Origin of the sequence: Antrihabitans auranticaus (genome assembly GCF_016481275.1) — a bacterium.
Classification (GTDB): domain Bacteria; phylum Actinomycetota; class Actinomycetes; order Mycobacteriales; family Mycobacteriaceae; genus Antrihabitans.
In genome coordinates this window covers 288116-749488 of sequence record NZ_JAEMNW010000002.1, presented here as the reverse complement: position 1 = coordinate 749488, position 461373 = coordinate 288116, and the positions used below count along the sequence as shown (strand labels likewise).

The 461373-nt window shown below is 64.7% G+C and carries 439 protein-coding genes, 4 tRNA genes, 1 other RNA gene and 2 pseudogenes (2 of these 446 only partly in view); 182 read left to right on the top strand and 264 right to left on the bottom strand.

What is annotated here, in order from left to right:
- The 6 genes from aroC to alaS all read right to left on the bottom strand — a co-directional run.
- Positions 1-750, bottom strand: partial view of a chorismate synthase gene (aroC, locus tag JGU72_RS11510; protein WP_199684042.1) — the 5' portion only. Its footprint begins 441 nt before the window's first position; 750 of the gene's 1191 nt are visible here — the first part of the coding sequence; its start codon is at positions 748-750; the stop codon falls past the left edge of the window.
- A gap of 82 nt (positions 751-832) precedes the next feature.
- Entirely contained in the window at positions 833-1264 is a 432-nt protein-coding gene (locus JGU72_RS11505) for a prepilin peptidase (protein ID WP_199684041.1), read from the bottom strand.
- Positions 1265-1342: 78 nt separating this feature from the next.
- Positions 1343-2176 carry a shikimate dehydrogenase gene (locus tag JGU72_RS11500; RefSeq protein WP_199684040.1) on the bottom strand — a complete coding sequence of 278 codons (834 nt, stop codon included), beginning with the start codon at positions 2174-2176 and terminating at the stop codon, positions 1343-1345.
- Positions 2166-3623: an endolytic transglycosylase MltG gene (gene mltG / locus JGU72_RS11495; protein WP_463315439.1), complete on the bottom strand. Its 1458-nt coding sequence runs from the start codon at positions 3621-3623 to the stop codon at positions 2166-2168. Before mltG ends, JGU72_RS11500 begins: the two co-directional genes overlap by 11 nt.
- On the bottom strand, positions 3554-4078 hold the full coding sequence (gene ruvX / locus JGU72_RS11490; RefSeq protein WP_199684039.1) for a Holliday junction resolvase RuvX: 525 nt from the start codon (positions 4076-4078) through the stop codon (positions 3554-3556). Before ruvX ends, mltG begins: the two co-directional genes overlap by 70 nt.
- Positions 4079-4083: 5 nt before the next feature.
- A complete protein-coding gene (gene alaS, locus JGU72_RS11485) occupies positions 4084-6753 on the bottom strand; it encodes an alanine--tRNA ligase (protein WP_199684038.1) in 2670 nt (889 codons plus the stop codon).
- Positions 6754-6940: 187 nt separating this feature from the next.
- Here alaS and JGU72_RS11480 point away from each other — a divergent pair, with 187 nt between their 5' ends.
- Positions 6941-7762, top strand: a complete 822-nt coding sequence (locus JGU72_RS11480; protein ID WP_199684037.1) for an alpha/beta fold hydrolase — start codon at positions 6941-6943, stop codon at positions 7760-7762.
- On the opposite strand, the gene JGU72_RS11475 is transcribed toward JGU72_RS11480, so the two are convergent.
- Complete coding sequence (locus JGU72_RS11475; RefSeq protein ID WP_199684573.1) at positions 7763-9043, bottom strand: replication-associated recombination protein A; 1281 nt, start codon at positions 9041-9043, stop codon at positions 7763-7765. It abuts the gene before it with no gap.
- A gap of 161 nt (positions 9044-9204) precedes the next feature.
- Here JGU72_RS11475 and JGU72_RS11470 point away from each other — a divergent pair, with 161 nt between their 5' ends.
- The 4 genes from JGU72_RS11470 (at position 9205) to JGU72_RS11455 (ending at position 12576) form a co-directional block, all read left to right on the top strand.
- Positions 9205-9567 carry a YciI family protein gene (locus JGU72_RS11470; protein WP_199684036.1) on the top strand — a complete coding sequence of 121 codons (363 nt, stop codon included), beginning with the start codon at positions 9205-9207 and terminating at the stop codon, positions 9565-9567.
- 23 nt (positions 9568-9590) lie between these two features.
- Entirely contained in the window at positions 9591-10868 is a 1278-nt protein-coding gene (locus JGU72_RS11465) for an RNA polymerase sigma factor (protein ID WP_307828390.1), read from the top strand.
- A 94-nt stretch (positions 10869-10962) separates the two neighbouring features.
- On the top strand, positions 10963-11304 hold the full coding sequence (locus JGU72_RS11460; RefSeq protein ID WP_199684035.1) for a YciI family protein: 342 nt from the start codon (positions 10963-10965) through the stop codon (positions 11302-11304).
- A 12-nt stretch (positions 11305-11316) separates the two neighbouring features.
- Positions 11317-12576: an RNA polymerase sigma factor gene (locus tag JGU72_RS11455; RefSeq protein WP_199684034.1), complete on the top strand. Its 1260-nt coding sequence runs from the start codon at positions 11317-11319 to the stop codon at positions 12574-12576.
- Here the strand turns inward: JGU72_RS11455 and JGU72_RS11450 are convergent.
- The 3 genes from JGU72_RS11450 to aspS all read right to left on the bottom strand — a co-directional run bounded on the left by JGU72_RS11450 (position 12573) and on the right by aspS (position 16557).
- Positions 12573-13733 carry a phosphotransferase family protein gene (locus JGU72_RS11450; RefSeq protein WP_199684033.1) on the bottom strand — a complete coding sequence of 387 codons (1161 nt, stop codon included), beginning with the start codon at positions 13731-13733 and terminating at the stop codon, positions 12573-12575. The two genes, JGU72_RS11455 and JGU72_RS11450, sit on opposite strands and share 4 nt — an antisense overlap.
- 61 nt (positions 13734-13794) lie before the next feature.
- Positions 13795-14748 carry a DUF389 domain-containing protein gene (locus JGU72_RS11445; RefSeq protein ID WP_199684032.1) on the bottom strand — a complete coding sequence of 318 codons (954 nt, stop codon included), beginning with the start codon at positions 14746-14748 and terminating at the stop codon, positions 13795-13797.
- A gap of 12 nt (positions 14749-14760) precedes the next feature.
- Entirely contained in the window at positions 14761-16557 is a 1797-nt protein-coding gene (aspS, locus tag JGU72_RS11440) for an aspartate--tRNA ligase (protein ID WP_199684031.1), read from the bottom strand.
- 136 nt (positions 16558-16693) lie between these two features.
- Here aspS and ypfJ point away from each other — a divergent pair, with 136 nt between their 5' ends.
- Together ypfJ and JGU72_RS11430 are read left to right on the top strand one after the other, a co-directional pair.
- Positions 16694-17614 (top strand): KPN_02809 family neutral zinc metallopeptidase, encoded by a 921-nt coding sequence (gene ypfJ, locus JGU72_RS11435; RefSeq protein ID WP_199684030.1) that lies wholly within the window; start codon positions 16694-16696, stop codon positions 17612-17614.
- A gap of 12 nt (positions 17615-17626) precedes the next feature.
- A complete protein-coding gene (locus JGU72_RS11430; protein ID WP_199684029.1) occupies positions 17627-18229 on the top strand; it encodes a hypothetical protein in 603 nt (200 codons plus the stop codon).
- Here JGU72_RS11430 and JGU72_RS11425 read toward each other — a convergent pair.
- Genes JGU72_RS11425 through JGU72_RS11415 form a run of 3 tightly spaced genes read right to left on the bottom strand, consistent with a single transcriptional unit; the run spans position 18198 to position 22273 of the window.
- Entirely contained in the window at positions 18198-19277 is a 1080-nt protein-coding gene (locus JGU72_RS11425; protein WP_199684028.1) for a 2-oxoacid:ferredoxin oxidoreductase subunit beta, read from the bottom strand. The genes JGU72_RS11430 and JGU72_RS11425 overlap by 32 nt on opposite strands.
- Complete coding sequence (locus JGU72_RS11420; protein WP_199684027.1) at positions 19274-21199, bottom strand: 2-oxoacid:acceptor oxidoreductase subunit alpha; 1926 nt, start codon at positions 21197-21199, stop codon at positions 19274-19276. Before JGU72_RS11420 ends, JGU72_RS11425 begins: the two co-directional genes overlap by 4 nt.
- A 51-nt stretch (positions 21200-21250) precedes the next feature.
- A complete protein-coding gene (locus tag JGU72_RS11415; protein ID WP_199684026.1) occupies positions 21251-22273 on the bottom strand; it encodes an Rv2578c family radical SAM protein in 1023 nt (340 codons plus the stop codon).
- 143 nt (positions 22274-22416) lie between these two features.
- Between JGU72_RS11415 and JGU72_RS11410 the strand changes: the two genes are divergently transcribed.
- Together JGU72_RS11410 and JGU72_RS11405 are read left to right on the top strand one after the other, a co-directional pair.
- Positions 22417-22743 (top strand): type VII secretion target, encoded by a 327-nt coding sequence (locus JGU72_RS11410; RefSeq protein WP_199684025.1) that lies wholly within the window; start codon positions 22417-22419, stop codon positions 22741-22743.
- The gene (locus JGU72_RS11405; RefSeq protein ID WP_199684024.1) at positions 22740-24071 is read left to right on the top strand and encodes a hypothetical protein; all 1332 of its coding nucleotides are present in this window, start codon (positions 22740-22742) and stop codon (positions 24069-24071) included. The genes JGU72_RS11410 and JGU72_RS11405 overlap by 4 nt, the downstream gene beginning before the upstream one ends.
- Positions 24072-24080: 9 nt before the next feature.
- Here JGU72_RS11405 and JGU72_RS11400 read toward each other — a convergent pair whose 3' ends face one another.
- From JGU72_RS11400 to hisS, 3 genes are read right to left on the bottom strand one after another with little or no spacing between them, the layout of a single operon-like run.
- Complete coding sequence (locus JGU72_RS11400) at positions 24081-25079, bottom strand: malate dehydrogenase (RefSeq protein WP_199684023.1); 999 nt, start codon at positions 25077-25079, stop codon at positions 24081-24083.
- A 44-nt stretch (positions 25080-25123) separates the two neighbouring features.
- On the bottom strand, positions 25124-25768 hold the full coding sequence (locus tag JGU72_RS11395; protein WP_233531881.1) for a hypothetical protein: 645 nt from the start codon (positions 25766-25768) through the stop codon (positions 25124-25126).
- The gene (gene hisS, locus JGU72_RS11390) at positions 25755-27029 is read right to left on the bottom strand and encodes a histidine--tRNA ligase (protein ID WP_199684022.1); all 1275 of its coding nucleotides are present in this window, start codon (positions 27027-27029) and stop codon (positions 25755-25757) included. The genes JGU72_RS11395 and hisS overlap by 14 nt, the downstream gene beginning before the upstream one ends.
- Positions 27030-27199: 170 nt before the next feature.
- On the opposite strand from hisS, the gene JGU72_RS11385 reads away from it, so the two are divergent.
- Complete coding sequence (locus JGU72_RS11385) at positions 27200-28018, top strand: peptidylprolyl isomerase (protein ID WP_199684021.1); 819 nt, start codon at positions 27200-27202, stop codon at positions 28016-28018.
- Positions 28019-28112: 94 nt separating this feature from the next.
- On the opposite strand, the gene JGU72_RS11380 is transcribed toward JGU72_RS11385, so the two are convergent.
- From JGU72_RS11380 to pdxS, 13 genes are all read right to left on the bottom strand, one after another.
- A complete protein-coding gene (locus JGU72_RS11380; RefSeq protein WP_199684020.1) occupies positions 28113-30482 on the bottom strand; it encodes a RelA/SpoT family protein in 2370 nt (789 codons plus the stop codon).
- 78 nt (positions 30483-30560) lie between these two features.
- Entirely contained in the window at positions 30561-31097 is a 537-nt protein-coding gene (locus tag JGU72_RS11375) for an adenine phosphoribosyltransferase (protein ID WP_199684019.1), read from the bottom strand.
- Positions 31094-32839, bottom strand: coding sequence for an ABC transporter substrate-binding protein (locus JGU72_RS11370; protein ID WP_199684018.1), 1746 nt, complete (start codon positions 32837-32839; stop codon positions 31094-31096). The genes JGU72_RS11375 and JGU72_RS11370 overlap by 4 nt, the downstream gene beginning before the upstream one ends.
- Positions 32840-32845: 6 nt before the next feature.
- Positions 32846-34042: a protein translocase subunit SecF gene (secF, locus tag JGU72_RS11365; RefSeq protein WP_199684017.1), complete on the bottom strand. Its 1197-nt coding sequence runs from the start codon at positions 34040-34042 to the stop codon at positions 32846-32848.
- Positions 34043-34044: 2 nt separating this feature from the next.
- Positions 34045-35769 carry a protein translocase subunit SecD gene (gene secD / locus JGU72_RS11360; RefSeq protein WP_199684016.1) on the bottom strand — a complete coding sequence of 575 codons (1725 nt, stop codon included), beginning with the start codon at positions 35767-35769 and terminating at the stop codon, positions 34045-34047.
- 91 nt (positions 35770-35860) lie between these two features.
- The gene (gene yajC, locus JGU72_RS11355; RefSeq protein ID WP_199684015.1) at positions 35861-36211 is read right to left on the bottom strand and encodes a preprotein translocase subunit YajC; all 351 of its coding nucleotides are present in this window, start codon (positions 36209-36211) and stop codon (positions 35861-35863) included.
- A 113-nt stretch (positions 36212-36324) separates the two neighbouring features.
- Positions 36325-37392, bottom strand: coding sequence for a Holliday junction branch migration DNA helicase RuvB (gene ruvB / locus JGU72_RS11350; RefSeq protein ID WP_199684014.1), 1068 nt, complete (start codon positions 37390-37392; stop codon positions 36325-36327).
- Positions 37389-37988: a Holliday junction branch migration protein RuvA gene (gene ruvA / locus JGU72_RS11345; RefSeq protein WP_199684013.1), complete on the bottom strand. Its 600-nt coding sequence runs from the start codon at positions 37986-37988 to the stop codon at positions 37389-37391. The genes ruvB and ruvA overlap by 4 nt, the downstream gene beginning before the upstream one ends.
- Positions 37985-38557 carry a crossover junction endodeoxyribonuclease RuvC gene (gene ruvC / locus JGU72_RS11340; RefSeq protein WP_199684012.1) on the bottom strand — a complete coding sequence of 191 codons (573 nt, stop codon included), beginning with the start codon at positions 38555-38557 and terminating at the stop codon, positions 37985-37987. The genes ruvA and ruvC overlap by 4 nt, the downstream gene beginning before the upstream one ends.
- 83 nt (positions 38558-38640) lie before the next feature.
- A complete protein-coding gene (locus JGU72_RS11335) occupies positions 38641-39393 on the bottom strand; it encodes a YebC/PmpR family DNA-binding transcriptional regulator (protein ID WP_199684011.1) in 753 nt (250 codons plus the stop codon).
- Between the two features lie 78 nt (positions 39394-39471).
- Positions 39472-40086, bottom strand: coding sequence for a pyridoxal 5'-phosphate synthase glutaminase subunit PdxT (gene pdxT, locus JGU72_RS11330; protein ID WP_199684010.1), 615 nt, complete (start codon positions 40084-40086; stop codon positions 39472-39474).
- A gap of 46 nt (positions 40087-40132) precedes the next feature.
- Positions 40133-40951 (bottom strand): acyl-CoA thioesterase, encoded by an 819-nt coding sequence (locus JGU72_RS11325; protein ID WP_199684009.1) that lies wholly within the window; start codon positions 40949-40951, stop codon positions 40133-40135.
- 41 nt (positions 40952-40992) lie between these two features.
- Entirely contained in the window at positions 40993-41898 is a 906-nt protein-coding gene (pdxS, locus tag JGU72_RS11320) for a pyridoxal 5'-phosphate synthase lyase subunit PdxS (RefSeq protein WP_199684008.1), read from the bottom strand.
- A gap of 157 nt (positions 41899-42055) precedes the next feature.
- On the opposite strand from pdxS, the gene JGU72_RS11315 reads away from it, so the two are divergent.
- Positions 42056-42532 carry a PPOX class F420-dependent oxidoreductase gene (locus JGU72_RS11315; protein WP_199684007.1) on the top strand — a complete coding sequence of 159 codons (477 nt, stop codon included), beginning with the start codon at positions 42056-42058 and terminating at the stop codon, positions 42530-42532.
- Here the strand turns inward: JGU72_RS11315 and JGU72_RS11310 are convergent.
- The 13 genes from JGU72_RS11310 to JGU72_RS11250 all read right to left on the bottom strand — a co-directional run bounded on the left by JGU72_RS11310 (position 42508) and on the right by JGU72_RS11250 (position 54588).
- Positions 42508-43659: an ArsB/NhaD family transporter gene (locus JGU72_RS11310; RefSeq protein ID WP_199684006.1), complete on the bottom strand. Its 1152-nt coding sequence runs from the start codon at positions 43657-43659 to the stop codon at positions 42508-42510. The two genes, JGU72_RS11315 and JGU72_RS11310, sit on opposite strands and share 25 nt — an antisense overlap.
- Before the next feature lie 6 nt (positions 43660-43665).
- Positions 43666-44694, bottom strand: a complete 1029-nt coding sequence (locus JGU72_RS11305; RefSeq protein ID WP_199684005.1) for an NUDIX hydrolase — start codon at positions 44692-44694, stop codon at positions 43666-43668.
- Positions 44694-45818 carry a glycosyltransferase family 4 protein gene (locus JGU72_RS11300; RefSeq protein ID WP_199684004.1) on the bottom strand — a complete coding sequence of 375 codons (1125 nt, stop codon included), beginning with the start codon at positions 45816-45818 and terminating at the stop codon, positions 44694-44696. The genes JGU72_RS11305 and JGU72_RS11300 overlap by 1 nt, the downstream gene beginning before the upstream one ends.
- Positions 45815-46726, bottom strand: a complete 912-nt coding sequence (locus tag JGU72_RS11295; RefSeq protein ID WP_199684003.1) for a phosphatidylinositol mannoside acyltransferase — start codon at positions 46724-46726, stop codon at positions 45815-45817. The genes JGU72_RS11300 and JGU72_RS11295 overlap by 4 nt, the downstream gene beginning before the upstream one ends.
- Complete coding sequence (pgsA, locus tag JGU72_RS11290) at positions 46723-47409, bottom strand: phosphatidylinositol phosphate synthase (RefSeq protein ID WP_199684002.1); 687 nt, start codon at positions 47407-47409, stop codon at positions 46723-46725. The genes JGU72_RS11295 and pgsA (JGU72_RS11290) overlap by 4 nt, the downstream gene beginning before the upstream one ends.
- A gap of 50 nt (positions 47410-47459) precedes the next feature.
- The gene (locus JGU72_RS11285; RefSeq protein WP_199684001.1) at positions 47460-48005 is read right to left on the bottom strand and encodes an ATP adenylyltransferase; all 546 of its coding nucleotides are present in this window, start codon (positions 48003-48005) and stop codon (positions 47460-47462) included.
- Complete coding sequence (gene thrS / locus JGU72_RS11280; RefSeq protein ID WP_199684000.1) at positions 48002-50047, bottom strand: threonine--tRNA ligase; 2046 nt, start codon at positions 50045-50047, stop codon at positions 48002-48004. Before thrS ends, JGU72_RS11285 begins: the two co-directional genes overlap by 4 nt.
- 58 nt (positions 50048-50105) lie before the next feature.
- The gene (locus JGU72_RS11275; protein WP_199683999.1) at positions 50106-50723 is read right to left on the bottom strand and encodes a hypothetical protein; all 618 of its coding nucleotides are present in this window, start codon (positions 50721-50723) and stop codon (positions 50106-50108) included.
- Positions 50720-51169: a TIGR02611 family protein gene (locus tag JGU72_RS11270; protein ID WP_199683998.1), complete on the bottom strand. Its 450-nt coding sequence runs from the start codon at positions 51167-51169 to the stop codon at positions 50720-50722. Before JGU72_RS11270 ends, JGU72_RS11275 begins: the two co-directional genes overlap by 4 nt.
- A gap of 159 nt (positions 51170-51328) precedes the next feature.
- The gene (locus JGU72_RS11265; protein ID WP_199683997.1) at positions 51329-51694 is read right to left on the bottom strand and encodes a DUF5313 family protein; all 366 of its coding nucleotides are present in this window, start codon (positions 51692-51694) and stop codon (positions 51329-51331) included.
- 74 nt (positions 51695-51768) lie between these two features.
- Positions 51769-52338, bottom strand: coding sequence for an NADPH-dependent FMN reductase (locus JGU72_RS11260; RefSeq protein WP_199683996.1), 570 nt, complete (start codon positions 52336-52338; stop codon positions 51769-51771).
- Between the two features lie 304 nt (positions 52339-52642).
- Positions 52643-53467, bottom strand: a complete 825-nt coding sequence (locus tag JGU72_RS11255) for an SDR family oxidoreductase (RefSeq protein WP_199683995.1) — start codon at positions 53465-53467, stop codon at positions 52643-52645.
- Positions 53468-53520: 53 nt separating this feature from the next.
- Positions 53521-54588, bottom strand: a complete 1068-nt coding sequence (locus tag JGU72_RS11250; protein WP_199683994.1) for an SDR family NAD(P)-dependent oxidoreductase — start codon at positions 54586-54588, stop codon at positions 53521-53523.
- A gap of 111 nt (positions 54589-54699) precedes the next feature.
- On the opposite strand from JGU72_RS11250, the gene JGU72_RS11245 reads away from it, so the two are divergent.
- A complete protein-coding gene (locus JGU72_RS11245) occupies positions 54700-55335 on the top strand; it encodes a TetR/AcrR family transcriptional regulator (protein WP_199683993.1) in 636 nt (211 codons plus the stop codon).
- Between the two features lie 7 nt (positions 55336-55342).
- On the opposite strand, the gene JGU72_RS11240 is transcribed toward JGU72_RS11245, so the two are convergent.
- Positions 55343-56737 (bottom strand): WS/DGAT/MGAT family O-acyltransferase, encoded by a 1395-nt coding sequence (locus tag JGU72_RS11240; protein ID WP_199684570.1) that lies wholly within the window; start codon positions 56735-56737, stop codon positions 55343-55345.
- Positions 56738-56855: 118 nt separating this feature from the next.
- On the opposite strand from JGU72_RS11240, the gene dhaK reads away from it, so the two are divergent.
- From dhaK to JGU72_RS31030, 8 genes are read left to right on the top strand one after another with little or no spacing between them, the layout of a single operon-like run.
- Positions 56856-57857 carry a dihydroxyacetone kinase subunit DhaK gene (dhaK, locus tag JGU72_RS11235; protein WP_199683992.1) on the top strand — a complete coding sequence of 334 codons (1002 nt, stop codon included), beginning with the start codon at positions 56856-56858 and terminating at the stop codon, positions 57855-57857.
- Between the two features lie 14 nt (positions 57858-57871).
- The gene (gene dhaL / locus JGU72_RS11230) at positions 57872-58501 is read left to right on the top strand and encodes a dihydroxyacetone kinase subunit DhaL (RefSeq protein ID WP_199684569.1); all 630 of its coding nucleotides are present in this window, start codon (positions 57872-57874) and stop codon (positions 58499-58501) included.
- A 9-nt stretch (positions 58502-58510) separates the two neighbouring features.
- Positions 58511-60931 carry a phosphoenolpyruvate--protein phosphotransferase gene (ptsP, locus tag JGU72_RS11225; RefSeq protein WP_199683991.1) on the top strand — a complete coding sequence of 807 codons (2421 nt, stop codon included), beginning with the start codon at positions 58511-58513 and terminating at the stop codon, positions 60929-60931.
- A gap of 9 nt (positions 60932-60940) precedes the next feature.
- On the top strand, positions 60941-62158 hold the full coding sequence (locus JGU72_RS11220; protein ID WP_199683990.1) for a CaiB/BaiF CoA transferase family protein: 1218 nt from the start codon (positions 60941-60943) through the stop codon (positions 62156-62158).
- A gap of 54 nt (positions 62159-62212) precedes the next feature.
- Complete coding sequence (locus JGU72_RS11215) at positions 62213-62659, top strand: hypothetical protein (RefSeq protein ID WP_199683989.1); 447 nt, start codon at positions 62213-62215, stop codon at positions 62657-62659.
- A complete protein-coding gene (locus tag JGU72_RS11210; protein WP_199683988.1) occupies positions 62656-62874 on the top strand; it encodes a helix-turn-helix transcriptional regulator in 219 nt (72 codons plus the stop codon). Before JGU72_RS11215 ends, JGU72_RS11210 begins: the two co-directional genes overlap by 4 nt.
- A 9-nt stretch (positions 62875-62883) precedes the next feature.
- Positions 62884-63912, top strand: coding sequence for an NAD(P)-dependent alcohol dehydrogenase (locus tag JGU72_RS11205; protein WP_199683987.1), 1029 nt, complete (start codon positions 62884-62886; stop codon positions 63910-63912).
- Entirely contained in the window at positions 63913-64047 is a 135-nt protein-coding gene (locus tag JGU72_RS31030) for a hypothetical protein (RefSeq protein WP_267909194.1), read from the top strand.
- A gap of 2 nt (positions 64048-64049) precedes the next feature.
- On the opposite strand, the gene JGU72_RS11200 is transcribed toward JGU72_RS31030, so the two are convergent.
- From JGU72_RS11200 to JGU72_RS11185, 4 genes are all read right to left on the bottom strand, one after another.
- On the bottom strand, positions 64050-64490 hold the full coding sequence (locus JGU72_RS11200) for an SRPBCC family protein (protein WP_199683986.1): 441 nt from the start codon (positions 64488-64490) through the stop codon (positions 64050-64052).
- A 36-nt stretch (positions 64491-64526) separates the two neighbouring features.
- Positions 64527-65996 carry an amino acid permease gene (locus JGU72_RS11195; protein WP_199683985.1) on the bottom strand — a complete coding sequence of 490 codons (1470 nt, stop codon included), beginning with the start codon at positions 65994-65996 and terminating at the stop codon, positions 64527-64529.
- 10 nt (positions 65997-66006) lie between these two features.
- Positions 66007-66873, bottom strand: a complete 867-nt coding sequence (locus tag JGU72_RS11190) for a universal stress protein (RefSeq protein WP_199683984.1) — start codon at positions 66871-66873, stop codon at positions 66007-66009.
- Positions 66874-66958: 85 nt separating this feature from the next.
- Positions 66959-67252, bottom strand: a complete 294-nt coding sequence (locus tag JGU72_RS11185) for a hypothetical protein (protein WP_199683983.1) — start codon at positions 67250-67252, stop codon at positions 66959-66961.
- 597 nt (positions 67253-67849) lie between these two features.
- Between JGU72_RS11185 and JGU72_RS11180 the strand changes: the two genes are divergently transcribed.
- Positions 67850-68404, top strand: coding sequence for a hypothetical protein (locus JGU72_RS11180; RefSeq protein WP_199683982.1), 555 nt, complete (start codon positions 67850-67852; stop codon positions 68402-68404).
- Positions 68405-68478: 74 nt separating this feature from the next.
- Here JGU72_RS11180 and JGU72_RS11175 read toward each other — a convergent pair whose 3' ends face one another.
- Entirely contained in the window at positions 68479-70656 is a 2178-nt protein-coding gene (locus JGU72_RS11175) for a glutamine synthetase III family protein (protein ID WP_199683981.1), read from the bottom strand.
- A gap of 233 nt (positions 70657-70889) precedes the next feature.
- On the opposite strand from JGU72_RS11175, the gene JGU72_RS11170 reads away from it, so the two are divergent.
- From JGU72_RS11170 to JGU72_RS11160, 3 genes are read left to right on the top strand one after another with little or no spacing between them, the layout of a single operon-like run.
- The gene (locus tag JGU72_RS11170; RefSeq protein WP_199683980.1) at positions 70890-71483 is read left to right on the top strand and encodes a molybdopterin-dependent oxidoreductase; all 594 of its coding nucleotides are present in this window, start codon (positions 70890-70892) and stop codon (positions 71481-71483) included.
- Positions 71477-72202: an FAD-binding oxidoreductase gene (locus JGU72_RS11165; RefSeq protein ID WP_374101103.1), complete on the top strand. Its 726-nt coding sequence runs from the start codon at positions 71477-71479 to the stop codon at positions 72200-72202. The genes JGU72_RS11170 and JGU72_RS11165 overlap by 7 nt, the downstream gene beginning before the upstream one ends.
- Positions 72199-72456, top strand: coding sequence for a DUF6510 family protein (locus tag JGU72_RS11160; protein WP_199683978.1), 258 nt, complete (start codon positions 72199-72201; stop codon positions 72454-72456). Before JGU72_RS11165 ends, JGU72_RS11160 begins: the two co-directional genes overlap by 4 nt.
- 6 nt (positions 72457-72462) lie before the next feature.
- On the opposite strand, the gene JGU72_RS11155 is transcribed toward JGU72_RS11160, so the two are convergent.
- From JGU72_RS11155 to JGU72_RS11140, 4 genes are all read right to left on the bottom strand, one after another.
- Entirely contained in the window at positions 72463-73164 is a 702-nt protein-coding gene (locus JGU72_RS11155) for an SGNH/GDSL hydrolase family protein (protein WP_199683977.1), read from the bottom strand.
- A gap of 205 nt (positions 73165-73369) precedes the next feature.
- A complete protein-coding gene (locus JGU72_RS11150; protein ID WP_199683976.1) occupies positions 73370-74350 on the bottom strand; it encodes a hypothetical protein in 981 nt (326 codons plus the stop codon).
- Positions 74351-74352: 2 nt separating this feature from the next.
- Positions 74353-74568 carry a hypothetical protein gene (locus JGU72_RS11145; protein ID WP_199683975.1) on the bottom strand — a complete coding sequence of 72 codons (216 nt, stop codon included), beginning with the start codon at positions 74566-74568 and terminating at the stop codon, positions 74353-74355.
- Positions 74569-74577: 9 nt separating this feature from the next.
- Entirely contained in the window at positions 74578-75264 is a 687-nt protein-coding gene (locus JGU72_RS11140) for a TetR/AcrR family transcriptional regulator (protein ID WP_199683974.1), read from the bottom strand.
- 243 nt (positions 75265-75507) lie between these two features.
- Here JGU72_RS11140 and JGU72_RS11135 point away from each other — a divergent pair, with 243 nt between their 5' ends.
- Positions 75508-76719, top strand: a complete 1212-nt coding sequence (locus JGU72_RS11135) for an MFS transporter (RefSeq protein WP_307828388.1) — start codon at positions 75508-75510, stop codon at positions 76717-76719.
- A 6-nt stretch (positions 76720-76725) separates the two neighbouring features.
- Here the strand turns inward: JGU72_RS11135 and sigK are convergent, their stop codons facing one another.
- The 4 genes from sigK to JGU72_RS11115 all read right to left on the bottom strand — a co-directional run bounded on the left by sigK (position 76726) and on the right by JGU72_RS11115 (position 80573).
- Positions 76726-77361 carry an ECF RNA polymerase sigma factor SigK gene (gene sigK / locus JGU72_RS11130; RefSeq protein ID WP_233531873.1) on the bottom strand — a complete coding sequence of 212 codons (636 nt, stop codon included), beginning with the start codon at positions 77359-77361 and terminating at the stop codon, positions 76726-76728.
- Positions 77362-77610: 249 nt separating this feature from the next.
- Positions 77611-78624, bottom strand: a complete 1014-nt coding sequence (locus JGU72_RS11125; protein ID WP_199683973.1) for a hypothetical protein — start codon at positions 78622-78624, stop codon at positions 77611-77613.
- An 85-nt stretch (positions 78625-78709) separates the two neighbouring features.
- Positions 78710-79381, bottom strand: a complete 672-nt coding sequence (locus JGU72_RS11120) for a phosphoribosylanthranilate isomerase (protein WP_233531865.1) — start codon at positions 79379-79381, stop codon at positions 78710-78712.
- A gap of 10 nt (positions 79382-79391) precedes the next feature.
- Positions 79392-80573 carry a serine/threonine-protein kinase gene (locus JGU72_RS11115; protein WP_267909193.1) on the bottom strand — a complete coding sequence of 394 codons (1182 nt, stop codon included), beginning with the start codon at positions 80571-80573 and terminating at the stop codon, positions 79392-79394.
- A 76-nt stretch (positions 80574-80649) separates the two neighbouring features.
- Between JGU72_RS11115 and JGU72_RS11110 the strand changes: the two genes are divergently transcribed.
- Positions 80650-81282 carry a TetR/AcrR family transcriptional regulator gene (locus tag JGU72_RS11110; RefSeq protein ID WP_199683971.1) on the top strand — a complete coding sequence of 211 codons (633 nt, stop codon included), beginning with the start codon at positions 80650-80652 and terminating at the stop codon, positions 81280-81282.
- Between the two features lie 44 nt (positions 81283-81326).
- On the opposite strand, the gene JGU72_RS11105 is transcribed toward JGU72_RS11110, so the two are convergent.
- Positions 81327-82316, bottom strand: a complete 990-nt coding sequence (locus JGU72_RS11105; protein ID WP_233531863.1) for a hypothetical protein — start codon at positions 82314-82316, stop codon at positions 81327-81329.
- A gap of 187 nt (positions 82317-82503) precedes the next feature.
- Here JGU72_RS11105 and JGU72_RS11100 point away from each other — a divergent pair, with 187 nt between their 5' ends.
- From JGU72_RS11100 to JGU72_RS11080, 5 genes are all read left to right on the top strand, one after another.
- A complete protein-coding gene (locus JGU72_RS11100; protein ID WP_199683969.1) occupies positions 82504-83217 on the top strand; it encodes a hypothetical protein in 714 nt (237 codons plus the stop codon).
- Positions 83214-83942 carry a hypothetical protein gene (locus tag JGU72_RS11095; RefSeq protein ID WP_199683968.1) on the top strand — a complete coding sequence of 243 codons (729 nt, stop codon included), beginning with the start codon at positions 83214-83216 and terminating at the stop codon, positions 83940-83942. The genes JGU72_RS11100 and JGU72_RS11095 overlap by 4 nt, the downstream gene beginning before the upstream one ends.
- Positions 83939-84559, top strand: coding sequence for a cytochrome c oxidase subunit 3 (locus JGU72_RS11090; RefSeq protein ID WP_199683967.1), 621 nt, complete (start codon positions 83939-83941; stop codon positions 84557-84559). The genes JGU72_RS11095 and JGU72_RS11090 overlap by 4 nt, the downstream gene beginning before the upstream one ends.
- A 1-nt stretch (position 84560) precedes the next feature.
- Complete coding sequence (locus JGU72_RS11085; RefSeq protein WP_199683966.1) at positions 84561-84821, top strand: cytochrome C oxidase subunit IV family protein; 261 nt, start codon at positions 84561-84563, stop codon at positions 84819-84821.
- Between the two features lie 806 nt (positions 84822-85627).
- Complete coding sequence (locus tag JGU72_RS11080) at positions 85628-86494, top strand: hypothetical protein (RefSeq protein WP_199683965.1); 867 nt, start codon at positions 85628-85630, stop codon at positions 86492-86494.
- Between the two features lie 74 nt (positions 86495-86568).
- Here the strand turns inward: JGU72_RS11080 and JGU72_RS11075 are convergent, their stop codons facing one another.
- From JGU72_RS11075 to JGU72_RS11065, 3 genes are all read right to left on the bottom strand, one after another.
- Positions 86569-88905: a LuxR C-terminal-related transcriptional regulator gene (locus tag JGU72_RS11075; protein ID WP_199683964.1), complete on the bottom strand. Its 2337-nt coding sequence runs from the start codon at positions 88903-88905 to the stop codon at positions 86569-86571.
- 99 nt (positions 88906-89004) lie between these two features.
- Positions 89005-90708 (bottom strand): phytoene desaturase family protein, encoded by a 1704-nt coding sequence (locus JGU72_RS11070; RefSeq protein ID WP_199683963.1) that lies wholly within the window; start codon positions 90706-90708, stop codon positions 89005-89007.
- A 110-nt stretch (positions 90709-90818) separates the two neighbouring features.
- Entirely contained in the window at positions 90819-91598 is a 780-nt protein-coding gene (locus tag JGU72_RS11065) for an enoyl-CoA hydratase-related protein (RefSeq protein ID WP_199683962.1), read from the bottom strand.
- Positions 91599-91769: 171 nt separating this feature from the next.
- On the opposite strand from JGU72_RS11065, the gene JGU72_RS11060 reads away from it, so the two are divergent.
- Entirely contained in the window at positions 91770-93173 is a 1404-nt protein-coding gene (locus tag JGU72_RS11060) for a WS/DGAT/MGAT family O-acyltransferase (RefSeq protein WP_199683961.1), read from the top strand.
- A 92-nt stretch (positions 93174-93265) separates the two neighbouring features.
- On the opposite strand, the gene JGU72_RS11055 is transcribed toward JGU72_RS11060, so the two are convergent.
- Positions 93266-93895, bottom strand: coding sequence for a TetR/AcrR family transcriptional regulator (locus JGU72_RS11055; protein ID WP_199683960.1), 630 nt, complete (start codon positions 93893-93895; stop codon positions 93266-93268).
- Between the two features lie 290 nt (positions 93896-94185).
- Between JGU72_RS11055 and JGU72_RS11050 the strand changes: the two genes are divergently transcribed.
- The 10 genes from JGU72_RS11050 to JGU72_RS11005 all read left to right on the top strand — a co-directional run bounded on the left by JGU72_RS11050 (position 94186) and on the right by JGU72_RS11005 (position 103762).
- Positions 94186-95040 carry a hypothetical protein gene (locus JGU72_RS11050; RefSeq protein WP_307828440.1) on the top strand — a complete coding sequence of 285 codons (855 nt, stop codon included), beginning with the start codon at positions 94186-94188 and terminating at the stop codon, positions 95038-95040.
- A gap of 26 nt (positions 95041-95066) precedes the next feature.
- Positions 95067-96182, top strand: coding sequence for a phosphotransferase family protein (locus JGU72_RS11045; protein ID WP_199683959.1), 1116 nt, complete (start codon positions 95067-95069; stop codon positions 96180-96182).
- 40 nt (positions 96183-96222) lie between these two features.
- Complete coding sequence (locus JGU72_RS11040; protein ID WP_199683958.1) at positions 96223-97284, top strand: tyrosine protein kinase; 1062 nt, start codon at positions 96223-96225, stop codon at positions 97282-97284.
- Between the two features lie 43 nt (positions 97285-97327).
- Complete coding sequence (locus JGU72_RS11035; protein ID WP_199683957.1) at positions 97328-98950, top strand: phytoene desaturase family protein; 1623 nt, start codon at positions 97328-97330, stop codon at positions 98948-98950.
- A gap of 39 nt (positions 98951-98989) precedes the next feature.
- Complete coding sequence (locus JGU72_RS11030; RefSeq protein WP_199683956.1) at positions 98990-99802, top strand: hypothetical protein; 813 nt, start codon at positions 98990-98992, stop codon at positions 99800-99802.
- Positions 99799-100389: a cytochrome c oxidase subunit 3 gene (locus JGU72_RS11025; protein ID WP_199683955.1), complete on the top strand. Its 591-nt coding sequence runs from the start codon at positions 99799-99801 to the stop codon at positions 100387-100389. The genes JGU72_RS11030 and JGU72_RS11025 overlap by 4 nt, the downstream gene beginning before the upstream one ends.
- A gap of 1 nt (position 100390) precedes the next feature.
- The gene (locus tag JGU72_RS11020) at positions 100391-100651 is read left to right on the top strand and encodes a cytochrome C oxidase subunit IV family protein (RefSeq protein ID WP_199683954.1); all 261 of its coding nucleotides are present in this window, start codon (positions 100391-100393) and stop codon (positions 100649-100651) included.
- A gap of 226 nt (positions 100652-100877) precedes the next feature.
- Positions 100878-101114 carry a ferredoxin gene (locus tag JGU72_RS11015; RefSeq protein WP_199683953.1) on the top strand — a complete coding sequence of 79 codons (237 nt, stop codon included), beginning with the start codon at positions 100878-100880 and terminating at the stop codon, positions 101112-101114.
- On the top strand, positions 101111-102511 hold the full coding sequence (locus JGU72_RS11010) for an NAD(P)/FAD-dependent oxidoreductase (protein WP_199683952.1): 1401 nt from the start codon (positions 101111-101113) through the stop codon (positions 102509-102511). Before JGU72_RS11015 ends, JGU72_RS11010 begins: the two co-directional genes overlap by 4 nt.
- A gap of 48 nt (positions 102512-102559) precedes the next feature.
- On the top strand, positions 102560-103762 hold the full coding sequence (locus JGU72_RS11005) for a cytochrome P450 (protein ID WP_199683951.1): 1203 nt from the start codon (positions 102560-102562) through the stop codon (positions 103760-103762).
- Between the two features lie 26 nt (positions 103763-103788).
- Here JGU72_RS11005 and JGU72_RS11000 read toward each other — a convergent pair whose 3' ends face one another.
- From JGU72_RS11000 to JGU72_RS10915, 18 genes are all read right to left on the bottom strand, one after another.
- The gene (locus JGU72_RS11000) at positions 103789-104409 is read right to left on the bottom strand and encodes a TetR/AcrR family transcriptional regulator (protein WP_199683950.1); all 621 of its coding nucleotides are present in this window, start codon (positions 104407-104409) and stop codon (positions 103789-103791) included.
- Between the two features lie 53 nt (positions 104410-104462).
- Positions 104463-105722 carry an NAD(P)/FAD-dependent oxidoreductase gene (locus JGU72_RS10995; RefSeq protein ID WP_199683949.1) on the bottom strand — a complete coding sequence of 420 codons (1260 nt, stop codon included), beginning with the start codon at positions 105720-105722 and terminating at the stop codon, positions 104463-104465.
- On the bottom strand, positions 105719-105910 hold the full coding sequence (locus JGU72_RS10990) for a ferredoxin (RefSeq protein WP_199683948.1): 192 nt from the start codon (positions 105908-105910) through the stop codon (positions 105719-105721). Before JGU72_RS10990 ends, JGU72_RS10995 begins: the two co-directional genes overlap by 4 nt.
- Before the next feature lie 91 nt (positions 105911-106001).
- Positions 106002-107402 (bottom strand): aldehyde dehydrogenase family protein, encoded by a 1401-nt coding sequence (locus JGU72_RS10985; RefSeq protein ID WP_199683947.1) that lies wholly within the window; start codon positions 107400-107402, stop codon positions 106002-106004.
- Between the two features lie 25 nt (positions 107403-107427).
- Positions 107428-108687 (bottom strand): cytochrome P450, encoded by a 1260-nt coding sequence (locus tag JGU72_RS10980; protein WP_199683946.1) that lies wholly within the window; start codon positions 108685-108687, stop codon positions 107428-107430.
- A 77-nt stretch (positions 108688-108764) separates the two neighbouring features.
- Entirely contained in the window at positions 108765-110306 is a 1542-nt protein-coding gene (locus JGU72_RS10975; protein ID WP_199683945.1) for an acyl-CoA synthetase, read from the bottom strand.
- A 47-nt stretch (positions 110307-110353) separates the two neighbouring features.
- Entirely contained in the window at positions 110354-110758 is a 405-nt protein-coding gene (locus JGU72_RS10970; RefSeq protein ID WP_199683944.1) for an SCP2 sterol-binding domain-containing protein, read from the bottom strand.
- Positions 110759-110939: 181 nt separating this feature from the next.
- Complete coding sequence (locus JGU72_RS10965) at positions 110940-111944, bottom strand: spirocyclase AveC family protein (RefSeq protein WP_199683943.1); 1005 nt, start codon at positions 111942-111944, stop codon at positions 110940-110942.
- A gap of 17 nt (positions 111945-111961) precedes the next feature.
- Positions 111962-112591 (bottom strand): hypothetical protein, encoded by a 630-nt coding sequence (locus JGU72_RS10960; protein WP_233531861.1) that lies wholly within the window; start codon positions 112589-112591, stop codon positions 111962-111964.
- A 52-nt stretch (positions 112592-112643) separates the two neighbouring features.
- A complete protein-coding gene (locus JGU72_RS10955) occupies positions 112644-113603 on the bottom strand; it encodes an MlaD family protein (RefSeq protein WP_199683942.1) in 960 nt (319 codons plus the stop codon).
- Positions 113600-114598, bottom strand: coding sequence for an MlaD family protein (locus JGU72_RS10950; RefSeq protein ID WP_199683941.1), 999 nt, complete (start codon positions 114596-114598; stop codon positions 113600-113602). Before JGU72_RS10950 ends, JGU72_RS10955 begins: the two co-directional genes overlap by 4 nt.
- Positions 114599-114600: 2 nt before the next feature.
- Complete coding sequence (locus tag JGU72_RS10945; RefSeq protein WP_199683940.1) at positions 114601-115587, bottom strand: MlaD family protein; 987 nt, start codon at positions 115585-115587, stop codon at positions 114601-114603.
- Between the two features lies 1 nt (position 115588).
- A complete protein-coding gene (locus JGU72_RS10940; RefSeq protein WP_199683939.1) occupies positions 115589-116614 on the bottom strand; it encodes an MlaD family protein in 1026 nt (341 codons plus the stop codon).
- Positions 116599-117612, bottom strand: coding sequence for an MlaD family protein (locus tag JGU72_RS10935; RefSeq protein WP_199683938.1), 1014 nt, complete (start codon positions 117610-117612; stop codon positions 116599-116601). The genes JGU72_RS10940 and JGU72_RS10935 overlap by 16 nt, the downstream gene beginning before the upstream one ends.
- A complete protein-coding gene (locus JGU72_RS10930; RefSeq protein ID WP_199683937.1) occupies positions 117609-118706 on the bottom strand; it encodes an MlaD family protein in 1098 nt (365 codons plus the stop codon). Before JGU72_RS10930 ends, JGU72_RS10935 begins: the two co-directional genes overlap by 4 nt.
- A gap of 4 nt (positions 118707-118710) precedes the next feature.
- Entirely contained in the window at positions 118711-119583 is an 873-nt protein-coding gene (locus JGU72_RS10925) for an MlaE family ABC transporter permease (RefSeq protein WP_199683936.1), read from the bottom strand.
- Between the two features lie 2 nt (positions 119584-119585).
- The gene (locus JGU72_RS10920; RefSeq protein ID WP_233531860.1) at positions 119586-120485 is read right to left on the bottom strand and encodes an MlaE family ABC transporter permease; all 900 of its coding nucleotides are present in this window, start codon (positions 120483-120485) and stop codon (positions 119586-119588) included.
- 153 nt (positions 120486-120638) lie between these two features.
- The gene (locus tag JGU72_RS10915; RefSeq protein ID WP_199683935.1) at positions 120639-121652 is read right to left on the bottom strand and encodes an ABC transporter ATP-binding protein; all 1014 of its coding nucleotides are present in this window, start codon (positions 121650-121652) and stop codon (positions 120639-120641) included.
- 526 nt (positions 121653-122178) lie between these two features.
- Here JGU72_RS10915 and JGU72_RS10910 point away from each other — a divergent pair.
- From JGU72_RS10910 to JGU72_RS10890, 5 genes are all read left to right on the top strand, one after another.
- Positions 122179-122730 (top strand): TetR/AcrR family transcriptional regulator, encoded by a 552-nt coding sequence (locus JGU72_RS10910; RefSeq protein ID WP_199683934.1) that lies wholly within the window; start codon positions 122179-122181, stop codon positions 122728-122730.
- A 73-nt stretch (positions 122731-122803) separates the two neighbouring features.
- A complete protein-coding gene (locus tag JGU72_RS10905) occupies positions 122804-124312 on the top strand; it encodes an MFS transporter (protein WP_199683933.1) in 1509 nt (502 codons plus the stop codon).
- A complete protein-coding gene (locus tag JGU72_RS10900; protein WP_233531858.1) occupies positions 124302-124895 on the top strand; it encodes a TetR family transcriptional regulator in 594 nt (197 codons plus the stop codon). Before JGU72_RS10905 ends, JGU72_RS10900 begins: the two co-directional genes overlap by 11 nt.
- The gene (locus JGU72_RS10895; RefSeq protein ID WP_199683931.1) at positions 124892-125905 is read left to right on the top strand and encodes a TIGR03617 family F420-dependent LLM class oxidoreductase; all 1014 of its coding nucleotides are present in this window, start codon (positions 124892-124894) and stop codon (positions 125903-125905) included. Before JGU72_RS10900 ends, JGU72_RS10895 begins: the two co-directional genes overlap by 4 nt.
- 150 nt (positions 125906-126055) lie before the next feature.
- Positions 126056-126757: a TetR/AcrR family transcriptional regulator gene (locus JGU72_RS10890; protein WP_199683930.1), complete on the top strand. Its 702-nt coding sequence runs from the start codon at positions 126056-126058 to the stop codon at positions 126755-126757.
- On the opposite strand, the gene JGU72_RS10885 is transcribed toward JGU72_RS10890, so the two are convergent.
- Genes JGU72_RS10885 through JGU72_RS10875 form a run of 3 tightly spaced genes read right to left on the bottom strand, consistent with a single transcriptional unit; the run spans position 126754 to position 130445 of the window.
- Positions 126754-128064: a phytoene desaturase family protein gene (locus JGU72_RS10885; RefSeq protein ID WP_199683929.1), complete on the bottom strand. Its 1311-nt coding sequence runs from the start codon at positions 128062-128064 to the stop codon at positions 126754-126756. The genes JGU72_RS10890 and JGU72_RS10885 overlap by 4 nt on opposite strands.
- Positions 128065-128083: 19 nt before the next feature.
- Positions 128084-129244, bottom strand: coding sequence for an acyl-CoA dehydrogenase family protein (locus JGU72_RS10880; RefSeq protein WP_199683928.1), 1161 nt, complete (start codon positions 129242-129244; stop codon positions 128084-128086).
- Positions 129245-129248: 4 nt separating this feature from the next.
- Positions 129249-130445: an enoyl-CoA hydratase-related protein gene (locus JGU72_RS10875; RefSeq protein ID WP_374101102.1), complete on the bottom strand. Its 1197-nt coding sequence runs from the start codon at positions 130443-130445 to the stop codon at positions 129249-129251.
- A gap of 235 nt (positions 130446-130680) precedes the next feature.
- Between JGU72_RS10875 and JGU72_RS10870 the strand changes: the two genes are divergently transcribed.
- Positions 130681-131832: an acetyl-CoA C-acetyltransferase gene (locus JGU72_RS10870; protein WP_199683926.1), complete on the top strand. Its 1152-nt coding sequence runs from the start codon at positions 130681-130683 to the stop codon at positions 131830-131832.
- 6 nt (positions 131833-131838) lie between these two features.
- Positions 131839-132993, top strand: a complete 1155-nt coding sequence (locus tag JGU72_RS10865) for an acyl-CoA dehydrogenase family protein (RefSeq protein WP_199683925.1) — start codon at positions 131839-131841, stop codon at positions 132991-132993.
- A gap of 152 nt (positions 132994-133145) precedes the next feature.
- Here the strand turns inward: JGU72_RS10865 and JGU72_RS10860 are convergent, their stop codons facing one another.
- From JGU72_RS10860 to JGU72_RS10795, 14 genes are read right to left on the bottom strand one after another with little or no spacing between them, the layout of a single operon-like run.
- Positions 133146-134009 carry an SDR family NAD(P)-dependent oxidoreductase gene (locus tag JGU72_RS10860; RefSeq protein WP_199683924.1) on the bottom strand — a complete coding sequence of 288 codons (864 nt, stop codon included), beginning with the start codon at positions 134007-134009 and terminating at the stop codon, positions 133146-133148.
- 26 nt (positions 134010-134035) lie between these two features.
- Positions 134036-135229 (bottom strand): acetyl-CoA acetyltransferase, encoded by a 1194-nt coding sequence (locus JGU72_RS10855; protein ID WP_199683923.1) that lies wholly within the window; start codon positions 135227-135229, stop codon positions 134036-134038.
- A complete protein-coding gene (locus tag JGU72_RS10850) occupies positions 135222-136604 on the bottom strand; it encodes an OB-fold domain-containing protein (RefSeq protein WP_199683922.1) in 1383 nt (460 codons plus the stop codon). The genes JGU72_RS10855 and JGU72_RS10850 overlap by 8 nt, the downstream gene beginning before the upstream one ends.
- Entirely contained in the window at positions 136601-137797 is a 1197-nt protein-coding gene (locus JGU72_RS10845) for an acetyl-CoA C-acetyltransferase (protein WP_199683921.1), read from the bottom strand. Before JGU72_RS10845 ends, JGU72_RS10850 begins: the two co-directional genes overlap by 4 nt.
- A complete protein-coding gene (locus JGU72_RS10840; RefSeq protein WP_307828387.1) occupies positions 137794-139047 on the bottom strand; it encodes an acetyl-CoA hydrolase/transferase family protein in 1254 nt (417 codons plus the stop codon). Before JGU72_RS10840 ends, JGU72_RS10845 begins: the two co-directional genes overlap by 4 nt.
- Positions 139044-139259, bottom strand: coding sequence for a hypothetical protein (locus tag JGU72_RS10835; RefSeq protein WP_199683920.1), 216 nt, complete (start codon positions 139257-139259; stop codon positions 139044-139046). Before JGU72_RS10835 ends, JGU72_RS10840 begins: the two co-directional genes overlap by 4 nt.
- Positions 139260-139268: 9 nt before the next feature.
- Positions 139269-139763 carry an aromatic-ring-hydroxylating dioxygenase subunit beta gene (locus JGU72_RS10830; protein ID WP_199683919.1) on the bottom strand — a complete coding sequence of 165 codons (495 nt, stop codon included), beginning with the start codon at positions 139761-139763 and terminating at the stop codon, positions 139269-139271.
- Positions 139760-141025 (bottom strand): aromatic ring-hydroxylating oxygenase subunit alpha, encoded by a 1266-nt coding sequence (locus tag JGU72_RS10825; protein ID WP_199683918.1) that lies wholly within the window; start codon positions 141023-141025, stop codon positions 139760-139762. Before JGU72_RS10825 ends, JGU72_RS10830 begins: the two co-directional genes overlap by 4 nt.
- Complete coding sequence (locus JGU72_RS10820; RefSeq protein ID WP_199683917.1) at positions 141022-142710, bottom strand: class I adenylate-forming enzyme family protein; 1689 nt, start codon at positions 142708-142710, stop codon at positions 141022-141024. Before JGU72_RS10820 ends, JGU72_RS10825 begins: the two co-directional genes overlap by 4 nt.
- A gap of 10 nt (positions 142711-142720) precedes the next feature.
- Positions 142721-143497, bottom strand: coding sequence for an enoyl-CoA hydratase/isomerase family protein (locus JGU72_RS10815; RefSeq protein ID WP_199683916.1), 777 nt, complete (start codon positions 143495-143497; stop codon positions 142721-142723).
- 2 nt (positions 143498-143499) lie between these two features.
- Positions 143500-144297, bottom strand: a complete 798-nt coding sequence (locus JGU72_RS10810; protein WP_199683915.1) for an enoyl-CoA hydratase/isomerase family protein — start codon at positions 144295-144297, stop codon at positions 143500-143502.
- A complete protein-coding gene (locus tag JGU72_RS10805; protein ID WP_307828386.1) occupies positions 144290-145057 on the bottom strand; it encodes an enoyl-CoA hydratase/isomerase family protein in 768 nt (255 codons plus the stop codon). Before JGU72_RS10805 ends, JGU72_RS10810 begins: the two co-directional genes overlap by 8 nt.
- The gene (gene fabG / locus JGU72_RS10800; RefSeq protein WP_199683914.1) at positions 145054-145824 is read right to left on the bottom strand and encodes a 3-oxoacyl-ACP reductase FabG; all 771 of its coding nucleotides are present in this window, start codon (positions 145822-145824) and stop codon (positions 145054-145056) included. The genes JGU72_RS10805 and fabG overlap by 4 nt, the downstream gene beginning before the upstream one ends.
- On the bottom strand, positions 145821-146273 hold the full coding sequence (locus tag JGU72_RS10795) for a MaoC family dehydratase (RefSeq protein ID WP_199683913.1): 453 nt from the start codon (positions 146271-146273) through the stop codon (positions 145821-145823). Before JGU72_RS10795 ends, fabG begins: the two co-directional genes overlap by 4 nt.
- 131 nt (positions 146274-146404) lie before the next feature.
- Between JGU72_RS10795 and JGU72_RS10790 the strand changes: the two genes are divergently transcribed.
- The 3 genes from JGU72_RS10790 to JGU72_RS10780 all read left to right on the top strand — a co-directional run bounded on the left by JGU72_RS10790 (position 146405) and on the right by JGU72_RS10780 (position 149031).
- Entirely contained in the window at positions 146405-147202 is a 798-nt protein-coding gene (locus JGU72_RS10790) for an SDR family NAD(P)-dependent oxidoreductase (RefSeq protein ID WP_199683912.1), read from the top strand.
- A 9-nt stretch (positions 147203-147211) separates the two neighbouring features.
- Positions 147212-147841, top strand: a complete 630-nt coding sequence (locus JGU72_RS10785; RefSeq protein ID WP_199683911.1) for a TetR/AcrR family transcriptional regulator — start codon at positions 147212-147214, stop codon at positions 147839-147841.
- 200 nt (positions 147842-148041) lie between these two features.
- Positions 148042-149031 (top strand): lytic transglycosylase domain-containing protein, encoded by a 990-nt coding sequence (locus JGU72_RS10780; RefSeq protein ID WP_199683910.1) that lies wholly within the window; start codon positions 148042-148044, stop codon positions 149029-149031.
- Positions 149032-149043: 12 nt separating this feature from the next.
- On the opposite strand, the gene JGU72_RS10775 is transcribed toward JGU72_RS10780, so the two are convergent.
- The gene (locus JGU72_RS10775; protein WP_199683909.1) at positions 149044-149817 is read right to left on the bottom strand and encodes an enoyl-CoA hydratase; all 774 of its coding nucleotides are present in this window, start codon (positions 149815-149817) and stop codon (positions 149044-149046) included.
- Between the two features lie 41 nt (positions 149818-149858).
- Here JGU72_RS10775 and JGU72_RS10770 point away from each other — a divergent pair, with 41 nt between their 5' ends.
- Positions 149859-150461 (top strand): hypothetical protein, encoded by a 603-nt coding sequence (locus JGU72_RS10770; protein ID WP_199683908.1) that lies wholly within the window; start codon positions 149859-149861, stop codon positions 150459-150461.
- A 19-nt stretch (positions 150462-150480) separates the two neighbouring features.
- Here JGU72_RS10770 and JGU72_RS10765 read toward each other — a convergent pair whose 3' ends face one another.
- The gene (locus tag JGU72_RS10765; RefSeq protein WP_199684561.1) at positions 150481-151098 is read right to left on the bottom strand and encodes a TetR/AcrR family transcriptional regulator; all 618 of its coding nucleotides are present in this window, start codon (positions 151096-151098) and stop codon (positions 150481-150483) included.
- A 114-nt stretch (positions 151099-151212) separates the two neighbouring features.
- Between JGU72_RS10765 and JGU72_RS10760 the strand changes: the two genes are divergently transcribed.
- Entirely contained in the window at positions 151213-152577 is a 1365-nt protein-coding gene (locus JGU72_RS10760) for a cytochrome P450 (RefSeq protein ID WP_199683907.1), read from the top strand.
- On the opposite strand, the gene JGU72_RS10755 is transcribed toward JGU72_RS10760, so the two are convergent.
- From JGU72_RS10755 to JGU72_RS10745, 3 genes are all read right to left on the bottom strand, one after another.
- Positions 152566-153231, bottom strand: coding sequence for a YoaK family protein (locus JGU72_RS10755; protein WP_199683906.1), 666 nt, complete (start codon positions 153229-153231; stop codon positions 152566-152568). The genes JGU72_RS10760 and JGU72_RS10755 overlap by 12 nt on opposite strands.
- The gene (locus JGU72_RS10750) at positions 153231-153650 is read right to left on the bottom strand and encodes a MarR family winged helix-turn-helix transcriptional regulator (RefSeq protein WP_199684560.1); all 420 of its coding nucleotides are present in this window, start codon (positions 153648-153650) and stop codon (positions 153231-153233) included. Before JGU72_RS10750 ends, JGU72_RS10755 begins: the two co-directional genes overlap by 1 nt.
- 146 nt (positions 153651-153796) lie before the next feature.
- The gene (locus JGU72_RS10745) at positions 153797-154783 is read right to left on the bottom strand and encodes a beta-propeller fold lactonase family protein (protein ID WP_199683905.1); all 987 of its coding nucleotides are present in this window, start codon (positions 154781-154783) and stop codon (positions 153797-153799) included.
- 100 nt (positions 154784-154883) lie between these two features.
- Here JGU72_RS10745 and JGU72_RS10740 point away from each other — a divergent pair, with 100 nt between their 5' ends.
- Positions 154884-155366: a nuclear transport factor 2 family protein gene (locus JGU72_RS10740; protein WP_199683904.1), complete on the top strand. Its 483-nt coding sequence runs from the start codon at positions 154884-154886 to the stop codon at positions 155364-155366.
- A 7-nt stretch (positions 155367-155373) separates the two neighbouring features.
- Here JGU72_RS10740 and glgC read toward each other — a convergent pair whose 3' ends face one another.
- From glgC to JGU72_RS10720, 4 genes are all read right to left on the bottom strand, one after another.
- A complete protein-coding gene (glgC, locus tag JGU72_RS10735; protein ID WP_199683903.1) occupies positions 155374-156594 on the bottom strand; it encodes a glucose-1-phosphate adenylyltransferase in 1221 nt (406 codons plus the stop codon).
- Entirely contained in the window at positions 156591-157763 is a 1173-nt protein-coding gene (glgA, locus tag JGU72_RS10730) for a glycogen synthase (protein ID WP_199683902.1), read from the bottom strand. Before glgA ends, glgC begins: the two co-directional genes overlap by 4 nt.
- The gene (gene pgm / locus JGU72_RS10725; protein ID WP_199683901.1) at positions 157760-159400 is read right to left on the bottom strand and encodes a phosphoglucomutase (alpha-D-glucose-1,6-bisphosphate-dependent); all 1641 of its coding nucleotides are present in this window, start codon (positions 159398-159400) and stop codon (positions 157760-157762) included. The genes glgA and pgm overlap by 4 nt, the downstream gene beginning before the upstream one ends.
- 918 nt (positions 159401-160318) lie before the next feature.
- Positions 160319-161080 carry an IclR family transcriptional regulator gene (locus JGU72_RS10720; protein WP_199684559.1) on the bottom strand — a complete coding sequence of 254 codons (762 nt, stop codon included), beginning with the start codon at positions 161078-161080 and terminating at the stop codon, positions 160319-160321.
- An 80-nt stretch (positions 161081-161160) separates the two neighbouring features.
- Between JGU72_RS10720 and pcaH the strand changes: the two genes are divergently transcribed.
- Genes pcaH through JGU72_RS10695 form a run of 5 tightly spaced genes read left to right on the top strand, consistent with a single transcriptional unit; the run spans position 161161 to position 165282 of the window.
- A complete protein-coding gene (gene pcaH / locus JGU72_RS10715) occupies positions 161161-161940 on the top strand; it encodes a protocatechuate 3,4-dioxygenase subunit beta (RefSeq protein WP_199683900.1) in 780 nt (259 codons plus the stop codon).
- Positions 161933-162499, top strand: a complete 567-nt coding sequence (gene pcaG, locus JGU72_RS10710) for a protocatechuate 3,4-dioxygenase subunit alpha (protein ID WP_199683899.1) — start codon at positions 161933-161935, stop codon at positions 162497-162499. The genes pcaH and pcaG overlap by 8 nt, the downstream gene beginning before the upstream one ends.
- 1 nt (position 162500) lies before the next feature.
- Positions 162501-163703 carry a lyase family protein gene (locus JGU72_RS10705; RefSeq protein WP_199683898.1) on the top strand — a complete coding sequence of 401 codons (1203 nt, stop codon included), beginning with the start codon at positions 162501-162503 and terminating at the stop codon, positions 163701-163703.
- The gene (gene pcaC, locus JGU72_RS10700; protein WP_199683897.1) at positions 163700-164071 is read left to right on the top strand and encodes a 4-carboxymuconolactone decarboxylase; all 372 of its coding nucleotides are present in this window, start codon (positions 163700-163702) and stop codon (positions 164069-164071) included. Before JGU72_RS10705 ends, pcaC begins: the two co-directional genes overlap by 4 nt.
- 17 nt (positions 164072-164088) lie before the next feature.
- Positions 164089-165282, top strand: coding sequence for a 4-hydroxybenzoate 3-monooxygenase (locus JGU72_RS10695; RefSeq protein ID WP_199683896.1), 1194 nt, complete (start codon positions 164089-164091; stop codon positions 165280-165282).
- A 1-nt stretch (position 165283) separates the two neighbouring features.
- Here the strand turns inward: JGU72_RS10695 and JGU72_RS10690 are convergent, their stop codons facing one another.
- Positions 165284-165733: a GAF domain-containing protein gene (locus JGU72_RS10690; protein WP_233531852.1), complete on the bottom strand. Its 450-nt coding sequence runs from the start codon at positions 165731-165733 to the stop codon at positions 165284-165286.
- A gap of 148 nt (positions 165734-165881) precedes the next feature.
- Positions 165882-166124 (bottom strand): hypothetical protein, encoded by a 243-nt coding sequence (locus JGU72_RS10685; RefSeq protein ID WP_233531844.1) that lies wholly within the window; start codon positions 166122-166124, stop codon positions 165882-165884.
- 334 nt (positions 166125-166458) lie between these two features.
- Here JGU72_RS10685 and JGU72_RS10680 point away from each other — a divergent pair, with 334 nt between their 5' ends.
- The 3 genes from JGU72_RS10680 to JGU72_RS10670 all read left to right on the top strand — a co-directional run bounded on the left by JGU72_RS10680 (position 166459) and on the right by JGU72_RS10670 (position 168966).
- Complete coding sequence (locus JGU72_RS10680) at positions 166459-167784, top strand: YhgE/Pip domain-containing protein (RefSeq protein ID WP_199683893.1); 1326 nt, start codon at positions 166459-166461, stop codon at positions 167782-167784.
- 91 nt (positions 167785-167875) lie between these two features.
- Positions 167876-168400, top strand: a complete 525-nt coding sequence (locus JGU72_RS10675) for a hypothetical protein (protein ID WP_199683892.1) — start codon at positions 167876-167878, stop codon at positions 168398-168400.
- Complete coding sequence (locus tag JGU72_RS10670) at positions 168397-168966, top strand: RDD family protein (protein WP_199683891.1); 570 nt, start codon at positions 168397-168399, stop codon at positions 168964-168966. Before JGU72_RS10675 ends, JGU72_RS10670 begins: the two co-directional genes overlap by 4 nt.
- Here JGU72_RS10670 and JGU72_RS10665 read toward each other — a convergent pair.
- The 6 genes from JGU72_RS10665 to JGU72_RS10640 form a co-directional block, all read right to left on the bottom strand.
- A complete protein-coding gene (locus tag JGU72_RS10665) occupies positions 168963-169340 on the bottom strand; it encodes an SHOCT domain-containing protein (RefSeq protein WP_199683890.1) in 378 nt (125 codons plus the stop codon). The two genes, JGU72_RS10670 and JGU72_RS10665, sit on opposite strands and share 4 nt — an antisense overlap.
- 135 nt (positions 169341-169475) lie before the next feature.
- On the bottom strand, positions 169476-169868 hold the full coding sequence (locus JGU72_RS10660; protein ID WP_199683889.1) for a hemophore-related protein: 393 nt from the start codon (positions 169866-169868) through the stop codon (positions 169476-169478).
- Positions 169869-170010: 142 nt separating this feature from the next.
- Positions 170011-170877, bottom strand: a complete 867-nt coding sequence (locus tag JGU72_RS10655; RefSeq protein WP_199683888.1) for an Rv0361 family membrane protein — start codon at positions 170875-170877, stop codon at positions 170011-170013.
- 46 nt (positions 170878-170923) lie between these two features.
- Positions 170924-172375 (bottom strand): neutral zinc metallopeptidase, encoded by a 1452-nt coding sequence (locus JGU72_RS10650; RefSeq protein ID WP_199683887.1) that lies wholly within the window; start codon positions 172373-172375, stop codon positions 170924-170926.
- Positions 172372-173211, bottom strand: a complete 840-nt coding sequence (locus JGU72_RS10645; protein WP_199683885.1) for an Rv0361 family membrane protein — start codon at positions 173209-173211, stop codon at positions 172372-172374. The genes JGU72_RS10650 and JGU72_RS10645 overlap by 4 nt, the downstream gene beginning before the upstream one ends.
- A gap of 199 nt (positions 173212-173410) precedes the next feature.
- Positions 173411-173485: transfer RNA gene (locus JGU72_RS10640), tRNA-Val, on the bottom strand.
- A gap of 210 nt (positions 173486-173695) precedes the next feature.
- On the opposite strand from JGU72_RS10640, the gene JGU72_RS10635 reads away from it, so the two are divergent.
- The 3 genes from JGU72_RS10635 to JGU72_RS10625 all read left to right on the top strand — a co-directional run bounded on the left by JGU72_RS10635 (position 173696) and on the right by JGU72_RS10625 (position 173940).
- Positions 173696-173768, top strand: a tRNA-Gly gene (locus JGU72_RS10635).
- 25 nt (positions 173769-173793) lie between these two features.
- Positions 173794-173864 (top strand) — tRNA-Cys (locus JGU72_RS10630).
- Position 173865: 1 nt separating this feature from the next.
- Positions 173866-173940: transfer RNA gene (locus JGU72_RS10625), tRNA-Val, on the top strand.
- Positions 173941-173987: 47 nt separating this feature from the next.
- On the opposite strand, the gene JGU72_RS10620 is transcribed toward JGU72_RS10625, so the two are convergent.
- The 3 genes from JGU72_RS10620 to JGU72_RS10610 form a co-directional block, all read right to left on the bottom strand.
- The gene (locus tag JGU72_RS10620; protein ID WP_199683883.1) at positions 173988-174665 is read right to left on the bottom strand and encodes a DNA alkylation repair protein; all 678 of its coding nucleotides are present in this window, start codon (positions 174663-174665) and stop codon (positions 173988-173990) included.
- A gap of 187 nt (positions 174666-174852) precedes the next feature.
- Entirely contained in the window at positions 174853-175830 is a 978-nt protein-coding gene (locus tag JGU72_RS10615; RefSeq protein ID WP_199683881.1) for a carbon-nitrogen hydrolase family protein, read from the bottom strand.
- Positions 175831-176152: 322 nt separating this feature from the next.
- Positions 176153-176563, bottom strand: coding sequence for a hypothetical protein (locus JGU72_RS10610; RefSeq protein ID WP_199683879.1), 411 nt, complete (start codon positions 176561-176563; stop codon positions 176153-176155).
- 350 nt (positions 176564-176913) lie between these two features.
- Between JGU72_RS10610 and JGU72_RS10605 the strand changes: the two genes are divergently transcribed.
- Positions 176914-177804 carry a TauD/TfdA dioxygenase family protein gene (locus JGU72_RS10605; RefSeq protein ID WP_199683877.1) on the top strand — a complete coding sequence of 297 codons (891 nt, stop codon included), beginning with the start codon at positions 176914-176916 and terminating at the stop codon, positions 177802-177804.
- Between the two features lie 20 nt (positions 177805-177824).
- Here the strand turns inward: JGU72_RS10605 and JGU72_RS10600 are convergent, their stop codons facing one another.
- Positions 177825-178814, bottom strand: a complete 990-nt coding sequence (locus tag JGU72_RS10600) for an alpha/beta hydrolase (RefSeq protein ID WP_199683875.1) — start codon at positions 178812-178814, stop codon at positions 177825-177827.
- 173 nt (positions 178815-178987) lie between these two features.
- Between JGU72_RS10600 and JGU72_RS10595 the strand changes: the two genes are divergently transcribed.
- From JGU72_RS10595 to JGU72_RS10585, 3 genes are read left to right on the top strand one after another with little or no spacing between them, the layout of a single operon-like run.
- On the top strand, positions 178988-179308 hold the full coding sequence (locus JGU72_RS10595; RefSeq protein ID WP_199683873.1) for a hypothetical protein: 321 nt from the start codon (positions 178988-178990) through the stop codon (positions 179306-179308).
- Between the two features lie 17 nt (positions 179309-179325).
- Positions 179326-179661: a winged helix-turn-helix transcriptional regulator gene (locus JGU72_RS10590; RefSeq protein ID WP_199683871.1), complete on the top strand. Its 336-nt coding sequence runs from the start codon at positions 179326-179328 to the stop codon at positions 179659-179661.
- Positions 179658-180110 (top strand): PaaI family thioesterase, encoded by a 453-nt coding sequence (locus JGU72_RS10585; RefSeq protein ID WP_199683869.1) that lies wholly within the window; start codon positions 179658-179660, stop codon positions 180108-180110. Before JGU72_RS10590 ends, JGU72_RS10585 begins: the two co-directional genes overlap by 4 nt.
- 3 nt (positions 180111-180113) lie before the next feature.
- On the opposite strand, the gene JGU72_RS10580 is transcribed toward JGU72_RS10585, so the two are convergent.
- Positions 180114-181664: a VWA domain-containing protein gene (locus JGU72_RS10580; RefSeq protein WP_199683868.1), complete on the bottom strand. Its 1551-nt coding sequence runs from the start codon at positions 181662-181664 to the stop codon at positions 180114-180116.
- Positions 181665-181865: 201 nt separating this feature from the next.
- Between JGU72_RS10580 and JGU72_RS10575 the strand changes: the two genes are divergently transcribed.
- Together JGU72_RS10575 and JGU72_RS10570 are read left to right on the top strand one after the other, a co-directional pair.
- A complete protein-coding gene (locus JGU72_RS10575) occupies positions 181866-182420 on the top strand; it encodes an RICIN domain-containing protein (protein ID WP_199683867.1) in 555 nt (184 codons plus the stop codon).
- 96 nt (positions 182421-182516) lie between these two features.
- Positions 182517-183056: a GNAT family N-acetyltransferase gene (locus JGU72_RS10570; RefSeq protein WP_199683866.1), complete on the top strand. Its 540-nt coding sequence runs from the start codon at positions 182517-182519 to the stop codon at positions 183054-183056.
- A gap of 2 nt (positions 183057-183058) precedes the next feature.
- Here the strand turns inward: JGU72_RS10570 and zapE are convergent, their stop codons facing one another.
- Positions 183059-184075: a cell division protein ZapE gene (zapE, locus tag JGU72_RS10565; protein ID WP_199683865.1), complete on the bottom strand. Its 1017-nt coding sequence runs from the start codon at positions 184073-184075 to the stop codon at positions 183059-183061.
- Positions 184076-184163: 88 nt separating this feature from the next.
- On the opposite strand from zapE, the gene JGU72_RS10560 reads away from it, so the two are divergent.
- The 5 genes from JGU72_RS10560 (at position 184164) to JGU72_RS10540 (ending at position 188590) form a co-directional block, all read left to right on the top strand.
- Positions 184164-184898, top strand: a complete 735-nt coding sequence (locus JGU72_RS10560; protein ID WP_233532156.1) for a pyrimidine reductase family protein — start codon at positions 184164-184166, stop codon at positions 184896-184898.
- A 19-nt stretch (positions 184899-184917) separates the two neighbouring features.
- Positions 184918-186480, top strand: coding sequence for an alpha/beta hydrolase (locus JGU72_RS10555; protein ID WP_199683863.1), 1563 nt, complete (start codon positions 184918-184920; stop codon positions 186478-186480).
- A 73-nt stretch (positions 186481-186553) separates the two neighbouring features.
- Positions 186554-187834 carry a glycosyltransferase family 87 protein gene (locus JGU72_RS10550; RefSeq protein ID WP_199683862.1) on the top strand — a complete coding sequence of 427 codons (1281 nt, stop codon included), beginning with the start codon at positions 186554-186556 and terminating at the stop codon, positions 187832-187834.
- A gap of 25 nt (positions 187835-187859) precedes the next feature.
- Positions 187860-188285 carry a peptide-methionine (R)-S-oxide reductase MsrB gene (gene msrB / locus JGU72_RS10545; protein WP_199683860.1) on the top strand — a complete coding sequence of 142 codons (426 nt, stop codon included), beginning with the start codon at positions 187860-187862 and terminating at the stop codon, positions 188283-188285.
- Between the two features lie 110 nt (positions 188286-188395).
- The gene (locus JGU72_RS10540; RefSeq protein WP_199683858.1) at positions 188396-188590 is read left to right on the top strand and encodes a hypothetical protein; all 195 of its coding nucleotides are present in this window, start codon (positions 188396-188398) and stop codon (positions 188588-188590) included.
- A gap of 2 nt (positions 188591-188592) precedes the next feature.
- On the opposite strand, the gene hemQ is transcribed toward JGU72_RS10540, so the two are convergent.
- The 3 genes from hemQ to hemE are packed head-to-tail and all read right to left on the bottom strand — an operon-like array spanning position 188593 to position 191670.
- Complete coding sequence (gene hemQ, locus JGU72_RS10535; RefSeq protein WP_199683857.1) at positions 188593-189288, bottom strand: hydrogen peroxide-dependent heme synthase; 696 nt, start codon at positions 189286-189288, stop codon at positions 188593-188595.
- Positions 189289-189292: 4 nt separating this feature from the next.
- Entirely contained in the window at positions 189293-190597 is a 1305-nt protein-coding gene (locus JGU72_RS10530) for a protoporphyrinogen oxidase (RefSeq protein WP_199683856.1), read from the bottom strand.
- A complete protein-coding gene (hemE, locus tag JGU72_RS10525) occupies positions 190594-191670 on the bottom strand; it encodes a uroporphyrinogen decarboxylase (RefSeq protein ID WP_199684558.1) in 1077 nt (358 codons plus the stop codon). The genes JGU72_RS10530 and hemE overlap by 4 nt, the downstream gene beginning before the upstream one ends.
- A 104-nt stretch (positions 191671-191774) precedes the next feature.
- Between hemE and JGU72_RS10520 the strand changes: the two genes are divergently transcribed.
- Together JGU72_RS10520 and JGU72_RS10515 are read left to right on the top strand one after the other, a co-directional pair.
- Positions 191775-192356, top strand: coding sequence for a DUF3000 domain-containing protein (locus JGU72_RS10520; protein ID WP_199683855.1), 582 nt, complete (start codon positions 191775-191777; stop codon positions 192354-192356).
- Between the two features lie 196 nt (positions 192357-192552).
- Positions 192553-193164: a hypothetical protein gene (locus JGU72_RS10515; protein ID WP_199683854.1), complete on the top strand. Its 612-nt coding sequence runs from the start codon at positions 192553-192555 to the stop codon at positions 193162-193164.
- Positions 193165-193229: 65 nt separating this feature from the next.
- Here the strand turns inward: JGU72_RS10515 and JGU72_RS10510 are convergent, their stop codons facing one another.
- Positions 193230-194390, bottom strand: coding sequence for a beta-ketoacyl synthase N-terminal-like domain-containing protein (locus tag JGU72_RS10510; RefSeq protein WP_199683853.1), 1161 nt, complete (start codon positions 194388-194390; stop codon positions 193230-193232).
- Positions 194391-194603: 213 nt separating this feature from the next.
- Here JGU72_RS10510 and JGU72_RS10505 point away from each other — a divergent pair, with 213 nt between their 5' ends.
- Entirely contained in the window at positions 194604-197066 is a 2463-nt protein-coding gene (locus JGU72_RS10505; RefSeq protein ID WP_199683852.1) for a sensor domain-containing protein, read from the top strand.
- Here JGU72_RS10505 and JGU72_RS10500 read toward each other — a convergent pair.
- Genes JGU72_RS10500 through JGU72_RS10485 form a run of 4 tightly spaced genes read right to left on the bottom strand, consistent with a single transcriptional unit; the run spans position 197060 to position 201104 of the window.
- A complete protein-coding gene (locus JGU72_RS10500; protein WP_199683851.1) occupies positions 197060-197698 on the bottom strand; it encodes an NUDIX hydrolase in 639 nt (212 codons plus the stop codon). The two genes, JGU72_RS10505 and JGU72_RS10500, sit on opposite strands and share 7 nt — an antisense overlap.
- A gap of 8 nt (positions 197699-197706) precedes the next feature.
- On the bottom strand, positions 197707-199005 hold the full coding sequence (locus tag JGU72_RS10495; RefSeq protein WP_199683849.1) for an adenylosuccinate synthetase: 1299 nt from the start codon (positions 199003-199005) through the stop codon (positions 197707-197709).
- Positions 199006-199059: 54 nt separating this feature from the next.
- Positions 199060-200043 carry a hypothetical protein gene (locus JGU72_RS10490; protein WP_199683847.1) on the bottom strand — a complete coding sequence of 328 codons (984 nt, stop codon included), beginning with the start codon at positions 200041-200043 and terminating at the stop codon, positions 199060-199062.
- A gap of 5 nt (positions 200044-200048) precedes the next feature.
- Positions 200049-201104: a hypothetical protein gene (locus tag JGU72_RS10485; protein ID WP_199683845.1), complete on the bottom strand. Its 1056-nt coding sequence runs from the start codon at positions 201102-201104 to the stop codon at positions 200049-200051.
- A gap of 221 nt (positions 201105-201325) precedes the next feature.
- Here JGU72_RS10485 and JGU72_RS10480 point away from each other — a divergent pair, with 221 nt between their 5' ends.
- Positions 201326-202747 (top strand): WS/DGAT/MGAT family O-acyltransferase, encoded by a 1422-nt coding sequence (locus JGU72_RS10480; protein ID WP_199683843.1) that lies wholly within the window; start codon positions 201326-201328, stop codon positions 202745-202747.
- Here JGU72_RS10480 and JGU72_RS10475 read toward each other — a convergent pair.
- Entirely contained in the window at positions 202692-203537 is an 846-nt protein-coding gene (locus tag JGU72_RS10475; protein ID WP_199683841.1) for an alpha/beta fold hydrolase, read from the bottom strand. The two genes, JGU72_RS10480 and JGU72_RS10475, sit on opposite strands and share 56 nt — an antisense overlap.
- Before the next feature lie 138 nt (positions 203538-203675).
- Between JGU72_RS10475 and JGU72_RS10470 the strand changes: the two genes are divergently transcribed.
- Entirely contained in the window at positions 203676-204986 is a 1311-nt protein-coding gene (locus JGU72_RS10470) for a ribonuclease D (RefSeq protein WP_307828384.1), read from the top strand.
- Here JGU72_RS10470 and dxs read toward each other — a convergent pair.
- The gene (dxs, locus tag JGU72_RS10465) at positions 204948-206822 is read right to left on the bottom strand and encodes a 1-deoxy-D-xylulose-5-phosphate synthase (protein WP_199683839.1); all 1875 of its coding nucleotides are present in this window, start codon (positions 206820-206822) and stop codon (positions 204948-204950) included. The two genes, JGU72_RS10470 and dxs, sit on opposite strands and share 39 nt — an antisense overlap.
- A 198-nt stretch (positions 206823-207020) precedes the next feature.
- Here dxs and glsA point away from each other — a divergent pair, with 198 nt between their 5' ends.
- From glsA to JGU72_RS10450, 3 genes are all read left to right on the top strand, one after another.
- Positions 207021-208847 carry a glutaminase A gene (gene glsA, locus JGU72_RS10460; protein ID WP_199683837.1) on the top strand — a complete coding sequence of 609 codons (1827 nt, stop codon included), beginning with the start codon at positions 207021-207023 and terminating at the stop codon, positions 208845-208847.
- 126 nt (positions 208848-208973) lie between these two features.
- Positions 208974-209948 (top strand): ATP-binding cassette domain-containing protein, encoded by a 975-nt coding sequence (locus JGU72_RS10455; RefSeq protein ID WP_199683835.1) that lies wholly within the window; start codon positions 208974-208976, stop codon positions 209946-209948.
- Positions 209945-210799, top strand: a complete 855-nt coding sequence (locus tag JGU72_RS10450) for an ABC transporter permease (protein ID WP_199683833.1) — start codon at positions 209945-209947, stop codon at positions 210797-210799. Before JGU72_RS10455 ends, JGU72_RS10450 begins: the two co-directional genes overlap by 4 nt.
- Before the next feature lie 28 nt (positions 210800-210827).
- On the opposite strand, the gene JGU72_RS10445 is transcribed toward JGU72_RS10450, so the two are convergent.
- Positions 210828-211868 carry an alpha/beta hydrolase gene (locus JGU72_RS10445; protein ID WP_199683831.1) on the bottom strand — a complete coding sequence of 347 codons (1041 nt, stop codon included), beginning with the start codon at positions 211866-211868 and terminating at the stop codon, positions 210828-210830.
- A 104-nt stretch (positions 211869-211972) separates the two neighbouring features.
- Positions 211973-213328 (bottom strand): cytochrome P450, encoded by a 1356-nt coding sequence (locus JGU72_RS10440; protein WP_199683829.1) that lies wholly within the window; start codon positions 213326-213328, stop codon positions 211973-211975.
- 96 nt (positions 213329-213424) lie between these two features.
- Here JGU72_RS10440 and JGU72_RS10435 point away from each other — a divergent pair, with 96 nt between their 5' ends.
- Complete coding sequence (locus tag JGU72_RS10435) at positions 213425-214060, top strand: TetR/AcrR family transcriptional regulator (RefSeq protein ID WP_199683827.1); 636 nt, start codon at positions 213425-213427, stop codon at positions 214058-214060.
- Positions 214061-214124: 64 nt separating this feature from the next.
- Complete coding sequence (locus JGU72_RS10430) at positions 214125-214889, top strand: hypothetical protein (protein ID WP_199683825.1); 765 nt, start codon at positions 214125-214127, stop codon at positions 214887-214889.
- A 14-nt stretch (positions 214890-214903) separates the two neighbouring features.
- Here the strand turns inward: JGU72_RS10430 and JGU72_RS10425 are convergent, their stop codons facing one another.
- Positions 214904-216166 carry a class I SAM-dependent RNA methyltransferase gene (locus JGU72_RS10425; RefSeq protein WP_199683823.1) on the bottom strand — a complete coding sequence of 421 codons (1263 nt, stop codon included), beginning with the start codon at positions 216164-216166 and terminating at the stop codon, positions 214904-214906.
- Positions 216163-218154, bottom strand: a complete 1992-nt coding sequence (locus tag JGU72_RS10420; protein WP_199683821.1) for an APC family permease — start codon at positions 218152-218154, stop codon at positions 216163-216165. The genes JGU72_RS10425 and JGU72_RS10420 overlap by 4 nt, the downstream gene beginning before the upstream one ends.
- Before the next feature lie 169 nt (positions 218155-218323).
- On the opposite strand from JGU72_RS10420, the gene JGU72_RS10415 reads away from it, so the two are divergent.
- Positions 218324-218986, top strand: coding sequence for a potassium channel family protein (locus tag JGU72_RS10415; protein ID WP_199683819.1), 663 nt, complete (start codon positions 218324-218326; stop codon positions 218984-218986).
- A 55-nt stretch (positions 218987-219041) separates the two neighbouring features.
- Positions 219042-219698 (top strand): potassium channel family protein, encoded by a 657-nt coding sequence (locus tag JGU72_RS10410; protein ID WP_199683818.1) that lies wholly within the window; start codon positions 219042-219044, stop codon positions 219696-219698.
- A gap of 7 nt (positions 219699-219705) precedes the next feature.
- On the opposite strand, the gene shbA is transcribed toward JGU72_RS10410, so the two are convergent.
- From shbA to JGU72_RS10395, 3 genes are all read right to left on the bottom strand, one after another.
- Complete coding sequence (gene shbA / locus JGU72_RS10405) at positions 219706-220290, bottom strand: RNA polymerase sigma factor ShbA (protein WP_199683817.1); 585 nt, start codon at positions 220288-220290, stop codon at positions 219706-219708.
- Positions 220291-220436: 146 nt separating this feature from the next.
- Positions 220437-221114, bottom strand: coding sequence for a DUF3159 domain-containing protein (locus JGU72_RS10400; protein WP_307828383.1), 678 nt, complete (start codon positions 221112-221114; stop codon positions 220437-220439).
- A 47-nt stretch (positions 221115-221161) separates the two neighbouring features.
- Positions 221162-221536: an OB-fold nucleic acid binding domain-containing protein gene (locus JGU72_RS10395; RefSeq protein ID WP_199683816.1), complete on the bottom strand. Its 375-nt coding sequence runs from the start codon at positions 221534-221536 to the stop codon at positions 221162-221164.
- A gap of 133 nt (positions 221537-221669) precedes the next feature.
- Here JGU72_RS10395 and JGU72_RS10390 point away from each other — a divergent pair, with 133 nt between their 5' ends.
- Positions 221670-222395 carry an alpha/beta fold hydrolase gene (locus JGU72_RS10390; protein WP_199683815.1) on the top strand — a complete coding sequence of 242 codons (726 nt, stop codon included), beginning with the start codon at positions 221670-221672 and terminating at the stop codon, positions 222393-222395.
- A gap of 9 nt (positions 222396-222404) precedes the next feature.
- Here JGU72_RS10390 and JGU72_RS10385 read toward each other — a convergent pair whose 3' ends face one another.
- Entirely contained in the window at positions 222405-223166 is a 762-nt protein-coding gene (locus JGU72_RS10385) for a DUF3710 domain-containing protein (protein ID WP_199683814.1), read from the bottom strand.
- A 2-nt stretch (positions 223167-223168) separates the two neighbouring features.
- Entirely contained in the window at positions 223169-223672 is a 504-nt protein-coding gene (gene dut, locus JGU72_RS10380; protein WP_199683813.1) for a dUTP diphosphatase, read from the bottom strand.
- A gap of 45 nt (positions 223673-223717) precedes the next feature.
- Here dut and JGU72_RS10375 point away from each other — a divergent pair, with 45 nt between their 5' ends.
- The gene (locus JGU72_RS10375) at positions 223718-224245 is read left to right on the top strand and encodes a DUF3093 domain-containing protein (RefSeq protein WP_199683812.1); all 528 of its coding nucleotides are present in this window, start codon (positions 223718-223720) and stop codon (positions 224243-224245) included.
- A 3-nt stretch (positions 224246-224248) separates the two neighbouring features.
- Here the strand turns inward: JGU72_RS10375 and JGU72_RS10370 are convergent, their stop codons facing one another.
- Positions 224249-224551, bottom strand: coding sequence for a DUF4193 domain-containing protein (locus JGU72_RS10370; RefSeq protein ID WP_199683810.1), 303 nt, complete (start codon positions 224549-224551; stop codon positions 224249-224251).
- Between the two features lie 471 nt (positions 224552-225022).
- Here JGU72_RS10370 and cei point away from each other — a divergent pair, with 471 nt between their 5' ends.
- Positions 225023-225709 carry an envelope integrity protein Cei gene (gene cei, locus JGU72_RS10365; protein WP_199683809.1) on the top strand — a complete coding sequence of 229 codons (687 nt, stop codon included), beginning with the start codon at positions 225023-225025 and terminating at the stop codon, positions 225707-225709.
- 797 nt (positions 225710-226506) lie between these two features.
- On the opposite strand, the gene JGU72_RS10360 is transcribed toward cei, so the two are convergent.
- Positions 226507-227391 (bottom strand): inositol monophosphatase family protein, encoded by an 885-nt coding sequence (locus JGU72_RS10360; protein WP_307828382.1) that lies wholly within the window; start codon positions 227389-227391, stop codon positions 226507-226509.
- Between the two features lie 69 nt (positions 227392-227460).
- Between JGU72_RS10360 and ppgK the strand changes: the two genes are divergently transcribed.
- Together ppgK and JGU72_RS10350 are read left to right on the top strand one after the other, a co-directional pair.
- Positions 227461-228213 carry a polyphosphate--glucose phosphotransferase gene (gene ppgK / locus JGU72_RS10355; RefSeq protein ID WP_199683808.1) on the top strand — a complete coding sequence of 251 codons (753 nt, stop codon included), beginning with the start codon at positions 227461-227463 and terminating at the stop codon, positions 228211-228213.
- A 121-nt stretch (positions 228214-228334) separates the two neighbouring features.
- Positions 228335-229675, top strand: a complete 1341-nt coding sequence (locus tag JGU72_RS10350) for an RNA polymerase sigma factor (protein WP_307828381.1) — start codon at positions 228335-228337, stop codon at positions 229673-229675.
- A 48-nt stretch (positions 229676-229723) separates the two neighbouring features.
- On the opposite strand, the gene JGU72_RS10345 is transcribed toward JGU72_RS10350, so the two are convergent.
- The 4 genes from JGU72_RS10345 to JGU72_RS10330 are packed head-to-tail and all read right to left on the bottom strand — an operon-like array spanning position 229724 to position 232749.
- Entirely contained in the window at positions 229724-230584 is an 861-nt protein-coding gene (locus tag JGU72_RS10345) for an LLM class F420-dependent oxidoreductase (protein WP_199683807.1), read from the bottom strand.
- Between the two features lie 30 nt (positions 230585-230614).
- Positions 230615-231823, bottom strand: a complete 1209-nt coding sequence (locus JGU72_RS10340; protein ID WP_199683806.1) for a cation:proton antiporter — start codon at positions 231821-231823, stop codon at positions 230615-230617.
- A gap of 56 nt (positions 231824-231879) precedes the next feature.
- Positions 231880-232362: a cation:proton antiporter regulatory subunit gene (locus JGU72_RS10335; protein WP_199683805.1), complete on the bottom strand. Its 483-nt coding sequence runs from the start codon at positions 232360-232362 to the stop codon at positions 231880-231882.
- A 45-nt stretch (positions 232363-232407) separates the two neighbouring features.
- Positions 232408-232749: a DUF952 domain-containing protein gene (locus JGU72_RS10330; RefSeq protein ID WP_199683804.1), complete on the bottom strand. Its 342-nt coding sequence runs from the start codon at positions 232747-232749 to the stop codon at positions 232408-232410.
- A gap of 208 nt (positions 232750-232957) precedes the next feature.
- Between JGU72_RS10330 and JGU72_RS10325 the strand changes: the two genes are divergently transcribed.
- Positions 232958-233152: a DUF7455 domain-containing protein gene (locus JGU72_RS10325; protein WP_199683803.1), complete on the top strand. Its 195-nt coding sequence runs from the start codon at positions 232958-232960 to the stop codon at positions 233150-233152.
- A 113-nt stretch (positions 233153-233265) separates the two neighbouring features.
- Here the strand turns inward: JGU72_RS10325 and JGU72_RS10320 are convergent, their stop codons facing one another.
- Positions 233266-235926, bottom strand: a complete 2661-nt coding sequence (locus JGU72_RS10320) for a heterodisulfide reductase-related iron-sulfur binding cluster (RefSeq protein WP_199683801.1) — start codon at positions 235924-235926, stop codon at positions 233266-233268.
- Between the two features lie 337 nt (positions 235927-236263).
- Complete coding sequence (locus JGU72_RS10315; RefSeq protein WP_374101112.1) at positions 236264-238024, bottom strand: DEAD/DEAH box helicase; 1761 nt, start codon at positions 238022-238024, stop codon at positions 236264-236266.
- Positions 238025-238310: 286 nt separating this feature from the next.
- On the opposite strand from JGU72_RS10315, the gene JGU72_RS10310 reads away from it, so the two are divergent.
- Positions 238311-239408 (top strand): YihY/virulence factor BrkB family protein, encoded by a 1098-nt coding sequence (locus JGU72_RS10310; RefSeq protein WP_233532138.1) that lies wholly within the window; start codon positions 238311-238313, stop codon positions 239406-239408.
- Here the strand turns inward: JGU72_RS10310 and JGU72_RS10305 are convergent.
- Entirely contained in the window at positions 239381-239617 is a 237-nt protein-coding gene (locus JGU72_RS10305; RefSeq protein ID WP_199683797.1) for a DUF3039 domain-containing protein, read from the bottom strand. The two genes, JGU72_RS10310 and JGU72_RS10305, sit on opposite strands and share 28 nt — an antisense overlap.
- 66 nt (positions 239618-239683) lie before the next feature.
- Between JGU72_RS10305 and JGU72_RS10300 the strand changes: the two genes are divergently transcribed.
- The 3 genes from JGU72_RS10300 (at position 239684) to JGU72_RS10290 (ending at position 242743) form a co-directional block, all read left to right on the top strand.
- The gene (locus JGU72_RS10300; RefSeq protein ID WP_199683795.1) at positions 239684-240073 is read left to right on the top strand and encodes a DUF3099 domain-containing protein; all 390 of its coding nucleotides are present in this window, start codon (positions 239684-239686) and stop codon (positions 240071-240073) included.
- Between the two features lie 34 nt (positions 240074-240107).
- Positions 240108-241595, top strand: coding sequence for a DUF7782 domain-containing protein (locus JGU72_RS10295; protein WP_307828380.1), 1488 nt, complete (start codon positions 240108-240110; stop codon positions 241593-241595).
- Positions 241596-241774: 179 nt separating this feature from the next.
- On the top strand, positions 241775-242743 hold the full coding sequence (locus JGU72_RS10290; RefSeq protein ID WP_199683793.1) for a sigma-70 family RNA polymerase sigma factor: 969 nt from the start codon (positions 241775-241777) through the stop codon (positions 242741-242743).
- A gap of 112 nt (positions 242744-242855) precedes the next feature.
- Here JGU72_RS10290 and JGU72_RS10285 read toward each other — a convergent pair whose 3' ends face one another.
- A complete protein-coding gene (locus tag JGU72_RS10285) occupies positions 242856-245507 on the bottom strand; it encodes a bifunctional acetate--CoA ligase family protein/GNAT family N-acetyltransferase (RefSeq protein ID WP_374101101.1) in 2652 nt (883 codons plus the stop codon).
- Positions 245494-246762: an acetoin utilization protein AcuC gene (locus tag JGU72_RS10280; RefSeq protein ID WP_374101100.1), complete on the bottom strand. Its 1269-nt coding sequence runs from the start codon at positions 246760-246762 to the stop codon at positions 245494-245496. The genes JGU72_RS10285 and JGU72_RS10280 overlap by 14 nt, the downstream gene beginning before the upstream one ends.
- 147 nt (positions 246763-246909) lie before the next feature.
- Between JGU72_RS10280 and JGU72_RS10275 the strand changes: the two genes are divergently transcribed.
- On the top strand, positions 246910-247596 hold the full coding sequence (locus JGU72_RS10275; RefSeq protein ID WP_199683789.1) for a metal-dependent transcriptional regulator: 687 nt from the start codon (positions 246910-246912) through the stop codon (positions 247594-247596).
- Positions 247597-247600: 4 nt separating this feature from the next.
- Positions 247601-248581 carry a UDP-glucose 4-epimerase GalE gene (gene galE / locus JGU72_RS10270; RefSeq protein WP_199683788.1) on the top strand — a complete coding sequence of 327 codons (981 nt, stop codon included), beginning with the start codon at positions 247601-247603 and terminating at the stop codon, positions 248579-248581.
- A 17-nt stretch (positions 248582-248598) separates the two neighbouring features.
- Here galE and JGU72_RS10265 read toward each other — a convergent pair whose 3' ends face one another.
- The 4 genes from JGU72_RS10265 to JGU72_RS10250 form a co-directional block, all read right to left on the bottom strand.
- Positions 248599-249726, bottom strand: coding sequence for a DUF4192 domain-containing protein (locus JGU72_RS10265; RefSeq protein WP_199683786.1), 1128 nt, complete (start codon positions 249724-249726; stop codon positions 248599-248601).
- A 161-nt stretch (positions 249727-249887) separates the two neighbouring features.
- The gene (locus tag JGU72_RS10260) at positions 249888-250577 is read right to left on the bottom strand and encodes a hypothetical protein (protein WP_199683784.1); all 690 of its coding nucleotides are present in this window, start codon (positions 250575-250577) and stop codon (positions 249888-249890) included.
- Between the two features lie 114 nt (positions 250578-250691).
- Positions 250692-251321 carry an MBL fold metallo-hydrolase gene (locus JGU72_RS10255; protein ID WP_199683782.1) on the bottom strand — a complete coding sequence of 210 codons (630 nt, stop codon included), beginning with the start codon at positions 251319-251321 and terminating at the stop codon, positions 250692-250694.
- Complete coding sequence (locus tag JGU72_RS10250; RefSeq protein WP_199683780.1) at positions 251318-252403, bottom strand: S-(hydroxymethyl)mycothiol dehydrogenase; 1086 nt, start codon at positions 252401-252403, stop codon at positions 251318-251320. The genes JGU72_RS10255 and JGU72_RS10250 overlap by 4 nt, the downstream gene beginning before the upstream one ends.
- A gap of 301 nt (positions 252404-252704) precedes the next feature.
- Between JGU72_RS10250 and JGU72_RS10245 the strand changes: the two genes are divergently transcribed.
- The 4 genes from JGU72_RS10245 to JGU72_RS10230 all read left to right on the top strand — a co-directional run bounded on the left by JGU72_RS10245 (position 252705) and on the right by JGU72_RS10230 (position 258399).
- Positions 252705-253649, top strand: a complete 945-nt coding sequence (locus JGU72_RS10245; RefSeq protein ID WP_199683778.1) for a proteasome assembly chaperone family protein — start codon at positions 252705-252707, stop codon at positions 253647-253649.
- A 99-nt stretch (positions 253650-253748) separates the two neighbouring features.
- Positions 253749-254771: an alpha/beta fold hydrolase gene (locus JGU72_RS10240; RefSeq protein WP_199683776.1), complete on the top strand. Its 1023-nt coding sequence runs from the start codon at positions 253749-253751 to the stop codon at positions 254769-254771.
- A 39-nt stretch (positions 254772-254810) separates the two neighbouring features.
- Positions 254811-255845 (top strand): alpha/beta fold hydrolase, encoded by a 1035-nt coding sequence (locus JGU72_RS10235; protein WP_199683774.1) that lies wholly within the window; start codon positions 254811-254813, stop codon positions 255843-255845.
- Positions 255846-255879: 34 nt separating this feature from the next.
- Positions 255880-258399, top strand: coding sequence for a DEAD/DEAH box helicase (locus tag JGU72_RS10230; protein WP_307828378.1), 2520 nt, complete (start codon positions 255880-255882; stop codon positions 258397-258399).
- A 1-nt stretch (position 258400) separates the two neighbouring features.
- Here JGU72_RS10230 and JGU72_RS10225 read toward each other — a convergent pair whose 3' ends face one another.
- Positions 258401-258961, bottom strand: a complete 561-nt coding sequence (locus JGU72_RS10225) for a carboxymuconolactone decarboxylase family protein (RefSeq protein ID WP_199683772.1) — start codon at positions 258959-258961, stop codon at positions 258401-258403.
- Positions 258962-259054: 93 nt separating this feature from the next.
- Between JGU72_RS10225 and JGU72_RS10220 the strand changes: the two genes are divergently transcribed.
- Positions 259055-259732 (top strand): PhzF family phenazine biosynthesis protein, encoded by a 678-nt coding sequence (locus JGU72_RS10220; RefSeq protein ID WP_199683771.1) that lies wholly within the window; start codon positions 259055-259057, stop codon positions 259730-259732.
- 3 nt (positions 259733-259735) lie between these two features.
- On the opposite strand, the gene JGU72_RS10215 is transcribed toward JGU72_RS10220, so the two are convergent.
- Positions 259736-260956 (bottom strand): aminotransferase family protein, encoded by a 1221-nt coding sequence (locus tag JGU72_RS10215; protein ID WP_199683769.1) that lies wholly within the window; start codon positions 260954-260956, stop codon positions 259736-259738.
- A 50-nt stretch (positions 260957-261006) separates the two neighbouring features.
- Entirely contained in the window at positions 261007-261654 is a 648-nt protein-coding gene (locus JGU72_RS10210; RefSeq protein ID WP_307828377.1) for a Pr6Pr family membrane protein, read from the bottom strand.
- A gap of 60 nt (positions 261655-261714) precedes the next feature.
- Here JGU72_RS10210 and hrpA point away from each other — a divergent pair, with 60 nt between their 5' ends.
- Positions 261715-265608, top strand: coding sequence for an ATP-dependent RNA helicase HrpA (hrpA, locus tag JGU72_RS10205; RefSeq protein ID WP_199683767.1), 3894 nt, complete (start codon positions 261715-261717; stop codon positions 265606-265608).
- 18 nt (positions 265609-265626) lie between these two features.
- Here the strand turns inward: hrpA and nrdR are convergent, their stop codons facing one another.
- Together nrdR and JGU72_RS10195 are read right to left on the bottom strand one after the other, a co-directional pair.
- On the bottom strand, positions 265627-266088 hold the full coding sequence (nrdR, locus tag JGU72_RS10200) for a transcriptional regulator NrdR (protein ID WP_199684548.1): 462 nt from the start codon (positions 266086-266088) through the stop codon (positions 265627-265629).
- Positions 266089-266323: 235 nt separating this feature from the next.
- Complete coding sequence (locus JGU72_RS10195) at positions 266324-266821, bottom strand: LysM peptidoglycan-binding domain-containing protein (protein WP_199683765.1); 498 nt, start codon at positions 266819-266821, stop codon at positions 266324-266326.
- A gap of 355 nt (positions 266822-267176) precedes the next feature.
- Between JGU72_RS10195 and lexA the strand changes: the two genes are divergently transcribed.
- Positions 267177-267860, top strand: coding sequence for a transcriptional repressor LexA (gene lexA / locus JGU72_RS10190; protein WP_199683763.1), 684 nt, complete (start codon positions 267177-267179; stop codon positions 267858-267860).
- A 233-nt stretch (positions 267861-268093) separates the two neighbouring features.
- Here the strand turns inward: lexA and JGU72_RS10185 are convergent, their stop codons facing one another.
- On the bottom strand, positions 268094-269239 hold the full coding sequence (locus JGU72_RS10185; RefSeq protein ID WP_199683761.1) for an acyl-CoA dehydrogenase family protein: 1146 nt from the start codon (positions 269237-269239) through the stop codon (positions 268094-268096).
- A 263-nt stretch (positions 269240-269502) separates the two neighbouring features.
- Positions 269503-271200, bottom strand: a complete 1698-nt coding sequence (ptsP, locus tag JGU72_RS10180; protein ID WP_199683759.1) for a phosphoenolpyruvate--protein phosphotransferase — start codon at positions 271198-271200, stop codon at positions 269503-269505.
- Between the two features lie 121 nt (positions 271201-271321).
- Here ptsP (JGU72_RS10180) and JGU72_RS10175 point away from each other — a divergent pair, with 121 nt between their 5' ends.
- From JGU72_RS10175 to JGU72_RS10160, 4 genes are read left to right on the top strand one after another with little or no spacing between them, the layout of a single operon-like run.
- Positions 271322-272089 (top strand): DeoR/GlpR family DNA-binding transcription regulator, encoded by a 768-nt coding sequence (locus JGU72_RS10175; protein ID WP_199683757.1) that lies wholly within the window; start codon positions 271322-271324, stop codon positions 272087-272089.
- The gene (pfkB, locus tag JGU72_RS10170; protein ID WP_199683756.1) at positions 272086-273066 is read left to right on the top strand and encodes a 1-phosphofructokinase; all 981 of its coding nucleotides are present in this window, start codon (positions 272086-272088) and stop codon (positions 273064-273066) included. Before JGU72_RS10175 ends, pfkB begins: the two co-directional genes overlap by 4 nt.
- Before the next feature lie 54 nt (positions 273067-273120).
- Positions 273121-275142: a PTS fructose transporter subunit IIABC gene (locus JGU72_RS10165; protein ID WP_199683754.1), complete on the top strand. Its 2022-nt coding sequence runs from the start codon at positions 273121-273123 to the stop codon at positions 275140-275142.
- A 33-nt stretch (positions 275143-275175) separates the two neighbouring features.
- Positions 275176-275442, top strand: coding sequence for an HPr family phosphocarrier protein (locus JGU72_RS10160; protein WP_199683752.1), 267 nt, complete (start codon positions 275176-275178; stop codon positions 275440-275442).
- On the opposite strand, the gene JGU72_RS10155 is transcribed toward JGU72_RS10160, so the two are convergent.
- From JGU72_RS10155 to JGU72_RS10130, 6 genes are read right to left on the bottom strand one after another with little or no spacing between them, the layout of a single operon-like run.
- A complete protein-coding gene (locus tag JGU72_RS10155; protein WP_199683750.1) occupies positions 275439-276455 on the bottom strand; it encodes a hypothetical protein in 1017 nt (338 codons plus the stop codon). The genes JGU72_RS10160 and JGU72_RS10155 overlap by 4 nt on opposite strands.
- Positions 276397-277875 (bottom strand): GTPase HflX, encoded by a 1479-nt coding sequence (gene hflX, locus JGU72_RS10150; RefSeq protein ID WP_199683748.1) that lies wholly within the window; start codon positions 277873-277875, stop codon positions 276397-276399. Before hflX ends, JGU72_RS10155 begins: the two co-directional genes overlap by 59 nt.
- Before the next feature lie 47 nt (positions 277876-277922).
- Positions 277923-278789 (bottom strand): diaminopimelate epimerase, encoded by an 867-nt coding sequence (gene dapF / locus JGU72_RS10145; protein ID WP_199683746.1) that lies wholly within the window; start codon positions 278787-278789, stop codon positions 277923-277925.
- 5 nt (positions 278790-278794) lie between these two features.
- Positions 278795-279637 (bottom strand): TrmH family RNA methyltransferase, encoded by an 843-nt coding sequence (locus tag JGU72_RS10140; RefSeq protein WP_307828376.1) that lies wholly within the window; start codon positions 279635-279637, stop codon positions 278795-278797.
- Entirely contained in the window at positions 279634-280557 is a 924-nt protein-coding gene (gene miaA / locus JGU72_RS10135; RefSeq protein ID WP_199684547.1) for a tRNA (adenosine(37)-N6)-dimethylallyltransferase MiaA, read from the bottom strand. The genes JGU72_RS10140 and miaA overlap by 4 nt, the downstream gene beginning before the upstream one ends.
- Positions 280554-281267, bottom strand: a complete 714-nt coding sequence (locus tag JGU72_RS10130; RefSeq protein WP_199683742.1) for a class III extradiol dioxygenase subunit B-like domain-containing protein — start codon at positions 281265-281267, stop codon at positions 280554-280556. Before JGU72_RS10130 ends, miaA begins: the two co-directional genes overlap by 4 nt.
- A 184-nt stretch (positions 281268-281451) precedes the next feature.
- On the opposite strand from JGU72_RS10130, the gene JGU72_RS10125 reads away from it, so the two are divergent.
- Positions 281452-282870 (top strand): DUF349 domain-containing protein, encoded by a 1419-nt coding sequence (locus JGU72_RS10125; RefSeq protein WP_233531838.1) that lies wholly within the window; start codon positions 281452-281454, stop codon positions 282868-282870.
- A gap of 27 nt (positions 282871-282897) precedes the next feature.
- Here JGU72_RS10125 and JGU72_RS10120 read toward each other — a convergent pair whose 3' ends face one another.
- Positions 282898-283476 carry an Rv2732c family membrane protein gene (locus JGU72_RS10120; RefSeq protein WP_199683740.1) on the bottom strand — a complete coding sequence of 193 codons (579 nt, stop codon included), beginning with the start codon at positions 283474-283476 and terminating at the stop codon, positions 282898-282900.
- Positions 283473-284978 (bottom strand): tRNA (N6-isopentenyl adenosine(37)-C2)-methylthiotransferase MiaB, encoded by a 1506-nt coding sequence (miaB, locus tag JGU72_RS10115; RefSeq protein WP_199683738.1) that lies wholly within the window; start codon positions 284976-284978, stop codon positions 283473-283475. The genes JGU72_RS10120 and miaB overlap by 4 nt, the downstream gene beginning before the upstream one ends.
- Positions 284979-285270: 292 nt before the next feature.
- Here miaB and JGU72_RS10110 point away from each other — a divergent pair, with 292 nt between their 5' ends.
- The 5 genes from JGU72_RS10110 (at position 285271) to JGU72_RS10090 (ending at position 289477) form a co-directional block, all read left to right on the top strand.
- Entirely contained in the window at positions 285271-286020 is a 750-nt protein-coding gene (locus JGU72_RS10110; protein WP_199683737.1) for an amino acid ABC transporter ATP-binding protein, read from the top strand.
- A gap of 54 nt (positions 286021-286074) precedes the next feature.
- Positions 286075-286974 (top strand): glutamate ABC transporter substrate-binding protein, encoded by a 900-nt coding sequence (locus tag JGU72_RS10105; protein ID WP_199683735.1) that lies wholly within the window; start codon positions 286075-286077, stop codon positions 286972-286974.
- 62 nt (positions 286975-287036) lie between these two features.
- The gene (locus JGU72_RS10100; RefSeq protein WP_199683733.1) at positions 287037-287702 is read left to right on the top strand and encodes an amino acid ABC transporter permease; all 666 of its coding nucleotides are present in this window, start codon (positions 287037-287039) and stop codon (positions 287700-287702) included.
- Positions 287699-288580: an amino acid ABC transporter permease gene (locus JGU72_RS10095; RefSeq protein WP_199683732.1), complete on the top strand. Its 882-nt coding sequence runs from the start codon at positions 287699-287701 to the stop codon at positions 288578-288580. The genes JGU72_RS10100 and JGU72_RS10095 overlap by 4 nt, the downstream gene beginning before the upstream one ends.
- Positions 288581-288688: 108 nt before the next feature.
- A complete protein-coding gene (locus JGU72_RS10090; RefSeq protein ID WP_199683730.1) occupies positions 288689-289477 on the top strand; it encodes a hypothetical protein in 789 nt (262 codons plus the stop codon).
- A gap of 72 nt (positions 289478-289549) precedes the next feature.
- On the opposite strand, the gene recX is transcribed toward JGU72_RS10090, so the two are convergent.
- From recX to JGU72_RS10075, 3 genes are all read right to left on the bottom strand, one after another.
- Entirely contained in the window at positions 289550-290089 is a 540-nt protein-coding gene (recX, locus tag JGU72_RS10085) for a recombination regulator RecX (protein WP_199683728.1), read from the bottom strand.
- Positions 290090-290100: 11 nt separating this feature from the next.
- Positions 290101-291135, bottom strand: coding sequence for a recombinase RecA (recA, locus tag JGU72_RS10080; RefSeq protein ID WP_199683726.1), 1035 nt, complete (start codon positions 291133-291135; stop codon positions 290101-290103).
- Between the two features lie 324 nt (positions 291136-291459).
- On the bottom strand, positions 291460-291651 hold the full coding sequence (locus tag JGU72_RS10075) for a DUF3046 domain-containing protein (RefSeq protein ID WP_199683724.1): 192 nt from the start codon (positions 291649-291651) through the stop codon (positions 291460-291462).
- A gap of 18 nt (positions 291652-291669) precedes the next feature.
- Between JGU72_RS10075 and JGU72_RS10070 the strand changes: the two genes are divergently transcribed.
- Positions 291670-292149, top strand: a complete 480-nt coding sequence (locus JGU72_RS10070) for a nitroreductase/quinone reductase family protein (protein WP_199683722.1) — start codon at positions 291670-291672, stop codon at positions 292147-292149.
- Here JGU72_RS10070 and JGU72_RS10065 read toward each other — a convergent pair.
- Positions 292146-292700 carry a TetR/AcrR family transcriptional regulator gene (locus JGU72_RS10065; RefSeq protein ID WP_199683721.1) on the bottom strand — a complete coding sequence of 185 codons (555 nt, stop codon included), beginning with the start codon at positions 292698-292700 and terminating at the stop codon, positions 292146-292148. The genes JGU72_RS10070 and JGU72_RS10065 overlap by 4 nt on opposite strands.
- A gap of 120 nt (positions 292701-292820) precedes the next feature.
- Here JGU72_RS10065 and JGU72_RS10060 point away from each other — a divergent pair, with 120 nt between their 5' ends.
- Positions 292821-294092 carry an oxygenase MpaB family protein gene (locus JGU72_RS10060; RefSeq protein ID WP_199683720.1) on the top strand — a complete coding sequence of 424 codons (1272 nt, stop codon included), beginning with the start codon at positions 292821-292823 and terminating at the stop codon, positions 294090-294092.
- A 1-nt stretch (position 294093) separates the two neighbouring features.
- On the opposite strand, the gene JGU72_RS10055 is transcribed toward JGU72_RS10060, so the two are convergent.
- The 7 genes from JGU72_RS10055 to pgsA (JGU72_RS10025) all read right to left on the bottom strand — a co-directional run bounded on the left by JGU72_RS10055 (position 294094) and on the right by pgsA (JGU72_RS10025) (position 299086).
- A complete protein-coding gene (locus JGU72_RS10055) occupies positions 294094-295245 on the bottom strand; it encodes a glycosyltransferase (protein ID WP_199683718.1) in 1152 nt (383 codons plus the stop codon).
- A 36-nt stretch (positions 295246-295281) separates the two neighbouring features.
- Positions 295282-295455 (bottom strand): hypothetical protein, encoded by a 174-nt coding sequence (locus tag JGU72_RS10050; RefSeq protein ID WP_199683716.1) that lies wholly within the window; start codon positions 295453-295455, stop codon positions 295282-295284.
- Positions 295456-295564: 109 nt separating this feature from the next.
- Positions 295565-296344 carry a phage shock envelope stress response protein PspM gene (pspM, locus tag JGU72_RS10045; protein WP_199683714.1) on the bottom strand — a complete coding sequence of 260 codons (780 nt, stop codon included), beginning with the start codon at positions 296342-296344 and terminating at the stop codon, positions 295565-295567.
- 34 nt (positions 296345-296378) lie between these two features.
- The gene (locus JGU72_RS10040; protein ID WP_199683712.1) at positions 296379-297176 is read right to left on the bottom strand and encodes a PspA/IM30 family protein; all 798 of its coding nucleotides are present in this window, start codon (positions 297174-297176) and stop codon (positions 296379-296381) included.
- A 234-nt stretch (positions 297177-297410) separates the two neighbouring features.
- Positions 297411-297797 (bottom strand): helix-turn-helix domain-containing protein, encoded by a 387-nt coding sequence (locus tag JGU72_RS10035; RefSeq protein WP_199683710.1) that lies wholly within the window; start codon positions 297795-297797, stop codon positions 297411-297413.
- A 162-nt stretch (positions 297798-297959) separates the two neighbouring features.
- Positions 297960-298460 (bottom strand): CinA family protein, encoded by a 501-nt coding sequence (locus JGU72_RS10030; RefSeq protein WP_199683708.1) that lies wholly within the window; start codon positions 298458-298460, stop codon positions 297960-297962.
- Positions 298457-299086 (bottom strand): CDP-diacylglycerol--glycerol-3-phosphate 3-phosphatidyltransferase, encoded by a 630-nt coding sequence (gene pgsA, locus JGU72_RS10025; protein ID WP_374101111.1) that lies wholly within the window; start codon positions 299084-299086, stop codon positions 298457-298459. Before pgsA (JGU72_RS10025) ends, JGU72_RS10030 begins: the two co-directional genes overlap by 4 nt.
- 233 nt (positions 299087-299319) lie before the next feature.
- Here pgsA (JGU72_RS10025) and JGU72_RS10020 point away from each other — a divergent pair, with 233 nt between their 5' ends.
- From JGU72_RS10020 to JGU72_RS10010, 3 genes are read left to right on the top strand one after another with little or no spacing between them, the layout of a single operon-like run.
- Positions 299320-299844, top strand: a complete 525-nt coding sequence (locus JGU72_RS10020; RefSeq protein WP_199683704.1) for an amino-acid N-acetyltransferase — start codon at positions 299320-299322, stop codon at positions 299842-299844.
- A gap of 10 nt (positions 299845-299854) precedes the next feature.
- Positions 299855-300136, top strand: a complete 282-nt coding sequence (locus JGU72_RS10015; RefSeq protein ID WP_199683702.1) for a YciI family protein — start codon at positions 299855-299857, stop codon at positions 300134-300136.
- A gap of 55 nt (positions 300137-300191) precedes the next feature.
- Positions 300192-301052, top strand: coding sequence for a DUF1906 domain-containing protein (locus JGU72_RS10010; RefSeq protein WP_199683700.1), 861 nt, complete (start codon positions 300192-300194; stop codon positions 301050-301052).
- Between the two features lie 120 nt (positions 301053-301172).
- Here the strand turns inward: JGU72_RS10010 and JGU72_RS10005 are convergent, their stop codons facing one another.
- From JGU72_RS10005 to JGU72_RS09995, 3 genes are all read right to left on the bottom strand, one after another.
- Positions 301173-303761 carry a DNA translocase FtsK gene (locus tag JGU72_RS10005; protein WP_199683698.1) on the bottom strand — a complete coding sequence of 863 codons (2589 nt, stop codon included), beginning with the start codon at positions 303759-303761 and terminating at the stop codon, positions 301173-301175.
- 106 nt (positions 303762-303867) lie between these two features.
- Positions 303868-304491, bottom strand: coding sequence for a TIGR03085 family metal-binding protein (locus tag JGU72_RS10000; RefSeq protein WP_199683696.1), 624 nt, complete (start codon positions 304489-304491; stop codon positions 303868-303870).
- Between the two features lie 40 nt (positions 304492-304531).
- Positions 304532-304981 (bottom strand): flavodoxin domain-containing protein, encoded by a 450-nt coding sequence (locus JGU72_RS09995; protein WP_199683694.1) that lies wholly within the window; start codon positions 304979-304981, stop codon positions 304532-304534.
- 112 nt (positions 304982-305093) lie between these two features.
- On the opposite strand from JGU72_RS09995, the gene JGU72_RS09990 reads away from it, so the two are divergent.
- Positions 305094-305873 (top strand): sulfite exporter TauE/SafE family protein, encoded by a 780-nt coding sequence (locus JGU72_RS09990; protein ID WP_199683692.1) that lies wholly within the window; start codon positions 305094-305096, stop codon positions 305871-305873.
- A gap of 15 nt (positions 305874-305888) precedes the next feature.
- Here JGU72_RS09990 and JGU72_RS09985 read toward each other — a convergent pair whose 3' ends face one another.
- The gene (locus tag JGU72_RS09985; protein WP_307828375.1) at positions 305889-307712 is read right to left on the bottom strand and encodes a ribonuclease J; all 1824 of its coding nucleotides are present in this window, start codon (positions 307710-307712) and stop codon (positions 305889-305891) included.
- Positions 307709-308617, bottom strand: a complete 909-nt coding sequence (gene dapA / locus JGU72_RS09980) for a 4-hydroxy-tetrahydrodipicolinate synthase (protein WP_199683690.1) — start codon at positions 308615-308617, stop codon at positions 307709-307711. Before dapA ends, JGU72_RS09985 begins: the two co-directional genes overlap by 4 nt.
- A gap of 119 nt (positions 308618-308736) precedes the next feature.
- On the opposite strand from dapA, the gene JGU72_RS09975 reads away from it, so the two are divergent.
- Positions 308737-309228: a hypothetical protein gene (locus JGU72_RS09975; RefSeq protein ID WP_199683688.1), complete on the top strand. Its 492-nt coding sequence runs from the start codon at positions 308737-308739 to the stop codon at positions 309226-309228.
- 96 nt (positions 309229-309324) lie between these two features.
- Positions 309325-309774: an SRPBCC family protein gene (locus JGU72_RS09970; RefSeq protein WP_307828374.1), complete on the top strand. Its 450-nt coding sequence runs from the start codon at positions 309325-309327 to the stop codon at positions 309772-309774.
- Here JGU72_RS09970 and JGU72_RS09965 read toward each other — a convergent pair.
- The 11 genes from JGU72_RS09965 to JGU72_RS09915 all read right to left on the bottom strand — a co-directional run bounded on the left by JGU72_RS09965 (position 309758) and on the right by JGU72_RS09915 (position 321287).
- The gene (locus JGU72_RS09965) at positions 309758-310969 is read right to left on the bottom strand and encodes a winged helix-turn-helix domain-containing protein (RefSeq protein WP_199683687.1); all 1212 of its coding nucleotides are present in this window, start codon (positions 310967-310969) and stop codon (positions 309758-309760) included. The genes JGU72_RS09970 and JGU72_RS09965 overlap by 17 nt on opposite strands.
- A 39-nt stretch (positions 310970-311008) precedes the next feature.
- Positions 311009-312034: a hypothetical protein gene (locus JGU72_RS09960; RefSeq protein ID WP_199683686.1), complete on the bottom strand. Its 1026-nt coding sequence runs from the start codon at positions 312032-312034 to the stop codon at positions 311009-311011.
- Between the two features lie 4 nt (positions 312035-312038).
- The gene (locus JGU72_RS09955) at positions 312039-313259 is read right to left on the bottom strand and encodes an ATP-binding protein (protein ID WP_199683684.1); all 1221 of its coding nucleotides are present in this window, start codon (positions 313257-313259) and stop codon (positions 312039-312041) included.
- A gap of 21 nt (positions 313260-313280) precedes the next feature.
- The gene (locus JGU72_RS09950; RefSeq protein ID WP_199683682.1) at positions 313281-313955 is read right to left on the bottom strand and encodes a response regulator transcription factor; all 675 of its coding nucleotides are present in this window, start codon (positions 313953-313955) and stop codon (positions 313281-313283) included.
- Between the two features lie 132 nt (positions 313956-314087).
- Positions 314088-314549 carry a flavodoxin family protein gene (locus JGU72_RS09945; RefSeq protein WP_199683680.1) on the bottom strand — a complete coding sequence of 154 codons (462 nt, stop codon included), beginning with the start codon at positions 314547-314549 and terminating at the stop codon, positions 314088-314090.
- On the bottom strand, positions 314549-315016 hold the full coding sequence (locus tag JGU72_RS09940; protein ID WP_199683678.1) for a hypothetical protein: 468 nt from the start codon (positions 315014-315016) through the stop codon (positions 314549-314551). The genes JGU72_RS09945 and JGU72_RS09940 overlap by 1 nt, the downstream gene beginning before the upstream one ends.
- An 11-nt stretch (positions 315017-315027) precedes the next feature.
- The gene (dapB, locus tag JGU72_RS09935) at positions 315028-315780 is read right to left on the bottom strand and encodes a 4-hydroxy-tetrahydrodipicolinate reductase (RefSeq protein WP_199683676.1); all 753 of its coding nucleotides are present in this window, start codon (positions 315778-315780) and stop codon (positions 315028-315030) included.
- Between the two features lie 139 nt (positions 315781-315919).
- Positions 315920-317326 carry a M16 family metallopeptidase gene (locus tag JGU72_RS09930; protein WP_199683674.1) on the bottom strand — a complete coding sequence of 469 codons (1407 nt, stop codon included), beginning with the start codon at positions 317324-317326 and terminating at the stop codon, positions 315920-315922.
- Positions 317253-319559, bottom strand: coding sequence for a polyribonucleotide nucleotidyltransferase (locus JGU72_RS09925; protein ID WP_199683672.1), 2307 nt, complete (start codon positions 319557-319559; stop codon positions 317253-317255). Before JGU72_RS09925 ends, JGU72_RS09930 begins: the two co-directional genes overlap by 74 nt.
- A gap of 366 nt (positions 319560-319925) precedes the next feature.
- Positions 319926-320195 carry a 30S ribosomal protein S15 gene (gene rpsO, locus JGU72_RS09920; RefSeq protein ID WP_199683670.1) on the bottom strand — a complete coding sequence of 90 codons (270 nt, stop codon included), beginning with the start codon at positions 320193-320195 and terminating at the stop codon, positions 319926-319928.
- A 126-nt stretch (positions 320196-320321) separates the two neighbouring features.
- Positions 320322-321287 (bottom strand): bifunctional riboflavin kinase/FAD synthetase, encoded by a 966-nt coding sequence (locus JGU72_RS09915; protein WP_199683668.1) that lies wholly within the window; start codon positions 321285-321287, stop codon positions 320322-320324.
- A 154-nt stretch (positions 321288-321441) separates the two neighbouring features.
- On the opposite strand from JGU72_RS09915, the gene JGU72_RS09910 reads away from it, so the two are divergent.
- Genes JGU72_RS09910 through JGU72_RS09900 form a run of 3 tightly spaced genes read left to right on the top strand, consistent with a single transcriptional unit; the run spans position 321442 to position 323998 of the window.
- Entirely contained in the window at positions 321442-322341 is a 900-nt protein-coding gene (locus JGU72_RS09910; protein WP_199683666.1) for a metal ABC transporter substrate-binding protein, read from the top strand.
- Positions 322338-323135: a metal ABC transporter ATP-binding protein gene (locus JGU72_RS09905; protein ID WP_199683664.1), complete on the top strand. Its 798-nt coding sequence runs from the start codon at positions 322338-322340 to the stop codon at positions 323133-323135. Before JGU72_RS09910 ends, JGU72_RS09905 begins: the two co-directional genes overlap by 4 nt.
- Positions 323136-323179: 44 nt before the next feature.
- Positions 323180-323998 carry a metal ABC transporter permease gene (locus tag JGU72_RS09900; RefSeq protein ID WP_199684543.1) on the top strand — a complete coding sequence of 273 codons (819 nt, stop codon included), beginning with the start codon at positions 323180-323182 and terminating at the stop codon, positions 323996-323998.
- Here the strand turns inward: JGU72_RS09900 and JGU72_RS09895 are convergent.
- Positions 323991-325283 (bottom strand): family 1 glycosylhydrolase, encoded by a 1293-nt coding sequence (locus JGU72_RS09895; RefSeq protein ID WP_199683662.1) that lies wholly within the window; start codon positions 325281-325283, stop codon positions 323991-323993. The genes JGU72_RS09900 and JGU72_RS09895 overlap by 8 nt on opposite strands.
- 78 nt (positions 325284-325361) lie before the next feature.
- Here JGU72_RS09895 and JGU72_RS09890 point away from each other — a divergent pair, with 78 nt between their 5' ends.
- A complete protein-coding gene (locus JGU72_RS09890) occupies positions 325362-326066 on the top strand; it encodes a metal-dependent transcriptional regulator (protein ID WP_307828373.1) in 705 nt (234 codons plus the stop codon).
- A 101-nt stretch (positions 326067-326167) separates the two neighbouring features.
- Complete coding sequence (locus tag JGU72_RS09885; protein WP_199683660.1) at positions 326168-326569, top strand: VOC family protein; 402 nt, start codon at positions 326168-326170, stop codon at positions 326567-326569.
- On the opposite strand, the gene truB is transcribed toward JGU72_RS09885, so the two are convergent.
- The 11 genes from truB to rimP form a co-directional block, all read right to left on the bottom strand.
- Positions 326558-327454, bottom strand: coding sequence for a tRNA pseudouridine(55) synthase TruB (gene truB, locus JGU72_RS09880; RefSeq protein ID WP_374101099.1), 897 nt, complete (start codon positions 327452-327454; stop codon positions 326558-326560). The genes JGU72_RS09885 and truB overlap by 12 nt on opposite strands.
- Positions 327454-328107 carry a 4'-phosphopantetheinyl transferase Npt gene (gene npt / locus JGU72_RS09875; protein WP_307828439.1) on the bottom strand — a complete coding sequence of 218 codons (654 nt, stop codon included), beginning with the start codon at positions 328105-328107 and terminating at the stop codon, positions 327454-327456. The genes truB and npt overlap by 1 nt, the downstream gene beginning before the upstream one ends.
- A 13-nt stretch (positions 328108-328120) precedes the next feature.
- Positions 328121-329050 carry a metallophosphoesterase family protein gene (locus JGU72_RS09870; protein ID WP_199683659.1) on the bottom strand — a complete coding sequence of 310 codons (930 nt, stop codon included), beginning with the start codon at positions 329048-329050 and terminating at the stop codon, positions 328121-328123.
- Positions 329051-329055: 5 nt separating this feature from the next.
- On the bottom strand, positions 329056-330369 hold the full coding sequence (locus tag JGU72_RS09865; RefSeq protein WP_199684539.1) for an MATE family efflux transporter: 1314 nt from the start codon (positions 330367-330369) through the stop codon (positions 329056-329058).
- Positions 330369-331388 carry a DHH family phosphoesterase gene (locus JGU72_RS09860; RefSeq protein WP_199683658.1) on the bottom strand — a complete coding sequence of 340 codons (1020 nt, stop codon included), beginning with the start codon at positions 331386-331388 and terminating at the stop codon, positions 330369-330371. The genes JGU72_RS09865 and JGU72_RS09860 overlap by 1 nt, the downstream gene beginning before the upstream one ends.
- A gap of 12 nt (positions 331389-331400) precedes the next feature.
- Positions 331401-331862 carry a 30S ribosome-binding factor RbfA gene (rbfA, locus tag JGU72_RS09855; protein WP_199683657.1) on the bottom strand — a complete coding sequence of 154 codons (462 nt, stop codon included), beginning with the start codon at positions 331860-331862 and terminating at the stop codon, positions 331401-331403.
- Positions 331863-331880: 18 nt separating this feature from the next.
- The gene (locus tag JGU72_RS09850; protein WP_199683656.1) at positions 331881-332171 is read right to left on the bottom strand and encodes a DUF503 domain-containing protein; all 291 of its coding nucleotides are present in this window, start codon (positions 332169-332171) and stop codon (positions 331881-331883) included.
- A 79-nt stretch (positions 332172-332250) separates the two neighbouring features.
- Positions 332251-335226, bottom strand: a complete 2976-nt coding sequence (gene infB, locus JGU72_RS09845) for a translation initiation factor IF-2 (RefSeq protein WP_199683655.1) — start codon at positions 335224-335226, stop codon at positions 332251-332253.
- 105 nt (positions 335227-335331) lie between these two features.
- Positions 335332-335715: a YlxR family protein gene (locus tag JGU72_RS09840; RefSeq protein ID WP_199683654.1), complete on the bottom strand. Its 384-nt coding sequence runs from the start codon at positions 335713-335715 to the stop codon at positions 335332-335334.
- 43 nt (positions 335716-335758) lie between these two features.
- Positions 335759-336787 (bottom strand): transcription termination factor NusA, encoded by a 1029-nt coding sequence (nusA, locus tag JGU72_RS09835; RefSeq protein ID WP_199683653.1) that lies wholly within the window; start codon positions 336785-336787, stop codon positions 335759-335761.
- Positions 336784-337344, bottom strand: coding sequence for a ribosome maturation factor RimP (gene rimP / locus JGU72_RS09830; RefSeq protein ID WP_199683652.1), 561 nt, complete (start codon positions 337342-337344; stop codon positions 336784-336786). Before rimP ends, nusA begins: the two co-directional genes overlap by 4 nt.
- A 178-nt stretch (positions 337345-337522) precedes the next feature.
- Between rimP and JGU72_RS09825 the strand changes: the two genes are divergently transcribed.
- On the top strand, positions 337523-338044 hold the full coding sequence (locus JGU72_RS09825; protein WP_199683650.1) for a hypothetical protein: 522 nt from the start codon (positions 337523-337525) through the stop codon (positions 338042-338044).
- Positions 338041-338478: a ferritin-like domain-containing protein gene (locus JGU72_RS09820; RefSeq protein WP_199683647.1), complete on the top strand. Its 438-nt coding sequence runs from the start codon at positions 338041-338043 to the stop codon at positions 338476-338478. The genes JGU72_RS09825 and JGU72_RS09820 overlap by 4 nt, the downstream gene beginning before the upstream one ends.
- Before the next feature lie 8 nt (positions 338479-338486).
- Here the strand turns inward: JGU72_RS09820 and JGU72_RS09815 are convergent, their stop codons facing one another.
- The gene (locus JGU72_RS09815) at positions 338487-339938 is read right to left on the bottom strand and encodes an MFS transporter (RefSeq protein ID WP_199683645.1); all 1452 of its coding nucleotides are present in this window, start codon (positions 339936-339938) and stop codon (positions 338487-338489) included.
- Between the two features lie 71 nt (positions 339939-340009).
- Here JGU72_RS09815 and JGU72_RS09810 point away from each other — a divergent pair, with 71 nt between their 5' ends.
- The gene (locus JGU72_RS09810) at positions 340010-340621 is read left to right on the top strand and encodes a TetR/AcrR family transcriptional regulator (protein WP_199683642.1); all 612 of its coding nucleotides are present in this window, start codon (positions 340010-340012) and stop codon (positions 340619-340621) included.
- Here the strand turns inward: JGU72_RS09810 and JGU72_RS09805 are convergent.
- Genes JGU72_RS09805 through JGU72_RS09795 form a run of 3 tightly spaced genes read right to left on the bottom strand, consistent with a single transcriptional unit; the run spans position 340618 to position 343884 of the window.
- Positions 340618-341229, bottom strand: coding sequence for a TetR/AcrR family transcriptional regulator (locus JGU72_RS09805; protein ID WP_199683640.1), 612 nt, complete (start codon positions 341227-341229; stop codon positions 340618-340620). The two genes, JGU72_RS09810 and JGU72_RS09805, sit on opposite strands and share 4 nt — an antisense overlap.
- Positions 341230-341236: 7 nt before the next feature.
- Positions 341237-342388 carry a hypothetical protein gene (locus tag JGU72_RS09800; RefSeq protein WP_199683638.1) on the bottom strand — a complete coding sequence of 384 codons (1152 nt, stop codon included), beginning with the start codon at positions 342386-342388 and terminating at the stop codon, positions 341237-341239.
- Positions 342385-343884, bottom strand: a complete 1500-nt coding sequence (locus tag JGU72_RS09795; RefSeq protein WP_199683637.1) for an FAD-dependent oxidoreductase — start codon at positions 343882-343884, stop codon at positions 342385-342387. The genes JGU72_RS09800 and JGU72_RS09795 overlap by 4 nt, the downstream gene beginning before the upstream one ends.
- Positions 343885-343993: 109 nt before the next feature.
- Here JGU72_RS09795 and JGU72_RS09790 point away from each other — a divergent pair, with 109 nt between their 5' ends.
- Positions 343994-344839 carry an alpha/beta fold hydrolase gene (locus JGU72_RS09790; protein ID WP_199683636.1) on the top strand — a complete coding sequence of 282 codons (846 nt, stop codon included), beginning with the start codon at positions 343994-343996 and terminating at the stop codon, positions 344837-344839.
- Positions 344840-344842: 3 nt separating this feature from the next.
- Here JGU72_RS09790 and JGU72_RS09785 read toward each other — a convergent pair whose 3' ends face one another.
- The 4 genes from JGU72_RS09785 to JGU72_RS09770 form a co-directional block, all read right to left on the bottom strand.
- Positions 344843-345511 (bottom strand): O-methyltransferase, encoded by a 669-nt coding sequence (locus JGU72_RS09785; protein WP_199683635.1) that lies wholly within the window; start codon positions 345509-345511, stop codon positions 344843-344845.
- Between the two features lie 105 nt (positions 345512-345616).
- Entirely contained in the window at positions 345617-346609 is a 993-nt protein-coding gene (locus JGU72_RS09780) for an acrylyl-CoA reductase family protein (RefSeq protein ID WP_199683634.1), read from the bottom strand.
- Positions 346610-346613: 4 nt separating this feature from the next.
- Positions 346614-348347, bottom strand: coding sequence for an acyl-CoA dehydrogenase family protein (locus tag JGU72_RS09775; protein WP_199683631.1), 1734 nt, complete (start codon positions 348345-348347; stop codon positions 346614-346616).
- Between the two features lie 66 nt (positions 348348-348413).
- On the bottom strand, positions 348414-350159 hold the full coding sequence (locus JGU72_RS09770; protein WP_199683629.1) for a proline--tRNA ligase: 1746 nt from the start codon (positions 350157-350159) through the stop codon (positions 348414-348416).
- 46 nt (positions 350160-350205) lie between these two features.
- Here JGU72_RS09770 and yaaA point away from each other — a divergent pair, with 46 nt between their 5' ends.
- From yaaA to JGU72_RS09755, 3 genes are all read left to right on the top strand, one after another.
- On the top strand, positions 350206-350952 hold the full coding sequence (gene yaaA, locus JGU72_RS09765) for a peroxide stress protein YaaA (RefSeq protein ID WP_199683627.1): 747 nt from the start codon (positions 350206-350208) through the stop codon (positions 350950-350952).
- A 640-nt stretch (positions 350953-351592) separates the two neighbouring features.
- Positions 351593-352813, top strand: coding sequence for a cytochrome P450 (locus tag JGU72_RS09760; protein ID WP_199683625.1), 1221 nt, complete (start codon positions 351593-351595; stop codon positions 352811-352813).
- A complete protein-coding gene (locus JGU72_RS09755) occupies positions 352810-353364 on the top strand; it encodes a TetR/AcrR family transcriptional regulator (protein ID WP_199683624.1) in 555 nt (184 codons plus the stop codon). The genes JGU72_RS09760 and JGU72_RS09755 overlap by 4 nt, the downstream gene beginning before the upstream one ends.
- Here JGU72_RS09755 and JGU72_RS09750 read toward each other — a convergent pair.
- Complete coding sequence (locus JGU72_RS09750; RefSeq protein WP_199683623.1) at positions 353329-354093, bottom strand: TetR/AcrR family transcriptional regulator; 765 nt, start codon at positions 354091-354093, stop codon at positions 353329-353331. The two genes, JGU72_RS09755 and JGU72_RS09750, sit on opposite strands and share 36 nt — an antisense overlap.
- 77 nt (positions 354094-354170) lie before the next feature.
- On the opposite strand from JGU72_RS09750, the gene JGU72_RS09745 reads away from it, so the two are divergent.
- Positions 354171-354974 carry an NAD(P)H-binding protein gene (locus tag JGU72_RS09745; protein ID WP_199683622.1) on the top strand — a complete coding sequence of 268 codons (804 nt, stop codon included), beginning with the start codon at positions 354171-354173 and terminating at the stop codon, positions 354972-354974.
- Here the strand turns inward: JGU72_RS09745 and JGU72_RS09740 are convergent, their stop codons facing one another.
- Together JGU72_RS09740 and JGU72_RS09735 are read right to left on the bottom strand one after the other, a co-directional pair.
- Entirely contained in the window at positions 354975-356318 is a 1344-nt protein-coding gene (locus JGU72_RS09740) for a DUF445 domain-containing protein (protein ID WP_199683621.1), read from the bottom strand.
- Positions 356315-357241 carry an alpha/beta fold hydrolase gene (locus JGU72_RS09735; RefSeq protein ID WP_199683620.1) on the bottom strand — a complete coding sequence of 309 codons (927 nt, stop codon included), beginning with the start codon at positions 357239-357241 and terminating at the stop codon, positions 356315-356317. Before JGU72_RS09735 ends, JGU72_RS09740 begins: the two co-directional genes overlap by 4 nt.
- A 159-nt stretch (positions 357242-357400) precedes the next feature.
- Here JGU72_RS09735 and JGU72_RS09730 point away from each other — a divergent pair, with 159 nt between their 5' ends.
- A complete protein-coding gene (locus JGU72_RS09730; protein WP_199683619.1) occupies positions 357401-358096 on the top strand; it encodes a TetR/AcrR family transcriptional regulator in 696 nt (231 codons plus the stop codon).
- Here JGU72_RS09730 and JGU72_RS09725 read toward each other — a convergent pair.
- The 8 genes and pseudogenes from JGU72_RS09725 to mqo all read right to left on the bottom strand — a co-directional run bounded on the left by JGU72_RS09725 (position 358086) and on the right by mqo (position 367212).
- Positions 358086-359579, bottom strand: a complete 1494-nt coding sequence (locus JGU72_RS09725) for an MFS transporter (RefSeq protein WP_307828372.1) — start codon at positions 359577-359579, stop codon at positions 358086-358088. The genes JGU72_RS09730 and JGU72_RS09725 overlap by 11 nt on opposite strands.
- 11 nt (positions 359580-359590) lie before the next feature.
- Positions 359591-360811 (bottom strand): uroporphyrinogen-III C-methyltransferase, encoded by a 1221-nt coding sequence (cobA, locus tag JGU72_RS09720; protein WP_374101110.1) that lies wholly within the window; start codon positions 360809-360811, stop codon positions 359591-359593.
- Between the two features lie 27 nt (positions 360812-360838).
- Positions 360839-361168 (bottom strand): annotated as a pseudogene (locus JGU72_RS30700) (cobalamin biosynthesis protein); the annotation flags it as partial.
- The gene (locus tag JGU72_RS09715) at positions 361161-362555 is read right to left on the bottom strand and encodes a cobyrinate a,c-diamide synthase (protein WP_307828371.1); all 1395 of its coding nucleotides are present in this window, start codon (positions 362553-362555) and stop codon (positions 361161-361163) included. The gene JGU72_RS09715 and the pseudogene JGU72_RS30700, both read right to left, overlap by 8 nt.
- Positions 362549-363163, bottom strand: coding sequence for a cob(I)yrinic acid a,c-diamide adenosyltransferase (gene cobO / locus JGU72_RS30695; RefSeq protein ID WP_307828370.1), 615 nt, complete (start codon positions 363161-363163; stop codon positions 362549-362551). The genes JGU72_RS09715 and cobO overlap by 7 nt, the downstream gene beginning before the upstream one ends.
- A 1-nt stretch (position 363164) precedes the next feature.
- Entirely contained in the window at positions 363165-365030 is a 1866-nt protein-coding gene (locus JGU72_RS09710; RefSeq protein ID WP_199683614.1) for a magnesium chelatase subunit D family protein, read from the bottom strand.
- Between the two features lie 171 nt (positions 365031-365201).
- A complete protein-coding gene (locus JGU72_RS09705) occupies positions 365202-365660 on the bottom strand; it encodes a GNAT family N-acetyltransferase (protein WP_199683612.1) in 459 nt (152 codons plus the stop codon).
- 13 nt (positions 365661-365673) lie between these two features.
- On the bottom strand, positions 365674-367212 hold the full coding sequence (gene mqo / locus JGU72_RS09700; RefSeq protein WP_374101098.1) for a malate dehydrogenase (quinone): 1539 nt from the start codon (positions 367210-367212) through the stop codon (positions 365674-365676).
- A gap of 200 nt (positions 367213-367412) precedes the next feature.
- Here mqo and JGU72_RS09695 point away from each other — a divergent pair, with 200 nt between their 5' ends.
- Complete coding sequence (locus JGU72_RS09695; protein WP_199684537.1) at positions 367413-368390, top strand: alpha/beta hydrolase; 978 nt, start codon at positions 367413-367415, stop codon at positions 368388-368390.
- Positions 368387-369781, top strand: a complete 1395-nt coding sequence (mtr, locus tag JGU72_RS09690) for a mycothione reductase (protein WP_199683608.1) — start codon at positions 368387-368389, stop codon at positions 369779-369781. Before JGU72_RS09695 ends, mtr begins: the two co-directional genes overlap by 4 nt.
- A gap of 11 nt (positions 369782-369792) precedes the next feature.
- Here the strand turns inward: mtr and JGU72_RS09685 are convergent, their stop codons facing one another.
- Complete coding sequence (locus tag JGU72_RS09685; RefSeq protein ID WP_199683606.1) at positions 369793-370356, bottom strand: alpha/beta hydrolase; 564 nt, start codon at positions 370354-370356, stop codon at positions 369793-369795.
- Between the two features lie 118 nt (positions 370357-370474).
- Between JGU72_RS09685 and JGU72_RS09680 the strand changes: the two genes are divergently transcribed.
- From JGU72_RS09680 to JGU72_RS09660, 5 genes are all read left to right on the top strand, one after another.
- Complete coding sequence (locus tag JGU72_RS09680) at positions 370475-370981, top strand: GtrA family protein (protein ID WP_307828369.1); 507 nt, start codon at positions 370475-370477, stop codon at positions 370979-370981.
- Positions 370974-373235: a hypothetical protein gene (locus tag JGU72_RS09675; RefSeq protein WP_199683604.1), complete on the top strand. Its 2262-nt coding sequence runs from the start codon at positions 370974-370976 to the stop codon at positions 373233-373235. The genes JGU72_RS09680 and JGU72_RS09675 overlap by 8 nt, the downstream gene beginning before the upstream one ends.
- Positions 373236-373379: 144 nt before the next feature.
- On the top strand, positions 373380-374363 hold the full coding sequence (locus JGU72_RS09670) for a glycosyltransferase (RefSeq protein ID WP_199683602.1): 984 nt from the start codon (positions 373380-373382) through the stop codon (positions 374361-374363).
- Between the two features lie 2 nt (positions 374364-374365).
- Positions 374366-375535 (top strand): dTDP-4-amino-4,6-dideoxygalactose transaminase, encoded by a 1170-nt coding sequence (gene rffA / locus JGU72_RS09665; protein WP_199684535.1) that lies wholly within the window; start codon positions 374366-374368, stop codon positions 375533-375535.
- A 232-nt stretch (positions 375536-375767) separates the two neighbouring features.
- Entirely contained in the window at positions 375768-376280 is a 513-nt protein-coding gene (locus tag JGU72_RS09660) for a L,D-transpeptidase (protein ID WP_199683600.1), read from the top strand.
- A gap of 31 nt (positions 376281-376311) precedes the next feature.
- On the opposite strand, the gene JGU72_RS09655 is transcribed toward JGU72_RS09660, so the two are convergent.
- From JGU72_RS09655 to JGU72_RS09640, 4 genes are read right to left on the bottom strand one after another with little or no spacing between them, the layout of a single operon-like run.
- The gene (locus tag JGU72_RS09655; RefSeq protein WP_199683598.1) at positions 376312-377790 is read right to left on the bottom strand and encodes a cobyric acid synthase; all 1479 of its coding nucleotides are present in this window, start codon (positions 377788-377790) and stop codon (positions 376312-376314) included.
- Positions 377787-378644: a type I methionyl aminopeptidase gene (gene map / locus JGU72_RS09650; RefSeq protein WP_199683597.1), complete on the bottom strand. Its 858-nt coding sequence runs from the start codon at positions 378642-378644 to the stop codon at positions 377787-377789. The genes JGU72_RS09655 and map overlap by 4 nt, the downstream gene beginning before the upstream one ends.
- A 35-nt stretch (positions 378645-378679) precedes the next feature.
- Positions 378680-379672, bottom strand: a complete 993-nt coding sequence (locus JGU72_RS09645; protein ID WP_199683596.1) for an alpha/beta hydrolase — start codon at positions 379670-379672, stop codon at positions 378680-378682.
- A complete protein-coding gene (locus JGU72_RS09640) occupies positions 379662-393131 on the bottom strand; it encodes a non-ribosomal peptide synthetase (RefSeq protein ID WP_199683595.1) in 13470 nt (4489 codons plus the stop codon). The genes JGU72_RS09645 and JGU72_RS09640 overlap by 11 nt, the downstream gene beginning before the upstream one ends.
- A gap of 373 nt (positions 393132-393504) precedes the next feature.
- On the opposite strand from JGU72_RS09640, the gene JGU72_RS09635 reads away from it, so the two are divergent.
- The 3 genes from JGU72_RS09635 to JGU72_RS09625 all read left to right on the top strand — a co-directional run bounded on the left by JGU72_RS09635 (position 393505) and on the right by JGU72_RS09625 (position 397688).
- Complete coding sequence (locus JGU72_RS09635; protein WP_199683594.1) at positions 393505-395766, top strand: MMPL family transporter; 2262 nt, start codon at positions 393505-393507, stop codon at positions 395764-395766.
- Between the two features lie 75 nt (positions 395767-395841).
- Entirely contained in the window at positions 395842-396867 is a 1026-nt protein-coding gene (locus JGU72_RS09630) for a putative nucleotidyltransferase substrate binding domain-containing protein (protein WP_199683593.1), read from the top strand.
- Complete coding sequence (locus tag JGU72_RS09625; protein ID WP_307828368.1) at positions 396864-397688, top strand: Fic/DOC family protein; 825 nt, start codon at positions 396864-396866, stop codon at positions 397686-397688. The genes JGU72_RS09630 and JGU72_RS09625 overlap by 4 nt, the downstream gene beginning before the upstream one ends.
- Here the strand turns inward: JGU72_RS09625 and JGU72_RS09620 are convergent.
- The 7 genes from JGU72_RS09620 to JGU72_RS09590 form a co-directional block, all read right to left on the bottom strand.
- The gene (locus tag JGU72_RS09620; protein WP_199683592.1) at positions 397663-397998 is read right to left on the bottom strand and encodes a YnfA family protein; all 336 of its coding nucleotides are present in this window, start codon (positions 397996-397998) and stop codon (positions 397663-397665) included. The two genes, JGU72_RS09625 and JGU72_RS09620, sit on opposite strands and share 26 nt — an antisense overlap.
- The gene (locus tag JGU72_RS30690; RefSeq protein ID WP_233531831.1) at positions 397995-398300 is read right to left on the bottom strand and encodes a hypothetical protein; all 306 of its coding nucleotides are present in this window, start codon (positions 398298-398300) and stop codon (positions 397995-397997) included. Before JGU72_RS30690 ends, JGU72_RS09620 begins: the two co-directional genes overlap by 4 nt.
- A gap of 42 nt (positions 398301-398342) precedes the next feature.
- A complete protein-coding gene (locus JGU72_RS09610) occupies positions 398343-398810 on the bottom strand; it encodes a CBS domain-containing protein (RefSeq protein WP_199683591.1) in 468 nt (155 codons plus the stop codon).
- Between the two features lie 130 nt (positions 398811-398940).
- On the bottom strand, positions 398941-400659 hold the full coding sequence (locus JGU72_RS09605; protein ID WP_199683590.1) for a sensor histidine kinase: 1719 nt from the start codon (positions 400657-400659) through the stop codon (positions 398941-398943).
- A gap of 24 nt (positions 400660-400683) precedes the next feature.
- Positions 400684-401541, bottom strand: a complete 858-nt coding sequence (locus JGU72_RS09600; RefSeq protein WP_199683589.1) for an SDR family NAD(P)-dependent oxidoreductase — start codon at positions 401539-401541, stop codon at positions 400684-400686.
- Positions 401541-402503 (bottom strand): carbohydrate kinase family protein, encoded by a 963-nt coding sequence (locus tag JGU72_RS09595; RefSeq protein WP_199683588.1) that lies wholly within the window; start codon positions 402501-402503, stop codon positions 401541-401543. Before JGU72_RS09595 ends, JGU72_RS09600 begins: the two co-directional genes overlap by 1 nt.
- Before the next feature lie 193 nt (positions 402504-402696).
- Positions 402697-403053, bottom strand: coding sequence for a HesB/IscA family protein (locus JGU72_RS09590; protein ID WP_199683587.1), 357 nt, complete (start codon positions 403051-403053; stop codon positions 402697-402699).
- 338 nt (positions 403054-403391) lie between these two features.
- Between JGU72_RS09590 and JGU72_RS09585 the strand changes: the two genes are divergently transcribed.
- Entirely contained in the window at positions 403392-404033 is a 642-nt protein-coding gene (locus tag JGU72_RS09585) for a DUF3043 domain-containing protein (RefSeq protein ID WP_199683586.1), read from the top strand.
- On the opposite strand, the gene JGU72_RS09580 is transcribed toward JGU72_RS09585, so the two are convergent.
- A complete protein-coding gene (locus JGU72_RS09580; protein ID WP_199683584.1) occupies positions 404030-404200 on the bottom strand; it encodes a hypothetical protein in 171 nt (56 codons plus the stop codon). The two genes, JGU72_RS09585 and JGU72_RS09580, sit on opposite strands and share 4 nt — an antisense overlap.
- Before the next feature lie 86 nt (positions 404201-404286).
- On the opposite strand from JGU72_RS09580, the gene JGU72_RS09575 reads away from it, so the two are divergent.
- The 5 genes from JGU72_RS09575 to JGU72_RS09555 are packed head-to-tail and all read left to right on the top strand — an operon-like array spanning position 404287 to position 408347.
- The gene (locus JGU72_RS09575; protein ID WP_199683582.1) at positions 404287-405261 is read left to right on the top strand and encodes a GlxA family transcriptional regulator; all 975 of its coding nucleotides are present in this window, start codon (positions 404287-404289) and stop codon (positions 405259-405261) included.
- A gap of 4 nt (positions 405262-405265) precedes the next feature.
- A complete protein-coding gene (gene cobU, locus JGU72_RS09570) occupies positions 405266-405799 on the top strand; it encodes a bifunctional adenosylcobinamide kinase/adenosylcobinamide-phosphate guanylyltransferase (RefSeq protein WP_307828367.1) in 534 nt (177 codons plus the stop codon).
- A 12-nt stretch (positions 405800-405811) separates the two neighbouring features.
- Positions 405812-406852, top strand: a complete 1041-nt coding sequence (gene cobT, locus JGU72_RS09565) for a nicotinate-nucleotide--dimethylbenzimidazole phosphoribosyltransferase (protein WP_199683580.1) — start codon at positions 405812-405814, stop codon at positions 406850-406852.
- 10 nt (positions 406853-406862) lie between these two features.
- On the top strand, positions 406863-407609 hold the full coding sequence (locus JGU72_RS09560) for an adenosylcobinamide-GDP ribazoletransferase (protein WP_199683579.1): 747 nt from the start codon (positions 406863-406865) through the stop codon (positions 407607-407609).
- Positions 407610-407639: 30 nt separating this feature from the next.
- A complete protein-coding gene (locus JGU72_RS09555) occupies positions 407640-408347 on the top strand; it encodes an MBL fold metallo-hydrolase (protein ID WP_199683578.1) in 708 nt (235 codons plus the stop codon).
- Positions 408348-408350: 3 nt separating this feature from the next.
- Here the strand turns inward: JGU72_RS09555 and JGU72_RS09550 are convergent, their stop codons facing one another.
- Together JGU72_RS09550 and gcvT are read right to left on the bottom strand one after the other, a co-directional pair.
- Positions 408351-409454 carry a branched-chain amino acid aminotransferase gene (locus JGU72_RS09550; protein WP_199683577.1) on the bottom strand — a complete coding sequence of 368 codons (1104 nt, stop codon included), beginning with the start codon at positions 409452-409454 and terminating at the stop codon, positions 408351-408353.
- 43 nt (positions 409455-409497) lie between these two features.
- Positions 409498-410598: a glycine cleavage system aminomethyltransferase GcvT gene (gene gcvT / locus JGU72_RS09545; protein WP_199683576.1), complete on the bottom strand. Its 1101-nt coding sequence runs from the start codon at positions 410596-410598 to the stop codon at positions 409498-409500.
- A gap of 113 nt (positions 410599-410711) precedes the next feature.
- Here gcvT and JGU72_RS09540 point away from each other — a divergent pair, with 113 nt between their 5' ends.
- A complete protein-coding gene (locus tag JGU72_RS09540) occupies positions 410712-412226 on the top strand; it encodes a leucyl aminopeptidase (protein ID WP_199683575.1) in 1515 nt (504 codons plus the stop codon).
- Here JGU72_RS09540 and JGU72_RS09535 read toward each other — a convergent pair.
- A complete protein-coding gene (locus tag JGU72_RS09535; RefSeq protein WP_199683574.1) occupies positions 412223-412858 on the bottom strand; it encodes a TetR/AcrR family transcriptional regulator in 636 nt (211 codons plus the stop codon). The two genes, JGU72_RS09540 and JGU72_RS09535, sit on opposite strands and share 4 nt — an antisense overlap.
- 77 nt (positions 412859-412935) lie before the next feature.
- Here JGU72_RS09535 and JGU72_RS09530 point away from each other — a divergent pair, with 77 nt between their 5' ends.
- Positions 412936-413718: an alpha/beta fold hydrolase gene (locus JGU72_RS09530; RefSeq protein ID WP_199683573.1), complete on the top strand. Its 783-nt coding sequence runs from the start codon at positions 412936-412938 to the stop codon at positions 413716-413718.
- Here JGU72_RS09530 and JGU72_RS09525 read toward each other — a convergent pair.
- A complete protein-coding gene (locus JGU72_RS09525; RefSeq protein WP_199683572.1) occupies positions 413715-414044 on the bottom strand; it encodes an oxidoreductase in 330 nt (109 codons plus the stop codon). The two genes, JGU72_RS09530 and JGU72_RS09525, sit on opposite strands and share 4 nt — an antisense overlap.
- Before the next feature lie 278 nt (positions 414045-414322).
- Between JGU72_RS09525 and sucB the strand changes: the two genes are divergently transcribed.
- Genes sucB through JGU72_RS09495 form a run of 6 tightly spaced genes read left to right on the top strand, consistent with a single transcriptional unit; the run spans position 414323 to position 420089 of the window.
- Complete coding sequence (sucB, locus tag JGU72_RS09520; protein WP_199683571.1) at positions 414323-416095, top strand: 2-oxoglutarate dehydrogenase, E2 component, dihydrolipoamide succinyltransferase; 1773 nt, start codon at positions 414323-414325, stop codon at positions 416093-416095.
- A gap of 7 nt (positions 416096-416102) precedes the next feature.
- Positions 416103-416987 carry a TIGR01777 family oxidoreductase gene (locus JGU72_RS09515; RefSeq protein WP_199683570.1) on the top strand — a complete coding sequence of 295 codons (885 nt, stop codon included), beginning with the start codon at positions 416103-416105 and terminating at the stop codon, positions 416985-416987.
- Positions 416987-417508 (top strand): GNAT family N-acetyltransferase, encoded by a 522-nt coding sequence (locus JGU72_RS09510; RefSeq protein ID WP_199683569.1) that lies wholly within the window; start codon positions 416987-416989, stop codon positions 417506-417508. The genes JGU72_RS09515 and JGU72_RS09510 overlap by 1 nt, the downstream gene beginning before the upstream one ends.
- A gap of 1 nt (position 417509) precedes the next feature.
- On the top strand, positions 417510-418223 hold the full coding sequence (gene lipB, locus JGU72_RS09505) for a lipoyl(octanoyl) transferase LipB (protein ID WP_199683568.1): 714 nt from the start codon (positions 417510-417512) through the stop codon (positions 418221-418223).
- A 31-nt stretch (positions 418224-418254) separates the two neighbouring features.
- Positions 418255-419301 carry a lipoyl synthase gene (gene lipA, locus JGU72_RS09500; protein ID WP_199683567.1) on the top strand — a complete coding sequence of 349 codons (1047 nt, stop codon included), beginning with the start codon at positions 418255-418257 and terminating at the stop codon, positions 419299-419301.
- Between the two features lie 44 nt (positions 419302-419345).
- Positions 419346-420089, top strand: coding sequence for a DUF4191 domain-containing protein (locus JGU72_RS09495; protein ID WP_199683566.1), 744 nt, complete (start codon positions 419346-419348; stop codon positions 420087-420089).
- A gap of 43 nt (positions 420090-420132) precedes the next feature.
- On the opposite strand, the gene JGU72_RS09490 is transcribed toward JGU72_RS09495, so the two are convergent.
- Positions 420133-420609: an RDD family protein gene (locus tag JGU72_RS09490; RefSeq protein ID WP_199683565.1), complete on the bottom strand. Its 477-nt coding sequence runs from the start codon at positions 420607-420609 to the stop codon at positions 420133-420135.
- A gap of 271 nt (positions 420610-420880) precedes the next feature.
- On the opposite strand from JGU72_RS09490, the gene glnA (JGU72_RS09485) reads away from it, so the two are divergent.
- From glnA (JGU72_RS09485) to JGU72_RS09465, 5 genes are all read left to right on the top strand, one after another.
- Complete coding sequence (glnA, locus tag JGU72_RS09485; RefSeq protein ID WP_199683564.1) at positions 420881-422317, top strand: type I glutamate--ammonia ligase; 1437 nt, start codon at positions 420881-420883, stop codon at positions 422315-422317.
- A 91-nt stretch (positions 422318-422408) separates the two neighbouring features.
- The gene (locus JGU72_RS09480) at positions 422409-423116 is read left to right on the top strand and encodes an EthD domain-containing protein (RefSeq protein WP_233531830.1); all 708 of its coding nucleotides are present in this window, start codon (positions 422409-422411) and stop codon (positions 423114-423116) included.
- Positions 423117-423136: 20 nt separating this feature from the next.
- Entirely contained in the window at positions 423137-425170 is a 2034-nt protein-coding gene (locus tag JGU72_RS09475; protein WP_199683563.1) for a M20/M25/M40 family metallo-hydrolase, read from the top strand.
- Positions 425171-425219: 49 nt separating this feature from the next.
- Entirely contained in the window at positions 425220-426761 is a 1542-nt protein-coding gene (locus JGU72_RS31245) for a CYTH and CHAD domain-containing protein (RefSeq protein ID WP_199683562.1), read from the top strand.
- On the top strand, positions 426758-427525 hold the full coding sequence (locus JGU72_RS09465; protein ID WP_199683561.1) for a ParA family protein: 768 nt from the start codon (positions 426758-426760) through the stop codon (positions 427523-427525). The genes JGU72_RS31245 and JGU72_RS09465 overlap by 4 nt, the downstream gene beginning before the upstream one ends.
- On the opposite strand, the gene JGU72_RS09460 is transcribed toward JGU72_RS09465, so the two are convergent.
- The 5 genes from JGU72_RS09460 to JGU72_RS09440 all read right to left on the bottom strand — a co-directional run bounded on the left by JGU72_RS09460 (position 427509) and on the right by JGU72_RS09440 (position 435666).
- Complete coding sequence (locus JGU72_RS09460) at positions 427509-428465, bottom strand: endonuclease/exonuclease/phosphatase family protein (protein ID WP_199683560.1); 957 nt, start codon at positions 428463-428465, stop codon at positions 427509-427511. The genes JGU72_RS09465 and JGU72_RS09460 overlap by 17 nt on opposite strands.
- 29 nt (positions 428466-428494) lie before the next feature.
- Positions 428495-431506: a bifunctional [glutamine synthetase] adenylyltransferase/[glutamine synthetase]-adenylyl-L-tyrosine phosphorylase gene (locus JGU72_RS09455; protein WP_199683559.1), complete on the bottom strand. Its 3012-nt coding sequence runs from the start codon at positions 431504-431506 to the stop codon at positions 428495-428497.
- Positions 431507-431571: 65 nt separating this feature from the next.
- Positions 431572-432483 (bottom strand): alpha/beta hydrolase family protein, encoded by a 912-nt coding sequence (locus JGU72_RS09450; RefSeq protein WP_233532059.1) that lies wholly within the window; start codon positions 432481-432483, stop codon positions 431572-431574.
- Between the two features lie 189 nt (positions 432484-432672).
- Entirely contained in the window at positions 432673-434013 is a 1341-nt protein-coding gene (gene glnA, locus JGU72_RS09445; RefSeq protein ID WP_199683557.1) for a type I glutamate--ammonia ligase, read from the bottom strand.
- Between the two features lie 93 nt (positions 434014-434106).
- The gene (locus JGU72_RS09440) at positions 434107-435666 is read right to left on the bottom strand and encodes an alpha/beta hydrolase (protein ID WP_199683556.1); all 1560 of its coding nucleotides are present in this window, start codon (positions 435664-435666) and stop codon (positions 434107-434109) included.
- 317 nt (positions 435667-435983) lie between these two features.
- Here JGU72_RS09440 and JGU72_RS09435 point away from each other — a divergent pair, with 317 nt between their 5' ends.
- Entirely contained in the window at positions 435984-436697 is a 714-nt protein-coding gene (locus JGU72_RS09435) for an O-methyltransferase (protein ID WP_233532057.1), read from the top strand.
- 30 nt (positions 436698-436727) lie between these two features.
- On the opposite strand, the gene JGU72_RS09430 is transcribed toward JGU72_RS09435, so the two are convergent.
- Complete coding sequence (locus JGU72_RS09430; protein ID WP_199683554.1) at positions 436728-437603, bottom strand: type IV toxin-antitoxin system AbiEi family antitoxin domain-containing protein; 876 nt, start codon at positions 437601-437603, stop codon at positions 436728-436730.
- A 213-nt stretch (positions 437604-437816) separates the two neighbouring features.
- Between JGU72_RS09430 and panB the strand changes: the two genes are divergently transcribed.
- The 3 genes from panB (at position 437817) to pip (ending at position 440219) form a co-directional block, all read left to right on the top strand.
- Entirely contained in the window at positions 437817-438662 is an 846-nt protein-coding gene (gene panB / locus JGU72_RS09425; RefSeq protein ID WP_199683553.1) for a 3-methyl-2-oxobutanoate hydroxymethyltransferase, read from the top strand.
- A gap of 141 nt (positions 438663-438803) precedes the next feature.
- On the top strand, positions 438804-439262 hold the full coding sequence (locus tag JGU72_RS09420; RefSeq protein ID WP_307828366.1) for a hypothetical protein: 459 nt from the start codon (positions 438804-438806) through the stop codon (positions 439260-439262).
- Between the two features lie 3 nt (positions 439263-439265).
- The gene (gene pip / locus JGU72_RS09415) at positions 439266-440219 is read left to right on the top strand and encodes a prolyl aminopeptidase (RefSeq protein WP_199683551.1); all 954 of its coding nucleotides are present in this window, start codon (positions 439266-439268) and stop codon (positions 440217-440219) included.
- Here the strand turns inward: pip and JGU72_RS09410 are convergent.
- Positions 440216-441628 carry an RNB domain-containing ribonuclease gene (locus tag JGU72_RS09410; protein WP_199683549.1) on the bottom strand — a complete coding sequence of 471 codons (1413 nt, stop codon included), beginning with the start codon at positions 441626-441628 and terminating at the stop codon, positions 440216-440218. The two genes, pip and JGU72_RS09410, sit on opposite strands and share 4 nt — an antisense overlap.
- 36 nt (positions 441629-441664) lie before the next feature.
- Positions 441665-442000, bottom strand: a complete 336-nt coding sequence (locus tag JGU72_RS09405; RefSeq protein WP_199683547.1) for a hypothetical protein — start codon at positions 441998-442000, stop codon at positions 441665-441667.
- 470 nt (positions 442001-442470) lie between these two features.
- On the opposite strand from JGU72_RS09405, the gene JGU72_RS09400 reads away from it, so the two are divergent.
- On the top strand, positions 442471-442923 hold the full coding sequence (locus JGU72_RS09400; protein WP_199683546.1) for a lipoprotein LpqH: 453 nt from the start codon (positions 442471-442473) through the stop codon (positions 442921-442923).
- A gap of 31 nt (positions 442924-442954) precedes the next feature.
- On the opposite strand, the gene rnpB is transcribed toward JGU72_RS09400, so the two are convergent.
- Positions 442955-443381: RNase P RNA component class A (gene rnpB / locus JGU72_RS09395), an RNA gene on the bottom strand.
- A gap of 58 nt (positions 443382-443439) precedes the next feature.
- On the opposite strand from rnpB, the gene JGU72_RS09390 reads away from it, so the two are divergent.
- Both JGU72_RS09390 and JGU72_RS09385 read left to right on the top strand, forming a co-directional pair.
- Complete coding sequence (locus tag JGU72_RS09390; RefSeq protein ID WP_199683545.1) at positions 443440-443967, top strand: DUF1697 domain-containing protein; 528 nt, start codon at positions 443440-443442, stop codon at positions 443965-443967.
- 70 nt (positions 443968-444037) lie between these two features.
- Positions 444038-444862, top strand: coding sequence for a DUF3159 domain-containing protein (locus JGU72_RS09385; protein WP_199683544.1), 825 nt, complete (start codon positions 444038-444040; stop codon positions 444860-444862).
- 41 nt (positions 444863-444903) lie between these two features.
- Here JGU72_RS09385 and JGU72_RS09380 read toward each other — a convergent pair whose 3' ends face one another.
- Genes JGU72_RS09380 through cobC form a run of 4 tightly spaced genes read right to left on the bottom strand, consistent with a single transcriptional unit; the run spans position 444904 to position 448940 of the window.
- A complete protein-coding gene (locus tag JGU72_RS09380) occupies positions 444904-445998 on the bottom strand; it encodes a bifunctional RNase H/acid phosphatase (RefSeq protein ID WP_307828365.1) in 1095 nt (364 codons plus the stop codon).
- The gene (locus JGU72_RS09375) at positions 445995-446732 is read right to left on the bottom strand and encodes a zinc ribbon domain-containing protein (RefSeq protein ID WP_199683542.1); all 738 of its coding nucleotides are present in this window, start codon (positions 446730-446732) and stop codon (positions 445995-445997) included. Before JGU72_RS09375 ends, JGU72_RS09380 begins: the two co-directional genes overlap by 4 nt.
- 37 nt (positions 446733-446769) lie before the next feature.
- The gene (locus JGU72_RS09370; protein WP_199683541.1) at positions 446770-447912 is read right to left on the bottom strand and encodes a Nif3-like dinuclear metal center hexameric protein; all 1143 of its coding nucleotides are present in this window, start codon (positions 447910-447912) and stop codon (positions 446770-446772) included.
- Positions 447909-448940: an Rv2231c family pyridoxal phosphate-dependent protein CobC gene (gene cobC, locus JGU72_RS09365; RefSeq protein ID WP_307828364.1), complete on the bottom strand. Its 1032-nt coding sequence runs from the start codon at positions 448938-448940 to the stop codon at positions 447909-447911. Before cobC ends, JGU72_RS09370 begins: the two co-directional genes overlap by 4 nt.
- Before the next feature lie 272 nt (positions 448941-449212).
- On the opposite strand from cobC, the gene JGU72_RS09360 reads away from it, so the two are divergent.
- Positions 449213-452047, top strand: coding sequence for an aminotransferase class I/II-fold pyridoxal phosphate-dependent enzyme (locus JGU72_RS09360; RefSeq protein WP_199683540.1), 2835 nt, complete (start codon positions 449213-449215; stop codon positions 452045-452047).
- A gap of 83 nt (positions 452048-452130) precedes the next feature.
- Positions 452131-452619 carry an FBP domain-containing protein gene (locus tag JGU72_RS09355; protein WP_199683539.1) on the top strand — a complete coding sequence of 163 codons (489 nt, stop codon included), beginning with the start codon at positions 452131-452133 and terminating at the stop codon, positions 452617-452619.
- A 12-nt stretch (positions 452620-452631) separates the two neighbouring features.
- Here the strand turns inward: JGU72_RS09355 and JGU72_RS09350 are convergent, their stop codons facing one another.
- Both JGU72_RS09350 and gabT read right to left on the bottom strand, forming a co-directional pair.
- The gene (locus JGU72_RS09350; RefSeq protein ID WP_199683538.1) at positions 452632-453441 is read right to left on the bottom strand and encodes an SDR family NAD(P)-dependent oxidoreductase; all 810 of its coding nucleotides are present in this window, start codon (positions 453439-453441) and stop codon (positions 452632-452634) included.
- Complete coding sequence (gabT, locus tag JGU72_RS09345; RefSeq protein ID WP_199683537.1) at positions 453438-454787, bottom strand: 4-aminobutyrate--2-oxoglutarate transaminase; 1350 nt, start codon at positions 454785-454787, stop codon at positions 453438-453440. The genes JGU72_RS09350 and gabT overlap by 4 nt, the downstream gene beginning before the upstream one ends.
- 85 nt (positions 454788-454872) lie before the next feature.
- Between gabT and JGU72_RS30680 the strand changes: the two are divergent.
- The 3 genes and pseudogenes from JGU72_RS30680 to JGU72_RS09335 form a co-directional block, all read left to right on the top strand.
- A pseudogene (locus JGU72_RS30680) lies at positions 454873-455538 on the top strand (HAD-IA family hydrolase); the annotation flags it as partial.
- An 18-nt stretch (positions 455539-455556) separates the two neighbouring features.
- A complete protein-coding gene (locus tag JGU72_RS09340; RefSeq protein WP_374101109.1) occupies positions 455557-456024 on the top strand; it encodes a low molecular weight protein-tyrosine-phosphatase in 468 nt (155 codons plus the stop codon).
- Positions 456012-456857 carry an SURF1 family cytochrome oxidase biogenesis protein gene (locus tag JGU72_RS09335; RefSeq protein ID WP_199683536.1) on the top strand — a complete coding sequence of 282 codons (846 nt, stop codon included), beginning with the start codon at positions 456012-456014 and terminating at the stop codon, positions 456855-456857. Before JGU72_RS09340 ends, JGU72_RS09335 begins: the two co-directional genes overlap by 13 nt.
- On the opposite strand, the gene JGU72_RS09330 is transcribed toward JGU72_RS09335, so the two are convergent.
- Together JGU72_RS09330 and ald are read right to left on the bottom strand one after the other, a co-directional pair.
- The gene (locus JGU72_RS09330; protein WP_199683535.1) at positions 456795-457739 is read right to left on the bottom strand and encodes a cobalamin biosynthesis protein; all 945 of its coding nucleotides are present in this window, start codon (positions 457737-457739) and stop codon (positions 456795-456797) included. The genes JGU72_RS09335 and JGU72_RS09330 overlap by 63 nt on opposite strands.
- Before the next feature lie 70 nt (positions 457740-457809).
- Positions 457810-458886, bottom strand: coding sequence for an alanine dehydrogenase (gene ald / locus JGU72_RS09325; protein ID WP_199683534.1), 1077 nt, complete (start codon positions 458884-458886; stop codon positions 457810-457812).
- A 109-nt stretch (positions 458887-458995) separates the two neighbouring features.
- On the opposite strand from ald, the gene JGU72_RS09320 reads away from it, so the two are divergent.
- Positions 458996-459532 (top strand): Lrp/AsnC family transcriptional regulator, encoded by a 537-nt coding sequence (locus tag JGU72_RS09320; protein ID WP_199683533.1) that lies wholly within the window; start codon positions 458996-458998, stop codon positions 459530-459532.
- Here JGU72_RS09320 and JGU72_RS09315 read toward each other — a convergent pair.
- From JGU72_RS09315 to JGU72_RS09305, 3 genes are all read right to left on the bottom strand, one after another.
- A complete protein-coding gene (locus JGU72_RS09315; protein WP_199683532.1) occupies positions 459499-459951 on the bottom strand; it encodes an AMP-binding protein in 453 nt (150 codons plus the stop codon). The genes JGU72_RS09320 and JGU72_RS09315 overlap by 34 nt on opposite strands.
- Before the next feature lie 135 nt (positions 459952-460086).
- On the bottom strand, positions 460087-460455 hold the full coding sequence (locus tag JGU72_RS09310; RefSeq protein ID WP_199683531.1) for a DUF427 domain-containing protein: 369 nt from the start codon (positions 460453-460455) through the stop codon (positions 460087-460089).
- Positions 460456-460549: 94 nt separating this feature from the next.
- A protein-coding gene (locus JGU72_RS09305) for an oxygenase MpaB family protein (RefSeq protein ID WP_199683530.1) crosses the window boundary here: on the bottom strand, positions 460550-461373 show its 3' portion. The gene runs 118 nt beyond the window's last position; 824 of the gene's 942 nt are visible here — the last part of the coding sequence; its start codon lies off the right edge, out of view; it ends in the stop codon at positions 460550-460552.

Genomic DNA, 461373 nt, shown 5'->3' with positions numbered 1-461373 from the left:
GGCGGCGAGCTTCGAATCGAGCCGATTCTCACCGCTGGTGAACGATCCGAGCCCAACCGGCAACCCAGCGACGACAACTTCGACGACCCCGCCGAGCGTGTCGCCGTCCTTCTTCGCTGCTTCGATCTCCGCGATCATGGCTGCCTCGGCACCCTTGTCGAACGCACGAACCGGACTCGCATCGATCGCAGCGAGGTCGCCGGGCTGGGGCGCGAGACCGTCCGGCGATCCTGCCCTACCGATCGACACGACGTGCGAGAGCACTTCGACGCCGAACGCCTGCCGCAGAAAGGCGCGGGCAACGGTGCCACAGGCGACGCGCGCGGCTGTCTCGCGGGCACTGGCCCGTTCGAGGACGGGTCGCGCGTCGTCGAAGCCGTACTTCAACATCCCCGAGTAATCTGCGTGTCCCGGGCGCGGCCGAGTGAGCGGTGCGTTTCGCGCAAGGTCAGCGAGTTCCGCCTCGTCGACGGGATCGGCTGCCATCACCGTCTTCCACTTCGGCCATTCGGTATTGCCGACCTGGATAGCGATCGGACCACCCATCGTCTTGCCATGGCGCACGCCACCGAGGATCGTGACCTGGTCGGCCTCGAACTTCATTCGAGCGCCGCGGCCATAGCCCAGCCGCCGACGGGCGAGCTGTTCGGCTATATCGGTCGACGTCACTTCGACCCCGGCGACCATCCCGTCGATCAACGCGACGAGGGCGGGGCCGTGCGATTCTCCAGCGGTTATCCAGCGCAGCACGACGTATATCCTCGCATGTAGGCGTTACCGTACGGACATACGGGCTTTCGACCGTGTCTGTTCACCCATGCCACCACCTCACTCATGACACCACCAACGCGAGCAACGTCGCCCCGCACATGAACGGCCCGTGCGGCACAACCGTACGACCGACCCTGCGGTTTCGCGCGAGAAGCACGACACCGGCGGTCGCGGTTCCGAGCGGTGCCAGGATTGCCGCCCACAGCCACACGTCCGGACCGCCCAACGCAGCTACGCCGCCCAAGCTCAGCGCGAGTTTGACGTCGCCCGCACCCATCGCGGTCGGCGCAGCAAGGTGGACGAGAAGGTATATCGCAGCGAGCAGTACTCCGCCGATCACGACAACGGTTCCGCGGCCGTCCGCGAATCCGAAGCCGCAGACCAGCGCCGCACCGCTGAGGGTGAGCACGTTCGGCAGCTTCAGCCGCGTCACGTCGAAGTAGACCAACAGACCGCACCAGAGAGTGAACAACGCCATCGCGAGCCAGGACATACGTCGAGCCTGACCGATCCGCGTCTCGAAAACTCCTACCGCCGGCCATCCTGTGGATAACCCTGTGGGCGAATCCGGCTAGCGCAGTTCGAAACCCAGGACCGCAGCCATTTCCGCTCGCGGCGCAGCCAGTCCCGTGAACTGCTCGACCTGGCCGAACGCCTGGTTCAGCAGCATCTGCAGCCCGCTCACGACCGTTCCTCCGGCACCTTCGACCGCCGCCGCGAGGGGCGTCGGCCAGGGGTTGTAGATCGCGTCGAGTACGAACGGGGCGCGAGCGACCGAATCTGCAACCGGCGCAATCGCATCGGCGGGTGCCGTGCTGACGACGACCGCCGCGCCGCCACAAGCCGCCGCAAGCTCCTCGCCGCCGAAATCGACGAATCGCACCGACATCCGCAGCTCGCCCGCAAGATCGATTGCACTCTGGGCGCGCGCCGCACTGCGGGCTACGACCGCGACGCTTGTGACGCCGAGTTCCGCCAACGCCAGCATCGCCGGCCTGGCGGTGCCCCCCGCGCCGATGACGACCGCCGATCCGCCGCTCAGGTCTCCGACCCCGCCGCCGACCAAGGCTCCACGGACGCCGTCGACGTCGGTGCAATCGGCGCGCCACCCCGATTCGATCCGGACAAGCGTGTTCGCGGACCCGACAAGTACCGCACGTTCGGTCCGCTCGGACGCAAAGGCGAGCGCCTCTGCCTTACCGGGCATCGTCACCGACAGCCCGACGTAGTCGTCGCCGAGTCCCCTGACTATGGATCTCAAACAGCCTGCAGGGCATTCGATCCGCTCGTAAGTCCAATCCGGCAGACCGAGCGCGCGGTAGGCGGCGAGATGCAGGTCGGGTGAGCGAGAGTGCTGGATCGGGCTGCCGAGGACAGCGGCTTTGCGCGCAGTGTCAGCGGCCACTGTCGAGTACACCGTTTTGAGTTGCCAGTTCGACGTTGCGGAGGTGCTCGTCGTAGCTCTGCGTGAAGTTGGTTGTGCCGTCGTTGTTCACGGTGACGAAGTACAACCAGTCACCCGCCGCCGGGTTCTCCATCGCTTCGAGCGCCGCGAGGCTGGGTGACGAAATCGGGGTGGCAGGCAGTCCGGCCATCGCGTAGGTGTTCCACGGCGTCTGGCGTCCGCGGTCCGCGTCGGTCGTCGCGACCTCGGTTTCGTCGAGTGCGTAGTTGACTGTCGAATCGAATTCCAGCCGCTGGCCGACGGCGAGGCGGTTGAGGATCACCCGCGCGACCTTCGGAAAGTCGGTGGGATGCGACTCGCGCTCGACCAACGATGCGGCGATGAGCAACTGGTACGGGGAAAGGCCCTGCACCGAAGTCTCGGCAATGCCGGTTTCCGCGTACGACTCCGCACTCGATTCGACAAGCTGCTTCAAGATGTCCGTCGGCGTGGCGGTCGGGTCGAAGTCCAGGCTTCCCGCTGCAATCAGGCCTTCGAGTTGGCGATCCTTGTCCGGCACGTTGCCGACCGCGTCCTGTGCCCACTCCGGAACACCGAGAGCATCGAGGTCGGAGCCGGCGCCGGCAGCGTTGAGGTCGTCGTACGTGACGCAATTGCCCTTGAAGCAGCTTGCCGCGGCGATCTTGGTGTAGATGCCCTCGTACACAGCATCCGTCGTGACGTCACGAGTATCGTGCAGCAACCTGCCCTCGGAGATCACGACGTGCCCGACCTGCGACGCCGGATCGACAAGCAGCGCCACGGCTTCCTCGGCGGACATCTGCGACTTCATCGCGTAGTAGCCGGGCATCACGTTGTTCATCGCGGGAACGTCGAGCGCGGCCTCGTAGAACGCAGCCGAGCTTGCGACGACGTCCTTCTCGGCCATGACGTCGGCGATCGGCTCGGAGGTCATGCCGGGCTCGATTTCGACTATCACGGTGTCCCCGCCCGGACCTGCGTAGTCGGCGGCCGGCTGCTGCTGCTCGGTGAACCAACTGAACGGCGGACCGTCGTAACCGCCGACCTTCGCACCGACGAACAGGCCACCGCCGAGGATCAGAATCAGGATGCCGGCGAGAACGACGATGCCGTTGCCACGCCTCTTACGTGCGGCCACTCTTCGCGACGATGCGGAACGTCTGTGTGACCGGTCTGGCATCGACGCCGCCTCGGATCGGGAAGCCCGCCGACGGTGTGTCTGCCCCTCGCGGCGCAGGTCGTCGAAGGAAACCTCGTCGTTGTGTGTGGTGCCGTAATCGTGCCACCCGCCACCCTGCCGACTGGACTGCGGGTACACATCTTCCGCGTTGTGTTCGGTCGGGTATCGGCGGTTGCTCACAGATCGTCTCCGGGTCGGTTGGGGTCTTGCGTCATTGCGTTGTCTCGTTTCCGCTCGTCGAGCCAGCCTTGCAGAATCGACACGGCAGCGGCCTGGTCGATGATGTTTCGCTGGCCCTTTGCACGAACTCCACTGTCCCGGAGCGAGCGCGCTGCAGACACCGTAGTCAACCGCTCGTCGGACAACCGCACGGGCACCGGTGCCAACTTCTCGCGTAGCCGTCCGGCGTACTCGGTAGCGGCGGCCGCGGCCGCTCCGTGTGTACCCCGCAGGGTCCGCGGCAAACCGACGATCACCTCGACCGCCTCGTACTCATCGACGATGGCGGCAATGCGGCGCAGATCGGGTGCGTTCTTCGAGGATTCGTTCGAACGCGCAACAGTTTCCACCGGCGTGGCAAGAATTCCGTCAGGATCGCAGGATGCGACCCCGATTCGCACACTTCCCACGTCGATGCCGATCCGCCGACCACGACCCGGATCGTCTGCGCCGGGCCGGTCCGGCAGTTCGTCACGAGCCAAGGAACTCAGCTTCCGACCACTTCGGCGACCCGCGACCGCAACGCCGCGAGTCCGGGTGCGATTCCTGCCGGATCAGTTCCCGAGCCTTGGGCCATGTCCGCCTTGCCACCACCTCGACCTGCAATCGACGGACCGAAACTGCTCACCAGGTCACCGGCCTTGATGCCCGCATCCTGCGCGCCCTTGTTTGTGGCAACGACGAACGGGACCTTTCCATCGGCGTTCCCGAGGAGGACGACAACCGCGGGATCGGAGCCGAACCGGCCGCGAATGTCGAGCGCGAGGGTCCGCAGATCGTTTCCGGAGACGCCCTCGGGAGCCTGAGCGGCCACGAGTCGCACCGCGCCGACCCGCTCCGACTTGTCGACGAATGTCCCAGCCGACGACAGAACAGCGGCGGCCTTCGTCTTCTCGAGTTCCTTCTCGGCAACGCGCAGACGCTCGACGAGCTGCTCGATTCGCGCCGGGACTTCGTCGGAGGGCACCTTCAACGACGATGCGACGCCGGCGAGCAGCGCCCGTTCCTTCGCGAGGTACTTGTAGGAATCCAGACCGACGAACGCTTCGACGCGGCGAACACCCGAGCCGACGGACGACTCACCGAGGATCGTGACCGGACCGATCTGCGACGAGTGCGCGACATGCGTACCGCCGCAGAGCTCCATCGAGAACGGCCCGCCGATTTCGACGACGCGCACCTCGTCGCCGTAGTTCTCACCGAACAGCGCGAGCGCGCCCATTTGCTTGGCCTTCGTCACATCCGTGACGAAGGTATTGACCGGGAAGTCGGCGCCGACTGCATCGTTCGTCACGGACTCGATGTCGTTTCGCGCAGCCTCGGAGAGTCCGCCCTGCCAGTTGAAGTCGAAACGCAGGTAGCCGGGCTTGTTGAGGGAACCTGCCTGGACCGCATTCGGGCCGAGAACCTGACGCAACGCGGCATGCACCATGTGGGTACCGGAGTGGCCCTGGGTCGAACCGTGTCGCCAGTTCGCATCGACCTGGGCCAGCACGACGTCACCCTCGGTGACCTGGCCCTCTTCCACGGTCACCTTGTGCACCCACAGCTTTTTGGCGATCTTCTGCACGTCGTCGACATGCAGGCGCAGACCGGCCGCGGTGATGACGCCACGATCGCCGATCTGGCCGCCGGACTCGGCGTAGAGCGGGCTGCGATCGAGAATGACATCGACCTTCTCGCCCTTTCCGGCGGTCGGCACTCGGACCCCACCCGAGATGAGAGCAAGGACATGGGCCTCGGTCGCGAGTTCGGCAAAGCCCGTGAACTCGGTCGGTCCGCGGTCGACCAGTTCCTTGTAGACGGAAAGGTCGGCATGCGCGTGCTTACGTGCCTGCGCGTCGTCCTTTGCGCGCTTGCGCTGCTCCGCCATCAGCGAACGGAAGCCGTCTTCGTCGACGCTCAGCCCGGCCTCGGCTGCCATTTCGAGCGTCAAGTCGATCGGGAAGCCGTAGGTGTCGTGCAGCGTGAACGCTTCGGATCCGCCGATCACCTTGCCGCCCTTGGCTTTCACAGTGTCGGCAGCGCCTTCGAACAGTTTCGAGCCAGAAGTCAGCGTCTTGCGGAACGCCGTCTCCTCGCCGACCGCGACGTTTTCGATTCGCTGGAAGTCGGTCGCAAGCTCCGGGTACGACGGGGACATCTCGTCGCGAACCACGCGCATGAGCTCGCCGATGGTCGGCTGATCGGCACCGAGCAACTTCACCGAGCGAACGATCCTGCGCAACAAGCGGCGCAGCACGTAACCCCGACCGTCGTTACCCGGGTTGACGCCGTCGGCGATCAGCATCGCCGCCGTTCTGGCGTGATCGGCGATCACGCGGAACCGGACGTTGTCTTCCTGATTCACGCCGTACGCGCGGCCGGTCAGTTCCTCGGCCTTCGTGATGACGGGCCGTACGAGGTCCGTCTCGTAGACGTTGTCGACGCCTTGGAGGAGGAACGCGACGCGCTCGACGCCCATCCCGGTGTCGATGTTCTGCTTCGGCAGCGGCCCGAGGATCTCGTAGTTGTCCTTCGACGTTCCAAGGCCCCGCTCGTTCTGCATGAAGACGAGGTTCCAGATTTCGATGTACCGGTCTTCGTCGGCCTCGGGCCCGCCCTCTTTGCCGTACTCGGGACCGCGGTCGTAGTAGATCTCCGAACACGGGCCGCACGGCCCCGGAATGCCCATCGACCAGTAGTTGTCGGCCATGCCGCGCTTCTGGATGCGCTCGTCGGGCAGACCGGCGACCTCCTTCCAGATGTCGATCGCTTCGTCGTCGTCCAGATACGCGGTCGCCCACAGGCGTTCGGGATCGAAACCGTAACCACCGTCTTCGACGCTGCTCGTCAGCAACGACCACGCGTGCTTGATCGCATCGCGCTTGAAGTAGTCACCGAAGCTGAAGTTGCCGGCCATCTGGAAGAAAGTGTTGTGCCGAGTCGTTATTCCGACGTTCTCGATGTCGAGCGTCCGGACGCACTTCTGCACGCTCGTCGCACGCGCAAAGGGCGGCGTCTGCTGACCGAGGAAGTACGGCACGAACTGCACCATGCCGGCATTCACGAACAGCAGGTTCGGGTCGTTGAGAATCAGCGACGCGCTCGGGACCTCGGTGTGCCCGGCCCGGACGAAATGGTCCAGAAACCGGCGTCGAATCTCATGTGTCTGCACAATTATTCAGATTACCGGGCAGCCGCACCTCCATTGCGCCCGATCGCGTTGTTCAGGTTGCCGAGTCGCAAGATCGACCGTGACGGCCTCGCGGAGAATAATTCTCTCGGCCTGTCGAAATTGCGGTTCGCCGGACGACGCGTAGTCGAGCGAACGACCACGCTGCCACCGAACAGAGGAGACGGACATGCCGACAGTGCCATCGACGGACGGAACGACGACGTCCAGGGACGGAACGACCATCGCCTACACGAAGGCAGGCACCGGTCCGGCGCTGGTCCTCGTCGACGGCGCCCTGTGCTGGCGGGAGTCCGGCGTTACACCGACGTTGCTGCCGGAGCTGTCCCAGCACTTCACGGTGTACGCCTACGACCGGCGTGGTCGCGGCGAGAGCACGGACACGACGCCGTATGCGATGGAACGCGAGATAGAAGATCTGGACGCGGTCATGGCGGTCGCAGGCGGTTCGCCATTCGTCTGCGGCATCTCCTCGGGTGCGGTCCTGAGCATGTACGCGGTGCAGCAAGGTTCGACGCCGGCGAAGCTCGCGCTGTTCGAGGCGCCGCTGGTGGTCGTCGACGAGACGGATCGCAAACATCCCGCCGATATGCTTCCACAGCTGCAGAAATTGGTCGCCGAGGATCGGCGTGCGGATGCAGTCCGGTACTTCATGGTTGACATCATCGGCGTGCCGAATGCCTTCATGCTCTTCATGAAGGTGTTCTGGCGCAAGGCGTATCGTGCGAATCTGGCTGCAGCGCATACCCTCCCGTACGACATCAGCTTCCTGTCGCGCACGGGCTCCCGCGTACCGGCCGACGCCGCTGCGTCGATCACGATGCCGTGCGCTGCGATCACGGGCTCGAAAAGCCCTGCGGCACTGCACAAAGCGGTCGACGCCACAGCCGCGGCAATTCCCGGCGCCCAGGTGATCGTCGTGCCCGAGCAGAGCCACATGATCAAACCGAAGCCGTTCACCCAGGCGCTTGTCGGCTTCTTCGGGAGCTAGTCAGCCGCGGACGATCCGCCGCAGCTTCTCGACCCGCCGCCCGATTTCACGCTCGACGCCGTGATCGGTCGGCTGGTAATAGTCGACGCCGACCAGTTCGTCCGGTGCATATTGTTGCGGCAGAACACCATCGGGGTTGTCGTGCGGGTACTTGTAGCCGACGGCGTTACCTAGCTTCTGCGCACCGGCGTAGTGACCGTCCCGCAGGTGCGGCGGAACGAGCCCTGCTTTGCCTGCGGAGATGTCGGCCATCGCCTTGCCGAGCGCAGCGATGACAGCGCCCGATTTCGGCGCCGTCGCGAGGTGAATCGTTGCCTGCGCCAAAGCAAGCTGCGCTTCGGGCATGCCGATCAGCTGGACCGCGGTCGCAGCAGCGGTCGCGGTCTGCAGGGCGGTCGGGTCCGCCATCCCAATGTCTTCGCTGGCAAGAATCACGAGCCGCCGCGCGATGAACCGGGGGTCTTCACCAGCTGTGATCATGCGCGCCAGGTAATGCAGTGCCGCATCGACATCCGAGCCGCGCATCGACTTGATGAACGCACTGATCACGTCGTAGTGCTGGTCCCCCGCGCGGTCGTACCGGACCGCGGCCTTGTCGACGCTTGCCTCGACCAACTCCAGCGTGATGGTGCCGTCGGCGGCCGCCTCGGATGCCGCCTCCAACGCCGTCAGCGCACGTCGAGCATCACCGGCCGCAATTCGCACAATATGGTCGACGGCGTCGTCGGCGATGTCGAACTCAGCGCGCAGCCCACGCTCGTCCCGCATCGCCCGGTCGAGCAACGTTCGAATGTTCGCCTCGGTGAGCGACTGCAGTTGCAGCACCAACGACCTCGAAAGCAAAGGCGACACAACCGAGAACGAGGGGTTCTCTGTCGTTGCGCCGACGAGCAGCACGATCCGGTTCTCGACCGCGGCGAGCAGCGCATCCTGCTGCGTCTTGGAAAATCGATGAACCTCGTCGATGAACAGCACGGTCTGCTCGCCCGCGGTCATGCGTCGGCGGGCCAGGTCGATGACGGCGCGCACCTCTTTGACTCCGGCCGACAATGCCGACAATGCCTCGAAGCGACGGCCCGTCGCATGGGAGATGAGGGAGGCCAGAGTGGTTTTACCCGTTCCCGGCGGACCGTAGAGCAGGACAGACGCTGCACCGGACCCTTCGACGAGCCTGCGTAGGGGCGCGCCCGCACCGAGCAAATGGTCTTGCCCGACCACTTCGTCGAGACTCGCGGGCCGCATCCGGACAGCGAGCGGCGAGTCGGGGCGAGACCTCGGCATGCCTTCCGTCGAGGTCGGAGCGGTACCCGGCACCTCGAACAACCCGTCTCCGTCACTTGCAGCCACGTATCGACGTTACCGTTTGGGAGACTGTCGAAATCAGGCACGCCCGTTCGACGGGTAGGTGAGGGCACCCGCCCGACCGAACCGAAGGAGCCGAAATGCGATACATGATCGTCCACAACACAGAGGTCTACTTCGACGCCGCCAACCCGCCGCCCGCCGAGTTCATGCAGCGAATGGACGATTTCATCGGGGAAGCATCCAAAGCTGGAGTGCTGCTCGCGGCGGAAGGGCTGCGGCATCCCAAGTTCGGGACCAAAATCACCTATGCCAACGGCACCCGGACCGTCACCGACGGGCCATACGCGGAGGCGAAGGAAGTGATCGCCGGGTTCATCATCATCGACGTCCACTCGCGCGACGAGGCAATCGAGTGGGCATACCGGTTCACCGACGCGTTCGGCGAGATGTCGGTCGATGTAGAGGTCCGGCCGGTCGGCGAGAGATCCGACTTCGCCTGATGTGAGTGGGTAGCCTCCTATTTGTGACGGCTACCCACGAACGGACCGCTGACGCACACGCGAGTATCGAGGCGGTTTGGCGCATCGAGTCGGCGCGGCTCATCGCGGGCCTCACGCGGATGGTTCACGACGTCGGACTCGCCGAGGAACTCGCTCAGGACGCGCTCGTGGCAGCGCTCGAACAGTGGCCGGAATCGGGTGTCCCCCGCAATCCAGGTGCGTGGCTCATGGCGATCTCGAAACGCCGCGCCATCGATCGGTTCCGCAGGCAGGAACGGCTCGAGCGCAAGCAGGTCGAAATCGCGCACGACCTCGAAATAGAGCAGAATGCACAGGAATTCGACCTCACGCTCGACGACCACATCGAAGACGACCTGCTGCGGCTGATGTTCGTGTCGTGTCACCCGCTGCTGTCGACCGAGGCGCGGGTCGCGCTGACCCTGAAGTTGCTCGGCGGGCTCAAGACCGGCGAGATCGCACGAGCTTTCCTCGTTTCGGAAGCGACTGTGGCGCAACGGATCGTCCGCGCCAAGAAGACGCTCGCGGAGGCGAAGGTGCCGTTCGAGGTTCCGGAGCGGGCCGAACTTCCACAGCGGCTGGGATCGGTTCTCGAGGCGATCTATCTCGTCTTCAACGAGGGCTATTCGGCCACAGCTGGTGATGACTGGATGCGACCGGAACTCTGCGCGGAGGCATTGCGAATCGGCCGGATCCTGGCGGGCCTGATGCCCGGTGAACCTGAAGTCCACGGCATGGTCGCGCTGATGGAGATTCAGGCATCGCGGACCGCGGCTCGGACGAGCTCGACCGGCGAGCCCGTCTTGCTGCTCGAACAGAACCGCGGCAAATGGGACAGGATGCAGATCGGTCGTGGGCTTGCCGCGCTCGAGCGTGCCGAAGCTGCCGGGCCGCGCGGCAAATACACCCTGCAGGCCGCCCTCGCGGCCTGCCATGCGCGCGCCCGGACGCCAGAAGAGACGGATTGGCACCGCATCGCCTCCTTGTACGAAGAGCTTGCCGAGCTCGAACCATCGCCGATCATCGAGCTGAATCGGGCGGTTGCGCTGTCGATGGCGTACGGTCCCGCTGCCGGGTTGGCGGTCGTCGACCAGTTGGTCGACATCTCGTCTCTGAAGGGCTATCACCTGCTGCCGAGTGTCCGCGGTGACCTGCTCGCGAAGCTTGGGCGGGCGCCCGAAGCTCGCGCCGAATTCGAGCGAGCAGCGGACTTGACCCGCAACGAAAGAGAGCGAACGCTGCTTCTCGACCGGGCACGTGCGCTGGGCGACGCGGGCGAATGAAAATTTTTCCGAAGGCTGTCGATTCAGGCGTTCGCCGTTCGTCGGGATTGATACGGCGGCCCGATCGGCGGACCCCGAAGACAAGGAGACGGTCATGGCGCAGTACCTGGTGTTGATCTACGAAAGCGAAGCAGCCTACGCAGAGGGCGGGCAGGAAGCCTGGTCGGAAATTACGCAGGCGCACGTGGAATTCGGTGAGAAGTTCGCCGACGCGGTCGTCGGCGGCAATGCGCTGCAGCCGACCATGACGGCGACCTCGATCCGCGCGAACGGGACCGAGGTCACGGACGCTCCGTTCGCGGAAGCGAAGGAAGCGCTCGGCGGCTACTACCTTATCGAAGCGGTCGATCTCGACGCCGCGATCGAGGTCGCGAAGCAGGTTCCCGCACGCTTCGGTGGGGTCGAAGTCCGGCCCGTCATGGTGTTCGAACCGTAGCCCCACTTCTCCGTGCCCAACACTGCTGAAGTCACGGAGGCCGTTGCCGAGGCGCATCGTCGAGAGTGGGCATTCGTGCTCGCGTCGACGGTGCGCCTGACGCGCAATATCGACCTTGCCGAGGAATGCGTTCAAGACGCATATGCGAAGGCCCTGACCGATTGGGCTCGCAACGGTGTCCCATCGAATCCCGCGGCGTGGCTGACGACCGTCGCACATCGCGCAGGACTGGACCTGTTGCGCCGCGAAATGACTCTGCGTCGCAGGCTCCCCCTCCTTGTCGACGACGACGAAACCGACGACACGGCTGACATCGCACTGGCCGGAATCGACACGATTCCCGACGACCGCCTGCGACTGATCTCGACGTGCTGTCACCCCGCACTGGCCAGGGATGCACAGATTGCACTCACCCTGCGGTTGGTCTGCGGCGTGACGACGCCCGAAGTCGCACGGGCGTTTCTGATCAGTGAGTCGACGATGGCAGCGCGTATTACGCGCGCGAAGAAGAAGATTGCTGTCGCGCGGATTCCGTACCGGGTCCCGTCGGCCGGCGAACTCCCCGAGCGCGTCGATGCAATCTGTGCAGTGATTCATCTGCTGTTCACGACCGGCCATACCGCGCCTTCGGGCGACGCACTCGTTCGCGCCGACCTCGTCGACATCGCGCTGCAACTTGCCCGCATGATGGCAGGCCTCCTACCGGGCAACACGACGGTTACCGGTCTGCTCGCACTGATTCTGCTGACCGACGCTCGGCGCGCCGCGCGAACCGGCGAGGACGGGCGGATGCTGTTGCTCGCCGAACAAGACCGAACACGGTGGAATCAGGCGGCGATCGCCGAAGGCATCGACCTAGTGAAGCAAGCGCTGCCGGGTACCGATCGCTATACCCTGCAGGCCGCCATCGCAGCGGTCCACGCCGAAGCACCGACGTGGGAGGACACCGATTGGCGCGAGATCACCGGTTTGTACGAGCTGTTGCTGCGCGTCTGGCCGTCACCCGTGGTGTATCTGAACCACGCGGTCGCGGTCGGCTTCAGCGCCGGACCCGAGACCGCGCTAGCGCTCCTCGACGCACTCGCGGGCGAACCAGCTTTGGCCGGCTACGGATACTTCGAGGCATCCCGCGCGCACTTCCTGCGCGAACTCGGCAGGTATGCGGAAGCCGAATCCGCATACGAATCGGCGCTGCTACTGACCGAAAACGTGGTCGAGCGTGCCTATTTGCTGGAGCAGTTGAACGGTGTGACCCGGCAACGCAACGGTTAGGACCACTTGAGGTCGAGCGCGTCGGTGACCCGTCCCGCGAAAGCGGAGATGTCGTCGGCGCCGACGGTCCGCGCACGCTCTTCGAGCAACGCCCACCGAGCGATCAGCGCCTGTGACCGCGGGATCGAAAGTCCATGCTCGCGTGCCGCCGCGAACCGGGAGTGGTTTTCGGGAAGGAACCAGTAGGTCGTCAACCAGACCCATGCCATCTGGGCATGCAGGATCTTGCGGTCCAGGTACACCTCGTCGGCAAGTGCCGGCCAGACGCCGACGACCTCACTGCGCCAGGCATCGACCATCGCGCGAGCGCGGTCTGCGGGCATGTCGACATGGCACAGGCAGCCTGGGAACGACACGAGCGCGTACGCGACATCGAGCGTGGCATCGCGGTAGCCGCCCCACTCGTAATCCAGGAAGCGCACGCCGTCCTCGTTGACGATCACGTTGTCGGGGCAGAGATCGGACGGACTGAAGGCACGAAAACGGCCGCGCTCGAACAGCTGCCGGCAACTCTGCGCGACCGCGAGCACCGACTCGGGAACGTCGACCCCGACCTGCTCACGCAGCATCCCGGGCACTGCGCCGATTGCCGAAATGGCTTGCGTCGTCACTCCGTCTCTGCGATGGGCAACTTCCGCGCGGCGCAGGAGCGCGACGAAATCGGACTCCCTACCCACCGTCGATGCGTGCAAGCGCCCGAGGGCCTGCGCGAATGCCATGAGCGAAATGTCGGCAACGTCGGAGCGCGCCTGCAACTGGGTCGTGAGCCGGGTGCTCTCACCGAGGTCGGTGAGGATCAGCAGCCGGGCATCGAAGTCCTGCGCAATCAGGTCCGGTCCTGGCCGGTGCTCCCGGGCCAGCGCCGTCGCGAACTGATACGAGACTGCTTCGCGGATGAAAGCCGAATCAACGCTCGCCACACCGGGTTCCGCGCGCCAGCTGCGGCCTGGAACGGTCTCCCGGACCTGCTTCACGATCAACGTTCGCGGAAGTGAATAGGTGTTGTCAGCCACTCTCACCCGTACGACGGTTGTGCGGCCGCTGCCGCCGAGTTCCACCGGCTCTACGAGCCTGACCGGTGCCCCCATCCGTCGTGCGAGCAGTTGCTCGGCGGCCGCGACAACGCCTGCCGCGCGGTCTGCCACTAGTGCGCTCATCGGCATCCAAGGTACCCGCCGGGAGCAACGGGAGCGAGTCGAAGACAAACCGGACAGTCGGCTACGACTTGAACGGATGGTGCAGCAACCGTGAGGTAACCGCTTCGTCCGAGCCCTGGCTCGGGCGCAGCACAAGTACCGCTACACCGGCGATGACGATGCCCGCGAGGTTCACGGCGAGCTGCCCAGCCGACTCGAAGGCGACTCGCCACTCCCCGATCGTCGCCGCGACCACGGCGAACCCGGCGGCGGGGACTGTTGTGACGGAGATGAACACGCCGATCAAGGCCGCGGACTTCGCCGTGACGACGGACAACATGCCCGCAGCACCGGCCAAAAGGGCGACGACGAACGAAAATGGGCCGACCTGGTAGATGAAGTCGACCTGGTCTATCTCCCGGAACGACTCCAGGGTGATCCAGCCGAACCATTCCCAAACAAACGTCGCACCCAGGGTGACCACCATCGCGACGGGAAAGCCGACGGCCAACGCGATGATGGACCGGCGCGCGAGGGAGTACTGCCGCCGGAAGAGCGCGACTGCGAGCGCGGCGAGCGGCCCAAATTCCGGGCCCACAACCATCGCGCCCATGATCGTCACAGGTGAATCCGTCGCTACACCGACCGCGCTCAGCAGACACGCGATCGTCAGGAACGCCAGAAACGTGAGCGAGAGAGTGGACTCTTCACGTGTGCGCGCGAGCAACTGCTCCCACACGACCGACTCGTCCGGATCACCCGGCGCATCTTTCTCCGCCTTGTATGCCGCTTCGGAGATCACTGTCTCGAGCGGTTGCAACGTGATTCCGCCGCACTCCTTGATGCCGAGCGCTTCGATCGCTTCGAGGACCTCGTTGGCAGCTTCGCGGGCGATGTCCGCCGCAATCGCGTCGCCATCGGGCCGAATGGCAGCGCCGCGGATGACCACGATGTGGGTCACCCCGGCGTTGCCATCGAGAATCTCGACGACCGCATCGGTCAGTTCGGCCGTACTTATGACCCGCAAATGCAGCATCGACGCTCCTGGCTAGGCTTCGGGCTTCGCCTTGGCGTCCTTACTCGATACGGCGGGCACCGCGTCGATTCCAGATTCCTTACGCTGCTGCGGCGTGATCGGGGCGGGTGCTTCGGTCAGCGGATCGACACCGCCGCCGGACTTCGGGAACGCGATGACGTCGCGAATCGAGTCCGTACCCGCAAGGAGTGCGGTGATCCGATCCCAGCCGAACGCAATTCCGCCGTGCGGCGGTGCGCCGTACGCGAACGCGTCGAGGAGGAAGCCGAACTTCTCCTGCGCCTCGTCGTGGCTGATCCCCATGACCTTGAAAACCCGTTCTTGCACGTCACGGCGATGTATACGGATGCTGCCGCCACCGATCTCGTTGCCGTTGCACACGATGTCGTAGGCGTAGGCCAGCGCTGCACCGGGATCGGCGTCGAAGTTGTCCATCGACTCGGGCTTCGGCGAGGTGAATGCGTGGTGGACTGCGGTCCACGCGCTGTAGCCGAGCGCGACGTCGCCACCGGCGATTGCCTCACTTGTCGGTTCGAACATCGGCGCGTCGACAACCCACACGAACGACCACGCCGACTCGTCGATCAAGCCCTGCTTGCGCGCGATCTCACCGCGCGCAGCGCCCAAGAGCGCGCGCTGTGCCTTCACCGGACCCGCTGCAAAGAACACGCAGTCGCCGGGGCCGGCACCGACGTGCGACGCGAGTCCATCGCGCTCGGCGTCGGTCAGGTTCTTGGCGACGGGTCCGCCGAGTGTGCCGTCTTCGCCGACGAGCACGTACGCCAGACCCTTCGCCCCGCGTTGTTTGGCCCAATCCTGCCAAGCGTCGAGTTGCCGCCGCGGCTGGCTCGCGCCGCCGGGCATGACGACCGCCCCTACGTACGGTGCCTGGAAGACGCGGAACGGCGTCTCCTTGAAGTACTCGGTGCACTCGACGATCTCGACACCGAAACGCAGGTCCGGTTTGTCGGAGCCGAACCGCCGCATCGCCTCTTCGTAAGTCATATGCGGGATCGGCGTCTCGATCGTGTGGCCGATCTGCTTCCAGACGGCGCCGAGAATCTCCTCGGCCAGCAAGATCACGTCTTCCTGACGGACGAAACTCATCTCGATGTCGAGCTGTGTGAACTCCGGCTGCCGGTCGGCTCGGAAGTCTTCATCTCGGTAGCAACGGGCGATCTGGTAATACCGCTCGATCCCGCCAACCATCAGCAACTGTTTGAACAGCTGTGGACTCTGCGGCAACGCATAGAACGAACCGGGCTGCAGACGGGCAGGCACCAGGAAGTCGCGGGCACCTTCCGGCGTCGAGCGGGTCAGCGTCGGAGTCTCGACCTCGACGAACTCGTGCTCGGCAAGCACGGCGCGTGCGGCCGCGTTGACCTTCGACCGCAGGCGCATGGCCTTGGCTGGACCGGGGCGGCGCAGATCGAGGTACCGGTGCTTCAAGCGCGCTTCCTCGCCCGGCTGTTCGTCGAGCTGGAAGGGCAAAGGTGCGCTCTCGTTCAGCACCTCGAGCTCGGTAACGTTCAGTTCGATTGCACCGGTGCTGATTTCGGTGTTCTCGTTGCCGGCCGGGCGGAGATCGACCACACCGGTGACGCGCACGCAGTACTCCGCACGCAACCGGTGCGCCTGCTTGGCCGGTTCGCCCTCCCGGAAAACGGCCTGCGACGTGCCGGAGGCATCGCGAAGATCGATGAAGATCACGCCACCGTGGTCGCGCCGCCTGGCCACCCATCCAGTGAGGGTGACGGTCTGTCCGGCGTGCTCGCTGCGAAGCGAGCCGGCCAGGTGGGTACGAAGCACGATCGTCCTCTCGTCTTGTCCAGGTATCGAAAGTCGATCCTACGGAGGCAGATAGGTGGACCGGAAACCGGTTTGGGCCTTCGCATGGGAAGCTACTGGCAATCGACACGCGCGCGGCTGCAGGAGAGTGACCCACATGACCTTCAACGAAGGTGCGAGTTTCGACACGGAACGGGTGACGAGAGGGGGCGGCGGCGGCCGAAAGATCGCGATCGGCGGTGGCGCAGGCGGTCTGCTGATCCTCATCCTGACGTTGCTGTTCGGCGGCGACGTGGGCTCGCTACTCGGCTCCGGAGACAGCGGCCAAGGGCAGGTCACGGACGGCAACGTCAAGCAGATCGATGCCTGCAATACCGGTGCCGAGGCGAACGAGCGACTCGACTGCCGGATCGACTTCACGGCCCGCAGTCTCGACGAGGTGTGGGGTGCCGAACTGCAGAAGCAGACCGGCGTTGCTTACGACCCGCCGAAGATGATGCTCTTCACCGCATCTGTGAACACCGCGTGTGGCCCCGCGACCAGCGACGTCGGACCGTTCTACTGCCCCGCCGACTACACCGGCTACTTCGACACCAGCTTCTTCGACGTCCTCGTCGACAGGCTCGGCTCGAGCGATGGTCCACTGGCTCAGGAATACGTCGTCGCGCACGAGGTCGGTCACCACATCCAGAACCAGCTCGGCGACATCGGCCGCGCCCAGCAGGATCCGCGCGGCCCCGAATCCGGCGCCGTCCGCACCGAACTGCAGGCCGATTGCTACGCGGGGATTTGGGCGCACTTCGCATCGACGGTCCCGTCTGCGGCTGCCGGTGGCCAACCGCTGCTGAACCCGTTGACCGACAGCGACATTCGTGACGCACTCTCCGCCGCCAAGTCCGTCGGCGACGACACGATCCAGCGGTCGTCGACCGGGCGGGTCAACCCGGAGGGCTGGACCCACGGGTCGTCGGAGCAACGGCAGAAGTGGTTCATCACCGGCTATCGCACCGGTCAGGTCGCGGCATGCAACACCTACGACGCGCGTGACCTCGACAACCCGCCCGGATTCTCGCGGTAGGGCGGGCCAGCGATGCGCGCGCTACTCGGACTTCTTTCCGGCGTCTTGATCTTCACCGCTGCCTGCAGTTCGGAGCCGTCACCCGGCCTGGCACCGGTTCCGACAGACCTCCCCTCTCCGTGCGAGAAGCAAGATCCGCCGCCGGCGGGGCACACGGACGCGCCCGAACTGTTCATCGTGACGATCACGTCCGGTGGCTGGTCACCGAACCAGGAGGTCGGGCCGCGCCTTGTGGTTTATACCGACCGTAATGCGGTCGAACGGCCGGACGCCGTCGCGCAGCCGACCGGTGCGGAAGCACCCGCGCCGCCTCAGGCCGGATATCTCGCACAATGCATCGTCGACCAGGCGATCCTCGATGTTCGCGAGCTAGAGCAAACCGACTTCGGTCAGCCGGGAATCACCGATCAGGGCTCGAACGTCATCGAGTATCGGCCCGCCTCGCCTTCCGATCCGATCCGGCTCGATATCTACGCGCCAGGCGAAACCGACGGCTTGACCGACGCTCAGCTAGAGGCGCGCGAGAAGTTCACCGCCCTACAGAACCTGCTGCTCGACGGCTTCGTCGAGACGGGTCCAGCAACTAACGCACCGTCCACGTCTCCCGGCCGGTAAGCAGGTTCTGCAGCGCATCGGGCCCGATTGGCTTTCGCTCCCGCGCTGCCGCGAGTTGCGCGCGAACTCCGTCGTCGTAGGTCTGCCTGTCGGCGCTGCGGAAGATGCCAGTCACGACGTGGTTCAGATCCTGATCCGACAGGCGGGACAGCAGGTACGCGTACTCGGGATCATCGGAGTACGCATCGTGGACGACGATGTCTGTGTGTGCGAACTCGTCGCTTCGTCCAACGGCCAGTCCGAAACCTTTTCGCACAACGCAGAATTCGCCGTCAGCGCCGAACCTGATCGGCTCGCCGTGGACGAGCCGGATCAGTCGTTGTTCAGCATCGGCCTTTCGGAGCACGTCGAACGATCCGTCGTTGAAGATCGGGCAGTCCTGCAGAATCTCGACGAACGACGCGCCTCTGTGCGCGGCCGCTGCACGCAGGACTTCGGTCAGACCCGCCCGGTCCGAATCGATCGCGCGCGCAACGAACGACGCCTCGGCACCCAAAGCGAGTGAAAGCGCGTTGAACGGGTGATCGACCGAACCCATCGGCGTCGACTTCGTGACCTTGCCGACCTCGGAGGTCGGCGAATACTGTCCCTTCGTCAAGCCGTAGATCCTGTTGTTGAACAGCAGGATCGTGATATTCACGTTGCGCCGCAGCGCGTGAATCAAGTGGTTGCCACCGATCGAGAGTGCATCGCCGTCACCGGTGACCACCCATACGGACAAGTCGGGCCGCGTGACCGCCAGCCCTGTCGCAATCGCCGGCGCGCGACCGTGGATCGAGTGAATGCCGTATGCATCCAGGTAGTACGGGAAACGGCTGGAGCAGCCGATACCCGAAACGAACATCAAGTTCTCTTTGCGAATACCGAGTTCGGGTAAGAAGCTTCGAACCGTCGCGAGGATCACGTAATCGCCGCAGCCCGGACACCACCGGACCTCCTGGTCCGACGTGAAGTCCTTCGCCTTCTGCGGCGTGTCGGTGTGGGGCACGTCCGAATACGAGGTGAGGCCGAGGTCGCGCCCATTCAGGTCGTTGTCGATCGCGGTCATCGAACAGGCGCTCCGTTCGTTCGGTAGGTCGCCTGGTCGCGGGCCGTTCGCGCTTTGGCGGCTTCCAGATCGGGAAGCGATCCGTACAGCGCGGCCTCGATCACCCCAACCAACTCCTGGGCTGAGAAGGCGAGGCCGGCGACCTTGGTCCAGGGCTGAACATCGACCAGATACCGGGCCCTCAGCAGCATCGCGAGTTGCCCGAGGTTCATTTCCGGCGCGACCACGGTCCGGTAGCGGCGCAATATCGAACCGAGATTGCGTGGGAACGGATTCAGATGCCGCAACTGCACGTGCGCAACCCGTTGGCCTGTGCTGCGCACCCGACGACACGCTTCGCCGATCGGGCCGTACGAACTCCCCCACCCGATGATCAGGAGGTCGGCGTCGGCCGTCGGATCGTCGACCACAAGGTCCGGAACCGAGATGCCGTCGATCTTGGCCTGGCGGAGCCGGACCATCAGCTCGTGATTGACGGGTTCGTAGGAGATGTTGCCCGACCCGTCGGCTTTCTCGAGGCCACCGATCCGATGTTCGAGGCCCTTCGTTCCTGGAACGGCGAGCGGACGAGCGAGCGTTTCCGCGTCGCGTGCATACGGCGCGAACGTGACCCCATCGGAGGCCTCCCGTTCGAATCCAGGATCGATCGGGGTGAGGTCGGTGACCGTCGGGATTGCCCACGGCTCGGAACCGTTCGCGATCGCACCGTCCGACAGGAGCAGCACCGGAGTCCGATAGGTCAGCGCGATTCGCACCGCTTCGACCGCGGTGCCGAAACAGTCCGCGGGTGACTGCGGCGCCAGCACCGCGACGGGCGATTCGCCGTTGCGTCCGAACAGCGCCTGCAGGAGGTCTGCCTGCTCGGTTTTCGTCGGCAGGCCGGTCGACGGTCCGCCGCGTTGCACATCGATGATCAGCAGCGGCAACTCGGTCATCACCGCGAGGCCGATCGTCTCGCTCTTCAGGGCGAGCCCCGGGCCCGACGTGCTGGTGACGCCCAGAGCGCCGCCTAGCGAAGCGCCGAGTGCCGCACCGATTCCGGCGATCTCGTCCTCGGCCTGGAACGTGGTGACGCCGAAGTTCTTGTGCTTGCTCAGTTCGTGCAGGATGTCGGACGCGGGAGTGATCGGATAGGTCCCGACGAACACCGGGAGCCCCGAAAGTTGCCCGGCGGCAACGACTCCGTAGGCGAGGGCAGTGTTGCCCGTGATCTGTCGATAGGTCGCGGGCGGCAGAACAGCCCGTTCGATTTCGTATGTCGTGGCGAAACTTTCGGTGGTCTCGCCGTAATTCCAGCCCGCGATGAACGCGAGAATGTTGCCCTCGGCGATATCGGGCTTCGCGACGAACTTCTCACGCAGGTATTGCTCGGTCCCACCTATCGGGCGGTGATACATCCACGAGAGCAGTCCGAGTGCGAACATGTTCTTTGCCCGCTGGCCGTCCTTTTTGCTGAGTCCGGCCGCTTCGACCGCGCCGAGTGTCAGCGTCGTCATCGGCACAGCGTGGACCACGAAATCGGCGAGAGTTTCGTCGTCGAGTGGATTGCGTAGGTAACCGACCTTCGACAGATTCCGTTTGGTGAATTCGTCTGCATTGATGACGATCGTCGCGCCGCGTGGCAGATCGGCCACGTTGGCCTTCAACGCAGCCGGATTCATTGCGACCAGAACGTCGGGTCGATCACCGGCGGTGAGGATGTCGTAATCGGCGATCTGAATCTGGAAAGACGACACCCCCGGCAGCGTTCCTGCCGGTGCCCGAATTTCGGCGGGGAAATTGGGCGCAGTCGCGAGGTCGTTACCGAAAGCCGCGGCTTCGTGGGTGAAGCGGTCACCGGCAAGTTGCATTCCGTCGCCGGAGTCACCGGCGAATCTGATGACGACGCGATCCAATTTTTCGGTCTTGGCAGCCGAATTCATTCGACCGTCCACCTTTCGGAAGTCCCACTACCTGGCCCCACGCTACTCCGCTCAAAACAGGGTCAACGCTGGGTCGCGATCGGCGTTTCGCGAACCGACGTCCTTGTCCACGAGGTCGCGGACATGCGCTCCGCGATCGAGTCCGTGCTTGCGGACGAGTGGTGCGATCCGGTCCTTCAACCACGCCGAGTACTCCGGCGCGACATAACTGCCATGCCCGTAGAGCTGGCGATACTTTCGGACCAGCGCGGGGTGTTCGGTGCCGAGCCAGGCGAGGAACCAGCCGCGCGTACTCCCCCGGAGATGCATCGGGAACGCCGTCACACCGGAGGCACCCGCGTCTGCGATCGCGCCCAGCAATCCGTCGAGATGTGCCGTCGAATCGGTCAGGAACGGGATCACCGGCGCCACCAGCACGTTGACCGAGAATCCGGCGTCGGTGATCGCTCTGATCAGTTCGAGACGAGCCTTGGGTCCCGGCGTTCCGGGTTCGAGCGATTTCTGCAGTTCGGGATCGTGGATCGCGAGGGAAACGCCGATGCTCACATCGACCCGCTGTGCAGCGAGCCGCAGCAACGGCAGATCGCGCCGCAGCAAAGTGCCCTTGGTCAGGATCGAGAACGGCGTGCCCGAGTCGGTGAGCGCGCCGATGATGCCGGGCATCAACCGATATCGGCCTTCCGCGCGCTGGTACGGATCGGTGTTCGTCCCTAGCGCAACGGGTTCGCGTCGCCACGACTTGCGGGCGAGTTCCTTGCGCAGAATCGCTGCGACATTTGTCTTGACGACGATCTGCGAATCGAAGTCCCGTCCCGCGTCGAGGTCCAGGTACTCGTGCGTCGTGCGTGCGAAGCAGTATCGGCACGCGTGCGAACACCCGCGCATCGGATTGATCGTCCACTGAAACGGCACCTGCGACTGAGCAGGCACCTTGTTCAACGCACTCTTGCACAGGACTTCGTGAAATGTGACGCCCTCGAATTCCGGCGTTTGGATCGTGCGTACCATTCCTGCACGCTCCAGTCCCGGCAGCGCGCCGTCGTCCGCATCTACCGATTGCCCCTGCCATCGCACCGCCCTAGTCGAACATGCGTTCTATGCAAAGTCAACGCGGCGCAGTACTCTCGGCTATATTGAAGCGGGTCGGAACCGGGGGTGGGTGACGGTTCCGCACCTACCGCTACTGTGGCGGTCACACTGACGATTTGGGGGGCCAAATGAGTGCGTTGCATGCCGAGTTGGACGGGATCCGGAGCTACGGCAATACCGCGGCAGATGTCGCAAGTCGGATAGTTGGAGCCGCGGGCGTCGATCTCACGGGGAACGTCGCCGCACTGACGCCGGTGTTCGGCGCAATCGGCGGCGATTTCCTCGCGATGTTCGCTGTCGCACAAGCGAATCACGCAAAGTCGGTCGCAGATCTGGCCGGGCATTACGCAGCCACGGCTGCGGCGGCTCACGCCACGGCGGCGAGCTACCAAGTCGCCGATCATGGCACGGCGGCCACTCTCGGCCACGTCGGCGAGGCGGGGCAGCAGGCATGACCTCGGACGTGCAGACCGAAGATCGAGCCATGCCCGAGGTCGCCCACCAGCAGACCGTTCTCGAGGCGTTGCAGAGATCGCCGCTCGGCCCGTTTCTCGATCTTCCGCTCCCGCAACTGCCGACGATTCCGGGTCTCGGCCTGCCGCAGCTGCCAGCGCTCCCGCAGCTCCCGCCGAACCCGCTCGACGCGTTGCTGTCCGGCCAAGGCCTGCCGGCTCTCCCGGGAGTGGACCAGCTTCTGAAGCCGATCACGGACCTCGCCAGCGGCTTCGGGTCGGGCGTACTCGGTTCCCTCGATCCGACGGCACTTTTGCAGCAGTCGTCGGGCCTGATAGACACCGCCATGCAAGTGGGCATGGGAGGCCTCAAGGTCCTCGACCAACTGTGGCAAAGCGAAGCGGCACAGAACGCGCAGGCGCAGGGCAGGCAAGCACAGGGCAGCGGTGAAGAGGTCGTCCAGCGTGGGAACGACATCTCGACGGTCACGCAGGACGCCGCCGCAACTGTGCAGCGCGGCAACGCGAAACTGGCGCTCATCGCCGAATCGTTCGCGACGAGCGCCGTTGCCGCTGCACCGCTCATCCTCACACCGCCGGGCCAAATGCTGATGATGACCGCTGCGGCAGAACACATCTCGCAAGCAATCGAGGTTGTCGCACAGACGCGCGCCGAGCTGGGCGGACACACGGCGCGCATGAGTGGACTGTCGGAGCCCGTGCCGGTTCCGGCCGGTCCGAACGCCAACACCGGTGCGACGGGTCCGTCGCCGTTCGCGATCGCATCGACACTGTTGGAAAGCGTTGGTAAGCCGCTCGTTTCGACCGTCACGAGTGGGTTGGAGAAGCTTGTCGAGGCCGGAACAGCGGCCACGCATGCCGCGACGACATCGGCCGACAGCCCGGGCCTCGCGACGACACACTCCGCCGGACCCAGCGGCGGATCGACGGGCCCCGGCGGCGGAAACACCGGTGGCGGCATCGGTCTCGCCGCGCCCGGTGTCGGGTCCGGAACCGGTGGGGGCACGCATGCCCGCCCGGTACAGGGTGTCGTCGGTTCGAGTGGTCAGGGCGCGGACAGACCGTCGACAGCCACCACCGCGGGAACGTCGAGCGCGACCATGGCCGCCGCCGCCGGCGGCATGGGGATGGGCGGCATGATGCCGCCGATGATGCCCCAGCGCGTCGGCGAGAACGAGCTCCAACGATCCACGCCGACCTACCTGGTCGACGCCATCAACCGGACAGACGTCATCGGCGACCTCGGCACGGTGGTCTCGCCTGTGCTCGGTGCCGAAGATCCCGACGAACTGGACGAAAACGACGTGTGAGCAGGACCGTCAGGCTGGGCCGATGAAGCCCAGCTGACGGACCGCATCGCGTTCGTGAGTCAATTCGGCAACGCTCGCATCGATGCGCGTGCGCGAGAATTCGTTGATATCCAAACCTGGGACGATCGTGTACTCACCACCCGCGCACGTGACCGGGAACGACGAGACAAGCCCTTCGGGTACATCGTAGGAGCCGTCCGAGCACACAGCCATCGACACCCAGTCGCCGTCGGGTGTCCCCCGCACCCAGTCGCGGACATGGTTGATCGCGGCGTTCGCAGCGCTCGCCGCAGACGAAGCACCGCGCGTCTTGATGATCGCTGTGCCGCGTTCTTGGACAGTGGGGATGAAGTCGTCGACCAGCCAGTTTTCGTCGCCCACCACGTCGAGAGCAGGCCGGTCGGCGATCGTCGCGTGAAAAATGTCCGGGTACTGCGTATTCGAGTGATTGCCCCAGATGGAAGCCCGCCGGATCACCGACGCCGGGGCGCCGGTCTTCTTCGCCAACTGCGCGATTGCCCGATTGTGGTCGAGGCGCGTCAGGGCAGTGAATCGCGACCGCGGGACGTCGGGCGCATTGTTCATCGCAATCATCGCGTTCGTGTTTGCAGGATTGCCGACGACGAGGACCTTGATGTCGTCCGCCGCAGCCGCATTGATCGCCGCGCCCGCGGCAGTGAAGATCGCACCGTTCGCCGAGAGCAAGTCGGACCGCTCCATGCCCTTGGTCCGGGGCCGGGCACCGACGAGCATCGCGATGTCGGCGCCGTCGAACGCCACGCCGGCATCGTCGGTGATGTCGATCGACGTCAGGAGCGGGTAGGCCCCGTCCTCGAGCTCCATCGCCACGCCTTCGAGCGCCCCGACCGCAGCGGGAATCTCGAGCAACCGGAGGCGGATCGGCGCGTCGGCGCCGAGCATGGCCCCACCCGCGATTCGAAACAGCAGTCCATACGCGATCTGGCCGGAGGCCCCGGTCACGGTAACGGTCACTGGCGAATCGGTCACAACATCTCCCCCGGTAGCGAACTGCGTTCGATCGCCACTTTAGGTCAGTTGACCAGAGCGGCCACTTCCGCATCGGTCAACGCCGTAAGACCCGATCGACCGGAATCGCGAGCGAGCGCCATCGCCTGATACAGCGGGCGCTCGCCGAGCACCGCGTCGCGCGCCTCTGCTCGAAGTTGTTGCAGCAGCACCGACGACACCGCGGCCGCGGCGACCAACTCGCTCGTCGCAAGCGCGTCCGCCAGCTTGCGCAGCGGCAACGGTTCGAGTTCGCGACCCGCGGCATCGAGGTAGATCGCGAGCAGCACGGTCACCGACGTCGACCCGTCACTGAGCAACACGCTGACCTGGTTGAACCGGGCGATCCGCACCAGCAGTTCGGCCGTCACAGTATGTGCGAGGTCGAGGCGACGCGTCGAAAATGCGCGCGTCGAATGCACGACCGTGCCCGCAAGCCACATCCGCCGGCGCGACATGAAGTACGCAAAGATGGCCACCGGAGCACCGACCACCACGGCGATCACGACTGCGACCTGCCAGCGCACGAAGATTGCGCTCACGAGCCCGACCGCCAGACCGACTTCCGCCGATACCAAAGCCACGCGGCGCAGCCTTCGGTCTATCAGTTCAGTCGGTGCGAAGTCGAGCGAGATCTTGACAGCGGTCGGCGACCCATCATCGATCGGCAAGTAGGTCTCCTACATTCGTGACGATCTGGTCGAGCGAAACCTGGTGTTGCACGCCAGTACTCAGATCTTTCACGCCGATCGTCCCGTCCGCAATATCTCGTTCACCGAGTACGAGCGCGATTGTGGCGCCCGACCGGTCCGCAGCCTTCATCGCGCCCTTGACGCCGCGGCCACCGTAGGCGAGGTCGACGCTGATGCCCTCGGCGCGTAGCTGTGCGGCGATCGCGACAAGCTTCGATTTGGCCGCGTCGCCGAGGGGCACGCCGAACACGTCGCACCGCGCTGGGTTGCCGGCCGACTTGCCTTCGGCGGCGAGCGCGAGAATCGTGCGGTCGACGCCGAGCCCGAAGCCGATGCCCGAAAGTGGTTGTCCGCCCAGCTGAGCCATCAGGCCGTCGTAGCGACCACCGCCACCGATTCCGGACTGTGCGCCGAGTCCGTCGTGCACGAATTCGAAGGTCGTCTTGGTGTAGTAGTCGAGCCCGCGCACCATCCGCGGGTTGATCACATAGGGCACGTTCATTGCGTCGAGATGCCCGAGCACCTCGTCGAAGTGCGCCTTCGCGGTTTCCGACAGGTGATCGATCATCAGGGGCGCGTCAGCAGTCAGCGCGCGGACTTCCGGCCGCTTGTCATCGAGAACGCGCAGCGGGTTGAGCTCGGCGCGCTTGCGCGTCTCCGGATCCAGATCGAGCTCGAACAGGAACTCCTGCAACAGCTCTCGATACTGCGGTCGGCACGTGTCGTCGCCGAGCGACGTGATTTCGAGCCTGAACCCGGTCAGCCCCAAACCACGGAATCCCGCGTCTGCAACAGCGATGACCTCGGCGTCCAATGCAGGATCGTCGATGCCGATCGCTTCGACACCCACTTGCTGCAGTTGCCGGTAGCGGCCTGCCTGCGGTCGTTCGTAGCGAAAGAACGGACCCGCGTAAGTGACCTTCACCGGGAGTACACCGCGATCCAGGCCATGCTCTATGACCGCGCGCATGACACCCGCAGTGCCCTCCGGGCGCAGTGTCACGCTTCTGCCGCCGCGATCGGCAAAGGTGTACATCTCTTTGCTCACCACGTCCGTGGATTCACCGACGCCCCGCGCGAACAGTCCGGTGTCTTCGAAGATCGGCAACTCGATGTGCCCGTAGCCGGCGAGTCGTGCTGCGCGGGTCAGGCCGTCGCGGACCGCGACGAACTCTGCCGACGACGGCGGTGCGTAATCGGGGATGCCCTTGGGGCCGGAGAAGGTACTTGGCGTGCTCACGATGAACAAGCTTCCCTCGAGGGCGCCACCGTAGTCCAACGACTATGGGTTTCGGCGCGCCCAGAGACGGCCAGTAAGGCCTGTCTCAGGTATGGATGGCAAACTCATACCTCGGTCGAACTGCCAGTAGCAGTTCCCGAATGACGAATGGACCAGGGAGGACGACAGTAGTGCCAACCAATGAACAGCGACGTGAGGCGGCGAAGCGCAAATTGGAGCGCCAGCTCGAGCGACGCGCACAGAAAGCGCGCCAGCGAAAGCAACTCACCATCGCCGGTTCGGTCGTCGGCGTTGTGGTGCTCGTAGCGGGAATTGCCCTCGTCTACGTACTCACCAAGGGCAGCGACGACGAGGCAGCTGCCATTCCGTCCATTGTCAGCCCAGCCACTGGCTGCGCATATCCGCCCAGTCAGCAGCCTCCGGCCCGAGAGGTCGCGCCGCCGAGTACCGACGGCGAGGAGACCACCGAGGTGGTCACCGCGAGCATCGAAACGGCGCAGGGTCCCATCGGACTCACCCTCGACAACGTGAAGTCGCCGTGCACGGTGAACAGCTTCCTCAGCCTCGCAAGTCAGGGTTTCTTCGACAACACCACGTGCCACCGGCTCGTCGACAGCCCGACCGCCAAGCTGTTGCAGTGTGGCGACCCGACGGGAACCGGAACAGGCTCCCCCGGGTACCAGTTCAACGACGAGTACCCGGTGCCGAAGAACGAGGGCGAGTTCGCCAAGGGCGACCTGTACAAGCGCGGCGTCGTGGCGATGGCCAACAGCGGTGCGGGCACGAACACGAACGGCAGCCAGTTCTTCCTCGTGTTCGGAGATTCGCAGTTCCCGCCGGACTACACGATCTTCGGCACCATCGACGAACCCGGCCTTGCGACCCTCGACAAGATCGGCGCAGGCGGAATCGTTCCGGGTCCGGGCGGCGCCGCTGACGGAAAGCCGGTTCTACCTGCCGACATCACATCCGTAACCGTGGACTACTGACAACGGTCGACCAGCTGCGGTCCACTTCTCCATCGGCAAACGGAGAAGTGGATCGCGTCGTCGAACTCCGGCAGCTCGGCCGACGTCGGCCGAGCTACGCCGCAGAGGTCACGCGGTAGACGTCGTACACGCCTTCCACGTTGCGGACGACGTTGAGTACGTGCCCGAGGTGCTTGGGATCACCCATCTCGAAGGTGAATTTGCTGACTGCGACACGATCACCCGACGTGGTGACCGACGCCGACAGGATGTTGACCCGCTCGTCGGCAAGCACCTTCGTGACGTCGGAGAGCAGTCGATGCCGATCGAGCGCTTCGATCTGGATCGCAACGAGGAAGACCGACGACGGCGACGGCGCCCATTCGACTTCGATGATGCGTTCTTCCTGCTCGCGCAGCGACTTCGCATTGGTGCAGTCGGTCCGGTGCACGGACACGGCGCCGCCGCGCGTGACGAAGCCCAGAATCTCGTCACCTGGTACGGGCGTGCAACACTTGGCGAGCTTGGCGACCGTTCCGGGTGCGCCGGGCACGAGAACACCCGCGTCGCCGGTCGAACGTGGGCGCGCGTGCGTGGTCGACGGCGTCGACCGCTCGGCAAGCTCCTCCTCGACGTCACCGAGGCCGCCGAGTTGCACAACCAAACGCTGCACGACGTGCTGGGCGGATACGTTCCGCTCCCCCACCGCCGCATACAGCGCAGAGACGTCGACGTACCGAAGTTCGTGTGCGATCGCCGACATCGACTCGGCATTCATCAAGCGCTGCAATGGCAGTCCGACACGGCGGACCTCCTTGCCGATCGCATCCTTGCCGGCCTCGAGCGCTTCTTCGCGACGTTCTTTCGCGAACCACTGCCGAATCTTCGCCTTCGCCCGCGGTGACACCACGAACGATTGCCAGTCGCGGCTCGGTCCCGCGTTGACGGCCTTCGAGGTGAACACCTCGACGACCTCGCCGTTCTCTAGTTCGCGCTCCAACGCCACCAGCCGACCGTTCACGCGGGCGCCGATGCACCTGTGCCCGACCTCGGTATGGACCGCGTACGCGAAGTCGATCGGCGTCGACCCGGCCGGCAGGGTGACGACGTCACCCTTCGGCGTGAAGACGAAGATCTCTTTGACCGCAAGGTCGTAGCGCAGCGACTCGAGGAACTCGCCGGGATCCGCGGCCTCACGCTGCCAGTCGAGCAGTTGCCGCATCCATGCCATGTCGTCGACCTCAGCGGCGTCACCCGAGTGCTTGCCCTTGGTCTCCTTGTACCGCCAGTGCGCGGCGATGCCGAATTCGGCGGTCCGGTGCATGTCCGTCGTGCGGATCTGCACCTCCAGAGGTTTGCCCTCGGGCCCGATCACCGTGGTGTGCAGCGACTGGTACACCCCGTACCGCGGCTGCGCGATGTAGTCCTTGAAGCGCCCCGCCATCGGCTGCCACAGCGAGTGCACGACGCCGACCGCCGCATAGCAGTCCCGGAGTTCGTCGCACAGGATTCGTACGCCGACCAGATCATGAATGTCGTCGAAGTCGCGGCCCTTCACGATCATCTTCTGATAGATCGACCAGTAGTGCTTCGGGCGCCCTTCGACCACCGCGGTGATTTTCGACGCCGACAGCGTCGCGTTGATCTCGGCGCGGACCTTGGCCAAATACGTGTCGCGCGACGGCGCACGATCGGCAACCAGCCGCACGATCTCGTCGTACTTCTTTGGGTGCAGGATCGCGAAGGATAGGTCTTCGAGTTCCCACTTGACCGTCGCCATACCGAGCCGATGAGCCAGCGGCGCAATGACTTCCAGCGTTTCCTTCGCCTTGCGCGACTGCTTCTCGGGTGGGAGAAAGCGCATGGTCCGCATGTTGTGCAACCGGTCGGCGACCTTGATCACGAGCACGCGGGGGTCACGGGCCATGGCGATGATCATCTTGCGGATGGTCTCGCCTTCGGCCGCATTGCCGAGGTTGACCTTGTCCAACTTGGTGACGCCGTCGACCAGGTGCGCGACCTCGTCACCGAATTCGTCGGTCAGCTGCGCGAGGGTGTAGCCCGTGTCTTCGACGGTGTCGTGCAGCAGAGCCGCCACCAAAGTAATCGTGTCCATGCCGAGTTCGGCGAGAATCGTCGCAACGGCCAGCGGATGGGTTATGTACGGATCTCCGGACTTGCGCAGTTGCCCCATGTGCCGCTCGTCGGCGGTGTCGTACGCGCGCTGTAACAGCCCGAGATTCGCCTTCGGATGCAGCTCCCTGTGGACCGCGACAAGCGGCTCGAGCTCGGGTTTTATCGCATTGCGCTGCGCCGTGATCCGGCGTGCCAACCGAGCTCGGACCCGTCGCGACGCGGATGTCGGAACGGGCGGCGGAGAAGCCGTCTCCGCGTCGGCCGGCTTGGGGTCGGGCGACTTCCCGGCGCTCGGCGCCTGTTGCGCATCGGTGTTGTTCAGATTCGTGCTGTCCAGATGCTGAGTCACGTCGTCACCTCCTCATCGGCACCGCTTCGGCATTGGCGCAAGAGCTGCGCCGCAGGGCCATTCATACAACTTTAGTCGTCAGATCTGTACCAGTGCGGTCAGCTCACCCAACTCGCTGCGACCGCCGATCTTTTTCCTGCCCTGCAGGGCTGACAATTCGAGCACGACTGCGGTGGCCACCACATGCGCGCCGGCTTCTGTCAGTAGCTCCGCAGCGGCGACGATGGTGCCTCCGGTGGCGAGTACGTCGTCTATCAACAGCACTCGCTTTCCCTGGATGTCGATCCCGTCTGCGGGAATTTCCAGGCGTGCGGTGCCGTATTCGAGGTCGTACTCTCGCGACAGCACCGGTGGTGGCAGCTTGCCGCCCTTTCGGACCGCCAGGACACCACAGCCCTTGCCGACCGCAACGCCCGACGCGAGGAGGAAGCCGCGCGCATCGATACCCGCCACAAGTTCGGTGTCCGGCGCGATGGCGCGCAACGCGTCGATGACCGCACGAAAGCCGTCGTGGTCGGCGAAAACCGGCGTCAGATCAGCGAACCGAATTCCGGGCGCCGGGAAATCATCGACCCAGCGGGTCAGTTTCCCGACCGCGTCGCCGGCAGCCGTCATGAATGCAGGACCCAACGGTCCATGTTCCAGCCTGCTCCCGACCTCGTCGGATTGGCGATGCCGGCATCGAGCCCGTCGGCAAAGGCCACGGTTCGCGGCACATCGAACAGCGGAATCGACGGCATCTCGCTCCACAGCAACGCTTCGGCTTCGACCGACAAATTCAGTTGTGCCTGCGTCGCCGGATCCGTCAACAGCTGGTCGACGATCTGGTCGTACCGCGGATTCGTGAATCGACCGTAATTGGTCGCGCTGCCGCTGCGCAGCGCGCTCAGCGACGGACCGTTCAACATGCTGCCCGCGGGCCCGCTCACCGACGCCGTACCTCCGAGTACCGCATCGACCTGCCCTTCGAGCAGAGCCGTCGGTGCGAATGTCGGCGAGGAAACGTCCTCGACTTTGATTCCGGCAGGCCCGCACGCATCGGCGATGGCTTTGACAGTCTCGGCACGGCGCTCATCCGGAGCGAGGTAGCCGATCCGCACGGTCGGCGCCTGAGCGCCGGAGGCAGCTACCGCACCCTGTGCAGCCGGAACATCCGCGCCAGGATACTTTCCGCCTTCTACGGAAGCTGGGCCATACATGAGCGAGTCCTGGGACACGATGCGCGAGTTGAGAACGCCGGATCCGAGCCCTGCCTCGGGCTTGTAGTCAGGATGGCCGACGTCGTCGTACAGCTTCTGGCGCGGCGAGCACAATGCCAGCGCCTTGCGCATATCGGCCGATGCGAAGACCCCGCCCGTACCGAGAACGAGTTGTTCGGTGCTGCGCGACGGCATGTTGGTGGCCTTCAGGCCGTCGAGCGGCAGGTCCGCCACCGAGTTCGCGCCGATGTCGATCACGTCGACCGCGCCGGAATCGATCTCGTCCAGGACGTCCGCGCCTTTACCGAATACGACGATTCGCGGAGTCGCGGGCTTCGCACCCCACCACTTGTCGTTCTCGACGAGCACCAACTCGCCACTCTCGCTGAAAGATTCGACGCGGTACGGACCGGACGACACGAACACGGACGGATCGATCTCGTTCGGCTTCAACTTCCAGCCGTTGTTCCAGAAGTCCGCGACCTTGCCCACCGCCTCGTTGTCTCCGGACTGGACCACTGTGGCGATACTGCCGACACCCGCAGCCTGCGTCGCGATGTGCGCCGGCATCACCTCGGTTGCCGAGAACAACGACTTCCAATCGACGAACTTGCGGCCCGGGCGGAAAACGACTGTTGCATCCTTGGAACCCGGTTGGCAGTCGACTCGCTCGATGTCCGAGTACCCAGGTCGCGCGCCCGCGTTGAACATCGGCACCAAGCGGCCTTCGTCATCGGCCTTGGTGAACTTTCCCGACAGTGCCGCCCACGCAAGCACGAGATCCTCGCAGGAGGTCGGCACGCCGTCGGAGTACACCGCCGCGTTGTTGAGGCGGTACTGGATGGTCAGTACGTTCGCCTCGCCGCCGGGAACCTCGTTCGCGGTGCCGAAATCGGGATTGGCGACCGGATCGCCCTGCGGCCCGATATACGACATCCCGGTCAACACCCGCGGGAACGCCTGCGCGGCACCGCTGTACGCCCCGTCGATCGTATTTCCGTTGTAGGTGGTGATCGGGTTGTCGATCAGATAACCGATCGACGGCACCTGCTCATCATCCGAACAGCTGGTCAACAGGCCCGCAGCAAGAGCGCCTGCGGCCAAGATGCCGACGATCGAGATCCGCTTTCGTGCAAAGCCCCGTTGCTCCGGTCGCATCGTTGTTCAGCGCCTCTTCTTGTGTCGCTTTCCGGTCGGCCTGCTCCCTGGTCGCGGAGTGTCCGCAGGAGCTGCCTTCCGAAGAGTCGTGGTAGTCGACGACGCGACGCCCGATCCGGACGCCACGATCTCCGCGGGTTCCTTCGCAGACCCCTTCGATTCGAGCGTGTCCCGGCGAGCGAGCACCTTTTTGGTGTGTCCGGCCACTGGTCCCCACCGCTCCTTGATCGACACCAGCAACGGCGTCGCGAAGAAGATCGACGAATACGCGCCGACGATCATGCCGACGAGTTGGACCAAGGCTAAGTCCTTCAGGGTGCCGACCCCTAGCAGCCACACCGCAATGACCATCAATCCGATCACCGGCAGCACGCCGATGAGCGTGGTGTTGATCGACCGCATGAGGGTCTGGTTGATCGCAAGGTTCGCTTGCTCGGCGTAAGTCTTCTTCTTCAGGTGCAGCACACCACGGGTATTTTCCTCGACCTTGTCGAAGACGACGACCGAGTCGTACAGCGAGAATCCGAGAATCGTCAGCATGCCGATGACCGTCGCGGGCGTGACTTCGAACCCGACGATCGAATAGACGCCCGCGGTAACCGCCATATCGAAGAACAGCGCGGACAGCGCGGCAATCGCCATGTCGCGCTCGAAGCGAACCGCGATGTAAACAGTCACGAGCACGAGGAACACCGCGAGCGCAATCAAAGCCTTGCGCGTGATCTGACCGCCCCACGTCTCACTGACGTCGGAGGTACTGATCTCGTTCGGATTTGCCTTGCCGTCCCTGTCCTTCGGCTGGAACTCCGCGAACAGGGCGTTCGTCAAACGATTCGTCTGATCCGCGTCGAGCGCAACCGAACGAATCTGGATCGTTTCGCTGGATCCCGAGCCCACGGTCTGGACCGAGACGGGGTCCTCGCCGAGCGTCTGGGCGTAGACCTCTTCGACGCGTTCCGTGCTGGCACCTGCCGCGGGCAGCTGAATCTTTGAGCCGCCCTCGAAGTCGATGCCGAGGGTGAAGCCGCGGAAGACGATGCTGAGCAAGCAGATCAGCACGATCACGCCGGTCAGGAGGTAGTAGAACCGCCTGCGGCCGACGACATCGAAGGCGCCTGTGCCGGTGTACAACCGCGACAGGAAGCTGTGCTTCGGCTGGGCATTCTGGTCGATGTCAGCGTCAGCGATAGTCGACTCGGTCATGGTCAGAGCTCCTTTGCGCTGGTGCCGGCGGCGAGGGCTCTACGTTCCTTCGCAACCTGCTGCACAGCTCCGAGGCCGTTGATGCTCGGCTTCGACCAGAATGTCGACCGCGATGCCATCGACACCAACGGCCACGTGACGAGGAAGACGACCGCGACGTCGAGGATCGTGGTCAGGCCGAGAGTGAAGGCGAAACCGCGGACCTGGCCGACGGCAAGGACGTACAGCACGGCGGCCGCGATGAAGCTGACCGCGTTGCCGGACAGAATCGTGCGCTTTGCGCGTGCCCAACCGCGCGGCACAGCGGACCGGAAACTTCGGCCCTCACGCATTTCGTCCTTTATTCGTTCGAAGAAGACGACGAACGAGTCGGCGGTCATGCCGATACCGATGATCAAACCGGCGATGCCGGCGAGGTCGAGCGTGAACCCGATCCAGCGGCCGAGCAGCACGAGCAGGCCATAGACCATGACGCCCGACAGCACCAGCGACAACGCCGTCAGCAGGCCGAGCATGCGGTAGTAGACCAGGCAGTAGATCAGCACCGCGAGCAGGCCGATCGCACCCGCGAGCAGGCCCGCCTTCAGCGACGCGAGGCCGAGCGACGCAGACACGGTCTCGGCTTCGGACGACGAGAACGAGAGCGGCAGCGATCCGTACTTGAGGGTGTTCGCGAGGCTCTTTGCGCCGGCCGCGGAGAAATCGCCCGAAATCTCGGTCGAACTACCTGCCGGGGTTGCGCTTCGAATCACGGGCGCGCTGACGACCTTCGAGTCGAGCACGAACGCTGCTTGCTTGTTGATGTTCTCGCGGGTGAACGTCGCCCAGGTCTCGCTCGCAGTCGAGTTGAAGTCGAGCGTGACGACGTTCTTGGCCTGGTTCTGGTCGAACCGCGACGCAGCGTCGTCGATCTCCTGGCCGTCGATGATGCTCGGCGCCAGCAGGTACTTTCCGCCGTCTTCGCCGCACGCCACGAGCGACTTGGCCGGATCGTCGTTGCCCTGCAGCGGATCGGGCTTACTGCAATCGAGCTCCGCGAGTGCCTTCTCCTGGACCGCGGGATCGTCGCTCTGTCGCTGCTGCTTGGCAGCTTCGATCTCCTTGGCGATCTGATCGGGACCCGTCAGCTCGTCCGAATCGGCCGGGGTGGTCGGCGCAGCGGGGGTCGGAGCTGTCGAAGGCGCAGGCTGATCGCCTGTCGGCGTCGGCTCCGGACCGGTCGGCTCCTCGACCGGGAAAATTCGCGACTGCGGTTGCGCAGGCTCCTGAGCGGGCGGCTGCTCGGTCGCGGGCGCAGGGTTACCGGTGGTCGCGGGTTGCTGTGGCTGCTCGGTCGCGGGCTGCGACGGTCCCGCAGCTTGCAGCACCGGGCGGATGTACAGCCGTGCCGTCTGGCCGAGCGACCTTGCCTGGGAGCTGTCGTCGCCCGGGACCGTGATGATGAGGTTGTCGCCGTCGATCAGCACTTCCGACCCCGAGACGCCGAGGCCGTTGACGCGGGTCTCGATGATCTGCTGGGCCTGCTTCAACGAATCCTGGCTCGGTGCGCCGCCGTCGGGGGTGCGCGCGGTCAGTGTGACTCGGGTGCCGCCCTGTAGGTCGATGCCGAGCTTGGGAGTGGGTGAGCCGTCTCCGGTGAAGAAGACCAACGCGTACACAACACCCACAAGCACCGCAAAGACGGCCAGCAAGCGCCCTGAACGCACCGATCCTTGGGAAGGTGACACGGTCCGTTTATCTCCTCAGTACATGCGGTATTGGTCGCGTTGGTGGACCGCACGGCACAGGGTTTGCTGCCGCGCGGACGAAAACCAGCTGTCAGTCTTTGTTCAGGCGGCGTTCTGTGTCCGACGCCGACTCCTCGACCGCCGGCGTGGCGTCGTCGGCAACGACCTCGTCCTGGACGTCGACGTCCTCCTTGACGACCTCCTTGACCGCGGCACGCGACCAGGTCGTGATCACGTCGACTGCGATCTCGAGATCGACGGTTTCGTCGTCGAGCTCCACAACGATTCCCTGAATTCCGCTCGACATCATCACGCGGTCGCCGACCTGGAGCAGAGTCTGCATTTGCGCGGTGCTCTGCATCTCTTTCTTCTGCCGCCGCATCGCGAGGAACATCGGCACGAGCAGGGCGACGAGCAGAAGGGGAAAGAGCAGGTTTTCCATCGTGGCAGTCAGTCCTCAGCAGGTAGAAGCGATGCGGGGGCCAAGTTGGACCCACGGCGGTACACCAGTCTGCCACTAACAGGTGAAGATCGTTTCGTCGCGCCCGTGCAGACCTACTCGAACAGGTCCAGTTGGGGCTCGCTCGCACGCACTTCGATACCGCCGATGGCCAGGTCCGGCGGCGGGACGAGGCCCAGATGCTCCCAGGCTGTGGCGGTCGCAACACGGCCACGCGGCGTGCGCGCAATCATGCCCGCACGAACGAGAAACGGTTCGCAAACCTCTTCGACAGTCGCCGGTTCCTCCCCCACCGCTACGGCGAGCGTCGACACACCGACCGGTCCGCCGCCGAAACTGCGGATCAGCGCGCTGAGCACCGAGCGGTCCAGCCTGTCGAGACCGAGTCGGTCCACGTCGTACACCGTGAGCGCGGCCCTCGCCGTGTCCCGTGTGATGACACCGTCGACGCGAACCTCCGCATAGTCACGGACACGCCGAAGAAGGCGGTTGGCGATACGCGGCGTACCGCGCGACCGGCCCGCGATCTCGGCGGCAGCGTCGTCACGCAATGCAACGCCGAGAATTCTGGCCGAGCGCGCAAGGATCAGCTCCAACTCGGCAGGCTCGTAGAAGTCCATGTGGGCGGTGAAGCCGAACCGGTCCCGTAGTGGACCGGTGAGCGCCCCGGAGCGCGTCGTGGCCCCGACCAGCGTAAACGGTGCAACCTCCAGCGGAATCGACGTCGCTCCGGGCCCCTTGCCGACGACGACGTCGACTCTGAAGTCCTCCATGGCGAGGTAGAGCATTTCCTCGGCGGGCCGCGCGATGCGGTGAATCTCGTCGATGAACAGCACATCGCCCTCGACGAGATTGCTGAGCATCGCGGCGAGGTCGCCGGCGCGCTCCAACGCCGGTCCGGAGGTCAGGCGAAGGGACGATCCGAGTTCGGCAGCGATGATCATCGCCATGCTGGTCTTACCGAGCCCGGGTGGACCGGACAGCAGTATGTGATCGGGAGTGCCGCCACGCATCTTGGCACCGTGGAGCACGAGTTGCAGTTGCTCGCGTACGCGGGGCTGACCGATGAAATCGTCGAGCGACTTCGGTCGCAGGCTGACTTCGACGTCGGCGTCCGACGTCAAAAATGTTGGTGTCACTTGTGATTCGTGGTCCACACTCACCGTTTCCTACCCAACAGTGCGAGTGCCGAGCGCAGTGCGGACGACGTCGTCGCATCGGGTTCTTCGGAGAGAACAGTATCGGTCGCCTGCTCGGCCTGCTTGGCGGGAAAGCCGAGTCCGGTGAGCGCCTCGACGATGTGATCGCGCACCGGCCCGACGACAGGCACCGGCGCGTCCGGATGTGCCTGCACCGGAACAGCTTCCACTTTGTCGCGCAGTTCGACGACCAGCCGCTCGGCGCCGCGCTTGCCGATCCCGGGTACCCGCATCAACGCCGTGTGGTTGCCTTCCGCGAGCGCTTTCCTCAGCGCCTCGGGTTCGAGGACCGCGAGCACCGCCATCGCCAGACGTGGCCCGACACCCGACACCGTCTGCAACAGCCCGAACAAGTCCCGCGACTCGGTATCCGCGAACCCGAAGAGCGTCATCGAGTCCTCGCGGACGATCATCGCCGTGACGAGTCGCGCTTCGTCGCCGCGGTGCAAGGTCCCGAGCGTGGCCGGTGTGGCGTTGAGCCGGTAGCCGACACCGGCGGCCTCGATGACGCAATGGTCGAGCGCGATCTCGAGCACCTCGCCGCGAATCGATGCGATCATTTGACTTTCGCCTCCTTGCGGACCTGCGCGAGCCGCGCCCCGTACCGTCGTTTCTGTTCTGCCGCAGCAGCTTCCGCTGCTGCCATGCGCTCCAGCATCGGCGCCCGCCAGCAATGGCAGATCGCCAGTGCCAGCGCATCGGCGGCGTCAGCGGGAGTCGGTTTCGTCTGCAGCCCGAGAATACGGGTCACCATCGCGGTGACCTGGTTCTTGTCGGCCGCGCCGTTTCCGGTCACCGAGGACTTCACCTGGCTCGGCGTGTGAAACGTCACCGGAATGTCCCGCCGCGCCGCAGCAAGCGCAATCACGCCGCCCGCCTGCGCGGTACCCATCGCGGTTCGCACGTTGAGCTGCGAAAACACGCGCTCGATTGCCACAGCGTTCGGCTTGTGGGTGTCCATCCAATACTCGGCGGCGTCGGCAATCAGCAGCAGGCGCCGCGCCAGGTCCATATCCGCGGGTGTGCGGACGACGTCGACGTCGAGCGCCGTCACTTCGCGACCTTTGCCGCTTTCGATCAAACTCAGCCCACACCGCGTGAGCCCTGGGTCCACACCCATCACGCGCACCCGCGCTCCCTTCGCTACGAACAGCTGTTCGAGAGCTTAGCGGGAGGTGGTGACAAAGTACGGCTACGACACGGCCGAAGCCGCTACGCGTCGAGCTCGGCCAGAACGTCGTCGGAGACGTCGACGTTCGTGTAGACGTTCTGGACGTCGTCACAGTCCTCGAGGGCGTCGATCAGCTTGAACACCTTGCGGGCGCCGTCGGCGTCGACCGGCACGCTGACCGAAGCCTGGAAGCTCGCCTCGGCCGAGTCGTAGTCGATTCCGGCTTCCTGGAGAGCACTGCGGACAGCGACCAGGTCGGTCGGCTCGCTGACGACCTCGAATGATTCACCGAGATCGTTGACGTCTTCTGCCCCGGCTTCGAGCACTGCCGTCAGCACGTCGTCTTCGGTGAGGTCGTTCTTGTCGAGGACCACGACACCCTTGCGGGCGAACAGATAGGCGACCGAACCTGGGTCGGCCATGTTGCCGCCGTTGCGGGTCATCGCCACGCGCACCTCCCCGGCAGCGCGGTTGCGGTTGTCGGTGAGGCATTCGATCAGCACGGCGACACCGTTGGGGCCGTAGCCCTCGTACATGATCGTCTGCCAGTCGGCGCCGCCGGCTTCTTCACCTGCGCCGCGCTTGCGAGCCCGCTCGATGTTGTCGTTCGGGACGGAAGTCTTCTTCGCCTTCTGGATCGCGTCGTAGAGCGTCGGGTTGCCCGTCGGATCGCCGCCACCCGTACGCGCCGCCACCTCGATGTTCTTGATCAGCTTCGCGAAGGCCTTACCGCGCCGAGCGTCGATAACGGCCTTCTTGTGCTTGGTGGTGGCCCATTTGGAATGGCCGCTCATGCGTTACGTCCTTACTTCCGTACTTCCGTCGGATCGATTCCTCGATTGACAACTCGACCAGTTTACGCGCCGCGGCGATCAGCCTTTTCGGACGATGTCGGTAAACAGTTTGTGCACTCGCAAATCACCGGTCACTTCGGGGTGAAACGAGGTCGCAAGAACACTGCGTTGCCGGACTGCGACGATGCGGCCCGCCGCCGGGCCGTGCGGCACCGTCGCCAAGACTTCGACCCCGCTCCCCGCCCGCTCCACCCAGGGCGCCCGGATGAACACCGCGCGCATCGGACCGCCTTCTATGCCTGCGAAGTCGAGGTCGGTCTCGAACGAATCGACCTGCCGCCCGAATGCATTTCGCCGCACAGTCATATCGATGCCGTCGAGGTGCTCTGCGTCGGGCCGGGTATCGAGGACCTCGGAGGCCAGCATGATCATCCCCGCGCAGGAGCCGAACGCAGGCAGACCGTCGCGTAGCCGCTTGCGCAGTGGTTCCAAGAGATCGAAGACGGTTAGCAGCCTGCTGATGGCGGTCGACTCACCGCCCGGAATGACGAGTCCGTCGATGGCATCGAACTCCGATACACGCCGCACGCCAACCGGTTTCGCACCGCATTCGGCGAGCGCGGAGAAATGTTCACGCACGTCACCCTGTAGCGCAAGGACACCAATCGTCGGCTGATTCACGTCGCCGAGCATACGAGAAGCGGGAATCGCCGTCCGGTGGACTGTTCCGGTAACAAGGTCAGTCGCGCAGCCTGCGGGTCAGACCTTCCTGCACAACCGCGGCAACCATGTTTCCGGCACGGTCGAAGATTCGCCCCTGCGTCAGCGCGCGCCCGAATCCCGCCGAAGGCGAGGTCTGGTCGTAGAGCAGCCATTCGTCGGCGCGGAACGGCCGCAGGAACCACATCGCATGGTCCAGGGACGCCGTCTGGGTCGGCTCATCGGGATGAATCACCTTGGAGGATCCCAGAAGCGTCATGTCGCTCATGTACGCGAGCGTGCACACGTGGATGACCGCATCATCGGGCAACCGCTCGCGATACCGGAACCACACCTGTTGCTGCGACGCCGAACCCGGCCGCCGCACCACGAGATCGTCGGGCAGCACACGGATGTCGTAGTGCCCCCACTCGCGCAGCAACCACTGCCGTTCGGGGGTGAGTACCGACTCGGGATCGGGAATGTCCTCGGGCGCAGGCACATCGGGCATCGTGTCCTGATGTTCGATGCCCGCGTCCTCGGTGTGAAAAGACGCGGACATCGTGAAGATCGCCTTGCCGTCCTGCACACCGGTGACACGGCGCGTGACGAACGACCGGCCGTCCCGGATGCGGTCGACGAGGTAGACGGTCGGCGCGAAGGGATTGCCCGGACGCAGGAAATACCCGTGCAACGAGTGGACCTTGAATTCCGGATCGACCGTTCGCACGGCCGAAACCAGCGCCTGACCGGCAACCTGGCCACCGAACGTGCGCTCGAGCTGCGTCTCGGTCGACGCCCCCCGGAAGATGTCTTTCTCGAGCCGCTCGATGAGAAGCGCCTGCTCGATGGTTGCCATCGCCTGTCCCCTTTCGACGGCTCAGGCTAACAGCGAGCGATCTACCAGCCGCGTTCGGCAAGCCGGTGGTCGACCGGAAGTTCTTCGACGTTGATGCCGACCATCGCCTCGCCGAGCCCGCGGGAAACCTTCGCGAGAACATCCGGATCGTCGTGGAACGTCGTAGCCTTCACAATCGCGGCCGCACGCTCAGCGGGATTGCCGGACTTGAAGATTCCTGATCCGACGAACACACCCTCCGCACCCAGCTGCATCATCATCGCGGCATCGGCCGGGGTGGCGATGCCACCGGCGGTGAACAGCACGACGGGCAGCTTGCCCGCTTCGGCGACCTCGCGGACCAGGTCGTACGGCGCCTGCAGCTCCTTCGCAGCGACATACAGCTCGTCTTCGGGCAGTGAGCTGAGCCGACGGATCTCGTCGCGAATCTTGCGCATGTGCGTCGTGGCGTTCGACACGTCACCGGTTCCAGCCTCGCCCTTGGAACGAATCATGGCCGCGCCCTCGGTGATTCGCCGCAGCGCCTCGCCCAGGTTGGTGGCACCGCACACGAACGGAACCGTGAAGTTCCACTTGTCGATGTGGTTGGCGTAGTCGGCCGGGGTCAGCACTTCGGACTCGTCTACGTAGTCGACACCGAGGCTCTGCAGAATCTGCGCCTCGACGAAGTGGCCGATGCGGGCCTTGGCCATGACCGGAATGCTGACGGCTTCGATGATGCTGTCGATCATGTCCGGATCGCTCATACGGGAGACGCCGCCCTGCGCACGAATGTCGGCCGGAACGCGCTCGAGCGCCATCACAGCCACAGCGCCGGAGTCTTCGGCGATCTTCGCCTGATCGGCGGTGACGACGTCCATGATGACCCCGCCCTTGAGCATTTCGGCCATTCCGCGCTTGACTCGCGCGGTACCGGTCGCAGTCGGGGTCGAAGCTGGGGTAGTCACGGCAAACTCCTGGGTCGTTGGTGAAGGATCGTAGTGTGATCCTGGCCGAGTGCGGCCACGAAGAACTGAACTCTCGTGGTAATCCTAGTCGGGGGCGCAGGCCAGGCTGATATCCAGTTACTGTTCGCTGGCCTTGCCACCCGGTTAGGGTTCTTCTATGTCGCAAAAGTCGCAAAAGTCGCGAATTACCCGCATCACCGACTTCGTCTACGACCACACGCGTCACAAAGATGCGTGGCAGTCCGCAAGCCAAGAGCCTGTCGCCGGCTTCGACTCGTTGCGCGGTCAGAAGTACGCGCTGCTTACGACCTACAAGAAGAGCGGCGAGCCGGTCCCGTCGCCTGTGTGGTTCGGCCTGGACACCGACGGCCGGTTCTACTTCACCACCGAGGAGGCGTCCCCGAAGGTCACGCGGATGCGCAACAATCCGGCCGTGCGGATCGCACCGTCGAAGCAGAACGGGAAACCGCTCGGCCCGCCGGCGGAGGGCACCGCGCGGGTACTTCCGCCCGAGGACGCAGCACGCGCCGAGGCGATAATCGCGGCGAACTACGGTCGCGGTCGCACGATCTTCGATCGCGTGACCAGCGGCCTCGGGGTAGCCGCGGTCTACGTCGAGGTCACGCCCGGCTGAGCGGTCAACAGCAGAGCGACGGTCGACGCCGCCAGGACAAGCGGGACACCACCGAGGCCGACCAGGCCGAACGTCCGCCACGAGATGTCGACACCCCGCGCCTTGCAGCGCTCACGCCACAGCAGGGTCGCAAGAGAGCCCCAGATCACGACGAGCGGACCAGCGTTCGTGCCGAGCAGGACAGCAAAGTGCTGCGTGCCGTCACCCACCGGAATTGCCGGCTCCATTGCGAGGTACGCGGGCAGATTGTTGACGACGTTGCTCGACAGCGCCGCGACGACGACCGCACGCAGTGGTGAATCGCCCATCAGGTGCCCGAGCAAATCGGTGAGACCGTGCTCGGCGATGGTGATCACGACGAGGAACAGCCCGGTAGTGAGCCCGATCAGGCGCCACGGCAGCAGGTACCAGCCGAGCGCCGACCGATCGCGAACCGCGAAAACGGCGGTGGCCACCACTGCGCACAACGCGCCGGCGAGCCAGGGCGCCACACCCAGGAGAATCAGCGGAACCAGTCCGACGCACGCGGCGGCGCACACCCAGAATGTCCAGCCGTCGGGCGCCCGAACCGCGGCCGGAATCGCGTAGCGACCGGACAGATCTTTGCGAAACAGCACGAAGAGGTACCCGACAGTGACCAGCACGGCGACTGTGGCGGGCAGCGCCATTCGCACCACGAATTCGTAGGTCGACACGTGCTCACGTTGCAAGGCAAGCAGATTCGTGAGATTCGAGATCGGCAGGAACATGCTTCCCGTGTTCGCCAACCAAACGACCAGGAGCGCGAACGGCAACGGCCGAACCCCGATGCGGGCCGCCAGCGCGAGCACGACGGGAGTCAGCAACACCGCCGTCGTATCGAGGCTCATCACGGCTGTCGTCGCCGTGGCAAGCACGGCAATGAGCAGAAAGAGCCGAGCCGTCGACCCTGCGGCGACACGCGCACACCACGTCGCGGCGGCGTCGAAGACTCCTGCCCTGTCGGCGAGTTCGGCGAGAATTGTGATCGCGACCAGAAAGCCGATGACAGGCGCGCCGCGATCGAGCGCAATCTCGCGCGCGTCGGCGCCCGGCAGCAATCCCGAGACGACGACGAACACTCCACCGGCAACCAGTACGGCCCACATCAGTCGCTACCGGATCGACCGCACCTCTGGCTGGCCCGGGTCGGCGGCGACGCTGCGTGCCTCGGCGAGCAGGTCGGCCAGTTCGTACGGGTAGACGGTCTCACCGGAATCGTTGAGGGCCACGATGTCAGCGCTCGTGCACCACTTGTTGCCTGTGATCGACCGGCGTTCGACCTCGGTGAAACCCGCCGAATGCGGTTCGAATTCGTCGACCTCCAGCACGAAGAACAATTCTTCGGACCGGATCAGCTCGCCGTTGAAGGGGAACACCGCGACTCGGCGCCAGATCGGGCCGCGTAACTCTTCGGGATCGACTTTCCTGCCCGTTTCCTCGAAGATCTCGCGAACCGCCGCGGCGCGCAGGCTTTCCCCCGTGTGGACACCGCCGCCGATCGTGAACCAGAACGTCACGTCGGGAACCAGCGGATCACGCCCCTGCAGCAGCAAGACCTTGTCCGTCTTGTCCAGGACGACGACACGCGCCGAGGTGCGATTGGCGTCGAGAACGAGTCCGGTCGCGGCCGACGGCTTCGCACGTTCCGTGATTTCGAAGTAGGTGGGCATCGGCGCGGTGCCGCCGAGATGCAGGACGCGTACCGACAGGCGCGTCCGGATCGCAAGGGTGTCCCGGACAGCGTCGTTGTGGAAACGTCTGGCGATGAGGACCCGCGCTTCCGCGTCGGCCAATTCGGCAACGAGTTGCGGTCGCAGTGTCTCGATATCGACTGCCGACAACGCACTCGACAGCTCGTTCTCGACGGTTTCGCGGTTTGCGCGATCTGCGCGTTCCGCCTTGTCTGCCAGTGCCGCGAGTCGTTTGCTGTCGTCGGTGTAGCTCGCGGTAGTCGCTACGGCAACAGCGCGCGCGACGACCGCCCGCCGCGCAAGCGCAGCGTCCAACGCCTGCCAGGACTGGTCGGCCCGGACATGCAGCCGGTCGAGCCTGTTCGCCGTCGAGTACGCCCAGACACCGATGCTCAGAACGACAGCGGCGACTAGCGCAACGACAAGGATTGTCAGCGCGGAAAACGTCATCAGCCGGCCGCCCGCACGCGAAGGTCACCGACGGTGACCGTCTCGTACACCCGCAGAATTTGCTCGGCTACAACGGGCCAGTCGTAGTCGTTGACTGCCTGGCGGGCCGCTCGGACGAGGGAGTCACGCTTCGCGGAGTCGGTCAAGACTTCGTCGAGAGCGTCGGACAGTCGTGCCGAATCCCCGATCGGCACAAGAATGCCGGCAGCACCGTCACGCAGAACACGACGGAAGGCATCGAGTTCGCTGGCGACCACCGGGGTACTCGCGGCCATCGCCTCGACGAGCACGATCCCGAAACTTTCACCGCCGAGGTTCGGCGCGCAGTACACGTCGACGCTGCGCAGCGCGGACGCCTTTTCTTCGTCTGTGACCTGGCCGAGCAGGCGCAGGTGCTTCGCGTATTCGCCCGCTTCGCGAAGCAGCCGTTCTTCGTCACCGCGGCCGACGACCAGCACTTCGAGGTCCGGATGCCGCTCGACCAGGTGCGGCAGCGCTTCCAGCAGCACAGCTATCCCCTTGCGCGGCTCGTCGTAGCGGCCGAGAAACAGCACGGTGCCGCCCGCGCGTGGGTAGCCGGGCAACGGCTTCGCATGCGCGAATGCAGGCACGTCGACGCCGTTGGGAATCTCGACCGCGTCTGATCCGAGTGCCTCGACCTGCCAGCGCCTTGCGAGCTCGGACACTGCGATCCGGCCACTGATCTTCTCGTGATACGGCTTCAGCACACCCTGGAAGGTGCTGAGCACCAATGACTTCGTCGTCGACGTGTGAAATGTTGCGACGATCGGGCCTTCGGCGATCTTCAGCGCAAGCATCGACAGGCTCGGCGCGTTCGGCTCGTGAATGTGCAGGACGTCGAAGTCGTTGTCGTTGATCCAACGCCGGACCCGGGCATAGGACACCGGACCGAACGACAGGCGTGCGACGGACCCGTTGTAGGGAATCGCAACGGCACGCCCCGCCGACACGACGAACGGCGGCAATTCGGTGTCTTCGGCAGCGGGTGCCAGCACGCTGACGCGATGGCCGCGTTCGATGAAGACCTCGGCGAGTTCGACGACGTGCGCTTGCACGCCGCCGGGAACGTCGAAGGAGTACGGGCACACCATGCCGATCTTCACGTGCTGCCCTCCCCCATGCGCTCGAGCCGAGCCTCGGACAGATCGGAAAGCCAGAGCGGCTGCAGCATGTGCCAGTCGGCGGGATGTGCGGCGATATTGGCCGCGAAACGATCCGCGAGCAATTGCGTTGCCGACCCGACGCCACCCGAGGTGTCGATCGGCGCCTCGACCGAGAAACCCCACCCATCAGGTGTGAACCAGCAATGAACGGGCAGGAGGTCGGCGCCGGTCTCGATCGCCAGCTTCGCCGGGCCTGCCGGCATCCGCGTCGGCTCGCCGAAGAACGTAACCGGCACACCGTGTTTGGCGAGATCGCGCTCGCCCAGCAAGCAGACGATCTTGTTGTCGCGCAGGCGCTCCGCCAAAACCCCGAACGGCGGCTGTTCGCCACCGCTCAGCGGCAGAATCTCGAACCCGAGGCTTTCGCGATACCGGACGAACCGCCAGAACAGCGATTCCGGCTTCAACCGTTCGGCAACCGTCGCGAAGGTGCCGAAGCGCTGTACGACGAACACGCCGGCGAGGTCCCAGTTGCCACTGTGCGGCAACGCGAGGATCGCACCCCGGCCACCGTCGATCGCCGCATGCAGGTGCTCGAGGCCCGGGCAATTTTTCTCGACCACGTCTGCGAGGAAAGCCGGGTCCATCGACGGCAGCCGGAAAGCTTCACGCCAGTACCGCGCGTAGGACCGGACGCTCGCCTGGATCAGGTCTTGCGGCACATCCTCGGGCGGGACCCCGAGAACACGAGAAAGGTTGCGGCGCAATTGATCCGGCCCACCTTTGCGCCGGCTCGCGAAGTCGGCGCCGCGGTCGAACCACCGAGCTGCGGACTTCTCCGGCAAAGCCCGGACGAGCCGCCACCCGGTCGCGTAGCCGAAGTCGCTCAGCCGTTCCGATGGCTTCACGACGACTGCTCACCGGCCTGATCGGCGGTCGGCGCCGGCGTCGCAATCGGAATGATCGTCCGTGCGCCTTCGGACCCGCGCACCTCGAGCACGCGCTGAAAAACGGTGATCACACTCGCGACGGCGAGGAGCCACATCGCGACGTGAATAGACCACTCGAGCCACTCCCAGCCGAAGTACCCGCCGATACCCGTGAATCCGGCTCCGACGAGCACGATGACCAGCCGGTCGGGACGCTCGATGAGGCCGCCGTCCGCGGAGAGTCCACTCGCTTCTGCACGGGCTTTCGCATACGAGATGACCTGTGACGTCACGAGGCAGATCAGCGTCGCAATCAGCAGTTCGCGGCTGCCCTCGTGGTACACCGCCCACCAGGTGAGCCCAGCGAAGATCGCGCCGTCGGCGACGCGATCACACGTTGCATCCAGCACAGCACCGAACTTGGTGCCGCCCCCACGCGCACGGGCCATCGCACCGTCGAGCATGTCGAACATCACGAACAGCCAGATGACCATCGCACCCCAGAACAGGTGCCCGGTCGGAAAGAGCGTGACAGCAGCAATGATGGAGGCCGCGGTACCGATGAGAGTCACCGAATCCGGCGTCAAACCGGTGCTGTTCAGTGCTTTCCCCAGCGGCAAAGTGGCCTTCGAGACCGCAGCCCGCCCAAAGAAGCTCAGCAACTGGTTATCCCCTCGTCCATGTGTTTTTCGATCGATCCAGCGCGATCAATCTAGACGCTTCCATCGGTCCATGCAGCCGCAAGCAGCGCCCGGGTGTCCCGAAGAAGCTGCGGCATGACCTTCGTGCCGCCGATCACCGTGATGAAATTCGCGTCCCCGCCCCATCGCGGCACGACGTGCTGGTGCAGGTGTTCGGCCAGCGAACCGCCTGCGACACTGCCGAGGTTGAGGCCAACATTGAAACCGTGCGGCTGCGAGACTCGCTTGATCACACGGATCGCCTGCTGTGTGAACGCCATGAGTTCGGCACTTTCGTCCGCGGTGAGGTCCTCCAGGTTCGCGACCCTGCGGAACGGCACGATCATCATGTGCCCCGGGTTGTACGGGTAGAGGTTCAGCACCGCGTACACGTGCTCGCCGCGCGCGACGACGAGGCCTTCTTCGTCCGTCATTTTGGGAATGTCGGTGAACGGTTCGCCGGTCGCGTCGGTCGGCTTCACCGCGTCGACGATGTAGGACATCCGGTGCGGGGTCCAGATCCGTTCGAGCCGATCCGGCTGTCCCGCACCCCGGTCCACGAGTTCGCCTTCGCTCATGACGGCGCGACCAGCTCGGCCGTCGGCGATGCGTTCTCACGCCGGCCGATCCAGTCGACGATGGTGTCGATCGCCTGGGCCACCGGGACACCGTTCACCTGGGTGCCGTCGCGGAAACGGAAGCTCACGGCACCCGCCGAGACGTCACGCTCACCGGCAAGGAGCATGAACGGCACCTTGTGGGCGGTGTGATTGAAGATCTTCTTCTGCATCCGGTCGTCGCTCACATCGACGTCGACCCGAATTCCCTTGTTCCGCAACAGCTCCGCGACGCCCTGCAAGTGCTCGACGTGCGGTTCCGCAACCGGGATGCCGACCACCTGAACAGGCGACAACCACGCGGGGAACGCGCCTGCGTAGTGCTCGGTCAGCACGCCGAAGAACCGCTCGATGGACCCGAACAATGCGCGGTGGATCATGACCGGCTGTTGTTTGCTGCCGTCGGAGGCGGTGTACTCGAGGTCGAAACGCGCAGGCTGGTTGAAGTCGAGCTGGATGGTCGACATCTGCCAGTTGCGGCCGAGCGCGTCCTTGGTCTGCACCGAGATCTTCGGTCCGTAGAACGCCGCGCCGCCCGGATCGGGTACGAGCTCCAGCCCGGACGCGCGACCGACCTCCGCCAGCACCTCGGTTGCTTCTTCCCACGCCTCGTCGGAGCCGACAAACTTCTTCGGGTCCTTGGTCGACAGCTCGAGATAGAAGTCGTCGAGGCCGTAGTCCTTGAGGAGATCGAGGACAAAATTGAGAATCGTGGTGAGTTCGCCGCGCATCTGCTCACGGGTGCAGTAGATATGCGAATCGTCCTGAGTCATTCCGCGCACGCGGGTGAGACCGTGGATCACGCCGGACTTCTCGTAGCGGTACACCGACCCGAACTCGAACATCCGTAGTGGCAGCTCGCGGTAGGACCGCCCGCGCGACCGGAAGATCAGGTTGTGCATCGGGCAGTTCATCGGCTTGACGTAATAGTCCTGCCCGGGCTTGCGAATCGAGCCGTCCTCGTTGTGTTCCGCGTCGAGGTGCATCGCCGGGAACATCCCCTCCTTGTACCAATCGAGATGGCCGGAAACCTGGAAGAGGTGGCCCTTGGTGATGTGCGGGGTGTTGACGAACTCGTAGCCGGCCTCGACGTGCCGCTTACGCGCGTAGTTCTCCAGCTCCTGGCGGATGATGCCGCCCTTGGGGTGAAACACCGGCAGACCCGAGCCGAGCTCGTCGGGGAAGCTGAAGAGGTCCAGCTCCAGGCCGAGTTTGCGGTGGTCGCGCTTCTCCGCCTCGGCCAGCAGTTCGAGATGGTGGTCGAGGGCTTCCTGCGATTCCCACGCGGTCCCGTAGATGCGCTGTAGGTCCTCGCGGCTCTGGTCGCCGCGCCAGTAGGCAGCCGAGCTGCGGGTCAGCTTGAACGCGGGGATGTACTTCGTGGTCGGAATATGCGGACCGCGGCACAGGTCTTTCCAGACCAATTCGCCGCTGCGGGGATCGAGATTGTCGTAGATCGTCAGCTCGTTGCCGCCGACTTCCATGACCTCGGGGTCGTCGATACCCGACTTGTCGGTGATCAGTTCGAGCTTGAACGGTTCACCTGCCAACTCGACCGTGGCCGACTCCACGTCGGTAACTCGACGCGAAAAGCGTTGCGCCCCTTTGACGATCTTCTTCATCCGGGACTCGAGCTTCACGAGGTCCTCGGGCGTGAACGGCTTGTCGACGCGGAAGTCGTAGTAGAAGCCGTCCTTGATCGGCGGGCCGATGCCGAGCTTGGCTTCGGGGAACTCCTGCTGGACGGCCTGCGCGAGCACGTGCGCGGCCGAGTGCCGGATGACGCTGCGGCCGTCGTCGGTGCCCGCCGCAACTGCCTCGACCTCCACCTCGACGTCGGGTACCCAGGCAAGATCCCTGAGCTGGCCCTCGCTGTCGCGGACGACGACGATCGCGTCTGCGCCCTTGCCGGACAGACCGGCTTCACGCACGGCAGCACCCGCCGTCGTCCCTGCCGGCACCCGGACGAGGGTGGCTTGGGCTGGGCGGGCTGGTGTGCTCACGGCAGTGCGCTCCTAGTTGCAGGGTGGTCCGGATACAGAGTCTTCCGGCGGACCCATGCTATCGGCCGCGTCGAACCAATTCGGTCAGCAGCCCCGCTCTTTCCTCAGGTTCTCGCCGCGGACAGCTGACGCATTTGGCCGCTTTGCCGGTCTCGTAGATGACGCAACACGACGATCGGCGGACGAACCGGCGACCCGACACCTCGATGAATCTCGGTTGCGGCATCGTCGCCGAGAGCTGCGCAGCGATCGACGACGCAACTTCGGGTACCCCCGCATCGAGCGCACGGTTCGCCAATGCGTCCGATGCTATTGCCCACAGCGCGGGGGTCCCGGCGCCGCTGACCTCGGCAAGACTCACAATCACGCTCCCGACGGCCGGTCGCAGAGCTGTGGCGAACGCAGGCGTGTCGGCGACGGTCAGCGCAGAGCGGACGGCGGCCAGCGAGCCGTCGGCGCGCATGTCACAGGTCAGCGCCGCGAGCGCTGGGTCCGCGATCGCAGAGCCCGCCGCGACCTGCCGCAGCGGCAAATCGAGCAGCACGGAGCTGGCCATGTACCACCACAACGTGCCGATCACCCGGCGGTCGGCACAGTCCCAGGCCTCCCCCAGTGCACCGACGCGGTCGGCCAGCCAGGCGGGGTCGGCCAGGCGCGTTCCCGGCTCAGCCGTCATTTGAAGAACGGACGCTCCAACCACGGCCAGTCGAGTCCGAACCACCCACCTACGAGCGAGAACGACCCCAGCAGCCACAACGCCGCGACAGTGACGACGAATGTGAGCACGGCAGCGATGCCTCTGATCAACCAGTTCTGCGCGAGGAACCACTCCATCACGCGGTCGTATTGCTTCTTCACCCAATGCAGTAGGCGATGAGCAAACTCGAACTCCGATGCGAGGATGCCGAGGCCCGCAAACACGATGAGCCAGCCCGGACCGACAAACGGAATGCAAATGATGCCGACGACGAGGACGACGAACCCGACGACGCCGATGACAATCCGGTAGGTCATGTCCAGCGCCGGATTCTTGGCGACTTTCTCCCGGTGCGCGCGCCAATGGTGCAGCGGGCCTGGCTTTGCGTCCGACTCCGACGTGTTCAGTTCCTCGGTGCTCACCATTTCTCCCCTACCTGCGCCTTCCGATGTCGTAAGGGTACCGAGTCCGTTGCCCTGCCCCGCTAGAGACAACGCCACCCACATGCGCAGCGTTAACGCATGTGGGTGACTGACCTCCGGGCCCGATGGGTCCCGGGGACGTTTGGCTTGTGCCTATGGCAGTTACATGTGGCCGAAACGCGCTTGGTACGCCAGGCGGTCGCGCTCCTTGAACTTCGAGGCATCGAGCAGGTGCGGGTCCAGTCCGTGCGCGGCGAGTCGGAAGCGGCGCCAGACGTAGCTCAGCGCGACTGTAAACACCACGAACGGCACGACCATCATGGCCAACATTGCGATCTTTATTCCGATGGGTCCCGGGAACAGGAACACGAAAGCGAACCACGGGAGTGTCGGAATGAAGAACCGCAGTAGCCAGCGCCTTTCGGCACCAGGTCCGACCAGGTCGTCACGTACCCACTCGGTCAGATCCTCCGGAAGCGTTTGCCCAATCGCGTACCTCACGAATTGGCTAGGCGTGGGTTTCTTCATGGTTCTCACGCTACGCTCGCCACCGCTATTGTCCAGAGGGCAATCTCCCCCGCGACCTGCAGTTTTATGTCTTCTTACTCGTTGCGTGGCAGCACCGTGAGAACGCGACACGTGTGATCGCGGAAAGCGCGCATGAATTCGGTGAGGAATTTCTCCGTATCGCTGTCGGTGATATCGCCTTCGGCGGTAATCAGTCCAGGTTTCAACTGAATGTAAGCCTCGGGTGCGGTCATTTGCCGGGCGTTGCAGAAAGTCAGAACGCCGCGCAAACTTTGCTGCGCCATAGCCGTACCGATAGCTCCCGGCGATCCCCCGATGACGGCTGCCGGCATGTTGTCGAACGAATTCGTGCCGTAGGGCCGACTCGCCCAGTCGATCGCATTCTTCAGAGCCCCGGGTATGGCCCGGTTGTATTCGGGCGTCACGAACATGACCCCGTCGACCGCACCGATTGCCTCCTTCAGAGCCCGGGCCGGGGGCGGATAGTCGTCATCGAGGTCGCGGTTGTAGAGCGGCAGATCCTTGATCGGAATTTCCTCGAACGCGAGATCGGCCGGGGCAACTTTGATCAGCGCCTGCGCAAGACTTCGGTTGACGGATTCCTTCGACAGACTGCCGACGATGTAGCCGATCTTGTAGGTCATGTGCGGTCCTTCCGTGCGCGGCCGGATGAGGCTTTCGGTGCAAGCATGCCCACTCGCCAGGATTGGAAACTTCGCACGGTCTCGCGCTGCCCCACGCTGATCACGACCGAAAGGTCACCGACACGCCGGGAGCCGGAACCCCTCGTTCGGTCTCACCGCAGCCACCCTGATCACGACCAAATGGTCACCCCGCCCGAACCACTCATTCGGTCTCACCGCAGCCCCCGCTGATCACGACCAAATGGTCACCGACACGCCGCGAGCCCGAACCGCTCGTTCGGTCTCACCGCAGGCCCCCGCCGACCTACTTGCGGCCGGTGAAATCTTCCATCGTCTTGTAGACGCCCAGGACGCGGCCGGCGACGAAGTCACGCAGGGACGTCGGGAGGATGCCCTTGAAGACCTCGGACAGCAGCACCGTCTTGGGGAGCACGACGAACGCTGCGCCCTTCTTCATTTCTTTCCAGACCTCGTCGACGACGGTCTCGGGCTCCAGGATCGGCAGCAGCGGAGCAGCTTTGGCGCCTTCGAACATGCCGGTGTTGATGTAGTACGGGCACACCGTGGTGACCTTGACGTGCGAGTGACCGGCCTGCTCGAGTTCGAGGCGCACCGAGTCGGACCAGCCGACGGCCGCCCACTTCGAGCCGCAGTACGACGCCATCCGCGGATTGGCGGTGAGGCCTGCGGCGGAGGAGATGTTGATCAGGCGTGCCTGCTCGTCGGACGCGATCATGCCTGGCAGGAACTCACGGGCGATGAACATCGGCGCGAGCGAGTTGATCTTCATGGTCATTTCGGTGTCGCGGGCGCTGTCGGTTTCCCAGAAGTAGGCGTTGCCGCGCACGATGCCGGCGTTGTTGACCACGACGTGGGGATCGCCGACGTCCGCGCGAACCTGGGCGGCCGCCTTCTCGATCTGCACGCGGTCGGAGACGTCGACGACGTATGCCTTGATCTTGCAACCGGAGTCGGCGAGCTCAGCGGCCGTCTCGTTCAGTGCGGTCTCGTTGATGTCCCACAGCACGACCGCTGCGGCACCTTCCTGGACGGCTCGCTGGGCGTACAGCTTGCCCATGCCCATTGCTGCGCCCGTGATCAGAACTCTTTTGCCTGCAACGCTTTTCATTTTCGGTGTCCTTTTGTGAGTGTGTTGGCTTGTTCGAAGTTGGGAGGGGTGGTTCACCAGTGGATGCCGGGCAGCACCCGGACCATGCGCTTGGCTGCACGGGAGAGGGGCTGATCCTGCACGGCGACAGTCGCTTTCGCGAGGACCCGCGTGCTCATAGCCGTTTCCTTCTTGACGGTCTCGCCGGAGTCCGGCGTGACGCCCTTGGCCGCGAGTGAGTCCGGGAACAGTCGGTACGCACGGTGCAGGATGACGTCGACCAGGCCCGGGGCCAGCGTGTAGCTGAGTTCGCCGAGTGTGCCGATCGGGGTGCCGATCTCCTTGGGGCGCTTGATGAGTGCGCGAACGACCATGTCGGCGGCTTCCTCGGGCGAGAGCACCGGGAAGGCGTCGTACATCGAGGTGGGCGCGATCATCGGCGTGCGGACGAGCGGCATGTGGACCGTTGTGAAGGTGATGCCGTCACCGTGGACCTCGCTCGCGGCGACCCGGCTGAAGGCGTCGAGCGCAGACTTCGACGCGACGTATGCCGCGAAGCGGGGGGTGTTGGTCTGAACGCCGATCGACGAGATGTTCACGATGTGTCCGAAGCCGTGCTCTTTCATGTGCGGGAGCAGTTCCATGATGAGCCGGACGGCACCGAAGTAGTTGAGCGCCATGGTGCGTTCGAAGTCGTGGAAGCGGTCGTGCGACAGGCTCAGCGAGCGGCGGATCGAGCGGCCGGCGTTGTTGACGAGCATGTCGATCGACTCGTGGTCCTTGACCAATGTGGCGACGAGTTCGGTGACGGACTCGGCGTCGGTGACGTCGCAGGTATAGACGAATGCCGTTCCGCCGGCCGCTTCGATGCCGGCCTTGACCTCTTCGAGCTTGTCGAGGCTGCGGGCAACGAGGATGGGCGTGCCGCCCGCCTGGGCAACCGCGAGAGCGGCTGCCGCGCCGATGCCCGAGGATCCGCCGGTGATGACGACCCGGCGACCTTCCAATGGGAGAGCTTCTTCGGAGATCAGACGCCGCACCGGCGCAGTGGCAGCTGCCGCGATTCCGGTGACCGTTTCCCGGATCTCGGAGACGTTGGACAGGGAGGGACGGGAGATCGAGATGTTGGCAAGAGGGTTCATTTTGGGGCTCCTGGCATTTGGCGTGGTATGGGTCACATGCTCTGCGGTACTGTGACGTACCACCTGTGAACAGGATGGTACGCATTCGTACCGGATGCAATAGGATGTGGCATGTATCTCATCGACGCAGATGAGACCGACCATTCGAAGGTGAACATGACCGAGTCCAACGGGTCCGAGGCACGCGCCCGACTCATCGAGGCAATGAACGCCGTCGTCGCCGAAAAGGGCTATACGACGACCACGATCGCCGACGTCGTGGCCAAGGCCAAGGTCTCCCGGCGAACCTTCTACGAACACTTCGACGACAAAGAGGAATGCCTCCTCGCGTGCCACACGATGCTCGGCGACGTCATGCTCCGCGCGGTCACCACCGCCGACTTCGACAGGTCGAGCACACAGGCGCTGATCTCAGGCGCCACCCGCGCCCTGATGGCCGCGTTGACCGCGAAACCCGACCTGACTTACACCCACTTCGTCGCGATGTACGCGGCAGGCCCACGTGCTCGACAAGCCAGGCGTGATGTCCAGGCCCGGTTGGCCGCTGCCGTCCAGCGCGCTGCCAAGCAGGCCCAGGTCGGCGACGATCGCGTCCACGTGCCGTCGGATCCGATGGCGGCCGCCCTTGTCGGTGGGATCGGCGAACTGATCGTCGCCTCCGTCGAACGCAATCGCGTCGACAAGCTCGACGATCTGATACCGACTGTCGTCGACTTCGTGAGCGCGGTTCTCATCCGCGGCTCGTAGCCCGACCTCAGCTGCCGTACACCGACTCGAGTTCCTCCAGCGCGTGTCCGCACGCCACCGCGAGACGCTGCAATCTGGGCACCGCTTCCCGGCAGCCGATGAACCCGAAATTCAGTGTGTCCGCATAACTTTCGCAGGTGATGTTCAAGGCTACGCCGTGGACGGGGATCGAAACCGGGTACACCGACTCCATCCGATTGCCCCGGAAGTACAGGCTTTCGCGCGGACCGGGGACGTTCGACATCACCACGTTGAAGGTAGGTGCGACGGCCTTCGCCAGATTCGCGCGCGCAACTCCGGTCTGCACGACGAACGGTGCCGCAAGAAACATGGTGTAGGCCAGGATCGCGTTGCGCGTCATGCTTTCCATCTGCTCTTTCGCGGCACGCGTCGATGCAATGATCGCTTGCATGCGCTCCGCGGGGTCGGCGATGTTCGTGCCGAGCGAGGCGAGCATGCCGCCGACCGCGTTACCGCCGCCCGGGTCGTCCTTGGGCCGAACGTTCACGGGCACGAAAGCGATGAGCGGTTTGTCCGGCAACTCCCCCAGGTCTGCCAGATACGTACGCAGGCCGCCACCGCAGATCGCGAGTGCGACGTCGTTGAGCGTCCCGCCCGACGCCTTCGCGACCGCCTTCAGCCGCTCAACGTTGTACTGCTGCGTCGCGAACCGCCGATTACGCCCGATTCGAACGTTGAAGATCGTGTGCGGCGCCTGCAGGGAAGGAACGAGCGCATCTTCTTCCTTGCGGCGGGTCCGATTGAGTCGAAGTACCGCGCCCGCAATGTCTTTGACCGACGTCAGCTGAGAACCGACGGCACTCAGGACCGCGCCGAGGTCGGTCGTCGACTCCTCCGCTTCCCGGGGCTCACGCTCAGGCGGTCGCATCTGGAAGAAGAACGGCGTATCCGTGACGCTCGGATCACTCGACATCGATCTGATCATCGTTTTCATCGCCGTGTAACCGTCGACCAGGGAGTGGTGCACCTTCACGTAGAGCGCCAGGTTGCCGTTCTCGAGACCCTCGATGAGGTGCGCTTCCCATGGTGGCCTGCTGAAGTCGAGCGGATGGCTGTGCAGTCGGGAGACCAGCGTTCCGAGCTCCCGTTCGTCACCCGGGCTTGCCAGCGCCGACCGGCGCACGTGATAGTCGATGTCGAATTTGTCGTCTTCCACCCAGCGGTGCAGCGGATTCTTGAGCAGCCCGGGCGTTTGCAGCTTCATGTTCCACGGCGGTTGCACGTCGGTCATCGACATCAGCTCGTCGCGCAGTTGCCCTGCGACTTCCGTCGCGTTCCCGGTGGGCTTCACCTGAATCAGCCCGGCAACGTGCATCATCGATTCCGATGACTCCATTTGCAGGAACATTGCATCCATCGGAGACAAAAGGTTGCCGGCCATGATCGAACCGTAGCCACTCCACGCGCCGCCAGCGCCTGAATTCGCCATTTGTGCCGCCTTCGGATCGACACGGTGGTGACAATTGAAGAGTGGTCGCCGAATGCCCCGAAGAGGCCCGATGAAAAAGCTTGTCAACGATCCTGCGCGCGTGGTGACCGACGCGCTCCGTGGTGTGGCTGCAGCGCATCCCGAATTGCGCGTCGACTTGGCGCAGAAACTTGTCGTTCGCGGTGATGCGCCGGTGCGCGGCAAAGTCGGGCTCGTGTCCGGGGGCGGCTCTGGGCACGAGCCACTGCACAGCGGGTTCGTCGGCTTCGGCATGCTGGACGCGGCCTGCTGCGGCGAGGTTTTCACTTCCCCAGTGCCGGAGCAGATCTCGACCGCCACAAAGTCCGTCGACGGTGGTGCAGGCGTTCTGCACATCGTGAAGAACTACACCGGCGACGTCATGAACTTCGAGATGGCGGCTGAACTCACCGCTGCCGAATCCGGCATCGAGATCGCGACGGTGATCACGAACGACGATGTCGCCGTGCAGGACAGCACGTTCACGGCGGGGCGCAGGGGCGTCGGCGTCACGGTGCTGCTCGAAAAGATCGTCGGTGCAGCGGCGCAAGAGGGTCGCACACTTGCCGAGGTTGCGGACCTCGCACGCCGAGTGAACGCGAACGGCCGGAGTATGGGAATCGCGTTGTCGTCGTGCACAGTTCCCGCAGTCGGCAAACCGACGTTCGACCTCGCCGCGGATGCCATCGAGATCGGGATAGGCATTCACGGCGAACCCGGACGCCGCAGCGGACCGCTCGTCCCAGCAAGCGAAGTAGCGGCGCTACTCGTCGAGGTAGTGCTCAGCGACCTCGATTTCACCGGCGGCGACGGCGTCATAGCGTTCGTGAACGGTATGGGCGCAACGCCGCAGATCGAGCTGTACCTGATGTACAACGAGGTTGCAGCCCTGCTCGCGAAATCCGGGGTTCAGGTGGCGCGGTCGCTCGTGGGCTCTTACATCACGAGCCTCGACATGGCCGGTTGCTCGGTGACGCTGCTATGCGCCGATACCGAGATGCTTCGCCTGTGGGACGCTCCAGTGCGCACGCCGGCTCTTCGATGGGGGATGTAAAGGTGACCGAAACAATCGACCTCGATGCGCTGACCGCATGGATGCGCGAGTTCGGCCGGCTGATCAGCGACAATCGCGACCTGCTCACCGATCTCGATGCGGCCATCGGCGATGCCGACCATGGTGTCAACATGGAGCGCGCCATGACGACCGTCGTCCACGCGCTCGATACGGACCGCGCAGCAACTGTCGCAGGACTGCTGAAGCAGGTCGCGCTGGAGATAGTCAGTGCGGCGGGCGGCGCGAGCGGTCCGCTGTACGGCACGTATTTCCTCCGTATGGCAAGTGCGGTAGGCGAGGTGGAAGTCCTGGACCCACAGGGATTTTCGATCGCCATGCAAGCAGGCGTCGAGGGCCTCGTCGCGCGCGGAAAGGCGGCGGCGGGTGACAAGACGATGTTCGACGCACTCGCACCCGCCTCGGAGGCACTCGGGAAGGCGCTGGCCTCGGGCGAATCCCTGCGGGATGCGCTGCGGGCAGCATCGGCCGCGGCAAACGAGGGGCGGGACGCGACAACTCCCCTGGTCGGACGAAAGGGCCGGGCGAGCTACCTCGGCGAGCGCGGAATCGGTCATCAGGATCCCGGTGCAACCTCGGCGGCACTGCTCGTTGCCGCTGCCGCCGCGACGCTGCCGGGAAGCTGACAACTTCTCATGGTCGGCATTGTCGTTGTGTCGCACAGTCGCTCGCTCGCGCGCGCAGCGGTTGCACTTGCCATGGAGATGGTGGAGGCAGGCTCTGTCCGAATCGAGATCGCGTCCGGTCTCGACGAGTCGACATTCGGAACCGATGCGATCGCGATTTCCGACGCAATCGCTGCTGCCGCCGACGCCGACGGAGTCGTCGTCCTCATGGATCTCGGTAGCGCTGTGTTGTCCGCAGAAACCGCGCTCGAACTACTCGACGACAGCCTCCGCGATACGGTCGTTCTCTGCGCCGCTCCACTCGTCGAAGGGCTTGTCGTGGCAACGGTTGTCGCTGCTGCGGGCGGATCGCGCGCGGAGGTTGCCGCTGAGGCCACACAGGCATTGGCAGGCAAGCAGTCTCACTTCGAACCGCCCGTCGCGCCGAATACCGCCCTCCGGGATGCCGACGAGTTCGCGCGCGTGTTCACCGTGTCGAATGCGCACGGTTTACACGCCCGACCCGCCGCACGCGTCGTCGCAGCGGTCAGGGAATTCGACGCCCGGGTCGAATTGCGGAACCGAACCGCACAGTCGCCGTGGGTGTCGGCGTCGAGTTTGACTCGCGTGGCGACGTTGGACGTCCTGCACGGCCACGAGGTGGAGATTCGCGCGAGTGGTCCGCAGGCACGCGAGGCGGTCGACGGGATCGTAGCGCTCGCTGCGCGATCTTTCGACGAAACCGAAGCGCCCACAGCGCCTCTTCCCGTCTTCGACTCCGCTATGCCCCTGCCTGCGTCGCCTGGCATCGGGATCGGAGCGGCATGGTCGGCGCAGGCCGCACCTGTCGATGTGACGAATGCGCAGTCGAGCGGATCGGATATCGAGTGGCGCAACATCGTCGAGGCACTGTCCACCGTGCGGCGCGATCTACAGCGCATCCGCGCGCGAACCGTCCGGTTCGCCGGTGAGGCCGAGGCCGCCATCTTCGACGCCCACCGATTACTGCTCGACGACTCGGACCTGCTCGACGACGTCCGCGCCCGAATCAGCCGCGGCCAGGCCGCTGCCCAGTCCTGGCTCGCGGCAATAACCCGGGTTGCCCGCGAATTCGACGCCCTGCACGATCCCTACTTGCGCGAGCGGGCTGCCGACATCCGAGCGGTCGGCGATTATGTGCTGCGCGCCCTCCCGGGTATCGCCGCCGCCGCGACCGAGGGGGCCGGTGTGCTGATCGGCGCCGACATCACGCCCGCGGAAGCAGCGTTGCTCGACCCCAAGCGCGTCAAGGGAGTTGTTCTTGCCCATGGCAGCCCGACCTCGCACAGCGCAATCATCGTTCGTTCGCTGGGAATTCCGGCAGTCGTCGGGCTGGGCCCGGCGATTCTGGAGGTCCCCCACGGCACCCGGATAGCGCTCGACGGTGCAACGGGTGAAGTTGCGATCGACCCGTCCGAGGAGGTCCTCGCACACTTTCGCGCGCTGGCCGCCGATCTCGGCAGGCAGGAACGAGCCGTCGCGGACCGGGCGACAGCGTCGGCGACCACCCGCGACGGCGTTGCGATCACCGTCGCGGCCAATGTGGGTTCCCTTGCAGACGCGAAGTTGGCGGCACGCTCCGGCGCCGACCTCGTCGGACTCGTCAGGACGGAGTTGCTCTTCCTTGGGCACCGGTCGCCACCGTCGGTCGATGAACAGGTCACCGAATATCTCGCCATCGCAGATGCTTTCGACGGACGCCGAGTAACGCTGCGCACACTCGACGCCGGGGGCGACAAGCCGCTCGGGTTCATTCCGTCGCCACCCGACGCGAATCCGTTCCTGGGTGTCCGCGGCATCCGCTATGCACTGGCCCATCCCGAGTTCCTGCGAGACCAGCTGCTGGCGATGGTCCGCGTCGCACACGAGGTCCCGGTGAGCGTGATGTTTCCGATGGTCACCAACGTCGCCGAAATCCGCTCGGCCCGGACGTTTCTCGACGAGGCCATCGAGCGTGACGGTCGCGGTGCACCGTTGGGCATGAAGGTCGGAATCATGGTGGAAGTGCCGACCACCGCGTTGAAAGCACGCGCCCTGACTCCGTACGTCAACTTCTTCAGCATCGGCACCAACGATCTGACGCAATACGCGACGGCGGCCGAGCGGGGCAATCCGGCGGTTGCGTCGATCGCGGACGGATTCGACCCGGGGGTCCTGCGGCTGATCGATGCCGTGTGCCGCGGCGCGGGTGAACGCGCACTCGTCGCGGTCTGCGGGGAACTCGCCGCGGACCCCGTCGCCGCAGTCCTGCTGTGCGGACTCGGCGTTCGGCAGTTGAGCATGGCGCCGCGATCGATCGCCTCCGTCAAAGGTGCGGTCCGCAGCGTCGATACCGAGCGCGGTGCCGTTCTCGCAGCCGCCGCGCTCGATGCGGAAGATGCGGTTGCCGTTCGGGCTCTGCTCAGCGAGTAGCGTCCGGGAATGCCCGCAACGCCACCGACCGGACCACTGAACGGAATCAAAGTTGTCGATCTGACGACCACGTTCATGGGACCGTACGCAACGATGCTCCTCGCCCGCATGGGTGCCGACGTCGTCAAGGTCGAGGAGCCCGCAGGCGATGTCACTCGCGGGCTTGCTGACACCGGTGCGGGGGCGGGCCCCGCTTTTCTCAATGCGAACCACGGAAAGCGCAGCATCGCAATCGATCTCAAGAACTCAGTGGGCCGGGCGGCGCTGCTGCGCCTGATCGAGCGCGCTGATGTCTTCGTCACCAATGTCCGGCCGCAGGCACTGGCACGCCTGGGGCTGACTCCGGAGACGATTCATGAGACAAACCCGCGAGCGATCGTCGCTACGCTCGTCGGATTCGCGCCCGGCGGGCCGTATTCCGGTCGAGCCGCCTACGACGACGCGATCCAAGCCATCAGTGGCATTGCGGACGTGCAGGGCGGCGATGGCGAACCTGCATACGTGAAGAGCGTGATCGCCGACAAGACGGTGGGGCTGATGGCGGTCAACGGCATCCTTGCCGCACTGGTTGCTCGCGGCGTCACGGGGCGGGGCACTGTCGTCACCGTGCCGATGTTCGAGTCGATGGCAGCCTTCAACATGCTGGAACTGCAGGGCGGCTACGTATACGAGACGCCGCGAGGACCGAGTGGCTACGCACGGGTCTCCTCACCGTTCCGCAAGCCGTACCGAACGGCCGACGGTTATCTCGGCGTCGTCGTCTACACCGACCGGATGTGGCTGGCCTTCTTCGAACTCATCGGCCGCCCCGAACTCGCCGACGAACCGCGCTACGCAACAATCGCCGCGCGCACGGCCCATGTCGACGAGATGTACGAACTGATCGACACCGAACTCGCGAAGGAATCGAGCGCATACTGGCTCGAAAAGCTTTCTGCCGCCGGCATTCCGGCACTCCCGGTCCAGTCGATCGCCGACCTCCGCACTGACGAGCACCTGCGGGCCGTCGCCTTGTTCGAGGACGTCGACCACCCGACCGCGGGACCTCTGCGCCTTCCCGGCCTGGCCACCCAGTTCTCCGATACGCCATGTTCGCGCGAGACGCGCCCTGCTCCCCTGCTCGGCCAACACGGTCCGGAGGTTCTCGCCGAAGCCGGCATGACTGCCGCCGAGATCGACGAATTGCGAGCAGCGGGCATCCTGGTTGTGACCGGCGACCCGCGCTGACCTAAGCGATGTAAAAGATTCTTGACACGATGTCGAATAGCCTTTACATTCGGGATGTCAAATATTCTTTACATGGGAGCGGCCGTGGCATTCGAAGAGAAGAGCGCATGGATCATGTTGGTCCTCGCGGTCACGACGTACTCCGGGTACCTCGTCACGGTGTGGCGATCGGCATCGGACACAGCCCTGGTCGATGTGCCGTACATCGCGCCGATGCTCTGGGCGATCGGCATTTCGATCGGCGCATCGATCGTGATTCACATTGCGCTCGGCGCCTTTTCGGAGCGCTTCAAAGATCAGCGCGACCGGGAGATCTACCAATCCGGCGAGCGGATCGGGCAGTCGTTCATCGTCATCGGCGCACTAGCGGCGCTGCTCCTGGCGATGGCCGAAGTGAGCTACTTCTGGATCGCAAACGCGGTGTGCCTTGCATTCTTCCTGTCGGCTGTGCTGAGTTCGATCGCGCGGATCTGCTTCTACCGCTTCGGATTCCCGCGATGACCAGGACGACGCGGATCACCAATTCAATCAGATCGCTGCGCTTCGCCAACGGCGAGATGACGCAGGCGGCACTTGCCGCGCAGGTGGGAGTGACCCGCCAGACCATCATCGCCATCGAACAGGGCAAGTACTCCCCCTCGCTCGAGATGGCGTTCGACATCGCCCACGTCTTCGGCGTTCCGCTCGACGACGTCTTCCAGTACCCCCGAAAGTAAGGCACCGCAATGAAAGCCATCGTCCAGCACAAGTACGGGACCACCGACTCGCTCGAGCTGGCAAACATAGCGAAGCCCGAAGTCGGACCCACCGACGTGCTCATCCGAGTCGCCGCCGCGAGCGTGCACCTCGGCGACTGGCACATCATGACCGGTAAGCCGTATCTCATTCGCCTGATCGGGATCGGCCTGCGCGCTCCCAAAGTCAATCCGGGAATGGACGTCGCGGGAACCGTCGAGGCCGTGGGCGCTGCTGTCACTCGTTTCGCGCCGGGCGACGAGGTGTTCGGCACCGGCACGGGAACATTTGCCGAGTATGCGATCGCGGCAGAGCAGAAGGTGGTGTCGAAGCCGGCGAACGTCTCGTTCGAACAGGCCGCCGTCGTTCCGACGTCCGGATTCGCCGCTCTGCAAGCCGTGCACGATTCCGGAGCAGTGCAGCCCGGCCAGCGAGTTCTTGTGATCGGCGCAGGCGGTGGCGTCGGATCCTTCGCTGTTCAACTGGCGAAATCCGCGGGTGCGGCCGTCACCGGCGTCTGCAGCACCGAAAAGTTGGACCTCGTGCGCGGCCTCGGCGCGGACCACGTCATCGACTACACGGTTGCCGATGCCACCGACGGGTCGATCCGATACGACGTCGTCATCGATACCGCAGGGCATCGCTCCCTGTCGCAATTGCGTCGTGCACTGACTCGCAAGGGCACGCTCGTCGTTGTGGGCAGCGTGCGGCCTGGACTGCTGCTCGGCGGCTTCGATCGCAACATTCGCGCACAACTGTTGTCGCCGTTCGTGAGTCAGAACCTGCGCGCCCTGGCGACAGTCGAACGGCTGGCAGATCTCGAGGTCCTCCGCGGACACTTGGCAGCAGGGTCGATCACACCCGTGCTCGGCCGGATCTTCCCCTTACAGAATGTCCCCGAGGCCATGGAATACCTCGCGGCAGGCCACGCCACAGGCAAGGTGGTCGTTGCGGTGCAACCAGCGCGTACGGTGAGCAGTAACGGGACTACTCAGGTTCCCCGATCAAGGGACCACTAAATGTCCGACAAATCGCCCCGTAACTCCATGTCCAAGAAATCCGGCAAATCCCTGAAGGAAAAACGCGCGGACAAACGTGGCAAAACCACTGAGGCTTCGGCGATCGACAAGGCCGTCCATCCCAAGCGTGGGTGAGCTCAGGCGGCAGGTAGTCCGTTGAGCACCTCGACCATTCGCGAACGAGTGTCGTTGGCAATTTTCTCGAACGCGAGCTTGGCCAGCGGGGTTGCGAGTTTGGCCGCCCCATGGAGGTCGAGTACCGCCTCGTAGGAGATTTCCGAACCCCCATCGGATGGCCGGACCGTGATCGTGTCCGTCGACGTCGACTGCTTGTTCTCGCCGACGAACACGATCGTGTCTGCTTCGAGGCGTTCCAGCTTGTACGTCAGTTCCGTCGTGTTCCCGAACACCTTGGACACATTTCGCCAGGTTGCGCCGACCTGGAGTGGTCCGTCGTCGATGCGCTCACAGCTTTCGGTACCTGGATCCCATTCGACCGCGTTTCCGAAGTCCTTCAGGTACTCGAGCACTCGCGCTGGCGGCGGGTCGACGGCAAAGGTGCGATGTACGGATGTCATGGTCATCGCATACCCCGTTATGGCGCGACCTACCCGTCAGCCGGTGTGGTGGCCGAACTCGCCGCTCAAGGGATCGGTCGTGAAGTTGAGTGCGGAGTGCTTACGACCCCACACCAGATAGAAGCCGACGATCACCAGCACCCACACCAGGAAGAAGATGTAGGTGTACCAGTGCAGGCCCGCCATGATGTAAATGCAGGCCGCAATCGCAAGGATCGGCGTCAGCGGAAAGAGCGGAACCTTGAACGGCCGCTTCAGGTCTGGTTCGCGCTTTCGCAGGATTATCACTCCCAGGCTCACGACGGTGAACGCGACGAGCGTGCCGATCGACACCATATCGATCAGATAGTTCAGCGGCAGGAATCCGGCCAGCAAGCCGACGACGACGGCGACCACGATAGTGTTGTTCACCGGCGTGAGGGTGCGCGTGTTCACCTTCATGAAGAACTTCGGCAACATTCCGTCGCGGCCCATCGCGAACAGGATGCGAGTCTGGCCGTACATCGTCACCAGCGTGACCGAGAAGATCGAGATCACAGCGCCGGCTGACAGCACCAGCGCGGGCCACGTCGACCCCGTGACGTCTTGCAGGATCTGGGCAAGTCCGGCCTCCTGGCCTTTGAACTTGTCCGATTGCTGCGCCCCTACGGCTGCGATTGCGACCAGAACGTAGACGACGATCACAGTGACGAGCGCAATCATCAACGCGCGCGGCATGGTGCGCTGGGGATCCTTGACTTCTTCACCTGCGGTCGAGACAGCGTCGAGGCCGATGAACGAAAAGAAGATCGTTCCGGCCGCGAGAGTGACACCGTGCGCGCCGTCGAGGAAAAACGGCGTGATGTTGTCGTCGTTGAACGCGGTGAAGGCAATGGCGCAGAACATGATGAGGACGGCGATCTTGGTTGCCACCATGATCGCGTTGACCTTCGCCGACTCGCTGGCACCACGGATCAGCAGGACCGCGCACATCGCGACGAGTATTACTGCCGGCAGATTGACGATGCCCGGGTCGTCGTCCCAAGGCGTCGCGGTAAGTATGTGCGGAATCGTCGGGAGATGAATGTAGTCCAGTAGCGCGTTCACATACTGGCTCCAGCCGACCGACGCCGCAGCCGTTGCCACGCCGTACTCGAGGAGCAGACAGGCCGCGACTGCCATCGCGACGACCTCACCGAGCGTCGAATAGGCGTAGGAATACGTGGAGCCCGAAACCGGCACCGCCGAGGCCATTTCCGCGTAGCAGATCACGGCCAGTCCCGCAGCGACGCCCGCGATGATGAAGGAGACCACGACCGCAGGCCCCGCCTCGGGCACCGCTTCGCTCATGACGAAGAAAATGCCGGTGCCGATCGTCGAACCGATCCCGAAGCTGGCCAGTTGGACAGTCGTGATCGAACGCTTCAGACCGGTGTCGGCCTCGACGAGATCGCCGCGCGGAATCGGCTTGCGACGAAAGAGCGTCGCACGGGAGAGCGACCCACCCGGCTGGCTGTTCTGCACCATTCGACAATCCTCACCCTGGGAATATGAGAGCTGGAACCTGCGCCGCTGCAATAATTTTCGCTGCACGAGAGCCGAGAAAGACGCGCTTGACCGGTTCTCGCGGTGTCGTGCCGATCGCGATGATGTCGCCCGCTGCCCACTCGACGCGCGCCAGCGCGTCGTCCCAATCGCCGCCGATGCTCAGGGCTGTCGGAGTATCGGCCCCGATCACGCCGTCCCCCTTCAGCTTTGCCATACCGGCCGCCATCTGTTCCTGCCACGCCGCGAGGACGTTTCGCTCGATATCCATTCCCACCTCGGGCGGAAACATTTCGGCCGGCCTGACACCGAAGGTCGCGACACGCAGCGGAACCGCCATACGCTCGGCCAGGTCACGCGCGGCGGCGACGACCTGCTCGCTGTTCTGGTCGCCTGAATACGCGCACGTGACGCGGGTGATCGCGCTACACACGTACCCGGGCGGCGCGAGCGCGAGCGGGATCGATGACGAGTGCAACAACCGACCGGTCGTTGCCCCGAGCTTCATTCGTCCGCTGTCGCTGTTGCCGCCTACGACGAGAATGTCACCCGCAGTGCCGGATACGACCTCGAGCAGCGCCTTCGCCGCAGTCTTGCCCGCTGTTCTGTGCACGGTCACGCCCAGTCCCGGCGCGCGCCGCTCCAACTGCGACCGTGCCGCGGATTCTGCATGATCGCCGTATCGCTGCGCATACTCGGCGAACTCGGCATCGATCCGGGCACTGGACGGCGTCGTCCACGGTTTGGGCGTTGCAATTGCCAGAACGAGGTCGACGTGCAGCGCGAGCGCAACACCTGCGCCGAGTTCCAGCGCGTCCGCACCACTCTGGTCCGGTTGATACCCAACGATGACGCTCACCAGAGCGGTCCTTCCGACAATCGGCAGACAGAGCGCGGGAACGCCCACAGTATGCAACAGCACACGGCCGATTTGTCGCTGCGCGCTAGAGTCCCAGGACAAATCTTCCGTCGGGGTGCATGCGACCGTAGCGACTGACAGATTTTCCGAAGAAGGACCGCTTGCCGGCCTCGGAGACTCGCACCGCCATCGTGTACACCTGCTCACCCTGCTCGCGCCACACAGTCGACTCGACGGTGTAGGTCACTCCCCCGGCAGAGATCTCTTGTTTGGTGGACGACTGGTTGTCGTCTGCGTACGCGAGATCGGCGTAGGTAGCGTTTCGTCGCCACTCATCGAGGTGCACATCGGCCAACTGGCCGGCAGCCTGCTTATCCATGCCGGGATTGTATGGGGTCAGCGAAGTGTGACGCACAACACAATGTTCGGTCACTGTGGCTCTACCCACGCCGAACGGGCGTGGGCAGCCCAAGCAACAACCTGACGGAAGATAGACCGTCCGCCACACGGGCAGTTCGGCTAATCGGTCGCCAACTCGACAGGCACCCGAACCGGCGGACCGTTTCGACCGCACCGATGCCGTTCGAACACGCTCGACCTCGTCGATGAAAGTTCCTGATGGAGAACGGTTTAGCTGCCGTAGATCAGCCGCGTCGAGCCGCGGGCGGGAAACCGCGCGGCCACTTCGAACAATGCGGCAGTTCCGCCGCGCTGCGAACATGCAGCGATCCTGTGCCGCGTAGTTACACAAATCGGGCATCGACAGCCCCGCTAGCAAGGGTGCTAGCTCCCCGCTTGCAAGCGCTAGCACTCTTGCCTACAGTTGACTGAGGAGCACTCAATGACGAGCCGGCACGCCAAGGCCAACTCCCCGAACAACGTTGTGTGACAACGAAAAGGTACGTGCGGTCGCGACCCTCCGAACGAGGGTGACCGACCTTGCCGAACTATAGGCCCCTTGAACAGGAGAGCAACAATGAGCGAGTCCACCACCAAAGTCATCGAGAACGTTCGCAAGCCCATCTACGCAACGGTCGGCGTGAGCGACGCCGCCGTTCAGGCCGTCTCCGACATCGCGGTCAAGGTCCGCGAGCGGGCCGAGCGCGCCAACGGCGAGGTTTCCGGTCGGGTCGAAGAAGCTCGCACCCGCCTGTCCACCCTGACCGCTGACGTACAGGAGCAGTTCGAGAGCCTGCGCGAGCGGCTCAGCGAACTCCAGTCGTCGCTTCCCGACGATGTTGCGGAACTGCGCTCGAAGCTGACCGCCGACGAGATCAAGAAGCTCGCCGACGAGTACCGCACGGTCGCCGTCGACCGCTACGCCGAGTACGCGCAGCGTGGCGAAGGCACCGTCGAGCGTCTCCGTACTCGCCCGGCGTACACGACCACCGTTGCACGCACCGAAGAGGCACTCGGCAAGGTTTCCGAGCGCACTCGCACCGTGGGTGAGCAGGCCGCCAAGATCGTCGAGCGTTTTGCCGGTCGCGTCGAAGAGACCGCGGACACCGTTGCGGACAAGATCGAGGTCTAAGCGTTTCCTTTGCTGAACCCGAAGCGCCCTCGCGAATTTCGCGAGGGCGCTTCTACGTTCACGAGTGGGCAGCTTTACAGGATGAACAGCATCTCCTGGTAGGTCGGCAGCGGCCACAGATCGTCGGCGACGATGCCCTCCAGTAGGTCCGCGGTCGAACGAACCGCGGCCATGGCAGGCAACAAGCTGTCGCGGGCATGGGCGGCCTCGTCGTACGCCGAATGACCACCGTCTGCCGTCAGCGCCGCACTCAGCGTTTCCAGTGCGCCGCGCAGGTCGGTGACCGACGCCGACACGGCCTGCAGTGGCGCCATATCTGCTTCGACACCAACGGCTTTGAGTGCTCCCACGTTGGTTGCGAGCTCGGTCTGATAACGCACGGCGGCCGGCAGGACCTGCGTCGAGCCGATCTCGAGAGTCAACCGCGCCTCGACGCCGATGGTCAGCGCGTACTGCTCGAGCCCGACCTCGTAGCGGCTGTGCATCTCTCGCTCGTTGAACACCTTGTACTTGCCGAACAGCTCCATCGCAGCGTCGGTGATCAGTTCGGGCAGCGCATCCAAAGTTGTTCGCAAATTGGGCAATCCACGGGCGGCGGCTTCGACCTGCCAGTTGTCGGAGTAGCCGTCGCCGTTGAAGACGACTGCACCGTGATCGGTGATGATCTCCGTCAGCAAATTCTGCACGGCCGTGTCGAAATCGGTACCATCCGCGATTGCGGTCTCGAGTTCGGTGGCCATGTGGTCCAGCGCCTCGGCCATGATCGTGTTGATCGTGACCATCGGGCCGTTGACAGTCTGCATCGAACCGGGTGCCCGGAACTCGAATCTGTTGCCCGTGAACGCGAATGGGCTCGTGCGGTTGCGATCGCCCGGATCGGTCGGCAACACGGGAAGCGTGTCTGCGCCGATCATCATCGTGCCCTTACCCTTCGACGACGTTGCGGCGCCCTTCGCGATTTGATCGAAGACGTCTGCGAGTTGATCGCCGAGGAAGATCGAGATGATTGCCGGCGGAGCCTCGTTGGCGCCGAGGCGATGATCGTTGGTTGCCGACGCGACCGATGCGCGCAGTAGGCCGCCGTACTTGTGGACTGCCCTGATCACCGCGGCGCAGAACACCAGGAACTGCGCATTGTCATGCGGGTTATCGCCCGGGACAAGCAAACTGCCGAGCTCGGAGTTGCCGAGGGAGAAGTTGACGTGCTTACCCGAGCCGTTGACGCCCTCGAACGGCTTCTCGTGGAACAGACATTCCATGCCGTGTTTCTTGGCGATGGTCTTGAAGGTCGTCATCAACAACTGCTGGTGGTCCGCAGCGATGTTTCCGCGCTCGAACATCGGCGCGATCTCGAACTGGCCCGGGGCGACCTCGTTGTGCCGAGTCTTCGCCGGAATACCGAGTTTGAACAGTTCACGTTCGGTGTCCATCATGAAGCCGAGCACACGCTCGGGAATCGCGCCGAAGTAGTGGTCGTCGAATTCCTGACCCTTGGGCGGCTTGGCGCCGAACAGCGTGCGACCGGCGTTCAACAGGTCTGGGCGTGCAAGGAAGAAGTGGCGGTCGACGAGAAAGTACTCCTGCTCGGGACCACAGAACGACACGACACGTTCGGGATCCTCGTGGCCGAACAGCTTGAGGATCCGCTCGGCATGCTGGCCCATCGCCTGTTGCGAACGCAGCAGCGGCGTCTTGTGGTCGAGCGCTTCGCCGGTCATCGATACGAAGACCGTCGGGATGCAGAGGGTGTTTCCGTTGGGGTTCTCCAAGACGTAGGCCGGGCTGGTTACATCCCAGCCGGTGTAGCCGCGGGCCTCGAAGGTGTTCCGGAGCCCGCCGTTGGGGAAGCTCGACGCGTCGGGCTCACCTTGGATGAGGGCCTTGCCTGCGAATTCGGCCAGTGCCGACCCGTCGCCGACCGGGTCGAAGAAGCTGTCGTGCTTTTCTGCGGTGAGGCCGGTCAAAGGGTAGAAGACGTGCGCGTAGTGCGTCGCGCCCTTCTCGATCGCCCAGTCCTTCATTGCGGACGCGACAGCGTCGGCGACCATCGGATTGAGCGGCATGCCCTGATCGATGGTGGCCAGAACTGACTTGTAGACCGATTTCGGCAGGCGCTTCTGCATTACCACTTTGCTGAAGACGTTAGCTCCGAACACCTCGCCCGGCGCCTCGGAATCGATGAAGCTGACGGCCGGCGGCACGTACGCCTCTACGTCCTTGATTGCCTGCAGCCGGACCTTGTTTCCACTCATCTCTACCCCTTGCCCAGGCGTTACCCTCGGCACAGATGGGCGTGCCGAAGTGGATCACGCGACACTAAGCGGCCGGCGTGGCGGCGATGTTTCGGCGTTGTGACCGTTGAAAGTCGAATTACTTGGTCGCGGGAGTCAAAGCTCAGATATTCGACCGAGTTCTCGAGTCGGTCCCTCGTCGCGCTGACACCGCCTCGCGAAAGTCGTACCGTTGGGTCGACGGAAAGGTGATCATGGCCGTTTTCACGCGTGGTTTCACAGGTCGCCGTCGCGAGCAGGATTCCCGCCTTCCACCCGGTCAGACCAAGGTCGACGATTGGCCCGTGCTGTCGGCGGGTCCGTCGCCTCGCGTCGACACCGAGACCTGGGAGTTCACGATCCGTTCGGAGTCAGGTCCGCCGCACCGGTGGACATGGGACGAAATTCACGAGCTCGGCGTCGAAGACATAACTACCGACATTCACTGCGTGACCCATTGGTCCAAACTCGACATGGCATGGCGGGGTGTCTCCCTCGATCTGCTTTTCGAGGACGTCGAGACGAGCTACGACTACGTCATGGCACACAGCTACGGCGGCTACACGACCAACATTCCGCTCGACGAATTGCTGGACGGCCAGTCCTGGATTGCGTTCGAGGCAGACGGCGAACCGCTTGGCATCGAGCACGGCGGACCCGCGCGACTGCTCGTCCCGAAGTTGTACTTCTGGAAGAGCGCCAAGTGGATTCGCGGCCTCGAGCTGATGCCCGACGACGACCCCGGCTTCTGGGAGCAGGCCGGCTATCACCTGCACGGCGATCCCTGGAAGGAAGAACGGTATTGGTGATCCGGCGGGGTCGAGCCGCATGGCATGTCGGCACAGTGCGCGGGGCCAGGCCGGAAACGCCGTCGGCTCGGCGCATCGTTCTCGACGTGCCGACGTGGCCCGGCAACGCCGCCGGGCAGCATCTGGACGTCCGGCTGACCGCTCCCGATGGCTACCAAGCGACGCGGTCGTATTCGATTGCGACGTCCGGGCCGGACACACTGCTCGAGTTGGCTGTCGACGAGCTTCCCGACGGTGAGGTCTCCCCCTTTCTCGTGCACGAACTGGCGGTGGGCGACGAACTCGAGGTACACGGTCCGCTCGGCGCGTTCTTCGTGTGGCGACCGGATGAAACCTCCTCTGCGCCTGTGCTGTTGATTGCTGGCGGGTCCGGCGTCGTCCCTCTGGTGGCGATGGCGCGCGCGCATGCCGCCGCAGGAGATCCGACCCCATTTCGGTTGGTCTACTCGGTACGAACGCCCGACGACGTGTACTTCGAGAAAGAGCTCGCCGATGCAGCTGCGTCCGCCACAGCACCGCTACAGGTCGACTACATCTACTCGCGCGTCACGGGACGATTGACCCGGGATACCCTGGCGGCCGTGGCCTTTCCGGTCAGCGCTGCGCCGCAGGTATTCGTCTGCGGACCTACTGCATTCGTCGAGGCGGTCGCAGGTTGGCTCGTCGACATCGGGCATTCGCCCACATCGATTCGTACCGAAAGATTCGGAGGCACATGATGTCCCACCTCGACGGCAATGCTCTGGCCGGTCCGATGGCCGAACTGTTCGCGTTCGATATCACCACTGCCTCGGCACGCTGCAGCGGCTGCGGCGCCATCGCGGTGGTCGCGACAGCGCGGGTGTACACGGACGCCGCGGGAACGGTGGTGCGCTGCAGCGGCTGCGAAGCCGTACTCGCCACCATCGTCCGAGCACCGGACCGCGTGTTCTTCGGATTCCCCGGTATCAGCGCGATCGAGGTCCGCAGCTGACGCTGCTCACGCCGGAACGGAGCTCCGGTCACGTTCACTACTGCGCGCCAGCACGTCGGCCTGCATCCGCAGCAGAATCAGTGGGTGCACAATGTCGTGAATCGCCGCGTGGCCGAGGCCGTTCATGTGCAGTCCGTCCTCGTCCATGATCGGGGCGGGATCGGGAAATAGCCGAGCCAACTCCGCGGCAATATCGACATAGGCAAATTCGTTGGCGAAGCAATATTCGCGAACGAAGCCGTCATAGCTGTCGCGGTCCGCGTTCGTGTAGCTTGCACGCTCCCGACCGAAATCCTGCGTACGCGATTCGTCGATCGGCGGCATCCCAAGGAAGATCGGGGTGAAACCCTGGGCAACGCACATGGACCCAAGTTCCGTTACGGCCCTGCGGAATTCCGCAGGCGCCACGGCAAGCTCGGACTCCAGTCGCCGCGATTCGCACATTCCGAGCATGAAGAGCGCGATCTTCGTGCGGCTGCTACCGCTGTAAGCCGTTGCGTTGCAAGCGAAGTCGGCGGCAATTTCGGTGACGGTGCGAAGCGGCGCCGCGAGATTCACAATCGATGCGTATCGCCGCCGGTCCGGTACCGACAGAAACGAAATCTTCAGCCGGTCGGCCCAGCCACCGGATTCGCCGCCCCACAATCCGTAGGCGGTGCTGCTGCCATCAACCAATATCCGCGCCATGTGCCATTCTTCGAGATCCAAACCAACACTGAACAATTGATTGTCTGCACGACAATGGCGCCAAGGGGTATTCGACGTCACATCGCGTGAAGAATTGCACTCACGGACCGCGCTGTCCTGCTTGCTGTGGATCTCGGCCGGTCCGGCTCCGGGTGCCCACGCATACTTCTACGCGACCGCGCGGAAAACTTCAACAGCGGCCCACCGGGGCTGGTCCGACTCGGTTCTACGTGGCGTCGACGAGCGGGGTCAGCGCAGTCTTCTGCTCCGCTGGCAGGTACTCGGCGATTGCGAGCGCGGCACGGCGCAGGCGCGGGTTGGTTGCGGCGCCGGCAATCGCGTCGACGCTGGACTGCTGCGCAAGTACTTCGCTACCGCCGATGCGCTGCAAGGTCTCGGTGCCGAGAAATTCCGACAAGTCGAGCAACTCGGTAACTGCGCTAGACGTAATCGCAACGGTCAGAAATCGATTCAGAGCAGCGTCGTCGAGCGCCCCGAAGAACTCGCCCACGAGAACGTCAGCCAGATCACGTTCGAGTCGGGAGAGCACCGACAGGCTTGCAAGCACGGCCTCGTCGTCACTCCCGATCGAGGAGGTGATGATCCGCGCGCGCCGCTGCTCGGGCAGAACGCGAAGGATCTCGTTCAGCCTGTCCGACGAGAACGTGCGCGCGGCAGTGTGCAGCAGCCCTTCGTCGTCGTCGATCCCGCGTTCGAAGCTCCGGATCAACTCCTCGTTGGAATGCTCGATGAACAATGCCGTCGTCGCATAGTCACGTCTGCTCATGATCTCGTTCGCGACCGGAACGACGAACTCGATCGGAAGCCGCGCCACCAGCACGGGTATCACTCGCGGGTCGAGGAACGGCGCAGCGTCGGCCATGTATGTCGTCGTCAGGCCACTGAGCAGCCCAGCCATCTTGTCCGGGTGGTCAAGTCCGACCGTGCCGCCTGCCCGACCCGCCACCTCCGCAGGCATCACTTTCAGCGCGATCTTGGCAGCAAGCGATGTCGGCATGATCGGCACCAGCCTGCTCACGCGCGCAAACGTCGGAACGTGCTCGTCGAAAAGCAGATTCGACACACGCTCGAGGATTCCCCTGATTGCGGGAGCGCCGAGCCTTTCGAGGCTTTCGAGTTCGGACGCGTCGACGCCGAGTTGTTTCGCGAGCTGGGCAACTTGCGCGCGGACTACGAGTTGGGTCATGGCTACCTTCCGAACAAGATCTTGCGAGCGGGAATGCGAATGAGGCGCGGCAGGGCGTCCAGAATGCCGTCGATCGCCGCGTCGAGGCTCTTCTTCTGCTCGACTTTCGCCGCTTTGAACAGGCGAAGCAGCTTCGCCGCTTCCTCGGGGGTCAGCTGCTCGAGAACTTCTCGTGGCTCGCCGAGTTCGGCCACGAGTTCGCTTTCGGATCCGCTCATGGACGTAGCCTACAAATCGGAATCTGTGTCTACTTTTGGGGGCCGTGCAGTGAATACGACCTCGGGCCCCGGCGCGTACTCGAGGATCCCGGGGAGGACGAACGTTCGGATATATCGCCGGAGAACGTCGGGATCGCCGGCCTCGGGAACAGCGCCCGTGAAGATGCCCAAGCCGACGCTGAGGATGAATCTGCTGATATCGGACAACTCGACGTCGGGCCGGAATTCCGTGGCGAACTCCCGGAAGACAGTGCCGAGAAGTCGATAGACGTGGTCGTTCAAAACTGCGGAGTTGCTGAGGATGCGCGCGACTGTGCCCGAATCCTCCGAGGCCAGTAGCACGCGGAAAATGGGGTCGCGCTCGAGTGCACCGTTTGCGTAAGTCAATGCCTCGGTGATCAGTTCGGCTGCATCCTTGCAATGCAACAGATGTCCGACGGTCGTCTCGACCAACCGGTCGAGCGCCCTTTCGATGACACCGACGACGATCTCGTCGCGACCGGCAAAATGCCGATAGACGACCGCTCTCGTGACCCCTGCTTCGTTGGCGATCTCCGCCATCGTGACCCGCAGACCTCGCTCGCCGAAGCAGCGTTCAGCAGTCTCGAGCAGCATCCTGCGGGCCTGCTCAGGCGAATTTCCACCGCCGGGAGGCCGACCACGCCGGCGCGGCCGCGCATTATCGGTGACGCCCATTGCCCTCCGAAGTCGTTGGAGCCAGCAGTGCCGAAGGCAATGTGGACACTACAGGCGCAGGCCCCTCCGACCGGCGGGCAGTTGTGGCGAATTGTGTTGTGGAGCGTCGAGAGTGCAGTTTCACAGGTTGCGGGTCGGCATGACGGCCGGTAGAACTATGCACTCGATGAGTGCGGCACTCCACGGCTTAGCCCAGCTCCGTGCCTCTGCCGAGTTCGGCCCACTCGTGGCAAAGTCTGTTCGGTGACCGCGAATGCACACGAACACGTGATGAAACGTTCGATCACGATCATCTTTGCCGTCACGGCCGGCACGTCGGCGGGTTGCCTCTACTACCTACAGCCGCTCTTGGACGGTGTGGCGGCGGACCTCGGGGTCTCTACACCGTCGGCCGCCCTCCTGATCAGCGCAACGCAAATCGGCTATCTGTGCGGCTTGACGCTCGTCGTCCCGCTTGGTGATTTCCTCGAACGACGCCGCATGGTCCCCGCACTGCTCGTGGGTTCCATGGCGGCCCTGCTATTTTCGGCACTCGCGCCCAATTTCGCCACGTTGCTCGTCGGCGTTTTCGTGACCGGTGTGACGGCCTCCGCGGCCCAGGTCGTGGTGCCGTGGTCTTCGGCGCTCGCAGGCCCCGAAGAGCGTGGTCACGTGGTCGGCATAGTCATGAGCGGCTTGCTCTTGGGGATCCTGTTGTCACGTGTCTTGTCCGGCGCGGTGGCCGAGGTCGGCGGCTGGCGGGCAATTCTGTTCTGCGCGGCCGGTGTTCAGCTCCTCATGTCGGTGGCCGTCTACCTCCTCGCGCCGAACACCGGTCCGGCGACGAGCGGCGAGCGATACCCCGACGTCCTGTTGTCGATATTCGCCCTGATCGGGCGTCACTCGGTGCTCCGTCAGCGCATGTTGCTCGGCTTCCTCAGCATGGCCTGCTTCTCCGGCGTCTGGACCGCGATGTCATTTCTGCTCGCCGGAGACGGCTCGAGCGGATACCGGTACTCCGACTTCGTCATCGGGCTGTTCGGACTTGCCGGCGTCGCGGGCGCAGCGGGTGCACCGCGGGTGGGGCGGCTTGCCGATCGCGGGCATCTCGTCGGTGTGACGACGGGGACCTGGGCGATCGTCCTTGCGAGTTGGGTGCTGGTTGCCTGGGGCGGCTACAACGTGATCGCGCTGATCGTGGCACTGCTGGTGTTCGACTTCGGCATCCAGGGCGCCCACCTGGCCAACCAGACGGCGGTCTACGCGCTCGATCCTGCTTCGCGCAGCCGCCTGACGACGGCCTACATGGTCGCCTTCTTCGCCGGCGGCGTCACCGGCTCGGTCACTGGCGGAATCGCCTACGAGTCGGGCGGTTGGCCGCGGGTCTGCTTGATCGGCTTCGGCACAAGCGTTGTTGCGCTGGCGTGCTGGCTCGTCTTCTGGCGGGCCGACGTCAACGCACGAACGCGCGAGTGACCGGCGCTAGACGGCGGCGTCCACAGTCGCAAGCCCGGCCCGGAGTTGGAACAGTCCCGTTCGAATACGCGACTTGATCGTCGGCAGACCGACGTCGAGCGCAAGCGCGACTTCGCGGTAGGTGTACCCGCCGTAATAGGCGAGGACCAATGCCTCACGCTGCGCTGCGGTAAGACCGGACAACCCGTTACGGATCGCGTCCGTCTCTTCATCCGCAAGCACCGCGTCCGAAACCTCGTCGTACTCCCGGATCCAATTCTGGCGAGCGAAGACCTGATCTCGGTCGGTGGCGGCCTGCTCCTGCCGGACCCGATCGACCGCGCGATGATGAGCCAAGGTGATCAGCCAGCCGAGCACGGTGCCTCGCCCCGGTTCGAACTTCGCGGCCGAGCGCCACACGTGCAGATAGATCTCCTGGGTAGCTTCCTCGGCGTAGTCGCGATCGCGAAGAACTCGCCAGACGACGCCGAAGACGCGAGAACTTGTCCGCTCGTAGAGTTCGGTGAACGCGTGCACATCACCGGCCGCGACCGCAGTGAGCAGCGGTTCGAGCTCGGCCGCAGAGGCCGGACCTAGAGCGTCTCGAGGGCGACCGGAAGCCTGCATCAAGCTGCCCTTGTTCTCCGGCGCCAGGTTTTGCATACCGTGGATCGTCGTTGTGGTGATTTCCCCGCAGTCACCCGAACCTCCGATGCATCGTCGCAGATCAACGGTATCGCCGTTGCACCGGGACCGGTATCGGTCGATCGTCCGACACGACGATCGAGGGCATCGAACGAACGATTTCGTTCTGTCTCCCCCGACCGTCGCATCTGGCCGGTGCTGCCAACTGATTTCTCTCGGAAGTTACGTCTCTTCCCGGTTGGAACTCGTTACAGTTCCTGCGGGTTTCTATTCGTCGGCGATAATTGCGAGGGTCGATTCCGACAGGAAGAACGGTTCGAGGCGCTGGCGAATTTGCGCTGCGAGGACTCCGTTGGCAATGAGTGCCTCGATGATGGGCGGCGCGAGACGCGATCCTTCGGTCACCAGGTCGTCTCGAGTGAGCCCGATTTTCTCGAGCAGCTGCCGAACGGTGAGCTTGCCGCTGGTCGCGAAGAAGGTGTCGATCCACGCATCCACGAGAGACAGCGTGTACTCCTTCTGCCGGACCGACATCGCCAGTCCATGCCCGAGATCGGCGAGCTCACGGGCTTCGTCCTCGGACACGTACTTGCGAAGTTCGCTCACACGCTCCCCTGCGTGCAGGTCCCACACCTCGAGCGCTGCCTCTTCGACAGGCGCTTCCTTGATCAAATCGCGAACCGCATTCTCGGTCTGCTTCAGCGCATACTGCGCACCCTTTCCCGACAGAGCGTCGAGCTGGCCCTTACCGACCTTCGCCGCCGTCGATGCGACCCGATCGCCGACCGAGAACAAGGACGACATGCCAGGGACCCGTTCCGCCTTCTTTCTGTTCTCCGCGACGAAATCGCCGACGATCTTGCCGACGAAGCTCGACGCGAGTTGGGCCACCAGTGGACTCAGGGTCAATCGCTCGAAGATCCGGTCCTGCGCAGTGTTCATTCGCAGCAGTGCCGCGACGAGTGCCTGGAAGTGTTCGCGTTCGATCACTTCGCCGAGGTCGTAGTCCTCAGCGGCGTCGAGATTGTAGAAAGTCTCCACGAACGGGATGACGAGTTCCCCGATCAGCTCGCTTCCGCCGACGTGATCCACACCCATTCGCGCGGTGAGCTTTACGTCCGCCGGATCGACGACATCACCGATCACAATGGTGTCCGCTCCCTCGAGCACCAGGTCGATCTCACGAACGACCACCTCGTCGAAGCGATCCGTGACCTCCGCCAGGACGAACTCGACGAGCGCGTCGAGGAGCTTTTCTGCAACCGCCTGTGGATCCGCCATTCGCTCGCAACCCTTTCCCGAAGTCCAGTAGTGAACCGACTGTGCCACACAATGCCGACAGTTCGCGGCGTGACGCCTTCCTCGGTCACCCTCCGAAGTCGGCGGCCGACACGAACGCAGAACAGAGCGCTTGATCCTTGTCGCCACGACTGTCCTCGACACCGCTGTTCACGTCGACGCCATCCGGTCCGACGGTTCGAATAGCCACCCCGACGTTGGCGGGCGTCAGGCCACCCGCGAGGATGACCGGTCTGCGTCCGGCGACGACGTCGACGATCTCCCTGCTGATCGTCCAGTCGTGCGTGCGGCCGGTACCGCCGAGTCTGTCGCCGGTGCGGGAATCCAGCAGGAGCCCGTCACAAAAGTGGAGCAGCGCTTCGATATTCGCGACAACTTCGGGACCGACGACATGGACGGCCTTCAGAATCTGCCGCGACGTTGCGGCCCGGACAGCTCCGACGGTATCCAGCGATATCTCGCCGTGGAGCTGTATGACGTCCACACCGACCGAATCGGCCAATGCCAGAACACTGTCCGCGTCCGTCAGATGCGTGACCAGCACGGAGCGTACGGAGCGCGGAACCAGCCGGACGAGGTCACGCGCCGACGCCGGAGACAGCGCGTCCTCACTGGTGTGCGTTACTCCGCAGATAACGCCGATCGCATCGACGCCAGCATCGATCGCGGTCGCCAGGTCGGTTGCGGATCTGATTCCGCAGATCTTGCGTCGAAACATCTCCGTCGTCCGGTCCTTCATCCCTGTTGTGTCACTTACCGTTTCCAGGCTTGTCCCTGTCTTTGTCCTTGTCTTTGTCTTTGTTGCCGCCGCTGTTGTTGCCGGGCTGCGCAGGCTCCGGCACGCTCGGCGCCGGTTGTTGGACAGTCGGTTCGGACGACGTCGCCGGACTCGTTACCGGGACCGTCTGAGCGGGTGGTTCGTCCGTGGATCTTGTTGCGAGAGACCACACAACCACGGCGATGGCGACCGCTGCTACCGCGATTGCACCCGCCCAGAGCCGCACCGACCGCGGCGACCGCGGCGAGACGGGCCGTGCGGTCCGGACGTCGACAGGCAGCCGATCAACTGTCGGCAAGAGTGCAGTCGACAGGGGCCCGGGCACTTTGGCAGAAATCTGCTCCAGCCGACTCGCGACCTCCCCAGCGCTCGGCCGATCTTGTGGCGCCGGTGCCGTCATAGCAGCTAGAAGAGTGGACAAGCCACTGTCGATGTCGGCGGGAATCGGCGGTGGACGATGCAACCTCGCGACAGCAGCTTCCACACCGACGCCGGGGTAAGCGATCCGCGCGGTCAGGCATTCGATCAGAACCAGAGCAAGCGAGTAGACATCGCTCGGCGGACCGACGCTATGCGCCAGAGCCTGTTCGGGACTCAGGTAGTTGGCGGTGCCGATCGCCATTCCCCGCGTCGTGAGCCGGGTGCTGTCCACCAGGCGGGCGATTCCGAAATCGGTCAACTTGGCGGCGAACTCGGTCGCGCTGCCGGTCGGAGTATCGAGCAGAATATTTGCAGGCTTGATGTCACGGTGGACCACACCACAGTCGTGTACATATGCGAGCGTGGCGGCAAGTTCGGCTCCCAGCGCCGCAGTCGTCCTCGGATCGATGGAACCGGACGCAAGACGACCGGCAAGGGTCGGTCCGGTGATCAGCTCCATCACCAGGTAGGGGGTCGCGCTGCCGTGCTCGTCGGCAACCGTCCCGGCGTCGAACAAGGTAACGAGTCCGGGGTGTCGAAGGGACGCGAGGGTTCGCGCCTCGGCGTCGATGCGGCGCTGGTCCGAACCTGCTTCGGTATCGAATCGGAATACCTTCACAGCGACCTGACGATGCAACAACTGGTCGTCGGCGCGGAACACGTCCGCCATACCACCGCGACCGATTCGCTCAGCGAGCGTGTACCGACCAGCTACAACGGACCCCGTGGTCAAAATGGTGACTCACCGATCCTCGATCGACTGTGCACTCTGCCTACGACGAAACTAGCAGCCGCGTAATCTCGCGACCGTGACCAGCCCCGAGCCGACGCAGCGCAAAGAGGCGCGCCGCCTCCGCCTGACGCGAAGGCTCGCAGACGCCCTCGAGACGCTCCTCGCACATGGTGATTCCTACTCCGACTTGAGTGTGGAGTCACTCATCAACGAGGTGGGAATCTCGCGATACACCTTCTATGCCTATTACGCCGACAAGGGCGATCTCCTGCAGGCAGTCGGCGAGGACGTCACACTCGACCTCGCCGAGGCCGGCGCCGCGTGGTTCCAACTTCCCACGACAGCGCCGAAAAGTGATCTGCGCGAGGCACTTCGGCCACTGTTCGAGACCTACGGCCGCCACCGCACGGTGTTGCGCGCGATTTCCGAAGCGGCTGCCTACGACGCTCGTATCAGGACGGTTCACCAGGCCCTGGTGAACCGCGCGGCCACAGCACTGCAGGGCCACATCGAGGATGCACAAGCAGCCGGTGCCGCGGCGCCCGAACTCGATGCCGGACGAACCGCGTCCTGGCTCGTCTGGATGCTCGAACGTGGACTCCAGCAACTGGTTTCCGAGGCGCCCGCCGACGAGGTCGGCACACTTCGCGACGCACTGACCGACATCGTATGGCGGACCCTCTACACGGGCCACCGGCCGCAGACATAGCGAAGGGGCTTCCTTTTGGAAGCCCCTTCGCTGTCAGCCCCGAATCAACGCGACGTGACCTTCTCCGCCGGCGCGTGGAGTTCCGAAGCCGTCGCACTCGGCTTCGAGATCGGCGGCCAGAACGGCTCGGGCTGGTCAGCCTCGTGATCCCAGCCGATGCTGCGGATGTAGCGCTCGCGCTGAGTCGGCGTCATGAACCGTGACTTGAACAGACCCCAGAACGTCCACGGGACCGCCTTCTCGCTCTTGACGATGTCGGCGAGCACCTTGATCCACACCACGGACAGGACCAGGGTCAGCGAGCCGATCGTCCAGTCGAGCCACGTCGGAAGTCCGGCGTTGATCGCCAGGAAGACCGGGAATCCGACACCGAATTCGCCCATCGTCGTGCCGATGATGCCGAGCGGGAGCACCAGGAGTCGCTTCCAGCCGCTGTCTTTCACCATGGGCCAGACGAAGTGCAGCAACACGGCGATGGTGCAGATCGCGACGCCATTGGTGAAGGACCAGTAGAAGGGGAACTTGTAGAACTCGAACGGTTGCGTGCCGTAGTACTCGTAGGCGCCCATGATCACACCGGGGTGTTCCATGATCGCGTCGCTGATCCCGCACGCGGCGAACATGAGGAAGAAGCCACGGACGTCGATGCCGCGCTGGATGATCTTGTAGATCCAGTAGGCCTCGAGGCCCATGAACAGCGCATAGCACGGCGGAATGAGAAGCGGCACAGGGATACCGAAGTTCACGAATGCCGGCCCGTGGAGGTTTTCCGACCAACGCAGGTGACCGACGAGGTCGAGCATCGGCTCGCCCAACGAGGTGAGGAAGCCGGCACCGAGCATGAGCAGCGGCAACGTGTCACGGAACTTGATGTAGCGCTTGATCGCCCAGGGTAGCGCGATGACGACGACGAGCAGTCCGGCCCAGAACAGGAAGAACCAGGCAGTGAAGTTGCTCGCCACGATGGGCGACGGATGTGGCAAAAGCTCGCCGTACCCCGGCGAGGGGGTATAGCCCGGATCTGAACTCATCATATGCGTGGACCTCCTGGCGATCGGGTCCGCGTCGAGACGCGGCTGGCAACGTGTTGTGACCATACAGAGTGTTAGATTCGAATGTCACGTAAAAACAGACATTAGAAACACGTATCTTTTCGCAATCCGGATCTACGTATCCATCTGCGTATTCGGCCCGATCCGCACCGATCTCTCCACGCTCAGAATGAGCGGAGTAAGCCAGCTCGACGAGGGGAAGCGGATGCCGCAGACCGAGACCACCCACGATCTTCGAATCCTTCAGGCCGCACGACTCAAGGGACGTCCGACCGAGTCCGGCCTCATTGCCGCTGCAGGCATCAGCGAATCCGATGCCCGCGCCGTGGTGGAGTCACTCATCGAGGCTGGGTCACTTGCGCGCGCCGGCACTCGGCTGAAACTCACCGCCCACGGCCGCGCGCAGCTGGACGCTCTTCTTGCTGCCGAACGCACCTTCGTCGACCAGGAAGTCCTCACGCAGCTGTGCGACGACTTCGACGAGATAAACGCGGTCTTCGATCGGCTCGTCACAGACTGGCAGCTGATCGACGGAAGTCGCCCCAACGATCACACCGACGCCGCCTATGACGCCGCGATCATGGCACGGCTCAGCGAGGTCCATCACTGGTTCGCACCCCTCTTGGATCAGCTCGTCACGGTAGCGCCCCGGCTCGCGCCGTATCCGGATCGGTTCGCCAACGCACTCGCGAATGTCTCTGCAGGCGAACATAAGTGGCTGTCATTGCCACTGATCGACAGTTATCACACAGTGTGGTTCGAGCTGCACGAAGACCTCATCGGCCTCGCGGACGCCGACGGCCAGCGGATTCGTCTCGACGGCAATACCGGCACAGTCACATTCCTCAGCGCCACATCCCAACCAGGAGAGAGTTCGACATGACAACGAGAATTCAAATCCTCTGCGCAAGCAGTGGTTTCGTATTCGTAGTAGCGCTGTTCGGCGGCTTGCTTACTACCGGATTCTTCCCTCTGCCTTCCCCCGATCTGCCGAAGGAAGCGGTCTCCGCCCTGTGGCAGGACAATCCGAACGCCATCCGTCTCGGCCTTGTCATCATGATGTTCGGTGCGGCCCTTACAGCACCGCTCGTAGCCGCAATCTCGTTCCAGCTCAAACGAATCGGTCGGCACACCGAGACGCTGGCAAGTGTGCAGCTCATCTGCGGAACCGCCGGCGTGGTCGCGATCTTCATGCCCATCATGATCATGATGGCCGCGAGCTACCGTCCCGAGCGTGATCCCGACGTCCTGATGCTCGCCAACGACATGGCCTGGATTCCGTTCATCATCAACGGCCCACCCGCGATCTTCCAGTGCATCTCGATCGGCATCGCAATCCTCACCGACAAGGGCCACGCGCCGATCTACCCGCGCTGGGTGGGCTACCTCAACCTGTGGATCGCCTTCACCTTCCTGCCCGCATGCCTGCTGCTGTTCTTCAAGACAGGCCCCTTCGCGTGGAACGGGCTGCTATCGTTCTGGCTCGCCGCAACGACATTCGGCACCTGGTTCCTCGTGATGGCGACCATGACGATTATCGCAGCGCGACGCGAGCCCGAGGTTTCGGCTGAGGTCGTCGTCGGTTCGAAGGACTTCGAGCGAGCATGACAGCCGTCGACCTATCGGATCGGTTCCCTACGGATACCGATCCGGCCGCGAAGAGGTCCGGTAAGTACCTGCCCGGCGAGGTCGGGCTGTGGGTGATGGTCATCGGCGACATGACCTTCTTCAGCCTGTTCTTCGGGATGATCCTGGTTTGCCGCGGACAGCAGAAGGAGATGTTCGACGCCGCGCAGAATCTCCTGCACCCGGACCTGGCGGTCGTCAATACCCTTGTGCTCCTGACGGGTTCGTACTTCGTGGCACGCGCATTGCACAGCCTGCGCAATGGTGGCAGGCCACGCGGCCTCGTCGTCGCTACCATGGGGTGCGCGATCACATTCGCCACGATCAAGGTCACCGAGTACGTCGATCTCGTCCAGGGCGGGCACACCCTGACAACGAACGACTTCTTCATGTACTACTTCGTATTCACCGGAATCCATCTGCTGCACTTGCTGATCGGGTTCTGCATGCTGGTGGCACTGCTGGTGATTGCGTTCACTCCCAAGACTCGGCAACTAACGCGTGGGCGCCTCAAGCTCGCCGAAATCAGCGCGGTCATCTGGCACATGATCGACCTGCTCTGGTTGGTCCTCTTCCCCCTCTTCTACGTGGTGCACTGACATGACCCTGCGACGAACAACAACCGTCTACCTGATCCTCGCTTTCGCAACGATCGCGAGCTGGTTCATCGGCACCGAGGAAGCGGACTCACACGAAACCCTCGTCGGCGCCGTCGTGATCACGATTGCCTTCGTCAAACTACGTCTCGTCGGCAATCACTTCATGGAGATCGGAAACGCACCCACACCCTTGCGGGCGGTCTTCGAAACGTACGTATTCGGCACTCTCGCAGTCCTCCTCGGGTTGTTTTTGTTCATGTAGCTGCGCGCAGCTGGACCCGACGTGCCGCTCACCGACTACCGGCTGGTGCTCAGCGATTCAACCCGGCCTGATCAGCCCGCCCAGGCACTTACCGGGCGGGCTTCCCGCACTTTGCTCAGCCAACCGCCTGGTCGGCGTGGGTGACTCTCCGCCCACCCGCCGATCAGGCAGTTACCGGGCGGGCTTCCCGCACTTTGCTCAGCCAACCTCCTGGTCGGCGTGGGTGACTCACCGCCCACCCGCCGACCAGGCACTTACCGGGCGGGCTTCCCGCAGTTTGCTCAGGCAACCGCCCCCTCGACAACCACGACCCCGCAACCCACCCCGCCGACCAGGCACTTACCGGGCGGGCTTCCCGCACTTTGCTCAGCCAACCGCCCCCTCGACAACCACGACCCCGCAACCCACCCCCGACCAGGCCCCTACTGGGCGGGCTTCCCGCACTTTGCTCAGCCAAACGCCTGGTCGGCGTGGGTGACTCTCCGCCCACCCGCCGACCAGGCACTTACCGGGCGGGCCTCCCCCACTTTGCTCAGCCAACCGCCTCGTCGGCGTTCGTGACTCTCCGCCCACCCACTTACCGGGCGGGCTTCCCGCACTTTGCTCAGCCAACCGCCCCCTCGACAACCACGACCCCGCAACCCACCCGCCGACCGGGCACTTACCGGGCGGGCGTCCCGCACCTTGCTCAGCCAACCGCCCCCTCGACAACCCCAATCTGGGCTCACCTGTGGATAGGCTCGGGGTTATCCACAGCGCAGAAAATCGGCGAAGTGCGACGCCAGCGAATTTGCCATGCTGAGTGGATGGGGGAATTCGATCGACCATTTCGGGGGTCGCAGGCAATCCAACTCGGCGAGCTGACAGAGCACCAACTGCGCCACGACTTCACGCGCATTTACCGTGACGTGTACGTGCGAAAACGCGTCGAAGTTACTGCACATGTTCGGGCGCTAGCAGCGGCCGCGTACTCCGGGAAAGACGCCATCCTCTCTGGCCGTTCGGCCGCGGCGATTCACGGGACGAAGTGGATCGACGGTCACGAACCCGCGGAAGTGATTCGGCACGACCACTTTCATGCTCCGCGAGGTTTGGCCGTTCGGCAGTACAAGGTTGAACCCGACGAGATCATGGCGGTCGACGGTATTCGGGTGACAACACCAGCCCGCACGGCATTCGATCTGGGGCGAACACTGCACGCTCCGAAGTCGATCGAGATCGTCGATGCGCTTTGCAACGCAACAGGTCTGAAGCCCCTGGAGGTCAGCGCCCTGGCCGAGAGGCATCCCGGAGCTCGCGGAATCGTGGCGTTGCGCTCGATGCTCGACCTCGTCGACGGCGGCGCCGAGTCACCGCCCGAAACACGAACTCGTCTGGCCATCATCGAATCCGGACTGCCTCGTCCCGACACTCAGATAATCGTTACCGACGAATATGGGCTGTTCGTAGCCCAAGTCGACCTGGGTTGGCGGCGTTGGAAGGTCGGTGTCGAGTACGACGGCGACGGCCATTGGAGCATTTCGGAACAGAAGGAACGCGACCTCGAGCGATATCCGCAGCTCGAGGAACTGGGTTGGCGCATAGTTCGTGTGGGCACCAGGTTGCTGAACAGGCCGGCCTCGCTGCATCGCCGCGTCCATGCCAAGCTCCGCGACGCCGGAGCCCCAGTATGAGCGCCGACCAGGCATTTACCTGACCGAACCGCGACCCCCCACCTCCACAACAGCCTGATCGACGCCCCGCTTGATCAGCCCCGCCCACCCGCGGGGATGGCTTGCTCCCCCATCCACACGGTGATCTGGTTTCGTGAGGTGAAGCCGAGCTTCGTGAGGATGTTCTCGACATGAGTTTCGGCGGTGCGCTTGGAGATGACGAGCCTTTCGGCGATGTCCTTGTTGCTCACGCCCTGGGCAACCAACGTGGCAATTTCGTTCTCGCGCTTGGTCAGTACTCCCGACGGCGAACGCGCGGGCCCCGCTGCGGCCGGCTTGCGAGCCACGGTCTCACCGAGTGCGAACTTCGTCGCTTCCGCCATCGACAAGGAACGCCCCTGGGCCCAGGCCGCATCGCGGTCGGCCTCCGAGAGCGACGCGGCGACCGTCGCGAGTGCGCCTTGATGATGGACGAACAGTCCACGCAACGCCGAAGTCGACGTTTCGATCCGGTCCCACACACTGTCGGCAGCACCGAGCACGATGGCCGCTCGCTCCGGCTCCGACGTCACCGCAATCCAGCCGAGTCCCTCCAGACAGAGGCCGATTCCCACCGGATCGTCGATCCGACGCGCAATCACGAGCGCGCTCTTGTACAGCTTCTCGGCTTCGGTGACTGCACCGCTGCTCCATCTGGTGAAGCCGGCAATCCACGTCGAATAGCCCCGGGCCCAACTCTCGTCGACCGGTTCGGTGATCGCACGGCACTCTTCGTAGCACTCCATCGCACGTTCGAAATTGCCCGAGAACACGTGTGCGAGCTGCAACAGATACAGCGTCTGCGTGATCTCGGAGGTGTCGCCAGCCTCCCGGAACACGTCGAGCGCTTCGTCGAAAAGCTCGATCGAACGCTCGATGTCGCCGCTGAACAATGCCACGAAACCTGCCGTCTGCGTGAACAGATTCTCGACCGGACCGCCGACCTCGTCGGCAACCCTCTGCCCCTCCACCAAGAGGCGCAGCGAGCTGGCGATGTCGCCACTTGCCGCCGACCACCAACAGGCCGTCCGCAATGCCAACGCGCGCGTCAATGTCGGCTGCGGCGACAAAGGCAGCAACCGTTTGAACCACATCAAACCGGGATGAAACAGGCCCTCGGCAAGGCCGAACTCGTGCAGATCGGCACCCATTTGCAGACCGGGCTCGGCCTCGTTGGGTTCGCCAAAACAGAATCCGAGCGCAGCCTGCAAGTTGCCCGTTTCCCGGCGCATCGTGCGGATCCATTCCGCCTGCCGCTGGCTGATCCAGTCTCGATGTGCGAGCTGAGCCAGCGCGACGTACCAATCACGATGGCGCCGACGGAATTCCGTCAGCTCACCCGATTCCTCGAGCCGCTTCAGACCGCGATGACGAAGCGGGGGAAGCAGACGGAATCTGGTTCGCGCGTCATACTTTTGAGCCGTGAGCACCGACTTCTCGACAAGCGACGCGATGGTGTCGCCCAGCGGCTCGTCGGCCACACCGGCGCACACCGACTCCGCCGCGTCGAGTGTGAAACCGTCGAAGAACACCGAGACCGCGGCCCACACGTCGCGCTCCGCGTCGGTGCACAGCTCGTAACTCCATTCGATGCAGGCCGCCATGGTGCGCTGCCGGTCCGGGGCAGTTCGGCTTCCCCTCGTGAGCAAGGCCCAGCGACCGGTCAAGTTTCCCGCAAGCTCGGCGGGCGACATCGTGCGCAGGCGCACGGCAGCGAGCTCGATCGCAAGCGGAATGCCCTCGAGTTTTGCGCAGACCTCGGCGATCGCCGCGCCGTTGGCATCGGACAGCTCGAAATCAGGCGCGACTGCCTTGGCCCTGTCGATGAACAGGCTGACCGCCTCGAAAGCGTGCAATGCCGACGACGAGCCCCCGACGTTCACCGGCGGAAGGCTCAGGGGCGAAACGGCGTGGACTGTCTCTCCGTCGATGCGCAGCGGTTCCCGGCTCGTGGCAAGAATGCGGACCCGGGCGCAGCGACGCAGGAGCGTGTCAGCCAACTCGGCGGCAGCGTCGACCAAGTGCTCACAGTTGTCGAGGACGAGAAGTACCTCCTTCTCCAGGAGGTACTCGGCGAGCCAGTCGGGTCCGGCCCGCTGGACACGTGCTTGCAGACCGAGGGCGGATGCCACGGATTGTGTCAGCAGCGCAGGATCGCTGATCGACGCGAGCGAGACGAAGTAGACGCCGTCGGCGAACGCGCGGCGCAGGTCGGCGACCGTACGCAACGCCAGTCGGGTCTTGCCGACACCACCGAACCCCGTGAGCGTCACCAGCCGCGCGTCGCTGAGGAGTTGCCGGATCTCGCCGCGTTCGCGTCTTCTGCCGACGAAACTCGTCGTTTCGTGCGGGAGTCCAGGCGAGGCTTTCGGTCCTGCTACGGCTGCGACCATCACCATAGATTCTCTACTTCAGCGTAGATTTGCAAACTTCCTCAGCGCACGGGGCGGAGCGGGCGCCGTTGCCGACACCCGCTCTCTGATCTTCGGTTGTCAGGACCGCACAGCAGGGAACGCATCGTTCGGGCCACTGTCGTACACACTCGTCGACTTTTCCCGGCGCAGTTTGTCGGTCAGGATGCCCAACCGACCACCCCGATCTTCACGGGCGAACTGCTTCAGCATTGTGCGCGCGGCGTTCTGACCTGGCATTCCACTGATTCCCGCGACCGGGTGTGTACCCGATCCGGTTAGGAACAGGCCGTCGACGGGGGTCTTGTAGCCCGCGAAGCCCGCGACCGGCTTGTTCGGACCGAAGCGCGTAATCGTCGGGTCGACGTGATAGACGCTGCCGTCGATCGCCCAGAACCGCTCCTCGATGTCAGGCAGGGCAAGCGGACGGCGCGCGATCTCCAGGCTCTCGACGCCCTTGTAGTACTGCTCCGCGTCGCGGATCACACTCTCGGTGATTTCCTTGCGTGCCACATCCCAGCCATCACGCGGAATCGACGGGGTCAGACCCGTCCAGAACCACCACAGGTCCTTGCCCTTCGGCGACATCGACGGGTCGAACGCATTCGTCACCTGCGCGAGACCCGGAATCGCGTCCGGAACCTCACCGCGCACGCACGAGCGCGCGGCGGCGAGCGCCTGCTCGTAGGTGTGATAGCAGTTGCACGCCAGCCGCAGGTCGATACCGTCACCGCGCCACTTCTCGTGCTTGCTCATGTCGATCTTGCCGGACAGTGCGACGTTCAACTTGTAGTCGGCGATCCCACGCTTCTTGGTCGGAATGTGGTCGGCAGCGTTCTGCTTCTTCGGCTCCAGCACACCCGCAGGCAACAACCGGGTCAGTGTCGTCTTGGGGCTGCACGCGGTCAGAACACCGCGCCGCGCGAGGATTTCCTGACCACCCGCGACGCGCACACCAGTGCAGCGGTTGCCGTTCATGATCAGCTGCTCGACCGGCGAACTCGTGATGACCTGGCCCCCATGCGACTCGATCACCTTGATCAATGCCTTGGGCAGCGAACCCGTGCCACCGTGGAACATCGCAACGCCGTACTTGCTCAGGACGCCGAGATAGATCAGCGACCAGCCGCTCATGTCGGCGTCGAACGGCATGAACGGCAGCGACGTCAGCAACGGCGCCCGAATCATGTCGTGCTCGAAGCTTTCCTCGATCGCCTCGGCCTGCGAACTGGACATCCAGCGGCCGACGTTGATGAGTTGCTTCCGGTTCTTCGCGACGCCCTTGACCGCTTTCATGATCTTCAGCAGTTCCGGACGCGTGACATTGGTCTGCATCATCGGCAGGCCGATGTCGACGGCGGCGTCGATGACCTCGTACAGCTCCAGCAGCGCCCGCGCATCCTTCTTCGAGAAGTACTCGAGTTCCGCAGCGGTCTTGCGCGGATCGCGCCAGAGGCCCAAAGAGCTTCCATCAGCGGCCAATTGGAAGTGCGCCGGATCGATGACGGTCTGACGTAGACCGTGCTTCTTCGACAAACCGAGGTCCTTGTCGATCGTTGTCGTGCGGAACAACGACGCCTGGATCGATGCCTCGTTGATCATGTACTCCGGCGCTTCCGGAGTGAACGGATTGGTCGACGTCATTCCGCCGGCGGTCGGCGAAGCCTCGACCACGAGCACGTCGAGGCCGGACTGGGCCAGATACGCAGCAGCGACAAGTCCGTTGTGGCCTGAGCCGACGACAACGACGTCAGCCTCGCGTGGAGTTTGGGGAGGTTTCGACATGTAGCGAGTCCTTCGATCTCGGAGCGGAATGGACAAACAGCGTCCAACCAATCCTCACGCGCAGACTTGCGCACCGACTCCGATGGGATACGTACTTCCGTACGTACTCCTCAATTTCCGCGAGTGCGGAAAGCTGCGACACCCGCCTGAAATTCAGGGGATGCAGCCAGCGACAGTTGCCCAGTCCGCTCACGCGCGAAAGCGGCCTCCAACTCACCGAGCGTGGCAGCGTTGATCGCATGCTTGGTATAGCGAAACGCGGCGACGGAACCGGTGGCAAGGTGTGCGAGGAGTTCGTCGACCCGGACGTCGAGAACGTCGTCGTCACACATTCGGTTGATCAGGCCGATGCGAACCGCCTCCGCGGCGCCGACCCGATCACCGAGCAACGCCATCCGCATCGCTTGCGCGCGACCGACCGCAGCGGGGATCGTCGCGGTGGCCCCACCGTCCGGCATCAGTCCGATTCGGGTGAACGCGAGCAGGAAGTAGGCGGAACGCGCGGCGACCGTGAGGTCGCATGCAACGGCCAAGGAAACTCCGATGCCGACCGCGGGTCCGTTGATCGCGGCGATCACAGGACCGGGGAAGTCGCGGATTGCCCTGACCGCTGCCTCCGCCGCGTCCATGAGAGCGGCCACGTCGTCGTCCGACAGGTCGGAGACGGTAGACAGGTCAGCTCCGGCGCAGAAGAATTCGCCTCCCCCGGTCAGTACCGCCACGTCAGCCATCTCTCGCGTCGACTGGAGAACCTCCGCGATCGATTCGAAATCGCTGCGTGACAATGCGTTACGACGATCCGGTCGGTCGATCGTCACTCGCAGGACTCGGTTAGAGACGTCGGTCCGGATGCCCAGGCCCGCGTCGATGGACGTGGAAGGTTGTACCATGAATTTAATCTATCATCGAATCTATTCGATTATCCGTGGCAATCGACACAGAGCTCGTACTATTATTTAATCTATATTAGACTACACTTCGTACCGCACACGACTATCCAACGACGCGTATGTCTCGTGTGAGCATCCTGCTTCACCCAGCTTCGAAGAGGAGATGTTCTCATGGCAAAGATCGCCATCAAACCAATGGACGCCGCGTGGTTTCACGTCGAGAAGCGCGACGCGCCAGCACATTTCGGGCCGCTGCTGATACTCTCACCACCTCCCGGCGCAGCGCCGTCGTACGTCGGCGACTTCGTCGAACAGTGGCGACAGAACAAGAAGTTCGCAGCGCCGTTCAACTATCGCCTCCGCAAGTACCCCGTCCCCGCGTGGAACGTGGTTCCCGACGACGAGATCGACCTCGACTACCATCTGCGCCACCTCGCACTACCTGCACCCGGCGGCGAACGAGAGCTGGGGATCCTTGTTTCGCGGCTACAGTCGCACCGCCTCGACCAACGTCGGCCGCTGTGGGAAGTCCACGTCATCGAAGGCCTGGCAGACGGACGGTTCGCGATCTACATGAAGTTCCACCACGGTCAATTGGACGGCGTCGCAGCAGCGCAATTGATCGAACGCGTCTTCACCACCGACGCTGACGCAACGGGCCTCCTGCCGCCATGGGCAACCGGAATTCGAGGCAACCGACCCGTCGCCACAACGCCTGCACCACCGAACACTCTGAGCCGAATCGCGACGGCTCGACAGGTAGTCGGTTCAACATGCATAGCTACCTGGGCGCTCATCAAGATGATTCGCGCGATCCGGACAGGTGGGGTTCCCGGCCTTACCGGACCGTTTCAGTCGCCGACGACGATCTTCAACGGACGCATACGGAAGCAACGTCGGTTCGCGACCCAGCACTACGACCTCGTCAGGTTCAAGAAGATCGCAAAGGCCACAGACGTAACCGTCAACGACGTATTCCTCGCGATAACCGGTGGAGCCATGCGCCGCTACTTGGCCGAGCTCGATGCATTGCCGCAGACGTCTATCGTTGGCCAAGTGCCGGTGAGCGTCAGGGTCAACGGTGACGCTGGAGTCGGAAACGCTCTCGCATTCATCTATGCCCGCCTGCGCACGGACCTCGACAACCCGCTCGCGCGCCTACACGCTGTTCGCGAGTCGAGTGCCGCCGGCAAGGCTGTTCACGAGTCTCTTCCGGCCGCCGCGGTCGCTCCGTTCACCATGATGCTGGTCGGGCCATACATCACGCAGGCGATACTGGGCCTTGGCGGACGGGTCAAACCCGCAGCCAACCTCGTCATCTCCAACGTTCCCGGCCCCCGGGAACGCTTGTACTTCAACGGCGCTCGCGTCGAACAGATCTACGGTCCGTCGGTGCTGTTTCACGGCCAGGCACTCAACATCACGATGTCCAGCTACGCAGGCCAGGTCGACATCGGCTTCACCGGCTGCCGCTTCTCGATGCCGAGCATGCAGAAACTTGCCGTCTACACCGGAGAAGCGCTCGACGAACTCGAGGCGGTGCTCGCCCTCGACCAGGTTCTCTCCGAGGTGTAGGAATCCCGTCGACCAGGCGCTTGCCGTTTACGCGACTCGCACGCCGCTCGCGCAACCGCCTGCTCGACAAGATGTTTCGACGCGAACCGGACTTATCCCTGCAACCGATCCGCCGCTTTGGCGGCTACCTCCGCGGCTTCGCGGGGGTTCAGTCCGAGCGACGCCAGAACCAGACCCGCAAACGCGAGCTCAGCCCCCGGCTTGTGCCGACCCGCGAGCAACTCCCGAATAAGCGCGAGAGCCGCGCCGATGATCGCCGTCAGAGCGACCTCGATATCGGCAACGACGAACCTGCCCGCGTCGATCCCCCGCTCCAACGCGGTCCGCGCGTATGGGTACGTCGCTGCGAGAAACAGGTCGTCCGCATGCACGAGGTTCACCACGAGCCGAGCAAATTCGGGGTCTTCACCAGCGAGCTGTACGAATCGCATATTCGCCGCAGCAACAACTTCTGCCGGATCGGCGTCGTCCCATTCAGCCGGTAGTGTCGCAGCCGCCAGACTCGAAAGACTCTCCGCTACAACTGCTTCCACCAGATCTTCTTTGGCTGGAAAATAGTTGTAGAAGGAACCGAGCGCGACGTCTGCGAGTTCCGTTATTTCCTGGATGCGCAGACCTGCGACGCCACGCTCGCCGATGAGTGCACGGCCTGCATCGAGCAGCTTTCGGCGCGTGATTTCACGCCGCCGCTCACCGCGCGTGGGAGCAACGTTCTGGGACATATCCACCACCCCACCATCATCGCAGACTGAAAGTCTTGTCAGGGCTGATCGTTCTTTCATTCAACCATGCCGCGCAGAGCCAGTAAATTTAAAATGAACCAATTTTCACTCTTGAAATACCGCTCACCCACCATGTAGCCTCGGTCACAGGCCAGCGACGGACCCAGCGGCGTCTCGTCCGTCTCCCCTCCGCCATCCGGCGGACTTTCCTGCGGACCGAAGGAGTCACATTGACCTTCTCGGACAAATTCCTTGCTGCACCGGCAATTCCGGCCCATCCCACGACCGAAATGCCGTACGCGGCAGAGATCATCTTCACGATCTTTCTCGGGTTACCCGTGGTGGTCGGCGTGTTCTTCGCGGTCAAACACCTGCTCACCGGCAAGGGACCACTCCTGGCGGTATGCCTCGTGGGCGGCGGACTTGCCTGCTTGTTCGAGCCCATCGTCGACGTACTCGGCCTGGTCTACATCCGCGAAGGCGCACTGCTGACGACGTTTTCGTCGATGGGACGCGACTTCCCGCTCTTCATCAACTTTGTCTACATCTGGTACGTCGGTGGACTCGCGTACCTGGCCTATCGGATCTTCACCAACGGCATCACTGTGAAAGGTTTGTTCGGGCTCTATGTGATGGACGTGTGCATCAACATCGTTCTGGAGAGCCCAGGCGTGCTCATGGGTGCCTACGAGTACTACGGCCCGCAACCACTCAACTTCTGGGGCCTGCCTCTGTGGTGGGTGTGCGTCAACCCGGTCATGCCGCTCGTAGCCGGCGCGCTGATCTACCGGCTCAAACCGTTCCTACCCGGATGGCGCATCGGACTGGTCGTCCTTCTCATCCCGATGGCCGACGGCCTCGCCAACGGTGCGACGGCATGGCCGGTGTGGACGGCACTGAATCTCGATGCGCCGCTGGTGGTTACCCATCTGGCGTGGCTGGTGAGTCTCGGGCTTGCCCTGACGTGCGTCTGGATTCTCTCGTTCGTGGTGGCTCGGCCCGACGCCGAGGTAGCCGTCACGTCCAAGCTCGGAATCGTCAAGGCCGCCATCTTCGGTGTTCCCGAGGGCAACGTTCCTCCCCCGCCGATCATCGTGCCCGCCGCACCGAATCGGGTCCCCGAACCCGTCCACGCGACGCCCTAACCCATCACAAGCAAGGAGAGTCAGCCATGGCGCTGAAGAACACCACCGATCCCATAGCAGCTGCGCGCGCCCTCGAGAGTTGGCTGGCGACAAAGCTTCCGGATGCATCTGATATCGCAGTCACCGACGTCACCACCCCCGAAGCGGCGGGAATGTCGGCGGAAACGCTCTTGTTCGACGCCGCGTGGACGACCGGAGGCGACCGGTTCACACACAACTTCGTCGCACGGGTAGCGCCGTCGACCCCGGGAATCTTCCCGAGCTATCAGCTCGAAAAAGAGTTCGCGGTGATCGACGCCCTGTTTCGGCGAACCGCCGTGCCGATGCCCCAGGCGTGGTGGTCCGAGAGTGACACGTCGATCTTCGGCGGACCGTTCCTCGTCCTCTCGCGCGTCGACGGACGAATCGCCGCCGACGATCCGCCGTTCACAGCCGCCGGTTGGGTCGCTGATCTGTCCGCCGCCGATCGCCGCCGACTGATCGAGAACTCACTCACCGGCATGGCCGCGATCCACGCCGCCGACTGGCGCACCATAGGGCTCGAGTTCCTCGAACCCGATGCAGCCACAAGTCGTATCGATCAGCAAATCCACACCTGGCGAGCATATTTCGACTGGGCGCGCGCCGGAGAAGCCAATCCGACGATCGAGGCCGGCTTCCGCTGGCTCGAAGCCAACCGGCCCAAGACCGAAGGACCGACGGTGCTCAACTGGGGCGATGCCCGACTGGGCAACCAGATCATCGCCGATGACCTCACCGTCGCAGCAACCCTCGATTGGGAGATGGTGGACCTCGGCACGCGCGAAATGGACCTGGCGTGGTGGATCTTCATCCTCCGCCACCACACCGAAGGCATCGGAGTGCCTGTCCCCGAGGGCATTCCGAGCCGAGCCGAGATCGTCGCATCCTACGAGCGCGTTTCGGGACACGTGGTCGTCGACCTCGACTACTACGAGGTATTCGCCGCGGTCCGGTTGGCAGCCATCATGCACCGCGCGGGGAACCTGATGATCGAGCTCGGCTTCCTGCCTCCCGACGCGCCCATGAGGCTCAACAACCCCGCGAGCCAGTTGCTCGCGAAACTCATCGGCCAGGACGCGCCGAGCGGTGACGCCCAGACCTTCATCGGCAACCGCAGCTGAATTCACCTTGCCAGCAACACCATTTACTCAGGAGTACAGCATGGGACTAACCACACAGCCACCCGAAAGCGATCTGTGGATCGCCCGGCAACCAGCCGGAGTCGAGTGGGACCCGCACACAATCCATACCCACTATTTTGGATTCTCGGTGCCGGAGGCAAACATCGGCGCGTTCGTGTACGTCCGCTGGATGCCCGCGTTCTCCCTGATCCAGGGCGGTCCGGTCATTTTCCAAGGCCTGGACAACGTGCACACGACCGACAACCTGCACCAGGACTACCAAATGACCATGCCGTGGCCCGAGGTCACGGACAACACCTACACCACTGCAAACGGCCTGCGAGTCGAGTTCTTGGAGCCTGGTACGCGGATCCGCGTCAGCTACGACAGCGGCGACGGCGAAGCGGCATTCGACACAATCCACGAGGCCGTGACGCCGTTGCTGGCTCGCGGCCACATCGTCCCCGGCGAGGAGCAGCACCACAGCGCCGGCAAGATTGCCGCCACCGGCGGCACCGAGCAGTTCATGCACGTCACCGGGAGTCTGACGATCAAGGGCGAGCAGCACGCCGTCGACAGCTACTACCCGCGGGACCGCTCTTGGGGACAGGTTCGGGAAGAGCGCCGAGGTGGACCGCGCCCGATGCCTCCGGTCGGCTGGACTCCCATGTACTTCGGCGAGGACCTGATCTTCAACCAGATCAGCTTCGAACACCCCGACAGCGCCCCGGCATGGCAAGGACTGTTCGAGTTCGCCAAAGGTGCACCGACACATCACTTTGCCTGGGTGGTCGACAACGGAGAAACGAAGGAGATCGTCCGCGTCCGCCGCGAGGCCCAGGAATATCACCCGATTCTCGATGTGGTGACGCGCCAGACGGTCGAGGCCGAAGCAGCCGACGGCACCATGTATCGATTCACCGGCGAAGCGATCGCCGCAGCGAACATTCCGGCATGGCCGAATGCGTCATTCCGCGACACCGTCTTCCGTTGGGAAGACGCGTCCGGACGAGTCGCGCACTCCACCTACCAGGAACTCTGGTACGACCGCTACCAACACGCGATGGCAGGGCGCCGACGCGCCTCGGCTTCGATCCGTTGACCGCAGTATTTAATCTAACGTCATTTAAGGAACAGACATTCCTATGAACGCTGACAACACCCCACTCCCGACCCCGCTGCCGAGCGAAACGGACTACGTGATCATCGGCGCCGGACACAACGGACTGACTGCGGGTTGCTACCTGTCTCGCGCCGGTCATCAGGTCACGGTTCTCGACGCCTCGCCGACGATCGGCGGGATGACGTGCACCAACGCGATCCTGCCGAGCGCACCCGGGCATCTCTTCAACGAGGGCGCGATCCAAGCGACCGGGATCTTCGGAACCTCCGGAATCGTGCAGGATCTCGAGCTGCACAAGTACGGGTTGCGGATGATCTCCGTGGACCCCGCCCACATCCAGCTCGCACCCGACGGAAGTTCGCTCGGAATCTGGAAGGACCCCCGAAAGACAGCCGACGAGCTGCGCCGCTTTTCGAAGAAGGACGCCCAAGCGTGGCTGGACCTGTCGAACGCCTTGGATCCCGCGATGGATTTGGCCATCGCGTACATGAAAGCGCACCCGCTGCGGCCATGGACGAAAGACGTAGCCAAGGCAATCGGCCGGGCGGTCCGGCACCCGAAGCGCTTGTATTCGTTGCGAAATCTCGCCACTGCGTCTCACACGGAGTTTCTGGAGGAAACGTTCGAGTCGGAACTACCCAAGGGGGCGCTCGCGGCGATGGCGGCGTTCTCGCAGATGAAGCTCGACATGACCGCATGGGCGATGATTTATCTCGGCATCGTCCAGAAAGTTCCCAATGCGATGCCGGTCGGCGGGACCGGCGAAATTCCCGCCGCGCTGGCGCGCTTTCTGTATGCGCACGGTGGCACCGTGCACACCGATTCCCGTGTGGCAGAGATCGTTCTCTCGCACGGCCGGGCCACTGCGGTGAAGCTCGATTCGGATCGGATCGTCCGTGCGCGCAAGGGCGTCATCAGCACCTGCAACCCCGTCATCACTTTGAACGAATTGCTTCCCGACGGGGCACTCGACCGCAAGCTCACCGCTCGTGCCAAAGATATCCCCATCCGCAAGACGCACGCCACGTCGCTCAAGATCAACGTCGCCTTGAAGGGCGAGGTGTCGATGAAACGGCACGAGAACTGGCGCGGTGACGGCCTCGATCTGCGCAAGTACCTCACCGCGTGGCACACCCTCGACGAACAGAGCGCCGGCTGGGATGCCCTCGTCCGCGGGGAGTGGCCCGATCCGGTACCGGTCAGTTGCGCGATGATTCCGTCCGCGGTCGACCCGACACAGGCACCGCCCGGACAGAGCACCTTCTACCTGTGGTCCGGCGTCATCCCCGTGACGCCGCGGGAACCCTGGGAGGACGTACGCGACAAGATCGGCGATTCCGTGCTGCGCGACTGCGCGAACTACTACGTGGGAATCGACGATCTGGAGATCGACCGTGCGGTCCTCGGCGGACCGGACATCGAGGAGCGGTTCAACGCCCCCGCCGGCAACGTGTACCACGTCGACCCGCTGATCACCCGCTTCGGACCCCTAAAGCCGGCCGCGGGCCTCGGGGCGTACAAGACACCCGTCGACGGCCTGTACCTCAGTGGTGCCGGGACTCATCCGGTCGGCGGCGTGTGCTCGCTGCCCGGCAAACTCGCGGCGGAAACGGCCATGCGTATCGAAGGCAAGAAGCAGCGCTGAGTCGGCATCGGATTCGCACGAAAGAGATTGGTACGAACTGTGATCGAAGCATCGGACCTACCCGCCGCGACAAGGTTGCGGGATAGGTCGAGTCCAGAACCGGACGACCTTCTCGCCGACATCGAGTTGTCTCGTCGAATCCAAGTCTTCTGCGCCTGGTGCGGACCGGCATTCGTGGTGTTGCTGTTCGGCGGCTGGGGTGTCATGGGGGGTTTCATCCCCATGATCCCCCCGTCGAACACCGCCGATCAGGTCGCGGCGATCTACTCCACCAACGCCGATCTGCATCGGGTCGGACTGGTCCTCGGGATGATCGGCGTCGCGTGCACCATCCCGTACTTCTACGCGATCAGTATGCAGATGCGCCGGTCGGCGGTGCGGGTGCCCAGTCTGGCGATCTTGCAGTTCGCGTCGGGAATCATCGTCACCGTCGTACTGATGATCCCGATGCTCCTCTTTGTCGGCGGCGCGTTCAGACCGGAGCGATCGGCCGAACTGACCCAGATGCTCAACGACGTCTCCTACGTGATGCTGATCTTGCCGTGGCCTCCCATCCTCGGACAGCAAGGGGCACTGATCGTTTCGATATTGGCCGACAGACGGCCGACGCCTGTCTTTCCGCGCTGGGTCGCTTTCTACAACATCTGGGTTGTCGTTCTGCTCACGCCCGCCAGCCTCATCATCTTCTTCAAGGCCGGACCGTTCGCGTGGAACGGGTTGCTCGGATTCTGGATTCCCGCAGCCGTTTTCGGTAGCTGGTACATCGTCATGACGGTCGTCCTGTTGCGGGCCGTCGCCGACGAGGCGCGCGCGGACCGGGCCCTCGTTCTGAATGGAGAAGTGTTTCAGTGACTGTCGACGAATCGATCGCGCGCTACACGCGCACAGATCACACCCCGGGCGAGCCCGGAATGTGGGTGATCATCTTCGGCGACATTTTCATCTTTGTCGGCCTGTTCTGCATGTTCCTCTGGTATCGCAGCCAGGATCCGCCGGGATTCGATGCTGCGCAGCAGATGCTCTCCCCCGGAGTCGGTCTGGTCGAGACCCTCGTGCTCCTGACCAGCTCGCTGGCAGTGGTGCGCGCCGTCGCATCCGCCCGCACCGGGAACGCACGAGCAAGCCGGCAAGCCATCACGATCGCAATGGCTTTGGGCGCCGTGTTCGTCGTCGCCAAGACGCTGGAATGGTGGTCGAAGGTCGACGCGGGCTTCACGCCGCACACCAACACTTTCTTCATGCTGTATTTCGTGCTCACGGGCTTGCACCTCGGGCACGTCTTCGTCGGCCTGTTCTTCCTCTCGCTGGTTCGCAACCTGACCGGGAAAGCTGTTGCGGGACAGCATGATTTCGGCTACCTGGAAGGTGCCGGGATTTTCTGGCACATGGTCGATCTGATCTGGCTGCTGCTCTTTCCTCTCATCTACCTGGTGCATTGACATGACCGAAACCCGCAAACCTGTCCTCGTAGTGTGGACCCTGCTCGTCGCGATCTCGATTTGTTCGTGGTCGCTGGGCGCCGACCACGGACTGCAACGTCAGACCGCCGCAATCGCCGTCATCACTCTCGCTTTCGTCAAAGCAGGCTTTGTCGCGTCCCACTTCATGGACCTCCGGCATGCTCCCGCGGCACTCCGACGCGCAATGTCCGCTCTGCTCGGTTCCTCGGCCATCGCGGTGGTCGCATTCTATTTCGCCTGACAGCACGCGCAGAAATCGTTGCCCTCGGCTCTTGTTGATACAGAGCAGCTTTGGTCCGCCCGGAGTGCCGGCACACATGGTCGAGCACAGATCGAACCTCGATTTTCGTGCGCGAGTTCGATAATGTGCAAAGTGGAGAGATGATGCTCGGCTGCGGTCCAGCCCGCCGTGTCCGAGCGTGTATTGGTGCCCGTCGTTCGTCCGAAGGTATGCCAGTCAGAATCGAGTGATCCCGGTGAGACTCGTCGTTGATCTGAATCGGTGTCAGGGTTACGCCCAATGCGCGTTTCTTGCGCCGAATGTCTTCGAACTTCACGGCGAGGAAGCGTTGCTGTACGACGCCGCGCCCGCCGAAACCGATCACGAACGCGTCTGGCAGGCAACGGCGGCGTGCCCAGTCCAGGCGATCACGACCGACGACGGCCCGTACGAGTCGTCCTTCGCGAATCCAGAAGTCCAGTGAACGAACCGCCGGTCTACGCGACAATTGCCGCCGCTCGCCGAGCCGGCAGAATTGCGATCGTCGGGGCCTCGCTCGCGGGATTGACTGCTGCCAAATGCCTTCGTGAAGCTGGCTTTTCGGGCCCGTTGACCATGATCGGGGACGAACCGTACGCGCCGTACGACCGACCACCGTTGTCGAAGGCGGTGCTACTGGGGGTGATGCCGCCGGAAAATGCTGAACTTCCGGGCGACCGAAACATTGACGCGGAATGGCGACTGGGTGCCCGCGCCAGCGCCCTCGACCTGACGAACAATCGGGTAGTGATCGAGGGCGGCGACGCCGTGGACTTCGATCAAGTTCTGATCGCGACGGGCGTGCGTGCGCGGACCTGGCCGAACGCTGCCGAAGCCGGACTCGACGGCGTGTTCGTTGTGCGTACCCGCGACGACGCCAGGCGGCTCAACGACCGAATCTCTGCTCGCCCCAACAAAATTCTCGTGATCGGTGGCGGTTTCACGGGTTCGGAGATCGCGTCGGTGTGCCGAGAACTCGGGCTCGAAGTGACGCTCACCGAACGCGGCCCCGCTCCGCTCATCGGGGCGCTCGGAGGGATGATGGGTGCGGTCGCCGCCGATCTCCAGCGCGAGCACGGCGTCGATTTGCGAACCGGAGTCACGGTCACCAGCCTCGAGGGTGACGGCAATGGCCGCCTGGTTCGCGCTCATCTCTCCGACGACACCACGCTCGACGTCGATGTCGCCGTGGTCGCGATGGGCGCGATCCGTAATACGGAGTGGTTGGCTGGTTCCGGCCTTGCGGCTGGTCCCAAGGGTGTTGCATGCGACACCGGATGCCGCGCTTTCGATCTCAACGGCATCGTCACCGACAACGTATTCGTCGCGGGCGACATCGCCCGGGCGCCGCATCCCCTCTACGAGTATCAGATGATTGCGCTCGAGCATTGGGGCAACGCAGTCGCTCAAGCTGAGGTGGCCGCGCACAACATGGTCAACGCCGGCCCACGCCGGCGGCCCCATCTCACAGTGCCGGCATTCTGGTCCAGTCAGTTCGGCGTGAACATAAAATCCGTCGGCATCCCCACCTACGCCGACCACATCACGATCACCCAGGGCTCCCTGGAAAAACGCCGATTCGTCGCCACGTACGGTTACCGCGGGCGCGTAACGGCGGCGGTCGCGTTCAACCAGGGGAAATGGATGGACTTCTACCGCGAATTGATCGAGTCGGCGGCCCCGTTCCCACCCGAGTTCGACAGCATCGACCCGCCGGAATCCGACGCTGTCCATCCCGCTGATCTACCTGATCCGGCGATGCTCAGCCACGGCCCCACCGTCGCCCTCACGGGCTATCTGCCCACCGAACGCCGCATGTCGTTCGTGGCGCCGCGAAACTGACCGGACATCTATCGAGCGCGCGAGGTAATACGCACCAGGGAGAGCCTCATGACGACAGACACCCTCCTGCAGCGGATCATGGATCCGGCCAGTCGACCGAATCCGTATCCGCTCTGGGCCGAGCTCCGGGAAATCCGCGTCGCGGAGCAACAGAACGGCGCCTTCATGGTGGGCCGGTACTTCGACATCGTCTCGTTGTTGCACGACCCGCGGATCAGCTCTGACAAACGCTACCGAAGCTCCGGGGGCCGAGCGCCTGCCGTCGACGACTACTCCGCAGAAGGAAAGCTGCTGCCGTTCATCGGCTTGGACCCGCCCGAGCACGATCGCCTACGCCGCATCGTCACAACGCAATTCGGGCCGCCACATTGTCCGGGCAAAATCGATTCGATGCGTCCTGAACTCGGTGCGATCATCACCGAACTCGTGAACGGCATCGTGGACAAGCGCCGAATAGACATCGTCGACGACTTTGCTTACCCGTTTCCAGTCACAGTGATCTGCCGCCTGCTGGGAGTGCCGAAGGAGGACGAAACACGTTTCCACGTCTGGGCAGACCAGCTGGTCGCCGCGATCGACCCCACTGGTCAGACGAAGGCAGCGGACGCCCAGGCCGAGATCGAGGTGTACATGACCGACCTCATCGCAGAACGACGGAAGAATCCGCAGAACGACATGCTCACCGGCTTAGCAGTCGAGGACAGTCCCGAGGGCCGCCTGAGCACAGCGGAATTGGCGGTCAACGCGATCATGCTCTTCATCGCCGGTCACGAAACCACGGTGAATCTGATTGCGAACGGCATGTTGACCTTGTTGCGCAATCCCGATGCCCTCGAGCGGCTTCGACGCGAACCCGAGCTGATGCCGCAGGCGATCGAGGAAATGCTGCGCTTCGAGCCGCCGGTGCAGATGATGCCGAGCCGAACGCCGATTGTGGACATCGAGCTCGCGGGTGTGAGCATCCGCAAGGGATCGCAGCTGATCCTGGCACTCGCTGCGGGCGATCGCGATCCGCAACGGTTCGACAATCCGGACCGGTATATCCCGGACCGGCGCGACGTCCAGCATTTGAGCTTCGGCACCGGCGTTCACAGTTGTTTCGGTGCGCCGATGGCCAGATTGGAGGGGCAGAAGGCTTTGGCCGAACTCATCCAGCGATTGCCGAACCCGCGTCTGGTCGAGGATCCACCGCCGTATCGACCCAATCCTGTGTTGCGCGGGCCACGTCACCTCATGGTGGAGTGCGGCTGAAAACTGTTCTCACCTAGGATGATCGACTATTTCGCTATCCCGTTGCTGATCAGCTGCCTGGCTTGCTCGACAACATTGTCGATCTTCGAGGTCCGCGGGGTCCACCACTCCGCCGCCCAGTTCAACGAACCGATCACCAGCATTCGGACCGTCAAAAGGTCTACTCCGTCGCGGAGTTCGCCGTCGTCGGCTGCGTCTTTGAACAGCTTGCGCCAGACTCGGCCGTACTTCGCGCGCTCCGCTTCGTGGCGTTCCCGGATGCGCTCGGGCATTTGACCGCTGTTGCGGATTGCCGCGGTCGTATAACTGGATACGGAGAGCGAGAAGCGCAGGTGTGCCTCCGCCGCGGCAAGGATTCGGTCCATTGCGGACGTCTCCGGCGGCAATGCGGCGAGCACACCTTCGACGTGCTCGCGCATGTGGGCAATACCGGCCCACATGACCTCTTCGATGAGCTCTTCACGCGATTTGAAGTAGTAATAGATTGCCGGCGACTGCAATTCGGCTTCCTCGGCGACATCGGTCAGCCGGGTCTCCGAATAACCCTTACGGCTGAGAACTGCCGCCGTCGAGTCCAAGATCCGTTCGCGTGTGCGCGCCGACTTCGTATCGTCGGATGTCGTCCTGCTCGGCAATTTTCTAGCCACTGCTAGATAGTAAGCGCCGCATCGGGCGGAGACCGACCGACGCGGCGCGCGAGTTACACAGGCTGAGCGGCCTTTGCAGTCTTTTCGGCGCGAATCGCCTTTCGCTTTTCGACGAACTCGAGTGCGTCGGACCAAGACGCGGACTTCGCAATGAGACCGCGGTACTTCATGATTTCCGTCTGACCGTTCACGGTCAGCACGCCGACCAAGCGATCACCCTGTCGGTACAGCGCGACAACTCGGCCGTCTTCGGCCAGGTCGCCGTCCACGACGAGTACCTCGTCGCCGATCGGTGACCCCACGAACTGAATTCGCGAGTCGTACCAGTCCGACCAGAAGTAGGGAACCGTGGAATACGGCTTCGCGTTGGCCGGATCAAGGGCATTGCGTGCTGCGGCAGCGCCCTGCTCTGCAGCGCTCGTCCAATGTTCCAGTCGCATATGCCGATCGAACAACGGATTGATCCAGCGCGCGATATCACCTGCCGCGTAGACCCCGTCCACTCCGGTGAAGAGCGTCTCGTCGCAGACCACACCGTTGTCGAGTGTGAGCCCCGAACCCGCCAGCCAGCCGACCGCCGGCGCGGCGCCTACCCCGACCACGACAAGATCGGCCGGAATCTCCGTGCCGTCCTCGAGCACTACTCGCTCCACCCTGGTAGTCCCGTCGATCGACGCGACGCCGACCCCACAACGCAGTTCGGTGCCGTTTCGCGCATGCAGCGACGCGAGTGCCGCGCCCATCTGCTGCCCTACTGCGCGGACGAGCGGTGTCGGCAACGCTTCGAGTATGACGGGATCGAGACCCCGTTTGCGGGCACTGGCCGCCACTTCCGACCCGATGAAGCCTGCACCGATCACGACGACTCGAGCCTTCTCATCGAGAGCCGTTCGCACAGCGACGGCGTCATCCAGCGTCCGTAGTGTGTGCACGCCCGCCAAGTGGTCCGTTGCCGGCAAGCGACGCGCATCTGCACCGGTAGCGATGACCAGCGCGTCATAGCCGATGGCACGCTCGCCGACGAACACGAGCTTCCTCTCGGTATCGAGCGCCGTCGCGGGAGCGCCGAGCACCAGGTCGACATCGAGTTCGTTGCTGAACACTTGCTCTTCACGAAAGACGTTGCGATCCGGCAACTCGCCGGCAGGGAGCACGTCGAGGAATGCCTTGGACAGCGGTGGCCGGTCGTAGGGCAAGTGCGGCTCTGCCCCGATGAGGGTGATTCGGCCGGCGTGGCCGGCCTTTCGCGCCGCTTCCACAGCACGCAGCCCCGCCAAGGATGCGCCGACGACGACGAGGTGTTCGACCGTCATCGTTCGATCCGCAGCGCTTCGGTCGGGCAGCCCGAGATTGCGGCTTCCACTTCGTCCAGTCCCCCATCGGGCACCTGGTCGGAAAGCAGGATCAGGTCGCCACTGTCGTCGACCTCGAAGACGTCGGGCGCGAGCGCCTCGCAAATACCCAGGCCGGTGCACTTGGCGCGGTCCACGATGATCTTCATGGTCTTCATCCCTTTCGGTGTTCGAGGTTTAATTTAATATAGATTCGAATTGCAAAGTCGTCAAGAGCTGCGTCTTCGGTATGAGGCTTGATCAGAAGACTTTTCGCATGATCTTCAGCGCGAGCCCGGAGTACGGTGGATAGACCAGCGCCAAGTCGGGCTTGAACGTCTTCGCCAGCACCGCCTTGCGATGACTCAACGCCTCGAACCCCCATCTGCCGTGATAGGCGCCCATTCCACTCGCCCCGACCCCACCGAACGGCAGCTGCGGAACCAGGCAATGCATCGCAACATGGTTGACCACCGCTCCCCCGGAGGGGATTTCGTCGATCAGGCGCGTTCGAGCTGCACGCGATCGCGTGAAGATGTAGGTCGCCAACGGTTTCGGCCGGCCATTGACGAACCCGATCACCTCGTCGAGAGTGTCGAACGCCAGTACCGGAAGAATCGGCCCGAAAACCTCTTCTTGCATAAGGGATTCAGCAGGATCAGGATCGACGACAACCGTCGGGGCGATCGTCAGCCGCGAACGATCCGTAGCGCCGCCGGTCGCGATCCTTCCGGAGGTCTCTTTCAGATAGCCTGCGAGGCGATCGAACTGGCGCTCGTTGACGATCCGCAAACCTCCGACCTGATCCGAACGAAACTTGTCGATGCACGCGGCGATTTTGTCCACCAACGCATCCCGGATCGAACGTTCGGCGATCAGGTAGTCCGGTGCAATGCACGTCTGACCCGAGTTCATCAGCTTCACCCACGCAATTCGGCGCGCGGTCACATCGAGATCGGCATCCGCGGTCACGATGACGGGGCTCTTGCCACCCAGCTCGAGCGTGACCGGAGTCAATTGCTCAGCCGCACCCGCCATGATCTTCTTCCCGATCTCGGTCCCGCCCGTGAACAGTGCGTGATCGAAACCTTGCGCCAGCAGTTGCTGGGTAACCGAGCCGTCACCCTCGACGACGGCAACGGCTTCGCTGTCGAGATACTCCGGGATCAGTCGTGCGAGCAGCGCAGACGTTGCGGGCGCCAGCTCCGACGGTTTGACGACCGCACAGTTGCCGGCCGCGACCGCGGCCACCAACGGACCCAGGCTCAGGTACACCGGATAGTTCCATGGCCCGATGATCAGCACCGTGCCAAGCGGTTCGAACTGCACCCACCCCGAGCCCGGATACTGATTGAGCGGCAGCCGCTGGCTCTGCTTACGCATCCATTTGCGAAGGTTCTTGCGCGCAAACACCGCTTCGCCCTTGGTAGAAGCGATATCACCGAGCCAGGCTTCCTGCGGACTGCGGCCGAGATCGGCGGCCAACGCGTCGGCAATCTCGGCTTCGCGTTCGTCGACCAGTCGCTCGATTCCGCGCAGCTGCGCGATCCGCCAATCGACGTCGCGGGTTCGGCCCGTTGCATGCGTACGACGCAGCCTTGCAACAGTTTCCGACATATCCTGCCCCAGTGCAGCGACGGGGGCCTTGTTCGTTCTCGTCATGACTTCCTATTGGTAAGTATCGCCGTCAGCCGATGGTGCAGGGCATGGATTTGACCGCGCGGACGAAGTTGCCGACCAGGTAGGACGGCTCGCCGATCTTCAGATCCGGGACTCGGAACAGCAATTCGTGGAAGATCTCGCGGAGCTGGATTTTGGCGAGGAAGTTACCCATGCAGTAGTGCGGTCCACCGCCGCCAAAGGCTACGTGCGGGTTCGGTTTCCGGGTGATATCGAACTTCTCCGGATCGATGAATACCTGCTCGTCCCGGTTTGCCGAGGAGTAGAACATCACCACCCACTCCCCCTTACGGATCTGCTGACCGCCCAACTCGGTGTCCTGCGTCGCGACACGCCGGAACGTCATCACCGGCGTCACCCACCGAACGAACTCTTCGATGGCCGGGCCGATGTTGCCCTCGAAATCCTCGAGCAAGAGAGCCTTTTGCTCAGGATGATCGGACAACGCTTTCGCCGCGAGACTGATCGTGTTGCGGGTGGTGTCGTTTCCGGCCACCGACAACAGAACGAAGAACGAACCGATCTCCTCATCGGTCAATCGCTCCCCGTCGACCTCCGCCTGAACGAGGTTCGTCATCAGGTCCGCCTGCGGGTTCTGCCGGCGTTCTTCGGCCAGTTCCATTCCGAGCATGAGCAAACCGACCAGCGAATCGTTGAGAACCTCGCCTGCCTCGCGACCAGCGGCAACCTCTTCGTCTGCCCACGACACCATGCCGTCGGCGTGATGCGCGGCTTGTTCACGGAGCTCGGGCGACAGGCCCACCATCTCGTAGATCGTCCACATCGGTAGCCGCTTGGACACTTGCTCGACGAAGTCGCAATCACCTGCGGCGAGCAGGTCGTCGACGATAACCCGCGACTGGTTCCTGATCTGCTCGTGAATCTTTGCGACCTGTTTTGGGGTGAACGCCGAGCTGACCAGCTTGCGGAGCAGTCCATGGCGCGGTGCATCCATGCCCAGGAACGACGACGCCGCCTCGAGAATGTCCTGTGGCACCTCTTCGAGTTGAATACCCTCACCCGAGCAGAACAGATCCGGCCGCTTGCTCACCTCGACAACGTGCTGATGCGAGGTCACCGCCCAGATTCCGTCGTTCTCCGGCGGCATCAACGCCCCCTCGACCGGCGGATGCCAACTCACCGGGCGCGAAGCCCGCAGCTGCTTGAACGTCTCATCGCGTTGGTCGGCGTTCTGCTCCCAGAACGACAGGGCCGACACGCTCAGCGAGTCATAGGGTCGGGTCGAAGAATCGAGTGTCGAAGTCATGGAAAGCTCCCGGGCTGAAGAGGTTGAGTGAGGTTCGAGCGGGCAGCCCGTGCGCGGTTGGCGAGTCTTTGGACTCGCTAACCGCGCACAGGCGCAGCGTAGATCTCGGTGAGGCGACGTTTGACGAGCTTGCCGGTCGGTGTCCGGGGCAGCTCGGTCGTGAAATCGACGGACTTCGGCGCCTTGTAGTGCGCGACGCGCGTCCGGACGTAGTCGATGAGTTCGGCTGCAAGCTCGGGGCTTTCGGGAATTCCGGCGCGCAACTGAACGACGGCTTTGACTTGTTCGCCCATCTCAGGGTCCGGCACGCCGATCACTGCGACGTCGTACACAGCGGGATGCACTGTCAGCACGTCTTCGACTTCCTGCGGGTAGATGTTGACCCCGCCGGAGATGATCATGAAGGCTTTGCGGTCGGTCAGGAACACATAGCCGTCCTCGTCGACATAGCCGAGGTCGCCGACGGCGGTCCAGTTCGGATGCGCAGGATGCTGCGCGGCAGCCGTCTTGTCCGGGTCCTTGTGATACTCGAAAGGCAGGGTCTCGCGTTCGAAGTACACGGTGCCGACTTCACCGGTCGGCAGTTCGTGCCCGTCGTCGTCGCAGATGTGCACAGGACCGAGCGCGCTGCGCCCGACCGATCCGCGCTTGCGCAACCATTCCGGACTCGAGATCAACGCAATTCCGTTCCCCTCGGTCGACGCGTAGTACTCGGTCAGAATCGGACCCAGCCAGTCGATCATCGATTGCTTGACCTCTGGAGGGCACGGCGCCGCCGCGTGGACGACCAGCCGCAAGCTCGATACGTCATATCGGGTACGAACGTCGTCGGCCAACTGCAGGATCCGCACGAACATCGTCGGGACCATCTGCGTAACAGTCACTTTGAATTTCTCGATCGCCGCGAGCGCGCGCTCGGCATCGAACTTCTCCATCATCACGACCGTGCCACCGAACGCGTGCACCGCACCACACCACCGCAACGGTGCCGCGTGATAGATCGGAGCCGGCGAGAGATACACATCAGCGGCGGTGACGCCGAAGATTTTCCCGACCAGACCCGTCAACGGATCACCCGGCTCATCAACGTCGATCGGCAACAGCGGCGGCTTGATGCCCTTCGGCCGGCCAGTTGTGCCCGAGGAGTACAACATGTCCGACCCGCGTGGCTGTTCCGGCAGGCGCGGACCCGCCTTCGCCAGGGCGTCCTCGTAGGAGTCGTAGCCCTCGACTGCACCGCCGAACGCGAGGCGATGTGCGATCGCCGGTGTCAGCTCAACGATTGCGGCAGCCAGATCGGCGACTCCGCTCGACGCGATCAAGACCTTCGCGTCACTGTCTTCGACGATGTACGCCGTCTCCGACGGCGACAGGTGCCGATTGATCGCGGTGACATAGAGCCCCGAACGCAGAGCCGCCCAATAGATCTCGAAGCATTCGAGGGCGTTGTCGGAGAGGAGAGCGAAAACATCTCCCCGGCGGAGCCCGAGGTCGTGTAGGACGCGGGCAAGTCCCGCCGACCGGTCGTCGAGCTGACGGTAGGTGATCTGGCGGCCGGACTCGGCAGCAATCACCGCCGGCTTGTCCGGCGTGGTCTGAGCGTGAACACCTGGGAACATGGATAGCCTCTCGCGGAAGGAAGTCGAATGGTCTGAAATTGCCCTGGTCAGACCAGCAGGTCCTGGCGACCGTCGCTCTCGAGGTTGCCGATGTATACCGGATAGAGCTTCTTACCCATCGGGGCCAGCTTCAGGAGACTGGCAACGTTTCCTTCGACCTTGATCTTGCTCTTCGCCATGGCCAACGGCAGATTCACCTTGCCCTGCCAGTAGGCATTGCCGATATCCGCCGTCATCGCCATCGTCGCCGACGGCGGAAGCCCGTCGACTGCTCCGGCGGATACAGCCTTACCGCCCATGTCGATCGTCAGGATGCAGTCCGGCTCACGGAACGAGAACTGCAGCACAAGTCCCGTCGCCTCGAGCTTCGGACCGATTTCGGGGTCGGCAAAGGCGCTCTCGAAGATTCCACCGATGTACTTGGTGACCTCGGCTGCGTCTTGAAACGTCATGTCTCCTCCTGAGTTCCTCGGCTCGACGAGCCTGATTCAAATATATGTTTGATTAGATTTTTCCGAAAGACTACGGCTCGGCGTTTCGGGTGTGTCCGACAACCAGGCTCACGTGCTGCGTATCACAGCTAGGTCTACAACTTTAGCATAAGCTCACTTATGCGCAAGGGTTCGTTCGACTTCAATCGCCCGGGAGCATGTAGGACGGAAGATCCGCGAAAGAGTCGCCGTTGAGGCCCAACCAGTTGAGTGGCAGGTGGTACAGGACGAAAAGCATTGTCACGCAGAAGCCGATCACGGCAAACCACCGAGCCGGGCCTTGGAGGGCGACGGGAAGACGGTGGCACCCGCGTTCGACGAACGACAGTCCGTCCGGATCATCGATTGCACTGAGCCGCAGCGCAGTGAACGCCACTCCCAGGAACGCAACGAACAGGGACTCATAGAGCGGGAATTGATACTGCGATCCGTCGAAGATCGTCAGCACCGAGGGGGTTTTCGCGAACGCATATGCATGATCGACCCGAATGAAGAAGTTCTCCAGCACGAAGTCGAACACCAACGCCGCCACGAAGACTCCGGTGTACGCCTTCGCATTGCTGAGCCCTGGATCGACCAGGCGACGACGCTTGATGACGGCACACGCGACCATCGCGACGGTGATGCAGTAATAGGTGTATTGCGGAATGCCCCAGATCAAAGCTTCCGCATATCGACTCTGATGGTCGGGTGACGCGAGTGGCAGGAAAGCCGCCCACGACCCCAAGTTGATCGAGTGCGCGTTCCAGGCGAACAGATACTCGTGCATATTCAGGATGCCGTCGGTGACGCTGCCGATGAGCAGACCTGTCGTTATCTTCGCGTCGAGGCCGAAGCGGCCCGTGCGGATCTTCGGGACGAGATACACGAACCAGATCAGGGCCGACATTTCGACGACACTCAACACCTCGGTGACCCGCAGGATCACGAGCCGCCACGTCGGGAAGCTGTCGGGACCCAAGATCGGCGCAGCACTGAACTCGGTATCGGAAAGTATCCAGCGCGCCCAGGTTTGGACCGCGAGGGTCACGGCGAGCGCGCCGGCGATCGCCCAGATCGCGACTACGCCGGTGCGGTCGGGAACGATCCCGGACCGATTTTCGGTGCCGAGCGGGACGATGCGTGCACGGTCGGCAGTCTGTGCCATCAGGCATCCACCCGCCGCTACCTCGGTGCGCCGGGCAGCGCTGAGTCGATGCCACCGATCTCTGTGATGAGCCAATCGTTGCTGCGGTCGATGGTCAACTGGTACGTCGCGGTCGACTGAATACCTTCGGGCGCTTGGCTGTTGGTGGTCTGCACGCTCACGAAGCAATCGACGGTATAGATCCCGTTGTCCTCGGACCGGACCTTCGCGACGATCGGCGTCGATTGCGCGACCCATTGCAGCGGCGAGATGATCTGCTCCATCGATGTGGCCGCTTGTGTCAGGCGGTTGGCCAACTCCGGACTGGTGCCGGCGGTCAGCCGAGTGCGCCAGGGGCCGAGATCCTTGAAGTCCATCTCGGCGGCACCGGTCGCATAGTCGAGCGCAATCTGCTCGGCGTGAGCGCGATCAGCCGAGGCGGCGTTCAGATTGTCCAGATCGTTCGATTTCGCGTGCAACATGAAGCCGAGTGCACATACTCCAGCGATCAAGACCGCGATCAGTCCTCCGATCAAGAGGGACTTGAGACTTACGGCCGAATTGGCGACGCGACTGCCGCGGCCCTTAGCCTCGGTGGCGGTGCTTGTCGATTCGCTATCGGCGTGGTCGTTCACTGCTTTGTCCAATACTGCTGTGGTGTTGTTCATTTCAGGTCCTTTCGTTCGGGTGGCTGTGCGTTCGGACTCTTGCTGTCGATCGCTACCTCCCTGGCGTCGTGACGTGGACGGTGAGCGCGTCGCCGGATTCGGTTGCGGCGATCGCATTGTCGAGCAGTCGGGCCATGTCGATCGTCTGCAGCTGTGCACTCGCAGAGCGAACGCCGGGAAGCAGATCGACACCGAGAATGTTCAGATCCGCCGCAGTGATGTCGAGAAACACCTGCAGGTTGTCGATGAACGGCCCTGCGCCGAACTCGATTCCGTCTTTGAGCGGTCCGAAGTCGACCGCGAAATGCATGCCGTCGATCACGTTGGTGAGTCCACCGCCGAAGTCTGCGAGGTAGGGCGCTGCGTCTCGCAGATCCGCAGGCACAGTTGACGAATCCAGAAGTATCGGCTGCACCGTGGCGAGAAGTTTCGTCAGCGCATCGGACTGTTCGGTTATCGTGCTGGCGAGGAGCTCGCCGGCACTGTTCAGGTTTCCGAGTACTCGGGCGTCTTCGGGGAGCGCGAGATCCATTTCGTCGAAGATGTTCTGGATCTGGTTCAGGTCCACCTGTTCCAGCATCCGGGTCAGCTTCTCCGACAGCTCCTTGAATGTCGTCGGTACGGTTACCCGCTCGTCCTCGATTATCGCGTTGTCACCGAGATAGGGTCCGGCGGCGGTTTCCGGCAAGACGGCCAGATAGGTCTCGCCGAGCGCTGAGAGGTTGTCCACGCGGAAGCGGCTGTCGACCGGAATGTCGTAGCTGCTGTCGTACTTCCAGGCGACGTTGATGCGATCGACCGATGACGAGACTTCGGTTACCTCGCCTACGGCGACGCCGCGGTAGAGCACACGCGATCCGACGACGAGTCCGTTGGTGTCGGGAACGACCATGTTGGCGACCCGGACGTCCTCGAACGCACCTGTCTCCAAACCCAGCCGATCCATGTACACGAACGACGCGGCGGCGATGCTCGCCATGCCCAAGACGGAAAGCGTTGTCTTGATAGTCATCTCACTGCTCCCAGCATGCGCAGAACGTTTGTCATGTCACCGACCAGCTCATCGCCGTTCGCCGATTCGACCGAGCGAATGTTCACCGACGGGTTCTGTGCGAACGGCACAACCGTGGTTCGCAGGAAAGTGGCCAGTTTCTCCGTCGCAGGTACGGCGCCGTCCCAGGTCTCCCGGCCGGAACTGACCGTGTCCGCGAGGGAATCGAGCATCGGCACCATCCACATGCCGCCTTCGAAGATGCTTCCGATCGACGGGAGCACCAAGCTGACGTACGAGACGATGTGTACCGCGGCCTCGTGCCAGTAGTACATGGCAGAGTCGTCGAAGACAGTGTTGATCACACCGCCCTCTTCGTTGACCGCGACCGCGGTGGAGTCGAAGCCGACCAGCATGCGATCGATTTCGCTCGTGTTGTCGGCAAGATCGTGCATATCTCCCGCGACCACCGAAGCCAGCTTCTGCAGATCCTGCTGCGCCGGTACGACGCCGTTGAGCCGGCCGATGACGTCCTCGATCTTCTGAATGGTTCCGCCGTTCACGAAGTTGGCGAGTACCGCGATGGTGTCCTCGAGCTGCGGGGGCGAGATCGTGTGGTCGACCGGAATGCTGCCGCCCGGGGCTAGATCGGTTGCGTCAGAGGCACTTCGGCTGCGATCGAGCGCGATGTAGGTGTCGCCGAGCAACGTATCCTGGCGGATGACGGCGTGAGCGTCGGCAGGCACCTCGGTACCGGGCTTCAGGTTCACCGACACCGCAACCGCATCGCCGGTCACCTCCACCGACTTCACCTCCCCAACGCGAAGGCCGTCCATCATTACGTAGGCACCGGTGGGCAGGTTCAAAACACTCGCGAACTGCAGAGTGACTTCGTACCCGGTGCCGGATCCGCCCGACAGCGGCAGGTCGTTGGGTCCGATCGAGCACGACGTCGACAAGATCGCGCAGCCGAATGCCATTGCCGCAATGGCGTATTTGAGTCTCGTGGTGATCATGGCTAGTTCCCTTCCGCGCCGAGCACGTCGACCAGGACGTTCGGCGGTTGATAGGTCATTGCCAAACCGTCCGCACTCGCTGCCTGTTGCCGCATGAGTCCGGCCACCGATGGAATCGAATCCAGCAGGGCCGCAATGTCCTTCGACTTGGACGCGGCAAGATGGATGACGTCGGCGACTCCCCCGTCCATCAGCGGCCAGATCAGATCGCCGTAGTTGCGCTGGATGTCGTACAGCGTCGCAACCAGCCACCCGACTCCGATCGCGACTTTCGTCGGTCCCGGCCACAGGTCGACACCCGCGGCAGCCACGGCTGGGAGCTGATCGAGAATCGAACGCAGGGTCGACCACCGTTGCAGCGCTTCATCGGTGAGCGGCGCCATGTTCTGGATCGTCGTGCCGATATCTGCGATCACCTGGTCCGGGCTTGTCGCTGCGTTCGCGGCGTGCGTCATCATGGCGTTCGCCAGCTCACCGGTGCCGCGCAGCGCCTCGTCCATGCCGGTCACCGCGCGCTCGAAGCCGAGGGAACCGTCCGAAGGCGCCATCGCGTCGATGAAATCCGCTGCCGAGCCGGCAATTTCGGAGATGCTCTTCGGCGTGAAGGTGCGATCCATCGGGATGCACTCACCGGAGACGAGCATCGGACCCGCCTCGTAGTTGCCGACCAGCTCCAGACTGCGATCTGCGAGAAGCGACTTCGAGCGCGTAATGGCTTTCACGTCACTCGGGTACGCGCGGTCGCCCTCGAGTGTGAACGACACCTTGACGCGATCGCCATCGGGGTCGATACCGTCGATGGTGCCGACCTTGTAACCCATCTGGGTCACCGCGTTGCCCTCGTAGAGGCCGATCGCGTCGGGCATGTCAGCGCAGAAGGACTGTGCGTCCGCCGCAGGCCTGCCGGCGAAGGTGTAGCCGGCCGCACCGAATACAGCAACGGCCGTCACGGCCGCCACAGATATCACGACTTTTCTATTCGTTGTCATCTCAGCACGTCCGCCCTGGAATGGGAATGCATACGTTGGAGGCCATTACGGTTCCGCCGGCGATGGTCTGGAGCCCGTCGGGGCCGAGCCACGCTTCTAGCTGAGCCCGAAGCCCCTGCATCTGATCGATCGCCGGAGCCAGTGTCGTTTGATACTCGGTGATTGCCCCGCGAACGCCGTTGACGGCGGCGAGCACCTCGTCCTTGTGATTGAGATAGAACCGCTCGAGCGATTGGATCCGCTCCACGACATCGCCGAGCAAGCGGTAGGACTCGTTGAAGCCCGCCGATACGCCGTTGTAGGTCGACAACACGATCTCGATCTGCCGAATCAGCTCGAAGACGAAGTCGCGGCTGCCGTTGAACGTCTGCGTGTACTCCGATGCAAGGTTCATGATCGTGCGCACCTGCTCACGTTGCTGATCCATCACGGTCGCAATGCTGTTCATGCCGTTGACGAACGACGCAACCGAGCCGGAATTGTGCTCGAGCGCATCGGCCACCTGCTCGATGTTGGCGTTGATCGTGCCGCCCTCGACCTCGTCGGTCACGTGCGGAGCCGCCTGCAGCACCTCGGAGATCGAATACGGCACACTCACGTGATCCACGGCAATCACCTGGTCGCCGAGTGGTTGATCACCATTCGGGATGACCGTGACCGCGTAACCGCCGACCGGAGTCAACATCCGAACATCCACAGTCGAGTCGGAGCCGATGAAAGTATCGCCCTCGATCTCGGCTTCGGCACGCACGGTGGTGGGCTGGATCGAAATTTTCGTAATCTTGCCGATCGAGATTCCCGCGACCCGGACGTCCTGGCCCACGGCGAGCGACGCAGCGTCGGTCGTCTCGAACGATAGGGTCTTGCGCCCCGGCGGATGCAGGTAATACAGGGCTGCCGCAGCCAGGATGACGACCGCGAGGACGACCGCCGACGTGCCAAGCAGCACATCGTTTTCCCTGACCCGCTTCAGGATGGCCACCGGGCCCCCGCCCTTGGGTGCGCGTCGTTTCAATTGGCGTTGCATATCTGGACCTCACTACCGTTGAGGAGAACGTGGACTGCAGTGGGGAGTTGAGCGACACCGTTGCTGCAGGCCATCGCGCCGGGCTGTGCTTGCAATTGCGGAAGCTGCAGACCCGCGAATGCGCCGGGCAGTAGCCGCAGGGCTTCGGCTGCCGCCGGCACCGAGGTGAAGGTGTCGGACAGCAACTTGTCTATGTCGTTCTCGTCCGCAATGCCGAGTCGTTCGACGATCTTCTGCACGGGTCGCGTGAACTCGGGGCCGAAACTCGCTGTCTTGCCGAACTCGTTGAGCACCGTCATCGCCTTCCCGATCGGGATGCTCATCGAATGCATCAGGTCCAGGAGTTGGTCCGACTTCCCACCCATCGAGTCAGAGATGCGCGAAAGGTTTCCGACCAGAACCGAAATGACCTGCTCCCGATCTTTTGCAAGGTCTGCCAGTTTCTGAACGCTGTCGAGCATCGGCGCAAGTCCGCCGCCGTCGCCCTGCAACACCGTGATCGCGTTCTGCGTGAACGTGTTGATCTCGTCGGTCGTCATCGTCGTCAACACGGGCTGCAAACCGTTGAACAGTTCGGTGATGTCGAACGATGGCTTGGTTTTGTCGGCCGGCAGATGGGTGATCGGCTCCCCCGGCGTTTCCGGATCCTCCAGTTCGACATAGCGGATGCCGGTCAGGTTTTGATACTTCACCGCGAGCACCGTTTTGTCGGTCAACTCGTACGGTCCGGCCAACGTGAAGCCGACCTCGGCAATGGTCTGCCCGTCGCGCCGCACGAGGTCGATCGAGGTCACCTTGCCGATCTGAACACCTTTCGAGCGCACGTCGCCGTTCACGTGCAAACCCGACACATCGGTGAAGTCGGCGACGTAATTCGCGTCGGCACCTTCGAGTGGGTTTCTGATCGCGTTGAGGATGATCGAGAAGAGGAACACCGATACAACGACAGCGACAGCGAGTTTGGCGATGGTTGCGAACAATTCGACTCTGCGTTTCATCGCGGCGCCTCCAGAGAAGGTAGTTGCGGAAGGCCCGGAAGCCCGGGCAGCCCTGGAATCGCCGGGCGTCCCGGAACGTCGTCGAGAACGAGCCGCAGATTGAGCGTCTTGGTGGTGCTACCGCTGAAGATGCCGTCGTAGCGATCGACCAGGGTCGACACCTTGGCCGGTACCGCACCTCCGGCGAGCAAGCCGGGCATTGCGTCCGACAACGCCTGCACGATTCCGGTGACCGGAAGAAGTTCGCTGTCATGGCTCTTGAGCAGTTTGCCTGCTGAACCGAACAGGTTGTTCGCCGCCAGGTACAGCCCGCCGTCTGCCTGAGCCATTCTGTAGTCGTCGACGACGTAGGTTCCGTCAGGCTGCGGCAGGTTGAACTTCGTGGTGAACAGGTTGAAGACCATCGCCATCGCCTCGTGGGTGAACCCGGGCATTTCCAGGACCATGTCGTTCATGTAGCCGAGCAGTTCGCTCGGCAGGGCCTGCTGCGTCTGCGCCACCCGATCGGCAACGACGATGCCCGTCTCGATCAACGGCGTCAGTCCATCGGTGTACCGAATGACCTTGTTCATCGTGTCGATCATGTCGTCGGTCAACGTGCCGTCGACCGTCAGCGAGGTCTTCTCGAGCATCGTCGACATCGTGAAATCGCCTGTCGGCGTTCGGCTCAGCTCAGCTCCGGAGGCGAGCTGGTCGCCCCCCGGCTTGCCGACGATGTTGACCGCGGTGACACCGAAGTAGTTCTGTGGACGGAAGTCCACGTCGAAGGAATCGGTCAACCCGTCGATCTCATCCGGGCGCAACGCCAAGCTCATGCGCACCGTCCCGTCAGCGGATTTCTCGAGGTCCGACACCTCACCGACCTCGTTGCCGAGCAGAATCACCTTCGTGCCGGCGGCGACGCCCGGCCCAACATTGGGGACGTCCAGACTGATGTGCAGGTCGTCGTCGGTCGCGAAGTGCGGATAGATCCCGAAGACCCCTACCGCGGCGACGGCAGCGACCACGAGAACGCCGAGCGCCGCCTTGCGCACTATGCGTTGCTGTTGGCCGTCGGTGCCACGAATGAAGTCTTGATTTCTCGATGTGCTCATTGCGTCACCCCTTGAAGATCAGTAGCGGGCTGAGGCCCCAGATGGCCACTGTCATCACGAAGTTCAGCACCACAATGGCCACGAGGCTGGCGCGAATCGCCCGCCCGGACGCCGAACCGACGCCCGCCGGTCCACCACTGGCGAAGAACCCGTAATAGCAGTGAATGATTGTTACGACCGCACAGAAAACGAGCGCCTTCAACACCGATGCCGCGAGATCGGGCACGTTGATGAACTGGGCGAAGTAGTGGTCGTAGGTTCCCGGCGGTTGGGCGTGGAAAACTTTGACGACGATGCCACCGGTAAAGAAGGCGACCACCAACGCCATCAGGTACCCGGGCAGTACGACCAGCATGCCGCCGATCAGCCGGGTCCCGACCACGAACGGAATCGCCTGCAGGCCCATCGATTCCGTGGCGTCGATCTCCTCGGAGATGCGCATCGAACCGATTTCCGCGGTCATCCGGCACCCTGCCTGCGCCGCGAACCCGATACCGGTCACGATCGGCGCGATGACCCGAATGTTGCCGAACGAACCGATGATTCCGGTCAGCGGGCCGAAGCCGAGCAGGTCCAGTGCCATAAAGGCCTCGATCGCGACCACCGCACCGACCGCGACACCGAGGAAGAACATCAGGCTGATGACGCCACCATCGACGACGAGGGAACCATTGCCCCAGGCCATTTCGTTCATCGTCTTCGTGGTTTGCCGACGGTACATCTTGATCGTCTTGGGCAGGTAGTAGAACGTCTTGCCGACGAAAACGGTGATCTGCCCGATCTCGCCCAGCATTCGGTCCACTGACCTACCGACGGACCGTCCGGCCCGAACCAGTGAGAACCGCGGAAGGGCCGCGCCCTTGGAAGAAGAACTCATGGTTACGCCAATCTCGCTGGGAAGAACATCATCTGCAGTTGGCTGATGAGCAGATTCGACATGAAGATGCAGAACACGCTCAACACCACCGACGCGTTGACCGCGTCGGCGACGCCCTTGGGTCCGCCCTTCGCTTCGAGTCCGCGCAAACTGGCTATCAGGACCACGATGCCGGCGAAGATCACCGTCTTCAGCACCGAGAAGCCCAGGTCGGTAGGTGTCGCGAATGCGCCGAACGACTGCCAAAAGCTGCCGGGCACAACGTTGTTGACCTCGGCTGAGATGATCAAGCCGGCGAACACGCCCGCCGACACGATGATGATGCACAGCATCGGCGCAATGAGAAGCATCGCGAGAAAACGAGGCACCACCAGGCGTTGAATCGGGTCGACGCCCATCACCCGCATCGCGTCGATTTCTTCACGGATGGAACGGGCCCCGAGGTCGGACGCGATAGCCGACGCTGCAGCCCCACTCATCAGCAGGCCCGCCGCCATCGGCGCACCCTGCCCCACCACACCGAGTCCGCTTGCCGCACCGGCAAGGGAGTTGGCACCGACCTGATTCATGATTCCGCCGACCTGGACCGACACTTCGGCACCGATTGGAACTGCCATCAGCAGCGCCGGCAGCGCGGTCACCTTCAACAAGGTCCACATCTGATCGAAGACCTCGTGCATCGGCAGGCGCCACCGCATGATGTCGACTGCCGAATACCGAAAGACTTCCGCAGACAGACGCATCGAACGCCCCAACGTCGCGGCACTGCGCCGGGGCCGGTCCGTCACATAAGACTGCAGCACGCGCGCGATCGAACGACGTCGTTCGCTGCCAGCGTCAGGGCCGGGTAGCTTGTCCAGCCGTAGATCGGGCTGGGCAACGGGATCAGCCACAAGGGTCATCGAGATCTCCCCTTTCGGCACAGGACTGGTTCTGGGTGTCTGTTCGGAGACCACCCGGCGCGCTCGCCCATCGCTTCCTCGTTTCATTTAATTTACGTTCAATTTGATTCCTGAACGAAGCTCCGCTTCGGCACCATTGCCGAGAGCCGACGCTCAGGATGGGTAGGCCGCGTACTCCGGCTGGCCCTCGGTTGCAAAGCTGGTCTCGATCGCGCTCTGCGCCTGAGGCGGCAGGGAATGCATGATCTCGCGAACACGGTTCTGCCGGCGCGTGACCGCCTGGCGAAACGGCATTCCGGGTGTGGCGACCATCTGCGGCACGATGCCCTCGACGTCCTCGACACCCCCGAGATGGTGCCCGGCATCGGCGAGGGCCTGCTCCTGCGCCATCTGCGCCTCGTCCTTCTCCTCCGACATGCCGATCGGGCCCATCATCCGGCCGTTCAGGAACTGCCGCACGACCGGCTCTTCGCTGGTCAGCAACACTTCACGCGGTCCGAACATGACCAGGTTGCGACGGAACAGCATCCCGATGTTGTCTGGCACCGTACGAGCCAGGTTGATGTTGTGCGACACGATCAGGAATGTCGCATCGATCTGCGCGTTGATGTCGAGGAACAACTGGCTGATGTAGGTCGTACGAACGGGATCCAAGCCGGAGTCGGGCTCGTCGACGAGAATGATCTGCGGGTCCAGCACCAGCGCTCGCGCGAGGCCGGCACGCTTGCGCATACCGCCCGAAATCTCACCCGGCAGCTTCTGTTCGGCGCCGGTCAGACCGACCAGCTCCATCTTCTCCATCACGATCCGCTTGATGTCGGACTCGGACTTCTTGGTGTGCTCCCGCAACGGGAACGCGACGTTGTCGAACAGACTCATCGACCCGAACAGCGCACCGTCCTGGAACAGCACGCCGAACAGTTTGCGGATCTCGTAGAGTTCCTTGTTCGAGCAGGTCATGATGTCGGTGCCGTCGATGTAGATCGAGCCTTCTTCCGGCTTGAGCAGGCCGATCAGCGACTTCAGGAACACCGACTTACCGGTTCCCGACGGCCCCAGCAGCGCACTCACCTCACCGGGTGGCAGCGTCAGACTCACATCTCGCCAAATCGTCTGCGAACCAAACGACTTCGTCAGTCCCTCGACCGTGATTTCCAGTCCTGGCATTGGTACTCCGTCTCTCGTTCACGTGGCCGAGCCGCGCCTACGGTTATCGAATCTAAGATCGATTAAATTATGAACCTAGCGCTATCCGATATAGGGCCGAACAGCATGGGATCGAGACTCTGCGGGATTACACAGTGTGACTCGGGCTCTGGCCTGCGCCATCGCGTGTCCCGGGTCACAGCGTGTGTCGACTTTAGCATAGGTGGGCTTATGCGCAACACCTATACCGAATGTGGATTCACGTTGGAGTGTCAGTCAGAAATTGGACGACTGCTCAACTGCGTCCGATTCATAGAGTCGCGACAGTATTCAATACGTCTATGCAACAACACTATTCACACGTCGCGGAGGTCAGAGTTGGGTCGGCAGAAACAAATTGAATGAAGATTATCCTTTCTATTTACGCGCACTCCTCCGACCGGACTCGACATCGCATTTCCACGGGAGATGAGGCACCACATGGCGCGCGTCACACCCGAGGCGAGTGCGCTACCATAAGAACACTTATGCAAATATGGAGGCAGTGATGGTCACCGTCGTCACCAGAGAGAACTACTTCGAAGCTGCAATCGGATTGCTCTCGCAGGAGGGCTACCCCGGCCTAAAGCAAGCGACCGTGTGCCGCGCGCTGAAGGTGACCACCGGCTCGTTCTACAACTACTTCACAAATTGGAAAGACTTCACAGACCAGCTCCTGCAGAACTGGCTCGCCGAAAGAACGCTCCAACTCGTCGCACTCGCCGAGTCCGAGGCCGATCCCTACGACCGCCTCGATCTGCTTCGCAGGGTCACCCTCACACTCCCCCACCGCGCCGAAGCCGCGATACGAGTATGGGCCAACGTCGACCCCGATGTTCGCGCCGCCCAAGAAGCCGCAGACAAAGAGCGGCTCGGCGTCGTCCACCATGCCGCTACGCAAATGCTCGGCGACACTCCCGATGCCCTCCTGTACGCCAAGTGGGGCGTCTATCTCCTCATCGGCTTCGAGCAGTTCCAGGGCGAGCAGGACCTGCATTCACTCGACTGGTCTCTTCAGCAGCTGATGGAAGCACTCGCGGCGCGAAGAATCGACACTTGACACAGCTATTGACAGTTACCGTCATTTAGTAGTTACTATCTAATAGAGGTAACTACCAATGCGAGGTGCCGTCATGACGAGTCGGATTCCAAGCCGCTGGCTAGCACTCGGCGCACTTTCGGTCGCTATGCTGACAATCGGCCTCGACGTCACCGTGCTGACCGTTGCGCTGCCGACCCTGGCGGTCGACCTCGGCGCGAACACCAGTGCGCTGCAATGGTTCAGCACCGCCTACACGCTCGCGCTCGCCGCTGTCATGCTTCCGGCGGGGGCGCTCGGAGACCGATTCGGTCGCAAGAAGATGCTGCTAGGTGCGCTTGCCTTGTTCGGAGTTGCGTCGGTTGCCTGTGCCTTCGCAGCCGACTCCGGCCAGCTCATCACGGCCCGGACTGTTCTCGGGATCGCGGCCGCCGTCATGATGCCGTTGTCGATGTCGGTGCTGCCCGTGCTGTTCCCCGACGCAGCCGAACGCGCGCGTGCGCTCACAGTGTGGGTCACGTCTACCGCGATCGGACTGCCCCTCGGACCGATCGTCGGCGGTTGGTTGCTCGATCATTTCTGGTGGGGATCTGTCTTCCTGATCAACGTCCCGCTCGTTGTCATCGGCGGCATCGCCGTCGCCTTACTGGTGCCGGAATCGCGCAGTAGCAGTCGGGCGCCGATAGATCTCACGGGCATCGCGTTGTCCGCATCCGGAATGCTCGGTGTGACGTACGGATTCATTCGCGCCGGCGAAGCCGGATGGAGTGACGGCGTCGCGTGGGCGACGATAGGCGGCGGCCTCGTTCTCATCGGCGCATTCGTCGTGTTCCAACGTCGCTCTCGCCATCCGCTCGTCGACCTGACTCTGTTCGCGAAACCCGGATTCCGCTGGGGCGCAGTGTTCTCCGTACTCGTCAACTTCGGCATGATGGGACTGTTCTTCACGGTTCCGCAGTACTACCAGGCGGTGCTGGGAGTCGACGCCCTCGGCAGCGGCCTGCGACTTCTTCCCTTGATCGGCGGTCTTGTGGTCGGAACCAGAATCGGTGGGCGCATCCTGCCTCGCACCAGTCCGCGTATCGTCGTCGCACTCGGATTCTCCGCTCTCACAGCGGGTCTGGCGTTGGGTGCGTTCACGTCGGTTGGGACGGGCTACGGGATGACCGCGACGTGGATTGCATTGGTCGGCGCCGGAATGGGGCTGACCATGCCGGTCGCGATGGCAGTTGCGATCGACGCGCTCGATGTCGAGAACTCCGGGTCGGGGTCCGGACTGCTGCAGGCGTTGCGGCAAGCCGGCGGCACTATCGGGGTCGCGCTCCTCGGCACGGTCCTCGCAACCCAGTACCGAGCCGAACTCGGCGCCCTCGATGTCGATCCGATTCGCGACGGCGTCAATGCCGGTGTGGCCGTTGCACGCTCAGCGGGCGACAACGCGATGCTCGACCACGTCCAAGCTGCGTTCGTCAGCGGAATGAGCGTCATGCTGTGGGTATGTGCGGCGCTCTGCCTGGCCGGTGTCGCTATCGCGCTGCGGGTTATGCCGCGTCGCAGCACCGCGAGCGTCGAACATGCGCCAGAATCTGTTCATGTCGGATGAACCAACGCGCGGGCTGCGCGAGCGCAAGAAGGAGCGCACGCGCCGCACCATTCGCTCAGAGGCGTTCCGACTGTTCCGCGAGCAGGGTTATTCGGAGACGACCACCGAGCAGATCGCGGCTGCAGCGGATGTCTCGCCGAGCACGTTCTTCCGCTATTTCCCCACCAAAGAGCAACTCGTCCTTGCCGACGACCTGGATCCACTGATCATCGCAGCCGTCCGCAAACAACCGGCGGACGTTCCACCGCTCACCGCTCTCCGCCTGGCTGCCTTGCAAGTCTTCGGCGAATTGTCCGAAGAAGACAGAGAATTCGAACAGACCCGCCAGGCCTTCCTGTTCGCGGTCCCCGAACTTCGTCTGGCGGTCGGCCTGGAATTCGATCGTAATATCGACCTTCTCGCCGGCTTGCTCGCCGAGCGAACCGGTCGGCAACCGGACGACTTCGAGTTGCGCGTAACTGCTGGTGCGGTCAGCGGAGCGATCCTGAGCCTGCGCGATCCTGGCGCATTGGATAATCAGTCGATCTTTCGCGCGCTCGAATTCGTCGAGGATGGACTCCCGTTGACCCGGAGGACGACATGAAGATCGACATTACGCTGACAAGCGGACTGGACTCGATCGCTCGGGACGCAGCCGCTGCCGAGCAAGCCGGCTACGGGGGCATCTGGACATTCGAAGGTGCGCACGATCCGTTCCTGCCACTCCTGCTGGCGGCCGAGCATACCGAGCACGTCGAGCTCGGCACATCGATCGCGGTCGCTTTCGCGCGTAACCCGTTGCTGCTGGCGACAATCGGCTGGGACTTGCAGGCCTATTCGCGTGGCCGCTTCGTTCTCGGTCTCGGCACCCAGATTCGCGCGCACATCACCCGCCGCTATTCGATGCCGTGGAGCAAGCCCGCCGACCGCATGCGGGACATGGTTCTCGCCATTCGCGCGATCTGGGAAGCCTGGAGTGCGGGCGGGCGACTGGACCATCAGGGGCCGTTCTACCAGCACACCCTGATGCCACCGCTGTTCATGCCGAATCCTGCCGAAGTCGAGGGGTTCGGTCCCCCGCCGGTGTATCTCTCCGCGGTCGGTCCGCTGATGACGAAGGTCGCCGGCGAGGTCGGCGACGGACTGATGACGCATCCGTTCTGCAGTTCCAGGTTCTTGCGTGAAGCGACGCTTCCTGCCCTTGCTGCGGGGGCACAGTCGGCAGGAAAGTCTGTGAACGACATCGTCGTTCATCATTCCGTGATGCTCGCGATCGGCGACACCGAAGAAGCCGTCGGCGCAGCTCGCGCCGCGATTCGCAAGCAAATGGCATTCTATGGTTCGACGCCCGCGTACTTACCCATCCTCGAACTGCACGACCGCGGCGAGCTCGGTCCGCGGTTGCGCGAAATGTCCAAGCAGGGCGAATGGGATCGAATGGCCGAGCTCATCGACGACGAATTCCTCGATGCGGTAGCGGTCACCGTCACGGATCCGGCCGAGGCCGCAGCCGAATTGCACGGGCGCTTCGACGGCGTCGTCGGACGACTCGGGTTCAATACGCCGTACCAACCGAACCGCGAACTGCTCGTGGGTCTGCTGCACGCTCTGTAGACGAGTCGTGCCGAAACTTGCCTCAGCCGCACCACTTTTCGGGATCCGCACCGAGAATCTAGCCCTAAAATCGGTGCGACTCCCGAACCGGGGTGCGGCCGAGGAGCCTTCGACGCCGGAATCAACTCCGTGTTGCCATACAATTGAACAATGGCTAGAAAACCCGAAGTTCAGCGCGACGATTCCAAATCAGCTCGTACGCGCGAACGCATCCTCGACGCTGCTGCGCAGGTTCTGAGCCGGAAGGGCTATTCGGGCACTCGGCTGACCGACGTCGCGGAAGTTGCCGAACTCCAGGCGCCCGCCATCTACTACTACTTCCCGTCGCGCGAAGACCTGATCGAAGAGGTCATGTGGGCCGGAATCGCTGACATGCGGCAGCATGTGGTCGAGGCGCTGGACGCTGCGCCGGAAGAGTCGACGCCGATGGACCGCATCATGATCGCCGTTGAGGTACACCTTCGGCACGAGCTCACGATCTCGGACTACACCACCGCCTCGATCAGGAACTCCGGCCAGGTGCCGGAGAAGATTCGCGCGCGCCAGCAGGCCGAAGAAGCCAAGTACGGCGAAATCTGGAAGAAGCTGATCAAGGACGCGGCCGCGGACGGCGAAATACGTGAAGAGCTCGACCTGCGGGTCGCCCGCATGCTGATACTCGGCGCGCTCAACTGGGCGGCGGAGTGGTGGAACCCGCGACGCGGCTCGCTGGACCTGGTGGTCCGCAACGCCCAGTCGATTATTCGATCCGGTATCGGGACCGCTGCAGCGAGCACGAAGCAGGCGTCCCCCAAGCCTGTCCGCGCCCGGCGCACCACGAAAACAAAAGTGCAAGAGGAGTTGTCCGCTTAGCTCTGGACCAACGGGAACCGATCGAAGATGGCGTCGGCAACGATCTTCGCCGTCTCGGCGCATGCCGTGGTGCCGCCGTTTGCGTACTCCTTGACGCCATCGCCGACGTTCCACAGTCCAGCGATCGAGGTCGTGTTCGGCAGGTCGAAGCCGGCGACCGCACGCTGCGGCGGCCAGCCGTCTCTGGTCACCACGGTCGACAGCACCTTCGCGCGTTCGTCGAAGCCCGGGATCTCGTCACGCAGGTCCTCGAACAGCAACGCGGCCTCCGATTCCGAATCGAAGTCGCCGACCGCCGGCTTGGGCACTGCAGCGGCCACGTAGAGGTTCCAGCCCTGCGGTGCCATTTCGGGGCACACATCGGTGAAGTTGGCGATATACGCCATCCGTCGACTCTTCGCGAAACTCAACATGCCAGGTACATCGATGAGCCGTTCTCGACTCGCGAAGTTCACTGCGATCATCGAGCACGGGCGGTCACCCCGGCGCACCAACTCCAAGTATTCCGCGGTAAATGCTTCCGCACCGACAAGTTTCACGGTTGCCGCTGGCCCGACGTCACTGACGACGACAGGTGCTGAGACGGTTGTCCGCTCACCGCCACGTTCGACGACGACGCCCGCCACTTTGCCGTCGACCACGGAGACCGACTCGACGGTGCTGGACAGCCAGATCGTGCCGCCGTTCGATTCGACCGATTCCGCCAGCGCCCGCCAGATGCCGATAGTTCCCTCGGGATGGAAGCCGAACTTCTTGAACGCACTCTTGCGTGTGAAGTAGGTCAGGAACACCCGGGCAGGCAACTCGTCGGAGCTGACGGCGAACACCGACGCACACATGTTGCGGAAGATGCCGTGCACGCCCTCGTTCTTCGTGTACTTCGCAACCCACTCCGCGGTCGAAAGCTCGTCCTCGGGCAACCCGGAGTCGTGCCGCGCGGCTCCGATCCCCTTCACGAGCTTCGCTCCTTGGCGGGTGAGCTTGCTCAGCAGAAATCCCCAGCCGCCGCCCGTGACGTCGATTTCTTTGCCACCGATTCGGTACAGAATCGGCGGATTCGGTTGCCGGATCTCGAATTTCGCACCGACCTCGGCGAAGGTCTCCTCGGTGATACCACCGACCTCGATGACGATCGCACCGTTGTTGACCTTGAATCCCTCGATATCGTCAGTCGACGCCCGGCCACCGACCTTGTCGAGTCGCTCCACGACGAGGGTGCGATAGCCCTTGTGCGCCAATCGTGCCGCGGTGAACAAGCCACCCGCGCCTGCCCCGATCACTATTGCGTCATAGTCGGTATTCGGCATTGAACGTCCTATCTCCCGCTCAGTACGAGCGGGGCAATTTGAGTGATGTTTGGGCTACGAAATTGAGGACCATTTCACGGCTGACCGGTGCCGTGCGCATCAGCCGCGTCACAAACCAAAGTTCCGAAAGCCCGTATTCGTGGGTCAATCCGTTCCCGCCATGAGTTTGGATCGACTGGTCGAGCGCTTTGAGAGCCGCTTCGGACGCTGCAAACTTCGCGATGTTCGCGGCCTCGCCCGCGTCGTTTCCGGCGTCGAACTGCTGGGCGCTGTTCGCTGTGGCGAGCCGACTCAGTTCGACGTCGATATGCGCTGCCGCCAAAGGATGCGAGATCCCTTGGTGCGCACCAATAGGCACAGACCAGACCTGCCGGACGGTCGCGTAGTCCCGCGCCTTGGACAGGGCATATCTGCCGATCCCACCGCACAGCGCGCCGACAAGTATCCGCTCGGGGTTGAGCCCGGAAAAGAGTTGGCGCAGGCCGTTTCCCGCCTCGCCGACGAGAGCGTCCGGGCCGACGCGCACCTCGTCGAGAAACACTGTGAACTGCTTGTCCGGCGAAACGATCGAGGTATCGATCTTTTGAAAGCTGAGCCCCGGTGCATCCGTCGGAACGACGAAGAGCGACAGTACGTTCCGGCCGCCGGCCGATTGCTCGTGGTCGCGTGCCGCGATCAGTACTGCGTCCGCTTGGTCGATCGCGGAGATGAAGTACTTGGCGCCCGAAAGCAGCCAGCCGTCGGCGTCGCGGCGCGCGGTCGTGCTGAGATTGTGGCTGTTGGATCCGGCGTCCGGTTCGGTCAGCCCGAATGCCATCTTCTTGCTGCCGTCCGACAGTGCAGGCAGCCAGTCACGCTTCATCTCCTCGCTCGCGTGGCTATTGAGGATCGATCCGCAGATCGCGGGCGAGATCACCCAGATCAGCAGCGGCATCCCGTGTGCAGCAAGCTCTTCGACGACGACGACAGCTTCCGCCATTCCGCCGCCACCACCGCCGTATTCCTCGGGCAGGTGTACGCCCAAGAGCCCCGAGGCGCCGAGGTCAGCCCACAACTCCTCGATGTCGTCGCCGGTGCGGCCGCGTTCGAGGAAATAGCTGGCCCCGTACTTCTCTGCAATCTTCGCAGTCGTTTCCCGGATGAGCCGGTGGTCGTCGCTGTCACTGATCAGTCCTGGCATCTGCTTACCGTCCTTCGAAGGTGGGTCGTCGCTTCGCAACGAAACTGGCAATCGCACTCGCTGCATCGGCGGTTGCACCAGTGACCGCGATTGCTTCGGACTCCTCGACGAACTGTTCGGACAACGAGTTCGTCCACGACTGGCGCAGCAGCGAGCGCATCTTGCCGAACGCTTTCGTCGGGCCTGCCGCGAGTGCCACAGCCGTGGCGAAGGCCCGATCCCGGAGTTGCCCGGCAGCAACCACTTCCGTGATCAGCCCCCACTCCGCTGCCTCGTCCGCGTCCAGCACTCGGTTCTCGAGGTACATCTGCGCGGCCCGGCGCGGACCGATCAGCCGGGGCAAATGCCATGTGCCGCCGCCGTCGCCGGACAGGCCGATCGCGGCGAATGCAGTCGCAAATTTGGTCCCGGGCGCGGCGTACACGATGTCGGCCGCGTAGACGAAGCCCAGGCCGCCGCCGGCCACGGACCCGTGCGCTGCGGTGACGATCGGCGCGTCGAGCCGATCGAGGATCCGGAACGCCTCGTGGAACGGGCCGGTCATGCGCCGAAACAGTTCGCCGTAGTTTTCGCCGTCGTGTGCTGTGAAGTAGCCGATATCGCCACCGACGGTCAGCGCCGGGCCATTTCCTTCGATCAGGACTGCCCGCACCGCAGGATCGCCCGTGCACAGCCTCGCAACTTGGAGCAATTCTTCACTCAGTTGGAGGTCGATGGCATTGCGCTGGTCGGGGCGGTCCAGGCAGATCACCGCGACGCCGTTGCGCACCGAGTAGTCGATCGTCTCGAACTGCCGGCAACCCGACAGCGCTTTATGCCAAGCGGCAGTATCGGTGAGCTGATCGAGGCGCGTGATGCGGTCGTCGTCGAAGTCGAGCACATGAACGAATGCGGCATCGAGCGACTTCCCGGAGCGCCGCGCCTCTCCCACATAGGTACCCGATACCAGCAGCTTCTTGTCGTCGAGGAGCTGAAACTCCTTTGGCACCGCGCGCGCTCGGTAGTGCTTCGCGATGCGCCCCCAGAAGTTCGCCAGCATGTCCTCGGGGCCGCGATAGCTCCCCCCGAGGCTGTGCGGCAACCCGGCCGTCGTGTGACCCTCGAACGCGGGATGCAACAACTTCAGGATCGCCGGGCGGTCGCCGGTTGCGAGTGCGTCGTACAGGGCGGACGCGGCTGCTGTGGCTGCGCTTCTATCCATCTGCATCTCCCCTCTTCTTCGAGTTTCCCGATGCTGGGAACCCGTTCGGGCGCGGGCACGACACGCGCCCGAACGAGAGGTCGGGCACCACGCTCAACTGCGCGACTCATTGAATTTAACATATATTAAACTCCACGCAAGGGCCAATTCGTGCGGTGTAAGAACCCGGCTCTGGACAGTTTTCAAATCTATGTTAAATTCGACTCTAGAACACCGACAGCACGGAGGAACACACATGCCCGAGGCATATATCGTCGACGCTGTACGCACGCCGGTCGGCAGACGCGGCGGCGGCTTCGCCGGCGCACATCCGGCCGACATGGCCGCCCACGTCATCTCGACCCTGGTGGGACGGCACGACTTCGACCCCGCCGCAATCGATGACGTCATCCTCGGCTGCCTCGACAACATCGGGGCTCAAGCCGGCGATATTGCGCGAACAGCAGCGCTGGCCGCCGGTCTACCCGAGTCGGTTCCCGGCGTGACGATCGACCGCCAGTGCGGCTCTGCACAGCAGGCTGTGCACTTCGCCGCGCAAGGCGTGATGAGCGGCACGTCCGATCTCATCGTCGCCGGCGGCGTCCAGAAGATGAGCCAATTCCCCATCCTCAGCGCCTTCGGCGCGGGTGCACCGTTCGGCTCCACCGACCCCTGGACCGGCTCCAAAGGCTGGGCGGCCCGCTACGGAGCCGAAGAGATCTCCCAGTTCCGTGGCGCAGAGATGATCGCCGAGCAGTGGAAGCTGACCCGGGAGGACAACGAAGCATTTGCCTACGAGAGCCACCAGCGCGCATTGCGGGCGATCTCCGAGGGCCGCTTCACCCGCGAGATCACCGAATTCGAAGGCGTCACCGTCGACGAGGGCCCCCGCGCGGACACCAGCCTCGAGAAGATGGCCGGTCTCAAGACGCTGGTCCCCGGCGGCGTGCTCACCGCAGCGGTCGCCAGCCAAATTTCCGACGGCGCAGCAGCATTGCTTGTCGCCTCCGAAGGCGCTGTAGAGCGCTTCGGGTTCACCCCCCGTGCTCGCGTGCACCACATCTCGGTCCGCGGCGCCGACCCCGTCATGATGCTGACCGCACCGATCCCCGCCACCCAGCACGCACTCAAACGTGCGGGCCTCTCGATCGACGACATCGACGCTGTGGAGATCAACGAAGCATTCGCACCGGTCGTCCTGGCCTGGCTTGCTGATCTCGGTGCCGACCCCGCAAAGGTCAACATCAACGGCGGCGCGATCGCGCTCGGCCACCCGATCGGCTGCACCGGCGCGAGGTTGATGACATCGCTCCTGCACGAACTCGAACGCACCGGCGGCCGCTACGGCCTGCAGACGATGTGCGAGGGCGGCGGACAGGCCAACGTCACCATCATCGAAAGGCTCTGAGCAACTATGGAACGCAGCCTGTACAACGAGGACCACGAGCTCTACCGGGAATCCGTCCGTGAGTTCCTGGCCCGCGAAGTCGTCCCGTTCAAGGACAAGTGGGACGAGAATCGCTGGATCGATCGCGAGGTGTTCACGAAGGCAGCACAGGCAGGCGTATACGCCCTGCAGGTCGGCACCGAGTACGGCGGTTCCGGCGAGTCTGACTACAGGTTTCGCATGATCGTCTGCGAGGAGGTTGCACGCATCAACGCGCTCTCCTTCGGACTGACAATCAGCCTGCAGGACGACCTCGTGCTGCACTACCTGCTCGACCTCACCAACGACGAGCAGAAGCAGCGCTGGTTGCCCGGCTTCGCGGCCGGAGAGATCATCGGCGCACTCGCGATGACCGAACCCGGCACCGGCAGCGACCTGCGCGGTATCCGCACGAGCGCGGTCCGCGACGGTGACGACTGGATCCTCAACGGACAGAAGACATTCATTTCCAGCGGCATCATGGCAGACCTCGTCGTCGTGGCCGCCAGGACCGATCCGCAGGGCGGCTCCCGCGGCTTCAGCCTGTTCGTCGTCGAGAGCGACACCCCAGGCTTCGAACGCGGCCGCAAACTCGACAAGATCGGTTTGCCGGCTCAGGACACCGCTGAGCTGTACTTCGAGAACGCACGCGTCCCAGCAGTCAACCTGCTCGGCGAGGAAGGCCGCGGACTCGGTTACCTGATGTCCCATCTCCCCCGCGAACGCCTGGGTGTCACCGCCAAGGCGATGGCGACCACCCGTGCCATCTTCGAGATCACCGTCGACTACTGCAACCAACGCCATGCGTTCGGTGGCCCGATCTCGCAGTTCCAGAACACCCGCTTCGAGCTCGCCGAGATGGCAACCGAGATCGACATCGTCGAGGCATACGTCGACAAGTCGGTCCTCGCCTACAACGCGGGCAGCCTCACGCCCGTCGACGCCGCCAAGGGCAAGTGGTACGTCAGCGAACTGCAGAAGCGGGTCATCGACCGCTGCCTGCAACTGCACGGCGGCTACGGCTACATGACCGAGTACGCGGTCGGAAAAGCATACGTAGACACCCGGATCCAGACCATCTACGGCGGCACTACCGAGATCATGAAAGAGATCATCGGGCGCGACATCGTCGGCAACGGCTGATCGAGGCCCCTCGTCGAGTGCACAGCTTTACAGGCGAAATCGGGCTTTGTGAGCCTGAAGAACTATGCGCTCGACGGGTTCCCGCCCGACGACACTCACCATAGGAATGTCCTCCAACCGATTCGGCTGGAGGACATTCTGTTCGGGGACGGTTATCCGACTGGGTTCTTCCCCAGCTCGGCTCCGCTGAGGTCGACGATCTGGTCCCACGACTCCGCGACCTCGTCGATCGACGGCGGGCTCGCGAAAGTCACGCCCTTCGACGCGAACTGTGCGACGCGGTGCACGTTTCCACCACCGACGACGAGAACCGTTCCGGAATCAGTGCATTCGTCGCTGACGAGGTACCCGACGACGGGAGCGACCTGCGCGGGCGGCAGCGCGGCAAGAACTTCAGCCGGTGCAATGTCCTCGGTCATCCGAGTCGCTGCCATCGGTGCAACCGCGTTGGCGAGGATGTTGTACTTGCGGCCCTCGATAGCGAGGGTGTTGACCAGTCCGACGAGGCCGAGCTTGGCGGCACCGTAGTTGGCTTGACCGAAGTTTCCATAGATCCCGCTCGTCGAGGTCGCGACGACGACGCGGCCGTGCTGCTGCTCCCGAAAGTACGGCCACGCCGCCCGCGTGACGTGGAACCCACCGAACAGATGAACCCGCTGGACCGACTCCCAATCCGAAACCGACATCTTGTGGAATGCACCATCGCGCAGGATTCCGGCGTTGTTGATGACGCCGTGGACCGCACCGAACTCGTCGACGGCCGTCTTGATCAGCGCTTGTGCGCCTTCTTCTGTGGCAATGTTGTCGTAGTTCGCAACGGCAGTACCGCCGGCCGCGCGGATCTCCGCGACCACGCCGTCGGCCATCGCACTGCCCGCACCCGACCCGTCCCTGGCCCCGCCGAGATCGTTCACGACGACCAACGCTCCCTCCCGCGCGAGCAGCAGCGCGTACTCCCGTCCGAGGCCGCCACCGGCACCGGTGACAACGACGACTCGATCGGTTACTCCTGGCATTCCAACTCCTTCGGTTGTGCTATCAGTCAGTTCTTTTCGCGTCCGACGACGGACACGAAGGACACGCAACTCCCCGGCCGTCCGCCAAGATTGTGAGTCAGAGCCAGCCGCGGATCGGCCAGTTGCCGCTTTCCCGCACGGCCCTGGACCTGCAGCCACATCTCGTACAGCATCCGCAGGCCACTGGCTCCGACCGGGTGGCCGAACGACTTCAACCCACCGTCCGGATTGATCGGCAAACGACCGTCCAGATCGAAATCACCTGCGAGACTGTCCTTCCAGGCCTGACCTCGATCGGCGAATCCGAGGTCCTCCATCAGGACGAGTTCGGTCGGGGTGAAGCAGTCGTGCACTTCGGCGAGCGAAATCTCGCTTCGCGGGTCCTCGATCCCCGCCTGGGCGTACGCATCTCGTGCGCTGCGGACCACTTCTGGAAAGGTGGTGTAGTCGTAGTCCGGGTCCATCACACCCCGTGCGGGACCGGCGACCAACGACAGCGCTTTCACGAACAACGGTGTATCGGTGTAGTTGTAGGCATCTTCGGCGCGCACGATCAACGCGCACGCTGCGCCGTCGGACACCCCGGAGCAATCGAAGATTCCGAGTCGACCGGCAACCAGTGGCGCGCCCGCGATCTTTTCCTTCGCAACCTCGGACCGGAACTGCGCCTTCGGGTTCAGCGCGCCGTTGCGGTGGTTTTTCCACGCCACGTGCGTCATCGCGTCGCGCATCCCGATGGGGTCCACACCGTATCGGGCGCAGTAGGCCGGATCCAGCAGCGAGAACGCCGCCGGCGCGGTCATCGACAACTCGGCAGCGGTGCCGTCCCCCGGCGGATCGCCACGCAGCAACCCGGAAAACCCCGAGTCCTTCAACTTCTCCACGCCGATCGCGACGACTCGATCGTAGGCGCCCGACGCGACGCCGTAGCAGGCGTTGCGGAACGATTCCGACCCACTGGCGCAATAGTTTTCGACCCTGGTGACCGGTTTGTAGTCCAGCCCCAGCGGCTTGCTCAACGTGAGGCCGCTCTGCCCAGACCCCAGCGTTCCCAGCCAGTAGGCGTCGACGTCGGCGCGGTCGATGCGCGGGTTGCCGTCGAAGCAATCTCCCATCGCATCGATCAGGAGATCGTCGGCGGAACGCTGCCAATGCTCACCGAACTGCGTGCAGCCCATCCCAACGATCGCTACTTTGTCCCGAATGCCGTTGCTACTCACTGTGAACCACCCGAGCCTTCCAGAAGTAGTTGTGCACTCCCCCAGTCGTGTTCAATCGCCGGAAAGTCAACGCGACCCGCGAACCCACGCGTAATTCCTCGCCCGAGGAGTCCGCGACCTCCAGCGTGTACCGGCCACCGCCGTCGAAGTCGACGACCGCAGCCACAAGGGGCGGCGCCGGCGAATACGCCAGCCGATCGACGGTGTAGGTCGCGACGGTGCCATGGATCCTCGACAGTGCCACCGGCACCATCGAATCGATTGCACCGCACCCCTTGCAGACCCGGCCGGGCGGCAAGTGAACCAGTCGGCACTGCGAGCATCGACTTCCCGTGAACGAGAATTTCCATGCCCGTGCCCGGGCCGACGGCGGTGCCGCGGCACGGTCCGGTTCCGGTCGCCGGGGCGGCTCGCGGTCGAGCAGCCCGCGCCAACTCAGGTAGGTCGCGTAAGAAACATCGGTTCCGTCAGCGAGCTGGTCGGCAACCGAAACCGGTTGTCTACCTTCGCTGATTCGATCCGTCGTTCGCAACAGCAGACCGTCGCAGCCGTCGGCCGCCGAGATGACGAGGATCGTTTGGTGAGGTTCTGCGGTATCGAGCACAGCAGCCAACGCGATCCCGACATCGGCGGTTCCCGCATGCCCGATCGGCGACGATGTGGTCGACAACCGGCCCTTGACCAGTTGCGCGGCGCGTTTGATCACACCCGTGTTGGGCGACACCACCACGACATGATCCGGGTCGGCGCCGAGATCGGCGACCACGCGCTCGATCAGCGGGACGTACTCGTCGAGACCGAAGCGTTCCTCCCACTGACTGCCTGCCACGGTGCCCGGCGTCCGCCACCGATCCAAGAACTCACTGGTGACGCAGGATTCGGCGACCACAACCGCGATCGCTTCCGCCGCATCGCCGAACAGAAACGCGGCAGCGCCGTCACCACCACCGACTTCGTCGGCCGAGCCCGGCCGACCCACCCGCACATCGGCGAGCACAGCCAGGCCACCGACTGCCCGCGCTCCCGTGAACGCTGCGATCGCGCTGCGCGCGGACCCCGCCAGATCGGCGGCAAACACGTCGGCGGGAAGACCCAGTGCCGCATGCTGTGCCGTCGCGTTGGTCTTGTCGGCGTAGGCCGGTGACGTGGTGGCAAAGAACAACCCGTGCGCGGTCAGAGAATCCATGGACTCTCCACCCGCGCACGGGTGTAGTGCAGCGCGGGCCGCTGCCACACCCATCGTCGTAGTGTCTTCGTCGAACGACGCGACGACCCGAGAACCCCTGCCCGCCTTCACGCCCAACGTCGCAGCGATGTCCGCGTGCTGAACACGTCCGCTCGGGATGTAGGTGCCGTACGCGAGAATGCCGTTCACGGCGCCTCGAAAAGTGCTGCCATGCCCTGGCCGCCTCCGATGCACATCGACTCCAGTGCATATCGCCCGCCGCGCCTGCGCAATTCGTGCAGCATCGTCGTGAGAATGCGCGCCCCGGTCGCACCGATGGGATGGCCCAGTGAGATGCCCGACCCGTTGACGTTCAACCGGTCTCGATCCTGAAAGTTCCAGCCCTGCAACACAGCGAGAACCTGAACCGCGAATGCTTCGTTCAGCTCGACGAGATCGATGTCGTCGAACGACAGCTTGGTGCGCTCGAACAGTTTCGCCACAGCGGGCACCGGCCCGATGCCCATTCGCGATGGCTCACAGCCCGCCGCTGCCCAGCCCCGCAGAAACGCGATCGGTTCCAGTCCCAGTGCGTCGAGCTTGTCTTCGGCGACGACCAGGCATGCCGACGCGGCATCGTTCTGCTGGCTCGAATTGCCCGCCGTGACAACACCGTTCTTCGACAGCGTTCGAAGATTGCCCAGAGATTCAGGCGTCGAGTCCGAACGAATTCCTTCGTCGCGATCGAAGACGATCGGATCGCCCTTGCGCTGCGAAACTTCCACCGCAACGACTTCGTCCTTGAACACACCCGCTTCCCACGCAGCCGCCGCGCGCCGGTGACTTTCGGCGGCGAATTCGTCAGCCGCTTGCCTGCTGATGCCGTAGTCGGTCGCGAGATTCTCGGCCGTCTCGATCATTCCGCTGATCCGCCCGAACCGCGCCTCCGGTTGCGAGCGTTCACGGCCGCGATCGAGTCGGTCGTACATCGTGACATTGCCCGCACGCGATCCCCACCGCATGCTCTGGGTGTAGTGCTCGATGTTGCTCATCGACTCCACCCCACCCGCGAGCACGACATCTGCGGCCTCGGTCTGGATCATCATCGCCGCGGTCACCACCGCCTGCAGACCACCGCCACAGCGTCGGTCCGTCTGGAATCCTGGCACCTCGATCGGCAGGCCGGCATTCAGCGCGGCCCACCGCCCGATGCACGGCGCCTCGGAATTGGCGTATGACTGGGCGAACGAGACGTCGTCGATCCGGCTCGGGTCCACGCCCGACTGTTCGACCACAGCCTTGACGATCACCGTGGCGAGTTCCTCGGCCGGCACCGTTCGTAGGGCCCCGCCGAAGGTGCCGACCGGTGTGCGAAGCGGGCTGACTATCGCCGCTCTCCTCATGAATCCTCCTTGCAGACAACAGCGTGTGCGAGCTGTTCGCGGTGGTCAGGGTGTGCGATCGAGATCATGGCCTTGTGTCGTTCCGACAGCGGAAGGCCGCGAAGGTCTGCGATCCCGTACTCGGTGACGAACACGCCCGCATCGGCGCGCGACGTACTCACCGGACCCGACAAACGCGAGACGATGCGAGTGCTTTCTCCCGCCGTGGAGGGCAGCGCGACGACGGGTACACCTCTCGGTGACCGGGCCGCACCGCGCAGGAAGTCGCCACCGCCACCGACGGCACCGACGTAGCGACCGCCCGCGACCTCGGCGTTGCACTGACCGGTCAGATCTACTTCGATGGCGGAGTTGATCGCGACCAACGCCGGTGTAGCCGCGAGCACCCCAGGATTGTGCGTGTACGACGTCGGACGGAGACCGACCGCCGGGTTGCGATCGGCGAAGTCGAACAGACGGCGCGTCCCGTGCAAGAGTCCTGTGATCGAGACACCTGCGTCGTCGACTTTCCGGGAATTGTTCACGACACCACGTTCGATCAGATCGGCCGCGGAATCGGTCAGCAATCCGGAATGTATGCCGAGGTCGTTGCATTGGGAAAGGGCGGTCAGCACCGCATCCGGAATCGCGCCGATCCCGAACTGCAGGGTCGAACCGTCCGCGATCAGGGTCGCGACGTTTGTCGCAATCTGCTCCACCACGGCCGAGATTCGGCCGAGCGGGACCTCTGCCGGCGCCCGGCTGGTATGGACGACGACATCGATATCGGCCGCTGTCAGATACCGCGCACCATGCGTAAAGGGCACCCGGTCGTTGACCTCAGCGATGACGACTCGTGTGGAATCGATTGCGGCAGAGAAGTAATCGTCGGCGAGGCCGAGACTGTGGCGCCCGTTCTCGTCTGCCGGCGAGCACTGGACGAGGACCACGTCGGCAGCCAACGGACCCGAAGTCAGCACCGACGGCAGCGTCGAATAGTGACCCGGGTAGATGTCGAGGACCCCGGCGTCTGCCAGTGCCCGGTTGGTTCCGGTTCCGCAGTAGCTGACGAACCGGATGTGGTCGGCGTGCTCGGGCCGCACCGTGCCGGCGGCGGGAATGCCGAGGAAGCACGTGACTCCCCCGAGCGTCCCCCGTTGTTGGAGCAGTCGCTCGATCAGGGCGGTGGGTTCGGCACACGCCTGTCCCCACACGATGACGTCTCCAGGCCGGACGAAGTCGGCGAAGTCGATGTCACCGACCTCGATCACGTTTGCACGTCCTCGCGCCAACGATCTGCCGAGGGGTCCAGCAGTTGCTGCAGATGCCCGTCCGAAAGCCAGACGATCGTCTCGAGTTCGAGGGCATCGAGGAACCGGACCTGTCCGGTCTTGAGATCTTCCAACCGCAGGCGTGGGCTGTTCGCAGCGGTGTCGATCGAGACCGATACCTGCGCGAATTCACTCCAGACGACGTCGTCCATGACATCTCCTCAGATCAGGAATCCGAGAGTAGGCAATGCCTCGGCGCTGTTGACCAACAGGACGGTCTTGCGTGCCAGCTTGATCTCGCCGTCGACGGCACGCAGCACGTATGTGATCCGTCCCGCCCACATCTCGATGCCACGCGGCTTCGATTCGTAAAGCACGAAATTGGCACCCACCGTGGTGTCGGCGCCCGAGGCGTCCAGGATCTCGACGTTGGAGATCACCCGCCGCAGATTCGACGGCGGGGACTGCGCGTAGCGCTTGCCTGTGCGCAATTGCTTCAGGCGAGTCGAGATTCGGCGGCGGTTGTCGTATATCACCGACACCTGATGCAGCGGATCGGCCACCGAGCCACCGGCAGGGACCCAGTACAGCGCGTCGTCGGTCCACAGCGCCTCCCACGAATCGTAGTCATGTTCGTCGGCGAACCGCGCCTCCTGGTAGATGAACCGTTCGATCGCGCGCAGGTCGGTGAGCGCCGCATCGAATGCCGTCGTCATTTCGCCTCCATCAATCCTTTGTAATGCCGCCAGAAGGCGCGCATCGCTGTTTCGTCGGTCGCGCCGCCGACCAGGAAGCCGTCCTCGTCGGTTCGTTCACGCCCCACACCGCGCCGGATATCGAGCCACTCCGGCCGCAACTGGGCCACACCGACCTGGTTACGTTCATACATTTCGGTATCGTCGGCGAGCAGCATCCCCGCTGGACCGACCGAACCGATCGACTGCGACAACATCCGCTTGTTGAGCTCCGGCGCCCCTTTGAGCTGGACAGCAGTCGAAAACTGGACACACTCGGTCGCCGAGATCGGTTGAATGTTGAACACCTGAATCTCGGCGATGAACAGGTTCGGGAACACCATCACGTGCGGGCCACCCTCGATCAGGATCTGCTCGGCAGTCTCGCCATGCAGCGCACGCATTTTCGCGACGTAATCGGGCACGCGGTCCGCTGTCGTGCCGAACCAGCGCATCGGCTCCGCAAATTTGCGGAACTCGGGGCGCAGATCGTTCTCGCTGTGCCCATTACCCAATGCGCGGGTGACGGCGGTCGAGTTGTCACTGTAGAGCGGGCCGATGGTGCTCCCGGTCACCGAGAAGATCGACCCGTGCACGAACTGGGGGTGGTATCCGTCGGTCTCGTTCTCCGCGAGCAGTTTCCAGTTGGCGCGGGTCTTGTGCTTCAGCCAACCTGCGTCGAGTTCGATCCTGCCTTCCGGCGACAGTCGCGCCAACCGGTCGATCTCACCGGCCGCAGCACCCAGATGCTCCTCGATCGATGGCACGTCCGGGTTGAAGCTACCGAACACAAAGCCCTGATACACAGCAACTTTCGGCACAACGCCGAGCCCGAGGTCGATCTTGCCCTTGCCGCCGTAGCCCTTGTTGTAGGGATAACCGAGCAGTTCGCCGGTGTTGCGGTAGGTCCAGCCGTGATACGGGCAGCGAAACGAACTCGAGTTGCCGGACGGCTCGTCGCAGACGAGGTTCGCACGATGGGCGCACCGGTTGACGAGCAGGTGCACGTCACCCGCGCGGTCGCGCGTCATCACGATGTCCTGGGGGCCGATGTTCTTGCGGACGTAGTCGTTGGGCATCGGAACTTCGCTGTCGTGGCCAACGAAGACCCATCCGCCGTACCAGATTCGCTCGAGTTCGTCGGCAAAGACCGCGGGGTCGGTGTAGAGGCTGCCGTGCACTCGCTCGGGCTGGATCAGCCGCGAATAGTCCACTCGCGGAACCGAATCTGTCGTGATAGTCATGCGAACTGCTCCAATCGCTGCTGCACCTGAGCCACCAGGCGAAACTTCTGGACCTTGCCGGTCGGCGTGGTCGGCAACTCGTGAACGTCGAGAAACACAACGTGCTTGGGAACTTTGAACCGAGCGAGATTGGCCTTGCAGAGGTCGATGACGGTCCGCTCATCGATCGTCGCGCCAGGTGCCCTGACGATGCAGGCACAACCCGCGTCGCCCCAACGCTCGTCCGGAACGCCGATCAGATAGGCCTGGCTGATGTCGGGGTGTGCGGTCAGCAGTTCCTCGATTTCCTTGGGCATGACCAGTTCTCCGCCGCTCTTGTACAACTCCTTGCTGCGGCCGGTCACTTCGATGTATCCGTCGGGGCGGACCCGACCCAGATCCCCGGAGAACACCCAACCGCCGCGCAGGCCGCGCGCTGTTTCCTCGGGCTTGCCCCAGAAACCCAGCATGTTGGTCGGGCCGCTGGAGACGAGTTCGCCTGTGACACCGTCGGGTAGCGGTTCGGCCGTCTCGGGGTCGACAGTCCGGTAGACCGTCAACCCACCACCGGGAACCCCTGCTACACCGGCCATCTTGGGTTTTCCGACCGTTGTCGACGTCAGTTCGAACGAATCTTCCGGCAGCGTCAAAGTCATTGCGCCACCACACTCGGTCATCCCATAGCCAGTGACGATCTCGGTCGCGCCCAACTCGTCACGTACGCGCTCCCACAACCAAACCGGACCCGGTGCGGCACCCGAGAGCACCGCTGCCAAGCTCGACAGATCGAACGTTGCACGGTCCGGATGCTCGAGGATTGCGACGGTCATCGTCGGCACGCACAGGATGTCGGTCGCACGATGGCGCTCGACGCCGGCCAGGTAGCCGCGCGGATCGAATGATGTCTGCAGGATCACCGCACCGCCGACCATGGTCGCCGCAAGCAGACCTTCCACGTACCCGAACATGTGATAGCACGGCAGCGAGAACAGGATTCGGCGACCGTCACCGAACGCCCTGGTCAGAGCGGATGCGTACGCGGTGCGGAGCACGGCATCGTGCGTGATCAGCACACCCTTCGGCGAGCCGGTCGTCCCCGAGGTGTAGAGGATGTCACCGACGGAAGCCGGGTCGACAGCGACGGTTTCGGTGGGGTCTGCCAACTTCCCCAGTTCGTCGACAGTCAGCACACCGGAACGCGTGCGGCCATCGGTCGGGAGTTGAACGACGTTGTCCAGCAACGGGAGTTGCTTGGGCGCTTCGCCGGCCTGATCCCACCCTGCTGCGATCTCGTCGAGCATCGTCAGATAATCCAGGCCCGCAAAACCGGTCATCGTGATCAGCAATCGGCACTCTGCTTGTGCAAGAACATATTCGAGCTCTGCGGCACGATACAGAAAGTTCATCGGCACTGCGACGGCGCCGACTTTTGCAATGGCGAACTTCACCGGCACGAACTCGAGGTAGTTCGCCATCAGCACGCCGACGTGGTCTCCGGGTCGAATCCCGAGCGCTGCCAAACCGGCCGCCAGCCGATCCGACCACCGTGCTGTCTCGGCGTAGGTGAGCACGCGCTCGTCGGTGATGACGAAGGGCCGATCACCATACCGATCGGCGCGCTCGTCGAGCCAGCGCCCGAGCGACATCGGAGTCCATTGCGGAAACGCGTCGATGAGCCGCTGCCGACGAGTCTGGATGTCTGTCATCGAAACTCGCCTAACTTCCGTTGAAAACCGGTTGGCGTCGGTCGTGAAATGCGCTGACGCCTTCGGCGAAGTCGTCGGTGTCGAAAAGCTTTGCCTGACTGTCGACCTCATGGTCGAGCATCGCAAAGGGGTCACTCGGCCAGCGGCCCAGGAGCGACTTCATTTCGCGGACGGCCAGCGGCGGCGCGGACGTCATCGTCTGGGCATCGGCGAGGGCGGAAGCCAGAGCGTTGTCGGGCTGCGCGATCGCGTCGACCATCCCCAGTCTGTGAGCATCGGTTGCGGAAACCCTGCGCGGCAAGAGCATCAGCTGCCGTGCTCGCGCCGGACCTACGCGCGCCGGGAGGGAGGCAAAGATTCCCATGTCCCCCGCAAGGCCCACGCCGGTGAAGGCGGTGCTGAAAACTGCGTCCGACGCCGCGACCACACGATCACACGCCAGGGCCAGCGAAGTTCCCGCGCCGAACGCAGAACCTTCCACCGCAGCCACAACGGGTTTCGGCCCGCCCCAGATTGCGCGAACAACGCGCTGCGCTGCCTGTGCCCGGGGCCGAGTCTTATCTGCTTCCTGACGCGCCATCGTCGAGATGTCACCGCCCGAGCAGAACGAGGGACCGGCGCCGGTAAGCACGATCGCGCGAACGACGCTGTCGGCCATCGCTTCTTCCAGCCTCTCTGCCAACGCGATTCGCAGTGGCAGGTCGATGGCGTTGCGCCGCTGCGGCCGGTTCAGCGTGACGATCCGGACCGCGCCACGGTCTTCGACCAGGACTACATCGTCGGCCATGGTCAGCGCCCCGTGAAGTTCGGCGAACGCCGTTCGATGACCGCGGCGAGTCCCTCGAGCGAATCCGCGGTGCCAGACAATGCCGAAACAGTGCGTGCCTCTTCAGGCAATCGGTCCGTCACGGTGGCACCAACCCCACCCCAGAGCAGGCGTTTGGTTGCGCCGACCGCTTTCGGCGCCGCGTCGACGAACTGTTTGGCGTATGCGAGTGCTTCCGCCTCGACGGCGTCGTCGTCGACGACTTTCGTCAACAATCCGATCGCCAAGGCATCGTCAGCGCTGAGTGTGGGGTTGGTGAGCAGGATCTCCATGGCTTTGCGCAGTCCGACGAGCTGGGTGAGCGTCACCGAGACACCGGCGTCGGGCGCCATTCCCACCCGAACGGCGCCGGACATGAACTTGGCCGAGCGCCCGGCGATCACGAAATCGGACGCGCAGACCAGGCCGAATCCGCCACCGCCGGCCGCGAATCCGTGCACTGCCGCAATGACGGGCGCCTCGAGCTGGATCAGTGCCGCGATAGCGAGCTGCAGCCAGGCGGTTGCCTCACGCAGGTAGTCGGGCAGCGCTTCACCCTTGGACGCGAAGACTCGCACGTCGCCGCCTGCACAGAAGTTCTTACCCTCGCCGCTGATGACCACCGCCCGCACCGACGGGTCGCCGTGACACTGCAACACCGCGGCGTGCAGCGCCTGCAGGAAAGGCACATCCATACCGTTGGCGGCCTGCGGACGATTGAGTCGCAGTCTGGCGATTCCATCGGCGTCGACGTCCAGCAGAATCGGTGTCGCGTCAGACATTCGCAGATCCCTTCGTGAATGATTCGATGCCCGCGCCCGCGCTGTCACGCGAGAGATGGTCGAGAACGGCGGTGTGCTCGAGGGCAAGTCCGTCGAACAGGGGAAGTTTCAGACCGGCGTAGATCAGGCGTTTACTTTCCGCCAGCGCGGCAGGATCCTTCTCGGCAAGCGCTTGCGCGAAAGAAGTCACTGCGGAATCGAATTCGGCTGCTCCGAATGCCTTGTACGCAAGGCCCCACGCCACCGCCTCCGCAGCGCTCAAGCGATCACCGGTGAGAATATGGGCAAGAGCTCGTTGCCGGCCGGCGAGACGCGGTAGGCGTTGAGTGCTGCCACCACCAGGAATCTGCCCGAATCGCGAATGCGTATCGGAGACAACGGCCTTCTCGTGGATGAGCACGATGTCTGCTGCCTGCAGCAACTCGAAGCCGCCTGCCATCGCGTAGCCTTCGACCGCGCAGACAACCGGGACCGGGATCGCCTCGATCATGGCGCACGCGCGTCCGAAGTTCAGGAACAGGTCCGCCATGGCGTCCCGGCCTTCCGCTCGCAGCTTCTCCAGTTCCCGGAAATCGCCGCCGACGCAGAAGTTTCCGCCCGCGCCGCGGATGACGATCACGTTGACGTCACCGGCAAGTTCGAGCAAGGCCCGCTCGAGCTCGCGGCCGAGTTCGACCGTGATCGCGTTCATCTGCTCGGGCCGATTGAGAGTGATGGTGCCGACCGGACCGTGCCGTTCGACGAGAACTGAATCGCTCACATCAATCGCCCTCCCCCGACTTCGAGAACGGCACCGGTCATGTAGCTGGACAGGTTCGACGCGAGGAACAGCGCGGCGCCGGCGACCTCAGCAGGTTCGCCCGCTCGCTTCATCGGGATGTCGGCCTCCCGAGCCGCGAACACATCTGCAGGCATTGCCTCGGTCATCGCAGTTCGGATGAGGCCGGGCTGGATTGCGTTGACACGCACCCCTTTGTGGGCGAGTTCTTTGGCGGCGGCCTTCGTCAGACCGACGATGCCGGCCTTCGCCGCGCTGTAGTTCGTCTGGCCGGGATTGCCCGATTTCCCCGACAGCGAGGACATGTTGATGATCGATCCACGACCGGCCTCGCGCATGACCGCTGACGCTGCTTTGACGCCGAGCCACGTGCCTTTGAGATGAACGTCGATCACCGCGTCGAAATCCGCGGCGCGGAGATTGCGCAACGATGCATCACGAGTTATGCCCGCGTTGTTCACGTACACGTCCAGCGAGCCGAGTTCCCGGACCGCGGTGTCGATCGCACCCTGTACCGATGCCTCGTCGGTCACGTTGCACGCGATTCCGACAACGCGACCGCCCGCAGTGCCCGGCCTCCCCACCGCATCGGTGAGGTCGGCAGCCGCTGCTGCGGCACGATCACCGTCGATGTCAGCGAGCACGACACTCGCGCCGTGCGCATGGAAGAGTCGCGCGATCTCCAGGCCGATGCCACTCGCGGCGCCGGTTACGACGGCTACGTCACCTGCGACGAGTCCGCTCGTCATGCGACGAACCGCACGATCGACTCGGCGACGGCTGCGGGTTTGGCGGAACCTTCGACCTCGATGGTTACGGCGATCTTGCCCTGGACGCCACCGGGAACCTTGTCGACCGCGCCGACAACAGCACTCGCACGGACCCGCGAACCGACTGGAACCGGCGCAGCAAACCGCACCTTGTCGAAGCCGTAGTTCACGGCCATCGTGACGGCGTCGACCTTGTACAGCTCGTGCAACAGCACCGGAAGCAAGGACAAAGTCAGCAACCCGTGCGCGATGGTCGCGCCGAAGGGTCCGGAAGCAGCCTTGACGGCGTCGACGTGGATCCATTGGTGGTCGCCCGTCGCCTGCGCGAACGTGTCGATTCGAGCCTGGTCGACCACTACCCACTCCGTAGTCCCGAGAACATCACCCTGCGCTGTGGCGAACTCGTCGACACCGTTGTAGACCTTCACGTGCACTCTCCCGCTGCTAGGTTCCTGTTGAATTGAATATAGATTAAAACTTGTAGGAGCGTCAACGTCGGATGTACTGTTTCGAATTGAACATAAATTACACGATGCTCCAGCGCGAGGGGAAAACAGCCATGGAACTGGGATTACGCGACGCACGCGTGCTCATAACGGGCGGCGCGTCCAACATCGGGCGCGGAATCGTGCACGGCTTCGCCCGCGAAGGTGCTCGCATCGTCATCAGCGACGTCGACGGTCCGCAGGCGGAGAAAGTCCGGGCCGAGGCCCTCGAACTCGGCGCCCTCGCAGTCGAGGTCGAGGTCGCCGACCTCACCGAACCCAGCGCGGCAGACACGGCCGTCCAGCGCGCGGTCGACAGCTGGGGCGGACTCGACGCTCTGGTCAACAACGCCGGGTGGAGCGTCCCAGGATTCATCGCCGAAGACACCGATCGCGCCAAGTGGCAGCGCACGGTCGAAATCAACCTCTTCACTGCCATCGCCTGCACACAAGCCGCGATCGGGCCGATGAAGGACGCCGGCCAAGGGTCGATCATCTATATCGCCAGCGACGCCGCCTTCGGGCAGATCCGGCAGGGCATCTACGGTGCTACCAAGGCCGCACTCATTGCGCTCGCACGAACGACGGCCCGCGAACACGGTAGGCACGGCATCCGGTCCAACGTCATCTGCCCCGGCCTCGTCATTCCGGACGGTCCCGACGCCGTCGGCGCGGACAGTCTGTGGTCCGTCGGTCAAGATGCTGTGTTCAACGAGAAGCAGATCGAGTTCCTTCGCAAGGACATCCCGTTGCGCAGACTGACGACCGCCGACGACATTGCGAACTCCGTCGTCTGGGCGTCGTCTCACCTCGCCGCGCGCCAGGTCACCGGTCAGGTGTTCTCGGTCAGCGGTGGCTACACGATGCCTTAAGGGCCGGTCATGCCGAGGAAACAGAATCGTTCGAACGCCACGCGCGACCGCATCCTCGCGGCAGCGGCAATCGTGCTCACCCGCAAGGGCTATGCCGGGGCACGACTGGTCGACATCGCCGAGGTGGCCGATCTGCGTGCCCCCGCCGTGTACTACTACTTCGAATCTCGCGACGAACTGGTCGCGGAGGTGATGGTCGCCGGCCAACGCTGGCTGCGAGACCATGTGTCGACCGCCCTCGATGCGCTGCCTCCCGAAACTTCCTCACTGGAACGCATTTGCGCCGCGGTCGAAGCCCACCTACGCGTCGAACTGGAACTGTCGGACTTCGCGACGGCGGTGTCGCGCAACAGTGGGCAGGTGCCACCGGAGATCCGCGCCGAACTGGCCCGAGAGGGTGCCGAGTACCACGCTCTGTGGCGGAGATTGCTGAACGACGCGAAAGACGACGGCGCCATCCGCGCCGACCTCGATCCGGCGGCCGCCCGCATGCTCATCATCGGCGCGCTCAATTGGGCACCCGAGTGGTGGAACTCCTCGCGCGGGTCCGTCGACGTGGTCGTCGCGACCGCGCAGTCGATGATTCGGCACGGACTCTGCGCACCGACGGGCCTCGACCTGGCCCTGCAGTCGGGGTAACCCTCCCCCGGCGTTTTGGGGACGAGCCGCAACGCGTCCCGTCATATACAACGTCTGCAGTCGTTGCGGTTGTCCGAAGTGGTTGCGTTTGCGGCCACGTTCGAGCGTGGCCTTGATTTTAATCTTTATTTGATTAAAATAGAATCAGCGGAGGAACCAATCCGACGCCCGAGGCAAGCCAGTTGTGTGGAGTGATTCGTATGCGGTTGAAGGGATCTGGTCTCGCGTGCGGGATCGTCGCGGCAGTACTGACGACGGGCGCCACAGCGAGCGGCGCACTGACACCGAGCGAGCACCCGAACGACATCGTCGCCGAGGCGAAGACGTCGTCGCTGCTGCCCTCACCCCGAGCGTTCGGGCTCGTGCAATCGAAAACTCGACCCGCCCCTGCACTTCGAGCGATTTCCCGGGAACCGATCTCGAGCAGCGAGAACCGGGTTCGACGACTCACCCAGATCAGCGCGGAAGTCCCCGCGCCCACGCCCAACGCAATCGGCATTCCCGAGATCGTGCTCGCCGCGTACCGCAATGCCGAACTTGCCATGGCAGCAACACAACCCGGCTGTGGCATCACCTGGGACCTGCTCGCGGGAATCGGCCGAATCGAATCCGGACACGCCAGCGGCGGCAACACCAGCAGCGACGGAACCACCGTCACACCGATTCTCGGTCCCGCACTCGACGGAACATTGCCAGGCAACGAGGTCATTCGCGCCGACGACAGCTCTTACGTTCGCGCCGTCGGTCCGATGCAGTTTCTACCGAGCACGTGGGCCCACTATGCAGCCGACGGCAACGGCGACGGCGCAGCGGACCCGAACAACATCTACGACGCCGCCCTCGGCGCTGCGCAGTATCTGTGCTCGGGTGGACTCGACCTCCGCGATCCGGCGGCCGAACTGCGAGCCGTGTTGCGCTACAACAACTCCACGTCGTACGCCTCGGATGTGCTGAGCTGGTCAGCCACCTACAGCGGCGGCGGGGCGCATCCGATCGAGGTTGCACTTCCTGCGCCGACCGAGGATGCCGGGCCGGTCGTCACAGAGGTCGCGGAATCGAATACGCCTGCCGAAACTCCCGGCCCCACAACTGAACCCGCCGCTCCGGCTCCTCCCCCGCCACCGATGATCAACATCCCCGGTCTGCCGCCGATTCCATGCGGAATCTTCTGCCCGCCACCCCCGCAGTGATCGATCCTGCGCTCAGCGACCCTGCCAGACCGGATCGCGCTTGCCGATGAACGCGCTCATCCCCTCCTGAGCATCGCAGGTGACGGCGTTGGTGGCCATGACCTCCTGCATCGCCTCGTAGGCCTGTTCCTGCGGGAGCTCGATTTGCCGGTAGAACGCCTGCTTGCCGATGCGCAAAGTCGACGAGCTTGCAGCAGCGATGGCGTTGGCCAACTCGTGGACACGGTCGGCGAGGTCTGCGGGCGCGACGACTTCGTTGATCAGTCCCCAGTCTGCGGCAGTATCCGCGCTGATCACCGAACCCGTCAGCAGCAGCTGCAATGCCCGCTTCCGGCCGATTGCCCGCGAGACGGCAACCATCGGCGTCGAGCAGAACAGTCCGATCTTCACGCCAGGCGTCCCGAAAACCGCCGCCGAGGACGCCACCGCCAGGTCGCACGTCGCGACCAGCTGGCAGCCCGCTGCCACAGCGGTGCCCTGCACTGCTGCGATCACCGGTTGCGGTATCGCCTGAATCGAATTCATCAACTCTGTGCACACCCGAAAGATCTCGCGTTCGTCCTCGAGCGTGCGATCGACCAACTCGCGCAGGTCGTGACCGGCTGAGAAGGCCGGACCGTTCGCTCTGATCACCACGACCGCGACATCGCTGTCGGCGCCGAGTGCACGCACTGCCTCCGTCAAGTCCGTCATCATCGCAACCGACAGCGGGTTGCGCTGTGCCGGCTTGTCGAGCGTGACGAAGCCGATGCAGCCTTGCTTTTCAGTGCTTACGTGATCGGTCATGGAACAATTCTGGTCATGGTCGCGCGCAATGGGAACCGAGGGTGACTCGCTCGCGCTTCGAGGGCGAAATCTTCGGTATCGGGAGTGAGTCCGGCATTCGAATCGTCGTCGGCCATTGGACCCGCTCACCGCTCGGCACGTTCACCGACGTCATGATCGAATTCGCCGACGGCCACCGCCTTCTTGTGGCTCCGTCCCACGCGGTACGCGAATTCGTCATGGCCACATACAGTTTCGACGACACAGCGATCACGCCGGTTACCTGCGAGCGCCGGGGCGCGATGGCACTGGTGTCAGCGGGCGAGCTCGTCGTTCGCATCGAAGTGGGCGGTCCGACCGTGCTGGGCCGAGTTCTCGGCGTAGTTCCCGCTGCGATCGCCACCGCGCCGTGGTTCTGTGCGTTCACGGATCCGATTGCGCGGGTAGTGTTGCGCGGCGTTCGGACTCGGGGCACTGCCGGCAACGACCGTCGCGAGTACTACGGAGCGCGGATGCAACCCAGGATCATTGCGATAGAAGGCACGTGGGACGGTACCGACCTCGGCCAATTGCAGCCGGTCGACCCGCCTGTTCGTTTCGGGTTCGGCTCGACGCCGCGTAGTCCGTCGTGCACAACGATCACGACGACCATCGATACGGCCTGACGCGCACTCGCGTCCGGGGTCAGGTTGTTCCGAGCAATGCAATGCACGCAGCGACGGCGATCTCGGCAACGTCGCGAATGCTCTCCCCGTCCTCGATCGCCGCGGCAGTCAGCTCACGGAGGCCACCAAGCAGCAGAATCGCGGTGAGCCGGGAAATCGGAGCGATACCCGCGTCGCGAAATCCTTGTGCGTCACCGAGCTGGAAGAGCATCTGCGTCAGCGAATCCATACCTTCGCGCTGGAGCGACCGCGATGCGCCGTCGATCGCGGGCAGATCACGGATCCAGCTCAGAGAGAGGCCGGGATGGCTTTCCACCGTGCCGAAATACGCCTCGATCGCCTGCCGCACTTGCAAACGCCACGGCTCGGCGGGGTCCACGGCCGCCTCGATCGTCGCCCGCATCGACTCGTTGGTCGCCTTCAGCAACACGAAGTAGCAGGCGTTCTTGCTCGAAAACTCTTCGTAGAAAGTCCGTTTGGAGGTTCGCGCATGCCGGACGATGTCGTCGATCTTGGTATTGGCGTAGCCGCTCTCTTCGATCGACGCGGCAAGCCCATCGAGAAGGCGCTTCCGGAAGGCGCTCGGTTCGGCGCTCTCGTGCGCGCTCGATTCCTCGAAGACGCGGTGTTCGGACATCACCATGGGCAGACTATCTCGTCCCGGAATCCACCGTTGTGCAACCGCGGTAATCGCGAGTACCGTCGCAGTGGTACTCGTGATTACCGCCACACACCGCCGTGAGGACAAGTAATGAGCGCGCAGCCCCCCGCAGTCCGTATCCCTCCAGGTCCACGACTTCCGCAAATCGTGCAGGGTGTGGGTTTCATCGCCTCGCGCCGAAAGGCGATGCGGCTGCTCCGCGAGCGGTACGGGTCGACCTTCCGAATCCACATTCCACTGTTCGGACAATCGGTCGTGATCACCGAGCCGGCCATGATCAAACAGTTGTTCCTGACCAGTACCGAGGTGGCGTCGAACGTCCAACCCAACCTCGGCCGGGTACTCGGGCGCGGCTCGCTGTTCAACCTCGAGGGCGACGCCCACCGACGTCAGCGCAAACTCCTCGTTCCGCCGTTCCACGGAAAGCGAATGCACGCGTACGAGAAGATGATCGAGGAAGAATTCCTCCGCGAGGCAGCGAAATGGCCGGAGGGCAAGGAGTTCGAGACCCTCGCGCCGATGATGCACATCACGCTCAACGCAATACTGCGCGCGGTGTTCGGCGCCGAGGGCGCCGAATTCGAGGCGCTCCGGAAACTGCTGCCGCCCTGGGTCGAACTGGCGTCATGGCTCGCGACAGTGCCGATCCCCAGAAAGGACCTCGGGCCGTGGAGCCCGTGGGGCAGATTCAACGCCAAACGGCGCGAATTCGACAGGATCATCGGCAGCCTGATCGACAAGGCACTCGCCGACCCCCGCTTGACCGAGCGCGACGACGTGCTCGCGATGCTGCTCCAAAGCCGCTACGAAGACGGCAGTGCGATGGCGCGCAGCGACATCGCCGACGAGCTGCTGACCTTGCTAGCCGCAGGCCACGAGACAACAGCGACGACGCTGGCCTGGGCCGTCGAACGCATTCAGCGTCATCCGGGACTTGTGTCCCGACTGGTCGACGAGGTCGGCAGCGGCGGCTCCGAACTACGGCAGGCCACCATTCTCGAGGTCCAGCGAACGCGACCGGTCATCGACCTCATGGGCAGGCACGTCAACGCCGAATCGCTGCAGCTCGGCGAGTGGAACATTCCGCGCGGGTTCACGGTCATCGTCGGAATCAGCCTCGTGCACGACGACGAGTCGATCTTCCCGGATGCCGGCAGGTTCGATCCTGACCGCTTCGTCGGACAGAAGCCGAGCAATTACGAATGGGTGCCGTTCGGTGGCGGCACCAGACGCTGCATCGGCGCAGCCTTCGCGAACATGGAGATGGACGTCGTCCTGCGCACTTTGCTTCGCGATTTCGACCTGGTCACGACCTACAGTCCAGGCGAGCGGTTCCACAGCCGGGGCGTCGCATACGCACCGGCACGAGGCGGCAAGGTTGCGCTACGTCGCCGAAGCACCCCGATACCGAACTCCACGGTGCCCGAGAAGGAAGCCGCGGAACTAACTCGCTGATTTGATTCGGCGCGACGGGCGGCCATCCCGCCAGACGTAGAGGGCGGCTGCAGCCGCGAAGGCTGCCGCGATCCAAAGGCTCGTCAAACCGATCCGAACGTAGGAGAGGGCGCCGAGAAAGGTGCCTGTCGCAAGCCCGGCCCAGAGCCCCAGATATCGCAACCAGCCTCGACTACGCTCCCCGTCGAGAAGGCGCGAGAGGTGCTGGCCGAGCTTGACGAGAGTACCGGTGATGTAGGTAAGTCCGATGGTTACCTCTCCGTCTCGTTCGAAGACCGAATTCTCCGCGCCCATCGCGATCGCCATGACCGGCGGTGCGACGAAAGCTACGCCGGGAATCGTATGAAACAACGCAGCAAGGCCGAGAACGCACGCCACCAGCACCAACAGCACGACGCGCCGATTCGCCCCGGACCTGCGCCCAACCTGTGTACCGAGGACGACTCCAGCGACGAACGCGATGATCAAACCGAAGGCGAGGCCGAAATTGCGGAAGTCGCCCCGCCCGAGGTTTACTCCGGCCTGCGTCGTGTTTCCACTCATGAACGAGACGAAGTACCCGCCGAGTTCGAGAAAGCCGATGGCATCGACGAATCCGGCGAGGCTGGAAAGCGCGGACGCCAACACGACCTCGTGACGGTGGTGACGGAGCATCAGTTCCCGCCGAGATCGTCGTTGTGCAAGCGCATGGACTCGATCAATGCGCCGAAGACCCGATGCGCAGTTTCCAGATCGGCGTCCGGAAAATCGGCGAGAGCCCCGCGGGTTCGGACCCCGAGCGGACCGAAGAAGCCGCGCGCGACTTCCATACCGTGCTCGGCGTAGCGAAGGATGACCTTTCGCCGATCCGCGGCGTCGGATTCGCGTCGGATATGCCCCGACTCGATCATCCGCTCCACCAGGTACGTCATCGCCGCCGCCGACGTACCCAGCAACCGCGCCAACTCGCCTGCGGTGAGCGGTCGGCCCTCGACGTCGGCAACCATGATGTGCACGAGGGCGCGGAAGTCGTTGGGCCGCAAATCATGCTGGGTCGCGAAGAACAGTCCGATCTGCTCGGAGACGGCGGCCATCGCACGTATGTCGGACGAGATGTCCGTTTCGAGTTTCTCGCGCACCGCGTGCCTTCTTCCCTGTCCGAGCTCGAGCGTAGCTCCAACACGCGCATGGTCGGGCGAGACGGACGCCGGGCGGCGCCACCGATATCTGCCCGGTCTGACTACCGCTCGAGGATGGATACCGAGTTGTCGGTGTGGTTGACGACGTAGGCCTTGTGGGTGGCCGAGTCGACCGCCACGAACTGCGGCCCGTCGCCGACGTGAACGGTATCGACAACCGCCTGTGACTGAGTGTCGATGATCGCCAACGTGCTGGCTCCATAGTTCGTCACGAGGGCGGTATGAGCTGCCGGATCGACAGTCGCGGCGACCGGTTGATCGCCCGCTTCGATGGTCTGCAGGACGGTGAATCGCTCGGTGTCGAGCACAGAGATCGTTCCGTCGTTCGCGTTCGGGACATACCCTGTCCGCGTCGCCGGATCGATCGCCACATCGCGCGGACTGCGGCCGACCGCGATCGTCTGGATCACCTCCCGCTTCGCCGGATCGATCACCGAGACCGAACTGTCCGCGCCCGCGTTTGCCACGAACACGAAATGACTTGTCGGATCGACGCCCATCTTGCTCGGCTGGTCTCCGACCGGGATCGTTGCCGTCACGGCGTTCGTTTCGGTGTCGATCACCGACACCGAATTGCCGGCGACGTTCGCCACATAGAGCGTATGGGTGTCGGCATCCACTTCGGCACCTTCCGGATCCTTGCCGACACCGATTGTGGCGGTGACACTCTTGTCGACGAGATCGACCACCGAGACCGTGCCGTCGGCCTTGCTCGTGACGTAGGCGGTTTGTGTCGCCGGGTTCACCGCGACGCCGCTCGGCTTCGTGCCGACGTCGATCTTCGACACGTGTGATTCGCCGTCGATCACCGACAGCGAATTGTCGCCGCTGTTGGTGATATACGCGGTGTGCGTGGACTCGTCGACCGTCACGTCCTCGAGCGGTCCGACGCCGACATCGAGAGTTGCTGTGACACGCGGCGGTTCGAGACGCGCGCCCCCGGCGCCAGGGTCACCACCCGAGTCGTTGCACCCCCCGGCGAAAACGGCGATACCTGCAGCGACGAAGGTACACACGATCTTGTTCACAACAACATTCTGTTGGGGAATCTCCCTCCGCCACAAGGGCCGCATGTGTCACTGTCTACGAGTCGGGTGCAGCGCAGCAACACGTCGGAGTGGAGACGGCATGAACGTAGGTGCGAAACGCAAAGCAGGCAGCCTCGCCGCAATCGCGGTGATGGTGACGGTCGGACTCAGCGGATGCAGTAGTGACGACGAGGATTCGTCGTCCTCGAGTTCGGCGACGACAGCCGAGGCCGGCAACCAAACCGAAGCGGTCCTTGCCGTCGAAGCCCAGTGGCTGAAGGCCATCACGGACGGCGACAAGCCGACGATCGAATCGATCCTGGCTCCCGAGTTCAGGCACACCAACTCCGACGGCAAGCTCCTCGACCGTGCCGCGGAGATGGAAACCATTGTGCCCGTGACTTTTACGATGAACCCCACCGAGCAGAACGTGACCGTAGTCGGAGACACCGCCGTGATCCACGGCGTCAACACCATCGTCGACGGCGGAAATGTGCTTGCGCGCGAACGCTTTACCGACGTGTTCGTCAAGCAGGACGGAAAGTGGCTCGCGCTTGCAGCGCAGGAGACCAACTACCCGTAGGCGCCGATCATTTGACAGCGCTTGCGCCTTTGCCGAGCACGACGATGCCGTTATCGCTCACGTGGTAACGGCTTCGGTCTCGTGCGAGGTCGACGCCGATGTGCGCACCGGGCGGTACTTCCACATTCTTGTCGAGAATCGCCCGCCGAACGACCGCGCCCTTCCCCACGCGAACCCGGTCCGCGAGAATCGAATCCTGCACCACCGCACCTTGTTCGAGGATTACGCCCGGTGAGAGCACAGAGTTGACGACCTGAGCGCCGGACACGATGCAGCCCGCACTGACCATCGATTCCTGTGCCGCACCACCGGCGACGAACTTCGCCGGCGGACGCTGTGAGGGAAGTGCGAAGATCGGCCACTCCTCGTTGTAGAGATTGAAGACGGGATACGGCGAAATCAGGTCCCGGTGGGCGTCGTAATACGCGTCGATCGTACCGACGTCGCGCCAGTAGCCGTGGTCTCGTTCCGTCTCGCCGGGAACGACATTCGTGTTGAAGTCGTATACGGCAGCTTCCCCGCGCCCCACCAGCTGCGGCACGATGTTGGAGCCCATGTCGTGCTTGGAGCCCTTGTCCGCGGCGTCCTGCGCGAGCGCATCTTTGAGCGCCTCGGTGGAGAAAACGTAGTTGCCCATCGACACGAAGGACTCGTCGGGGGCATCGGGCAACCCCGGCGGGTCGGCGGGCTTCTCGAGGAACTCGGTGATCTTCTTGCCGTCATCGGTGTGAATGACCCCGAACGCCGAAGCCTGATCGCGCGGCACCCGAATTCCTGCGACGGTCACGCCGGCGCCGGATTCGACGTGCTGATCGATCATCTGGGCGGGATCCATCCGGTACACGTTGTCCGCGCCGAAGACCGCGACGATGTCGGGCGCCTCGTCCTGAATCAGGTTCATGCTCTGATAGATCGCGTCAGCACTACCGAGGTACCAGTGCGGACCACGGCGCTGCTGGGCAGGCACCGGAGTGACGAAACCGCCCGTCAGCGAGGCGAGCCGCCACGCCGTCGAGATGTGTTTGTCGAGCGAGTGCGACTTGTACTGCGTGAGTACGGCAATTCGGTGAATGCCGCCGTTGACGAGGTTGGACAGAACGAAGTCGATCATCCTGTGCCCGCCACCGAAAGGCACGGCGGGCTTTGCCCGATCGAGGGTCAGTGGCATGAGCCGCTTACCCTCGCCACCCGCCAATACGATTCCGAGTACCCGAGGCCGTTTGGTCATCGCCGCTCCCCCGCTCTTTCGTAGATGGCGACGGTCCGCGCTGCTATCGCGTCCCATCCGTATTCCTCGATCGCGCGTCTGCGACCGGCGCGACCCATCCCTGCTGCACGCTCGGGATCGTCGAGCAACTTGTTCACTTCTTCGGTGAATCCCGCTTCGAAGACCCGCGGTTCATTGCTGTTGTAGGGCACGAGCAGTCCCGTCGAACCGTTGATCACCACATCGGGAATGCCACCGACCTCGCTTGCGACGACGGCGGTCTCGCACGCCATTGCTTCGAGGTTGACGATGCCCTGTGGCTCGTACACCGACGGACAGGCGAACACCGTCGAGCCGGAGAGCAGCTGAATGACCTCCTGTTGCGGCAGCATCTGCGGAATCCAGTGCACACCATCGCGATTGGCCTGGAGTTCGGTGACGAGAGAGGTGAACTCCGCCTTCAGCTCCGGGGTGTCCGGCTCCCCCGCGCACAGCACGAGTTGTGCCTCGGGTCGGAATCCTGCAGCCGCGCGCACCAGATGTTGAACACCCTTCTGCCTGGTCACGCGGCCGACGAAGAGAACAGTCGGACGGTCCGGGTCCAGGCCGTGCTTGGCCCACGCGGAACGGTCGTCGGTCGGCTGGTAGAGGTCCGAGTCGATGCCGTTCGGAATGACGGTCACGCGGTCCGGATTGACCTCGGGGTAGAGCCGAACGATGTCGGAGCGCATCGCGTGGCTGACGGCGATGATCGCATCGGCATTGTCGATGGCGGTTTTCTCCGCCCAGCACGACAGTGCGTAGCCACCGCCGAGTTGTTCGACCTTCCACGGCCGCAACGGTTCCAGGGAATGAGTCGTGACCACGTGCGGAATGTCGTAGAGCAGTTTGGCGATGTGGCCGGCGAGATTCGCGTACCACGTGTGGCTGTGCACGAGTTCGCGGTCGGCGACGGCAGCAGCCATCGACAGGTCGACCGACAACGTCGCCAACGCGGGATTAGCGTCCTTAGTCGCCGTTGCCGGTGAGTGGCCTTGCGCCGGAGCGAGATCCGAGATCCGGTCCGCACCCCACGCATGCACGGCGAGATCGACGAGCGGCCGCAACTCACGTGACAGGAAGTCGACGTGCACGCCGGCGCCCCCGTAAACGTCCGGCGGATACTCCCGAGTGAGCAGGCCTACCTTCACTTCTCACCACCCAATGCCGTCGCGACCACATCCTGAGCTTCCGCCTGAATCCGGCTCAGATGTTGCGGACCGCGAAAACTCTCCGCATAAATTTTGAAAGCGTTCTCCGTTCCGGACGGTCGCGCAGCAAACCAGCCCGAGTCGGTCGTCACCTTGACACCGCCCAGGGCTTCCTTGTTACCCGGTGCGGCCGTCAGGCGCGCGGTGATCGGTTCGCCGGCCAACTCGGTCGCGGCAACGTCGGCACCGGTCAATCGGCCGAGTCGTGCCTTGTCCTCCCTGGTCGAGGCCACGTCGATCCGCGCGTACGCGGGAGTGCCGAACTTCTCGGTCAGCCTCCCGTAGTAACGCGAAGGACTGTCACCGGTAACCGCTTGAATCTCCGACGCGAGCAAGGCCAGGATGATGCCGTCCTTGTCGGTCGTCCAGACCCGTCCGTCCGAGCGCAGATACGACGCGCCCGCACTCTCCTCGCCACCGAAGCCCAGCTCGCCACTGATCAAGCCGGGGACGAACCATTTGAATCCCACCGGGACCTCCAATAGTTGCCGACCGAGATCGGCGGCGACGCGATCGATCATCGAGGAGCTGACCATAGTCTTGCCGACGGCCGCGGCGGGCGACCAGCCAGGCCTGTGGCGGTAGAGATAGTCGATTGCGACAGAAAGGAAATGATTGGGATTCATCAGGCCGTGATCGGCGGTCACGATGCCGTGCCTGTCCGCGTCGGCGTCGTTTCCCGTCGAGATGGCGAACTCCGATTTTCGTTCGACGAGCGACGCCATCGCATACGGCGACGAACAGTCCATCCGGATCTTGCCGTCCCAATCCAGGGTCATGAAACCGAACTGCGGATCGACGTTCTGGTTCACGACGGTCATATCGAGGTTGTGCCGGTCCGCGATGACGGACCAGTAGGCGACGGACGCGCCACCCATCGGGTCTGCCCCGATTCGAACTCCCGCGCCGCGGATCGCGTCGAAGTCGATCATGGCCGGAAGGTCGTCGACATAGTGGCCGGTGAAGTCGTAACCGTGGGTCTGCGCTCTGTCGAAAGCGATCCGCCCGACGCCGGACAGCTTCGCCGTGAGGAGCTCGTTCGCCCGGTCGGCAATCCACGTTGTCGCCCCGACGTTCGCGGGACCGCCGTCGGGTCCGTTGTACTTGAAACCGCCGTCGCGCGGTGGATTGTGCGACGGCGTGACGACAACACCGTCGGCCTGCGGCCCCGAACCGCGCGCGGCGTTGGCTCGGATGATGGCGTGCGATACCGCGGGCGTCGGCGTGAAGCCGCCGGAATCGTCGACGAGGATCGTGACGTCGTTTGCAGCGAATACTTCTATCGCCGTGCGCCACGCAGGTTCGGACAGGGCGTGGGTGTCGCGGCCGATGAACAGTGGCCCGCTGATGCCCTGACCTGCCCGATACTCGCAGATCGCCTGGCTGGTCGCCGCGATGTGGTCGTCGTTGAAGGTTGTGTCGAGCGACGAGCCACGATGCCCGGAAGTGCCGAAGGCCACCCGCTGCTCGATCACCGACGGGTCGGGGTGACCCGCGTAGTACGCGGCGAGCAGGGCGTCGATGTCGACGAGATCCCCGGCCTGTGCGGGAGTGCCTGCTCGCGGATTGGTGGGCATCGACGGCCACCTTTCGAATCGGCCGCACGAGGGCGGCGGTTGACTGCGCGTGGCGTCCTGCTGGTGTAGCGACGAACGTGTACCCATTTGAGCGAAAGCTGAACGCTGGTTGCATGCGCGCACTAGGAAATTGCGCCGACTATTGTTGTGACTCGAATCACAGTATGGCTGACATCGGCACCTGACAAGTGTTCGGCACCGCAATTTCGGGCATCGGGCACACAATCTGTCGAATTAACGAAATGCCAAGCAGCCGTTGATGTCACGACATGTGGCTATGTGGCCGGTTTACTTTCTTTCTGCCCGGTTCGCTGCCGAGAATTCGGGCGGCGTATCCATGGACAGATTTCGGACGTGGGCGCTCGCGACACGCGTGGCACAACTTTCGCAGAGGGCATTGGCGGGGACGTCCGGCTCTGCTTCACCGGCAGCATCCGGTGAAGCAGAGCGGATCAACACTTCACACCGATCACATCGAACGACCCACACTCGGGCACCCGACGGATCGGTCCACAACTCGAGCACGTACAGCCACCTCTTCCCACCATTGATGGTAGAGAAATTGGCTGCGCCCTGTGCGCGCTTAGCGAGTCCCTGGACTCGCCGACCGCGCACGGGCTTCGCGGTGAATGGATTTGTACGCGACGTACCTTCGGGTAACCGAAGTCGTCGAGGACCTCGCGAGCAATCGTTGTCGCGGTTCGCAAGGTAGGGCGCGGCCACCTGCCACAGTCGATCGTGCTCTTCATCGAGTGCCCAGATGCCGATGTCCGGCGACGCGGATGGCAGGCGGTCAGCGATCGATCCGCCGTACTCGTTACGGTCCGGACGCAGTCGGGGAAGCATTCCGTCATTGCAACGCGTCGGCCGGGCACGGGCCAAGCGTCGGCTTCCACTCAGCGGAAGCTATTTCGGCGACTACCGTTCCAGCGGACCGAGGCTCCTGGAAATGCCCTGCGCGGCAACCTGAAGGGCGGCGGTGAGCCGCGGCCTGTCGCGTCCGAGCTTCGGAATGACGATGCCCAGCGCCGCGACGACGTCCGTGCCGGCGCGGGTGATCGGCACCGCGACAGAGCAGGCGCCCAATGTCATTTCCTCCACCGTCGTCGCGTAGCCCTCTCTTCTGACCTTTGCGAGCTGGTCGGCGAGGCGCTTCGGCTGTGTAACGGTGTACGGGGTTATTCGGGTGAGCGACGACATCGCCCGCGCCGCAACGTCGGGAGGCGCATACGCGAGCAATACCTTTCCGACGCCGGTCGAATGCATCGGCAACTTACTGCCGACCTTGCTGACCACCGGCACGGAGGCGTGCCCGGACAGGCGGTCGATGTAGAGCACTTCGTCCCCCTCGCGTACGGCCAGGTGAACGGTCGCAAGCGTCGCGGCGTAGATGTCGTGCAGGAACGGCGACGCGATCTGGCGCAGGCCGGTCTGGACCGGTGCCAACAACCCGAGGTTCCAGATCATCCGTCCGATCGCGTAGTCGCCGTTGTCGCGTCGGATCAGCGCGCCGCCAGCGACCAGCTCGTTGACCTGGCGATATGCGGTAGGAACAGGGATTTCGGCACGCTGCGCGAGTTCGGTCAGGCTCAGCACCCGATGGCGCTCGTCGAAAGCGCCGAGAAGCGCGAGCGCACGCGAGATCACCGATGCGCCCGGTTGGGACGTATTTCCGGCCATCAATTCACTCGATTCAGAAGCTTTCACTCAGTGAAAGTCTAGCCTGGCGTGACAGCGCCCACATTCGTACGGTTCCAGTCATGACCGCTCCACCGATAGCGCAGACCGCGCCACTTTCGTCCCAATCCGATATCGATGCGGAAATCGCGTTCGCGCACGCTCGTGCCGCAGCGGCCGAGACTCAGCCGCAGCTCGCCTTCCCCGCCTACCGGAGCTCGGTGCTTCGCCACCCGACAAAGGACCTGCGCCACGCCGACCCCGAAGGCGCCGAGTTGTTTGCGCCGGTGTTCGGGCACACCGACATCGATCCACTCGAAGCCGACCTCACGGTCCAGCACGGCGGCGAGCCCATCGGCGAGCGCATCCGGGTTTCCGGGCGCGTTCTCGACGGGGACGGCCGCCCGGTGCGTAACCAACTGGTCGAGATCTGGCAGGCAAACGCGGCGGGCCGCTACATCCACAAACGCGATCAGCACCCGGCGCCGATCGATCCGAACTTCACCGGAGTCGGCCGTTGCCTCACCGACAGCAACGGCGGGTATTCGTTCGTCACGATCAAGCCGGGGCCGTACCCCTGGCGCAACCACCGCAATGCGTGGCGCCCCGCACACATTCACTTCTCGCTCTTCGGCACGGATTTCACCCAGCGCATGATCACCCAGATGTACTTTCCGTCCGATCCGCTGTTTGCCCTGGATCCGATCTACCAGGCGATCACCGATCAGAACGCGCGTGACCGGCTCGTCGCGAAGTACGCGCACGACGTGTCCGAGCACGAATGGCTGCTCGGCTACCGCTGGGACATCGTGCTGACCGGAAGCCACCGCACCGCAATGGAAAGCGAGGACGACGATGAATGACCTCGTCGCGACACCAGGCCAGACAATCGGCCCGTTCTATGGTTACGCACTGCCCTACGAGCGCGACAACGAGCTCGTGCTGCCGTCGCACCCGAAGGCAATTCGACTGCACGGCACCGTATTCGACGGCGAGGGTCAGCCCGTTCCGGATGCTCTGCTCGAGATTCGGCAAGCCGGACCGGATGGCCGGGTTCCGGAGGTCGCCGGATCACTGCGGCGCGACGGCACAGCCTTCACCGGATGGGGAAGAACATCGGTCGACTCCGCCGGCGAGTATTCGTTCACGACGATCGAGCCGGGTCCGGCGCGAGACGGCGCGGCACCGTTCTTCTCCGTAGTGATCTTCGCGCGCGGGCTTCTGAATCGCCTGTTCACTCGTGCGTACGTACCGAGCGACGACGCTGCCCTAGCGTCGGATCCCCTACTTGCCGAACTCGATTCGGACCGCCGCAACGGTCTTGTCGCCGTGCGCACGAAAAACGGCAACCTACGCTTCGACATCCACCTGCAGGGCGACGACGAGACGGTGTTTCTCACCTACCCACGGCACGAGCGCTGACATGAACCTGCTCACCCCGGGAAGCCACAGGGCTGGGTCGCTAGTCGACGACGAGGCCGTGGTCACCGCGCTGCTTCGGGTCGAAGTTGCCTGGGCCGTCGCACTTTCGGAGGTCGGTGCCGCAACCGCGGCCCAGTCGGAGGCGATCGCCAAGGCCGTCGTCGATTGGCGCCCCGACCTCGCCGCGCTCATCACCGAAACGGAAGCGGCAGGTAACCCCGTGGTGCCGCTGGTGCGGGCGTTGCGGTCGGCCGTCGCCGACCCAGCGGCTCGCGCACTGGTACACCGCGGGCTCACGAGCCAGGACGTTCTCGATACGGCGTTGATTCTTGTCGCCCGAGATGCGTTGCGACGCATCCGAACAGACCTCGTAACGACGGCGCAGACCCTCGGACACCTGGCTCGCGAACACGGCGACTCCGTCATGCCCGGCCGGACGTTGACGCAATACGCCGTTCCCATCACATTCGGACTGAAGGCCGCACAGTGGCTGGCGGGGGTGCTCGACGCGCTCGAACTGGCGACCGACAGCCTGACCGGACTGCCTGTCCAGTGCGGTGGTGCTGCCGGAACTCTCGCGCTGACAAACGAGCTGACCGACGACCCCTCGGCCGCGGTCGCGGCGTTCGCGCGGGCCTTGGAACTCGCCGATCCCGGAGTGCCCTGGCACACGACCCGCACCGCGGTCACCCGACTCGGCCACGCACTGGTGACGGTGTGTGACGCACTCGGCGTCATCGCAGCCGACGTCTTGGTGCTGTCCCGTCCCGAGATCGCGGAGGTTCGGGAGGGTGCTGTCGAGGGCCGAGGCGGTTCGTCGACGATGCCGCACAAGCGAAATCCCGTTCTGTCGGTCCTGATGCGCAGCGCCGCATTGCAAGCGCCGCTGCTCGGCGCACAGTTGCACCTTGCAGCCGCGCAGGCAGTGGACGAAAGGCCGGACGGAGCATGGCATTCCGAATGGAATGCACTCCGCACGTTGCTCGAACTGACCGTAACAGCCGCCGCCCAATCGGCAGAGCTGATCGCAGGACTCGAAGTCGACGTCGACGCCATGGCACACCACGTCGCTGAAGCCGCGGACGACCTACTCGCCGAACGAGGTTCGGGGGGCGAGCCGTCGACCTACCTCGGCTCGGCCGGCGCGTTCACCGATCGTGTTCTCGACAGGCTCACCGCAACCCTGGAGAAGGAATCACGATGACCGACACGTACGGCGCCGGCATGAAGACCCGGCGCGAAGTACTCGGCGACGCACACGTCGACAGAGCAGATGCTGCAAAGACCGCGTTCACGAACGACTTCCAGTCCTTCATCACGCGATATGCGTGGGGCGAGATCTGGACCCGGCCCGGACTGGATCGGCGCACTCGAAGTGCGATCACCCTCACCGCGCTGCTCGCGCAAGGGCATTGGTCGGAGTTCGAGATGCACGTTCGCGCTGCCCGCCGCAACGGCATGACCGCCGACGAGATCGGCGAAGTCATCCTGCAGAGCGCAATCTACTGCGGCGTGCCTGCCGCCAACCACGGATTCTCCATCGCCGCAGCTGTTCTCGCTGACGTCGACTGACACAAAGGACCAGCGTCATGGCTCGACCCACGATCACCCGCACGACAGTCGGCATAGTCGGCGCCGGCCCAGCCGGTCTGATGCTCTCGCACCTGCTCGCCCTGTCGGGCATCGAATCGGTCGCGATCGACCGCCGCACGCGTCGGGAGATCGAGGAAACCCATCGCGCCGGCATTCTCGAGCGCGACAGCGTGCGAATGCTCGTCGACAGCGGCGTCTCGAACCGCGTGCTCACCGACGGCCACGAGCACAAGGGAATCGACCTGCGTTTCGACGGCGTCAGTCATCGCATCGATTTCCAGGGCCTGGTCGGCGCTTCCACCTGGCTCTACCCGCAGACCGACGTCTTCATCGACCTGGCTACCGCGCGCGAACGCGACGGCGGCGACGTCCGGTTCGGGGTCAGCGATACGACGGTTGTCGATGTCACCGGTTCCCAGCCCGGCATTCGATTCACCGACGCGGCCGGCCAGGCGCAGGAGATTCGCTGCGAATACCTCATCGGAGCGGATGGCTCGCACAGTGTGTGCCGGAAGGAAATCCCGCAAGCCCAGCGGCGCCAATTTTTCCGCGAATACCCGTTCGCGTGGTTCGGGATCCTCGCGCAGGCTCCGATGAGTGCGCCCGAACTGATCTACACACGGTCCGACCGGGGGTTTGCGCTCATCAGTCAGCGCACGGAGTCGGTGCAGCGGATGTACTTCCAATGCGCCTCGACAGAGAACGTCGACGATTGGTCCGACGAGCAGATTTGGGACGAGCTGCAGTCGCGGCTCGCCGGCGATGACGGCTTCGCCCTGAAAGAAGGCGCGATCATGGAGAAGACCGTTCTCCCGTTCCGCAGCTTCGTCCAGGAGCCGATGCGTTACGGCAATATGTTGCTCGCGGGCGACGCGGCACACACCGTCCCGCCGACCGGCGCGAAGGGCTTGAATCTCGCACTGGCAGATGTCCGCGTGCTGACCGAGGTACTGGAACGGGCGGTCCTCAAGAACGACACCGACGCGCTGGACCAGTACACGCCACGCGCGCTCGATCGAGTGTGGAAGGCCCAGCACTTCTCCTACTGGATGACGACCATGCTGCACGCCGACGCCGATGCCAGTCCGTTCGACATTCAGCGGCAACTCGGCGAACTCCGGTCCGTCGTCGGCTCGGAAGCAGGCTCGCGCTACCTCGCGGAGGCGTACACGGGTTGGCCCACGGCCTGAATCACCGTGATCGCCACAGTCGGCGCGTGTGGTTCAAGACGTCGGTGTGGTGAATCTCCTGGAAGTTGCGACCTCCGCGCGCGAACGTCGCCACGACGGCGGATGGCACAGCCGGCTCGGGCAGTGCATCCGCGACCCAGCTACACGGTCGAACGTGAACGAGATCGACGCGCAGGGCAGGCGCGCTGTCGTCGTAGCGCCACGGTCCGTCGATGCGGCCGAGGAAGTACCAGCCATCCGACTTCGTCCACACGAACGATCCGTCCGGAAGACGAGCGAATCGCTCCAGTCGGCGAGCGGTTCGCTCGTCGTACTTCTCGGACATCGCGCTGAGCGCCTCCTCGAGGTCCGGCGGAGCATCGTCCAGCTGTCCGCCGGATCCGCAGATTTCCACCTTTCTCGCATAGTCGAAAGTGTCCTCTGGGACGACGTCGGGACGCCTGGATCGCATCGGCAATCTGTACACGCCGATGCCATTGTGACGACCATTCCTACTCTCGCTCATCTGTTGGGTTTCCACGCGAGCGCGACGCCTACACACAATGTCGCAACTACTTCTGCGTAGGCGCCGCGAATCGTGCCCGCAATCCGGCAACACGTCAGTGATTGTTGCCGTGATCCTCGTGGTGGTCGCGATCGCGGCGACGGTCACGGCGATCACGGTCGTCACGGTCGATCCGGTTGGTCGGGCAGATGTCGTACCACTGGTAGTTGAAGTAGCAGCCCGAGCTCTGTGCGACGTCCGAACCACCATGCACCGGGGATGCATTGGCTGCCGGCGCCGCGAGGACGGCACCGCCGATGCCTGCTGCGAGCGCCAAGGTCATTCCGATCTTCTTCATTCCGAACATTCAATTTCCCTTTCCAGGTTGGCTTTTCGTTGCTGAAACCATTGTTCGGCCTGGACGTGGAACCGTCCGTCTCGTCGCCGACACTCCGAATGTGTTCGTGCCGACACTTCGCACGCGGCGAATCGACGCGGGCGCAACACAGCGGAAGCACCCTGTTCCGAAAATTGTTACCGTGGCTACCCTTCGAAACGCCTACCCAGACGGGCCGGCTCGATAGGATGACCGCACTCACCGAGTTTGTCGGCGAACGGAATTGGCAAATTCTCGAGGAGTGTTGTCACGTTGAGTCGTCGATTCGCGGTGCGCCACGCTCCGCGGTGATGGGATGGTCGTGAGCACTAGCGAAACCTCTATTGCAGCCGAAGAGAACGTTCTGCGTTCGCCGAAATTCTGGCTGGCTCCGGTAATCCTGGTCGGCATCGTGATGGGGCTGCTCGCCTGGCTGTACATGGGCGGGATCCTCAATCCACAAGACAACGTCCGTAACTTCCCGATCGCAGTCGTGAACGAAGACACCGGTGCGACGCTCCCGGCGCCGGGTTCACCGACTCCGCAGAACGAGAACCTCGGCGAGCAGATCAGCACGGCCCTGCTCGACAAGGTGCCCAAATCCGAGGTCAAACTCGAGTCGATGGATTGGGCAACTGCACAGACGAAGATGAGCGACGGGAAGATCTACGGCGCTATCGTCATACCGGCCAACTTCACTACCGCAACACTGGAACTCGCCAAGGCCGCCGCCGAAGGCACCACCATCACGCGGCCGACGATCACCGTCTACACAAATCCGCGAGCAGGCGGCATCCCGGTAGCGCTCGTCGAAGGCATCACGCAACCCGCGCTCGAGATCGCCAACACGAATCTCGCCAAGCAGCTCACCACCATGACGAGCGAGCAACTGGCAAGCGCTGGGGCACCGCCACTTTCAGGCCCGGCCAGTTATGTATTGGCGCAGCCGATCTCGGTGTCCACGGTGCAATTCGAGCCGCTGCCCGCCGGCACAGGATTCGGGCTTTCCGCGTTCTATTACGCGCTGTTGCTTATTCTGGCGGGCTTCACGGGCGCAACCATCATCAACTCGCTCGTCGACGGTCTGCTCGGCTTCTCGCCGTCGGAGATCGGTCCGAAGTACACGAGTCGCGCCCGAACGGGACTGTCTCGCTTCCAGACTTTGCTGGTCAAATGGGGCTGCATTGTCCTCATGGCGACCGCGATATCCGGACTCTACATCGGCGTGTGTTCCGCACTGGGGATGTCGATACCGCACGCGTTCGCGCTGTATCTGTATGGCGTTCTCACGATCTCCGCGGTCGGCATCTCGGCAATGTCGGTGATGGCGGCATTCGGAGGCATCGGAATGTTGATCAACCTCATCTTCTTCGTAATTCTCGATCTGCCGTCGTCGGGCGGAACAATTCCGCTCGAGGCGGCGCCGCGAATCTACAGCTGGTTGGCGTATTTCGAGCCGATGCGCCAAGTTTTCCTCGGTGTCAGCTCGATCATCTACTTCGACGCACGGTCGGCGGCCGGCCTCGGCAGGGCACTCGTGATGACTGTTGTCGGGCTCCTGCTCGGCGTCGTCCTGGGGCTGATCGTGACCAGGTACTACGACCGTAAGGGCCTCACTCGCGCGGCCGCTGCTACCGACTGAACGTAGACATCGATTGGGCGATGCCGACTGTGCCGGTGCGGCGCTACTCTGATCTCGCGGCGAGTGACACCCAAAGCCCTGGAGGTGAGTCGTGTCGAATCCCACCGACGACACGCACGCGCGCGGTGATGCGCTCACATACCTGATCGATGCGCCGCTCGGAATCGCAGTCGGCGCTGCACGAATCGCGGGCCGCGCGACAGATGCCTCAGTCGCTTTCGTGCGACCGATCGTCGGTGTCGCTTTGCGACCGCCGCTACTCCCCCGGCGATTGTGGCCGCAAACCGCCATCGAAAAGTTGGCGGATCGGGGGGCCGTCGCGCGCCACGACCTCGAGCGCAAGGTGTCCGACCTGGCCGACGCGCTTGTGCCTGATGCCGTCTCGGCGCTCCTGGAACGCACCGACCTCGCGGGCATTGCACACAAGGTCATCGACGACATCGACTTGCCGCTGATCATCAGGGAATCCAGCAGCACCGTTGCGTCGGAATCCGTCATAGGTGTTCGGCTGCAGGGCATCTATGCCGACGACAAAGTCGGCCGAGTCGTAGATCGGCTTCTGCTCCGACGAAACGGACGCAACACGGTCGCAATCACGGAGATCCCGCGACCATGACGGGCTTCTTGCCGCCGCCCGGAATTCCCGCTTCGGCGCAGACCCATCACGGCCGGAGAGCGGGCGTGGTCACTCGGGTGGCCGCTGCGTCGATCGACCTGCTCGTCGTGCTCGTCGTCATCGGAGGAATCTACGGCGGCATCGCGGCATCGTCGTTTCTGATCGATCCAAGCTCGTTCCACTGGCCCGAACGCCTCGGCCGCAGCGCTCCGTTTCTCGGATTCGTCATCCTCACCACGTATCTCACGTTTTGCTGGTCTACGACCGGCCGAACGTATGGCAACGCGCTGCTCGGTCTGCGAGTGGTCGACTCGAAGGGCAGAAAACTACATTTCTTTCGCTCGCTGGTGCGTGCTGTGCTCTACTCGGCCCTCCCGATCGGGCTACTCTGGGTTGCCATCAGCCGGACCAACCGTTCGATTCAGGACCTCATGACACGAACGTGTGTGATCTACGACTGGCGGTCGAACAGAACAACCGACGCGGTCGACCACGGTTCCGTGGTTTCCGACTCGAAGAGCAAGAACGCCAACGACATTCGCGCGTTCGAGCGCCGAATACTCTAGGCCAGCGCTTTGGCCTTGAGGGTTGCAAATTCTGCTTCCGTGATAGCGCCCTGATCGAGTAGCTCCTTGGCTTCCGTGATTTGCGCGGCCGCGGACTTGCCTGCCACCTGCCTGATATAGGCCTCTTGCCGCTCGACTGCATTCGCCACTGCAGCATGCTGGCGTTCCGCCATCCCGCTGCCCTTGACGACCATGTACACAAGTGCGGTGATGAACGGGAAAAGGATCAGGCAGAAAATCCACACGGCCTTCATCCCACCCGACGAACTGCGGTCCCGGAAGAGATCGCCGATGATCGAGAACATGACCATCAAATAGGCGATAAAGAAGAAGCCGACAATGATGACCCACAGGAAGTCCAAGAACGAATCCATCGCGCACCACTCCATCTCGGGTCATAACCTTCTGATGGGCAGATCCTATCGCTCGAACTCCGCAGATTCAGAGTCGAAAGTCCTTTGTATTGCCGATGATCGGTCCGGGCGCCTCCCGGGCTTCAGCAGGTCCAATCAGTAGCTGTGGCAGGTATCGGCAACCTGCTGAACGATCGCGGCGGCCTGAGCGCCGTCAGCACTGTTCGACAGCCGTTCCGCACGCGCTGCGAGGTCGGGGTTGTTGGCGAAGTACGCGTCGACAGCAGCCTGCCGCTGATCGACGGGCAAGTTGTAGAGGGACTGCAACTGCGCCTTCTGTTCCGGCATTCCGTCCAGCTGCGCCGCAATCTGAGGCGCCTGAACGTGCAGCGCGGCATCCACCTGACCGAAGCTACATGTCGAGTACAACAACGGCGCGAACGTGTCCGTCGGTGCCGCAGAGGCGGTACCGGGAGCCATCAGCAACGCTGCGCCCGCGACAGCACCGAACAACGTTGTCTTAATCGGGGTCGTTTTTATCGGGTTCATACTTCCAACGTACGACCGATCGCAGAGTTGGCAAGGTCCCCGGGCGGTGGGAAGGCGGCTAATGGGCCGCAGTTTCCTGCCCCGAACTGCGAAAACAGCACAGCGGAGGAAACTCGCAAAAGGGACGCATCGACTGGACTGCCTAGCCTTCGACGACCTGAATCTTGCAGGGCTTCCACAACGACAGTTCGCGATTGACGGTCCACAGCACGACCGTCGACCCGCTCGCTGTCTTCTCCGTCAAAGTCACTTTTGCCGATTCGCCGACGAACTGAATGTCATCGATGGATTCGATCGTCGCGACGTTCTGGGGATCGACCATCTCTGCCCATTCCTCCGGTGAGAGCGAGAGCAAGGCCGATTGCAACTCGACGCACACTGCGAAGACGACGTCTCGCTGCTTTCCTTCGTTTGCCACTTCGTAGTACTGATCAAGCGCTGCTCGGACCTCGGCTTTGTCGTCCGCCAGTTGCATCTTTTGCCGAGTCTCCTCATCGGGCTCGGGGAACTTGCAGACTTGCCATCGATCGTCGGTATTGCGCAGGCCGATCGTGAAGCGTTCGGTTCCGATTTCGTCGCCGGCGCCGCCCGAACGACGCCCCGTGAACGTCACCGTCGCACGGTCACCGGAGATATTCGGCTCGTCGTAACTTTCGACGACGAACCGACCTTCTTCGGTTACCGCGAGCTTTTCGCGGGCGGCGAATTGCGGTGCTGTGATCTCCCGGTAGCGAATGTCGACAACCTGTTGGCACACAACACTTTTGGTCTTGTCGAGGTCACCGTCCTGCACGAAAGTGTAGAAATCATCGACAGTTTCGCGAATCGCGCTGTCTGCGCTCGGCCTGTCGTCGCTCGAGCCGACCAGCAGCGCTCCCACAATCGCAACTGCCAGAATCACAACGACGACGGTGGCGAGTATCGCCAGCACTTTGCGGCGCCCGACGCGCACAGCGGCCGTCGGGTCCGCGGGTGTCCCGGTGGGTTCTGGACCATTCGGCTGAGTCATCAGGTTCCCTGCCTCGTGTGAGTCTGCGCATCACGCCCCGAGCGAATCAGGCGTATCGCGTGTCGCATTCGGTTATGTCGCCGAGTACTCCGGTGCGCAGCGCCTCCACTCGCGCGAACCCGCTGGGCGCCGTCTCACTTTCGACATCGCTCGCCACCAAGCCGTCGGTCAGCAGGCCGTTCACGGCTTCGTCCAGATCGCCCGCGGCCAGCGTGACGTCGCCAGTTCCGAGTGCGAGATAACCGGTCCACGCACCGGCGTTGCACGTTGCCCGCAGTGCCGCCTGAGGACCGGTCAGCGGTACGTCTCGTTCGTTCATGGCAGCGAGCGCGTACCTGGACGCCAGGAGAATGTACGCGTTGAAGTCGCCGGCATCCGGTCCGCTGAGTTCCCCGACGCGTTTCTTGCCCTGCTTCGCACGCTCGGCAAGTTCTTCGACATCGATCGTCATGGTGTTGGTCGCCGGGCAGTATGCGACGGGTTTCGCCAGTGTTGCACCGTCACATTCCGCAGCCTGTGCCGAATACTCCACCTCCGGCATTTCCTGCAACGTGAAAAACTCTTGCAGGAGCGCGATGTTCGCCTCGACAGACTCTTCTGTCACCGAGACATCGCCGGAAACCGTATCTGTGGTCGAAAATTGGGGTAGATCGCCACGACGCGCACGGATTTCGTCTTCGGTGATTCGCGTGCACGCAACGGCACCGTCCGTGAACCCCGCCTGGGTCGCCGAGACACGCTCGAAGGCACTGCCGTGCTGGCCCCGTTCGCCGTATGCCGACGTCTCCGCGTCATAAACCGGATCGCGAATAGCCTCGATCGTCGCCAAAGCGTTGTTGAGCCCGTCGGAGGTGTTCATCGTGAAATGTTCGGCACTGCCCTCGGCGATATGCCGCAAGAAAGCGCCCGCGAAACAGTCTGCCTGCTGCTCGCGCACAATCGTCGGCGTCGTGACGTTCACGATGCCCGACGCGAACTGGACAGCGTGGCCGTACTCATGGGCGAGCACGACGATCGGTGCGATCGGGCCATACGCGTCGATCAAGTCGGGCATGAGACCGCCGCGGTCCCAACCGATACCGCCCGAACGGCAAAAGGCCGCGTTGTAATATCCGCTGCCGGAGGTACCGCAGAACGACGCGGTGCTCGACTGGGTCGAGTCCCAGGACGTGAACTTCTCGACAGGAACGAACGGCTCGTGAAAGACAGCCGAGTACTCGTCGCGCCAGTAGTCCTCGACGTCGGCGATTGCGTTTACGACGAGCCGATCGACCTCGTCGTCCGATAGGTTCTCGACAGGGCGCTCCGCGTCCGCAACGCCCTCCCGCGACCCCGTCGGCCCGTCCGTTACGGGCAGGCCCGCAACGCTGAATGCTTCGTTGTTGTCGGCGGTCGGTTCGGCCGCCTCGTTGTCCGAACATCCGCCCAACGCCAACGCCAACGCGAGAGCCGACGCCAGACTTGCCGCCGCAGTGCCAGTGAAGCGTCGGCCGCTCATCGCTCGGTCTTCGTGGTCGATGCCAGCAGTCCTGGGCTGCACACCAGCCAAGTCCCATTGTTCTCCAGCGCGTACACCAGCGAGAACAACTCGTCGGCCGTCTCGGCGGTCACATGGACCTTTGCCGTATCGCCGTTCACCACCGTGTCGTCGAAGGAAACCAGATTCTCGCCGAGGTCGGCCGCCAGTTCCGCGACCGTGTAGTTCTGAGTGCGAATGATTCGCTCGAGAGTCGCGCACGACGCGGCACCGACGTCCGACACCGAGCCGGAGGCAATGCCGGCGTAGAAAGCTTCGACGGCGTCCTGCACATCGGACTTCGCCGCTGCGAGTTCACGTCTACGCATCGTCGCGGCATCGTCCTGCGGTTCCGAGCAGACTTTCCACGCGCCGTCCTCGACGACTAGGCCTGCAGTCTTCCGCTCCTCGTCGATCGATTCGCTTTGCTCACGCAGGCCTTCTCTGTGTCCAGTCACGGTGACTTCCGCGGTGTCGCCGTTCACGGTGACGGTGTCGTACCAGTCGACGACATAGAGACCCGCGACGTCCACGGCATCTCGTGCGGACGACTCGAACTCGGGACCCGACGTCTCCGCGTAGCCCTTCTCGAAGGTGTCGGCGCACACGACCGACTTGAACCTGTCCAGGTCACCGCTCTGCACGCTTTCGATCCAGGTGTCGAATGCCGCCCGGACGTCGCCTTCGCTGCTCGAACCGTCGGATTCGGTTGTGTCGGAACTACAGCCGATCGCGAGGCTCGAGACAATCGGAGCGATCGCAACGATCGTTCCCCAGCGCGACACTTTGCGATTTGCCCACCCGGCCCCAGTGCGCATGATGCCTCCAACAGTCCCGGCGTGAATCAGCACGGGAGCGCGGCATGACTGGCGTCGCCCATCGACGACATCCGTCGGAAGAATGGTGCCACACGGTCCGCGCGCACAGCAGTGACGACTGCTCCGAAGAAATGCGGAGAAAATTGTCTGAAATGACCCGACTTGCCCGGTCTGGGGCGGGATGATCTGCGGAAATTGCTGGTGGTCCCGGCTGGGTTCGAACCAGCGACCTTCCGCGTGTGAAGCGGACGCTCTTCCACTGAGCCACGGGACCGGACGGGTGAAGATGCCCCCACCGGACGAGGAGGAACTTTAACACGAGCCACTCAGGCCTACCGAATCCCCACTCCCCCTTCGTGTGCCCCATTCGAGGCTGTACGGGAGGAATTGGCGCGTATGCAGCGGATTTGTGACTTCTGTGGTCTGTGGGCTAATGTTTCCTCTCGCACCCCGGAGGCGGAAAAAGGCAGCCGGGGACGCAAATGCGGATGTGGCGCAGCTGGTAGCGCACAACCTTGCCAAGGTTGGGGTCGCGGGTTCGAATCCCGTCATCCGCTCGAGGTTGGACTCGACCTTAAGTTCGGTGGAGTGGCCGAGTGGTGAGGCAACGGCCTGCAAAGCCGTGCACACGGGTTCGATTCCCGTCTCCACCTCGCGCGATTAGCTCAGCGGGAGAGCGCTTCCCTGACACGGAAGAGGTCACTGGTTCAATCCCAGTATCGCGCACCAGAGTTCGAGAAAGCACCCCCTCGGGGGTGCTTTTCTTGTTCGCGCACCTATGCTCGGCGGCGGACGATTTCGTTGATCCAGATCGGCGCGAACGGTGACGTGCAACCGGGTGGCGTCGGGTAATCCTTGAGAACTTCGAGACTTTCACCGATGCCGATCGCGCGGGCTCGGTACTCGGCGTGGTGAATACCGATCGTCGCGAGGCATTCGTTCATTGCCCACTGGAGACGTTCTGGAGCGTCCTTCATGTGCGCCTCGACCAGGTCGAGCAGTCCTGGTAGGTCCAGTCCGTCGGGTGACTTCGCGACGCGTTCGGTGGTCAGCACCCACCCCGCGCTGGCCACGACGGGGTCGGAGTCGGCAAACCAGGCGCTGCGAAGTTCTTCGGCATGTGGGCTCTTCTTCACGACGTAGCTGACGAGCCAGCCGTGCACCTTCGGGACGCGCGCATCACGCAGCATGGCGTCCAACTCCGACGTGACAAACGCCTTCGGGCGGCAGATCAGTATCGCGACGAGGCGGGCGGCAGTGTCGCCAGTCCCCCACAGCTCACCGGCGAGGTCGTGTTGGGTTTTGAGCTTCTTGGCTACTGCGCGCAGTTTGGTGAGATTCACTGCGTGGTCGTCTCCGTGGCGCTCGTTCACCGCAAGGATCTTCGGATCTTCCAAGGCAGCCAATTCCGCCAGCACATCGCTGACAGTCGCCTGTGCTACCGAAGTCGCCACACCGGTCTCCTCTACGTGTCCATTCGCCCCTTCTTGTTCGAGTATCTCGCGGACTCGCACCGGGCGCCGGTCAGCGTGCGGTGCGGAAGAACGGCGTGATTCCCGTTCTCGCGCAGGCCTGTCGCGCAAGTCGGCGCGCTAACAACTCATGTGTGAAGCGACATGGGCCGACCGCGAACTCGGTGGATCACACCGTCTTGGGCGCTTCGTAGTGACTTGGGTGGCGATTGACTTCGAGCGTGAACACATCGGGACGGTTGTAGTGGCCCGCGAAGTCTTGCAGCAGCTTCATTTTGACCCAGACGTCCAGGTCCATATCCGCGTAGATGATTCCCTCGACACCAGCACCCAACTGGCCGGCGATGACTTCCGATCCCGGCGATACAATTACCGCCCCGCCATCGGTTATGCCGGCCGTCAAGTCAGCCTCGGGGTTTCCCGCCAAACCCGCGAGTTCCTTGTAGAACGGTCGATCGATCACACCGCACGCGCTGATGACGAATGCCTTCGACAACAACGCGAAATGCCTTGCTGTCAGGAGTGAAATGTCAGCCAACGGAGGCGCTCCCTCGGCCGACATTATGAAATGTGGGGGCCAACTCATGGCATGGACCCGAGGGCCACGTGACACCACATCGAAACCGGCCAGGGGGTTGGAGTTCTCCGAGCATGCCAATGCGCTCAGCGGGCCGAACGGGGTGTCGATCACTGTCAGGGTGTCACCCCAGCCACCCCAGTGGACCATTCGTTCGTAGCCCGTCGGCGTCAGCTTCTGATGCTTACCAAGGAGCCTGCCATCTGGGCCGAAGAACAACTGAGTGTTGAACAACGAACCAGAGTTCGTCTGCGAACGCTCACACACTCCGATAACTACGTAGCAGTCGGCATTTCGCGCCGCTTCACTGAGCTTGGCCGTTTCGGGCCCAGGCACGTCGATCGAATTATTGAACAACCGCACATTGAGGTCGGTCAGCTCCGGAGACACGGGCGGTAAGAATTGGAACCAACTCGGATAAGCGGGAATGAAACACTCGGAAAACACCACAACGTCAGCAGAATTGCGACCGGCTTCTCGAATCAGTTCACACGCTTTGTCCGTGGTCGCTGCCGGATCGAGCGTGACCGACGATGCCTGCACTGCCGCTCCACGGACAATTTGAGTCATTGCGCGCTCCTGGACGAAACGGATGAGTCCTTTACCGCATAGCTTCGCACGCAGGCCGCACCGTGGTTGCGGATTCGCACCACAAAACACGCTTCCACCAAGACTTTCGGCGCCTATCTGGGTGCCGCGTTCGTATCGGTCACCGTCCAGTGCTGATCAACGTCTTGATTCCGTTGTCGCGCAAGCAGTCCTCCAGGTCGCCGCAACGAGGACGTTCCGCACGGTCGCGATCAAGGACACCTACGCGCCCTCAGTGGGCGTCCGGACAGTCCGGCAACCGGCCTCGTGAGGCGGGGAGTCGGGGCTAGTCGTCTTTCTTGCTCTAATCGTCCTTGCTGGAGTCGTCCTTCTTGCTCGAATCGTCTTTGCTCGAATCGTCCTTGGCGGAGTCGTCGCTACTGGAGTCGTCTTTGGCGGACTCGTCGGCACTGGTTTCCCCCTTGCCGGACTCGTCGGCGTTCGACTCGTCCTTGCCCGACTTGTCATCGCTGGATTCGTCCTTCGAGTTCTTTCGAGTCTCCTCGACGATGTCGTCGGCCACGTCACTGTCCAGCTTCAGACCAGACTTGTCCTCGTACTGCTTCTGAACCTTCTCGGCAGCGTCTTCGGCGTCGCCGCCCTTCGGAACGTCCAGCGTCTGTTTTACGGGGTCGTTATCCTTCGAGTCCTCGTCGGACTTTTCGAGCTGGTCGTCCAGATCTTTGGTCGCGTCGGGGCTCAGTTCGTACTTCACGGGATCTCCTCTGTATCGGCTGTCGCCGACGAGTACCCGCTGGTGCATGCTCGCGAAACCGACGGGCCCCGTCGAGCGGCCATCGAGTGCATAGTTTTGTTGGCCGAATCTACGAGATCTGCCAGTAAAACTGTGCACTCGGTAATTCCCGCAGAGTTGAGGAGAATTCCGGCGATGCGGTACAACCTAGGCATGCGTACGACCCAGCTTGTTCGGCGGTTGACCGTCGACCTGTGTCGTCTCGATGCCGACTTCTGTTGTTGCTGACCTTGGCCTCGCCCCCAGGCAATTGCACATGTGTCGCACAATCTCGTCCGCGTCGTGGCGGACCCGTTCGAAAGTCTGCACTCATGACTACATTTCTCGATGCCGCTCGATTGCAACTGCAGCTGACTCCCCTGGGGCCGAACTTCGCCGCCGAGGTAAGCGGGATCGACGTTGCGACTGCGTCCGATACGGAGCTGACCCAACTGCGTTCGGCCCTCGTCGAGTACAAGGTGCTGTTTCTGCGTGACCAGTTCATCGACGACGCGACACATATCGACTTCGGCAGGCGCTTCGGCGAATTGACCACCGGCCACCCTGTGCACGACAGCGGCAACGTTCCGGACGAAGTGTTCGCACTCGACAGTCAGGACAACGGGTTCGCCGACGTCTGGCACACCGACGTCACTTTCATGCCGCGTCCACCACTGGGTTCGATCCTGCGCCCTGTCGTTCTTCCACCCAACGGCGGTGACACCAATTGGGCGGATTCGCAATTGGCGTACGACTCGCTGTCCGCACCTGTCCGACATCTCGTCGACCAGCTGACAGCGGTGCACGACGGTAACCGCGAGTTCGGCTACTACCTTGCACAGCGACGCGGCGGGAAGGGCAACGTCTGGGAGGGCGAGCAGGTGACCGCGCTCGTTCCCGTCGAGCACCCAGTGGTCCGGGTGCACCCTGAGACCGGGCGCAAAGGGTTGTTCGTCAACCCAGGCTTTACGTCACACATCGTCGGTGTCTCCGAAGCCGAGAGCCGGGGAATCCTCGACCTGCTCTATGCCCACTTGACCAAGCCCGAACACATCGTGCGCCACCGCTGGCAGCTCGGAGATCTGGTGTTGTGGGACAACAGGAGTACCGCCCACTACGCAAACCGTGACTACGGCACACAGCGGCGCGTCATGCACCGCATCACCCTTCGAGGCGACCGACCGATCGGACCGCCTGCCGGCGACCTGACACCACTCGTCTGATCGGATTGCCCTGCATCAGCTCACGCTGCCTTCGATCGTTCGGTGTCGGCAGCGAGCGCGATGAAGGTGGCGATCTCGGCGATCGCCTGCTTGGCCTCGGGTAGGACGTCCGCGCCGACCTGGAACACATGTGGTGCCCGATTCCAAATCTGGAGCGTCACAGGAACACCGGCCGCTGCGAGTGCACCGGCGAACACTCTGCACTCGTCCAGAAAGATCTCTTCGGACCCGACCTGAATCAACACCGGCGGGAACTGTGCGAGGTCGAGGTCGACAAGCGATTTCGGTAACGCACGCCTACCACCCTGTGACGCGAGCACTTCTGCGGCGCAGGCGAAAGACCTTGCGGGGAAAAGGGAGTCGCGAGTCCGACCGGCGTACAGCGCACGATCGACGTTGTCGAAGGTCGTGATGCCGGAAATGAAGACCATCCCGGCCGGCGGCGGAAGGCCCTCCAGCCCAATGCGATCGATCAGCGATGCGCTCAGGAAGGCACCCGCCGAGTCGCCCGCGACGATGATACGGCCGGGGTCGATACCTCGATCGAGAAGGCGGCGGTAGGCGTCGAGTCCGTCGGCGACCGCGTCGTCGACGGTCCATCGCGGCAACATCCGATAGTCGACAGCCAGCGCACAGCCCTTGACTGCCAAAGTAATCCGGCTCACCAGCCGGCGATGTGTGCGCAGGCCGCACGCTATGAACGCACCCCCGTGCAGGTACAGGATCGTGGGTTCACCTCCGGCGCCGTCATCGCTTTCTATCCACTCCGCATGACACGAATCCAGGCTCGTCCGTCGCACGCTGGTTCCGCGGACATTGGGAAGGAACATGCCGATCCAGTCCGTGAATCGGAACGACAGGCGCGGAATGAAGCGTGGCGCCAACCGGTGCACGATGAACGCAAGCTCCGACAACAAGCCGAGTGCCGGGCGGCCCGTCCACCGCAGAACCGTATTGGCGATCCGAACATCCAGCCCGCCTTTGCCATGCAACTGCACAGTGGCAACCATCGCCCACCTCATCGTGTCTGATCGCGCTCGTTCGGATACAAGGTGCACTCTAGCCAGGGACTGACACGTCAGTCTAGTAAATTGCCAACTTCTATGACGCCCGCTTCCCCGGATTCGAGGTGGGCTCGCCCTGGCTGGTGGATGATCGATTCGGTGACCCGACAGGAGACGTCATGAATCTTCGAGAAATCACCGCGCAGGCGACGGCTTCGCCGCGAGTCTTCGGCGAGCCGTACGAGACCGTGGATGGCACGACGATCATCACCGTCGCAAAAGTTCGCAGCGAAACTGCGGTGCGCGCCGTCGGTGTTTTCGTCGTCCGCGACGGCGCAGTGACGTGGGAACCAGCGGTCGACGTCACTCGAATCAGCATCCTGGGCGTCACGGTCGGACTTGCGTCCGCCGTAATAGCCACCCTCACGATGTTGCGCCGGCCACCGTGGCCCGACCTTTCGGTACGCGGATTGGAAGCGCTGAAACACCGCGAACACTGACCGAGTACGGTCGCGTCATGTCTGGATCACCACGCCCGGGCCAGCCGGTCCGCGGGTCCGCAACCGGCGCCCCGATCATGGCGTTGCTCGACCTCCTGAGCCGACGCTGGATGCTGCGCGTGATCTGGGAATTGCGCGACGAACCGCTGACTTTCCGGCAACTACAGGAGCGCTGCGATGGCATGTCACCGAGTGTGCTCAACACACGGCTTCGGGAGCTGCGTGACGCCGACATCGTCGACGACAGCGGTGCGCCCGGTTACAGACTGACAGACGAAGGCCGGAACCTTCTCGAGGCGTGGCCACCGCTCGAAGCATGGGCCCAACGCTGGGCAGAGAGGCAGAATCGATGAACGAGCTGAGCATTCAGGAACGCCTGTACCCCGATATGACGTGTTTCGGCTGCGGACACGCTAACCCGAAGGGGTTGCGGCTCCGCAGTTTTGCCGGCGGGGACGCCGTCACAGGCACCTTTATGCCGTGGCCGGAGCATGACAACGGCATCGGCTACCTGAACGGCGGGATCATCTGCACGATCATGGACTGCCACAGTGCCGCAGCCGTACTACTCGAGGCTGAGCGCAACAACTGGCCACCTCTGCCCGGTGCGGCGCTGGCCTACGTGACCGCCGGGCTCGACGTGAAATACCTCCGGCCGTGCCCACTTCGCGAACCGGTCGAACTGCGGGCAGTCGTGACGGACATCAGCGAACCGGCGATGACGGTCGACGTCGAGGTCAGGTGGGACGGCAAGACCCGCGCGGCTGCGACCGCGCACTGGAAGCGGTGGCGACCGCGCTGAGCCTCAGCCTGGCGGCAACAATCCGCGCTGCTTTGCCTGAGCGACCCAGCCCGGGTACTCGTCCATCATCAGGTCGTAGAGCTGACCGTCCGGCAACGACGCAGGGTCGGCGACGCTGAAGAAATCGGCGTTGTCGAGGAAACGGCCCTGCATGTCGTCGAGCTCCTCGAGGAACTTGAAGTCCCCGGTCGCCATAGCCGCGAGCCGCGCGGCGAACCCGCCACCGCCGCCACCTCCACCGCCGCCGAACAGTCCTCGCCGGCGCGGCGGTTGCTGGGGCGGCGGTTGCTGGGACGGGTAGCCCGGCGGCTGCTGTGCATAGCCCTGCGGCGGTTGGGTGAAGGCGTGTTTGGTTTCGTCGTAGGACGGGTCTGGGATGACGTTCTTGGTGGACTGCCCCAGCGCCATGAACTGCCAGAACAATGGCTCGTAAGACGACCACATCACCTGATTGCGCGTGCCGTTCTGATCGGTCGTCTGGCCGTCGGTGACGAACATGACGTACACCGGGAGATTGTCCGACCGCGGCGAGTTGCGCGGTCCCCCACCGGAATCGGGAAAGTAGAACCGGCGGACCGCCTCCATCGCGCGGTTGTAGTTGGTGCCGCCCTCGAGCGGCCGCCGACCGAGCAACTGCTGAATCCAACCCTGGTAGTTGCGGAGGTCCAGCGGCCCTTCTTCGTATCCGCCTGTGCCGAAGGTGAATACGTCGCAGGCGCCGTCGTCGTCGAACTGGACAGCGAGGCCGAGCACACGCTCACACAACTGCTGCACCTTGCCGGACCGGTACAGGCTCGTCATCGAAGCCGAGATGTCCAGGCACAGCGCGACGCGTGCACGGTGCTCGGACAACCCCTTCTTCTCCAGCGAGACCCCGGCCTTCTTGACCATGTTGATCATCGCGGGCGGCTGATTCTGCAACTGCTTCTGCAGTCGCACGCCCTTGCTCATGCTGATCGATCCGCCGGCGGGCCGCGCAGGCGCCTGGACCGGCGCTGCGGGCACGGGAGCCGCCTGCGCCGGTGCCGCAGGGGCGGGCGAGTCGTCGACGGAGATCCCGTAATCGGTAGCCAAACCGGCCAATCCCGATGCCCAGCCCTGCCCAACCGCTCGGAACTTCCATGCACCGCCGCGCTTATAGAGCTCGCCGAGCACGAACGCAGTCTCTGTAGCGGCGGGAGGAACGTCGAAACGGGCCAACTCGGCGCCGCTCCCGTCGTCGACGACGCGTACCGAGAGACCGGAGACCTGACTGAACGGCGCGCCTTCCGCCGAGGCGGTCACCGCGACAGTCTCGATGATCGCGGGCATACCTGCCAGATCCACAGCCAGAGCGTCACGGTTGCCTTGTTTGCCCAGGTGGCGAACCGTGCCCTCCGTGGAGTTGGGCTGGTTGTAGAACACCATGTCCGCGTCGGACCGCACCTTACCGTTGGCTGCGAGGAGTAGGGCCGCGGCGTCGAGACCCGGTCCCCCGGACCAACTCACCTCGACTCGCACTCTGCCTGCACTCGCCGGCAAACCGACATTTCCACCCTTGGTGATAGCCGTCACGCGACCAACAGTAGTTCGTTTCGGCGTCCGGCGGCGTACGCACCCGCGTGCGCTCGATGGCGCCCGGGGTGGGCAATTCGAACCCCGGGGGATTTCTTGACCACCCTTGGGTTTCTATTCCGGAATGCCGGCAATGCCCGATGCTTATGCAACGGACGAAGCGCGCAGCGTTGGTCCATAATCGGTCAGGAGAAACACGATATGACTCCACGCACAGCAGGTAAAATTTCCCGGCACACCGCCGAACGGATAACTGCTCTGTTTTTCCTTGCGATTTTCGCTCTTACCGCAATGCTGTTCGCACCAGGCAGCGCACATGCAGCAATTCCGCCCGACGTCGTGACAATTCAGCAGCTTTCCAGCGGACGATACCTGGATGCATGGAACGACGGATCGCACGACAACGGCGTCGTGACGCGGCCGAATCAAGGTGATCCCAGCCAGCAATGGCGAATCACCTGGGACGAAAGTGGAACCAGCACCGGCACAATCCAGCAAATGAGCAACGGCCTGTACCTGGACGCGCACGAAATCTCCGATCGTGATTACCAGACCGTCACGCGTCCCGAGCAGAACAACGCAACCCAGATGTGGCAAGTGAGTTCGGTCGGCAACGGGCTCTACACAATTACGCAGGCTTCCAGTGGACGCCTTCTCGATGCGCACGAATATGCGGAAAAGGACTTCGGCTGCGTTACACGCCCGGGTCAGGACAACGACACGCAACTGTGGCGAGTCGTCGTCATCGGGCACTAGCCGTACGCCAGGGGCCGTGCTGTCACTCGCCAGACGCGGCCCCTGGCAAACGCGTAGATACCACGTATCGGAACGCGAACATGTTCTACTAGGATCATGATCATGGTCGCCGTCGACGTCAGCCGGGCCGGACTGTGGGATGCAGAAGCTCTGAGCGATGTGGCCGCAGCAACGTTTCCGCTTGCGTGCCCGCCAGACGCATCTCCAGAAGATATCGAAGTCTTCATAGACGAAGTTCTGTCGTTCGAGGCATTCGGCGACTACCTCTCCGACCCTGCCAGGACGGTCCTCAAGGCCACCAAGGGCGGCAAAATAGTCGGCTATGCAATGGTCCTCGACAGCCCACCCGAAGATCCCGGTGTTGCGCGGCTGATCAGCATCGCGCCAGCACTCGAAATCAGCAAGATGTATGTGCTGCCGGGCGAGCACGGTACGGGCGTATCGACCGCATTGATGGACGCCGCGATCGACTACGCCAAATCACTCGGCCACGCGGGGGTGTGGCTGGGCGTCAATCAGCACAATCAGCGCGCGCAGCGCTTCTACACGAAGAACGGTTTCGATACCGTCGGCACAAAGACTTTTCGAGTCGGGTCGCAATTGCACCACGATTTCGTGATGCTACGTCGTATCTGAATTCAATTCGTCGCGGCCTGGAATCGCGACAACGCCAATAGCCGTGACGTCGCGCGCAGATATTTCTTCCGATAGCCGCCGTCCAGCATTTCCTGCGTAAAGATTTGGTCGAGCTTTGCACCCGAGCACGCAACCGGAATACTGGCGTCGTACAACCGGTCCGCGAAAACAACGAACCGCAAAGCGACCGCTTGATCGTCCACCGGATGAACATTCTGAATCAATACCGCTTTGACATCTTTCACCAGCTTGCCGTAGCGCGACGGGTGCAACGTGCTCAGGTGTTTGCACAAGGCATCGAAGTCGTCGAGCGTGGCGCCGGGAATTGCGTCGGCACGCTCGACCAATGCGGCGGCTGTCGACGGATCCGGTGCCGGCGGTAGGTCGCGGTGCCGATAATCCGGACCGTCGACACGAATCGACTCGAATATCGAACCGAGTTTCTTGATTTCTCGCATGAAATCCTGCGCCGCGAATCGTCCCTCCCCCAATTGCCCGGGCAGAGTATTCGAAGTCGCCGCAATCGAGACCCCGCGTGCAGACAGTTCCGACAGCAAGCGCGAGACCAGCATCGTGTCGCCAGGGTCATCGAGCTCGAACTCGTCGATGCACAGCACACTGTTTGCCGAAAGCTCTTCGACCGCCTTGGTGAAACCGAGGGCGCCGACCACATGCGTCAGTTCGACGAAGGTGCCGAACGATTTCGGTCCCGGTGCGCTGTGGAAGATCGACGCGAGCAAGTGCGTCTTTCCGACGCCGAAACCACCGTCGAGGTAGAGGCCGATACCCACGGGCGCGGTCTTCTTGCCGAAGAGTCCGCGCTTTCCGCCCGACCGGATCTTCGCGACCTTCGCAGCGAAGTCCGCGGCCTTGCTCACGGCCTGCGCTTGACTCGGCTGGTTCGGATCCGGGATGTAGGAGGCAAAGCTGACCTCGTCGAACATGGGAGGCGGCACCATCTGTGCGACCAACTGGTCGGCCGGCACGACGGGGCTGCGATCGACAAGACGTTCGGGCATGCGCGCCACCCTAACGACGTGCTCATATGGGACACGTGCAGCATAACGATATTGCGACCCACCTCACAGGATGGCGAACCCGGTGACAATGCCGAACATTTCCGACGTCGACGAGTTGCGTGACCGGTACGCGTACCCCGAAGACCTCAGATCGCCGTGGCTCCGGATCAACTTCGTATCGAGCCTCGACGGTGCACGGACAGTCGAGGGCTCGTCGGGCGGGCTCGGCACACCAGCTGACAAGCGCGTGTTCGGAGTGCTGCGCGAACTGACAGACGTCGTGCTCGTCGGAGCCGGCACCGCGCGCACCGAGGACTACGGCGGCGCACGGACCAACGAAACGCGCCGGGAGTGGCGCCTGGCCCATGGGCTCGCCGCAGTGCCGCCGATCGCCGTCGTTTCGGCGAGCGCCAAGATCGATCCGGCCTCGCGGCTGCTGACCGACACCAGTGTGCCGCCACTGGTTCTCACGACGTCGAACGCCGACGCCGACAACAAACGTCGCCTCGCAGACGCAGGTGCCACCGTGCTCGAACTCGGTGCGGACACCGTCGGTACCGACGCGATCGTCGAGACCCTGGACGACCTCGGGTTGCGCCGCGTGCTGTGCGAAGGCGGTCCGACACTCTTCGGGCAATTGATTGCGGACGAGGCGGTCGACGAACTATGCCTGACGGTGTCTCCGCTGCTCATCGGGGGTAGCGCCGGGCGAATCGCGGTCTCGCCGAACGCGAGTACGTACCCCATGGCACGCGCTCACGTGCTCGCCGACGACGACGGGACGCTACTCACGCGCTGGGTGTCCGCGCGCCCCCGCCGATAAACCTGGCAGGCTGTCCTTCATGCGCTCGACTCGCCTGGCGGCAATCTTGGGAATCGTCGTCGCTGTCTGCTGCTCGTGCAGCGGCGGACCGTCCGACCGGCCGAACGTCGCTGTCGAGGTCGAACACCACGGCGGGCGCGGCGAACCCACCACGACCAAGCCCGAAGACCAGATCCCGCAACTGCAGGCACCCAAGGGCGACATCGACTGGCGTGAGTGCACGGGCGCGATGATCAACCTCTTCGGCCTGGCCCCGGGACCGCCCGGCCTCGTCTTCGACTGCGGTGAGTTCTCCGCACCGATCGACGCGGCCGGGAACATCTACGGCACCTTCACCGTCGGTGCCTTACGCGCACGGCTTCCGCAGACCCCGACGGACGCACTGCCTCTCGTACTGACGTCAGGGTCGGACCGCTCGTCGTCGGGCACGCTCGCGGCTCTGGCGACCGGTCCGGGCAGCGCGATTCTGCCCACGCGGCCGATCGTCGCCGTCGACCGGCGCGGCATCGGAAATTCACAGCCGATCGAATGCATGGCCGCGGACACGCGGCGTGGTCTGGCCGACCTCGGCCAGTTCTCTACCGGGGAGGGTGACGCGGCCGACCGTGTCGCGGAACTCAGCGAAGCGGCGACAATCGCGTGCAAAGACTTCCTGCAACCGCAGGAGCTCGCGTTCGACACCGCCCACGCGGCCGATGACATCGAGCAGCTGCGCCTCATCTGGCAGGTCGACAGTCTCGCCCTACTCGGCACCGGAAACGGCGCCAGAGTCGCGCTCAACTACGCGGCGAAGTATCCGGCGCAGGTCGGTCGCCTGATCCTCGACGGCCCGGAGGGCCTCGGGCTCGACGGGCAGACTCTCGCTGCGAATCGGCTGCAGGGCGCAGAGGCCGCCTTGACCGCGTTCGCGACCCGATGCGTCGGCCTGCAGTGCTCGCTGGGACCCGACCCGCGAGCCGCCGTCGCCGATCTCGTCGGGAAAGCCCGCCGCGGCGAGCTACCCGGGGTGTCGGCCAACTCGCTGCTGACAGCGATCGCGGGCTTCCTCGGCTCGCCGCGCAGCGACCAGCCGAGCCGTGTGGCGGTGCTCGCCGACGCGCTGGCGACCGCCGGCCGCGGCGACCTCACCCAGTTGAACGCAATCGTGCTGCGGGAAGAAGCGACGACCGGGAGCGATGGTCAGTTCATCAACCGGTGCAGCGACACCCTGCAGTGGCCGACGCCTCCGCAGGTCCGCAATCTGCAGACCGAGTGGGCACAGACCTATCCGGTCTTCGGCGTCGAAGGTGCGACGTCACTGCTCGTCTGCTCGGCCTGGCCTGTCGGCTCGGGAACCAATCCGCCGACCGACTTGAAAATCCCGGTCCTAGCGCTCAGCACAGCGGCCGATCCTGTGGTCGGCGATGCCGGCCTCGGGCCCATCACAGGAGCCATCGGAAACGCGGGCGGCAAGGCGTCCGCCATCACCTGGCAGGGCTGGGGCCATCCCGTTTTCGCTCACTCCGGCTGCGCTCAGACCGCGATCGTGAAGTACCTGGATACCGGCGAATTGCCCGAGAACGGAACCGTGTGCCCGGCCTGAAACCCGAGTCCGATCGACCCGATCACAGCGGGGCGTCGCACAAATCAGGGGTCCATCGGTGTACCGTTCCCCAGTGTTCCTAAGACAGCTCGAGCCGCGCACTGCACGTTCTACGGCGGACGCGATCAAGTTCGCGATCTGGCCGATTGCCATCCTGACCGTGCTGCACCGCGTGTTCGTGAAGGCCATCAACGGGAATATCACCGACGACTTCAAACCCGTCTACGACGCCGCACTGCGGTTCCTCAACCATGAAGCCGTCTACGGTGCCAACTACGACTCGGTCGACCCGCACTACCTATATCCGCCCAGCGGCACCCTGCTGATCTCACCGATCGCGGTGATCGATCCGGAGAAGTCGCGGTGGCTATTCATTTCGGTCAATGCGATCGCGATCATCGTCGCCTGGTACCTCCTGCTCAAGCTTTTCAAGCTGTCGCTCGAATCGATCGCTGCACCGATATTGCTGCTCGCGATGTTCGCGTCGGAGACGGTCACCAATACGCTCATCTTCACCAATATCAACGGCTGTGTGCTGCTCGCCGAGGTCGCCTTCATCTCCTTGCTGCTCAAGCGAAAAGACCTCTGGGCCGGTGCCGCGATGGGTCTGACGTTCGCGGTCAAACCGATTCTGGCGCCGCTACTTCTGATTCCACTCCTGCGCGGGCAGTGGAAGGTGTTCATCACCGCGATCGGTGTGCCGCTTGTCCTCACGGCGCTGGCCTGGCCACTGTCGGTCGACGCGATCGACTTCGTCAAGCACACGCTCCCCTACCTCGTCGAATCACGCGACTATTTCAACAGCGCGATCGTCGGCAACGGCGAGTACTACGGGCTCCCGACGGGTGTCACCTGGGCGATCCGATTGCTGTTCGGCGGAATGGTCGCCGTGTCCCTGTGGTTGCTGTATCGCTACTGCCGCGAAGACGAATTGTTCTTCGTCGCGACCTCGTCCGGTGTGTTGCTGACGGCGTCCTTCCTGTTGACGTCGCTCGGCCAGATGTACTACTCGATGATGCTCTTCCCGCTTCTGATGACGGTCGTCATGAAGAACTCGGTGCTGCGGAACTGGCCGGCGTGGTTCGCGATCTACGGGTTCATGTCCTACGACAGCTGGCTCTCGACCCGGTTCCCCGCCGCGGGACGACTGGCCGAGTACATGAAGACGACCCTCGGGTGGAGCTTGCTGCTCATCGTCGTCTTCGCTGTGCTGTCCGACCGCTACCTTGCAGCGCGCAGGGAAGGTCGCCTCGCAGGCGGAATCGAACCGTCGTTTCTCCTCCCGAAGAAGGCGCCTGCCGAACCCACGCCCGTGCTTTCGAAACAACCTGTCACAGAGATGTCAGAAACGTAGGCCGCAAACCTATTAGCGTGGAGGCATGAGTTCTACCGAATCCAAGCCCCCTGTTTCGCTGACCGACGACGAGTGGCGCGTCCGCCTGACGCCTGCCGAGTTCAAGGTGCTCCGCCTTGCCGGTACGGAAAGGCCGTTCACCGGCGAATACACCGACACCAAGACCGACGGCGTCTACGCCTGCCGTGCATGCGGTGCGGAACTCTTCACGAGTAACGAAAAGTTCGAATCGCATTGCGGCTGGCCGTCGTTCTTCGATCCGAAGGACTCCGACGCGGTCATTCTCAACGAGGATCGGTCGCTCGGCATGCGACGAGTCGAGGTGTTGTGCGCCAACTGCCACAGCCACCTCGGCCACGTTTTCGAGGGTGAGGGGTACCCGACGCCGACGGATCAGCGGTACTGCATCAACTCCATCTCTCTGAAGTTGAAGCCTGCAGGCACCGACTGACAGCACTGTCAAGGGCACGGATTTTCCACCTAGGGGTGCTTCTGGCGAGTAGTCGGTCCTAGGACCCTGGGAGGCACCAGCAGTTCGCTGGGCTGACCGCGGAGACAACCATGGACCAACCACTCGTTTTTGTCGCTATCGCGACACTGCTGGCCGCCGCCATCATCGCGATGACCGTTCGCGCTCTCTTCCTGCGCAGTCGGCGCCGCCGGTTGAGCGCCACACTGGACGATGTCGCCGACGCGGGCGACCTCTTCGAACTCGGCAGCGCAATCGTAGGATTGCTCCTCCGCGCAACCCGGTAGGCCTACGGCAGCGATGCGATGAGCTTCTCGACGTCCACGCGGGGGCCGGTGAAGAACGGAATCTCCTCGCGCACGTGCAGCCTAGCCTCGGTCGCGCGCAGGTCTCGCATGAGGTCGACGATGCGGTGCAGTTCCTGCGCCTCGAATGCGAGGACCCACTCGTAGTCCCCGAGCGCGAAGGAACTCACCGTGTTGGCGCGGACATCGGGATACGTGCGGGCGGCCTTGCCGTGGTCGGCGAGCATCTTGCGCCGTTCCTCGTCGGGCAGCAGGTACCACTCGTAGGAACGGACGAACGGGTACACACAGATGTAGTTGCCAGCCTCTTCGCCGGCAAGGAACGCGGGGATGTGACTCTTGTTGAACTCGGCTGGGCGGTGGATCGCGACATTGCTCCAAACCGGCGCGCTGGCTTTGCCGAGCAGCGTGGTCCGGCGGAAGTCGGCGTACGCGGCCTGCAACTCTTCGACGTTCTCGGCGTGAGTCCAGAGCATGAAGTCGGCGTCCGCGCGCAGCCCAGCGACGTCGTAGATTCCGCGCAGCACGACGCCCTTGTCGGCCAGTCCCTCGAAGAAGACGCGTGCCTGCTTGATCGCTTCCTCGCGGTCGTCACCCAGCACGCCGGGCTGTACCTGGAAAACGGAGAACATCAGGTAGCGGATGGTCGAATTGAGCGCTTGATAATCGAGGCGTGCCATACCGCTATCGTGCCACTTCGGTCGCGAGCCGTGCCGCGGCAGCCGTGCCTGATGCGACACACGCCGGAACTCCGACACCGCCCAGGTAGGCACCGGCGACTTCGATGCCGGGCAGCTCGGCCACCGCTGCCTCGATCGCGGCGACACGGTCCAGATGGCCCGGACCGTATTGCGGCAAACCGTTGCGCCACAGCGCGACCGTGGCGTCCACGGGTTCGATCGACGTGCCGGTGACCCTCTCGAGGTCCGCACGCGCGGCATCGATGAGATCTCGCTCTGTCCAGTGGTCCATGTTCTCGCCCGCTCGCCCGAAGGACGCTCGCACGATCAGCACCTGACGTCGGGCGAGGTGCGGCCACTTCCGGCTGGACAAGGTGAAGGCCTTGGCGCGCAATGACTCTCCGCTTGCGACGAGAATCCCCGAATTGCCGGGGAGCGCCGTGTCCGGGGGCAGCGCGAGCGCGACCAGTGCGCTTGTCGAGTGTTCGATAGCTGCGGTCTCGGGCGCCAGGTCCGGCAAAAGCGTCGCGAGTGCCCACGCGGGCAGCGCAAGAATTACGCCGTCGAACCCGCTGACGGCTGACATGTCGGTCACCGGTGAATCGAGCCGGACGTCCGCGCGGGCCGCTCGGACAAGTGCGTCCAGCAACACCCCGTACCCGTCGCGGATGCCGCCGAAAACCGGTGCCGTAGAGGGCGGCGGCAACGCCTGCCGGACCGCAGCAGTAAGACTTGCCGCGCCGTTGTCGAGTGCGGCGGCCAGCGTCGGAAGCGCGGCGCGGACGCCTATCGAACTCGACAGGCCCGCATACACGCCGCCGAGCAGCGGATCGACGGACCTCCTGACGACCTGCTCGCCGAACCGGTCGGCAACAAGCGAGCCGACGTCGATATCGGCGGTCCGGTCCCATTCCAGGGGTACGGACGGTTCGGCGGCGACTCGCGCTCGAGTCGATTCGTCGACGAGTCCTGCGACCGAGTCTGCGTCGGCTGGTATCCCCATCAACGTTCCGGCGGGCAAAGGATGCAGCTCCCCGCCGGCCCAGACGAGTGGGCGTGCACCCGAGGGATGCACCAACTGTTCGGCCAGACCGAGTTCGGTCAGCAGCGCAGGGACCTCCGGACGGCGCCCGACAAAAGCCTCTGCCCCGATGTCGATGTCGCCGCCCGCCAGCGGAACGGTCCACAGCTTGCCGCCGACCCGGTCGGACGCTTCGAGGATCGTGATCTCGGCGTCAGCGAAACGCTGTCGCAGCCGATAGGCGGCAACGAGTCCCGAGATGCCCCCGCCGACGACAGCGAACCTCACAGCGAGTGCACCAGCTCCACAACGGCGGTGAGGACATCTGGATCTGTACTGGGCAGAACGCCGTGGCCCAGGTTGAAGACGTGGCCGGTTGCGCCGAGTTCGAGGGCGCGATCGGCTTCGGCCGCGATGCGCCGGACCTCGGCCTCGACCGATGCCGACCCCGCGAACAGGACTGCGGGATCGAGGTTGCCCTGCAACGCTTTTCCGGGGCCGACGCGTCGTGCCGCCGTGTCGAGCGGTATCCGCCAGTCGACACCGACGACGTCGGCACCGGCTTCACCCATCGCGCCGAGCAGTTCGCCGGTGCCGACCCCGAAGTGGAACCGCGGCACTCCCAGATCGGCGACCTCGGCAAGTACACGCTCGCTGTGCGGCAGGACGAATTTGCGGTAGTTCGCCAGCGACAGGGTGCCCGCCCACGAATCGAAGAGCTGAATCGCGTCGACGCCCGCGGCGATCTGTGCCTGCAGGAATGCGATGGTGATATCAGTGAGCTTGCCCAGCAGCGCGTTCCACGTCTGCGGGTCGGCGTGCATGAGCGCCTTGGTGCGCTCGAGGTTGCGGCTCGGGCCACCTTCGATGAGGTAGGACGCCAAAGTGAACGGCGCACCGGCGAAACCGATGAGCGGCGTACTGCCCAACTCTGCGGTCAAGAGCCCGACCGCTCGCGAGACGGCGCCGACCTCCTCGGGCAGCAACCGCGGCAGCGCCTGCACATCGGCAGCAGAGCGGACCGGGTTGGCGATCACCGGTCCGACACCGGCCACGATGTCCAGGTCGATTCCGGCTGCCTTCAGGGGCACGACAATGTCGGAAAACAGGATCGCGGCGTCGACTTTGTGGCGCCGAATGGGCTGCATGGTGATCTCGCAGACCAGTTCGGCGTCGAAACACGACTCGAGCATTCCGACGTCGGTGCGAATCGCCCGGTACTCCGGTAACGATCGCCCGGCCTGGCGCATGAACCACACAGGACGATGGCTGGGAGTTTGCCCGTTTGCCGCCGCGAGGAACGGCGAATCGGCCAACCGCCGTCGCGTCGGATAGCCAGCTGTATGCCCTTGGGGCACCATGTTCATTTCAGCGTCTCACTCATCGGTTCCATGCTCTCACGTAGCCCGCCCAGGTCGGCGCGCCTCCCTGCGGGAAGTCTTATACAGGTCTAACCTGCGAATTTGTGAGTACGCCCGGATCAGCCGCCGAGCCCGCACCTTTTCGCGCCGCAGTCGACGCGATGGGTTCGGCGACGGTGCACCCTGCCATCGAGCTGGGGCCGATCCGGCCGCCGCAGCGGCTCGCCCCTTATTCGTACGCGATCGGCGCTGAAGTCAAGCACGCGGATTCCGACATCGTTCCCGAGCAATCCGAGGGTGACGCGTTCGGACGGTTGATCTTGCTCTACGACCCCAATGGTGACGAAGCCTGGAACGGGACCCTGCGCCTCGTTGCCTACATCCAGGCCGACCTCGACGCCGACCTCGCATCCGATCCACTGCTGCCGGAAGTGGCGTGGAGTTGGCTCGTGGACGCACTGGAATCGCGCGACGAACCGTTGAACGCCCTCGGCGGCACCGTCACCGCGACCAGTTCGGTGCGTTACGGCGACATCGCCGGACCGCCGCGCGCACACCAGCTGGAGCTGCGGGCGTCGTGGACGCCGACCAATGCTGCACTTGCGCCGCACGTCGAGGCCTTCAGCGAGGTTCTGGCCTATGCGGCCGGGTTGCCGCCTGCCGGTGTCACCGAACTCCGAGCCTGAGGACCGGCGCCTGGAATACGGTGCGAGCCGGACATACGGCCAAACCAATGGTGTTGGGGCAGAAGCCTAGCCACGACACGCCTCACGACGGCCTGATTCGCTCCACGAACGGTCTGTCCGGAATAGCATCGATCCGCCGCCGAGTGTGCAGCGGTGCTCTCCCCCGACACCCTTCTCCGATGGAGCTGATCGACTGATGAGAATTTCCAAAGCAACCGCCGCCGGCGTGATCGCGTTGGCACTGGCGACGGGTGCCGCGACCGCGGCATGCGGAAGTGACGACGACTCGAAAGACAAGGCGACCACCTCCGCGTCTGCCGCGCCAGCCATGACGGGCGCTGAAGGGAGCTCGAGCAACGGCGATGTCGACTACAACTCGCTCCTGATCGAGGCGACCGACATCGAACTCCCCGGTGACACGTTCACCGCGAACACGCAGCCCGACAGCGGCACGGGGCAGCCGGGAGCTTCGACGGTTTTCGTGAACGGTGACGGCTCGCGCAACATCGGCGTCATCCTCGTCGCCCTTCCCGACGAGTCGGCTGCCGAAGTCGCAACACAGGGTGCGGCGGAGGCGTTGCCGACTTCCGTCACCGGTGGTGAGGCGAAGACGATCGACGTCGGCGACGGCGGCAGCATCATCTCCGGTGCCGACCCCGCGGGCGGCTCGCTCACCATCCTCGTCTTCCAGCAGGGTGACACCTTCACGACCATGACCTTCACGGCCGCCGGGTCGGATCCCGTCCCCGAGGATTGGGCCGTCTCGCTCGCCGAGAAGCAGGCCGCCGCAATCAAGGCCGGTCTGTAGATAAGTTCGCAGGTTCCGGTTGCACGCGCCGCAGACACCTGCGCGTGCAACCGGATCGGGCTCGGTCAACGCCCCGGCGCGAGGACGACTGCCGCATTGTGACCACCCATTCCGAGCGATGACTTGACTGTGATGCCGTCGACGCACGGGGTTGCGCCGTCCAGCAACTGCGGGTGACCGGCAGCAACCTTCGGCGCGGCCGGAATTATCCCGCGGTCGTGACTGAGCGCAGTCGCGGCGATCTCGACCGAGGCTGCTGCGGCTTGGCAATGGCCCGCAAGCGGTTTCACCGAGAACATGCGGGTCGTCGACGGGAAGAGTGCTTCCACCGCAGTCGCCTCGGCGCCATCGCATTGCGCTGTGCCGGGACCGTGCGCGTTGAAGTAGGCGACCTCCGAGGGGTCGACGTTCGCATTGCGCAGTGCATCCACGTAGCAGCCGATCACGTTCGTCAGGGCCGGGTCCACTGACGTCACGTGGAAACCGTCATGTGACATCGCACCGCCGAGGACGTTCGTATATGGGTCACCGGACCGCTTCGACAGCACGTAACCGATGGAAGCCTCGCCGAAAGTGAATCCGCGACTGCCCGCCTGGAAGGGCCGGCAGGCAGCGAGCGGCTCGGCGTCCGTGATCGCCACGCCCAGCCGGACGAATTGGCGGACGATGTGCGGCGTTGCGGACAGGTCCGTAGTTACGAACACGACGTCGTCGACGATTCCTGCGTCCAACCACATCTTCGCCGTCAGCAGACCTGCGCTGCCCGACGTGCACATCGCCGAAACGTTCATGGCTGGACCGTGGAACCCGTACTCCTGCATGAGAACCGAAATCGGAGTCGACGGGACGAGCGCGAGATAGTCCCGAATTCGCAGCTGGTTGGCTTCGGCCGGCATGAACGTTCGCCACAGTTCCGGATCACCGAGCACGACGGCGTGCAACAGACCCACCTTCGCACCGGGTCTCCATCCGCGCGCGTACGCATCGTCGACGGCTTCGCGCACGGCGGCGCGCATCGCCCGAATGAATCGTGTTGGACCCTCGGTTTCGTCGCCGTCATCGGGGACACGGACCACCCAACCGGCTTCGTCGTCGGTGCGGCCATAGCCACCGACCAGGGCGGCCGCCGGCTTACCCGAAACGAGGCCACGCCACAGGGCATCCCGGCCCCATCCATATCCGGTAACGGCACCCAATCCGACCATACCGGCATGCCGAATACTCATTGTGATTCCCCTTAGCTGTCAGTGTTTTGGCCTACCTCCCAGGCAGTGACACTGATTAACCCCGTTCTTCGAGAGACACGCCAGAATGCCGGGCCCATGTTCGGGTGATAGGTTCGATATTTCGGTAGAAGAGTCGCTACGCTGGATAATTGTCAGCAGAGACTGGCCGAAGCATGACAACGTGTTTTTGGTTGCTGAGCCGAGGAGGCTTGGGTGAGTAGGTCGGACGACAGGACACCGGCCGACGTCGCCGCGCATGTTCCCGGTCTCACAGTCGAAGTCGGTTCTGAGCGGGAAGCTTTCGCCGACCTCGCGGACCGATATCGAATGCTCGTCGAACTGAGTCCCGACGCGATCTGCGTCCATGAGGGCGGCCGCGTCGTCTACGTGAATCCAGCGGCTATGGAGTATTCCCGCGCCAAAACGCCCGATGACATCATCGGGCGTTTTATTACCGATTTCGTTCACCCTGATTCGATTCCGGAAATGGTGAACCGGCTACTGCAATTGACGACGACCGGATCGGCAACGGCGCCGTCGGAAGCAATCATGCTGCGTTGCGACGGCGAACCGGTCGAGTCCGAAGTCGTGTCGGTGCGCACCCTGTGGGAAGGGCGACCGGCATTTCAGGTGATCATGCGCGACGTGTCGGTACAGAAGGCCGCCGAAACAGCGCTGCGCTTCAAAGCTGCTCTGGTCGAGAGCGTCAGTGACGCCATCATCGCCACCTCCGCCGACGCCGTTGTGACCTCGTGGAATCCTGCCGCCGAGGTGATCTACGGCCGCACGGCCGAGGAGACCATCGGCCTTCCGGTTGCCGATGTGGTGGGCGCCGAACTTGACCCGAAAGAAATCATCGCCGCAGGCGGGATCGTGGAATCGACGCACGTGCGGACAGGTGGTGCGCCCGTCGAGGTGCGGATATCGGCCGCCGAGTCCGACGGCGGCTATGTGCTTGTCTGCGCCGACGAAACTTCGCGCCGCCGTGCCCAACAGCGCTTCAGCACGGTCGTCACCTCGCTGCACGAAGGCGTGGTGGTCGTCGGCGCCAGCGGATACGTCGAGTTGGCAAACCCCGCGGCGGGCCGGATCTTCGGCAAGCGGGCCGACTCCCTGATCGGGCTACCCATCCTCGACCTCGTCCTCTTCGACCGCCGCGGTGGCCGGGTTCCCGAAGCCGACCACCCGATCCTGGAGACACTGCGGACCGGGTCGCCACGAGCGGTGCGCTCCTATCAGTTCGACCGTGCGGACGGTAAGCGCCTCTGGCTCTCGATCAGCTGCCGCCCGCTCGATCCGGAGGAGCCGCACGCCGCAGTCGTTGCATCGTTCGCCGATATCACCGAACAGACCATCGCGGGCGATCGGCTGCGGTACGAAGCCTCACACGACTCCCTGACGGGTCTCGCGAATCGATCGACCGTCATCGCCAAACTCGACACCGCCCTGCGCCGCAGTGTGGCCTCTTCCCGCATCGCCGTGCACTTCATCGACATCGATCAGTTCAAGCTGATCAACGATTCGCTCGGGCACAGCACCGGCGACGACGTCTTGCGCATCGCCGCCGACAGGCTGCGGCGGGCGGTTCGCGCCAGCGACGTGGTCGGGCGACTGGGCGGAGACGAATTCGTTGTCGTCAGCACCGCAAGCCAGGACCGCGAGGCGGTCTCGGCACAGGCCGAACGGTTGCGCGCCGTTCTGTCCGAACCGATGGCAGTGAACGGCCGCCAACTCCACGTCGACGCGAGCATCGGGATCGTGCTCGCGGAGGGGGTCGACAGACGATCCAGTGCCGATCTGCTTCGCGACGCGGACATCGCGATGTATCAGGCGAAGACCGGCGGCCGCGGCCGGTGCCGGGTGTTCACCGTCGAGATGCGTGAACGCATACAGCGCAGGCTGCAACTCGAGCAAGACCTGCGGACCGCGCAGTCGCTGGGCAATCTCTGGGTCGCCTATCAGCCGATCGTCGACCTGCGCTCGATGACCACCATTGCCGTAGAAGGTTTGCTGCGCTGGTCACATCCGGTGTTCGGGCCCGTGCCTCCGAACGAGTTCATCCCGCTTGCCGAGCAGAGCGACCTCATCAACGTGGTCGGCAACCACGTCCTCACCGTGGGGTCCGCCGAACTCGCCGTACAGCGCGGCCGGTCCCATCCGACTCTCGAACTCGCAGTAAACCTTTCGGCGGCGCAGAGTGACGATCCACGCCTTGTGTCGACAATTCAGGAGACACTGCGGCGGTCGGCTCTGCCCGCCAATTCGCTGTGCGTCGAGATCACGGAGAGCGCGCTGATGCGGGAGCCCGAGGCCACCGGCGCGACCCTGCGTGCACTGCGCAATCTCGGCATCCGCCTCGCGATCGACGACTTCGGGAACGGGTATTCGTCGTTCGCGCAGTTGCAACGCCTGCCACTGGACATCCTCAAGATCGGCCAGCCGCTGGTTGCCGAACTAGGCACGTCGAAGGAATCTCAGGCCATTGTCACGAGCATCATCGCGATGGCGCACGCAACCGGACTGGTCGTCGTTGCCGAAGGCATCGAGACGACCGAGCAGTTGGACATATTGACCGCACTCGGCTGTGACCACGGCCAGGGCTACCTGCTCGGCCGACCGGTCACGGCCGCAAACCTTTTCGACGCCGCTCCCCCGTCTGCCCGCGTCGCTCACTGATCCGGCGACCACTCCCAGACCACCGCCGGTCGACCGGTCGCCTTCACGCGAACTCGTTCCTCGGTACGGACCAGTCCGGGGACAGCTTTCAGCGTTCGGTTCAGATTTCCTGGATCCGGCGCCGCCCCCGACAGTGCCGCTGTCAGCTCGACAGCGCGCGACGCCGCGAAGCGCTTCCCCGTCAGAACTCTCGTGAAATCGGTTCGTCGCCAAAGAGTTTCACTCAGCAGGGGGCGTACCTCTGCGAGTATCCGGTTGTGATCGAACGCTAGCTTCGCGGGATTCCCGATCGAACACCACTGGGTCGCGGTCTGCCCAGCAGGGGCGAACTCGTCGACCACCGCCCACATTGCGATGGACAGGGTGGGGCCGCGGGGATCGCGATTCGGCTCGTCGAACGTCGCCAACTGCCCGACGGCGCCGATCGCCTCGTCCGGCACACCGAGCTTGGTCGTCAGGGCGCGGCGGGCTGCTGCCACCAACTGCTCACCGCGGCCGAGCAAGACGCCTGGCAATGCCAGTCGACCGCGAAACGGCTCCCATTCGCGCGGCGCTACGCCGAGCGTCACCGTATCGTCGCCCGCCCAGAACCGCAGGGCGACGGTATCGACCGATACAGCAGACTGTTCCACGGCTCACATCATGCCGCGCCAACCCTCTGGCGCCGCGCAGCGCGGTCCGGCCCGTCGGCCGTCAGGACCACCGGCGTCTCGAGCGCGTCGCCGATCCAGTCGGCAGCACCGCCGATCGGCAGCGGTTCGAGAACGGCTGACACGTTGCCGATTACGTCGGTCAGTGCCTGCTGGTGCTCCAGGTCCTGCCATGTCCCGAGGGGAAGCGACTCGACGATTCCGGCCGCGGTGACATACGCCGCCGCTGCCGCAATCGGCACTCCCGCACCGGCGGCAGTTTCGAGTGCGTCGAGATGACTGATCGCGACGCCGTCGACACCACCGCACGCCGTCATCGCGTAGCGCAGCAACACAGGATCGAAGTGACCGACGCGAAAGGCGCCCTGATACCCCGCTGACGGGTTGTGCGGCTCGGTCAGCACCGCGCCGAGCCGTGCGTTTTCAGTCGGGAACGGTCCAGCTCCGTGCCTCGTCAGGTAGCTTCGGGTGACGCCGAGAACGTATGGATCACAACCTATCTCGGCGAGCACTCGACGCGCGTTCGACGGCTCCACGGTGGACCACGTCGTGTACGGGTGAAATCCGCGCCATTCGTCGAGCAGGACGCCCTGGGCGCCTTCGAGCACCAGTCGGCCACGCGCCGCAAGGTCGCCGAGATGGCCATTGCCGACAATCTTTACCGCGCAGGCGAATTCGGTGTATACGCCGACCAGGTCGGCGATCTCCGGATACCTGTGGCGGCTGCCGTCGAGCAGCGGCCCGTAGTGCTCTGCCATCGCCTCGAGTTTGGACCGGAGCAGGCCCGGTTGGCGGCAGTCACCGACGGTCGGCGCGAGTTCCGCGAATTCCAGCGCGTACCAGGCCGTCTCACCGATTCCTTTGCCGCAGGAACCGTGGCGGTCGCGCCCGCGCCGGTCTTCGCGCGTTCGGTTGGCGGCAACGTGGATCGGGGTCGTCACGAGCGCTCGTTCGTCGATCGAGAGCATCGACAGCGGTTGCACGACCCCAAGGTCCGCGAGCTGCCGCGATTCTGTTGCCAGCGCGATCGGCTCGACCAACATGTGTTTGGACAGGAAGGTCTGGACACCGGACAACATCCCGGAACCGAACTGGGAAAACGTGTGGTGCCGGCCGTCGACGACGACGTTGTGCGCGGCCTGTGCACCGCCGTTGAATCGAACGACCGCGCTCACGTCGAGATCCGCCCGCTGTGAGCAAAGCCAATCGACCGTGGCGCCCTTGCCTGCGTCACCGAAGCCTAGATCGACGACGACGATCGCGCGGTCGTCGAAAGGTGTATCGAACATGTCCGGTTCTCCTGTGTTGGGCCGGGCGCGCGAGGCGCCCGGCCCGAATCGTGTTCAGCGGAAGGTGATGTCGTCGTCACCGGCGAGGTCGTCCGGCAGCGTCCCGACCGCCGCAACGGCTTTCGGTCCGACAACGGCCAGCGCCCGTGCGACCGAGGCCGCCTCGCTGTGCGATCCGACATCGCGCAGATCCGCGAGACCTTCGCCCAGATCGACGCGGTCCTCTTCGAGACCGATTGTCAGCGCGATCAATTCGCAGACGGCAGCAGGATCGTCGAGTTTCATGAACCGCTGACCGAGCAGCCGCTGCCAGTGTGCGCCGATCTCTGGATCGTCGAAGTAGCTCGACTGGTTGGGCAGTACGTAGTAGACGTTCCAGCGCAGCTCCAGCTCCCGATACACGGACTCGACCGAAATATCCTGGCGCACATCGTCACCGATGAAATTGCGGATGTGACGCGCGGGCAAGCGGTCCTTGTTCAACTCATCGCCGATGATGAACAGATACCCCTTCTTGCCCCGCTTGTCCCACGCGTCGGTCGCGGTGTGCCGCGCCATGAAATAGGCGGCAAGCTCGTAGCTTTCCGACTTCTGGCCGCCCCCACCGCCTTCGAGGAACACCGTGCGTAACTGCTCGTCCATTGCGTTGCCGGATTCGAACTGCCCGACCTGCAGCGGAACTCGATCGCAGTCGGCGTCACCGATCCCGCCGAACAGTATCTGCGGGTCCTCTGCGTAGCCCTTGCGCTGCAACAACCCGTGCAGCTTTCCGAGTTTCGCCTGCATGATCCTCGGCACCACACCCATCGAGCCGGTCACGTCGAACAGAACCGCAATCGGCAGCGAATCCGGGTGATCGGCGGAATCCCGCGATTCCCGCAACGTCACGCCCAGCGGATCGAGCGCGGGATCGGCCTTCCATTCCGACGCGGGCAGGTTCCGCATCGCGCCGCTGTAACCGAAGTCGTCGATTCCGCGGCTCGCGCGGAAGGTCCTGGACGCCTCGTAGGTGCTGTCGTCCCATTTGCCGTATCCCATTGGAATCACTTTCCTTTCATTGTCGGCTGGAGGTCCGGGAGGTGCGCCGGCATAGCGAACGGTCGGAACCGCCGCTTGCCGTAGGTCCGGTCGAGCAGGTCGTCGTACTCCTCGAGGAGATCGGCTGCGGTTGGCCGCAGGCGCGGGTTGTCCTGCATGCAACCGATCGCAAAGGCACGGATCGGGTCGGGTGCACGGTCGCCGAGCATGGCGAGCATCAAGGCATTGACCATGTACACGTCGGTCTCGGGTGACACCGCGAGGCCCGCACGTACTTCGGGCGGGTAGGTACCCGACCGGACCGTTGCGGCCAGCGCACCCCCGGGTCGCGTTGCGAAGGACCAACCGACGAGCACGACGCCGTGCAATTCGGGGTGGATCAAGACGTTCTCCGCGAAGATCGCGCCGTGCACCCACCCCGTCGCATGCGCGCCGGCGACGGCGCGAAGCAATCGCCTGTGCATCCACGCGTAGTCGGGTTGGTCGAGTCCGTCCGGGTAAGCGCGGGCGATCGCACTCAGCGGAACGAAGCCGTCGACCATCGCTGCCAGCACGTCGACCTCGCGGGTCTGGCCCGAAGCGGAGTCGACATGCGTCGCCCGATCGACGAGGCGCGGAAAGTACGGCGCGAGCCAAGTGTGGTCCGCGGCCAGGGCGGCGAGGTCCGCCAACGCCGCACGCTCGTTCGCAATCAACATGTTGGCGTTGGGCTTTCGCGGGATCTTCACGACCGTCGCCGAGCCGGACCGGTACACGTTGGCAACCGCTCCCCTGGCATGCAGCGCGCCGAGCGCATATTCGCCGTGCGCTCCGACGAATCGAACACCTCCGTCGCTACGCACCTGCCAACGCTCGTAAAGCTCGGCGACGCGGGTGAACGCGACGGCCGCTGCGACCTTCTCGCCATGGGCGACCCGGTCTGGATGCACCAGAAACGCCAGCCTGTGGAAGGCCCGCTTCGCGGCGCGGACGGCGTCGGATGTTCCGGCGCCGACCCCGAACAAATCTTCGGGAGTCCGGGCTTCCGTAATAGCCGCGATTGCCTCTGTCGTCGCTCTCATAGTTTTAGTCTATACGACTAAAACAAGAATCGTCTACAGGTCGAGTCTGAATCGAGACGAAATGCCAGAAGGAGCGTGACCTCGTGGCGGTAGATTGGTCACGTTCGACACTGCCGCGAGTGAACTTTTCCGCGCGCTGCGAACATTCGCCAGATGGCCTTCCACCACTGCTTTTGCGCTTTCGTGTGCAAAATTCTAGAACACGTTCTAGTATTGTCGACATGGAACGACTCAGCGGACTGGACGCCAGCTTCCTTTACATGGAGACGCCGACGCAGCTGCTGAACGTGTGCGGGCTCATCGAACTCGACGCATCGACTATCCCCGGCGGTTACAGCTTCGATGCACTCAAGCAGGAACTCGGCCAGCGCACGCGACTCATTCCCGCGTTCCGCCGCAAACTGCACGACTCGGCACTCAACCTCGATCACCCGGTCTGGATCGACGACACCGACTTCGATATCGACCGCCATTGCCACAGGGTCTCGGTACACGCACCGGGCGACCGTGAGGCGCTCGCAGAAATGTGCGGGCACATCGCCAGCCAGCCGCTCGACCGGTCCCGCCCGCTATGGGAGATGTGGGTCGTCGAAGGACTCGCCGATGGCCGCATCGCCATCATGACCAAGATGCATCACGCGGGCGTCGACGGCGCTACGGGCGCAAGCGTGATGTCCCAACTGTGCAGCCTCGAGCCGGACGCCCCCGCGCCCGACCCGAGCACCGCGCGGGAGACCGGCGGAGCCAGCACCCTCGAGTTGGCAGTCGGCGGACTGCTCGGGGTCGCAGCCCGTCCATTCCAATTGGCGAAGCTACTCCCCGGCGCAGTACCTGTTCTGCCGCAATGGATTTCACGAGCGCGGCGCGGCGATGCGATGCCTGCCCCGTTCACTGCGCCGCGTACATCGTTCAACGGCACGATCACGGGTCACCGCAGCATCGCGTACGCCCAACTCGACCTCAGCGAGGTCAAGACTGTCAAGAAGGCCTTCGACGCGAAAGTGAACGACGTCGTCCTCACTCTCGTCGCGAGCGCACTCCGCATGTACCTCGAGGATCGAGGCGAGCTGCCCGAATCGTCGCTCGTAGCCGTCGTACCGGTGTCGGTCCACGCGAAGTCCAATCGACCGGGCACCAACAAGGTGTCCTCGATGTTCAGCCAGCTGCGGACCGATATCGACGACCCCGCCGAGCGGCTCACCGCGATCGCGGAGGCAAACGTCATCGCGAAACTGCACCAGCAGGCGATCGACGCGAACATGCTCCAGGACTGGAGCCAGTTCGCCGGTCCCGCGACGTTCGGGGTCGCGATGCGGCTCTATTCGAAATTGCGCCTCGCGGACCGTCACCCCGTCATCCACAACCTGGTCGTATCCAACGTCCCGGGGCCACCGATGCCGCTGTACTTCCTCGGCGCACGCGTGACGGCGATGTACCCGCTGGGCCCGGTCTTCCACGGTGCCGGGTTGACCGTCACCGTGTTGTCCCTCGAGAATCAGCTCAATGTGGGACTCATCGCGTGCAGCGAACTGGTGCCGAACCTGTGGTCGCTCGCCGACGCGTTTCCCGAGGCGCTCGAGGAGTTGCTCAGCGCGGCACGCGCGAAGTCACCGAAGCGCAAGCCGGCAAAAGCCCAGACCTGAACTCGTCGGCGGCCATCACGCACGACGCATGACCGCAGTCGACTTCGTACGCCGTCGCATTGCGGATCTGCTGGGCAATGAAGTGCTGCCGACGCGGCGGCACCGCTTTGTCACGAGCAGTGACAACCACAGCCGTCGGCACGTCGACGTCGGCGATCCACTGGCTCGAGTCGAACTTGCCGACCTCCGCGGTGGCCCGACTGATCGCGCCGTAACTGGTCTGCCGAAACTGACCCAACGCCCATTTTCGGTCGCCCGTGGGGTCGGTGATTTCGTCGGTGGACACTCGGCTCGGCCGCAGATGCAGACGTCCGACCGCGCGGCTCATTCCCTCCAGGATGAGTCGTTCGCGCGGTAGTTCGCGGAAGGTGGTCGTCGACGCACATAGGACCATGCCCGCGACCCGGTCCGGATGGCGTTTCCAGGCGAGCTGCGAAACGAGTGACCCCAGCGAGTAACCGACGACGACGAACTTGTCGATGCCGAGTTCGTCCGCGACGGCGACGACGTCGTCGGCGCAATCGTCGAGTGAGAACCTTGCCGACCTGATCCCGCGACCGTGCCAGCGTTGATCGAATACGACCACGCGACCACGTTTGGCCAGGTCACCGAGTACGGGGTACCAGGTGAGCAAACCGGTGCACGCCATCGCGTGCAGCAGGATCAACGGCGGCCCGGACGCGCCGGTATCGCCGGTATCGACGACATAGGTACTGCCGCGGCCGGGCAGTTCGACCATCTCCCCCACCGGCAGTTTTCCAACGGGGGCAACGGTCGCGAGGTTCACCATGCCGACATCGTAACTAGAACACGTTCTAAATGTCTCGCGGTTCGCGGTGCTCGTGGAGTCCTGTCGACGTTTCTCGGCGGCGCTGTACGACCACGTCCATGATCACCGCACGCTGGGTCGTCGCGTAATGTCGTCCATGTGTCGGACATCGATGGCGAGGTCGACGCAGAGCCGGTACGGCCTGCGCCGCAGCCTTTGCTAGCGCCTGCCGACGGCGTTCCCGCTGTCATCACGACAGCCCGCGGAGTTGCCGATGCCGCTGCTGCGATCGCTGGCGGAACCGGTCCGCTCGCTGTCGACGCGGAACGCGCATCAGGTTTCCGCTACTCCGGTCGCGCGTACCTCATCCAATTGCGACGCGCCGGTGCCGGGACCTTCCTGATCGACCCGATTCCGATTCCGGACGCGCTGGCGCCGCTCGCCGACGCAATCAACGGCCTCGAGTGGATCCTGCACTCCGCCGACCAAGACCTCACCTGCCTGGCCGAACTCGGGCTCGCCCCAGCGAAGCTCTTCGACACCGAACTGGCCGGTCGACTCGCCGGGTTCGAGCGGGTCGGTCTCGCGGCAATCGTCGAGTACACGCTCGGCCTCGGGCTGCAGAAGGGCCACGGCGCCGCGGACTGGTCCGCGCGGCCCCTGCCCGACGCGTGGCTCAACTACGCCGCGCTCGACGTCGAGGTGCTCCTCGAGCTACGCGAGGCCATGGTCAAGGAGCTCGACGACCAAGGCAAATCGGATTGGGCCGCACAGGAATTCGAGTACATCCGCACCCTCGGCCCGCCCAAACCGAAGGCCGATCGCTGGCGGCGGACGTCGGGCCTGCACACGTTGAAGAAGTCGGCTCAGCTCGCCACGGTGCGGTCACTGTGGCAGACCCGAGACCGCGTCGCCGCCGACCGCGACATCGCACCCGGCCGGGTATTGCCCGACTCTGCAATCGTTTCCGCCGCTGTTGCCCAACCCAAGACAATCGAGGAACTTCGTCGATTGCCCGTATTCGGCGGTCCCCGGCAGCGCAAGTCGTCGCGGCTGTGGCTCGACGCCATCCGCGAAGCGGCGGCGTTGCCTGCGAGCGAACTGCCGCCGACCGCGCAGCCCTTCGACGGTCCCCCGCCGATCAACCGCTGGTCGCGTCGCGATCCAGCCGCCGCGAACCGCCTCGACGCCGCTCGCGCCGCGATGCGTGAGGTGAGCGAAAAGGTCGATATCCCGGTGGAGAACCTGCTGCTCCCCGACCTCTTGCGGCGGCTCTGCTGGGACGGCCTGGACTACTCGAACAGCCTGGCGGACCGCACGACTGCGATCGACGAGTTTTTGGCCGAACGGTCGGCGCGCCCATGGCAGCGGGAACTGGCCGTGCCGGCCCTGGCGCCGGCGTTGCAGGGTGCAGCGTCAGCGGCTGCGGACTCAGGCGCCGGCGACGAACCCGCCGATCCGGCGAGCTAGTTCGTCGGAGGTCAGACCGAGTTCGCGGTGGATCTGGTCACGCGAGGCGTGGTCCAGGAATCGCTGCGGCACACCGAAATCCCGACACGGCACGTCGACACCGGCGGCACGCAGCACAGCCGAGACGGTCGAGCCGATACCACCGTGAATGCCGCCGTCTTCGAGCGTGACAACGAGCTTGAACTCCTCGGCGAGCTTGACGATCGCCTCGGGGATCGGCAGGACCCAGCGCGGGTCGACCACGGCCGCGGAGATGCCCTGGGCGGCGAGCAGTTCCGCGGTCTGCAATGCCATCGCTGCGAACGAGCCGACCGCCACGATCAGCACGTCTCCGTGGCCCTCCGGGGGCATACGCAAGACGTCGACGCCGTCGATCCGGTCCACAGCCGAGATGTCCTCGGCAACGGCACCCTTCGGGAACCGGATAGCAGTCGGGCCGTCGGTCACGGCGAGCGCTTCGCCGAGTTCTTCGCGCAGCGTCGACGCGTCACGCGGCGCGGCGACCCGGATGCCCGGCACGATGCCGAGCAACGAGAAGTCCCACATGCCGTTATGGCTCGCACCGTCGGGACCGGTCACACCGGCCCGATCCAGGACGAGCGTCACGGGGAGCTTGAGCAGCGCGACATCCATCAAGAGCTGGTCGAACGCGCGATTGAGGAACGTCGAATAGATCGCGACCACGGGATGCATCCCGCCGAGCGCGAGGCCGGCCGCCGAAGCCACAGCCTGCTGCTCGGCAATGCCGACGTCGAACATCCGATCCGGGAAGTGGTCCCCGAACGCGGCGAGCCCGGTCGGGCCCGCCATTGCCGCAGTTATTGCGACGATGTCTTTGCGCTTGGCGCCATGGTTGATCAACTCGGCCGAGAACACCGATGTCCAGTCCGGCGCCGCGGTGCTCGTAGCCAGGCCGGTGAGCGGGTCTATGACGCCGCAGGCGTGCATCTGATCGGCCTCGTGGTTCTCGGCCGGTGCGTACCCCATCCCCTTGCGCGTGACTGCGTGGACGATGACCGGTCCACCGAAATCCTTCGCGCGGCGAAGCGCAGATTCCAGCGCGGTCTGGTCGTGCCCGTCGACCGGTCCGAGGTATTTGATACCGAGATCGGCGAAGAGCACCTGCGGGCTCATCGCATCCTTGAGACCGACCTTGATCCCGTGCAACACCGAATACGCGGACAGGCCGATGTACGGAATTCGCTGCACGAATTTTCTGCTGCTGTCGAGGAGACGCTCGTACTCGGGCTGTAGCCGGAGGGCCGCCAGTCGGTCGGCCAGCCCGCCGATCGTCGGCGCGTAGGAGCGACCGTTGTCGTTGACGACGATGACTACCGGCCGCTTCTTGCCCGCGGCGATGTTGTTCAGCGCTTCCCAGCACATGCCTCCGGTGAGGGCACCATCGCCGACGACGGCAACGACGTGGCGCTGCTGACCGGTCAGCTCGAATGCCTTGGCGAGACCGTCCGCGTAGGAAAGCGACGCGGACGCGTGGGACGACTCCACCCAGTCGTGTTCGCTCTCCGCCGTGCTCGGGTAACCGGACAGTCCGCCCTGCTTGCGCAACGTGTCGAACCGGTCTTTGCGGCCGGTCAGGATCTTGTGCACATACGCCTGATGCCCGGTGTCGAAAATTATCGCGTCGTTCGGCGAATCGAAGGTGCGATGCAAGGCGATCGTCAGCTCGACGACGCCGAGATTCGGCCCCAGATGCCCGCCCGTCGCCGAGACCTTGTGTACGAGAAAATCGCGAATATCAGCTGCGAGTTCGGTCAGCTCCGCTGGTGCTAACCCGCGCAAATCTGCGGGCTGGTCGACCCGGGCAAGTACACCCAACGAACCGCTCCCTCCGGACGCTTCCGATGCTCGCTACCGAGCCTGCTGGCAAATCGTTCTCGCCAGTCTACGGAGACTTCCGCGGCCCGACTGTGGCGCCAGGCACTGCCCGCTCATTATGCCGCAGTTTATGTGGAGGATCACAGTGAATCCCGACGCGCGCGACCTCACGCACCGTCCGATCGATAGGTTGATCGAATGCGCAACGTCGTCGACGGCATCATCGCGGAAGTGTTCGCGCTGTGCGCGGAAAACCGGGCGGGCGCGCTCGCAGATTACATCCCGGAGCTGGCCGCCGTGGAGGCCGACGGCTTCGCTCTCTGCATCGCGACCGCCGACGGCTACGTATACGAATCGGGCGACGCCCGAAGAGAATTCACGATTCAGTCGATCTCGAAGCCGCTCACCTACGGCCTCGCTCTCGCGGACCGCGGACTGGCGGCGGTGGCCGAGAAGATCGACGTCGAGCCGTCCGGCGAACCATTCAACGAGATCAGCCTCGACCCCGTCACCGAACGCCCGCGGAATCCGATGATCAATGCCGGCGCGATCACATCGGCAGCATTGATCAAGGGCAGGGATCAGGCCGAACGTTACGAGCGTCTCAGGTCCTGTTACTCCCGTTACGCGGGCCGTGCGCTGAGCATGAACGAGGCCGTCTATGCCTCCGAAGCACGGACAGGCCATCGCAACCGGGCCATCGGACACATGCTCCGATCCTTCGGCATCATCACCGACGATCCGGAGCGCGCCGTCGACCTCTACTTCCGGCAGTGCTCGATCGACATCACGTGCCGCGACCTCGCGGTCATGGCCGCCACGCTCGCGAACAACGGCGTCAACCCGCTGACCCACGAACGCGCTCTGGCGCCCGAACTGATCGAACAGGTCCTCAGCGTCATGACGACGTGCGGAATGTACGACGCGGCCGGCGACTGGGTAGCGCGAGTGGGACTGCCTGCCAAAAGCGGCGTCGGCGGTGGGGTTCTCGCTGTGCTGCCAGGCCAGATCGGGATCGCGGTCTACTCGCCCCGGCTCGATTCGCACGGCAACAGCGTCCGCGGCGTCCAGGCGTGCCGCGAGTTGTCGGCCCGATTGGAGCTCCATTTCTTGCATGTCACGCGCGCGGCGCGGGCGGCGATCCGATCGAGCTACGCGATCTCGGACGCACCGTCGCGGCGGCGCCGCACCGACACCGAACGCGCGACCCTTCGTCGATACGGACAACGCGCACGGATCTACGAACTCCACGGCGACCTGCTGTTCGCAGGCGCGGAGTCGGCGGTTCGCGCGGTGACGGCCCAGGGCGATGGACTCGACGCGCTCATCCTCGACGTGCGCCGCGTCGACGACGTCAGCGGCGTCGCCCGCAGAATGCTCGAAGACATGCGTTCGGCGCTGGCAACACGCGGCTGCGAGGCCGCGCTCGTCGATCCCGAAGGGTTGTTCGGTCACACGACCTCGAGCCTCGTTCCTGGCAATTCCGCGGGGCGCGTGTTCGTCGACCTCGATGCGGCCGAGCAATGGTGTGAGGAGGTCCTTCTCGACCGATACTGCTCGGTCGATCGGCAGCCGCAGCGCGTCGATTTGGCTGCGCACCCGATGCTCGCGGGCCTGACGCCGGAGCAGGTCGAGTCGTTGACCGACGAGATCGAGCAGCGGACCTTCGCGCGCGGCGAGTTCGTCGTTCGCCGCGATTCTTCGAGTCCTGGTTTGTTCCTGATCCTGCAAGGTCAGGTCAGCACGCTGGCCGCCGACGGCGGTGGGATGTCGCACCGCATCACCACATTGTCGGCGGGCATGTCGTTCGGCGAGATGCAACTACTCGGCGGTATGCCGTTCGGCTACGACATCCGCGCAGATACGCCGGTGCGGCTCGCGCTTGTGCCGCGGTCGCGATTCACCGCGCTCACAACCGCCGCCCCTGCTGTGAAGCTCAGACTGCTCGAGAACCTGGCCGCAGGAGCGTATGCGCAGATGGGAGCCGTGATCGAGGCGCTGACGGGACCGGCCCGCAACTTCTGAGCAATAAATCGATTGCGCCGCCCTGCTATATGTGTACGATGTCAACAAGTTCTCATTTGTCCTATTTCCTGTCGGTGGCCGGTGGGAGACTCGATTCATGGGCAGGTACGAAAGGGGCGGACAGACATGAGTGAACTTGCTATCCACACCGAGGGGTTGATCAAACGCTTCGGCACCAATACAGCGGTCGACGGCGTGGACCTCGAGGTTCGGCGCGGCGGCGTCTACGGCGTCCTCGGCCCCAACGGCGCCGGGAAGACGACGACCATCCGGATGCTCGCCACGCTGCTACCGATAGACGGCGGACGGGCGACGGTACTCGGCCACGACGTGGCTGCCGAGCCCGAGGAGGTCCGTGCGAAGGTCTCGCTGACCGGTCAGTTCGCGTCGCTGGACGAGGATCTCACCGGAACCGAGAACCTGGTACTGCTATCGCGGCTCTACGGCTATTCGCGCGCCGCCGCCCGGTCGCGTGCCGACGAACTGTTGTCCGCATTCGATCTCACCGAGGCAGGTGGTCGCCAGGTCAAGACGTTCTCGGGTGGCATGCGCCGGCGCATGGATATCGCCGCCAGCATCATCGTGACGCCTGAGTTGATCTTCCTCGACGAGCCGACGACAGGTCTCGATCCGCGCAGTCGCAATCAGGTCTGGGAGATTGTGCGAGCGCTCGTCGCGGGCGGCACCACAGTCCTGCTGACGACGCAGTACCTCGACGAAGCAGATCACCTTGCCGACCGCATCGCCGTGATCGACCACGGCAAAGTCATCGCGGAAGGCACCTCCGGCGAGCTGAAGGCGTCGGTGGGGGCGGGCGCACTCCACGTTCGCGTCGCCGACCAGGTCCGGCGAGGCGATGCGGCAGAGATCCTGCGGCGTGTCCTGGAGGTCGAGGTCGTCGAAGAGTCCGATCCCGCTGCGATGACCGCGCGCGTCACCGATCCGCGCGTCGTCGCGGGTGCACTGCCCGCACTGCACGACGCGGGCATCGACATCGCCACGTTCGCTCTCGGCCAGCCGAGCCTCGACGAGGTGTTCCTTGCCCTGACCGGCAAACACGTAGAGCCCGAAACCGAACTTGCCGAGGAGACGGCGCGATGACCATCACGACCACCAAAGAGCCACCGTCACAACCGGGCTCGCTCGACACCTCCGCGGTCGCGAAAGTGCTCGCGTCCGGTCCGCGGCCGGCACGCCCCTCGGCTTTCTCGACGTCGATAACGTTCGCATGGCGGGCGTTGCTGAAGATCAAGCACGTCCCCGAGCAGCTGTTCGACGTGACGATGTTCCCGATCATGTTCACGCTGATGTTCACCTACCTTTTCGGCGGTGCGCTGGCCGGGTCGACAGAGGCGTATGTGCAGTACCTGCTGCCCGGCATCCTGGTGCAGACGATCGTGATGATCACGATGTACACCGGCCTGACCATCAACAAAGACATTGAGAAGGGCGTGTTCGACCGGTTCCGGTCGTTGCCGATCTGGCGACCGTCACCACTGGTGGGAGCGCTTTTCGGCGATATCGTGCGGTACACGATCGCGATCACGATCTCCCTGGTCCTGGGCCTGATCATCGGCTTCCGACCGCACGGCGGCGTCATCGGCGTGCTGCTGGGCGCCGCGCTGCTGATGCTGTTCTCGTTCAGCATCTCGTGGGTGTGGACGATGCTGGCGATGATCATGCGTACCGAACAGGCCGTTTTGGGCGTCAGCATGATGATCCTGTTCCCGCTGACGTTCGCGAGCAACATCTTCGTCGACCCGCGCACGATGCCCGGCTGGTTGCAGGCGTTCGTGAACGTCAACCCGATCAGCCATCTCGTGACCGCCACGCGCGGTCTGATGCAAGGCTCGGTCGAGTTTCACGATCTCCTCATCGTGTTCGGCTGGAGCGCCGGGTTCGTTGCGGTGTTCGGACCGATCTCGATGTGGCTGTACAACAGGAAGACTTGACGTACTGGTCGGTTGCCGGTTGCGCTGATCAGGCCGCGAGGAACTTATCGATGTGCGGCCAGGTCGTGTCCTTCGCGGCCGGCCCGGCCAGAACACCGAGATGACTGCCGGGCACTTCCTCGAACTGCACAGTCGGCGCACCCGACAGGATCTCGACGATCTTCCGCGCAGACTCGACCGATGTGATCGCGTCGCCTGTGCCCGCTACCGCGAGCACAGGAACGTCGATGTTCGAGAAGTCGATGGTCCGGTCGCCCAGTTTGAGCCGCCCCTTCGCAAGGTCGTTGCGAACCATGATGCGTCCCCAGAGCTGACCGTAGAGGCGGCCCGGGTAGGCGGGCATCATGCCCATGAATCGCTCGATCGCTTCCATCTGGACCAGCTTCTCGGTCTGATGCAGGTTCGACGCGATGAACCACGGCTTCTTGATTTCGCGCTCGATCGCGGTGGCTCGGAAGCTCGCCTGCACCACCGGACTCGGGATGCTGCCCGCGAGTCGGCTGAGCAGCGTTCCCTCGAAACCGCCGGTCAGCCGGGCAAACCTGCGGATCGGGGCGAGATTGGGCAGCTTGCCGTAGTCGATCGGAGTCGCGACAGTGACAATCGACCGGATCGGGAGGTCGTTGTGGGCTGCGGCCGTCATGAGCGTCATCGTGCCGCCGAGGCACCACGCGACCACGTCGACCGGTTCACCGTTGTTGTCTGCGGAGACCTGCCGTATCGCGCCGGGGATGATGTCGTCGAACCATTCCTCGAAGCCGAGTCGACGGTCGGCGTACGAGATCGTGCCGTAGTCGAGGAGGTACGGCGTGCGTCCCGAATCGAGCAGGAATTCTGCAAGGCTCTGGCCGGGACGCAGGTCGAAGCACGTTGCCGGGGCGGCCAAGGGCGGCACCATCAGGACCGGCGTGCCTACGCGCGTCTCGGGATCGCCGTAACGACGCAGCAACCGGTGCGGCTCGTCGGACAGAACTGTGGAAGGAGCGGGCGTATACGGCTCGAGTCCGCCGCCGAACAACAGGGCCCACGCGTTGCTCGTGGCTGTATTCAGAGTTTCGACGAGATTCACTACTGGCTCCTGGCTACGCGTGCGGGGTCGAGGAATTCTCACATACCCGGTACCAGCGGTAACAGGCTTTGTGAGATAGTCAACTCCGCACAGTCAGGGACCGTCTACGAACGTCGGTGCAGACAGACGTGCAATCCGTCTTTGGGCCGGGGCAACGACGTGTGATCGAGGCGCAATCGATAGCCGGGTTCGATGCTCCATTCGAAGTTCTGCAGCATCTTGTGCATCACAGCTTTGACTTGCATGCCACCGAAATGTTGTCCGATGCATTTGTGAGCGCCCGCACCGAACGGCACCCACGCGTGCTTGTGCACCTTGTCCTCGCGCCGCTCGGCAGAAAAGCGCTCTGGATCGAACTTCCTCGGCTCGTTCCAGTACTGCGGCATATGGTGCGTGAAATCGGGCATGACACTGACAAACGTGCCGGCCGGAATGAAGTAGCCCATCACTTCGGTGTCGGCGACGGTTGCGCGCGGAATCGAACCCACAGGCGGGACCAGTCGCAAAGACTCTTTCATCACGAGATCGAGCGACACAAGATTGTCCAGGTCGTCGTAGTCCAGGCTCGACTTACCCAGCGCAAGGCTCTCAGCTCGGCACTTGGCCTGCCACTCCGGATGCTTGGCGAGGTAGAACATCATCATCGACATCGTGATGGTGGTCGTGTCATGCGCAGCCATGAGCAGGAAGATCATATGGTTGACGACGTCGTCGTCGGAAAAGCTATGCCCATCCTCGCTCTTTGCGTGACATAGCGCCGAAAACAGATCGTCGCCGTTGCCGGCCCGTTTAGCCGGGATCTCCTTGCGCAGCATGTCTTCCAGCACCCGACGACCGGTCAGTCCGCGCGACCATCGCAAGCCAGGCACGCGGAAGCGAACGTATGCGGTACCGGCGCGAACGCAGTCGATGAACGCCCGGTTGACGCGGTCCGAGTCCCCGCCCAGCGCGGCGCCCATGAACGTCCGCGTCGCGACGTCGAGCGTCATCTGTTTGATCGCTGGAAACGCCCGCAGGTCGCCTTCGGACCATTGGTCCATCGCGGCGTCGATGGTCGGGTTCATAGCGTCGAGATAGCTCGTCAAACGAGTCTTCGTGAACGCCTGCTGCATGATGCGCTTGTGGAACAGGTGCTCGTCGAAATCGAGCAGCATCAGGCCGCGATGAAAGAACGGCCCGATCAGAAAGTTCCAGAACGGACCGCTCGCGAAGTGTTTGTCGCGGTTCATCATCACGGTGTCGAACGCGTCGGGCCCCAGCATCGACACGGTCGTGATGCCGAACGACGTGGTCCAGGAAACCGGGCCGAAGTTTTCGTACCTGCGCGTCGCCCATTCCATCGGGTGGTGCATGGATTCGAACGTCTCACCGATCCACGGCAAGCCCCGATTGCCGGGTATCGACCGCAGTCCACTCCCCGCTGGAGCAGCAGCGGGACCGTCTGCAAGGAACGTCGACATAGTGCCTCCTCCGAGGTGGCACTTGTTGACACGACGTTGTGTCAACAAGTACTTCGATAGTGAACTTTGACACACTTGTATGTCAAGATTGAATACATGCCGACCGTGGTTCGCCCGTTTCGCGGCGTGAGCGCCGAGGAACGGCTCGCACAGCGCCGCGAGGACCTCATCGAAGCCGCCTTCGATGTGGCTGGTGCCGTGGGTCTGCGCAAGCTGACGATGACGGCAGTCTGCGAGCGCGCCGACCTGACCCAGCGCTACTTCTACGAGCATTTCCGCAATCGAGACGAGCTCGTCAACGCGCTATACGACACAGTTTTCGACGAGTTCTTCGGGCGCGCCCGGCTCGCTGCGGAGGCGCAACCCGAGGACGACCTGCTCGCCCGCGCACGGGCGGCAATGGCGGTGTTCGTCGAGTTCTGCGCATCGGATCCGCGCAAAGCGCGTGTGTTCGCGGAGGCAAGCGGAAGCGCCGCGATCACCGCACACAGAGCGGACTCCACCCGGCGTTTCACCGAATACGCGACGCAACAGGCGATCGCGGCGCGTCGCCCACCGACCGCGCGTGAATTCACCCGCGTGCAGTTGGCAGCGTCGATCGTCATCGGCGGAATGTCGGAGGCGTGCGGTCACTGGCTGTCGGGCGCAATCGACCTGCCGCGCGACGAGTTCATCGATGAGCTGGCGCAGCTGTTCGTGGTCGCGGTCGATGCCGCACTCAACACGCACTGACGGGGTGGCAACCCTGACCCTTGGGTATCTGTCCGAGAGTTGCGCCATCGGCGACCATTGACGCATGCGAAACACAGTGGCAGACAAGCTCGCGCGCGCACGCGTCGAGTACTGCGGCGAACAGCATGTTGTCGATGCGGACAGCGTCTTTCACATCGGCAGGCACGCCGACCTCGATATCGACGACAACCGGTACCTGCACCGCCGTTGTCTGGCACTGCATTTCGATTCCGGAATGTGGTGGCTCACGAACACCGGCCAGCGATTGCCCGCGACGGTATCGGCCGAAGACTCCGGATTTCAGGCGGTCCTCGTGCCGGGTACGCGGATTCCGTTGGTTTTCGGTGTCACGACAGTAGTGGTCTCGGCCGGGCCGACGACTTACGAGCTCTCGATCCACACCGATGATGTCCACTCCCCCACGCCGCGGCCCGACTCGCGGTTCGGCGAAACGACCATCGGCACACCGATTCTCACCTCGTCACAACTCGCAGTAATCGTCGCACTGGCCGAGCCGCTACTGATCCGCGACGGCGTGACCGCGAGCGCGATCCCGAGTTCAGCGGTCGCGGCGGCCCGTCTCGGGTGGCCGATGACGAAGTTCAACCGAAAGCTCGACAACGTCTGCGAGAAGTTCGCGGCGCTCGGTGTGCGCGGATTGCACGGCACCCCAGGGAAACTGGCCTCCAACCGCCGTGCCCGGCTTGTGGAGTTCGCTGTGTCGTCGCGACTCGTCACGAAGGCCGACCTGCGCGTCCTGGACGAGGAAAACGGCATGAACGGTGCCGCGGCGCTCACATCGAACCACGAGATCGCCGTCGTCGCCTGACCGGATCATCCTACCTAGCGGGTCAGCAGTCCGATGACCTCTACATGGTGCGTCAAGGGGAATGCATCGAAGGCCCGAAGCCGTTCGAGGGTGTAGCCCTGCTCTTTGTACAAGGCGACGTCACGTGCGAAAGCTGCTGGATCACAACCGATATGGACGATACGCGGCGGACGTCGGAGCGCAACAGCAGCGACCACGTCGCGGCCGGCCCCCGCTCGGGGCGGATCGAGGACGACTGTCGAAGGACTCGACTCGATGCCCGCGAGGGCCGTCTCGACACGCTCCGGCACGAAGCGCACCTGGGGCAGGTCGGCGAGCGCGGCGTTGCCGTCGCGAACCGCGGGACGAGACGACTCGATCGCGACGACCGAACCAGCCACGCCGACCTGTTCCGCCAGGCGTGCCGCGAAAACACCTGCGCCACTGTATAGATCCCACGCGATGTTGCCCGGTTGCGCGTCCGCCCACTCGGCCACGCAGTCCGAGTAGGCCTGTGCGGCGCCTCGGTGCGCCTGCCAGAATCCGCCGGCATCGACACCCCAGAAACGATCGCCCACACGCTGGACCGCTCGCCCGCTGCCGACCACTATGCGCCGTGACCGCGTGCTGCTCGAGGCGGTCCGGCGGGCCATAGCTCCGCGGCGACCGGGACTGCGCTGTCCGGTTTTCGACACATGCGCAGGTGCAAGGACGATGACATGTCGGACGCCCTCGCTGTCGACCGCGACCTCCAACTCGGCACCAGGCTTGAACTGCCGCTCGGCAATTCCCTCGATTGCACCCGAAACCGGTTGCGGGCAACGCAGATCCGCGATAACCCGCGCACTGCGATAGCCGTGCACGCCTGCCCGGCCGTCGTCGTCGACCGCGAGGCGCAACCGCGTACGCCACCCGGTCCCGTCACCGGTACCGGGGACGTCCTCGACCTCGATGTCGCGGTCGATCCCCGCCAGCCGAGCGAGTTGCTCGCCCACCACGGCTGCCTTGATCGCCCTCTGAGCCTCGAGGGTCGCGTGGGAGAAATCGCAACATCCCGCGCCGCCGGGCCCCGAGACGGGGCACAGCGCAGGAACGCGGTCCGGTGAACCCTCGACGATGTCGACCGCGTCGGCACGGCAGAACGACCCGCCGCGGTCCTCGGTGACCATCACGCGCACCACCTCGCCGGGCAGTCCGTGCCTGACGAAGACGACTCGTCCCTCATGGCGTGCGACGCAGAAGCCGCCGTGCCCCGGATTACCGAGACTTACCTCGAAATGCTGCCCGACCCAGTTCATTTCTGGTCGTCGTAACCGCGCCGGATCGCACCCGGAGCGTCTTCCCAGCCTTCGCGGCGCGCCCGTTCCGACGAGGCCAGCTGCCACGGCACGCTCGTGACCATCACGCCGGGCTCGAACAGCAGCCGACCCTTGAGGCGCAGTGCACTCTGGTTGTGCAGCACTTGTTCCCACCAGTGCCCGACCACGTACTCGGGGATGAAGACCGTCACGACGTCACGCGGTGCGTCCTTGCGAATGCGCTTGACATAGTCGAGGACGGGCTTCGTGATTTCGCGGTAGGGCGACTCGATCACCTTGAGCGGCACCGAGATATCGCTGCGCTCCCACTGCCGGACAAGCGCCCGGGTGTCGGGTTCGTCGACGTTGACGGTGATCGCTTCGAGCGTGTCCGGCCGCGTGGCCCGCGCGTAGGCCAACGCACGTTTGGTCGGCATGTGGACTTTCGATACCAGCACGATCGAATGCGTGCGGCTCGGCAGCACACCGTCCCACTCGTAGGCGTCGAGTTCCCGCCCTACGGCGTCGTAGTGCCGGCGAATCAACCGCATGATGACGAAGATCGACAGCATCGTGACGATCGCGATCCACGCGCCCGCAAGGAACTTCGTGATCAGGACGATCACGAGCACCGCGGCGGTCATGGTCAACCCGATCGCGTTGATCACCCGCGAGCGCTTCATCTGGGCGCGCGCCGACGGATCGGTTTCGGTCCGCAGGTGCCGGGTCCAGTGCCTGAGCATGCCGGTCTGGCTGAGGACGAACGATACGAATACACCGACGATGTACAGCTGAATCAAATGGGTGACTTCGGCTTTGAACACGACCACGAATGCAATTGCGGCGCCGGAGAGGAAGAGGATGCCGTTGCTGAACGCCAACCGGTCGCCGCGCGTATGTAGCTGGCGCGGGAGAAAGCGGTCCTGGGCGAGCACCGAGCCGAGGACCGGGAATCCGTTGAACGCGGTATTCGCGGCGAGCACCAAGATCAACGCGGTCACCACGGTGATCAAGAAGAATCCGAGCGGGAAATCACTGAACACGGCGTGCGCGACCTGCGCGAGCAACGTCTTCTGCTGATATCCCGGCGGTGCCCCTTCGAGCTGCGCGGCGGGGTCGTTCGCATACACGACGCCGACCTTCTGGGCGAGCATGATGATGCCCATCAGCATCATGATGGAAATGGTCCCGAGCAGCAGCAGAGTTGTCGCGGCGTTGCGCGACTTCGGCTTCCGAAACGCAGGTACGCCGTTGCTGATCGCCTCGACGCCGGTCAGCGCCGCGCAGCCGGAGGAGAAGGCACGCGCTATCAGGAATGCGAATGCGATTCCGTACAGATGTCCGTGCTCCTCGTGCAACTCGAAGCCCGCGGATTCAGCCGCGACCTCGTCGTCGAGCACGTAGATGCGGATCAGGCCCCAGCTCAACATGATGAACATGCCGACGATGAATGCGTACGTCGGAATGGCGAACGCGAACCCGGACTCCCGGATACCGCGCAGGTTGATCGCCGTCAGCAACACGATGGCAGCAACGGCGAACAGCACCTTGTGGTTTGCGACGAACGGGATCGCAGAGCCGATATTCGACGCAGCAGCCGACATCGACACTGCCACGGTCAGCACATAATCGACCAGCAGCGCGCTACCGACCGTCAGTCCCGCGGTCGGCCCGAGGTTCGTCGTCGCGACCTCGTAGTCACCACCGCCGGACGGATACGCGTGCACGTTCTGCCGGTAGCTCGCGACCACGACCGCCATCACCGCGGCGACCGCAAGACCGACCCACGGTGTGAAGGCGTAGGCGGAGATGCCCGCGACGGACAGCACGAGGAAGATCTCCTCGGGCGCGTACGCGACCGACGACATCGCATCGGATGCGAAAACCGGCAGCGCAATTCGCTTGGGAAGAAGGGTGTGGCCCAACTTGTCGCTGCGAAAGGGTCTACCTAGCAGCAGCCGCTTTGTTGCGGTCGTGAGCTTCGACACCCGCAAAGCGTAAGCCGTGCGACGGAATGCGCGACGCGGAGGCGACTGCGTGTGACCTTTCCCGCATTGCCGAACCGATGGCGAGGTTGCTGCACAGCCCTCGGAGATCGGGAGTACGGTTCGACGGGCGAGTCTCGCGCACGACCGTCGACGAGGAAGGGGTACACCGTTGTACGTAGTCGTGATGGGGTGTGGCCGAGTCGGCTCATCCCTCGCAGGTGCCCTCGTGCGTATCGGCCACGAGGTGGCGGTGATCGACCGTGACCCGAGTGCGTTTCTGCGGCTCGGCTCGGACTTCCGCGGGCACAAGGTCGTCGGAATGGGCTTCGACCGCGATGTCCTCATCAAATCGGGTATCGAGAAGGCGCAGGCGTTCGCCGCCGTGTCCTCGGGCGACAACTCGAACATCATCTCCGCGCGCGTCGCACGCGAAACCTTCGGTGTAGAGCGCGTCGTCGCACGTATCTACGACGCGAAACGCGCCGCGGTGTACGAACGACTGGGCATTCCGACAGTCGCAACCGTCCCGTGGACGACCGACCGCTTCCTGCACACGCTCATTCAGGACGGCCAGACCACGAAATGGCGTGACCCTTCGGGCGCTGTTGCCGTCGCCGAGTTGACGCTGCACGAGGACTGGTTCGGCCGCACCGTCGGCGAATTGCAATCGGCGACCGGCTCCCGCGTGGCGTTCATGATCCGGTTCGGCGACGGCATACTGCCGGCCAACAAGACAGTGATCCAGGCTGGCGACACCGTCTACATCGCAGCGGTTTCCGGAACTGTGGGTGAAGCCGTCGCGCTTGCCGGCAATCCCCCTCCCGAAAACTGATTCCCGTACCCGATGACACACCCGCACCTATGACACAGCAGAGAAGAAGGCACCGATGAAAGTCGCGATTGCCGGCGCAGGCGCAGTGGGCCGCTCGATAGCGCGCGAGCTCATTCGCGCCGATCACGAGGTGATGCTCCTGGAACGCCAACTCGCCCATGTGGACCCGTCGTCGGTCCCCGAGGCCAGCTGGGTACACGCGGACGCCTGTGAGCTGACATCGCTCGAAGCCGCACAGCTCGAGCGCTACGACGTCGTCATCGCGGCAACGGGTGATGACAAGGTCAATCTGGTCCTGAGCCTGCTGGCGAAAACCGAATTCGGCACCCGGCGCGTGGTCGCGCGTGTGAACGATCCGCGCAACGAATGGCTTTTCGACCCCTCGTGGGGCATCGATGTCGCCGTGTCGACACCGCGGATCCTCGCATCGCTGGTCGAGGAGGCAGTATCGGTCGGCGACCTGGTGCGCCTCATGACCTTCCGGCAGGGTCAAGCAAACCTGGTCGAGATCACGTTGCCCGCGAACACCGGTTTGGCGGGTAAAGCGGTCCGCAAGTTGCGGCTGCCTCGCGATGCTGCGCTTGTGACCATCCTGCGTGGTGGCCGAGTGATCGTGCCCGAGGCCGACGAACCCCTCGAAGGCGGCGACGAACTGCTCTTCGTCGCATCCGTCGAGGTCGAGGACGAGCTACGCGCCGCTGTGGGCGTCTGAGAGCCGGTCAGGCGACCGCGAGCGCCGACTGCCGCAATTCCGCGCGCAGGCGGTTCAGCGCACGATGCTGCATGACCCGTACGACGCCGGCGCTCGTACCGAGCGCGTCCGCAGTCTGGGCCGCGGACCAGCCCATGACGACACGCATCACGAGGACCTCTTTGTGCTTGGGTGACAGCACTTCCATCAGCTTGCGGATGTACACGCGCTGCTCACCCGCCAATGCGAGTTCCTCGGGTCCGTGCGCGGGGCAGATCTGTTCGGGAAGCTCCTCGACACAGTGCAGCGGATGCGACTGCGAGCGCCTGCGCGCGTCGGCGACCTTGTTTGCGGCGATGCCGTAGACGAAGGCAAGAAACGATTTGCCTTGATCTTCGTAGCGAGGGATCGCCCTGATCGTTGCGATGCAGATCTCTTGTGCGACATCGTCCGGGGTGACCTGCAGGTCGCCGGGCGCACCGAGACGATTGGCGCAGTAGCGCCGCATCAGCGGATGCACCGTTGCGATGATCTCCCCGATCGCCCGGTCCTCCCCGGCGACCGCACGCGGTAGCAAGGCCTCGAGTTTCCTGGTCGTCGCCACGTCAGCCATCTGGGGTCCCCTTCGGACGAGAGAATCGATTCGCACCACGCCGCGTTTGACGACGACTGTTTATGCTTCGATCCTCTGCTGAAGGTGTCCTCGCAACCAGGCACCCCAGGGGTGGTAACGCCACACCCCCAGTCCTGGTGGCACAACTATCCGGGGGCTTTATCCCCCGCGGCCGGTTCGTCGACCGAATCCTGCTCCGCCGGTTCGGCTTCGGCCGCCGGCGGCGCCAACCGGTCGGCCCGGCGTGCCGCCCAGATCGAGATTCCCAGCGCGAGCGCCGCGAGCGGCCACCCCATGGCGATGCGAGCGAATGCCAGCCAACCGGTCTCGTCGCTGTCGTAGAGCGAACTCTGAACGACGTAGCGGGCACCGAACACGACAGCCCATGTCGCGGTGGCGATGTCGTAGCCCATCAGCGCAGCGCGCTCCCTGCGCCACGCGTTGCCGTGACCGTTCAGGAATCCCCAGATGACGCCGACCAGCGGCCAGCGGACAAGTATGGATACGACGAACACACCGGCGTAGACCAAGCTGCTGTAGATGCCGAAAAGAAAGTAGCCTTTGGCATCTCCCGTTCGGTAGGCGATGAAAGCGCAGAGCGCTACGCCGAAGAATCCAGAAATCGCCGGCTGCACAGGGCTGCGGCGGACGATGCGCCACACGAGGATCGCTGTGGCCACGCCGAGTGCAACCCAGATCGCGACGGTCAGACCCCACAGACCGTTGGCTGGAACGAACACGAGAGCGGGCAGGGTCGAATAGATCAGCCCACTGACTCCACCGAGCTGTTCGAGGACGGTCTGCTGCTGTCTATCGGTGCTCACCAGACGAGGGTGCCACAGTTGCTATGTGGAACAGGAATCGAAAAGGATCAGGTAGTGCCCTGCAGCTCGTAATACGGGTTGTAGATGACCTTCTCGCCGCCGCGGTCACCCACGCGGCCACGGATCTTCACCGTCTTGCCAGGCTCGATTCCGGGAATGCGTCGCCGCCCGATCCAGACGAGGGTCACCGCGTCGGTGCCGTCGAAGAACTCGGCTTCCATGCTCGCACCGGCCGCCTTGGGGCAAGCCTCGACGCTGCGTAGACGTCCCAGCATCGTCACTTCGTCGCCACGACTGCACTCCGACGCACGGCATGCGCCCGACGCATCTGCTGTCTCTGCCATTTCCTCGGCATCGAGCTGATCGAGATCCTCGGTCAGCCGGCGAGTGAGCCGACGAAAGTATCCGGCTGCGGGTGCCATTTCGCGCTCCTGAGCAGTACGTCGCACGGATCTCATGCCACGGAAAGTGCCTTCGTTTCGCCACTGTAGACCTATCGCGTTCGTTCAACCACTCGGCTGCAACGCCGTCGCAAACGGCAGGCATGATCGATCGATGCAATCGAGTGAGTACCCCGTTGTCGCGGTAGTCATGCCTGGTACAGGCTCCGACGCGGACTTCGTCGGCCGTGCGTTCGGCGCACCGCTGCGCGCCCGCGGACTGGACGTCATCACGGTGGAACCCGACCCGCGCAGGGTCGTCGCGAGCTACCTGGAAGCGCTGGACGCGGCCGCCGCACAATTCGGGCCGATCGTCGCCGGCGGGGTGTCACTCGGTGCCGCGGTGGCGTTGAACTGGGCATACGAGCACAGCTCGAACGTCGCCGCCGTGCTCGCAGCACTGCCACCGTGGACCGCCGCCGCCCCCGATGCACCCGCCGCGATCAGTGCCCGCCTCACGGCTCACCAGCTGCGCTCAGAGGGCCTGGAAGCAGTTACAGCGGCCATGCGTGCGGGCAGCCCGGACTGGCTCGGCGCCGAGCTCGCACGGTCGTGGCGGTCGCAATGGCCCGACCTCCCGAACGCGCTCGAGGAGGCGGCGGCGTACGTCGCACCGACCGTCTCGCGGATGGAAGAAATCGGAGTTCCTGTGGGCATCGCCACAGCAACCGACGATCTCGTTCACCCCACAGCGGTCGCCGAGGAGTGGGCGAGCCACCTTCGAATCGCCGGAATCGGCCATACGACGCTGGACGACATCGCCCTCGACGCGACCGCACTCGGTCGAGCGGCCCTAGCGGGGCTGGATTCGACGGGCTATCGGCTCGGAATCGGCTCCTGAGCGAGCCTGCTACTTACGCAGCTGCTGCATCGCCGAGCCGTCGGCGCCACGTCGTGGCGGACGCGGCGGCGGCGGCGCCTGCTGCGGCGCTACGGGCGTGTTGGAAGCCGCTTGGGCGGCCTGTTGGGCCGCGAGCTGCTGCTGATGCGCTGCAGCGAGTTGCTCGGCGAGTTGCTTGGGCAGCTGCACCGGCAACGCAGTCCGGACCGGGTACGGATCGGTCCCCCGCCGGACTACCGTCTGCCGCAAAATATCGCGGGCAGCAGTGACGAGCGGGGATCCGTCGTCAGCCGATCCCTTCGGTCCGGCTGCGACGAGTCTGACCATCCAGCGGTAGCCGTCGACACCGATGAACCGCATGTCTGCCTGCGGGGTGGACGTGACGAGTTCACGGCCCCACGGGCCGGTCTCGATCGTCGCGGAGTTGTTGTCGCCCTTGAGCGACGTGGTGAGGTCGCCGACGACGTCGCGCCACTGACCGGGCGACTTGGGAGCAGCGTAGGCCGCAACGGTCACCCGACCGTGCTCGGTCACGAGGTGGACGCCCGCGGGCTTGCCGTCCGGGCCCATCTCGACCTGCAACTGACCGCCGGCGGGCACCGGCACGATCACCGAGCCCAAATCGAGGCGCTCCTTGGCGATCTCGTCGAGCTGCTCGCTGACGTCCTCATAGTCGTACGGGCCGTCTTCGACGGGTTCGTCGTGCCCGGCAGCGACGACGTCGGTGGCCGACTCGTCTGCACCCTTGTGACGCTTGCGTCGTCCGAACATCGCTACGCCCCTTTTCCTGGCACCACTACCGCACCGTCGACCAGACTGGCATGCCCGCCGCTGGACCCGTATCCGCCTGCGCCGCGGCTCGTTTCGTCGAGCGAAGTGACCTCCACGAAGTCGACGAGCTCGACTCGCTGAACCACCAGCTGGGCAATCCGGTCACCACGGCGCAGCACGATCGGGGTGCGCAGGTCATGGTTGATCAAGCACACCTTGATTTCGCCGCGGTAGCCGGCGTCGATCGTTCCCGGTGTATTCACCACGGACAGACCGGATTTCGCAGCAAGACCGGACCGCGGATGGATGAGTCCGACAGTGCCGATCGGCAGCGCGATCGCAAGCCCCGTCCCGACGAGGACCCGCTCACCCGGCTCGATGGTGACATCCTGCGTCGAGCACAGGTCGACACCCGCATCGCCGTCGTGGGCACGCCGGGGAATGGTGGCATCAGGATCGAGTCGCACCAAGGCGATCGCTGGAAGACTGGGAGAAAGACCGCTCACGTGGTCTGAGCCTACGCGCCCGAGTGCGGTCGTTACGCTTGACTCGTGTCAGAAGAATCGCTCGACTCCGCCAACGTTGCGCCAGGCAAGCCTGCACCGCTCTATTCGGAGCGGCTCTGGGTGCCTTTGTGGTGGTGGCCGATCGCCCTCGGGCTGGCCGGATTGCTTGCGGCGGAGATCCATATGGGCGTTTCCGGAATCCGCGCCTGGCTGCCGTATCTGGTGATCATGCCGCTGCCGGTGTGGTTCCTCGTCTGGCTGAGCCGACTGACAGTCACGGTGACTCCGGGCGCCGACGGCGGGTCCGAACTCGGTGTCGGGCGAGCCCATCTGCCCGCGAGCGTGGTATCGCGCGCGGCGCCGGTACCCGCGAGCGCGAAAAGCGCGGCGCTTGGACGTCAGCTGGACCCCGCAGCGTTCGTCCAGCACCGGCCATGGGTCAAACAAATGGCGTTGCTCGTCCTGGACGACGCGGACGACCCAACGCCCTACTGGTTGATAAGCACGCGAAAACCAGCGCAGCTACTCGCTGCGCTGGGCCTGCATGCGGCGACGGAACAACGGCCGGACTGACCGCTATGCGGCGCAGTCCGTGCAGATCAGCTGTCCGCCCGAGTTGCTCGCGAGCCGACTGCGGTGATGGACCAGGAAACAGCTCGAACAGGTGAACTCGTCGGCCTGCTTCGGAATCACGCGCACGGACAGCTCTTCACCCGACAAGTCAGCGCCGGGAAGTTCGAACGACTCCGCCGTGTCGGACTCGTCGATATCCACAACCGCAGATTGCGCTTCGTTCCGCCGCGCCTTCAGCTCCTCGAGCGAATCCTCCGAAACGTCGTCGGATTCCGTACGCCGTGGTGCGTCGTAGTCGGTTGCCATGTCTCTTCCCCTCGTCCTAATTCGTATAGCCCGGCCCGCGAGGCGGTCTCGAACTCCATTGCCCGAAAACCCTCGTAAGACCGCCGGTGGTGCACAGGTGCCCTGCCAGTTGTCCAACGCTTTCCGCACACTGGAAGTGCCCGGAAACCGCGCCCGGGAAACGGACTCCCGAGCTTGCTTGCTCGACCGACTCGCGAAACGGGTCCGCTGATCGACCGGGGCTGCCAGACAATAGCGGAAAACGAGCCAGGATTGATGGATCAATCCCTAATCGAGTCGAAACTGTCCGACAATCGTCATCAACACACAAGGTCTTCGAGACATTCCACACAACCCCAACCGTCCAATCGGCGCGCTGCGCCACGTAGCGGCACAGTGTCGTCGCGGCGCTGTAGGTTGGGTCCGCAGATATTGTGCAGCGCGGCGCCGAGCCTTGCGCACGGACCCCGCTGGGCCACGAAAGGAACGCCTGTGGTTTCACTGATCACCGACGGCAGCTCGACCGACGCAGACGGCAGGCCGTTCGCGCGGCGGCGCAAACTTCCGTGGCTGGTGCTTGTCGCGGTGGTTGCGCTGCTGGGCATCTTCGTCTGGGCGCAGGCGCTGACGAAGGACGAGACCAGCACCGCACCGATGTCGTGCAACAGCCCGCGACTTCCCGCATCCGCGGCTGCCGGGAACCCCACTCCCCCGACTCTGGGTAAGCGGGTCGGCTACGCGACGCTGGTCGACGTCGAACCGGCGGCCCTGTGGGCCACGAAGGTCCGAGTCTTCAACGCCAACGGCGAAACCGGCCAGGCCGCGCACGTCGCGTCCCAACTCAACGAATACGGCTTCGCCAGCGCGCCCGACGTGCAGGTCGGCAACGACCCGATCTACGTCGACGGCAACATGGAATGCACAGGTCAGATCCGCTTCGGCGCCAACGGCAGGGCCGCCGCGGCGTCCTTGCAACTGGTCGTGCCCTGCGCCGAACTGATCGAGGACCAGCGCCAGGACGACATCATCGACCTCGCGCTGGGCAACAACTTCAACAAAATCGCCCCCAACTCGGACGCCGAAGAAGTTCTCCGCGCCCTCAAAGATCCGCCGGTAGGTACCGCACCTGCACCCCAGGACGTCAAACTCCTCGCCGCCGCCCGCACGGCCAAGTGCTGACGGAGTCGCGCGGGTAGGTTCGCTGCACCCGTCGCCCGCCAGGCTGTGGTTGTGGCGTCCACTCGGGCGTTGCTCAGGTAACCGCCTGCTCGGCGGGTCGGGCCCGGGCGCACGGGCGTGTCGAGGGGGCCACGCCGATCCCCCGGCCCACCAGGCTGTTGTTGTGGCGTCCACTCGCCCACGCACCCCGGCCCACCAGGCTGTTGTTGCGGCGTCCACTCGGGCGTTGATCAGGTAACCGCCTGCTCGGCGCGTCGATCCCGGACGCCCAAACGTGTCGAGTGGGCCAATGCGGCGGCCAACCAGCCCGTCGCCCGCCAGAGGCGCCCGCTCGCCCAGAAACCCCGGCGTGTCGCCCGCGCCACGCCGATCCCCCGGCCCACCAGGCTGTTGTTGCGGCGCCCACTCGGGCGTTGATCAGGTAACCGCCTGCTCGGCCGGGCTACGTCTGCCCGCACGGAGTGTCGCGGGCGTGTCGCCCTGCCCGGCATGCCGAGTGGGCCAATGCGGCGGCCAACCAGCCCGTCGCCCGCCACAGGCGCCCGCTCGCCCAGAAACCCCGGCGTGTCGCCCGCGCCACGCCGGTCCCCGGGCCCACCAGGCTGTTGTTGTGGCGTCCGCTCGGGCGTTGCTCCGGTAACCGCCTGCTCGGCGCGTCGATCCCGGACGCACCGGCGTGTCGATTGGGCCAATGCGGCGGTCAACCAGCCCGTCGCCCGCCACAGGCGCCCACTCGCCCGCGCACCCCGGCGTGTCGCCCGCGCCACGCCGAACTGAGAGCTACCGTCCGCGAGGATTCAGTCAGGAATCGCGTCGTAGGCCCCGATGTCGCGGAGAAGCGCGGTCAACTCCGCTGCGATGCCGGGGGCGCTGGCGACGGTGACCTCGCCGGCTTTGCTTGTGCTGTCCGGCCCAGGAATATGAACGACGGCACCCGCCTCGGCGGCGATCAGAGCTCCCGCCGCCCAATCCCACGGGCTGAGGCCGTGTTCGTAGTGCGCGTCGACGACGCCGGCGGCAACCATGCACAGGTCGAGCGCGGCGGAGCCTATCCGTCGGATGTCGCGGATGCGCGGCAGCAATTCGCCGATCAGGCGGCCCTGCTCGACCCGCCGTCCCGCTCCGTAGGCGAATCCCGTCGCCACCAGGGCCATCGACACGGATTCGATGGGCGTGCAGCGCAATTGCGCCGTTGTGCCGTCGGCGTCGATGCGCGTCGCCCCATGTCCGAGCTCGGCGCAGTAGGTCACGCCGCGCGCGACGTCGACGACAGCTCCGGCGACCGACTTGCCGTCGACCTGCGCAGCCACCGAAACGGCATAAGCCGGGACGCCGTAGAGGAAGTTGACCGTGCCATCGATCGGATCGACGACCCACCGCACGCCGTCGACCGACCCCGTCGGCCCGCCCTCCTCGCCCAGAAATGCGTCACCCGGCCGTAGTTCGGCGATTCGTCGCCTGATCAGCGCTTCGGACTCGGTGTCGACGATCGTGACAGGGTCGGTAGGAGTCGACTTCGCCGCGACCGCATCGTCGGCGGCGACGCGCTCGGCACCATGCCCGCCGAACACCTCCGACCGGCGGTTACGGACAAACGCCGCTGCTTCCTGCGCGACCTCTACGGCAACCGTGAACAGCTGGTGGCTAGCAGGAAAACTCGTCGATTGCTCGGAAGACGGCACTCGACAATGGCATCACACATCACACTTGCTGCAAACTTGGATCGAAGCGACCAATGACGGGATGCGCGCATGGCTGAGCAGGGTTTCGGGATCGACGTCGGCGGCAGCGGAATCAAGGGCGCATCGGTCGATCTGACGACCGGTGCGCTCACCAGCGAGATCATCACGATTCCGACCCCACAACCGGCGACCCCCGCAGCGGTCGCGCGCACCGCGGCGGACCTCGTCGCCCAGGCCGGCTGGACCGGTCCGGTCGGTGTGACGCTGCCCCTCGTCGTGACTGCCGGAATCGCGCGCACCGCCGCGAATGTGGACAGCTCCTGGATCGGCTCCGACACGCACGCGGTCTTCGGTGCGGCGCTCGGTGGCAGCGCGGTGACCGTGCTCAACGACGCCGACGCGGCCGGCCTGGCGGAAGACAAATTCGGCGCAGGAAGCGACGTAGACGGCGTCGTGGTTCTGCTGACCTTCGGGACGGGCATCGGGTCCGCAATCCTGTTCCACGGCCAACTCCTGCCGAACACCGAGTTCGGGCACATGCAGGTCGACGGGATGGAGGCAGAGCACCGCGCCGCAGCGTCGGTGCGAACGAAACAACAACTGTCGTACAAGGATTGGGCCGCCGAAGTCAGCCGCGTCCTGATTGCGATCGAGAATCTCCTGTGGCCGGACCTCTTCGTCGCGGGCGGCGGGATCAGCGCCGACGCGGACCAATGGCTGCATCTGCTGACCAACCGGACGCCGGTTGTACCGGCAAAATTGCGCAACACCGCCGGCATTGTCGGCGCGGCAATGGCAGCTGAGACGGGGATCAGGCCGTAGCTTCGCATATAGGTCGTTACAATGGTGAGTGCCCGGCATTTGGCCGGTGAAACCCGACAGACCTCTCCGCCGGAAAAACCTCTGGCGTGACGCCGCACGAGACCGTCACGAAAGGGCGTACGTGGTAGCCGCGAATACCCGTCAGACCGCCGATTCATCGACTCCCGAGGAGACCGCCACCGGAGCCGTTGCCGCGGCGCCACGGCGCCCCGCGAAGAAGGTGGCTGCGAAGAAGGCTCCCGCAAAGAAGGCGCCGGCGAAGAAGGCTCCAGCGAAGGCAGCTGACCCCAACGCACCGGCGAGCGGTGAAGCCCCCGAGGACGTCGATCCCGAGGCCCTCGAAGACATCAGTGACCTCGAGGTTCCCGAGGCCGACCTCGTTGCCGAAGATGTGGTCGAAGTTGTCGCCGTAGGTACAGATGCCGAAGAAGACGGCGCTGTCGACGAACCGGCGGCCGGCGACAAGTCCGCCGGTGACTTCGTCTGGGACGAGGAAGAGTCCGAGGCGCTGCGCCAGGCGCGCAAAGATGCCGAGCTCACTGCGTCCGCCGACTCCGTCCGCGCATACCTCAAGCAGATCGGCAAGGTCGCACTCCTCAACGCCGAAGAGGAGGTCGAACTCGCAAAGCGCATCGAGGCCGGGCTGTACGCGACCGAGAAGTTGCGCGAGCTCGCCGAAAAGGGCGAGAAGCTCACCCCGGTCCAGCGTCGCGACTTCACGTGGATCTGCCGCGATGGCAACCGTGCGAAGAATCACCTGCTGGAGGCGAACCTCCGTCTCGTCGTGTCGCTCGCCAAGCGCTACACGGGTCGTGGAATGGCATTCCTGGACCTCATCCAGGAAGGCAACCTCGGTCTGATTCGCGCGGTCGAGAAGTTCGACTACACCAAGGGCTACAAGTTCTCGACGTACGCGACGTGGTGGATCCGCCAGGCGATCACTCGCGCCATGGCCGACCAGGCGCGCACGATCCGTATTCCGGTCCACATGGTCGAGGTCATCAACAAGCTCGGCCGCATCCAGCGCGAACTGCTCCAGGACCTGGGCCGTGAGCCCACTCCCGAAGAGCTCGCGAAGGAAATGGACATCACGCCCGAGAAGGTGCTGGAGATCCAGCAGTACGCGCGTGAGCCGATCTCGCTCGATCAGACGATCGGCGACGAGGGCGACAGCCAGCTCGGTGACTTCATCGAAGATTCCGAAGCAGTCGTCGCCGTCGACGCGGTCTCGTTCACACTGCTGCAGGATCAACTGCAGTCGGTGCTCGAGACGTTGTCCGAGCGCGAAGCGGGCGTAGTGCGCCTGCGCTTCGGCCTCACAGACGGCCAGCCACGCACCCTCGACGAGATCGGGCAGGTGTACGGGGTCACCCGCGAGCGCATCCGCCAGATCGAATCGAAGACGATGTCGAAGTTGCGACACCCGTCGCGCTCGCAGGTCTTGCGCGACTACCTGGACTAGAAGCTCACTCGAAACCCGCTGGGATCCCACCCGGCGGGTTTCGTCGTTCTACGATTGCAAATCGAGAGCCTCGGCTACGGACGCGAGGAAGTCGACATGGGCGTCGACGGAGTCGAAGCCTCGACCGAGTGTCGCGACCGAAACATGCGTTCCTCCCGCCGCACGCCACGCCTCGATTTGTTCAATCACGTCGTTGCCCGGACGTATGACGTATTCGCCGCCGAAATCGTCGACCTGCCTTCCGAGGCCGCGCACGCGCTCTCGAAGCTGCGACCATCTGTCGACGACGTGATCGATGTCACCGCGTAAGAAGATGAATCCGTCCGCGAGCCGTGCCGCCCGGTCGTACGCGGCCACACCGCTACCGCCGAGCCAAATCGGTATGCGCCGCAACGGCTTCGGTATCAGCGCGGCCCTGTCGATTCGGTCGAAACGTCCGGAGAAGTCGACGACGGACTCGGTGAAAAGCTGTCGCAACAGCCCGATCTGTTCCTCCTGCCTCGCGCCGCGGGTGTGAAAGTCCTGGCCCAGCGCTTCGAATTCCACGCAACTCCAGCCGACTCCCACCCCGAGACGCAGCCGTCCACCCGACAGCAAATCGACGTCGGCGGCTTGGCGTGCGACGAGTGCCGTCTGCCGTTGCGGCAAGATCAGGACGCCCGTCGCGAACTTGATGCGCTTGGTGACGCCCGCGAGATAAGCGAACAGCACGAGTGGGTCGTGGAACGGGTCCCGCTCCGTGTACGGACCGGTCAGCGGCGGCTGTCGATCCGCGTGTTCCGCGCCCACGACATGGTCGTACGCAAGCAGGTAGTCGAAGCCGAGTTCCTCGACCGCTCTGCCGATCCGGCCGACGGCCGCCGGATCGCCACCGAGTTCGTACTGCGGATATACGACGCCGATCTGCATGACACCAGCCTGCCACGTCGCGTATCGGGATCAGGGTGTGAAGAACGGGTCCCTGCCGGCGTCTTCGGGATCGGGCCGTGGCCGTTGCAGGAGTTCGACGATCGGTTCGACGAAACGCGCGACAGTAGGACCCACGACGGCCATGAGCAGCACGTACGCGGTCGCCAACGCGGCCAGTTCGGCTTCGACCGCGTTCTGCGCGACCGCGAGACCGGCGATGACGATCGAGAACTCGCCGCGCGCCACCAAGGCCGCGCCCGCACGCGCGCGACCCATCCGCGCCACTCCGTGGCGGCTCGCGGCCCACCATCCGGTGGCGATCTTCGATGCCGTCGTCACGATCGCCAGCACGATGGCCCAGGTCAGGACGGGCGGAATGCTCGCTGGATCCGTCGTGAGACCGAAAACCACGAAAAACATGGCGGCAAAGAGATCGCGGAGCGGTTCGAGCAACTTGGCGGCATTGTTCGCCGTCGATCCAGATATCGCGATTCCCAGCATGAACGCGCCGACCGCCGCAGAGACCTGCAGTCCCTGGGCAATTCCCGCAACGAGCAACGCCGAGCCGAGCAGCTTCAGCAAGAAGACCTCACGGTCGGCGCTGTCGACGAGCCATGACACGAAGTGGCCGTACTTGAGCGAGATCACGAGGACACATGTGATGACGAACAACGCGATCGCGAGCGCCTTGAAGCCACCGAACCACCCGACACCTGCCACGATCGCCGTGAGAATGGGCAGATAGAGGGCCATCGCGAGGTCCTCGAACACAAGGATCGACAGGACGACGGGAGTCTCGCGGTTACCGAGCCGCCCGAGATCGGTCAGGACCTTGGCTGCAATCCCGGACGACGAGATGTACGTGATCCCCGCGAGTACCAGCGCACCCGTCGGACCCCACCCGAGCAACAGTGCCAGCAGTGCACCCGGCGTGGCGTTGAGAGCGATGTCGAGGAGCCCCGCCTGCCACGAACGCCGCAACCCGGTCACGAGCTCGGGCGCGGTGTACTCGAGCCCGAGAAGCAACAACAGCAGAACGACACCGATCTCGGCAGCGAGATGGGCAAACTCCCCCGCCTCACCCAGCGGCACGAACCCGCCGTGGCCGAATGCCAAGCCGCCCAGCAGGTAGAGCGGAATCGGCGACATCCCGAATCGGCCGGCAACTCGGCCCAGTACGCCGAGTGCGAAGAACACTGCACCCAGCTCGATCAGCGCCAGGGCGGTCTCGTCAACCATCGCTCACGTGCCGCCCGCGACCAGGTAATCGATGCGACGGTAGGCAGTCACGGCCGTCAACCGTGGTGCAGAATCTTGGCGGCGGCGTCGAGACCCTCCGAGGTCCCGACCACGACGAGGACGTCACCGGTAGTGAACGTGAAATCCGGGCCCGGGGAGGGATGTACCTGACCCGCACGCATGACGGCGACGATCGACACCTTGGTGCGTGTGCGCATCGCGGTGTCTCCGAGCGTTCGGCCGTCGTAGGGCGAACTATCGGAGATCGGAAGTTGCCTCGTGTTGATTCCCGGCAGATCGCGATGTTCCTCGTTCAGCTGCGCGACCAGTTGCGGGGCACCCAGCAGGTTCCCCAGGACGGCCGCTTCCTCGTTCGACAGCGGAACCTGGGCGGCGCACGCGTCGGGGTCGTCACGCTTCGAAACGATGAGGTCTGTGGTGCCGTCACGGTGCGTGACGACTCCGATCCGGCGACCCGTCGCCAATTCGAAGTCTTTTCGGACCCCGATCCCCGGCAGTGGGGTTACTTCAACGTTCACCTTTTCGAGCGTAGTCCGCAGTCGCGATCTCGCGGCGGAATCGAATCAGGCGAAACGGTCGGGCGGAAGAGGGGCGAAACGACCAGTCGAGTCCGGCCGGTAATCGACGACGTCGGTCACCGCCGAGACCGGCAGCGGACCGTACAGGTGCGGGAACAACATCGAGTCGGGATCGGTCGGAACCCCGGGCTCCCACTCGATGCGAGCGGTAAGCCGACCGGGATCGACGAACAGCAACAGCAGATCCTCCCGACCCGGGAACAATCGGTTCGCGGGCAGGTGCACCTGGTCCGGTCGAGACAGGTGGACGAACCCGTCCAGAGTCAGCGAAGGCGGGCGTAGTTCGCCTGCCGATCGGGCGCGGTGCCATTCGTCGGCGAAACACATGTGGACCAGAGTGTGAACGTTGATGGACAGGGGTAATCCTCCTCACAGCGGACGAAAACACCGTGTTTCGTGTTAGTGACAACACAATGAATCGCCCACGGGAACAATGAACGCTTGCCAAACGTCTGACACAGTAGTTCCACCGCACACCGATGCGGAGGACAAGGCCCAGGCGCTCGGCGCGAGCCGAAGCTAGGACGGAGGAGTCATGCCAGCAACTCTGACAAGCACCCCGCTCACCGCGGCGGACCGGTGTGATCGCTGCGGCGCAGCGGCTCGCGTACGGGCAGTGTTGAGCTCGGGTAGTGAATTGCTTTTCTGCCAGCACCACGCGAACGCGTACGAGGACAGGCTTCGTGAGATCGAGGCAACCCTCGACTCGCAGCCGCTCCCGGTGAACTGAAACCCCCGTCCCTTCCGACATTCGACAGCGGGCGTCCCCAACGGGGCGCCCGCTGTCGTCTCCCTCGCCGAAGACCGAAAGTGCGGCGTCGGTGCGCCCGACGAGGATCGCAGCTATTTGCGGCCGGGGGCCTTCGCACCGGGCGCCAACGCGAGCCCCTTCGGCTTGGTGCTCGGCGTCGGCGGCACGCTGGCAGGGCGCACGTTCGCAGCCGAAGGCTTACCGGACTGCTTGCTCCCCGGCGCCTTGCCGAGGCCCTTCATAGGCAGGCCCTTCGTAGCCGATTGGTCGCTGACCGGCTCGGCCGGCGTCGCCTGTACGCCTGGTGCCTTCGTGCCCGGCGCCTTGGCCTTGTTTTTGATCTGCAGACCCTTACCGGAGGGCACCACCGTGTGACCTTGCTGGCCGACAGGTGCATCCGCCGACCGGGCCTTCGCACCCGGAGCTTTTGCCAGGCCCTTCATCTGCAGACCCTTGACCGCGGGCTGTGTCGTCGGCGCAGCAGGTGCCGACCCGGGCGCCTTGGCACCCGGAGCTTTCGCCAGACCCTTCATCTGCAGACCCTTGCCGGCGGCAGCGGGAGCTGCCACGGTCACGGGCTCGGGCTCGGCGACGGGCGTCTCAGCGACAACTTCGACCGGCGTGCTCCGCGGCTTCTGCACGACCTTGACGTTCGCCGACAATTGCACCGGATCCAGCCTGGTGATCGCACCGAGCATCATCTGTGCGACGTCGACGACCTCGACATCGTTGCCCTGCCCATCTTCCTGACGGGTTGTGACACCGTCGGCAAGCATCACCTTGCAGAACGGGCAGCCGGTCGCGATCTTCGACGTGGCGGTCGCGAGTGCCTCGTCGACCCGCTCGACGTTGATGCGCTTGCCCAGTGTTTCTTCCATCCACATCCGGGCACCGCCGGCGCCACAGCACATGGACCGGTCGGCGTGCCGGGGCATCTCGACCAACTTGGCGCCGGTCGCTTCCATCAGCTCGCGCGGTGCGTCGTAGACCTTGTTGTGCCGGCCGAGGTAGCAGGGATCGTGGTAAGTAACGTCAGTCGTCGTCGATGCGACCGGGATCAGCTTCTTCTGCCGGACGAGGCGGTTGAGCAACTGCGTGTGGTGCACGACCTCGTAATCGCCACCGACCTGCGGGTATTCGTTGCTCAGCGTGTTGAAGCAGTGCGCACAGGTGACCACGATCTTGCGCTTCTCGACGCCGTCGAACACCGAGTTCAGTGTCTCGATGTTCTGCTGTGCGAGCTGCTGGAACAGGAACTCGTTGCCTGCGCGGCGTGCGGAGTCACCGGTGCAGGTCTCGCCCGCGCCGAGAACCATGAACTTCACGCCCGCCGTTGCGAGCAGCTCTGCGACGGCCTTCGTGGTCTTCTTCGCGCGGTCTTCGTAAGCGCCGGCACAGCCGACCCAGAACAGGTACTCGTAGTCGTCGAAGGTTTCGGCGTCCTGGCCGTAGACAGGGATGTCGAAGTCGACTTCGGAGATCCAGTTGAGGCGATCCTTGGCGTTCTGCCCCCAGGGGTTGCCCTTGTTTTCGAGGTTCTTGAACAGTCCGGTCAACTCGGAGGGGAACTCGGACTGCATCATCACCTGGTAGCGGCGCATGTCGATGATGTGGTCGACATGCTCGATGTCGACGGGGCACTGCTCGACGCATGCGCCACAGCTCGTGCAGCTCCACAGCACGTCCGGATCGATGACACCGCCTTCGCCGACCAGAGGCACCTCGGGCGCGTCCTTACCCGCAAGCAGGTAGGGCGCCTTCTCGTAGGTGTGGTCGCGCAAAGCCATGATCAGCAACTTCGGCGACAGCGGCTTGCCGGTGTTCCACGCGGGACACTGCGATTGGCAGCGGCCACACTCGGTGCACGTTGTGAAGTCGAGCAGGCCCTTCCAGCTGAAGTCCTCGATCTTGCCCACGCCGAGCAAGTCGTCATCGGCGGGGTCTTCCATGTCGACGAGTTTGCCGCGCGACATCAGCGGCTTGGCCGCACCGAGCGCGACGCTCCCGTCGTCTTTGCGCTTGAAGTAGATGTTGGGAAACGCCGAGAACCGGTGCCATGCGACGCCCCAGGTGATCTTGCGGCCGACCAGCGCCAACCAGATCATCCCCGACATGAGCTTGACGAACGCGAACACCGAGACCATCACAACGCTCGACGGCAGCAGTTTGGCGATCTGCATCGTGAAGAAGTCGGTCCACGGATTGCTGTGGCCGTAGGTGGCAATCTTTCCGGCCTTGACCATGATCATGCCGAGTCCCTCGACGAGCACGACGTACTCGACGAAGTACGCGCGACCGAGGTTGGAGCCGCGGAATCGAGACGGCTTCGACTGCCTGCGCGGATGGTTGAGCTGCCGGATCACGATCAACGTGAGGATGCCGACCACCGTTCCGATGCCGAGGATCTCGTCCCACAGGTGATACACCGCCAGGTTGCCGATGATCGGCCAGTGAAACTCCGGATTGAACGTCTGCCCGTACGCCTCGAACCACAGCATCGAGCCGCCGAGGAAGCCGACCATCACGAACCAGTGCGCGATACCGACGGTCCGCAGTTTGACCATCCGGGTGTGCGCGGCGAACTCGACGATCATCGTCTTCACACGCGGGAGGAACGGACGCAATCGAGTCCAGTCGGCCTGGCCGAGGAAGACCGTGCGCACCATTCTGCTGGCGCCGGACAAGAAACTTGCCCAGCACACGAGGCTGAGGACCACGCCGATCGTGCCCAACGTCATCGTCAGGGCATTCATGTCAGGCCTTTCGTTTGGCGGCACTCAGTGCCATTCAGTGCCACTCCGATTGGTCTGAACATAATCGCGAACGAGGTTACTGACCGGTAACTTAGGGTGTTAGCTTCGTCATAGTTTTGGTTACCCATCGGTAACTTAATCGCTGACCTGCACTGATATGTGCTGTCGACATTGCGCTGACGGACTGTGCAGCCTCGGAGGCAGCCGATCGGGCCCGTGCCAACCGGGACATCGGGCTGGTGCTCGGCCATGGAATTTCGCGACGCCGAGTCAGTCCGGCGCAGCCTTCTACCGGAGGTGGTCTATCGCAGGGCAGGTTTGTCGCCCGCTGCTGCGACTACCAGCGGCGCAGCGTTGCGATGCGCTCGGTCAGCTGGTCTGCGGACGCGATCGCCGTCGGTGGACCACCGCACTCGCGGCGCAGATCACCGTGAATGACGCCGTGGGGCTTGCCGGTCCGGTGGTGGTGCATCGCGACGAGCCCGTTCAACTCCCGGCGGAGCGCGGCCAGATTCTGCGCCGACGCCACACGTTCGGCGGCATTGTCCCGGTTCGGCTGCTCACGGTTCTGCACTGTCTCCGCACCCGCTGCTTGCCGACCGTTCAGCTGCTGGTCCTGTCGCTGCCGGAGCAGCACTCGCATCTGCGCGGCATCGAGCAAGCCCGGAAGCCCGAGGTAGTCCGCCTCTTCGTCACTGCCCGAAAAAGTCGCTGTACCGAACGACGAACCGTCGAAGATCACCTGATCGAGTTCGGCGTCGGCGCCGAGCGAGGTGAAGGCCTTCTCTTCCTCGCCGGGCTCGTCCTTCTGCTTGTTCGCATCCGCGATCAGGTCGTCGTCGAAACCTTCCTTCACCCGATGCGGCTTGCCGAGCACATGGTCGCGCTGCGCTTCCAGCTGCGCCGCCAAGTCGAGCAGCACCGGGACCGACGGCAGGAACACGCTCGCGGTCTCCCCCGGCCTCCGGGACCGCACGAACCGCCCGATGGCCTGCGCGAAGTACAGCGGCGTCGAGGCACTCGTCGCGTACACGCCGACGGCCAGTCGTGGCACGTCGACGCCTTCGGACACCATGCGCACGGCGACCATCCAGCGATGTTCGCTTTTGCTGAACTCGTCGATCCGGCTGGACGAGCCTGGATCGTCGGACAGGACGAGCGTCGGCCGCGTTCCTGTGAGCGCTTCGAGCAGTTCCGCGTATGCACGCGCAGCTGTCTGGTCCGACGCGATCACGAGACCGCCGGCGTCGGACATGCCTGCGGCACGAAGCTGGCCGAGCCTCGTGTCGGCCGCAGACAGGACGGCGGGAATCCAGTCGCCCGCCGGGTCGAGGGCCGTACGCCAGGCACGAGCCGTCTGTTCGGCGCTGAGCGGTTCGCCGAGCCGTGCGGTGAATTCTTCACCCGCACTGTCACGCCAGCGGGCCTCACCGGAGTACGCGAGGAACACGACCGGTCGCACTACCCCGTCGGCGAGCGCGTCCGCGTACCCGTAGGTGTGGTCCGACTTCGAGCGCTGAAAACCTGCCGCGTCGGGTTCGTAGACGACGAACGGAATCGCACTGTCGTCACTTCTGAACGGCGTACCGGTGAGAGCGAGCCTGCGGGTCGCGCTGTCGAACGCCTCCCGGATCCCCTCGCCCCAGCTCTTCGCGTCACCGCCGTGGTGGATTTCGTCGAGGATCACCAGCGTGCGGCGATTCTCGGTCCGGACCCGATGGCGTGTTGGATGCGCGGCGATCTGCGCATACGTGACGACGACACCGTGGAAGTCCGACGACGTCTGGCCCGTCGAGTTGGAGAACCGCGAATCCAGCGCGATGCCGACGCGGGCCGCAGCCTGTGCCCACTGATGCTTGAGGTGCTCGGTCGGCGCGACGACAGTTACCTGGTCGACGGTTCGGTCGGCGAGCAACTCGGCCGCAACCCTGAGTGCAAAGGTCGTCTTTCCGGCTCCCGGCGTCGCGACGGCGAGAAAATCGCGGGGCTTGGCGCTCAGGTACTTCGTCAACGCCCGGCGCTGCCATGCACGCAGCGGAGCCGAGGGAACCGGCTGGCTGGGCACGACCGCAACGTCGATGCGCTCAGCGCTTGTCAAGGGCACACTGCGCACGTTTGCGGTGGCTCCCTTCGCTTGCGGCAGTTCGGTCTTCGCGGATGCCGATCGAGCTTAGCGGTGATCTCCGACGCCGCTCGCCACGAACGCCTACGCTTCGCACGACACGACACGATCGCCAGCAAGCGGGCGCTCGGGCCGATTGTCAGGAATGCTGGGAATCGATATGAGCGAATCGACGGCTGACCAGCCCACAGATGGTGATCGGGAGCAGACTCCCGATCCCTCGGCGTCTGGTACGCCCGTTCCCGAAAACACTCTCGCCCGTATGTCGGCGCCTCGGCGCGTCTGGGAAGTGATTTGGCGCACAGCGACACGCGCCTGGGACGACTCGATCTTTGCCAAGTCGGCGTCCGCCGCCTTCTGGCAAACTCTGTCGCTGCCCCCACTGCTGCTTGCACTGCTCGGAAGTATCGGCTACGTCGGAGGCTGGTTCGGACCCAACACCGACGACATCATCCACGAGAAGATCATCAGCTTCAGCCGCCGCACGTTCAGCCCGAATGTCGTCGACCAGATCATCGAGCCAACCGTCGTAGACGTCCTCATGAAGGGCCGCGGCGGCATCGTGTCGGTCGGCTTCATATTGACCCTCTGGGCAGGTTCGTCGGCGATGGCGACCTTCGTGGACTCTATCGTCGAAGCCCACGGACAAAAGGATTCCCGCAACCCCGTCTGGCAGCGAATCTTCGCGCTGCTGCTCTACATCCAGTTCCTGGTTGCATCGGTGCTGATCATGCCGCTCGTCGCGCTCGGTCCGACGCTGATCGCACAGGCGCTCCCGCCCGAGTGGGTCGATGTGGGAACACGCATGCTCGACCTCTTCTACTATCCCGGGGTCGGCCTGCTGTTGATCGTGGGTCTCACGACGCTCTACAAGCTGGCGCTGCACAAAACCCTGCCGTGGCATCGACTGCTCGGCGGTGCGCTGCTTGCGGGCGCGTTCTTCATGGGGGCCAGCGCCGCCCTACGCAGGTACCTGAACTGGGCTGCTGAGTCCGGTGTGAGTTACGGCGCGCTCGCAACTCCGATCGCGTTCCTGCTCTTCACGTTCTTCCTCGGCTTCGCGATCATCCTGGGTGCCGAGTTCAACGCCACGATTCAAGAGTTCTGGCCAGCGCGCGCCACTCGAATCGAACAGATGAAGGAGTGGCTCGCGAATCAGGCCGGTGAGAACGGCATCGACATCGGCGAGGTGACCAATCGCGCCAAGCAACTGGCGACCGGTCCGATCAGGATCGCGACGGACCGCGTCCGGGGGCCGGCGCGCAACGATTCCGGCGACTCGTCCGCAGACAGCCCGGATCAGATCACCGAACCGTTGGTAAAGCCGGCGAATCACTCGCCCTTGCGCAACCCCTCGTAGATCTTCTTGCAGTCAGGGCAGACCGGCGATCCGGGCTTCGCAGATTTGGTCACCGGGAAAACTTCGCCGCACAGAGCGACGACGTGGGTGCCCATCACCGCACTCTCGGCGATCTTGTTCTTCTTGACGTAGTGGAAGAACTTGGGAGTGTCGTCTCCGGTCGAGGTGTCGGTGGTTTCTTCCGGCCGGACCTTGGTATCGGTGCTCACGGCTTCAATAATGCCGCACATGCTGGGAGGTTCGCATTCGGCGGCGCAGAGTGCGACAGTGGAGACATGGCAGTCGGAGGGTACGACGGCTCGGCGGACATCGGTTCGGCGAGGCATCCCGCGGTAATCACCGGAGCGGCGGAGTCCTTCGAAGATCAACATCGGGCACGAGTGCGCCGGTACACGATCATCATGGCTTTCCGGATCCCGGCGCTCGTGCTCGCGGCCATCGCGTACAGCACGTTCGGCAACCCGTGGATCGCGATTGCGATCATCGCCGCGTCCATTCCCCTCCCCTGGGTCGCCGTCCTCGTCGCTAACGACAGTCCCCCGCGCAAGAAGGGCGAACCGCGCCTCTACGCGGCGCGCACACCTGACGCCGCACTCCCGCACGAGCGAGCGGCCATCGAGGCCGATCCCCACCCGATCATCGACGGCTCGATCGCCGACCGCTGAGGTCGCCGCGGCGCGCGGGCGCAAGAATGCACGCGTGACCGACTCACCCGCATTGACCGACATCTGCGCACCACTGCGATCAGCATTACTGCGCAACAACTTCGACGTGGACACGATCGTCGACGTGCTGGGCCCCGCCGCGCATTCCGCTTTGGGCCGAGGTGAACCCGTACCGGCACGAAGGATCGCTCGCGGTAACGGTGAGCTCGGCACCCTGATCAGCCTGTTCCTCTTGGGTGACCCCTGTAGCAGCGACGCGGTCGCGGCCGCGCTCGAGCCACTGGACATCGACAGTGCAGTGCGCGCGGGCCTGTTCGAACGCGACGGCACGCTCCTGCGGGCCGCACTGGATCTGCGCCCGGTCGATCTCGGTTCCGGAACCCGATGGATCGTCGCCGACCTGGACGACAGTCTCACTCGCCGGACCCTCACCGAGGACCACGTGCTCGGGGTCGGCCACGCGTCGCACTCCCTCTTGCAAGCGACACCGACGGCACCCGTCGGCTCGGTACTCGACCTCGGCACCGGCTGCGGAGTGCAGGCGGTCCACGCGTGCGGCTATGCCGGAAGCGTCACTGCAACCGACGTGAGTGCGCGCGCACTGCGGCTGGCAGCGGCCACGGCAGCCCTCAACGAACTGGACATAGAACTGGTCGACGGCTCGTGGTTCGAGCCGGTCGCGGGCCGAACATTCGATCAGATCGTGGCGAACCCGCCGTTCGTCGTCGGGCCTGCCCGGATCGAGCACACCTACCGCGACTCCGGACTCGATCTCGACGGCGCAAGCCAGTTGGTGATCTCCCAAATACCCGCCCTGCTCGCCCCCGGCGGCACAGCCGCCCTGCTGGCGTCGTGGGTGCATCTCGAGGACGGCGACTGGCGCCGCCGCGTTTCGTCGTGGCTGCCGGATCACGGCATCGATGCGTGGATCGTGCAGCGCGACGTCGCGGATCCGGCTTTGTACGTCGGAACGTGGCTGCGCGACGCCGGACTCGATCCGCGCGATCCCGCAGCCCAGGAACGCGCCGAAGAGTGGTTCACGCACTTCGATGCTGCGGGAGTCGAAGGCATCGGATTCGGCTTCGTCTATTTGCGCCGGATCGACGGACCGACCGAGATCCTCGCTGAGGACCTGATACACGGCTTCGACGATCCGCTCGGCGTGGAGGCGCTTGCCTACTTCGAGCGGTCCGCATGGTTGCGGACTCACGACGTGCTCGAGGCCCAGTTCGTCGTGGACGAGACAACCGCACTCGAACGCGTCTTCCAACCCGGGGCAGAAGGGTGGAACGAGGTCGCCACCCGCGTGCACAGAGGCAGCGGGCCCAACTGGCGCCACGATATCGACGACATGGCAGCTGCCCTCCTCGCTGGAATGCGCAGCGACGGTCTGCAGTTGTACGAGTTGGTCGAACTCCTCGCGCTGGCGCACACCGGTGCGGAAGCGAGTGCCGAGTTCATCGAACAGGCCGCGGCGCTGACCCGTGCCCTCGTTCGGCACGGACTGATTCGGCCCAACTGAGCGGTTCGGCGTCCAATCGGTTCCCAGTCTGAGCGGCCGCTGCGGACTTCTCAGCAACTTCTCAGGCCTTCAGGCCGAAAACTGCACGTCAACGGGGTTTGAAGCGCTGAGAATCGGGAACTTTCGAGTTGTTCGGTCCGTTGATTCCTATGAGACACCACCGAATAGGGAGGCAAGTCATGACAGGCCCCAGCACAACTCGACTTCGCGCTAGCGACGGCGACCTCGACGCCCAGAGCCCCGCAGCTGATTTGGTACGCGTGTACCTGAATGGCATCGGACGGACCGCGCTGCTCACGGCCGAACAAGAGGTCGATCTCGCGAAGCGAATCGAAGCGGGCCTATATGCGAAGAACCTGCTTTCGACGGCAAAGCGGCTTTCCCCGGCCAAGAAGCGGGATCTCGCCGTAGTCGTTCGCGAAGGTGAAGCCGCGCGTGCACACCTGCTCGAAGCCAACCTGCGCCTCGTCGTCTCCCTGGCCAAGCGCTACACGGGTCGCGGAATGCCGTTGCTTGACCTCATTCAGGAGGGCAACCTCGGCTTGATTCGCGCGATGGAGAAGTTCGACTACGCGAAGGGCTTCAAGTTCTCGACGTACGCGACGTGGTGGATCCGCCAGGCGATCACCCGTGGCATGGCGGACCAGAGCCGCACGATTCGGCTCCCGGTCCACCTCGTGGAGCAGGTCAACAAGCTCGCGCGGATCAAGCGTGAACTGCACCAGCAGCTCGGCCGGGAAGCGACCGATGCCGAACTGTCTGCGGAGTCGGGTATTCCCGAGCACAAGATTGCCGATCTGCTCGATCACAGTCGCGATCCGGTAAGCCTCGACATGCCGGTCGGCAGCGACGAGGAAGCACCGCTCGGCGACTTTATCGAAGACTCCGAGGCAACCTCGGCAGAGAGCGCAGTCATCGCCGGCCTGCTCCACACCGACGTTCGGACCGTGCTGGCCACCCTCGACGAGCGGGAACAGCAGGTCATCCGGCTGCGCTTCGGCCTCGACGACGGTCAGCCGCGCACGCTCGACCAGATCGGCAAGCTCTTCGGGCTCTCGCGCGAGCGGGTCCGGCAGATAGAGCGTGAGGTCATGGGCAAGCTGCGTAAGGGCGACCGCGCCGAGCGGTTGCGCGCCTACGCCAGCTGACAGCTTCGAACAAGTGATGCGCTGTCGGTAGCGCAGGATCGGCGACAGTCATCTCGGTGCCGGCCGGGTCCACGAGACCCGGTCGGCATTGTTCATTTCAGGTCACGCGTGTTCAGCCCAAGCGGCGCGGTCCGGCGTCGAAATGCGTCGGTTCGGGCCCTATGCGCATCCGGGCGTAGAGAATCTCGGCGTCGGGTCCGGTCGCGAGAATCGGTTCGCAGACGAGTTCCCGAACCTCTGGAAGGTCCTCGCACATCGTCGAGATTCGCAGCAGAAGGTCCCGCAACGCCCCTGTGTTCGCAGCTTCGACCGTCTCCGAGCCCACCAGGAGCGGCGCGGCGCGCGGGGCGGAAACCAGTTCGGTCGCTTCGCTTTCCGTGAGCGGCAGCGCGCGGTAGGCACGGTCCCCGAGCAGATCGAGGATCTTCCCGGCGAGGCCGAACGAAATCACCGACCCGAACGACGGATCGTCTTGCACGCGGACCGTGCAGCCGATCCCCTTCCGGGCCATCCGCTGAATGTGCACGAGTTGATCTGCGGACACTTCTGCCAGGTTCTCGTAGGCCTTGCGGACTGCCGGCGGGTCGGTGAGGTCGAGCCGCACTCCGCCGAGGTCGGGCCGGTTTCGCCACATCGGTCCGGTCGCTTTTGCCGCGACGGGGTAGCCGAGTTCGTCGGCGGCCGCGACTGCCGCGTCCGGACCGGTCACTTCGCGAAAGTCGACGATGCCGATGCCGTAACAGGCGAGCAGTTCATTCGTGCGCACGTCGGACAACCAGCCCAGTTCGACGGTGTCGGCCTCCCAGGACAGCAGTAGGTCACGGGCCCGGTCGGGGTAGATGCCGTCGGGACGGACGATCTGAGACGGCGGATCGGCCAGCCACGCGGCGTAACGCCACACGTGACCGAGCGCCCGGACCGCCGTTTCGGGATCCGCGTACGACGGCACCGACCCTCGGGTGGGCGTCCCGTCGGGTCCGTAGACGGTCAGAATCTCGCGAATACCCTGCTCACCTTGGAAGTTGGTGATGACAGGCTTGCCCGAAGATGCGGCGATAACCCGCAACGGCGCGGCGAAGGGTTCCATCGGCATGGGAATAGGCGGCACGACGATCGCAAGCACGGCATCGACATGCCGAGAATCGACGGCCTTCCGCACAGCCGCGGTGAACTGCTCCGGACCGACCATGGGTCCGAGGTTGATCGGGTCTCTGACCTGCAAACCCGCTGTTTCCGCAGCATCGGCCGCCAGCCAGCCCAGCGCCGCGCTGTTGCCTACGATCGCGAGCCGCGGTCCCGCGGGCAGGGGCTGATAACCGACGAGCGCGCCGCAGTCGAACATTTCCGAGATCGATTCGACCGCGATCACACCGGCCTGGCGGAAGAGGTCCGCAGCGATCGAATCGTCCACGACCTCCGCTTGGCCTGGGCGTTTGCGCGCGCTACCGCGCCCACTGCGGATCGCGATGATCGGCTTGTTGCGCGAGACACGCTTGGCGATCCGCGAGAACTTGCGCGGGTTACCGAAGCTTTCGAGGTACAGCAGGACGACGTCGGTGTCGGGATCTGTGTCCCAATACTGCAGCAGGTCGTTGCCGGAGACATCGGCTCGATTGCCGGCGGAAACGAACGTCGACAGTCCGAGGTTACGGGCAGCCGCCTCCCCCAGAATCGCGGCTCCCAGCGGACCCGACTGACAGAAGAAGCCGACCCGCCCGCGCGCGGGCATCTGTGGCGCAAGGGTCGCGTTGAGCGAAACGGCGGGATCGTTGTTCGCGATTCCGAGCGCATTCGGGCCGACCAACCGCATTCCGTGTCCCCGTGCGTCGCGAACGAGGCGCAGTTGGGCCTCGAAACCTTCGGCACCCGTTTCCGCGAAACCCGCCGTCAGCACGATCAGGCCCTTCACGCCTTTCGCGAGGCAGTCGTCGAAGACGGATTCGATATCGGTGGCGGGAACTGCGACGACGGCAAGGTCCACGTCGTCCGGGATCTCCCGCACCGTCGCGTAGGCCCGGACGCCCTGGACCGACCGGTGCTTCGAATTCACCGGGTACACCGGACCGCTGAATTCGCCGCGCAACAGGTTTGCGAGCACGACACGGCCGACCTTCGTTTCCGACGCGGACGCACCGATGACAGCGATCGATCTCGGCGACAACAGGTTTCGCACGCTGCGCGCCTCGGATGCTCGCTCGCGGGAATTTCGCACCTGCAGGAGGGCTTCGCTCGGATCGATCGCGAACTCGAGGTGCAGAACCGATCCGTCGATACTGCGGCTGACCTGGTAGCCCGCGTCCTTGAACACCTTCACCATGCCGCGGTTCTCGGCAAGTACCTCCGCGACGAACGTCTCGATCCCGTTCTCTGCCGCCGCGCCGGCAAGGTGTTCGAGCAGGATCGAACCGAGTCCGCGGCCCTGGTGGTCGTCGGCGACGACGAAGGCGACCTCGGCGACCTCTTGGTCCGGCATGCCCTCGTACACGCCGACCGCAATGATCTCGTCACCGAGCAAGGCGATCAGGGCGACGCGGCGATGATGGTCCACGTGGGTCGACCGCTCGACGTCGCGTTCCGACATCCGGGGGTAGGGACCGAAATACCGGAGATATTTCGTTCGCGGCGAAAGCTTCTCGTGGAACTCGACCAGCCGACCGGCATCGTCGGGCGTGATCGGCCGCAGGTGGACCACGCCGCCGTCGGCAGCGAGCACATCCGCGAGCCAGTGCTCGGGGAACGGTTCGGTCTTGTCAGTCACGGGCATCATCCGGATCGAGGCCGAGCAACGGGAACGTGGCCCGCCGCGTCGCGAGTATGGCTTGGTCGATTCGCGACAACTCCCTGTCATGCTGCGCCACACCGGTTTCCCGTCCGCCGCCCGGACCGTCCCAGCGCTGGAACGAGATATCGGCGCCTTCGCCCATCGTGTCAGGCAACTGCACCTTCGGGGCCAATCTGTGGGCGTAATCGCGCCAACCCTGCGGGATTGCAGTGCCAGGATCGATGGTGCGGTCGAGTGTGGCGGCAATCAGATGGGTCCAGGACCGTGGCACGACACGCAGCAGACCGTATCCACCACCACCGACGGCGAGCCAGCGTCCGTCGGTGTACGTGTCGGCGAGATCGCGCATTGCCAGAAACGCCGCGCGCTGGCCGTCGACCGTCAGCGCGAGATCGGCGAGCGGATCCTCCCGGTGGGTATCCACGCCGCATTGGCTGATGATCAACTGCGGTTCGAACGCGGCGATCGCGCCCGGCACGACCGCATGAAACCCGCGCAGCCACATTGCATCCGCCGTCCCGGGCAGAACTGCGAGGTTCAGCGCCGTGCCCTGAGCCGCGCCGTAACCGACCTCGTGGGGGTATCCGGTACTCGGCCACAGCGTCGCCGGATGCTGGTGAATCGAGATCGTGAGCACCCTGGGGTCGGACTCGAACGCGTGCTGCACGCCGTCACCGTGATGGACGTCGACGTCGATATAGGCGATCCGGTCGAAGCCGTTCTCGAGCAGCCACGAGATCGCAACCGCCACATCGTTGTACACGCAGAAGCCCGAAGCCGAGTTCGACATCGCGTGATGCATCCCACCGCCGATGCTGACTGCTCGGCGCGTGCGGCCCGAGGCAATTTCCTGCGCGGCCCGCAGCGTTCCGCCGACGATGATCGACCCGGCTTCGTGCATCCGCGGAAAGATCGGGTTGTCCGCCGAACCGAGACCGTACGGCGGGTCGATCATGGAGCTGGGAACCGGCGACTCGCCCGCGTGTTTCACCGCTTCGACGTAGGCGGCGGTGTGAATGCGCAACAGATCGTTCTCGCCCGCCGGATCGGGCTCGATGACTTCCACCCCCTCGAGCAGCCCTATTTCGCGAGCCAGAACCATAGTCAGGTCGAGGCGCGCGGGATTCATCGGGTGCTCGGGACTCCACGAGTAACTCAGGTACTCCGGACTCCACACGACCGCGTTGTTAAGGTTTTGAACCAGTTCCGATTCCGGCGACGATGCCACGGAGATCACGCTACTGCGCCAACGGGAAGGCTCGCGGCACTTGCAGCGTTGAACAACCAGGATGTGCGTGATCCGGCTGCGCGACCGGCCCGCATGCGGAGCGAACCTATTTCCAGGTCGGACCAGTAGAATCGTGCAGGACGAAGGGGTGTGAGGGTGAAAGATCTTGTCGACACCACGGAGATGTACCTCCGTACGATCTACGACCTCGAGGAAGAGGGCGTGGTTCCACTTCGCGCCCGGATTGCCGAACGGCTCGAGCAGAGCGGTCCGACGGTAAGCCAGACGGTCGCCCGAATGGAACGTGACGGGCTGCTGCTCGTGGCAGGCGACCGGCACCTCGAACTGACCGCGAAGGGCCGCAACTTGGCCATTGCCGTGATGCGCAAGCACCGGCTGGCAGAACGACTCCTCGTCGACATCATCGGGCTGGAGTGGGATCAGGTGCATGCCGAGGCGTGTCGCTGGGAGCACGTCATGAGCGAGGAGGTCGAGCGCCGGCTCGTCGTAGTGCTCAACAATCCGACGACCTCGCCGTACGGCAACCCTATTCCCGGACTCGACGAACTCGGTGTCGAGAAGCCGGACTACGCGAACGATCACCTCGTGCGGCTGTCCGATATTCCGACCGGTAAGCCGACCGCGGTAGTGGTTCGCCGCCTCGCCGAGCACATTCAGGCAGACCCGGACGTGATTGCGCAGCTTCGCGAGGCCGGTGTGGTGCCGGATGCCCGTGTCACGGTCGAAACGCGGCCCGGGACGGTCACGATCACGGTCCCCGGTCACGAAGTATTCGATCTCTCCGACGAGATGGCGCACGCGGTTCAGGTCAAGCAGGTTTGACATAGTGAAACTCCTCGTGACCGGCGGTGCCGGCTATGTGGGTAGCGTCTGTGCCCAGGTGCTGCTCGAAGAAGGCAACGAGGTCGTCGTTGTCGACGACCTGTCCACCGGCAACCGCGACGCGGTTCCCGGTGGCGCCGAGTTCATCGAAGGTGACGTCGCAGACGTAGCCGGTGCGCTCCTGCTGGGCGGCGGTTTCGACGGAGTGCTCCATTTCGCTGCCCAGTCGCTGGTCGGTGAATCGGTCGTCGCACCCGAGAAGTACTGGTACGGAAACGTCGTCAAGACGCTCGACCTGCTCGAAGCGATGCGCGTTGCGGGGACACCACGCCTGGTGTTCTCGTCGACCGCGGCGACCTACGGCGAGCCCGAACGCACGCCGATCACCGAAGACGCGCCGACCCGTCCGACGAATCCCTACGGGGCGTCGAAATTGGCGATCGACCACGCCATCACCTCCTATGCGGTTGCGCACGGTCTTGCCGCGACGAGCTTGCGCTACTTCAACGTTGCCGGCGCGTACGGCGGCTTCGGTGAAAACCGGGTCGTGGAAACACATTTGATTCCGCTGGTCCTGCAGGTCGCGCTTGGTGTCCGCGAGAAGATTTCGGTGTTCGGAACGGATTGGCCGACGAAAGACGGTACGGCCATTCGCGATTACATCCACATCCGAGACCTCGCGCAGGCACACGTCCTGGCAATGCAGTCGGCTCAGGCCAGTACACATCGCATCTACAATCTCGGTAGCGGCGCGGGATTCACTGTGCGCGAAGTTATTTCAGCGTGCGAACGGGTAACAGGCCGGTCCATCGAGGCCCAGGACGCGCCCCGCCGAGCCGGTGACCCCGCCGTGCTCATCGCGTCCAGCGACAATGCGATTGCTGATCTCGGCTGGCAACCGCAGTACACCGACATCGACAAAATCGTCTCCGATGCATGGGAATTCACTCGATCTCTCGGTGACCGGCTGCACGCGCGGGCCTGATCCATGCGCGGGCTCGTTCACAGAGCCGGCGGCGGCAGCGTGACGCCGAGCCTGCGCGCGGCGGCGTAGCCCGCATCGACAAGTTTCTGCAGCGTGTGCGGACGCATCCCGTTCTGCAATGCAGCGTCGAGCATTCCGGCGAGCCTGTGCTTCGGGTTCGCTTGCAGCGCAGCGGTCAAGGCGACACCCGCGTACGGACCTTCGCCACGGACATAGGCGCTGAAACCGAGCAACGCTGCAGCCTCGGCCCTGCCATTGGCAGGCAACAACTTTGCCATCCGCAGCCACAGTTGCTCGGCGGCTTCGGCCTGGTCACCCGCGGCGAGCGCAAGCAGGGCATCGCGGACGTCCAGGTTTGCAACCGCGAACCAGAGTTCGGCAATCTCGGGTGCCAGCAACCGCTCCCCCGACGCCAGATTCGAGATTTGCCACAGCACGTGTTCGAGTTGTCGGCGGCTGCGGTCGTCGGGGTCTTCGCGAGCTTCCGCGAGGTCCACGGCGAGTACCGCGGAGTGCACACCGGCGGCTACGGCTCTGGCGACCAAGAACCGCTCCCGAGAATCACCCGGCGCCAGCATGTCGACAAGCTCGCCACGTGAGCGCCGAATCTGGCGGCCCTCCATGACGTGTGCCGCGGCGACGCTCGACGCTGCGGGGTCGGGCAACACGCCGAATCGAAAGTCGCCCCACAAGCTGGACCACGGGGCGCCTTCGTCGATCTCCTCGACGATGTACGCGCCGTCCAGCGCAGTACCGAATGCGTGCAATTGCTCGGCCAGTTGCTCGACGACCGCCACGCACGCTGCCGAATACTCCTCGTCCTCATGGTCGGCGGTGTCATCGACGATCAGTGCCACCGCTGCGCGGACGCCCTCACGGCCACACACAGACGCGAATCTGTCGATAGCCGCGTCCATCACGGGAGTCACGCCGCCGTCGGCGCTGCGCGGCAGCACGAGGTCGTGCCGCATCACGCCGCCCAGTCGCGAATTCCGCGGCCCGTGCAGGCACACCAGCACGAGCGACCGCTCGGGCGGGAACCCGAGAAGGGCCGGCACCGCGGCGAACAGTTCGCCGGGATCGGCAACGCGGAGCGGGGCATGGCGCCGGGATTTGCGCCCATCGGGTGAGGTCGAAGTTGTCATGCCACGACCATCGACTATCAGTACGACCACGACCGGCCGGCGACCTGGGGTTTCGGAAAACCTGTGGATAACTGCGACGAATGTGAAAATCTCGACACGCAGAGCCTCCGAACAGGTCGTGAGGACCCAACCGTGTCGGGCGCCTGTGCTAGGAGAAGCGGCTAAGCGGCATCGACCTTCGCCACGCTCTTGGTCAGCACGTCCTCGACCGCCTGCCGGTCGGGCTCCGCACCGGTGAACGACATGAACATCGACGTCACCCACACGTCGCCGACCTGCGCGACCAGCATGAGGACGGTCACATCGACGGTCCTGCTGCCCTGGCCCGACTTGACCGTCATGGTCATGTCCAATGAATCGTCCGCATCGACAGCGGGATCGGCGCCCAATTCGCGGTGTACCCGTGCCGTCGTCGTGTTGGTCGTCATCGTGATGTCGGGACAGCTTTCGACTTGTTCCCGAAAGCTCGCGACGGTCCGATCGGTTCTGATCACGCCGGCAGTCACCGTGGATTGCGTCTGCGAGTCGGTGCCGACGACATAGGCAGCCTTGCCGTCGTTCAGATCGGGCAGCGGCGCTGTGCAGCCCTCCGGTTCGATCCGGCCGCCCTGCGGAACGCCGGCCATCCCGAGACCGATCTGCTCACGCGGGACGACGACCGCACTGTACGGAGCGGGAAACTGATCGGGCGACAGTACGAGATCGTCCACGTCCGCGTCGATGTGCCGGCCAGGGCCGCCTGTGTCACCCGACGACAGGCCTTGCGCGACGGGGTCACCCGGCACGGACTGCGAGCATCCCGCCGCGAACGCGACGCACAAGACCGTCAGAACCAGTTTGTGGCGCACCATCACCGTGTTCGTCCTCCCCGTCCACGAGCCGACCCAGAGCAGGCCTCCTGACCCCACTGTGCCATCCGGAAAGGCGATCTCGACGCAGGCCGGACCGCGGCATCGCGCTTGTTTTCAGTGCCCCCGGGCGATCCACTCCCCCAGGTTCGGGGCTTCGTCACCGATTTTGGTGCCGTCACCGTGGCCGGTTCGCACCACGGTGTCTGCAGGCAGACTCAGCAGTCGCGAAGAAATCGAATCGAGAATCGTCGGGAAATCGGAGTACGACCTGCCGGTTGCGCCCGGACCACCCGCGAACAGGGTGTCACCGGTGAACACCTCCCCGGCCTCGTGCAGATACAGGCAGATCGAGCCGGGCGAGTGCCCCGGTGTGTGCATCACGATCAGCTCGGTGCCGGCAATTTCGATGCGGTCCTCGTCGGCGACCGGATGATGCGACCGGTCCGGATGCGTCTGCTCCCACAGCACGTCGTCGGCGGGATGCAGCAGAATCGGCGCGTCGAGCCGGTCTGCCAACTCAGGTGCGACCGTGATGTGGTCGTTGTGGGCATGCGTGCACAGGACCGCTTTCACACGGCGACCACCGACCGCGTCGATGATCGGCTGCGCAGTGTGCGCGGCATCGATGATCACGACTTCGGAATCGTCTCCGACCAGCCAGATGTTGTTGTCGACGTCCCACGTTCCGCCGTCGAGACTGAACGTCCCGGATGTGACGACACGCTCGATTCGAAACCCGCTCACAGCACTACCACCGATCGGAGAACCGCGCCGCTGCTCATCGTCGCGAACGCGGCCTCGACGTCTGCCAAACCGATCCGCTCGCTGACGAACTTGTCCAGCGGAATCCTGCCCTGCTGGTAGAGGTCCACGAGCAGCGGAAAATCGCGTTCCGGCAGGCAGTCGCCGTACCACGACGACTTCAGTGACCCGCCATGGCTGAACAGGTCGATCAACGGCATGTCGAGAGTCATTTCGGGAGTGGGAACACCGACCAGGACCACTGTTCCCGCCAGATCACGCGCATAGAACGCCTGCTTCCAGGTTTCGGGCCTGCCGACCGCGTCGACCACCACGTCCGCACCGAACGAGTCCGTGAGTGCTTGCACTGCTTCGACCACGTCCTCGACAGCGGCGTTGACGGTGTGCGTCGCGCCGAGGTCACGCGCCCAGGCGAGTTTGCGAGCGTCGAGGTCCACAGCGATGATTTTCGACGCTCCCGCCAAGCGCGCTCCGGCGATCGCCCCGCAGCCCACACCGCCGCAGCCGATCACGGCGATGGAGTCGCCGCGCCCGACGTTTCCGGTGTTGATCGCAGCACCGATACCGGCCATCACGCCACAGCCCAGCAGTCCGACCACGGCCGGATCAGCCTCAGGGTCGACCTTCGTGCATTGACCTGCGTGAACGAGTGTCTTCTCGATGAACGCGCCGATTCCGAGTGCCGGAGACAGTTCCGTGCCGTCCTCGAGCGTCATCTTCTTGCTTGCGTTGTGCGTCGAGAAGCAGTACCACGGCCGACCTCGCCGACACGCCCTGCACTGACCGCAGACGGCACGCCAGTTCAGGACGACGAAGTCGCCGACCGCCACGGTGTCGACACCCTCGCCGACCTCCTCGACGATGCCGGCGGCTTCGTGGCCGAGCAGGAACGGGAACTCGTCGTTGATACCGCCTTCGCGGTAGTGCAAGTCCGTATGGCATACCCCGCACGCCTGGACACGGACGACGACGTCACCCGGTCCTGGATCGGGAACGAGCACCGTCTCGAGCGATACCGCTTGTCCGCGTTCGCGGGAGATCACGCCTCGCACTCGATGGGTCACGATGTGCCTCCGTCTTTCGCTTTGTCGGCGTACGGCAACCGGCCCACATTCGACTCGTCGGGGTTGCCGCCGCGCGCTACGGGTAACCTGCTGTTCCAGGCTGCCACAGGTGCCGGGGACCGTCAGGCGAATTCCGTGTGTCGAGACGTCGCGCGGCGATCGGGCCCCGCCGCGGGAATGCCTTCACACTCAGCCGCGTTGACCGGAAAAGGTATTCGGGCGAAGTTCGCGCGTGCTGGAGCGTCACCACGTGCACGCAGATGAGGAACACTGGAGGTGTTCCGTTAGGAAGGGGCCGACCATGGACGAGCAGTCGAGCATGTACGAGCTGGAGTTTCCGGCGCCGCAGTTGTCCACTGCCGATGGCATGGGACCGGTGCTGGTGCATGGGCTCGAGGGCTTCACCGACGCCGGCCACGCCGTGAAGCTTGCGACCACGCACCTGCGCGAAAGCCTCGAGAGCGAACTTGTCGCGTCGTTCGATATCGACGAGCTTCTCGATTACCGGTCACGCCGGCCGATGATGACGTTCAAGAGCGATCACTTCTCGGACTACGCGGAGCCGCAGCTGAATCTGTACGCATTGCGCGACACCGTCGGAACACCGTTTTTGCTGCTCGCGGGCATGGAACCGGATCTGCGATGGGAAAAGTTCACCACGGCGGTCCGCATGCTGGCCGAACAGCTCGGTGTGCGGCGCAGCATCGGCCTCAACGCAATTCCGATGGCGATCCCCCACACGCGCCCACTCAGCGTGACCGCTCATTCCAACAACAAGGACCTGATCAAGGACCACCAGCGCTGGGCAGGTGAACTGCAGGTGCCGGGCAGTGCGTCGTCCCTGCTGGAATACCGGATGGCTCAGCACGGTCACGAGTCCGTCGGATTCTCGGTGCACGTGCCGCACTACCTCGCACAGACCAACTACCCCGAAGCGGCGCAGACACTGCTCGAGAACGTCAGCGCCAATGCCGAGCTCGAGCTTCCGCTCGCCGCACTGGGTGAAGCCGCTGCGCGGGTCCGGGAACAGGTGAACGAGCACATCCAGGGCAACGCCGAAGTCGAGGCTGTGGTCCAGGCGCTGGAACGGCAGTACGACACTTTCGTCGCAGCGCAGGAACAGCAGGCAACTCTGCTCGCAGGTGACGGCGAATTGCCGAGCGGTGACGAGCTCGGCGCCGAATTCGAAAAGTTCCTCGCCGAGCAGGGTGGCTACGGAGACAACCGCGGCATAGAGAGCGACTGAAAACCGAAACATCGAAGTAACCTGCGGCGACATTTCGCGACCCTCGTCCCTCATACGCTGTACGCACATGTAATTCGGCGTTGACGGCGGGAGGCGAGAATGCCTGATCCACGGACCAGGTCGCTGCGGCCCGTGCCGCACGGCGATACGCGCGTCGAGTTTCACACGATCCACGGCTACCGGCGCGCGTATCGCATCGCCGGAAGCGGACCCGCGGTTCTGCTGATCCACGGCATCGGCGACAGCTCGGCGGCGTGGATCGACCTGATCCCGCACCTCGCCGAGAAGTACACGGTCATCGCGCCGGACCTCCTCGGCCATGGCCGTTCGGACAAGCCGCGGGCCGACTACTCGGTGGCTGCCTATGCGAACGGGATGCACGATCTGCTCGCCGTGCTCGGGATCGACACCGCCACGATCGTCGGGCATTCGCTCGGCGGGGCTGTCGCGATGCAGTTCGCATACCAGTATCCGCAGAAGGTGGACCGGCTCGTGCTGGTGTCGACGAGCGGTGTCACCAAGGACATTCATGCGCTGCTGCGCGTGACATCGGTGCCGCTCGTCAGCCAGAGTCTGCGCCTGCTCGGCCTTCCGGGCGCAAAATTGGCAACCGGGATGGTAGGCAGCGCGCTTGCCCGGCTCAGGAGGACAGCTCTGCTGCCGGACGCGCTCGGGGACACTTCGGATCTGCTACGCATGCTCGGCGGCACCACGGACCCGACAGCCTTCCTCGCCTTCCTCAAAACGCTTCGTGCCGTGGTCGATTGGCGCGGTCAGGCGATAACCCTGCTCGACCGGTGCTATCTGAACGAGCATATTCCGGTGCAGATCATCTGGGGCGCAAAGGATTCTGTGTTCCCCGTGAGCCACGCGTACCTCGCGCACACGGCGATGCCGGGTTCCCGCGTCGAAATCTTCAACCGCACCGGCCATTACCCGTTCCTGGACGACCCGGTGAAGTTTCTCGGCGTCGTCGAGGAATTCCTCGCGGCGACCGAGCCTGCCCGATTCGAGCACGAGTCGTGGCGCGCGGCGCTTGCCTACGGCAGCGTCGCCGCGGAACCGGCTACCGCACTCGCAGTCGTCGACGCCGTCGGCGATGCCGAGCGCAGCGCCACCTGACGATCGCCCGCACAACCGACACGAGACGCAGGAGTCCCCATGGGAGCGCCACGACCGTTACGGCCCGTTACCGAAGTCGAACCGCGGCTGATCTTTCGGACAATCCACGGGTACCGTCGCGCCATCCGGATCGCCGGGGACGGTCCGCCGCTGGTGTTGCTCCACGGCATCGGCGACAACTCGGAGACCTGGCTCGACATCATTCCCCACTTCGCGACGAAGTACACCGTCATCGCCCCGGACATGCTCGGCCACGGCCAGTCCGACAAACCCCGGGCGGACTACTCCGCAGCCGCCTACGCGAACGGCCTGCGCGACCTCCTTTCCGTCCTCGGCCACGAGAAGGTGACCTTGGTCGGCCATTCTCTCGGCGGCGGCGTTGCGATGCAGTTCGCGTATCAGTACCCACACCTCGTGGACCGGATCGTCATCGTGTGTGCGGGAGGCGTGAGCCGCGAGATCAATCCGCTCCTGCGAATGTCGTCGGTACCAGTCGTTCCCCTTGTCCTGCATGCGCTCTCACTGCCGGGGGCAACGACGGCGCTGGACATGTTCGGCAGATTCCTGGCCGCGCTGAATGCGACGACGGGCACCAAGGGTGCCTCGCTTGCGCACGACGCGATCGACGTGGTCCGCGTCCTCGCGGCGCAGTCGGATCGCATGGGGCACCGCGCGTTCGTCAAAACGATTCGGGCGGTTGCCGATTGGCGCGGGCAGACGATCACCGTGCTCGACCGCTGTTATCTCTTCGAAGGCATTCCGGTGCAGATCGTGTGGGGTAGATGCGATGCGATCATCCCGGTCCGTCATGCGCACATCGCGCACGCGGCGATGCCGGGATCGACACTCGAAATCTTCGACGAGGCGGGGCATTTCCCGTTCCGTGACGACCCGATCAGGTTTGCCGGTCTGGTGCAGCGCTTCCTGGATTCCACGACACCCGCGCAATACGAGCAGGAGCGCTGGCGCGCCGCACTGTCCGCCGGACACGCGGTCGACAGTCGGCGGCCGCATCCATCGACCCAGCCTGCGCTTTTCGACGCGATGGCTGCGGCCGAGCGCAGCGCGACCTGAGGGGCGCCGCCCCTGGTGGGCTAGCCTTTAGGCCGTGCAGCTGCGGAGCTTGATCGACGATCGCCCGGCGGGCGAGGACTTCGACCCCGACTGGCTCTACGACGCATTCACCTCGTGGACCACCGACAGCGGTCTGGAGCTCTATCCCGCGCAAGACGAAGCGATCATCGAACTGGTTTCGGGCGCCAACGTGATACTTGCGACCCCGACCGGGTCAGGCAAGTCGATGGTTGCTGTGGCAGCGCATTTCGTCGCCCTGGCACGCGGGCAGCGGACCTACTACACGGCGCCGATCAAGGCTCTGGTCAGCGAGAAGTTCTTCGCACTGTGCGAAATTTTCGGTGCCGATCAGGTCGGGATGGTGACGGGCGACGCGGCTGTGAACGCGCAGGCCCCGATCATCTGCGCGACAGCCGAGATCCTCGCGAACGTCGCGTTGCGCGAGGGTGCCGACGCCGACATCGGCCAGGTCGTCATGGACGAGTTCCACTACTACGCCGAGCCCGATCGGGGCTGGGCGTGGCAGGTTCCCCTGATCGAGCTCCCCAATGCACAGTTTCTGTTGATGTCGGCAACCCTCGGCGACGTGGAGTTCTTCAAGACCGATATGACTCGGCGGACCGGCCGACCGACGACGGTGATCGCGGGTACCGAACGTCCAGTGCCACTCACCTTTTCCTATGCACTGACGCCGATCGGCGAAACCATCGAGGAACTGGTCACCACCAACCAGGCGCCGGTTTACGTCGTCCACTTCACACAGGCCGCTGCGCTGGAACGCGCACAGGCTCTGACCAGTACCAACTTCTCTTCCCGCGAAGAGAAGGACGCCATCGCGGAAGCCTTGGGCGGCTTTCGATTCGCGACCGGATTCGGAAAGACACTGTCGCGCTTGGTTCGCCACGGGATCGGTGTCCATCACGCTGGGATGCTGCCCAAGTACCGGCGACTGGTCGAGAAGCTCGCTCAGGACGGTCTGCTCAAAGTCATTTGCGGGACGGACACTCTCGGCGTCGGCATCAACGTTCCGATCCGGACGGTGTTGCTGTCCGGTCTGACGAAGTACGACGGCGTGCGCACACGGCAGCTGCGTGCCAGGGAGTTCCATCAGATTGCCGGTCGCGCCGGCCGGGCGGGCTTCGACACGATGGGCACCGTGGTCGTGCAAGCGCCCGAGCACGAGGTCGAGAATGCCCGGCGGGTGGCCAAGGCCGGCGACGATCCGAAGAAGCTCAAGAAGGTACAGCGCACGAAAGCGCCGGAAGGATTCGTGTCGTGGAGTTCGCAAACCTTCGACCGCATCGTCGCCGCGTCACCGGAGCCGCTGGTTTCGCGCTTCACGGTCACGAACTCGATGCTCCTCAACGTGATTGCGCGGCCAGGTAATTGCTTCTACGCGATGAGGCACCTGCTGGAGGACAACCACGAACCTCGGCACGCGCAGCGCAAGCACATTCTGCGAGCGTTGAAGCAGTATCGAGGGCTGCGTAATGCCGGTGTGGTGCAACAACTCCCCGAGCCCGACGAGTTCGGCAGGCACGCACGGCTGACCGTCGACCTGCAGCGCGACTTCGCCCTGGACCAGCCACTGTCGCCGTTCGCACTCGCGACTTTCGAACTGCTGGACCGCGATTCGCCGACCTTCACCGTCGATGTGATTTCGGTGATCGAGGCAACCCTCGAGGACCCGCGCCAGTTGCTGATGGCACAGCAGCACGCCGCTCGTGGCGAAGCGATCAACCGCATGAAGGCTGACGGCATCGAATACGACGAGCGGATGGAGCTGCTCGAAGAGGTCACGTGGCCGAAACCTTTGGCGGAGTTGCTACTTCCCGCGTACGAGACCTACCGCGGCGGCCATCCGTGGCTGTCGGAATTCTCGCCGTCGCCGAAGTCTGTCGTGCGCGACATGATCGAACGCTCGATGACGTTCACCGAGCTGATCAGCCACTACGGCTTGGCCCGATCCGAGGGTTTGGTCCTGCGCTACCTCGCCGACGGCTACCGCGCCCTGCGCCGGACGGTTCCCGAGCAGTATCGAACCGAAGAACTCGAGGACATCATCGAATGGCTCGGCGAACTGATCCGCCAGGTGGATTCGAGCCTGCTCGACGAATGGGAACAGCTCACCAACCCCGGCGCGGAAACCGATACCGACCAGATTGCCTTCGACGCGAGCGCGCCCCGGCCGATCTCCGCCAACGTGCGGGCGTTCCGCGTCCTCATTCGCAACGCGATGTTCCGCCGAGTCGAGCTTGTGGCGCTGCGGCGGTGGGCCGCCCTCGGCGAATTGGCCGTGGGGCCGGACGCGGAAGGCTGGGAGATGTTGCTGGAGCCCTACTTTGCCGAGTACGGCGAGGTCGGGATCGGACCGGACGCACGTGGTCCGCAGCTGTTCACGTTGACCACGAACGGCGACATGTGGTCGGTTCGCCAGGTCATCGACGACCCCGCCGGCGATCACGGGTGGTCGATCGACGCGATGGTCGACGTCGCGGAATCCGATGCGCTCGGTGAGGTAGTTTTCGACGACATGACCGTCACAGCAGGCTGATTCAGGCCGGAAACGCCTCTGCCCACGGTTCCGGATCCAGGCCCGCTGCATTGATCACGCCGGCGAGCAGTCGGTACCACCCACAGCAGATGACGGCCTCCAGGACGAGTTCGTCCGACCACTCGGTGCGCAGCGCAGCGAGCGTCCGATCGCTCACCGTGCACGCGTCGAACATCTCGTCGGCCAGCGTCAGGACAACGCGGTCGCGAGAATCCCAGACGTCGTCGAGCGGTGATCCTGTTGCCGTCGAACGTACTTGATCGTCTTTCAGACCGAGGAGCGGTCGAGCGAATGCGGTGATGTGGACACCCCATTCGTAGCCGGCGCCGCAGCGTGCGGTCGTCCGCGCGATGAGTAGTTCACGCTCGCGTACGGTCAACTGGGGCTTGCCGAGCAGTCCGGCACCGAGTGGACGCATACGCCCCATCAGGTCGGGGTGCCGGGCGAGAACTCGGAACAGCGCCAGCGGCTCGGACACCGCACTGCCGGGCGGCATCCATTTGGCGAGCATGTCCGCGGTGGACTCGCTGTAGGGCGGCTGCAGAGGCGCAATTCGGACCATGATCGAACTCCTTGGTTGCTACGATTTTCATAGCAATAATACGCTTCGATTTCAGTAGCGCAAGGGGGTGTGTGCTGCGGTAGCCTGGCCAGCATGGCGGTCGATGTCGCGGTTGTTCGAGTATTCACGAGTCCATCGGGAGAGTTCGGTAACGCGCTCGGAATCGTTTCGGCGCTCGCGGTTCCCGAGGCCGATAGACAGACGCTGGCAGCGCAACTCGGATTCAGCGAAACGGTCTTCGTCGAACTGACGGCCGATGCACCGATCGCACGCGTCCAGATCTTCACACCAGCCACCGAACTGCCCTTCGCGGGCCACCCGAGCGTCGGACTCGGCTGGTGGCTCGACGAGGTCGAGACGCCCGTGGATGCGCTCGACGTGCCGGCGGGACGCGTGGCCGTCACCCGCACGAATGGGCTGACGAAGATTCGGGCGCAGGCCGACTGGGCACCGGCGTTCGAGTTCCACGACCTTGCATCCGCGGCCGATGTCGACGCGCTGAATCCCACCGACTTCCGCAGCGGTCACCATTACGCCTGGGCGTGGACCGATCGGTCGGCGGGCGCAATCCGCTCACGAATGTTCGCACCCGACATGGGAATTGCCGAAGACGAAGCCACGGGCGCCGCGGCCGTCCGGATCACGGCACGCCTGCAGCGCGACCTCACCATTACCCAGGGCCGCGGTTCGCAGATCTTCACGACCGTGCTCGACGAAGACTGGATCCAACTCGGTGGACGCTGTGTCGCCGAGCGCAGCCTGCAGGTGTAGCGGTCAGCCCAGCGCCGCTCGCACGGCCTTCGCCATGTCTGCGACCTGATCGTCGGTCATCACGAACGACGGCGAGAACTGCAACGCGCCGACGCCCGCCGCGCGTCCCGAAACCCCGTGTGCCCGCATGGTTTTCACGAACGGCAGCGCCTCGGCCGGATCGGCGAGTTGCACGGCAGCGACCGCGCCGAGTCCGCTGCGCACCTCCGCGACCCGCGGGTGGTCTGCGAGCGGTGAAAGATTCTCGTGGAGAGCAGCTTCCAGGCGCTTGGACTCGTCGAGCAGGTTCTCCCGTTCCATGATGTCGAGTGTCGCCATTGCCGCGGCGGCGGCGCCGGCGTGACCGCCGTAGGTGTAGCCGTGCCGCCACCACACCCCCCCGGCGAAGAACGGCTGCGCGATGTGCGGCGCGATGAAGACCGCGCCCATCGGCACGTAGCCAGAGGTCAGCCCCTTCGCAGTCGTCATGAGGTCGGGCTGCAGGTCGAGGCGTGAGGATGCGAACCAGGACCCGCCGATGCGTCCGAATCCCGTCACGACCTCGTCGGCCACGAACAGAATGTCGTGCTCTCGGCAGATCTGCCGCACCTCGGTCAGATAACCCTCCGGCGGCAGATACACCCCGCCTGCGCCGATGATCGGCTCGCAGAAGAAGGCCGCAATGTTGTCTGCACCGATCTCCTCGATCAGTGTGAGCAGGCTCTTCGCGTCGTCCCAGTCGACGGTCCGGGCGTCGGCCATCAACTCGCCGTAGCCTTCCCGGTTCGGCGGGATGCCTGCCAGCGCGGTCCCCGCGACGTGCATTCCGTGATACGCCTTGGTGCGGCCCACGACGATTCGCTTGGCCGGCTTGCCGACCTCACCCCAGTAGCGACGCGCCAGCTTGGCCGCGGTGTCGATCGAATCCGAGCCACCCGAGGTGAAGAAGATCTTGCTTCCGGCGACCGGGGCGATGGCCGCCAGCCGTTCGGCCAACTCCACCGTGATCGCGGGCACGAAGTCACCGAAGTTCGAGTAATGCGCCACCTTTGCGAGCTGCTCGGCAACTGCGTCGGCGATCTCACGCCGGCCATGGCCCACGTTCGCGAACCACAGGCCGGCGGTCGCGTCGAGGTACCGCTGACCTGCATTGTCCCAAATGTAGGCGCCCTCACCGCGCTCGATGACGAATGCGTTGCCCTCGACCGCACCCATATCGGCGAAGCCATGCCACAGCGAACCCATTCCAGCCCCTTACCTGCGCAGCGTCGGTGAATCGTCCTCGACCGTAGCCGCTACTCCGTGCCGTAGCGCCACCGGGCGGCAAGCCGTCCGATTCCGGCCACCGAGAGCGCCAGCAGGACGAACGCGATCAGCAGCACAACCAGCCCGAGCGCGAGCGATACATAACCCTGCGTCCGTGGATCGATGAAGGGGTACGGATACCAGTCGACGATCGGTCCGCGAATCAGGCTGTACACGCCGTACACGATCGGGAAGGCCAGCCAGGCGAGCACTCGCTTCTCCTCGATGCGCTGCCGCGGCGGCGTGAGGATCCAATCCACAAGCAGCACAATGGGAAGCAGCCGGTGCAGCACATCGTTGATCCACTTGTCCTGCAACATCACGTCCACGTTGGCGAGCAGCACCGCGTAGACGACACACGTGATGACCATGTAGACGGTCACCGCGCCGCGAATACGCTGCCAGCGCTCCCCCGGTGGGTCGATCGCTCCCCCGACGAACAACACGACGACCGCGGCGACATTGCTCAGGATCGTGAAGTAGCTGAAGTAGTTGGCGACCGAATAGAGCTCGTTGTCCATGTTGCGGACCGGGATCCACACCAACGCAACCAATCCCAGGATCGCAAACCCGATCCGTAGCGCGCGCACAACGATTGGGGTGGAGGTAGCCGAGCCGACGAGATTCGTGGTGGTCACGACCACATGGTCGCACGTCGGATCGGCGTCGTCGCGCACTTTCGATAGGCTGGACCAGTCATGTCCTCATCACTTCCGCCGCCTTCCGGTACTGCCCGCGAACTGCGCAAACGACTGCACGGCGTCAGCATTCGCGACGAGCATCGCCTGCGACGCCGACTCGACCGTGCCCGCACGCCGGATGCTGTCGCGACGGTCGAGCGCGATGTCGCCGCCGCGGAGGTTCGCTTCGCGAATCGGCGGGACTCGGTGCCCGCGATCACCTATCCCGAAGCATTGCCGGTCACCGCGCGTCGCGCCGATATTGCAGCGGCCATAGCCGCGCATCAGGTGGTGGTCGTCGCAGGTGAGACCGGGTCAGGGAAAACGACGCAGATCCCGAAGATCTGCCTCGAGCTCGGCCGCGGCATCCGCGGCACGATCGGCCATACCCAGCCGCGCCGACTCGCTGCGCGGACGGTCGCCGAACGAATCGCGGAAGAGCTCGACACCGAACTCGGCGACACCGTCGGGTACACAGTCCGCTTCACCGATCAGGCATCCGACAAGACGCTGATCAAGCTGATGACCGACGGCATCCTGCTCGCGGAGATTCAGCGCGACCGGCTGCTACGGCAGTACGACACGCTGATCATCGACGAAGCGCACGAGCGCAGTCTGAACATCGACTTTCTACTCGGTTACCTCCAGCAACTGCTCCCGCGGCGACCCGACCTCAAAGTGATCATCACGTCCGCGACGATCGATCCGGAACTGTTCGCCAGGCACTTCGCGCGCGACGGTGTCCCCGCCCCGATCGTCGAGGTCTCGGGCAGGTCCTACCCGGTCGAGGTCCGGTACCGGCCGCTGTCGGTCGAAGTGGATGACGAGGTGATCGACCTCGACCCCGTGGACGCCGTGTGCGAGGCGGTTCAGGAGCTTTTCGCAGCGGGCGACGGCGACGTCCTCGTCTTCCTGTCCGGTGAGCGCGAAATCCGTGACACTGCCGACGCGCTGAACGATCTGAAGCTGGCGCGCACAGAAATCGTCCCGCTCTACGGCAGGCTCTCGGCGGCCGAACAGCACCGCGTGTTCACTCCGCACACCGGTCGGCGGGTTGTGTTGTCCACCAACGTCGCCGAGACGTCGCTCACCGTTCCGGGCATCCGGTACGTCGTCGATCCCGGCACCGCCCGCATATCTCGATATTCGATCCGCACCAAGGTGCAGCGCCTGCCGATCGAGCCGATCTCGCAAGCATCTGCACGGCAGCGTGCCGGTCGGTGCGGTCGCGTCGCGGACGGCATCTGCATCAGGCTCTACTCCGAGGAGGATTTCGACGCTCGGCCTCCGTTCACCGAACCCGAGATCCTGCGTACCAACCTCGCCGCGGTCATCTTGCAGATGACGGCCCTCGGGTTGGGCGAGATCGAGAAATTTCCGTTCCTCGAGCCACCGGACCCGCGCAGCATCCGCGACGGCATAGCCCTGCTCGAAGAACTCGGAGCGATCACCACCACGGGCGGGCTCGAACTGACACCGGTCGGCCGCGAACTCGCCCAGCTACCTGTCGATCCGCGGATGGCGCGCATGCTCGCGGAGGCGCACCGTTCGGGCTGCCTGCGAGAGATGCTGGTCATCGTGTCGGCGCTGGCGATTCAAGACGTCCGCGAACGACCGAGCGATCACCAGCAGGCCGCCGACACCAGTCACGCTCGTTTCAACGTCGAGAACTCCGACTTCCTCGCCCATCTGAAGCTGTGGGAGTACCTCAACGAACAACGAAACAACCTGTCGTCCAACCAGTTTCGGAAGATGTGCCGCACCGAATTCTTGCATTGGCTGCGAATTCGCGAATGGCAGGACCTGCACGGGCAGCTCCGGACCATCACTCGCGGACTCGGTTGGGACTCCAACTCCACGCCCGCGACCGACGTCGCCGTTCATCAGTCGTTACTCGCAGGTTTGCTGTCACACATCGGTGTTCGCGATGGCGAGACCAGAGAATTCCTCGGCGCGCGCGGCGCCAAGTTCGCCGTGTTCCCCGGTTCGTCGCTGTTCAAGAAGCCGCCACGCTGGGTGATGGCCGCCGAACTGGTCGAGACTTCGCGGCTCTGGGGCCGGATGGCGGGCCGCATCGAACCCGAATGGGCAGAAAAGCTCGCCCCGCACCTGATCAAAAGGACGTACTCCGAACCACATTGGTCGACGAAACGCGCCGCTGCGATGGCATACGAGCGCGTCACGCTGTACGGGATTCCGCTGGTCAGCAGCCGGTTGGTGACCTATGGCCCGATCGACCCGGTCGAGTCCCGGGATCTGTTCATCCGGCACGCGCTCGTCGGTGGTGAATGGACGACTCAACACGCATTTTTCCGGCGCAACCGCGAACTGCTCGACGACGTGGCCGAACTCGAACATCGTGCGCGTCGCCGCGACATTCTCGTCGACGACGAAACGTTGTTCGCCTTCTACGACGAACGGGTCGGTGCGGAGGTCGTTTCCGCGCGGCACTTCGATACGTGGTGGAAGAAGACACGTCGCACCCAACCGAACCTGCTCGACTTCACCCCGGAAACCGTGGTCGACGAGGCCGCGACTCCTGTTCTGGGCGGCGACTATCCGGATTCGTGGCGGCAGGGCGAGATCGCCTTCCCCTTGACCTACCAATTCGAACCCGGCACGGACGACGACGGAGTCACGGCACGCATACCTGTTGCTGCGTTGGCCCACATCCGGCCCGTCGGATTCGACTGGTTGGTACCGGGAATGCGCGACGAGTTGGTCGTCGCGTTGATCAAGACCTTGCCCAAGCACCTGCGCCGCACCGTTGTTCCGGCACCGGACCACGCTCGCGCTGCCCTGGGGGCCGTTCGGCCTCGGTCCGAGCCGCTCGTCAACGCGATGGCGCGCGAGCTGAGCCGATTGGGCGGAACGACGATCTCGCCGAAAGACTTCGACATCGCCGCGCTGCCCGATCACCTCCGCATGACGTTCGCGGCGACAGAGCCCGACGGGAAAGTACTCGCGAAACGGAAGAGCCTGGCGGAGTTGCGGACATCGCTCGCCACCGAGGTTGCCGCGGCAGTCGCCGCAGCCGCAACGGAGATCGAGCGCCCGGCAGCGACGGTGTGGACGTCGGAATCCCTTGGCACACTCGACGACACAGTGGTTCGCGACGTCGGCGGTCAGCGAATAACCGGTTACCCGGCCCTGGTAGCCGAGGACGAAGGGGTTGCGGTCCGGGTGTTGAGCACGCCGCGCGAGCAAGCCGCTGCGATGAAAACCGGCACCCGCGACCTCGTGCTGCGCGCGGTGGCCACACCTACCCGCCAGGTCACCGCCGCCCTGACCCCGCGACAGCGGCTGACCCTGAGCCAGAATCCACACGGCTCGATCGACGCACTCGTCGAAGACTGCCGCGCGGCTGCCGTGGACGAGATGATCAGCGCGGCGGGCGGTGCGGTCCGGTCACCGGCGCAGTTCGACGCCCTGATCGCCACGATCAAACCTCGCCTGGCACAACGGGTCCGGGAACTCGTCGAGCTGGTCCTGCCGATCCTGGCGTCCGCTCGGGAGGTCGGAGCCAGGCTGCACGGGCTCACCGGCGACGTAGCAGACGATGTCCGGCATCAACTCGACAACCTCGTGTTCGCTGGTTTCGTCACTGAATTGGGGGCAACACGTCTGCGGGAGTTGCCACGATATCTGGACGCTGCCACCGCGCGCATCGATGCGCTTACAGCAAGTGCCACGCGTGATCGACAAGGAATGGATGTACTCGACCGCGTGTACGCCCGCTACGACAACTTGCTCGAATCTCTTCCCGAGGAACGCAAAGGCGCGGCTGAGGTCGTGGAGATCTCGTGGCTGATCGAGGAACTACGAGTGAGTCTTTTCGCACAGAAGGTGGGGACGCCGTTTCCGGTGTCGGAGAAGCGGATCGAGAAGGCAATCACCGCCATTCGACGATGAGCACTGTGTCGTCGATACTCAGTCCGTTGCAGCAGCGCGGTGCGCGCGCAAATCTTCGATTTCGCGCTCGAAATCGTCGGCCGAACTGAACGACCTGTACACGGAGGCAAACCGGAGGTAGGCGACTTCGTCGAGGTCGCGCAATGGACCCAGGATCGCCAGTCCCACCTCGTTGCTCGGAATTTCGGCCGACCCGGAAGCGCGGACGGTGTCTTCGACCTGTTGGGCGAGCACATTCAACGCGTCGTTGTCCACGTCCCTGCCCTGACATGCCCGGCGCACGCCGCGGACGACCTTTTCACGACTGAAGGGTTCGGTGACGCCACTTCGCTTCACCACGGCGAGGACCGCAGTTTCGACCGTTGTGAATCGTCGACCACAGTTGGGGCACGACCGCCGCCGTCTGATCGCCGATCCCTCGTCGGCTTCGCGAGAGTCGACGACTCGCGAATCAGGGTGTCGGCAGAACGGGCAGTGCATGTCGAATCCTTCGTCGATGCCGACGCGCCCGCCTTCGTCGATCGCAGGCGCGGGCGAACCGATCGGAGTGAATTCGCTCGTGCTGTACGCGATGTGGATGCGACCACGCGGCGTGGTGAGACCAGCAGGACTCGACAATACTCGTTCGGATCCGGGAGCGGACAGAACACCCATGGGGAGCAGTGGAATGCTGCACCGCACCTGTGCGAGAGACTCGAACATGGCAAGCTGCCAGTTACGGATTCGCGGGCGTGATCAGAGTCTGCCCGACGTGCACGTCGGCATTTGGCAGCCCGTTGAGATCGAGGATTTCCGCCACTACTTGGGCAACCGGCGTACCCGGCGCGACTCGGGCGGCGACATCGCTCAATGTCTCGCCGTTGTGCACCCGAACGACGGCGGTGGTACTCGGCGCACCGCCCGACAGACCGTCGGTGCGCATGTTCCACGCGCCCAGGATGCCCGCCACGACCAGAGCGCTCAGCAGGCCGGCCGCGAGAGTGACCGCGAAGCTGGGCTTCTGCTCGGCCGCCTCGAAGTCCACCGACTCCCGTACCACCCGCCCGCGTACGCCGACCGAGTCGTAGTCGACCCCTGCGACCGGCGGGCGGCGAAAATCGTTGGCCACCAGTCCGTGCCGCCGCCGCGACGTGCGGACCGGCGCACTATCGGTCCGCTCGGCCTCGTGCGTCCGTGTGCCGAATTCGGTCATCTCGTTCATCGCGATGCTCATCGGTTTCTCCCGTTCCTCGTCAGCCGCAATCCTGCGTTGGTTCGCTCACCCGTTCGATGAACTCCTGTTCGAATTTTCTACCACGCCCCACCGACAAAGTCTCTACTTTCGGCGACACGTGTCGAACAGGTGTTTGAAACAGTCGGCCGGACGCGCTAGATTCGAACTCGAACATCGGGTCGACGGCAGTTGCACACCAACACCGATCCCGAAGGTCAGCGGCCGAGGCGGTCGATGGCCGCGAGCAGTCGGTCAGAGCGAACACACGCAAAGCGAACACACGCAAAGCGAATACACGCAGAACGAACACACGCAGAACGATCACACTCAGGGCAAGAAAGAAGGACGGTCAACGATGAAGGTAACTGGCAGCACCGATGGGCCCGACATTGCCGCCGGCCTCACCGATCGGCAGCGGAAGGTCCTGGAGGTGATCCGGGCATCGGTCAACGAGCGCGGCTATCCGCCGAGCATTCGCGAGATAGGCGACGCCGTCGGACTGACCTCGACCTCGTCCGTCGCGCATCAGCTGCGCACGCTCGAGCGAAAGGGATTCCTGCGCCGCGACGCGAATCGGCCTCGCGCCGTGGATGTTCGCGGCATCGACGAGGTCAACAGCGCGATGGCAGGCGACGATGCCGACGAGGATCAGCCGCAGCTTCCGACGCCTACCTTCGTGCCTGTGCTCGGGCGGATCGCCGCCGGTGGGCCGATACTCGCCGAGCAGGCCGTGGAGGACGTCTTCCCGCTGCCCCGCGAACTGGTCGGCGAAGGCTCGCTGTTCCTGCTCAAGGTCGTAGGCGAATCCATGATCGAAGCAGCCATCTGCGATGGCGACTGGGTCGTTGTGCGCCAACAGAACACGGCAGACAACGGTGAGATCGTCGCGGCGATGATCGACGGCGAGGCGACGGTGAAGACCTTCAAGCGCACCGGCAAGCAAGTCTGGCTGTTGCCGCACAATCCGTTGTTCGAACCGATCAACGGCAACAGCGCGGCAATTCTCGGCAAGGTCGTGACGGTTATCCGCAAGATCTGATCGTTTCGTCGAGGACGACTGGGTCCGGTCGCCCTCGACGAAGCACCGTTGGGTCACGGCTGCCTCTCGGCGACCGGGCCGCCCGTTCGCGATACGGATCGGCGCGTCTCGAGGCAGACACGCCGCTCCCCTCCCAGCCGCACCCCTTCTCGGGATCTGCACCCAGACATGCCGTGCGACGCGCCGCGGCCGCCCCGAAACGGAGTGCAGCGAAGGAGGGGCGCGGGCGGGACTTACGCCAGATTCAGGCCGCGGCCGATGATCTCCTTCATGATTTCGGACGTGCCGCCGTAAATCGTCTGGACGCGGGCATCGAGATAGGCCTTCGCGATCTTGTATTCCTTCATGTAGCCGTAGCCACCATGTAGCTGCAGGCACCGGTCGATGAGCTTGACCTGAGCCTCAGTGCTGTAGAACTTGGCCATCGCGGCTTCCTGAACGGTGAGTTTGTCCTCGTTCAGCAGTTCGATGCATTTGTCGACGAAGACGCGCACGATCGTTGCCTCCGTTGCCAATTCGGCCAGCACGAAGCGGGTGTTCTGCAGTGCGCCGATGGGCTTTCCGAACGCCTTGCGATCGCGGCAGTACTGAATTGTGGTCTCGAGGCACGATTCCATGACCGCCGTCGCCATGACCGCGATCGACAGCCGTTCCTGCGGCAGGTTCTGCATGAGGTGGATGAAGCCCATGCCCTCGGTCCCCAGCAGGTTTGCATGCGGCACACGGACATCGGTGAAGTTGAGTTCTGCCGTGTCCTGCGCCGGCATACCGATCTTGTCCAGGTGGCGGCCACGCTCGAAGCCAGGCATATCGCGCTCGACGACGAACAACGAGAAGCCCTGCGCGCCTTTGTCGGGATCAGTCTTCGCCACGACGATCACGAGGTCGGAGTTGATCCCGTTGGTGATGAAGGTCTTCGAGCCGTTGAGCACCCAGTCGTCCCCGTCACGAACCGCACGAGTTTTGATGCCCTGCAGGTCGCTGCCAGTGCCGGGCTCGGTCATTGCAATCGCGCTGATCAGTTCGCCCGATGCGAAGCCGGGGAGCCAGCGCTGGGCCTGCTCCTCGTTGCACAGTTCGAGGAAGTAGGGCGCACACACGTCGTTGTGCAGAGAAAATCCGACGCCAGAGAAGCCTGCGGCCGATGTCTCTTCGGCGACGATGGCGTTATAGCGGAAATCTTTGACTCCCCCGCCGCCGTACTCCTCCGGCACCGCCATGCCGAGAAAGCCTTCCTTGCCAGCCGCGGCCCACACTTCGCGGTCGACGATGTGCTGCTCCTCCCAGCGTTCGTGGTTAGGCGCCACGTGCTGCTCGAGAAACTTGCGGTACGACTCGCGGAAGAGCTCGTGCTCGGGTTCGAAAATCGTGCGCTCCATCGCGTCTCCTCTGTTATTGGCGGCCTGCCAGGTATCGATCAGGCCACCCTACGCGCGACTTGACGGTGTACATCAGTGGGTGCTCGGTGGGTGTTGTGCGGACCGTCGGCTGGTGGACGGGCGAGCAGGCTGCTGTCGTGGTTGTTACTCGCGAGGCGGTCGGCTGAGCCTGGCGGGCGAGCGGGTTGGAAATGTCGCGTCGAGCGGGCACTTGTGGCGGGGTTCGCCGCTCGTCGACGCCAGATAAGCCCGCTCGCGGCGATCTAGGAACCGTTCAAGATCTCCCCGGCCGCGGCCCTGGCTGCCAGCGGGTCCGCCGTGGCCAGCACTGCGGCCGCCGCTGCGACGCAGTCGTCGAAAGTGACCGACGCCAGTTTTGCACCCACTGCGGCGACCGCCGCTGCGGCGCACGACAGCGACGTGATGCCAAGCCCTACAAGGACACACGCCAACAGCGGATCTGCCGCGGCTTCGCCGCAGACACCGACCGGCTTACCGACTGCCGCTCCGGCAGTCGCGGCCATCGCAACCAATTTCACGACTGCCGGCTGCCAAGGATCGGTCAACGCCGCCAAATCGGCGGACATCCGGTCCGCAGCCATCGTGTACTGGGCGAGATCGTTCGTCCCTATCGAGAGAAACTCGACATGGGCGAGGACCTGATCGGCGAGCAGAGCCGCCGCCGGTACCTCGATCATCACACCGGGCTTCAAGCCGCGCTCGCGAACTTTCGCGGCAAAGGACGCAGCTTCCGCGGCGGTGGAGATCATCGGCGCCATCACCCACGGCTCGGCCCCGGAGCGTGCCGCAGCCGCGGCGATGGCATCGAGCTGGCGATCGAGAATGCCACTGTCGCGCTCGGCAATTCGGATACCGCGGACGCCGAGGGCAGGGTTGGCTTCGGCGGCGTGGTTGGCAAACTTCAGCGGCTTGTCCGAGCCGGCATCGAGAGTGCGTACGACGACTTTCTTCGCTGCGAACGCGTCGAGGACCTCGGCGTAGATATCGGCCTGCTCCGCCACCGTCGGCTCAGTGGCACGATCGAGAAAACACAGTTCGGTACGGAAGAGTCCGACACCTTCAGCAGCCGTCGCTCGCGCTGCCCGCGCACCCGCGCCGTCCTGGACGTTCGCGAGAATATCGACAGGCCGACCGTCCAGCGTCGCCCCCGGACCCGCCCACCCGGCGATCCTCGCGGCATCGGCCCGACTCTGCTGTGCACGCTCGGTTGCCGCAGCCTCGTTCGGCGCGACGACGATCTCGCCGGTTGTTCCGTCGATCAGCACCGCGGTGCCGGCCGGCACGTCGTCCAACTCGCCCACAGCCACGACGCATGGGATGCCGAGCTGCCGGGCGATGATCGCGGTGTGGCTGGTCGGACCGCCGAGCGATGTCGCCAGACCGAGAATCAGCGTCGGGTCCAGCCCTGCGGTATCAGCAGGTGCAAGGTCGTCGGCGAGAAGAATCGACGGTTCGTCGGGCATCGGAATGCCCGGCTCGGGCAGCCCGGCAATCTCGGCGATGACCCGGTCGCGGATATCCCGCAGGTCTGTGACGCGCTCGGCCATGAGGCCACCGGCCTTTTCGAGCATCCCAGCGAACCAGTCGGTCGCAGTCGCCGCGCCGATTCCAGCTTCTGCGCCCGCCTTGATCGACTTCTCCGCGGAGCGTAGCCACGCGCGATCGGTCGCCATTGCGGCATTCGCCGACAACACCTCCGCGGCGGCGCCGCTGGCATTCGCCGCGCGCTCACGCAATCGCTGCGCGACGGTCGTCGCAGCCAGGCGAAACTTCTCGAGCTGATCGGGCCGATCAGCTTCGGGCACTTCGGGTTGATCGACACGCAACGCCGGGCGCACACCGGGGCGAATCGCGCGCCCGTAACCGACGCCCGGCACGACCGGCGTGCCGTGGAGCGTCGTTCCCTGTAATCCCTGTACGTCTTCGGCCGAACGAGTCATCTCTGTGTGCTCCCTGTCATACGCGCTGACTGATGTGACCAATGTAACGCGCAACCGTTGACAAAGCAACATGTTCGGGCGTAAAACAATAGATATCAACACAACAACCACAGGAGCGGGCGTGTACGCAGAAGAGCGGCAGCAGGCGATCAGCTCGCTGGTGAACCAGCGCACCCGGGTATCGGTCACCGATCTCGCGGATCACTTCGGAGTGACCACCGAAACGGTGCGGCGGGATCTCGCAGTACTCGAACGCATCGGCGTCGTGCGGCGAGTGCACGGCGGTGCGGTGCCGGCGTCGGCACTGACTGCTATCGAACCGGCCACCACCGAGCGCGAATTTGCCCACGCGGACCAGAAGGACCGGATCGCTAAGTCCGCCCTCGAATTCCTGCCTGGGCCTGGCGGCAGCGTCCTCTTCGATGCCGGGACGAGCACAGGTCGTATCGCCGCGCTGCTCCCGACCGATCGCGAACTCACAGTCGTGACGAATTCGGTTCCGATCGCTGCCCGGGTCTCCGGACTCAACAGCGTTCACCTGCACATGCTCGGCGGCAGGGTCCGCGGCCTGACTCAGGCAGCCGTCGGTCCGGAAGCCCTGCGCGTGCTCTCGACCCTGCGGGTGGATGTGGCGTTCATCGGCACCAACGCGCTCAGCGTCGGGCACGGGCTGTCCACACCGGACAGCGACGAAGCCGAGGTCAAGCGCGCGATGCTCGACGCCGCCCAGCAGATCGTCGTGGTTGCCGACTCCTCCAAGATCGGCCGCGAACACATGATCAGCTTCGGTTCGGCCGACCGAGTCGATGTGCTCGTCACCGACTCGGGAATCTCCGACGCCGCCCGCGGCGAACTGCGCAACTGTGGAATGGAAGTAGTAGTCGCATGATCGTCACCCTCACGGCCAACCCGAGCATCGATCGAACGATCATGCTCGCAGCCACCCTCGAGCGCGGGGCGGTCCAGCGAGCTCGTGCCGCGACTTCGGACCCCGGCGGCAAAGGAATCAACGTCGCCCGCGTCGTCGCTGCCGCAGGAGTGCCCGCGATAGCCGCACTGCCCGGCAATGCCTCGGACCCCCTGTTGGTCGCATTACGCGACGCGGGGATCGCTCACCGGACAGTTGCGGTCCCCGGAAACGCCCGCACGAACCTGACACTCGCCGAGCCCGATGGCACGACAACCAAGATCAACGCTCTCGGCAACCCGCTGACCAGCACCGACGCCGACCACCTTGCGGCGCTGGTGCACGAACTCGCCACCGATGCCGCCTGGGTCGTGCTGTCTGGATCGCTACCGCCCGGCGTGCCGGACGGGTGGTACGCCGACCTCGTCGAAGCCCTGCGGCAGACTCCGGCGCGTGTCGCCGTCGATACGTCGGACGGGCCGCTGACCGCTCTGGCCGCCCGGTTCCCCAGCGCTGCTCCGGATCTCATCAAGCCGAACGCCGAGGAATTGGCTCAACTCACCGGCCACTCAGCCGTAGACCTCGAAGCCGCTGCGGCAGCGGGCGATACGTCCCACGTCGTCGCGGCCGCAAGGAGCCTCATCGAGCGTGGCGTCGGATCCGTGCTGGCCACCCTCGGCGGTGCGGGCGCAGTCCTGGTCACCGACGCAGGCGCTTGGCACGCAACGGTTCCGCCGATCAGGGTTCGCAGCACGGTCGGTGCCGGCGATTCCTCCCTGGCGGGCTATCTACTTGCCGACCTGAGAGGCGCCGGACCCGATCAGCGCCTCGCCGCAGCAGTCGCCTACGGCGCTGCAGCGGCCTCGCTACCGGGCACTGTCCTGCCGACGGCAGACAACGTCGACATCGCCGCTGCGACGGTCACGAACCTCCAACCCACCCACACGATCTTCGGCTGACAACCCGCTCGGCCGACAAAACCAGCCACTCACCGAGACACAAAGGACACGACGATGGCACAACCGATATCTCGAACAGGGATCATCACGCCTGACTTGATCGCACTCGACGCCGACCTCGGCAGCTCGAAGGACGCGGTCATCACCGCACTTGCCGAGCGGCTCACGAACGCCGGGCGCGCAACCGATTCCGCCGGCCTCCGCGACGCGGCTCTCGCACGAGAGGCGAAGTCCGCGACCGGATTACCGGGCGGCCTCGCGATCCCGCACTGCCGAACCGAGTCGGTCACCACCGCCTCGCTCGGTTTCGCCCGCCTGAACCCGAAGGTCGACTTCGGCGCGCCCGACGGCCCGGCGGACCTCGTCTTCCTGATCGCCGCGCCCGAAGGCGCGGGCAAGGAGCACATGAAACTGCTCTCGAGCCTCGCACGGGCACTTGTCAGGCCTGCCTTCGTTGCCGAATTGCGCGAGGCCGCAACGGCCGATGAGATTGTCGACGCGGTCGAGCGCGTGCTCGCGCCGAAACCCAAAGCCGCACCCGCGGCCGCATCCGCGCCCGCGACGGACACGGAGAAGCCCGCCGAACCGGTCGAAGCGCCGAAGACCATCGTCGCCGTGACTGCCTGCCCCACGGGTATCGCACACACCTACATGGCCGCCGACGCGCTCGTCGCTGCCGGCTCCCGTGCCGGCGTGACGATCCACGTCGAGACCCAAGGGTCCAGTGGCAGTACGCCGTTGAGCGCAGCGACCATCGCCGCAGCGAGCGCCGTCATCTTCGCGACGGACGTCGGCGTCAAGGGCAAGGAACGCTTCGCAGGTAAGCCGGTCGTCGCATCGGGCGTCAAGCGCGCCATCAACGAACCCGACGTGATGGTGACGGAAGCCCTCCGAGCGAGCCTGAATCCCCAGGCCACCAGGGTCGACGGAACGGTCGCCACCGACGATTCGGCGTCGGCCGGCTCGATCGGCTGGGGCACCCGCCTGCGCCAGATCCTGCTGACCGGTGTCAGCTACATGATCCCGTTCGTCGCTGCTGGCGGCCTGCTCATCGCGCTCGGCTTCCTGCTCGGCGGTTACGAGATCTCCGACGGCGCCAAGACGATCGTCCTGGACAACTCGATCACCCAACTGCCCGACGGTGGACTCGCAACCTATCTCGGTGCTGTCCTGTTCCAACTCGGTGCCCTCGCCTTCGGCTTCCTGGTACCCGCGCTCGCCGGCTACATAGCCTTCGCGATAGCCGACAGGCCGGGGCTTGCACCAGGATTCACGGCCGGAGCGGTCGCGGTGTTCGTCGGCGCCGGCTTCATCGGCGGTCTCGTCGGCGGCATCATCGCCGGGTTCGCCGCGCTCTGGATCGGCCGGATCAACGTCCCGCAATGGGCTCGCGGCCTCATGCCCGTCGTCGTCATCCCGCTGTTCGCAACGCTTCTCGTCGGCGCCGTCATGTTCATCTTCCTCGGAAAGCCCTTGGCGGCAGTCACTTCCGGTCTCACCAATTGGCTCAACGGATTGTCCGGCAGCTCCGTCGTGTTCCTCGGCATCATCCTCGGTTTGATGATGTGCTTCGACCTCGGTGGACCGGTCAACAAGGCCGCCTACGCATTTGCCGTCGCAGGATTGAACGTCAACGATCCCGCGTCGTTGCGCATCATGGCCGCCGTCATGGCCGCAGGCATGGTCCCGCCGCTGGCGATGGCGCTGGCATCGACCGTTCGACCACGCCTGTTCAGCACCGCCGAGCAGGAAAACGGCAAGGCCGCTTGGCTTCTCGGCGCAGCGTTCATCTCCGAGGGCGCGATCCCCTTCGCCGCAGCGGACCCCTTCCGAGTCATCCCCTCGATGATGGTCGGTGGCGCAGCGACCGGCGCCCTGATCATGGCGACAAGCACAACGCTCAGCGCACCACACGGCGGAATCTTCGTCTTCTTCGCCATCGGGCACATCGTCTGGTTCATCGCATCCCTGGTCATCGGAACGGTCATCGGAGCGACATGCGTCGTGCTCGCCAAGGAACTGGTCCACCGCAAGCCGGCAACCGAAGAAACCCAACTCGTCACCACCGCAGCCTGATAGACACAACCCACCACCTTTGAGGAGACAGATATGGCCAGCACCACCGTCGCAGTCGGATCGTCGATCGGCCTGCACGCCCGCCCCGCCGGAATCATCGCCGACGCGGTGACAGAACTGGGCGCCGACGTCACCCTCGCACTCGTCGGCGACGACGACGAAGAGCCCGTAGACGCAGGATCGGCCCTCATGATCATGACGCTCGGCGCCACTTTCGGGGACGAAGTCATCGTGAGCAGCGATGACCCGGCAGCACTGGAGGCCGTCGTCAAGCTTGTGGAAGCAGATCTGGACGCTTAGCGAAAGCCGCGCCAGGCGACAATCGCAGCCACCACTACGGCGGCTGCGATTCCGCCTATCACGAGCCCGTTTCTGTCGCCGCTCGACGACGCTGCCGGCTCGGTGTGGTCCGCGGGCCGAACCAGATCGTCTGCGTTCCGCAGCACCTGAAGGGGTTGCAGCGCACCAGTCGACTCGCTGCCGATGACAAGCCCACCATCTCGATCGAATGCGATCGCCTCACCCTGCGGCTGCCGGGGCAACGCAATCCGAAAGCCACGCCCCGACGTGAGCGCGGCAGCGATATCGCCCTCGGGGGCCCAGTACAGGAACGCATCCGAGTAGGTCCGCAGAGCCGCGACCTTCCCGTCCGCACTCACCGCACCGCCGGTGATCGGCCCCGGAAGATCGACCAGCCCGACCTTCTCGAGCATTGTTGGACCAGGACTCGGGAGGTCCGCAACCGTTCGCCCCTCGACCGGTCGATAGACGCCACCCACACCCAGCGCTTCCTTCGTCACGACGATCGGAATACCGCTCGAATCGATGAGGAGCGCCTCCGCGTCGTGCGGACCGTCCGGATACGTGAGCCGGTGCAACTCCCCCGCGCCGCTGGCGGGATCGATCCTCGTCAGGGCAATGGTCGGCCGAACGCGGCGATTGTCACCGGTATCGGACAGCCACAGTTGGCCGTCGAAGAACTGCAGATCTTCGACGTCGAACGGGTCGACCGGGTTCGGTATCCAGCGGTTCAGCGTGCAGTCGGCATTCAGCACCGCCAGTTTGTCGTCGGCTCCGCTGTCGGCCATACCGTAGATCACGCCGTCGCCGACGATCACCCCGGACAGCTCGACCAAGCCCGGATCCGTTGGGGTGCAAAGCGTTTCGAACACGGGCGGGACGACGGGTTCGGCCACGGCCGGCGCGGCGCCGCACAGCACAGCACCGCAGAAGTAAGCGGTCAGCGCGACACGGTTACCCGCTGTGCGCGTATGCGTGGAGTGCCATGGCGAGCGAGCTCGGTACACGCGCATGTAGCCGGGTGCCTTCCTCGGAATGGCTGGAACGCAGGATGCGACCGTCTGCATGAATCCGTGCGACGAGGTCGCCGCGAGTGTACGGAAGCAGCACACTCACTTCCACGTCGAGCTTGCCGAGGATGTCGGCAAGCATGGCCCGCAACTCGTCGATTCCGGCTCCCGTGCGTGCTGAAACGAAGGCCGCGCCGGGAAGGACACCACGCAACTGTGTGAGCGTGACCTGGTCGGCAGCGTCGATCTTGTTGACAACGATCAACTCTTGCGGCGCAGGCGTGTCGTTCTCTCGGAGCACAGCTGTCACGACGTCACGGACCGCTTTGATCTGCTCGGACGGCAGCGGGTCCGAGCCGTCGACAACGTGCAGTAGAAGGTCGGCGTCGGTGACTTCCTCCAACGTGGACCGGAACGCCTCGACCAGCTGGGTGGGCAGGTGGCGCACGAACCCGACGGTGTCGGTCAGGACGTATTCCCGGCCGTCCTGCAGTTCGGCACGCCGAGTGGTCGGGTCCAGCGTCGCGAACAATGCGTCCTGCACGAGCACACCCGCATCGGTCAACGCGTTGAGCAAGCTCGACTTGCCCGCGTTGGTGTAGCCGACGATCGCGATCGAGGGCACGGCATTCTCCAGCCGCCGCGCACGCTTCGTATCGCGCGCCTTCTTCATCTCCTTGATTTCGCGGCGCAGTTTGGCCATGCGCTCGCGAATCCGGCGCCGGTCGGTTTCGATCTTCGTTTCACCAGGACCACGCAGACCCACCCCGCCGTTGCTGCCGGCCCGGCCACCCGCCTGCCGCGACATCGACTCACCCCAGCCACGCAAGCGCGGGAGCATGTACTCCATCTGCGCGAGCGCAACCTGCGCCTTACCTTCGCGAGACGTCGCGTGCTGGGCGAAGATATCGAGAATCAGCGCGGTGCGGTCGATGACCTTGACCTTGACGACCTTCTCCAGCGCGGTGAGCTGGGCAGGTGTGAGTTCACCGTCGCAGATCACGGTGTCCGCACCGGTGGCGAGCACGACGTCACGCAGTTCCATGGCCTTGCCGGAGCCGATGTAAGTCGCGGCGTCCGGGCGATCGCGCCGCTGGACGAGGCCGTCGAGAACTTCGGAACCCGCTGTCTCGGCGAGTGCCTTCAGTTCGGCCATGCTCGCCTCGGCCTGCGTCGCCGTGCCTTCGGTCCAGACGCCGACCAGCACGACTCGTTCGAGTCGCAACTGCCGGTACTCGACCTCGGTGACGTCGGTGAGTTCAGTGGAAAGTCCGGCAACTCGGCGCAGCGCACTGCGGTCGTCGAGTTGCATCTCACCGATCGAGGGATCCGCGACCCACCGGGCGCGGTCGACCTCGAATTCGATGTCAGCTGACGGGTCAGCCTGGTTTGGGTCGCTGTCGAAGCGTTCTGAGTTCGTCATACGCCTTCCATGGTCCCACGCATCGGGCTCTCGGCGCATTCGGTTATCTAGAGACTCGCCCACCAGGCAGCACCGAGCGCGCCGGAGGCGACGAGAACGGAGGGCCCGCGCAGCTGCGCGATTCCGGCTTCGATCGTGACCACCACTTCGCCCCCGAGCACGCGAACGACGACGGCACCCTCGTCCGCACCGTCGAAACGCAACGTTGCCGCGGCCGCGGCAACGGTGCCGGTGCCGCACGACCGGGTTTCGCCCACGCCACGCTCGTGTACGCGCATACTCACCGCACCGGCTGAAAGCGGCGTGACGAGCTCGACGTTCACCCCGTGCGGAAACATTTCAGGATCGAACGCCGGCGCAACCGAGAGGTCGAGGGCAGCAAGTACGTCGCTCGTCAGCTGCGGATCCACGCACGCCAGGTGCGGGTTGCCGACATCGATGCCGATGCCGTCGAACGTCCGACCGCCGATCGTTGCGGCAGACCGGCCCAGGTCACGCACCTTGCCCATGCCGACGGTCACATCGCCGCGGTATGCGTCGGCACTGTGCACCGTCACCGGTCGTGCGCCTGCCCGGCTCCCGACGACGAACTCGCGCCGGTCGTCGAGGCCGCTGGCGACCACGAAATGCGCGAACACCCGCACGCCGTTGCCACACATCTCGGCGATGGATCCGTCGCCGTTGCGGTAGTCCATGAACCAGTCGTCCGCAGCCACGCCGTCGGGCAGCTCATCGAGAACACCGGTCGCGACCAGGGCACCCGACCTCGCGACACGCAACACGCCGTCGGCGCCCAAGCCCTTACGCCGGTCGCACAGCGCGGCCACCCGGTCCGCACGCAGGTCGATCGCTGCGTCGGGATCGGGCAGAACGACGAAGTCGTTCTCCGTGCCGTGGCCCTTGGTGAACTCCATAGTTCTTACTGTAACGACCTGCGCTGCCGTGCCATTTCATAGAGGCACACCGCACCCGCGGAGGGCGCACCGAGCGAACTCGCCGCACCACCGATCGGGATTCGGACTACAGCGTCGCAATGCTCGCGCCACGCCACGCTCATCCCACGGGTTTCGTTGCCGATGACGAGCATCGTGCCGCGGGTGAAGTCGTGGTCGTAGACCGCCGCGGTGCCGTCCTCGTCGGTGCCGACGACTGTCAGTCCGATGCCGAGGCCCGCAAGTCGATTGCGGAAGTCGAGCATCTCCCCTGCGCCGGATGCGCGGAGGACCGGAATCGCGAACAGCGAACCGGTCGACGCACGCACGCACTGCGGATCGAAATGGTCGGCCGCATGTCCCGAGACGACGACCGCCGCGGCACCGAACGCGTTCGCCGACCGGATCAGCGTCCCCAGATTCCCGGGCGAGGTCGGGCGGTCGTAGACGACGATGACCGGCTCACGTTCACGCGGCGTCCAGGTCGCGAGGTCCGGCGTACGGACCTTCGCAACCGCGATCAACTCCGGCGCGGCAGAAGACTTCTCGCCCAATTCGGCGATGAGGTCGGGCACCAGGCCGATCGTCGGGTGCGGCGTCGTGTCGAGTACGCCACGCGCCCAGTCCGAAAGGTGCGGTCCGCCGACGCGGTACAGCAATGACTCGATCGGCCAGTCGTGATCGACGGCGAGCTTGATCGGCCGCACCCCCTGCACGAGAAACCGGCCGGCCTTGTGTCGCTTGGTGCGATTGGTGAGATAGGACTGCCACTGCTGGAACCCGGCATTGCGGGAACTTACGCGGCGACTGCGCGCACCTTCGACGATCACTCCACTCCTAGCTCTCCCAGCGCCAACTTCGTTGCCACGGACACCACGTCCGGGTCGGCGCCGTCGACCCATCTAACCCGACGGTCACGCCGAAACCACGAACGCTGTCTGCGGACATAGCGCCGCGTTCCGATAAGTGTGCGCTCTCGAGCTTCCGCAATGTCGTACAGACCGTCGAGAAAGTCGAGCACTTGCGCGTATCCGATCGCCCGGCGGGCCGTCACGCCCTCGCGCAGGCCTGCACCGACCAGTTCCTGCACTTCCTCGACCAGACCGGACTCGAACATTCGCGTTGTTCGACGTTCGATGCGCGCGTCCAGCAGCTCGGTGTCCCGGTCCACACCGATGATCACGGTGCCCCACCTCGGCTCACCGATCGTGGGCGCGGACGCCGCAAAGGGTTTGCCGGTCAGTTCGACGACCTCGAGTGCACGCACGATCCGGCGACCGTCGGTCGGCAGAATAGTTGCCGCTGCCTGCGGGTCTGCGACCGTCAAGGCGCGATGAACCGCCTCGACGCCGCCCTCGGCAAGCACGCACTCCCACTTCGCGCGCACGTCCGGGTCGGTCGCCGGAAACGACCAGTCGTCGAGCAACGACTGCACGTACAACATCGATCCGCCGACGATCACGGGTCGGGCACCGCGGCTTCTGATGTCCTCGATTTCGGCTGTCGCGTCCCGCTGATAATTCGCGACCGTGGCGGTCTCGGTGACATCCAGCACGTCGAGGCGATGATGCGGAATGCCGCGCCGTTCGGCAAGGGGCAACTTCGCGGTTCCGATGTCCATGCCCCGGTATTGCTGCATCGCGTCGATGTTGACAATTTCGCCGCCGAGTCGTTCCGCGAGCTCGAGCCCGAGGTCGGACTTGCCGGTCGCCGTCGGTCCGACGACCGCCACAGGAGCAGGAACGGTCACGGCGTCCACGTGCCCACGTGATAGCCGACGCCGAAGGGCGCTGCCGAGTAGAGCGTCTTACAGGTGGGGCGTCCGGCGAACACGGCGGCGAGTACCTGCCACGCCGCACGCCCACTCACCCCGAGTTCGATGCACACGACCGGGTCCAGTTGCGCCAGAAACTCGTAGTCACCGTCGGTGAGGGCTCGATCGAGGTCGGCCTGAAATTCTGGCGCGCGCTCGTCGAACGACCCGGGTGCCTTCGCGGTGAGCGTCGTCGCGCCGTCCGCGACTACGAGCAGCCCGTGGGGCTCCGGATCGTCGTCGAGTTCGCGACGCAGCGTCGAGCCGAGCTGCGCGCAATAGATCGGCGATGTATCCACGGCAAGCACCCGGCACTCGAGGCTCGTTCCGGGCGCGGCAACGCCGCGCAGCCAGCCCGCGATCAGCGCTGCCAGTGGCATTTTCGGGTCCGCACGGCCGATCCTGCGGTCCGAAAGCGCCACTTCGACGTCCTTGCCGAAACCGCGGAAGGTTCCGCGCCCATCAGGACCAAGCGTCTCCTCGGTTTCACCCACGCCGACGACCGTCCATTTGCGCGCACCGGCGCCCAATTCGCTCGCGACCGCAATTGCTGCAGCGCGCAGTTCCGCGCTGTTGCCCGGGTCTGCCCCGTTGAGCTCCGGAACCAGAATCGGGGGCGACGGAACCAACGCCGCGGCAGTGAACACGCTTGCAACAGTAGGTCACCGCCGTGCGGGCAACTCGCGGCCGCCGGACCCACCACAGCGGATACGGCCAGGAAGGGGACGCCTTATCGGCTGATTTCAATGGTCTGCAAGGCTTGTACCGGGTTCAATGGGATGAGTCCCACGCATACAGGCAGCCGTGACGCGCGGCAGAGACGAGGAAACGATGTCCGAGAGCGAAGGAACACACCCCACACCGAAGCCGGGTGGCCCGAAACCTGGAGTCCCGCGGCCCGGGGCTCCGCGCCCTGGCACAGAACAGGGTGCCGCACGCACCGGACCGACTCCGGCCACTGTTCCCCACCATGTCTCGCCGCACCATCCGAAGCCTGGTCCGGGCACTTTGCACACGGTTGTCGTCCCCGTCGCCAGCGATCCCAGCCACTTCGGTCGGGTGGACGACGACGGATCTGCATGGGTGAAGACCGCCGACGGTGAGCGCCAGGTCGGTTCGTGGCAGGCGGGAGATGCCGCCGAGGGCCTCGCACACTTCGGTCGCCGGTTCGACGACATCGCCACCGAGGTCACTCTGCTGGAAGCCCGGCTGTCCTCCGGCACCGGTGACGCGAAGAAGACGAAGGCGGCGGCAACCGCAATCGCGGAGTCCCTGCCGACCGCCGCGGCGATCGGCGACTTCGACACTCTGGCTCGCCGACTCCGCGCGATCATCGAGCATTCCGACGAAGCCGCGGCGCACGCCAAGGAAGAGAAGGACCGGCAGCGCCAGGAAAGCACCGAACGCAAGGAGGCGCTCTGCGCCGAGGCCGAAAAGGTCAGCTCCGAGTCCACGCAGTGGAAAGCCGCGGGCGACCGACTCCGCGAAATTCTCGACGAGTGGAAGACGATCCGCGGCGTGGACCGCAAGGTCGACGACGCGTTGTGGAAGCGCTACTCGAAGGCGCGCGAAGCGTTCAACCGGCGCCGCGGGGCTCATTTCGCCGAACTCGATCGCGAACGGGCATCCGCAAAGTCGCGCAAGGAAGAACTTGTCAAGCGTGCCGAAGAACTGTCCGCCTCCACCGACTGGACCGGTACGTCGGCGACCTTCAGGGATCTGCTGGTCGAGTGGAAGGCCGCCGGGCGGGCTCCGCGCGACGCGGACGACGCACTGTGGAAGAAGTTCAAGGCGGCCCAGGACGTCTTCTTCGCCGCGCGCAATGCCGATGCCTCCGACCGCGACGCCGAGTTCGAGCAGAACGCCGTCGCAAAAGAAGAGCTACTCCGCAAGGCAGCCCATATCGACCCGAGTACCGATATCGAGGCGGCTCGGGCGGGATTGCGCGAACTGCTCGAGAAGTGGGACGCAGTCGGCAAGGTTCCGCGCGAGAAGATGGCCGACCTCGAAGGCCGGCTCAGGACGATCGAGAAGCGAGTTCGCGACGCTGCCGATTCGCAGTGGCGGCGGACCGACCCCGAGGCGGTCGCCCGCGCTGCTCAGTTCCGCGAGCGTGTCGCAGCGTTCGAAGAGCAGGCTGCCAAGGCAACCGCTGCAGGCAAGGTACGCGACGCCGAGAAGGCTCTCGCTCAGGCCAAGCAGTGGCGTGAGTGGGCCGAAGCCGCAGAGGGCGCCGTCACCAACCGCTGATCTGGTCCACCGCGCCCGATTCGACAATCAGGCGCGGTGGTACCACTCTCGATCGTCTTCGTTCGCTGCCGCCGCTCGGCGACGCTGATCTTCGGCCGCCAACTGCAGCGCAGTCTTGCTCCACACGACGCGAATCCAGTGGAACGTCAACAGCGCGATCGCAATCCAGCCGACGACAAGGCCCGCGCCGATGCTGCCCCCGACGACCTGGTTCGTCTGCGCGGTCTGGCGGGTCCAGATGGCGAGCATGCCGAAAACCGTCGCGACCGCGCTGCCGGCGACAGCGATCCAGGCCAGCGCCCAGCGTCGAGTAACCAGCGCTAGCACCGAAAAACCGACACCGAACACCAACGAGAGCCAGACGAACACTCGCGACGGGAGTGCGATCGATTCGTCCAGCGCGATGGTGTCGCCGGCAAGGACGTCATAGCCCTTGGCGTCGCCGGTGTGCGGCAGCGCGAGGGCCCCCAGAACCAGGAAGACGAGTACCGCGACAACGACGGCCCGCATACCTGGATCGATCTCACCGGCCATCTTGCGTTCGACAGCGTCCACATCGGCCTTGAGCGCATCCATATTGGAATCAGTTGCTCCAGAGTCGTTCATGCGTTGCACCCCATCGCTTCTGGTAAGGGAGCGGGTACCCCTATTGTCGGCAGCCCCAAACCGATCCCGCTGGTTTTCGGGGTCGTGCCCTTTTCGTGTGCGTCACCTGCGCGAGTGCGCCGATAGGTCTTGATCGCCGAATCTGCGATCAGGTAGTGCGGCGCCGCGGCGGTGACACCGATCGTGACGACGTCGCCGGGCCGAACAGACTCGCCGTCCGTCGTGAAATGTACTAGTCGGCCGTCGCGCGCACGGCCGCTCATCCGGTGGTTCGCCGCACTCTTCTTGCCGGCCTCGGCGACGAGCACCTCGACGGTCGAGCCGATCAGCTTCTCGTTCTCTTCCAACGAGATCTGTTCCTGCAACGCAATCAGCCGTTCGAACCGCTCCTGGACAACAGCTTTCGGGAGCTGGTCGGGCATGTCCGCAGCAGGTGTCCCCGGTCGCTTCGAATACTGGAACGTGTACGCGCTGGTGAACCGCGCCTTGCGCACGACGTCCAGCGTCTCCATGAAGTCTTCCTCGGTCTCACCGGGAAACCCGACGATGATGTCGGTCGTGATCGCGGCGTGCGGCAGTGCCTTACGAACCTTGTCGATGATGCCGAGAAAGCGCGCCTTGCGATAGGAGCGGCGCATCGCCCGCAGGATTCGGTCGGAGCCGGACTGCAGGGGCATGTGCAACTGCGGGCACACGTTCGGGGTCGCAGCCATTGCTTCGATGACGTCGTCGGTGAACTCGGCGGGATGCGGCGAGGTGAATCGGACGCGCTCGAGACCGTCGATGGCGCCGCAAGCGGTGAGCAGAGCGGCGAACGCACCGCGGTCACGTCCGAGGTCGGGGTCGGCGAACGATGCCCCATAGGCGTTGACGTTCTGGCCGAGCAACGTGACCTCGAGAACTCCTTCGTCGACAAGCGCCTGCACCTCCGCGAGAACATCGCCCGGCCGGCGATCGACCTCCTTGCCACGCAGTGCGGGCACGATGCAGAACGTGCAGGTGTTGTTGCAGCCCACGGAGATCGACACCCAACCGGCGTATGCCGACTCACGGCGAGCCGGCAACGTCGAAGGAAACGCTTCGAGAGACTCGAGGATTTCGACCTCGGCCTGCTGATTGTGGCGGGCTCGTTCGAGCAGGGTCGGCAACGAACCGATGTTGTGGGTGCCGAAAACGACATCGACCCACGGAGCCTTCTTGACGACGGTGTCGCGGTCCTTCTGCGCCAGGCAACCACCGACCGCGATCTGCATCCCCGGCCGCTCGGCTTTCACCGGCGCCAGGTGACTCAAATTGCCGTAGAGCTTGTTGTCCGCGTTCTCCCGAACCGCGCAGGTGTTGAACACGACCAGGTCCGGGGTGTCGCCCGCTTCCGCCTTCGCATAGCCCGCGTCTTCCAGCAGCCCGGCGAGCCGCTCGGAATCGTGCACATTCATCTGGCAGCCGTAGGTCCGGACCTCGTAGCTGCGCTGTGCATTGCGGGTGGTTTCATCAGCGAACATCGACACGGCTCAGACTAGCTCGAGGCCTGGGCAATCTTGTGTTTGCCCTGGTCAATGGACGGCCTGCGGGCCGTTGACGCGAGTATTCGAGCATGGCCAACTACCCCGATCCGCCGAATTCTGCCGAGCGGTCCACCCGGAAGGCAGCACAATCGCGCAGGCGTCGCGACCCTCCGGAATTCGCTCGGCGGCCGCCGTCGATCGCTGCCCGACGCAGAAACTCGGACATTTCCGTTGAAGTCGTGGGGCCAAGGAGAGCGCACAACCCGAGTGAACGCTTAAGGTCATGGCCATGACGCGCGCTTCCGAGCCACTGGTCGTTCTCTCACAGGTCAACAAGCATTTCGGCGCTCTGCATGTGCTGCGCGATATCGACCTGACGATCCATCACGGCGAAGTGGTCGTCGTCATCGGTCCGTCGGGTTCGGGCAAATCAACACTGTGTCGCGCCATCAACCGCCTCGAATCGATCGACAGCGGCACGATCACCGTCGGCGGAGTTCCACTTCCCGAGGAGGGTAAGGCGCTGGCTCGACTGCGGTCCGACGTCGGAATGGTGTTCCAGTCGTTCAACCTCTTCGCGCATATGACCGTCCTGCAGAACGTGACTCTCGGACCGATCAAAGTGCGCGGCATCGACAAATCCAAGGCGAACGCGCGCGGTCGGGAACTGCTCGACCGCGTCGGAATCGGCAACCAGGCCGACAAGCTTCCGGCGCAGCTCTCGGGCGGCCAGCAGCAACGCGTCGCCATTGCACGTGCGCTGGCAATGGACCCCAAGGTGATCCTCTTCGACGAGCCGACCTCGGCGCTCGACCCGGAAATGATCACCGAAGTACTCGAAGTGATGATCGAACTGGCGAAGTCCGGAATGACGATGGTCGTCGTCACCCATGAGATGGGCTTCGCACGCCGCGCCGCGGATCGGGTCATCTTCATGGCCGATGGACAGATCGTCGAACAGAACACTCCCGAAAACTTCTTCGGCAAACCCGAGAGTGCCCGCGCGAAGGACTTCCTCTCGAAGATCCTCGCGCACTGAAAACAGTTCTCGTTCAACTACATCGAGCACGAATCACATAGTGAAGGGAATCAGATGAGGTACCGCTTCAGAACCCTCGCGGTCGGGATCGCCGTTGCAGCACTTACGCTTTCGGCGTGCGGCAACGAAGGCAGCCCCGACGACGCGAACAAAACGGACAAGGGACCGTCGCCCACTTTCGAAGTCGCCGAAAGCGTCACGCTGACCGGCAGCCCGACCTACGACAAGGCAAAGGCCGCTGGAAAGCTCGTCGTCGGCGTCAAATACGACCAGCCGGGCCTCGGCCAGCTGCCGGCGGGAGCGAACCAGCCGGAAGGTTTCGACGTCGAGATCGCGAAAATGCTCGCCGCCGACCTCGGCTTCTCCCCCGACCAGATCACGTTCACCGAAACGGTGTCCGCCAACCGTGAGCCGTTCCTGCAGAACGGCACCGTCGACCTGGTCGTCGCGACGTACACGATCAACGACCGTCGCAAGGAGGTCGTCGATTTCGCGGGTCCGTATTACGTTGCCGGACAAGACCTTCTCGTCAAGAAGGACAACACCGATATCACCGGTCCGGAATCGCTCGACGGCAAGAAGGTCTGCTCGGTCGACGGTTCGACTCCGGCGCAGCGAATCGAAGAGCAGTATACGAACGCCGAACTCGTCACCTTCGACACATACTCGAAGTGCGTCGAGCAACTGACCAACGGTTCGGTCGACGCGGTGACGACCGACGATGCAATCCTGCGCGGATACGCAGCGGCACAACCGGACACGTTGAAGGTCGTCGGCAATTCGTTCAGCTCGGAACCGTACGGAATCGGACTTCCGAAGGGCGACACTGCGCTTCGCACTTTCCTCAACGAGTCACTGACGAAGCACGCGGAAAACGGTGACTGGACGACGGTATTCGAGTACACCCTGGGCGACTCCGACGGCGTATCGCCGCCGCCGGTAGACCAGTACTGAGTTCGCGCACGGCATCCGCTGAGGAACAGCTCAGCGGATGCCGCTATCTCTAGGAGCGTGCGATGGATGCGGTATCCGACAACTTCGACGTGTTTCTCGACGGATTCTGGGGCACGATCGTCCTGACCTTCTGGTCGGCGCTCGGCGCCATGGTTTTCGGTACGGTCCTCGCTGCCATGCGGGTGTCGCCGTCGATTGCGTTGCGCGGCGCCGCAACCGGATACGTGAACCTGGTCCGCAACACCCCGTTGACGCTTGTCATGTTCTTCACCGCGTTCGGGTTGCCGATTCTGCAGATCAAGTTCGACGCGTCCTCGAACACACAGTTTCGGATCTACGCGATCATGGCCCTGGTCGCGTACACCTCCTGTTTCGTCTGTGAGGTCATCCGGTCGGGAATTCAGACGATTCCGATCGGCCAAGCAGAAGCGGCACGCTCCATCGGCCTGACATTCTCGTCGTCGCTGCGATACGTGATCCTCCCGCAAGCGCTGCGGTCGGTCATTCCCCCGTTGGGAAGCGTTCTCATCGCACTGACGAAGAACACGTCGATTGCCTCCGCCTTCAACAACCGGGAACTCATCTCGGCGATGCGGCAGACGATCGAGAACCGCGGCGACGCAGTGCTGTGGATCCTCATCGCCACCGCATTGGCATACATGGTGATCACGCTGCCGATGGGCTACCTGGTCGGAGTGCTCGAGCGAAAGGTGGCAATCGTCCGATGACACGACGCCCGGCATGGCTCACACGATCCTCCGCGCCCAAATCTGTTCTCTTCGACATCCCCGGACCACGCGCGCGGCGGGTGAACTTCACCCTGTCAGTGGTCGGCGTTCTGCTGGTACTCGCCGTGATCGCATGGATCGTCATGCGCCTGGACGACGCCGATCAGTTGACAGCCGCCAAATGGGAACCGTTCACCTACACCGACATTCAGAATGCGCTCATCAAAGGTATGTGGGCGACGATCAAGGCCGCGGCCGTCGGCACGGTCTTTGCGTTGGCGCTCGGCGCAATTCTCGCGGCCGGCAGGCTGAGCGATCACGCTCCCGTCCGCTGGGTTGCGACGACAATCATCGAGTTGTTTCGTGCGCTCCCCCTTTTGCTGCTGATCTTCTTCGCTTTCTATCTCGGAAAGGGCTCGATCTCGCCGTTCATGTCCGTCGTGATCGGCTTGACTCTCTACAACGGTTCGGTCCTGGCGGAGGTATTTCGCGCGGGCATCAACTCACTGCCGCGTGGCCAGGCCGAGGCCGCCTACTCACTCGGCCTGCGCAAGAGTCAGACGATGCGGTTGATCCTCATTCCGCAGGCGGTGCGCGCGATGCTGCCCTCGATCGTCGCGCAGATCGTGGTGTTGCTGAAGGACTCGTCGCTCGGCTTCATCATCGCCTACCCGGAGTTGCTGCGCTCGGTCCAGCAGATCGGCGCCCAGTACTTCAATCTCCTGCCTGCCTTCATCGTCGGTGCGGCCATCTACATCGGCATCAACCTCACCGTTGCGGGCATCGCGAAGATCCTCGAAGTTCGGACGCGCCACTCGAAAACCGGCATACGCCCGACCGCCCTCGACGAGACCGCGCTCCTCGACTCCAAGCTGTAGCGCTTCGGCACATGTAACGGTTTCGAACCTCCTCCACACCCAGTCCGTAGGTCCTCGAGAAAAGGACGAAAACCACCCCTACGGAACTTCATCGGAAGAGGAACTACCGTGAATCGCCTGACAGTACGCACAGTTCTCGCTGCCTTGGCGGTGACGAGTTCGACCCTGCTCATCGGTTGTAGCAGCGACGAGTCGTCCACCGACTCCGCAACGTCTGCATCCTCGGCCGCACCTGCGTCGGCAACCCAATCCACGGACGCGATGATGGAACTTATTCCGTCACCGTTCGCCGATGCGCCGCAACCGGCCGGCACGTACCTCGGCTCCGTCGACGGCACGGACGCTTACATCGCGCTCGTGATGTCCGGCGACAACGCTGTTGCCTTCATCTGCGACGGATCGTCGATGTGGGCATGGCCGAACGGCACGTTCACCGACAATCAGCTTTCCCTGTCCGACACGAGCGGGATGGCTGTGCAGGCACGCATGGTTGGCGGCGCTATTTCCGGCACCGTCAAGATCGGCGGGACGGACCACAACTTCACCGCGACCCCTGCCGAGGTCGGCGAGGGTGTCTACCGCACGATCGTCGATGAGGACGGCGTGCAGTCAACGGTCGGCTGGATCATTCGCAACGAGGGTGCCCGTGGGCTCGAACGGTCCTCGACCGGAGCGATCAGCAACGCAATCAGCACGAACCGAATCGAGAACGACGACGACCGCCGCCGCCGTGAGCGCCGCGAAGAGGAAGAACGATGCGACCGCCTCGCCCAGGATCTCGCGGACGCACAAGCGACACTCGCCGAACTTCAGGCAAGGCCTCGCGAGGGTGGCAACATCCAGATGGTCGCACTTGCTCAACAACGTCTCGATCGTCTCGTCAACAGCCAGTGCTGACCTCGGATTCGACCGCGTCCCACTGATTGTCGCCGTTCCCGTCGCCCTGAGTTGGCGACGGGTCTTGCGATTTCACTCCTCGAACAGTCCGTCCGTCTCGCCACCTGCGAGCTCGAGTTCGGACTTCACAACGCCGAAAGCCAGGGCCTGGCCGTAACCGCGTCGTGCAAGCATCCCGACCAATTTGCGAATTGCCTTGTCCCGCTCCCCCGGATCGCTGGGTACCGATAGCGTTCGCAGCTTCTTGCGTACCAGTTCGGCTGCCCGACTTCGCTCGTCGTCGCCGGTTATCTGCGACAGTGCCGCCTCGGCATGGTGTTGCTGGATCCCTTTGCGGCGCAATTCGAGTGCGAGCGCCTGGCGCCCTTTGCCCGAATAGGTGTGCCGCGAATGGACCCACTGCTCGGCGAACGAAGCATCATCGATCAGACCCACGTGCACGAGCCGGTTCAGCGCCCGCTCGGCCACGTCATCCTCGAATCCCTTCTTGGCGAGCGCTTGTGCGAGCTCCGACCGGCTTCGCGCCCGGTCGGTGAGCAGGCGCAGGCAGGCATCTTTCGCCTGCGCCTCGCTACCGCCGGTCGTGCCGCCGTTCGCGTTGGCTTCCCGCATCGCTGCTGCTGTCAGAAGTCGACCGGAGCCGGCTCGGCAGTCACGTCCGCACCGATTCCGAGCTTTTCCTTGATCTTCTTCTCGATCTCGTCACGGACGTCGGTGTTCTGCAGCAAGAATTTCCGGGCATTCTCCTTGCCCTGACCGAGCTGATCGCCTTCGTAGGTGTACCAAGATCCCGACTTCCGAATGAAGCCGTGCTCCACACCCATGTCGATCAGCGAGCCTTCCTTGCTGATTCCGATGCCATAAAGAATGTCGAACTCTGCCTGCTTGAACGGCGGCGAGACCTTGTTCTTGACCACCTTCACACGGGTCCGGTTACCGACCGCGTCGGTGCCGTCCTTCAGCGTCTCGATCCGTCGTACATCGAGTCGGATCGAGGCGTAGAACTTCAACGCCTTACCACCGGTTGTGGTTTCGGGGCTACCGAACATCACGCCGATCTTCTCGCGGAGCTGGTTGATGAAGATTGCCGTGGTGTTCGAATTGCTCAGCGCGCCGGTCATCTTTCGCAAGGCCTGGCTCATCAGTCGAGCCTGCAGACCGACGTGGCTGTCGCCCATCTCACCTTCGATCTCGGCGCGGGGAACGAGCGCCGCCACGGAGTCGATGACCAGGATGTCGAGGGCGCCCGAGCGGATCAGCATGTCCGCGATCTCGAGCGCCTGCTCACCGGTATCCGGCTGCGAGACCAGCAGAGCATCGGTATCGACACCCAACTTCTTGGCGTAGTCAGGGTCGAGCGCGTGCTCGGCGTCGATGAATGCGGCGATACCGCCGGCCGCCTGCGCGTTGGCCACGGCATGGAGTGCGACCGTCGTCTTACCCGACGACTCCGGGCCGTAGATCTCCACCACGCGTCCGCGCGGCAGTCCGCCGATACCCAGCGCGACATCGAGTGCGATCGAGCCGGTCGGGATCACTCCGATGGGCTGGCGCACCTCGTCACCCAGGCGCATCACCGAACCCTTACCGAAGTTCTTGTCGATCTGCGCCAGAGCCAATTCCAGTGCCTTGTCGCGATCGTGAGCCTGTGGTGCCATCGTGTTGTTCCCCTGTCTCGAATTCTCGTTCAGCGTGTGCCGGTCACGTTAGAGGCCGCTACCGACAAGTTCTGTGGCGCCGGTTTCCACAAGCATAGGGGAACACGTGTTCGAGTCAATGACATCCGTGTTCGACACGCCGCCGAGTTCGCGCAAGGTGTTTCCGGGTTAGCCGACAAGCCTCTTGCTGTGCAACCCACTCGGCCTATGGCCGAATATCAGCCTGCACCCGCCGACAACGAACAACGGGTCACCGACACGCCGCACCCCCCAACCGTTCCCTCGTGATCACCACCGCGCCAGGACAGCGCCCCTCGCCAACAGCTACCAACGCGTCCGGGGCACGTCGAACTCGGCGCACATCGCGCGCCACACTTCGCGGGGGTCGATACCCGCCTCGATCGCTTGGGCGCCGGTTCGGCCGAACTTCGGCAGGACGTGGTCGGTGAGGATCGCGTCGCCGCGAGCCGTTCCGAATTCGGTTTGTACCAGTTCGCGGAAATCCGTCAGTCGCACTCCACTACCGTAGCGAGGGTGTCTGAAAACAAACGATCCAAGACCGTGCTTGGCACGATGAACCACTACGCCAGCAGTGTTTTCGCGCCTGGGGCACGCGCGTTCAGCCGCTTTCACGCTCGGATGAACGGCAATGTCGTCGGCAAGGTACTCGACCTCTACTTCCGTGCCCCGACCTTCGCGCTGACTGTGCGCGGGCGCAAAAGCGGGCAGCCGCGAACGGTGATGCTGATCCTGACTCGTCGCGGCGATGACATCCTCGTCGGTGGCTCGAACGGTGGAAATCCGAAGCTGCCCGCGTGGTACCTCAACCTCCGCGACGCAGGCGTGGCCACCGTGCAGGTCGCAGGCGAAGAGTGGGCCGTGACGTTCCGGGAAGTCGAAGGCACCGAACGCGACGAATGCTGGACGCTACTCAACTCGACCTACCGGCACTTCGACACCTATCAGCAACTCACGGACCGAAAGATCCCTGTCGCTGTCCTGGAACGCGCTTAACCTGCCGAAATCCAGACCGCGAGCATGCGCGCGGTTTCGTCGACCAACAGTTGCCGCTCGACTCCGGCCGGCGGGCTGAGCCCGATGCGGATGCTGGTAGCCAAACCGACGCTGACCATCACGAACGCCCGGGCGTCGAGAATCTCGTCGGACAGGGCGCCTAGCTGGTGCAGCAAATAAGCTCTCGTCAGCACCAGCAGTCGCCGCTCGAGGTCGTCGAATGCCAAGCCGTCGATCGTCGATTGGCCCGCCAGTGCCCGTACCAGACCGCGATGCTCCGCCAGCGTGTCCACGATGACGCCGATCCCGGTCGCGACCGCAGCCTGCGTCTCCATGCTCAGTCCGGTGAGCACCGCAGCGGTGAATCGCTCCTCGAGTTCGGTCGTGAATCTGGTCCGCAACGCTGCGACGATCTCGTCCTTGTCGGCAAAGTACCGATACAGCGATCCGATGCTCACACCGACGTGCGCTGCGATCCGATTCGTCGACGTCTCTGCGATGCCGCGCTCATCGAAAAGCTGAGCGGCACCTTCCAGAATACGTTCCCGCATTTCGCGCGACCGCTCCTGTTTAGGCCTTCGACGTCGCCTTTCCGTCGAAACATCGCGCATGGAGGGCACCTCATGAATGCGAGTAGAAGGTGAGCTAGTGCTCACATTAAGCTAACATGCATGAAGCCCACCGCGACCATCGCACATGCTGAGCAGGGCAAGGTCCCGACCGAATTCCGGTATTGGGACCGCGTCGACCACCCGCAGATCCAGCGTGCCCGCAAGTTGTGGCAGCGCGCTTTCCGCTTCGATCCGCAGCCGAGCGAGGAAATGGTGCGAGCGTTCTCGGAGGCGTACTACAGTGCCGATCCGGTCGCGGAAGCCTTCGTCGACGAGGTCTACCTCGGCGCTATCGGGCCCAAGGCGGGCCGAGCAATGCTCGATCAGGCTCTGGCTGAGGGCATCGAATCCCTACCCGACGCACCACCCTCGCTGCACCGCCTCTTCCAGGAGTTCGAAACCGACCCGGAGTGGCTCGATCGGAACCTCGTGGACCACGGTGCGAAGGTGTTCCGCCGCTGGGGCACATCGGTTTTCAGCTTTGCGACGACGAGCACTCTGGAGATGTACTCCGAAAGTTCGATCACCAAGCCGTTGTCGTACGCCGGCGGCTACGCGGGCGACAAAGCGCACAAACGCCAGCTCGAAACAGTCCGCTTCTGGATCGATGTCTCCGAACCCGGTGGTCTCGATCCACGCGGACGTGGTCGCGAGACGGCCATGCGTGTACGCATCATGCACGTTTTCATTCGCCGGAAACTGATGCAGCGACCGGAATGGGACTACGACGCGTGGGGCGTTCCCATCAGCATCGGCGACGCGACCCTGACGCTGATGGGCGGAAGCGTTGTTCCGGGACTCGCCCTGTGGAGCATCGGCCATCAGACGACGATCAAAGAAATCGAAGCGACACTGCACTTCTGGCGATACGTCGGCCACCTCCTCGGCGTCCAGCCGCAGTGGTACCCGCGCGACTTCAGGGAGTCCGTACAACTGATGTTCGCTGCGTTCGTGAAGCGGGCATACACGGCCGGCGCCGACGGCGAGGAACTCGTCGAGTCCTATCTGCCGGCGTTCGAACCGAAGTCGGGCACGCCGTGGCGAAAACGACTGCGCGACGAAGTGAATTACCGCGTCCAGATCGGGTACACCGGTTTGTGGCTGCTGCCCTCGACCTACGCGAAACACCGGATGCCGCGCCGCTTTCCGTGGGCGCTGCACCCAATTGCCCAGTTACCCCTTGTGTTCACGCTCGAGACCGCGCGACGACTGGTGCCCGGTCTCGACGAGGTTGCCGACCGCGTCCAGCGCCGCCGCCGCGAAGCGTGGTACCGCAACGAGGTCGGCGATGCCGCGGCCGAGTTCCATCCCGTGGAGGAGTTCCGCCGCTGACTCAGGCGCCGAGGACCTTGTGGCACAACACAACCGGATCCTCTACGGCATGACCGGTTGCAGCCGCTTGGGCCGCCTTCACCCGGAAGCCCGGTTCGCCGAGCACCCGCAGCACCGCCGCGCGCACGGCGTCGGCTGACAGCGGCCGCACCACGATGGCACTCCCCTGTCGCGACGCCCGGTTGGCCAGCTCCCACTGGTCGCCACCGCCCGGAATCGCGACGACGGGAACGCCTGCCAGCAGCGCCTTGGACAGCAGACCGTGCCCAGCGCCGCACACGACAACCGCAGCGTGCCGAAGTAGCTCGTCCTGCCTTCCGAGTCCCGCAACGACAGAGTCCGGCAGGTCTTCGGGGGGCTCGTCCAGCGTGGAAATCGCGATTCGAACATCCACTCCGGCAAGCCCTTCCAGCACGACCTCGACCATCCCGACCGCACCGGTGAACGCAGTCGACGGTGCCACGACGACGAGCGGTGCATCGCCCGGCGGCGGCGCCAGCACCGCGTCCGTCGGCTCCCAATGCAGCGGGCCGACGACATGCGCGATCTCGGGCCAATCGGGCCGCGGCACCTCCAGGGCGGGGAGCGTTGCGATCAAACGCAATGCGGGACCGGGATCTTCGGCGGGCAGCCCCACTCCCACGCGTGCAGCGCTCCGCTGCCGCAGGCCCTGCCGGATCGACCGACCCGTCGCCGCCCGCATCAGGCCGTCACGGACGCGCCCGCCGATCCCCTCCCCCGGCGCCAGTCCACTTCCTATGGGCGGCAACGCTTTCGACGGTGCATACAGCGGATGCGGGGACAACTCCACCCATGGGACGTCGAGCCGCTCCGCAGCCAAACCGCCTCCGGCGGTGATTATGTCGGAGACCACGAGCTCGGGCAGCATCGCCGAGAGGTCCGGCAAAAGCTCCGTCGAGATGTACGCTGCACGCTCGTGAATGCGCCTGCCCGCGTCCATATCGTCGTCGATCGCGCGCGGCGCAAGCCCTTTGAGTCGCTGGGCTGTGATCCCTTCGCGTTTCGCGTCGTCGAGCCAGCGCGTTCCGGTGAAGAGCATCGGCTGGTCACCGGCGTCGAGAAACTTGCGGCACAACGCAATCGCTGGAAACGCATGACCGGGGTCAGGACCGGCAACGACCGCTACTCGCATCGCCCCAGCGTGCCACACCTGCTCTGGACGGTCTCATCAGACTTTCGTCAAGTCCTTGTGGCCGGAGCCGGAAATCGCCTTGAACAGCATGTACAGGCCGAAGACCACAGCGCTCACGACCAGGATCGAGAACAGCCCCTTGACCAGCGCGCCGATAATCGCGAGCGCAATCCAGATCAAAGCGACGATTCCTACGATTTTCCAGAACACTTCTGGTCCTCCAGTCCTTGTTCGGACCGCTCATCGTGGGTCCGTGTATCACCATGCTGGCACGGCGAAGGAGGTAAAGCAGCAGCTCAGAGGCTATATCAGGGAAAGATCAGGGATTACCCTGAGAGGCCTGAGCGGAGTGCCCAGGTCCGATCGCGCCGGCCGGTGCGGCCAGTTCCGCGAGTGCGTCCGCCCAGCTGTCCAGACGGTCGGCAGCGATCCGCAACTCGTGGTTGGGACCGTCCCAGTCGACGCGCTGACCGGTCGTCAGCGGAGTCATTCGTGCCGCGGCATCGAGCAGGCGCTGGTATTCGCGTAGGCCGGCCTTCAACTCGCCGATCGCCAACATGACCGATTGATGCAGCTCAGGACTCTCGCCGCCGACCCGCTTCGAGGCACGCTCCAGGTCGATGATGTCGACCGAGAGGGCACGGAGCGCGGACGCCGCGGACTGCGCGGTCTCTGCAGTTTCGCGCAATTCCTCGGGCGGCACCGGAGCAGAACGCGCGACTACGTTCAGTACATCCCCGAGGCTCCGTTCGAGCTTGCCGAGCCGGACAATCGGCTCACGTGCGGCAGACCCCATCGGTGGCAACGCCCGTAGCTCTGACGAGGGCGGCAACGCCTGATCCCTGAGACGCAAGTACTTTCGGGCCGCGAGGGCCGCGGGGAGCACCAGAACCGCGGCGCCGCCGGAAGCAATAACGACAATCCACGCGGGTGCGGCGGCGACGACGAGTCCCGCCGCGCCGACCGCAGTGACTCCGGACGCCGTTCCGTACCTGATGCTGCGCCTGCGGGCGCGGCGCACCTTGCGGAGAAGGCGTTCGCGTGGGTCGGCCCAGCGGCGCACCGAGACAAGCATCGACTCGCCGAGATCTCGCAACATCGTGCCTACCTCACATGATCAAGAAACGGTGCGCCTAGTTCGCGGTCGTCTCACCCTGCTGAGTCTTCGGCGCAATCGCGGGACCGGCACCTGCCGATGGCAGTGCGTCACCCTTCATCGATGCGCGGATCTGCTCGAGCCGCGAGTGGCCCGCCATCTGGATGCTCGCCTGCTGAACTTCCATCATTCGACCCTGAACGGAGTTCTGCGCGAGCTCGGCCGAGCCGAGGGCGTTGGCATACCGGCGCTCGATCTTGTCGCGGACGGCGTCGAGGCTCGGCGTGGTGCCGGGCGCGGACAACGTGCTGTCCATCGAGCGAAGCGACGCGCTGACCTGCTCCTGCATCTTCGCCTGCTCGAGCTGGCTGAGCAGCTTCGTGCGCTCGGCAACCTTCGACTGCAATGCCATCGCGTTCTGCTCGACTGCCTTCTTGGCCTGCGCGGCAGCCTGGAGCGACTGATCGTGCAAGACCTTCAAGTCTTCTACGCCCTGCTCTGCGGTGACCAGCTGCGCAGCGAAAGCCTCGGCTGCGTTCGTGTACTGGATCGCCTTCTCGGTATCGCCCGCGGCCTGCGCCTGATCGGCCAGATTGACCGCTTGGCGCGCATTGGCGTTCAGCTTCTCGACCTCGTCGAGCTGCCGATTCAGCTTCATCTCGAGTTGCCGCTGGTTGCCGATGACGGAGGCAGCCTGCTGCGACAGTGCCTGGTGCTGCCGCTGCGCATCCTCGATCGCCTGCTGAATCTGGACCTTCGGGTCCGCATGCTCCTCGATCTTCGAATCGAAGAGGGCCATCAAGTACTTCCACGCCTTGACGAACGGATTAGCCATCGGTTGATCCCGCCTCCATCTGCTGCGCCGCGCTCCGCGCGACCCGATACGCGACCGTCACGTACCGGAACGTAGGCCTCGCTGTCGCGGAGCCAACTTCCACCTTGCCGCGCCCGTCAGTCGACACGATGGCCCGTCCTCGGTGCCCTACTCCAGAATCTATCGGTTTCCGCGCTTGTCCACAGCATGGACCGGACCTGGTATCGATCGTGACCCGCCGCGCCGACGTCATCGTCAGGCTGCTGCGAGTGCCCGCGCGGTCGGAGCCGGAATCACGATCCGAGTTTCCGCGCCGATCCGAGTGGAGGTCGACGCCGTCGCCGCAGCTCCCAAATCGGGTGCAGCCGCATCGACATGCTGTTCGTCGCCCACGCGGCGACGACCCGTCGCATCTGCCATCGACTCGCTCACGTCGAAAAGCACATCCGAAAGGGGCACTTCGAGTGCCTCGCAGATCGCCGCCAGAAGTTCGCTGGACGCTTCCTTGCGACCGCGTTCAACCTCCGACAGGTACCCGAGGCTCACGCTTGCCGAATTCGACACTTCGCGCAGCGTACGACTCTGCGACACACGGGTACGACGAAGGCTGTCACCGATCGCCTCACGCAAGAGCAGCGCCATCTTGGTCCTCCCGTTATGTCGTCGTCGCAGTATGGCTGCCACCAGCCGTACTTTTGTCACCGCCAGGTCTCTCGCGGAGTTACTTGCCAGGACCTGTCACTCACAAATCTACAGCCCCATCAGACAGGTCAACGTGCGCGCTGGCCCGAATGGTTCCCGACCTTAGCGCGCGCGACGGTTCCGTAGTCGCCGAACGAGATCCGACACCGCCGATTCCACTGCCCCACGCCGGATCTGCCACCGGTCACCGGCGAGCTGCAAGCGTGTCACATCGATGCCGTCCGGACCCGCAACCCCGAGAAACACGGTTCCGACGGACACGCCGTCCTGCTCGTCGGGACCTGCGACGCCCGTCAATCCGAGACCCCAGTCCGCACCGCACTTCGCTGCGGCTCCGAGTGCCAATTCGCGTGCGGTGCTTGCCGCGACCGGCCCGTCCACGGCGAGGATCGCGGCATCGACGCCGGCGAGCGAATGCTTCAGGTCGGTCGCGTAGACGACCAGGCCACCGCGTAGCACTTCGCTTGCGCCCGGGACGCACGCGATAGTCGCCGCAAGCAAACCCGCCGTCAGCGACTCCGCTGTGGCAACGGTCTGCCCGGCGCGGACCAGCTCGACGACGAGCTCGCGGGCCGGGATTCCGTCCAGCAGTGGTTCGGTCACCGGACGTGCAGGCGGCCGTGCGACCGCAACCGGACCGATTGCACGACGTAGTCGATACCGGTGACCACGGTGAGCGCCACAGCGACGGCCATGACGGCTGCGCTCGCGATACCCAGGGCATCGGGCAGGGGCAGGACGTACATCCCGATCGCAAGCGACTGAACGAGCGTCTTGAGCTTCCCGCCGCGGCTCGCCGGTATCACGCCGTGCCGCAGAACGCTGAAGCGCAGCGCCGTGATTCCGAGTTCGCGTACAGCGATGACGGCCGTGACCCACCAACTCAGATCACCGAGCATCGAGAGGCCTACGAGTGCCGCGCCGATCAGCGCCTTGTCCGCAATCGGATCGGCGAGTTTCCCGAAATCGGTGACGAGGCCGTACTTCCGTGCGAGTTGGCCGTCGATGCGATCGGTCACCGACGCGACGAAGAACAGCACGAATGCGGTGATCCGCCAGCCCGAATCGTGGCCACCATCGGCGAACAGTGCCCAGAGGAACACCGGAACGATGGCGATGCGAAGAACCGTCAGCACGTTCGCGATGTTCAGCAACGGGACCGCGGTACCTGGATGAGCTTGCGCGGCGTTTGCTGCCGACGCGGCAGGGGTGGGAGCCGGCGGCGGCAGCGCCGAATCGCCCGCGCGCGGCAGCGTCGAATCGCCCGCGCGCGGCAGCGCCGAATCGCCCGCGCGCGGCAGCGCCGAATCGCCGTTGCTCACCTCTTCGCGCTGTGCACTCACGCCTGTCCCCCGGACTGGCGACAGCATCCCCTCGTCGAGGAGCTGACCCGTGAACGGGGGCGATGACGGACCGGCACCAATAAAGACTATCCGGTCACAGGGTAAGTACTGTTGCGCCCATGACATCGCGTCCGCCCGCCGTGGGCGGTGACCCCGTAAGCGTCCGCAGGGCACGCACTTCCGACGTTCCGGCCATAAAGCGACTCGTCGACGTCTACGCCGGCAAGATATTGCTCGAGAAGAACCTGGTGACGCTGTACGAGGCTGTTCAGGAATTCTGGGTCGCCGAACGGGCGGGCACCGTGATCGGGTGCGGCGCTCTGCACGTGCTGTGGGCCGACCTCGGCGAGGTCCGCACCGTTGCGGTCGACCCGGTCGTGAAGGGGCTGGGCGTCGGTCATCTCATCGTCAACCGGCTCGTCGAGGTGGCGCGCGACATCGAGTTGAGCCGGGTCTTCGTGCTCACGTTCGAGGTCGATTTCTTCGCGCAGCACGGATTCGAGGAGATCGACGGCACGCCTGTAACCGCAGAGGTCTATGCGGAGATGTGCAGGTCGTACGACACCGGCGTCGCGGAGTTCCTCGACCTCAGCTACGTCAAGCCGAACACACTAGGCAACACCCGCATGTTGTTGGCGCTCTAGGGAGGCTCAAGTGGCATATTTCGCCGTCGAGTACGCGTACTCCGACGAGACGATTCCCGGTCGCGACGAAGTCCGTCCCGACCACCGGGCGTGGCTGGGCGGCCTGGTCGACGCGGGTGTGGTTGTGTCCTCGGGGCCGTATCCGGACGGGTCGGGCGCGCTCATCATTTTCGCCGAGAGCGACCTCGCGGCGGTGGAACAGCGGCTCAACGACGACCCGTTCCACAAATCGGACCTGATCGAAGCGGTGCGGATCAACGAGTGGAAACCGGTACTCGGCACCTTCTCGTGACGCCCGAAATGTCTTGATCCCGGGTTTGTCGGTCAGCTCCACTAGGGTTGCGCACGTGCGATTCGGACTGGACTATTCAGCCGCCCGGCCAGGCGGAGCAGCCATCAGGCGGGCGGGTTACGACTTCGTCGTGCGCTACCTGTCCGACGGCGGCCCGAGCCTGCCGGGCAAACTACTCACCCCCACCGAGGCGGCCGACCTGCGGGCGAACGGCGTCTCGATCGTCTCGAACTGGGAAACGACTGCCAATCGAATGCTCGACGGTTACGACGCGGGCGTCTACGACGCCGGCCTCGCACTGAAACAGGTGCTGCGCTGCGGCGGTCGCGCCGACCGGCCGATCTACTTCTCGGTCGACTTCGACGCCACGCCCGCCGACCAGGTCCCGATCGATAACTACTTACGCGGGGCAGCGACGGTGCTCGGCAGGGAGAACGTGGGTATCTACGGCGGGTACTGGCCGCTGCATCGGGCACTCGACAACGGCACCGCCACGTGGGCCTGGCAGACCGGTGCCTGGTCGGGCGGCAACGTCGAGACCCGCCGCAACATCTATCAGCGCATCGGCACCGTGTACGTAGGTGGCGTGGCCTGCGACGAAAACGAGACATTCACAACCGATTTCGGCCAATGGGACTACCAACAAGCCCAGGAGGAACCAGACGTGACCCCCGAACAGGATGCGATCCTGCGCGACATTCAGATCCAGCTTCGCGGTCCCGGCCTCGCCGGCTGGCCGCAGCTCGGTTCGCACGGCAACGGTGCCTACAACACAGTGGTCGACGGCCTTGCACTCGCCCTGCAACGCATCGAGGAGCTCGAAGACGAAGTCCGCAAGCTCACCGACCAGTCGGATCCCTGGTGGCAATGGCCCTGGAAGACAGTCACTTCCGTTATTCCCGGCGGCAAGAACTAAACATCTCGGTCAGGTCGTTCGCGACATGCCCGGTCCCGGTAATGCGGTGGCCGAGCATGTCGCGTTCGACCGAGTCGAGGATCGACGAGTACGCAATCGCCTCGAGCTCGATTCTGTGCCCTACTCCTCGGAGTCGTCTTCGGACGCCTGATCGCCGCCGCGGATCGACCACAGCAATCCGTCGAGTTCGTCCGGCTTCACGAGCACATCGCGCGCCTTCGATCCCTCGCTCGGCCCTACGACTCCCCTGGTCTCCATGAGGTCCATGAGGCGTCCGGCTTTCGCGAAACCGACGCGTAGTTTGCGCTGCAGCATCGAGGTCGAGCCGAACTGGCTCGTCACGACGAGTTCGACGGCCTGCAGGAAGACGTCGAGGTCGTCGCCGATATCGGGATCGACGTCCTTCTTTTCGCCGGCCTTCTGCGCGGTTACGCCGTCCGTGTACTCGGGTTCGGCTTGGTTCTTGGCGAACTCGACGACCGCGTAGATCTCCTCGTCGGTGATGTACGCGCCCTGCATACGGGTCGGCTTACCCGCGCCCATCGGCAGGAAGAGCCCGTCGCCCATACCGATCAGCTTCTCGGCGCCCGGCTGGTCGAGGATGACTCGCGAGTCCGTCAGCGACGACGTCGCGAAGGCGAGCCGCGAGGGCACGTTCGTCTTGATCAGACCGGTGACGACGTCGACCGACGGTCGCTGCGTCGCGAGCACGAGGTGAATGCCTGCGGCACGGGCCTTCTGGGTGATCCGCACGATCGCGTCCTCGACGTCGCGCGGTGCGGTCATCATGAGGTCGGCAAGTTCGTCGACGATCGCGAGGATGTAAGGGTAGGGCCGGTACACGCGCTCGCTGCCGAGCGGTGCGGTTATCTTGCCGGACTTGACATTCTCGTTGAAGTCGTCGATATGGCGCACCCGGTTCGCCTGCATGTCCTGGTAGCGCTGCTCCATCTCCTCGACGAGCCACGCAAGCGCCGCTGCAGCCTTCTTCGGCTGAGTGATGATCGGCGTGATCAGGTGCGGAATGCCTTCGTACGGAGTCAGTTCGACCATTTTCGGGTCGATCAGGATCATCCGGACTTCCTGCGGCGTCGCGCGCTGCAACAGGGACACCAGCATCGAGTTGACGAAGCTCGACTTACCCGAACCGGTCGAACCGGCGACGAGCAAGTGCGGCATCTTCGCGAGGTTTGCGCTGACGAAGTCGCCTTCGATGTCCTTGCCGAGGCCGATCACCAACGGGTGATGGTCTTTTCGCGTGGACGGTGCGTTGAGCACGTCGGCCAGGCGAACCAGTTCGCGGTCCGAGTTCGGGACCTCGATGCCGACCGCGGACTTGCCCGGGATCGGCGCGAGGAGCCGGACGTTGTCCGTTGCAACCGCATACGCGATGTTGCGGGCGAGCGCGGTGATCTTCTCGACCTTGACGCCAGGTCCCAGCTCGACCTCGTAGCGGGTCACCGTCGGGCCGCGTGTGAATCCGGTGACGGCCGCGTCGATCTTGAACTGCTCGAGGACCTCCGTAATGGCCTCGATCATGGAGTCGTTGGCCTTGCTGCGCTTTTTCGGCGGGTCACCGACGATCAGCAGGTTGGCCGGGGGCAGCGTGTAATCGCCTTCGACAATCCGGTCCGCGACGAACTCTTCTTTCGCGGGCGGTTTGACGATCTCCTCGACTTTGGCAGCAACCTTGGCCTTGATGGTCGGGCGAGGTGCGGGCGGTTCGGCGGGCGGCGCCGGGGGCTTGGCGATCGGAACCGGCTTGGCCGCGGGGGCCGTTGCGAACTCGTCGACCGGGTAGTTGTCGGACGGTCGTCCGTCGGGCTTGCCGACGGGGTTCCCGTCGACGTCCAGGTGGACATCGTCGTGAATATCGATCTCGTCGACGTCCGGGTAGTAGTCCTCGTACTCGTCACCAGCGGTCGCCGTGCCGAACAGTGTGCGCAGCCTGTCGGGTACCTCACGCACCGTGGTGCCGGTCAGCAGGAGCACGCCGAAAAGGATTGCGAGCAGCAACAGCGGTACGGACAGAAGTACCGACAGTCCGTCGGTCAGCGGGCCGCCGACGGCGAACCCGACGAACCCGGCAGCGTGCGAGCGCCCGGCGAGGTCGGCGGGTGACCCCGACGCGAGATGCCACAGTCCGAGCACCGGCAAACCGACCAGTGCCGATCCGAGAACGAGGCGGGGACGAATGTCGGGATGCGGCTCGGTGCGCATGAGGATCAGCGCGATCGCGGTGCAGATGAGCGGCAATGCGGCTGCCGGCGTCCCTACAACCGCACTCACGCCCGAGTCGATCCAGCGGCCGACCGGTCCACCGGCGGACAACCAGACGCTGGCAGCGACGATGCCGCTGACGGCAATGAGGCCGAGCGCGATGCCGTCCCGGCGATGACCGTGCTCGATGTCGGCGGCGCGGCTCACTGTCCGCGTCGTGGCGCCTAGGCCACGTGCAGCCAGTGACCAGCCCGAACCGATGCCCTTGCCGACCGTTGTGAACACCGACTTCTGCGATCGCCGAGCCGCAGGCCTGCGCGCGGCGGGCCGGGCCGCGGGCTTGCGCGGCGTGGAGACGGTTCTCGTGGTGCGGGATGCGGGCTTGGAACGCGTCGTTCCACTTGCAGAACGCGCTGTTCCACCCGCAGGTTTCGACGTGCGCGCACTCGTACGCGCACGGGATGTCGTACCGCCCGACTTAGCTGACATGGCTGTAAGACTAGTCGCTGAGACCCCACGGTGCGCATCCGCAACACTAGTCACATCGTTTACCCAGGTCGGCGAGTCGCCTTTTCACGTGCCTGCGAAGCCTCCGTCAGACGCTGCGGTCGAGCTGCCGAATGGATTCGACGTCAGCGGGCGAACCGGACATCTCGATCTCGACCTCGTCGCGGCCGAACGCATGCAGAAGCAATTCCGACGGTGCGCCGGTGAGCACCACTTCGCCCGCACCCGACTTGTGGACGGTCACGCGCTCGCCGTCGGGTGTCGCGAGGGTCACCTGAACTGCGGCTTTGCGATAGGACATCCGGCCCATCTTCCGCACCGTGGACCACAGCTTTCCCTCGTCCGCGGGATCCAAGGTGCGCGGCTCCCAGCCCGGCGAGCCACGCCTGACATCCTCGTGGTGCACGAACATCTCCGTCGTGTTCACCAACGAATCGACTGCCCACAGCGGCGACCACAGCGGCGGACCGTCGCGGACCTCGTCGAGCAACTCCTGAAACGGCCGCGCCGCGGCTTTGCGCCGCACGCCCTCGGTGTAGCTCTCGAGCTGCGGGATCAGGATTCCAGGCGCGGTGTCCGGCCGACGCTCACGGATGACCAGGTGAGCCGCCAGATCGCGGACCGTCCACTCGCCGCACAACGTGCGGGCATCCGGACCGAATGCAGCCATGGTGTCGACAAGAGCAAATCGTTCGCGGCGCGCAAGACTCACACAATCGACCCTACAGGGGGCTGTGCAAGGACCGATCCGGCTAGTCGGCGGCCAAGGGAACGATCGTCTCGGCCCACTCGATGGCCTGATCCTTCGGCTTGCGGTCACCCGAGCTGTCGTGGCGACCGTGCTCGCCTATCTGCACCGCGCCGAGTGCGGTCAGCTTCTCACCGGCGATCTCGCCACCGCGGTTGTACGTGTCGTCGTAGACCTTGTCGCCGAGACCGAACACCGCGAAGCGCAACCCGGTCAGGTCCGGCTGCTCGGCATCGATGTCGTCGAAGAACGGGAGCGCACCGGTCGGCAGCTCGCCTTCGCCATAGGTCGCGACGACGAGGACGTAAAAATCGGCGGGATCGAGATCCGCGATATCGAACTCGGTCATGTCGTACACCGAGGCGTCGCCATGAGCAGCGAAGACGTCCGCAATGTGATCAGCGACCACCTCGCACGTGCCGGTTTCCGACCCGTACAAAATGACCACACCCATACCATTACCTCTTTCGGCGACCTGCGCACTGGTTAGTGCACCCTTACTCCATATGCGGTGAGTTAGCGTATCCGATCGACGTCGCGCAATCGAATCACCGTAGGTTGCACAGGTGCCCATTGCCGAAATAATCGCGATCGCACTGGCAGGCTTCGCCGCAGGCGCGATCAACGCCATCGTGGGATCCGGCACACTCATCACCTTCCCGACACTCGTCGCATTCGGCTGTCCCCCGGTTGTAGCGACGATGTCGAACGCGGTCGGCCTGGTCGCGGGTGGTGTCTCGGGCACATGGGGCTACCGGCGCGAGCTCCGCGGCCAGGCACACCGCCTGAAGTGGCAGATACCGGCATCCCTCACCGGCGCTGTGGTCGGCGCATTCCTGCTGCTGCATCTGCCGGAGAAGGCGTTCACGACGATCGTGCCGGTCCTGCTCGGCGGCGCGCTGATCCTGGTCGTCGCCGGGCCGAAGATTCAGGATTGGGCCAAGCACCGGGCTGAGGACGCCGGCCGATCTGCCACCGACATCGGTACGGCTCGGACTGTCGCGCTGACGTTCGGCACGTTCGCTGTAGGCATCTACGGTGGCTATTTCACTGCAGCGCAGGGCATTCTGCTCATCGGTGTGATGGGCGCGCTGCTGCCCGAATCGATGCAGCGCATGAACGCGGCCAAGAACCTGCTGTCGCTGCTCGTCAACATCGTTGCCGCAGCGGCGTACACGCTGGTCGCGTTCGACCGAATCAGCTGGGCGGTGGCCGGACTCATTGCGGTCGGATCCCTGGTAGGTGGATCGGTCGGTGCCAAGTACGGCCGCCGCCTGTCCCCCACCGCGTTGCGCGGTGCCATCGTGGTCCTCGGCCTGATCGGCCTGTGGCGACTGCTGGCATAGCGCTGTGCGCGGCCCCTAAACGCCTATGACCGTCGGCACGATCATGGGTCGGCGCCGATATTTGTCGGAGACCCACCGACCGACAATTCGCCTGATGCCCTGGGCAATTCGGTGCGTATCGGTGACACCCTCGCCCGCGAGCCGGATGATCTCGGCCTCGACGAGCTGTGCTGCCTCCTTGAGCGCTGCGGGATCGTCGGAGAACCCACGACCGTTCACTTCGGGTGTACTGACCGCTTTGCCCGTCGTCGAGTCGATGGCGACCGTGATGGAGATGAAGCCACCCTCGCCGAGCACCAACCGGTCCGACAATGTCGATTCACCGACATCGCCGACCGACAGACCGTCCACGTACACGTGTCCGACCGGGACTCGCCCGACGATCTTCGCGAGCCCGTCGACCATGTCGACGACCACTCCGTCCTCGGCAAGCACCACTCGTTCGGGTTGCACACCGGTCGCGATCGCAAGCGCCGCGTTGGCGCGCAGGTGCCGCCATTCACCGTGCACGGGCATGGCATTGGTCGGCCGAACCGCGTTGTAGAGGTACAGCAACTCCCCCGCTGACGCGTGCCCGGATACGTGGACCTTCGCGCTCTGTTGCGTGATGACGGTCGCCCCGCGGCGCGCGAGACCGTTGACGACAGCGAACACGGAGTTCTCGTTGCCGGGGATGAGCGAGGACGCGAGCACCACAAGGTCGTCGGCACGAATATTGATCTGTCGGTGCTCGCCTCGCGCCATGCGTGACAGCGCCGAAAGCGGCTCGCCCTGCGAACCTGTCGAGATGAGCACCAGCTTGTTGTCGGGCAAACCTGCCGCAGTGTCGATATCGACTTCGACGCCGTCGGGGACGTTGAGATAGCCGAGCTCCTGCGCAATTCCCATGTTGCGCACCATCGACCGCCCGATGAAGCAGACTCGACGGCCGTAGCGATGCGCAACATCGACGACCTGCTGAATACGGTGCACGTGGCTTGCGAACGACGCCACGATCACTCGCTGCTGGGCCTTGCCGATGACGTTGTCGAGAACGCCGCCGATCTCACGCTCCGGCGTGACGAAGCCGGGTACTTCGGCATTGGTCGAGTCGACCAGGAACAGGTCGACGCCCTCGTCGCCGAGTCGCGAGAATCCGGCAAGGTCGGTCAGCCGGCCGTCGAGCGGGAGCTGGTCGAGCTTGATGTCGCCGGTGTGCAGCGCAACGCCGGCGCCCGTGCGAATCGCGACAGCGATGGCGTCGGGAATCGAGTGGTTGACGGCGAAGTACTCGCATTCGAACGGACCGTGGGTGGTCCGCTCGCCTTCCACGACCTCGACGAGCTTCGGACGCTGATGGTGCTCACGGCATTTCGCGGCAAGAAGCGCCAGCGTGAACTTGGAACCGATCACTGGAACGTCGGGGCGCAAGCGCAGCAGGAACGGAACCGCGCCGATATGGTCCTCGTGTCCGTGCGTGAGGACGACCGCCTCGACGTCTGCCATCCGATTTTCGATGTGCCGGAAGTCCGGGAGGATCAGGTCGACGCCGGGCTGCTGATCTTCGGGGAAGAGCACGCCGCAGTCGACGATCAACAACTTGCCCTGATGCTCGAAAACGGTCATGTTGCGGCCGATTTCGCCGATCCCGCCGAGTGCCACGACCCGCAGACCGTTGCGCGGGGCCTTCGGGGGCGAGCCCAACCGTTCGGTTGCATCCGACACCTTGAGCCTGGCGTCGGGGCGCTGAGTTGTCGCAGACGACTGGACGACCGGTTTACCCGCCGCGCGACCCTGAGCTTTGACAGGCGGGCCGGCGTTGCGCGTGACCCGCCCGCGCGATCGGCCTGGGCGCGTCACGCAAGCACCCCGATATCCGTCAAAGCCGCAGCCAGCGCGTCGATCTGCTCCGTCGGCGGAGCCACGATGGGCAGCCGGGGCTCGCCGGTATCGAAGCCGAGCAGACGCAGACCGGCCTTCGACGCCGCGGCGCCGCCGATCCACGACACGGTTCGCGTCAGAAGTGTGAGCTCGAGGTTGATCGCGCGAGCTCGTGCCACATCTCCCGCGTTGTAGGCGTCGACCAGCGCGCGCAGGCGACCGGGCACCAAATGTCCTATGACGCTGATGAACCCGACCGCCCCGACGGACAGCCACGGCAGATTGAGCGCATCGTCGCCGGAGTAGAACTCGAGATCTGTGGTCCCGATCAGCTCGGCACCGGCATTGAGATCGCCCTTGGCGTCCTTCACGGCGAGAATACGCGGATGCTCGGCCAGCCTCTGGATCGTGCCGAACTCGATGGGCACCACCGAACGCGGCGGAATGTCGTAGAGACACACCGGCAGGTCGGTTGCGTCGGCGACGGCCCGGAAGTGCGCCAGCAGGCCCTCCTGCGGCGGTCGCGAGTAGTACGGCGTGACGACCAATAGACCGTGCGCGCCGGCGCGTGCAGCATCGCGGGCGAGCTCGACGCTGTGCGCCGTGTCGTTACTACCCGCTCCCGCAATGATTTTCGCGCGGTCGCCGACCGCGGCCACGACTGCTTGCAGAAGTTCGAGCTTCTCGTGCTCTGTGGTGGTCGGCGATTCGCCGGTGGTTCCGGCGAGGACCAGGCCGTCGCAACCCTCCTCGACCAGGTGATCCGCGAGTCGCACACCGGCGTCGACGTCGAGCTTTCCCTCGGCGGTGAACGGGGTCACCATCGCGACGGAGACGGTTCCGAAAGCACGCACAGCAGCAGGTGCGGAATCACCATTGGTCATGGTCAGAAGGCTACCCGCTGGTGTTTACTTCGCGCGCCGCACGGGTACTCCCGGCAACTGATTTCATGACGTCACACCGACGCCTTGACTGACGTCAAATTTGGCGTCACGATGGCGTCATGGAATTGAACCAGTTCACGACCCGATTGCGCGACGACCTACTCGCGGCCGCCGCACTCGGGGACGACAAAACCAAGGCAACGGCCGAAGCGCTCGCCAACGCCGCCGAATCGTCGGCCCGCTTGATGCTCCTGACTGCCCTTTCCGCGTTCGCACAGGAGGTATCCGACGCACTGGGCGATCGAACGGTCCACGTCCGCCTCGACGGCACCGATGCAGTCGTCGACGTCGCGCGGAAACCGGCCGACAAGGACAGGGAGGCCTTCGGCAACGGCACGAGACACGCAGCCGAAGACGCCTTCCAATCCTTCGAGGACCTGACCGGCGACATCAGCCGGGTGACGTTGCGACTCGTCGAGCAGATGAAGGCGCGTGCCGAGGAGGCGGCCGCCGAGAGCGGCCAGTCGCTGAACTCGTGGATGTCGAACGCAGTCCAGGGCGCGCTTCGCGATCAGTGGCGCAAGAACAGCAAGGGCTGGCAGAACTACTAGAACCTGTTACAAATCTCACTCCGAAGCTCCTGGTCGAGACCGGGCCACTCTTCTATCGTTGATGCAATCCCCGTCACACGATCCGAGAGTTGCACTGTGTCTGTCATCGAATCCATGGAGTTCCACATCGCGGCCGAACCGGCCGCCATCATGGCTGCCCTCGCAGCGGTCGAGGAACTGCCCGGCTGGTCGGGACCGCACAAGAAGATCGTCGTGGAGACTCGATTCGACGACGGCCGGCCACACCGGGTGCGCGCGGACGTCGGCGCGGTGGGATTGACCGATCATCAGGTAACCGACTTCACCTGGGACGGCGTCCAGGTCATGACCTGGACGCTGCGCGAAAGCTCGATGCAAGCCGCGCAGAACGGCTCGTACCGGCTGACTCCGACGGCCACCGGTACCCGCGTGCTGTTCGATCTCGAACTCGCACCGAAGGTCCCGCTGCCGAACTTCATCGTGAAGAAGGTCGTCAAGATCGCCATGGAGACGGCGAGCAAGGGCCTCACGAAGTTTGTGGAAAGCCGCGTCACACAAGCTGCGTGAGCAGCGGAGCGAGATCACCGCGCTCCCCCACGACGACGTCCTCCAGTTCGAGCCAATCGGCCATTCGCCGGAGCGCGCTCGCGAGTTCCGTTGCCACTCGTGGATTCTCATGACCCGGCTCTGTGAAGGCACCGGGCACGCGCAGTACGCCGTTGCCGCGTTCTGCGCGTAGATCGACTCTGCCGACCAGTTCGCCGTCCAGCAGGAACGGGAAGACGTAGTAGCCGTGCACACGCTTCGGCTCGGGCGTGTAGATCTCTATGCGATAGCGGAAATCGAACACTCGCTCGGTACGCGGCCTGCAGAAGATGAGCGGATCGAACGGGCACAGCAACGCCGCACCGGTGATCGACCGTGGGCGTCTCGCCTCTGCGTGGACGTACGCCTGATGCGCCCAGCCCTCGACCTGAACCGGGACGAGCACACCCTCTTCGACCAGGTCGGCAATCGCCGGTTCGGTCTGCGAGCGGTGCAGCCGGTAGTAGTCACGCAGATCCGGTTCGGTCGCGATACCGAGTGCCGTCGCCGACTTGCGGACCAGCTCGCGAACGGCATCCTGCTCGGAAACCTCGCGCGCCAGGACGCTCGCCGGCAGTACTCGTTCCGCTAGATCGTAATAGCGCGCGAACCCGACCCGCCGGGCCACAGACAACTCGCCCGACGCGAACAGTTGCTCGCAGATCACCTTCGTATCGCTCAGGTCCCACCACGACGATTCCCGCCGACCTGCCTGACCGATTTCCAGATGCGTCTCCACCTCGCCCGCGGTCGCAGCACCGATATCGGTGATTGCATCGACAATATCCTTGGCCAGCAATGGATTTCGATCGAGCACTCGTCGCGCCTGCCCCCAGCGCCCGTCCGTGTACTTGGTCATCCGCCAGCGCATCAGCGGCCAGTCGTCGACAGGGATCACGGCTGCCTCGTGGGCCCAGTACTCGACCAGGCTGCGCGGTGACCGCGCCGTATGCGACCACACCGCTTTGTCGAGTAGTGCTCGGTCGTAGCTGCCGATCCGGCTGAACACCGGCGCATAATGCGCGCGGACCACAGCCGCAACAGAATCGAGCTGCAACAACTGGGTCCGTTCGAGCACTCGGGCGAGTGTGCGTCGCGTCGGCGCAGCACCCGGCGCACGGTCGGCAAAGCCTTGCGCGGCCAGGGCGATCCGGCGCGCGATCGCGTTCGAGATCATGCGGTCCAGACTGCCACGCACCTCCGACACATTCGGGCGCTACGGCCGCTGGTCGGCGTATTCGACGGTTGTCGTGACCGTGCCGTCTGTCGCAATCTCGGTTCGACGGTCGCCGGATGCGTCGTTCACGAGCACAGATGCCAAGTACCGCTTGCCTTTCGGTAACACCCGAACGGTCACCGACCCCGAGTCGGACGAGTTCAGCGCGTCCTCCGCGCATTCGAGGACCGTCGCGCGCACGTCCGAGCGAACTTCCGCAAAGCCGCCGTCGTCGAGCAGAACGACTTCGACGCCCCGGCTCCGGGCACCTCGGGCGGCAGCGGCCAGCGCCCGCGTCGCTAGCTGGGCCGCCCGCAGGCCGTCGCGCAATTCCGCTTCGAGCAGTCGGCACCGTTCGCGCTCCGATGACGACAGCACGCCGCCCGCGATCTTCTCGAGCATCGGCCGGGCGACCGCGTCGAGCCGGTCGAGCTGGCGATCGCGTTCCTCGTTCTGCGCGACCATCGTCGCCTCGGCGGCCGCGCGCATGGTCGCGTCCTCGCGCAGCGCGAACAACGACTCCATCGTCGGTCGAATGATGACCATGAAGACGTTCACCGCTGCGACGGTGCCGACTATCGCCAGCGCCGCCGCGATGCTGGTCGGCATGGACGCCTCGGTGAGCGCGACCGCAGCGAAGGCCACTGCGCACAATCCGACCGCTACCCACGCCATCCGCGGTCGCCCGCGAATGATCAGCGCACACAGAACGAGTGAGTAGGCGAAGGATGCGGAGGGCGCATAGTCGTCGATGCTGGAGGCGACGGCATCGCGCAAGGTCAGATACGTCGTCGCAGGTCCGACGGCGACGATGAGCAGCGTGCAGCCGAAGTTCAGCGGATCGGAGGGCACATAGACGACGAGCACAGCACAGATACCCATCGCGCCATAGGACGCAGCCACCAGCACCGGATTGTGTGCCGATTCGAGGTTGCGCTGCATCACCGCCGCGATCGTGACCACGAGCAGCACACACATCATCGCTGCGGTCTTGCCGCGCAGGCCCAGCAGGGCGCGCAGCTCCATGTCCTCATCCACGATCGTCCGACGCCCAGGTCAGCGTGACTTTCGTACCCCGGCCGCGCGCGGATTCGACAGCAGCTGCACCGCCGGGAAGTTCCGCCATCCTGCCCAGGATGCTCAGTGCGACACCCATTCGGTGCGCGGGAACAGAATCGGGCTCGAAGCCGACGCCGTCGTCGGCTATCTCGACGCGCAGGCCACGGCGTTCGACGGTTGCCGTCACTTCACGATCGACGGCGCCACCACACGCGCCCGCGTGCCTGATGCTGTTGCGAATGCTCTCGCTCATCGCCGCTGCGATCGATTCCGCTGCCGCAACCGGCACGGACAACTCGGCGGCGCCCGGAGTGCGGCGACTCGTGAACCTGACGGTGCGGCCGGCTTGCAGCGCTGACACACGCAGGAAACCGGTCGCTGTGGCCTCGTCGAACACCGTTCGATCCCCTTCTCCCGACCGGAACTCGTTGATCTCGCGCAATGTCCGACGCGCTTGCGCCGACAGACTTCGAGATTCCTGGCCGCGGGAGGCATCGAGCAGCGTGGAGAGCACGCCGTCGTGGATCAGTGCTGCGAATCGCGAACGTTCACGCGCACGCGCTGCATTCGCGGCGGTGACCGCTGCTTCCTTCTCGGCACGCGCCGACGCCTCGTCCAGCAGCACAGTGGCGCGCATCGCACAAACGACGACCCAGGCGAAGACACTCGCCGAACAGCTGTTGCGGACGAGGAATTCGGCAAACCCGAGGAAACCGGACTCTCCGACGGCGTAGCAATTCACCGCCGTCGACACGACACCGGCCAGCAAGCCGTATGCGGCCGTGCCCGCAGGACGCCACGTGAGCGCCGCCGCGACGATCGCTATCGGCGCAACCCGCCAGATCCATGCCGATTTGCCATCCAGGCTGCCGAACTCCGCAGCGAGCGGGAGCGTCAGGCAGCAGACCAGGTAGATGCCCAGCAGCGCGATCAGTACGCGGCGGAGAGCGCTGAGCTCACCGCGGACCGCCACGTAAGAGATGACCAGGCCGCTTCCGAAGAACGCAACAACCGCCGCCGGGGTCCACCACGGCTCGATCTGCACCGCTTGCTGGACGATCTCCGGAAAATCCATGAATCCATAGATCGCCGACCCCAGCCCGAGCGTGCAGGCAAGCGACCTGGTGACCCGCTCGGTCGCGCGAATCCGGTCGCGCGGACGCGTCAGGACCCCTCCGATGCCACCCGCCATACCCCCGATTCTTGTCGATCGTCAGATACCGGGGCCAGGCAGCCACCCATCCTCGACTGCCCGCTTGTACAAATCCGTCTTCGTAGGCGCAGGCCTGCCCGCATCGGCGTACTTCTGCCGGATGCGGGAGAGGTAGTCGTTGACCGTCTGCTCCGACAAGCCGGTCATGCGCGCGACCCGCGACGCCTTCTCCCCCGATGCGTACAACGTCAGAACTTCTTCCTGGCGTGGACTTAGACCGACATCGGACAGACCCGGGTCCCCGTCGATTGCGGCCGCCCAGTCCGCTGTCACGACCTGCCGGCCGGAAGCCGCCGTACGGACAGCAGCGACGACCGTCGCGGCGTCCTGCGACTTCCGGACAACGCCGAGCACGCCGGCACGGGCAGCCGAACGAACGAGAAAGGCGTTCTCCGCGCCGGTAAAGATGAGTACCTCGACATCCCGCTCCCGCACGGCGCGGACGTTCTCCTCCGGCGTGGACCCGTCCGCGAGCCGGAGGTCCAGCACGACGAGATCCAGGTCGTCGGTCTGCGCCAGCAACTCGGCAACCGTCGCTGCTGTTGCCACGACCTCCAGGTCCGGCTCCCGCGACAGTATCGTCGACAACCCGATGACGACCGATTCGTGGTCCTCGACCAGCCCGATTCGACGCGTCGCCTGACTCACCACTTCCTCACCCAGTCCGGCGCTCATCTACTCTTCTCCGCTCGAAAACGCCGCGCCGACAGCTTTGCGCCGGTCGACGCGGCGTTCGCCCGACCCTGCGTACGAGTATTGCGGTGGAGCATGCCGAACTGAACCCGCGAAAAGTAGGGGCACCGTTGCTCATGCCGCGCCTGCAACGGTCACGGCGACAGTCGCACCCAGCTCGTAGCAGTTCTCCCGCACCGCGGCGTCGATCGGCCCGGTCACCTCGACCGTGTGCGCGACCTGCTCCAGCGCGAGCCCGGACACGATCGTCCGAACCGACTTCACCGCGCCGACCACGTCGTTGTTGCCGTGCACCCACAAACCGTAGGGCCGGCCGGCCACGGCATCCAAGCACGGGTAGTACACCGAATCGAAGAAGACCTTGAGACCGCCCGACATGTACCCGAAATTGGCGGACGTACCGAAGAGGTACCCGTCGGCCGCGAGCACGTCGGATGCGGTCGCCGACAGCGCGGGGACCGCTCGGACGTCGACACCGTCGATTTCGGGATCCCGTGCACCGGCCAGCACCGATTCGAGGAGTTCCCGCGTGGCGGGTGACGACGTGTGATGCACCACGAGCAGTGTCTTCGTCATCAGTTCTGCGATTCGAGTCGTTCCAACCGGACGGCGCGCCGCATCGTGTCGCGCGCACGCCCGCGATCACCGGCGTAGTCGTATGCCCTCGCGAGCCGGTAAGAGTTGCGCCAGTCGTCTGGATCTGCCTCCCATTCGGCTTTGACCTGCACAAAGAGTGCGTCGGCGGCGTCGCGTTGAATTCGGCCCGACGGCCGTAGCGGCAGGCCGGACACGTCGAGTTCACGGCCTTCCTCGTGAATCCGGCGAGCTAGATGCTGATGCTGCAGACCCGCGCGAATCGTCGCGGTGACTATCCAGATGCCGAGGATCGGCAGAATCAGGACGCCGAGCCCGAGCCCGATGCTGGCGGGCCTGCCGTCGCGAATCAGGTCGATGCCACGGAAGCCGAGAAGCAGGAAGTAGAACCCGAGGGCGAGAACGAGCGCCGCGATGAACCCCACTCGGCGCGCAACCTCCGCGTTCACCGAACGCTCCCTCACAGGTCCAGCAGCGGATCGAGTCCGACGGTGAGGCCGGGACGCTTGCCGATCTCGCGCACGCCTAGTAGAACACCGGGTGCAAACGACGATCGGTCGATCGAATCGTGCCGGATGGTCAGCGTCTCGCCGAGAGTGCCGAACAGCACTTCCTGGTGCGCGACCAGACCTGCCAGGCGGATCGAATGCACATGCACGCCATCGACTTCCGCGCCGCGTGAGCCTTCGAGTTCGGTCGTCGTGGCATCCGGGCTCTTACCGACACCGGCCTTCTCGCGGGCGGCGGCGATCAAGCCGGCGGTGCGATAGGCGGTACCCGACGGCGCGTCGGCCTTGTTCGGGTGATGCAGTTCGATGACTTCGACGGAATCGAAGAACCTGGCAGCCTGCTCCGAGAACCGCATCAGCAGGACCGCGCCGATTGCGAAGTTCGGCGCGATGAGGACACCGGCCTCGGGACTGGCGGCCAACCAGGTCCGGACCTGGGATAGTCGGTCTTCGTCGAAGCCAGTCGTTCCGACAACCGCGTGAATACCGTTCTCCACCAAGAACTTCAAGTTGTCCATGACGACGCCGGGATGAGTGAAGTCGACGACGACCTCTGTTCGGCTCGCGACGAACGACTCGATCGGATCACCCTGGTCGACGGTAGCTACGAGCTCGAGATCCGGCGCTGCCTCGACGGCCGCGCAGATCGCCTGACCGACCTTGCCCTTCGCGCCGAGCACGCCAACCCGGATTTGCGCAGTCACATGTCCTCCATCCACCTCGATATTTCGGATCCGAGCCTACGCACCTGGGTTCTGGCAGTTCGAATGTGAGGTCCCAGGCCGGAGTTACTCTCGAATCGACAATGGGAAACGCCACGGCGAAGGCCGCATTCGCGCTGCGCTAGGAGACGATCCCGCGCACTGCGGCAGGCAGATCGCGGACCCGTTTGTACGGTCCGACGACGGCTGCGGCGAACGGGCGCGCGAGCAGTTCTGCGGCGACCTCACGCACTTGATCGGTGGTCACAGCATCGATTCGCGTGAGCGTTTCGGAGACGCTGCGGTGATTGCCGTAGCTCAGTTCACTGCGCCCGATCCTGTTCATTCGCGAACCCGAATCCTCGAGGCCGAGCACCAAGCCGCCGCGCAGCGAGCCCTTCGCGCGAGCGCATTCGGCGTCGGTGATGCCGTTGTGCGCAACGTCGGTAAGAATTTCCCTCGCCAAGGTTGCGACTTCGGCCAAGTTCTCCGGCTGACATCCCGCATACACCGAAAAAGCTCCGGTGTCCGCGAAGGTGTCGATGCTGGAGTACACCGAGTACGCGAGTCCGCGTTCTTCCCTTACCTGTTGGAAGAGACGTGAACTCAGGCCCCCGCCGACCGCGGTGTTCAGCACCGAAAGCGGCCAGCGGCGGTGGCCTTCGTGGCGGCCGAACGCGCGGACACCGAGGGTGAGATGCACCTGCTCACTGTCGCGCTTGGTCAAACTCAACGTCGGTGCTGCCGCGAGCCGAATCTTCCCCTCACGCCGCGGCACGGCGTCCAGATCCGGCGCCAGGCGGTCGTGGAATGCCCGGCTGACCAACTCGACGGTGTGCTCGTGCTCCACGTTGCCTGCGACCGCAACCACCATGCGTTGCGGGGTGTACCGGCGGACGTGGAACGAGTGCAGTTGCGCGCGTGTCATGTGCTCGATCGATTCGACCGTCCCGATGACCGGTCGCCCGATCGGGTGATCGCCGAAAAGGGCGGTCAGAAACGCATCGCCGCCGAGATCCTCGGGATCGTCGTCGCGCATCGAGATTTCTTCGAGGACGACCTGCCGTTCGATCTCGACGTCGGCCGTCCGGCATTCACCGTTGAGGACCACGTCGGCAACGAGATCGACTGCCAGCGGCAGATCTTCATCGATAACGTGCGCGTAGAAGCACGTGTGTTCCTTCGACGTGAAAGCGTTCAGTTCGCCGCCGACGGAATCCATCACCTGCGCAATGTCGAGGGCAGACCGAGTCGGCGTCGACTTGAACAGCAGGTGCTCCAGGAAATGAGCCGCTCCCGCGACGGTCGGGCCTTCGTCGCGCGAACCGACGCCGACCCAGATACCGACCGAAGCCGAACGAACGCCCGGCACGTGCTCGGTGACCACGCGGAGACCGCCCGGTAGGACGGTCCGCCGCACACCCGCATCGGGATGTGCTTCGCGGACCGCCCCACGCAGGCGTGAGCCAGATTTCTTACTCAGCCGACGTCTCCGCGGGAACCTCGGCCTCGGACGCCGCCGGAGCAGCTGCGGCCGTGTCTGCAGCATCCTCTTCGGGGACCGGGATCAGCGAGATCTTGCCGCGGTTGTCGATGTCGGCAATCTCGACCCGAAGCTTCGAGCCGACGTTGACGACGTCTTCGACCTTGGCGATGCGCTTGCCGTTGCCGAGCTTGGAGATGTGCACCAGGCCGTCGCGACCGGGGAGCAGCGAGACGAAGGCACCGAACGCGGTCGTCTTGACGACCGTGCCGAGGAATCGCTCGCCGACCTTCGGGAGCTGCGGGTTGGCGATGGCGTTGATCATGTCGATCGCGGCCTGCGCAGACGGGCCATCGGTGGCGCCGACGAACACGGTGCCGTCGTCCTCGATGGAGATGTTCGCACCGGTCTGCTCGGTGATCGAGTTGATCATCTTGCCCTTGGGTCCGATGACCTCGCCGATCTTGTCGACCGGGACCTTGATCGCCGTGACTCGTGGCGCGTGCGCGCTCATCTCGTCCGGGCTGTCGATGGCCTCGGCCATGACCTCGAGGATCGTGACGCGGGCGTCGTGCGCCTGCGACAGCGCGCCCGCCAGAACCTGCGAGGGGATGCCGTCGAGCTTCGTGTCCAGCTGGAGCGCCGTGACGAAGTCCTTGGTGCCCGCGACCTTGAAGTCCATGTCGCCGAACGCATCTTCGGCGCCGAGGATGTCGGTCAGTGCGACGTAGCGGGTCTCACCGTCGACCTGGTCGGAGACCAGGCCCATGGCGATGCCGGCAACCGGCGCCTTCAGCGGCACACCGGCGTTGAGCAGCGACAGGGTCGAGGCACAGACAGAGCCCATGGACGTCGAGCCGTTCGAGCTCAGCGCCTCGGAGACCTGACGGATCGCGTACGGGAACTCGTCCTGGCTTGGGAGCACCGGCATGAGCGCACGCTCGGCGAGCGCGCCGTGGCCGATTTCGCGACGCTTCGGCGAACCGACACGACCGGTCTCACCGGTCGAGTACGGCGGGAAGTTGTAGTGGTGCATGTAGCGCTTGCTTGTCTCGGGTCCGAGGCTGTCGACCTGCTGCGCCATCTTGACCATGTCCAGGGTCGTGACACCCATGATCTGGGTCTCGCCACGCTCGAAGATGGCCGAGCCGTGTGCCCGCGGGATAACCGCAACCTCGGCCGACAACGACCGGATGTCGGTGATGCCACGGCCGTCGATGCGGAATTGGTCGCGCAGGATGCGCTGGCGCACAAGCTTTTTGGTCAGCGAGCGGAACGCGGCGCCGATTTCCTTCTCGCGGCCCTCGAAGCTCTCGCCGACCTTGCTCAGGACAGCGGCCTTGACTTCGTCGATCTTGTCTTCGCGCTCGTGCTTGCTCGCGATCGTCAGTGCCGCCGACAGGTCGGCAGACGCCGCGGCATCGACAGCTGCGAAGACGTCGTCTTGGTAGGCCGGGAAGACCGGGTAGTCGCCGGTCGGCTTCGCGGCAGCAGAAGCAAGGTCCTGCTGCGCCTTGACCAGGCGGGCGATGAACGGCTTGGCGGCCTCGAGGCCTTCGGCCACGATCGCCTCGGTCGGCGCCTGTGCGCCTCCGTCGATCAGGGCGATCACGTTGTCGGTGGCCTCGGCCTCGACCATCATGATCGCGACATCGGCGCCGTCGCCCGAACCACTGACGACGCGACCCGCGACGACCATGTCGAACACGGCGGTCTCGAGCTGCTCGTTGGTCGGGAATGCGACCCACTGGCCGGTCTTGTTCTCGTCGGAGGTGATGAGCGCAACCCGCACGCCACCGACCGGACCGGAGAACGGCAGGCCCGCGATCTGCGTCGATGCGGACGCGGCGTTGATCGCGACCACGTCGTACAGATCCTTGGGATCGAGGCTCAGCACGGTGACGACGACCTGGATCTCGTTACGCAGTCCGTCGACGAACGACGGGCGCAGCGGCCGGTCGATCAGGCGACAGGTCAGGATCGCGTCCGTGGAGGGGCGGCCCTCGCGACGGAAGAACGATCCGGGGATGCGGCCTGCGGCGTACATGCGCTCTTCGACATCGACCGTGAGCGGGAAGAAGTCGAAGTGCTCCTTCGGCTGCTTGCTTGCTGTGGTCGCAGACAAAAGCATGGTGTCGTCGTCGAGGTAGGCGACGACCGCGCCGGCGGCCTGTCGCGCAAGGCGGCCGGTCTCGAAGCGGATGGTGCGGGTGCCGTAGCTGCCGTTGTCGATCACGGCGGTCGTTTCGAAGACTCCCTCTTCGACCTCGACCGCGCCTGTTACAGGTGTTTCTGACATGTTCTTCTTCTCTTACCTCTCGTCTTCGCCGTACCAGCGCGGACGCGACGTAACCCTCCTGGCTACGCCGCGCGCACCTGGCTCGCGTCCCCTTGGACGCGGCTGCGCGGTGGCGGTCATCGATCGAAGCTCGCCGGTTGGTGCGTTCTCCCAGAACGCTCCCGACAAGCCACTACCGAAGACCGACGCCACGTTTGGCAGGTACATACGGCCATCTTGTACTTCACGGTGTTGCTACTCGCTAGTGCGAGTTCGGTCTACAAATACGAGTAGCCAACGAGGCAAGTCTATGCATAGCCTCGTTGGCTTCTCGACAAGATCGCTTGTTCTGACGGGCGATGCCGATCAGTCCTGGTGCGACTTCTATCAGCGACGCAGTCCGAGTCGTTCGATCAGCGAGCGGTAACGCGCGATGTCGACCTTCTGGACGTACTTGAGCAGACGACGACGACGTCCGACCAGCAGCAACAGGCCGCGGCGGGAGTGGTGATCGTGCTTGTGCTTCTTGAGGTGCTCGGTGAGATCCACGATGCGCTTCGTCAGCATCGCAACCTGCGCCTCGGGCGAACCCGTGTCCTTTTCGTGCAACCCGTACTCGGAAAGGATCGTGCTCTTCTGTTCGGTGGTCAATGCCACTTGCTTTATCTCCTGGTGTTGACGTCTGCGCACATGATGTAGGCCGGTGTGGCCACCGCAGACCGCAGCACACACCAAACGAACACTCTACCAGGGGTTATGCCTCTACCTGACCACAGGCGGCACTCACTGGTATCTGGTCAGCACCTCGCGCGCGATCTCGACGTCCTTGTTCATGGCGACGACGAGGTCGTCGATCGAGTCGAACTTCTCCATGCCACGCACGTGTTCGACGAAGTCGACGGCAACGTGCTGGCCGTACAGATCCGCCTCGCCGTCGAGAACGTAGGCCTCCACAGTGCGCGTCCGACCGGAGAAGGTGGGATTCGTCCCGACCGAGATCGCGGCTCGCGCTCGGTCGCCCGGAATGACGGTGCCGATCGTCGGGCCGGGGCCCAGCACGGTGAACCACCCCGCGTACACACCGTCCGCCGGAATGGCTGCATACATGGGCGGGGCGACGTTGGCCGTCGGGAATCCGAGCGCCCTGCCGCGACCGTCGCCGTGCACGACGACGCCCTCGACTCGGTGCGGCCGGCCGAGCGCCTCGGCAGCGGCGGAGACATCACCGGCGTCCACGCAGGCCCGGATGTAGGTCGACGAGAACGTCACCGCGTGCTCACCGAGCAGTTTGACGGCGTCGACCTCGAACCCGAAGCGTTGACCCGCTTCCTCCAGGGTGGCGATGTTGCCGAGCGCCTTCTTGCCGTAGGTGAAGTTCTCCCCCACCACGACCTCGACCACGTGCATGCGCTCGACGAGCACCTCGTGCGCGTATCGCGCAGCCGTCAGCTTCATGAATTCGTGTGTGAACGGCATGACGCAGAAAACGTCGATCCCCAGTTCCTCGGCAAGTTCCGCACGCCGGGTAAGGGTCGTCAGCTGCGCCGGATGACTGCCGGGCCGAACAACTTCCATCGGATGCGGGTCGAAAGTCATGAGAACGCTCGGGACGCCACGCCCCTTCGCGTAATCCACCGCGCGGGAGATCAGTTCCCTGTGTCCGCGATGCACGCCGTCGAAAACGCCGATGGTGAGAACGCAGCGACCCCAGTCGGCTGGAATTTCGTCGAGACCACGCCATCTCTGCACAGGACGAAGCCTAGGTGAAACCTCTCGGCGAGGTCAGCCCAGTACCGACTACGCGACGGCTACTGGACTTTCGTCTCGACGTGAGTCAGAATTCGGGACACCGAACTTTTATCTTGGAGGAAGAGAAATCAGTCGCATCGGTTCGCCGCTTTCGATGCTTCTCGCGGGCATCGCTGCACTCGCCCTCGCGTCCGGCTGCACGCTGCCCACGACGAAGGCCGCGCAGACCGACGATCCGCGACCACTGGTCCTGACGACCTTCACGGTGCTGGCAGACATCGCGAGAAATGTTGCGGGCGAACATCTCCGGGTCGAGTCGATCACGAAGATCGGCGCCGAGATCCACGGTTACGAACCGACTCCGGGCGACCTCCAGACCGCAGCCGATGCCGCGTTGATCCTCGACAACGGGCTCGGTCTCGAGTCCTGGTTCGCGCAGTTCGTCACGGAACTCGATGTGCCGCACGCGGTACTCAGTGCAGGCGTCGAACCGATCACCATCTCGAACGGCGCGTACTCCGGCAAGGCGAATCCGCACGCGTGGATGTCACCGACCAACGCGATGATCTACGTCGACAACATTGCGAACGCGTTCGCCGAACTCGATCCCGCACACGCCGCGGACTACCGGTCGAATGCGGACTCATACAAAGCTCAGATCCGTGACGTCCGCGACACTCTGGTCCGGCAGCTCGAACCGGTTCCACCCCAGCAGCGCGCGCTGGTCACCTGCGAGGGCGCGTTCTCCTACCTGGCCCGCGACATCGGGCTCTCCGAGGCCTACCTCTGGCCAGTGAACGCCGAACGCGAAGGAACACCGCGGCAGGTCGTCGGAGCGATCGATTTCGTCGACTCGAACGATGTGCCCGCCGTGTTCTGCGAGTCGACCGTGTCGGACAAAGCCCAGCAGGCAGTAGCCGAAGACACCGGCGCCCGGCTCGCCGGAAAGCTCTACGTGGATTCGCTCTCCCCCGCCGACGGACCCGTACCGACCTACCTGGACCTGCTCGCATTCGACACTCGTACGATCGCCCAAGGACTGACCGGAAGATGACGACAACCGTGCCCAAGACGTCGATCGAGCCTGCGCTGCGCATCAGTGGGCTCACAGTCCGCTACCGCGAGGTGCTCGCGCTCGACAGCGCCGATCTCACACTCGCGCCCGGACGAATCTGCGGGCTCGTCGGCATGAACGGATCCGGCAAATCCAGCATGTTCAAAGCCATCATGGGCGTGGTCAAGCCGAGCGCCGGCGAGGTCGTGATCCGCGGTCTCGAACCCGCCGCAGCCCGAAAGCGCGCAATCGTCAGCTATGTCCCGCAGAGTGAATCGGTCGACTGGACGTTCCCGGTGAGCGTCCGAGAAGTGGTCATGATGGGCCGCTACGGCACGCAGAACTGGCTGCGGCGCACGCGTCCGGAGGATCGTGCCGCTGTGGACGCCGCGCTTGCCGAGGTCGAACTCAGCGACCTCGCCGATCGGCAGATCGGCCGACTGTCCGGTGGCCAGCGCAAGCGTGCGTTCGTCGCGCGCGCGATCGCCCAGCAGGCATCGGTCCTGCTGCTCGACGAGCCATTCGCCGGCGTGGACAAGCGCACCGAAGCCACGATCACCCGGCTGTTGCAGCGGCTGGCGGCCGACGGTGCGGCAGTGCTGATCTCCACCCACGACCTGCACGGTCTGCCCGAGCTGTGCGACGAGGCCGTGCTCATCCAGCGCCGCGTGCTGATGCACGGGACCCCCGACGAAGTCCTGCGCCCCGAGAACCTGGCGCTCGCCTTCGGAGCCGACCCACTGACCAACCGCAACCGGTATGGACGCACAGCCGAGAACGGAACCCAGCTGTGAACCACCTCGTCGACGTCCTCGTCGAACCTTTGCAGTACACGTTCATGCAGCGGGCGATGCTCGTGACTGTCACCGCGGCCATCGTCGGCGCGGTACTCAGCTGCTGGCTCGTCCTCATCGGCTGGTCCCTGATGGGCGACGCCATCTCGCACGCGGTGCTGCCCGGCGTTGCCCTGGCCTACCTCCTGGGCCTGCCGTTCGCGGTCGGCGCGATCGTCTTCGCCGTTATCGCAGTGTCGGCAATCGGCGTCGTCCGCAACACGTCCCGAGTGAAGGAGGACGCCGCCATCGGTGTCGTCTTCACGACCCTGTTCGCATTCGGCATCGTGCTCGTCTCGAAGTTTCCGAGCCAGATCGACCTCAACCACATCCTTTTCGGCAACCTGCTCGGTGTCACGCGCGAGGACTTCTACCAGGTGCTCGGTCTCGGCCTGCTGGCACTGGCTGTCCTCGTCGCCAAACGCCGCGACCTGATCCTCTACGCATTCGACCAGACCCATGCCCGCGCGGTCGGAATGTCACCGCCGGTGCTTTCGGGCCTGCTGCTCGGCCTGCTCGCGCTCACCACGGTCGTCACACTGCAGGCGGTCGGCGTCATCCTCGTGGTGGCAATGCTGATCACACCCGGCGCGACCGCCTATCTGCTGACCGACCGGTTCGGTCGAATGATGCTGCTGGCACCAGCGATTTCGGCTGCGTGCGCGATCGTCGGTATCTACGTGAGTTACTACGCCGACGTGTCCTCGGGCGGCTGCGTGGTCCTCGCTCAGGGTGCGGTCTTCACTGCCGCGTACCTGTTCAGTCCGAGCCAGGGTCTGATCACCCGTTTCGCGCGGCAGCGTCTGTCGGTCCCAGCTACCTGACCGGTTCCGCACAGCTCGACGGCGGATCCATCAGCGAACACGGCGCCGCCGGTCTGGTCGGCACGTAGCCCGGTGCAACACCGTCGCCGGCGACGATTCCCCGATACACCGGCACTGCGTCGGTCGGCCGCCTGGTCAGCGTGGGATCGGTGCGGACGTCGACGGAATACAGCCCGAATCGTGGTGCGTAACTGCCCCACTCGTAGTTGTCGGTGAGACTCCAGTAGTTGTAGCCGAGCAGGTTCATGCCGTCCGCGCGCGCCCGCTGCAGCCAGTAGACGATATCGCTCAGGTGATCGCCGCGGGTATAGCCGTCGCGCCGCGGCTGCCCGTGTTCGGTCGGCATGCCGTTCTCGACGATGTAGAGCGGTTTGCCGGGAAACTTCCGCGAATAGTGGCGCAGCGCGTAATAGATTCCGTCGGCTTCGAGTTCGGCGTCCCAGTGCCTGCCGAAGAGCGGATCGAGTGTCGGCGGGCGGGTCGTCGAAGCGGCGTAGTAGAAGTCGATGCCGACGAAATCCAGCTTCACGCGGTCCTCGAATTGTGTATCGAGCACCGGTTCGGCGCCGCCCGGAATGTAGGCGACGTTGCTCGTCACCAGAGCGCCAGGTTGCACCGCGTGGATGTAGTCGTAGATGCCGTTGTGCGCCTGGACAAGTCGGTCGAACATCGACGGCACATCTGCCGGTCCGACGCCACCCGTGCGAATTTCCTGTCCGACGTAGGCGACCGGCTCGTTAATGGTGACCCACAGCGGGTCGTAGTGGGCGTAGCGGTCCACGACCCTGCGCATGTTCGCCAACCAGTCCATGACCATCTGCGGATTCCGCCAACCGCCGCGGTCGACTTCCCAGCCCGGATACACCCAGTGGTCGAGGGTGATCATCGGCCGCATCCCCGCTGCGGCGATGTGCGCGAACACGCTGTCGTAGAACGCGAATCCGCCCTCGCTCCACACTCCGGGCTGCGGCTGCACCCGTGACCACTCGACGGAAGTTCGGTACACGTCGACACCGAGGCTGTCGGCGAGGGCGATATCGCCACTGGCCCGGTGCAAGAAGTCGACCGAATTCAGGTAGGGATCCGCGGTCGCACCAGACGCGGCGTAGCGGCTCCAATTGCTGTCCGGCGCGTAGCCCTCGGACTGGTACCCCGAAGAGCTCACGCCCCACAAGAAGTCGGCGCCGAGGTTCGGCAGCTCGCGGGCCTCGGCGCGCGCCGGCGACACGACTACGACTGCGACGGCACAGGCCAACATCCGGAGACTCACCATCGAGACGTCCATTGCCGCACCTTAGACCTCTGCGCTTCCGGTCAGCCCGTCGATGTGTACTTTCGGGCAGTGTTACCTAAGCTCGTATGTGTGGACAAACGAGATGGCGATCCGAGCGAGGGCACACCGGTGCTGACGCCTGTCGCGCAGGACTATCTCAAAGTTATCTGGACCGCCCAGGAGTGGTCCGCCGAACGAGTGTCGACCAAGTTGCTCGCCGAACGCATCGGCGTTTCCGCCTCGACGGTGTCGGAGGCCGTGCGAAAGCTCGCCGATCAAGGGCTCGTCGATCACGCAAAGTACGGCTCGATCACCCTCACCGAAGAGGGCCGGTTGGCGGCCGTTGCCATGGTTCGCAGGCACCGCCTGATCGAGACGTTCCTGGTCCAGGAGCTCGGCTACCGCTGGGACGAGGTTCACGACGAGGCTGAAGTGCTCGAGCACGCGGTCTCGGATCTGCTCATGTCGCGCATCGATGCCAAGCTCGGCCATCCCGAGCGCGATCCGCACGGCGACCCGATTCCATCACCGGACGGCGCCGTGCCCGCTCCCCGCGCCAAGCAGTTGAGCGATTTCGTCGATCAGGAATCCGGTCATATCGCGCGAATTTCCGACTCGGACCCAGCGATGTTGCGCTACTTCGATTCGGTCGGAATCGCGCTCGACACCCATGTGGAAGTCCTGGAGCGACGCGACTTCGCCGGGACGATATCCGTCCGCATCGGCGGCGACTCCAGCGCCCCGATCGACCTTGGAAGTCCTGCAGCACAGTCGATTTGGCTTGTATCCGACTGAACGCCTTGCGACTTGCCGCACAGTCGTGATTTGCTGGCAGCAGCGTCGCGTGCCGGTGGCGGACAGCGTCAGGCATGGAGGCGCCGTACCAAGGGGTCATCTTGGGTATCTCGTTCAACCACACCATCGTCTTCGCAAAGGACAGGCAAGAATCCGCCTGGTTCTTCACCACGTACTTCGGTCTTCCGGATCCGGTGCAGGCCGGTCCGTTCCTGGCCGTACAGCTCGAGCACGGAGCAACACTCGATTTCGCGCAGCTCGACGGCGAGGTCTTCCCCCAGCACTACGCATTCCTGGTTTCGGAGGCCGACTTCGACGCCATCTACGGACGGATAGTCGCTGCCGGACTGGAGCATTGGCCTGATCCGCACAGTGGCCGGTCGGGCACGATCAACCACAACGACGGTGGTCGCGGGGTGTATTTCAACGATCCGTCCGGGCATCGCCTCGAGATCATCACCGTGCCGTACGGCGGGTGGCCGCAGGATCGGTCAGTGCACTAGGTTCGCCGGGCGGACCACCATCACCGAGGCCGCCCGCTTACCGCGCTCCTCGAGCAGCGCGATCGCTCGGCCGGCAGGGTCGATCGTGACGTAGACACCAGTCATGCCGATCGGGTCCAGCCACCGACCCTGACTGAGCGACTCGGCCTCCTCGGCCGAAACCGCCCGGTGTGGAAACGATGTCAGCGCGGCCGCGTCGATATCCATACTCACGCCGGGCTCTTCGGCGAGGTCGTCGAGGGTGCGCGCGTGTTCCAGGGTGAACGGACCAACGCGCGTGCGCCGCAACGCGGTCAGATGCCCGCCGGTGCCGAGCGCTGCTCCGAGGTCGCGAGCCAACGCGCGAATGTAAGTGCCGGAGGAACATTCGACTGCGACGTCGACATCTAGGAACTCGTCGGCCTGACGGGTTTCGAGGACGTCGAACTGCGAGACGGTGACCGGACGCGCCTCGAGCACCACTTCCTCGCCGGCGCGGATCCGCGCATGCGCACGCTGCCCGTCGACCTTGATCGCGCTGACGCTCGCGGGAACCTGTCGAATGTCGCCGGTCAGCACCGAAACCTCGGCTGCGAGTTCGGCTTCGGTGACGCCGAAGGCAGACGCGGCGTACACGACTTCACCCTCGGCGTCGTCGGTGGTCGTCGACTGGCCCAACCGGATCGTCGCGCTGTACGCCTTCGTCGTCAGCGAGAGCAGACCGAGCATCTTCGTTGCCCGCTCGACGCCGAGAACCAGCACACCGGTAGCCATCGGATCGAGCGTGCCTGCATGACCGATCTTCTTCGTGTGCAGCAACTTTCGACAGCGGGCAACCACGTCGTGGCTGGTCATTCCGGGATCTTTGTCGACGATGAGCAGCCCCGCACCGGCAATTCGCGACACTAGGACACCGCAATCGTCGTCAGGACGAGGCCGTCGGACATCAGCCAGCGGCCATCGAACGTCCGCAGCGGCGTTCCGCCGTCTGTGACCTCGCCCGAAATGAGCAACTCGCTGTGGAACGTGCCCGTTACACCGTCGGCGGTGAACGTTATGTGTGCGTCTTCGAATCCCAGCCATCGGCCGGTCAAGGGAAACCACGCTTTGTAGGTTGCTTCCTTCGCACAGAAAAGCAAGCGGTCCCAATGGATTTCACCGCCCTGCGCAGCGAGCCACGTGCGTTCCTCGGGCAGGCTGACGTGGTCGAGCACGCCTTCCGGCAGCGGACCGTGCGGCTCGGCATCGATCCCCACCGACCGAAACTGCATCGAGTATCCCAGCGCCGCACCGCGATAGCCTTCGCAGTGCGTCAAGCTGCCGACCAGTCCCCTGGGCCACACCGGCACGTTGCGATCGCCGCGCAACACCGGCCCTGGCTCGACGCCGAGTTTCGCCATTGCCTCGCGCGCGCAATGGCGAGCGCCGATGAACTCCCGGCGCCGCTTCTCGACCGCGCGCGAGATCATCGACTCCTCGAGCGGGTGGGGCTTCAGACCCGGTGGGTCGGTGAACAATTCGGCGGCGGCCATACCCGCCGGGAGGATCTTCTCGATCAACGTTGTCGTCCTGTCAGCGCTGGTGCTGCGCACGCATTTTCTCGGCTTCGGCTTCCATCTCGGGAGTGACCTTGAAATGGCCACCCCATTTGTTGAGCGAGCCGGGCGGATAGTCGGGCACGGGCAGGATCTGGCGCAACAGCTTGTCGGGCAGACCCCGGCGCTGCCATTCGCGTGGGTAGCCGAGCGAGACTTCCTCGAACCGGACACCGTCGTAGTAGGTCGTGCGCGGAATGTGCAGGTGCCCGTACACCGAGCAGATGACGTTGTACTTCTTGTGCCAGTCCGCGGTCATGGTCGTGCCGCACCACAGCGAGAACTCCGGATAGAACAAGACCTCGGTGGGTTGGCGGACCAGCGGGAAGTGGTTGATGAGGACGAGCGGCATGTCCGGATGCAACTCGTCGAGTCGCTTCTTGGTCGCGGCAACCCGGACCTGGCACCACGCGTCCCGCGTGACATAGGGGTCGGGCTTGAGCAGAAATTCGTCGGTGGCGACCACGTTGCGCTCGCGAGCTACCGCTAGCCCCTCGGCCTTCGTCTGGGTTCCCGCAGGCAGGAACGAGTAGTCGTAGAGCAGGAACATCGGCACGAGTGTTACCGGTCCCTCGATGGTGTCCCACACCGGAAACTCGTCTTCGGGTGTGACGACGTCGATCTCGCGGCACATATTGACCAGGTAGTCGTACCGGGCGGCACCGTACATCTGGACCGGATCCTTGGCCGTCGTCCACAATTCGTGATTGCCCGGCACCCAGATGACCTTGGCGAAGCGCGATCGCAACAGTTGCAGCGCCCAGCGAATGTCGTCGGTCTTCTCGGAGACGTCCCCGGCAACGATCAGCCAATCGTCCGGTGAGTCCGGAAAGATCTGTTCCGTGATCGGGCGGTTCCCTCGGTGTCCGACGTGAATATCGCTGACTGCCATCAACTTGCGGGTCACGACCACTACCTTTCCGTATCCACCGAGATATCCGACCCCACTACCGCCCAGCGCCCCGAGACAGTCCGTGCAACTACCGCACCCATCCGCAAAACCATAAACAGCGTCAACCCCATCCAGATTCCCGCCAGCCCCCAGTCGAAAACGAGCGAGAGCCACACGAGCGGAAGAAATCCGACGATTGCGCTACCCAGCGTGGCATTGCGCAGGAAACTCGCGTCGCCCGCCCCGAGCAGCACGCCGTCGAGAGCGAAGACAACGCCGCCGATCGGAACGATCGCGACGAAGAACCACCACGCGATGTGTGCTTGTTCGATGACGCCCGCGTCCGAGGTGAACAGCGCTGGAATCAGTTCGACGCCGATGCCGAACACCACAGCCAAACCGAGCCCGAATACCGTGGACAGTCTGGTTATCTGCCAGGCGAGATCGCGGGCCTGCTTCGCCTGGCGGGCCCCGAGCGCCGCGCCGACCATCGTCTGAGCAGCAATCGCCAACGAGTCCAGCGCCAGCGTCACGAGGTTCCAGAGTTGCAGCACAAGCTGATGTGCTGCGACGGATGCCGCCCCGAAGCGTGCGGCGACCGCCGCCGCCGAGAGGAAACACAGCTGGAATGCCAGACTTCGCGCGACGAGATCACGGCCCAGCACAACCTGCGCCCGCATCACAGCAGGCTCCGGCCGCAGCGGAACCCGTTCGCGAACCAATGCCGCAACGAACAATGAGCCGGTCACGGCCTGGCCGGCGACGTTCGCCACCGCAGACCCGCGCACGCCGAGATTCGGCGCAAAAAGCAAGCCGTGCACCAGGAACGGACACAGCAGCGCGGAAAGAACCAGCCCCGCAACCACATAGCGCAACGGCCGCAGCACGTCCTGCACGCCGCGCATCCACCCGTTCCCGGCCATCCCGACCAGAATCAGCGGGACTCCGAAAAGTGCGGTGCGTAACCAGCTTTCGGCCGTGTCGGCAATGTCGGTTCCACCCGCCACGGCTCTCGCGATCGGAGCCGCGAAGATCTGCATCACGACCACGATCGCGACGCCGAGCAGCAGTGCCAGCCAGGTCGCGGATACGCCCTCGCGGACTGCGCCGGCACGCTCCCCCGCCCCGTGCCGCCGAGCCGCACGCGAGGTAGTGCCGTAGGACAGAAAAGTGAGTTGAGTACTCACGATCGTCAGAATCAGGCCGCCGACCGCAAGACCTGCCAATGGCAGCGCGCCGAGCCGACCGACGACAGCGATATCGAACAGCACGTACATCGGCTCGGCAACCAAGACGCCGAACGCCGGGAGGGCGAGGGCAAAGATTCGGCGCATCACGCCAGAGCGGCTACCAGCGAACTGACCAGGTCCTCGATCGGGCCGTTGGTGGTATAGCCCGCCGCAAAACTGTGGCCACCGCCCCCGAGCGAGATAGCGACAGCGCTCACGTCGACGAGTTCCTTCGACCGCAGCGAGACCGACCAACGCTCGTCGGAGTCTGCCGCAGCCTCCTTGAAGACCGCCGCAACCTCGGCTTCCGTCGTCGTGCGGACGATGTCGATCACGCTCTCGACCTCTTCGGATCGCAAGCCGTCGACGTCGCTTCGCCGCACGACCGCGTAGACGAGCCCCGCGCCGCGCGCAGCGTCGGGAACGAGTTCCGCGGTGTCGAGCACCTTCGCAAGCATGGGCAGCCAACCGAACGGGTGCGTGTCGAGCAACGTGCGAGCGATCCGCGCACCGTCGATACCCGTGGCGAGCAGTCGGTCCGCGAGTCGGTGCGTGCCTGGCCGCACCCAGCGGAACGAGCCCGTATCGGTGACCAGTCCGGCGTACAGGCAGTGTGCGATGTCGCTGTCGACGTCGGTACCCAGGAGGTCCAGGATGCGGGCGATCACGCTCGCGGTCGACTCCGCCGTCTCGTCGACGATGTTGATCGATCCGAAGCGCGTGTTCGATCGGTGATGGTCGATGACGAGTGTTTGGTGCGCGCCCTTCAAACGGTCGGCGAGGGCACCCAGCCGGGCGACACTCCCGCAATCGACCGTTACGAGCAGATCTACTTCGTCGGCGACGATCTCCGCCGGTACGACGAAGTCGCGTCCCGGCAACGACCGCAGGGATTGCGGCAGTTCTGCAGGCTCGGCGAACGACACCTGGACTGGGACGCTGCGCCGGCTCAGCGCATAGGCGAGCGCGAGGCCACTACCGAGCGAGTCGGCATCGGGCTGGACGTGGCAGAGGATCGTGACCGACGTTGCGGCTTCCAGTGCCGCGAGGGCCGGAGCGAGATCGAGATCGCTGCAACGCGACGCATGCTCGACTCCGTCGTGGGACGGGCCCAATACTGTCATCGGGATACCGGCCTAGTCGTCGTCATCGGCGCCGGCAGCCCGATCGTTGTCGACTTTGTACGGATCCGGGTCGCCTGCATGTTTGGCACCCGCACGCGCGCGGGCAACCTCGTCGTCTGCAGCTCGGGCCTTGGCAAGTAACTCCTCCATTTGGCGCGCCGTGTCGGGAACGGTGTCGAGCACGAACGCCAGCGTGGGCGTGAACCGTACACCGGTTCCTTCGCCCACCTTCGATCGCAGGACACCCTTCGCCTTCTCGAGGCCGAGCGCCGCGCCCTGATAATCGGGCTCGGTCTCCAGGTTCTCCCCGAGCACGGTGTAGAACACCGTCGCATCGCGCAGATCACCGGTCACCTTCGCATCGGTGACCGTGACGAAACCCAGCCGCGGATCCTTGATCTCGTGCTCGATAGCCGACGCGACGATCGTCGCGATGCGCTTTGCGAGCTTTCGTGCCCTCGCCTGATCCACCATGATTTTCTCCTACCGTCCTCAGTCTTGTGGGCCGAAGATTCGCCTGCGTGCAGCGAGCAGGTCCAGCTCCGGTCGCCGTGCGACCGCACGCTCGCACTCGTCGAGGATGTTGTTGATGTGGTCGACGCCCGAACTCGCAATTGCGACTCCGAGCAGCGCTCTGCGGTGCCTGTCTTGATCACCGGTCTCTGCAGCCGATACGCCGAACTTCTTCAGTTCGGCGAGTACCGGTTTGACGAAGGACCGCTTCTCTTTCAACGAGTGCACGTCACCGAGCAGGACATCCAGCTCGAGTGCGCCGACGTACAACAGGCCTCCCTCCGGTTGCCCCGTGCGCGGTTGGCGAGTCCCTGGACTCGCCAACCGCGCACAGGCGCGCAGCGCCTAGCTAGTCGCGGGCCTTCTCACGCAGCTCGTAGGCCTCGATGATGTCGCCCTCGCGGATGTCGTTGTACGTCAACGTCAGACCGCACTCGAAACCTTCGCGGACCTCCGTGGCGTCGTCCTTCTCCCGCTTGAGCGAGGAGATGGTGACAGTTTCCGCGACCACGACACTGTCGCGAAGCAGACGAGCCTTGGCGTTGCGACGGATCGTGCCCGACGTGACCATGCAGCCTGCGATCGTGCCGACCTTCGAGGACCGGAACAGCGCGCGGATCTCGGCGCGACCGAGCTCCACTTCTTCGTACACCGGCTTGAGCATGCCCTTGAGGGCCTTCTCGATCTCGTCGATGGCCTGGTAGATCACCGAGTAGTACCGGATGTCGACACCCTCGCGGTTCGCCAGCTCGGTCGCCTTGCCTTCGGCACGGACGTTGAAGCCGATGATGATCGCGTTGGAGGCCGATGCCAGGTTGACGTTGGTCTCGGTGACGCCACCGACACCACGGTCGATGACTCGCAGCTCCACCTCGTCGTCGATCTGGATCCCGAGCAGCGCCTCTTCCAGAGCCTCCACGGTTCCGGAGTTGTCGCCCTTGAGGATCAAGTTCAGCTGCGAAGTTTCCTTCAGTGCCGAATCCAGGTCTTCCAGGCTGATCCGCTTGCGGCTGCGCGCCTGCATCGCGTTGCGCTTGCGCGCATTGCGACGGTCGGCGATCTGGCGGGCGATGCGGTCCTCGTCGACGACCAGGAGGTTGTCGCCTGCACCCGGCACCGACGTGAAGCCGATAACCTGCACCGGACGCGAAGGCAGTGCCTCTGCGACGTCTTCGCCGTGCTCGTCGACCATGCGGCGAACGCGGCCGTAAGCGTCACCGGCAACGATCGAGTCACCGACACGCAGCGTTCCGCGAGCGATGAGGACGGTCGCGACGGGGCCGCGGCCACGGTCGAGGTGCGCCTCGATGGCAACACCCTGAGCGTCCATATCCGGGTTGGCCCGCAGGTCGAGCGAGGCATCCGCGGTCAACAGCACCGCTTCGAGCAGCGCGTCGATATTGGTGCCCTGCTTCGCCGAGATGTCGACGAACATCGTGTCGCCGCCATATTCCTCGGCGACCAGACCGTATTCGGTCAGCTGCTGCCGGATCTTGTCCGGGTTCGCGCCTTCCTTGTCGATCTTGTTCACCGCGACCACGATCGGCACGTCGGCCGCTTGCGCGTGGTTGATCGCTTCCACCGTCTGCGGCATGACGCCGTCGTCGGCCGCCACGACCAGGATCGCGAGGTCGGTAGCCTTCGCGCCGCGAGCACGCATGGCCGTGAAGGCCTCGTGACCAGGCGTATCGATGAAGGTGACGAGACGCTCGTTGCCCTCGAGCACGGTGAGCACCTGGTAGGCGCCGATGTGCTGGGTGATACCGCCGGCCTCGCCCTCGCGGACGTTTGCCTTACGGATCGAGTCGAGCAGTCGAGTCTTACCGTGGTCGACGTGGCCCATGACGGTCACGACCGGCGGACGGAACTCGAGATCGTCCTCATCACCCGCGTCCTCGCCATAGGTGAGGTCGAAGCCTTCGAGCAGCTCCCGATCCTCGTCCTCCGGGCTGACAACCTGAACGACGTAGTTCATCTCGCCGCCGAGCAGTTCCAGCGTCTCGTCGCCTACCGACTGAGTTGCCGTGACCATCTCACCGAGGTTGAACAACGCCTGGACCAGCGCAGCGGGGTTCGCGTCGATCTTGTCGGCGAAATCGACGAGCGATGCGCCGCGGGCGAGACGGATCGTCTCGCCGTTGCCGCGCGGCAGCCGAACGCCACCGACGGCGGGCGCCTGCATGTTTTCGTATTCTGCGCGTTTCGCCCGCTTCGACTTACGTCCACGACGGACCGCACCGCCGGGACGACCGAAGGCACCGGCTGCACCGCCACCGCGGCGTTGACCGCCGCCGCCACCGCCACCTGGGCGACCGCGGAAACCACCTGCCGCGGGAGCGCCCGCCGCGGGAGCACCGGGAGCGCCACCGCCACCGCCGGCACCGCCGCGATAGCCGCCGCCACCTGCACCGGGACCGCCCGGACGACCGCCGGGAGCGCCACCTGGGCGACCGCCTCCGCCGCCGGGCCTACCGGCACCGGGTGCGGGACGAGCCGAACGGGTGGGCATTGCACCCGGGTTCGGGCGTGGGGGCATCGAGCCGGGGCTCGGACGGGGACCGCCCTGACCTGGGGCCGGACGCGGACCACCGGCACCGGCCGGCGGACGTTGACCACCAGGGCCGGGACGTGCGCCCTGACCGGGTGCCGGACGCGGACCACCCTGCCCCGGTGCGGGACGGGGACCGCCCTGGCCGGGAGCTGGGCGCGAGCTCGCGCCGGGACGAGGTGCACCGGGAGCGGGCCGCGGAACGGGACGCTCGGTCGGTGCGGACGAGTAGGGATTGTTTCCGACGCGCGGAGCCTTCGGGCCCGGCTTCGGACCACCCGGGGTCGCCGGTGCTGCCGGAGCCGGTGCAGCGGGCGCAGGCGCAGGCGCAGCTGCGGCTGCTGGCTGCTCGGGTGCTGCCGGTCGCCGAGCCGGAGCGGGACGCGGGCTGGGAGCCGGCGCCGCTTCCGTGCGGGCTGCCGGAGCGCTCGGTGCAGGAGCGGCGGGAGCCGCCGGTGCTGCTGCCACGGGCGCGCTGGGAGCCGGTGCCTGCGGCGCGGGCGCCGCCTTCGGCGCGGGCTTCGGACCCGGGCGCGGCGCGCCCGGCCTTGCCGCACCTGCTGAGGGTGCGGCCGGTTGCTTGGTTGCGCTGCCACCGTTCGACGGCGCCGCACTGGGCGCTGCGAAAGATTCACGCACTCGTCGTGCGACGGGTGCTTCCACCGTCGACGACGCTGACTTCACGAACTCGCCTTGCTCCTTGAGCTTTGCGAGTAGTTCCTTACTTGTGACACCGAGTTCTTTTGCCAACTCGTGCACGCGGGCCTTGCCTGCCACTGCTCTCCTCACTGAGAGGTCGAGCATGGCGTCCCCTCTCACGGGGGCCCGCACGACCTCGGGTTATCTCCGATGGACGTTCATCGCTGGTGCTTCACGGTGTGCTCATGAGTGCTCGTGCCTGTTCTTCTCGAGGTACAACTCGTGCCCTGTGCGGTCCGGCTCTATCAGCCGCACCAACCCAGAGATGTCCAGATGTCCGGACACTCTCAACGCTCTGCCGAATGCTCGGCGCCGCTCTGCAAGTCGCAGACAGCTCGGATCCGGGTGCAGCCACGCACCCCGACCGGGGAGTCTGTGCCGTGGATCCGGCTGAAGCTCGTAGCCATCGGCAGCGTTCTCCGATGTCCCGATCTTCAGCGCAACAATCCTGAGCAGGTCGGCAGTCAGCACTCGCTCCCGGCATCCGATGCACATCCGCACAGGTCGACCGTCGGAGGACAATCGGCTGCTGGGCACATCTGAAATCGAGGGCTCGTGCTGAACCATCGTCCACTCTACCGCTGTTCGGCCCGATCTCCGCATCGTGTCCCTAGACGCGGTTCGCCTCGGGCCCGACCGGTCGATCGCTACCCTGTGCGGCGTCGCTTCTGATGTCGATTCGCCATCCCGTCAGGCGTGCCGCGAGGCGCGCATTCTGGCCTTCCTTACCGATGGCGAGCGACAACTGGAAGTCCGGAACGACCACGCGTGCGGCGCGCGCATCGGGGTCCACGACGGTCACCGAGACAACCTTCGAAGGCGACAGCGCATTCCCGACGAACTTCGCGGGGTCGGCGTCGTAGTCGATGATGTCGATCTTCTCGCCGGCAAGTTCGCTCATTACATTGCGCACCCGCTGACCCATCGGGCCGATGCATGCGCCCTTGGCGTTCAGGCCGCTGACGTTGGATTTCACGGCGATCTTGGAGCGATGGCCGGATTCGCGAGCTACTGCGACGATCTCGACGGACCCGTCGGCGATCTCGGGCACCTCGAGCGCGAACAGTTTGCGGACCAGATTCGGGTGCGTGCGCGACAACGTGATCTGCGGTCCGCGCTGGCCACGGGAGACACCGACGACGTAGCACTTGAGGCGCTCGCCGTGCTCGTAGGTCTCCCCCGGCACCTGCTCGGCGGCAGGAATCAGGCCGTCGGCACCGTTCGCATCGGAACCGATCCGGACGACGATCGTGCCGCGCGCGTTCGCTCGCGTGTCGCGCTGGATGACACCGCCGACGATTTCACCCTCGTGTGTCGAGAACTCACCGAACGCCTTCTCGTGCTCGGCGTCACGCAGGCGCTGCAGGATTACTTGGCGGGCCGTCGTCGCGGCGATGCGCCCGAAGCCCTCCGGGGTGTCGTCCCACTCGGAGATCAGGTTGCCGTCGACGTCGGTGTCCATCGCCATCACCCGGACGACACCCGTCTTGCGATTCACGTCGATTCGCGCGTTGGGCTGATGGCCCTCGGTGTGGCGGTAGGCGGTCAGCAGCGCCGACTGGATCGTCGAGATCACCGCCTCGATGGTGATCCCTTTCTCGGCCTCTATGGCGCGCAGCGCCGCAATGTCGATATTCATTTGTCTGATTCCTCTACTTCGATCGGTTCTACCTCTGCACCCGGCACCGGACGCCCCGGCGCGATTCCGCCGGCGAGTTCCAGTTCCCGGGGATTCGGCGGCGAAAACTCCACCTCGACAACCGCCTTGGTGACATCGTCGAGCGACACGGTCCGCAACGTGGGCTCCCTGCCGGGCACGACGATCGCGACGCCGCCGTCTTTTGCCTCACCGATACGCCCGACGAACTTCTCGGTCGGCGTCTCGATCTTGACCTTGCGACCGCGCGCCCGTCGCCAGTGCCGTTCGAGCGTGAGCGGACGCCCGATGCCGGGAGTCGTCACTTCCAGCGTGTACGGCGCCTCGCCGGTATCCGTTATCTCGTCGAGCGCTTCGGAGATGTCACGGGTCAGGCCCGCAATGTCGTCGAGCGTCACCCCGGAGTCACTGTCCACCGTCACACGGACCGTGGAATGTTTCCCGGCCGCCACAACGGCCACGTCCTCGAGATCGAAACCGCGTCGCGTAACGGGATCTGCGACGAGCTTGCTCACCCTTTCCAGGGAAGGAATCGGCATCTCGGGGCTCCTGGTTCAGTTGTCTTCCTGCGGATCGGTCGACTGACTTCTGCGTTCGGTGGGATAACAAGCCTAACGCGCCGGAGAGGGTGCGCGAAGCAACGCCCACGGAGCGCCATCCGACGACACGCGTCGGACCTCGGTGCACGCACGCCCCGGCGCCTGGCACGATGGAGCGGTGCCGACCCCGCTCACCTCTGCAACGCATACGCGGCGATCGACATTTCGAATAGCAGGTTTCGCTGCCGTCGGCGCTGTTGCGGTCAGTGGGCTGGCGGGGTGTTCGGGTGGCGACGACACCGCTTCGCTCGAACCGCCGGATCCGCTTATCGCACAAGCAGATCGCGCCCGGAACGACGCGGCGCTCGCGACGGCGGCAGTGGCAGCGATGCCCGACCGGTCCGGCGCACTCAACCTCATCACCGCCGAACGCACCGCACATGCAGACGCGCTGGCTGCAGAAATAGCTCGGCTGGTAGGAGTCCTCGAGGACGGTTCCGCGCCGACGACGCGTTCGCTTACGACGAGTGCACCGCCCGCACCCGTCGCGCCTCCCTCCCTCGATGAATTGCGTGCGCGACTGACCGAGTCGGGCCGCACGGCCGCGGCGTTGGCGCGGTCACTGTCCGGCTACCGCGCCGGTCTGCTCGGCTCGATCAGCGCCGCGTGCACCACGGAGGTCGGGGTGCTGCTGCGATGAGTCCGGGACCCGAGCAACAGGCGCTGCTGGACGCACTGGCCGCCGAGTACGCTGCCGTATTCGCCTACGGCGTCGTGGCCGCTTTCTCCAATCCCGATCGCGACCGCATGGTCGCGGCAGACGCCGCCGCCCACCGGTCCCGCCGGGACGCGACGATCGATGCGCTGACGGCGGTGAGTATCGACATTCCTGCGCCCGAGGCGGGCTACAACCTGCCGTTCCCCGTCGGCGACCCGATCGCGGCAGCGAACCTCGCGGTCACGATCGAGACGGATACGGCGGTTGCGTGGCGTTCGGTCATCGAACGGGCGCAGTCCGAGCACGCCCGCGGCACGGGTCTCGATGCACTGACCGAATGCGCTCTCCGCCTTGCGAACTGGCGCACGATACTGGGAACGGCACCACCCACGGTGCCGTTCCCAGGTCAGCCTTGACGGTTCGGCTACCGTTCCTGCGCACCCTTTCCGCTCGGGACGAACAGCGCGGCGATCACCGCGACCGCAACGGCGGCCATCCCCACCAGTAGCGCCGGACGCAAGGCGTCCGCGTAACCGCCCGGAACCAGTTGACCGTCGTAGCTCAGGAACACCGCCGTCAGAATGGCGATGCCCATTGCGATGCCGATTTCGCGGACCGTGGCGTTCGCCGAACTGGCGGTCGCATGGTCGTCTTCAGCCATGTCGGTCAGGACAGCGGTCGTACTGGGCGCGAAGGTCAGGCCCATGCCGATTCCGGCCATGACGAACGCAGGCACGACCTGGTCGTAGTGCACACCGGGTACGATCACCGCTGCCATGTAGCCGAGCGAAAGAGCCTGCAGCACAAGGCCGGACACCAGCAGCACGCGCAGACCCAACCGCGGCACGAGGAACCCCGCGAGCGGCGCGACGAACATCGGCGCCGCGGTCCACGGCAGCGTGCGGACACCCGCTTCCAGTGGGGTGTAGCCCATTTCGATCTGCAAGTACTGCGACAGCAAGAACACCGCACCCATCATCCCGAGCGAGAACGTCAACCCGATGATGTTGGCCATGGAGAAGCTGCGGGAGGAGAACAGCCGTAGCGGCAAGACGGGGAATGCCACCCGTGATTCACGAACGATGAATGCCGCCAGCAGAGTTCCGGCCACGAACAGCGATCCGAGAACCGACGGCGAGGTCCAGCCGTCGTCGTTGCCGTGGACGATCGCCCACACCGCGACGAATACGGCGCCGCCGGCCAGCAGCACACCGAGCAGATCGAGCGGCTGCCTGCGCCCGACCGAATCCTTCAATGCGTAGAGCGCCAACGGAATTGCGACTACAGCGACCGGAACGTTGATCCAGAAAATGGCTTGCCATGAAACGCCGTCGACCACTGCGCCGCCGATCACCGGACCGAGCGCGACACCGAGGCCGGACACGCCGCCCCACACGCCGATTGCCAACGCACGCTTGGCCACTGGAACGGCGCTGGCGAGCAGTGCGAGCGACAGCGGCATGATGGCCGCCGCACCCATGCCCTGGACGACGCGCGAAATGATGAGTAGCCCCGCTATCGTCGACAGCGCCGAAGCGATCGAGCCGAATGTGAACAGGCCGATTCCGGCGAGGAAGACCTTGCGCCGCCCCCACCGGTCCCCCAGGGTCGCGGCGGGAAGCATCAGTGTCGCGAACGCAAGCGTGTAGGCGTTGACGAACCACTGCAGCTGACCGACGCTCGCGCCGAGGTCAGCCTGAATGACGGGCAGTGCGCTCGTCATGACGAGGTTGTCGAGCGTCGCCATGAACATCGGCAAGGACGCAGCTACCAGTGCGATCCCGAGCGGAACTGCCGCCTTCTCGCGCAGCGGAGTGACGCCGGAAGGCTCGCCGGACCGTTCGAGCAACTGTGGTGGATCTGAGACGATGGTCATCGTCACTCCTTGTAAGCATCGGATGATTACTAACGTTCCCACCGTAAGTAATCAGGTGATAACATGTCAACATGCCAGCGCAGGAAACTTCCGAAAAACCTCAGACGAGAATGCCCGCGGCCGAACGTCGAGAGCTGATCCTCGCTGCGGCGTCGCGGGCGTTCGCCGTCGGTGGATACGCCGGTACCAGCACAGATGTGATCGCGAGGGAAGCAGGCGTATCCCAGCCCTACGTGGTCCGAATGTTCGGCACGAAGGCCGATCTCTTCCGTGAGGTCTTCACCCGGGCCTGTGACGCCATCCGCGCGACCTTCGATGCGGAACTGGACACGCTGACGCTCGATCCGGCCAGCGAGGAGTTCTGGAACGCCCTGGGCGAGGCGTACGGCGAACTCGTGACCGACCGCGACATCCTGCTCGTGATGATGCACGGCTTCATCGCGGGGTCGACGCCGGAGATCGGGCCGATCGCGCGTTCCAACATGTCAGCGATTTACCAGCAACTGCGCGATCGCACCGGATGCACGCCGGAAAGAGCGCGCGAATTCATCGCGCAGGGCATGCTGATGAACGTACTGCTCGCAATGCAGGCGCCCGAGCACGCAGAAGAAGATCCGATTCTCGGCGAGCTGGCGGTCTGCGCCTTCGGCGCAACGCTCGAGGCTGCCGTCAAGACTGCTTAGGTTTCGAATGGCCGCCGGGCCAGCGCGGGACCGAGCCAGCGCCGAACCAGCAGCCTGACTTCGTCGTCGGTGCGTGGCGGATCGACCGGATATTCCATGAACGAGAACACCAGTCGCATGATGATCTCGGCGAGCGGTTCCAGGTCGTCCTCGGCGACGCCTACCGAACTCCAGTCGACGGGCATTCGGCCCAACATCTGCGCACCGTAGGACATCCCGATAGCGGACGTCACTCCGCGGCCCATCATGTCGTTCGCGCCGGCCTGCAGTAGCAGGCCGATGTAGGGCTCACTCGGAATCGCGTTCAACGCGAACACGATCGACTCCGTGACGGCTTCTTCCGGAGTAGTGACCGCTGCGAGGTGTTCTCCCATGCGCACCAGGAACTGCTCTGCACCGGTTTCGGCGACGGCGGCGAGCAGGTCGGGCAGCGTCGGAAAGTATCGGTACACGGTCTGCCTCGTGACGCCGAGTTCCGTTGCGACCGCGGCGATATTCGTCTTCTTCGGCCCGAGCCTGTCGACGCAACGAGTCGCCGCGGCCACAATCCGGTCGCGCGCTTCGCTCTCGTCCCGAGGCAAGTCCCCTTGCCAGCCACGAGTTCTCACTCGCGGATCATCGCATGGACGCGCCGACTTGCCGGGTCGGAGGCTGCTGCGCGGGTCCGCGACGCGGTAGCAACAGGACCGCCGCTACGCACGCACCGGCAGCGAGGAAGCATGCCAGCGTGTACGGCGCGTTGCCGATAGGCGTTCCGTCGCTGGTCATTCCACCTTCCGCACCGACGAAGTCCGGCAGTGCATAGACCCACAGCAAAGCGAACACTATCAGGTAGATCGCCGGATAGATTCGCACGAAAGCATCGAGCGTCACGGGCTCTTTCGTGTCGCGCAATTCGAGCCACTGCCGGAACAGGAACGTCCCACCCACGACCCACAGCACCACCATTTCGGCGGCGAGCACGATCGCCTGAGCGGTCGTGTTGGGGTCGCTACCGCCGAACAGCGCGCTCGGGATACTCGCAATCGGCATCGCGATCGGCGCCAGCGCACCGGCAACGACGATCCGCGGGACCAAGGATCGAGCGCGTAGCTGCCGACCCCGCCAGCTCGGCTCCCCCACCAGCTTGACCACGAGGTAGACGATCGCGCCGAACGACACGGACGCGAAAAGCACGATGCTGTTCATGGGCACCGCCGCAAGCAGCGGGTGGTTCACCTTGTTGTCGAGGTTCCAGGCCCACCACTTCAGTTGCGGGCCTAGCTGATCGAAGATCTCGTAGAACACCTGACAGACGAACGCCACACACAGCGCGCCGACGAACGCGCCCCTGCGCTGGAAGATGCCGAGCGATCGGACGAGTTCGTATGCGAGTTGGCTGAGTGCGGGATAGATCGCCACGATGTAGAGCGGAAGCCTGTCGTACATGAACTGCACGCTGAACACATTGTGCGCGAAGATGAATCCGACCTGCTCGTCCAGACCGAACCAGCCCGGAAAATAGAGGGGCGGTTCGATGACGAACAAATAGACCAGCGATGCGAACCACAGCGCAAGGTTCGTCGGGTCACCGTCGCGGCGCAGTCGTCGCAACGCGTGCACGAACGCGAAGATCGCGCCACCGATGATCAGGATCTCGAGCACCGGCAATGTTGCATTGGCCAGGTCCGCCGGGTTACGGAGCGTGACAATCGGATTCGCGTCGTGACACGAGAAGCCCAGATAGGCGGTGACGCGGTCTGCCACGGAGTCACACGTTGCGCTCATCGCGCCATCGCCTTCTTCCGTGTGCCGGTGGCGCTCTTTCGACCGACCGTGGTGTCCGGCGTGTAGTCGGTCGCCGGCGGATCGAGCTGAATGTCGAAACTTCTCGGCATCTTCTCGCGTCCGAACATGAGCTTCAGCTTGTACCGGAGAAGGCCCGCGAGCACTCGCGGATTCTTTGCCATGTCCGTCATCGACTCGTCGAGATTGAACACACGGGCGAAGTGGTCTTCGACGACATCGTCCTCACGCGCGGCGGCCGTAATGAGGTTGAAGACAGGCCACACCAGCGCAGCCGAGATCCGTCGGCGCAGCGGAGAGGCGATTTCGGTGCCGGTCGCGTGCTCGTAGCCCTGGTCCCGGGCAATGGCGAGCATCCACGGTACGTCCAGAGACTTGCGCTGCCGGTCGAGGAAGCTTCGGAAGAATCCACGATCGAGAACCGTGGATTCGCTCAGCCGGTCGGCCAGAATGACAGCGGAGCGCGCCGCCGAGCTCATCCCTTGGCCGTAGAACGGATTGAACGCGCAGATGGCATCGCCGATCGCGACGAAGCCGAGCGGTGCATCGACCGCGAGGTCGTATCGCCGCCACTTGTTTCCGGTCGAGCGCGTCAGATGCACCTCCGACAGTTGCTCACACTGCTTCATCGCCGCCGCGAACACCGGCGTCCGAATCCGTTCCGCCGCTTCGACGAAAGCATCCGTCTTCTTCGGGAGTTCGAGGCCCCACGCCCCCATGCAGGCGATCGCGCGGTCACCCTCGATCGGGAAGAAGTTGACCAGGTAGTCGTGCTCTTCCGGGTGCGCGCCCTTCTTCTGGTTCGGCATGATCGCGAGGTGCTGCCACCACCAACTGGCCGGGCGTTCGGGCGGTAGTTGGTACCACATCGACGAGTAGGCAACCTTCGCATCGAGCGACCGAACAGGCGCCTCCGACCACCCCGCGGCGACGAGCCACGCAGGGACAGACGATCCCCTGCCCATGGCATCGATGACGAGGTCCGCCGCGAGCACCTCGTCCTGCACGCGGACGCCCGTCACACGGCCGTCCGCGGTACCCGCGCCCGCTGTCTCGATACCGCTGACGACGACGTTCTCCCGGATCGTCACGTTCGCAAGAGTGCGGGCCATGTCGCGCAGCACCCGCTCGATGAGGATGCGCGAGCCGTAGACCATCGTCATCGATCCCGACTTGCGCGGCGCCCACCCCACGGCCTCGCAGTATGCGGCGTCGAGCGAGGGGTTCAACTTGCGCCCACCGGCCGCGATCAGGGCGGCTTCGAAGCCCGGAAACAGCTGCTCGATGGCCCGCCGACCGGAATTGAGCATGAAGTGTGGGTGCTTGCTCTGCGGTACCCCGCGGCGGTGCTCGGCGTCTGCGGGCAACGAATCCCGCTCGAGCACGATCACCTCGTCGAAGTACGGCGCAACAGCGCCTGCGGCACACAATCCCGCCACGCTGCCGCCGAGAACGACGGCACGTCTTCCGATCACCATGCCCAACCTCCGGTCATACAGAATTTCTTTAAGTGTATGACCGGAGCCTAGGCGAATGTCAACACCCGAAATGCTCGACGGCGCTGCGAACCCCGCTTAGAGTCGGCGCATGTCCCAGGAGTGGTCGAGCGCTACGAATGATGACGGCCAGACGTTCGTCTTCGCCGACCAGGGAAAAGGGCCGCTCGTCGTCCTGTGGCATGGCTTCCCCGACACCCCGAGCGGATGGGCGGGCATCGCCCAAGCACTCGCAAGCGCCGGCTACCGCGCGGTCGCGCCGTGGTTGCGCGGCTACCACCCGGACACGATCACGGCCGAACGCAGCTACGACCCCGCGACGTTGGCAACCGAAACCGCCGCGCTGCTCGATGCACTCGGCGAAGAGACCGCGGTCGTCGTCGGGCACGACTGGGGCGCATCGCTGACGTGGGGCGCAGCCGCAGTGACGCCCGAGCGAGTTCGCGCGATTGTGCCGATTGCAATTCCGCACGCGCGCCATCTCCCCCGCGACCCCGGAACGCTGTGGAAAGCAAGGCATTTCGTCGGAATGAAACTGCCGTGGGCGGCATGGGACCTACGCCGCAATTCGTTCGCGTACATCGACGCGCTCTACCGGCGCTGGGCACCGAACTGGGACGGCCCCGAGCGGGAAAAAGCGATCGCCGACGTCAAAGCCTGCTACGCCGATTCACGATCTCTCGAAGGCGCGCTCGACTACTACCGCGCACTGAGCCCGAACCTGCCACGCGAGCTCACCAAGACGCCCGCGGTACGCGCACTCGTCGTCGGCGGGACCGTGGACCTCGTGCCCGCGGACGCCTTCGAGAAATCCGCGGCCCTGCTCGGCGCAGGATCCGAAGTCTTGATCGTCGAAGGCGCAGGCCACTGGCCCCATCGCGAAGGCGAAGAGGCATTCACCGAAAAGCTTCTCGGGTTTCTCGCGAGCCTGGACTGAGCGTCAGCTGGTCACCAGCGCGTACGCGAAGCCGTCCCACCCCTTCGCGCCGACTGTCTGCAGGACCGTCGCATCGAGGCGGGGCTCGGCCTTGAGCATGTCGATGAGTTCACGCCCGGCCCGGGCCTGCGGGTTGGTGGTCTCCGGGTCGGCGACTGCGCCGTCCCGAACTACGTTGTCCACGAGGATGATCGAACCCTGCTTGGTCAGCCGCAAGGCCCACTCCACGTAGTTCGAGTTGTTCTCTTTGTCGGCGTCGATGAACACGAGGTCGAACGGTTCGCCGGCCTCGGCAGCGATGACGGGCAAGCTTTCGAGGGCAGCACCGACGCGGACCTCGCAGCGGTCACCGACACCCGCGGCCGCAAGATTCGCCCGCGCCACAGCCGCGTGCTTCGGGCTGAATTCGAGACTGACCACCCGGCCGAACTCACCGACCGCTCGCGCCAGCCAAATCGTGCTGTAGCCACCGAGTGTGCCGATCTCGAGGACCCGCATCGCGTTCACCGAGCGCGCGAGGAGGTGCAGAAATTTGCCCTGTGCCGCGGACACATCGATCGCAGGCAAGCCGCCGTCCGCATTCGCTTGGAGAGTGTCCGTGAGTACGGAATCATCGCCGACCAACTGCTCGACGATGTATGCATCGGTGTCCTGCCAACTCGGAGTGGTCATACTCCCAGTGTGCCTGACAGGTCGAACTGAATTGTCGCAGAATCGAAGTGGAGCGCGTTGCGCCAGGTCGGACGACCGGGCGCAACGCGCAACATCATAGGCCGATCAGAAACCGCCGGCGACCGTGACGACCGAACGACCCGAAACTCCCCCACCGCGAATGCGATCCAGCACCGTCGCAACCTCGGAGACCGGCACTTCGCTCAGGAGTGCGTCGAGATGACCCGGACGCAGGTCGCTCTCGAGGCGAGTCCACAGTGCGCGCCTCTTCTCGATCGGCAACTGCACCGAATCGATGCCGAGCAGGGCGACACCGCGCAGGATGAAAGGCAGAACGGTCGTCGGCAACGCCGCACCACCCGTCAGGCCGCTCGCTGCCACCGCGCCGCCGTACTTCACGGTACTGAGTACGTGCGCAAGGGTTTTCCCGCCGACGCAGTCGACTGCCGCCGCCCATTCGGCTTTGCCGAGCGGACGCGGCTTCGCGTCCGGGTCCTCGGGAAGCCGACCGATCACCGTTGCCGCGCCGAGCGACTTCAGCAGTTCGTGCGCGTCTTCCTTGCCGGTCGACGCGACGACCTCGAAGCCCGCGGCAGCGAGCAGGTCGACGCTCACAGTGCCGACACCACCGCTGGCACCGGTAACCAGCACCGGACCGTCGCTGGGAGTCAGACCACGAGCGAGTAGCGCTTCCACGCTCATTGCCGCGGTGAAGCCGGCGGTACCGATTGCCGCCGCGTCGCGCGGAGTCATGCTCTCGAGCTTGACCACCCACTCCGCCGGTACGCGCGCCAATTCACTGTAGCCACCGTGCTGGGCGGTCCCGATGTCGTAGCCGTGCGCCACCACCTGATCGCCGGCCGCGAAGACGCCACCGCCGTCGACGACCTCACCCGCGATGTCGATGCCGGGGATGATCGGGTACTCGCGAACCACGCCACCCTTCGGCGTAACAGCAAGGGCGTCTTTGTAGTTCACGCTCGAATGCGTGACGCGAATCGTCACGGCACCGTCGGTGAGGAACGACTCCTCGAGGGATTCGGGTGCCAGAACGATCTCGCCGTCGGTTTCCCGGGCGACCAGTGCGGTGAACGTCATCGGGTCAGGGCCTCATCTCGTATGCGCCATCGAAGCTCCGCACAGTCTGCCACATACGATCGAAGCGCTCGGCGTCGACGACCGGCTTGCGGACCGCACCCAGTGCCCAATCCTGCTGCGCCTGGGTCGACGACGACTTGCCATGCAGCGCAATGGCATACGCGGAGAAATCCCGCACCTGGAAGTCGAAGATCGAGTCGACGATGTCGCGGTCGAGACCGGTCAGCTCGGCCTGCTCGAGGATCAACTGGCCGTAGACGATGAGCGTGAAGAGGTGGCCGACGTTGAGCAGAAAGTCGAGATCCTTCTGCTGCGCGGCGTCCGGACCCGCGGTGGCCAGCAACGTCTTCAGCGCTTGGGCCTGCTCGTAGAACAGTGCCACGTTAGGGATTTCGCTATTGCGCTCGTAGACCGGAGTCCAATCCGCGAACTGCACCTTGCCCGCGCCCCGCGCCGGACCCTGAGCCCAGAAGAACACGTCGTCGGCCGGGTCGTTGCGCGTACCGATCTCGGGGTACTCGGCCGGGTTGAACAGGTAATTCGGCATGAACTTGAGGATCTGGGCCACGTTCACGTGGACCGTGCCCTCCAGTCGGGGCAGTGTGCCGATCAGCCGTGCGACCTCACAGAAATATGTGTTCTTCTCGAAGCTCTTGGCGGCGAGCACATCCTGCAGCAGAGTGACGACGATTTCGCCCTCGGACGTGACCTTCGACTTGGTGACCGGGTTGAAGAGCAGGTAGCGCCGGTCCTCGAGGCTGGCACTGCGGAAGTAGTCGATCGCGCGCGTGCTGAACGCCTTCATCGCGATGAGGCGGCTGAACGCATCGACGAAGTTCCCGCGCACATGCGAAAAGTCGGTGACCGGGTTGCCGTACAGGATGCGGTTCTGGGCGTGCGTGATCGCTTCGTAGAAGGCGTGCTCACACATGCCGACACCGCCGGAGCACAGGTTGAACTTGCCGACGTTGACCGTGTTCAGCGCCGCGGAGAACGCCTCGGGTCCGGTGTGCAGGATGTCTTCCTCGCGCACCGGGTAGTTCTCGAGCCGGAACGTGCTGACGTACATCTGCCCATGGACGACGTTGTCGATCAGCTCGTAGTTCTCGTGTGCGCTGTCGGCCGCGAACCAGACGTAGGCATCCGGACCCTCGAGGTCGTCGCGCCGCGAGAACACCGAGACCATGCCTGCGACGTTGCCGTTGCCGATGTAGTACTTGTTGCCGGTTGCCCGGAACGCGATGCCCTCTTCGTCGGACGGCGTGAGCACGAGGTCGGTGTTGTAGATGTCGGCGCCGTGGTCACGTTCGGAGAGCCCGAACGCCATGACACCACCGTCGGCGAGCTGCTGTGCCGCCTTGCGCTTGGCAGCTTCGTTCGAGCTCTGCCAGATCGGGCCGAGGCCGAGAATCGTGACCTGCTCGGTGTACCAGTAGGCAAGACCGTAGAAGCCGAAGATCTCACTGAGCGCGGCGTTGCGGGCGGCGTCCCAGCGCCGGTCCGGGTCGCCGTCCGCGTACGCCGACGGGGTCAGGAAGGTGGCAAAGATGCGTTCCTTCTTGATGAACTCGAGGAAGTCGGCGACCCACACCGCTTCGATGTCGTCCTTCAGCAGCTGGCGCTTGCCGCGGCTCTCGAACCATTCGATCAGCGCCTGCAGTTGCCGGCGCGTCTCCGCGTCGAAGACCGAAAAGTCGCTCTTGAGGGGGTTGAACAGCAGCTCGCCCGAGGTCGCCACAGCATTGCCTTTCGTAGGATTCGAGTCACCCTAACAATGATTAACTTATCGGGCGAACAACCCCGCCTAACCGCGGACGGCAGCCTGCACAGCAGCCACAACCTCGTCGCCGGGCAGCTCGCGACTCTCGCCGGTGAAACGGTCCCGAAGCTCGACCAGGCCATTCGCCCAGCCGCGACCGACGACCACGATCACGGGCACACCGATCAGCTCGGAGTCCTTGAATTTGACGCCCGGTGAGGCCTTGCGGTCGTCGAGCACGACGTTCAGCCCGACCGAGTCGAGTTCGGCCGCGATCTGCTCGCCGCCCGCGCGGGCCGACTCGTCCTTGTTTGCGATGACGACATAGGCGTCGAAGGGCGAGACCTCCGACGGCCAGCGCAGACCCTTGTCGTCGTGCTTCTGCTCTGCGATCACCGCTACGAGGCGTGACACACCGACGCCGTAGGAGCCCTGGATCAGTCGGACCGGTTTGCCGTTCTCGCCCAGGACGTCGACGTTGAAAGTGTCGGTGTACTTGTAACCGAGCTGGAAGATGTGGCCGATCTCGATTCCGCGGGCCGAAACCAGCGGGCCCGCGCCGTCCGGTGACGGATCGCCGTCGCGCACTTCAGCGGCTTCGATGGTGCCGTCCGGTTCGAAGTCGCGCCCGGCGACGAGGTCGACGTAGTGCTTGCCCTGCTGGTCAGCGCCCGTGATCCACGACGTGCCGGTGACCACACGCGGATCGACAAGGAAGCGAACCTTGTTGGCCAGCAATGCCTTCGGTCCAATATACCCCTTGACGAGGAACGGGTTGGCAGCGAAATCCGCGTCGGTGAGCAACTCGTATTCCGCCGGTTCGAGCGACGCACCGAGTCGCTTCTCGTCGACCTCACGGTCGCCGGGTATGCCGATTCCGAGCAACTCCCAGTCCTTACCGGGAGTACGAACCTTGACGAGGATGTTCTTCAACGTGTCGGCGGCAGTAACCGTCCGGCCCAGATCGGCCGAGTTCGCCCAGTCGACGAGGGTCGCGATTGTCGGCGTATCCGGAGTGTCGTGAGCCACGGCTGCGGGCAAGCCTTCGATCGGGCGTGCGTCCGGCGCATGGGTGATGACCGCTTCGACGTTTGCCGCGTAGCCGGACTCGACGCAGCGGACGTAGGTGTCTTCGCCGACCTCGCTCTCGGCGAGGAACTCCTCCGACGCGCTGCCGCCCATCGCACCCGAGGTCGCGGCGACGATGACGTATTTCACGCCGAGCCTGGCAAAGATTCGCTGGTAAGCCTCGCGATGCGCGTTGTAGGACTTCTTCAGTCCGTCCTCGTCGAGATCGAAGGAGTACGAATCCTTCATCACGAACTCGCGGCCACGCAGAATGCCCGCTCGGGGCCGTTCTTCGTCGCGGTACTTGTTCTGGATCTGATAGAGCGTGACCGGGAGGTCCTTGTACGAGTTGTACTCGGCCTTCACCGTCAGAGCGAACAGTTCCTCGTGGGTGGGCCCGAGCATGTAGTCGGCGCCCTTGCGATCCTTCAGGCGGAAGAGCGCGTCGCCGTACTCGGTCCAGCGGTTCGTCGCTTCGTACGGCTCACGCGGCAGCAGCGCCGGCAAGGAAATCTCCTGCGCGCCCATCGCGTCCATCTCCTCGCGAACGACCCGCTCGACCTGCCGCAACACCCGTAAGCCCAACGGCAGCCACGAGTAGACACCCGGGGCCACGCGACGTACATAACCGGCGCGGACCAGCAGCTTGTGACTCGGCACCTCGGCATCGGCGGGGTCGTCACGAAGAGTGCGCAGGAACAATTGGGAAAGGCGGGTAATCACAGGTGAGCAGCCTAGTTGCCTTTCCGGGCCCAAGTACCCTCTACCCATGCTTGTGCTGCTACCTCCATCGGAGACGAAGTCGGACGGCGGAAGGTTGGCACCGCTGACACTCGATGCGTTGTCGATGCCGAAGCTCAATCTCGTCCGGGAGTCGCTGGTCGACGCGCTGGTCTCGTTGGCGGCGGATCCAGTCGCGACCAGTGCTGCATTGGGGCTCGGACCGAGTCAACTCGATGAGGTCGCGCGCAACGCCACACTGTGGACCAGCCCGACGCGGCCCGCTCTGGAGCGGTACACGGGCGTGCTGTTCGACGCTCTGGACGCGCGCTCATTGACGCGTGTCCAGCGGGCAAAGGCCAACGCCCGCTTGGCAATCGGCTCGGCGCTGTTCGGTGCGGTGCGGCCGACAGATCCGATTCCCGCCTACCGGTTGTCCGGCGGTTCCAAGTTGCCGGGCCTCGCCACGCTTTCTGCCCTGTGGAAGACGGACCTCACGTCCGCTCTCGTTGCCGAAGCCGACGGCGGCTTGATCGTCGACCTGCGGTCCGGGATCTACCAGCAACTCGGCCGCGTGCCCGGCGCAGTGACGGCGACGGTCGTCACCGAGGCGCCCGACGGCACCCGCAGCGTCGTCAGCCATTTCAACAAGCACCACAAGGGCCTGCTCGCCCGTGCGTTGGTCGTCAGCCGGGCGGAGCCGTCCGACATCAAAGGTGTCGCGCAGGTGGCCGCGAAGGCGGGGTTCAGGGTCGAGGTCGCCTCGCCCACCGAACTGGTCGTGTTGACCCACTAACTCGTCCGGTCCGGCCCCAACTCACCCCCCGTGATCACGAGCGAATGGCTCGATCCCCACCCACCCCGCGGTGATCACGACGAAAAGGCGAGGCCACACGGCATGTCGGTGACCGGATGCTCGTGATCACCGGCAACCCCCAGCCTCCACCCACCGTGATCACGACCAAATGGCTCGATCCCCACCCTGCGGTGATCACGACCAAAAGGCGAGGTCACACGGCGTGTCGGTGACCCGATGCTCGTGATCACCGGCTACCCCAGCCTCCAACCACCGTGATCACGAGCGAATGGTTCGATCCCACCCCCGAACCGCGGTGATCACGACCAAAAGGCGAGGCCAGGCGGCGTGTCGGTGACCCGATGCTCGTGATCACCGGCGACCCCAGCCTCCACCCGCCGTGATCACGACCAAAAGGCTAGATCCCCACTCCCAACCGCGGTGATCACGACGAAAAGGCGAGGCCACACGGCGCGTCGTCGACCCGATGCTCGTGATCAGCACAGCCCCACTCCCATCCCCCGTGATCACGACCAAATGGCGAGGCCACACGGCGCGCCGGCGACCCCATGCTCGTGATCACCCAAGACAAGCCCAACCACCCCTTGACACATCTGCCCATGTGTCTCACGATCTATCCATGTCGACGCTGACGTCTCATCAGGTTCAGTTCGTTCCTCGGTCCGGGGAATCCTGGCGCGACCCTTGGCAGATGTACCGCGACCTGCGCGACCACGACCCGGTCCACCGAGTCGTTCCACCCGAGACGCCGGACGAGGACTACTACGTCCTCTCCCGGTACGCCGACGTCTTCGCGGCTGCGCGTGATCCCGAGACCTTCTCGTCGGCGCAAGGAATCACGACCGACTATCACGACCTCGAGAAGATCGGGATGACGGAAAATCGTCCCTTCGTCTTCACCGATCCACCGGACCACACGACGTTCAGGCGGTCGGTGTCATCGGGTTTCACCCCCCGGCACGTCAGCTCGGTCGAGCCGGCGGTTCGCGAGTTCGTCGTCGACCGCATCGAAAGACTCAAGGCGGCCGGTGAGGGCGATATCGTCGTCGACCTCTTCAAGCCGCTGCCGAGCATGGTGGTCGCGCACTACCTCGGCGTTCCCGAGGAGGACCGGTCGCGCTTCGACGAGTGGTCCGAGAACATCGTCGCCGCGGGCGCCGGCGGAAACATCCTCGAGGCCGCCACGGCCGTCACGGAATTGATGGGGTATTTCACCGCGCTCATCGATCGGCGCCGGACCGATCCTGCCGACGATACGATCTCGCACCTGCTCGCATCTGGCCTGGGTGCAGACGGTGACGTCGCAGGAATTCTGTCGATTCTCGGCTTCGCTTTCACGATGGTGACCGGCGGAAACGACACGACGACAGGCAATCTCGGCGGCGCCGTCCAGTTGCTGACCACGCATCGCGACCAGCGTCGCAAGCTCATCGACAACCCCGCACTGATCACCGACGCCGTCGAAGAAATGCTGCGACTCACCGCCCCGGTGCAGGGTCTTGCGCGCTGCACTACACGGGACGTCCAGATCGGCGACACCACCGTTCCAGCAGGCCGCCGAACCCTACTGCTCTACGGATCGGCGAACCGTGACGAGCGCCAATACGGTTCCGACGCGGGCGAACTCGACGTCCTCCGCAAGCCGCGCCAGATCATGACGTTCAGCCACGGCAACCACCACTGCCTCGGCGCGGCCGCAGCGCGAATGCAGGCACGCGTCGCACTCGAGGAACTGCTGGCCCGCTGCCCCGACTTCACGGTCGATATCGATGCGGTCGTCTACGCCGAGGGTCCATACGTCCGCCGACCGCTCAGCGTCCCGTTCCGAGTGAACGAATGAACTGGCTCGAAAAGGACCGCAACGACCTTGCGGCCGAGCGAATTCTCGACGCTGCAGCACAGTTGTTCGTCGAACGCGGCGTTGCGACGGTCGGAATGGCCGATATCGCGCGGCGAGCGGGCTGTTCGCGCGCGACGATGTATCGCTACTTCGACAGCCGGCGATCGCTGCAACTCGCGTTCGTGCACCGCGAAGCGAGGCGTGTGGGCGAGACGATCCTTGCCGAAACCAGCACCATTCCAGACCTGAGGGAGCGCACTGTCGCGGCAATGCTCGCCGCGGTCCGCGAGGTCCGAGCCGACCCGACGATGATCGCGTGGTTTCAGCTCGGCGATGCCGGCCTCGCCAGTGAAATTGCGCACTCTTCGGAAGTGATCGAGGGACTGAGCGCCGCATTCTTCGATGGAAACGTGTTGCTCGCCAAATGGACTGTGCGCATTATCGTTTCACTGCTGACCGTGCCTGGCTCCGACGACGCGGAAGAACGCGCGATGCTCGAGCTGTTCGTTGCGCCATCAATAGACCCGTCCCAACTCGATTCCGTCGAGTAACCGCGCCAAACCGAACGCGTGCGAGCGGACCATCGCCTCGTGCGTCGACGAGTCGAAGCCACCCGCGTGCCAGACGGCGTTCATGGTCGGATAGCGAGCGGGGTCGAAATAGTCCTGCCACAGACGGTCGCGGTCGTGCCACCACGAGTCGTTGGTCTGCGCCGTCGTTCGTTCCAGTTCTGCAGCATCGGCTTCCAACGCGGCCGTCGCAAGGACGAATGCGGTTATCGACTCCGCGGCGGCGTTCGTCTCTGCCGCAACCAAACCAAGCCCGGAGACAGTCGACAGCACGTACTCGCTGTCGGCGAGCATCCCAGGACCCACCGGCGGGCGCACCACGGACACGTGCCGAAGCCACGGGTGTGCTCGATACTGCGCGACTGTGACGTCGGCATACAGCCGGACCTGAGCACGCCACCCCACCGGACGCGCCTCCCCCGGCCCCGGCAAAGCCTTTTCGACGAGCAACGCGTCGACCATCAGGTCGACCAGGTCCGCCTTCGACGGCGCATATGTGTAGAGCGTCATCGTGCCGACTCCGAGTGCTGTCGCGACTCGATTCATCGAGACGGCTGCCAACCCCTCGGCGTCGGCTAGGGCAACGGCAGCCGCAACGACGTCGTCGACGGTCAGCTTGGGCTTGCGGCCAGGCACGGGCCGTCCATCGCCCTTACCGGAATGCCGCCACAACAGCGCAAGGATCCGATCGGGGTCCCCATGCTTTGTCATCGCCGACCACTCCGTCCAATTTTCGTATACCATACGATAAACAGATATCCGTATGCCATACGAAAATGGGGGTGGGCATGAAGATCCTGGTTACCGGCGCTACTCGAAATATCGGCAGGCTCGTCGTCGACGAGCTTCTACGCCTGGGCGCCACAGACATTCGCGCACTGACTACCGACCCGACGGCTGCTGCCCTGCCCGTCGAAGTCGAGGTGGCAACGGGGTTCGTCGGAAACTCAGCGTCGTTGCACCGCGCGCTGCAAGGCGTCGACACGCTCTATCTCGCGCCGCATCCGCCTACGGTCGGCACTGCAGTCGCACTCGCCGAAGCTGCAGGAGTGCAGCGAATCGTCGACCTCGCCGGTGGCGCCGGGACAGGCTGGGAGGTCATCGAGGAAGCCGTGGAGACTTCCGCAGTTCCCTGGACGCATCTGGAGCCGGGCGAGTTCATGGACAACTACACGATGTGGGCCGATCAGATTCGGTCCACCGGGCAGGTCCGCGACGGCTACGCGGCGGCAGCCAATGCCGCAATCGCCCTGCCGGATATCGCAGCGGTCGCCGCACAGGCACTTCTCGACGATTCCTATGTCGGCCAGCGCCTCGAACTGACCGGACCTGAATGCTTACGCCGAGACGAGAAGCTGCAGGCAATCGCCCACGCGCTCGGCCGCGACATCGATTACGTCGAACTCGACCCTGAAGAGGCCGTCGCGGCGCTCGAACCTGCAATGGGCGAGTACGCGCGCTGGTACCTCGAGGGCGTCGCGACGCTGATCGAGCACCCGCAACTCGCCGTTCCAACGGTTGCCGAGGTAACCGGTCGCGCCGCAACCACATTCGCCGAATGGGCCGAGGCGAACGTTGAGCAGTTCAGGTGATCAGACGCCGAAGACGATCAGGTGCACCGCACCGACAACGATGCCGAGCAGGCCACCGTGCACATACAGCAACCACGCATCCTGCTCGATTGCCGAATACAGGAGGTCGACGAATTCTTCCGGCGGCAGCTCCTGCAGTTTCTCTGTGCACAACCTGTCGATCTTCGCTGCCTGCGACAGTGAGAAATCGGCGTCGACGAGTGCGGGGACGTAGTCGATTGCCGCCATCGTGGACCCCGCCTGGATCGCCTGCCAGCGCGTGGTGCCCACCGTTGCGCGCACCAAAGGACGGATCACCCCGAGCGCCCGGTCGATCTCGTCGACGAGGACGTTCTCGAGTAGTCCGCGAGTTTTGTCGCGGTTGGGGCCCTCCATCAAGTGGTCCACGATGGTGTCCATCGTGATGATCTGATGGGCGATCGAGTAGCCGAAGTCTGCGGCGGCGACCTCCTGCCGCTGCGCGAGCAACGCCTGGCCCCACAGACATTGCCAACGCGGCCGGCGGACAGCGGGCGTGAACACGACCCTGATGGCGATGATGTTGGCGATGACACCGATCATCGCGGCACCGAACAACACAACGAGCGCCAACGGCACTGCCCCAACGAGCGGGAGGTGCGGATGGAAGTGCAGATACAGCGCCAGCGCCACACCCATCGGAAAACCCAGGAGCCCGCTGCGAACCATAAAGCGCAGTTCGGGGGCACCGATGCTGTAGAAGATGTCCTTCATCATCGCGGGATGCTTGCGCAAGTGGCCTATCACCATCGACTTCACGTCGAGTAGCTCGTCGATGTGGCGCCCGATCTCATCGAAAGCCCGCCCGGCGACGTCGGGCAACTCCGAGGCGACCCGTGCGTAGAGCATCTCGCGGACCTGTTGCGGCAGGTCGTTCCACAGCTGCGGATAGCCGGACTCCATGACCGAATCGACCAGCGGGCGCAGATCCCGACCGATCACCTGGGCGAACTGCGCGGCGATTGCCTCCGGTTCGAGCTGGCAGTAGAAGTCGCTGGGTCCACCGATCTTGGAAATGGCGAGGTCGACGGTCAGCGACGCCATCTTCTCGGTGCGGGCCGGAATGAAGCCCTGAAATCCCAGCCTGTGGCCGCCCTCGAAGATCGGCAGGATCTGCAGACGGCGCGGGAAGTACGGGTAGATCACCCGCAGGCCCGGCACATCGAAGCCACGAAACTGGTTCGGCGCGAACAGCATCCAGACGCCGGTCCAGTTGGTGAGCAGTCCCGCGATCGCCGAGAAGATCGGGATCGTGAGCATGTCGATGACGAACCTCGACTGGCCTGTGACCTCTTCCCAGTCGACGACCAACCCTGACCAGCTCACGAGGCCGTCGCCAACGTCAGCGAGTCGATGAAATTGGCAGCCGCCTCGGCGACGACCAACGGTTCGGAGAACGGAAGCCAGTGCCCCGCGGGGATGTCATGGCGCTGAACCGACGATGCCCAGCGGCCGAGTGCGTCGTAACCGGCCGGACGGATCGCCACGTCGCGCGTGCTGACGAGGATTTGAATCGGCACAGTCGTGTATTGCTGGCGCGGCCGCAGGACGTGCTGCAGAACGTTGGCACGATAGATCTTCAAGCCGGTGATCATGTCGTGCTGCAGCGTGTCCGCGACGTGCACGTCGTCGGCCGGTATGCCCTCGACCCGGCCGAGCAGCCAGGTCCACATGCGCTCTGTACCGAAGATCTTCAACAGCAGGCGCGGGAGCACCGGAACGATGAGCAGCAGAGCGCACAGCGAGGAGATGAGTTGCAGAATGGGAGCGCGGACACTTCGCGGCGTAGGAGCTGCGAGCTTGCCGCGCATCCACATCGCGAGGTGGTCGAGACTCGGACCCGAGATCGACGTGAACGACGCAACCCGCCGGTTCGATCGCGGCGTGCAGACGGCTTCCCACACCTGGATCGAGCCCCAATCGTGGGCCACGACATGCACGGGCACATTCGGGCTGGCCGCGTCGATCACGGCGAAGAAGTCCGCCGCCAGCTTGTCGAGCCGGTAGGCCGACACTGCCTTGGGCGCAGAGGAACCGCCCGCGCCGCGAGTGTCGTACGCAATCACGCGAAATCGGTCGCTCAGCAGCGGCACAACACTGCTCCACACGACGTGCGTATCCGGCCAGCCGTGCACGAGAACTACCGGCTCACCGTCCGGATTGCCCCACTCGAAGACTGCCAACTCCGTCGCGCCGCTGCGCGCGGTCCACTGGCGCTGCGCAACGCCTTCGAGTTGTCGCACGGACATCACGCGTCCTTCCGGTTGTACTGCTGGTTCAAAATATAGTACCGGCGGTACCGAGTATCGGAAGACGACTGTGTTCGGCACCACAGCAGTCGGTGCGCACCGACCCATATCATCGCGATTGTCCTGGTCATGCCGCTATACCGGCAGTACCGTGAGGGCATGCCACGACTTGCCGAACGGTCCCGGCGCGTGCCACTGACGCGCGACGACATCGTCGATGCCGCAATTCGCGTGATCGACGACGGCGGCCCGCGGCCGAGCATGGACGCCATCGCCCGCGAAGCCGGCATCGCCAAGCCGCGGCTGTACCGGTTGGTCGCGGACAAGGCTGATCTCTACAACGAGATCGCTAATCGCATGACGCAGGACGCAGCGAAGACCGCTGCGCCAGATTTCACGCTCATGATGCAACCGCCGCGAACCGCGGTCCGCCGACTCGTGGCCGCCTATGCGAGCACGATTCGCGAACATCCCAACGTCTTCCGCTTCCTGACCCAAGCGCAGTTCGGCGCCGACTCGCGGGAATCCGGTCTGCCGCTCGACGTGGCCCGGGACTTGGCGGCGAAGCTCACCCTGCGGGCGCGCCCCATGCTCGCCGGACTTGCAGTCGACGCCAACGGGCTCGACTATCTCGTGCGTGCCGTGGCGGGTGTCTTCGTCTCCACGGCAGACCTGTGGCTGGGGAGCGACGGGACGCCGGACGAAGACCGGACCACCGAGTTCGTCGACCAAGCGACCGAGTTCGTCTGGCAGCTGATCGATGGATTCCTGCGCCGCAAGAACATCGTCGCCGACCCCGCCACATCGATTCTCACAACGATCGCGGCTGCGGGAGCGGGAGCGGTCAAGAAATAGCGGCTTCGCCGCGCTGCTGCGCTTCCTGTGCCGCATGAGCTTGAGCGACCTGAGCCGGCGTGAAGCGAATGAACAACGCCACGACACCGGCTATGACGGCGCATCCCGCACAACCGACCAGCGCGAACGTGTAGCCCTCACCGAGGGCGGCGAGCTGCACCGGATTCATGTCGGCCGCGGCGCCGGACGTGCCACCGAGCGACAGCGTGCGCGACGTAGCCGCGGCTCCGATCACAGCCAGCGCCAGCGGTCCGCCGAGGGTCTGCGCAACCTGAGCGATGGCCGTCAGTGGACCGATTTCGCTCGGTCCGACACCGGCCACCGCACACAGCGGTAGCGGCACGACCGCGAGTCCCACACCGAAACCGATCCCGATGATGAGAATGAACAGCTGGCCGAAGTAGGTCGCCGTGCCGTCGAGAGTCGAGCCGTACATCAGGCCGGGGACCATGATGATCGCGCCGGCGATGACCAGCCAGCGCGGCTGAATGTGCACCGCCAGCTTGGACGACACGAAGGCCGCCGTACCCAACCCGACTGCGAACGGGATGAACGCCAGACCCGCCTTGAGCGGGCTGTATCCGAGGATGTCCTGTACGAAGAGCGCGACATACGCGGCCATACAGAAGATCACTGCGCTGGCGAAGAAGATCGCCACGAACGTCGCTACGCGGTCCCGGTTCTCGAACAGGCTGAACGGCAGCAGTGGGTTGTCCGCCTTACGTTCGACGAGCAGGAAGAGCGCCAACAGGACGAACCCGAGAATCAGCGAACCGACGACGGCGATGCTGCGCCAGCCCAACTCGGGACCTTCGCTGATGCCGAACACGATCGAGGTACAGCCGAGTGTCGCGAGGACCGCACCCTGGATGTCGAGCGAGAGCCGTTCGTGCGCGGTCTCGCGAAGCGCGACGATGGCGAGGGCGACGATTGCGATACCGATCGGGACGTTGATCAGGAAGATCCACCGCCACGAATATTCGGTCAGGGCGCCGCCGATGATCAGGCCCGTTATCGAGCCGATTCCGGTCATGGCAGCGAACACGGCGATCGCCTGATTGCGGACCGGTCCGGGCGCGAACGTCGTCGCAACCAATGCGAAGGCGGTCGGCGAGGCGATGGCCGCACCGGTGCCCTGCAGAGCGCGCGCTGCGATCAGCGTGCCCTCGTTGAACGCAAGTCCGCACAGCAGCGACGACACGGTGAAGAGCGCGACACCGCCGATGAACATCTTCTTGCGGCCGAACGCGTCGCCGAGGCGGCCACCGAGCAGCATCAATCCGCCGAAGGCCAGAGCGTAGGACGTCAGCACCCAGTTACGGCCGGCATCGGAGAGCCCGAGTTCGTCCTGGAGCCTGGCGAGCGCGAGGTTGGCGACCGTGCCGTCGAGAACCACCATCAACTGCAAGCCGCTGAGCACGATCAATGCGAGACCGAAAGCCCGCGTAGTCACGGGATAGGTCACGACACTGTGCTCAGTCACGGTCGATCACGTTACCCAGAGACACCCGAAAACGCCGCAACGGCCCCGATCACGACAATGGCCGGAGGCCTGATGTCCTCGGCCCGGACGCGCTCCGCGATCGATTTCAGGTCGGCGCGCACGACGCGCTGCGAACGCAGCGTGCCCTCTTGGATCACCGTCGCCGGGGTGCTCGCGTCCCGGCCGCCCGCGATCAGGGCATCCGCGAACTTCTCGATCCGCTCGACCGCCATGAGCAGCACCAACGTGCCGCGCAGCCGCGCGAGCGCGGGCCAGTCGACGAGTGAATCCGGGTGGTCGGGCGCGACGTGACCGCTCACGACGACGAACTCGTGCGTCACCCCGCGATGGGTCACGGGGATGCCCGCGGCCGAGGGCACCGAGATTGCACTGGTGATTCCCGGCACAACGGTCACAGGAACGCCCGCGGCGACGCACGCCTCGACCTCCTCGTACCCCCTACCGAACACGTAGGGGTCGCCGCCTTTGAGCCTGACGACGAACTTCCCGGCCTTGGCACCGTCGATCAGCGCAGAGTTGATCGCCTCTTGCGCCATGGCCCGCCCGTACGGGATCTTGGCGGCGTCGATCACGTCGACATGCGAACCGAGTTCGGCAAGCAGTTCGGGCGGGGCAAGGCGGTCGACGACCACGACGTCGGCTCGCGCAAGCAGTCTGCGGCCACGAACCGTGATCAGGTCGGGATCGCCCGGTCCGCCGCCGACGAGCGCTACACCCGGCAGCACCGGATCGGACTCGGGAACGATTGCACCGGACTGCAGCGCCTCGAGAATGGCCGTCCGCACCGCCGCCGACCGCCGATGCTCGCCACCGGCCAGGACGCCCAGGGTGAGGCCCTCGTATCGTGCGGTCGCAGGCGTCACAGCCGTTCCGAGGCGGGCGACATCGGCGCGCACGCAGAAAATCCGACGTCCTTCGGCTTCGGCGACGATCGCCGCGTTCGTCTCCGGCTCATCAGTGCATGCGATCGCATACCAGGCCCCCGCGAGATCGCCCACGGCGTAGGGCCGAAGGTCGACGGTGATTTGGCCCGCTGTCGCCATACCCTCGACAGCGGGCGTGACAGCCCGGCTGATGACGTGCACGGCAGCCCCAGAGGAGATGAGCAGCCCGAGGCGCCGCTGCGCGACGGTGCCGCCACCGATGACGACGACCCGGCGTCCGGTGAGGTTCAGGCCGACGAGATAGTTGGTTTCAAGGTCCGACGACACGGCAGAAACATTACGGGCAGCTGCGACGACGATCCCCCGCACCACACGTTTCTCTATGACGAGCTCGCCGCCCGCCAGGATTGCCGCCGCCTCCGCAACGCTTGCGGTGCCCAATGCCGCCAATGTGTGGTTCGACGGATTCGGGACCTCGACAGCACCGAGTCGAGCGGCACTGAACGACACGACCGATACGCCGAGAGCGGCCGCGGCGCCGACGACGCCGGGTTCGGTCGCGCGGCGGTCGATCGTGGCCAGGCAGGTGACGACGTTCGCTCCGAGAACGTCAGCGACGGCCGCGAGCACCGCGTCGACGGCAACGCCACGCTGGACGCCGATGCCGACAACGAGCTCAGCCACCGGCACACGCCGCGACGAACCTGGCGATGGCGCCCGGGTTGCCTGCGGGGTGCGTATGCAGGTAGGACGCGTGCACACCGCGTCCGACGAACCCTTCCTGCGACGAGCGGGAGCCGGCACGCCAACCCCACGCCGACCCGTGCGCCTTCAGGGAGTCCAAGGACTCGTCAACCGCGCACGGGTGCAACTTCGTCCGATGGAACTCGTGCCCGCGTACGCGCTCCCCCGCGGCCCACAGCACCGAATCGCGCACGGCGACCGCGTCGCGGTAGCCGAGCGTGAGTGTGGGCCCGAAGAACGCATCCGCGGCGACCACACCTGCCATGGTGTGGCCGTCCAGGCTTCGGGCCAGATACAGCAGACCCGCACACTCGGCGTGGATCGGAGCGCCACGGTCCGCGAGCCGCCGGATCTCTTCGAGCAGCGGCTCGTTCGACGACAGTGCGGGCGCATGCTCCTCCGGAAATCCGCCGGGCAGCACAACACCCGCTGTCTCAGGGGGCAACGAGTCCCGCAACGGGTCGAACGCCACAACCTGCGCACCGGCCGCTTCGAGCAGTTCACGATGCTCGGCATACCCGAACGTGAAAGCGGGTCCGCCGGCGAGCGCAACGATCGGGCTACCGGTGGCCGCGGTCCCGATCGCTTCCGCGGGATCCCATGCCGGTCCGGCTGCCGACGCGTTCGCCATCCGCACCACTGCGGACAGATCGACATGTGCGGCAACGAGTTTCGTCATCGCATCGACAGCGTCCAGCGCTGCGGCACCATGCTCGACCGCCGGTATCAAGCCCAGATGCCTTGATGGAACTGCCAATTCGACCATCCGCGGTAGCGCCCCGAGTACCGGAAGACCGACCCGAGCGGCCGCGTCGCGCAAGACTTCTTCGTGCCGCTCACTGCCGACCCGGTTGAGGATCACACCGCCGAGCCGTACAGACGAATCGTAGGTAGCAAAACCGTGCAGCGTCGCCGCGAGACTCTGACTGTGCCCGCGCGCATCGACGACCAGAATCACCGGCGCGCCGAGCAACGCCGCGACATGGGCGGTCGAACCTTCTGCTGCCGGTCCGCTCACAGAGCTGTCGATCCGGCCGTCGAACAGGCCCATCACACCTTCGACGACCGCGATATCGCAGCCACGCGCGCCGTGGTTGTAGAGCGGGACCACGCGGTCGGCACCGACCAGTACCGGGTCGAGGTTGCGGCCGGGCCGGCCCGCCGCGAGTCCGTGATAACCAGGGTCGATGTAGTCGGGCCCGACCTTGAACGGCGCGACGCGCGAACCCGCTGCTGCCAGCGCACCGATCAATCCTGTTGCCAGAGTGGTTTTTCCGCTCCCGGACGCGGGCGCGGCAATGACCACAGCCGGCACGGTGTTCACCACTCGATACCCCGCTGGCCCTTGCGGCCCGCGTCCATCGGGTGCTTGACCTTCGTCATCTCGGTCACGAGGTCCGCGACGTCGAGGAGTGCTTGCGGCGCGTCGCGACCCGTGATCACCACGTGTTGATTGCCGGGCCGGTCTCCCAGCACCGATACGACCTCGGCGACGTCGATCCAGCCCCATTTGAGCGGGTAGGTGAACTCGTCGAGCACGTAGAAGCGATGGGTCTGCTCGCCGAGTCGCCGGGCGATCTCGCGCCAACCCTCCTGGGCCGCGGCGGCATGGTCTTCGTCGCTCCCCTTCTTCCGGGTCCAGGACCAGCCTTCGCCCATCTTGTGCCACTCGACCTCGCCGCCGGCGCCGGTCTCGTCGTGCAGGTGGCCAAGCGCGCGAAAGGCTGCTTCCTCCCCCACCTTCCACTTCGCGCTCTTCACGAACTGAAAGACACCGACGTCGAAGCCCTGGTTCCAGGCCCGCAGTGCCATGCCGAACGCAGCGGTCGACTTCCCTTTTCCGGGCCCGGTGTGCACGGCCAGAATCGGCAGGTTTCGCCGCTGGCGCGTGGTCAGGCCGTCCTCGGGGACGGCTTCGGGAATTCCTTTCGGCACGTCACGCCACCGATCGCACGACGCCCGCGACCGCGTCGGCTGACAGTTCCGCCAACCGCAGGTACGTGCCGCCGAGCTCGCGGGCGAGGTCGGCCGCCAACCCGAGCCGAACCATCCCCTGCTCGCAGTCCACGACCACTGACGCGGCACCTTCCCTGGCGAGCAGACCGGCCGCGATCTTCGCCCGCCGGACCGGTTCGATGCCACCCGTTGCCTTGCCGTCGGTCAGCGTCACGACGAGCGGACGGCGCCGCGGGTCCCGTGCGCGCTCCCGCAGGACAACTTCTCTGGCCTTCAGAAAGCCTTGCGCGAGTGGAGTTTTGCCGCCGGTACGTAGCGAACCGAGGCGGCGCACGGCGATGTCCACCGACGACGTAGGCGGCAAGACCAGTGTCGCTTCGCTACCCCGAAGCGTGATGACGCAGACCTTGTCCCGGCGCTGATACGCATCGCGCAACAGCGACACGACGGCACCTGTGACTGCGGCGAGCCGGTCTCGCGCCGCCATCGAGCCCGATGCGTCGACGACGAATACGACCAGGTTGCCCTCGCGCCCCTCGCGGTGTGCACCGCGAAGGTCGACGGGCTCGAGCAGGATCCGACCCGCCGTCCGGCCGCGCACCTGCTGGTGCACCGCAGCCGCGAACAGCGTACCGACCAGGTGTAGGCCGGTTCCGGTCTCGGTGGTCGGTCGCACGACGCGTCCATGCCTGCCCTGTGCCCGCGAACGCCGTCCCGGTGCACCCTCACCCACGCCCGGAACCTGGAGCAGCTTCGTACTGCCGACCGGTCCGGTCCCGTTGGTCCTGGACGGCCCGCTGGTCGGCGCGCCGCCGCCTGGTCCACCTTCGGGCCCGTCGGGATCCGGCTCGGGCGGCGGACCGCTCGGCTCCTCGGTCTCCGGCCGGCGCTGCGCTTCGGTCGCTGCCTGTTCCATCGCCTCGTCGAGTTGCCCGGGATCGAGGCCCGGCTCGTCGAACGGGTCTCTGCGCCGCCGGTGTGGCAACGCAAGCTCGGCGGCGATTCGCACGTCCTGCTCCTGCACCGCCTCCGCACCTCGCCACGCCGCATGCGCGGTCGCAGTGCGTGCTACGACGAGGTCCGCACGCATGCCGTCGACATCGAACGCTGCACACAACGCCGCGATCCTGCGCAATTCGACGTCGTCGAGCACCACCGAGTCCAGACGACCGCGGGCATCGACGATCCGGTCGGCGACCGCACGGTCCTGCGCTTCGTAGCGCTCGGCAAACCCTGCGGGATCGCGCTCGAAATCGAGCCGCCGGCGGACGACCTCCATACGCACATCCACGTCCCGCGAGGCGGTGACGTCGACGGCAAGGCCGAAGCGGTCCAGCAGCTGCGGACGCAGCTCGCCCTCTTCCGGGTTCATCGTTCCGACCAGCACGAACCGCGCTGGGTGCGTGTGCGATACGCCGTCCCGCTCGATGTACACCCGGCCCATGGCGGCAGCGTCGAGGAGCACGTCGACCAGGTGGTCGTGCAGGAGATTGACTTCGTCGACATAGAGAACGCCGTGATGGGCGGCGGCCAGAAGACCCGGTGCGAACGCTTGCTCGCCGTCGCGCAGGACCTTTCCGAGGTCGAGCGAACCGATGACGCGGTCCTCGGTTGCGCCGACCGGCAACTCGACCAACCGTGCGCGCCGCGCTCCGGCGGCGGTCGTCACCGGTGGCAACAGAGCCGCGAGCGCGCGAACTACCGTCGACTTCGCGGTGCCCTTCTCGCCACGGACCAGCACACCGCCGATGCCGGGATGAACAGCGCAGAGCGCCAGCGACAAGCGCAGTCGGTCCTGTCCGACGACCGCCGTGAACGGAAAGCCGATGTCGTCGTCGCGAGGCATGAGTGAGTCCCTTCAGCTGCCCGGTATCCACGCCGGGACCGATGTCTTTGGCAGACGAGCCGCGGCGATCTGGCTTCGACGCCGGTCAGGCATCGTCACAGTGGCGGGACCGCGCCTGACTCACACAGGCTTCCCCACGGGCATTACGTCGCCCATGACTCTACGACCGGGTCAGTACCCGCCCGCACGGCGCATGGGCACATAGGTGGTGCCCGCCTCGGTGTACTCGGCGCCTTCGGGCTTGAATCCGTGCTTGGCATACAGGTCGACGAGGTACACCTGCGCGTTGATGCGGCACGACGACGAACCGGTTTCGGCCAGCGCTGCCTGCAACAGGCGCGTCGTGTGGCCACGGTTACGCGCGGTCGGCGAGGTGCACAGCCGACCGATCCGGTAGGACTTACGCTCCTCGTCGTACTCCTCGACCAGGCGGCAGGTGCCGATGACCTGACCGTTCTCCTCGAGCCAGAAGTGGCGCGTTTCGGTCAGCAGATCCCGGCCGTCCAACTCGGGATACGCCGACGACTGCTCGACGACGAACACCTCGACCCGCAACTTGAGCAGCTCGTAGAGCGTGGCGGTGCTCAGGTCCGAAGCCCACGAGCGTTTGAGGGTTGCCGTTGCCATCATGGCGCCTTGACTATCACACCTGAGCGGAGTCCGCGAACTCGGTCGGCGGGGCCGGTGTGTCAGCGACCGGCTCGACCAACTGCAGGACTTTCGAGGTCCACTGCCAGACCTCGTCGAAAAGCGCCGTGTCACTTGACAGTTTGATGCCGAGCGACGGGACCATCTCCTTGAGCCGAGGCTCCCAGCCCTTGTAGTCCTGTGGGAAGCAATTCTTCAGCACATCGAGCATCGCGGTCACCGCGGTCGATGCACCGGGCGACGCACCGAGCAGCCCGGCGATGCTGCCGTCACCCGAGGTGATGACGGCGGTGCCGAACTCCAGCACACCGCCCATACCCTTCTTCCGGATGACCTGAACGCGCTGGCCGGCGGTGATGAGCTCCCAGTCCTCCGAGATCGCTTCCGGAACGAACTCGGACAACGTGTCGACGCGACCGGCGCGCGATTGCAGCAGCTCGCTGATGAGGTACTTGGTCAGGCCCAGCTCGGTCAGGCCCACACCGACGAGCGAGGTCAGGTTGTTGGGGCGAACGGACTTCGGCAGGTCTGTGTACTTGCCCTCTTTGAGGAACTTGGGCGACCAGCCCGCGTACGGGCCGAACAGCAGACCCGGCTTGTTGCCGATGACGCGGGTATCGAGGTGCGGGACCGACATCGGCGGCGCTCCGACCGCGGCCTTGCCGTACACCTTCGCGCGGTGCTCCTCGATCAGGGCGGGATTCGTGCAGCGGAAGAATTGGCCGCTGACGGGGAACCCGCCGAAGCCCTTGGCCTCTTTGATGCCCGACTTCTGCAGCAGCGGCAACGCGCCGCCGCCCGCGCCGACGAAGACGAAGCGCGCGTTGATCACGCGTTTGCGAAGCGTCCTGCGGTTGCGGACCTTGACGTTCCAGGTGCCGTCGGATTGCTTGGAGATGTCGCGAACATCGTGGCCGAAGTAGACGTTGCCGCCCGACGAACCGATGTAGTTGAGGAACTGCTTGGTGAGCGCGCCGAAGTCGACGTCGGTGCCACCCGCGGACCAGTTCAGCGCGACAGGATCGCTGAAGTCGCGACCCTGCGCCATCAGGGGAAGCCGCTTGGTGAACTCGTCCGGGCTGTCGATGAACTCCATACCAGCGAACAGCGGATGGTCGACGAGCGCCTCGTAGCGCTTGCGCAGGTAATTCACGTTGTCCCGGCCGTGCACGAAGCTGACGTGCGGAATCGGGTTGATGAAGTCCTTCGGGTCCGTGAGGACGCCGTTTTCCACCGCGTGTGCCCAGAACTGACGCGACACCTGGAACTGCTCGTTCACGGTCACGGCCTTGGCGATCTCGACCGAACCGTCGGCGTTCTCCGGTGTGTAGTTCAGCTCGCAGAGCGCGGAGTGACCGGTGCCCGCGTTGTTCCACGGGTCGGTGCTTTCCGCCGCAGCCGCGTCGAGACGCTCGAACAGCGATATCGACCAATCGGGCTGCAGCTGACGCAGCAGCGCACCCAGGGTGGCACTCATGATGCCTGCTCCAACGAGCACGACGTCGGTTTTCTCGATTGCTGCTGCTTTCGCCACTGATTCGATTTCCTCGTCTTTATAGCCATGGGCAGCGGATCCGCTGTGGGGACTGCGCAGGGTTAGGTTACCCACGAGTCCGTATACCCCGATTGTGCCCCTCGCATCAGGGTTCGCCGAGCCATTAGATTGTGATTGTGACGCAAAACGCGGGTTCATCGACGCGAGCGGTAGGCGGTCCAGCACAGTGGCAGGCCGACATGCTCGGCCCGGCCTACGAGCGGTTGACGATCCCGCTGGGCACCGACCCTGACGGCGAAGGCGCCATCGAGGCCACGCTCATTCGGCACCGGGGCGAACGCACGACGCCGGCCACAGCGTCCGTGCTCTATGTCCACGGCCGGTCCGACTACTTCTTCCAGAAGCACGTCGCGGAGCATTTCGACGCCCGGGGCCACGCCTTTTATGCTCTGGACCTGCGTAAATGCGGACGGTCGACGCTGCCCGGCCAGAGTCCCCACTACGTCTCCAACCTCGCCTACTACGATGCGGAACTCAACGAGGCACTGCGCATCATTCGCAACGAGACCCCCGGTGTTCCGACGCTCGTCGTCGCGCATTCGACCGGCGGACTCACGACGGCGTTGTGGCTGGACCGGCGCCGCCGGCTCGGCCTCGACGACGGCGTTGCCGGGCTGATCCTCAACAGCCCCTTCTTCGACCTCCAAGGACCGGCCTACATGCGCAGCGTGATCGTCAACACTCTGATCAACGTCGCAGGCTGGGTCCGCGCCGGACTCGTCGTGCCGAGCAAGATCGACGACCGCTACGGCGCCAGCATCCACGTCAGCGGACGCGGTGCGTGGGATTACGACCTCGACTGGAAACCGCTCGGCGGCTTCCCGGTGCAGTTCGGTTGGCTCCGGGCGATCCGGCGCGGTCAGTACACGTTGCAACGCGGCCTCGACGTGGGCGTACCGACGTTGATCCTGCGTTCCAAGCTGAGCCACTTCGCCCGTACGACCGGTCCGGAGATAGACATCGCCGACGCCGTTCTGGACGTGAAGCAGATTCAGCGGTGGGCCGGTTGCCTCGGTGACCGCACGACGGTCGTGCCGATCGAAAATGCCCGGCACGACGTTTTCCTGTCTGCACCGACTCCCCTGGCCAAAGCCTTTGCCGAGGTCGACATGTGGCTCGACTGGTTGCAGGCCCACGTCGATACGGCAACCCGGTGAGCGCCCGTGCGCATTTCGACCTCGCGATAATCGGCACCGGTTCGGGAAACACGATCCTCACCAGGCAGTTCGCCGGCAAGAAGGTCGCGATCCTCGAAGCGGCGACCTTCGGCGGCACCTGCATCAACGTCGGGTGCATCCCGACCAAAATGTTCGTCTACGCGGCAGACGTGGCGACCACCATCGCAAGGTCGAGCAAGTACGGCATCGACGCACACGTCGACAAGATTCGGTGGCCCGACATCGTCGACCGGGTGTTCGGTCGCATCGATGCAATCACGACCGACGCCGAGGACTTCCGGCGCAATCGGACCGAAGGCGCCACGCTCTTCACCGGCCGCGCCCACTTCGTCGGTCCGCGGACGCTCGATACCGGCACCGGGTCGGTGATCACCGCCGATCAGATCGTCGTCGCGGCCGGCTCCCGGCCGATCGTTCCCGACGAAATCCGCAACTGCGGCGAACCGTTCTACACGAGCGACGACATCATGCGAATCCGCGACCTCCCCGAGCGGCTGATCATCCTCGGCGCGGGGTTCATCGCCGCGGAGTTCGCGCACGTGTTCTCGGCATTCGGGGTCGACGTCACGATCATCGCGCGCGGCGAGCGACTCCTACGGCACCTCGACGCCGACATCTCGGCACATTTCACCACGCTGGCCCAGGCGAAATGGGATGTGCGACTTGGGCGTACGGCCGTGACGATGCGAAAGTCAGGCGCCGGTGTATCGGTCGAGCTCGATGACGGCAGCTGCATCGAGGGCGACGCGATGCTTGTCGCGACCGGTCGGCAGCCCAACAGCGACTGGCTCGACGCCGCGGCGGGTGGGATCGAGCTACACGACGACGGCCGCGTCAAGGTCGACGAATATCAGCGCACGTCGGCGGAAGGCGTCTTCGCGCTCGGCGACATCTCCTCGCCCTATCAGCTCAAACACGTCGCCAACCACGAGGCCCGAATCGTGCGCGACAACCTGCTCCGCAACGCGTGGCAGTCCGATGTGGGGTTGGCGCGCACCGATCACCAGTTCGTTCCCGCCGCGGTCTTCACCGACCCGCAGATCGCCGATGTCGGCCTCACCGAAGAAGCTGCCCGCGAGGCCGGCTACGACGTCGTCGTCAATATCCACAAGTACGCGGACGTCGCCTACGGATGGGCGATGGAGGACGACACCGGCCTGTGCAAGGTCGTGCTCGAACGTGGCACCGGAAAGATCCTGGGCGCGCACATCATCGGCTATCAGGCGCCGACGATTATCCAGCCGCTGATTCAGGCCATGCAGTTCGGGCTGGATGCCCGTTCCATGGCCCGCGGGCAGTACTGGATCCATCCCGCACTGCCGGAGGTAGTCGAAAATGCACTACTGGGCGCGCTGAAGAAGGAGCACTGACGGCCGGCCGCTCACCACGAACTCGTGCGCAACACGATCTCCGTCGCGAGTTCGTGGCTTGCCTTCACCGGGATGTTGTCCACGTCCAACTCGACGACGCGAAACTCGCCGTACACGTGCCGACCGCTCAGCTCGGCCCAGTTGCGATTCTTCGGGCCACCGACCATCACGGTGGTCGGCAACTCGACGGCGGGGCATGCCGCCTCGGCGACGTTTCCGGCTGCGTCCGCCAGCGCCGGATGTCCCCGATCGACCGCCACGAGACTTGCGAACCGGCCGAAGCTCTTGGCTGCGAGCCGCCAGGCCAACTCGGCACCTTCGCGGTTGCCCATCAGGTTGGCCCAACCCAGTTTCAGTTCGTCGAGGATCGTCAGTATGTCGGTGTCGTCGAGCCCCTCGATCGATTCGGGCACGACCGTCCGCAGACCTGAATTGTGCAGGCGCACACAGACTTGGTCGTAGACGTCGGCCGCTTCCTGCACTGCCGGCAGCAGCACCACCGTGTGCCGGCTTTCCGGCCCGTCTACCCGAACCTTACAAGTGCCGTTTCCGGTAACCACCTGCATCAGTTCCATTGCGCGACCGTACGCCAGTCCGGCAACTTACGCGTGAAATCCAAGGTCAGGAGGCCGTGCCACGGCGCGCCGGACGGGTGTCGAGTCGCGTCCCACGCGGCCTGAGACAATACGGTTCGTGAGCGAGCCCGAATCGGTCGACGACAGCCGCGCCAGCGGTGCCTCGAACGTGCCCGTGCCCGGAATTCTGGTGCGCCTCGCGCGGAGTCAGTCGCTCGCCTACACGCTCGTCGGTTGCGTGAACACCGCCATCGGATTCCTGCTCTTCGTCGTCTGGATCACCGTGCTCGGTGACCACCTCTACCAACTCGCAGTTGCGCTGGCCTACTCCATCAGCGTTGTCATCGCATTCGTGCTGCACAGGACGTTGGTCTTTCGTGTGCGCGGGCGACTCGTGCGCGACTTCGTCGCGTTCGTCGGCGTCAATTCCGGCGGATTCGTGCTCAACATCGTGTTGATGACGCTTGCCGTGGGCGTACTCGACCTGCCACCGATCCCGTCGCAATTCGTCGTCACCGGCATCGTCGCTGTCACGAGCTACTTCGGCCATCGCCACGTATCGTTTCGGCGTCCGCCTGCACGGTCGGGCGACACCGGGGTTGTAGTGTCACAAACTCGTGGGTGACAGCGAAACACTCGACTCCCGGAAAACGGTGCGGTTGTGGGCAGCGGCTACGGCCTTGGGTGTCGTCGTCAGTTATGTAGCGGTACTCCTGGCTGACGTTCGGCACTTCTATACCGACGACACCGAGTCCCAGTACGTGCCGCTGTGGATTCACATCGGCGAACTGCTGCGGCAGGGCAAGATGCCCGGCGTCGTTCCCGAAGAGTGGATGGCAGGCAACCTCGCGGTCGAGGGGCAGGGCAGCCTGCTCAATCCGCCGCAGTTGCTGGTCAGCTTCATCGCACCGTCGGTCGACAACCTGCTCGTGCTCGCGACAGTCGTCAAGCTCGTGTACTCGATCATTCTGGCGCTCGGCGTATTCCGGATTTGCACGACCTACGGCGCCCGCGCTCAGTGGGCTGCCGTCGCCGGTGTCGCGGTGCCGTTCTCCGGTTTCATCCTCTTTCTCGACCAGGCCAGCTGGGTCCTCGCACTGGCGGGAACCGCGTGGCTGACGCATGCGTGGGCTTCGGCGGTCCGCTACGCGCGCGGTCGCAGCGGGCCGATTCCGTTGTTCGTCTTCCTGTACTTCGCGATCAGCGTGGGTTACGTCTGGCCGGGCACCGAGTCCGCGTTGATGATCGGCGCTGTCGCCATTGGGGAGGTCATCTACCAGCGGAAGTGGCTGCCCTCGGCGAAGATCCTGCTCGCTGCAGGATGCGCGGGCCTGGTCGGTGCGATGACCTACCTGCCGAGCTTCCTCTCGTCGCACGTGACGTGGCGCGACGCGGAGTTCGTCTTCAAGAACGACGGCTTCATGACAATTCCGTGGTCGGAAACCCTGAATGCCAGCCTGCCGAGCACCCGACCGTCGTTCACGTCGTGGTTCGGGCTGATTCAGCCCTTCCCGATCGTCTACATCGCCTGGTTCCTCATTCCCGCCCTCGCGTTCATCGACTGGAAAAGAGTCACGCGATCGATGCGCGAGGTGAGCGGCATCGCCATCTTCGCGGGCATAACGCTCTTCTGGACTGCCGGGCCCGCTGTCATCGGTCCGCTGCGCTGGCCCGCGCGCGTCCTGCCGATGGTTGCGCTGAGCCTGCTGATTCTGGTCTGCGTGCTCTTGAGCCGGCACGGCACTCTCGCCGGCTGGCGCGCGCGATGCGGGGCGGCGGCAGTTCTACTGCTTGTCCTGCTGGGTCGCTCGATCTCGTCGGCTCCGAGCGGCCGGATCCACAGCCATATCGAGGCAACGCTGATCGTGGCCGCCATGGGTGCGGTCGTCCTGCTCGTCGCCTCGAAGAAGACCGTTGCGATGGCGTGCGCACTGCTCGTCGTCTCCGTGGCGCCGGTCGCGTATTACATGGTCAACGCGGTCGGCACGCACCCGATGTCGTGGAACCTGCCCGAGCGTCGTTCCGAGGCGAAGGCCGCTTTCCCCGACTTCGACGGTACGACGCTGCAATTGGCCGACAGCCTGCGCTGGCCGAAGGAAGAGAAGAACCTCGACGGCGTGTACGGCTCGGAGGTCGTGGGGTTCTACGCCAACGACCTCGATCTGGAGTACGTCAACGGGTACACCCCGATCGGCCACTACTGGTTCTCGTACTACATGTGCATGCGCTGGGACGGCAGCGTGTGCCCCGACGCCCGTCGCTGGGCCTTCACCAACGAGCAATCGACCGGTAAGCCCCTGGTGGACCTCATGAAGGTCGACCGCGTCGTCCTGCAGCGGGCGATGTACCCCGATGCCCGCAACGACCCACCACCGCCCGGCTGGAAATGGGTCGACTACCCGGGCCACGAGAACTACATCTACGTGCTCGAGCGGATCGACGGCCCGGTCTCGACCGAAAACGGCCGGATCTCCTACACCTCGCCGGGGGTCACCGCGACGTCGGAAGACGAGTCCAACCACACCAGCCGCGCCCGCGTGAGCTCAGAGAACGGCGGGCGGGTCGTGTTCGCCCGGATCCCGTGGCCGGGCTATCACGTGACCCTCGACGGGAAAGACGTCGAGTACGGGACCGTGCTCGACAGCTTCCTCGCGGTCGACATTCCCCCTGGCACGAAAGACGCGGAACTCGAGGTCACCTGGCGGCCACCGGGCTGGCAACTCGGCATCACCACCGCGGTTCTCGGTTTCGTCGGGGTCGGCATTCTGCAATGGCTCTACCTGCGCCGACGCAAGAAGGACTCGCCTGAAGAGGGCGAAGCTGCGCAGCCCGAAGTCCGCGAGCCGACGCCGGAAGCGCACGTACCGGACGGTCGCTGAACTGCGTCACCGTTATCTGCGTGTTATCGTGCCTCTTGCCCTCCGCGCCCTCAGGCGCCGACCGCTCGAAGAAAGTCACCTACCCGATGCCGCTGCTGCTCTTTGCGCCTGCGCGCGCAGGGTCGACCGGGATCGGTGTTGCCAATGGGTGACCGAATCCATTCGGTGTCGGTCGTCGTGCCGGTGTATCGGGGCGAGACGACGATTGCGAACCTGGTCTCGGAGTTCGACAAATACGCGGGACCGACCGAGACGCCGAAAGGTTCCTGGTTCACGGTCGACGAAATCGTCCTGGTCCACGACAACGGACCCGACCGGTCCGACGTCGTTCTCGCCGAGCTTGCCGAGTCGAAGGACCGCGTCGAGGTCGTCTGGCTGAGCCGGAACTACGGGCAGGACGCCGCGACTATCGCCGGTATGGCGGCATCCCGCGGTGACTGGATCGCGACCCTCGACGAGGACGGGCAGCACGATCCTGCTTTCATCGGCCACTTCCTCGACTCGGCGCTCGCCCAGCGTGCCGACCTCGTGTACTCGAAGCCGACCAACTCGCCACCGCACGGCTTCGTCCGCAACATCACCTCGCGCGGCGCAAAGCTGGTGCTGTCGACTCTGTTCCAGTTCCCCGCCGTCACGCAGTTCGAAAGCTACCGGCTGATCCGCGGCGACATCGGCCGCAAGCTCGCCCAGGTGGCAGCCGCCGGTGTGTATCTCGACATCGCGCTGACCTGGGTGGTCGGCCGGACCGCGACTGCGCCGATCGAACTGCGCACCGAGGGTAGGCCGGTCTCGGGCTACACCTACCGTCGCCTGTTCTCGCTGTTCTGGAAGATGGTGCTCTGCAGTGGCACCCGCGGCCTGCGGATCGTCAGCGTGCTCGGCATCGCCCTCGCTTTGGCGGGCGGCATACTCGCCGCGGTCGTCATCGTGAAGGCGCTTACCGGTGAAGGTGACCCGGAAGGCTGGGCGTCGACGATCGTCGCCATCCTCCTCTGCTCGGGCTCGATCCTGTTCTCTCTCGGTCTCATCGCCGAATACCTCGGCGTGGCGCTGCATGTTTTGGCTGGCCGACCCCTATTTTTGACAGTGGACTCCCCCACGCCGCGCCCTGACGGAGAGGACGAGTAGCCATTACTGCCGACGTTTCATCCACCGCCGCTTCACTCACGCAGAACGTTCCGTTCAACGTTCCTTTCCGCGCGCCGTTCGAACTCGACAACCTCGCGGCCGTACTCGCGTCGGCTCATGTCCACGGTGACGGCAAGTTCACGGCGTCGGCCACCCGCAAGCTTCGGCAGATCACCGGTGCACCGCACGTCTTGCTCACGACGTCGTGCACCCATGCACTGGAACTCGGCGCGTTGCTGCTCGAGTTGCAGCCCGGCGACGAGGTGATCCTGCCGAGTTTCACGTTCCCCTCACCCGCGACCTCGGTAGCGTTGCGTGGCGCGACATGCGTGTTCGTCGACATCGACGAGACGACCGGCAACATCGATCCCGCTGCGGTAGCCGAAGCGATCACCGACGCCACCAAGGCGATTTTCGTCATGCACTACGGCGGCGTGGCAGCCGATATGGGCCCGCTTCTCGAACTCGCGGCAGAACACTGCATCGCGATCGTCGAAGACAATGCGCATGGGCTCGGTGGTAGCTGGATGGGGCGCCAGCTCGGCACCATCGGCACGATCGGGACTCTGAGCTTCCACGACACGAAGAACATCCATGCCGGCGAGGGCGGCGCGCTGCTCCTCACCGACGACGTGCTGATGCTGCGTGCCGAGATCATGCGGGAGAAGGGCACCGACCGTGCCCGGTTCCTCCGCGGTCAGGTCGACAAGTACGGCTGGCAGGACATCGGCTCGAGCTATCTGCCGAGTGAGTTGAACGCGGCTGTCCTCGACGCGCAACTCGCCGCGTTCGAGACCATTCAGGCCGGACGGCACCGTGTGTGGGACGCCTACGCGCGCGAGCTGCCGACGTGGGCCGCCCGCAACGACGTCGCGCAGATGTTCGTTCCGCCGGATCGGGAACATACCGCGCATCTGTACTACCTGCGGATGCCGACCGAAGACGTCCGCGACGACTTCATCAACCACATGCGCGGCCGCGGCATCGCGACACCGTTCCACTACGTGCCGCTCGATGCCAGCCCCGCAGGCTTGAAGATGGGCCGCACACCGGTCCAGTGCACCCGCAGCGCCCGTTTTTCGGCCACCGTCACCCGGTTGCCGATCTGGCCTGCAATGTCCGACGACCAGATCGCGCGCGTCATCGACGCTGTCACCGAGTTCGCGGCATGAGGGGATTCACCATCTGACGCGAGAGTGAGCACGCGATAACAGCTGGGGTAGCGATCAGATCGTTACCTCAATGGTCCCATCTGTCACTCGCACCACTCTTGACCCAGAAGCCAACGTCGGAAATGATCACAGGCACTGGATGTGATCCCATACTGATGGTCAAGTTCGTCCCCTCCCCCTTTGCAATTGCTTCACAGGGTGGTGGGCCCGGGGTAGAGAGGTCGAAAACCTGATGAAGAATCGTTTACGCACGTGGGCGGCACGATCCGCCGTCCTAGTCGGTGTTGCATCCGTTGCGCTCGGAATGCTGTCCACGGCCCAGGCTGAGCCGCTGTGGCCCGGCGGCCCCGACATCCCCGGCATTCCGGCGATCATCCCACCTCCGCCGCCGCCCCCGGCGCCGTGTACGGCACAGGGTGTCAAGGCGTGCCTGCGGAAGTCCACGAACGAAGCCTGGCTGATGGACGACGGCCGGACGATCTACGGCCCGACCCGAATTTCGCACGGCATGCCCGGATACGAAACGCCCGCCGCTATCACCAAGGTGGCGTTCAAGAAGCCGTATCACTGGAGCACCATGCACCACGCGGACATGTTCTACGCAATCTTCTTCAACGGTGACATCGCGTTCCACGTCGGACCCGTAGATCTGCCGTCGCATGGCTGCATCCGCATGACCGAAGACGGCGCGAAGGCGTTCTACGACTACCTCGAACCCGGCGACATCGTCCAGGTCATCGAATAGTCCGCACTGACGTTTCGCACCTGCGCGCGCCTCAACTGCGCGCGTGGGTGCGAATCGCGGCAACGTCGAGATTCTGCTCGACGAGGTCGGCAAGCAGATCCAGCTGAGCCGTTCGAACGGCCGCCACCGATGTAGCGGGTGCGACCACGAATCCCGACCGTCCGCTGAGTTCCGCGACTCGGGTAAGAAACCTCCGGCGAAATTCGTCGCTCTCCAGCAGACCGTGCCAATGGGTACCGAATACGGACCCCGCGACGCTGCCCTCGTCTCCGCCGTCCACGGTCTGTAGTAGCGGTCCGTCTCCTGACCGCACAACGCGCCCGTGATGAATCTCGTAGCCCCGCACAGGGATATCGTCCGCAAATCCTGCGACCTGTGCCAGCACCTTCTCGGACTCGAAGCGGATCTCCAGATCCAGCAAGCCCAACCCGTCGACCCGTCCGGCGGCGGACTCGACATCGTCGACGATGCACCTGCCCAGCATCTGGTAGCCACCGCAGATTCCGAGCACGGGTTTTCCGGCCGCGGCCCGCTTGCCGATCGCGTCCGCAATTCCGCTGCGCCGCAGCCAGTCCAGGTCGGTCACGGTCGACTTGCTACCCGGCACGACGACGAGGTCGACGTCGAGCAGTCGCGATGGTTCGGTGACCCAGCGGACCGCAACACCCGGCTCACAGGCCAGGGCCTCGACATCGGTCGAGTTGGAGACTCGCGGCAAACGAATGGCCGCCACGGTCAACCAGTCGGACCCGACGGGCCGGCCCGGTCGGCCGACCGCTGCATCGCCGACGGTCCCCAACGAGTCTTCCGCGTCGATCCACAACTCATCGGAATACGGGATGACGCCGAACGTCGGCCGACCGGTCAACTCGCGCAACCGTTCCAGGCCCGGTTCGAGCAGCGAGACGTCGCCGCGGAACTTGTTGATCACGAAACCCTTGATCAACGCCTGGTCGGCAGGGTCGAGGACCGCGAGCGTGCCGTAGAGATGTGCAAGCACTCCCCCGCGGTCGATGTCGCCGACCACGATCACGGGCAACGACGCGGCCTGCGCCAAACCCATGTTCGCAAGATCGGTCGCTCGGAGGTTGATCTCAGCGGGCGAGCCGGCGCCCTCGCAGATCACCATGTCGAACTCCGAACGCAGACTTGCCAACTCGGCCGCGACAACCGCACGCAATTCGGTTCGATGCTCGATGTAGTCGCGCGCACCGACCGTCCCGACCGCTTTGCCGCGCACGACCAACTGAGAGCGCCGATCGCTGCCCGGTTTCAGCAATACGGGGTTGAACCGAACGCTCGGCTCCAGTCCGCACGCCTGTGCCTGCAACGCCTGCGCTCGCCCTATCTCGCCGCCGTCGAGCGTGACCACCGAATTGTTCGACATATTCTGCGCTTTGAACGGCGCCACCGAAACGCCTTGGCGCGCAAGCATTCGGCACAGGCCTGCGACGACAACGCTCTTGCCGGCGTCCGAGGTGCATCCCGCTACAAGCAGGGCATCTGTCAAGGCAGTGTCAGGATTTCAGCGCCGGTCTCGGTGACGACGAGGGTGTGCTCGAACTGCGCGGTCCACTTGCGGTCCCGGGTGACGACCGTCCAGCCGTCGTTCCAGATCTCGTAGTCGATGGTTCCGAGATTGATCATCGGCTCGATCGTGAACGTCATCCCCGGTTCGATGATCGTCGCGACCTCGGGCTTGTCGTAGTGCAGGATCACGAGCCCATTGTGGAAGGTGGTTCCGATGCCGTGGCCGGTGAAGTCCTTGACCACGCCGTAGCCGAACCTGTTCGCGTACGCCTCGATGACCCGGCCGATCACGTTGAGGGCCCGGCCGGGCTTGACGGCCTTGATCGCCCGCATCGTCGCCTCGTGTGTGCGCTCGACGAGTAGGCGATTCTCCTCCGACACGTTGCCCGCGAGGAAAGTCGCGTTCGTGTCGCCGTGCACGCCGCCGATGTACGCGGTGACGTCGATGTTGACGATGTCACCGTCCTGGATCACCGTCGAGTCGGGTATGCCGTGGCAGATCACTTCGTTCAGCGATGTGCAGCACGACTTCTCGAAACCCTTGTAGCCCAGCGTCGACGGGTACGCACCGTGGTCGAGCATGTACTCGTGTGCGATCCGGTCGAGTTCGTCGGTCGTCACACCGGGCGCCACGGCCTTGCCGGCCTCCTGCAGCGCGCGGGCCGCAATCCTGCTCGCGACTCGCATGGCCTCGATGGTTTCCGGCGTCTGGACCCACGGCTCACTACCCTCTTTGGCCGTCGCCTTCCATACGTACTCGGGCCGCTCGATCCGCTTCGGGACGGTACGGATCGGCGACAAAGTGCCGGGCGCCAACGTGGTTCGTACAGACATGGCTACCAGCGTAGCGGGGGCTCAGCGACTCCTCGTCAACGCAGGGAGTTCGCAATGAGCGGCCAGGACGTGTGGAGGTCGTCCTGCCAGTAGTCCCACGAATGCGTGCCGGCGGGGCGGAAGTTGTACTGCGCGGGAATGCCGAGACCGTCGAGTCGCGCGCGCAGGTTCTGCGTGCACTGATTGATGGCCGCCTCGATCGTGCCGCTGACCACGAGCTGCTGGGCCAGGAAGACAGGATCTCCCCCGACATTGCGGCCGGCGAGGTTGTCGTGCGGACCTGCCAGACCGTTGCCCGCCGAGATGTAGAGCGCGGTCCCCCGCAGTTTCTCCGCGTTGATCAACGCATCGTTTTCGACCCACAGCGGACTGTTCGGCGGACCCCACATATTCGCGACGTTGCCGCCGCCGCGCCCCTCGACCACTGCCGTCACATACGCACGGCCGATCGGATCGCTGGTGCCTGCGCAACCGCTGTAGGACGCGACGCTGCGATACAGTCCGGGCGCCGATTCCGCCAGGGCAAGCACCGCGGTTCCCGACATGGAGAGTCCGGCAATCGCATTCCGGCCGTTGGTCGAGAACATCGAATCGATGATCGGCGGCAACTCTTGGGTGAGGAAGGTCCGCCACTTGTTGCGGCCGAGAACGGGGTCGTCGGCAATCCAGTCGGTGTAGTAGCTTTCGCGCCCGCCGATCGGGATCACGACATTGGTGTCTTTGTCGGAGAGGAAATTGACGACGTCGGTGTGCTCGAGCCAGTCCCACGGCGCCTCTTCACCACCGGCGGCACCGTTCAGGAGATACAGCGTCGGTGAACCGGAACTCCGGGACGGAATCACCCTGAGCAGAATGTTCTTCGCCATCGCCGGCGAGTAGACGTAGACCTCGACCACGCCCGGCGCATTCGGCGTCGGTGCAGCGCCCGCCGACGCCGCAGGCCACAGCATGGCGAGCGCTCCGATGAGCCCGAGACTCACAAAACGAGCCAACCGGTTCTTGCGCCGGAGCAGCCTGTCACGATGCATAGTCGTTTCCCACCTTCATCAATTCACCGGACAATTCCGCTTCGACGATCGGAGCGATCGTCGACGTCGCAGCCGCTGACATCATTCGCCAGTGATCTGCCGGCACCGCATGGTTGCGGACCGCACCGCTGACGAACGGGCGCCAGAGATCCGCCAATCGCGTCCCGCTGGGATCGTCCTCGATCGCAGTGAAGAACACAACATCGCCCTCGTATACCCCGGGGCTGTGCGAGCGAATCGCATCCGCGGATCCGCTTGCCGCCACGATCATCCGCTCGATTCGTTCCCGTGTGAGGCCGCTGTAGCTGCCGGGCAGTGCAGCCAGAAGCTCCGCGAGGCGGCCTGCTGTCGGCGCAACTGCGTCGAGCGTGAGCGCATCGATCAGATCGACCGCCGTGCCCAGGTCCAGGCCGAGACCGTCGAGCAGGTCGCGGGCCCGCGGCAGTCGATCCTGCGCCGCGACGGCGGTGTCCGACGCCGCTGCGTCCAACTTCCCCGCGTCCAGCCCCGCTGCGTCCAACCCCGCTGCGTCCAGCCCCGCTGCGTCCAACCCCGCGCCGAAGCCGCTGTCGAGCATCGCAAGGAACGACACCTGCGCACCTTCGCGCTGCAGCCGTACCGCGATCGCATGCGCGATCACCCCGCCCAGCGACCAGCCGAGCAGGCGATACGGACCCTCGGGCTGGGTGGCCCGAATTTCGCGGACGTAGCGATCGGTCAGTTGCTCGATGCTCGGGCTACCGATGTCAGGTTCGGTGATCACCGGGGACTGGAGTCCGTACACCGGCCGGTCGTGGTTCAGCTGTGCGGTCATTCCGGCGTAGCACCAGGACAGCCCGACCACCGGGTGGACGCAGAAAAGCGGCTCGTTGCTGCCGCCGCGTAACGGCAGCAGGACACCGAGTGCTGAATCATCCTCTGCAAGTGCGCTTTCCGACAGGGTGCCTGCCGCGAGTGCGCGGCGCGCAAGCGAGCCGGGATTCGGGTCCGCGAAGAACCACAGCAGCGGCAGGTCCACCGCAGCAACATCGCGGATGCGCGCGACGGCACGCGCGGCAAGCAGCGAATTGCCGCCGAGAGCGTAGAAGTCGTCGTCCAACCCGACTCGCTCGACCCCGAGCAACTCGGCGAACGCGTCGGCGATGGCCGTTTCGAGCGGGGTCTCGGGTGCGCGGTACGGCCGCTGGGTGCCGGTCGGGGCGGGTAGCGCCGCACGGTCGAGCTTGCCGTTCGACGTCAGCGGCAGCGCGTCGAGTGCGACGACGTGCGCGGGCACCATGTAGGCCGGCAGCACCCGGCGCGCGGCTTCGAGGACTGCCGTTGGATCGATCTCCGACCCGACGACGTACCCGACCAACTGCTCGGAGCGTACGACGGCCACGGCCTGCAGAACACCGGCAACTGCGCCGAGGACCGCTTCGACCTCACCGAGTTCGATTCGCTGACCGCGCAGCTGGACCTGAAAGTCCGTGCGCCCCACGTATTCGAGTTCGTGGTCACGGTTCCACCGCACCAGATCGCCTGTCCGGTACAACCTGCCCGGTCCGAACGGGTTGGCAACGAACCGGTCGGCGGTCAGATCCGGGCTGCCGAGGTAGCCGCGCGCCAACTGGTCCCCGGCAAGGTACAGCTCGCCGACCACGCCGGTCGGGACGGCGTGCAGGCGCGAGTCCAGCACGTAGACCCGGGTGTTCCAGACCGGCATACCGATCGGGACAGTAGCGGCGGCCACGGGTCCGACGGGGTGATAGGTCACGTCGATCGCGGCCTCGGTGGGTCCGTACAGATTGTGCAATGCGCTGTGCGGCAACATCTCTTGCGCGAGCATCGCGACCGAGGCGGGCAGCGCTTCACCGGACGCAAAAATACGGGTTAGCGAATGGCATTGCCGGGCAGCAGCTTCGGCCGCAAAGACGGCAAGCATCGAGGGTACGAAATGCACCGTCGTGACCGACTGCTCGGTGATCAAGCGCGCGAGGTAGGCGGGATCCTGGTGACCGTCGGGTGCAGCGATGACCAGTCTGGCACCGACCTGCAACGGCCAGAACAACTCCCAGACCGACACGTCGAAGGTCATCGGCGTCTTCTGCAGCACCGCGTCCGACGCGGTCAGCGAATACTCGTCCTGCATCCACGCCAGCCGGTTGCCGATCGCCGCATGCGACACGGCGACGCCCTTCGGCCGCCCGGTCGAACCGGAGGTGAAGAGCACGTACGCCGTGTTCGCCGGGTGCAGCGGCAGCCGGCGATCGGCATCGGTCACAGGCGCGGATTCGAAACCTTCGAGCATTGCTGAGTCGTCGACGCGCAAGACCTCGTAGCCCGCGAATTCGGACGCCTCCGAAGTCGTGAGCACAACCGACGGCGCCGCCGTGTCGAGAACGTACGCGGTCCGCGCCGCGGGCTGACCCGGATCGATCGGAACGTATGCGGCACCGGCTCTCACGATCCCGTGGATCGCCACGATCAGATCGACCGAACGGCGGATCGCGACGGCCACAACCGTCTCGGGACCCGCGCCACGCGCAATCAGGGCCCGCGCCAATCGATTTGCGCGACGATCGAATTCGCCGTAGCTGACGACCTCCGCGCCGAACACGAGAGCTGTGTCGTCCTCGGCCGTGCGGGGCCGAGCGTCCGCGAGGGTCGACGCGGCAAGCGTTCGCGTGGTTGCGTTCTGCGCGACCAGCAGCCGGTCGCGATCGCTGTCGCCGACGATGTCGAAATCCCCGACCGGAAGCAGCGGATGGCGAAGCAGTCGCGCGAGAAGGTCGGTGTAGAGCTTCGCGAAACCGGCAACGGTCGATTCGTCGAACAGGTCCGTCGCATACGTCAAGGAACCGTCGATGCGCTCCGGTATGCCGTTGGCGTCGTAGCGGCTTTCGAGCGTCAGATGCAGATCGAACTTCGCAACGGCCAGATCGGTTTGCACCTGGGACAGCCGCAGTCCGGGCAGCGTGACCTCGACGTGCGGCAGGTTCTGATAGGTGAGCGCCACCTGGAAGAGCGGGTGGCGCGCGGTCGACCGCGCCGGGTTCTTCAACTCGACGAGCCGCTCGAACGGGAGGTCACTGTTGCCGAATGCGGTCAGGTCGACGTCTCGCACTGCCGCCAGAACCTCGGCGAACCCCTTCGACGGATCGATCTCCGTCCGCAGCACGAGCGTGTTGACGAACATGCCGATCAGCTCGTCGAGTTCCGGTTCACCCCGCCCGGCGATCGGTGCGCCGATCGCGATGTCCCCCGTGCTGGTGAGCCGTGCGAGCAGCACGGCTAGTGCGGCGTGCGTGACTATGAACGGTGAAGCTCGGTGCCGCACGGCAAAGTCGAGAATGCCGTCGTGGGTCTGCGGCGCAATCGCGAAACGCACGGTGTGCCCGGCGTAACTCTGCACTGCCGGACGGGGCCGGTCGGTCGGGAGGTCGAGCTGTTCGGGAACACCCGCGAGCTGGCGCAGCCAGTAGCGTGCCTGCTGGGCGGTCGTCGAAGCCGGGTCGTCGTCGTTGCCGATGGCAACTCTGTGCCACACGCTGTAGTCGGCGTACTGCACCGGCAGCGGCACCCACGCCGGTGCCTCGCCGCGGGACCGTGCCGCGTACGCGACGCTCACATCACGCGCGAGGGGTCCGAGCGACCACCCGTCGGCGCAGATGTGATGCACAACGATCGCGAGGACGTATTCGTCCGCCTCGACACGGAACAGCCTGGCGCGCAGGGGCACTTCGGCAGTGATATCGAAGCCCCGCAGCGCCGTTTCGGCGATCTCCCGCCGCACCGAATTCCGATCCGAATCGATCGCAACCAGCCTCGGCACAACGCGATCGGCCGGTAACACGACCTGCTGCGGGCCGACCGCGGCGTCAGGATAGATGGTCCGCAAAGCTTCGTGGCGCTCGATGACGTCGCCGATGGCCAGTTGCAGCGCGTCGGTGTCGAGGTCGCCGACCAGGCGCAGCGCGAGCGGCAGATTGCTGGCTGCCGACGCCGGATCGATCCGATTGAGGAACCACATTCGAAGCTGAGCCGGAGAGAGTGGAATTCGCTCCGGCCGGGCACCGACGGCAAGCGCGGGACGGTCGGTCCGCGCGATCGGTTCTATCGCGGCGGCGAATTCGGCGACAGTCGGAGCGTCGAACACGACACGGACGGGCACATGGCGGCCCAGTTCGGCCCTGATGCGGGCGACCACCTGCGTCGCGGACAACGAGTTGCCACCGAGTTCGAAGAAGTCGTCGTCCAGACCGACGCGGCCCGTCCCGGTCACATCACCGAACACACTCGCGACGACGATCTCGAGCTGTGATTCCGGCGCGCGGTAGCTGCGCGCGGAAGCCCCGAAGTCGGGCACCGGCAGCGCGTTGCGGTCGAGCTTGCCGACCGGAGTCAGCGGTACTTCACGCAGTGGCACGACGACCGCCGGAACCATGTAGGCAGGCAGCACCCGGCGCAGCCAGGCGCGGAGTCCGACGGCGTCGACCGCGGCGCCCGGCAGTGGCAGAACGTAGGCGACGAGTTGGGTGTGCCCGCCCGCCGAATAGCCGATCGTGACAGCGAATTCGACATTGGGCGCAGCACCGAGCGCGGTGTCGATTTCACCCAGTTCGATTCGCAGGCCACGGATCTTGACCTGGAAGTCGGTGCGTCCGACGAACTGGAGATCGCCGCCCGGCAGCCACCGGACGAGGTCGCCCGTGCGATACATCCTGCCGTCGCCGCCTGAATACGGATTCGCCACGAACCGGTCCGCCGACCGGCCGGGCTGACCCACGTATCCGCGCGCAAGTGCCGGACCGGCGAGATACAACTCGCCGACGACGCAGGGCGCAACCGGATGCAGCCGCGAATCGAGGACCAGGGCGTCGAAGCCGCGAATCGGCGCACCGATCGCGACGGTAGCGCCCACCGCCAGCGGTGTGGTCACCGTCGCCCACACCGTGGTTTCGGTCGGTCCGTAGGCGTTGAACATTCGCCTGCCCGGTGCCCAGCGGGCGACCAGTTCGGGCGGGCACACATCGCCCGCGACGACGACTGTTTCCAGGTGATCGAGACCGCGATGGTCTGCGGATCCGAGCACGGCGGGCGTGAGAACGGCATGAGTCACCTTGCCGTCCGCGATCACGCCGGCCAGCTCGGCCCCGCCGATCACATCGGCCGGTGACACGACGAGCGTGGCACCCGCGCCGAACGCCATCAGCAGTTCGAATACCGCGGCATCGAAGCTCGGGGATGCAGCGTGCAGGACTCGCGAATCCGCGCTGACGCCGAACCTGGACAGCTGCTCGTCGACGAGGTTCGCGAGTCCGCTGTGTGTGACAGCGACGCCCTTGGGCAGCCCGGTCGATCCGGACGTGAAAATCACGTAGGCAACGTGGTCGGCGGTCAGTCCGCGGTCGGCTGCGGGCACGTGCGAGCTCTCGTTACCTGCGGCCAGTTCCTCGGCTTCTGCAACGTCGAACCAGCGCAGCGACTCGGGAAGGGGTGTCCCCGAACCCGACCGGAAGCCTTGGCCCGCCCCGGACTGCGCGAGAATGTGCGCGATGCGGTCGACCGGCTGCCGCACGTCGATGGGCACGAATGCCGCTCCGGTCTTGGTGACAGCCCATACCGCGACGATGAATTCGATCGACCTCGACATAGCGAGTGCGACGCAGGACTCGGGCCCGACGCCGTCGTCGATCAGCAAGCGCGCCAGTCGATTCGATCGCTCGTCGAGCTGCCGATAGCGAAGTTCGGCACCATCGAACAGCACTGCCACCGCGTCGAGATTCTTCGCGGCGCCTGCGGCCAAGACGTCCGGGAGCAGCCGCGACGACGTCGAATCAGGACCGCGCACCGGTGCGAGTGCAGCTATCTCGTCCTCGTCGAGGATGGCGATGTCGCCGACCGTTGCGGTCGAGTCGGCGACCACCGACGACAGGATCCGCAGGAAGCGGTCGATGACGGATTGTGCCGTCGACTCGTCGAAAAGCTCTGTGGCATAGGTGAGAACGCCACGGACCGCACCACCGGGCTGGGGCACGATCGTCAGCTGCAGGTCGAACTTAGCAACATGCGGATCGATGTGCTCGACGCGTGTGTGCACACCCGGCAGGTCGAACTCGGTCAAACCGGCATCGTCGAAGAGCAACGCCACCTGAAAGAAGGGGTGAACGCCACGCTCGCGGGGTGGGTCGAGCACTTCGACGACCTTGTCGAACGGGATGTCGCTGTGCCCGAGAGCGCCGAGCACGGCGTCGCGCGCTCGTTCGAGAACGGCGGTGAAGGTTGCTTCCGGTTCGACGGCAACGCGCAGAGCGAGTGTGTTGACGAACATTCCGACGAGTCCGTCGAGGGCAGCGTCGCCGCGACCCGACACGGCAGTGCCGACCACGACGTCGTCGGTGGTTCCGTACCGGCGCAACAAGACTGCGAGCGCGGCGTGTACCACCATGAACTGGCTGACGTGATGGTCGTCGGCGAGCGCCGCAATTCCGACGACCAGCTCGCCGGGAATGTCGAACCCGACCGACTCGCCGTGCTGGGTGGGATTCGGCGGCCGTTGCCGGTCGGCGGGCAACTCAGTGCGACCGGGTAGATCGTCGAGCGCACGGGCCCAGTAGTCGAGTTGGCGGGTGGCGAGCGATTCGGTGTCCGTCTCGCTGCCGAGCAGTTCGTGCTGCCACACGGCATAGTCGGCGTACTGGACCGGCAGCGGAACCCACTGGGGCGCATACCCTTCGGCGCGTGCTGAGAAAGCCCTGACAAGGTCTGCCGCCAGCGGGACGATCGACATTCCGTCCGACGCGATGTGATGCATGACGAGCGCGAGCACATGGTCGTCGGCAGCGAGCCGGAACAGGGCGGCGCGCACTGGCATGTCAGTCGTGACATCGAATCCCCGTGCGGCAAAACGCTGCAGGTGTGCCCCGAGTTCGTCGGCGGCCACGAAAACCGGTTCCAGGGACTGCGGTTCGGCACTGTGGACCGATTGATACGGCCCCGAAACGGATTCCGGGTATACGGTGCGCAACGACTCGTGGCGCTCCAGCAGGTCGTGGACGGCGGCGCCCAGGGTGGGGACGTCGAGGTGGCCGGTGAACCGCACTGCCAACGGGATGTTGTAACGCGCGCCTTCGGGTTCGAGTCGATTCAGGAACCAGATCCGCTGCTGAGCCGGCGCCAGCGGTGCACGCTCGGGCCGCTCGTGCGCTACGAGCACGGGACGCGCATGGCCGCCCGCGCTCACCAGTTCGATCTGGTCGGCAAGCTGACCGACCGTCGTGGCCTCGAACAGCGCACGCACCGGCACAGCGGCACCCAGCGCAGCCGAAATGCGTGCCGCAACCCGAATAGCGACAAGCGAATTGCCGCCGAGGGCGAAGAATTCGTCGTCCAGACCGACCTGATGCAGACCGAGAACCTCGATCAGAACTTCGGCGACGATCTGCTCGACCGGTGTTCGCGGCGCGCGGTACGGAACGGGCGCGTGGTCGGGCGCAGGCAACCCATTCCGGTCCAGCTTGCCCGCGGAACCGATCGGCAGTGCGGACAGCACGACGAAATCGGTGGGGACCATGTACGCGGGCAACCGTGTGGCAAGGGCCCGGCGGATGTCGGCGACGTCGAGAACGCGGTCGGCGGCAGGCACGAGATAGCCGACCAGGCGCTCGCCGTGGGAGCCGTCGTCCCGGACGAGAACCACCGCCTGTGCGACGCCGGGCACGGCGAGCAGTGCGATTTCTATCTCGCCCAGTTCGATTCGCAGGCCGCGCAACTTCACCTGGAAGTCGGTACGCCCCAGATAGATCAGTTCGCCCGCCGAATTCCACTTGACGAGGTCGCCGGTGCGATACAGCCGTGTGCCCGATCCGTCGAACGGATTCGCGACGAATCGGTCCGCCGTCAGGTCGGCCCGGTTCGCGTAGCCGCGCGCGAGTTGGACACCGCCGAGATACAGCTCTCCCGGTACTCCCGGCGGCACCGGATGCAACCGTTCGTCGAGCACGAAGCTTGTCGTGTTCCACACTGGCCGGCCGATCGGCATGACCGAATACGGTGCAGCAGGAGCAATCTCGAAGTACGTCGCCGTGACCGCAACCTCGGTGGGGCCGTAGAAGTTGCCGAGCCGGAGGCCGCGACCGGTCACCTGCCGCGCGGTTGCGGGCGAGATCGCTTCACCGCCGACGTAGATCATGCGCAAGCTCGCCGGCAGTTCGAACTCGGGCATCGACAGCAGCGCATCCAGCATCGTGGGTACGAACTCGGCGATCGTGACGTGCTCGCGCTCGATCACCGCCATCAGGTGCGCGGGGTCGAGGTGGCCGTCGGGCGCGAGCACGACCAGCCGACCGCCGACGCCCAGGACACCGAAGCATTCCCACACGGACACGTCGAAGGTGACCGGGGCTTTGAAGACGACGCGGTCGTCGGCGGTGATCGGCAGGTCGGTCTGCATCCAGCACAACAGGTTTGCGGCCGACCGATGCGACACCTCGACACCCTTCGGCCGCCCGGTCGAACCGGAGGTGAAGATGACGTAGGCGGTGTTCGCCGAGCGCAGCCTGCGCACCCGGTCGGTATCGGTAACGGGCGCCGGGCTGAATCCGGAAAGGTCGAGGCGGTCGATCGCGTAGGTCGGCAGCGCGAGGTCCAGGGCCACGGCACCGGCAGTCAGTACGCATTCGCATTCGGCGGTATCGACGACGTAGCGAGTCCGCTCGATCGGCTGATCCGGATCGATCGGCACGTACGCGGCACCGGCCTTCACGACGGCGTACATGCCGATCAGCAGCTCGACGGATCGCGCGAGCGCGAGGCCCACCCGCGACTCCGTGCCGACGCCGGAGGCAATCAGCTTGCGCGCCAGCCTGTTTGCCGTCGCGTCGAATTCTGCGTACGTGAGCGCAGCACCCTCGTACACGACTGCGATCGCATCGGGACTGCGCTGGACCTGCGCGTCGAACAGGTCGGCCAGGGTCAGGTCCGGCAGTTCGACTGCAGTCGCGTTCGGCTCGACGAGTAACGCGTCGAGCTCGGCCGCGTCGCAGATTGCGATGTCACCGATCGGAGCGGCGGGGTCGGCCAGGACGGCGTCGAGAATCCGGCCGAAGGTAGCGACGAAGCCGATGGCCGTCGCCTCGTCGAAGAGGTCTTTCGCGTAGCGCAGTCGCGCGGCAAGACCGGCCGGCGCGCCGTCGGCTGCGCGCGCCTCGACCAGAGTCAGGTGAAGATCGAACGGCGACAACGCCGTATCGATCTCGTCGACCGCGACCGACAGGCCGGGCAACTCCAGGTGCGCCGGGTCGAGGTTCTGCAGCGCGAGCAGCACCTGGAACAACGGATGTCGAGCCGCCGACCGAACCGGGTTCAGCACTTCCACGAGACGCTCGAACGGAACGTCTGCGTTGGAGAATGCGGCGAGGTCTGCCGCCCTGCAGGATTCGAGCAACCGGGCGAACGACTCGCCGGGTTCGGGCAACGTGCGCAGGACCAGGGTGTTGACGAACATCCCGACAAGATCGTCGAGGCCACGTTCTCCGCGGCCGGCAATCGGCGTTCCGATCGCGATGTCGTCGCCCGCGCCCAGCCGGTTGAGCAACACCACCAACGCCGAGTGGACGACCATGAACAGCGTCGCGTCGTGGCTGCGTCCCAACGCGAGCAGGCGCGCATGAGTACCGGCATTGATGTCGAATTCGACTTGCCCGCAACGAGATGTCGGGGCCGTCGGCCGGGCGCGATCCGTCGGCAGCTGGACCTCGTCCGGGAGCCCCGCCAGGGTCTGTCGCCAGTAGTCGATCTGCTTGGCGCCCACCGTTGCCGGGTTGCTCTCGTCGCCGAGCAGTTCGCGATGCCACAGCGTGTAGTCCGCGTACTGCACCGGCAGCGGCGCCCACTGCGGTCCGCCGCCGGCGGTCCGGGCAGCGTAGGCCAGCGCGATATCGCGCGCCAGCGGACCCATCGACCAGCCGTCGGCCGAAACATGGTGCACGACAACGGCAAGCGCGTGGTATTCCGCAGTGACGCCGAGTAGCAGTGCGCGCACCGGAAGCTCGGTCTCGAGGTCGAAACCGTGCGCGGCGAATGCCAGCAGCCGGTCATCCAGCTCGGCTTCGGCGCACGTACTGCGCTGCAGCGCAAACACATCCGCATCGAGGACGACTTGACGCGGACCGTCGTCGGTGTCCGGATACCGGGTGCGCAGTGCCTCGTGCCGCACGAGCACGTCGCGGATCGCTGCGTCGAGGGCATCCGCGTCCAGTAGTCCGCGCAGCCGCAGCGCAATGGGGATGTTGCTCCCCGGCGACGCCGGATCGAGCCGGTTCAGGAACCACAGACGTTGCTGCGCCGGTGACAGCGGGACCACACTCGGGCGCACACCGCTCACCAAACGCGGTGAGCTCGATCGTTCGGTACGCGCCGCTGCTCGGACCGCCAGAGCGGCGACGGTAGGCGCTTCGAAGATGTCGCGAACTGTCAGCTCGGCGCCGAGTGCGGCGGCTGCGCGTGCTGCCAATTGTGTTGCTGAAAGCGAGTTTCCGCCGAGTGCGAAAAAGTTGTCGTCGCGGCCGACCGCGGTTGCGCCGACGATGTCCGCCACCGTCTCGGCGAGCAGGTGCTCGACGGGCGTGCGCGGCTCTTGGTACTCGGCCGCGTACGTCGGTTCCGGCAGGGCCTTGCGATCGAGTTTTCCGACCGGCGTCAGCGGGATGTAATCGAGTTCGACGATATGGGCGGGCACTTCGTGCGCAGGCAGAATCCTGTGCAGATGCGCCGCCAGCTCGACTGTGTCGATACTGCATTCGTGTCTGGGGCAGACGTAGGCAACGAGCGCCTGTTCGCCACGGCTCGAGGTGCGCAGGACGGTCGCGCCGAAGCCCACCGAAGGATGCGCCGCAAGCGCCGCATCGATCTCACCGAGTTCGATTCGCAGGCCGCGCAACTTGACCTGTTCGTCCGTGCGCCCGATGAATTGGAGCGTCAGGCCGGGCGTCCAGGCGACGATGTCGCCGGTCCGGTACATCCGGGCGCCCGCCGCACCCCATGGATCGGCGACGAATCGAGACGCCGTCAACGCCCCACGTCGGTGATAGCCGCGTGCGACACCGACGCCCGAGATGTAGAGCTCCCCCGGAACGCCGATCGGCACCGGCCGCAGATACGAGTCGAGGACAACCGCTCGGGTCCCCTGGATCGGTCCGCCGATCAGCGGCGTATCCCCGGGCCGGTGCGGCGGGTTGATCGTCGTCATGATGGTCGTCTCGGTCGGGCCGTATGCGACGAATACGCGCCGGCCTGCCTCGGCCCATCGGTCCACCAACTCGGCGGGCACGACCTCACCGCCGACTACGAGGTCGGTCAGGCAGTCGAGCCCCTCGGGAGCGACCGAGGCCAGCGCGGCAGGCGTGATGAACGCATGCGAGACGCGCTGTGCCGCAACGAGGCTGTGGAGTGCGGCACCGCCGAACGCATCGCCCGGAGCGACGACGAGGGTCGCGCCGACGCCGAACGCAAGCAGGTACTCGAACACCGACGCGTCGAAGCTGGGCGACGACACGTGCAGAATCCGCGACTCACCCGACGTCCGGTAGCGCCGCTGCTGATCGGCGGCAAAGTTCGCGAGTCCGGAGTGCGAAACGGCTACGCCCTTCGGCCGTCCAGTCGAGCCGGAGGTGTAGACGAGGTAGGCGACCGAATCGATGCGCACCGGTTGCAGAACAGGCTCCGCCGGCACGGCGTCATGCCATTCGGCGGGGTCCACGACGTGCCACGAGACATTGCCTGGCAAGTTCTCCAGGTCGGCGGCCGATGTGAGCCCGAGAACCGCGTTCGAATCGGCGATCATGAAGCCGACGCGCTCAGCCGGATAATCCGGGTCGACCGACACGAACGCAGCGCCCGATTTTGCGACGGCCCACACCGCGACGACCGACGCGATCGAGCGACGGATCGCCACCGCGACGAACGTTTCAGGACCCGCGCCGCGCTCGATGAGCTCGCGCGCCAAGTGATTCGACCAACCGTCGAGCTGCCGGTACGAGACCACGGTCGAACCTTCGGCGAGGGCGATGGCGTCGGGTCGATCGGCCGCGGCATCCGCGAAGATCCGCGCGAGGGTTCGCGGCGATGACGCAGCCTCGCCGCGCACGGGCGCGACAAGGGCGAGCTCGGTCTCGTCGAGCAGGTCGACGGCCAGCACCGGATCGGAACCGCGCGCAGCGACGAATCGCTCGAAGAACTGCAGGAACCGGCTGTGGTGAGCGCGCAGTTCGGCGTGGTCGTAGCGGTACGGGTTCGCCTCGAAGTCGATGTGCGTGTGTTCACCGGCAACGGCGGGATACAGATTGACCGCGAGGTCCTCGACGGGACCGGTCGAGAGCACGTGCAGCCTGCCGACGACGTCGCCGAGCTTGATCTCCGAGTGGAACATCATGATGTTCACAACCGGACCGAACATGTCTCGCTGCGCGAGACCAGCATCCTTGCGGATGTCCTCGTGGCGGTAGCGCTGATGACGCAGGGCGCCGACCAACGCCGTCTGGGCATCCGCGACCAAGCCGTCGACCGTGGTGTCGCGGTCGACTCGCAGTCGCAGCGGTACGACGTTCGACACCATGCCGCCGGACCGGCGTAGGGCGAACGAGGTGCGCGCCGATACGGGCAGGCTCAGCACGACGTCGTCGACGGCGGTCATCCGCGCCAGGAACGCTGCGAAAGCGGCGACGAGCAACGGCGCCGGAGTCGTGTTCAGCCGTTCGAGCGCGCGGTCGAAGTCGTCGGACATGCCGTCGCTGCAGATCAGCGACCCGGCTGCGAGGCCCGCCCGATTCGATCGCGACAAGGTGACCGGACCGGGGAACTCGGCGGTCTGCTGCGCCCAGTGCTCACCGTCGGACAGGAATCGGGTCGACTCCCGGTAGCGGGCTTCCTCGTCGACAAGCACTTCGAGCGGGCTTGCACGGGTCGCCGGCGCCGCTGTCCCGGAGACCAGTGCGGTGTACAGCTCGGCGGAGCGGTTCATCGCGTTCATCGCGCCGAACCCGTCGAGCGCAATGTGGTGGATCCGGGAGAACCAGAAGTAGTGGTCGTCGCCGACCCGCAATATCGCGTTGACGCAGAGTCGGTCGCGAACGATGTCCAGCGGAGCGGCCGACTCCTCGCGCATCCATGCAAGACCTGCTTCGACCGGGTCCGTATGGCCACGGAAGTCGAGCTGCGCTGACGACGAGGCGAGCGTCTTGTCGACGATCTGACGCGGACCGGAATCGGTTTCCACGATCCGCAGCATCGGGGATCCGAACTCGTGCGTCGCGGTCACGCCGACCGCGGCGAGCAACTCCGGGTCGAAGGGTCCCTTGATTTCGACGTACTGGGAGATGGTGATCGGTGCGTCGGCAGCAATCTGCTGCGCATGCCAGATACCGAGTTGGGCATGCGAAAGCGGAAATGAACGTATCTCTTCGGCGTTCAATCCCCGCACAACTTCAACTTGGAGCCCTATCCGACCCGGCGAGTCCGCCCCTGGCGGTTACCGAGGCAGTCCCACAAATGTACCGATGATCGCGGCGGACAGCCGCAATCATCCTGTCGTCTCGAGCAACCCGATCCGTTACACCGCCGCCTTCGAAACAGGACGAAATGCACACTTGCAGAGCACATCCGCCACCGTGGCGACGGGGTCGGCAGCCACAGTAGGCCGGCACCGATCTGTCCTACGCGAACTTGTCCGGGCTTGGCTTGGCGGCAATACATGCATTTATACGCATATAGATACCTGAAAGGCGCTTGCAGTTTCTCCGCTTTCGACCGTAGATTCAGGAACTACCGAACCGCCGCGACACCAAGGGGCTGCGATGGCCGATACGACCTCGACCGTCCGCCCACGCCCGCCCGTCGAGGCCGCGGGAACTAGCCTCGGTTACCGATGGGCACAGGCGATCGCCCGGCTTCGCCGACCCCTACTTGCGCTCTGGGCAGCCCTCCTCGTCGCGTGTGCCCTTGCCTACCCCGCGCTGAATTCACGCCTCGAAGCGCCGGACTTCACAGCTGACGTCGCCGAGTCGACGTCTGTCGACCGGATGATCGAGGAGTATTTCCCGCAACTCGGCGCCGAACAGAACATCGTCGTATTCGACTCTGCCGATCGCACATTCGATTCGACCGAGTACCGATCGCTCGTCTCCCGCACGCTCGACGCCGTCCGCACGACCGACGGCGTGGTATCGGTCCAGGGCCCCGTCGACAACCGCCAGATTTCGCAGGACCGCAGGTCCGCATTCGCTGTCGTCGGCCTCGACGGCAGCGTTGCGGAGCGATCCGCGACAGCCGCCGACCTCGCCGAAACGCTGGCAGCCGCCTCGACCGCTGACATCGATGTCGTCGTCACCGGATACTCGCCGATCCAGAACGGCATCGTCGACGCCGAGACGGTCGACGTCGAGCGGGCCGAGACATTCGGCATTCCAGTCGCACTCATCCTGTTGATCTTGGCGCTGGGCGCCTTCGTTGCCGCAATTGTGCCGATATCGGTCGCGGTTGCTGGAATTCTTTCCTGCATCGGCACACTGTTCCTGCTGACCCACTTCTTGCCACTGCCATCGCTCGTCGTCTCGATCGCCACCATGATCGGCACCGGAATCGGTATCGACTACGCAATGTTCCTCGTCACGCGGTTCCGCGAGGAGCTGGCGGTTCGCGGCGTCCAACACCGGAGCGAGGAGGCCGAGATCACGGCCGCTCTCGGCGCTGCCCTCGCCACCACGGGCAAGAACATCGTCGCCTCCGGACTCATCGTCGTGATCTCGCTGTGCTCCCTGGTCATCGTCGAAGCGCCGATCTTCCGGGCAATTGCGGTCGGCGTCGGACTCGCGGTCGTGTGCACTCTTATCGTCGGGCTGACTTTGCTGCCTGCGCTGTTGGCCACGCTCGGACCCGCGGTGAATCGCGGCGCACTCCCCGCGCGACTGCGGCCCGCACATTCCGAGGCCGACCATGACGGGTCCGCTGGGATGTGGGCACGCTGGGCCGGGGTTGTCATGCGGCGGCCGGTGCTCTTCGGATTCGCCGCAACCGCAGCCCTTCTCCTCGCCGCCTATCCCGTGACCGACCTGAAGTACGGCCTGGACATGGGCCTGCCCGCGCTGGCGGGCACTCCGACCGGACACGGCCTCGATGTTCTCGAAGAGAAATTCCAGGCCGGTTTGCTGTCTCCCGTCGAGATCGTCGTCACGGGTGCCGACGAAGGCCCGCTCAGTGGACAGAACACGACCGACGCAATGGCATTCGTCTCCGCGCTGCAGGATCTTCCCGATGTCGTGGATGCCTTCCCGCAGACCGTCGACGGGCGGATGATGATCACCGCGATTCCGGCGACTTCGTTCGACACCACCGAAGCAAGTGACCTGATCCTGGATCTTCGCGCTGCCGCGGCCGCTGTCAGTGCCGACAACGGACCGGAGATCTATGTCGGTGGCGCGACGGCGGAATTCATCGATATCTCCGACGAGATCACGAGCAAGTTCCCGTGGGTCGTCACGCTGGTGCTGTTGTCGTCGCTGATCTTCCTGATCTTCATCTTCCGCAGCCTGTTACTGCCGCTCAAGGCGATCGCGATGAACCTACTTGCGACCGGAGCGGCGATCGGCCTCACGGTCGCGATCTTCCAGTGGGGCTGGGGCTCGTCAGCGCTGGCATTCCACAGCCCCGGATTCCTGCAGGTCTTTCTCCCCACGATCGTGTTCGCGATGCTCTTCGGCCTGTCGATGGATTACGAGGTCTTTCTCATCGGGCGCATGAAGGAGAGCTGGGAGGGCGGGGATACCGCAGACCCGAATCGCAACGAGAACGCCGTGTGCGAAGGCATCGACCACACCGCCCGGCCGATCACTGCGGCCGCGGCGATCATGGTCGCCGTGTTCGGCAGCTTCGTGACGGCCGAGGTACTCGAACTGAAACAGATCGGTCTCGCGCTGGCCATAGCCATTGCGATCGACGCGATCGTCATCCGGCTGGTGCTGGTGCCCGCGCTGATGCGCTTGTTCGGTCCGTGGAACTGGTGGTTTCCCGGCCGACGGGTCCGGGTTGCGGAACGACCGCGGACGTCCCCTCGGTCGTGAGTTCCTGTTCGGCGAGTGGGTCACGAGCCGGACGTTGCCGCGCGGCCGGCGAGCGCTGATGCCACAATCGGGCCTATGTCCGTCCCGGAGGTCGCCGTCGAGTTGTGCGAGCGGATCGACGAGGCTTCCGACGATGCGGCCCTCGTCGACGCGGTAGCGCACGCTCGCACTGTCCTCACCGCTGCAGCGACACGCGGCCTGCCCCCAACGCGCCTCGCGGCGGGTTGGTCGGCGGTAGTGCGCAGTGGGGTCGCCGCGGCCTCGGGATTCGGTGTCCCCGCGTCGCGTTCCAGCTGGAACTGGTACGTGTCAGGCAGCACCGCGCGCGGCGAAGCGCTGCCCGGTTCCGACGTCGAGACAATGCTCGTCGTCGACGAGGACAGCGAACTGCGGCACGCGGCCGACCACGCAGCGTCCGTACACGCGATCCTCGATCGCTGCCGGATCTTCGGCGACGACAAGGGCGCAACGGCTTCGCGCGCCCGGTTCTGCCGGACGGCCGAACAGTGGACTGCTGGAATCGCTTCCTGGACAACGGACCCCGTGGCCGATCGCGGGGTAGTGATGGCGGGTCTCCTCGCCGATGCCCGGTCCGTCAGCGACGCGAACGACGACCTGCGGCTCGCCCTGCTCGACGCGATACGCGGTCGCGAAAACGCGCTTTCCTTCATGCTCACCGACACCCTCGCAGCGCGTGCGCACTTCCCCTCGCGGCTCCGACTTCTTGCTCCGCGGGAAGACCGGGTCGACATCAAAGCTGCTGCGCTGCAACCCATCGTAGCGATTTCCCGCTGGGCAGCGCTGAGCGCGGGGGTACCGGCGCTGGCAACCGTCGACCGTCTCGCCGCTGTCGGCGGCAGCCGGTACCTCGATGCCGACGACGCATCGGTATTACGCGAGTGCCACGTGATTCTCACCAGGATTCGCTGGAACCATCACGCCCAACTACTCGCGCAGGACCTGCCGCTCGACGACGAACTGGCACTCTCCTCGCTCCCGCCGCACGACCGCGCGCTGGTCCGCGGAGTTGGGCGTGAGGTCACCCGCATCAGGCGCAAGCTCGGCTTTCTCGCGTCGACGTCGTCGTTCACGCACCGGTGACCGACTTCGGATCGCTGCACCAGAGACTCACTGCGCAGCAACGCGACGCGCTGCTGCAAACCATTGCAGCAGAGGCCCTCGAGGGCTGGAGCCCGACCGCGGAGAACACCAGCGACCTCGTCGATCTGCTGCTTGGCCGCGTCTTGTACGGCGCGTACCTGGGCAAGTATCTCGGCCGGGCACGCGAGAACCACGGGCACCGACAACGAAAGCTCATCGCGCGGCGCAGGCCCTACCTGATTCCCGGGACTACTGTGTTGCGCAACAACTTCGACATCGAGGACGCCGCTGCCCTGCAGCACTTGGAGTTCGTCAGCACCGCCGGCCGCCTGGTGCGAATGCACACCCGCACGACTTCGCCCGACGGCGTCGCGGATCCCCTTGTGCTGCATCAGGAACTCTTCGCCGATGTGTATTCGTGGGCAGGCCGGCTCCGCATCGTCGACATTCGAAAGGGTGACTCATGGTTCGCGCCCGTCGATATTCTCGACGAGCGAATGGCCGAAATAATCACTACCGCAACAGAGATCGCCGGCTCGACAGGCACCGACAGCGTGCTCGCCTACCGGCTGGCCCAGTTGTACGCCCTCTACAACCACACCCATCCCTTTCGAGAAGGCAACGGGCGCACGGGCACGCTGTTCCTGCAACGTGTCGCGGCACGGTCAGGTCGGCGGCTTGACCTCACAGCGGTCACCCGCGCCGACTGGCTGCAGGCCTCACGCGATTCGATGCCCTTCCGCCGCGACGGTGTTCCCGATCACCGGCCGTTCCTCGGCGTGCTGCTGCGTGCGCTCACCCCGCGCGTGGGACGTACATGATGACCCCGACGCCGACCACGCAGATTACAGCACCCACCACATCCCAGCGATCGGGCCGAAATCCGTCGAACACCATTCCCCACGCCAGCGAACCAACGACGAACACGCCGCCGTAGGCGGCGAGGATGCGGCCGAAATTCGCATCCGCCTGCAGCGTTGCGACGAATCCGTATGCGCCCAAAGCCAAGACACCCACGCCTGCCCACACCATGCCCCGGTGCTCCCGAATCCCCTGCCACACGAGCCACGCGCCGTCGATCTCGAGCACCGCGGCGACCGCGAACAGCGCGATCGACTTCGCGACCGTCACCGCATCAACTCCGATACCAGAACCTCCGCGCCCGGCGGAGCTGTCACCGTCAATTCGACAGCGCGGTCCCGGAAGACCATCGTGAAATCCAGGAACACGCAGCACTCTCGTTCGGCGACCACGAGGGCGGCGAGGTCGGCTGCGCGGTCGGCGGGCAGCGTCGCGCGTGCGCCGCCCGGCACCTCGTCGACGTCACAGCCGTCGAGCACAGTGCGCCACTGCGTGATCCGGTCCGAGTAATCTGCCGCCCCGAGTGAACACGCGATCGGTGCGGCAGCTTCGGACTCCGACGTTCTCTGCACGCCGTCCACGCTAGACCTTCGAGCCCACCCGAGGGTCCGGACTCAACCGCCGTGGCTTCGCATCATTGCCGCGAAGATGTTCCGCCAGCTCACCATTCCGCACAGTTGCCCGTTGCTGACGACGGGAATGGCGCGCAGTCCCTTGGAAAGCATCACGTCGACGATGTCGGTCAGGCGCGTGTGGATGGTGACGCTGGCTGCCGGCTCGGCGAAGTGGAAGACCGCAGCTGTCATCCGTTTTGCGAGCGTGACGTCGGACCAGCTAACTCCACCCGACCACAGGCCGAGCATCTCTGCCTTGGCGACCGATTCCTCGGTGACGAGGGCAACCACAGCTCCAGCGTTGTCGAGGACCGGCACGGTGCCGAGCCCACTCGCCATAACGGCATCGAGCACTTCATGCAGCTGAGCACCGGATTGCAGACTGACAACTGGGGTGCTCATCAGGTCGAACGCGTAGATGGATTCCACGGTGGGGTCGAAATGCATGGGGAAATCGGAAATCGACATTGAATGCGCGGTCTCCCTCGATTGGGTGTCCGATAGAGCTTCCACCCTTGCCCGGCGCTATTCCAGCGGACTTGGACCCCCGAGTCATGGGACCAAAGTCCCTCCGGCACGGGACCTTCGTCCTTCTCGATCAGCCGAGGGGCACGGTCCACACGAGGTGCACACCACCGCCGGGTACCGAAAGCACCGTGAACGAGCCTTTCGCGGCACGCGCCCGTTCGTCGAGATCGTCGAGACCGCTGCGCGTCAACGTCGCAGGCAGGCCACCGCCGTTGTCGGTGACTTCGATGGTCAGCGACTCGTCGACCGTCACGGTCACCGCGATCGTCGTTGCCCACGAATGTCTGACGGCATTGCTCACCGCCTCGCGAACAACCGCCTCGGCGTCGTCGGCAAGCGTCGAATTGACGATCGAAAGTGGCCCGCTCACATGCAGTGTGGCCTTGATCGCGGAGTTTCGCTTCAACTGCGCGATCGCCAGGTCCAGCCGTTCGCGCAACCGCGCGGGCCCCGCGAGTCCGGACTGCAGACCGAAGATCGTGCTGCGAATGTCCTGCACGACGTCCTGCAATTCGTCGATGGCAATCAGCACGCGGCGCCGCACCTCGGGCGACTGAGCGCGGGTGACCGTGCCCTGCAACGAAAGTCCGACGGCGAAGATCAGCTGGATCGCATGATCGTGCAGGTCCCGCGCGATGCGGTCGCGGTCGGTGAGAACGTCGAGTTCGCGCATCTGCCGTTGCGCGGTCGACATTTGCAACGCCAGCGCGGCGTGGTCGGCGAACGTAATCATCGTCTCGAACTCGTCGTCCGAGAACTGCTGTGCACCCTTGCGCCGGAGAATCACCAAGATGCCGCTGGCACTGTCGGCCGCGCGTAGCGGCAGCACGAGGGCCGGTCCGGTGTGGTCGACGAGCACGGGGTTGCGGTTGTCGAACTCCTCGAACCTGCTCGGGGCCCGGTCACGGTACGCGCGACCGATCGGCGTTCCAGAAACCGACAGGGGCATGTGGATCATTCGGTCGCTGTCGTGCCCCGTCGCTTCGGTCACCACGATCGCGGCGGCGGGCAGGGTCGGATCTTCCGGCACTGCAAGGAAACTGGTGTCCGCGCGCGCCAGTTCGGCTGCCAGACGCGTGATCAACCTGAAGACGGTGGGGCCGTCGGCCCCGGCGAGCAGTTCCGTTCCGATATCGCGTGTGGCCTCGATCAGCTGCTGCCGCGTCCTGACCCGTTCGTAGAGTCGGGCATTTTCGATCGCGACGCCGGCCGCAGACGCCAATGCCTGCAGCATCACTTCGTCCTCGACCGTGAAGGACTGGCCGTTCGACTTCTCCGTCAGGTACAGATTGCCGAAGACCTCGTCCCGGATCCGAACCGGCACGCCGAGGAAACTCGTCATCGGCGGGTGATTGACCGGGAATCCGATCGACGCCGGATGCTGGGTCAGATCGTCGAGGCGGAGCGGCTCGGGATGGTCGATGACCTGCCCGAGAACACCGCCACCGGCAGGCAGCGGTCCGATCGATTCGCGCGTCGCCGCGTCGATGCCCTCGTACAGAAACTCCGAAAGTTCGTGCCCCTGCCCGCGCACCCCGAGTGCGCCGTAGCGCGCATCGACGAGTTCGATCGCCGTGTGCACGATGGTCCGCAGCGTCTCGTCGAGCTCGAGGCCGGACGTGACCACCAGCATCGCTTCGACCAGCCGGTCCATTCGGTCGCGGGCATCGACGACCTTGGCGATCCTGATCTGGACCTCGTTCAACAACTCCCGCAACCGGAGCTGCGAGAGCGTTTCGCGCAACGGGGCGGCGTGGTGACGTCTTTCGTCACCTGAGGGCGCAGGCACCGCGCCATTCTCACACCTCGAGAGCTAGTTTTTCCGGTCCGACGGCGGAATCGGGTCGATTCCAACGAAAGTGCAGCTCCGCAGGTACAGATCTTCTTGCTTTTTGAGGTTTCGTGCCGTCCGGCTGACCGGCAGTGGTCGCTGGGCAGTCAGGAAATCGCCCGTCCGGCCGCGATGCTCAGGCGCCAGTGCGAGGTCCGCGCTGAGCTTTGCGGGCTTGTCTGCCGAGATGAGCGCGAGGCGAAAGACGCTGTAGATCGGCTTCGGCAGGTCGCGGTAGATCTCCGAGTCGACGCCGCCGGGATGCATCGCGTTGGTGGCGATCCCCTCCGGCAGGCGCCGTGCGAGCGCGTAGTTGAACATCGCGTTCGCGAGCTTGGACTGCGCGTACGCCGTCAACGTGAAGTAGAACTTCCGCCCGCGGAAGGTGTCGGGATCGATACCGCCGATGTTGTGCACGATCGAGGAAAGGTGGACGATCCTCGCGTCACCCGACTCGGCGGCCTTCAGGTTCGGCAGCAGAAGGTGGGTGAGCAGGAACGGCCCGAGATAGTTTGCACCGAATTGCATCTCGAAGCCGTCTTCGGTGAACTGCTGGCCCACCGGAGACGCGCCTGCGTTGTTGATCAGGGCGTCGATCTGCGGATTGTTCTCCGCGAGTTCGGCAGCGAAGCGCCGGACGTGGTCCAGCGAAGAGAGATCGAGCGAAATAATTTCGAGGTCGGCCGATGGCGTGCGCTGCAGGATCTCTTCGCGCGCGGCTTTCGCCTTGTCGAGGTTCCGGCACGCCATGACCACCTTGGCGCCGCGAGCGGCGACATCGTGCGCGGTTGCGAGACCGATGCCTGCGTTCGCACCGGTGATGACAACTGTTTTCGGCATCAGACTCTGCTGCCGATCTCTTCTGCGGCCGTCGCTCCGTACGCATCGGCTAGCCGCTGCAACGCAACCTCGCGATCGAACGTCCACTCTTGCGTGCCGGTCGTTTCGAGCACAAGGACCGCAACGAGGGACCCCAGTTGGGCGGATCGCTCGACGGTCAGGCCCAGGCTGTGCCCGGTGAGGAAGCCTGCCCGGAACCCATCGCCGACGCCTGTCGGGTCGACCTTCGCGTTCTCCGGTACAACCGATACCCGCACGAGTGAGCCGTCCGAATCGACGATCTCCACGCCCTTCGAGCCGAGTGTCGTCACGCGCATTCCGACCCTCGCGGCGACCTGGTTCTCACTGAGCCCGGTCTTGCTGCGGAGCAGGCCCCACTCGTACTCGTTCGTGAACAGGTAGGCGGCGCCGTCGATCAATGCGGCTGTCTGCTCGCCGCTCAGTCGCGCCAACTGCTGGGACGGGTCCGCAGCGAACGGAATGCCGAGCGCGCGGCATTCTTCGGTGTGGCGCGCCATCGCGTCCGGATCGTTCGCGCCGATGAGCACGAGATCGGGTGCCGGGGACAGGTCGCCGATCGAGATATCGCGAGCTTCGCTCATTGCACCGGGGTAGAACGACGCGATCTGCGCCATCGACTCGTCGGTGGTGCACACGAAACGTGCGGTGTGCGCAGTCTCCGAGACACGGACACCCGAGCAATCAACATTCGACGCCTCGAGCCAGGTCTGGTACTCGGCGAAGTCCGGACCGACCGCCCCGACAAGCACTGCCGCGCCGCCGAGTTGCCCGATCGCGTACGCGATATTGCCCCCGACTCCCCCGCGCCGGACCACGAGGTCGTCGACCAGGAAGCTCAGCGAAATGTGCTCGAGCTGGTCGGCGAGCAACAACTCCGAGAACCGCCCCGGGAACTTCATCAGATGATCGGTTGCAATGGACCCAGAAACGGCAATGGTCACGCGGGTTGGCCTTTCAGCAGTGAATGACCCGAGACCGGGCCGGCGACGTCTGACTCGAGCTTAGCGACGCAGGGCCCACGAGTGGGCAAGCGGCGTCAAGAGAGGCTACTCGGCCGAGAGGTTGGACATGATTCAACGAGGCCCTTCATCGAAGGACCTCGTTGAGAGGAGATATTCGCGTGTGACCCGAGCGTCAGTTGAAGCTGTCGCCGCAGGCGCAAGAACCGGTCGCGTTCGGGTTGTCGATCGTGAAGCCCTGCTTTTCGATGGTGTCGACGAAGTCGATCGATGCGCCTTCGACGTACGGTGCGCTCATCCGGTCGACGATCAGCGATACGCCGCTGCAATCCTTGACCAGGTCGCCATCGAGGGACCGGTCGTCGAAGAACAGCTGGTAGCGCAGGCCGGCGCAGCCACCGGGCTGCACGGCGATCCGCAGCGCAAGGTCGTCACGGCCTTCCTGGTCGAGCAGAGCCTTGGCCTTGGCCGCAGCCGCATCGCTCAAGCTCACGCCGTGAGTGGTGGTGGCGGTCTCGTTCTGTACAGTCATGGACTCTCCCTGTAGGCACGCGCGTTCAAACTCTCTGAACGCTTCAACGGTACTCCCGCTACGCCTATTCCTCGAAATGACAGACGGGCGACACTTCCCACAGTGCTCGACGGTGTGTCGACGCCGGCCGCGTGAGGTTGCCTACCGAACAGGCGCGCAGCGCACCATCCGCCAACGAACCACCACAACAACAGCCCCCTCGACGATCGGCACGCAGGTTCGCCCACCGAACAGGCGCCCGGCGAACCAGCGCCCGAGAAGCCCTCACGACAGCCGCCTGGTCGACGCTCCCCAAGTCCGAATTCTCCATTTCCAGAAACTTCCCATAGCCTGGACTCGTGAAGTTGTTACGTCGAGGTGGCTCCGACGACTCGGACCGAAGCACCGAAACCGAATCGTCGACCGAGACCGCGACGGTCTCCCTCGGAAAAGGGCGTCCAACGCCGAAGCGCAAGGACGCGGAGGCGCGTCGCCGCGGACCCGTTGCGCCTGCGCCCAGGACGGCGAAGGAGGCGCGCGCCCGCAAACGCGCCAATCGCGGTTCGAAGGCGGATCGCAAAGCCGCTTCGAATCAGCGGCGTGAGGCGGCGCAGATTCGCCGGGCTGGCATGGCGGCCGGCGACGACAAGTATCTGCTGCCCCGCGACAAGGGACCCGTCAAGGCGTTCGTCCGGGACATCATCGATGCTCGACGCAACCTTGTCGGCATGTTCATGCCGCTCGCACTGGTTCTGATCGCGACGATGTTCATCAGCCCCGTGCTGAGTTCGATCGTCACCCTTGCCATGTTGATCATGATGCTGTTCATGCTCGGCGAGGGTTTCTACCTCGGGAAGATGGTGAACCGCCGGGTTCGCGAGCGCTTCCCCGACGCCACCGACACCGGGTTCAAACTCGGCTGGTACGCGTTCACCCGGGCGTCGCAGATTAAGAAGATGCGACTGCCCAAGCCCCGCGTGAAGCCCGGGGACGCGGTCTAGCACTCACCATGCCCGCGCCGGTCGACTGCAATGACCTCGGCGAACATCCGCTCGGCGTCGCGGTCGGCCGGGTAACCGCTGCCCATGTAGCCGCTAGGCCGGAAGAAGTCGCGAAACCGCTCGACGAAGCCGGTGAGCGAGTGTGTGGGGAACGTCGAAGTACTCATGGCAGTAAGTTTGCGTTCATAGATTTCCTGCCGAAAGTGGCTGAACTGACGTTGTGCATCAATATTCTGCCAACTAGGCTGGACGGATGTTGAAGACGGTTGCCACCGTGCTGGTCGAGCCCGCGACAATGTTCGAACTGGGCGTCGTCTGCGAAGTTTTCGGCCTCGACCGAACCGATGACGGGTTGCCCGCCATCGACTTTCGCGTGTGCGGCAGAGAACCGGGCGTGCAATTGCAGGTGTCGAGCCCCGGGGTGACCGTGACGCCGGAGTTCGGGCTGGACGGGTTGCGCGGTGCCGACCTCGTTGCGATTCCCGCGTCGAAGAAGACCCGCAACTATCCGCCCGACATCATCGAAGCGATCCAGGACGCATTCGAGGCCGGCGCCATCGTGCTCACCGTCTGCTCCGGCGCCTTTCTCGCGGGCGCGGCCGGGTTGCTCGACGACCGAAAGTGCACGACGCACTGGCGCTACACCGACGACCTCGCCGCGATGTTCCCGAAGGCGACCGTCGATCCGGACGTGTTGTTCGTCGACGCCGGCAACCTGATCACGAGTGCCGGAACTTCGGCGGGCATCGACGCCTGCCTGCACCTCGTCCGCCGCGAACTCGGAAGTTCCGTCGCGAACGCCATCGCTCGGCGCATGGTCGTGCCGCCGCAGCGCGACGGTGGTCAGCGACAGTTCATAGAGCAGCCGATCGTCGAATGCCGCTCGGACAGCCTGAGCTCGATACTGCAATGGATGACCGCCAATCTGGAGTTGCCTCTGACCGTCGAGGACCTCGCCGCACGGTCAGCAATGTCTACGCGCACGTTCGCCAGAAAGTTCGCCGCCGAGACGGGAACCACACCGGTGAAGTGGCTGACGAACCAGCGGGTGCTCCGCGCGAAGCATCTGCTCGAGGAGACCGACTTGGGGCTGGAAGCCATTGCGAGCCGCTCCGGATTCGGCTCCGGTGCATTGCTGCGCCATCACTTCAACCGGGTCGTCGGCCTTCCACCGGTCGACTATCGTCGCCGCTTCGGCAACCAGACAGCACCGGTTGGTAGCGTCTAACCTCGTGCTTTCCGCCGACCGGCCACTCCGGACACTCGTCCTGGGTGGAGCGCGTTCAGGAAAGTCGGCGCACGCCGAGCAATTGGCCAGCGTTGCCGGATCGGCTGTTCGCTACATCGCCACCGCGCGCGTCGATGCCGCCGACCACGATTTCCAGCGCCGCATCGCTGCCCATCGGGCCAGGCGACCCAGCACGTGGTCCGTCGTCGAAGACACCGATCTGGCAGCGGCCCTGCGCGCAGTCGACTCCCCCACCCTCGTCGACGACATCGGAACGTGGCTGACTGCCGAGATCGATTCGGCTGCCGCGTGGGAGCTGCCGCGCGGCACTGTCGACACCGTCGATCTTGTCAGCGCCGTTGCGGATTACAGTGAACGCCTCGTACTGGTCAGCCCTGAGGTCGGGCAGGGCGTCATCCCGGCGACCACGTCGGGCAGGCTGTTTCGCGACGAGCTCGGCACACTCAACCAACGCCTCGCGAGCGTCTGCGACGAAGTCGTGTTCGTTGTCGCGGGCTTGCCCATGCGGCTGAAATGAAAGGCCTTTCGCGTGACAGCGTTTCCACCGATCTCACCGCCGGACAACCTGATCCGGAAGCAGGCAGAGGCCCGGCAACTTCAACTCACGAAGCCTGCCGGAGCGCTGGGCCGACTCGAACAGCTCGGTAACTGGATCGCGGCGTGCCAGGGCGCTTGTCCCCCACGCGCTTTCGCGCGTCCGCGGGTTGTCGTCTTCGCCGGCGATCACGGCGTGGCGCGCACCGGGGTCTCGGCCTTTCCGAGCGAGGTCACTGCACAGATGGTCGGCAACTTTCTCGCGGGCGGCGCCGCCGTGAATGCTTTCGCCACGGTGGCCGGCGCGAGCGTTCGGGTCGTCGACATTGCCGTCGACGGTGACACCGACGCATCGATTTCCGCACACAAGGTCAGGCGATCGTCGGGAACGATCACAACCGAAGATGCGCTGAGCCAGGACGAGGCCGAGCAGGCGATTCAGGCGGGACGCGACATCGCCGACGAGGAGGTCGACTCCGGTGCGGACCTCCTCATCGCCGGCGACATGGGAATCGGCAACACCACACCGGCAGCGGTGTTGATCGCTACCTTGACCAACAGCGAGCCCGTTGCTGTTGTCGGGCGAGGCACTGGAATCGACGACGCCGCCTGGAGCCGCAAGACAGCCGCAATCAGGGACGCTATGCGACGCGCTCGTCCGGTCGCGAAGGCACCCGTGACGTTGTTGCGGGTCGCGGCAGGTGCCGATTTCGCCGCGATGGCAGGCTTTCTCGCGCAGGCTGCGATCCGACGGACGCCGGTGATTCTCGACGGCGTCGTCGTTACCGCGGCCGCGTTGGTCGCCGAGGATCTCGCACCGGGCGCCAAGGCCTGGTGGGTAGCGGGACACCGCTCGACCGAACCCGCGCACACGCTGGCGCTTCGTCAACTTCGGCTCGAGCCGTTGGTCGAGTTCGACATGCGACTGGGCGAGGGTTCGGGCGCTCTGGTTGCACTGCCGGTCCTGCACGCGGCGATCGCCACTCTCGCCGAGATGGCGACGTTCGGCGATGCCGGAGTGACAGACAAACAGTGATCACCGACCAGTGACCGGCCCGCGGCTCGCGTTCTCGTGGCTGACAGTCCTGCCTGTCGGCGGTCCGTCGACTGTCGATCGCGGAACCGGCGCCCGAGCAATTGCGTGGGTCCCAGTCGTCGGCGCTGTACTCGGCGCAGTCGCCGCAGGTCTTGCGTGGCTGCTCGGTGCCGCCGGGCTCGATCCCCTGCTCGTTGGATTCGGCGTTGTCGCAGCGTTGGCGTTGAGCACCCGGGGAATGCACGTCGACGGCCTCGCCGACACCTTCGACGGCCTCGGTTGCTACGGCCCGCCCGAGCGCGCCCGTGACGTTATGAAGTCGGGCGGGTGCGGCCCGTTCGGTGTCGCCGCGATCGTGATTTCGGTTGGTGTGCAAGCAGTCTCGTTCGGCGTCCTCGTTTCGGCTGACGCGTGGCTTGCGCTGGCGGTGGCGGTAGCGGCCGGTCGTGTGGCGGTCGTCCTCGCGTGCCGACGCGGCGTCGCGGCCGCCGATGACACCGGATTCGGCGCCCTTGTCGCCGGTACGCAACCGATCGGCGTAGGCGCGGCATGGTCGGCGGTCGTGATAGCGGTCTCGGTGTGGTCCACCGACTCGGTGTGGCAGGGACCGCTCGTCGTACTGCTCGGATTGGTCGCGTCATTGGCCGTCGCGCAGCATTGCATCCGCCGGTTCGGCGGGCTGAGCGGCGACGTCCTTGGCGCGACCATCGAGATCGCCGTGTCGGTAACCGCGGCCGGATTGACCGCCGGGATCTGACCGCCCACCGCGCACAGATACAGTCGACGGATGTCCGATCGCCTCTATTTCCGTCAAATGCTGGCCGGCCGCGATTGGGCCGTCGGCGATCCGATCGCCACCCAGATGCGCAACTTCGCGTATTTGATCGGCGACCGCGAGACAGGCGACTGCCTCGTCGTAGACCCCGCCTACGCTGCCGGCGACCTTGTCGACGCGCTCGAAGCGGACGGCATGCGGCTGTCCGGCGTTCTCGTCACCCACCATCACCCCGACCACGTCGGCGGCGAAATGATGGGGTTCAAGTTGCCCGGCCTCGCCCAACTGCTCGATCGTGTCGGAGTACCCGTGCACGTCAACGAGCATGAGGTGAAATGGGTTTCTCAGGTCACCGGGATATCCGAGAACGATCTCACCGGGCACGCACACCGCGACAAGGTCAGCGTCGGTGCAATCGACATCGAACTGCTGCACACACCGGGCCACACGCCGGGCAGCCAATGCTTCTTACTCGACGGCCGACTGGTCGCTGGTGACACCCTCTTTCTCGAGGGGTGTGGTCGCACCGATTTTCCGGGTGGCGATTCCGACGAGATGTTCCGGAGTTTGCAGAACCTCGCGAAGCTCGACGGCGACCCGACCGTCTTCCCGGGACATTGGTACTCGACGGACCCGAGCGCAGCTCTGTCGACGGTGCGCGACACCAACTACGTGTTCCGGCCGCGCTCGCTCGAGCAGTGGCAAATGATGATGGGCTGACTTCTAGCGCAGCTTTGTCATCCACCCGTGGATGTCGGCGAAAGTTCCGCGCTGGATTCCGGTGAGGGTGTCGCGCAGGGCCATGGTCACGTCGCCGGGTTCGCCGTCCGCGATGGTGAATTCACCGTCCGCGTACTTGACCGAACCGACCGGTGTGATGACGGCGGCGGTGCCGCACGCGAACACCTCGGTGATCTCCCCCGACTTCGCCTTCTTCTGCCACTCTTCGGTCGCGATCTTGCGCTCTTCGACGGCGAAACCGGCATCGGTCGCCAACGTCAGCAACGAATCGCGGGTGATGCCCGGCAGTAGCGAGCCAGAGAGTTCGGGTGTGACGAGTCGCGCGTCCGGACCTGACCCGAAGACGAAGAACAGGTTCATTCCACCCATCTCTTCGACGTACCGGCGCTCGATCGCGTCGAGCCAGACGACCTGGTCACAGCCCTGCTCGGCTGCCTGCGCCTGGGCAACGAGTGATGCGGCATAGTTGCCCGCGAACTTGGCCGCGCCAGTGCCGCCGGGCGCCGCGCGAACGTACTCGGTCGAGAGCCAGACGCTGACCGGCTTCACGCCGCGCGGGAAGTACGCACCGGCGGGCGAAGCCAGCAACAGGTACCGGTAGTGGGTCGACGGCCGAACGCCGAGCCCGACCTCCGTCGCAAACATGAAGGGACGCAGGTAGAGCGCGTCCTCGCCACCGGCCGCGGGCACCCAGTCGTGATCGACGTCGACGAGTTCCCGGATCGACTCTATGAACAGCTCGGAAGGCATCTCCGGCATCGCAATCCGGCGCGCAGACGTCTGGAAGCGTCGAGCGTTCGCATCGATCCGGAACGACGCGATGCCACCATCGGGCTGGCGGTACGCCTTCAAGCCCTCGAAGATCGCTTGTCCGTAATGCAGCACCATCGCCGACGGGTCGAGCTGGATAGGGCTGTAAGGCAAGGTCTGGCCCGCGGACCAGCCACTGGTTGCCGAGTAGTCGATCTCGACCATATGGTCGGTGAAGTGCTTGCCGAATCCTGGCGCCGCGAGGATTTCGGCACGCTGCTCCGCCGTGGACGGAGACGGGTGCGGGGCGCGCGTGAATTCGACAGCAACGGTCATGACCCAATCGTATCCAACGTGTTGGTCAACTCTCGCGCCGAAGTCACTTGGTCTTGACCTCCACGAACGGCGGGTTGATCACCGCACAGCGCAGACGGCGGCCGCGCACGTCCACCTCGACCTCGTCTCCCGGCCCGACACCAGGATCGGAATCGATCAACGCGAGCGCGATTCCGACCTTCAGCGTCGGTGAAAAAGTCCCCGATGTGGTCTCCCCGACCGGTGCTCCGTCACGCAGGACGGACTGCCCCTGACGGAGCACGCCACGGTCCAGCGCGCGCAGCCCCCACAACTTGCGCCGCGGACCATCTGCCTTCTCTTGCGCGAGCGCGGCGCTGCCCCAGAATTCGGGTTTCTTCCACCCGATCGCCCAGCCGCAGCGCGCTTGCAACGGCGAGATTTCGAGGGACAGTTCGTGCCCGTGCAGGGGGTAGCCCATCTCAGTCCGCAGGGTGTCGCGCGCGCCGAGACCTGCAGGTTCCCCACCCGCCGCACCGACAGCCGTCAGCAAGGCGCGGAACAGACGCTCGCTGTCGGCCCACGCGGGCAACAGCTCGTACCCGTGCTCGCCGGTGTACCCGGTCCGACAGACTCGCACGGGCACACCGTCCCAGGTCGCATCGTCGTAGGCCATGTACGCCATGTCGGTCGGCAGCCCGAGGGCTTTCAGCACATCGGTCGACTTCGGTCCCTGGACAGCGAACACCGCGTAGTCACGATGCTGATCCACTACCGAAATCCCCTCGGGGGCAGCTGCTTTCAACTCAGCAACAACAGCAGCAGTGTTGGCGGCGTTGGGCACGAGAAAGATCTCGTCGGCAGCCACGTAATACGCGATGAGATCATCGATCACGCCGCCGTCCGGTGCACAGCACAGGGTGTATTGCGCCTTGCCCGGACCGATTCGGCCGAGATCGTTGGTCAGCGCCGAGTTGACGAATTCGGCTGCGCCGGGACCGGATACGGTCGCCTTTCCGAGATGGCTGACGTCGAACAGACCGACCGTCGTCCGTACCGCGGTGTGCTCGGCGACAGTTCCGGAGTAGGAGACGGGCATCGCCCAGCCACCGAAGGGGGCGAAGGTCGCGCCCAGTTCTGCATGGACAGCGTGGATAGGACCTTGGAGCAGGTCGGCGTCGGTCATAGTGCAGCACGCTAGTCGACGGGGCAGACACAAACAGTGCGCTGACCAAATGGCCTGTCGTGCACCCTCGCTAGCATTGGTCGTTGCACCTGCCGCCAACGCAAGGAGTCGCCGTGAGTTCCGAAAACGTCACCGAATCGTCGCCCCTCGGGCCCGAGCTCGCGATCGCCGGTTCGCTCTCGGACGGTGCCGATGTTCTCGTGATCGGTCTGTATTCCGGCGAAGACGGCCCGACCGCTGTGGTCGGCGATGGCTTCGTTGCGGACGATGTCGTCGCAGATCTCGTCGCAGCGCTGACAGCCGTCGGTGCGAAGGGCAAGGCCGACGAACTCACACGGATCCCCGCACCCACGGCGCTTTCGGCTGGAAGTGTCGTCGCGGTCGGCCTGGGCAAGGCCGACGGCGTGACCGCTGAAAAGGTCCGCAAAGCGGCAGGCATTGCCGCACGTTCGTTGACCGGGGTCGGCACCGCCGCGACCACGCTGTCGGCAGTGGATCTGGGCGCCGCCGCGGAAGGCTTCTATCTGGGTGCGTACACCTTCTCGGAATTCAAGGCGAAATCTGCGCCCGACGACGACGCGAAGCCGGTCGGCCGCGTCGAACTATTGAGCACGGCCAAAAAAGCTGACGCCACGCTCGCCCGGTCGGTCGCGATCGCCGAGGCAGTCGCGACTGCCCGCAATTTCGTGAACACACCGCCGAGTCATCTCTATCCCGCGGAATTCGCGAGCCGTGCGCAGGCGATCGGCAAGGCCGCTGGCCTCGAGGTCGAGATACTGGACGACAAGGCACTCGAGCAGGGCGGCTACGGCGGCATCTTCGGCGTCGGCAAGGGCTCGTCGCGGCTCCCCCGTCTGGTCCGTCTGAAGTACGCGAGCGCCAAGTCCGACGCGCCGCTGGTAGCCCTCGTCGGCAAGGGCATCACATTCGATACAGGCGGCATCTCGATCAAGCCGGCGGCGAGCATGGAAAACATGACCTCCGACATGGCGGGCGCCGCCGCTGTCATCGCGACCGTCGCATTGGCAGCAAAGCTCGGCCTGGACGTAAACGTCACCGCGACCGTTCCGATGGCGGAGAACATGCCATCCGACACGGCCCAGCGACCGGGCGATGTCCTGACCCAGTACGGCGGCACGACGGTCGAGGTGATCAACACCGACGCCGAGGGCCGGCTGATTCTCGCGGACGCCATAGTGCGTGCGTGCGCCGACGACCCCGCGTACCTCATCGACACAGCAACGCTCACGGGCGCGCAGATGGTCGCGCTGGGGACTCGGACTCCGGGTGTGATGGGTACCGACGAGTTCCGTGACCGCGTCGCCCGAATTTCGCAGGAGGTCGGCGAGAACGGGTGGCCCATGCCGCTTCCCGATGAGCTGCGCGCCGACTTGAATTCCCGCGTAGCCGACCTCGCGAACGTCACGAACCACCGGTGGGGCGGCATGCTCTCGGCGGGCATCTTCCTCAAGGAATTCGTGCCCGAAGGCGTCGCCTGGGCGCACGTCGACATTGCTGGGCCCGCATACAACACCGGTGGCCCGTTCGGCTACATCAGTAAGGGCGGCACCGGAGTCCCCGTGCGCACGCTGATCGCCGTCCTCGAAGACGTCGCGGCGAACGGTTAGGCCGCCTCGTAGGCGGCGAGGAACACGCGCACTCCCTCATCGGCGTAGCGGTGCAGTTCATGCGCAGTGAACTGCACCGTTGCGTCGAACATCGCTTTGTTCAGCGGGGTCGACAGGATCAGCCAGTTGAAGTGCTGGGCTGCAAGGTCGGGATCGTCGACCCTGAGCAAGCCGCGACGGTGAAGACCCTCGAACAATTCTGCAAATGCAGCATGAGCGCGCTCGGGGCCGCTGGCGTACCACGTCTTCGCCAACTCGGGGAACCGCTCCGCCTCCGCAATCATGATCCGCCGCAGCGCGATCAAGTGCGGCCGCGTCACCTCGACGACATGGTGGCGTGCGAACTCCCGAAGGTCCTCGGCGAGGTCCGTGCTGCCGGCGAGCGCGGCGACCATGTCGTGTGTAAGCGCTTCGGTTTCGTTGATGTCGCCGGTCACGACGGCCACGAACAGCGACTTTTTGTCGGAGAACTGCTTGTAGACCGTTTGCTTCGACACCGCGGCAAGCGCCGCGACCTCGTCCATGCTCACGCCGTCGAATCCCTTATGCAGAAAAAGCGTTCGGGCCGTTGTCAGGATCGACCGCCGCTTCGTCGCCGACCGCCCCATCTGCTCTCCGTGTTGCTCAGCCACGAGTTCTCCTCAAGTACTGGACCGTACAGTACTCGGTTGGGTACTGTACGGTCCAGTACTATTTTTCAGGAGACGCCATGGACGAGCAGGTCACGTCGGCGGACGGCACCCGGATCGCTTTCGAACGCCTCGGTGCCGGCAAAACCATCATCGTGGTCGCGGGCGCGCTGCAGGGCGGCGCGACCTACCACCCGACCGCGGTCGCACTCGCACGCAACAGCACCGTGCTCAACTACGACCGGCGCGGACGCGGCGCAAGCGGCGACACCGCGCCCTATGCCATCGAGCGTGAGGTCGAAGACATCGCCGCCCTCATCGAAGCCGCCGGCGGAACGGCAGCGCTCTACGGACACTCCTCGGGTGCCGCACTCGTATTGCATGCCGCAGCGCGTGGCCTCCCCGTCGACAGGATCGTGCTCCACGAGGCGCCGTTCGGATCCGGCTCCGCCGAGGAGCGCCGCGCAGAAATGGACGAGGCCGAACAGATACGCGCACTGCTCGCGCAGGGCCGCCGCCGCGAGGTCGTCGACCTGTTTCTGTCATCGACGGGGATGCCGCCCGAGATCGTCGAGCAGCTGGCACACGATCCCGCGCTGCTCGCGCACGCGCCGACGGTTATCTACGACTACGCGCTGACCGGCGCAGACAGCCGGGACGGTAGAACTCCGGAGCAGCAAGCTGAAGGTGTATCCGTGCCCGCCCTCGTGCTTGCAGGTGGTGCAAGTCCGGCATGGATGATCGACATCAATCGCCGGATCGCCGACGCGCTCCCTGCCGGACGCCTTCTCGTGCTGCCCGGCCACGAACACGTCGTCCCACCAGATGTGCTCGCCGACGCTCTTGTCGAGTTCCTGGCCTAGCCCTCGGCCTGGCGTCGGCGCTCGATCTTCTTGCGCGCGTCGTAGTCGCGCATTCGTTGCGGATAGCCAGTTTTACGAACGTCGTACACCGGGATCCCGAGGTCTTTCGCGAGTCGATGCGCGCCCTTCTCCCCGACGATCCGGCGCGTCCATTCGCCGTCGGTTGCGATCAGTACAGCGGTCACGTCGGTCACCGTCGTCTTGGGTTCGATGTATCCCTCGACACCGATGTGCGTGCGTACCCAGTCGGCCAGGTATGCCGCATCTTTGCCGGCGACTCCGGCCTGCTTGCCTCCGCGCCGCGAGAAGCGATCCAACAACCCCACCCTCGCCTCCCTTCCGTCCGCACGACGAGCGTTCACACCATGGTGCCAGTGGTTCGCTCGGAACGATCTTCGGCGTCGCCCTTCGGTCCGCCTCCCTAATATCACGGCGCAGACCTCCATCGAATTCGACCGGTCCGCGCGCGCTTGCGATTCGGCGGGATGCAAGGATGAAGATCGCAGCAAGTGCCCGCACGAAACACAATCGCAAAGCACAATGGTGGACGACCAGGAGTCGTCCGCCTGGCTACCGAACTCAACCCTTCGAGGAGTCAACTGTCATGGCCTTCTCCGTTGAAATGCCAGCTCTTGGCGAGAGCGTCACTGAGGGGACGGTGACTCGATGGCTGAAGCAAGAAGGCGACACCGTCGAAGTCGACGAACCGTTACTCGAAGTGTCCACGGACAAGGTCGACACTGAAATTCCGTCTCCCGCGGCCGGCGTTCTCACCAAGATCACCGCGCAGGAAGACGACGTCGTCGAGGTCGGCGGCGAACTGGGCGTTATCGGTGACGCGGAAGAGGGCGGCAGCGACTCCGACGATTCCGGCGACTCGGCCGACGAGGCCGCAAGCGAGCCCGAATCCGAGCAGGAATCCGAACCGGAACCCGAGCCCGAGCCGGAGCCGGAGCCGGAAGATGAGCCCAAGCAGGACGAGAAGCCGAAGTCCTCGGGTGGCGGATCGGGTACTCCGATCACCATGCCCGCGCTCGGCGAGTCCGTGACCGAAGGCACCGTCACCCGCTGGTTGAAGGCGGTCGGCGACGAGGTCGCGGTCGACGAACCTCTCCTCGAAGTGTCGACCGACAAGGTCGACACCGAAATCCCATCTCCTGTCGCGGGCACGCTGCTCGAAATCACCGCCGAAGAAGACGACGTCGTCGAGGTCGGTGGCCAACTCGCCGTGGTCGGCTCGGGCTCGCCCGCCGAGTCGAAGAAGGAACCTGAGCCCGAACCGGAACCAGAGCCCGAGCCGGAACCGGAGCCCGAACCCAAACAACCCGAGCCCAAGCAAGAGGCGAAGCCCGAACCCAAGGCTGAGCCCAAAAAGGAAGCCAAGCCCGAGCCCAAGGAAGAATCGGCACCCGCGGCCGAATCCAGCGACGGCTCGCCCTACGTCACGCCGCTCGTGCGCAAGCTCGCCGCGGAGAACGACGTCGACCTGTCGGCAGTGAAGGGCACCGGGGTCGGCGGACGCATCCGCAAGCAGGATGTGCTCGCCGCTGCCGAATCGAAGAAGGCACCCGAACCCGCCGCCGCTCCCCCGGCTGCCGAGTCCAAGCCTGCCGCGAAGCCCGCTGCTGCGCAGGCACGCCCAGAGGTCGCCGCACTGCGCGGAACGACGCAGAAGGCGAACCGCATTCGTCAGATCACCGCGATCAAGACCCGTGAGTCCCTGCAGACGACCGCACAGTTGACGCAGGTTCACGAGGTCGACGTCAGCCGGATCGCCGCGCTTCGCACCAAGGCGAAGAACGCGTTCAAGGAACGCGAGAGTGTCAATCTGACGTTCCTGCCGTTCTTCGCGAAGGCGGTCGTCGAGGCACTCGGCGTGCACCCGAACGTGAACGCCAGCTACGACGAGCCGAACAAGCAGATCACCTACCACGCAGCCGTTCACCTCGGTATCGCGGTCGACACCGAACAGGGTCTGCTCTCCCCCGTGATCCACAACGCGAGCGACCTCTCACTCGCCGGCCTGGCGCGCGCGATTGCAGACGTGGCCGGTCGTGCGCGAACCGGTGGACTCAAGCCCGACGAACTGTCGGGTGGCACGTTCACGATCACCAACATCGGCAGTGCGGGCGCGTTGTTCGACACGCCGATCCTGGTTCCGCCGCAGGCAGCAATGCTCGGCACAGGGGCGATCGTGAAGCGCGCGGTCGTCGTCGCCGACGAGTTCGGCAACGAATCGATCGGCGTGCGCTCGATGTGCTACCTGCCGCTGACCTACGACCACCGACTGGTCGACGGCGCCGATGCCGGCCGCTTCCTCACAACGATCAGGCACCGACTCGAAGAGGCATCGTTCGAGGCAGACCTGGGCCTGTAGCGGCTGTATGAAGATCGCCATAGCCGGCTCGTCCGGCCTGATCGGTACTGCCCTGGTTGCGGCGCTGCGTCATGACCGGCACGACGTTGTCCGTTTGGTTCGCCGACCTCCCGCTGGTGCCGACGAGTACCAGTGGGATCCGGCGCAGGCGATCATCGATCCGATCGCACTGCGCGGTGCCGACGCCGTGGTGAACCTGTGCGGCATGGGCGTCAACGAAAAGCGGTGGACCGGCGCGGTCAAGCAGCAGTTGCGCGACAGCCGCATCACCCCGACCGACGTCCTCGCCAACGAGGTCGCGGCCTTGGGCGTGCCGATTCTGCTGAACGCCAGCGGTGCCGGCTACTACGGCGATACCGGCGACCGGATAGTCGACGAGCGCAGCCCTGCGGGTTCGGGCTTCCTGCCCACCCTCTGCTGCGATTGGGAAGCTGCGACTGCGCCCGCGCAGGCAGCCGGTGCGCGCACCGTGCTGCTGCGCAGCGCATCGGTTCTCACGCGTCGTGGCGGCATGCTCAGCCAACTTCGGCTGCTCTATTCGGTCGGACTCGGTGGCCGCCTCGGAAGTGGCCGCCAGTACGTGCCGTGGATATCGTTCGCCGACGAGATCGACGCGATCAAGTTCGTGCTGGCGAACGACTCGATCTCCGGACCCGTCAATCTCGTGGGACCGGCACCGGTCACCAACGCTCAGTTCAACCGCGCGATGTCGAAGGCCATGCATCGCCCCGCGCCCTTGATCGTGCCGCGATTTCTGCTGTCGGCGGCACTGGGTGAGATCGCCCAGGAGTTGCTGCACGGTCCGCGAGTGATTCCGGCCGCGCTGGAAGCAGCCGGATTCGAGTTCTCGCACAACACGATCGGCGAAGCACTGGAAGCGGCCAACCGCTAGTGCTGATCCGTGACGCCGAGATCGACGACCTGCCGGCAATTCTCGACATCCACAACAACGCGATCGCCGAAAGTACGGCGATCTGGGATGAGCAGCAGGTCGACCTCGCCGACCGGCTCGCGTGGTTCGAGCAGCGCCGGGCGGCAGACTTCCCGGTCCTCGTCTGCATTGTCGACGAGGTCGTCGCGGGTTATGCGACGTACGGTCCATGGCGACCGAAGTCCGGGTACCGGTACACCGTCGAGAACTCGGTCTATGTCGCCGCCGACTTCCACAGGCGCGGTATCGCGTCCCTGTTGTTGACCGAATTGCTCAGGCGTGCAGGAGCGGCCGGAATCCATGCCGTCGTCGCCGGGATCGAAACAGCGAACACGACGTCGATCGCGCTACATGAGAAGTTCGGCTTTCGAATCGTGGGGCAGTTGCCGGAGGTCGGTGTGAAGTTCGGCCGCTGGTTGGATCTGACATTGATGCAGCTGACGCTACCGGCGAGTACTCCTCCGACCCGGTTAGAGTCGTGATATGAGCGGATCAGCCCGATCGTCGAACGAGCCGATAGTTGTCGATCGGCTCGGCATGATCGATTACGTCGAAGCGTGGGAACTGCAACGGCAAATCGCAGCGGACCGTGCCATCGACGTCGGTGCAGATCGTCTGCTGCTGCTCCAGCACCCGTCCGTGTACACGGCGGGCCGACGGACCTCCCTCGAAGATCGTCCGATCGACGGCACTCCGGTGATCGATGTGGACCGCGGCGGCAAGATCACTTGGCATGGCCCCGGGCAGCTCGTCGGCTACCCGATCGTCAAGCTCGCGGAACCGATCGACGTCGTTCGCTATGTCCGCCTTCTCGAGGAGGCACTCATCAGCGTGTGTGCAGATTTCGGCATCGCGGGCGGCCGAGTCGAGGGCCGTTCGGGCGTGTGGCTGACGGCGTCGACCGATGGTCGCTGGAAGCCCGAGCGCAAGATCGCGGCGATCGGCGTGCGAGTGCAACGCGGCGTGACGCTGCACGGCTTCTCGCTGAATTGCAATTCGAAGCTCGACGCTTTCGACACGATCGTGCCGTGCGGAATACGCGACGCAGGCGTGACGTCGTTAACTGATGAACTGGGCCGTGATGTGACGGTCGACGACGTCGTCGACCGAGTTGCCGTTGCGGTGACGGAAGCGCTCGATGGCCTGCTTCCCGTCGCCACACACGATTTGGCAGCACGCTTACCATCGAAGACCTGAACCGAACACCGAATTCTGAAGGTGAGTGCGAGTGAGCATCGAGGCGCGAAACGACCAAGGAGCGGGTTCCGCTCCCCAGGGGCGAAAGCTGCTGCGACTCGAAGTGCGAAATGCCGAGACCCCGATCGAGCGCAAGCCCGGCTGGATCAAGACCAGAGCGAAGATGGGTCCGGAGTACACAGAACTCAAGGGCTTGGTGAAACGTGAGGGCCTGCACACCGTCTGCGAAGAGGCAGGTTGCCCCAACATCTACGAGTGCTGGGAAGACCGCGAGGCCACGTTCCTGATCGGCGGTGAACAGTGCACGCGGCGCTGCGACTTCTGCCAGATCGACACGGGCAAACCGGCCGACCTCGACCGTGACGAACCGCGGAGAGTTGCCGAGAGCGTCCAGCAGATGGGCCTCCGGTATTCGACGATCACGGGCGTCGCGCGCGACGATCTGGAAGACGGCGGTGCGTGGCTCTACGCCGAGACGGTCCGCCGAATTCACGACGCCTGCCAGGGCACGGGCGTCGAGTTGCTGATCCCGGACTTCAACGGGGTCCCCAAGCTGCTGGCCGAAGTCTTCGAGTCCCGTCCAGAGGTATTGGCGCACAACCTGGAAACAGTGCCCCGCATCTTCAAACGGATCCGGCCCGCGTTCCGCTACCAGCGTTCGCTCGACGTCATCACGGCTGCGCGCGAAGACGGCCTCGTCACCAAGTCGAACCTCATCCTCGGTATGGGCGAGACGCCGGACGAGGTCACGGCCGCGCTGCAGGATCTTCACGAGGCAGGCTGCGACATCATCACGATCACCCAGTACCTGCGCCCGTCGCCGCGCCACCATCCGGTCGAGCGGTGGGTGAAGCCGGAGGAGTTCGTCGAGCACTCCGACACTGCACGGGCACTCGGGTTCGCCGGTGTCATGGCCGGTCCGCTGGTCCGGTCGTCCTACCGCGCAGGCCGGCTCTACGCGCAGGCGATGGCCCATCATGGCCGGCAGATCTCCCCCGATCTCGCACATCTGGCGCAGGAAGGCAGCGCGTCCCAAGAGGCCAGTTCGCTGATCTCCCGCCTCGCGAGCGCGCGGTAGTACTCACCGGAATTTCGCTGCCGCCATGGCGTTAGGCTTGTGGCATGGCGAACGGCAAGGGTGCTAAGCCCAGCAAGGAAGCGAAGGCTGCGGCAAAGGCAGCGAAGAAGCAGGCGTCGAAAGAGCGCAGGTCACAGCTCTGGCAGGCCTTCAACCTGCAGCGCAAAGAAGACAAGCTGCTGTTGCCCTGGATGATCGGAGCCTTCGTCGCTTCGGTTGTCGTGTTCGTCCTGATCGGAATTTTCGTCGGCGGGCTGTTCTTCCTGCTGCCGCTCGGCATTCTCATCGGCGTGCTGCTGGCATTCATTATCTTCGGGCGCCGCGTTCAAAAGACCGTTTACAGCAAGGCCGAGGGGCAGGCCGGCGCGGCCGCGTGGGTGCTCGACAACCTGAAGGGCGCATGGCGCGTCAACTCTGCGGTGGTCGGTACTGCGCACATGGACGCGGTGCACCGCGTCATCGGTAAGCCGGGCGTGATCCTCGTTGCCGAAGGTGCACCGCACCGCGTCAAAACCCTGCTCGCGCAGGAGAAGAAGAAGACCGCTCGCTTGGTCGGTGACACGCCGATCTACGACGTGATCATCGGCAACGACGAAGGCCAGGTCGCATTGAAGGACCTGCAGAAGTACCTGATGAAGTTGCCGAACAACATCGACACCAAGCGGATGGACAACATCGAATCCCGCTTGTCGGCCCTCGGCGCCCGTGGCGGACCGGCGCTTCCGAAGGGACCGCTGCCCGGCGGAGCGAAGATGAAGGGCGTACAGCGGACGATCCGCCGCCGCTGACGTGACTGCAGCGAGCTGACCTGACTCAGCGAGCTGACCCGGCTCAGCGAGCGAGGACCACGACCGTCTTCGACAGGCGGTCGTGGAAACCGCGGCCTTCGACGTCGGTGATGACCGCCGGCACGACAAGCGCGAGCAGCAACGTCCGAACGATCGCGCGGACCACGCCGACGCGCGGCACATTGTCGATGCGTCCGACCTGAATACCGACGACGAGCTGTCCCGGTGTGTAGGAGAACAACGTCACGCCGACGACGCCGATCACCGCCCAAACGAGGAGGGTGATCGTCGAAATGCTGGTGCCGAGTCCGCCGCTGCCGACGATGAGCGCCGAAATTCCGAGAGCCATCAGCCAGTCGATCGTCAACGCGGCAACCCTTCGACCGGACAGGGCAAGCGAGCCCGGACCGTTCTCGGGGAGCCCGAGTCGTTCACCGCGATACTTCGGCGTCGCGTTCGGTCCGTCGTGCGGGAGGGCAGCCGACGGCCCGTTGAGCCATTCGCCCGTTATCCGTGCCATGTCCCCAGAATATGCCCCGCTTGGCCGGTTCCGGTCGCGGAAGTCCTCCCCCAAGTCGCGAACCCACCAGCACGGTGGCAGGATGAGTGCGCTCGGTCACACCGGCGCCGCTTCGTCCGGGCAGGGTGATCGCGTCCCTGACTGCACGTGTAACACTGGCGAAACACAAGCTTGACCATTGGGCAACACCTGATCCATAGCGTCTGGTCGACGAGGCACGAAATATCCATGTGCATTCTGGGCTGGGAACCGAACTGAAGGAGCAAACAGAGTGGCGTTCAGCACGGCCGAAGAGGTCATCAAATTCATAGCCGAGGAGAACGTCGAGTACGTCGACGTCCGGTTCAGCGACCTGCCCGGCATTCAGCAGCACTTCTCCATTCCGGCAAAGTCCTTGACGACGGACCTCGCAGAGGAAGGCCTCGCGTTCGACGGCTCGTCCGTCCGCGGCTTCCAGTCGATCCACGAGTCGGACATGCTCCTCCTCCCCGACTTCACCACCACGCAGCTCGACCCGTTCCGTGCGGCGAAGACGCTGAACATCAACTTCTTCGTGCACGACCCGTTCACCCGTGAGTCCTACAGCCGCGACCCCCGCAACATCGCGCGCAAGGCCGAGGAATACTTGCTCAGCACGGGCATCGCCGACACCGCGTACTTCGGTGCCGAAGCGGAGTTCTACATCTTCGACTCGATCCGTTACGAGTCGAGCGTCAACAGCGCGTTCTACGAAATCGACTCGGTCTCCGGCTGGTGGAACACCGGCGCCGACAAGAACCCGGACGGCTCGACGAACCGCGGCTACAAGGTTCGCCCCAAGGGCGGCTACTTTCCGGTGGCCCCGTACGACCACTACGTCGACCTGCGCGACGAGATCGCCACGAACCTGCAGAACGCGGGCTTCGAGCTCGAGCGTGGCCACCACGAAGTCGGCACGGCCGGTCAGGCCGAGATCAACTACAAGTTCAATACCCTGCTTGCCGCTGCAGACGATCTGCAGCTGTTCAAGTACATCGTGAAGAACACCGCGTGGCAGCACGACAAGACCGTCACGTTCATGCCGAAGCCGCTCTTCGGTGACAACGGCTCGGGCATGCACGTCCACCAGTCCCTGTGGAAGGACGGCAAGCCGCTCTTCCACGACGAGGCCGGCTACGCAGGCCTGTCGGATCTGGCTCGCCACTACATCGGCGGCATCCTGCACCACGCGCCGTCGCTGCTCGCCTTCACCAACCCGACGGTGAACTCCTACCACCGCCTGGTCCCGGGCTACGAGGCGCCGATCAACCTGGTGTACTCGCAGCGCAACCGTTCGGCCGCCGTCCGTATCCCGATCACGGGCAACAACCCCAAGGCCAAGCGTCTCGAGTTCCGCGCGCCCGACTCGTCCGGTAACCCGTACCTGTCGTTCGCCGCACAGATGCTCGCCGGCCTCGACGGCATCAAGAAGAAGATCGAGCCCCAGGCACCGGTCGACAAGGACCTCTACGAGCTTCCGCCCGAGGAGGCCAAGAACATCCCGCAGGCTCCCACGAGCCTGGCGTCGGTCATCGACCGCCTCGAGCAGGATCACGAGTACCTCACCGAGGGTGGCGTGTTCACGTCCGACCTGATCGAGACCTGGATCGACATCAAGCGCAAGCAGGAGATCGAGCCGGTCAACCTGCGTCCGCACCCGTACGAATTCGAGCTCTACTTCGACGTGTAAATCGGTCGACAACCTCCCGAACGGGCGGTTATTGCGATTCGCTCCCGGGCGATGCTGCAATAGCCGCCCGTTCGGCGTTTAGTCTGACTCCATGGCCCCCGCGACCGGCAGAGGACTACTGCGCAAGTCCGTCCATCTGCTGTGGCACACAGGCGCTGACGACGCGTGGTTCGCACAGCTACGCGAAGCGCTGCGAGGCCAGACCGTCCACGTCGACGTCAGCGATTCAGCTGTCGCTACCGCGATGTTGCGGCTGACCACTTTCCGCGAGCCGGTCACCGCAGTCGTGCAGGCCTGGTGGCCCGAACATGCGCCCGACCTCAGCGCCCTTGCCCACACAGTGGTGGGCTACGAAGTGGCAGAGACGGTTCGATTGCGCCCTCCCCCAACCGAGTTCGGTGAACGCACGCCCGGCCTCGCCAACATCGCGCTCCTGCGCCGACCGCCGGACCTGACTCCCGGCGAGTGGCTGCGGCGCTGGCACGACGACCACACGTCCGTGGCAATAGACACTCAAGCAACGTTCGGGTACGTACAGAACGTGGTCATCGCGGCTCTCACCGACGCTGCGCCGCAGGTCGACGGCATCGTCGAAGAACTCTTTCCGATCGAGGCGCTGACCGATCCGCATGCCTTCTACGGGTCCGGCGGCAACCACGCCGAACTGCTGCGACGGGTCGGCGTGATGGCCGCTTCGGTGGCGAGGTTCGGCGCGGACCGCAACATCGACGTGATTCCGACGAGCAGGTACGTGCTCGGCGAACCGGAACCGCTATCCGGCCGCAGCGCGATCATGTAGCCCGCACTACCCTGGCCAGCGTGACTATCGCGGTCGATCACCTCGTTGTGGCGGTTCGAGACCTCGATCGGGCGATGCTCGAATTCCGGGCGGCGGGGGTGACCGTCACGCCGGGCCCGAAAACGAATGCGGTCATCCCCTGCAGCGACGGTGCGCACCTCGAGCTGGTGTCGTACGGATCGTCGACGCTCGGCAGCGCCATCCGGTTGCTCGCCAAAGCGCCCGGACTGCAGCCGCTGCTCGGCGGGGGCAAGAGTCCCGCTGACAGACGGATCGCCGACGGACTCGCGAACTCGACCGGACTCATCGCGCTCGTGCTGCGGGTGGACGACCTCGACGAACGCCTCGCGGCCCTGCGCGCCAACGGATTTACCGCCGACGATCCCACCGAGCTGCCGCAGGACGGCACCGATGCGCCGACGCGGATCGCGACACCCGACGATCCCACGCTGCCACTGCTCATCGAAGCCGGTGGCACGCGACGAACCGAGGCTACCGGGCCCGGAATCACCCGCCTCACAATCATTTCCGACGATCGCGGACGGACCGGACGGGGCCTGCAAATCCTGTTGGGCGAGCCGTCCGACGGCGAATGGCGGCTAGGCCAGACGGCGATCACGGTCGACGAGGGACCCGTCGACAGCCGATTGCCACGACTGCGTGCTCGTCTGACGGGTCCGCTGCCGCCGACTGCCTACTCGATGGGACTGTCGAACCTGGCGACCGATCCTGGTGACGCGGTTGTCGAGCGACTCGCCCGCGCGCTGCGGATGGAGACGGTGTCCTACGAAGACCCCGCCGACTGCGTCGACGATCCGTTCGTCGAACTCGGCGAGCATCTCGAGGAGTCGTTCCCACTGGTGCATGCCACGCTGAAACTGCAGAAGTTCGGCCACAGCAGGCTCTACACGTGGCCGGGCGCAGAGTCCAACCGCGCGGCCGGACTGTTCCTCGCGCACATGGACGTGGTCCCCGTGGACGACCGCGCCAGGTGGACGCATCCGCCGTTTGCCGGTGTCGTCGACGACGAATTCATCTGGGGCCGTGGCGCTATCGATGACAAGAGTCGTGTTCTCGCGTGGCTCGAGGCAATCGAACTAGCGCTCGCCGACGGGGTTACGCCGCGTAGCACGGTGTACTTCGCCTTCGGTCACGACGAGGAAATCGGCGGGGAGAACGGCGCCGAGCAGATCGCGGAACACTTCCGGCGCAACGGCATCCGGCCCGACTTCCTCCTCGATGAGGGCGGCGTGGTGACGCGTGGCGTGGTCGACGGCGTCGATCGACCTGTCGCGTCGATCATGTTGGGCGAGAAGGGCTTCGCGACCGTGGCGCTGTCTACCGACGACATCGGCGGGCATTCGTCGATGCCACCGAAACAGACTGCCGTCGGGCGGATCGCGCGCGCGGTCGCGGCGCTGCAGGACACTCCGATGCCCTTGCGCATGACGCCGGTGGTACTCGACATGACAAAACGGCTGGCGCCCTTCATGACCGAACCGCGACGGACGCTGCTTGGCTCCGCCGACCGGCTCGGTGCCGTGATCACGCGCATCCTGACAAGCAGACCGCAAACCGAAGCCCTGGTCCGGACGACGACGGCACCGACCGTCATCCGCGGTGGCGTCAAAGCGAACGTCCTTCCACAACATGCAGAAGCGCTGGTCAACTTCCGCATTCTGCAGGGCGACACCGTCGACGGCGTCCTCGCGCACTGTCGCGACGTCATCGCGGACGACCGCGTGACGGTACAACTAGCACCAGGCATGCGCGCCGAACCATCGCCGCTGACATCGAGTGACGATCCGGCCTTCACGCTCGTCGCCGAGATCGTCCGCGACCTGATTCCGGACGTCGCAATCACGACCGGCCTCGTCCCTGGAGCTACCGACGCCCGCCACTACAACGACGTCGCGAAGGCGCGTATCAACTTTGCTCCGATCATCGTCGACCAGGCCGATCTGGAGCGAATTCATGGTGCGAACGAACGCATTTCGCGCGAGAACTACGGTCGGCTGATCCGGTTCGACCGGCATCTCATCGATCGCATCTGACCAGTAGGCTGGAGCTGTCGGCGACACTACGAGCGAGGATCCTATTTCCGTGGCGAACCCCCCCGATCCGCTGACGCTCCAATGGCACGCAGACCCCGAGACCGATCTCGCGGCCGATTTGGCAACCCTCGGAGACCGGTACGAGGTCGCGTTCGGCCCGGTGCGATCGCACGACAGCAGCTACCTCGACACCGCCGATTGGCGCCTCCGGTCGAAGGGCGCCATCCTCCGGCACGAGCATGACGACACCGCTGGTGCTCTTGTTCTGACGACGGGCAGCGGTGAACTTCGCAGCGAACTCGGTCCGGCGCTGGTGTGGCCCGCATTGGTCGACGCGTTGCCGGAAGGGCCGCTGCGTGACGGTGTCGCGGGTCCGATGTGGATCAGGGCGATTGCGCCCGTCTTCGAATGCCGGACGCAGCAACAAGAGGTCACGGTCCACAATGGCGACGGCAAGATCGTTGTTCGGCTCGACGTGACTCGCGCCGAGGGCGTGGCACCCGCAACGCGCGCGTTCGCTCGTCTAGTGGTGCGTCCTGTGCTCGGCTACGGCACCGACGGCGCCCGGGTCGGCAAAGCACTGTTGAAACTCGACCGGTTCGATCGTGCGAGTGAAAGTCTCTACGACGCTCTCCTCGCCGATGCCGGCCTGCCGATCGTCGCGAGTGCGCCGACCTTCACGGTCGACACTCCTGCTGACATGGCCGTTGCGAACGCCCTCGCAGGCTTTGCCGACGCCATTACTGCCACCGTCGACGGCGTGATCGCGGACCACGATTCGGAGTTCCTGCACGACATGCGTGTCGCGGTTCGGCGCACGCGATCGATGCTGAAGCTGGTCGGGGATGTACTGCCGTTCGATATTTCGCGCTACGAGTCAGACTTTCGACTGCTGGGTGACGTCACCACGCCCACGCGCGATCTCGACGTATACCTACTCGAGCTCCCCGAGCTAGCACAGTGGCTCACGGTCGGCGAGCCGCGCGATCTCGATGCTTTCCGCGACCATCTCACTGCAACCCGGGACGCCGAGCGCCGCAAGCTCGTTCGCGCGCTCGAGTCGAAGAGGTTTGCGCAATTGTTTGCCGACTGGCGGGCTGACCTGACCGCAGTGACAACCGCCGAAGCAAGCCGGGGCGACGCTCGAACGACTGCCGGCGACCTCGTGACACAAAGAATCAAGCGGGTGTACAAGAAGGTCGTCAAGATCGCGCGCGCCATCACACCGGAATCCGAATCCGAAGACGTCCACTCGCTGCGCAAGCGCTGCAAGGAACTTCGATACTTGCTCGAGTTCGGCGCACCCGTGTGCGACACCGAAACGCACAGGGCGGCGATCAAGGACCTGAAGTCGTTGCAGGACATCCTCGGCGACTTCCAGGACGGTGAGATGCAAAGTCACGGCCTCCGCAGGTTCGCCGAGGAAATGCTTGCCGCGCAGGCACCACCGGCCGCGACCCTCCTCGCCATGGGCGAGTTGTCGGCACGATTCGGTCGCCAGCAGCGCGAAGCACGCGGCGCATTGACCGACCAACTCGAGCGCTACCTCGGGACCAAGGCACATCAGCGGATCGAGGCCATGCTCCCGTGAAGGTGATCGCCTCCTACACGATCAAAGGCGGCGTGGGTAAGACCACGACTGCGGTAAACCTCGCATACCTCGCAGCAAAAGACGGCTACCGCACCCTGCTCTGGGACCTCGACCCACAGGGCGCCGCAACCTTTCTGTTCAAGATCAAGCCGTACGTCAAAGGCGGTAGCGAGAAGCTCGTGCGTCGCAAGGGGTCGATCGATGCCGCGCTGAAAGGCACGGATTTCGAAGGTCTCGACCTCCTGCCCGCCGACTTCACCTACCGCAACATGGATCTCGACCTCGCCCGAGCCGACCACAAGCAGAAGCAGACCACGCGCGCGATTGCGAAGTTGCTGAACGATCTCGACGACTACGACGTCGTCTTCCTCGACACCCCACCGAGCCTTTCGCTCGTCTCGGAGAATGTGCTGCACGCGGCAGACGTCGTACTCGTGCCGGTCGTGCCGACTGTGCTCGCGCTCCGCACGTTCGATCAGCTGACGGAATTCATCGACACGTTCGTCGGCAAGAAGCCGAAGGTCAGGGCGTTCGTCTCGATGGCAGACCGGCGCAAGACGCTGCACCGCGAGATCATCGAGTCGTTGCCGGTTGGACGGTCGGGTGTCAGCACGACGGTGATTCCGGCGATTGCCGCGATCGAGCGAATGTCGGTGCGCCGTGAACCGCTCCCCTACTTCGCGCCGAACAGTCCCGCTGCGCACGCATACGGAGAGTTGTGGTCGGAATGCGCGAAGGCAGCGGGCCTCACGCGCCGAGCCTGATCTTCGCGATCACCGCTTTGTGATCGGAGCCCGGAATAGTAACGGCCACAACCTCACTCGCGGTTGCACCGGCGACGAGAACGTGGTCTATGCCGATGACTGCAGGCCACCAGCGGTCTGCCGGGTAGGTAGCGAGCAGGCCCGCTCCGGACTGGTCGGCGGCATCCTCGAAACGGCCGTCGACCAACTCGCGGAAGCGCGAATGATCGCGCGTGGCATTGAAGTCCGCGCCGACGAGCACCGGCCCACTGTCTGCGGGAACGGCGTCGAGGATCTCGCGAATGCGCTCCATCTCGGTTATCCACCGCTGGGGTCCACCGGGATACGGCGGCACAGGGTGAAAGGCGAACACTGTCGCGCGACCGGTCGGCAGGATCAGGCGTGCCGACAGTTGATCGAGAATGAAGCCTTCGTACTTCACCCCCTGCTCGAGTGGGTATCTGCTCCAGATTCCTGTGCCGACAGCACCGGGGCCCGCTTCGACGAAGCGATACGGCAGCAGCCGGTCGATACCCTCGGCTTCGAGTTTCGCTAGACCTTCGTCGGTCAACTCCTCGAGCGTGAGCACGTCGACGTCATGTGCACCGACCGCAGAAACGATGGCCTCGGCGTCACCGCCGCCGAACAGAATGTTGGCCTGCATCAGCGTCAGTTCCGGCCCGGATCCCCCCGCGCCGTTCGCGACGTACGCCGGAACCTGGGTCCAGAGCGCAGCACCTACGACCAGCCCCGCCGCAACCACACCGGGCCAGTGCCGGACCCCGAGCAGAACCAGCAGCCCGAGCACACCGGCCGACATGACGTACGGTGCGAACGACGCAAGGAGTACGAACGGTCGGTACGCGGAGTTCGACCAGTGCAGCGCGGTACCGAACAGCCCGACCGCCACTGCGAGCCAACCGATTACGACGATCGCCGTTCTCCCCCAGTTGCGGTACACCGCATCAGAGTGCCACAGAGTCGTTTTTGTCAGCCGCCGAAGACCCGTTCGACGACGGCCTTCGCACGTCGCGTCACGCGCAGGTAGTGATCGAGGAAGGCGCCGCCGTCAGCGGTCTCCCAACCCGCGACCTTCGCAACGTTCGACAGCAGCCGACCTGGCCCCGGTAGCTGATCGGTGGGTTTGCCGCGCACGAGAACCAGCGCGTTGCGGGCCCGGGTGGCCGTGATCCACGCATCGCGCAGCAGGTCGACGTCGGATTCCGACAGCAACTGTGCCGCGCCGATCGCATCGAGCGTCTCCAGCGTCGAGGTGTTGTGCAGCGACGGATATTCGTGTGCGTGCTTGAGCTGAAGCAGTTGCACCGTCCACTCGATGTCGGCCAGTCCGCCGCGACCCAACTTCGTGTGGGTCGCCGGGTCGGCGCCGCGCGGGAGTCGTTCGGCATCGATGCGGGCCTTGATCCGCCTGATCTCGCGGACGGCGTCCGCCGATATCCCGCCCTCCGGATAGCGGACCTTGTCGATGACGTGCAGGAAGCGAACACCCAGTTCTTCGTCGCCAGCCATCTGATGTGCTCTGAGCAGCGCCTGGACCTCCCACGCCTGCGCCCACTGCGCGTAGTAGGCCTCATAGGCGGCCAGCGTCCGCACGAGTGGGCCGTTGCGCCCCTCCGGGCGCAATCCCGCGTCGACCTGAAGCGGCGGGTCCGTACTCGGGGCGCCGAGAAGCTTCGTCACACGCTCGGCGACGCTGTTGGCCCACTTGACCACGTCGGTTTCGTCTTCCCCGGGCTTCGGGTCGCAGACGAACAGCACGTCGGCATCGGAACCGTAGCCCAACTCGTAGCCGCCGAGCCTGCCCATACCGATGACGCCGAATGTTCCGGGCGCCGGCTTTCCTCGTTCGGCCTCGGTCCCCTTGATTACTGCCTCGAGCGACGCGTTGAGGACCGCAGCCCACACCGAGGACAACGCTCGGCAGACCTGCGGCACATCGAGCATGCCGAGAATGTCTGCCGATGCCACTCGTGCGAGTTCGTGGCGACGCAGCGAGCGCGCTGCGGCGACAGCCCGCTTCGGATCGTCGTAGCGAGCCGACGAGGAGACGATGCCGCGCGAGACGTCGGCAGGGTCGGGTCCGAGCAGGAGCGGTCCGTGCGGTCCGTCGGCGAAGAGCCTGATCACTTCCGGCGCCTTCATCAGCAGGCCGGGCACATACGCCGACGAGCCGAGCACGAGCATCAAGCGCTGCGCGATCGCGCCCTCGTCACGAAGCTCCCGAAGGAACCAGATCTGATCGTTGAGCGCTTCCGACACACGCCGGTAGTTCAGCAGACCAGCATCCGGATCAGGTGTGTCCCCGAGGTATTCGAGCAGGGTCGGTAGCAACAGCGCCTGAATGCGGCCCTTTCGCTCCGGCCCGGCGGCAAGGGCTTTCAGGTGCCCGAGCGCATTCTCCGGCGCGGTGTATCCGAGCGCCGCGAGCTGCCGAACCGCGGCGTCGGGGCTGAGTGCGACGGCTTCCTTGTCCAGCCGCGCAACCGATTCGAGCAGCGGCCGATAGAACAGCTTCGAATGCAACCGGCGAATCCGGTGCGCATTGCGCTTGATCTCGGCATTCAGCACGCCGAGTGCGTCGTTGCGACCGTCCGGCCGGACATGCGCCGCGCGCGCCAGCCACCGCAGCGCCTCTTCGTCCTCGGGTTTGGGCAGCGTGTGCGTTCGCTTGAGTTTCTGCAACTGCAGCCGGTGCTCGAGCAGGCGCAGGAATTCGTAGGACGCAGTCAGATTCGCGGCATCGTCACGGCCGACGTAACCACCCGCCGCCAAAGCCATCAGCGCTTCGACGGTTCCGGTGACGTGCAGTGCCTCATCGGTTCGCCCGTGCACCAGTTGCAAGAGCTGGACCGCGAACTCGACGTCGCGCAAACTGCCGCGACCCAGTTTCAGCTCACGTTCGCGGAGATCCTCGGGAACGTTCTCCTCGACCCGGCGGCGCATTGCCTGTACCTCGGGGACAAAGGCCTCGCGCTCGGATGCCGTCCACACCATCGGCAGCAGCGCGTCCTGGTATTGCTTGCCCAGTTCGAGGTCGCCGGTCATCGGACGCGCCTTCAGCAACGCCTGAAACTCCCAGGTCTTGGCCCACCGCTTGTAGTACGCGACGTGCGACTCGAGTGTGCGGACGAGAGCGCCCTGCTTTCCCTCTGGCCGCAGCGCAGCGTCGACCTCGAAGAACGCAGCGGTGCCGATGCGCATCATCTCCCCCGCCATGCGACTGGCACGGGGGTCGGCGGGTTCGGCAACGAAGACGACGTCGACATCGCTCACGTAGTTCAGTTCCCGCGCACCGCATTTGCCCATCGCGACCACGGCCAGGCGAGCGGGGCACGGTTCGTTCGGGTACACCGTGGCGACGGCGACCGCGAGTGCGGCCGTCAGGGCGGCATCCGCGAGGTCGGCAAGATGGCGGCCGACCACCTGGTACGGCAGCACCTTCTCGTTCTCGACGACGGCAGCGAGGTCGACCGCAGCGAGCACCATCAGGTGGTTGCGGTATCGCTTCCGCAAGATCGGTATGACGGTCGGGCCGGTGATCCCCGCGCGAAACAGCATCGGCGACGCGTTCGGCCCGGTCTCCGGAGTGCCGTCCACGACGCCGACCAGATCGGCGACCAACTGTTCCCGTGTCGGGAGCGTCGTGCCCTGCAGAAGTTTCCACGCGTCAGGGTCGGCGACCACGTGGTCGGCGAACGCACTCGATGCTCCGATGAGTCCGAAGAGCCGGCCGCGCAGCGCCTTGTCCTCGCGAAGCGCCGTTTCGAGCTCGCCCCACCCGCTCTCGAGGGCCGATTGCAGTCTGACGAGCGTGCGGAGCGCCAGGTCCGCGTCCGGTGCCCGCGACAGCGACCAGAGCAGTTCGATGCTGTCTTGATCCACCCAACCCAGGGTGGCCAGATCTGCCGGGGCCGATGGAGCAACGAGTCCGAGTCGGCCTGCGCCAGGAACGGATGAACGAGCAGTCGGCGGTCGAGCCATGCCCCAAACCTACAGGCGGAGTTGAGATAAGTGGCGTTGCACCCGGGCTTCGCAACCGGGACGCCTCACAGTGCCTTCAGCCACCCCGAGAGATCGGTGGCGAACTGTGGTGAGAACGGCAGCGGCTCGACGTACTCCGCACCGGTCGAGGGCCGGTCGCCGACGACCTTGAGTACGTGATTGGTGTCGGTGAGCTTGATTGCAGTCAGTGTCGTCTGCGCGAGGGCCGCGTCGAGCCGGTCGACGTCCTCGCACCGCACCTGGATATCTTTCGCCGAACAACTCGTCAGGACCGGTGTGCCCGGTTTGACCTCGCCCGCGAGAACGATCGGATCGAGGCGATCCTCGCCTGCGAGGGCCTTTGCGTTGAGTGGCACGAGTCCCGCGTTCTGCAGTGGCGGCGGCAGGTTGTCGGGGACCGTGCCGTCTGCACGCAATTCCGCGACCGCCCCGGACAGGGCATCGCGCAGCGCGTCACCCTCTTCGGGCGGGAGCGCCCCGCCGCCCACAGCCGTATCGATCTGAGCCGTGATCTGTCTGGTGAGCGTATCCAGTATTCGTTCGCTCGCCGGCTGGACGAGCGCCAACGACGTCAGGGCCGGGACATCTCCCGCTTTCCCGGTCGCGAGTGCGAGGGCGATCAACGCACCTTCGCTGTGGCCCATTGCGCCCAAGCGACTCTCGTCGACTCCATCCTGCGCGGCGAGAAACCGCAGGGCGTCGGCCGCTTCGTTGATCAGCGCATCGAACCCGAGCTGGCCGATGTCCTCGTTGGTCAGACCGCCGACCCCTGTGGCGCCCGTGCCGAGTTTGTCGAAGCGCAGCGACGCGAACCCGTTGCGCGCGAGTTCGTCGGCAAGGAAGTCGAGCGTGCCGATCGAACCGGGGAGGATGACGCTGTCACCGTTTCGATCGGTCGGCCCGCTGCCTGCGATCAACAGAAAAGCAGGGACCTGGTCTCCCGGATTGTCAGGCATCCTGAGGCTGCCGTGAATCGTGAGGGAACCGCTGTCGAACGCTACCTCGGTGTCGGTTCCGGTGCCGGCCGACGACGATTTGACGTCGTCGGACCCGCAACCTGTCGAGAGAACCAGCAGCAGCGCACAGACGGCGACGAGAACCTTCATGGTGAGGTTTCTACCAGTCGGCGCGCCCTCGCGTGGCCGCTACAGCCCGAGGTATTCCTTCAGTTCGAAAGGCGTTACGTGGCTGCGATATTCAGCCCACTCGCGACGCTTGTTGCGGAGGAAGAAGTCGAAAACGTGCTCGCCGAGTGCTTCGGCGACCAATTCCGATTTCTCCATCGCCTGCAACGCCTCGTGCAGGCTGCCCGGCAACTCCCGGTAGCCCATCGCGCGTCGTTCGGCCGAGGTGAGCGACCAGACGTCGTCTTCGGCCTCTGGCGGAAGGGTGTAACCCTTCTCGATGCCGCGCAGTCCGGCGGCGAGCAGCACCGCGAACGTCAGGTACGGGTTGCAGGCCGAATCTGGACTGCGGATCTCGACACGACGCGACGACGCCTTGTTGGGCGTGTACATCGGAACTCGAACGAGCGCAGACCGATTCGAACGGCCCCATGACGCCGCCGTCGGGGCCTCACCACCGTGCACGAGACGCTTGTAGGAGTTGACCCACTGGTTCGTGACGGCGCTGATCTCGCTGGCGTGCTCGAGGATTCCGGCAACGAACGCTTTCGCGGTTTCCGACAGTTGGCTCGGGTCGTCCGGGTTGTGGAACGCGTTGACCTCGCCCTCGAAAAGGCTCATGTGGGTGTGCATCGCCGAGCCCGGCTGATCGCTGAAGGGCTTCGGCATGAAGGTCGCGCGCACGCCCTCTTCGATCGCGACCTCCTTGACGACGTACCGGAACGTCATCACGTTGTCGGCCATCGACAGCGCGTCGGCGTAGCGCAGGTCGATCTCCTGCTGGCCCGGCGCTCCTTCATGGTGGCTGAATTCGACCGAGATGCCCATCGATTCGAGCGCGTCGATGGCATGACGACGGAAGTTCGGTGCCGTGTCGTGCACCGCCTGGTCGAAGAAGCCACCGGTGTCCGCGGGTACGGGTGTCGATCCGTCCTGAGGTCCGTTCTCGAGCAGAAAGAACTCGATTTCAGGATGGACGTAGCAGGTGAAACCGAGATCGCCCGCACGGTTCAGCTGACGACGCAAGACGTGGCGCGGGTCCGCCCACGACGGCGAACCGTCCGGCATCGAGATGTCGCAGAACATGCGTGCCGAGTGCTGGTGGCCTTTGCTCGTCGCCCACGGCAGGATCTGGAAGCTCGACGGATCGGGACGCGCGACCATGTCGGCCTCCGAAACCCGCGCGAAGCCCTCGATCGCGGACCCGTCGAAGCCGATTCCTTCTTCGAATGCACCCTCGAGTTCGGCGGGTGCGATCGCCACGGACTTCAAGTAACCGAGCACGTCGGTGAACCACAGTCGGACGAATCGAATGTCGCGCTCTTCGAGGGTCCGGAGCACGAATTCCTTTTGGCGATCCATGCCCGCGAGACTATGCACCTGGCGTTAACTTTGTGTTACATCGCGCAATTGTTACCGGTTTTAGTTCGAACGCGTCGTGTCGAGACGATGCGGTCAGCAACGCAGTCCCTCGGCCGGCACGGTCAGATCCTTCAGGTACGCGATGACCGCGTCGTCGACACAATCGGACTCACCGGTCAGCGCCACCGTGTGCTGTGTGCCGTCGAAGGTGATCAGCGAACCGTCCAGCTGGCGCGCCAGATCGACACCGGCCTGATACGGCGTCGCGGGATCCTGCGTCGTGGAAACGACAACGATCTTCGGCAGTCCGTCGACCGAAATCTCGTGCGGCATACTGCTGTTCGGGACGGGCCAGAACGCACAGTCGTCCAGTGGTGCCTGCCCGGTGCCGCGGCCGTCGTCGAGGAACGGCGCAACCTCGCGCACCTTCGCCTCTGTCTGCCCCGCGACCGCCCTGTCGGTGATTCGCGGGTCGTCGACGCACCTGATCGCCAGGAACGAGTCGTTCGTGTTCTGGTACGTGCCGTCCTCGGCGCGTCCCTCGTAGAGATCGGCCAGAGCGAGCAACGTGTCGCCCTTGCCCTGCTTCAGCTCCTGCAGTCCCGCCTCCAGATCGGGCCAGAACTGCGGCGAGTACAGCGCCTGAACAACGCCGGTGTGGGCGTCGCCGTAGCTGAGCACCCGGTCGCCACCTGCGGGCGCGGGCGTTGTGACCAACGGCTCGACAAGCGCACGGAAGGCCGGGACCGCTTGCCGCGGATCGGTTCCCAGCGGGCAGTCGGACTTCGTCGCGCAATCGGCCGCAAACTCGTCGAATGCCTTCTGGAAGCCCTCGTACTGCTCGACAAGCTCTTCGTTCGGGTCCTGGGAGGCATCCACCGCGCCGTCGAGAACCAGCGCCCGGACCTTGTCGGGGAACTCTTCCGCATAGGCCGCGCCGATTCGCGTTCCGTAGGAGAACCCGACGTAGCTCAACTTCTCGTCGCCGAGCACCGCCCGCATCACGTCCATATCGCGAACGACTTCACGCGTACCGGTGTGTTCGAGAACGTCTTTGCCGACGCGATCGACGCACTTGTCGATGAAGTCCTTTTCTTCCTTCTCGGTCTGCGCGATGCCTTCGGGGCTCATATCGATGTCGAGGTCGAGCCGCTCGGCGTCGGTCTCCGCATCGGTCAGGCAGCGGACCTCCGGTGTCGACGCGCCGACGCCGCGGGGGTCGAATCCGACGAGATCGAAGCTTTCGGCGAGTGGTGACCTTGCGAAGTTGCCGGGCATCCACAGTCCCGGCTGACCGGGACCGCCCGGGTTGAACAGCAGTGAGCCGACCTTGTCACCGTTCGTCTCGACGCGGGACATGGCAATCTGCGCGGTTTCGCCGTCCGGCTCGTCGTAATCGACAGGCACTTCGAGGTACGCGCATTCGACAGAGCCACGAAGGGGCGAATCGCCCGATTCGAAGTCCCGGCACGATCCCCACGAGAGCGTCTGGGAGTAGAACCTCTCCAGCCCTGGCTCGCTCGAACCGTTCGACGTCGGTGCGCTGGTTGTCGATTCGGGCTTCGGGCTCGGATCTTTCGCGCAGGAGGCGAGCATTCCAGCAACGCAGAATGCAATAACCGCGACGACGCGGGTACGGCTCGGGATCGGCATACCCAAGATGGTGCCACGGACCGAGAAGGTGCCGGTGTCGTGCACCTGCGCGGCGCTCGAAGCAGCGCGGCACCACGGGAAAGCTTGCGAATTTGCGCAGATCCAACGCCTGGCGGCGTGGCCGAATTAGAGTTCCAGTGTGCGCGGATAGTCGACCGCGGTCGAGGGCGTCGAAATTCGGTGAGAGGACTGCAGCCATGACTGCACCACGTGTACTGCGCAAGGCCGTGCTCTACGGCGCGGTGCTTGCAGGCGCCGTCGCCGCAAACCGCGCCGCAGGCAACCCGATTCCCTTTCTGCGCTGGTCAGTGCTGCGAATGGCCGTCGGAATGCCGCACCTACTGCAGACCGGCCAGATCGGTGACGGCCGCGAACGCGCGCTGTCGGCGTATGTCACGCAGAATGCGCGCCGGGGCGACCTCGACGACGTCATCCGCGCGATCGACGAGTTCGCGCGCAACCGAAGCTTCCTGATCAATATCGGGGACGAGAAGGGTCTCATCCTCGACAAGGCCGTCGCGCGCGCGCAGCCGAAGCTGCTGCTCGAACTGGGCACCTACTGCGGCTACAGCGCGCTCCGGACGGTTCGCGCGATGCCCGCGGGCGCGCATCTCTACACAATCGAGCCGAACTCGGCGAACGCCGCGATCGCCCGCCAGATCTGGGAGCACGCCGGCGTCGCCCACCGCATCACCGCGGTGGTCGGAATGCTCGGCGACAGTGGCGGAACCATCGCCCGCCTGCGCAACGAGTACGGATTCGGCGGCGGAGCACTCGACTTCGTCTTTGTCGACCACCTGAAGTCCGCCTACCTGCCCGACCTGCGCCGAATCATGGCCGAGGACTGGCTGCACGAGGGCAGCGTCGTCGTCGCTGACAACGTGAAGACCCCCGGTGCCCCGGATTACCTCGCCTACATGCGCGCCAACGAGACAACCCTGTGGTCGACCGTCGAGCACGACACCCACGCCGAGTACCAGAAGGTGCTGAAAGACCTGGTCCTGGAGTCGACCTACCTGGGTAGCGCGTAGTAGGAAAATCCCCGCTCTCCGGGGGTTGTCCTACCAACTCGGCGCGAGCGCGTCGATTACTGCGCCGATCACTACTTCCGGTTCGAAAACGACGTGGTGCCACGTGAACCGCAGGACCCGCCAACCGGCGTTGACCAGGATGTTCTGGCGCTCGGCGTCACGGGCGAACCGATCCGCGTCGCGATGCCACGCCCAACCGTCGATTTCGACGGCAATCCGTTCCCGAACGAAAGCGACGTCGATCTCGAAACCGCAGCTCCAGAAATGTTCTGTCCAACCGGTCACCCCTCGCTCGCGCAACAGGTGCTGGAACCTGCGTTCGGCTTCCGATGCACCGCCGTCTGCCGCGGCGAGCAAAAGCCGACCTGCGCGGGCCGCGCCCGCGCGCGTCGAATTTCGTGTGTGCGCTGCTTCGAGCATTCGCAAGTTGGTCCGCCGCTGCAGGGCGCGGTCCATCATCGCTGACCCGGCGCGCAGTTCGACCGCGGCCTCGAGGACGGTCAGCGGCAAGCTGGTCGTGCGCAGATTACGTACCGTCCCGACATCGGCCGGGTGCACGTCCCGGTGGCGAAGCCGAATCTGCGTCGAACGAGAGAGTCTGCGCTGCTTGGGAATTGTGATCCAGTGCTGGTGGGGCGGGCGCTCCAGGAGCCGGTGCCACCATGCTGCGCTCGGCCCGTATGCGACTGCGTCCGCACCCGCCGAATAGACCGCTGCCCGCAATGACACTGCGTGCGACCGTTCCCGGTCGGATCGGAGGAAAACGCCCTGATGGAGCCGCACCCACTCCCCCGATGCGACCCGCCTTTCGACGGCCGTGTTCGACATCCCGGCAGTTCTGGCCTGCGCCAACGTGATCACGCCGTCCTGTTTAGCCATCGCGGCGTGTACTTCTTTCACCGTCATGCAACCTTGGACGCCGAATCTGCACGGTGGGTTCCGCGGCCACCCTGAGTTGGTAGGAAAATCCCCGCTCTCCGGGGGTTTTCCTACAAACTCGGCGGGGACGGGGTGTGACGAACTGCACGTCCACGACGCCAATGCAAGTGGCAGACTAAGGAACGTCATCAACCCATTCCCGGGGACCTGCACAGGCCTCGAGGTACGAAAGGGACAAAGATGTCCAACAGCGAGATGAACAACGCCTACGGCGCCGCTACCACGTCCGCTCGCCGCAAGACCCGCGTGCACCATCTGCAGGCGATGAAGGCTTCCGGTGACCGCTGGGCAATGCTGACGGCTTACGACTATTCGAGCGCGCGCATCTTCGAAGAAGCGGAGATTCCCGTACTTCTCGTGGGCGACTCGGCGGCGAACGTCGTCTACGGCTATGACACAACGGTTCCGATCACCATCGACGAGCTGATTCCGCTGGTCCGCGGCGTGGTTCGCGGTGCACCGCACGCTCTCGTCGTCGCCGACCTCCCCTTCGGCAGCTATGAGTCCTCGGCCCAGCAGGCGCTGGCCACGGCGACTCGGTTCATGAAGGAAGGTCAGGCCCACGCCGTCAAACTCGAGGGTGGCGAGCGAATGGTCGAGCAGATCGCGGCGATCACAGCGGCCGGTATTCCGGTCATGGCGCACATCGGCTTCACCCCGCAGAGCGTGAACACGCTTGGCGGCTTCCGCGTGCAGGGCCGTGGCGACGGTGCCGAGCAGCTCGTTGCCGACGCCATCGCCGTACAGGAAGCCGGCGCTTTCTCGGTCGTCATGGAGATGGTTCCGGCCCAGCTGGCCGGTCAGGTCACACGCAAGCTCACAATCCCGACGATCGGCATCGGCGCAGGTCACGAGTGTGACGCGCAGGTGCTGGTCTGGCAGGACATGGCCGGTTTCACCAACGGCAAGACGGCCAAGTTCGTGAAGCGCTTCGGCAACGTCGGCGATGAGCTGCGCAGCGCCGCGATCGCCTACCGCGACGAGGTCCGCAGGGGTACCTTCCCTGCCGAGGAGCACAGCTTCTGACCCGCCGAGTGTGCACTTTCTGACGCGTTTCCTCGACTTTCGCGACAGCAGCTGCACACTCGCCGGGTTGCGGTGACCCCGGCCACTCTCGTCGTAATGGCACACTCGAGTGAGAAGTTCCGACGAGAAGTGAGGTCTCCAGTGCGAGTTCGCCCCAACGCAATTGCGATGTTGATCGGCGCCGCCGCCACCGTCACGCTCGTGGCTGCATGTGGCTCGCCCGAGAACGAGCCGACGGGGTCGTCGGGTCCGGTGACCAGTTCGGCCAAACCGACGACGCCACCGGCGCCCCCGACCACCGATTCGGGCGGCGTCGCCGATATCGCCGCGGACCGCCAGCAGGATCTCTGCACGAGAATCGAAGGGCAGCTGTCGGATTGGCGTGTTCAGGGCCCTACGCTGAGCACACCCGCGCTCAACATCACGGTGCAGGAGTGGGCGTTCAACGCAGGTGGGCTCGCGCTGAACAGCAGGGTTCTCACCGACCGCACCATTCCTGACAAGATCACGACGACCACGTGCGCGGACGTCCGGCAGCAGGCCATCGAGGCCCTCAACCTGCCGGACCTCGCCACCGGCCTCGCCGGTCTACCCGGCTGACCGATGCGCGGCCTCTATCCCGAGCTCGACGCGTACGAGTCGGGTCACCTCGATGTCGGTGACGATCAGCGAATCTACTGGGAATGCAGCGGCAATCCGAATGGCAAGCCCGCAGTATTTCTGCACGGCGGTCCTGGCGGCGGGACGGCACCTTTTCAGCGGCGCTTCTTCGACCCGGCCGCGTATCGGATAGTGCTGTTCGATCAGCGTGGGTGCGGTCGGTCGACCCCGCACATCGCCGACGACGCCGACCTGTCCGTAAATACGACGCAGCATCTGATCGCAGACATCGAGCAGTTGCGCACACATCTCGGCATCGAACAGTGGCTCGTCTTCGGCGGTTCGTGGGGTTCGACGCTTGCGCTCGCGTACGCCCAAGACTTCCCGGAGCGGGTGACCGAACTAGTTTTGCGCGGCATATTTCTGTTGCGCCGCAAGGAGATCGACTGGTACTACAACGGCGCGGCGGGTTACGTCTTCCCTGAGTTGTGGGAGCAATTCCTCGCTCCCGTGCCGGAACAGGAACGGTCCGGCGATCTCGTCGAGGCCTACCACCGATTGCTGCACTCCCCCGACCGCGAGATCGCCACAGCGGCGGCTGTCGCATGGTCGACGTGGGAGGGCGCGACGAGCGCGTTGCTACCGAAGCCGGACCGCGTCACCGAGACCGCCGAACCGCGATTCGCGCTGGCATTCGCGACCATCGAGAACCACTACTTCCGCAATCACGGCTTCCTCGCCGAGGGCGAGCTACTCGACCGCATCGACGCGATGGCCCACATTCCCGGCGTCATCGTGCAGGGCCGCTACGACATGGTCTGCCCCGCGACCAGTGCCTGGGATCTCCACAAAGCCTGGCCCGCATCGTCGTTGCAGATCGTCGACGACGCCGGACATGCCGCAAACGAGCCTGGCATCACCCACCATTTGGTCGAGGCGACGGATGCGTTTCGCTAGCTAGGCGCGTACTCGAACGACACACTCCGACGCTGAAGGTTCGCGTCCGTCAGCCGGACGGTGACTTTCTTACCTTCGGGCGGCGCCCCATCGCATTTCGCGAGCACCGGGGGTTCGGCGACGAAAATCTCTGCGTCTCGTTTGCCGTCGGCTTCCTTCAGTACGACCGCTTCGAACGACTGCCCGACCCGGTCGGACAGGACGGTTGCCTCGGTGAGGTCGAGACACGCCCGGTCGACTTTGCTGGCCTGCGAATCCGACGCCCGCATCAGCTCCGACAGCTCGACGAGCGAGTCCCGCGCCCAACCCGGAACCTCGGTTCCCGCGCTGAACGCGAGGCAGACCTCGGTGGCAAACCGATCCGACAGCCGGCGCAGCGGTGCTGTGACGTGCGCATACGGTGCACCGATGCCGCCGTGCTCGGTCAGTTCGGGGACCGTCCCGTCGAATGCGGCGTAGCCGGCACCGCGCAGCAGCGATGTCGCCTCGGTCATCAGAACCAGTGTCGACGGCAGACTCGGATCGAGGCCGGCAAGCATTTCGCCGACCGGTACGCTGTCGTCCACCGCGATCCCCAAAGACCTTGCTGTGTGCCGGATCTCGGAAACCGCGGAACTCGCGGGCGGCGGAAGTGTGCGCAGCAGACCGATTTTCGCGTCGAGCATCAGTTTCGCAGCGCACATGCCGGTCAGCAGCGAAATCTCCGCGTTCCAGTCGTCCGCCTCGGTATGCGGGTGCAGCTCGAGCCGCCAGCGGCCGTCACCTGGTCCGGCAGCAACGACCTCCTGGTCGGGCAGCTTCAAACTGATCGCCCCGCGCTTGCGCGCCAACGCCATTCGCAGCCGACCGACCTCCGGCAACGCCTCGATCGATGGATGCAGTGAGCCGTTCTCCGACGCCGCTTGGACGCCTGCGTAATCGAATCGGGCCGTCGAACGCACCAACGCGCGGCGGACAGAAAATTCGACGACTTCGCCGTTCGCATCCAGCTCGATCGTCCACAGAGCCGCGGGACGCGTCTGTTCGGGCAGCAGACTCCCCGAACCCTCCGACAGTTCGCGCGGATGCAACCGGACCGAACCGTCCGGCAAATAGAAAGTTTGTCCCCGCCGACGGACCTCACGGTCGAGCGCACCACCGGGAACCACGACAGCGCCGACATCGGCGATCGCGTAGCTCACGGTAAAGCCGGTGGCGGTCCGCGCAATATGCACAGCTTGGTCGAGGTCCATCGACGTCGGGGGGTCGATCGTGACGAGCGCTAGATCAGTGCGATCTTCCCTGCCGGAGGCGTGCGCATCAGTTGCTGCACGCGCCTCCGCCAAGGCGTCAGACGGGTACTCGTCGACCAGCCCGAATTCGGTTCGTATGACACCGAAGTCGAGCTTCGGCGCCGCGATTCGGCTCATTCCCACGGATCGAAGCGCCCTCCTCGGTCGACCGGGCTATTCCGCGAGGATAACGATGATGCCACCGGGACTGCTCAGCGGACCCACCACTGTGAAGCCCACACGACCCTGCGGCAATTGCGCGGCGATCTCTGTCGCCGCATCGAACCCGGCGCCGAAAGACTGTGCAGCGACATTCGGCATCGATGCGATGGTCGCACCGATGTTGGCCTGATCTGCCCATACCGTGTCGGCATGGTTCAGCTCTACCTGGACACCACCCGGAATCGGAGCGACCGCAACCGCGGAGGCCGCACCCGAGCCGAGGATTCCGAGCCCGGCGGCCGCGCCGACGACACCAGCGCCGACGGCGACCGTACGGAGGAAACGCATGTCTGATCCCCTTGTTGTAAAAGTCCGTAACGAACGTAACGACCACAGTATGACGTGACTCACGCAAACTTCCCATTCGGGTGGCAGATCACAGCGACGCGCCCCGCTACCTGCGCAAACGTCGGGTGGGTTGCGTCTGAAACGGACACTGTTAGGCTCCTCGGGCAGCAAGGAGCAACCGTCTCACCAGACGCGCATGCGCCAACCACCCCGGTACTTACCAGAAATGGAGCGCAACAATGTCGACGATTCTCTTCGATCAGCTACTCCCCCTTCTCGGCGCTGAGCAGGCCGCTTACTGGGCTCAGGTGCTGGTCATCGATCCGATCTGACCCGCGTTCGTCACCAGGCCCCCACCGTCGCGGTCGGGGGCCTTTTGTTTGTCGGCGCGCGGGCACGTCCGCGCAGTCTTGGCATACTCGAGTGTCAGGACCAAATTCGGGGCTTGGACCCCAGACCAGGAGCACAACATGATCCACAACAAGCTCAGGTCGTCGTTCGCGGCCATCTGCTGTTCGGCTGCGCTGATCGGCGGACTCGCTGCGTGCGGTGGTGACGATTCATCGACGAGCAGTGGCGGGTCGACCATCAAGGTCGACGGAGAGCAGTGGGACGGCGACTTCACGACGTCGTGCACCGAGTCGGGCGACAGCCTGATCCTCGCGATCACCGAGACCAGCAACGACGCCGGCCGCGGCGCAGGTGCAACGCTCACGAAGGCCGACAACTCCGTTCAGGTCGTGGCGATCGGCGACGCCGCGACTCAGGGCGGGCTCGCATACAACTCCGCCAGCCCGGACAGTAAGCCGAAGGTCGAGAAGGACGGGCAGACCTACACGATCACCGGCGAGGCCACGGCGCTCGACATGACGAATCCGACCGACCCCAAGAAGTCGTCGTTCGAACTCGTCTTCAGCTGCTAGAACGGTCAGCCCCCACTCCTTGGAGTGGGGGCGGACGAGCTGACTTGTAAGCCGGATCCTGTCCGCGCTGCACGCAGCGCGTGGCGACCATCCATCTGGGCACACCGTTGCCGGGTACCTCGAGCGGTCCACCCGCAGGCTCGGGCGAGCAGCCCTCGAACACCCGCGCAGCCGGACTGGTTGCCCGGTCCGACCTTTGACCTTGCTCCGGGTGGGGTTTACCTAGCCGCTCCGGTCACCCGAAGCGCTGGTGCGCTCTTACCGCACCGTTTCACCCTGACCGCCGTTCTGCTCCGGAAAGCAAAGCGGCGGCGGTCTGTTTTCTGTGGCACTTTCCCGCGAGTTACCTCGGGTTGCCGTTAGCAACCACCCTGCTCTGTGGAGTCCGGACTTTCCTCGGCAGTGGGCTACGAATCTGGAGATCCGGTTCCCGCCACCGCGGCCGCCCGGTCAGCTCGTCCGCTCGATCAGCGTACCCGCCTCCGGGTTCGGACCTTGCATGGAATGCTCGACGGTATGACGCAGTACGTGGCATTTCTCCGGGGTGTGAACGTCGGAGGTATCAACATGAAGATGGTCGACGTGCGAAAGACGTTCGCAACTCTGGGATTCGACGACGTCCGCACAATCCTGGCCTCCGGCAATGTCCTGTTCACGACCACGCGAACTGGGCAGACGAAGTTGAAGTCGGATATCGAGGCAGCACTTCGCAAAGACTTCGGCTACGACGCGTGGATCGTCTTGTGCGACATCGCAACTGTGCGCGCAATCGTCGACGCGTACCCGTTCGATCCGGAGCACGAGGGCTGGCAGCCCTATGTGATGCTGTCCTCGGATGCGGAGATTCTCGGTGAGTTGCTCGCCATGAAGGACGACCTCGATCCGGCGCTCGAACGCATCGATGCCGGGGATGGCGTTCTCTACTGGGAAGTCGAGCGTGGTCAGACGCTGCACAGTGATTTCGGGAAGGCCACCGGGAAGAAGCGCTACAAGGCGACGACGACAACCCGCAACATCCGGACGTTACTGAAAGTAATCGCCTGAAGATCGTTGCCGACGAGGACGTTTAGGCATATCTTTCGCATGTGTAACCGCCTAGTACGGAGGCTGCCCCATGACCGATCAGGTTCCGCCGCAGACAGATTCCGGCTCCGCGAAGGCCGGTGGTGCCCGCGGAGTGGTCGACAACTTCCTGAAATCACCGTTCGCGGGAATCGCACCGTGGATCGTGATGTCGCTTTTCAGCGGTCCGGGGCGCTTCGAGGAAGCGGTCTCCGCCGCGTTCGGCCTGGCGCTGCTCTTCTTCCTCGCAAGCTGGCGAAGAGGTAGCTCGTTCAAGTTGCTCGAAGTGTTCGATGTGATCTTCTTCGGTGTCTTCATCGTCATCGGGCTCGTCGCGAGCGAAGGCACGCTGACGTGGCTCGAGATGTGGGCGGGAGAGCTGAGCAACGTCGCGTTGGCGGTCTTCGCGTGGGCGTCGATCGTGATTCGGGTGCCGTTCACGATCCAATATGCGAAAGAAGAGACGCCGCAGGAGTATTGGGACAGTCCCCTGTTCAAGCGCGTGAACTACATGATCACGGGCGCATGGGCGGCGGCGTTCACATTCTCCGCGATCGTCGGTCTGATCGGCGACGCCGTGCTCGACGACTCCGACAACTTCTGGACCGGGTGGATTCTGCAGATCGGTGCCCTGATTTTCGCCGTCTCCTTCACCGAGTGGTATCCGGAGTACGCGCCCAACAAAGCCGCGCAGGCGGCCGGCGAACCGACCGATCCCCCGCGCCCGATCGCGAGCCTGTTCGCCTGGGTGCCGACGTTCGTGATCGTCGTCGGCGTAGCGGGTCTGGTCACCGACGGGGTGCCCGACCTGATTGCGATCGGACTCATCATCGTCGGCAGCGTTCTAGCCGGGGCGTACAAAAAGGCATTTCCCTGACCGACGCGCGACGTCGCCGTGATGACCACACCCGCAGAACCTCAGGCCAGGTGCGACGTGTCGTTCACGAGCCGCACGACAGATCCTCCGTCGGGGAAGTACTCCGCAATGCTGAGGGACGCCAAGTCCAGGTGCAGGCGATACAGCAGCGACGGACCGACACCCAGGGCGAGCTGTAGCAACGTCTTGATCGGCGTGACATGGCTGACGACAAGAACCGTGGCGCCCGTGTAGGCACGTTCCAACTCGTTGCGCGTCGCTTCGATCCGTTCGCGGACCTCGTCGAAACTTTCACCGCCGGGCGGGCGAATCGAGGTGTCGCCCAACCACTTCTGATGCAACTCGGGATCGCGTTGCGCAGCTTCGTCGAAGGTCAGTCCCTCCCACGCACCGAAGTCGGTTTCGGTGAGTCCATCCACGACCGTCGCTTCGACGCCGAGCGCTGCCGCAGCGGCGGACGCGGTGTCGCGCGCCCGAATCAGCGGCGACGACACGACGACCGATATGCCACCCTTTGCGCCCAACCGTGCCGCCAGTTTTGCGGCCTGCGCGCGACCGACGTCGGTGAGCGCCGGATTGCCGCGCCCCGAATACCGTCCGCCCACCGACAACTCGGTCTGGCCGTGCCGTGCCAGCAGGAAGCGCGTCGGCTTGCCCTGTGCCCCAGTCCATCCCGGTGAGGGCTTTGCGACCGGCTGCGCCGGCTCGGCCAACTTCACCGGCTTACCCGCCGCCTCGTCCATTGCGACGTTCGCGAGCCGATCCGCGTGGGAGTTCTCAGCTCTGGGAATCCACGAGTAGCTGACGCGCTGAAACTGCCCAGCCGCAGCGGCCGCCTGTCGGGCAAGCGGAATCATGTCCGGGTGCTTGACCTTCCAGCGTCCCGACATCTGTTCGACCACGAGCTTGGAATCCATTCGCACGTCGACCTCGGTCGCACCGAGCTCCGCCGCTGCCGTCAGACCGGCGATCAGTCCGCGATACTCGGCGACATTGTTCGTGGCAATTCCGATGCTCTCGTTGCGTTCGGCCAGCACCCCGCCACGGTCGGAGTCGAACACGACCGCGCCGTATCCGGCCGGACCGGGGTTGCCCCGTGAACCACCGTCGGCTTCGACGATGACCCGCTTCGTCACAGACCGGACTCCTTGGTACGGACCAGGATCGCGCCGCATTCGGGGCACCGGAGGACCACGTCGGGCTCGGTCTTCGCGATCCTCGCCATCTCGCCGCGATCGATCTCGATCCGGCACCCACCGCACCGGCGCGCTTGCAGCAGTGCCGCGCCGACACCGTGCGCGGCGCGCTGGCGCTCGTAGGTCGCGACGATCTCGTCGGGGAACGCGCCGATCAGGGCAGAGCGGTCTGCGGTGCGCCGGTTCTCGCCCGTCACCAGATCGGCAAGCGCATCGTCACGGCGCCGGACCGCGTCGATCAGTTCGTCCTCGATCTTGCTCAACTGGGCGCCGGCGTGCTGCTGATCTGCCTCGCTCGCCTCGCGGCGTTCCATCACCTCGAGCAGTTCGTCTTCGAGCAGCGACTGCCGACGTTCCAGGCTGCCCAGTTCGTGCTGCAGTTCGGACAACTGCTTTGCGGCGACGGTCCCGCTCTGCAGCATCTGACGGTCACGGTCTTCCCGCTTGCGGACCGCGTCGACTTCACCTTCGAGCTTCTTTATGTCACGGTCGAGATCGTCCATCGCGATCTGCACGGTCACCGCGGCGTCCTTGCGGGTCTCGCGTTCCTTTTCCAGTCGCTCGACTTCCTGCTGCTCGGGAAGCGATTTGCGCTTGTGCGCGAGTTGGGTGAGCTCGGTGTCGATTGCAGCGAGGTCGAGCAGTTTTGCCTGGACCTGAGGTTCGAGATTCACGCGGTGACGACTCCTGGACTTCTGGGCGTTCGGCATCTCAGCCGTAGGCGTTTGACCCTCCACCGTACCCGCCCACCGTCCACGGATCGGTTCGCACAGTCGATATCCGGGTCTCGACGCCGCCCAATCGCTCGACCACGTCGCGTGCTTGTGCGCACCACGGGAATTCGCTTGCCCAGTGCGCTACGTCGACAACTGCCGGGCCGCCTGCGCGTAGATGTTCGTCGACGACGTGATGCCGCAGATCTGCGGTGACGTAGACGTCTACACCGAGCCGCGTCACCGTGGGCAGGAAGGAGTCACCGGCACCGCCGCACACCGCAACCTTTCGCACCACTGCTTCCGGATCGCCGGCGGACCGCACACCCCAGACCGTCTGTGGCAAGCCTGCCCGGACGCGCTCGGTAAACGCCCGAAGCGTCTCCGGCGCGGGCAACTCCCCCACCCGCCCGAGCCCGCAGTCCGCTCGTGTCGAGGCGAGTTCGATGATGTCGAAGGCGGGCTCTTCGTACGGATGCGCCGCGCGCAATGCCGCGAGCACGGCCGACCGCAACGACCGTCGTGCTACGAGTTCGAGACGATCCTCGGCGACGCTTTCGATCCGCCCGACCTCGCCAAGCGTCGGATTCGCGCCGGTCAGCGGCCGAAATTGCCCCGTACCCGCGACACGCCAGCTGCACTCGCTGTATTCGCCGAGCTGTCCGGCGCCCGCCGCGAACAGGGCGGATTGAACGGCGGACGTCGCATGTGCTGGAACCATGACGACCCACTTGTCGACCGCGGGTGCCGGGACTGGATCGAGCACGCCGGTCACAGTCAGGCCCAGCGCGGCGGCCAAGGCGTCCGACACACCCGGATCTGCCGAATCAGCGTTCGTGTGTGCGGTGAACAGGGCACAGCCCGCCTTGATCAGCTTGTGCACCAACGCACCCTTCGGGGTGTGCGCGCCTACGGTGTCGACACCGCGCAGGAGCAGTGGGTGATGAACGACGAGCGCCTGCGCGCCCCAGGCCAGCGCCTCGTCGACGACCGCCGCTGTCGGGTCGACGGCGAAGAGCACCCGCCCGACCGGATCGGCTGGGTCACCGCACACGAGTCCGACCGAATCCCAGTCCTCCGCAAGGGATGGCGGGTATGCCGCGTCCAGTGCCGTGATGACATCCGCCAGGTGCACGCTCACAGGAGCTCCTTGATCGCAGTGACAAGCCGCCGCACGCTACGGGCATCGCGGACCGCAATGCGCAACTGGTCGGGACCGAGGCCGGGGAAAGTATCGCAACGACGGACGGCTATCCCCTTTTCCCGCAAACCTTTTCGCATCGATTCCCCGTCGGCCACATCGATCAGCAGAAACGGTCCCGCAGCGGGCAGATTGACGGAGATTCCGAGTTCCTCGAGCTCGGTGGCAAGGGCGGCTCGCTCGTCGCAGATCCGGAACGCACGGTCCGACGATTCGGCGACCGCCTCGGGCTCGCAGCACGCCGCGATGGCCTCTAGCTGCAGCGTGCCCAGCGGCCAGTGCGGACGGCCAGTTGCCATGCGCTGCAATACTTCCGGTGCGCCGAGCGCATAGCCGCAGCGCAGCCCCGCCAGCGACCAGGTCTTGGTCAGACTGCGCAGCACCACGACATCCGGCAGCGAAAGCCGCGAAAGCGACTCGACCTCGCCCGGGACAGCATCGGCGAATGCCTCGTCGACAACGACAATCCGCCCCGGGCGCCGCAGCGCGAGAACAGATTTCGCGGGATGCAGAACCGACGTCGGATTGGTCGGGTTACCGAGGACGACGAGGTCGGCGTCGTCGGGGACAACGGCATGGGAAAGCGCATAGGGCCGCCGCAGCATGACGACGGTGACACGAACACCCGCCCCGCGCAACGCCACATCGGGTTCGGTGAAAGACGGATGAATCAGCGCCGCGTGCGTGCACAACTTCGGCAGCAGGGCGAATCCCTCCGCGCCCCCGGCGAGCAGCAGGACCTCGTCTGGGCTACGACCGTGCCGCGCGGCGACTGCCGTACGCGCGGCGAGTTCGTCGGCGCTGCTCGGGTAGCGGCCGAGTGATCCGAGCCTTTCCGCCAATCTGCGTACCAGCCACGCGGGCGGCGCAGGGCTCGCGACGTTGACCGCAAAGTCCAGCATGCCGGGCTCGACATCGACGTCGCCATGATGTCGAAGCAGGTCGAGCTGATCACGCTCCTCAGTCACACAGGTCAGGTTACGGACGCCGTGCCACTGCCGCGCGAAGACCCTCGCCGAAAGTGCCCGATGTTACCGGCAATGCCCGAATAATGCTTTCTCCCATGCGTATTGGCCTCATTTGAATTCCGGGACAATAACTCGCGGCAGGAATTCGAACAGTATCGAATATTGCGCGAACCCAGGTTCTGCCCGCAACGATTGTGGGAAGCTGAAATCAGCTCGCTTTCGACGAGCGGGACGAATAAATCGGCGTCGTCGACGCGTTTGGAGGGCCAATCATGACTGCCACGGGTGTTCGCGCGTACAACAGTGTGTGGCAGTTCCGTGCCGATTCGTGGTGCCGGCTGGAAGAGGCTGCCGAACGACTCTCGCGGGCGGCCGCATCAGGCAAACCGACCGATCACCTGGTCCATTCCGTCGAGCACCTGATCAGCGATCTGCTGCCGTTCGAGCATTATTGGGCATTTCCCGGCAAGCAATTCTTCGCCCAGACGCAACGCCTTTTCACCGCGGGTAGCTATGACAAATTCGCGCGCACAGTCGCAAAGATCAATCGCGGCCTGGTCACCGAGTCCTACCGCTCCGGCGAAGCCGTCACGAGTATTACCGGCGACCACGAAACTCTGACGACGGACAACTTCCAGCACGACGAGCAATCCTCGGATCGACCCGAGCGCCTCTACTTCGAGGTCCTGGTCGTCGAGACGATGTCGGAGGCGCAGGAGCGCGCACTACGCAAGGAAGTCCGCAACTGGCGACGACCTGACGACGAGTTCATCTACGAACTGGTTGTGGTCGGCAGCGGCGACGAAGCCGTCATCGCCACTCGACTCAATGTCAATCTGCAGGCGTGCGTCGTCCGACGGCGCTTCGCGCACAAATCCGGCCGCGACCTCTCCGCACTTGGCGACTTCGTCGACACCCAGGTGTCCGCGGACCTCGCCGACCACTCCCCCGAGGAGCGCGCCCAGATTCTCGCCGGTTCGCTGTCCAATATCCGTCCTGAGCTGGACCTCTACCTGATGACCGAGATCGAGGTCGAGGACGTCGCCGGTCGGCTCGGCCACGATTTCCGGCGTGTCTTCCACGCTCGCGAGGGCGTTCTCGAGCTCCACCTGAGCATCTTGCATGGCGTCGCAGAGCGCTATCGCACGCCGTTTTTCAGTGCGCTGAAGCAATACAGCCACCGGCCGACGGGCGTGTTCCACGCCCTGCCGATTTCGCAGGGCAAGTCGATCGTCAACTCGCACTGGATCAAGGACATGGTCGGGTTCTACGGTCTCGACGTCTTCATGGCGGAGACCTCGGCAACGTGCGGCGGCCTCGATTCGTTGCTGGAACCGACCGGTCCGCTGCGCGAGGCCCAGGATCTGGCGGCCAAGGCCTACGGCTCGCGGCACACCTTCTTCGTCACCAACGGCACGTCGACGGCCAACAAGATCGTCGGCATGGCGTTGATCGCGCCGGGCGACATCGTGCTGGTCGACCGCAACTGCCATCAGTCCCATCACTACGGAACCATGCTGGCCGGTGCGCACGTCCAATACCTGGAGGCATATCCGCTGACGAAGTTTTCGATGTACGGCGCGGTTCCGCTGCACGAGATCAAGGGCAAGCTGCTCGCGTTGAAACGTGCGGGACGGCTCGATCGGGTCAAGATGGTGATGCTGACCAACTGCACGTTCGACGGCGTCGTCTACGACGTCGAGCGCGTGATGGAAGAGTGTCTCGCGATCAAGCCGGATCTCGTATTCCTGTGGGACGAAGCATGGTTCGCGTTCGCCCGGTTCCATCCGGTCTATCGCTCGCGGACCGGTATGGCCGCAGCCAAGACACTGCGCGAGCGTCTGAAGGACCCTACGTACCGCGAGCGCTACAACGAATACCTGGCCGAGCGGGCGCAGCACCCCGAACCGACCGACGAAGAATTGCTCGAAACGCGCCTCATGCCCGATCCTGCCCGCGCTCGTGTCCGCGTCTATTCAACCCAGTCGACGCACAAAACGCTGACCGCGTTGCGGCAGGGATCGATGATCCACGTCTACGACCAGGACTTCGAGCAGAAGGTCTCGGAGACGTTCCACGAGGCCTACATGGCGCACATGTCTACCTCGCCGAATTACCAGATCGTCGCCTCGCTCGATCTCGGTCGCCGTCAGGTCGTTTTGGAGGGCGTCGAACTCGTCCAGAAGCAGATCGAGAATGCGATGCAACTGCGCGACGCGATCGATAATCATCCGCTGCTGAGCAAGTACGTCCACTGCCTGAGCACGGCCGAGTTGATTCCCGAGCGGTATCGGCCCTCCGGCATCTCCCAACCGCTGCGCAGCGGGCTCAAGAACATGCAAACGGTCTGGGAGCAAGACGAATTCGTCCTCGACCCCTCTCGCATCACGCTGTACATCGGCCCGACCGGCTACGACGGCGACACATTCAAGCGAGACCTGTTGATGGATCGCTACGGCGTCCAGATCAACAAGACATCGCGCAACACCGTGCTGTTCATGACGAACATCGGCACGACGCGAAGTTCGGTCGCTTACCTTGTCGAGGTGCTCGTCAAGATCGCCCGTGAACTCGACGATCGCGTCGGCGACATGAGTCAGACCGAGCGCGCAATCCACGACCGGCGGGTCGGCCGGCAGACCTGCGAGTCGACGTACATGCCCGATTTCAGCGGGTTCCACCCTGCTTTTCTCGACACGAACGGATCGGACCCGACGGCGGAGGGCGACGTCCGCAAGGCGTTCTACCTCGCCTACAACGACTCTTTCTGCGAGTACCTGAATTCTGACGAGGTCGAAGCGAAGCTGGAGGCGGGCGAGGAGGTCGTGTCGGCTACCTTCGTGACGCCGTACCCGCCCGGGTTCCCGGTTCTTGTACCCGGCCAGCTCTTCAGCAAGCAGATCCTGTCCTTCATACGCTTTCTGGATACGCCCGAAATCCATGGCTATCAACCGCATCTCGGCTATCGGGTCTACACGCAGAAGGCGATCGAGATGGCGCTGCCCGTTGCACCGCAGGCCACCCAGATCGAGGTCGGATCCAATGGGTCGAGCGCCAAGCCGGCCGCCAAACGCCGGAGCAAAGCGGCAGGACCGGCATCGGGCTGACACGGAAAACCCGTTGCCCGGGCCCCGGGTGTGGTCGTACGGTGGCTGCTTGCCGAACGCCGGAAGGGAACGAGTGGATTCGGATGCAACCGATCACCGAACGCGACATCAGGGCATCGTTCATCAACTGCTCCAAGGGCGACGCCAAGCGCCTGCCGGTCCCACGTGATCTCGCTGATCGCCCGTGGGACGACCTGGACTTTCTCGGCTGGAGCGATCCGTCGTATCCCGGTCGCGGCTATCTGGTCGTTCCCCTGCACGAACGGCTTGTCGGCGTGACGCTGCGCCATGAAACCGGTGGACCGCGTCGCTCACAGATGTGCGCAATCTGTCTGACGACGCATGCGAGCGGCGAGGTTGCGCTCATGGCCGCGCGAAAGGCCGGCGAATCCGGTCGGCGCGGAAATTCGGTCGGCACATACATGTGCTCCGATCTCGCCTGCTCGCTCTATGCCCGCAGAATCAAGACGCCGGCGCTCGGCAACCAGTATCGGGACGATTCGCCGACCGAAGAACGCATCGAGCGGGTCCGCGACAACATGAACGCGTTCGTCGCAAGGGTCGACGGCTGATCGGAGCCGCGATCAGCGCAAACCCGGGTGCTGGCGGGCAAGCATCGGCACCAGCAGCCGATTGGGCAGGAGCTGCGAGAAGACGGACGCCGCGCGGTTGGCGAGACCGGGTATCGCGATCATCCGTCCCTTGTCGAGTCCGTCCACCGCGGTCCGTGCGACATCGTCCACGTCGACCCACATGACGGCGGGCAGCGCGGCTTCGGCGTCCTCTTTCGCAAAACCTGCCGCCTCGCCGAAGCCGGTGTGGACAGGTCCCGGGCACAGGACCGTTGCCGTGACGTCGGTGCCGCGCAGTTCTCCGGCAAGCCCCTGCGTGTAGGACAGGACGAAGGCTTTGCATGCGGCGTAACCGGCCTGCCCGGGCAACGGCTGGAACGCGCCGGTCGACGCCACGTTGAGGACCGCCCCACGATTGCGCTCCACCATGCCGGGCAGGAAGCGACTGCACAGATCGGCGACCGCAACGACGTCGACTTCGATCATGTTCATCTCGGCATCGGGGTCCGACCTCGCGACCGGTCCAAGTGTGGAGAGCCCCGCATTGTTGACGAGGATGTCCGGGGTGAGGCCGAGGGCGGTCACCTTGTCGAGAAGTTCGGCACGGGCCGCTCGATCGGACAGGTCGGCGGGCAGCACCACGGACCGGCCACCGGCGGCAGCGATCTCGCCCGCGAGGTCTTCCAGCTTCGCCGCACGGCGGGCGATGAGCGTCACATGGTGCCCGCGGCCCGCGAGTTCGCGTGCGATCGCGGCGCCGATTCCGGACGATGCACCGGTGACGACGGCTGTGCGGTCAGCACCCGGAGGCGGAAGGCTCATGACGTCCCGCCCGCTACCGTGCGGATGGCCGCCTCGAGTACTCCGAGCCCCTCACGTAATAGATCGTCGCCGATCACGAGCGGCGGCAGTAGCCGGATGATGTTGCCGTAGGTCCCGCACGTCAAGACGACGACGCCTTCCGACAGTGCTTGCGCAGCAATCGCTTTCGCGGCGGCGGCATCGGGCTCCGAGGTTCCCGCCCGAACCAGTTCGATGGCGATCATGGCGCCCCGGCCGCGGACGTCGCCGATCGTGCCCGCCTCCGCCGCCACCGCTTCGAGCCGCGGTTTGACGATTGCTTCGATGTGCCGTGCCCGCCCCGGCAGGTCGTGCTCGCGCATGAAGTCGATCGCGGCGAGCGCCGCCGCGCACGCGACAGGATTGCCGCCGTACGTGCCACCCAGTCCGCCCGCGTGGACTGCGTCGAGCAGTTCGGCCCGACCGGTCAACGCGGCCAACGGCATTCCGCCGGCGATCCCTTTGGCCATCGTGATGAGGTCGGGCACGATGCCCTCGTGCTCGCTCGCGAACCAGGCACCCGTGCGCGCGAAACCGGTCTGGACCTCGTCGGCGATGAACACCGCACCGGACGCGTGCGCCCACTCGACCAGTGCGGGGAGGAATCCCGGAGCCGGAACGATGAAGCCGCCTTCGCCCTGAATCGGCTCGATGATCAGCGCGGCCGTGCTGTCGGCCCCGATCTGGGCCTCGATTCGGGCGATCACGCGCTTTGCCGCCTCTTCGCCGGAGACCCCGGGGTCGCGATACGGGTACGACATCGGCATTCGGTAGATCTCGGGCGCGAACGGACCCATGTGCGCCTTGTACGGCATGGTCTTGGCCGTCAACGCCATCGTCAGGTTCGTGCGGCCGTGGTAGGCGTGGTCGAACGCGACGACGGCGCTGCGGCCGGTCGTCAATCGCGCCACCTTCACCGCGTTCTCCACGGCCTCCGAGCCCGAATTGAACAGTGCGGTCCGCTTTTCGTGCGCACCGGGTGTGAGGGCTGCAAGCTCCTCCGCGACGCGGACGTACCCCTCGTAGGGCGTGATCATGAAACAGGTGTGCGTGAAGTGCTGTGCCTGCTCGGCTACTGCCGCGGCCACGCTGGCGTTCGACGCCCCGACACCCGTCACGGCGATCCCCGAACCGAGGTCGATCAGCGAGTTACCGTCGACGTCGACGATCACTCCCCCGTCGGCGTCCGCGGCGTACACCGGCACCGCCGAAGCGACGCCACCCGCGACGACGGCCCGTCGGCGTTCGGTGAGTTCTGCGGATTTCGGGCCCGGCAAAGCGGTCCTGATTCGACGTTCCTGCGTGCACCGATACCCGATCTCGGTCATAGCGCCCATCCTCGTCCTCGAGCCCGCGCGCCGATGCGAGATCGCCGAATTAAGCCGCACGCGCGCAGCCCTGGACAATGGAGTCGTGACCTCCTCGCCCGACAGTGCCTTCCGCGTCGTCCTGTTCGATCTCGACGGGACGCTGACCGACTCCGCCGCGGGAATTCTGCACGGCTACCTGCATGCGCTTGCCACGGTCGGCATGCCCGAGCCCTCGGCCGAGGCGATGACCAAGGTGGTCGGTCCGCCGATGATCGAGAACTTCCGCCGCCTGGGAATGGCCGAGGAGTCGATCGACCGCGCCGTTGCCGCATACTTCGACCTCTACGACGACCGTGGCGGCTGGGCCGAGAACTCGGTGTACGACGGAATCCCCGAGTTGCTCACGCGACTCGCCGCCCAGGGCGTGCGCCTCGGCGTCGCGACCTCGAAGAAGCAGTACCTTGCCGAGCGCATTCTGGAGCACTTCGACCTGGCGCATTTCTTCGAGTTCATCGGCGGCGCAAGCGACGACCTGACGAGGCGCGCAAAGGTGGACGTCATCGCTCACACGCTCGCGGACATGGGAATCGACGACGCTGCCGAGGTTGTGATGGTCGGCGACCGTGACCACGATGTCGACGGCGCCGCGCACTGGGGAATCCCGACCATCTTCGCTCTGTGGGGCTACGGCGTGCCGGGTGAGGAGAAGAACGCGACGTGGCTGGCGGAGCGTCCTGTCGCGGTTTCCGAGCTACTCGCTGCCCCTGCGCAACTCCACGTCAGCTTCATCTGCACCGGCAACATCTGCCGCTCACCGATGGCCGAGAAGATCTTTGCCGCCCATCTGCAACGCGCAGGCCTCGCCGACCGGGTCCGCCTGAGCAGCGCGGGAACCGGAAGTTGGCATGTCGGCGATCCCGCGGACGACCGAGCGGTCGACGTTCTACGGAAAGCGGGATATCCGACCGACCACACGGCGGCGGTGGTCTCCAGCAAACACCAACGTGCGGACCTCCTCGTCGCACTCGATCGCGGGCACGAACGAGAACTCGCGCGAATGGGTGTGCCGTCGGACCGCCGCCGACTGCTTCGCAGTTTCGATCCGGACGCAGACGGGCGCGACGTCCCCGATCCCTACTACGGCGAACTCGCGGACTACGAGTTGGTCCGCGACCAGATCGAAGCGGCTGTGCCGGGCCTGCTGGAATGGGTCCGCGAACGGGTGGCCGCTACCGTAGACGTGTGCGACGACTGAAGTTCCTGCTGCGCCCGGGGTGGGTAATCCTGGCAGCGCTGGTCGGTATCTTCGCCTACCTGTGCTTTACGGTGCTCGCGCCGTGGCAACTCGGCAAGAACACCGACACCGAACGCCGCAACGACCTGATCAAGGCATCGCTGAACGCCGATCCGATTCCGGTTCAGGATTTGCTGAGCCCCGGGCGTCCTACGGCGGAAGACGATTGGCGCAGGGTCACCGTGACGGGCACCTACGTTCCCGCCAGTGATGTCCTCGTCCGACTACGGTCGAACGGCGGCGATCCTGCCTATGAGGTGCTGACGCCGGTCCGGCTGCCGGACGGCCGGTCCGTCCTCGTGGACCGTGGCTATGTCGACGCCATCAACGGCACCAAACCCCCGACCAGCATCCCGGCGCCGCCGCCCGGTCAAGTGACGGTCGATGGCCGGATTCGCTTGTCGGAGGGAACGATTCCCGACAGGCCGCCGATCGACGAAGACGGGTACAGGCAGGTCTATTCGATCGATTCGGGGCAGGTCTCGGCCGTTCTCGGAACGCCACTCACCAGCGGCTATGTTCAACTCGCCGAAAACCAGCCGGGCGGGCTCGACCCGGTCTCACTGCCCCAACTCGACGCCGGCCCGTACCTGTCCTACGGCCTGCAGTGGCTGGCGTTCGGAATCATGGCGCCACTCGGACTGGCGTACTTCGTCCGCGCGGAGCTGCTCGAACGTCGTAAAGAGAAGGCCGGCAAGCCCGCGCTGGTTTCGGCGTCCCCGGCACCGGCCTCACCGGCGCCGTCGCAGACGACGGAAGACAAGCTCGCCGACCGCTACGGCAAGCGCCGCTGACCCGACCGCGGCGCCAGTCTGGATTGCGGTGGACAGCGCAATCGCCCGACGCAGGTCGGCCACTCCGGGAGCCGGTCCGGAGCCCAGGGTCGGTCGCATTTCGATGCCGTGCGGGTACTCCGTCTTGCCGCCGAGCGTGACCCCCAATGCGCCGGCCATCGTTGCTTCGACGACGCCCGCGTTGGGGCTCGGGTGCGCGCCGCTGTCACGTTCCCAGGCTTCGGCGGCCGCCTGCGGAGATCCCCCGACCAACGGTGCGAGTACGACGGTCAGAACGCCGGCGATGCGTGCGGGCGCTAGATTGGCGACGTCGTCGACCTTTGCCGACGCCCAACCGAATCGCTCGTACCGCTCGTTTCGGTAGCCGACCATCGCGTCGAGAGTGTTGACCGCGCGATATCCGACCAAGCCCGGCACACCTGCGACCGCACCCCAGAACAGCGGTGCCACCGTCGCGTCGGAGGTGTTCTCGGCGATCGATTCGAGGGCTGCACGCGCGAGACCGTCGGCATCGAGAACACTCGGATCGCGACCACACAGCGAGGGCAAAAGAGCCCGCGCGCCTTCGAGGTCGTCGGCTTCGAGTCGGTCGGCCAATTCGGAACCCGTGCGCGCAAGCGTCGTACCGCCGAGGACAGTCCACGTTGCCACAGCGGTCGGCACAGCTCCGCGGAATACCGAGCCGCCGACGATCGTCGCGCCCACCAGGATTGCGTTGTGGAGCACGCCCGACCAGCGGTCGGCACCGTACGTGCGCTTCTCGAGTGCGGTTGCCGCCGTACCGAATCCGGCGACGGGATGGAAGCTACGAGGGTCGCCCAAGACACGATCGGCGGCATAACCCGCCAGCAGTCCAACCGCGACGGAGACTCCCCTGTTCACCCCGGAAGGCTAACGCCTATGCGCGGTTAGCGAATCCATGGACTCCCTGACCGCGCCCAGGGCGCAGCCCCTACGCAGCGACAGCCGCCGGAGAAACCAGCTTGCCGTCGTGCGCGGAGAGACCGTGCGCGAGTGCCGTGTCGGCGGCACACGCCATCCGCCAACCGCGGTCGGCGAGCGAAATCACGTACGGCAGTGTGGCGTTCGTCAAGGCGTAGGTGGAGGTGTGGGGGACGGCCCCCGGCATGTTCGCCACGCAGTAGAACACCGAGTTCTCGACGCGGTAGGTCGGGTCGGTGTGTGTGGTCGGACGCGAAGCCTCGAAGCATCCGCCCTGATCGATCGCGATGTCGACGAGTACCGAACCCGGCTTCATCTGCGCCACAACGGCATTGGAGACCAACTTCGGTGCCTGTGCGCCCGGGACGAGCACCGACCCGATCACGAGGTCGGCGTCGATGACAGCCTTCTCGAGCTCGAACTTGTTGGACGTGACCGTCGTGATACGCCCGCCGAATTGCGCATCCAGTTCACGCAGACGCGCGATGTTGCGATCGAGGACCGTCACGCGCGCGCCCATGCCGATGGCCATGGTTGCTGCATTGGTACCTGCGACACCGCCGCCGATCACGACCACGTGCGCCGGCCGCACACCCGGCACGCCGCCGAGCAGCACGCCTGCGCCGCCCGCTGCACGCATGAGGTGGTACGCGCCGGCCTGCACCGACAGCCTGCCCGCGACCTCGCTCATAGGCGCCAGCAACGGCAGCGAGCCGTCCTTGGCCTGCACCATCTCGTAGGCGATCGCAGTTGTGTGCGAATTCAGGATCGCGTCCGTGCACTCCTGCGACGCCGCGAGATGCAGGTAGGTAAAGAGCACCTGATCACGGCGAAGCAACGGATACTCCTGCGCGATAGGCTCTTTGACTTTCAGCAGCAACTCCGCGTGGTCCCAGACCTGCTCTGCGGTGTCAGCGATGCGAGCTCCGGCCGCCACGTAGTCGGCATCGGTGAACCCCGACCCCAGGCCGGCGTCGGTCTGAATGACCACGTCGTGCCCGCGTTCGGAAAGTTCGTGGGCCCCTGCCGGCGTCAGGGCAACCCGAAACTCCTGATCCTTGACCTCGCGGGGAACTCCAACTCGCATGCGCTACTCCTTTTCGAATTCGAACGCGGCTCGTGCCGCTCGAGTTCAATTCTGAAGAAACTGCGATGAAATCGGAACAGTTGCGAAGCTAATTCTCTAGGATTGGACAATGTCTCCTGAATCTTCGGAATCTATCGCGCGGCGAGTACGACAATCGAACGATCTTCGGCTCGACGACGTCGACCAGATCATCGTTGACGCATTGCAGCGTGATGCTCGGACGCCGAACAACGCGCTCGCGGAGTTGGCCGGGATTGCGCCCTCGACCGCGCTCGGCCGGATGCGTTCCCTGATCGAGCGAGGAGTGATTCGCGGATTCCATGCCGACATCGACCCGGTCGCACTAGGTCGCGGCCTGGAAGCAATGATTTCTGTTCGCCTGCAAGCGCATGCACGCAAACATGCGGCGTTCACGAAGCGGATCGCGACGCTGGAGGAGGTCGTCGACATCTACTTCATCGCAGGCGCGAACGACTATCTACTCCACGTCGCCGTGCCGGACGCGGCCGCCCTGCGCAACTTCGTCATCGACCATCTCGGCGCCGACCCGGAGGTCGCCGGTACGGAGACCACCCTGATCTTCGAACATCTCAGACCGCGCGCCGGTCGGCGTCAGGCTGCGCGCTCGGCGAAGTCGGCGACGTAGGAGAGGGTCGCAGCGTCGTCGAGCACCAACCAGCGCACCGAGTTCGGCAGTGTCGCCCGCTGCGCCTTCGTCGTGATTCCGACTGCGATTCGCCAGTCTGCGCCGACGCCGGCAAGCACCTCCGGATCTGTGGGATCGATCGACGCGAGAGCAGCACCCGTCTTGGCGACGGCCCACATGGCGACCACGGTCTCGATCGATGCAGGCACTGCCATCACGACGTGTGCGTTCGGACCGGCACCAAGGTCAGCGAGCAGCTGCGCGAGCCGATCCGACCACGAGTCGAGCTCACCGTTGGTCACGTTCCGGTGGGCATCCGAGATGGCGCTGGCAAAGGGGTCGTGAGCTGCGGTTTCGGTGAGCAGTTCCGGACGGATGTGAATGAAAGGTCCGACGGGCGAATCGACGAGTGCGTACATTTTGGCTCCTCCAGGGCTTGTTGTTGCTTACCTGCAAATCTTGTCGATCGGCGGAGGTAGCAATAGGAGCCCCAGTGGTGGTGCACCGACCCCCAGGGGTGAAGCCGGGGGTACCCAAGGTGCACTCAGCCCGGTCTAGCCGACCGTGACGGCAACCTTGTTCGGATAGAACGCGACGTAACCCGCAATGTCGGCGACCGAGTCGTACGGCTGCTCATAGGTCCACACAGCGTCGACGAGATCGCCGTCGGCCGTCTTCACCGAGTAGTACGACGCGTCACCCTTGAACGGGCAGTACGTCTGCGTATCGGTGCGCTCGAGCACTGAACGGTCGACGTCGTCGAGCGGAATGTACTGCACCGCAGGATAAGTGGACTCCTGCAGAGTCAGAGCGTTTGCGGTATCGGCGACGACGAGGTCGCCCACCGTGGCCGTCACCCGCTTTCGCGTGGGCGTGACAGTGATCGGGTGCGCCGGGCTCGGCAGAAGCCGTTGTCGTGACATGAGCACGCCTTTCGTCGCAGAACATAGGGTGCAGAACAGCGGGCCCTATGGGGCATTCTTTTCGAGCAACGAGCGGGAGCGTGCAGGAATTCCCTCAGACCGCAGACAGCGGCGCCTTGCGCTGCATCGAGCCGTACAGCGCCCGCGCCGCGGTAGGCGTCAGCGTCGCCGGGTGGACGGGCACGCCGGACTCCTGGTGCTGGCGCAGTACCCAGGCCGTCTTGGGCGCGATGACCTCGAGCAACGGCGGTCCGAGTTTCTTGATACCGAGGGCGCGCATCTCGATCTTCGTTGCCCCGACGATGGCTCTGTCGACGAATGCCGACTGATCGAACTGGCCGCTGGTCCGCATCCATTTCGGGAGCGTGGCGATGGTCGCGGGTGCGATGACGCGGCTCAGGGTCGAGAAGGCGATCCCTCCGTTGGTGCGCGGCGTGCGCAGCAGGTAGTGCATCGCACGCAGTGCGCGCTCGGATGTGCACAGCGTCGGACGGACAGCGTCGAAGTACGCGCGGACCTCGGCGCGCGAGCGCGGCACGTCGGACGGCTTGCACGTCTGCAGTTCGGCGGCGATGACGCACTCGGCCCAGTACTGCTCCTCCTCGGCCGCGGACAGTGGTCCGGGACCGTACATTTCGTAGCACTTGAGAACCGAGTGCCAGCCGGTCACGTGAATCCACAACTGCGAGTCCGGATTGTTTGCGCTGTATCGCTTACCGCTGATCGGCTCGATACCGGTCGCCTTGGCGTGCACGGTCATGAGGAATTCCGACGCCTGGATTGCTGTGCGCGAATCGGCGGTGGCGATTGTCAGGAAGTACGAGAGCGTGTTGTCGAGCCGGCTCTGCGGGTTCGCGTAGATCCCGTCCATATCCGCAACTGCGGCTGCGAGGAACGGGTCGAAGTGCTCGAGAACGA

What these genes read in the sequence shown, in the direction of transcription:
- JGU72_RS11505 (WP_199684041.1), bottom strand. Translation starts at nt 1,264, where the DNA reads ATGTCCTGGCTCGCGATGGCGTTGTTCACTCTCTGGTGCGGTCTGTTG.
- JGU72_RS11480 (WP_199684037.1), top strand. Translation starts at nt 6,941, where the DNA reads ATGCCGACAGTGCCATCGACGGACGGAACGACGACGTCCAGGGACGGA.
- JGU72_RS11475 (WP_199684573.1), bottom strand. Translation starts at nt 9,043, where the DNA reads ATGCCGAGGTCTCGCCCCGACTCGCCGCTCGCTGTCCGGATGCGGCCC.
- JGU72_RS11470 (WP_199684036.1), top strand. Translation starts at nt 9,205, where the DNA reads ATGCGATACATGATCGTCCACAACACAGAGGTCTACTTCGACGCCGCC.
- JGU72_RS11460 (WP_199684035.1), top strand. Translation starts at nt 10,963, where the DNA reads ATGGCGCAGTACCTGGTGTTGATCTACGAAAGCGAAGCAGCCTACGCA.
- JGU72_RS11450 (WP_199684033.1), bottom strand. Translation starts at nt 13,733, where the DNA reads ATGAGCGCACTAGTGGCAGACCGCGCGGCAGGCGTTGTCGCGGCCGCC.
- JGU72_RS11445 (WP_199684032.1), bottom strand. Translation starts at nt 14,748, where the DNA reads ATGCTGCATTTGCGGGTCATAAGTACGGCCGAACTGACCGATGCGGTC.
- ypfJ (WP_199684030.1), top strand. Translation starts at nt 16,694, where the DNA reads ATGACCTTCAACGAAGGTGCGAGTTTCGACACGGAACGGGTGACGAGA.
- JGU72_RS11430 (WP_199684029.1), top strand. Translation starts at nt 17,627, where the DNA reads ATGCGCGCGCTACTCGGACTTCTTTCCGGCGTCTTGATCTTCACCGCT.
- JGU72_RS11425 (WP_199684028.1), bottom strand. Translation starts at nt 19,277, where the DNA reads ATGACCGCGATCGACAACGACCTGAATGGGCGCGACCTCGGCCTCACC.
- JGU72_RS11420 (WP_199684027.1), bottom strand. Translation starts at nt 21,199, where the DNA reads ATGAATTCGGCTGCCAAGACCGAAAAATTGGATCGCGTCGTCATCAGA.
- JGU72_RS11410 (WP_199684025.1), top strand. Translation starts at nt 22,417, where the DNA reads ATGAGTGCGTTGCATGCCGAGTTGGACGGGATCCGGAGCTACGGCAAT.
- JGU72_RS11405 (WP_199684024.1), top strand. Translation starts at nt 22,740, where the DNA reads ATGACCTCGGACGTGCAGACCGAAGATCGAGCCATGCCCGAGGTCGCC.
- JGU72_RS11375 (WP_199684019.1), bottom strand. Translation starts at nt 31,097, where the DNA reads ATGACGGCTGCCGGCGACGCGGTCGGGAAACTGACCCGCTGGGTCGAT.
- JGU72_RS11370 (WP_199684018.1), bottom strand. Translation starts at nt 32,839, where the DNA reads ATGCGACCGGAGCAACGGGGCTTTGCACGAAAGCGGATCTCGATCGTC.
- secF (WP_199684017.1), bottom strand. Translation starts at nt 34,042, where the DNA reads ATGACCGAGTCGACTATCGCTGACGCTGACATCGACCAGAATGCCCAG.
- yajC (WP_199684015.1), bottom strand. Translation starts at nt 36,211, where the DNA reads ATGGAAAACCTGCTCTTTCCCCTTCTGCTCGTCGCCCTGCTCGTGCCG.
- ruvA (WP_199684013.1), bottom strand. Translation starts at nt 37,988, where the DNA reads ATGATCGCATCGATTCGCGGCGAGGTGCTCGAGATCGCGCTCGACCAT.
- JGU72_RS11335 (WP_199684011.1), bottom strand. Translation starts at nt 39,393, where the DNA reads ATGAGCGGCCATTCCAAATGGGCCACCACCAAGCACAAGAAGGCCGTT.
- pdxT (WP_199684010.1), bottom strand. Translation starts at nt 40,086, where the DNA reads ATGCTCGGCGACGTGAATCAGCCGACGATTGGTGTCCTTGCGCTACAG.
- JGU72_RS11325 (WP_199684009.1), bottom strand. Translation starts at nt 40,951, where the DNA reads ATGGCAACCATCGAGCAGGCGCTTCTCATCGAGCGGCTCGAGAAAGAC.
- JGU72_RS11315 (WP_199684007.1), top strand. Translation starts at nt 42,056, where the DNA reads ATGTCGCAAAAGTCGCAAAAGTCGCGAATTACCCGCATCACCGACTTC.
- JGU72_RS11310 (WP_199684006.1), bottom strand. Translation starts at nt 43,659, where the DNA reads ATGTGGGCCGTACTGGTTGCCGGTGGAGTGTTCGTCGTCGTCTCGGGA.
- JGU72_RS11305 (WP_199684005.1), bottom strand. Translation starts at nt 44,694, where the DNA reads ATGACGTTTTCCGCGCTGACAATCCTTGTCGTTGCGCTAGTCGCCGCT.
- JGU72_RS11285 (WP_199684001.1), bottom strand. Translation starts at nt 48,005, where the DNA reads ATGAGCGAAGGCGAACTCGTGGACCGGGGTGCGGGACAGCCGGATCGG.
- JGU72_RS11275 (WP_199683999.1), bottom strand. Translation starts at nt 50,723, where the DNA reads ATGACGGCTGAGCCGGGAACGCGCCTGGCCGACCCCGCCTGGCTGGCC.
- JGU72_RS11270 (WP_199683998.1), bottom strand. Translation starts at nt 51,169, where the DNA reads ATGGTGAGCACCGAGGAACTGAACACGTCGGAGTCGGACGCAAAGCCA.
- JGU72_RS11265 (WP_199683997.1), bottom strand. Translation starts at nt 51,694, where the DNA reads ATGAAGAAACCCACGCCTAGCCAATTCGTGAGGTACGCGATTGGGCAA.
- JGU72_RS11260 (WP_199683996.1), bottom strand. Translation starts at nt 52,338, where the DNA reads ATGACCTACAAGATCGGCTACATCGTCGGCAGTCTGTCGAAGGAATCC.
- JGU72_RS11255 (WP_199683995.1), bottom strand. Translation starts at nt 53,467, where the DNA reads ATGAAAAGCGTTGCAGGCAAAAGAGTTCTGATCACGGGCGCAGCAATG.
- JGU72_RS11250 (WP_199683994.1), bottom strand. Translation starts at nt 54,588, where the DNA reads ATGAACCCTCTTGCCAACATCTCGATCTCCCGTCCCTCCCTGTCCAAC.
- JGU72_RS11245 (WP_199683993.1), top strand. Translation starts at nt 54,700, where the DNA reads ATGTATCTCATCGACGCAGATGAGACCGACCATTCGAAGGTGAACATG.
- JGU72_RS11240 (WP_199684570.1), bottom strand. Translation starts at nt 56,737, where the DNA reads ATGGCCGGCAACCTTTTGTCTCCGATGGATGCAATGTTCCTGCAAATG.
- dhaK (WP_199683992.1), top strand. Translation starts at nt 56,856, where the DNA reads ATGAAAAAGCTTGTCAACGATCCTGCGCGCGTGGTGACCGACGCGCTC.
- ptsP (WP_199683991.1), top strand. Translation starts at nt 58,511, where the DNA reads ATGGTCGGCATTGTCGTTGTGTCGCACAGTCGCTCGCTCGCGCGCGCA.
- JGU72_RS11220 (WP_199683990.1), top strand. Translation starts at nt 60,941, where the DNA reads ATGCCCGCAACGCCACCGACCGGACCACTGAACGGAATCAAAGTTGTC.
- JGU72_RS11215 (WP_199683989.1), top strand. Translation starts at nt 62,213, where the DNA reads ATGTCAAATATTCTTTACATGGGAGCGGCCGTGGCATTCGAAGAGAAG.
- JGU72_RS11210 (WP_199683988.1), top strand. Translation starts at nt 62,656, where the DNA reads ATGACCAGGACGACGCGGATCACCAATTCAATCAGATCGCTGCGCTTC.
- JGU72_RS11205 (WP_199683987.1), top strand. Translation starts at nt 62,884, where the DNA reads ATGAAAGCCATCGTCCAGCACAAGTACGGGACCACCGACTCGCTCGAG.
- JGU72_RS31030 (WP_267909194.1), top strand. Translation starts at nt 63,913, where the DNA reads ATGTCCGACAAATCGCCCCGTAACTCCATGTCCAAGAAATCCGGCAAA.
- JGU72_RS11200 (WP_199683986.1), bottom strand. Translation starts at nt 64,490, where the DNA reads ATGACATCCGTACATCGCACCTTTGCCGTCGACCCGCCGCCAGCGCGA.
- JGU72_RS11195 (WP_199683985.1), bottom strand. Translation starts at nt 65,996, where the DNA reads ATGGTGCAGAACAGCCAGCCGGGTGGGTCGCTCTCCCGTGCGACGCTC.
- JGU72_RS11185 (WP_199683983.1), bottom strand. Translation starts at nt 67,252, where the DNA reads ATGGATAAGCAGGCTGCCGGCCAGTTGGCCGATGTGCACCTCGATGAG.
- JGU72_RS11180 (WP_199683982.1), top strand. Translation starts at nt 67,850, where the DNA reads ATGAGCGAGTCCACCACCAAAGTCATCGAGAACGTTCGCAAGCCCATC.
- JGU72_RS11175 (WP_199683981.1), bottom strand. Translation starts at nt 70,656, where the DNA reads ATGAGTGGAAACAAGGTCCGGCTGCAGGCAATCAAGGACGTAGAGGCG.
- JGU72_RS11170 (WP_199683980.1), top strand. Translation starts at nt 70,890, where the DNA reads ATGGCCGTTTTCACGCGTGGTTTCACAGGTCGCCGTCGCGAGCAGGAT.
- JGU72_RS11160 (WP_199683978.1), top strand. Translation starts at nt 72,199, where the DNA reads ATGATGTCCCACCTCGACGGCAATGCTCTGGCCGGTCCGATGGCCGAA.
- JGU72_RS11150 (WP_199683976.1), bottom strand. Translation starts at nt 74,350, where the DNA reads ATGACCCAACTCGTAGTCCGCGCGCAAGTTGCCCAGCTCGCGAAACAA.
- JGU72_RS11145 (WP_199683975.1), bottom strand. Translation starts at nt 74,568, where the DNA reads ATGAGCGGATCCGAAAGCGAACTCGTGGCCGAACTCGGCGAGCCACGA.
- JGU72_RS11140 (WP_199683974.1), bottom strand. Translation starts at nt 75,264, where the DNA reads ATGGGCGTCACCGATAATGCGCGGCCGCGCCGGCGTGGTCGGCCTCCC.
- sigK (WP_233531873.1), bottom strand. Translation starts at nt 77,361, where the DNA reads ATGCAAAACCTGGCGCCGGAGAACAAGGGCAGCTTGATGCAGGCTTCC.
- JGU72_RS11125 (WP_199683973.1), bottom strand. Translation starts at nt 78,624, where the DNA reads ATGGCGGATCCACAGGCGGTTGCAGAAAAGCTCCTCGACGCGCTCGTC.
- JGU72_RS11120 (WP_233531865.1), bottom strand. Translation starts at nt 79,381, where the DNA reads ATGAAGGACCGGACGACGGAGATGTTTCGACGCAAGATCTGCGGAATC.
- JGU72_RS11105 (WP_233531863.1), bottom strand. Translation starts at nt 82,316, where the DNA reads ATGATGAGTTCAGATCCGGGCTATACCCCCTCGCCGGGGTACGGCGAG.
- JGU72_RS11100 (WP_199683969.1), top strand. Translation starts at nt 82,504, where the DNA reads ATGAGCGGAGTAAGCCAGCTCGACGAGGGGAAGCGGATGCCGCAGACC.
- JGU72_RS11095 (WP_199683968.1), top strand. Translation starts at nt 83,214, where the DNA reads ATGACAACGAGAATTCAAATCCTCTGCGCAAGCAGTGGTTTCGTATTC.
- JGU72_RS11090 (WP_199683967.1), top strand. Translation starts at nt 83,939, where the DNA reads ATGACAGCCGTCGACCTATCGGATCGGTTCCCTACGGATACCGATCCG.
- JGU72_RS11085 (WP_199683966.1), top strand. Translation starts at nt 84,561, where the DNA reads ATGACCCTGCGACGAACAACAACCGTCTACCTGATCCTCGCTTTCGCA.
- JGU72_RS11080 (WP_199683965.1), top strand. Translation starts at nt 85,628, where the DNA reads ATGGGGGAATTCGATCGACCATTTCGGGGGTCGCAGGCAATCCAACTC.
- JGU72_RS11075 (WP_199683964.1), bottom strand. Translation starts at nt 88,905, where the DNA reads ATGGTCGCAGCCGTAGCAGGACCGAAAGCCTCGCCTGGACTCCCGCAC.
- JGU72_RS11070 (WP_199683963.1), bottom strand. Translation starts at nt 90,708, where the DNA reads ATGTCGAAACCTCCCCAAACTCCACGCGAGGCTGACGTCGTTGTCGTC.
- JGU72_RS11065 (WP_199683962.1), bottom strand. Translation starts at nt 91,598, where the DNA reads ATGGTACAACCTTCCACGTCCATCGACGCGGGCCTGGGCATCCGGACC.
- JGU72_RS11060 (WP_199683961.1), top strand. Translation starts at nt 91,770, where the DNA reads ATGGCAAAGATCGCCATCAAACCAATGGACGCCGCGTGGTTTCACGTC.
- JGU72_RS11055 (WP_199683960.1), bottom strand. Translation starts at nt 93,895, where the DNA reads ATGTCCCAGAACGTTGCTCCCACGCGCGGTGAGCGGCGGCGTGAAATC.
- JGU72_RS11050 (WP_307828440.1), top strand. Translation starts at nt 94,186, where the DNA reads ATGCCGTACGCGGCAGAGATCATCTTCACGATCTTTCTCGGGTTACCC.
- JGU72_RS11045 (WP_199683959.1), top strand. Translation starts at nt 95,067, where the DNA reads ATGGCGCTGAAGAACACCACCGATCCCATAGCAGCTGCGCGCGCCCTC.
- JGU72_RS11040 (WP_199683958.1), top strand. Translation starts at nt 96,223, where the DNA reads ATGGGACTAACCACACAGCCACCCGAAAGCGATCTGTGGATCGCCCGG.
- JGU72_RS11035 (WP_199683957.1), top strand. Translation starts at nt 97,328, where the DNA reads ATGAACGCTGACAACACCCCACTCCCGACCCCGCTGCCGAGCGAAACG.
- JGU72_RS11020 (WP_199683954.1), top strand. Translation starts at nt 100,391, where the DNA reads ATGACCGAAACCCGCAAACCTGTCCTCGTAGTGTGGACCCTGCTCGTC.
- JGU72_RS11005 (WP_199683951.1), top strand. Translation starts at nt 102,560, where the DNA reads ATGACGACAGACACCCTCCTGCAGCGGATCATGGATCCGGCCAGTCGA.
- JGU72_RS10995 (WP_199683949.1), bottom strand. Translation starts at nt 105,722, where the DNA reads ATGACGGTCGAACACCTCGTCGTCGTCGGCGCATCCTTGGCGGGGCTG.
- JGU72_RS10990 (WP_199683948.1), bottom strand. Translation starts at nt 105,910, where the DNA reads ATGAAGATCATCGTGGACCGCGCCAAGTGCACCGGCCTGGGTATTTGC.
- JGU72_RS10985 (WP_199683947.1), bottom strand. Translation starts at nt 107,402, where the DNA reads ATGACGAGAACGAACAAGGCCCCCGTCGCTGCACTGGGGCAGGATATG.
- JGU72_RS10980 (WP_199683946.1), bottom strand. Translation starts at nt 108,687, where the DNA reads ATGACTTCGACACTCGATTCTTCGACCCGACCCTATGACTCGCTGAGC.
- JGU72_RS10975 (WP_199683945.1), bottom strand. Translation starts at nt 110,306, where the DNA reads ATGTTCCCAGGTGTTCACGCTCAGACCACGCCGGACAAGCCGGCGGTG.
- JGU72_RS10970 (WP_199683944.1), bottom strand. Translation starts at nt 110,758, where the DNA reads ATGACGTTTCAAGACGCAGCCGAGGTCACCAAGTACATCGGTGGAATC.
- JGU72_RS10965 (WP_199683943.1), bottom strand. Translation starts at nt 111,944, where the DNA reads ATGGCACAGACTGCCGACCGTGCACGCATCGTCCCGCTCGGCACCGAA.
- JGU72_RS10960 (WP_233531861.1), bottom strand. Translation starts at nt 112,591, where the DNA reads ATGAACAACACCACAGCAGTATTGGACAAAGCAGTGAACGACCACGCC.
- JGU72_RS10955 (WP_199683942.1), bottom strand. Translation starts at nt 113,603, where the DNA reads ATGACTATCAAGACAACGCTTTCCGTCTTGGGCATGGCGAGCATCGCC.
- JGU72_RS10950 (WP_199683941.1), bottom strand. Translation starts at nt 114,598, where the DNA reads ATGATCACCACGAGACTCAAATACGCCATTGCGGCAATGGCATTCGGC.
- JGU72_RS10945 (WP_199683940.1), bottom strand. Translation starts at nt 115,587, where the DNA reads ATGACAACGAATAGAAAAGTCGTGATATCTGTGGCGGCCGTGACGGCC.
- JGU72_RS10940 (WP_199683939.1), bottom strand. Translation starts at nt 116,614, where the DNA reads ATGCAACGCCAATTGAAACGACGCGCACCCAAGGGCGGGGGCCCGGTG.
- JGU72_RS10935 (WP_199683938.1), bottom strand. Translation starts at nt 117,612, where the DNA reads ATGAAACGCAGAGTCGAATTGTTCGCAACCATCGCCAAACTCGCTGTC.
- JGU72_RS10930 (WP_199683937.1), bottom strand. Translation starts at nt 118,706, where the DNA reads ATGAGCACATCGAGAAATCAAGACTTCATTCGTGGCACCGACGGCCAA.
- JGU72_RS10925 (WP_199683936.1), bottom strand. Translation starts at nt 119,583, where the DNA reads ATGAGTTCTTCTTCCAAGGGCGCGGCCCTTCCGCGGTTCTCACTGGTT.
- JGU72_RS10920 (WP_233531860.1), bottom strand. Translation starts at nt 120,485, where the DNA reads ATGACCCTTGTGGCTGATCCCGTTGCCCAGCCCGATCTACGGCTGGAC.
- JGU72_RS10915 (WP_199683935.1), bottom strand. Translation starts at nt 121,652, where the DNA reads ATGCCAGGACTGGAAATCACGGTCGAGGGACTGACGAAGTCGTTTGGT.
- JGU72_RS10910 (WP_199683934.1), top strand. Translation starts at nt 122,179, where the DNA reads ATGGTCACCGTCGTCACCAGAGAGAACTACTTCGAAGCTGCAATCGGA.
- JGU72_RS10905 (WP_199683933.1), top strand. Translation starts at nt 122,804, where the DNA reads ATGACGAGTCGGATTCCAAGCCGCTGGCTAGCACTCGGCGCACTTTCG.
- JGU72_RS10900 (WP_233531858.1), top strand. Translation starts at nt 124,302, where the DNA reads ATGTCGGATGAACCAACGCGCGGGCTGCGCGAGCGCAAGAAGGAGCGC.
- JGU72_RS10895 (WP_199683931.1), top strand. Translation starts at nt 124,892, where the DNA reads ATGAAGATCGACATTACGCTGACAAGCGGACTGGACTCGATCGCTCGG.
- JGU72_RS10890 (WP_199683930.1), top strand. Translation starts at nt 126,056, where the DNA reads ATGGCTAGAAAACCCGAAGTTCAGCGCGACGATTCCAAATCAGCTCGT.
- JGU72_RS10885 (WP_199683929.1), bottom strand. Translation starts at nt 128,064, where the DNA reads ATGCCGAATACCGACTATGACGCAATAGTGATCGGGGCAGGCGCGGGT.
- JGU72_RS10880 (WP_199683928.1), bottom strand. Translation starts at nt 129,244, where the DNA reads ATGCCAGGACTGATCAGTGACAGCGACGACCACCGGCTCATCCGGGAA.
- JGU72_RS10875 (WP_374101102.1), bottom strand. Translation starts at nt 130,445, where the DNA reads ATGGATAGAAGCGCAGCCACAGCAGCCGCGTCCGCCCTGTACGACGCA.
- JGU72_RS10870 (WP_199683926.1), top strand. Translation starts at nt 130,681, where the DNA reads ATGCCCGAGGCATATATCGTCGACGCTGTACGCACGCCGGTCGGCAGA.
- JGU72_RS10865 (WP_199683925.1), top strand. Translation starts at nt 131,839, where the DNA reads ATGGAACGCAGCCTGTACAACGAGGACCACGAGCTCTACCGGGAATCC.
- JGU72_RS10860 (WP_199683924.1), bottom strand. Translation starts at nt 134,009, where the DNA reads ATGCCAGGAGTAACCGATCGAGTCGTCGTTGTCACCGGTGCCGGTGGC.
- JGU72_RS10845 (WP_199683921.1), bottom strand. Translation starts at nt 137,797, where the DNA reads ATGAGGAGAGCGGCGATAGTCAGCCCGCTTCGCACACCGGTCGGCACC.
- JGU72_RS10835 (WP_199683920.1), bottom strand. Translation starts at nt 139,259, where the DNA reads ATGGACGACGTCGTCTGGAGTGAATTCGCGCAGGTATCGGTCTCGATC.
- JGU72_RS10830 (WP_199683919.1), bottom strand. Translation starts at nt 139,763, where the DNA reads ATGACGACGGCATTCGATGCGGCGCTCACCGACCTGCGCGCGATCGAA.
- JGU72_RS10825 (WP_199683918.1), bottom strand. Translation starts at nt 141,025, where the DNA reads ATGACTATCACGACAGATTCGGTTCCGCGAGTGGACTATTCGCGGCTG.
- JGU72_RS10820 (WP_199683917.1), bottom strand. Translation starts at nt 142,710, where the DNA reads ATGACAGACATCCAGACTCGTCGGCAGCGGCTCATCGACGCGTTTCCG.
- JGU72_RS10815 (WP_199683916.1), bottom strand. Translation starts at nt 143,497, where the DNA reads ATGGCCGACGATGTAGTCCTGGTCGAAGACCGTGGCGCGGTCCGGATC.
- JGU72_RS10810 (WP_199683915.1), bottom strand. Translation starts at nt 144,297, where the DNA reads ATGTCTGACGCGACACCGATTCTGCTGGACGTCGACGCCGATGGAATC.
- fabG (WP_199683914.1), bottom strand. Translation starts at nt 145,824, where the DNA reads ATGACGAGCGGACTCGTCGCAGGTGACGTAGCCGTCGTAACCGGCGCC.
- JGU72_RS10790 (WP_199683912.1), top strand. Translation starts at nt 146,405, where the DNA reads ATGGAACTGGGATTACGCGACGCACGCGTGCTCATAACGGGCGGCGCG.
- JGU72_RS10785 (WP_199683911.1), top strand. Translation starts at nt 147,212, where the DNA reads ATGCCGAGGAAACAGAATCGTTCGAACGCCACGCGCGACCGCATCCTC.
- JGU72_RS10780 (WP_199683910.1), top strand. Translation starts at nt 148,042, where the DNA reads ATGCGGTTGAAGGGATCTGGTCTCGCGTGCGGGATCGTCGCGGCAGTA.
- JGU72_RS10775 (WP_199683909.1), bottom strand. Translation starts at nt 149,817, where the DNA reads ATGACCGATCACGTAAGCACTGAAAAGCAAGGCTGCATCGGCTTCGTC.
- JGU72_RS10765 (WP_199684561.1), bottom strand. Translation starts at nt 151,098, where the DNA reads ATGTCCGAACACCGCGTCTTCGAGGAATCGAGCGCGCACGAGAGCGCC.
- JGU72_RS10760 (WP_199683907.1), top strand. Translation starts at nt 151,213, where the DNA reads ATGAGCGCGCAGCCCCCCGCAGTCCGTATCCCTCCAGGTCCACGACTT.
- JGU72_RS10755 (WP_199683906.1), bottom strand. Translation starts at nt 153,231, where the DNA reads ATGCTCCGTCACCACCGTCACGAGGTCGTGTTGGCGTCCGCGCTTTCC.
- JGU72_RS10750 (WP_199684560.1), bottom strand. Translation starts at nt 153,650, where the DNA reads ATGGCCGCCGTCTCCGAGCAGATCGGACTGTTCTTCGCGACCCAGCAT.
- JGU72_RS10740 (WP_199683904.1), top strand. Translation starts at nt 154,884, where the DNA reads ATGAACGTAGGTGCGAAACGCAAAGCAGGCAGCCTCGCCGCAATCGCG.
- glgC (WP_199683903.1), bottom strand. Translation starts at nt 156,594, where the DNA reads ATGACCAAACGGCCTCGGGTACTCGGAATCGTATTGGCGGGTGGCGAG.
- pgm (WP_199683901.1), bottom strand. Translation starts at nt 159,400, where the DNA reads ATGCCCACCAATCCGCGAGCAGGCACTCCCGCACAGGCCGGGGATCTC.
- JGU72_RS10720 (WP_199684559.1), bottom strand. Translation starts at nt 161,080, where the DNA reads ATGGCCGGAAATACGTCCCAACCGGGCGCATCGGTGATCTCGCGTGCG.
- pcaH (WP_199683900.1), top strand. Translation starts at nt 161,161, where the DNA reads ATGACCGCTCCACCGATAGCGCAGACCGCGCCACTTTCGTCCCAATCC.
- pcaG (WP_199683899.1), top strand. Translation starts at nt 161,933, where the DNA reads ATGAATGACCTCGTCGCGACACCAGGCCAGACAATCGGCCCGTTCTAT.
- JGU72_RS10705 (WP_199683898.1), top strand. Translation starts at nt 162,501, where the DNA reads ATGAACCTGCTCACCCCGGGAAGCCACAGGGCTGGGTCGCTAGTCGAC.
- pcaC (WP_199683897.1), top strand. Translation starts at nt 163,700, where the DNA reads ATGACCGACACGTACGGCGCCGGCATGAAGACCCGGCGCGAAGTACTC.
- JGU72_RS10695 (WP_199683896.1), top strand. Translation starts at nt 164,089, where the DNA reads ATGGCTCGACCCACGATCACCCGCACGACAGTCGGCATAGTCGGCGCC.
- JGU72_RS10690 (WP_233531852.1), bottom strand. Translation starts at nt 165,733, where the DNA reads ATGCGATCCAGGCGTCCCGACGTCGTCCCAGAGGACACTTTCGACTAT.
- JGU72_RS10685 (WP_233531844.1), bottom strand. Translation starts at nt 166,124, where the DNA reads ATGAAGAAGATCGGAATGACCTTGGCGCTCGCAGCAGGCATCGGCGGT.
- JGU72_RS10680 (WP_199683893.1), top strand. Translation starts at nt 166,459, where the DNA reads ATGGTCGTGAGCACTAGCGAAACCTCTATTGCAGCCGAAGAGAACGTT.
- JGU72_RS10670 (WP_199683891.1), top strand. Translation starts at nt 168,397, where the DNA reads ATGACGGGCTTCTTGCCGCCGCCCGGAATTCCCGCTTCGGCGCAGACC.
- JGU72_RS10665 (WP_199683890.1), bottom strand. Translation starts at nt 169,340, where the DNA reads ATGGATTCGTTCTTGGACTTCCTGTGGGTCATCATTGTCGGCTTCTTC.
- JGU72_RS10660 (WP_199683889.1), bottom strand. Translation starts at nt 169,868, where the DNA reads ATGAACCCGATAAAAACGACCCCGATTAAGACAACGTTGTTCGGTGCT.
- JGU72_RS10655 (WP_199683888.1), bottom strand. Translation starts at nt 170,877, where the DNA reads ATGACTCAGCCGAATGGTCCAGAACCCACCGGGACACCCGCGGACCCG.
- JGU72_RS10650 (WP_199683887.1), bottom strand. Translation starts at nt 172,375, where the DNA reads ATGAGCGGCCGACGCTTCACTGGCACTGCGGCGGCAAGTCTGGCGTCG.
- JGU72_RS10645 (WP_199683885.1), bottom strand. Translation starts at nt 173,211, where the DNA reads ATGCGCACTGGGGCCGGGTGGGCAAATCGCAAAGTGTCGCGCTGGGGA.
- JGU72_RS10615 (WP_199683881.1), bottom strand. Translation starts at nt 175,830, where the DNA reads ATGACTCAAATTGTCCGTGGAGCGGCAGTGCAGGCATCGTCGGTCACG.
- JGU72_RS10605 (WP_199683877.1), top strand. Translation starts at nt 176,914, where the DNA reads ATGACTACATTTCTCGATGCCGCTCGATTGCAACTGCAGCTGACTCCC.
- JGU72_RS10600 (WP_199683875.1), bottom strand. Translation starts at nt 178,814, where the DNA reads ATGGTTGCCACTGTGCAGTTGCATGGCAAAGGCGGGCTGGATGTTCGG.
- JGU72_RS10595 (WP_199683873.1), top strand. Translation starts at nt 178,988, where the DNA reads ATGAATCTTCGAGAAATCACCGCGCAGGCGACGGCTTCGCCGCGAGTC.
- JGU72_RS10590 (WP_199683871.1), top strand. Translation starts at nt 179,326, where the DNA reads ATGTCTGGATCACCACGCCCGGGCCAGCCGGTCCGCGGGTCCGCAACC.
- JGU72_RS10585 (WP_199683869.1), top strand. Translation starts at nt 179,658, where the DNA reads ATGAACGAGCTGAGCATTCAGGAACGCCTGTACCCCGATATGACGTGT.
- JGU72_RS10575 (WP_199683867.1), top strand. Translation starts at nt 181,866, where the DNA reads ATGACTCCACGCACAGCAGGTAAAATTTCCCGGCACACCGCCGAACGG.
- JGU72_RS10570 (WP_199683866.1), top strand. Translation starts at nt 182,517, where the DNA reads ATGATCATGGTCGCCGTCGACGTCAGCCGGGCCGGACTGTGGGATGCA.
- zapE (WP_199683865.1), bottom strand. Translation starts at nt 184,075, where the DNA reads ATGCCCGAACGTCTTGTCGATCGCAGCCCCGTCGTGCCGGCCGACCAG.
- JGU72_RS10560 (WP_233532156.1), top strand. Translation starts at nt 184,164, where the DNA reads ATGCCGAACATTTCCGACGTCGACGAGTTGCGTGACCGGTACGCGTAC.
- JGU72_RS10555 (WP_199683863.1), top strand. Translation starts at nt 184,918, where the DNA reads ATGCGCTCGACTCGCCTGGCGGCAATCTTGGGAATCGTCGTCGCTGTC.
- msrB (WP_199683860.1), top strand. Translation starts at nt 187,860, where the DNA reads ATGAGTTCTACCGAATCCAAGCCCCCTGTTTCGCTGACCGACGACGAG.
- JGU72_RS10540 (WP_199683858.1), top strand. Translation starts at nt 188,396, where the DNA reads ATGGACCAACCACTCGTTTTTGTCGCTATCGCGACACTGCTGGCCGCC.
- hemQ (WP_199683857.1), bottom strand. Translation starts at nt 189,288, where the DNA reads ATGGCACGCCTCGATTATCAAGCGCTCAATTCGACCATCCGCTACCTG.
- hemE (WP_199684558.1), bottom strand. Translation starts at nt 191,670, where the DNA reads ATGGTGCCCCAAGGGCATACAGCTGGCTATCCGACGCGACGGCGGTTG.
- JGU72_RS10515 (WP_199683854.1), top strand. Translation starts at nt 192,553, where the DNA reads ATGAGAATTTCCAAAGCAACCGCCGCCGGCGTGATCGCGTTGGCACTG.
- JGU72_RS10510 (WP_199683853.1), bottom strand. Translation starts at nt 194,390, where the DNA reads ATGAGTATTCGGCATGCCGGTATGGTCGGATTGGGTGCCGTTACCGGA.
- JGU72_RS10495 (WP_199683849.1), bottom strand. Translation starts at nt 199,005, where the DNA reads ATGTTCGATACACCTTTCGACGACCGCGCGATCGTCGTCGTCGATCTA.
- JGU72_RS10490 (WP_199683847.1), bottom strand. Translation starts at nt 200,043, where the DNA reads ATGGGATACGGCAAATGGGACGACAGCACCTACGAGGCGTCCAGGACC.
- JGU72_RS10485 (WP_199683845.1), bottom strand. Translation starts at nt 201,104, where the DNA reads ATGAGAGCGACGACAGAGGCAATCGCGGCTATTACGGAAGCCCGGACT.
- JGU72_RS10480 (WP_199683843.1), top strand. Translation starts at nt 201,326, where the DNA reads ATGGAACGACTCAGCGGACTGGACGCCAGCTTCCTTTACATGGAGACG.
- JGU72_RS10475 (WP_199683841.1), bottom strand. Translation starts at nt 203,537, where the DNA reads ATGGTGAACCTCGCGACCGTTGCCCCCGTTGGAAAACTGCCGGTGGGG.
- glsA (WP_199683837.1), top strand. Translation starts at nt 207,021, where the DNA reads ATGCGCAACGTCGTCGACGGCATCATCGCGGAAGTGTTCGCGCTGTGC.
- JGU72_RS10455 (WP_199683835.1), top strand. Translation starts at nt 208,974, where the DNA reads ATGAGTGAACTTGCTATCCACACCGAGGGGTTGATCAAACGCTTCGGC.
- JGU72_RS10450 (WP_199683833.1), top strand. Translation starts at nt 209,945, where the DNA reads ATGACCATCACGACCACCAAAGAGCCACCGTCACAACCGGGCTCGCTC.
- JGU72_RS10440 (WP_199683829.1), bottom strand. Translation starts at nt 213,328, where the DNA reads ATGTCGACGTTCCTTGCAGACGGTCCCGCTGCTGCTCCAGCGGGGAGT.
- JGU72_RS10435 (WP_199683827.1), top strand. Translation starts at nt 213,425, where the DNA reads ATGCCGACCGTGGTTCGCCCGTTTCGCGGCGTGAGCGCCGAGGAACGG.
- JGU72_RS10430 (WP_199683825.1), top strand. Translation starts at nt 214,125, where the DNA reads ATGCGAAACACAGTGGCAGACAAGCTCGCGCGCGCACGCGTCGAGTAC.
- JGU72_RS10425 (WP_199683823.1), bottom strand. Translation starts at nt 216,166, where the DNA reads ATGAACTGGGTCGGGCAGCATTTCGAGGTAAGTCTCGGTAATCCGGGG.
- JGU72_RS10410 (WP_199683818.1), top strand. Translation starts at nt 219,042, where the DNA reads ATGAAAGTCGCGATTGCCGGCGCAGGCGCAGTGGGCCGCTCGATAGCG.
- shbA (WP_199683817.1), bottom strand. Translation starts at nt 220,290, where the DNA reads ATGGCTGACGTGGCGACGACCAGGAAACTCGAGGCCTTGCTACCGCGT.
- JGU72_RS10395 (WP_199683816.1), bottom strand. Translation starts at nt 221,536, where the DNA reads ATGGCACCCGCAGCCGGATACTTTCGTCGGCTCACTCGCCGGCTGACC.
- JGU72_RS10390 (WP_199683815.1), top strand. Translation starts at nt 221,670, where the DNA reads ATGCAATCGAGTGAGTACCCCGTTGTCGCGGTAGTCATGCCTGGTACA.
- JGU72_RS10385 (WP_199683814.1), bottom strand. Translation starts at nt 223,166, where the DNA reads ATGTTCGGACGACGCAAGCGTCACAAGGGTGCAGACGAGTCGGCCACC.
- JGU72_RS10370 (WP_199683810.1), bottom strand. Translation starts at nt 224,551, where the DNA reads ATGGCAACCGACTACGACGCACCACGGCGTACGGAATCCGACGACGTT.
- ppgK (WP_199683808.1), top strand. Translation starts at nt 227,461, where the DNA reads ATGGCTGAGCAGGGTTTCGGGATCGACGTCGGCGGCAGCGGAATCAAG.
- JGU72_RS10345 (WP_199683807.1), bottom strand. Translation starts at nt 230,584, where the DNA reads ATGCAGATCGGCGTCGTATATCCGCAGTACGAACTCGGTGGCGATCCG.
- JGU72_RS10340 (WP_199683806.1), bottom strand. Translation starts at nt 231,823, where the DNA reads ATGGTTGACGAGACCGCCCTGGCGCTGATCGAGCTGGGTGCAGTGTTC.
- JGU72_RS10330 (WP_199683804.1), bottom strand. Translation starts at nt 232,749, where the DNA reads ATGTGTTTCGCCGACGAATGGCACCGCGCCCGATCGGCAGGCGAACTA.
- JGU72_RS10325 (WP_199683803.1), top strand. Translation starts at nt 232,958, where the DNA reads ATGCCAGCAACTCTGACAAGCACCCCGCTCACCGCGGCGGACCGGTGT.
- JGU72_RS10320 (WP_199683801.1), bottom strand. Translation starts at nt 235,926, where the DNA reads ATGAATGCCCTGACGATGACGTTGGGCACGATCGGCGTGGTCCTCAGC.
- JGU72_RS10310 (WP_233532138.1), top strand. Translation starts at nt 238,311, where the DNA reads ATGTCGGCGCCTCGGCGCGTCTGGGAAGTGATTTGGCGCACAGCGACA.
- JGU72_RS10300 (WP_199683795.1), top strand. Translation starts at nt 239,684, where the DNA reads ATGGCAGTCGGAGGGTACGACGGCTCGGCGGACATCGGTTCGGCGAGG.
- JGU72_RS10290 (WP_199683793.1), top strand. Translation starts at nt 241,775, where the DNA reads ATGACAGGCCCCAGCACAACTCGACTTCGCGCTAGCGACGGCGACCTC.
- JGU72_RS10285 (WP_374101101.1), bottom strand. Translation starts at nt 245,507, where the DNA reads ATGCCCGTGACTGACAAGACCGAACCGTTCCCCGAGCACTGGCTCGCG.
- JGU72_RS10265 (WP_199683786.1), bottom strand. Translation starts at nt 249,726, where the DNA reads ATGACAACTTCGACCTCACCCGATGGGCGCAAATCCCGGCGCCATGCC.
- JGU72_RS10260 (WP_199683784.1), bottom strand. Translation starts at nt 250,577, where the DNA reads ATGGTGCGCCACAAACTGGTTCTGACGGTCTTGTGCGTCGCGTTCGCG.
- JGU72_RS10245 (WP_199683778.1), top strand. Translation starts at nt 252,705, where the DNA reads ATGGACGAGCAGTCGAGCATGTACGAGCTGGAGTTTCCGGCGCCGCAG.
- JGU72_RS10240 (WP_199683776.1), top strand. Translation starts at nt 253,749, where the DNA reads ATGCCTGATCCACGGACCAGGTCGCTGCGGCCCGTGCCGCACGGCGAT.
- JGU72_RS10235 (WP_199683774.1), top strand. Translation starts at nt 254,811, where the DNA reads ATGGGAGCGCCACGACCGTTACGGCCCGTTACCGAAGTCGAACCGCGG.
- JGU72_RS10225 (WP_199683772.1), bottom strand. Translation starts at nt 258,961, where the DNA reads ATGGTCCGAATTGCGCCTCTGCAGCCGCCCTACAGCGAGTCCACCGCG.
- JGU72_RS10220 (WP_199683771.1), top strand. Translation starts at nt 259,055, where the DNA reads ATGGCGGTCGATGTCGCGGTTGTTCGAGTATTCACGAGTCCATCGGGA.
- JGU72_RS10215 (WP_199683769.1), bottom strand. Translation starts at nt 260,956, where the DNA reads ATGGGTTCGCTGTGGCATGGCTTCGCCGATATGGGTGCGGTCGAGGGC.
- hrpA (WP_199683767.1), top strand. Translation starts at nt 261,715, where the DNA reads ATGTCCTCATCACTTCCGCCGCCTTCCGGTACTGCCCGCGAACTGCGC.
- nrdR (WP_199684548.1), bottom strand. Translation starts at nt 266,088, where the DNA reads ATGCACTGCCCGTTCTGCCGACACCCTGATTCGCGAGTCGTCGACTCT.
- JGU72_RS10195 (WP_199683765.1), bottom strand. Translation starts at nt 266,821, where the DNA reads ATGAGCATCGCGATGAACGAGATGACCGAATTCGGCACACGGACGCAC.
- lexA (WP_199683763.1), top strand. Translation starts at nt 267,177, where the DNA reads ATGAAGGTAACTGGCAGCACCGATGGGCCCGACATTGCCGCCGGCCTC.
- JGU72_RS10185 (WP_199683761.1), bottom strand. Translation starts at nt 269,239, where the DNA reads ATGGAGCGCACGATTTTCGAACCCGAGCACGAGCTCTTCCGCGAGTCG.
- ptsP (WP_199683759.1), bottom strand. Translation starts at nt 271,200, where the DNA reads ATGACTCGTTCGGCCGAAGACGTACAGGGATTACAGGGAACGACGCTC.
- pfkB (WP_199683756.1), top strand. Translation starts at nt 272,086, where the DNA reads ATGATCGTCACCCTCACGGCCAACCCGAGCATCGATCGAACGATCATG.
- JGU72_RS10165 (WP_199683754.1), top strand. Translation starts at nt 273,121, where the DNA reads ATGGCACAACCGATATCTCGAACAGGGATCATCACGCCTGACTTGATC.
- JGU72_RS10160 (WP_199683752.1), top strand. Translation starts at nt 275,176, where the DNA reads ATGGCCAGCACCACCGTCGCAGTCGGATCGTCGATCGGCCTGCACGCC.
- JGU72_RS10155 (WP_199683750.1), bottom strand. Translation starts at nt 276,455, where the DNA reads ATGCGCGTGTACCGAGCTCGCTCGCCATGGCACTCCACGCATACGCGC.
- hflX (WP_199683748.1), bottom strand. Translation starts at nt 277,875, where the DNA reads ATGACGAACTCAGAACGCTTCGACAGCGACCCAAACCAGGCTGACCCG.
- dapF (WP_199683746.1), bottom strand. Translation starts at nt 278,789, where the DNA reads ATGGAGTTCACCAAGGGCCACGGCACGGAGAACGACTTCGTCGTTCTG.
- JGU72_RS10125 (WP_233531838.1), top strand. Translation starts at nt 281,452, where the DNA reads ATGTCCGAGAGCGAAGGAACACACCCCACACCGAAGCCGGGTGGCCCG.
- JGU72_RS10120 (WP_199683740.1), bottom strand. Translation starts at nt 283,476, where the DNA reads ATGAACGACTCTGGAGCAACTGATTCCAATATGGATGCGCTCAAGGCC.
- miaB (WP_199683738.1), bottom strand. Translation starts at nt 284,978, where the DNA reads ATGTTCGCTGATGAAACCACCCGCAATGCACAGCGCAGCTACGAGGTC.
- JGU72_RS10110 (WP_199683737.1), top strand. Translation starts at nt 285,271, where the DNA reads ATGACGCGCGCTTCCGAGCCACTGGTCGTTCTCTCACAGGTCAACAAG.
- JGU72_RS10105 (WP_199683735.1), top strand. Translation starts at nt 286,075, where the DNA reads ATGAGGTACCGCTTCAGAACCCTCGCGGTCGGGATCGCCGTTGCAGCA.
- JGU72_RS10100 (WP_199683733.1), top strand. Translation starts at nt 287,037, where the DNA reads ATGGATGCGGTATCCGACAACTTCGACGTGTTTCTCGACGGATTCTGG.
- JGU72_RS10095 (WP_199683732.1), top strand. Translation starts at nt 287,699, where the DNA reads ATGACACGACGCCCGGCATGGCTCACACGATCCTCCGCGCCCAAATCT.
- recX (WP_199683728.1), bottom strand. Translation starts at nt 290,089, where the DNA reads ATGCGGGAAGCCAACGCGAACGGCGGCACGACCGGCGGTAGCGAGGCG.
- recA (WP_199683726.1), bottom strand. Translation starts at nt 291,135, where the DNA reads ATGGCACCACAGGCTCACGATCGCGACAAGGCACTGGAATTGGCTCTG.
- JGU72_RS10065 (WP_199683721.1), bottom strand. Translation starts at nt 292,700, where the DNA reads ATGCGGGAACGTATTCTGGAAGGTGCCGCTCAGCTTTTCGATGAGCGC.
- JGU72_RS10060 (WP_199683720.1), top strand. Translation starts at nt 292,821, where the DNA reads ATGAAGCCCACCGCGACCATCGCACATGCTGAGCAGGGCAAGGTCCCG.
- JGU72_RS10055 (WP_199683718.1), bottom strand. Translation starts at nt 295,245, where the DNA reads ATGCGAGTAGCGGTCGTTGCCGGTCCTGACCCCGGTCATGCGTTTCCA.
- pspM (WP_199683714.1), bottom strand. Translation starts at nt 296,344, where the DNA reads ATGTTGCGAGATCTCGGCGAGTCGATGCTTGTCTCGGTGCGCCGCTGG.
- JGU72_RS10040 (WP_199683712.1), bottom strand. Translation starts at nt 297,176, where the DNA reads ATGGCTAATCCGTTCGTCAAGGCGTGGAAGTACTTGATGGCCCTCTTC.
- JGU72_RS10035 (WP_199683710.1), bottom strand. Translation starts at nt 297,797, where the DNA reads ATGGCGCTGCTCTTGCGTGAGGCGATCGGTGACAGCCTTCGTCGTACC.
- JGU72_RS10020 (WP_199683704.1), top strand. Translation starts at nt 299,320, where the DNA reads ATGACATCGCGTCCGCCCGCCGTGGGCGGTGACCCCGTAAGCGTCCGC.
- JGU72_RS10005 (WP_199683698.1), bottom strand. Translation starts at nt 303,761, where the DNA reads ATGTCAGCTAAGTCGGGCGGTACGACATCCCGTGCGCGTACGAGTGCG.
- JGU72_RS09995 (WP_199683694.1), bottom strand. Translation starts at nt 304,981, where the DNA reads ATGGGTGTGGTCATTTTGTACGGGTCGGAAACCGGCACGTGCGAGGTG.
- dapA (WP_199683690.1), bottom strand. Translation starts at nt 308,617, where the DNA reads ATGACCAATGGTGATTCCGCACCTGCTGCTGTGCGTGCTTTCGGAACC.
- JGU72_RS09975 (WP_199683688.1), top strand. Translation starts at nt 308,737, where the DNA reads ATGGAATTGAACCAGTTCACGACCCGATTGCGCGACGACCTACTCGCG.
- JGU72_RS09965 (WP_199683687.1), bottom strand. Translation starts at nt 310,969, where the DNA reads ATGATCTCGAACGCGATCGCGCGCCGGATCGCCCTGGCCGCGCAAGGC.
- JGU72_RS09960 (WP_199683686.1), bottom strand. Translation starts at nt 312,034, where the DNA reads ATGGAGCTGCGCGCCCTGCTGGGCCTGCGCGGCAAGACCGCAGCGATG.
- JGU72_RS09955 (WP_199683684.1), bottom strand. Translation starts at nt 313,259, where the DNA reads ATGGCGGGTGGCATCGGAGGGGTCCTGACGCGTCCGCGCGACCGGATT.
- JGU72_RS09950 (WP_199683682.1), bottom strand. Translation starts at nt 313,955, where the DNA reads ATGAGCGCCGGACTGGGTGAGGAAGTGGTGAGTCAGGCGACGCGTCGA.
- JGU72_RS09945 (WP_199683680.1), bottom strand. Translation starts at nt 314,549, where the DNA reads ATGACGAAGACACTGCTCGTGGTGCATCACACGTCGTCACCCGCCACG.
- JGU72_RS09930 (WP_199683674.1), bottom strand. Translation starts at nt 317,326, where the DNA reads ATGCTGCAGACACGGCCGCAGCTGCTCCGGCGGCGTCCGAGGCCGAGG.
- JGU72_RS09925 (WP_199683672.1), bottom strand. Translation starts at nt 319,559, where the DNA reads ATGTCAGAAACACCTGTAACAGGCGCGGTCGAGGTCGAAGAGGGAGTC.
- JGU72_RS09910 (WP_199683666.1), top strand. Translation starts at nt 321,442, where the DNA reads ATGCTTCTCGCGGGCATCGCTGCACTCGCCCTCGCGTCCGGCTGCACG.
- JGU72_RS09905 (WP_199683664.1), top strand. Translation starts at nt 322,338, where the DNA reads ATGACGACAACCGTGCCCAAGACGTCGATCGAGCCTGCGCTGCGCATC.
- JGU72_RS09900 (WP_199684543.1), top strand. Translation starts at nt 323,180, where the DNA reads ATGCAGCGGGCGATGCTCGTGACTGTCACCGCGGCCATCGTCGGCGCG.
- JGU72_RS09895 (WP_199683662.1), bottom strand. Translation starts at nt 325,283, where the DNA reads ATGGACGTCTCGATGGTGAGTCTCCGGATGTTGGCCTGTGCCGTCGCA.
- JGU72_RS09865 (WP_199684539.1), bottom strand. Translation starts at nt 330,369, where the DNA reads ATGCGCCGAATCTTTGCCCTCGCCCTCCCGGCGTTCGGCGTCTTGGTT.
- JGU72_RS09860 (WP_199683658.1), bottom strand. Translation starts at nt 331,388, where the DNA reads ATGACAGTATTGGGCCCGTCCCACGACGGAGTCGAGCATGCGTCGCGT.
- rbfA (WP_199683657.1), bottom strand. Translation starts at nt 331,862, where the DNA reads ATGGTGGATCAGGCGAGGGCACGAAAGCTCGCAAAGCGCATCGCGACG.
- JGU72_RS09840 (WP_199683654.1), bottom strand. Translation starts at nt 335,715, where the DNA reads ATGGTTCAGCACGAGCCCTCGATTTCAGATGTGCCCAGCAGCCGATTG.
- nusA (WP_199683653.1), bottom strand. Translation starts at nt 336,787, where the DNA reads ATGAATATCGACATTGCGGCGCTGCGCGCCATAGAGGCCGAGAAAGGG.
- rimP (WP_199683652.1), bottom strand. Translation starts at nt 337,344, where the DNA reads ATGCCGATTCCTTCCCTGGAAAGGGTGAGCAAGCTCGTCGCAGATCCC.
- JGU72_RS09820 (WP_199683647.1), top strand. Translation starts at nt 338,041, where the DNA reads ATGAGTCCGGGACCCGAGCAACAGGCGCTGCTGGACGCACTGGCCGCC.
- JGU72_RS09815 (WP_199683645.1), bottom strand. Translation starts at nt 339,938, where the DNA reads ATGACCATCGTCTCAGATCCACCACAGTTGCTCGAACGGTCCGGCGAG.
- JGU72_RS09810 (WP_199683642.1), top strand. Translation starts at nt 340,010, where the DNA reads ATGCCAGCGCAGGAAACTTCCGAAAAACCTCAGACGAGAATGCCCGCG.
- JGU72_RS09800 (WP_199683638.1), bottom strand. Translation starts at nt 342,388, where the DNA reads ATGAGCGCAACGTGTGACTCCGTGGCAGACCGCGTCACCGCCTATCTG.
- JGU72_RS09795 (WP_199683637.1), bottom strand. Translation starts at nt 343,884, where the DNA reads ATGGTGATCGGAAGACGTGCCGTCGTTCTCGGCGGCAGCGTGGCGGGA.
- JGU72_RS09790 (WP_199683636.1), top strand. Translation starts at nt 343,994, where the DNA reads ATGTCCCAGGAGTGGTCGAGCGCTACGAATGATGACGGCCAGACGTTC.
- JGU72_RS09785 (WP_199683635.1), bottom strand. Translation starts at nt 345,511, where the DNA reads ATGACCACTCCGAGTTGGCAGGACACCGATGCATACATCGTCGAGCAG.
- JGU72_RS09780 (WP_199683634.1), bottom strand. Translation starts at nt 346,609, where the DNA reads ATGACGTTCACCGCACTGGTCGCCCGGGAAACCGACGGCGAGATCGTT.
- yaaA (WP_199683627.1), top strand. Translation starts at nt 350,206, where the DNA reads ATGCTTGTGCTGCTACCTCCATCGGAGACGAAGTCGGACGGCGGAAGG.
- JGU72_RS09760 (WP_199683625.1), top strand. Translation starts at nt 351,593, where the DNA reads ATGTCGACGCTGACGTCTCATCAGGTTCAGTTCGTTCCTCGGTCCGGG.
- JGU72_RS09755 (WP_199683624.1), top strand. Translation starts at nt 352,810, where the DNA reads ATGAACTGGCTCGAAAAGGACCGCAACGACCTTGCGGCCGAGCGAATT.
- JGU72_RS09750 (WP_199683623.1), bottom strand. Translation starts at nt 354,093, where the DNA reads ATGACAAAGCATGGGGACCCCGATCGGATCCTTGCGCTGTTGTGGCGG.
- JGU72_RS09745 (WP_199683622.1), top strand. Translation starts at nt 354,171, where the DNA reads ATGAAGATCCTGGTTACCGGCGCTACTCGAAATATCGGCAGGCTCGTC.
- JGU72_RS09735 (WP_199683620.1), bottom strand. Translation starts at nt 357,241, where the DNA reads ATGTCCGTGCGACAACTCGAAGGCGTTGCGCAGCGCCAGTGGACCGCG.
- JGU72_RS09730 (WP_199683619.1), top strand. Translation starts at nt 357,401, where the DNA reads ATGCCACGACTTGCCGAACGGTCCCGGCGCGTGCCACTGACGCGCGAC.
- JGU72_RS09710 (WP_199683614.1), bottom strand. Translation starts at nt 365,030, where the DNA reads ATGCCTCGCGACGACGACATCGGCTTTCCGTTCACGGCGGTCGTCGGA.
- JGU72_RS09705 (WP_199683612.1), bottom strand. Translation starts at nt 365,660, where the DNA reads ATGATGGCAACGGCAACCCTCAAACGCTCGTGGGCTTCGGACCTGAGC.
- JGU72_RS09695 (WP_199684537.1), top strand. Translation starts at nt 367,413, where the DNA reads ATGCTCGGCCCGGCCTACGAGCGGTTGACGATCCCGCTGGGCACCGAC.
- JGU72_RS09685 (WP_199683606.1), bottom strand. Translation starts at nt 370,356, where the DNA reads ATGGAACTGATGCAGGTGGTTACCGGAAACGGCACTTGTAAGGTTCGG.
- JGU72_RS09670 (WP_199683602.1), top strand. Translation starts at nt 373,380, where the DNA reads ATGGGTGACCGAATCCATTCGGTGTCGGTCGTCGTGCCGGTGTATCGG.
- JGU72_RS09660 (WP_199683600.1), top strand. Translation starts at nt 375,768, where the DNA reads ATGAAGAATCGTTTACGCACGTGGGCGGCACGATCCGCCGTCCTAGTC.
- map (WP_199683597.1), bottom strand. Translation starts at nt 378,644, where the DNA reads ATGTCTGTACGAACCACGTTGGCGCCCGGCACTTTGTCGCCGATCCGT.
- JGU72_RS09645 (WP_199683596.1), bottom strand. Translation starts at nt 379,672, where the DNA reads ATGCATCGTGACAGGCTGCTCCGGCGCAAGAACCGGTTGGCTCGTTTT.
- JGU72_RS09635 (WP_199683594.1), top strand. Translation starts at nt 393,505, where the DNA reads ATGGCCGATACGACCTCGACCGTCCGCCCACGCCCGCCCGTCGAGGCC.
- JGU72_RS09630 (WP_199683593.1), top strand. Translation starts at nt 395,842, where the DNA reads ATGTCCGTCCCGGAGGTCGCCGTCGAGTTGTGCGAGCGGATCGACGAG.
- JGU72_RS09610 (WP_199683591.1), bottom strand. Translation starts at nt 398,810, where the DNA reads ATGTCGATTTCCGATTTCCCCATGCATTTCGACCCCACCGTGGAATCC.
- JGU72_RS09600 (WP_199683589.1), bottom strand. Translation starts at nt 401,541, where the DNA reads ATGCCGAAAACAGTTGTCATCACCGGTGCGAACGCAGGCATCGGTCTC.
- JGU72_RS09590 (WP_199683587.1), bottom strand. Translation starts at nt 403,053, where the DNA reads ATGACTGTACAGAACGAGACCGCCACCACCACTCACGGCGTGAGCTTG.
- JGU72_RS09580 (WP_199683584.1), bottom strand. Translation starts at nt 404,200, where the DNA reads ATGAGTACTTCGACGTTCCCCACACACTCGCTCACCGGCTTCGTCGAG.
- JGU72_RS09575 (WP_199683582.1), top strand. Translation starts at nt 404,287, where the DNA reads ATGTTGAAGACGGTTGCCACCGTGCTGGTCGAGCCCGCGACAATGTTC.
- JGU72_RS09555 (WP_199683578.1), top strand. Translation starts at nt 407,640, where the DNA reads ATGTCCGATCGCCTCTATTTCCGTCAAATGCTGGCCGGCCGCGATTGG.
- JGU72_RS09550 (WP_199683577.1), bottom strand. Translation starts at nt 409,454, where the DNA reads ATGACCGTTGCTGTCGAATTCACGCGCGCCCCGCACCCGTCTCCGTCC.
- gcvT (WP_199683576.1), bottom strand. Translation starts at nt 410,598, where the DNA reads ATGACCGACGCCGACCTGCTCCAAGGTCCTATCCACGCTGTCCATGCA.
- JGU72_RS09530 (WP_199683573.1), top strand. Translation starts at nt 412,936, where the DNA reads ATGGACGAGCAGGTCACGTCGGCGGACGGCACCCGGATCGCTTTCGAA.
- sucB (WP_199683571.1), top strand. Translation starts at nt 414,323, where the DNA reads ATGGCCTTCTCCGTTGAAATGCCAGCTCTTGGCGAGAGCGTCACTGAG.
- JGU72_RS09515 (WP_199683570.1), top strand. Translation starts at nt 416,103, where the DNA reads ATGAAGATCGCCATAGCCGGCTCGTCCGGCCTGATCGGTACTGCCCTG.
- lipB (WP_199683568.1), top strand. Translation starts at nt 417,510, where the DNA reads ATGAGCGGATCAGCCCGATCGTCGAACGAGCCGATAGTTGTCGATCGG.
- JGU72_RS09495 (WP_199683566.1), top strand. Translation starts at nt 419,346, where the DNA reads ATGGCGAACGGCAAGGGTGCTAAGCCCAGCAAGGAAGCGAAGGCTGCG.
- JGU72_RS09490 (WP_199683565.1), bottom strand. Translation starts at nt 420,609, where the DNA reads ATGGCACGGATAACGGGCGAATGGCTCAACGGGCCGTCGGCTGCCCTC.
- JGU72_RS09480 (WP_233531830.1), top strand. Translation starts at nt 422,409, where the DNA reads ATGGCCCCCGCGACCGGCAGAGGACTACTGCGCAAGTCCGTCCATCTG.
- JGU72_RS09455 (WP_199683559.1), bottom strand. Translation starts at nt 431,506, where the DNA reads ATGGCTCGACCGCCGACTGCTCGTTCATCCGTTCCTGGCGCAGGCCGA.
- JGU72_RS09450 (WP_233532059.1), bottom strand. Translation starts at nt 432,483, where the DNA reads ATGCCTGACAATCCGGGAGACCAGGTCCCTGCTTTTCTGTTGATCGCA.
- glnA (WP_199683557.1), bottom strand. Translation starts at nt 434,013, where the DNA reads ATGGATCGCCAAAAGGAATTCGTGCTCCGGACCCTCGAAGAGCGCGAC.
- JGU72_RS09440 (WP_199683556.1), bottom strand. Translation starts at nt 435,666, where the DNA reads ATGCCGATCCCGAGCCGTACCCGCGTCGTCGCGGTTATTGCATTCTGC.
- JGU72_RS09435 (WP_233532057.1), top strand. Translation starts at nt 435,984, where the DNA reads ATGGCCGTCGGAATGCCGCACCTACTGCAGACCGGCCAGATCGGTGAC.
- JGU72_RS09430 (WP_199683554.1), bottom strand. Translation starts at nt 437,603, where the DNA reads ATGACGGTGAAAGAAGTACACGCCGCGATGGCTAAACAGGACGGCGTG.
- panB (WP_199683553.1), top strand. Translation starts at nt 437,817, where the DNA reads ATGTCCAACAGCGAGATGAACAACGCCTACGGCGCCGCTACCACGTCC.
- pip (WP_199683551.1), top strand. Translation starts at nt 439,266, where the DNA reads ATGCGCGGCCTCTATCCCGAGCTCGACGCGTACGAGTCGGGTCACCTC.
- JGU72_RS09410 (WP_199683549.1), bottom strand. Translation starts at nt 441,628, where the DNA reads ATGAGCCGAATCGCGGCGCCGAAGCTCGACTTCGGTGTCATACGAACC.
- JGU72_RS09405 (WP_199683547.1), bottom strand. Translation starts at nt 442,000, where the DNA reads ATGCGTTTCCTCCGTACGGTCGCCGTCGGCGCTGGTGTCGTCGGCGCG.
- JGU72_RS09400 (WP_199683546.1), top strand. Translation starts at nt 442,471, where the DNA reads ATGATCCACAACAAGCTCAGGTCGTCGTTCGCGGCCATCTGCTGTTCG.
- JGU72_RS09390 (WP_199683545.1), top strand. Translation starts at nt 443,440, where the DNA reads ATGACGCAGTACGTGGCATTTCTCCGGGGTGTGAACGTCGGAGGTATC.
- JGU72_RS09385 (WP_199683544.1), top strand. Translation starts at nt 444,038, where the DNA reads ATGACCGATCAGGTTCCGCCGCAGACAGATTCCGGCTCCGCGAAGGCC.
- JGU72_RS09360 (WP_199683540.1), top strand. Translation starts at nt 449,213, where the DNA reads ATGACTGCCACGGGTGTTCGCGCGTACAACAGTGTGTGGCAGTTCCGT.
- JGU72_RS09355 (WP_199683539.1), top strand. Translation starts at nt 452,131, where the DNA reads ATGCAACCGATCACCGAACGCGACATCAGGGCATCGTTCATCAACTGC.
- JGU72_RS09350 (WP_199683538.1), bottom strand. Translation starts at nt 453,441, where the DNA reads ATGAGCCTTCCGCCTCCGGGTGCTGACCGCACAGCCGTCGTCACCGGT.
- gabT (WP_199683537.1), bottom strand. Translation starts at nt 454,787, where the DNA reads ATGACCGAGATCGGGTATCGGTGCACGCAGGAACGTCGAATCAGGACC.
- ald (WP_199683534.1), bottom strand. Translation starts at nt 458,886, where the DNA reads ATGCGAGTTGGAGTTCCCCGCGAGGTCAAGGATCAGGAGTTTCGGGTT.
- JGU72_RS09320 (WP_199683533.1), top strand. Translation starts at nt 458,996, where the DNA reads ATGTCTCCTGAATCTTCGGAATCTATCGCGCGGCGAGTACGACAATCG.
- JGU72_RS09315 (WP_199683532.1), bottom strand. Translation starts at nt 459,951, where the DNA reads ATGTACGCACTCGTCGATTCGCCCGTCGGACCTTTCATTCACATCCGT.
- JGU72_RS09310 (WP_199683531.1), bottom strand. Translation starts at nt 460,455, where the DNA reads ATGTCACGACAACGGCTTCTGCCGAGCCCGGCGCACCCGATCACTGTC.